The organism is Rhodococcus rhodochrous (assembly GCF_900187265.1).
GTDB classification, from domain to species: domain Bacteria; phylum Actinomycetota; class Actinomycetes; order Mycobacteriales; family Mycobacteriaceae; genus Rhodococcus; species Rhodococcus rhodochrous.
The window spans coordinates 1,087,132-1,548,504 of the sequence record NZ_LT906450.1; the positions used below are offsets into that span (position 1 = coordinate 1,087,132).

The window sequence follows — 461,373 nt, forward strand, 5'->3', positions numbered from 1 at the left end:
AATTCCGTCATCTCCAAGAACACGGGGCGCCGCGAGAAGCGGCTGTGGACCGATTCGGGCGAAGGTGAACTCATCACCGGCTACGTCGCCGACAACGAGCACGACGAGGCGCGGTTCGTCGCCGCCGAGATCGATCGGCTCGTCGACGGCGGCGACACCACCTACTCCGACATCGCGGTGTTCTACCGCACCAACAATGCTTCCCGCGCGTTCGAGGATGTCTTCATCCGGCACGGTGTGCCCTACAAGGTCGTCGGCGGTGTGAGGTTCTACGAGCGCAAGGAGGTGCGCGACATCGTCGCGTACCTGAAAGTGCTCGACAATCCCGACGACACGGTGAGCCTGCGCCGCATTCTGAACACCCCTCGCCGCGGTATCGGCGATCGCGCCGAAGCGTGCGTGGCGGTGCACGCCGAGCGGCTCGGTGTCGGCTTCGGGCAGGCCCTCGCCGACGCCGCAGTCGGCAAGGTCGCGCTGCTGAACACGCGGGCGCAGAAGGCGATCGCCGGTTTCGTCGAGATGATGGACGACCTGCGGGCGATGCTCGTCGCGAGCGACGCCGACGGCAACGACACGGCCGACATCGGCGACATCGTCGAGGCGATCCTCGAACGCACCGGGTACAGCGCAGAGCTGTCGGCGAGCGACGATCCGCAGGACGGCGCCCGTCTCGACAACCTCCACGAACTCGTCAGCGTGGCAAGAGAATTCAGCGCCGACGTGCGCAACGCGGCCGGGATCGTCGACGACGTACGCGAAGAGGGCGATCCCGAACCGGGATCGCTCGCGGCCTTCCTCGAGAAGGTCTCGCTCGTCGCCGACGCCGACCAGATCCCGGAGAACGAGTCCGGTGTGGTCACGCTGATGACGCTGCACACCGCTAAGGGCCTCGAGTTCCCGGTCGTCTTCGTCACCGGTTGGGAGGACGGCCAGTTCCCGCACATGCGTGCCCTGGGCGATCCGGCCGAGCTGTCCGAGGAACGGCGACTCGCGTACGTCGGCATCACCCGAGCCCGGCGTCGTCTCTACCTCACGCGCGCCGTGCTGCGGTCGTCCTGGGGACAGCCCCTCACCAATCCGGAATCCCGCTTCCTGCAGGAGATTCCGCAGCATCTCATCGACTGGCGACGCCTCGAGCCCACACCCGCGCGCGGGCAGGCGATCGGCTCGGGCACCGGTTCACGGTTCGGTGCGGGCGAGCGGCGCGGTTCGTCGGGCACGCCGAGTTTCGGTGCGGCGCGCGGACGCAACAACCAGTTGGTGCTCGACGTCGGCGATCGCGTCAGCCACGACAAGTACGGTCTGGGAACGGTTCTCGAAACCCGGGGCTCGGGCCCCACGGCCACCGTCGTGATCGACTTCGGCAGCGCCGGCAAGGTGCGGCTGATGCTCGTCGGCGGTGTGCCGATGATCAAGCTGTGATGCCCTGAAAGCCTGTGGCAGGCGCGGATTCGCACGCAGAAGCGGATTCGCGCCGAAACGGGAAGGGGGGAACGGGGAAACGGCGGGCCGAACGTACGGCGACGTCGGTCAGTCGCGCTGGATGCCGAGGGCGATACCGCGCGTGGCGAGCCACGGGACGGGGTCGATCTTGTCGACACCGTTGAGGTGCACCTCGAAGTGCAGGTGCGGGCCGGTGGAGAAACCGCGGTTGCCCATGGTTGCGATCTGGTCGCCGGCCATGACGCGCTGACCCACGGTCACCAGGGACTGGTCGATGTGCCCGTACACGGTGACGGTGCCGTCGGCGTGAAGGAGCCGGACCCACATGCCGAAGCCGGAGGCCGGACCGGAATCGATGACCTCACCGTCGGCGACCGCGAGGATCGGGGTGCCGATGGGGCCTGCGATGTCGACGCCGGCGTGGAGGGTGCCCCAGCGTGCGCCGAAGTTCGAGGTGAACGACCCCACGGCGGGGAGAACGAAGAGCGGACGGCGGGCCGCGGCCTCGCGCGCAGCGCGTTCCTCGCTGAACCGCTGGCCCTTGGCCAGAAGATTCGAGAACTGCGACAGGTCGTTCGGGTCGGCGATGTTGAGCACCTGCGGTGCCTGCGACGGCTCGGCGTCGGCGGTCGGCGCGAACTGCGCGGCCTGGGGCACTGCGGTGGCGGTGATGATCGAGGAATCGGCTTCGCCGGCGGCGAGGGCGACCTCGGAGTGGTCGGTGTTCTGCCCCGGGCCACCGTTGGCTGCGGCCTGGCCCGCGGCGACCACGGCGCCTGCGGCGACAGCGAAGACCGCGGCGCGGCCCTTGAGGGCGGTGGGGGGAGTGGGAAGTCGATGGGCTCCACCGCGGGATGCGGGAGCGGTGACGTCGGTGCGCTCGTCGGAACGATCCTGCGCGAAGCGGTCGTCGCGGACGGCGTGGCCGAAGGAGTCGGAGTAGTAGGTGGGCTCGGGACCGGGGCCGGTGTTGCGGAAGTCCATCGTGGCGGCTTCCCAGGCGTTCCAGTCTTCGGGTGCCGATTCGGGACGGCGGGTTCGGCTCTCGGCACTCGGGTTACCAGAGCGCATCGCCATCCTCCGTTCGTGACCTCATCGTTACTTCGACCAGGCGACGGTAACGAAGCGATCGCAGGGGTGGCAAGCCGTAGTTCGTCCGGCGGACGTTATGTGAGTGGCATCACAGTGCAAACCGGGGCAAATTGGGACATGCCCCAGCGGCCGGCGTCCCAAACACTGTTTTCCGACACGTCACGAGTCTGTTGCATCGCGGCAGCGTGGGATCCGGTGTCAGCGGGCGAGTGGGTACCTGTCATCCTGAACCGAGTGCTCCGCTCGAACGTGGCGCCCGCCACGTTCCGGGAGGAGAACTGCGAAGTCGTTCCCGGACCAACGCGCGCGTGACCTGTGCCACATGGGACTGCCGCGCGTGATCCGCGGCCCGGCCGAGAAACTAGAGTCCGAAACGACCCGCTCGATACCCCGGAGCGGGCGTGAACGCAGACGAGACGGTGAGCAGATGGATCTCTTCGAATATCAGGCGAAGGAACTCTTCGCCAAGCATGACGTGCCGACGTCGGCCGGCCGTGTTACCGACACTGTCGCCGGTGCCCGCGAGATCGCGGAGGAAATCGGCAAGCCGGTCATGGTCAAGGCCCAGGTCAAGGTCGGCGGCCGCGGCAAGGCCGGTGGCGTGAAGTACGCCGCCACCGCAGACGACGCGCAGACCCACGCCGAGAACATCCTCGGCCTCGACATCAAGGGTCACATCGTCAAGAAGCTCCTGGTCGCCGAGGCCAGCGACATCGCGGAGGAGTACTACATCTCCTTCCTGCTCGACCGCACCAACCGCACCTACCTGGCCATGTGCTCGGTGGAGGGCGGCATGGAGATCGAAGAGGTCGCCGCCACCAAGCCGGAGCGCCTCGCCAAGGTCCCCGTCGACGCCGTCAAGGGTGTCGACCTCGCGTTCGCGCGCGAGATCGCCGAGAAGGGCCACCTGCCCGCCGAGGTCCTCGACGCCGCAGCCGTGACCATCCAGAAGCTGTGGGAGGTCTTCGTCAAGGAAGACGCTCTCCTCGTGGAGGTCAACCCCCTCGTCCGCACCCCGGACGACCAGATCCTCGCCCTCGACGGCAAGGTCACCCTGGATGCCAACGCCGACTTCCGTCAGCCCGGCCACGCCGAGTTCGAGGACAAGGACGCCACGGATCCCCTCGAGCTCAAGGCCAAGGAGAACGACCTCAACTACGTCAAGCTCGACGGCGAGGTCGGAATCATCGGTAACGGCGCCGGCCTGGTCATGTCGACCCTCGACGTCGTCGCCTACGCAGGCGAGAAGCACGGCGGCGTCAAGCCCGCCAACTTCCTCGACATCGGTGGCGGCGCCTCCGCGGCCGTCATGGCTGCCGGTCTCGACGTCATCCTGAACGACGCTCAGGTCAAGAGCGTGTTCGTCAACGTCTTCGGTGGCATCACCGCGTGCGACGCGGTTGCGAACGGCATCGTCAAGGCCCTCGAGATCCTCGGCGACGAAGCCAACAAGCCGCTGGTCGTCCGCCTCGACGGCAACAACGTCGACGAGGGTCGCCGCATCCTCGCCGAGGCCAACCACCCGCTGGTCACGGTCGTCGCCACCATGGACGAGGCTGCCGACAAGGCGGCCGAACTCGCCTTCGCAGCGAAGTAAAGGGACACACAGAACAATGGCAATCTTCCTTACCAAGGATTCCAAGGTCATCGTCCAGGGCATCACCGGCGGCGAGGGCACCAAGCACACCGCGCTCATGCTCAAGGCCGGCACCCAGGTCGTCGGCGGCGTGAACGCCCGCAAGGCCGGCACGACGGTCTCGCACACCGACAAGGACGGCAACCCGGTCGAGCTCCCCGTCTTCGGCTCCGTCGCCGAGGCCATGAAGGAGACCGGCGCCGACGTCTCGATCGCGTTCGTTCCCCCGGCCTTCTCGAAGGACGCCATCGTCGAGGCCATCGACGCGGAGATCCCGCTGCTCGTGGTCATCACCGAGGGCATCCCCGTGCAGGACTCCGCCTACGCCTGGGCCTACAACGTCCAGAAGGGCAACAAGACCCGCATCATCGGCCCCAACTGCCCCGGCATCATCACCCCGGGTGAGTCGCTCGTCGGCATCACCCCGGCGAACATCGCCGGCAAGGGCCCGGTCGGCCTCGTCTCCAAGTCGGGCACCCTGACCTACCAGATGATGTTCGAGCTGCGCGAGTACGGCTTCTCGACCGCCATCGGCATCGGCGGCGACCCGGTCATCGGCACCACCCATATCGACGCCATCGAGGCCTTCGAGAAGGACCCGGAGACCAAGGTCATCGTCATGATCGGCGAGATCGGCGGCGACGCCGAGGAGCGCGCGGCCGATTACATCAAGGCCAACGTGACCAAGCCGGTCGTCGGCTACGTCGCGGGCTTCACCGCTCCCGAGGGCAAGACCATGGGCCACGCCGGCGCCATCGTCTCGGGCTCCTCGGGCACCGCTCAGGCCAAGAAGGACGCTCTCGAGGCGGCCGGCGTGAAGGTCGGCAAGACGCCGTCCGAGACCGCTGCGCTCGCTCGCGAGATCCTGCAGTCGCTCTGATCCTGCAGTCGCTCCGACAGCAGCGGCACCTTCCGTGCGCGCCTTCCGGTGGCTCCGGCCATCGGGAGGCGCGCACGCGCCGTTTCAGGTGTCGATCCAGTCGATTCCCGCAGGTTCGAGCCCTCCCACCCCGGACGTCAACGACGCCACCCAGCCCTCCAGTTCGCTCCGCTCGCGCCCCGCGACGGTGAGGACCACCCGGTCCGCATAGGCCACGTCGAGCACCGCGACGCCGCGCCCGCGCAGTTCCGCCTCCACGCGACCCGCCTCGCCGTGATCGATCGCGAGGGTGAACTTCTCCTGCTGTCTGCGCTCGACGAGGGGCGCCTCGTCCAGTGCCGTCGCGACCGCACCCGAGTACGCGCGCACCAGCCCGCCCGCGCCGAGCTTGATCCCTCCGAACCATCGGGTCACCACCACCGCGACGTTCACGAGATCCCGGTGGTGCAGGACCTGCAGCATCGGAATGCCGGCCGTACCGCCCGGCTCACCGTCGTCGCTCGACCGCTCGGCGCGCGCCGACGGGTCGTCACCCACCACGAACGCCCAGCAATGGTGTCGGGCATCGGGATACAGTCGGCGTTGTTCGTCGACGAAGGCGAGCGCGGCGTCGGCCGTGGCGACACGACGAACCGCCGCGAGGAAACGCGAGTGCTTCACCTCCGTCTCGACCACGACGTCGGGACCCGGGGCGAGAGTGTGCGGCATGGACCCCATTCTCTCGGGTAGTCCCTAGGCTGTTGACTGCAGGACGAGTGACCGACCCACACCGATCGACGGCAGGAGAATCGATGACATTCCCCGCAGGCGCATCCACCCAGAGCAAGGTGGTGCCGTTGCTGCTGCCACTCGCGGTGGCCGTGCTCGGTGCCGTGAACTTCCTGCTCGGCCTCACACCCTTCGTGAACATCACCTTCGGCTCCCAGGTGGCACTCACGTCGTTCGATTTCGGCTTCGCCGTCGTGCCGCTGGCCTTTCTGCTCTTCGGCGGTGTGAGCGCGGCACTGTCGCTGCTCCCCGGCCAGGACCTGCGTGCGGTGGCAGTCGCGGCGTCGGGCGTCGGTTTCGTGACGTCCCTGTTCCAGCTGTTCCACCTGCCCGAGGACACCGGGATCGCGTGGGGCGGCGTGACGATCCTCGTCCTCGGTTTCCTGCAATTCGCGCTGGCGCTCGTCGGGCTGCTGTTCGGCCTCGGCATCCTCGTGTCCGGCCGGTCGGGGGAACGGGGTTCCTTCGGTTCGGCGCAGGGCGCCGGGCAGTACCAGGGATTCGGGACCGGTCCGGGAACCGGGCAGCCCCAGGGCTTCGGTTCGCCGCAGGGGTACGGCCCGCAGGGATACGGCCAGCCCTACGGCGCGCAGCAGGGAGTCACCGGCGGGCAGTCCCAGTTCGGTGCGCCCCACCCCGGCCACCAGGCCTATCCCGGACAGCAGACGTCGGGGGAGTACTCCGGTGCCCAGCAGTACTCCGGTGCGCAGCAGTACTCGGGTGCCCAGCAGTACCCGGGTGCTCAGCAGTACGGCGGACAGCAGTTCGGCGGAGCCCAGCAGTTCCCCGGGGCACAGCAGTACGGCGGGTCGCAGTATCCCGGTGCCCAGCAGTACGGCGGGGGAGCGCAGTATCCCGGTGCCCAGCAGTACTCCGCCGGCCAGCAGTACACGGGTGCGCAGCCGACCCAGCAGTATCCGGTCCAGGAACCGCACGGAACTCAGGACCCGACGGACCACACCGAAGCCCGGGCGGACGACACAGCGTCCGATGCCGACACGACGGGTACGGAACGTCGCGAGGAGACCGGGACCACTGCCACAGGCGACCAGGACGCGACGCAGGCCTTCCGCGCACCGGACGACCAGCGGTGATCGGCGCGCCTGACACCACGATCGCCGTGTCGGTGACACTCTCGAACCGATGACTTCGACGCTCGGCCGGTCCACCCGGCACGTTCCCACCGACGACGACAGCCTGGACCCGGAACGGTTCCGCATCCTGCTCGGCACCGCGGCCCGCGTGCCGGCGGTGACGCTCGCTGTCGTGGCCACCATCGTGGTGACGACGATGGTCGTGGCCAACAGCGACCTCACCGGCATCTACGCCGCGATCGCCGGCACATGGCTGGCGCTGCACCAGGTGACACTCACGATCGACGGCACGTCGCTCGGTGTGCTGCCGCTGCTGCCCACCGCCGTCCTGGTGTGGCAGGCGGCGCGCGGATGTGCGTCCGCGGCCGACGCGCTCGTCGAGAACAGCGGATACGCCCTCGATCGTCAGGACATCTCGCGCATCACCGTCGCCGTCCTCGCGGGCCCGCTGCTGGTGACCGCGGCGTCGCTGATCGTGCTGCAGGACGCGGCGAGTGTGCTGCCGGTGACGCCCCCGAACGCGGCTGCCGCCCTGGCGTGGGTCACCGGCATCTACCTCTTCGCGGCCCTCATCGGCATCGGCTCCCGCGTGTGGAAGCCGCTGGTGCGCTACTACGCGGCGCCCGACTGGCTCGTGCTGGCCTTCCGTCCCGCACTGCGGGTGCTGCTGGGGCTGTTCGCGCTCGGCGGGCTGGCGGTCGTCGCCGGATTGCTGTGGTCGTGGAACGTCGTCGGTGAACTGCTCGCGCGCGGGGACCACTGGACCGGCGTGCTGGGTCTGACGGTGATGTCGATCCTGTACCTGCCCAACGTCATCATCGGTGCCGCTGCCGTCCTGGCAGGCAGCACCGTGCATTTCGGCGACATCCATCTGAGCCTGTTCGAGGCGACGGGTGGCGACCTGCCGGCACTCCCGGTGCTCGCGGCGGTCCCCTCGGGCCCGGCCGCGGCGTTCTGGCCGGTGCTGCTGGCCGTTCCGGCGACGATCGGTGCGCTACTCGGCCGTTTCGCCGCGCAGCGGACCCTGCAGGCGAAGGCCGACGGTGCCCCGGTGGGCAGCGCCGACGCGGCATGGACGGTGCTCGCTGCCGCAGCGGGAGCCGGACTCGTCACGGCGCTGGCGACCTGGGTCGCGGGCGGCCCGCTCGGCGTCTTCGGCACGGTCGGCGCCAACTGGTGGCTCGCCGGAATCCTCGTCTTCGCCTGGTCGGGCCTGCTCGGCATCATCACGGCCCAGCTGCTCGTGTGGCGTGAAGGACGACTCGCCGCGGCGGCGCTGCGCGCCGACACCGAGGTGGGCGAGGAGACCCCGGAGGATGCGGCAGATGCGGCCCGGGCCGACGACACCGCCGACGGAGAGACCGACGCAGAACTCGAAGTGGCCGAGAACGAGACCCCGGCACTCGAGGCTCCCGCGTCGGAGGACGCCGAGGTCGAGGAGGAATCCTCGGTCGAGGACACCGATCTCGACGAGAACGAAGCCGCCGCAGGCGACGCGGACGAGGACGCCGAGGACGGTGCGTCCGACGCGGACGACGACGCGGAGAGCCCCGACGAGGACGCGGATGCGGACACCGACGACGTCATCGACGCCGAGGTGGTCGAGGTCCTCGACGAGGATGATGCCGAGGACGACAGCGAGCCCGACGAGGAGGTCGCGAACAAGGCCGAAAAGGGCGCCGACTAGGCTCTCCTACGGCCGGTCGATCGGCCGACCCACCTCGACTTCACAGGAGTGGACCCTGACTGCCTCGCGTGACCAGCTGCCGCCCACCGCGCCGGCGCGGCTCGTCGTCCTCGCCTCGGGCACGGGCAGCCTCTTGCGTTCGCTGCTCGACGCCACCCGGACCGACGGATATCCCGCGACGGTCGTCGCTGTCGGTGTCGACCGCGAATGTCCCGCCGAAGGGCACGCCGCCGACGAAGGCATCCCGTCGTTCCGCGTCGCCTTGCGCGACTTCGAGGACCGCACCGCGTGGGATCGCGCGCTGACCGACGCGGTCGCCGCCCACGAACCCGACCTCGTGGTGTCCGCGGGCTTCATGAAGATCCTGGGTTCGGCCTTCCTCGAGCGGTTCGCCGGCCGCATCATCAACACTCATCCCGCGCTGCTGCCGTCGTTCCCCGGCGCGCACGCCGTCGCCGACGCCCTGGCCTACGGCGTCAAGGTCACCGGTTCGACGGTGCATCTCGTCGATGGGGGAGTCGACACCGGGCCGATCCTCGCGCAGGAAGCCGTGCAGGTGCTCGACGACGACGACGAGGACACCCTGCACGAGCGCATCAAGGTTGTGGAGCGACGGCTGCTGGCCGAGATGGTCGCCGCCGTCGCCACCCGTGGAGTTGTTTCCGATGGACGAAAGGCCGTGATCCCCGGTGACCGAACGTAAGACTGTGCGCCGCGCGCTGGTCAGCGTGTACGACAAGAGCGGGCTGGTGGAGCTGGCGACAGGGCTCCACGCGGCAGGTGTCGAGCTGGTCTCGACCGGCTCCACGGCCAAGACCATCGCCGACGCAGGCGTGCCGGTGACGAAGGTCGAGGAACTGACCGGCTTCCCCGAGTGCCTCGAAGGTCGGGTGAAGACCCTGCACCCGCGCGTGCACGCCGGCATCCTCGCCGACACCCGCAAGCAGGACCACCTCGACCAGATCGCCGATCTGGGCATCGAGGCGTTCGAGCTCGTCGTCGTGAATCTCTACCCGTTCACGCAGACGGTCGCCTCGGGTGCGAGCCCCGACGAGTGCGTCGAGCAGATCGACATCGGTGGCCCGTCGATGGTGCGTGCCGCGGCGAAGAACCACCCGTCCGTCGCAGTCGTCGTCGACCCGGCCGCCTACGGTGATGTGCTCGCCGCCGTCGAGGGTGGCGGTTTCACCCTCGAGCAGCGCAAGCGTCTTGCCGCGCAGGCGTTCCAGCACACTGCCGCCTACGACGTCGCCGTCGCGAGCTGGATGAACAGCGGTTACGCGACGCCCGAGGGCGACGAGTCGCAGTTCCCGGCGTGGACCGGCGCGACCTGGACCCGCTCGAATGTCCTTCGCTACGGCGAGAACCCGCACCAGGCCGCAGCCCTGTACGTGAACGAGGCCGGCGAGCCGGGGCTCGCGCAGGCCGAGCAGTTCCACGGCAAGGAGATGTCCTACAACAACTACCAGGACGCCGACGCCGCCTGGCGTGCCGCGCACGACCACAGCGAGCCGTGCGTCGCGATCATCAAGCACGCCAACCCGTGCGGCATCGCGATCGCCGACGACATCGCCACCGCGCACCGCAACGCGCACGAGTGCGACCCGGTCTCGGCCTTCGGTGGCGTCATCGCCGCCAACCGCGAGGTGAGCGTCGAGATGGCCGAGCAGGTCGCCGAGATCTTCACCGAGGTGATCATCGCCCCGTCGTACGCCGACGGCGCCGTCGACGTACTCTCCCGCAAGAAGAACATTCGCATCCTGCGCGCCGATTCACCGAAGTCGGCTCCGGTCGAGATCCGTCAGATCTCCGGCGGGTTGCTCCTGCAGGAGCGCGACGTGCTCACCGCGGACGGCGACTCCACTGCCAACTGGCAGCTCGCGTGCGGCGAGGCCGCCGACGAGGCCACACTGCGCGATCTCGAATTCGCTTGGCGTGCATGCCGTGCTGTGAAGTCCAACGCGATCCTGCTGGCCTCGGGCGGCGCGACCGTCGGTGTCGGCATGGGCCAGGTCAACCGCGTCGACTCGGCGCGGCTCGCCGTGACCCGTGCGGGCGATCGGGTCGCCGGGTCGGTGGCCGCGTCCGATGCCTTCTTCCCGTTCGCCGACGGTCTGCAGGTGCTGACCGAGGCCGGCGTGAAGGCGATCGTGCAGCCGGGTGGCTCGGTGCGCGACAACGAGGTCATCGAGGCCGCCCGCGAGGCGGGCGTGACGCTGTACCTCACCGGCGCCCGGCACTTCGCGCACTAGGGAACGAACCACAGACGCGCGGCACCCGCGCGCACCGTCGCTCAGGCGGCGTGCGCGTGGGTGCCGTTGTCGTGTGCGGTGTGTTCGACGGTGTGCTTGCCGCGACCCTCGGAGATGACGAGCTTGGCAGCGCCACGGTCGAGCAGCTCGCGGATGAGATCCGCGGAGGCGGCGCCGCTCTCGGTACCGCCGACCCGGCTCAGGTCGATGGTGATGGCGTGACCGGTGAGGTCGTCGGGCAGTTCGGTCGACACGGTGCCGCCGGATTCGATTCGCAGTTTCATGGTGTTTCTCCTGTCGAGGTGATCTTGTATGGGTCGCGGTCGGGGATAGAGAAAGGGCACCCGGGGCGTATGTGCCCCGAGTGCCCGAGAACGAGTCGTCGTGTGACTTCTATTCTCGGGATCGCTCCGCCGCGAAGTGGAAGAAGAAGTGAGAAAACGGTACGGAACAGCCGGCTACGTACATCTGCTTGTATCGCATCGGACCGTACCTTCCTCGTGTGAACCAGTTGGTTAACGGATGACCATACACGAACAACGCGGAATGGACATTTGTTATTTCTGCGTCGTCCGTCGGCGGGGTGTGACGCTCAGCCCCTCAGCTTGTCGAGCCACGCCCCGAAACCGAATGTGAACTCGTCGGAGAAAGGCAGGTCGGCGACGTAGTCGGCGCCGGTCGACTGCTGGTCGCCGATGTCCTTGAGCACGTGGTTGGTGCGCGTCATGTGCAGCGACGTCAGGCGGGTGTGGACGAGTGCCGCGTCGAGCGCGTCGACGTCCTCGACCCGTACCTGGATGTCCTTCGACGAGACCGTGGTGAGCACCGGCAGGTCGCCGGCGACCTGTGCGGCGAGCATCCGCGGATCGAGCGCGTCCTCCTCGGCGAGTGCCTTCGCGTTGGCGGGGACGAGCCCGGCATTGCGCAGCGGCTCGGGGAGTGCGTCGCTGAGAGTGCCGTCGGCGCGGAGCGACTCGACTGCGCCCGTGAGCGCGACCCGCAGTTCGTCGGCGATCTGGACGGGCAGCTGTCCCGCGGCGACGACGGCGTCGAGTTGTGCGTCGATCTGGGCGGTCAGCAGGTCGAGCAGACGCACGGCGAGCGGTTCGAGCAGACCGAGACCGGCGATCGAGTCGTTGTCCTGGGCGAGCGACAGCGCGATCAGCGCGCCCTCGCTGTGCCCGACGACGTAGAGCCGCTTCGGGTCGACCCCGCGCTGCGAACCGAGGAAGGCGAGCGCGTCGGAGGCGTGGTCGATGAACGTCGAGAAGCCGAGATCGGCGACGTCCTCGACGCTGTACGGGCCGAGACCGGTCGTGCCGCTGCCGAACTTGTCGTAGCGCAGGCTCGCGAAGCCCTTGCGTTCGAGCACGTCGGCGAGGTGCCGCAGGGTGCCGATCGATCCGGGGAGCAGTGCGCTGTCACCGTTGCGGTCGGTGGGGCCGCTGCCGGCGAGCAGCAGGACGGCGGGCACCGGACCCCTCATGGAGACGGGTACCCGCAGACTGCCGTGCAGGGTCACGTCGCCGCTGGAAAAGGTGATCTCGGTGTCCGACATGTCATGTGTCTATCAGAAGTCGCCGGGTCGGCCCGTATCGAGGGCGCCCCGGTGTGGCGCCGGTTTCGTCCGTGCCGTGCGGGCGCGGCGCACCCGCCGGTAGCCCCGCACGCCGAGCCATCCGAACAGCGCCAGCAGGGGGATGACGAGCAGGGGAGCGAGCAGCGAGATCACCGACGTGACGAACGAGGTGACGCTCTCGACGATCGAGAGCACGGGATTGCCGAAACCTGCGGTGGTCGCGGTGCTCGCGACCCGCGTGCCCGTCTGCGCCGTGCTCACCGCCAGGGCGGTCGGGGCGCCGATGACGATGCCCGCGAGCGCCGCCATCGCGGGATCGAGACTCGCGAACGCCGCCCACGCGGCGAGCGCACCCGCGACGGGCCGTGTGACCGTGCCGACGGCGGACAGGGCGTTGTCCACGAGCGGCACGAGGTCGGCGACGACCTCCACGACGGTGGCGATCGCCAGGGCGACGAGCGCCGAGGTGGACCCGAGCCACTGCATCGATTCGTTGAGGACCACGCCGAAGAGTTCGAAGTGGACCGCGGCCGACAGGAGCAGCAGCGGCAGGAAGGTGCGCAGCCCGGTGGCGGCCGCGAGCCCCAGCCCGAGCAGGGCCGCCAGGATCCAGGTGTCCATGCCGCGAGTGTAGGCGGACCGGTCGCGTGATCGCGGATGCCGAAACGGCGGTTCGGTCGTACCTTGGGTGGGGTGACGTCACCCACACCGCGCCCCTCCACGGTCGGCGAGCTCCGCGCCTCCGGCCACGTGCAACGGTCCGTCAAGGACGAGATCCGGCACAACCTGCTCGCTGCGCTGCGCGACGGTACCGATCCGTGGCCCGGCATCCTCGGTTTCGAGGACACCGTCGTCCCGCAGCTCGAACGCGCCCTCATCGCCGGCCACGACGTGGTCCTGCTCGGCGAACGCGGCCAGGGCAAGACGCGCCTGCTGCGCACCCTGCCGCTGCTGCTCGACGAATGGACCCCGGTCATCGCCGGCTCCGAACTCGGCGAGCATCCCTACGAGCCCATCACCCCGGCGTCGATCCGCCGGGCCGCCGAACTCGGCGACGACCTGCCCGTCGCGTGGCGGCACCGCAGCGAGCGGTACGCCGAGAAGCTCGCGACGCCCGACACCTCGGTCGCCGACCTCGTCGGCGACGTCGACCCGGTGAAGGTCGCCGAGGGGCGCAGCCTCGGCGACCCGGAGACGATCCACTTCGGTCTCGTGCCCCGCGCGCACCGCGGTATCGTCGCCGTCAACGAACTGCCCGACCTCGCCGAACGCATCCAGGTGTCGCTGCTCAACGTCATGGAGGAACGCGACATCCAGGTCCGCGGTTACACGCTGCGCCTGCCCCTCGACGTGCTGCTCGTCGCGAGCGCGAACCCCGAGGACTACACGAACCGCGGTCGCATCATCACCCCGCTCAAGGACCGTTTCGGCGCCGAGATCCGCACGCACTACCCGACGCGGCTCGAGGACGAGATCGCCGTCATCGAGCAGGAGGCGCACCTGCAGGCCCGCGTACCGGAGTATCTCTTCGAGATCCTCGCCCGGTTCACGCGCTTGCTGCGCGAATCGACCTCCGTCGACCAGCGTTCCGGTGTCTCGGCGCGGTTCGCCGTCGCCGGCGCCGAGACCGTCTCGGCCGCGGCCCTGCACCGCGGTGCGGTCCTCGGCGAGGACGATCCGGTCGCGCGTCCCGTCGACCTCGGCACGGTCGTCGAGGTGCTCCGCGGCAAGGTGGAGTTCGAATCCGGCGAGGAGGGAAGGGAATTCGAGATCCTCGACCATCTCCTGCGGCGTGCCACGGCCGAGACCGCCCGCTCGCGACTCGCGGGCGTCGACCTCGGGCCGCTGGTCGCGGCCGTCGAACAGGGCGATCCGGTGGTCACCGGTGAGCGGATCACCGCGAAGGTGCTGCTCGACGAACTGCCCGAACTGCCCGTCCTCGACGCCGTCGCCGAACGGCTGGGTGCCACCGACACCGGAACCCGAGCCGCGGCAGTGGAACTCGCCCTCGAAGGTCTGTACCTGGCGCGGCGCATCGCCAAGGACACCGGCGACGACGGCTCGGCGGTGTACTCCCGATGAGCAGGTCGGCCCGCTACGGTCCGTATGCCGGGGGCGATCCGCTCGCCCCACCGGTGGACCTGCGCGACGCGCTCGCCGCGATCGGCGACGACGTCATGGCCGGCGCGTCACCCAAGCGCGCCCTGCGGGAGTTGCTGCGTCGCGGGCACGACGGCATGCGCGGCCTCGACAAGCTTGCCGCGCAGGCGAACCGGCGCCGACGTCAGCTGCTCGACCGCACCAACCTCGACGGCACCCTGCGTGAGGTGCGCGAACTCCTCGACCGCGCCGTGCTCGAGGAACGCAAGGAACTGGCCCGAGCCCTCGACGACGACGCGCGGTTCGCGGAGATGCGGATCGAGGAACTGCCGACGTCGACGGCGCAGGCCGTGCAGGAACTCGCCGACTACGACTGGCGCAGCGCGCAGGCCCGGCAGGACTACGAGAAGATCCGCGATCTGCTCGGCCGGGAGATGCTCGACCAGCGCTTCTCCGGGATGAAGCAGGCGCTCGAGGGGGCCACCGACGAGGACCGGCAACGCATCTCGGAGATGCTCGAGGACCTCAACGATCTGCTCGACAAGCACTCCCGCGGTGAGGACACCGAGGAGGACTTCGAGCAGTTCATGGCCCAGCACGGCGAGTTCTTCCCGGAGAACCCGCAGAACGTCGAGGAACTGCTCGACTCCCTCGCCCAGCGGGCTGCGGCGGCGCAGCGGCTGCGCAACTCCCTCACCCCCGAGCAGCGCGACGAACTCGACGCGCTGGCCCAGCAGGCGTTCGGATCCCCGGATCTGATGAGCCAGCTCGACCGTCTCGACGGCCACCTGCGTGCCGCCCGTCCCGGCGAGGACTGGACCGGCTCCGAGCAGGTGCGCGGCGAACAGGGCATGGGTCTCGGCGAGGCCACCTCGGCGCTGCAGGAGTTGTCCGAACTCGACCAGCTCGCCGAGCAGCTGTCGCAGCAGTACGCCGGGGCGTCCCTCGACGACATCGACCTCGACGCGCTCGCCCGTCATCTCGGTCCCGAGGCCGCGGCCGATGCACGTACTCTCGCCGAACTCGAGAAGGAACTGCAGCGGCAGGGCTTCTTCGACCGGGGCGCCGACGGGCAGTGGCGACTGTCGCCCAAGGCCATGCGCCGACTCGGCGAGGCGGCCCTGCGCGACGTCGTCAATCGCATCTCGTCGCGCACCGGGCAACGAGAGTCGCGGCGGGCGGGTGTGCTCGGCGAACCGACCGGCGCGTCGAAGGCATGGGAGTTCGGTGACACCGAACCGTGGGACGTCGTGCGGACCCTCACCAACGCGACCCTGCGCAGTCCCGGTCTGCCGGTGCGGATGTCGGTGCAGGACGTCGAGGTGATCGAGACCGAACAGCGGACGCAGGCGGCGGTCGCGCTGCTCGTCGACACGTCGTTCTCGATGGTCATGGACGGTCGTTGGGTGCCGATGAAACGCACGGCCCTCGCACTGAACCATCTCGTGTCCACGCGCTTCCGCGGGGATGCGCTGCAGCTCATCGCGTTCGGCCGGCACGCCCGTGTGGTGTCGGCGTCCGAACTCGCCGGGCTCGACGGCGTCTACGAGCAGGGCACCAATCTGCACCACGCACTGATGCTCGCGGGTCGTCACCTGCGTCGTCATCCCAACGCGCAGCCGGTGGTCTTCGTCGTCACCGACGGTGAACCCACCGCCCATCTCGAACCGGACGGCTTCGCGGCCTTCGACTATCCGCCGAGCGCACGCACTCTCGGGTTGACGGTGCGCGAACTCGACCACATCGCGCGGCTCGGAACCCAGGTGACGATCTTCCGCCTCGGCAGCGATCCGGGGCTCGCGCGGATCGTCGACGTGCTGGCACGTCGTGTCGGGGGACGGGTGGTCGCGCCCGACGTCGACGGTCTGGGAGCGGCGGTCGTCGCAGACTACGTGCGCGCTCGTCGGAGGTCCTGAGCACTCAGCGTCGCACCGACCGCCAGGTGGTCGCGGCGGCGGTGGACAGCAGGACAGCGGTCACCCAGAAGATCGACGCGACACCGGCGACCCCGGCGATCGCACCGGCAACCATGGGCACCGCGACCTGCCCGAGACGGTTGCCGGTCAACCGCACGGCCAGCGCCGACGCGCGGTCGACCGGTGCGACGAGTTCGACCACCCACGTCATCGTCAGGGGTTGGCCGACACCCCAGAACATTCCGCACACGGCGAGCAACGCGCCGATGACCCACGGGTTCGGCACGAGCGGCAGCAGCGCGACCGGCACGATGGTCCCGGCGGTCGCGGAGACGAGCAGCCACCTGCGCGGAATGCGGCGCAGTGCCCACGGCAGCAGGGCACGCGAGACGATCGATGCCACGGTGCGGGCGGTGAGCAGGATCGATACCAGCAGCACACCGAACCCGAACTGTTCGCCGAGCAACGGCAGGTAGGCCACGACGAGGTCGACCGAGGCGAGGACCACGAGGCTCGACAGCATCGCGGGCTTCATGCCCTTCGTCCCGAGCATCGACAGGATCGACTGGGGCGCGCCGTCCTCCGCGGTGCGGCCGGATCCCGGCGGCTCGCGCAATCCCAGCACGAGCGGCAGGGAGAGCAGCGAGACCACCGTCATGACCAGCAGTGCGCCGGTGGTCTCCACGGATCCGTTGCCGTCACCGGTGGTCGCGGCGATCACACCGGAGACGGGCACGCCGACGGCCTGCCCGACCGACACACCCAGCGTGAGCCCGGCGAACCCGCGATCCAGTTGACCCGGCGGCGACAGGATCGACACGAACGCCTGCCCCGACACCGTGACGAGCAACTGCCCGAGACCGAGCACGACGTTGCCTGCGGCCAGCACGAGCAATCCCGAACTGAGCGCGATCAACCCGGCGCCGACCGTCGTGACGACGATGCCCGAACGCAGAATGGCGGTCGCGTGCCCACGGTCCACTGCGCGCCCCATCCGCACCGCCGCGATCAGCGGGACGATGGCGTAGAGCGCGGTGACGGCACCGATGGTGGTCGCGTCGCCGCCCAGCGCGAGGATCCGGTAGGAGACCAGGACGCGGATCGACTGGAATGCCGCGTGCAGCAGGGCCGTGGACAAGCACAGGTACAGCAGCCAGTGACGCGGAGGATGCGGCATACGTCAGGCGCCGGCCGTCACGACCCGGTCGCCCAGCGGCGACTGCAAGGGGACCTCGAGGGTGCCGACGACGGCGACCATGATGCACATGCGGTCCTGCATCTCCGGCAGCGTGCCGCCGAGGAGCGTCACCGTCACCGTGTCGTCCGTTTCGGTGACGGTCGCGTCGACGCCGAAGCACTCGGGGGTGCCCGTCTCGAAGTGCAGGGCGATCCGGTCGTCGCTCACCCGCGACCACGACAGGATCGTCAGCGGATGCGCGTCGACGATGTCGGGTCGCGGCGAGAACGCCGTCGCCCCTGCCGGAACCGGTTCCTCGGGCAGTGCCGGGACGTCCGGTGTACTCGACCCGCAGGCCGCGATGAGCAGGCACATCGCGAGGACGGTGATTCCCCGGCAGGCACGGACGACGGAACGCATGGCTCCCACGGTATTCCCGTGTCGCGTGTTCATCACGCCAGCAGGGCGGCGGTCACGCCGATCGCAGGGATGGAGGCGAGGGTGGTGACGAGCGCGGCGTCGCGGGCGAGCACCGTGCCGCGACCGTAGGCGCCGGCGTAGACGAAGACGTTCTGCGCGGTGGGAAGAGCGGCGACCACCACGACCGCGAACAGGGCGTGGCCGTCGAGGCCGAACACGAAACGCCCCATCAGATACGCGAGCACGGGCTGGGCGAGGATCTTGAGAAACGAGGCGAGCGCGATGTCGCGGCGGGGGCTCGTGCCCTTCTCGAGCACCCGGACACCCTGCAGCGACAAGCCGAACGCGAGCAGCGCACCGGGCACCGACGCACCGCCGAGCAGATGGAACGGCTGCAGCAGCGCTTCCGGGGGCGTCCATCCGCTGATCGCGATGGCGAGCCCGGCCGCGGCGGCCAGGACGATGGGGTTCTTGAACGGCGCGAGCAGAGTGTCGAGGCGCGAGACCCCGGCGCGCATCGTCGACAGGTCGAGCATGGTCAGCGCGATGGGGGAGAGCACGACGATCTGGAACAACAGCAGCGGCGCGACGAACGAGGCGTCGCCGAGCACGAAGACCGCGATGGGGATGCCGAGATTCGCGGAGTTGACGTAACCGGCGCACAGCGCGCCGATGGTCGCCTCGGGAACCGCACGTCGCAGCCAGAGTTTCGCGACGACGAAGTGCACGATCGCGACGGCGAACGCCGTGGCCGCCGCGATGTAGAGATTGGGCGAGAAGATCACCGAGAGGTCGGACGTCGCGAGCACGTCGAACAGCAGCGCGGGGGTGGCGACGAAGAAGACGAGCCGGCTGAGCACCGTCTGCGCCTCGTGCCCGAGTGTGCCCATGCGCCCCAGCGTGAAGCCGATGGCGATGATCACGAAGATGACACTGAACCCCGCGATCACACCCGACACGGTTGCCTAGTCTAAGGACCCTGTGGATGAGTTTCTGAGGCAGGCGCCCGGAGTGCACTTCTTGTCGATCGAAGCCGAGATTTTCGACGACAACTGCGCACTCGGGAACGTTCATCCACAGGGCGACGATCCAGGGTTCCACGTTGAGCGGACGTTGTGCAGGCTTCCGCCATGGGGGAATTCGACGAGCCGTTCAACGGCACCGACGCGCTGGCCGGGAAGTGCCTGACGCCGTACCGATTGCGGGCCATGCGTCGGCTGCATCGCGACGTGTACATCCATCCCGACGCGGAGATGACGGCGTTGCGGTGTGCGCGTGCGGCCTGGCTGTGGGCGCGAGGCGGTGGCGTACTGGCGGGACTGTCCGCCGCCGCCGTGCACGGCAGCAGGTGGGTCGACGGCCGCTCACCGGCGGAGCTGTTCCGGACCGGGAGTCGCCGCGGCACGGCCGGGGTGCGGGTGCACGGCGATGCCGTGCTCGAGGAGGAGATCTGCGAGCGCGACGGGATGTCGGTGACGACTCCCGCGCGGACCGGTTTCGACCTCGCGCGATGGCTGACACCCGCGCGAGCCGTCGAACAACTCGATGCGTTGTGCCGGGCCACCGGTCTGGATCCGGCGGACATCCTCGCCGTCGCCGAGCGGCACCGCGGAGAGCGCGGTCTTCCGCAGGTGCGCGCGGTCGTACCCCGCGTGGACCCCGGCGCCGAGTCTCCACCCGAGACCAGGGTCCGCCTGTTGCTCGTGAACCACGGATTACCGGCGCCCACGACCCAGGTGCCGATCGTCGACGAGGGCAGAGTGATCGGTTGGGCCGACATGGGGTGGCGTGAATGGCGCACTGCCGTCGAGTACGACGGGGTGCACCACTGGACCGACGAGCGGCAACGCACCAAGGACATCGAGCGCTACGAGGCGTTCGCGTCGCTGGGCTGGTCGGTGATCCGGGTGAATTCCGAGCAACTCCGAATACGTCCGCGGACGATCGTCGAACGGGTCCGCAGGGCGCTGCGGGCTTCGGGTGCACCCGTGTGACGTGCACTTCTCGTCGAGAATCCCTCCGGATTTCGACAAGACCTGCACACATGACGACGCCGCCCCTCCCGATGGGGAGAGGCGGCGTCGGAAGCTACGACCTACTTGCTGCTGACGTAGGGGAGCAGAGCCATCTCGCGGGCGTTCTTCACCGCGATGGCGACCTGACGCTGCTGCTGCGGGGTCAGGCCCGTGACGCGACGGCTACGGATCTTGCCGCGGTCGGAGATGAAGGTGCGGAGCAGATTGACGTCCTTGTAGTCGACGTAATCGATCTTCGCCGCGAAGAGGGGGTTCTTCTTGGGCTTGCGTCCCTCGACGGCACGCGACTTCTTCGACGGACCTCGCTTGACTGCCATATCTCGCTCCTCACCGGATTCGACCTGTGGACGCCGGGTGATTCCCCTCGGCGGGCGAGCTCACCTCTTCATACGTCTCGTATCGGTCCATGGTAACGGACGGAAGGATGCCTTCCGTCCACCGGTCGAGCGTCACACCCGCTTCTCAGCGCGCTCTCAGTAGGCGCAGGCCACAATGGTGATCATGCGCATTCTGGTGGTCGACGACGACCGTGCGGTGCGGGAGTCGCTGCGCCGGTCCCTGAGTTTCAACGGATACACGGTCGACCTCGCGACGGACGGGCAGGACGCCCTCGAACAGGTCGCGGTGTCGCGTCCCGATGCGATGGTGCTCGACGTGATGATGCCGCGCGTCGACGGCCTCGAGGTGTGCCGCCGGCTGCGCAGCACCGGCGACGACCTGCCGATCCTCGTCCTCACCGCACGCGACTCCGTGTCCGAGAGGGTCGCGGGTCTCGACGCCGGTGCCGACGACTACCTGCCGAAACCGTTCGCGCTCGAGGAACTGCTCGCGCGGCTGCGGGCACTGCTGCGTCGCGCCACTCCCGATCCGGACAACTCCGCCGACGAGGTGCTGCGGTTCGCCGACCTCAGTCTCGACCCCGCGACCCGCGAGGTCACCCGTGGCGACCGGCAGATCAGCCTCACGCGCACCGAGTTCTCCCTGATGGAGATGCTCATGGCGAATCCGCGGAGGGTGCTCACGCGCAGCCGCATCCTCGAGGAGGTGTGGGGTTACGACTTCCCGACCTCCGGCAACGCCCTCGAGGTCTACGTGGGGTACCTGCGACGCAAGACCGAGGCCGGTGGGGAACCGCGCCTGATCCACACGGTGCGCGGCGTCGGGTACGTGCTGCGCGAGACCCCGCCGTGAGCGACCCGATGCGACCACCTCTTCTCCTGACCCGCTCGGTGCCGCTGCGCACCCGCGTCACGCTCCTCGCCGCCGGCGCGGTGGCGCTCGCCGTCGCCGTCACGTCCATCGCGGCCTACGCCGTGGTGTCACGGGCGTTGTACTCCGAGGTCGACACCCAGTTGCGGGCGCGGGCCGCCGCGCTCGTCGAGTCGAGCACCCTCATCACCTACGACCCGCGCTACATCGGCGGGGCCCAGCTCTACAGTTCCGACATCAGCGTCGCCCTGATCTATCCGGATCTCGGCCGGTACGTGCCGCCCGCCTCGTCGGTGCCCATCGGCGAACCCGAACTGGCCGTGGCCGAGGGCGACCGGGAGTCGTCGCTGCGCACCGTCGCCCAGCAGCGTGTACTGGCCCAGCGCATGCCCGATGGCAGCACGATCGTGATCGCGCAGCGACTGCGTCCCACGGTCGAGATCCTCAACCGTCTGGCGAGTGTGCTGTTCATCGTCGGCGGGTGCGGCGTGGTGCTCGCCGCCGCCGTGGGTGCGACCGTCGGCCGCACGGGTCTGCGTCCCGTCGCCCGACTCACCGCCGCTGCCGAGCGCGTCGCCCGCACCGACGACCTGCGGCCGATCCGGGTGACCGGCCACGACGAGCTCGCTCGTCTCACCGAGAGCTTCAACATGATGCTGCGTGCGCTCGCCGAGTCGCGGGAGCGGCAGAGCCGACTGGTCGCCGACGCCGGTCACGAACTGAAGACGCCGCTGACCTCGCTGCGGACCAACATGGAACTGCTCATCGCGGCGAGCCGGCCCGGTGCCCCGAGTCTGCCCGACGAGGACATGGCCGAACTGCGTGCCGACGTCATCGGACAGATCGAGGAGTTGTCGACGCTCGTCGGCGATCTCGTCGACCTCGCTCGTGAGGATGCTCCGGAGACGGTCTTCGAGGTCGTCGACGTCGCCGAGGTCGTGGACCGCAGTCTCGAACGCGCACGTCGTCGTCGTACCGACATCGAGTTCCGGGCGACCACCGAGCAGTGGTTCGTGTTCGGCGACCAGGCCGGACTCACCCGTGCCGTGGTCAACGTCCTCGACAACGCTGCCAAGTGGAGTCCGGCGGGGGAGGACGTCGTCGTGAACATGCGGCAGATCGCCAGCGGGCTGATGGAACTGACCGTCGACGACGCCGGCCCGGGGATCCCGGAGGAAGAGCGCGAGCTCGTGTTCGAGCGGTTCTACCGGGCGACGACCGCGCGGTCGATGCCGGGATCCGGTCTGGGACTGGCCATCGTGAGGCAGATCGTCATGAAGCACGGCGGGACGATCGCCGTCGAACGGTCGGATCGTGGCGGCGCGCTCATCCGCATCGTGCTGCCCGGCACACCCAGCCTCGACGGAGAGACACACCCCACCGAGATCGGATGAATTCGACAGCAGAATCGCGGGTACTTCTGAGGCGACTCTCAGCTGCCCGGTCCATGCTGGACGAAGAAGCGCGGAGGTGCTCGACGCACCTTCGCATGATCGGCCACCGCACGCCGACGTCGACCCGTATGCGTCCGGTGGCCCCGGCGGAAAAAGGCGAAGTGACGAATGAGTGAGGACCCCACCCGCGGCGCGGGAGCACCGCAACCGCAACCCCATCCGTACGGTCCCGGTGGCTACACCGACCCCTACGCGCAGACCCCCCACCAGCCCGGACCCCCGCCGCCGGCTCCGGGACCGAATCGCATGCCGGCCCGTTCCACCCTCGTAATCGGTGCCATCGCACTGGCGCTGGTGAGCGGCGGTATCGGTGGCGCGGTCGGCGCGTGGTCGGTACGCGACTCGTCCGGACCGGTCGTCAACTCCCTCGACGCTCCGCGGCCCGAGACACAGACGATCGCCGCCGCTCCCGAGGGCAGCGTGCAGGCCGTCGCCGACAGGGTCGTGCCGAGCGTCGTGCGCATCGAGGTCCTCGGTCGCACGGGTGCCGGTGAGGGTTCGGGTGTGGTCCTGTCCTCCGACGGATTGATCCTCACCAACAACCACGTCGTGGCGGGCGGTGGGCAGGGTGCGCGCCTGACGGTCTTCTTCTCCGACGGCTCCACCGCTCCGGCGACGGTCGTCGGCGCCGACGCGGTGTCGGACATCGCCGTCATCCGGACCGAGGGTCGCAACGACCTCACGCCCATCGAACTCGGCAGTGCCGACAACCTCGCCGTCGGCCAGGAGGTCGTGGCGGTGGGCTCGCCCCTCGGACTCCAGAGCACCGTGACGGCGGGCATCGTCTCGGCCCTCAATCGCCCCGTCTCCACGAGTGGGGACACTGCCAACCAGGCATCGGTCATCGACGCGATCCAGACCGACGCGGCGATCAACCCGGGCAACTCGGGTGGCGCACTCGTCGACATGGAAGGCCGCCTCGTCGGTATCAACACCGCGATCGCCACGGCCGGCGGACAGTCCGGCTCGATCGGCCTCGGCTTCGCCATCCCCGTCGAGCAGGCCCGGCGCATCGCGCAGGAACTCGTCGACACCGGGAAGGCGACGCACTCGATCATCGGCGTCCAGGTCCCGTCGCGGGACAACGCCTACGGCGCGCGCGTCGTGGAGGTCGTGCCCGACGGCCCGGCCGATCGTGCGGGGATCCCGAACAACGCGCTCATCGTCAGGATCGATGATCGTGTCGTCACCGACGGCGACTCGCTCATCGCCGCGATCCGCTCCCGCGCGCCCGGCGAGACCGTGAAGATCACCTACCGCACACCCGACGGCGACGAGAACACGGTCGACGTCGTGACTGCCCCGGATTCCGCCGGACGATGAGGGACGACATGGACATAGCTCACATTTCGGTACAAGAGCCGCATGCTCTCGACCCGCAAACTACCGTGGACCTCATGGAACTCGAAGCTCCCAGAAAAGGCCGCGCACTCGTCGTCGTCGTCGACGATCGCGTCTCCCACGGCGACAGTCCGGACTCCGCGGGTCCGCTCGTCACGGAGCTTCTCGTCGAGGGCGGTTTCGCGGTCGACGGTGTCGTGACGGTCGCGGCAGATGAGGTCGAGATCCGAAATGCGCTGAACACCGCGGTGATCGGCGGCGTCGACCTGGTGATCTCGATCGGTGGCACCGGTGTCACCCCTCGTGACGTGACGCCCGACGCGACCGAGGACGTGCTCGATCACGAGATCCGCGGCATCGCCGAGGCGCTGCGCTCGTCGGGCTTGGCGTCGGGTGCCGTCGACGCCGGCCTCTCCCGCGGCCTCGTCGGAGTTTCCGGATCGACGCTCGTGGTGAACCTCGCGTCGTCGCGTCCCGCCATCCGCGACGGAATGGCGACCCTGCTGCCGCTCGCGGCGCACGTGATCGAAGAGCTGTCCTGGATGGAGGAGTGACCTCATGGCCGGCGACCCTGCGGACCCGCAGGAGACCGACGAGCCCCCGGACGAGCCCGACGAGGTGACCGAAGAGGAGCGCAAGAGCCGTGCCCGGATCGATCGGGCACGGCTGGCGCGCATCTTCGGCGACGTGCTTCCCGAGACCACTCGCGACGAACGGCGGGACGACGACCCGCGCGAGGGCGGAACGGACGAATGGCTGCGACGTCAGGTACCACCTCACCACTCGGGCTCGTGATGTGTGTCACATTTGCCGGGTTGCCCTCGAGGTGATTCGAACTCGTTGTCGGTCGTAAAGAAACGGCAATGCAACATTTCGTTCAACTCGGCATGATCCACGATGTGGGACGCGCAGGCGCCGAGTGGTCGCTGAGGGCACCCTTCGGGGCACGGCGGGCGAAAGCCTCGAGTCGCCCTACCTGGGCAAACCGAAAGATGTGCCGTACAGCGCGCATGTTGTTCGGCGTGTCGGCGTGCATCGCCAACGTGTCCGTTTCGTGAACATTTTGTGTGTTCCCACGGGTCTCACGAGCCGTCTCGAGCCCTCCGCGTTACATTTCCGAGCCGTTGCTCTGGGAAAGGTCACGGTCTAATCTCCCTCTCAGGTTCAAACCGGTCGAGCCCGGGCCCTGCGGCCCGGGCTCGATCACGAATCGGTAACGCAAAACCGTGCGGACGATGGACGTAACCGACACACCGACGGCTGATCCGCCGGTGTGTTCGCTGTGGACAGCGACCCGCGGGCGACAGGGCGACCACTTGTTGTCGGACGCGGTGCGCAACCCGGCACGCAGAGAACGGATGAGGCATTCATGAAGATTCAGACGCGACGTGGCTTTAGGGCCGCCCGCAACGCCACGGTGGCGGCAGCTGCTGTGGCCGGTCTGGTTCTCGGATCGGCCGGCGCCGCAGGTGCCGAGGTCAACGACCAGAACCGGATCGTCTCCAACGGCCACGAGGTCATCGTCACGCAGGAGGACACCTTCATCAACGGTGTGCCCCCGATCGGCGGCAGCCCGCTGAGCCGTGAGTGGTTCCACAACGGCCGCGGCATCGCCAACATCGTCGGCCCCGAGGCGGCGGACTTCGAAGGCTCGACCTTCCAGTTCGGCTATCAGGTCGCGTGGACCGCCTCGCTTGACGGCGCACTCGGCTTCGGTTGGGCAAGCCCTCAGCTCGAGTTGGAGGCCACGCGCGGCATCGAGAACGTCGACCAGTTCGATCAGGTGTGGAACACCAACGATGAGGACGAGTACGTCGATTACGACGGAAACGTTGTGGAAGAGGAAGATCGCGTTCCTGCGACCGATGATGGGACGGCGGAGGGTAATCCGCTGTACATCCCCAATGGCAAGACGAGCCCTGCCCCTTATGCAGAGGACGCACTGGTCACTTCGGGTCTCCTTCCTCAGGTCACAGCTGCCATCGATCTGACTCCGGCGCCCGGCATTGAAGAAATCGTCGTCGCTGAAGGCGAGTTCGACGGTGACTTCAAGGAAGTCCAGATCGCCAACGTCCACGGTGCTGCCACGGGCGTCATCGGTCCGGTCTCTCTTCGCCCGTTCGTTCGTGTGATCACCGCTAACGGCGACAACGTCACCACCTACGGCCAGGTCTGGACTCTCTAGTCCTGCTCCGCGCCAACCCGCAGTAAATCCCCACCACCACAAACGGAGTAATCATGGGAATCAAGTCGCGTGGCTTCAAGGCCGCTCGTAACGCCGCCGTCGCAGGTGCCGCCGTTCTCGGCCTGGTCTTCGGTGCCGGTACCGCAGGTGCAGAGGTCAACGACCAGAACCGCATCGTCTCCGACGGCCTCGAGGTTGTCGTGACGCAGGAAGACACCCAGATCAACGGCGTTCCGGCTCTCGGTGGCAGCCCGTTCAACCGCGAGTTCTTCCACAACGGCCGCGGCACCGTGAACCTCATCGGTGACGGCGCTGCCGACGCCGAGGGCACGACCTTCCAGTTCGGCTACCAGTTCGCATGGGCTGCAAGCATCAACGGCGCCATCGGCGTCACTTACTCGACCCCCGGCCTGGGTATCGACTTCAAGAACGACACGACGGTCAAGGTCACCGACATCCTTCCCCAGGCCTACGCCGAGCTCGAGCTGACCCCGGCTCCGGGCATCGAGGAGCTCGTCGTCGCCGAGGGCGAGTTCGACGGTGACTTCAAGACGGTCCAGTTCGCCAACGTCCACGGCACCGCCTCCGGTGTCATCGGCGCTGTCCAGGTCCGTCCGTTCGTTCGCGCCATCACGGCCAACGGCGACAACGTCACCACCTACGGCGCTCCCTGGACCGTCTGAGAAGTAGACGTCCGGCTCACGCCGAACACAGCACGAAAGACCGGGCCCGCTCGAATCTCGAGCGGGCCCGGTCTTCTTCGTCGTCGGGCACCTACTCGATTCCGGGGTTGGGCTTGGCGTGGGCGCCGCCCTGACCTGACTGGGTGGCCTGAGCTTCGAGGATGTCGCGGATCTGGATGAGCAGGTCCTCGGCGCTGGCCTGCTTGTCCTCCGGTTCGGTGACGAACTTCTTCTTCGCCGCGTTGGCGGGCACGATGAGCACGAAGTACACGACCGCGGCGATGATGATGAAGTTGATGATCGCGGAGATCACCGCGCCGATGTTGATGAACGTCGCGGGATTGTCGCTCAGGATCTGGAATCCCCAGCCCATCTCGTTGTCGCCGCCCACCGCGCTGATGAGCGGTTCGATGATGTACTCGGTGAAGGCCGTGACGATAGCGGTGAATGCGGCACCGACCACGACCGCGACGGCGAGATCGAGGACGTTGCCCCTGAGTATGAAGTCCTTGAAGCCCTTCAGCATGGTGTGCTCCTTCTCGCGGCCTGTCCGCCGGAACCGCGCACATGAGGTAGGTCACACGGACGTCCACACGATAAACCGCGAGGTCGGTTCCTCGTGGCGGTTGCGCTGGGAAACGAGCGGATGCTCAGTGCAGCGTGACGGTCAGAGCACTGACGAGCGATGCCGCCGCGACCGCCGTGGCAGGTTCGGGCTCCAGTGCGACCAGCACGACCCGCTCGTTCCGATCCCGCGCCGACCCGCCGGATTCGGCCAGCACCACCACCGCACCCCGGGCGAGGACGTGCGCGCCGGGCAGGGGGCCGTCCTCGGTCTCCGTGACCGTGAGGACGTCGACGCGGTCGCCTTCGCGGAGCAGTTCGCTCACACCCGCGTCGGCGAGCCGGATGGGCACCACGCGGGCCTCGGTGGAGCCGGTGGCGGCTGCGGCGAGACGAGGACCGAGGAGACGGGCGTCGACGAGCGGTTCACCGGCCGGCACGGGGCCGGCGAGAGTGTGGCCCAGGGCGTCGTCGACGTGGTGCAGGGTCCCGGCGACCACAGTGGACCGATCGCGCTCCACGTGAGCGACATCGTCGGCCGTGAGGGTGTGCCCGGGCGCGAGATCGTGAGCCGCGACGACAACCGTCGCACGATCGGTGTCGGGGTCGCCGCGCAGGGCGAGGATCACCGCAAGGGCGGCGAGGAGTCCGGCAGCGATCCGGCGGGCCCGGACGATGCGCGACCGGCCGGGGCGGAGGAGTTCGACGAACCGGTCGGGGAGCGTGGGCTGCAGCGAGGCGCCCGCAGAGGAGTGCGAGCGGTGCGGACGCGCGCTCTCACGCCGGAGGAACGGGAAGGGGCCGACGGACATGCCCCGAACCTAGGAGGTGGGGATGCCCTGTCGGCCCCGATGAGCCCTCGGAACCGGCGGTCTGTGGATGACTCGACCGCCTGTGGACAAAGGAGTCCGGGAAGGTCAGCTCGCGGCGGCAGCCGGAGCCGAGGAGGTGCTGCTCGACGACGAGCTGCTGTCGCTGGACGAGGAGCTGCTCGAGCTCGTCGACGCGGATTCGCTCGCAGTGCTGCCGCTGCGGGAGTCGGTGCGGTAGAAGCCGCTGCCCTTGAACACGATGCCGACCGAGTTGAAGAGCTTGCGCAGCTTGCCTTCGCACTGCGGGCATTCGGTCAGGGAGTCGTCGCTGAAAGACTGCACGATGTCGAACTTGTTGTCGCAGGCCGTGCAGGCATATGAGTAGGTGGGCACCGGTGATCCTCCGCCAGTTCGTCGAACCGCAGTTTTCGTAGTACTGCAGTTTTGGCACTCTACCGCCGACAGTGCCAACAGCGCTAGGGAGTGTGTTGTTCCGCACGGTCGTCGCTACCGAGCCGGACCAGCCCTTTCCCGGGTGTCAGCGCCCATCCCATACGGATGTCGTGGGGGTCCTCGGGGAGTTCGTCGACGAGCTCTTCGTCGCGGACCACCGCGATGATCACGGCCTCGGGTGAGGCGAGGTGCAAGGTGCGGTCGTAGAAGCCGGCGCCGCGACCGAGTCGCACGCCCCGCACGTCGACCGCCAGTGCCGGGACGAGCACCGTGTGAGCCTCCGCCACCGCCTCGGGCGGGTAGATCTCACCGCCCGGCTCGCGGAGCCCGAAATCGGCCGCCATCAGCGTCTTCTCGCCCATGTAGCGGGCCCACGACAGTGGTTCACCGGTGCGTGTCACCGGGACGAGCACGGTTGCTCCGGCCTCGGTCAGGGCATCGAGGAGTGCGATGGATCCGGGCTCCGAACCCACCGGCACGTATGCGCACACCACCGACCCCGCCGGGGCGAGCGTCGAGGCCACCGTGGCGAGCGCGGTGTCCTCGATTCTGCGCCTGGCGGCACTCAGCTCACGCCGAGCTGTAAGAATGCGGTCACGCCAGACCGCTTTCGGGGGTGGGGGCATGTCTGCGCCTTACGATCGCCGAACCACCGTCCTCGGTGGCCGAAGTTTAGGGTGGGAGTCTATGACGAACAGTACGACCGGAGGCACGCGGCATTTCAAGACCGCGGTTGTCCCCGCAGCAGGTATGGGGACGCGGTTCCTTCCCGCGACCAAGACGGTCCCGAAGGAACTCCTTCCGGTGGTCGATACGCCCGGCATCGAGCTCGTGGCGGGTGAAGCCGCGGAGTCGGGCGCCGAACGCCTTCTCATCGTGACGGCGCCGGGCAAGGACGGCGTGGTCGCGCACTTCGTCGAGGACCTCGTCCTCGAGTCCAAGCTCGAGGAGAAGGGCAAGTACGAGCTCCTCGCCAAGGTCCGCAAGGCCCAGGGGCTGCTCGAGGTCGAGTCCGTGGTCCAGGAGAAGCCGCTCGGCCTCGGTCACGCCGTGGCGTGCGCCGAGGAGGCGCTCGATCCCGACGAGGACGCGATCGCCGTGCTGCTGCCCGACGACCTCGTGCTGCCCGTCGGCGTGCTCGAGACGATGCAGCGCGTCCGCGCCAAGCGCGGCGGTTCCGTGCTGTGCGCGATCGACGTGCCCAAGGAACAGGTCAGCGCGTACGGCGTCTTCGACGTCGAGGTCGTCCCGGACGCCGTCAACCCCGACGTGCTCAAGGTTCTCGGGATGGTCGAGAAGCCGGCCGTGGAGGACGCACCGTCGACCTTCGCTGCCGCCGGCCGCTATCTGCTCGACCGGGCGATCTTCGACGCACTGCGTCGCATCGAGCCCGGAGCCGGGGGAGAGCTGCAGCTCACCGACGCCATCGCCCTGCTCATCTCCGAGGGCCACCCCGTCCACGTGGTGGTGCACCGCGGAACCCGACACGACCTCGGAAATCCCGGAGGCTATCTGCGCGCTGCGGTTGACTCGGCGCTGAACACCGAAGAGTACGGGCCCTCGCTGCGCGAGTGGCTCATCGAGCGCCTGAAGCGCTGACTGCAGGACGGGCTGGAGGACGAGAAGCGGTATGCGGTCGGTTGAGGATCAGCAGGCCAGGGTCACGGCGGCGGCAGTCGCACCCCGGCCGGTCCGGGTGGCCATTTCCGAGGCGCAGGGTCTGCTGTGCGCGGAGGAAGTGGTCACCGAGCGACCCCTACCCGGATTCGACCAGGCGGCGATCGACGGATACGCCGTGCGCAGCGTCGACCTCCAGGCCCCGGCCGACACCGACGGTGGGTCCGCACCCGCCGAGGTGACGCTGCCGGTCGTGGGCGAGGTGCGTGCCGGTTCGCGTCAGCCGATCCGTCTCCAGCCCCGTCAGGCGGTGCGCGTCGACACCGGTGCGCCGCTGCCGACGCTCGCCGACGCGGTGCTGCCGCTCGACAACACCGACGGCGGTGCGGCGCGCATCAAGGTGCTCGAACCGGTGCGGTCCGGCGACTACGTGCGCCGCACCGGCGACGACGTCCAGCCCGGCGACATCGCGGTGCGGGCCGGGACGATCATCGGGGCCGCCCAGGTGGGTCTGCTCGCCGCGGTCGGCCGCGACAAGGTGCTCGTCCATCCGCGCCCGCGACTGTCGGTCATCTCCGTCGGTGGCGAACTCGTCGACGTCGATCGAACCCCGGGACCGGGACAGGTCTACGACGTCAACTCCTACGCGCTGGCTGCGGCCGCGCGTGATGCCGGAGCCGACGTCAACCGGGTCGGGATCGCCAGTACCGACCCGAAGCGGCTGCGCGAGGTCGTCGAGGGTCAGCTGATCCGCGCCGAGATCGTCGTGATCGCCGGTGCCGTGGGCGGCGGTGCGCTCGAGGAGGTTCGCGAGGCGCTGTCCGATCTCGGCGAGCTGGGCGTCGAGCGGATCGCGATGCATCCGGGCTCGGTTCAGGGCTTCGGGCGTCTCGGCCGCGACGAGGTGCCGACCTTCCTGCTGCCCGCCAACCCAGTGAGCGCGCTCGTCGTGTTCGAGGTGATGGTCCGGCCGTTGATCCGCATCGCGCTCGGCCGGCGCCAGCCGATGCGCCGCGTCGTCTCGGCACGCACGGTCGCCCCCATCACCTCGATCCCCGGTCGCAAGGGTTTCCTGCGCGGCCAGCTCATGCGCGACGAGACGACGGGCGACTATCTCGTGCAGGCGCTCGGCGGCGCCGCAGGCTCGTCGTCGCACCTGCTCGCGACCCTCGCCGAGGCGAACTGTCTCGTCATCGTCGACCCCGAGGTCTCCGAGATCCGCACGGGAGATCCGGTGGACGTGGCGTTCCTCGGGCAGCGTGGTTGATGTCCCGTCATCCCGGCTGGCCGGCCGAGCTCGGGCCGCTGCGGGTGGCCGGGGGCGTGGTGACCGTCCGATCGATCCGACTCCGCGACGCCGCGGCGTGGAGCCGCCTGCGTCTGCGTGATCGCGCGCATCTCGAGCCGTGGGAGCCGACCGGTGAGGCGCCGTGGGACATGCGGCACCACATCTCGGTGTGGCCGGGGCTCTACCGCAGTCTGCGGTCGGAGGCCCACAAAGGCCTGATGCTGCCGATGGCCATCGAGTTGGACGGCAGGTTCTGCGGTCAGCTGACGGTTGGCAACATCGTGCGCGGAGCGCTGCGCTCGGCCTGGATCGGCTACTGGGTGGAGAAGGAGGTCAACGGCCTCGGTGTCGCGACCGCCGCCGTCGCCCTCGGGCTCGACCACTGCTTCGGCCCGGTCGGGCTGCACCGTGTCGAGGCCACCGTGCGGCCCGAGAACGAGCCCAGTCGCGCGGTGCTGCGCAACGTCGGCTTCCGCGAGGAAGGTCTGTTGAAGCGCTATCTCGACGTCCAGGGCCGATTCCGCGACCATCTGCTGGTCGCGATGACGGTCGAGGAGGTGCCGGGCTCGGTCTCGGATCGCCTCGTCCGTGCCGGTCGCGCGACCTGGTCCTGACCACTTCCCGTCTCGAGTCGGGTTCGTCCGTTATGTAACGCAGGTTACTCGCAACTCGAGTAACAATCCCCAGCGCGTGTGGGATCCCTGTGATTAGAGTGAAGAGAGTGTCAGTTGGTTTCGCGTGACTCGAGTGACGTCTGTTGTCGATTGAGTCGGCGTTTCTGTACAGGTAAACGCGGTGATGCCGTTAGCCTCATGTAGGTCGGTGGCGTCGACGGGCTGGTAGGGCGACGACTGGAGGGAGGACCACCGGATGCCGAACTCGCTTCTGTGGATCGGGCTCGTTGCCGTGTGGTTGTTCGTTCTGGTGCCCATGCTGGTCACGAAGCGTCCTCGAATCCGGCAGACGACCGACGCCGCGCTCGCAACTCGAGTTCTGCACCGCGGAGACGACGAGCCGATCGCCCCTCGAGGGCCGGCCGCCGGGCACCGCAGCGATCCTCATTGGCGTCCGAGTCGTGACCGCACGCACCGCACACCCGCGGAGGACCGCATGAACACTGAACTCGACGACAGGCCGGAGATCGATTCCGACGAGGCCGACGTCCACGACGAAGCAGCACCCGACCGTGAGCCCGTGCGCGCACACGCACCGCAACGCCGGGGCCGCGGCGGATTCGACCCGCACGCCGATGCGGTCGCCAGCGCCGCACGATACGAATTCCGGCAGCGGGCCGTCCTCGGCCTGCTGATCGCCGCGATCATGACCTCGGCGCTCGCCCTGATCGTCTCGTCGGTCATGTGGTGGCTCGCCGGTCTCGCGGCCGTGGCCCTCGTCGCCTATCTGTTCTACCTGCGGCGCCAGGTGCATCTCGAGCAGGAGATCCGGCGGCGTCGCCTCGCACGACTGCAACGGTCCCGCGCGGGGGCCCGCGGCGGCCACGACGACGTTCCGCAGCGACTGCGTCGCCCGGGGGCCGTGGTCCTCGAGGTCGACGACGAGGATCCGGAGTTCGAACATCTCGATCGTTACGAGGACGACTACGGCATCGACCACGGCTACGATGTCCGGGCGAGCGGCGGCGACGACGAGTCCGGCGACTACGTCGTTCCCCGCGCAGTGGGGGAATGATCGTCCGACGATGCTTCCGGCGGGGCCCGCACCGAATCGGTGCGGGCCCCGGCCCGTCTGCGGAGCAGGTCGCGAAATCGCCTGTCACCTGCGCCGACACTCCGATTTCGTGATGGACGGGGTGGTTTGCTAGAGTTTGCGAGTCGGTTCCCTCGGAACCTACGGGGCTGTGGCGCAGTTGGTAGCGCGCTTCGTTCGCATCGAAGAGGTCAGGGGTTCGATTCCCCTCAGCTCCACCCCCGAAAGCCCCGCCCTCGGCGGGGCTTTCGTCGTATGCGGGGTCATTCGCTGGCGGGTCCACGCCGAACCCGGCAGACTGTGTGGCATGGACCACAGGATGAGTGACGACGAGTTGCGTCGGGCGATCCGGGTACTGCGCGAGCGCGCCGATCTCGCGCGCAGCGAGAATCGCCACGACGATGTCGAGATGATCGAGCGCACGATTCGGCAATACCAGGAGGAGATGGCACAGCGGCTCTGAGTTCCGTCCCCGGAGTGGAACACGAACACTCCGGCCCACAAGTCGCTTCGCGCAGACACACAAGTCGCTTCGCTCCGGCGCATCCGGTTCGTCCGTGGCGCGCCGGAGCGTCGTGTCGTCACGGCGACGTTAGGGTGTCGCCATGGCGATCACCGACCTGCGCGGAACCAAATTCCTTGTGACCGGCGCGGCCAGCGGAATCGGCCGCGCCCTGGCCCATGCCGCTTCCGAACGCGGGGCCCGGCTGGTGCTCACCGACCTGCAGGAGGAGGCCCTCGACGAGGTCGTCCGCAGCGTTCGTGAACGCGGCGGCACCGTCCTGCACTCGGCCGCCCTCGACATCTCCGACTACGAGGCCGTCACAGCCTTCGCCCGCGACGTGCACGAGGCGTGCGGGTCGCTCGACATCGTCGCCAACGTCGCCGGAGTATCGGTGTGGGGCACCGTCGACCGGCTGAAGCACGAGCACTGGAAGCTCATGGTGGACGTCAACCTCATGGGGCCCATCCACGTCATCGAGAACTTCGTACCGGCGATGATCGAGGCCGGTCGCGGCGGGCACATCGTCAACGTCTCCTCTGCCGCCGGGCTGCTCGCCCTGCCGTGGCATGCCGCCTACAGCGCAAGCAAGTTCGGTCTGCGCGGGGTATCGGAGGTGCTGCGGTTCGACCTCAAGCGCGACGGCATCGGTGTCTCGCTCGTCGTCCCGGGGGCCGTGCGCACACCGCTCGTCGACACCGTGCAGATCGTCGGCGTCGACCGCGACCGCCCCGAGGTCCGCAAGCTCACCCAACGGTTCGTCCGGCACGCCGCGACGCCCGAGAAGGTGGCCGAGCGCATCGTCGCCGGCATCCTGAAGAACCGCTTCATGGTCTACACGTCGTTCGACACCAGGTTCGGTTACTGGTGGGCGCGTAAGTTCGCACCGCCCTACAACCTGGTCATGCAGGCCGCCAACGACTACTTCCGTCGCGTCGTCGGCACCAAGTGATCTCGGTGGATCCGACCCCGCTGAGCGGGGCCGGATCCACTGAACTCACTCCGACGCGCGGTGCAGCTCGGCGTGCAGGTGGTGCGTCAGCGGGGTGTCGGCGTGGGCCATCCAGAAGTCGTAGACCAGCGTGTCGCCGTCGACCTCGAAGCGCCGCCGGACCTCGTGTACGGGTTTGGCCTCGGGCGAGCGCTCCAGGGTGAGGGTGGTGAAGTCCAGCACGCCGCCGGCCGGCCTGGCCCGCTGGATCTCGACGAACCCGGTGGGCTGCGAGACGAGCAGTTCGACGTCGTCGCCGCTGCGGCGCAGGTAGCCGTTCTCCGTGTGCAGCGGGCGTCCCTCGGTCCGGTGCCGCGTACGGCTGACGTACATCAGGAACGGCTTGCCGGGGATGGTGGCGAACTCGATCGTCTCGTCGTACGCGAAGTCGTCGATGGTGGGGTAGTGGCCGTCGCCACCTCCGGTCCAGCGCCCGGCGAACGGTGCCAGGCACCCGAGCGGGTCGTCGGCCATGAAATCTCCCTCGTGTTCTCGGATCGGTGTGTTCTTCGCAATCGTTGTCGCCGTACTCGACGCGCCTGACCCGGCTGCCGCCGTCCTGCGCGATACCGTGAGCATATGAGTCATCGCTGGGGTGTCGAGTCCGAAGTCGGTGAACTCCGCGCCGTGATGCTGCACCGGCCCGGTGCCGAACTCGAACGCCTCACGCCCCGCAACAACGACCAGCTGCTCTTCGACGCCCTGCCGTGGGTGGCGCGCGCCCAGGAGGAGCACGACGCCTTCGCCGACCTGCTGCGCAGCCGCGGGGTCGAGGTGTTCCTGCTGGCGGACCTGCTCACCGAGACACTCGAGGCCAGCGGCGCCGCGCGGGTGCAGAGCGTGTCGTCGGCCGTCGACGCACAGCGTCTCGGTTATGCGCTCGCGGAGGAGCTGACGGGCCATCTGCGTGCCCTGCCCGCTGCCGAGCTCGCCCGGATCCTCATCGCGGGCATGACCTTCGACGAGCTGCCCGCGGTGGGCAGCGGCGCGGCCCCGTCCCTCGTGCGGCTGATGCACCACGGTTCCGATTTCGCGATCGCCCCGCTGCCGAACCTGCTCTTCACGCGCGATTCGTCGTTCTGGATCGGGTCACGCGTCGCGATCCCCAATCTGGCCTTGCCCGCACGCCGTCGCGAGACCAGCCTCACCGACCTCATCTACGCCTTCCATCCGCAGTTCCTCCACGTGCGCCGCGCGTACGAATCGCACACCGCGCCCGTCGAGGGCGGCGACGTGTTGCTGCTCGCGCCCGGCGTCGTCGCCGTGGGGGTGGGGGAGAGGACCAGTCCGGCCGGTGCGGAAGCGTTGGCGCGCAGCGCCTTCGACGACGGGCTCGCGCACACCGTGCTGGCGGTGCCGATCGAGCAGCGACGGGCGTCGATGCACCTCGACACCGTGTGCACGATGGTCGACGTCGACGCGGTGGTGATGTACCCGGCGATCCGGGACAGCCTCCAGGCGTTCGCCATCCACCGCGAGAACGGCGCGGTGCAGATCTCGGGGCCGCGCCCCTTCCTCGAGGCCGCCGCCGATGCGATGGGGATCGAGAAACTGCGCGTCATCGACACCGGTCTGGATTCCGTTGTCGCCGAGCGTGAGCAGTGGGACGACGGGAACAACACGCTGGCCGTGGCGCCCGGCGTCGTCGTCGCCTACGAACGCAATGTCGAGACGAACACCCGCCTCGAGGATTCGGGGATCGAGGTGCTGCGGATCGCCGGGTCGGAACTCGGTTCCGGCCGCGGCGGTCCGCGATGCATGTCGTGCCCGCTCTCGCGGGCGATCCTGTAACTCCTCGTCAGAGGATCTCGCGCACCTTGTCGACCGGACGCGCGAGGACGGTGCCCTTGTCGGTGACGACCAGCGGACGCTCGATGAGGATCGGGTTCGCGACCATCGCGTCGAGCAGTTCGTCCTCGGACGCGTCGGCCAGGTTCAGCTCCTTGTAGAGCGATTCCTTCTTCCGGATCGCCCGACTCGGTGTGAGACCTGCCGCATCGAGCAGCGCCTGCAGTTCGTCTCGGGAGGGCGGAGTCTCGAGATATTTGATGACCGTGGGTTCGAGTCCGTTCTCCTTCAGCAACGCCAAAGTGTTGCGTGACGTGCTGCAGCGCGGGTTGTGATAGATCGTCGCCGTGGTTGCCATGGCCCGATTCTGCCCGCGCAGTCCGTAATCCGCTGCCACCCGCCGCCGTGTTGCCCGATTCGTCCCTGTTGAACCCGTTGGGCAGCGTTACTACGATTTCCGCGCCCTGAAGTTTTTCGAATTCTCTCTCAGAAAAGGCACGGAGCACGATGCTCAAAGGTTTCAAGGATTTCCTGCTGCGCGGAAACGTCGTCGAACTCGCCGTCGCAGTGGTCGTCGGCGCGGCGTTCACGTCCATCGTCACGGCGTTCACCGATCACATCGTGAACCCGCTGGTCGCCGCTGTGGGTGGCGACAACGAGATGGGCTTCGGCTTCCGCCTGCTCTCGTCGAACGACGCGACCTTCGTCAACCTCGGTGCCGTCATCTCCGCGGCGATCAACTTCTTCATCATCGCCGCCGTCGTCTACTTCGTGCTCATCGTGCCGGTCAACGCCGCCAAGGCCCGCTTCGCGCCGGAGAAGGAGCCCGAGGACGAGCCGCTGAGCGAGACCGATCTGCTCATCCAGATCCGCGACCTGCTCGAGACCGGCAGCTACAACCACGCCCCTGCCGACGCGCCCTCGGCCGAAGCGCCCGTCAAGGTCACCGAGCGCTGATAACCTGCGAGAATGCTCGACCTCACCATCGATCCCGACTCGCCCGTCCCGCCGTTCGAGCAACTGCGGCGACGCATCGTCGACCTGGTCCACGATGGTGAGCTGATCGCTGGTACCAAGCTGCCCACGGTCCGGGGCCTCGCCGACACCCTCGGCATTGCACCGAACACGGTCGCCAAGACCTATCGGGAACTCGAGAAGCTGGGCGTGCTCGAGGCCCGCGGGCGGGCTGGGACGTTCGTCGCCGACACGGGCGATCCCACCCGCACGCGGGCCCAGCGATCCACCAACGAGTACGTCGCCGAGGTGAGGGCACTCGGGATGTCCGACGAGGAGATCCTCGAATTCGTCTCGGCCGCCCTGCGTGCAGGCTGACCTGCCGATCTGCGGGCTCGCGCAGAGTATGCATGTCGCGTCCGAAATGTGACGATTTTCTCGGGTTCGGCGATTCCGCTCCGCAGGCGCCCGAAACTTGCAAGGTTTGTTCGCATGAATGTCCCTGGTGATCGGCCCGGGTCCGAGGAGATCGACGAGGTCTCGGGCGCCCGTGCTTCTGAAGTAGCCGCGTCCGCGGCGCGCCCACCGCAGACCGACAAAGTGGTCTTCGGAGTCGCTGCCGCGCTGGTCGCGGCGATCGTGGTGTGGGGTCTGGCCGCCACCGAGAACTTCGGGACCGTTACCGGGAACATCCTCGACTGGATCGTCGTCGAGTTCGGTTGGTTGTTCGTGCTCACGGCGAGCGGATTCGTGTTCTTCGCGCTCTGGCTGGCGGTGAGCCGATACGGCCGGATCCCGCTCGGCAAGGACGACGAGAAGCCGGAGTTCCGCACCGTCAGCTGGATCTCGATGATGTTCGCCGCCGGTATGGGCATCGGCCTGATGTTCTTCGGTGTCGCCGAGCCGCTCTCGCACTTCGTCGATCCGCCACCCGGAAGCAACGGCGGCACCGGCGTCGCGATGGCGACCTCGATGTTCCACTGGAGCCTGCATCCCTGGGCGATCTACTCCGTCGTGGGTCTGGCCATCGCGTACGGCACCTTCCGCAGGGGTCGCAAGCAGCTCATCAGCTCGGCGTTCATCCCGTTGCTGGGACGCAGGGCCGAAGGTCCGCTCGGCAAGGTCATCGACATCCTCGCCCTGTTCGCGACCCTGTTCGGCACGGCGGCGTCGCTCGGCCTGGGTGCGCTGCAGATCGGATCGGGCTTCGAGGTCACCGGCTGGCTCGATACGGCCGGCGTGATGCTGCTCGTCGCGATCGTCGCGCTGCTCACGCTCGCGTTCATCGCGTCCGCGGTCACGGGTGTCGCCAAGGGTATCCAGTACCTGTCGAACATCAACATGGTGCTCGCCGCGGTCCTGGCGGTCTTCGTGTTCGTGCTCGGGCCCACCGTCTTCATCCTCAACCTCGTGCCCACCACCCTCGGCGCGTACGCTGCGGAGTTCGCCCGCATGTCGGCCCGCACGGCCGCCTCCAACGAAGCCGCAGGCGAGTGGCTGTCGAGCTGGACGATCTTCTACTGGGCGTGGTGGGTCTCGTGGGCGCCCTTCGTCGGTATGTTCCTCGCCCGCATCAGCCGTGGACGCACCATTCGCGAGTTCATCATCGGCGTCATCCTCGTCCCGAGCCTCGTGAGCCTCATCTGGTTCTCGATCTTCGGTGGCGCCGGCATCGGACAGCAACTGGACGGGTACGACATCGCGGGCGCCGACAGCGTCGAAGGACAGCTGTTCGGGGTGCTCGGAAACCTTCCGCTCACCGGTATCGCCACGGTCGTCGCGATGCTCCTCATCGCCATCTTCTTCATCTCCGGAGCCGACTCCGCGTCGATGGTGATGGGCAGCCTCAGCCAGCGCGGCACCCTCGCACCGAATCGCGGCGTGGTGATCTTCTGGGGCGGACTCACGGGCGGCGTCGCGGCCCTGCTGCTGTGGAGCGGCGGCGAGGAAGCGCTCAACGCCCTGCAGACGATGACGATCATCGCCGCAGCTCCCTTCCTTCTGGTGATGATCGGTCTGTGCGTGTCGCTGTACCGGGATCTGCAGCGCGACCCGCTGATCACGGGTGGGCGCAGGAAACGGACACTGCGCAAGGTCGAATGACCGAACGGTCCCGCATCGAGGGCGTCGAGTTCCTGCTCGACGTCCTCGATCCGTGTCCGGGCACGTCCGTCCTCGCGATCGACGCCGGGTCTGCCTCCGCCGTGGTCGCCGAGCACGTCGGCCCCCACGGCCGCGTGCGCGTGGCACCCTCGGTGACCCGCGCCCACGAGTTCGCGCAGCGGGAGAAGTTCGACCGCATCTACGCACTCGACATCCCCGACCTCCGCGAGGACACCGCCGCCGCGGCCGCCCTCGCGCCGCTGCTGACCGACGACGGACAACTGTGGGTGATCGACGAGGCGGGGCCGGGGGAGGACACCGGAACCGTCTCGATGACGGTGAGCACCGTTCTCGCACGGGCAGGATTCGTGATCGTCGACATCCTCGAACGTGGGTCGCGGGTCGCGGTGTGGGCGGCGGCCGGACGACGGCATCACGGGTGACACACGACGCCGCGTGCCTGCGGTGAGTTGTCGCCCACCCCGAGTACGGTGTCGCCTGCCCGGCAGTTGCTCTTCGAGAGGAGTGCGCGTGACCGACACCGACCGATTCGACGAGGCCCTCGACCGCGATTGGTCCCGTTACGCCTCGCAGCTGGCCCGGCGCATCTCCGAACTCGCCGGATCCGACGCCTTCGAACTGCACGCCGAGACCGCCTCGGGGCCCGCGGCCTGCGTGCGGGTGCTCGCGAGCGCCGGCGGACACGCCACGATCGAGGTCACCGGATCCGAGCCGGTCACCAGGCCCGTGTCCGAGGCCGACATGCTCGCCCGGCACATCGTGTCGGTGCTGCGCGGTCGCGGGAAGGTGCCGCATCCGGCCTTCCTGCAGGCACACCCGCCCTCCGCCCTCGGCGACCTCCGCGAACGCGTGAGCGATGCGCTCGCGCACGCCCTCGGGCGTCCCGTGCCGGTCGACGCCGACGGCGATTTCGTCGTGGTCCTCGACTCCCAGGTGGTCTTCGTCGTGATCGACGACGACGGCAGCATCAGGCTGTGGGCCCCGCTGCTGCACGCGATCCCCGAGGACGACACCCCGGGAGCCGCACCCGCCGGCGGTCGCAGCCACGCGCTGGCCGAGCTCACCGAACTGAACCGGACGTGGCCGCACATCAAGGTGGTGCTCGTCGAGGACCGGCTCGTCGCCACCGTCGATCTGCTCGGCGATCCGTTCGTGCCCCGCCACCTGTCCGAGCTGCTCCAACGACTCAAGGGCTTTCTCACGGTCGTCGACGAGCGATTCGCGCGCCGCTTCGACGGCGTCCGCTACGGCTCCGACAGGGACCGCGACGTCGAACTGCCCGAGGGCAGCGTGCTCGACGAGCCCAACTGAGCTCTCCTCGGGACCAGCGACTGCGCTCCGCTCAGCGCCAGCTGGGGAGCCACAGCTGGTCGTTCCAGTGCTCCGGGGTGATCGGCAGCGCCGTGAGGATCGGCCACAACCACACGAAGTTCGCGATGACGAGCCCTACGTACAGGCACACCACGAGCAGCCCGGTCGTCCGTCGTTCCGTCGAGGCGTGCGGCGACCCGAGGATGTCGCCGAGCACCAGCGCGACACCCATCACCAGGAACGGCGCCATCGGCACCGCGTAGAAGTAGTACATCTGCCGGTCGAGGCTCGCGAACCACGGGAGGATCCCCGCGCCGTATGCGGTGAGCACCGCGGCCCACCGCCAGTCGCGGCGGACGAGCAGCTGCCACAGTCCCCATCCGAGCACCGGCACCGACACCCACCACAGCGCCGGCGTTCCGATCAGCATCACGGCCTTGACGCACTGCTCGGCGTCGCATCCGCTGATCCGCTCGCCGTCGGCGAAGTAGTACAGCATCGGACGCAGGCCCATCGGCCACGTCCACGGCTTCGATTCCCAGGGATGCTGGTTGCCGGCCGAATTCGTCAGGCCGGAGTGGAACTCGAGGACGCTCGCGCTGTAGTACCAGAGCGATCGCAGCGCGTCGGGCACGAACGAGAACATCCCGTCGTGGCCGATCCGCGAGCCGACCGCGTGACGGTAGACGCCGGTCTCGCTTGCGAACCACGCCCAGTAGGTCGACAGGTACACCCCGAGCGGGACGAGCACGAGGGCGTACAACGCCGGGCCGATGTCGCGCAGGGCCGTCCCGACCCACGGTCGCTGCACCCGGTACGCGCGACGCGTCGCAAGATCGAAGGCCACGGACATCAGCCCGAAGAACGCGATGAAGTACAGACCCGACCACTTGGTGCCCACCGCGAGACCCAGCAGGATGCCCGCGCCGAAGCGCCACCAGCGCACACCGAAACGCGGACCCCACACGCTGTCGAGGACACGGCCCTCGGCGTGCACCTTCGCCATGCGGGCACGTACGTCGTCGCGATCGACGATCAGGCAACCGAAGGCGGCGACGACGAAGACCGCCTGGAAGATGTCGAGCATGCCGAGGCGGGACGACACGAAGGTCACCCCGTCGACGACGAGCAGCAGACCGGCGATCGCGCCGAGCATCGTCGAGCGGGTCAGCCGCCGCACGATCCGCACGACCAGCAGGACGAGCACGACGCCGGCCGCCGCGGCCGAGAAACGCCAACCCCACGCGGTGTAGCCGAACAGTGCCTCGCCGAGCGCGATCATCTGTTTGCCGACGGGCGGATGCACGACGAGCCCGTAGCCGGGGTTGTCCTCGATCCAGCCGCCGGTGAGCACCTGCCAGCCCTGCGGTGCGTAGTGCTTCTCGTCGAACACCGGTGTCTTCGCATCGGTGGGGTAGTTGAGCATCGTGAACCGCGTGATCGCAGCGAGCGCCGTGACGAAGGCGGTGACGATCCAGCCACGCGCCCGATCTCCGGGGAGGGGCTCGGGTCCGGGCACCAACGGGCCGGGACCGATGAGGCGACGATCCTGCGCTGCCGACGGACCACGGCCGGGGGCCTGTGAAGGGCTGCGGTCCGTCACGGTCACGTTCCGATCGTAGGCTGAGCCGTATGCAGGCAGCCAAACCGGTCCAGGGCGCGAATCCGGGAGAGGGCCGGCTCGTGCTGGCCGCCACTCCGATGGGAGATATCGGTGACGCCTCGGCGCGTCTCCGCGACGCCCTCGGCACCGCCGACGTCATCGCCGCCGAGGACACCCGGCGCACCAAGGCACTCGCCGCGGCGCTCGGCGTCACCATCACCGGGCGGGTCGTGAGTTTCTACGACCAGGTCGAGGTGTCGCGGCTGCCGGGCCTGGTCACCGACATCGAGGAGGGCCGCACCGTCCTGCTCGTCACCGACGCGGGCATGCCGTCGGTGAGCGATCCCGGCTACCGGCTCGTCGCGGCGTGCGTCGAGGCCGGTCTGCCGGTGACCTGCCTGCCCGGTCCGTCGGCCGTCACCACTGCCCTCGCCCTGTCGGGCCTGCCCGTCGAGCGGTTCTGCTTCGACGGGTTCCCACCCCGCAAGCCGGGCCAGCGACGCGCGTATTTCGGAACGCTCGTCCACGAGCCTCGCGCCGTGGTGTTCTTCGAGGCACCGCACCGGCTCGCGGCGTGTCTGGCCGACGCCGTCGACGTGCTCGGCGGTGACCGTCGCGCCGCCGTCTGCCGCGAGCTCACCAAGACCTACGAGGAAGTGCGCCGCGGCACGCTTGCCGAACTCGCCGAGTGGGCCGTCGAGGGCGCGCGCGGTGAGATCACCGTGGTGCTCGAAGGAGCGGTTGCCGTGGCCACCGACCCCGTCGACCTCGTCGACGAGGTGGAACGGAAGGTCGAGGACGGGATGCGGCTGAAGGACGCCTGCGCCGTCGTCGCCGAAGCGGCGTCGAAGTCGTCCGGTGCGACGGTCTCGAAGCGCGAACTGTACGACGCGGTGCTGGAAGCGCGTCGCGACTGACGAGGCCTGCCGCCCACCGATCGAGAAGAACGCATATCGGACGCGCCGCGGGGTCCGGGGACACTGCGTGCCACGGAAGCCTAGACTCTGCCGGGTCCCGAGCGCAGACGTCACCGGCACCGGCCGGTCGGACGCTGTCGGGGGCTTCGGACGATCAGGAGGACGCGGATGGATTCGGTGAACGATTTCCTCGTCGAGGTGGGCGGGGTGGTGTGGGGGCCGTACCTGCTCATCCCGCTGCTGTTGGGTACGGGCCTTGTGCTCACGGTTCGGCTGAAGGGCATCCAGTTCCGCAAGCTGTGGCCCGCGCTGCGGCTGGGTCTGATCACCCGCCACGATCCCGGAGCCACCGAAGGGGACATCTCCCAGTACCAGGCGTTGACCACCGCGCTCGCCGCGACGGTGGGCGTGGGCAACATCGCCGGTGTCGGCACCGCGATCTACTTCGGCGGGCCCGGCGCGCTGTTCTGGATGTGGGTCACCGGCCTGGTCGGCATGGCCAGCAAGTACTCCGAGGCGTTCCTCGGCGTGAAGTACCGCACGACCGACGCCAAGGGTGAGCAGAGCGGTGGTCCGCAGTACTACCTCGCCCGCGCCATCCCCAACAAGGCCGGTCTCGTCCTGAGCCTGCTGTTCGCGGTGTTCGCCGTGCTCGCCAGCTTCGGCATCGGCAACATGACCCAGGCCAACACCGTCGCCACCCAGCTCGACGGCACCTTCGGTGTGCCCACCTGGCTCAGTGGCATCGTGATGACCGTGCTCGCCGCGGCAGTCCTGCTCGGCGGCATCAAGTCCATCGGCAGGGTCACCGCCGGCTTCGTGCCCGCGATGATCCTCCTCTACGTCGGCGCCGGCATCATCGTTCTCGCTGTCAACTTCACGCAGATCCCCGACGCCTTCGCGCTCATCTTCACCGACGCCTTCACCGGCACGGCGGCCACCGGCGGCTTCATCGGATCGGTCTTCATGATCGCTCTGCGCTACGGCGTGGCCCGCGGCATCTTCTCGAACGAGTCGGGCATGGGCAGCGCGGCGATCGCCGCCGCGGCCGCCCAGACCACCCACCCGGTGCGTCAGGGCCTGGTGTCGATGACCCAGACGTTCATCGACACGATCATCGTCGTCACCTTCACCGGTCTGGTCATCATCACGACCGGAGCCTGGGAGTCCGGCGAGCAGGGCGCCGCGATGACATCGGCCGGCTTCGCCGACGGCCTCGGTGGGGACTGGGGTCACTGGATCGTTGCCATCTCGGTCGTCTTCTTCGCCTTCTCGACGATCCTCGGCTGGTCGTACTACGGCGAGCGGTGCGTCGAGCGTCTCGTCGGTCGCCGCGGCGTGGTGCCCTACCGCGCGATCTTCGTGGTCGTGGTGTTCATCGGTGCCACCACCCAGCTCGAGGTGGTCTGGAACTTCTCGGACGTGATGAACGGCCTCATGGCCCTGCCGAACCTGATCGGTCTGCTGGTGCTGTCGGGTCTGATCGCGCGGGAGACGAAGGCCTACCTCGATCGCGACCCGTACCTGCTGAACGGCCCCGTCGTCGCGACGGACGATCCCGACACCGTCAAGTAACCGGAAGAAACGGGAAAGGGCCCCGCAATGCGGGGCCCTCGAACGTCTGCGGAGCGTGCCTCCACGCCGACCCGGAACTACCCCTCGTCAGTCCCTATCGGCGTGGAGGCCCCCGCCCCACACTGCAAGGCCGAACCTTGCGTGGTCACCACTCTTCCCCGCCTTTGATGGGGACGAAAAATACCGACCGGCGCGGAACCGGTATCATCCCTGCTCAGACGTGGTGAGGAATTTTTCCGCAGCGGATGTTTGCAGGCGGGGAACGGGAGCACGAAGGGCGCGGAACGGATGTCAGAGACCGGCGGAAAGCCTGGTTCGGCGCAGCGTCAGTTCTTCGCCGACCAACTGCGGATGCTGTTCGCCGCAGCCGGTCGCCCCGCCCTCAAGAAGGTCGTCTCGGATGCCGCGACCGTCGCCCGGGCGGTGGGCAGCGACCGGACCGTCTCCGTCCAGCGGGTCAGCGACTGGCGCAGCGGCAACCGGATGCCGGCCAACTTCGAGTCGGTGCATCCGGTGCTCGTGGTCCTCATCCGCGCGGCGCGGGAGCTCAACGCCGAACCGCCGGCCCCCGGTCTGTACTCCCTGAAGCAGTGGGAGAACTGGTGGAAGGCCGCGCGCGGCCAGGCGAACGCTCCGCGCACCAAGGAATCGGCATCGGTATCGGTGCCGCCCGGGATCCGTCCTTACAAGGGACTCGCCTCCTATCGGCAGAACGACGCCCGGTTGTTCTTCGGGCGCGCCCAGAGCGTGCGGACCCTCGCCGACGTGGTGACGGCCTCCCACGGGCAGGGCCCGGTCGTGGTGACCGGTGCCTCCGGCGTCGGCAAGTCCTCGCTAGTGCAGGCCGGTCTCATTCCGCAGCTGTGTTCCGCGCCGGACTGCCACCCGGTGGTCCTCACCCCCGGCACCGACCCGGTGGCACGACTCGTCGACGCGCTCCCCGAACTGGCCGACGTCGACGACCCCGCCGACCACACCGCCGTCCACGCGGCCCTGCGTGCCGCGACCTCCCGTACGTCGTCGTCCTTACTGCTGATCGTCGTCGACCAGATCGAGGAACTGTTCACCCAGTGCAGCGACGTCGCTCTGCGCACCGAGTTCCTCACCCTGCTCGAGACGGCGTCGACCGGTTCGGACGGCGACGCGCCCGCCCTCGTCGTCGCGACGATGCGGTCGGACTTCTACGACCAGGCAGTGGCCACCCCCGTGCTCGCCCGGGCCCTCGAACGGCGGACCAAGACCGTCCAGCCCCTCGACCGCGACGATCTCGTCGAGGTCATCACCGCGCCCGCCAAACTCGTGGGGGTCCGCCTCGAACCCGGTCTCGTCGACCTCATCCTCCACGACCTCACCGGACTGGCCGATGGTGAGATCAGCGGCACCGAGCTTCCCCTGCTGTCCCACCTGCTCGACTCCCTGTGGGACAAGCGCAGCGGGGGCACGCTCACCGTCGCCGCCTACCGCGCGACCGGCGGGGTCCGCGGATCCGTCGCCGCCGGCGCCGAACGGGCGTGGGAGAGTCTCGCCGACGATTCCGACCGTGCCCGTGCCCGCTCGATGCTCGTCCACCTGGTGTACGTCACCACGACCGGCACGGACGTCAAGATCGCGCGGTCGCTGAAGGAACTGCTGGCGGTGGGCGGGGAGGATCGCGACGCGTCGAAGCGCGTCCTCGACCATTTCGTGTCGGCACGTGTGCTCGTCGTCGACGCCGATTATGTCGAACTCATCCACGATGCGGTGATCGACGCGTGGCCCCGACTCAAGTCCTGGATCCAGCAGGACCGCGCCGGTGCCGCCCTGCGACAGCAGATCGAGGCCGACGCGTCGACCTGGCTCGGCTCCGGACGCAACCGCGAGTTGCTCTACCAGCGCGGACGCATGGACGTCGTGTCCGAGCAGAATCCGCACCTCGCCATGGCGGGCACCCCCGAGGACCGGCGCGGGCCGGTCGCGCTCAGTCCCACCGCGGTGGCCTTCCTCGACGCCTCCCGCCGGCAGATCGCCCGCGAGACCCGGACCCGGCGGGTCGGCATCGCCGCGATGGCGCTGTCCACGATCATCGCGTTCGTCATGACCGGACTGGCCTGGGACGCGAAGAGCCGGGCCGAGACGGCACGGAGCACCGCGCAGTTCCAGCAGATCGTCGCGCTGTCCGACTCCCTGCGGGACGAGGACCCCACGATCTCGGCGAACCTGGCGCTCGTCGCGGCCGAACTCCAGCCCGACAGCCCGGTCGCGTACTCGAGGCTCATCGCCAGCCAGGCCGTGCCCCTCGCCTACACACTGAGCGGACACACGGGGCCGGTCTACGGCGTCGTCGTTTCCCCCGACGGGTCCACCCTCGCGTCGGCGAGCGACGACGGCACCGTCCGCCTGTGGGCACTCGACGGCGACGAACCGTCCGCCGTGGGCGAGCCGTTGCAGTTGTCGTCGAAGTACATGGCGTCCGTCTCGTTCAGCCCCGACGGCCGTTTCCTCGCGATCGGGGCAGGTGACGGCGGTGTGTGGATCTACGACGCGTCCGACCGTGCCGCGCCGCGCGTGGTGCTCGACCGGCAGGTCTACGCCGACGGCGCCGTGCACAACGTGCGGTACTCACCCAACGGGCGGGTGCTCGCCGTGCCCTACGACGACGGGCACGTCGCACTCGTCGACACCTCCGATCCCGGATCGGGCCGGTTCCCCGTCACCCTGGTCGACGAGCACGACGGTGGTGTGCGGACGGTGGCCTTCCGTCCCGGCGGGCAGGTCCTCGCCACGTCCAGCGACGACCGCACCGTCCGGCTGTGGGACGTGAGCATGCCCTCGCGGCCGGTGCCGCTCGGCGAGCCGCTCACCGGTTTCGGCGACGTGGCCCATTCGGTGAGCTTCAACGGCGACGGCACGATCCTCGCGGCGAGCAGCGACGACGGTGTGCTGCACCTGTTCGACACCACCGATCCGCGCGCGGCCCGCCCGCTGGGGGTGCCGACGAACGCCCACACCGGGGGTGTCTGGAACATCGCGTTCCTCCCCGACGGACGCACGCTGGCGAGCGCGTCGTGGGACGGCACCGCGAAACTGTGGGACGTCGACCCGTCGACGCGAACCCTCGACGAGATCGGCCCGCCGCTGACCGGGCACGGAGGCGGTGTCCCGACGCTCGCGGTGAGCCCGACCGGAACCACCGTCGTCACCGGCGGACAGGATTCCAACGTCCGGGTGTGGACGATGCCCCGGACCAGGGTGGCGGTGGCCGACGGTGCGCTGACCAGGCCGGCGATCGATCGTGCCGGTGCCCTCGTCGCGACCGGCAGCTACGGACCGGATGTCACGCTCTGGCGGGTGGGTCAGGGCGGCGACTGGAACCGCGCCGGTGGGATCGCGTTGCCGCGTCCGCTCGGTGGTGCGTACGTGTGTGCGCTCTCGCCGTCGGGCACGATCCTGGCCACGGCACCGACGTCCGGCGGCAGCGTGCAACTGTGGGACGTGCGCGATCCGGCGACCCCGAAGCCGTTCGGCGATCCGGTGCCGCTCGACACGAGGTTCACCTCCGCCCTGGCGTTCGGACCCGACGGCACGACCCTCGTGACCGGCGCCGACGACTTCTCGGTGCAGTTGTGGGACATCGCGGATCCTGCCGAACCGGTGCCGTGGGGCCGGCCGCTGACGGGACCGAAGAATCTCGTGCGCAGTGCCGCCATCAGCCCCGACGGCCGAAGTCTCGTGGTCACGAGCGCCGACAGCGAGATCTACGCCTGGGACGTGACCGATCCACGCTCCCCGCGGCGGGTGAACGTCTCGGACGGGCACTCCACCGGAGTGAACACCGTGGCCTTCGGTGGATCGAGCGATGTGCTGGTGACCGGCGGGGACGACCACGACGTGGTGGTCTGGGACCGCACCGAGTCCGGTGACTTCGTCGCCCGCGAGACCAGGTTGAGCGGCCACACCGGCACGGTCTACTCCGTCTCCATCACCCCCGACGGCACCCGCGCGGTCAGCGGCAGCGACGACGGCACCGTCCGTCTGTGGGACGTCGCCGACCCGGGCGGCATGCACGAGATCGGTGGCCCGGTCACCGACATGGGAACGGGACGATGGCAGGTGACCTTCGCGCCCGACGGCACCATCGTCGCCGCCGGTGGCGACGGTCTGCTCCGCACATGGGGGCTCGATGCCGATGCCGTCGTGGCCCGCATCTGCCGTTCCACCTCGGTGCGACTCGAGGAGGTCCTCGACCGTTACGAGTTGCCGTCGCCTCCCGACGAGGTGTGCTGAACGGCTGGCCGCGCGTCGCCGAGCGTGAGGATGCTGGCGGCCTTGTCGAGGCATTCCTGCCATTCCGCGTCGGGATCGGAGTCGATGGTGATGCCGCCTCCCACACCGAGCGCACACACGCCGTTGCCGCTGTCGTCGTGCCCGAACTCGACGGTGCGGATCGCGACGTTCAGTTCGGTGCCGGCGATCGGGCTCGACATGCCGACGGTGCCGCAGTAGACACCTCGCGCGGAACCCTCCCACCTGGTGAGCAGCGTCCGGGCGCGGAGTTTCGGGCAGCCCGTGACCGATGCGGGCGGGAACGCCGCGTCGAGCACATCGGCGACCGTCACACCCGGTCGCCGCTCCGCCGCGACGGTGGACACCAGATGCCACACGCCGGGTGCGGGACGCACGGTCAGAAGATCCTCGACCCGCACCGAACCGGTCTCGGCGACGCGGCCGAGATCGTTGCGGACGAGATCGACGATCATCACGTTCTCGGCGACGTCCTTGACCGATGCCCGTAGCCCGGCGGGGTCGGCGGAGAGGGGGAGGGTGCCCTTGATCGGACTCGACCGCAGCGTGTCGCCGTGGAGGGAGACGAACAGTTCGGGCGAGAGCGACGCGACTGCACCCCACGATCCCTGCAGGTAGGCGGCGCGCGCAGGGGCCGTCCGGGAGATCCCGTCGGCGAAGAACGCCAGCGGATCGCCGTCCCATCGGCCGGTGAACCGCGTGCACACGCACGCCTGGTACACCTCGCCGGCGCGGATCGCGTCGAGACAGCGTTCGACGCCGCGGCGGTGCTCGTCGCGAGGCGGTGGTGTCCAGTCGATGTGCCAGTCGGATGCGGTCGGAGATGAGTCGGTGTTCGACGGTGGGGCGAGGACCGCCGCGGCGAGATCGTCGGGGCAGGGTGCGGTGCCGAGCGTCTCGTACCACCAGCACCCGTCGGCGTCGAGACGCAGGACGGTGTCGGTCCACCCGCTCGCGGCGAGGGGCAGCGCGGGTCGGTCCGGGATGCGATCCGGGTAGGCGAGATAACCGATGCGCCCGCCTCCGATGAGCGGCCGGTCGTCACCCCCGGGTTCGGGCGCGTCCGCGGGGAGGGAGAAGACCTCCGCCGGTGGGACGGATTCGACGGACACGGACGGGACGAGCACGGCTGCCGCCCCGAACCATTCGCCCGACAGTGCCGCCGGGGCGGGGATCGCGAGGATCCTGGCGCGTTCTGCGAGTGCACCGAGCACGCGATCGACGGTGCCGCCGCGGCCGAGTCGTTCCATCCGCATGGCGTCAGCTTGTCATGCCTGTTCGGAAGCATCGGGACGAGCCCGGAGATGCGTGAGCTTGTCGGGATTGCGGACCACGTAGACGCCGGTGACCAGGCCGTCGTCGATCTCGAAGTGCAACACCATGTCGAGGACACCCGCCGAGTACACGAGGACACCGGGCATCGAGTTCACCACGGCCGGCTCGATGGTCATGTCGGGCAGCGGATGCCGGACCAGTCCGAGGAACAGCCGGGCGACCTTCGCGGAGCCGAGGACCGGAACCCGGGCCGCATTGACCTTGCCGCCACCGTCGGCGAGGTACCGCACGTCGGGAGCCAGCAGTGACAGCAGTCCGTCGAGGTCGCCGGTGGTGGCCGCGGTGAGGAACGCCGTGACCACCCGGTCGGTCTCGTCGCCCGCGGGAGTGAAGCGTCGCTGCCGGGCATGGACGTGCTCGCGGGCGCGGTGCGCGATCTGCCGGACGGCGCTCTCGGTGCGGTCGACCGTCTCGGCGATGCGCGCGTACTCGAAACCGAACACCTCGCGCATCACGAAGACCGCGCGTTCGACGGGCGTCAACGTCTCGAGCACCAGCAGCATCGCGGTCGACACCGACTCGGCGAGTTCGACCTCGGCGGCTGCGTCGGGAGCGGTGAGGATCGGCTCGGGCAACCACGGCCCGACGTAGTCCTCCCGGCGGCGTTGCGCCGAACGCAGCGAGTTCAGCGCCTGACGCGTCACGATCTGCGCCGCGTAGGCCCGTGGATTGTCGACGGACTCGGTGTCGGTGCCGGCCCAGCGGATGTAGCTCTCCTGCAGGACATCTTCGCTGTCGGCGACGCTGCCGGTGATCTCGTATGCGATCGAGAACAGCAGTCCCCGGTGCTCGGTGAAGACATCCTCGCCGGTCGTCATACGTGCGCCTTCTCCCGTGCGGCGGTGTCGGGTCCGCGTCGGGTCGGCAGGGAACGTCCGCGCGCCTGCTGCTGCATGCTGTGGATGGTCCCACGAACGACGGCTTCCTTCACCGGTGCTGCGAGCCGTCCGCGCACGGCCCACCTCGACGGGGTGTCGTCGCGTGCCGACAACTGCACGACGCCGCGATCGCGGCCGAGAGAGATGCAGGTCGTGACGAAACCGAGGGAGAGCGGTGCCGGCTCGCCTCCCTGCAGCAGCTGCCACACCGTGTCGGCGCCGTGGGTGCCGAGCGGCATCGCGGCCTGGCAGCTCATGCGCAGGTGGTCGTTGCCGTCCACCACCACTGCGTCGCCCACGCCGACGATCGGCATGCTGTCGCCCACGCCGACGATCGGCATGCTGTCGCCCACGCCGACGATCGGCGTGCCGTCGACCGCCTGCAGGGTGTCGCGCACCCGGAGACGACCGTGCTCGTCGACCGGCAGTCCGCTGCGACGGGCCAGGTCGGGTACGGAGAATCCTGCTGTGCGCACCACGAGAGTCGCGGGGATCTCGGAGCCGTCGTCGAGGACGACCGAGCCGTTGTCGATGCGGGCGACCCGCGTTCCCGACCGGACCTGAACGCCCAGTTCGTCGAGCCGGTGGAGGATGTAGCGCTGCGTGTTCGCAGGAAGGGCCGCTCCCGGATCGCCGACGAGGACGAGGGTGTGCCGCGGATGCGACTGTGCGAGTTCGGTGACGGTCTCGAGGCCGGTGAGCCCACCGCCGATCACGACGACGGAGGCGTGATCGTCCGCCTCGAGGAGAGCGTCGTGCAGGGCCGTGGCGGAGTCGAGGTCGGCGACGGAGAACGCCTTCTCCGCACCGGGGATCGCACCGGAGCCCGAGGTGCTGCCGACGGCGTAGATCACCGCGTCGCACGGCAGGACCGTTCCGTCGGCGAGGGAGACCGCGTGCGGTTCGATCCGTACGGCCGAACCGACGTGCAGCGTCACCCGCGGGTGCAGGAGATCGGACAGTTCGTGTGTGGCGGTTCCGGATCCGGCCGCCACCTGGTGGAGCCGGACGCGTTCGACGAAGACCGGTCGCGGGTTCACGACGGTGACCGCCACCTCGGGGTGTTCGGCGAGCAGACGGTTCGCGGCCATCACGCCGGCGTATCCCGCCCCTACGGCCACCACATGGAATTGCGTCGTCATCGCTCTGTTCCCTTCGCTGTCGGAAGTGGTGTCACCGATAGGACACCGCTCGTGGCGGGGATGTGACACGACGCCGCCGTGAATTCCTGTGATGCCCGTCTCCTGCTGGCGGGCTCGTCGACGATCGAACCGGTCAGCGACCGACCGTGCGGGATTCCGGTGTCAGCGAGGCGGTCTCGGCCGCATCGCGACCGGCGTGGAAACCGTCGGCGTCGACCCCGCGACTACGCGAGTCGCGGGTGACGGGGAACAGCCGCCGGAACTCGGTGTCGACGGCATCGGACCGCCTGGCGAGGATGGGCGCGAGTTTCGTGATGGGCATCTGCGCGTCGGCGGCGGCGTGGGCGGTGGCCCGGACGTCCGCCTCGCGGAGACGTTCGCCGATCCGGTGCGCGTAGCCGGTGAGGAAGGCGCGGCGGAAGGAGGTCGCGGACGATCCGCGCCGCCCCGCAGTTCCGGCCGCCTGCACGGCCCGCCCGGCCTGCACGAGCAGCGAGGTGTACAGCATCTCGGCCTGCTGCAGGTCGGTGGCGGTGCCGACGATCGTCGCGATCTGCACCCGGGTGAACCACACCGTGCGCACGCGGTTCGCGTCGCCGATGGCGGTGAGGAGCAGGACCTTCTCGCGGATGTACGGGCTGTCGAGGTGGATGCGCCGGCCGACGACCGGGTCGGTGCCGGAGTCGGGCCCGGCCAGCAGCGCCGCACCCACCGCATGGCGCGAGACGAGTTCCTGCGCCTTCGCGGTGAGCGCTTCGGCCTCGTCGGGGAAGTCGGTGGACTCGGCCTTCGACAACAGTGCCCGGATGCGTTCGAGGATCCGGGTGTCGGGCGGGGTGGGCACGGACGGGTCGCCGGACCGGACGGACGGCCACCGCGACGGCGGGGGTGTGAGGATCGCGAAGGACGGCAGGTACTTCCAGGTGAAGGCGAGCCCTTCGATCTCGAAGCGGGTGACGTCGGGGCACGCGCGGAACAGACCGTCGGCCAGGGTCGGTGCCCCGGCTGCGTGGGCGGGACGCGGATGCCGGCGGGCGATCTCGTCGAGTTGCCGCACCCACTCGACGGGGGCGCGTTCGGCCGCGCGCCGGATCTGCGCGTCGAACAGCATCGTGGCCGCCGTCAGTGCGACATCGGAGGGACCACCCGAGCGGGCCGTCACGTGGAGCACGTCGGCGGGCTGCCATCCCCGCTCGTAGGCACCGCCCAGCTCGGCGAGCAGGGAGTGCTCGTTCAGGCCACCGGATCGAACATGTGTTCTATCGATGCGCATGCGCCGCAGTGTGGCGCACGGCACCGACAGGTTTGCGCGGCGACGGAGAACACGCAGGTGAAAGGCTCTCCGTCGCCGGACCGGACGCTCAGTCCTCGTCGACGTAGCGCGGGAACACCGGTGCCGGGGCGGGCAGGGCGGTGCCCGGAGCCAGACGGGTCGCGACGGCGTCGAACTGCCGTGCCTCGGGTGCCTGGCCGAGGAGATCGAGGATCTTCGCGGCGGCATCGGGCATCACCGGCTGGACGAGCAGACCCACGATCCGAACGACCTCGAGCGTGACGTACAGAACCGTCGCCATCCGCTCGGGATCGGTCTTGCGCAGCACCCACGGCTGCTGCGCCGAGAAGTAGCGGTTGGTCTCGCCGAGCACGTGCCAGATCGCTTCGAGACCGAGGTGCAGGGCCTGGGAGTCGAACTCGGCGCGCACCTTCGCGAGCAGCGCGTCGGCCTGGGCGAGCATGGCCTCGTCGTCGGCGGTGAACTCGCCCGGCGTGGGCACGGTGCCCTCGAGATTCTTGGCGACCATCGTCAGGGAGCGCTGCGCGAGGTTGCCGAGGTCGTTGGCGAGATCGGCGTTGATGCGGGTGACGATCGCCTCGTGGCTGTAGCTGCCGTCCTGGCCGTAGGAGATCTCGCGGAGCAGGAAGAAGCGCAGCTGGTCGAGGCCGTACTGGTCGACCATCTCGAGCGGATCGACGACGTTGCCGACCGACTTCGACATCTTCTCGCCCTTGTTGAACAGGAAGCCGTGGACGAAGACCCGCTTCGGCAGTTCGAGGCCCGCCGACATGAGGAAGGCCGGCCAGTAGACGGTGTGGAACCGCGTGATGTCCTTGCCGATGATGTGCAGGTCGGCGGGCCAGTAGCGGCGGTAGGACTCCGACCCGGTGTCGGGGAATCCGGCGCCGGTGAGGTAGTTGGTCAGCGCGTCGACCCACACGTACATGACGTGATCGGGATGATCGGGGACGGGAACGCCCCAGTCGAAGGTGGTGCGGGAGATCGACAGGTCCTTCAGGCCGCCGGAGACGAAGCTGACGATCTCGTTGCGGCGGGTGGCCGGGGCGATGAAGTCGGGCTGCTCCTCGTAGAGCTCGAGCAGCTTGTCCTGGTAGGCCGACAGCCGGAAGAAGTAGGTGGACTCCTCGGTCCACTCCACGGGGGTGCCGGTGTCGGTGGAGATCCGCGAACCGTCCTCGAGCAGCGTGGTCTCGCCGTCGGTGTAGAACGCCTCGTCGCGGACCGAGTACCACCCGGCGTAGGTGTCGAGGTAGATGTCGCCCGAGTCGACCATGCGCTGCCAGATCGCCTTGCTCGCCTCGAGATGATCGGCGTCCGTGGTACGGATGAACCGGTCGTACGAGATGTTCAGCCGCTTGTCCATGGCCTCGAACACGTCCGAGTTGCGGGACGCGAGTTCGGTGACCGGGATCCCTTCCTTCGCGGCAGTCTGCTGCATCTTCAGACCGTGCTCGTCGGTGCCGGTCAGGAAGCGCACGTCGAAGCCGTCGAGACGCTTGAACCGCGCGATCGCGTCGGTCGAGATGTACTCGTAGGCGTGCCCGATGTGCGGGGCGCCGTTCGGGTACGCGATCGCGGTCGTGACGTAGAACGGCGGGCGGGTGGGATCGCCGGCGGCCGGGCGGGAGGAATCAGGCGCAGTCATGGTGGCCAGTAGTTTATAGGGCGTGAGTGCAGCCCGCCCCGCCCCCGAAGCCCCGCAGCCGTTGAGCCCCCTCGTCGACGCCCACACGCACCTCGACGCGTGCGGCGCCGAGGACGCCGCGACGACCTCCGCGATCGTCGATCGTGCCGCCGCGGTGGGGGTCGGACGCATCGTCACCGTCGCCGACGATCTCGAGGCGGCACGTTTCGCCGTGCGGGCCGCGCATTGGGACGACCGCGTCTACGCTGCCGTCGCCATCCATCCCACCCGCGCGAACAGCCTCGACGACGCCACCCGTGCCGAGATCGAGAAACTCGCCGCCGACCCGCGCTGCGTCGCGGTGGGGGAGACCGGCCTCGACCTCTACTGGCCGGGCAAGCTCGACGGGTGCGCCGAACCGGCCGAGCAGGAGGAGGGTTTCCGCTGGCACATCGACCTCGCCAAGCGACTCGGCAAGCCGCTGATGATCCACAACCGCGAGGCCGACGCCGACCTGCTGCGCGTCCTGCACGACGAAGGTGCACCCGAGAAGGTGATCTTCCACTGCTTCTCGTCGGATGCCGACATGGCCCGTCGCTGCGTCGACGCCGGATACCTGTTGAGCTTCTCGGGCACCGTGAGTTTCAAGAACGCGAAGGCGCTGCGTGAAGCGGCGCCGCTCGTGCCCCGCGAGCTGGTGCTGGTGGAGACCGACGCGCCGTTCCTGACCCCGCATCCCTTCCGGGGTGCGCCGAACGAGTCGTACTGCCTGCCGTACACCGTGCGCGCGCTCGCCGAGGTGCGCGGTGAGGACGCCGGCGAACTGGCCGCGGCCACCACCGCGAACGCCGAGCGGGTGTACGGACTTTCGTAAAGGGCACGCGCGCTCCCACTCCCGTCGTGAGAATACGGGCATGCGCTCCTTCGTCTACAACTCTCATCCGGTACGTGTGATCTTCGGCCCCGGTACCGCCTCGCGGGTCGCGGACGAAGTACGTCGACTCGATCGTTCGCGCGTCCTGCTGCTCGCCGGCGAGCACGTGCGGCACCAGGCGGAGCTGGTCGAGAAGTATCTAGGCGATCTGCAGGTCGCGCGTTTCGACGGCGCGGTCATGCACACGCCGGTGGAAGTGACCGAGCGGGTGCTCGGCCTGGTCACCGAGCACGACGTCGATGCGGTCGTCGCGGTCGGCGGCGGCTCGACCACGGGCCTGGCCAAGGCACTGGCCCGCCGCACGGGGATCGATCAGGTGATCCTGCCGACGACCTATGCCGGGTCGGAGGTGACGCCCGTTCTCGGCGAGACCGCCGACGGGGTGAAGACCACACGTTCGTCGCCCGACATCCTTCCGGAGACCGTGGTCTACGACGTCGAGTTCACCACCTCGATGCCGATCCCGCTGGCGGTGACCAGCGCGATCAACGCGATGGCCCACGCGATCGAGGCCCTCTACTCCGAACAGGCAAATCCGATCGTCGATGCTCTCGCGCTCGAGGCCGTGGCCGCGATCGCCCGGGGTATCCCGGCGCTCGGTGCGGATTCGGCCGATCCGGAGGGGCGTTCGGATCTGCTGCTCGCCGCGTGGCTCTCCGGTACCTGCCTCGCTTCGGCGGGAATGGGGCTGCACCACAAGCTCTGTCACGTCCTGGGTGGGTCGTTCGACCTGCCGCACGCTGCCACGCACACCGTCGTGCTGCCCCATGCGCTCGCCTACAACGAACCGTCGGTACCGCACGTCATGGCGCGGGTCGCGCAGGCGCTCGGCACGGATTCGGCGCCCGCGGGCGTCTACGACCTCGTGGCGGCGGCCGGTGGGCCGACGAGTCTCGAGGAACTGGGGTTGCGGGAGTCCGATCTGGACGAGGCGGCGCGACTGGCGACGGCGAAGCCGTATCCGAATCCCCGGGAGGTCACGGAGGTGGGTGTGCGGCGGTTGCTGGGGGAGGCGTTCGCCGGTAACCGGCCGGAGCCGGTCGAGAAGGCTGGTTGAAGCTACAACCACGGGTTGCTATCTTAGTTGTCGCTTCAACTAAGTGGGGCTCTCCGGCCTCCGACCCGAAAGGCTCGACATGAAGACCCCTCTCGTCCGCGACATCGGCATCCTCGTCGCCCGGCTCGTACTCGGCGTCATCTTCCTCGCGCACGGACTGCAGAAGTTCAACTCGTGGGGATACGAAGGCACCAAGGCGGGCTTCGAAGGAATGGGCGTGCCCGCCCCGGCGATCTCTGCGTTCGTCGCCACCTGGATCGAGATCCTCGGTGGTCTCGCGCTCATCCTCGGTGTGCTCGTCCCCGTGTTCGGCGTCCTGCTGTTCCTGCTCATGTTCGGCGCGTTCCTCATCGTGCACGTGGAGAACGGAATCTACGTCGGCGACGGCGGTTTCGAACTCGTGGCCGCGCTCGGCGCGGGGGCTCTCCTGCTCGCCGCGGTCGGTGCGGGAGCATTCAGCGTCGATCGCTTCCTCGCGCGGAGGGTTCCGCTCCTGCGTACGTCCTGACCTGCGGTTCCGGGGCGCTGTGGACGATTTCTCCCGATCGTCCGCAGCGCCTTTTCCGTCCGATGACGCGCGCTTTTCGCATATGTCTTGTTATTCTCCTGCACGACATGTGCGTTCACGGATTTCTCCGACAGGATCGATATGACCGTGCAGCAAGCTGTTCCGCGTCGCGACACCACGTGGAATGTCAATCGACGGACCTTCCTCGTGGGCGCAGGCGCACTCCTCGCTGCCGGCCTCGTGGGCGCCGGAACCTCTGCGGCACAGCCTCGGACACCGCAGCGTCCCAACATCCTCATCATCATGACCGACCAGGAGCGTCAGCCGATGCACTGGCCGGCCGACTGGGCGCGCAACAATCTGCCCAATCGGCAGCGGCTCGCCGACACCGGGCTGACCTTCACACGATCGTTCTGCAACGCCGCGATGTGCTCGCCCAGCCGCAGCACGTTCTTCACCGGGCTCTATCCCGCCCAGCACGGCGTGGTGAGCACCCTCACCGAGGGCGGCACGCTCTCGCCCACCGAACCCGTGCTGCCGGTGGACGGCCAGAACATGGCGAAGATGCTGCTCTCCGCCGGATACGACGTCCACTACCGCGGCAAATGGCACATGAGCAAGGGTGCCGACGGCGGCGACCCGTCGCCCGAGGACATCGCGCGGTACGGCTTCGCGGGATGGGAGCCCCCGGAGGCCGGGCAGGACACCGCACCCGAGAACTTCGGGGGTGGCTGCGCCGACCGCGACGGCAAGATCGCCTCCGACGCCGCCGAGTTCCTGCGGTCGCGAAGTGCCTCCGACGACAGGCCGTTCGCGCTCATCGTGTCGTTCGCCAATCCCCACGACATCCTCTCGTACCCGAAGACCTGGGACCAGGTCGACGGCGACTGCAACAACTACGGCGCCTTCGCGCCCGAGGCGTTCGAGCAGGGAATCGACCTGCCGCCCACCATCGACGAGGACCTGCTCCGCAACTTCAAGCCCACCGCTCAGGCCGAGCTGCTCCTGCTGCTCGCGGGCGCGCTCGGTCCGCTCGTCGGTCCCGAGGCGGCACGGCAGTACGTCAACCTGTACGCCTACATGCACAAGGTCGTCGACCAACACATCGGGACCGTTCTCGATGCGCTGGAATCGGTTTCGGGCATGCGCGAACGCACCGTCGCCTTCCGGGTGGCCGACCACGGCGAGATGGGGCTGTCCCACGGCGGGCTCCGTCAGAAGGCCTTCAACGCCTACGAAGAGACCCTCAATGTTCCTCTCGTGGTGAGCAATCCGGTGATGTTCCCGAGGCCGGTGTCCACCGACGCGCTCGCGTCGCTGATCGACGTCATGCCCACCCTCGCGACGATGGCGGCCGTGCCCGACCGTTCGGCGTGGACGTTCAAGGGCGTCGACCTGACACCCGTCATAGAGGGTGCGTCGTCCGGTGCCACTCCGCCGCAGGTGCAGGACACCGTCCTGTTCACCTTCGACGACGAGAACGCCGCCGCGGCCAACGGGCAGACGACGGTGAAGCAGCCCAACCACATCCGTGCCGTCCGGCAGGACCGGTGGAAGTACGCGATGTACTTCGACCCGTCGGGACGCGCGCTGCCGCAGTTCGAGCTCTACGACCTGCACGACGATCCGCTCGAGACACGCAACCGCGCGAACCCGCTCGATCTCGCGAACTTCGACCCGGTGCAGGTCGCGACCATGCACGCCGTCCTGATGGACGTGATGGCCCGCACCGGCACCACCCCCACCGTGCCGATTCCGCAGTTCCCCGTACCGAGCGGATCCGCCGATCTCCCCGTCCCCAGCGGCTCGGCAGGGCGCTGACGAAGCCGCTCATCGGCAACCACGACCACCGGTAGGCGATCCGCTGTGCGCCGGTGGTCCGCCGGCCGTGTTCGCGATCCGCGCTGCCGTTCGGTGCTGTGCCGGTAGTGCCGCTCACGGCCCTGCACGAGGCCCTCGCGTGCGGCGAAGCCTCCTTCCTCTCCGGTGCGTGACCACCTGCCGCGTCGGAGCCTGTGGGTGTCGACACCTCGACCGCTTCGGATGGGATGCGGCACAGATGTGCGAGAACCTCGACCGCCTCACGGAATTTCTGTCCCCGGTGTCCGAAACGAGAGGAATTCCCTTTTCCGAGTATCGCTAGAAAATGGCGATTTCGGGCACGCCGAAATGGTCGAGGTAATACCTGTTCGATATTTGTGACGGGCGTCGTGATCTGACAGAAATCATTATCAGTGCAGCTAGAGGCGATGAAGTTGCAATAACAATGCCGTCTCGTTACCGTGCTGTAATCACAGTTGTCGTCCGTCTGGAAATAATCGTGTCACCTTTCATCAAGATCAATCGCGTCAAGTCGCCGGTGTTCTACTCGGTGGTCGCCGCCGTCTTCGTCACCCTCGGTGCCGGTGGTGCCACTGCTGTGGTTCAGCACAAGGACGTCGTCCTCGACGTCGACGGTGAGCAGCGTGCCTTCGGCACGATGAACTCCAACGTCGGCGACATCCTGGCCGCCGCCGGCTACACCGTCGACGAGAACGACGTCGTGGCCCCGGCCGTGGACTCGTCCGTCTCCGATGGCGACACCATCGTCCTGCGACAGGCCCGTGAGCTGCGCCTCACCGTCGACGGTGAGGAGCGCTCGGTGTGGACCACCGCGCTGACCGTCGACGAGGTGCTCGACCAGTTCCGCCTCTCCGACGACGCCTACGTCTCCGCCTCCCGTTCGCACCGCCTTCCGCTCGACGGTGCCGATCTCGAGGTCGTCAACCCCAAGACGGTGCGCTTCGCCGACAACGGCGCGCCCGCCGCCGAGGTGCGCGTCGCAGCGCCGACGGTCGCCGAGTTCCTCGAGGCCCAGGGCGCGAAGCTCGAGCAGGCCGACAGTGTCACCCCTGCCCTCGACGCGGAGCTCGCGGAGGGCATGGAGGTCGTGGTCACCCGCGACCGGACCGAGTCGCGGACCGAGAACCTGCCGATCGCCCCGCCGGAGAACCGCGTGGACGATCCGAACATGCTCGAGGGCGAGACCGCCGTGAACGACCCGGGTGCTCCGGGTGAGCGATCGGTGACCTTCGACGTCCACACCGTCAACGGTGTCGAGGTCGGACGCACCGAGACCGACTCGAAGGTCCTCGCCGAGCCGCGGCCCGTCGTGATCCGCGTCGGCACCAAGCCGAAACCTGCTGTGCCGGCCTCGGGTCGCGCGTCGACCTGGGACTCCATCGCCCAGTGCGAGGCGACCGGCAACTGGGCCATCAACACCGGCAACGGTTTCTACGGCGGCCTGCAGTTCACGCAGCAGACGTGGGCCGGCTTCGGCGGCACCCAGTACGCACCGCGCGCCGATCTCGCGACCCGCGAGCAGCAGATCGCCGTCGCGGAGAAGGTCCAGGCGGCCCAGGGCTGGGGCGCATGGCCGGCCTGCACCAGCAAGCTCGGTCTGCGCTGACCGGCACGGGTGTGCACGGTGTGACCTGCTCCCGAGTGCGCTAGGTTCACCACGTGTCAGCAGACGATCCCGAAACCACTCCGAGGGCCACCCCGGCTTCTCCGCGCGGCCTCGCCGCGCTGCTCGGACCCGCCGAGGTCCGTGCACTCGCGGAGGAGTTCGGGGTGCGCCCGACGAAGCAGCTCGGCCAGAACTTCGTGCACGACGCGAACACGGTGCGCCGCATCGTCAACGTCGCCGGGGTCGGCCCGGAGGATGTCGTGCTCGAGGTCGGGCCCGGCCTGGGTTCGCTCACCCTCGCCCTGCTCGACGTCGTCGACCGTGTGGTTACGGTCGAGCTCGATCCCGTTCTCGCGCAGCGTATTCCCACGACCGTGCAGGAACGGGCCCCGCGGCTCGCCGACCGCTTCGACGTCGTGCACATGGACGCGATGAAGGTGCTGCCGAAGGACCTTCCCGTCACGCCCACCGCGCTCGTCGCGAACCTGCCCTACAACGTCGCGGTGCCGGTGCTGCTGCACCTGTTCTCCGAATTCCCCACTCTGCGAACCGCTCTCGTGATGGTGCAGGCCGAGGTCGCCGATCGGCTCGCAGCCGAACCGGGTGGCAAGATCTACGGCGTACCCAGCGTGAAGGCCCGGTTCTTCGGCGACGTCCGCAGGGCCGGCGCTGTCGGGCGTGCGGTCTTCTGGCCCGTTCCCCAGGTGGAATCGGGCCTCGTGCGCGTCGACCGCTATGCGGAGCCACCGTGGCCCACCGACGCCCGGACGCGCGCCCGGGTCTTCGCCGTCGTCGACGCGGCCTTCGCGCAACGGCGAAAGACGTTGCGCGCAGCGCTGAGTGGATGGGCGGGTTCGCCCGCGGAGGCCGAGAGGCGCCTGCTGGCGGCCGGTATCGAGCCGTCGACCCGCGGGGAGAAGCTCGACGCCGCAGCCTTCGTGCGGCTCGCAGGGGTGGAGTGATCTAGGCCACTCTTCCTGGCGGTCGGATGCGATGTGTGGTTAAGTTGCCCTCGGTCGTTAGGTAGTGTGTTCGTGGTTTACCCCTCGCACATTTCTGGTTGCGAGCGGAGGCGATAGCCACGATGGAATCGTTTCAGCCGTGTAGTGACAGACCCGGGAGCCGAAACCGACTCCCGACGAGACAGAACGTCTATATCCGTTCTGCCTGCAAGCGAAGGACAGCAACATGGCTGAAGGTACTGTGAAGTGGTTCAACGGCGAAAAGGGCTTCGGCTTCATCGCTCCCTCGGACGGCTCCGCTGACGTCTTCGTGCACTTCTCCGAGATCCAGGGCCGCGGCTTCCGCACCCTCGAGGAGAACCAGCGCGTGAGCTTCGAGATCGGCCAGGGCCAGAAGGGCCCGCAGGCCACCGGCGTGAACGTCATCGGCTGATACCGATACTCTCCGAATCCGGGCCGGCACCTCAGGGTGCCGGCCCGGATTCGTTGTATCCGGTCAGCCGATCATCGCCCCGTAGCCGGTGATGCCCAGGCCGGACGAGCCGGTCGACGAGCCGGCGGAGTCGGCCGAACCGGTGGCCACTCCGGCCGAGCCGGTGGGCGGGTTGACGCAGTCCACGAGATTCAGCGAGCGCGGGACCAGGTCGCCGAGCGAGCAGACGCGCGGCGGAGCCGGTTCGGCCGAGGCGACGCCGGCGGTGCCGAGCGTGGCGGCCGCGGCGACGACGCAGACGGCAACCGCATTGCGTACGGATCGAGTCACATTTCCTCCAGTGTGTTCACGAGTCGCCCGATCGTAGAGCGTGGCCGCGGCGGTCGGGAAGCGTCCGTATCCCGAGTAAGCTCTGTACTCGTGCTTTCCGTCGTGCCGACCCCCGTGACAGTGCGGGTCCCGTCCAAGGTCAACCTGCATCTCGCGGTGGGTGACCTCCGTCCCGACGGCTACCACGACCTGCACACCGTCTTCCAGGCCCTGTCCCTGTACGACGAGGTGTCGGTGGTCCCGGCCGACACCCTGAGCGTGACGGTGCGCGGCGCGGGCGCCGAGTCGGTGCCCACCGATTCGACGAACCTGGCGTGGCGCGCCGCCGAGATGATGGCGGAACGGGCCGCACGTACACCCGACGTGGCGATCACGATCGACAAGGGCATCCCCGTGGCCGGCGGAATGGCCGGTGGCAGCGCCGACGCTGCCGCGACGCTGGTCGCGCTCGACGCGCTGTGGGGCATCGGGGCGCCCCGGGAGGACCTCGCGGATCTCGCCGCCCGCCTCGGCAGCGACGTGCCGTTCTGCCTCCACGGCGGAACGGCGATCGGAACAGGGCGGGGCGAGCGCCTCGTCCCCGTCCTCACCCGCGGCACCTTCCACTGGGTACTGGCCCTCGCGAAGGGTGGTCTGTCCACACCGGTCGTCTTCCGTGAACTCGACCGGCTGCGTGCCGAGGGAGAACCTCAGCGCGTCGGCAGCGCCGATGCCGTGCTCTCCGCGCTCGGCTCCGGTGATGCGCACCGGCTCGCGCCGCTGCTCGGCAACGACCTGCAGGCCGCGGCCCTGTCCCTCGACCCGATGCTGCGACGCACGCTCCGAGCGGGTGTCGAGGCCGGGGCCCTGGCGGGCATCGTCTCCGGTTCCGGCCCCACGTGCGCGTTCCTCGTCGAGGACCAGCACGCCGCCGTCACCGTGAGTGCCGAACTCGCCGGTGCCGGTGTGTGCCGTACGGTGCGGGTCGCCTCCGGTCCGGTGCCCGGCGCCCGTGTCGTCGGCGACGCCGATCCCGCACACCCCTGATCCCGTAGTACATCCCCGCAATCCTCGGAAGGCGTTCCTCCACGTGGCGAATCTGATCAACCTCGAACAGGTCTCGAAGTCGTTCGGCATCAAGCCGTTGCTCGACTCGGTGTCCCTCGGCGTGAACGAGGGGGAGCGGATCGGTGTCGTCGGCCTCAACGGCGGCGGCAAGACGACGATGCTCGAGGTGCTCGCCGGCATCGAGGAGCCCGATTCGGGCCGGGTGAGCCGCGTGAACGGTCTGCGCATGGCCGTCGTGACGCAGCGCGGCGGTCTGCCGGAGGGCTCGACCGTCGGCGAGGTGGTCCTCGGGCCGCTCGACGTGGCCGAGCACGAGTGGGCCGGTGATGCGCGCATCCGCTCGGTGCTCACCGGTATCGGCATCGACAATCTCGGTCTCGACGCGGTCGTCGACGGTCTGTCCGGTGGTGAGCGTCGCCGGGTCGCCCTTGCCTCAGCCCTCGTGCAGGATCTCGACCTGCTCGTCCTCGATGAGCCCACGAACCATCTCGACGTCGAAGGCGTGCAGTGGCTCGCCGAGCACCTGCTGTCGCGGCGCAGCGCGCTCGTCGTCGTCACCCACGACCGCTGGTTCCTCGACACTGTCGCGACCCGCACCTGGGAGGTCGTGAACGGCCGGGTCGAGAGCTACGAGGGCGGCTACAACGACTGGATCTTCGCGCGCGCCGAGCGCTCGCGCCAGGCCGACGCTATGGAGGAACGCCGCCGCAATCTCGCCCGCAAGGAACTCGCGTGGCTGCGACGCGGCGCCCCGGCCCGCACATCGAAGCCGAAGTACCGCATCGAGGCCGCCGAAGCGTTGATCGCGAACGTGCCGCCGCCGCGCGACTCCGTGGCGCTGGCCTCCTTCGCGAAGCGCCGCCTCGGCCGCATCGTCATCGAACTCGAGGACGCCACCCTCACCACCCCGGACGGCCGCGAACTGGTCCGCGACCTCACCTGGCGTCTCGGCCCGGGCGAGCGGATCGGTCTCGTCGGCGTCAACGGCTCGGGCAAGACGACCCTGCTGCGCACGCTCGCGGGCGAACTCGAACCGGCACAGGGACGTCGCGTCCAGGGGCAGACCGTCGAGATCGGCTGGCTGCGGCAGGAACTCGACGACCTGCCCACCGACATGCGGGTGCTCGACGCCGTCAAGGACGTGGCCGAGCGGATCACGCTGGGCGACAAGGAGATCTCCGCCGGTCAGCTCGCCGAACGTCTGGGCTTCACACCGGCGCGGCAGCGCACCCCCGTCGGCGACCTGTCCGGTGGTGAGCGTCGCCGGCTGCAGCTCACGCGTGTGCTCATGGCCGAACCGAACGTGCTGCTCCTCGACGAGCCCACCAACGACCTCGACATCGACACACTCCAGCAGCTCGAGGACCTGCTCGACGGCTGGGCCGGAACCCTCGTGGTCATCAGCCACGACCGGTATCTCGTCGAACGCATCTGTGATTCGACGTGGGCCCTGTTCGGCGACGGCCGGCTCACGAACCTTCCCGGCGGCATCGAGGAGTACCTGCGTCGGCGCACGGCCATGGGCGACGGCGACGTGCCGTCGGTGGCGTCGACCGTCTCGAAGACCGGTGACGCCGCGGAGCAGCCGAAGAAACGCGACGGTGCCGCGGAACGTGCCGCGCGCAAGGAACTGTCGCGCCTCGAGCGTCTCGTCGCGAAGCTGACCGAGAAAGAGGAGAAGCTGCACCACGACCTCGCGGAGGCGGCGACCGATCCCGACCGGCTGCAGAAGCTCGACGCGAAGTTGCGTGAGGTGGTCGCGGAGAAGGAAGCGGCCGAGGAGCAGTGGATGGAGCTCGCCGAAGATCTCGACTGAATCCTCTTGACCTCGAGTCGGCTCGAGGTCGCAGGATGGGCGTCGTCAGAAGGAACGCCCATCAGGAGGATCCATGTCCGTCACCGAAACATCCGGTACCTCTACGCATCTCCCGCAGTCCCGACTCGCACGTTCCGCGGTGGTGGTCGCCGCGTCCGTCATGACCGCACTGGTGATCGACCTCGTGCTGTGGGCCGTCGGGCTCGTCGCGGGTGGCTCGTTCGAACACACCGACGCCGGTGAGGTGGTGAGCGCGGCGCCCGGTGGCGTGGTGCTCATGTCCGTCGTCCCGCTCACCGTCGGTCTCTCCGTCGCGGCCCTGCTCACCCTGTGGTGGAACGGTTTCGCGCGGATCGCCCAGGTCGTCGGGGCGTTGCTGCCGCTGGCGACGATCCAGGGCACGATCTCCGCGGACTTCGACACGCCGAGCACCGTCGCCCTGGCGCTGATGCACGTCGTGATCGCCGTGGTGGTCGTCGTCGCACTGGAGATGCTCCGTGCGCGTGCCTGACACGAGTAGGGGGAGGAAATGTGCGCTTCCGCAAGGAAAGTCGAACATTTCCTCCCCCGAGTTCGGGCGGAGACCTACAGGCCGAGCAGCTTGCTGATGATCTCGTTCATGATCTCGTTGGTGCCGCCGCCGATGCCGAGGACGCGGGCGTCGCGGAAGTGGCGCTCGACCTCGCTCTCGCGCATCAGGCCGATACCACCGGAGAGCTGAACCGCCTCCATGACGGCGTGGTCGCAGACCTTGACGGCGTTGTTCTTCGCCATCGACGTCTCGAGCAGCATGCCCTCGCCGTTGACCCACCGCTCGGCGACCGAGCGGCAGAACGTCTGTGCCGCAGTGATCTCGGTGGCGAGCTCGGCGAGACGGTGACGCACGACCTGGCGCTTCGACAGCGGACGGCCCATCGTCTCGCGGGACTTGACCCACTCGACGGTCAGGTCGAAGCAGCGCTGCGCGGTGGCGACGGCCTGGAAGGCCAGCGACAGGCGCTCACCCTGGAACTGCTGCGCGATCTGCCCGAAGGCCGAGTTCTCGGCGCCGATGAGGTTGGAGACCGGCACGCGCACGTCGTCGTAGAACAGCTCGGCGGTGTCCGAACACAGCCAGCCCATCTTGTCGAGCTTGCGGGAGACAGTGAAACCCGGTGTGTCCGTAGGGACTACGACGAGCGAGATGCCACCGGCGCCGGCGTCGCCCGTGCGCACCGCGGTGGTCACGAAGTCGGCGCGTGTACCCGAGGTGATGTAGAGCTTCGCACCGTTGATGACGTACTCGTCGCCGTCACGACGCGCGGTCGTGCGGATGTTCGCGACGTCGGAGCCGCCGCTGGGCTCGGAGATCGCGAGCGAACCGATCGCGCGACCCTCGAGCGCGGGACGCGCGAACCGCTCGATCAGGTCGGTGTTGCCCGACGAGACGATGTGCGGGGTGGCGATGCCGTGGCTGAACAGCGCCGAGATCAGGCCCGACGAACCACCGGCGAGGATGATCTCCTCGAGGATCGCGAGCATGTCGAGGGCGGTGCCGCCCGAGCCGCCGTGCTCCTCTGCGACCGAGGCGCCGAGCAGGCCCGCGTCGGCGGCCTTGCGATGCAGTTCGCGCGGGATCTCGCCGGCGCGCTCCCACTCGTCCAGGTGGGGGACGATCTCCTTGCGCGTGAAGTCGGCGGCGAGCTGACGGAGCGCCTTCTGCTCGTCGGTGTCCCAGCGGATCACTTCGGTGGTGGTCATGCCTATTCACCCTTCCAGACGGGTTCGCGCTTCTGCATGAAGGCCATGACACCTTCGAGGGTGTCGGCGCTGGTGGTGAGACGTGCAAGGGCCTTGTCGGTCAGCTCCCAGGGCAGGTCCTCGGCGGGGACGTTGCCGTCGATGATGCCGCGCGCGACGGTCTTGCTGGCCTGCACGGCGAGCGGAGCGCCCTTCGCGACGTCGGCGGCGAGAGCGAGAGCGGTGTCGAGGACCTCGGCCTGCGGGACGACCCGGTTGACGAGGCCCCAGCGCAGCGCGTCGGCGGACGACATCGGCTTGCCCGTCAGGACGAGTTCCATCGCGACGGCGCGGGGGATGGCCTGGCCGATGCGGAAGACACCACCGGCACCGGCGATCAGGCCGCGGTGCACCTCGGGCAGACCGAATTCGGCGCTCTCGGAGGCAACGACGAGATCGCTCGCGAGGGCGAGTTCGGTGCCACCGCCGAGGGCGGTGCCGTTGACCGCGGCGATGACGGGCTTGGAGATGTGGTGCTTGACGACACCGGCGAAGCCCCAGTGCGCGGTCTCGGGCGGGGTGACGCCGTCCGGTCCCTTGGTGCCGAGGGCCTTGAGGTCGGCGCCGCCGCAGAAGACGGCGTCGCCGGAGCCGGTGAGCACCACGACGCGCACGTCGCGGTCCTCCTCGGCGCGGTCCCAGGCCTCACCGAGTGCCTGGTGCACGTCGGCGTTGATGCTGTTGGCCGCCTTGGGACGGTTGATGGTGACGAGCAGGACGTGCTCGCGCTTCTCGACGAGAACGACGGGTTCGCTCACGACTGGGACTCCTCGGGGGACAGGTGCTCGATGCGGGTGACGGTGAGAGTGCCACCGTTGTCGGTGACGTGGACGGTCTCGCCGACGATGTCGGCACCGGCGGCGAGGACCGCGGCGCCGGTGGCGTCGGTCTGGCCGGAGACACGCCGGCCGTCGGGGGTGAGGCCGACGAGGAAACCGACCGACGGGTTGCCGTCGCGACCGAATTCGGCCGTGGCGGTGACGATCTGGACCTCGCCGCTGTAATCGGTGGCGGTCTCCGGCGCGGACGGCTCGAGCAGCACGTGCTCGGGGTCGCCGACGTAGCCGTCGGTGTGCGGTGCGCAGCCGAGGACCACGACGTGCTGGTAGGTCAGGTAGCCGCCGTTGCCGTGCACGAGGGCGAGCTCGCCGTCCTGGCGCAGCCGCTTGGCCACCGACACCACCGAGTGCAGCGTGTAGCTGTTGAGCGGGCCGCCGAAGAAGGAGTGGCCGCCGGTCACCGACGGGACGGTGTCGCGGGGGAGGCCGAGCTGCTCGATGAGCAGCTTCGGGACCACGGGGAAGCAGCTGTAGGCGTCGATGATGTCGAAGTCGCCGGGACGCAGGTCGGTCGCCGACAGCGTGCGCCGCAGCGCATCGTCGAGTGCGGCGGAGCGTCCGAAGTCGCCGCGGGCGAGCACGTCCGAGGGCTCGGTCGCGCCGGCGCCGCCCCACACGTAGAGCAGGTGGTCGTCGGGGACGCCGAGTTCGCGGGCCACGGCGAGCGAGGTGACGACCACGGCAGCGGCCTGGTCGACGAACGGCATCGCGTTGACCAGCAGCGGGTACGGATCGGTGACGAGGCGGTTCTTACCGGCGATGGTGCGGATGTCGTCGGCGGTACGGCGCTCGGGGTTCCAGGACGCCGGGTTCTCGGCGGCGAACTCGGAGAAGGCGGCGTACAGCGTCGCCGACCAGTCGAGCGACTTCTCGCGCGAGTGCCCGAGATCGTGGCTGAGCCGGTTCTCGAACAGCGGGTAGACCCGCGTGGGGACGATCATCCCGGCGCGCTGCATCGCCGGGCTGCCGAGGTCCTCGTTGCTGATCGGCGCGGGGCCGCCCGGGGCGGTGGTCCATCCGAGCGTGACCGGATCCGTTCCGGCCTTGTACGAGTTGGTCGCCGAGGCCTGCGCCTCGCCGCCGACGAGCAGCGCGACGGTGCTGGTGCCCGCGGCGATGTCGTGGCCGATGCGATCGAGCAGGGCCGCCGGCCAATGGCCGCCGATCGGCGTGGTCGACGTGTGCTCGGGCGTCGCGCCGAGACGTTCGGCGAGCAGGCCCGGCAGGTCGTCGTAGTTCCAGCTCGCGGTCTTGATCGCGTGGATGGTGTCGATCCGCGTGGCGAGATCGGCGCCGGAGTCGGCGATCGCGGCGAGGGTGGCCTCGTGGATGAGGTCGAGCGGTTCACGCGGGTCGGCGGGCGCACCGGCACGGCCGGAGCGCAGGTCGCCGACGCCGATCACGACGGGAACCCGAGTGGGGTCGGTCATGGCGTTCCTTCGGTCTGCTCTGGGGGAGGAGGACGCCGTCAGCTTAATACGGACGATTTCAGTCTGTAAATCGAGGAGTGGTCTGGCACACTTTCCCGACGTGACCGAAGCACCCGCACCGCGCCGCCGCGGACGCCCCCGCGACGCCGACCTCGAGGACCGCGTGTTCGACGCCGTGCTCGAGGTGTACTCCGAGACGAGCTGGCGTGGCTTCACGCTCGACGCGGTCGGACGACGCGCGCGGGTGGGGCGCGCCGCCCTCTACCGCCGGTGGTCGAGCAAGGACGACCTGCTGGTCCAGGCCCTCGAAGCGCGCAGCCCGCTGCCCGTGCCGATCGACACCGGCGCGCTCCGATCCGATCTCGTCGAACTCGCCCGGCAGCTGTTGCGCGGTTACCGGACCACCCCCGGCCTGGTGAGCCTGCGCGTCGCGCTCGACGCCCGCGCCAACCCCGAACTGCTCGCCCGGCTGATCCACACCCTCAACCGCAGCCGCGTGCTCGCGGCGCGCACGATCGTGCACCGCGCCGTCGAGCGCGGCGAACTCCCCGCCGACACCTCGGCGACGCTGCTGCTCGAGATGGTCACCGGCACCGTGCTCAGTCATGCCCTGTTCGCGTTGGCCACCCCGGACCAGAGCGTCGACGACGACTACGCCGAACTCGTCGTCGACGCGACCATCCGCGCGCTGCGCCGTCCCGAGTCGTGACCGGCACGCCCTCCCGTGACCGAATCGCGATCGAATGCTGCCTGGTAACAGTGTGATTCCGGCCGTCTGCGCCGGTCGTCCGGGCTAGCCTGGAATGCGAATACTCGCAGGGGGCGCCAATGGGAGGCTGACGATGGATGTGCAGGCGGTAGCGGAGATCACGCGGCTCAAACACCGTTATGCGCGAGCGCTCGACACGAAGGACTGGGACGAGCTGGCGAACACCCTCACCCCCGACGCACACGCCGTCTACGGGGAGCATCTCGTTTTCGACTCACGCGACGCCTTCATTGGTTTCCTCGAGAACACGCTGGGAACGCGCTTGATCACGGAGCACACCTGTTCCCATCCCGAGATCGACATCGCCGACGACGGCCGCAGCGCCACCGGGGTGTGGTTGCTGTCCGACACCGTGATCATCCCCGAGGACGGGATGATGCTGCGCGGCTCGGCCTACTATCACGATCGGTACAGCCTCGGTGACGACGGATGCTGGCGGATCAGCCGCACCGGATATCAACGCAACTGGGAGACGGTCACATGCATGGGCGACTCGCCTTCGGTCCGGTTGACGACCAATCGATGGGCACTGCTGCAGCAACCGAAAGCGTCCTGAGCGGGGACGACGAGATGGTCTCGGAGGGTTCCGGCGATTTTCCCCGTCCGGGGGCGCTGCCCTATCTGACGGTGCCGCGGGCCCACGAGGCGATCGAGTGGTACACCCGGGTCTTCGGAGCGTCGCTGACCGCCGAGCCGGTCGTCATGGACGACGGTCGCGTCGGGCACGCCGAACTGCGGTTCCCCAGCGGAATGATCTATCTCGCAGACGAATTCCCCGAACTCGGACTCACGGCGCCGCAGGAGGGGGCGGTCTCGGTGAGCCTGATGCTCGAGGTGGCCGACACCGACACGGTGCTCACCCGCGCCCGTCTGGCCGGCGGTTCGGTCGAGAGGTGGATCAACGAGGCCCACGGTCATCGCAACGCCACCCTGCTCGACCCCTTCGGGCATCGCTGGATGCTCGTCGGCCCGCTGACCGGCAAGCTGCCGCCACCTCGGGAGTGAGCTCCCGGATCGGTACCATGCGGCGATGAGTGAGATCGCGCGTCGCAGTGAGTTTCCCGATACCCGCGGCTGGATCCGGGCCCTGCCCACCCTCACGGCGTCCGCGCCGCCGTTCGCACCGGCCGCGACGCCGCAGGAGACCTTCCTCCGCTGGCTCACCGAGGCGACCGAGGCCGGCGTCGCCGAGCCGCACGCCGCGACCCTGTCGACCGTCGACCCGTCCGGAACGCCCGACGCGCGCATGCTGCTGATCAAGGACGTCACCGACGACGGCTGGTGGTTCTCCGGCGACGACCGTTCCCCGAAGGGCCGCCAGCTCGACGCGACACCGGCCGCCGCGCTCACCGTGTACTGGCGCGAACTCGGCCGGCAGGTACGCGTGCGCGGGCCCGTCCTGGCCGGCCCACCCGAGGTGTGTGCCCGCGACTTCCGGGAACGGTCGGTCTTCGCCCGTGCCGTCGCCTCCACGGGACACCAGAGCGAGGCCCTCACCGATTCCGCCGAGTACGACGACCTCGTACGGGAACGCCTGACCGCGCTCGAACACGATCCGGACCTCGTCTCACCGCACTGGACGGCGTGGTGCGTCGCCGCCGAGGCCGTGGAGTTCTGGCAGGCGGATCCCGGCCGGCGGCACCTGCGGTATCGCTACCGGCGTGCGGGGGAGCGGTGGGTCACCGAGGAACTTCATCCATGACGTGTCGCGTGGCAGGGACGAGTCGCCCGCGACCGGTAGGCTCCCGCCCGTGAATGAGTCCTTCATCCGCACACGCGTCGCCAACGGAGTCGGCGAAGTGCAACTCGACCGTCCCGGTGCGCTCAACGCGCTCGACCGGTCGATGATCCGCGACATCCGCTCGTCGCTTCTCGCCTGGCGCGACGACCCGGCCGTCACGGCCGTGCTCGTCACCAGTGCCTCCGACCGCGCGTTCTGCGCCGGTGGCGACGTCAAGCCGGTGCGCGAGCTGGCCCTCGAGGGGCGCTTCGACACCGTCCGCGAGTACTTCGCCGACGAGTACCGCCTCGACGAGCTGGTCGCCACCTACCCGAAGCCGTATCTCGCGGTCCTCGACGGCGTCACGATGGGGGGTGGCCTCGGTATCTCGGTGCACGGCGCGGTGCGCGTCACCACCGAGAAGACCACGATGGCCATGCCCGAGACGGCCATCGGGTTCGTTCCCGACATCGGGTCGAGCCACTTCCTCCCGCGCCTGCGCGGCACCACCGCGCGGTGCGATGCGGTGGGGATGTATCTCGGACTCACCGGCGCCCGCATCGATGCGGGCGACGCGCTGGCCGTCGGCCTGGCCACGCACTACGTGCCCAGCGCCCGCATCGACGACTTCGCCGACCGCATCCGCGCCGGGCAGTGGCGCGACGCCCTCGACGAGTTCGTCGAACCGGCCCCCGAATCCTCCCTGGCGCAGCGTTTCCCCGACATCGAGACGGTGTTCGGCGACGGCACGGTGCTCGACATGGCGACCCGCCTCGACAGCCTCGCCGACATCGACGCCGAGTGGGCCGAGCAGACCCGCACGGCCCTGCGGTCGTTGTCGCCGACGAGCGTGTGGGCCACGGCCGAACTGATGCGACGCGGTGCCGAGAGCACGCTCGAGGAATGCTTCGCCCACGAACTCGACGTCGCCGTGCGCGTCGCCGCGACGCCGGACTTCATCGAAGGTGTGCGCGCCGTGCTCGTCGACAAGACCCGCGACCCGCAGTGGTCGCCCGCGACGCTCGAGGACGTCGATCCGGCGGCGATCGCCGCACTGTTCGGCGACGGATAACCCGCGACCTACCGCCTCTACCGGGAGTGACGCTGCGGTACCTGCAGGTCGACGACGATGGGCTGCCCACCGAGGGTCGCGTGGATCTCGGGTTTCTCCAGCCCACCGGCGAGCAGGTACTCGCCGAGCAGGGTGAGCAGTTCGTCGTCGTCCGCTATCGGGTCGCCGTGCGAGCCGATGCCGCGCGAGTCGCGGGAGGTCAGTTCGTTCTGTGCGAGTCGCGCGGCGATACGCACCGATGCCACGCCCATCGAATTGCGCCGCGACGGGACCGGGCCCGGTGTGGTGATCGTGCCGAGGCTCTCGGTGGCCGTCGTGGTCGTCGTGGTGGTGGCGGGCCCACTCGCGGAGCCGTTCGTGCCGGTGCTGCTCACCAGGGTCGTTCCTTCCTCGGAATTGCCGGCGCCCACCCCGCCGGCCGGGTCACCTTCGAGCGATGCATCCCCCATGCTCGTGCGGTGTGTTCCGGGATCCGGCGTACTCGTCAGCGGGGTACTGCTCGGAAGAGGAGTGCTCGGCAGCGGGTAGACGAAGGTGCCCGAGCGCTTCGCGCGTCCGGATCGCCTGCCCGAATCCGCCGTCCCACCGGACGACAGGTCCTCACCGGCCGTGGCCGGTACGTCGTCGTTCATCGACACAACTCCTGATTCCACCCGAATACGTCGGATCGACGGAAGGGAAAGTATCAGTAAAATCCGCTGGACGCACTACCTGTCCGGCGTCGTCGGGACGCTCAGTCGGTCGCGGCGACCAACGGTTCGAGAGTCAGCTCCGGCAGCTCCTTGAGGATGTATTGCAGCCGCCACTTGTCGCTGACGAGAGCGAGGAGCACGCCGTCCGACCGGGTGAACACCTCGACGCCGCGCTGGCGGTTCAGCTCGTCGGCCGAGGCCGCATCGGTGCGACGCGCGAGCGAGTAGCCGAGATGCTCGATCTTCGGGTCGACGTTGTACTCGGCCTTCATCCGCGCCGCGACCACCTCGAACTGCATCGGACCCACGGCCGCCATCACCGGCGACGCGTCGCCGCGGACGTCGTTGCGGAGGATCTGCACGACGCCCTCGGAGTCGAGCTGGTCCACGGCCTTGCGGAACTGCTTGTACTTCGAGGCGCTCTCGGCCCGCAGGATCGCGAAGTGCTCGGGCGCGAACGACGGAATGGGCGGGAACTCCACCTTCTTGTCGACATAGAGGGTGTGGCCCGGTGCCAGCGCGGTCGCGTTGACCAGGCCGACGACGTCGCCGGGATAGGCGTTCTCCACCGTGGAGCGTTCGCGGCCGAAGACCGTCAGCGCGTATTTGGTGGCGAAGGGCTTGCCGGTCTGCGCGTGCGTGACCACCATGCCGCGCTCGAACACACCCGAGACGACTCGCATGAACGCGAGCCGGTCGCGGTGGGCGGTGTCCATGCCGGCCTGCACCTTGAACACGACGGCGCTGAACGGATCGTCGACCTCGCGAGCGGTCTCGTCGATCGCGAGGCGGGCCCGCGGCGGTGGTGCGAGCGTGATCAGGGTGTCGAGGATCTGCCGCACACCGAAGTTGAGCATCGCCGACGCGAAGATCACCGGGGAGGTCTGCCCGGCGAGGAACAGCTCCTGATCGTGGTCCTGGCCGTTGGCCGACAGCAGTTCGGATTCCTCGGCGGCTTCGACCCAGGTGTCGCCCTCGAGGGCGAGCGCCTCGTCGGGGGACAGATGCTCCTCGGGTGCGATCTTGGCGCCGCCGGCCGTGCGGGTGAACTTGATGTACTCGGCCGCGTCTCCGTCCTCGCCGCGGCGCAGCAGACCGCGGAAGTCGCCCGCGATACCCACGGGCCAGAACAGGGGAGTCGGCGTCAGGCCGATGCGCTCGTCGATCTCGTCGAGCAGTTCCAGCGGCGTCCGGCCGGGGCGGTCCCACTTGTTGATGACGGTGACCACGGGGATGCCCCGGTGGCGGCACACCTGGAACAGCTTCAGGGTCTGCGGCTCGAGACCCTTCGCCGCGTCGATGAGCATGACGGCGGCGTCGACGGCGGTGAGGACGCGGTAGGTGTCCTCCGAGAAGTCGGAGTGACCGGGGGTGTCGACGAGATTGACGACGTTGACGACCTCGTCGTCGGTGCCCGCGACGTCCGAGCGGGTGTAGTTGAACTGCAGAGCGGTGGAGCTGACGGAGATGCCGCGGGCCTTCTCCATCTCCATCCAGTCGGAGACCGTCGACTTGCGGCCGGCCTTGCCGTGGACCGCGCCGGCCTCGGAAATGACCTTCGCGTGCAGGGCGAGCGCCTCGGTGAGCGTCGACTTACCGGCGTCGGGGTGGGAGATGACGGCGAAGGTGCGTCTGCGCTCGGCTTCGGCTCTGACCTCCTTCGCGGACGCAGGCTTCGAGGCGCCGGTGGATTGACTGTCGGCCGAAGCGTGCGGGGTGCTCAACGGGAAAAACCTCTCGAAGGGGGCAGGGAGTAGGGGCGCTATCGCCGCCAACTCGTCCATGTTACTCGGCGATTCGGTGTCGATTTCCGCCAGATTCGATCACGTTTCCCCGAGGCCGCGCCATCCCGACCCCTCGAAGGCGCACGCTGATGTGCAACTACCGGATCTTGATCGAGGTCGTGCACCACCGGACGAGGAGCGGGTCGTGAGCAGGTTCACCGAGGAGATGTACGCGACGGCGGAGTCGGACACCGGGGCTCTGATCACCGGCGAACCGGATACGCCGCTGCGGCAGAGCTGGGGACGGATCCACCGTCAGGCCCGCCGCATGGCCGGCGCACTGGCTGCGGCGGGTATCGGACCCGGCGACGCGGTGGGCGTCCTCGCAGGCCAACCGGTGGACATCGCACCGGTCTGCCAGGCCGTGTGGATGCGCGGCGGAAGCGTGACGATGCTGCACCAGCCCACCCCGCGCACCGACCTGCAGATGTGGTCGCACGACACCGAGGTGGTGCTGCAGATGATCGACGCCCGGGCCGTCGTGCTCGGCGCACCCTTCGAGATCGCGGAGCCGCTGTTGCGCGAACGCGGCATCTCCGTCGTCACCGTGGAGCGGATGCGGGAGGGGAAGCCCGTCGATCCCGTCGACACGGCGGAGTCCGACATCGTGCTGCAGCAACTGACGTCCGGGTCCACCGGCTCGCCGAAGGCGGTGCGGATCACGCACGGCAACTTCTACGCCAACGCGACGGCGATGATGGACCGCGTCAAGTTCTCGCTCGACGACGACGTCATGATCAGCTGGCTGCCGCTGTTCCACGACATGGGCATGGTGGCCTTCCTCAGCGTCCCCATGCAGGTGGGCGCCGAGGTCGTGTCGGTCACGCCGCTGGACTTCCTGCGCTCGCCGATCCTGTGGGCGGAGCTGATCAGCAAGTACCACGGAACGCTCACCGCAGCACCGAATTTCGCGTACTCCTTGTTGGCCCGGAAGTTGTCGCAGGCGCCGGACGGCGCGCTCGACCTGTCGTCGATGCGCTGGATGTGGAACGGCGCCGAGCCGGTCGATCCCGACACGATGGAGGCCCTCGCGGAGGCCGGGGAGCGCTTCGGTCTCGACCCGTCCGCCCTCGCGCCCTCCTACGGGATGGCCGAGACCACGCTCGCGGTGTCGGTCCCCGATCCGGGACGCGGGATGGTGCTCGACGTGGTGGACCCCGACCTGCTCGAGGCCGGCGGGATGGCCGTGCCGACCAACCGCACCCACGCGCGCCGCATGCCCACCCTCGGCCGTCTCGTGGCCGGTCTCGAGGGCCGGGTCGTCGGCCGTGACGGACAGGTGCTGCCAGCCCGCGGCGTGGGCATCATCCAGTTGCGCGGCGAGGCCGTCACGCACGGCTATCTCACCGTGGACGGGCCCGTACCCGCGCAGGACGCCGACGGCTGGCTCGACACCGGCGACGCGGGTTACTTCACCGAGGAAGGGCTCGTCGTGGTGTGCGGCCGGGTGAAGGACGTCATCATCATGGGCGGCCGCAACATCTATCCCACCGACATCGAACGAGCGGCGGGGACCGTCGACGGCGTGCGTCCCGGCAACGCCGTCGCCATCCGGCTCGACGCGGGGGACAAGCGGGAATCGTTCGCGGTGGCGGTGGAGACCAAACTCTTCGACCATCCGGACGAGGTGCGCCGCATCGAACACGACGTCGTGCACGCGGTGGTCGCCGAGGTGGGCGTGCGGCCCCGCACGGTCGCGGTGCTCGGCCCCGGCAGCATCCCGAAGACCTCCTCGGGCAAGCTGCGTCGCGGCACCTCGCTGGCGTTGCTGACGCGAGCCTGACCTCACGCACGCCTCCTCGGCGGAGGCGGGTGGTCAGTGGATGCGGTTCTGGGCGCCTTCGAGACCGAGCTTCAGCAGCAGTTCGACGGCGTCGGCGCCTTCCTCGCACCACACGTCGAGTTCCTTGCGTTCGGTGGCCGAGAACGGCTTGAGCACGAAGTCGGCGGGATCCTGGCGGCCGGGCGGGCGGCCGATGCCCATCCGGACCCGCAGGTAGTCCTTGGTGCCGAGCGCCGACGAGGTGGACCGCAGGCCGTTGTGCCCGTTCTCACCACCGCCGAGCTTGAGCCGGATCGTCCCGAAGTCCAGGTCGAGTTCATCGTGCACGACGATCACGTTCGCGGGATCGACCGAGAAGAACTTGGCAAGGGAGGCGACCGGGCCGCCGGACAGGTTCATGTAGGTGCGCGGCTTCGCGATGATCACCTGCCGCCCGTCGAGCCGGGCCTGCACGATGTCGGCGTTGCTGCGCTTGTGCGCGGAGAACTTGCCGCCGACGCGTCCGGCCAGCACGTCGACCACCATGAATCCGATGTTGTGCCGGGTGTTCTCGTACTTCGGGCCGGGGTTGCCGAGACCGACCACGAGCGCGGCGTCGTCGCCCACGAACTGATCCTTCCGTGCATTCGAACGACGTGCGGCGCGCCACCCCGAAGGGATGACGCGCCGCACGAGTGACTTCACAGGGAGCCGGTGATGGCTCAGGCCTCCTCGGAGGCCTCTTCGGCGGTCTCTTCGCCCTCGGCGCCTTCCATGGCGTCGGCGGAGGGAGCCTCGACGATGTTCACGAGCAGCAGCTCGGGATCGTCCTGCAGGGTCGCGCCGGCGGGCAGCTCGACGCCACCGGCCAGGATCTGGGTGCCGGCCTCGGCGCCCTCGATCGAGACGGTGATCTCCTCGGGGATGTTCAGGGCGTCGGCCTCGAGCTTGATGGTGTTGACCTCGTTGACCACCAGCGTGCCGGAGCCGGCCTCACCGGCGAGGACGACGGGCACCTCGACGGTGACCTTCTCGCCCTTCTTCACGACGAGCAGGTCGGCGTGCTCGATGTAGCGGCGGATGGGGTGGACGACGACCGACTTGGTCAGCGCGAGCTGGTCCTCGCCGTCGATGTCGAGGGTGAGGATGGCGTTGGTGCCGTGGTTACGCAGCACGGCTGCGAACTCGAGGTCGGGGAGGGCGAGGTGCCGGGGCTCGGTGCCGTGGCCGTAGAGGACGGCGGGGACCTGGCCGGCGCGACGGGCGCGGCGTGCGGCACCCTTGCCGAACTCGGTGCGGACGCTGGCTACGAGACGATTCTCGTCGGACATGATGTGACGGCTCCTACGCTGGTGGCACTTCGTGGTCGGGTGTTCTCGAACGAACGGATCCGACACGTGCGACCGGGGAGCACATTGCTTCCGTCGCAGCCGCGTCGATCACGGTGATCCAGCGATATTGCGGTTCACCCTCGCCGAGACAACTCGAACCACTTTACCGGACGACGTCGAGCGGGGACAAACAGCCCTGTCGTCGGCCCGCGCGAGCTTCACGAGCGGGCGATGTCGTGCACCGAGGCGAGGAACCTGTCGACGTCGGCGGGGGAGACGAAGTAGTGGGGCGACGCCCGCACCACCGACTGCAGGTCGCGCGAGGTCATGTCCAGCAACGTCGAGCTGCGGTTGCTGACCGTGACCGTCACCGACCGCTCGGCCAGGGCGTCGCGGACCTCCTGCGGGTCGCGGCCGTCCACGGTGAACGAGACGATGCCGCTGCGCTGCTCGCCGAGATCGGTGACGGTCACGCCGTCGATGCCGGCGAGCCCGTCGCGCACGTGCCCGGCCCGGTAGGCCACCGCCTCGGACACGGCGTCGACACCCAGGTCGAGGAGGTAGTCCACGGCAGCGCCGAGCCCGAGCCTGGCCGCCACCCCGGCCTCCCACATCTCGAAGCGGGTGGCGTCCGGGGCGAGTTCGTAGCTGTCGGCCGAGGTCCACGAGGCACTGTGCAGGTCGAGCACGGCCGGTTCGAGTTCGGTCACCAGTCGTGGGCGCACGTAGAGGAACCCGGTGCCGCGCGGACCGCGGAGCCACTTGCGCCCGGTGCCCGACAGCGCGTCGACGTCGAGTTCGGGCACGCTCACCGGCAGCTGCCCCACCGACTGGCACGCGTCGAGCAGCACGAGCGCCCCGACCGCGTGCGCGGCGTCGGCGATCTCCCGGACGGGGTTGACCAGCCCGCCGTTGGTGGGGGCGTGCACGACGGACACGAGCCGCACCCGTTCGTCGAGCGTCCCCTCGAGTGCCTCGACGTCGATGCGACCGGACGGATCGGACGGAACGACCTCGACGGTGGCGCCGGTCGCCCGCGCGCGCTGCAGCGCGGCGATCGCGTTCGCGGCGTATTCGGCCTGCGAGATCAGGATGCGGTCGCCGGGTCGCAGCGGCACGGCGTAGAAGAAGGACGTCCATGCCCGCGAGGCCCCGTCGGACAGTGCGACGGAGGTCTCCGGCACGTCGAACAGGCGACCGAGCGAGGTCTTCACGGCCGTCAGGTCGTCGAGCCGCTCGTCGGCCGCCACGTACCCGCCGACCTCGGCCTCTCGGCGCAGGTGCGCGAGCATCGTCTCGAGCACCGGCGTCGGCGGCAGCGACGAGCCGGCGCTGTCGAGGAAGACCCGGTCGAAGCATCCCGGTGTGTCGCGTCGGGCCGCCTGAAGGTCCAGCACGGACCCCTCACCTCCTCGGTCGTCCGTATCGTCGGGGTCGAGCCTGCCCGGTGGAGTGGGTTCGCGCACGCACCGGTGCGTTATCCGCGCGTCGTGTCCCCGACCGGGTTAGTCTCGACCGCAGACCTGGCGCACCGGCCGAGGGGGTGGACGAATGGCAATGGCAGTCGATGCCGCAGCCTTCCGTGCCCGTAAGGAAATCGGCTCCCGAGCAGCAGCGGAGGACCACGTCCGCAGCAGGGCGTTCCGGCTGGGAATCCCCAGGTTGATCGGGGTCGAACTCGAATGGCTCACCGCGCGGGCCGACGGCACCGAATCGCGTCCCGAACTCACGACGCTCGTCGAGGCCCTCGGGCCGCACGCGCCGCGCGCGGTGGCCCCGTCGTCGTCCGCCCGTCCGCTGCCGTCGGGCAGCGCGGTCAGCGTCGAGCCGGGTGGTCAGGTCGAACTGTCGAGCGTGCCGTGCACCTCGGCACGGCAGGTGTGCGATCGGCTCACGGCCGACCTCCGCATGCTCCGTGCGTTGCTGGCCCGCCGGTCGGTGATCATGCTCGACCGCGCCGCTGATGAGGTGCGGCCTCCCCACCGTCTGCTGCGCACCCCGCGCTACGGGGCGATGGAACTCCGCTACGACCGGATCGGCCCGATGGGCCGGTTGATGATGAACAGCACTGCGTCCGTTCAGGTTTCCGTCGACGCGGGACGCGACGAGCGGGAGATCGTGCAGCGCTGGGAGTTGCTCCACGCCATCGGCCCGGCGATGATCGCGGCCTTCGCGTGCTCGCCCCGGCTGCGAGGTGCTCCGGAGGGCGACTGGGCATCGCAGCGGATGCGCACGTGGCTCGAACTCGATCCCGCCCTCGGCCACGTCGACCATCCCGCCGACTACCCCGCATGGGTGCTCGACGCACCGCTGACCTGCGTGCGTTCGGAAATGCCCGAATGGTACGCACCGCCCGGCGCCACCTTCGCGGCGTGGCTCGCGGGCGAGCTCGACGCCGACATCCGCCGCCGACCCACCGTCGACGACCTCGACTACCACATGACGACGCTGTTCCCGCCCGTTCGTCCGTGCGGGCATCTCGAGGTGCGCTATCTCGACGCGCAGCCGGCCGAGTCGTGGCAGGTGCCCGTCGCGGCTCTCGAGGCGTTGCTGTCGGCGCCCGAGGTCTCCGCGGAGGCGTGCGCGATCGCCGCGCCGGTGCGCGACCAGTGGGCCGAGGCGGCCCGCGTCGGCCTCGTCTCACTCGAATTACGTGCTGCCGCAGCAGGTCTGCTCTCGCTCGCGGCGGAGTCCTCCCGCGACATGCGGTTCACCGCGGCGCTCGACGCGGCCGCAGCACGGTGCCTGCGCGGATTGGCGCCGGGTGAGGAGGTGCGGTGACACCTGCTCGTGTTGCGCTCAGGCGTCACCTCGAGCGGGCGCGTGCCCGCACCGAGGTGCTCACCTCCGTGCCGGAACAGGATCTCACCGCACAACATTCGCCGCTGATGAGCCCGCTGGTGTGGGATCTCGCGCACATCGCCAACCAGGAGGAGCGCTGGCTCGTGCGGGTCGCGGGCAGGCGCCCTGCGGTCCGCGGCGACATCGACGATCTCTACGACGCGTTCCGGCATCCCCGCGCGACCCGCACGGGGCTGCCGCTGCTCGACCCCGAGGCCGCCCGCGGCTACGCGCGTGCCGTCCGTGATCTCACCTGGGACGTGCTCGAGCACAGTGCATTCGACGACGAGCTGACCCGCGAGGGTTTCGTCTTCGCGATGGTCGCGCAGCACGAACAGCAGCACGACGAGACGATGCTCGCGACACACCAACTGCGACAGGGTCCGCCGCTGCTCGACGCGCCGGAAGCGCCGCGCACCGGAACCGTCCGCGACACCGAACGCGTCCGGATCCCCGCCGGCGCATTCGAGATGGGGACGTCCACCGATCCGTGGGCCCTCGACAACGAACGCCCGGCGCATGTCGTGGAGGTGCCGGAGTTCGAACTCGACGCCGTGCCCGTCACCAACCGTCGGTACCTCGAGTTCATCGAGGACGGTGGCTACGAGCGGCCCGAACTGTGGAGCGAGGTGGGCCGGCAGCACCGCCTCGACGCCGGTCTCGAGGCCCCGCAGTTCTGGAGTCGCGACGAAACCGGATGGAGCCGAACGGCCTTCGGTCGTACCGCGCCGCTGAACCCGGACGAGCCGGTCGTGCACGTGTGCTTCCACGAGGCCGAGGCGTTCGCCCGCTGGGTCGGTGGGCGTCTTCCGACCGAGGCCGAATGGGAGAAGGCGGCGCGCTGGGATCCGGCCACCGGACGCAGCCGCCGATTCCCCTGGGGCGACGAGGATCCCGGTCCCGGACACGCCAATCTCGGTCAGCGTCATCTCGGTCCCGCCGTGGTCGGCGCGTATCCGGAGGGGGCGTCGCCGCTCGGGGTGCATCAGCTGATCGGCGACGTGTGGGAGTGGACGTCCACGCCGTTCACCGGCTATCCGGGCTTCCGTGCGTTCCCCTACCGCGAGTACTCGGAGGTCTTCTTCGGCGACGGACACCGGGTGCTGCGCGGAGGATCGTTCGGGACCGACGAGGTCGCGTGCCGCGGAACCTTCCGCAACTGGGACCTGCCCGTCCGTCGTCAGATCTTCGCCGGGTTCCGCGTCGCATACGGGACGGGCGATGTGTAGACACCTGGCGTACATCGGGCCGGAGACGAACGTCGCCGCACTGCTGTCCACCGGAACCAATTCGCTGCTCCGCCAGTCGTGGTCGCCCACCGACATGCGTGGGGGAGGCACGATCAACGCCGACGGTTTCGGTGTCGGATGGTGGAGTGCCGAGGGCACCTTCGGGCGTTACCGGTCGGCGTTGCCGATCTGGTCCGATCCCTTCCTCGGTGAGGGTCTGACGTCGATACGGTCGCGCACCGTCGTCGCCGCGACCCGCTCGGCCACCGAGGGGATGCCCGTCGAACGGTCGGCGGCCGCGCCCTTCTCCGACGACCGGTGGGCGTTCAGTCTCAACGGTGTCGTCCGGGGCTGGCCGGGATCACTCGTCACCCTCGCCGCCGCACTGCCCGTCGCCGAACTGCTGCGGCTCGAATCGCCGACCGACGCCGCCACGCTGTGGCTCCTGCTGCAGTCGCGGCTGCGCTCGGCCGACCCCGAACCGGCGCTGATCTCACTCGTCCACGACGTGCTCGAACTCGCACCGGACTCGCGGCTGAACATGTTGCTGTGCAACGAGTCCGGGATCTGGGCGACCGCCTGGTACCACTCGCTGTGGACGTTCGTCGACGAGCAGGTCGCGATCGTGGCATCCGAACCGTTCGACGACGACAGCCGCTGGAAACCCGTACCCGACCGGCATCTCGTCGCCGCGATGCCGGGCAAACTCATCGTCTCACCACTGGAGGTCGGCTCACCGTGATCGTCGACGTGCACCTGCGCCCCGAGGACCTCGACGCCAAACTGCGCGAGGACGCACGGCGCGGACTCACGTCCGATCCCAAGTACCTGTTGCCGACCTGGCTGTACGACGCGCGGGGCAGCGAACTGTTCGACGAGATCACGCGACTGCCCGAGTACTATCCGACGCGCACCGAATTCGCACTGCTGCGACAGCACGCCGCCGACTTCGCCGACGCCGCCCGCCCCGAGATGCTCGTCGAACTCGGCTCCGGGTCGTCCGAGAAGACGCACGTGCTGCTCGACGCCCTCGAGCCGTATCTCCACACCTACGTACCGCAGGACGTCTCCGAACCGGCGTTGCGGTCGGCCGTCGCCCGCTTGGCGGCGGAGTATCCGAACCTGACGGTGCACGGGGTGGTCGGCGACTTCACCGATTCGCTCGCGCATCTCCCTGCCGGCGGGAAACGCGCGATCGCGTTCCTCGGCGGCACGATCGGCAACCTCGTCCCGAGCGAACGCGCACAGTTCCTCGCCGGGACCGCCGCGATCCTCCACCCCGGCGAGTGGCTGCTGCTCGGGGCGGGGCTCGTTATCGACCGCGACACCCTGATCGCCGCCTACGACGACGCGGCCGGCGTGACGGCGGAGTTCGACCGGAACGTCCTGCGGGTGCTCAACGCCCGGCTCGGCGCCGACTTCGATCCCGCCCGGTTCGTACACCGCGCCGTCTGGGACCCGGAGAACGAGTGGATCGAGATGCGCCTCGAGGCGACCGAGGCGATGGACGTGACGATCCCGGGCCTCGATCTGCAGATCTCCTTCGCGGAGGGTGAGCAGATCCGGACCGAGATCTCCGCGAAGTTCCGTCTCGTCGGTATCTCGCAGGAACTCGCCGATGCGGGATTCGTCGTCCGGCACGAATGGGTGGATCCGGACGGACGGTTCGTCCTGCTCGCCGCCTCCCGGGAGTAGTCCTCGAAAGGCGGCCGACGAGCCGATTCGACTTCCGCCGCGCCCACACGGGACGCTGGAGGACATGGCGTCCTCCCGTCCCGTCCTGACGACCCCGGTCCTGTTGCTCATGGCCGTGGCAACGGGTCTGTGCGTGGGTGGCAACTACTTCAACCAGCCGCTGCTCGACTCCATCGCCGAAGCACTGGACACCTCCCGATCGGCCGCCGCCTCCACCGTGACGGTCGCGCAGGTCGCCTACGCTCTCGGCCTGCTGTTCCTCGTGCCGCTCGGCGACATGTTCCCGCAGCGGCGGCTGGCGGTGATGCTCATGCTGGCCGCGGCGGCGGGGCAGGGGCTGAGCGGATTCGCGCCGAACATCGGGGTGCTCGTGGTGGGCACCGCTGTCGCCGGTCTGTTCTCGGTGGCCGCGCAGGTGCTGGTGCCGTTCGCGGCGACCCTCGCGACGCCGGAATCGAGGGGTCGCGCGGTCGGCACCGTGATGAGCGGGCTGCTCGTCGGGATCCTCGTGGCCCGGAGCGTCGCGGGCATCCTCGCCGAACTCGGCGACAGCTGGACGACGGTCTACCAGGTGAGCGCGGTCGCGATGGTGCTCGTGGCGCTCGCGTTGTGGCGGGTGCTGCCGGCGACACCACCGGTGGTCCGTCAGGGTTACGGCAGCACGCTGCGATCCCTCGGGACGTTGATCGTCACGCATCCTCGCCTGCGCACCCGGACCCTGCTCGGCGGGCTGGGTTTCGCGTCGGTGGGCGCGCTGTTCTCGACGATGGCGTTCCTGCTGTCCGACCCGCCCTTCGGCCTCGACGACCTGCAGATCGGTCTCGTGGGGCTGGCCGGGGTGGCCGGTGCGTTCGCCGCGACCGCGGCGGGCCGGCTCGTCGACCGCGGCTACGGACCGCCGACGACGGCGGTGGGAGTGTTCACGCTGATCGCGTCGTGGGCGGCCCTCGCGGCGGGTGCGAGCTCGCTGGTGTGGTTCGTCGTCGGGATGCTCGTCGTCGACCTCGCGCTCAACCTCGTGCACATCACCAACCAGAACATCGTGTACGCCCTCGACCCCGAGGCCCGCTCGCGCGTCAATTCCGTCTACATGACGGGCTATTTCATCGGTGCGGCGTCCGGTTCGGCGCTCGGCACGATGGCGTGGAGCGCCGGCGGGTGGACCGCGGTGTGTGTGCTCGGTGTCGGATTGGCGGCGCTCGCGGGCGTCGTGTGGGCGCTCGATCTTCGGCTCGCCGCCCGGATGCGTGCGCGTTCGGCTACAGCGACCGGCGGACCGGCAGGAGCCTGAGATCGCGCGCCCGGCCGATCGCTTCCACCCGCGTGTGCACGCCGAGCTTGCGGTAGATGCTGCGCAACTGGGTCTTGATCGTGTTGTGCGAGACGAACAACTTCTTCGCGATGTCGGCGTGCGTCGATCCCAGCGCCAGCAACTCCAGCACGTCCGTCTCCCGCCGGGACAGTTCGACATGGGTGACCGGTTCGGTGAAGACGGACCCGATCGCCTCGTCCGGGACGGTGAGACCGCCGAGCTCCGCGAGACGCCCGGCGGCACCCTCGGCCAGAGTGGTGAAGGCGCGGCGGTTGCCGAGGGCCTCGGCGAGCGTGCAGGCCCGCTGCCAGCTGCGGACCGCGGCGTCCTTCTCGTCGAGATCGAGGTGGGCGCTCGCCTCGACGAGCAACGCCTCGACATGTGCGCGCGGGAAGCCGCACTCCGTCCACGGAACACGCTTGAGCTTCTTGAGCGCGACCTCCGGATGACCGGTGAACAGTTCGACACGCGCGTTCGTCACCACGAGCATCGGATGGTTCTGTGGCGACTCCTCGGCGAGGGCGCGCGCGAGGTTGCCGTTGCCGAGCGCCAGCTGCAGGTCGATCTCGGCAGCCCCGAGCAGGATGCGCGAGAACGCGCCGCGGTCGAACAGATCGTGGTGCGAGGCGATGAGCCGGTGCAGTTCGGTGAGTCCGTCGTAGGCGTTGCCCGCCGCCAGGTTGTAGTAGGCCCGGCAGTAGGCGACGAATCCCCAGAGTTCCTCCGAGACCCGCGGGACACCGAGCTCGTCGAGATATTCGACGGCACGGTCGAGCTCGAGCGAGTCGAGGTGGACGAGCGCGGACGCCACGCGGCCACCCACCTTGACCATCTCGCCCCAGCGACCCTCGGTGGGCTCGGCGTTGCTCTCGATGCGCAGCCATTCCCGGGCGCGCGGATTGTCGCCCGTCACCGCCCAGTTCAGCGCCGAGCTGCCCGCGGCGTTCTGGATGACGAAGGCGATGTTCGCGGCGTACGCACCGCGGTAGGCGCGGCGGAAGACGGTGGTGGACTCGGTCAGATGTCCGGCGAGCTGGAGCGTGATCGCCCACTGGACGCGCAGCAGCGGCAGCTGCGGACCGAGATCGTCGGGCCGGTGTTCGAGGATCGAATGGACGAGCGGACGCAACAGCAGCGTCAACCGCGCGGCCTCACCGAATTCGCCCGAGACCCGCAGGGTCAGGGTCTGCACCGTCGCGACGTAGACGGCCTGCGCGGCGCCGGGTGTCTTCCCGAGCTCGGTGAGTTCGTCGGGATCCGCGGGCAGGGAGGCGTGCAGGATCGAATGTTCGTCGAGCATCTGTGTGAACAGCGCGCGACCGGCCTGGACCGACGGATGGTCGCCGAGCTCCTGGTCGGGGATCTGCCGGAGGACCTTGACGAGAACATCGAAGGAGCTGTCGACCATGCGCGCCCAGGATTCCTCGACGATTGCCACGGCGGTCTCCCAGTCGCCGGCCTCGACGGCATAGATCGACGCCTCGGCGGGCCTGCCGGCGTCGCGGTGGGCCTGGGCGAGTTCGACGAGCAGGGCGTCGACACGTCCGGGATGTTCCCGGCGGGAGATGTCGAGCACGCAGGAGCGGACGGCGTCGGGCCACCGCCAGGTCCGGGGATCCTGGAAGGGCGAATCGATCACGAGGCCGGCCGCGGCGAGCGTCGCGACTGCGGCCTCGGGGTCCGCCGCGCCCGTCAGTTCGGCCGCCCGCTCGGCGGTGACGCTGTGGGCCGCAGCGACGGAGAACGCGAACTCGCGGTGCGCGTCGTCGAGTTCGTCGAGCCGGTTCTCCACATACGTCCGCACGAGGCGGGCCGATGCGGGAGTCGGCAGTCCCCGGGAGTCGATCAGACGCTGGGGCCGGCTCCGGGCGACGGCCGTGGCCGCAGAGACGAGGGTCGGCACACCACCGAGCGCACGGCACACGGCCTCGCACTCGCTGTCGGAGCGCTCCGGTCCGGCGTCGCGCAGCAGTGTCGTCGTCTCCTCGACGGTGAACGCGAGATCGGCGGCCGGGACGTACGTGGAGTCGATCCCGCGGAGGACGACCTCGGTCATGTCGGTGCTGTTTCCCGGCAGGCAGACGATCGCATCGAGCCGGGGGCACCGGTCGAGCAGCCGAAGGGTTGCTTCGAGTACGTCGGCCGAGTTCTGCGGCGACACACAGGCGAGCACGAGCAGGCAGGGCGACCCCAGATCGCGGAAGGTACGGACCACGCGCTCGAACGGGGAATCGTCGGGACCGTCGCCGGCGACCTCGACGGCCGGGTGATCGGCGAGGACCGCGAGCACATGCTCGGGCAGGTCGCCGTCGCCGGACGCGGAGAGTTCGGGAACCCAGACGATCGTGTGGTCGGGTGCGCCGCCCCGATGGAGCCATCCCGCGACGAGTGTCCGCTTGCCGAAGCCCGGGGGAGCGTCGATCACCGTCAGCGTGGAGCACCGGTCGAGACACGCGAACAGTCGGGGTCGCGCCAGAGCCGAGGACAAGGAACGCCACGCGGGTGCACCGACGCGAGGGGAGTCGGAAACACTCACGCGCACTCCTTCGGACAGGCTTCGGCCGGATCCGCGCAGGCGAGAATGCCCGAGCAGTGCCCCCCGACGGCCCTTGGTCGATCACAGACTACCCGGTCCGTTGTCGTGAGGTGGGGTAACGACACCTACTGTGACGTGCGGTAACGACCGCAGCCCCGCACCGGACCGTCGAGCGGACTCGACGGAGCGGGACGGGGCTGCGGTGGTGTGAGCCGGCGACTAGCTGCCGGATGCGCTCAGACGTGCCTTCTCGAGTGCGGCGAGGGTGCGCAGGATCGTGGCCTTCTGCTTCTCCAGATCGCTGCGGCGGGCGCGAGCAGCGAGGCCGCTCTGCTCGGCGACGAGCGCGAGCTGCGCGTCGATCGCGGAGAGCTGATCGAGCAACGCGAGGGCCCGGGTCTGGATCTCCTCGACGTCCACGGCACCCGTCCGGACCGGAGCCGCGGACTTCGCCGGCTTGGACGAAGAGGACGAGCTCCGGGCCGCGGAGGCCGGACGCGTCGACGTCTGCGCGGAGGAACCGGTGTGGCCCTCCGTGATCGCGGCGGCGCGGGGACGCAGTGCCTTGCGCACGAGTGCCGGGTCGGGCTGCTCGGCGAGGCGGATGTCGTTGAGGGCGCGGCGCGCCTCGCGAGCGGCGAGGCGGTGCTCGTACTCCTCCTCGTCGTCGGACTGCAGGGTGCCGCCGATGGGCCGCAGGCCGTACATGCCCATGAACTTGCGGGCCTCGTCGATGACGGCTTCGTGCTTACGGCATGTGGCACAGCGAGGTTCGTTGCGGAAGACCTCGACCGAGTCGGTGTCACCACACCAGACGCACGCACCCGGCGACCATCGTCGGACCGTTCGGATTGTCGCGTTTTCCATAGGGGCTTCGAGAGTTTGCGCGTCGGTCACGAGGTGCCACTTTAGGTGAAAGCCGAGTTACGCAGGGGAGGGGGGTCTCGTACGACCTGCGACGATTCGTGCGGCGTGACGAAGATCATCCCCGTCCCGGCGCGTCCTTCAAACCATTGCGCCACACAGCATTCCATACCACCCGGTCTGCCGCATCACGTTGCGGTGGCAGCGGTGAGCCAGCGCACCAACGGCCGGAACTCACGCCACGCCGAACGCACCTCCTCGAGGGTGCGCGGACTGTCGATCCACGGCGGGGAGATCTCCGTCCGGCCGGCCCACAGGGACCGGTGACGCATGAGTTCGATGCGGGGATGATCGGCGTCCACGCCCCGCGGCCGGGACTTCAGCCGGTCGCCACCGATCTCGTATCCCGCGCGCTCCAGCCTGCGCACGATCCTCCGGAGCTCGGGGCCGCGACGGCCGTGGTCGACCCCGGCCCGGTAACCGGCGATCTGATCGGACGAACCGTGGAACAGGCCGGCGGCGACCCGCAACCCGGCGGCGTTTATCTCGACGTAGTAGCCGACGCTCTGCGCGACGGAGACGAATCCGCCCTGATGGGTCTTGTACGGCAGCTTGTCCTTGCTGAACCGCACGTCACGGTACGGGCGGAATGCCTTGCCCTCCCCGAACTCCTCCTCGAGTTCCGCGAGCAGGGCAAGCATCGGGCCGCGCACGCAGTCGTCGTAGACGGCCTTGTGCGCGGCCCAGAATGCTTTGCTGTTGTCGGCCTCGAGATCGTCGTAGAAGTCGAGGGCCGCGACGGGAAATCCGGTGAACACCCGGACAAGTCTGCCCCGTCGTCGAGCGGTGGGTCAGGCGACCCCGTTGAACAGCGAGGTGACCGAGCCGTTCTCGAAGACCTCGCGGATCGTCTGCGCGAGCAGTGGAGCGATCGACAGCACGGTGAGGCAGTCGAACTGCTTCTCCGGCGGGATCGGCAGCGTGTTGGTGACGATGACCTCCTTGGCGCCGCACGAAGCGAGGCGCTCGGCGGCCGGGTCGGAGAGCACACCGTGGGTGGCGGCGATGATGACGTCGCCCGCGCCGGCCTCCTTCAGGATCTTCACGGCACCGGCGATGGTGCCGCCGGTGTCGATCATGTCGTCGATCAGGATGCAGGTGCGACCGTCGACGTCACCGACCACGCGGTTCGACTTGACCTGGTTGGGCACCAGCGGGTCGCGGGTCTTGTGGATGAACGCCAGCGGCGCGCCACCGAGGGTGTCGGCCCACTTCTCGGCGACACGCACACGACCGGAGTCGGGGGAGACCACGGCGATGTTCTCGACGCCGTACTTGCCGCGGATGTACTCGGCGAGCTGGCCCTGGGCGTGCATGTGGTCGACCGGACCGTCGAAGAAACCCTGGATCTGATCGGTGTGCAGGTCGACCGTGATGATGCGGTCGGCGCCGGCGGTCTTGAGCAGATCGGCGATCAGGCGGGCGGAGATGGGCTCGCGGCCGCGGTGCTTCTTGTCCTGACGGGCGTAGGGGTAGAACGGCAGGATCGCGGTGATGCGCTTGGCCGAACCACGCTTGAGCGCGTCGATCATGATGAGCTGCTCCATGACCCACTGGTTCAGCGGGAACGGATGGCTCTGCAGCACGAAGGCATCCGAACCGCGCACCGACTCCTCGAAACGCACGAACGTCTCACCGTTCGCGAAGTCCCGTGCCGTCTGCGGGGTGAGGGGGACGCCCAGTTCCTTCGCGACCTGCTCCGCCAGCTCGGGATGGGCCCGGCCGGAGAAGAGCATCAAGTTCTTCTGGTTGTCGATCCAATTGGTCACTGGTTCTGGCCGTCCTTCTGGCGATCGTGGTCGTGCGGCTGCTGTGCTCTCGATGCTGCCTCGGCAGCGGGGGTACCGGCGCGATTTCGCTGGACCCACCCTTCAATATTGCGCTGTGGCGTACCCGACACCGCCAGCGCCCCCGGAGGAACGTCGCGACGGAGTACTGTTCCGGCGCCCGTGTAGGCGCCGTCGCCCACCGTGAGGGGAGCGACGAACATGGTGTCCGACCCGGTCCGGACGTGCGATCCGACGACCGTGCGGTACTTCTTCACCCCGTCGTAGTTGACGAAGACGCTCGACGCTCCGATGTTGGAGTGCTCGCCGATCTCCGCGTCGCCGACATAGGTGAGGTGGGGGACCTTCGAATGCGCCCCGATCTGCGCGTTCTTCGTCTCGACGAAGGCACCGAGCTTGCCGCACGCGCCGAGTTCGGTGCCGGGGCGCAGGTAGGTGAACGGGCCGACAGTGGCCTCCGCGCCGATCACGGCGTCGGAGCCGTGGGTGCGCACCACGGTGGCGCCGGCGCCGACCTGCACGTCGGTCAGCGTCGTGTCGGGGCCGACCTCCGCGTCGTCGGCGATCACCGTGCGGCCGCGCAACTGCACACCCGGGTGGATGGTGACGTCGGTGCCGAGCACGACGTCGACGTCGATCCACGTCGAGGCCGGGTCGATCACCGTGACACCCTCGCGCATCCAGTGCTCGAGCAGGCGCCGGTTGAGTTCGGTGGTCAGTGCGGCGAGCTGGACGCGGTCGTTGACGCCGGAGACCTGCACCGCGTCGTCGGTGTGGAGTCCGCGGACGGTGTGGCCCTCGTCGCGGGCGATCTTCACGACGTCGGTCAGGTACAGCTCGCCCTGCGAGTTGTCGGCACTCAGCTTGCCGAGCGCGGATCGCAGCGCGGCCGCGTCGAAGGCGTACACGCCCGTATTGATCTCCTGGATCGCGCGCTGCGTCGGCGAGGCGTCCTTCTCCTCGACGATCCCGGCGACGTCGCCGTCCGTGGTGCGCACGATGCGTCCGTAGCCGGTCGGCTCGGACACCGTCGTGGTGAGGACGGTGACGGCGGCAGGCTCGGTGTCGAGGTGCGCGTCGAGCAGTTCCTGCAGGGTGTCGGAGCGGAGCAGCGGGACGTCGCCGGCGGTGACGACGACCGTGCCGTCGAAGTCGTCGGGGAGGGCACCGAGGCCGCACTCCACGGCGTGGCCGGTGCCGAGCTGTTCCTCCTGGACGGTCACCCGGATCTCGCGGTCGAGACCCGCGGCGACGGCGCTCACCTCGGCGGAGACCTCCTCGCGGCGGTGCCCGACGACGGTGACGAGATGGGCGGGTTCGAGTGCGGCGGCGGTGTACAGGGAGTGCGCGAGCATCGTGCGTCCACCGAGGGTGTGCAACACCTTCGGTGTCTTCGACCGCATCCTTGTTCCTGCTCCGGCTGCCAGCACGACGATCGCGGTCTGCACCTGCATGTAGCTCCCTCGACACGTTTCTGCACGCCGGTCCGTGCGTGCACCGGGAAAGCGCTGAGGCTCCCCGGGACGGTTCCCGCTCCGCCGCCAGGACTCGAACCTGAACTATCTGAACCAAAATCAGAGGTGCTGCCGATTACACCACGGCGGACTGCCACACCTCCGCGGCGGAACCGGCGGACGTGCGCCCCCGATCCTCGCACGAGACGGCGTCGACGTCGAACCTGGGGTGGCGCGATCGGGAATGGATAGGCTGTCGAACGTTCGAGTACGTCCCGCCGCCGAAGGAGGACCTGTGTCGCAGGCGTCGCAGAAGCGAACCGAGCGCACTCCGCGGATCCGGATGACGGGCACGCAGCGTCGGGAACAGCTCATCGAGATCGGTCGCGCCCTGTTCGCCGAGCGCGGCTACGAGGGCACTTCCATAGAGGAGATAGCCCAGCGGGCGCAGGTCTCCAAGCCGGTCGTCTACGAGCACTTCGGCGGTAAGGAAGGCCTCTACGCGGTGGTCGTGGACCGCGAGATGACCGTGCTGATGTCGATGGTCACCGAGAGCCTCACCCGCAACCGGTCGAGGATCCGCGTCGAGCGGGCCGCGCTCGCTCTGCTCACCTACATAGAGGAGCGCACCGACGGCTTCCGCATCCTCGTGCGCGACTCGCCGATGTCCGCCGAGGAAGGCACCTATTCGAGTCTGCTCAACGAGGCGATGCGTCAGGTGGGGGAGCTGTTGACCGGCGACTTCTCCCGGCGGGGGCTCAACCCCGAATTCGCTCCGCTCTACGCCCAGGCTCTCGTCGGCATGGTCGCCACCACCGCGACGTGGTGGCTCGACCGCCGCACCCCGTCGAAGGAGGACGTCGCGGCCCACCTCGTGAACCTGTGCTGGAACGGCCTCATCGGTCTGGAAGCGGACCCGAAGCTCGGGGAACCCCCGGTTTCCGAATAGTCCTCTCGTTTTCGGGACCGTCTGCTCTCTGCTTTCAGGTAAGTGGCGTTATCGTTGGGATACCCGTGAGAAGGCAGGCTGTGGTGGGACGACAAGTACGCGCAGAGGTGACACGCGAATCGGTGCTGCAGGGCGCAGCGACGATCTTCGTGCGCGACGGGTACGCGGACGCGAACCTGGGCGACATCATCGAGGAGGCCGGCGTCACCAAGGGTGCGCTGTACTTCCACTTCGGTTCGAAGGAAGAACTGGCGCGCGGGGTGATCGACTCCGGCTATCTCCGCTTCGAGGCCGCCGCCGAGTCCAAGATGGACCGCCGTTCCCCGGCGCTCGAGACACTGATCGACCTGTCGGTCCTGCACGTCGACATGTCCGAGACCGATTCCGTGGTGCGGGCGATGTTCCGGCTGCTGGTCGAGATCGGCGACTACCAGGGCACCGAGCACCGGCCCTACGAGATCTGGCAGAACAACCTGCAGGAACTCGCGACCCGGGCCGCCGACGAGGGCGACCTCGTCGAGGACGTCGACGTCCACGCGGTCTCCCTGCTGCTGCTCGAACAGGCGATGGGCGCCCGGATCATGGCGAACGCACTCAAGGCGACCGAACGGCTCGCAGAGCAGACCGGCGCGATGTGGCGGATGATCCTGCCCGCGCTGGTGCCGGCGAACAAGCTCGAATACTTCCGGCAGTTCGTGGAGCGCCGTCTGCGGCTGCAGTCGTGACCTTCGGGCCGTTCTCCGCCGAGGAGGCCCCCGCAGCGCTGGCGGGTCTGCTCGACCGGTTCGGGCCCGCCACCGCCGTGACGGTCGGTGTCGTGCCGCCGTTGCTGACCATCGCCCAGGCCGCCGACGTCCTCGGCTGCTCACGCCGACACGTCGCCCGCCTCGTCGACACCGGCGCGCTCGCCGCCGACTTCCACGGCCTGCACCGGCGGGTCTCGCGCGCCGATGTCCTCGAACTCGCGAAGCAGCAGGCGGAGGTGGTCACGACGGTCCTCGACGGACTCGCCGACCTCACACGACGCGAAGGACTGTACGACCCGTTCTGACGACACGGTACGGTCCGTTCCGACGATTCGACGAAGGGTGACGATGCCGGTTCGAGTGGTGCTCGGTGCGACGGTCCTCGCGCGCCCCCGCCTGCGCGATGTGGCACTCGCCCTCGCCGAAGACGGCCTCTGCCAACCCTTCTGGAGCGACGGGATCATCGCGGAGGTGGATCGCCGACTGCCGCAGGAACTGCTGCGTCCCGCCCGCGACTTCCTCTTCGCCGAACTCGACCGAGCCTTCCCCGACGCCCGGGTCGTCTGGCCCACGGCCGTGCTCCGCGAGGTGCCGCACGTGACAGGGCCGAGGGAGGCGCACGTGACGTCGGTGGCGCTGCTGTGCCACGCCGACGCCGTCGTCACCGCCGACCCCGAGCTCACCGGAGCGCTGGAACGATCGGGCATCGAAGCGTGGACCCCCGACGCCTTCGTCACCTTCGCCCTCGACGCCGATCCCGCCCGCACCCGCGCGGCACTGCTGAGAATGGTGCGCCGCCGCTGGCTCGCCGACGGCGACACCCGGCGCGAGGCGGGCGACGACGAACTGCTCGCCGGGCTGGCGGGGTGGGCCGCCCGCGAACTCGGTGCCAACAGTGCCGACCTCCTCACGCCCCCGGCGCGGTAGCGCCCTTCGCGCCCCGGCGCGGTGACGATCCTCGCGCCCCGGCGCGGTGACGCCCGAGGGAACAGCGGAATAGACTCGACAAGGTTCTCGTCCCACACTCAGGAGCGCCTTCCTTGTCTGCTGTGCCCCCGGCCGCTGTCCCACTGTCCGGATTGGCGCGGATCGCGCTGGCCGACGACCGACTGCGCAGGATCGGCGAGCTCGCCGGTTCCGCCGAACAGGAGATCGTCGCCCCACCCGCCGCGCGGCCGTTCGTCGCCGCGGCGCTGGCCGAGAAGACGCCTCTGCTCGTGGTCACCGCCACCGGACGCGAGGCCGACGATCTCACCGCCGAACTCACCGAGATGCTCGGCGAGGGCGTCACGCAGTTCCCCTCGTGGGAGACCCTGCCGCACGAGCGCCTGTCGCCGAGCGCCGACACGGTCGGCCGCCGTCTGCACGTCCTGCGCCGGCTCGCCCGTCCCGACGATCGTGATCTCGGCCCCGAACTGAGGGTCGTCGTCGCCACCGTGCGGTCGCTGGTGCAGCCGATGGCGCCCGGACTCGGCGAGATCGACCCCGTCACGCTGCGGGTCGGCACCGAACACGACTTCGAGGAACTCGTCGAGCGCCTCGTCGAACTGGCGTACACCCGCGTCGACATGGTCGGCAAGCGCGGTGAGTTCGCGGTGCGCGGCGGCATCCTCGACGTCTTCCCGCCCACCGCCGACCATCCGGTCCGCGTCGAGTTCTGGGGCGACGAGGTCACCGAACTTCGCTGCTTCTCCGTCGCCGACCAGCGTTCGATCTCCGAGGTCGACGTGCCGGTGCTCGTCGCGCCGCCGTGCCGCGAACTGCTGCTCACCGACGAGGTCAAGGCCCGCGCCGCGCAGCTCGCCGAGGACAACCCGGCCGATGCGGCGCTCGTCGAGATGCTCGACAAGATGGCCGGCGGCATCCCCGTCGAGGGCATGGAAGCGTTGCTGCCGGTGCTGCAGCCCGGCGAGTTGCAGTTGCTCACCGACGTTCTGCCCGCCGGGGCGCACGTGCTGATCTGCGACCCGGAGAAGGTCCGTACCCGTGCGAGCGATCTCGCCCGCACCGGGCAGGAGTTCCTCGAGGCGTCGTGGACGGCCGCCTCGATCGGTGGTGCGGCGCCGCTCGACACCTCGAACCTCAACGGGGTGGACGGCCGGAAGCTCGATCTCGGCGCGTCGGCCTACCGGTCGCTGCGTCAGGTGCGCGAGGCCGCGCAGGCCGCGGGCAGACCGTGGTGGACGCTCAGCCCGCTCGCCTCCGGTGCCGACACCGAACTCGTCCTCGACGTGCAGCCGGCCCCCGAGGTCCGCGGCTCCGAGGACCTGCTGTCGATGCTGTTCGTGAACCTGCGTGCCCACGTCACCGCCGGTGGCCGTGCGGTGATCGTCGTCGCCGGTGCGGGCACCGGACAGCGCATCCTCGAGCGGCTGAAGGAGAACGAGGTCCCCGCCGCGAAGCTCGAACCGGGCACCGAACCGGTGCGCGGGCAGGTCGGCGTCATGCGCGGCTGCCTGCACGAGGGCGTCGTCCTCCCCGGCAACGACGACAACGTGGTGCCGGGACTGGTGATCGTCACCGAGGCCGACCTCACCGGCAACCGCGTCGTCACCGAGGGCCGCAAGACCCCCGTCAAGCGCCGCAACCAGGTTGATCCGCTCGCCCTGAACGCCGGCGACTTCGTCGTCCACGACCAGCACGGCATCGGCAAGTTCGTCGAGATGGTCGAGCGCACGGTCGGTGGTGCCCGCCGCGAATATCTCGTCATCGAGTACGCGCCCGGCAAGCGGGGCCAGCCCGGCGACAAGCTGTTCGTGCCGATGGAACAGCTCGACCAGCTCTCCCGGTACGTCGGAGGTGAGCTGCCGTCCGTCAGCAAGCTCGGCGGATCCGACTGGGCCAACACCAAGCGCAAGGCGCGCAAGGCGGTTCGCGAGATCGCCGGCGAGCTCGTACGGCTGTACGCGGCGCGGCAGGCATCACCCGGCCACGCGTTCGCGCCCGACTCGCCGTGGCAGAAGGAGATGGAGGACGCCTTCCCCTTCACCGAGACGCAGGACCAGCTCACGGTGATCTCCGAGGTCAAGACCGACATGGAGAAGCCGGTGCCGATGGACCGCGTCGTGATCGGCGACGTGGGGTACGGCAAGACCGAGATCGCGGTGCGCGCGGCGTTCAAGGCCGTGCAGGACGGCAAGCAGGTCGCGGTGCTCGTCCCCACGACCCTGCTCGCGCAGCAGCACCTGCAGACCTTCACCGAGCGGATGGCGGCCTTCCCCGTCACGGTGAAGGGACTGAGCCGGTTCACCGACGCGTCCGAGTCGCGCGCCGTCACCGAGGGCATGGCCGACGGTACCGTCGACATCGTCGTCGGTACCCACCGCTTGCTCCAAACCGGGATCCGCTGGAAGGACCTCGGTCTCGTGATCGTCGACGAGGAGCAGCGTTTCGGCGTCGAGCACAAGGAACACATCAAGGCGCTGCGCACGCACGTCGACGTGCTCACGATGTCGGCCACACCGATCCCGCGAACCCTCGAGATGAGCATGGCCGGGATCCGCGAGATGTCGACCATCCTCACCCCGCCCGAGGAACGGCACCCGATCCTCACCTATGTGGGTGCGTACAACGACAAGCAGGTCGCCGCGGCGATCCGCCGAGAGCTGCTGCGCGACGGCCAGGTCTTCTACGTCCACAACCGGGTGAGCTCGATCGACAAGGCCGCCAAGCGACTCCGCGATCTCGTCCCCGAGGCGCGGATCGCGGTCGCGCACGGGCAGATGAACGAGGAGACGCTCGAGAAGACGGTGCAGGGGTTCTGGCAGCGCGAGTTCGACGTGCTGGTGTGCACGACGATCGTCGAGACCGGCCTCGACATCTCGAACGCCAACACGCTCATCGTCGAACGTGCGGATTCGCTCGGCCTGTCGCAGCTGCACCAGTTGCGCGGCCGTGTCGGGCGTTCGCGTGAGCGCGGTTACGCGTACTTCCTGTATCCGGCGGAGAAGCCGCTGACGGAGACCGCCTACGACCGGCTCGCCACGATCTCGCAGAACTCCGATCTCGGCGCGGGTATGGCCGTGGCCATGAAGGACCTCGAGATCCGTGGCGCCGGTAACGTTCTCGGCGCCGAGCAGTCCGGTCACGTCGCCGGCGTGGGCTTCGACCTGTATGTGCGGCTCGTCGGCGAGGCCGTCGAGGCGTACCGGGCCGCGGCCGACGGCCGGACGGTCACCACCGACGAAGCGCCCAAGGAGGTGCGGATCGACCTTCCCGTCGACGCGCACATCCCGGCCGACTATGTCGCATCCGACCGGCTGCGCCTCGAGGCGTACCGCAAGCTCGCCGCCGCGAACGACGACGCCGCGATCGCCACGGTCGTCGACGAACTCGTCGACCGTTACGGTCCGCTGCCCGAGGAGGTGCAGCGGCTCGTGTCCGTCGGCCGGTTGCGGTTGCTGTGCCGCGAGTACGGCCTCGAGGAGGTCGCGGTCACCGGCACCCAGATCCGGATCTCACCGATGGAGCTGCCCGACTCGAAGCAGATGCGGCTCGAGCGGTTGTACCCGGGAGCGCAGTACCGCGCGACGAGCGGTCTCGTGCAGCTGCCGATCCCGCGGACCGGCGGGGTCGGATCGGATCGGGTGCGCGACGTGGCGCTGCTGCAGTACATCGCCGACTTCCTGCTCGCCCTCGACGGCAAGCCGCAGGGCTCGGTGGATCTGAACAGCGCGGCGACGGTGAATGCATGACCGACTACACCGCTCTCGCCGAGGCGGCGGCCGTGATGGACAGACTGTGGTCGTTCGGGGGATGGGAGGTCACCCAGACCCACGAGAGTCTGCGCCGCTATCTGATCGAGGAGACCTACGAGGTTCTCGACGCCGTCGAGTCGGGTGATCCGGACGAGCTCCGCGAGGAACTCGGCGACCTGCTGCTGCAGGTGCTGTTCCACTCCCGGATCGCCGAGGCGAACGGGCAGTTCACGGTCGACGACGTGGCGGCGACCCTCGTCGCCAAGCTCGCCGCGCGCAGCCCGCACCTGACCAACGGTCACACCGGTCCGCTCGACGTCGCGGAACAGGAAGCGGCGTGGGAGATCGCGAAGAAGGCGGAGAAGGCACGGGCGTCGTGCCTCGACGGGATCGCGATGGCGCAGCCCGCACTGTCCCTGGCCGACAAGGTGATCGAACGTGCGATGCGGGCGGGTTTCCCGGCGGACCTGGTACCCGACGCCTTGCGCGTCGTCCGGATCACCGGCACGGGCGACACGGAGTCGACGCTCCGATCGGAGATCCTCGCGTTCGCCGGATCGATCCGGGCGGCGGAGAAGGCCGCGCACACCGACGGTGTTCCGCACGGTGGGCTCGACGAGGATGCGTGGCGTCGCTACTGGACTCCGATGGACCGGCCCCGCGGGGGACCCGCAGACGAACACCGCGGGGGACCCGCCGACGAGCACCGCGGGGGATCCGCAGACGAACACCGCGGTTGAGTGTGGCTCACCCTGCCCGCCGGACCCCGTGCCGGCTGTCGGGTGGGAGATACCAGCGGCCCTCGAACTCCGGAAACTGTGCCCGTACCTCCGGGAGGAGGTCGGGCACAGTGAGCAGGATGCAGTCGGGGGACGCGTCGCGCAGGGCGTTCGGGTCGACGATCGGGACGTCCGTTCCCGGCATGCGCCGTCCGGCCTTCGCCGGTGAGCCGTCGGCGACGGCCTCCATGACGGCGCGGTCGACACCCGCACGAGCGAACAGTGCCACGGCCCGGGAGGCCGCGCCGTAGGCGAACACCCGTCGGTGTTCGGTGGCCGACTTGCGCAGCCAGGAGACGAGTTCGTCCACCTGGCGGTCGGCCTGCCGTTGCAGGGTGCGGAGTGTCGCAGCGCTCGTAATGCCGGTCGCCCGTTCGGCGGCGAGGATCCGGCGTGCACTCAGTCCCGCATTCGTCCACGGATCCCGTTCGGCAGCGACCAGCACGGTGTCGCCGTAGAGGTCGAAGGTCCAGGCCTCGGAGATGTGCAGTCCCACGTCCTCGAGCAGTCGCCGCAGTGCGGTCAGCGAGTAGTACGCGAAATGACCGTGCCGCAGGGCGTTCCACTGGCCCTGCGACACGATGGCGGAGAGGGTGTGGAACTGGAGCAGCAGCACACCGTCGGGGGAGAGCGCCGCCGCGCGTTTGAGGAATGCCGCGCGCTGATCGGCTTCGTGCATGATGCCGAAGCTGTCGAGGACCAGGGACGCGGCGGCCCCGGGGAAGGCGGGCCGGAAACCGCGTTCGATCAGCAGGGGGAGCCAGGTGCCGCCGTGCGGACTGCCGAACTCGATCACCGTGCGGCCCTTCAGCCTGCCCGCCCGCTCGACGACCTCGACGGCCTCGCGGGCCTGCTCGCGCAGCGCCTCCGGCTCGATGCCGGGGGGCTCGTCCGGGACGGTGTCGTCGTCCGCCAGCTGCGCCAGTCCGCAGCCGGTGCACAGAACCATCGCCAGTTCGTGGGCTGATTCGGCGGGTGAAGGAGGCGAGTCCCCGGGTGGAAAGAAATCGGCGGGCGGGACCGCTCCGAGATCGAGGACTCGCTCGAGGCGATCGTGGCCGCACGCGCGGCACCTGTTCATTCGCGGGACACGCCCGCCGGCCGTGGCCGCAGCGTCGGGTCGAGGCGTCCCGCATCGGACAGCCGCCGCAGATGTGCCAGACGCGTGAAGCGCTGGGTGAAGTCCTCCTTCGTGAGGCCGTCGGCGACGGGACTGTGGCAGGTCAGCGGACGCAGCAATCTGTCCTGGGACGAATCGGTACGGGCCGATCTGCGGTACGTCGAGAACTGGACCTTCATGCTCGACCTGTCCATCCTGCGTCGCACGATTCGAGCCGTTCTCAGCGGCGACGGTGCATATTGAGAAGGACCGCGTAGAGACAACCGCGTAGAGACAACCGCGTAGAGACAACCGCGTAGAGACAACCGCGTAGAGACAACCGCGTAGAGACAACCGCGTAGAGACAACCGTGTAGAGACAACGGTGGAGTCCGACCCCTCGCGGATTCCACCCTCCGAGGCCGGCGCCGACGATCAGGCGGGATCGTCGGCGCCGGTGCGTCTACATGGGGTTTTCGTCCCGTATGGAATATGGAGGGGTGCCGTCCGATCGAGAACCCCGACGCTGGCTGTGGCCGGTGGTCCTGCTCAGTGCGCTCGTCGCCGTCGTCTTCGTGGCGGTCGAGTCCGCGCTGCACTCACCCCGGCGGCCTTCCGTCGAGATCCCCGACGGTGTTCCGCCGGCACCCGGCCTGCCCGTTCCGCCCATCGACGTGAACGGCCCCGGCCGCACAGCGGCGCAGCTCGCCGACTGGGCCGAATCACAGTCCCGCGAGTTGGGCATCCCCACCACTGCCCTCGAGGCGTACGGGCACGCGGCGGCCGTCCTGACGGTCAGCACCCCCGGGTGCGGCCTGTCGTGGACGACCCTCGCCGGCATCGGCAACGTGGAGAGCAGTCATGGCCGGTTCGGCGGTGCCTCCCTCGGGCCCGACGGCAGCGTCTCCCCGCCCATTCGGGGTGTCCCGCTCGACGGCACCCGGGACAACGCCGAGATCCGCGACACCGACGGTGGCCGCCTCGACGGCGACCCGGTGCTCGACCGGGCGGTCGGGCCGATGCAGTTCATCCCCGAGACCTGGGAACGGTGGGGTGTCGACGCGAACGGCGACGGCATCGCCGACCCCGACAACATCGACGATGCGGCCCTGACCGCGGGTCGCTATCTGTGCGACCGCGGGGGCGACCTGACCACCGCGGAGGGCTGGACGAACGCCCTGATGGCCTACAACCGCTCCACCGAATACCTGATGCTCGTCCGCGACCGTGCCGCCGCCTACGGCGTGGGAGTGCGGCCGTAGACCACACCGCGCCGGGCCTCGAGCGCGCCTGTGCCTCACGCGCAGGTCGCGACCGTTAGGCTGTCCCCAGCGTGCAGACACCGCAGCGTGACAGTCCATCGAAGGAGAATCAGCCAGTGGCCATCATTGAGCAGGTAGGAGCCCGCGAAATCCTCGACTCCCGTGGCAACCCCACGGTCGAGGTCGAGGTGCTGCTCGAGGACGGAAGTTTCGCCCGCGCTGCAGTGCCGTCGGGCGCCTCCACCGGCGAGCACGAGGCCGTCGAGCTGCGTGACGGCGGCGAGCGTTACCTCGGCAAGGGTGTCGAGAAGGCCGTCGAGGCCGTCCTCGCCGAGATCGGCCCGGCCATCATCGGCCTCGACGCCACCGAGCAGCGCACCGTCGACCAGGCACTCCTCGACGCCGACGGCACCCCCGACAAGGGCCGCCTCGGCGCGAACGCCCTGCTCGGCGCGTCGCTCGCCGTCGCGAAGGCCGGCGCGGAGTCGTCCGGACTCGAGCTGTTCCGCTACATCGGCGGCCCGAACGCCCACATCCTCCCCGTGCCGATGATGAACATCCTCAACGGTGGCGCCCACGCCGACACGGGCGTCGACGTCCAGGAGTTCATGGTCGCCCCGATCGGCGCCCCGACCTTCAAGGAATCCCTCCGCTGGGGTGCCGAGGTCTACCACTCCCTCAAGTCCGTGCTCAAGAGCAAGGGCCTGGCCACCGGTCTCGGCGACGAGGGCGGCTTCGCCCCCGACGTCGCGGGCACCAAGGCCGCGCTCGACCTGATCAGCGAGGCCATCGGCAAGACCGGCCTGAAGCTGGGCAGCGATGTCGCGCTCGCACTGGACGTCGCGGCCACCGAGTTCTACACCAAGGGCGCCGGCTACAAGTTCGAGGGCAAGAACCGCACGGCCGCCGAGATGGGCTCCTTCTACGCGGAGCTGCTCGGCCAGTACCCGCTGGTCTCCATCGAGGATCCGCTCAGCGAGGACGACTGGGAGGGCTGGGTCGCGCTCACCGAGGAGATCGGCGACCGGATCCAGCTCGTCGGCGACGACCTGTTCGTCACCAACCCGGAGCGTCTCGAGGACGGCATCGTCAAGGGCGCCGCGAACGCGCTGCTCGTGAAGGTCAACCAGATCGGCACCCTCACCGAGACCCTCGACGCCGTCGACCTCGCGCACCGCAACGGCTACAAGACGATGATGAGCCACCGGTCCGGCGAGACCGAGGACACCACCATCGCCGATCTCGCCGTCGCCGTCGGCAGCGGACAGATCAAGACCGGCGCGCCCGCCCGCTCCGAGCGTGTCGCGAAGTACAACCAGCTGCTGCGCATCGAGGAGTCCCTCGGTGACGTCGCTCGCTATGCCGGCGAGCTCGCCTTCCCGCGGTTCTCCGTCGAGGGCTGATCGCCGGCATGAGTCAGCGCGGTAGATCCCGTCCCGGAGCGAGGCGCACCCGCACCGAGGGTGTGTCGGGCGTCCGGCGTCCGGGCCGGGTCCGGCCCACGGGATCTACCGCCCCGGCCGAACACGCGGCCGAGAACGCGGGTGCGCGGCCCGCCGGCCGCGAGGACCCCGTTCATTCGTCGCCCGGTCGCGGCCGGCCCGGTGGTTCGGGGCGAGCCCGCCCCACCAGGGTCGGCGCGCCCCGCGACTCCCGACGTACCCGCACCGAACGCACCGTCCTGGGCCTGTCCACCGGCCGCGCCGTGGTGCTCGCCCTCGTCGTGTGCGGTCTCGCCCTCACCCTCGCCGTGCCGCTGCGCACCTATGTGAGCCAGCGTTCCGAAGCCGAGCAGCTCGCCGCCGAACGCGTGCAGCTCGAACAGGAGATCGCGGCGCTCGAGGAACAGAAGGCCCGCATGGAGGATCCGGCCTGGGTCCGCGCCCAGGCCCGCGAGCGACTGCGGTTCGTCGTCCCCGGCGACATTCCCTACCAGGTACAACTCCCGGGCGATGCCCCGCCCGAACGCGAGGAGCGCGAACCGGAGCGGCCGACGACCGGCGCCTGGTACAGCGACCTGTGGTTGTCGGTCTCAGAACCGGCACCCGAACCCGAGCCCGAACCCGTGCCGCAGCAGATGCCTGTGGCACCCCCAGAACCAGGAGATGTTCCCGGGTGACCGATCACGTCACGCAAGAAGACCTCGACGCCGTCGCCGCCCAGCTCGGGCGCGAACCCCGCGGTGTCCTGGCCATCGCCTACCGTTGCCCCGACGGTGCGCCCGGAGTGGTGAAGACCGCGCCCAAGCTGCCCGACGGCACGCCCTTCCCGACGCTCTACTACCTCACCGACCCGCGCCTCACGGCCGAGGCGAGCCGGCAGGAATCCGCCGGGGTCATGAAGGAGATGACCGAGCGTCTCGGCACCGACGAGGAGCTGGCGGCGGCCTACCTGCGCGCCCACGAGTCGTACCTGGCCGAACGCGACGCGATCGAGTCGCTCGGCACCGACTTCACCGGCGGCGGCATGCCCGAACGCGTCAAGTGCCTGCACGTGCTGATCGCGCACTCCCTGGCGAAGGGGCCGGGCGTCAACCCGCTCGGCGACGAATCCGTCGCACTCGCCGCCGATGCCGGCCTGCGTGGCACGGCGATCCCCGCCGACTGGCCCACCTACGCCGAGCTGCGCGGAGAAGAGCAGTGAGGGTCGCGGGAATCGACTGCGGCACCAACTCCATCCGCCTGCTGATCGCCGACATCGCGGAGGACGGCAGCCTCACCGACGTCACCCGCCTCATGAAGGTCGTGCGGCTCGGGCAGGGTGTCGACGCCACCGGTCGTCTCGCACCCGAGGCGATCGAACGCACGCGGGTCGCGCTGGTGGAGTACGCCGACCTGATCCGCGAGACCGGCGCCACCGCCGTCCGCATGGTCGCCACCTCGGCCACGCGCGACGCGAGCAACCGCGAGGACTTCTTCGCGATGACCCGCGAGGTGCTCGGTGCCGTCATCCCCGGCGCCGAGGCCGAGGTCATCACCGGCGACGAGGAGGCGCGCCTGTCCTTCGCCGGTGCTGTCGGCGAACTCGACTCCGCGCGCGGGCCTTTCGTCGTCGTCGATCTCGGCGGTGGGTCCACCGAGGTCGTGCTCGGCGACGCCGACGGCGTGCACGCCGCCTATTCCACCGACATCGGCTGCGTCCGGCTGACCGAGCGGTGCCTGCACGACGATCCGCCGACCGCCGAGCAGGTCGCTGCGGCACGGGAGGTCGCGGCGGACAAGATCCGCGAAGCGCTCGAGCAGGTGCCGGTCGAGCAGGCGCACACCTGGGTGGGTGTCGCGGGCACCATGACCACCCTCGCCGCGCTCGCCCTCGAACTCGACGAGTACGACTCCGAGAAGATCCACCTGTCGTCGGTGCCGTTCGACCGCCTGCGCGAGGTGTGCGACGGTCTCGTCGCCGCGACCCGCGAGAAGCGCGCGGCGCTCGGCCCGATGCATCCCGGCCGCGTCGACGTCATCGGCGGCGGCTCGATCATCACCACGGTCCTCGCCGAGGAACTCGGCCGCCGAGCCGGCATCACCGAGCTGGTCGTGAGCGAGCACGACATCCTCGACGGCATCGCCCTGTCCGTCGCCCGCTAGTTCTCCGATCGGTGTGGGGTCCGTCCCGTTTCGGGGCTCGATCCACACGGAGCGGAGAATGTGTGGTTGACTGTGTGTCAGGTCGAAGTTTTTGTTCGCGTCTAGTCCACGCTCGCAAATCCTTGTTGCGGGCGGTTGGTTCTTCTTTCGGAAGTCACCGCATGTGATGGCGGCCTCGCTCCACCGAACACTCGGTCGAGTTCGAGTACACGAAAGAAGGAGACAGACATGGCACAGGGAATCGTGAAGTGGTTCAACGCCGACAAGGGATTCGGCTTCATCGCCCCCGAGGACGGCAGCGCTGACGTGTTCGCGCACTACTCGGAGATCCAGTCGGGCGGCTACCGCAGCCTCGACGAGAACCAGCGCGTGAGCTTCGAGATCGGCCAGGGCGCCAAGGGCCCCCAGGCCACCGGTATCACCGTGATCTGATTCGATCTCCCGTCCCCGCAGGGGATATGAGACGACATCGGGCCCGCCTCGTTATTCGAGGCGGGCCCGATGCATGTCCACAGGTCGGTCAGAGTGCTCCGCAATCCGACGACGGTGCAGCACCGGCGAAGCGGCCGTCGAGGAAGTCCAGCGCACCCGGCAGGCCGATCACGGCGGCGGTGATGTGATCCGGGCTCGGCACGAGTTCGGTCCGCACCGGCACCCCGGCGTCGCAGTACCTACGCAGGGTCGTGGAGATCGCATCGAGGGGGATCAGCACGTCGGTCGGTGAATGCCACTCGTACACCGGGGCATTCGGTACCGTCGGAACCTTCTCGACGCTGTTCTCCATCAGCACCTCCTGCACGGTCGGGCTGTCGAGCAGGGCGAGACCCACCGCGGCGTCGGCGACGTCGGCCATGCTGCGACCGGCACCGGCGAGCAGGATCTCGTTGGTGCACGCGTTGGCGATACGGTCGCGCAGTTCCTGTCCCACACCGTTGAGCTGCTCGGTGATCGGCATACGGTCCGGGTACTCACGTTCGAGGCCGAGGGCGGCCGCCATCGCCAGTCCGAAGGCAGGGTGTGCGGATTGGCCGAGTTCCCTGGCCATCTCGCCGATGTCCATCGGGACGCCGCCGTAGGCGGAGCCGACGATCGGGATCTCGGGCGCGTAGGTCGGGGCGAGTGCCGCCGCCATCGCCGTCGCCATCCCGCCGCCGGAGTAGCCGGCGATGCCGACCGGGCTGTCGGCGAGTTCGAGCGGGGCGTAGCGTTGCGCGGCCCGGATGCCGTCGAGGGTGATCTGCCCGCCGACCTTCGCGGCACCGTAGGCGCTGTTCGGTCCGAGATGGTCGGGAACGGCCAGCGACCAGCCGCGCTGGATCGCGATGAGCAGACCGGGGGATTCCCGGATCCCTCGCAGCGGGTTCGGCGCGTACAGCGCGGTCGACGGGGCGCACTCGAGACCGAGCGCGTTGATGATCGCCTGGTACGAGACGAGCGGACGACCCGGCGCCCCACCCTGAGGGGACAGCACGGTCGTCACGGCGGAGATCGGTTCGCCGGCGGAGTTCGTCGACCGGAACTTCAGCTGGACGGCATCGGTGCCGGGGAATCCGAGCGGCGGCGGAACGACGCGTGCGGCGAGGACGTCACCGGGCTGCCGGTCGGCGATGTCGTCGGGGGTGCTGTAGAAGGAGTCGTTCACGGACGCGGGGTAGACGATGCCCTCGGCCTGTGCGGAGGGCGCGGCCACCAGACTCGGCGTCGCGGCCAGGGCTACGACGGCCACCGCGGTGGCGAGTCGCCCGATCAGTGGTCGTGCGGTCGTGAAGCGCATCCATGGTCCTTCTCTTCGAGCCCGGTCCACCACCCGGCTGTCCGCTTTGTACTTGTCTCCCCGCAGGATGTCGGCCGGAAATCGAGGCGCGTTACAGCCGGGGCGAGGAGCACACTCGAAGTCGGATCCGAGGAGGTCGAGGGGCAATGAGGATCGAACCTTACACGGCCGAACGACGAAGCGACGTACTCGATCTCTCCCTCCGGGCGTGGCGTCCCGTCCTCGGGCTGTACCGGCCTTCGTCTACGAGGGGACAGGATACGAACGCCGTCCCGTCGCACGGTACTTCGAGAACCTCGCGCCCCGGCGCGGTGGTGGACAGTCGTGAACGCTAATGTGATCCCCACGCCCCTATAGCCCAATTGGCAGAGGCAGCGGACTTAAAATCCGCCAAGTGTGGGTTCGAGTCCCACTGGGGGCACAGGGCCGGGGTCGTCCCCGATGCATCCGCTACCTCTCTCGCCATCCGCTACAGCAATTGCCGTAGCGGATAGCGAATCTTGTAGCGGATGTACTGGTGGCGAACAGTTCGGCCGGTGACTATCCCGAGGGCAACCTCCGTTGCGCCTCGTGTCGTGACCGGTGCAGGACCTCCATGAGCTCGTGTTCGAGCGCCACGAACTCGCTCGACGCGCACGCCTCCAGGGTTCGGGGTCGGGGCAGGTGCACGCGTACCTCGTGCCGGACCCGCGCCGGTCGCGGACCGAGGACGACGACCCGATCGGACAACAACACCGCCTCGCGCACGTTGTGCGTCACCATCAGCACTGTCCACCGGTGCTGCTGCCACACCTGTTGCAGCCACAGCTGCATCTCGGTGCGGGTGAGCGAATCCAGGGCGCCGAACGGTTCGTCGAGCAGGAGCACGTCGCGCCCCTGCAGCACCGTGCGTGCGAGCGACGCGCGTTGACGCATACCGCCCGACAGTTGGTGCGGGGCAGCGTCCTCGAAGCCTGCCAGGCCGAAGGTCGGCAGCAGTTCGCGGGCGCGGGCGCGAGCGTCGGATCGTTGCACACCCTGCACCTCGATACCGAGGGTGCAGTTGTCGAGCACCGTCCGCCACGGGAACAGCAGATCCTTCTGCGGCATCAGCGCGACCCGCCCGGGTGCCGCGGGGGAGTCGCCGACGAGAACCTCTCCGGCGTCGGGCTGTTCGAGTCCCGCGACGATCGAGAACAGCGTCGACTTGCCGCACCCGCTCGGCCCGATGAGGGACACGAACTCGCCGGGCTCCACAGCACAGTCGATGCCGTCGATCACCGCCCGGTCGCCGTACGACTTGTGGACCGAGGCCACCGTCACCGCATTCATCTCTCACCCCTCGTGAGCGCCCACGGCGCGACCACCCGTTCGACGACGAACGTCAGCGCGTACAACAGGAGTGACAGAGCAGCGGTCACCACTACGGCAGCGAGCACGAGATCGGTGCGGAACGAGTTCTTCTGCGTGCTCATGTAGATGCCCAGACCGGATGTCGCGCCGACGTATTCCGCGAACACCGCACCCACTACGGCGTAGGTGATGCCGATCCGCAGGGCGGTGAAGAAGCGGGGGAGCGCGGACGGCAGGCGCACGTAACGGAACTGCTGCCACCGCGACGCGCCCATACTGCGCAGCAACGCGCCCGCCTCCCGGTCGGCCGCCGCGAACCCTTCGAGCAGCCCGATCGCGACGGGGAAGAACGTCACCAGCGCGATGACGAGGATCTTCGGCAGCAGTCCGAAACCGAACCAGATGATCATCAACGGCGCGATCGCGATGATCGGCAGGGTCTGCGACACCACGAACAACGGCACGAGGGCCCGCCGCAACCACGGCGAGAAGTCCACGACGATCGCGAGGGCCCACGCCAGTGCCAGCGACACGGCGAACCCGACGAGCGTGACCTGCAGTGTGGACCAGGCGTGCCCGGCGATGTCGACGCGATGCGCCCATCCCTGTGTGAGGACGCGCGCGGGAGAGGGCAGCACCTGCGGTCGGATACCGCTCACCACGACGTATGTCTGCCAGATCCCGACCAGCACCCCGGCGACGAGCAGGGAGGGTAGGAATCGACGTGCGTGGCCGGTGTCAGCGGTCTTCGAGGTAGTCATCGGTGACATAGGTCGACCAGTCCGGCTCGGTGGTCAACGGGCTGCCGTCGGGGCCGGACAGCACGCCGTTCTCGTAGAGGAATCGGGCGTAGCCCGACCATTTCCCGGCGTCGAGGACCCCGACGGCGCCGGCGGCGTCGCGCATGTAGTCGGCGGCGAGCATGCGCTGGCTCTCGTAGACGAGTTCCTCGTCGGGGAAGGCCCCGGGATTCGCCTCGATCAGCGCCCGTGCCCCGCGATCGGGGTCGTCGGCTGCGATCCGGTAGCCCTGGTGCAGAGCCTGCACGAAAGCGCGCGCCTGCTCCGGGTTCTCCGACATCCAGTCCTCGTTGCCGTCGACGACGATCGCGTACGCATCGGGGAAGCCGTGGTCGGTGAAGCCGAAGTACCGCATGGGCAGTCCGCGGTGTTCGGCCTCGAGACCCTCCCACGCCAGGTACGACACGGTGAAGTCGGCGGTCGACGAGTAGACCGCCTCGTACGACGACGTCCCGAGCGTCACGCTCTCGAACTCACCGCGACCACCATCGTTGCGGATCACCTCGGCGAGCATCTCGTCCTCGCCGGGGTTCGCGAAGCCCGCGAAGGTCTTGCCGTCGAGATCCGCGGGCCGCGTGATCTCGGCGTTGTCGGCCCGCACGGCGATTCCCGTCGCCCAGTGCTGCAGCGGTGCGAGGACCGCGACGGTCCGGGAACCCGCAGCTCTGGCGATGGTCGACGTGGCGTGCGTGGAGATCCCGAACTCGGCGCTACCGGCGTCGACGAGGGTGTCGGGCGTCGCGTTGTTGTACGGCAGGATCTCGACGTCGAGACCCGCCTCGGCGAACAGGCCCTCCTGCTGCGCCACGTACAGGCCGGTGTGGTTGGTGTTGGGCGTCCAGTCCAACGCGAATCGGATGGTGTCGCTCCCGGAATCGGACGAGCACCCGACGACCGCGGAGAGTGCGGCGACGAGGGTGATCAGTCCGGCGAGAGTCCGCCGCGCGTTCACTGCGCCGGCAGGGGACGGATCGATGTGGGGGCAGGCACGGTCATATCGGGACATCCCTTCGTCAGCATTACCTGATCAGGTTCGACGGGTGTGATCTCAGCCCCGCTCGTGCGGAGCACCCCGTGTCACGGGCGACCCTAGCACCATGCCCTCCGAGATCACCGGGGCGGCCGCAGAACGGAAGATGTGACCCGAAGTTACGGAAATGCCCAGGTCGGGACGTCACCCTCACATTTCACCCGTAACGGAAGGGTCGAAGGTCCCGACTATTCGAGTGATCGTCCCTGTCACCTCCCCCCCAACGACAGGGGCCATCGGTCTGCGCACGTCTCCCCCTTGCGTGGACGATGAAGGGCCCGTCGGTGAACTGGCGGTTTCCAGGGGTCGACGCAACACCGCTGTTAGTTGGTGGTGATTAGATCACGCAGACGCTCGGCTGGGGTATCCCAGCCGAGCGTTTTGCGTGGCCGGCCGTTGAGTTCCTGGGCGACGTGCTCGAGGTCCGCCGGGCTGTAGACACTCAGATCGGTGCCCTTGGGGAAATACTGCCGCAGCAGTCCGTTGGTGTTCTCGTTGGTGCCGCGTTGCCAGGGGCTGGCCGGGTCACAGAAGTACACGGCCATATCGGCAGCGATACCGAACTGCTTGTGCCGGGCCATCTCGGCGCCTTGATCCCAGGTCAGCGAGCCACGAAGATGCGTGGGCAGGTCTTTCATCGCGGCGATGAGCGCGTCCCGCACGGATTCGGCGTCGTGCCCGTTCGGCAGGTGCAGCAGCATCGTGTAGCGGGTGGTGCGTTCGACGAGGGTGCCGATCGCGGTCTTGTTCAGCTCACCGGTGATCAAATCGCCTTCCCAGCGTCCGGGCACCGCACGGTCGGCGACCTCGGCGGGCCGGTCACTGATCATCACCATCGGATCGGTGAATCGCTGATACCGTTCGCCGTCCGCGCGGTGCGGTTTACGTCTCGCCCGACCGGTCCGAAGCGCCTGTTGCACTTGCTTTTTGAGCCCCCCTCGGGCTTGGAAGTAGAGGGCTTGGTAGATCGTTTCGTGGCTCACCCGCATACTTTCGTCGTCGGGATGATCCCGGCGTAGACGGTGCGAGATCTGCTCCGGCGACAACTGTCCGGGACAGGCCTTCCTCGACCGCTGCCCGCAGGACCGTGTTCACCACCAGTTTGGACTGCTTCGGCCGCGCCCGGGCGGCAGCGGCGGCCCGATCGGCCCGATACGGCAGGTACCTGCCCTCGATGCTGTGCCGACGAACCTCCCGCGAGACGGTCGAGACGTTCTTGCCGATCCGAGCGGCGATGGTCCGCAACGAATCCTCGACGAGCAGGCCGTCGGCGATCGCGATCCGGTCCTCGGTCGACAGATACCGGTCGCTGATCGCCGGCCGTCCGCTGCCCTCACAGGCCACACTGGTCACAGACTGTGTGTAGACGGTTCCGTGGTGGTAATCCACGACCCGCCCATCGGGATGAATCCGCTTGCTGTTCGAGCGCCGGATTCCCTGACGCCAGTCCCGTGCGGTGCGTTCGTTGACCCCGACCTCACGGGCTGCTCGTCTGGCCGACCAGCCCGCTGCGATCAACTCCAGACAACGACGCTTGGCTTCGGGTTTTCCCTTCGGTGAGATCTTCCCTTTGCCGACCAGTCCCTCGTCCACCAGGATCCGGCGGGCTACCGAGTGCGCGACCTTCGATGCCTTCGCCGCCCGGGTGATCGAGCCCGTCTCCTCGTAGACGGTCACGATCACCCGGCGGTCAGCGGTGCCGGCCGGGCCGCGGGACTTACCCATCGGCCGGCCGATGGCCCTCAAGATCGCGTAACACCGCTGCCGGGGCAGCCCGAACGCGGCCGCGGCCTCCTTGACCGGAATCCCGGCATCGATCAGTCGTGCCAGTTGGTCACCGAACCGGTCGCAGTCCTCCGTAAACGACATGATCGTCGCAACCTCTCGTTGAGAGTGTTGCGACGATCATGTGAACCCGCCACTCCGACGGGCCCTTTCTTCTGTCGTTTCCGTGGACCCGACTCCCGCAGCGGTGTTCAATACGCACGAACCGATCGGGGGATGGGGAATGCGCGCAATGATGGGTGCCGCACTGGCTGCGGCAGTGATGGGAAGTGTGCTCACGGCGCCGGTGGTGTCGGCGGAGACGAGCGGACGCACCGAAATGCCGTATGACTCGTCGGCGCCGCTGGCCGGCGAGGTGCTCGGGTCCGTGGTGTCGATACCCGCACCGCTACCGCCGGTGGCCGGACCGCGACCTGCCGCGTGCGACCGGCTGTCGTATCTGCGGTGGCGTTCGGCAGACGGACCGGAGAATTCGGCCGACGCCGACCGGATCCTCGTCGCCCAACCGGGAATCTTCGAGGGAGCGGGTGCATTCGAGAGCGTCGCGCGCAACACCGTCGTCGCGGCCGCGACTCGCGGTGCCCACATCGAGTTCTGGGCACTCGACCGGCGATCGAACTGCCTCGAGGACCACACCGGTACCCGGGCGGCATTGCGGACGGGTTCGCTCGACACCGCGACCGACTACTACTTCCACGGTGCCGAAGTGGACGGGCGACGATTCGCCGGCCACGCGAGCGGCGCCGACGTCGCATGGCTCTCGCATGTCGGTCTCGAACAGACGCTGCGCGACCAGTACGACCTGCTGCGTCACGAACTTCCCGACCCGGCGCTGCGGAAGCGGAAGGTGTTGTGCGGCGGGCATTCTCTCGGCGGTTTCATCACCGGCTACTTCGCGGAATGGGACTTCGACGGAGATCCCGCCACCACCGACGACACAGGTTACAACCAGTGCGGCGGGTACTTCGCGCTCGATACGGTGATCGAGGCGGGCGCGCCGTTCCCGGGGCGGGGTGCCCTCCCGGATCTGCCCGACACGGTCTCGGCACCGCTCGATGCGATCTCCGGCTCCATCTCGACGGCATCGCCGGTGCTGGCACTTCCTGCGGTCATCAATCCCGAGACGACGAATCTGCTCGCACTCACGGGACTCGCCGCGCGATTGGACCCGGACAGCACCGACGGCATCGTCCCGCGCATGCCCGACAACCCGAACGTCGACTGGACGTTGCGCACTCTGTTGTCGGGGGACTACGCGATGTTCGCGACGCGCGACCCGGATGTGCGGACGTTGAACGCGACCAACGAGGCGGTGCTCGGTGCGATCCTCGACGACAATTCGCAACCGCTGGGATTCCTGCAGGCGAGCGTCGGATTCATCACCGGTGCGCCCGTGCGCGACAAGCTGTTTCCTGTTCCCGGTACGCCGGAGGTGCTCGGGTCGGGATTCTTCGGCGATGCGCCCAAGGCGTCGCCGGCGGTGTTCGCGGATCCGGGAGTCGTCTACCGGTGGCTCGACTACGACGAGGTGGGTACGGCGGCGTCGTCATCCGACGAGGCGCGGTACACCGATCGGGGGAGCGAGGTGACGTCGATCGCGGAGCTGGCGCGGAATCTGTCGGAGCCCCCACTGGATTTCACCGAGTGGTACTTCCCGTCGAAGCTTCCGTTCGACCTGGCGTCGGCAACCCGCTTCGAAGGTCATCTCCACCGCGACGGGGTCACCCGCAATCCTGTGGTGACGCTGGTGGCGAGCGGCGGGATCTCGTTGCCGGAGACGGACCATCCGAACGAACGCAGGTGGGTGCTGCCCGGATACAACCACATCGATGTACTCGCTGCGGCCGCCGATCAGAACGACGGGCGGCCCGAGCAGGTGTCGCAGGCACTGGCCGACTTCGCGGCCGGGTGATGCGGATCAGGCGCCGCGCGCGGAGAAGATCGAGGAGTAGTCGTGGGGGGCGGTCACCTCTGCGACAGCGGCCACGTGCTCGATCTCGGCCTCGGCGTCGGGAGAGGTGGGGGCGAGAAAAAGAGGGTTGTCGAATTCTTTGTGCTGGCTCATGGCCATCCTTTCGGGGTGCGGCCGGGTAGACCCCGGCCGGGGGCAGTGCGAAGAAGAGGGGCCGCGGTACACGCGGCGGGGAACTCTCACGTCCGGTTCGGAACCTTCGGGCACCGAGGTGCGAGGTCGCTCATCATGTGCAAGCCGAACGATGACTCCACCCTACACCAGAAGGTTCCCGGAACGTTTGACCGGCGAGTCGCGTGGGAAGACACTCGGCATGGCTACCTACAGAGTGATCGACCCGACCGGGAACGTCGTGGATACCAAGGAGATCGAGAGCGCGGACGATGCGCACGCCTGGTTCGTCGACCAGCGCGCCGACAACAGCGAACTCGGCTGGCGCATGGAGGCGCAGAACGAGCAGGACGGTACCTGGCACTTCTTCGACGACACCGAAGGCACCTCGAAGTAGAAGTAGTCCTTGCAGCACCCGAACAGCGCGGTGCGGAGCGCCCGAACAGCGCGGTGCCGGTAGTCGTAACTACCGGCACCGCGCAGTTCAGGGGCTACTTCTTGAAAGCGTCCTTGACGTTCTCTACGGCATCCGAAACCTTGTCGCCTGCCTGCTTCAGACCACTGGAGGTCTGGTCGCCGCGGCCCTCGGCTTCGAGATCACGATCGCCGGTCGCCTGACCGGTGTTCTCCTTGATCTTGCCGCCTGCTTCTTCTGCCTTGTGCTTTGCCTTGTCGACGAAGTCGGCCATGGGATCCTCCCGTGTCATCGAACGTTGCCCTGACGGAGTACCCGACCCGAACAGCCTGAAACCGAACACGACCGGCTCGTCCGTGTCAGACTTCGACACAGACAGCCAGGAGGAGACCGATGTCGCATCCCACCAGCTCCGGTCCCGAGAACAACGATCCGATCGGGGACGCTCCCGACGCCGATCCCGAGCTCGTCCGTGACGGGCCGGTGCAGCGCCGGCGTTCGGCAGGTGCGGTGATCGCCGCCGTCGCGGTGGTCGTCGTGATCGTCGTACTGCTCGTCGTCTTCCTCTGAGCAGCGTCTTCCTTCCGTCAGCGTTCCCCTGAACGGGGTGGGAATCACAACCAGTCGCGGCGCTTGAACAGCACGTACAGCGCGATCGCAGACACCACCATGATCCCGACCCCGCTCATCAGTCCCCACCACTCGCCGACTCCGGGATAGGGCACGTTCATGCCGTACCAGCCGGTGACGGCGGTGGGGACCGCGATGATCGCGGCCCACCCCGTCAGTTTCTTCATGACGATGTTCAGGCGCGCGTCCTGCAGCGACAGGTTCGTCTCGAAGACGGTGTTCACCATCTCGCGCAGCGAGTCGGTCCACTCCGCGGCGCGCATCACGTGGTCGTAGAGGTCGTTGTAGGAGCTGTCGAGTTCGGGGTGACGGTGGCTCTCGGCGCGGGTCCGCAGGACGGCGTTGACGACCTCGCGCATCGGCAACACGACCCGCCGGAGCTGCACGAGTTCCTTGCGGAGCCGGTAGACGCGTTGCTGGATCTGCCGGGTGGAGGCGCCGTCCTCGAAGAGGCAGTCCTCGAGGTCCTCTGCGGCGTCGTCGAGTTCCTGGATGGTCTCGAACTGCCCGTCGACGACCGTGTCGAGCAGTCCGTGGATCAGCGCGCCGGGCCCGTACTGCAGCAGGTCGGCGTTCTCGTCCCACCGGCGCACCACTTCGTCGATGTCGAACGGAGTGCCGCGGCGAACGGTGATGATGCCGCGAGGAAGGACGAAGGCGGAGATCCGCGTGGTGCGGAGCCGGGACTCGTGCGCCTGGTCCTCGTCCTCGGAATCCGGGAACAGGTGTGTCGCGTAGACCGTCAGGAAGGTGTGGGTGGAGTAACGGGTGGCCTTCGTGCGCTCGCCGTGCGCGAGCGAATCCTCGACTGCGTGCGGGTCGAGGTTCCATTCCTCGGCGAGTTCGAGCAGAGCCGTGTGCTCGGGATCCCACAGATCCACCCAGACGAGGGCCTCGGGATCGGCGAGATGCTCCGGGACGGCGGAGAGCGGGAACCCCTCGTCGACGAGTTTCCCCTGGGTCCACCGCCGGGTCCGGATGGAGTTGTCGTATCGGTTCGTCACCTCGGCAGTGTCCCCGAAATCGGCGGGCTTCACACCACGTTCCCGTGACGACCGGGCTCACACGACCGGGCGATGCGGCGTCTCCACCAGTCGCAACGCCTCGCGGACGAACTCGACGTCGATCTGCGGCCGATGGGCCGGCCACCGGCCCTGTTCGATCCGTTCCCGGATCGATGCGAGCGTGGAGATCACGTGCGGTCCGCCGTCGGTCAGGTAGCGCACCATCCCGCGCGCCGCGCACGCGTCGATCACGACGGCCAGGGTGTCCTCGGCCTCGTCGATGCGTCCGGCCGCGTGCAGACAGGACGCGAGCAGGCGGTGGGCCTGCAGGTGGGCGCGGGGACGCGAGGCGGTGCGCTGCACCCACATCCGCGCCCATTCGACGGCCTGTTCCGCCGCGCCGGGTTCACCGCTGTCGCTGAGCAGCCGGATCGCGGTGGCGTCCTCGATCTGGAGGGTGATCTCGACGGTTCCGTCCGGATGGGGTGTGGTTTCCTCCGGCATCGTGCGGGTCGGCGTTCCGGGTGCCATGAGCCCGAGCCGGACCTGCTCGTTCTCGAGGCGTGCCCGCAGGCGCGGCAGTCCGTGCAGGGCCGCGACCCACAGTCCTTCGGCGAGCAGGGCGACGGCGGCATCCCGGTTTCCCTGCAGCATCTTCAGGCGGGCAGCGGTACCGAAACGGGCGATGAGGAAATCCGTTCCGCCGCCTTCTATTCCGAGCAGGTTGCTCTCGTCGAGCAGTGCCTCGGCCTCGGCGATCCGTCCCTGTTCGTAGAGCAGTTCCCCGAGCATGGCAGCGGCGAGGCGCCCTCCGTGGGTGTGGACCCCGCCGTTGCGCCGTGCTCGGCGCAGCGCTGTGCGGAAGTACTTCTCGGCCGCGGCGACGTCGAGTCGTTCGTTCGCGGCGATACCGCACAGGCACTGACCGTAGATCGACGCGAAGGGCCCGCGGGTCTCGCGGTGATAGGGCTCCGCCCATTCCTGCCGCCGGATCGCGGAGGCGAAATCGAAGCGGAAGATGTCGGCGTACGACGCGAAGTCGGCTGCGGCCGCCACCACCCACGGGTGCACGGACGTCGGATCCTCCAGACACGGCGCGATGAGTTCGTAGATACCGTCGATGCGGTCGGAGTTCATCAGGACCGACGCCTCGACAGCGTCCGCCTCGATGCGGAGTGCTTCGACGTCGTAGCCGTCCGGCACCCCACGATCGAGCAGTTCCCGCACTGCCGCGAGGGTTCTGCGGCACCGGTCCAGTCGCAGCAGCGCACTGTTCGCCCAGGCCTGCGCGAGCAGCAGGCGCGGATCGTTTACGACGGCCCTCGGCGGCAGTTTGTCGATCAGGGCGAGCAGCGTGGCGATGTGGCCGTGCTCCATCAGGTACATGCCGTCGTCGGCGAGCAGGTCGACGGCGAAGTCGGTGTCGTCGGCGGCGAGGGCGTGGTCGACGGCCTCCTGCAGCATGCGGTTGCGGGCGAACCAGTCGGCGGCGGTGCGGTGCAGGTCGGCGACCTTGTCGGGATGGTCGCGTTCGAGACGCCGCCGCAGGAAGTCGAGGAACAGGTGGTGATAGCGGAACCACACGCGTTCGTCGTCGACATGGCGTAGGAACAGGCCGCGTTCCTCCGCCTCCTCGAGCATCGCCTGGCTGTGCGGATCGCCCGTGAGTGCCGCGGCGAGTCCGCCGCTGATCGATTCGGTGATGCTGGTCGCGAGGAGGAACTCGTACATCCGGGGTTCGAGGCCGGCCAGGACGTTGTCGGCGAGGAACTCACCGATCGCGTGGTGCCGGCCGGTGATGTTCTCGATGAGCCACGACGGATCGTCGCTGTCGCGCAAGGACAACGATGCGAGTTGCAGGGCCGCGGCCCACCCTTCCGTGGTGCGAGTGAGATCCTCCACGTCCTCGGGGTCGAGGTCTATCCCGCCGATGTCGCGCAGGAAGGCGTCGGATTCGTCCACGCCGAATCGCAGTGCCGTCGAGTCGATCTCGACCAGTTCGTCGCGAACCCGCATGCGGCTGAGCGGAAGTCCCGAACGGTTGCGGCTCGTCACCACGATCTGCAGGTGATGGCATCCGCGGTCGAGCAGGAACTCGAGGGCGGCGACGGTCTCCTTCGACGTGACACGGTGCCAGTCGTCGATCACCAGTGTCGCCGCGGTGTCGGTGCGGTGCAGTTCGTCGATGAGGGTGCACAGCACGTACCGTTCGGCCTCGTCGCCGTGCGCGTCGAGGATCTGTCCGAGCTCGCGCGCGAGAACGGGCCGGATCTGTTTCATGGCCTCGACGAGGTGCGCGAGGAACCACAGGACATTGTTGTCGTCGCTGTCCACCGTCAACCACGCGACCGGCACTCCGTCGGCGGCGAGCACGTTGCGCCACTGCGCCGCGAGGGTGGACTTGCCGAAGCCGGTGGGGGCGTGGATGGCGATGAGGCGGCGTCGTCCCCCCGCCCGCAGGAACGAGATCAGACGGCTGCGTTCGATCAGGGGACGGGACGTCGAGGGCGGCCGGAACCTGGTCGACGGTGCGGTGGACGGACCGGTGCGTCCGGAGATCGTGGACGACGGGCCGGAGACCGTGGAGGCCGGCCCGGTGACCGGTGGCGCCGAACGTGGCGGGAACGGGCCGGACGGCGGTGACCCGGGCAGCGCCATCTCGTCGATCGGCAGGTTGTGGGCGCGCTGGACGTCGCGGAGCAGATCGCCGAACTCGGCGGCGGTCTGCGGCCGGTCCTCGGACTCGGTCGCCATGCCGCGCTCGAGGACCTCGCACACGTCGTCGGGGATGCCCTCGCCGCGCAGGTCGGGGACGGGCTCGGAGGTGATGCGCACGAACTGCGCGACGATCTTCTCGCCCTCCTTCCGCTCGAAGGCGGCGTGACCGGTGATCGCCGCGAACAGGGTCGCGGCGAGGCCGTAGACGTCGGCGGCCGGAGTCGGTGCGTGCCCGCGCAGCACCTCGGGTGCCGTGAACGCAGGGGAGCCGGTGATCTCACCGGCAGTGGTGCGGAAGCCGCCCCCGATGCGGGCGATCCCGAAGTCCGTCAGCTGAGGCTCGCCGTACTCGGTGAGCAGGATGTTGCCGGGCTTGATGTCGCGGTGCAGGACGTCGGAACGATGCGCCGTCTCGAGTGCACCGGCGACCTTCACCCCGATCCGGACGGCCTCCGGCCAGGTGATCGGTCCGTGCCGCCGGATACGGGTGTCGAGGGAGTCGTGTGGGTGGTAGTGCATCACCAGATAGGGCAGGCCCGTGTCCGTCGCGCCGGCCTGCAGCACGGTGACGATGTTGGGGTGGGCGGAGAGTCGTCCCATCGCGCGTTGCTCGCGCAGGAAGCGTTCGAGATCGGCGAGTTCGGGAGAGCGGCGCAGTACCTTCACCGCGACGTCGCGGTCGAGTTCTGCCTGCCGGCAACGATAGACGACACCGAAGCCGCCGCGGCCGATCTCCACAGCGTCGGTGAAGCCGGCATCGTGCAGCGCGCGCACGATGTCGGTCTCTGCGACGTCGACAATCGGCGCGCGCTGAGTGGCGGCCGGATCGTTCTCGGTCATCGGCGCAATCACCTCGGGAAGCCGTTTCCCCAGGATAGTCTCGAAATGTGCACGCCCGCTGCAGATCGTGCGTCGCCCCTGGTCTAACGTGGTCCGGCCGGACCACGGTGCCTCACCGGGAACGGACGAAACGACACTGCGACCAGAAGTGGGACATAGATGAAGAAGACTCTCGCGGCGCTGTTCGGTGCAGGTGTGGTCCTGCTTGCGGCGGCGTGTGGATCCTCGGACGGATCCGACTCGGCCGAGGAGACCACCACCACGACGACCACCTCGGCTTCGGCGGAGGCCGGCACCACGGGCACCAGCGTCGAACTCGGCAAGAGCTACGAGGAGAACTGCGAGGCTCTGCTGCCCTACCTCGACGAGCTCGAGGAGTGGGGCCAGGACCGCGCGGCAGCGGCCCAGGCCGTCGCCGACGCCCAGCAGCAGCTCCCGGCCTGGCAGGACCTCAGCGAGGAGGAGCAGGCCGACACCCTGCGTGCCATCGAGAACGCCGGAAAGGGCGAGTGCTGACGGTCGAGTGTTGATCGACGAGTTGTACGACAGGTTGAGGCGCTTCCCGGATGTGGAAGCGCCCAACCTGTTCGCCGTCGACGGGGCCGATCGTCTGCTCCTCGACGAAGCCGCCTCCGCGCTGGAATCCGCGGCGCCCGGCACGGTCGTGGTCGTCGACGACCAGTACGGCGCCCTCACACTGGGTGCGGCCGTCCGGTTCGGCGCGGAGCGGATCCGGGTGCACCAGGACTCGGTGGTGGCCGAACGTGCCCTGGCCGCGAACGCCGAACGCGAGGGTTTCACCGACCGCTACCGTTCCTGCGGACTCGACGCGGATCTGCTCGCCGGTACCCGGGTGGTGCTGCTGCGTCTTCCCCGCTCGCTCTCGGCGCTGACCGAGATCGCCGAGACCGTGGCCCGCCACGCCGACCCCGAGGTCGTCGTGTTCGCCGGTGGCCGCGACAAGCACATCGGCCTTGCGATGAACGACGTCCTCGCTGCGTCCTTCGCCGAGGTGCGCGCGTCGCGGGGACGGCAGAAATCGCGGGTGCTCACCGCGCGCGGAGCCACCCCCGGACCGGCCTCGTATCCCGTCCGCGAGCGGCTCGACGAACTCGACCTCACCGTCGTCGCGCACGGAGCTGCCTTCGCCGGCCCGCGCCTCGACATCGGCACCCGTTTCCTCCTCGAACACTTCCCGAACCTCGACGCGGACGCGCGGCTCGCGGTGGACCTCGGCTGCGGCACCGGCATCCTCGCCGCGATGCTCGCCCGGCAGCTGCCCGCCGTCCGGGTGATCGCGACCGATCAATCCGCCGCCGCCGTCGCCTCCGCCGCGGAGACGGCCGCCGCGAACGGGCTTGCCGACCGGATCGACACGCTTCGCGACGACGCTGCGAGCTCGGTCGCCGCCGGGTCGGTCGACCTCGTGGTGTGCAATCCGCCCTTCCACATCGGTGCCGCCGTGCACACCGGCGCGGCCCGCAAGATGTTCGACGCCGCGGCCCGGATCCTCCGCCCGGGAGGACAGATGTGGACGGTCTACAACCGGCACCTCGACTACCGCCCCGCGCTGGCGGGCATCGTCGGACCGACCCGCGTCGAGGGCCGCAACCGCAAGTTCACCGTGACCCGGTCGGTGCGGAGCCGGTAGAGTCCGTTTCGTCCGAGCTTTCTCGACGAAACGGGAACTCGTGAGGTCACTGCCTCGTTGAACGGACAGAAGCGACCACGAGAAGGGAAGTGCACGGTGCGCACCACCAGTAACCCGGTGTTCCGCAACCTGCCCAAGCAAGAGGGCGGCGGATACGCCACGTTCGGCTCTGCGACAGCGGGCGCCGCGCAGGTCACCCAGCAATTCGGTCAGCCGCAGACGGATCCGTGGGCACGCCCCACCGACCAGCGGACGATGACCATCGACGACGTCGTCACCAAGACCGGCATCACGCTCGGTGTGCTCACCGTGTCGGCACTCATCTCCTACGTGCTGGTCAACTCCAACGTCGGTCTGGCGGCTCCGTTCGTCATCGGCGGCGGTCTGATCGGTCTCGTCCTGGTGCTGGTCGCGACGTTCGGCCGCAAGATGGACAACCCGGCGATCGTCCTCGCCTACGCGGTGGCGGAAGGCTTCTTCCTCGGCGCGCTGTCGTTCATGTTCACCGACATCACGTTCGGTGGCGCAGGCGGCGCGACTCTGATCGCGCAGGCCGTCCTCGGTACCTTCGGTGTGTTCTTCGGCATGCTCGTCGTGTACCGCACCGGTGCCATCCGCGTCACGCCGCGCCTGACCCGCATGATCGTCGGCGCCCTCGTCGGTGTCCTGGTCCTGGCGCTGGGCAACCTGATCGCCGGCTTCTTCATCGACGGTGGCCTGGGTCTGCGCGACGGCGGCCCGATCGCCATCATCTTCAGCCTCGTGTGCATCGGCATCGCGGCGTTCAGCTTCCTGCTGGACTTCGACTCCGCCGATCAGCTGATCCGCGCACAGGCTCCGGAGAAGGCTGCCTGGGGCGTCGCCCTCGGCCTGACCGTCACCCTGGTGTGGCTGTACGTCGAGATCCTGCGACTGCTCAGCTACTTCCAGAACGACTAGCAGAACGCCACGAAGACCCCGGGCCACGGTCCGGGGTCTTCGTCGTTTCGCGGAGGTCGTTTCCCGGGGTGTACACCGTCACCCTGCCGGAAAGTCACGACGTGGGAACATGGAGTCATGCGCATTGCGGATTCCGTCATCGACCTCATCGGAAACACCCCCCTCGTCAAGCTCAACACGGTGGTGAAACCCGGATCGGGGCTCGTAGCGGCGAAGATCGAATACCTCAATCCCGGCGGCAGCTCCAAGGACCGCATCGCGGTGAAGATGATCGATGCGGCCGAAGCCTCGGGCGAACTGAAGCCGGGTGGGACGATCGTCGAGCCCACCTCCGGTAACACCGGCATCGGCCTGGCCCTGGTCGCGCAGCAGCGCGGCTACAAGTGCGTGTTCGTGTGTCCCGACAAGGTCGGCGAGGACAAGCGCAACGTGCTGCGGGCCTACGGCGCCGAGGTGGTCGTGTGCCCGACCGCCGTCCCGCCGGAGCACCCCGACAGCTACTACAGCGTCTCCGACCGTCTCGCCCGCGAGCTCCCCGGCGGCTGGAAGCCCAACCAGTACTCCAACCCGGGTGGCCCGGCGAGCCACTACGAGACCACCGGCCCGGAGATCTGGAACGACACCGACGGCAAGATCACGCACTTCGTCGCGGGCGTCGGCACCGGCGGCACCATCTCGGGCACCGGCCGGTACCTCAAGGAGGTCTCCAACGGTGCGGTGAAGGTCGTCGGCGTCGACCCCGAGGGCTCTGTGTACTCGGGCGGCACCGGCCGGCCGTACCTCGTCGAGGGTGTGGGTGAGGACTTCTGGCCCTCCGCCTACGACCCGTCGATTCCCGACGAGATCATCGCCGTCTCCGACGCCGACTCGTTCGAGATGACCCGTCGCCTCGCCCGCGAGGAGGGCCTGCTCGTCGGTGGCTCGTGCGGCATGGCCGTCGTCGCCGCGCTGCAGGTCGCCGAGCGTGAGGGCCCCGACGCGGTCGTCGTCGTGCTGCTGCCCGACGGTGGCCGCGGCTACATGTCGAAGATCTTCAACGACAAGTGGATGGCCAGCTACGGCTTCCTGCGCGCGCCGCTCGACGGCAAGCCCGACGACTCCACCGTCGGCGACGTGCTGCGCGGCAAGAGCGGCGACCTGCCCGACCTCGTGCACACGCACCCGTCCGAGACGGTGCGCGACGCCATCGAGATCCTCCGCGAATACGGCGTCTCGCAGATGCCGGTCGTGGGTGCCGAGCCGCCCGTCACCGCAGGTGAGGTGGCCGGTTCGGTCAGCGAGCGCGAACTGCTCAGCGCGGTCTTCGAGGGTCGCGCGCATCTCGCCGATCCGGTCGAGAAGCACATGAGCCCGCCGCTGCCGAACATCGGCGTGGGCGAGTCGATCGACGCCGCCACGAAGGCGTTCGGCGACACCGACGCGCTCATGGTGATCGACGACGGCAAGCCCGTCGGTGTCATCACCCGCCACGACCTGCTCGGATTCATCTCTCAAGGCCGATAGGACACAGATCTTCATGACAGACCAGAACCAGCACGGTTTCGCGACCCGCGCCATCCACGCCGGGTACGAGCCCGACCCCCAGACCGGTGCCGTCAACGTGCCGATCTACGCGTCCTCGACCTTCGCCCAGGACGGTGTCGGTGAGATGCGCAACGGCTTCGAGTACGCCCGCACCGGCAACCCCACCCGTCGTCCCCTCGAGGCGAACCTCGCCGCGCTCGAGAACGGCGCCTACGGCCGGGCGTTCGGCTCGGGCATGGCCGCCACCGACTGCCTGCTCCGTTCGGTGCTGCGTCCGGGCGACCACCTCGTCATCCCGAACGACGCCTACGGCGGCACCTTCCGTCTCATCGACAAGGTGTTCACGCAGTGGGGGATCGAGTACACCCCCGCCGCCGTCAACGACGCCGACGAGGTGCGCGCGGCCGTGCGCCCGAACACCAAGCTCGTGTGGGTCGAGACGCCCACCAACCCGCTGCTCAACATCGGCGACATCTCCGCGCTCGCCGACATCGCGCACGAGGGTGGTGCCAAGCTCGTCGTCGACAACACCTTCGCGTCGCCGTACCTGCAGCAGCCGCTCACCTTCGGCGCCGACGTCGTGCTGCACTCGACCACCAAGTACATCGGTGGTCACTCCGACGTCGTCGGTGGCGCACTGGTGACGAATGACGAGGAGCTCGACACCGCCTTCGCGTTCCTGCAGAACGGTGCGGGTGCCGTGCCGGGCCCGTTCGACGCCTTCCTCACGCTGCGCGGCATCAAGACGCTCGCGGTGCGGATGGAGAAGCACTCCGACAACGCCGAGAAGCTCGTCGACTTCCTGTCGGGCCACTCCGCCGTGAGCAAGGTGCTGTATCCGGGTCTCGAATCGCATCCGGGCCACGAGTACGCGGCCAAGCAGATGCGTCGCTTCGGCGGCATGATCTCCGTGCGCCTCGCCGGTGGCCGTCAGGCCGCGCTGGACTTCTGCAAGCGCACCGAGATCTTCACCCTCGCCGAGTCGCTCGGTGGTGTGGAGTCGCTCATCGAGCATCCGGGTGCGATGACCCACGCCTCCACCGCCGGGTCGCTGCTCGAGGTGCCCGAGGATCTCGTGCGGCTGTCGGTGGGCATCGAGGACGCCGCCGACCTGCTCGCCGACGTCGAACAGGCGCTCGGCTGACACACCGGCCGTAGAAGACACGAGAAGAAGGCGTCCGGGAGGGCGCCTTCTTCTCGTATCGATCGAGGAAAACATCGACGCATCGCCTTCCGTTTCGGGAGAGTCGGAGGCATGACCGTCGCCATCACCACACCGACCGGGAACGTCGGGCGCCACGTCGTACGGCTGGTCGTGCAGGCCGGACTCCGTCCCCGCGTCCTGCTCCGGCATCCGTCCGCCCTGCCCTCCGATGTGCGCGAGTACGTCGACGTCGTTCGCGTGGACCAACTGGATGCGAACTCGGTCGTCGACGCCACGGAGGGGATCGACGCCCTGTACTGGGTAGACCCGCTGACCTCCCTGCCCGACCCGCTCGACGGCTACCGGTCGGCCACCGAGAGCCTCGTCGCCGCCGTCCGAACCAACGGGATCCGCAGGGTCGTCTTCCAGTCGAGCGTCGGCGCCGAACGCAGACGGGGATGGGCGACATCGACGGTCTTGCCCTCACGGAGACCGCCCTCGACGAGCTGGGCATCGACGTGACCCACCTGCGCTGCGGGTACTTCTTCACCAATCTGCTCTTCGACCTCGAGTCGATCCTCGCGGGCACGCTCACGACGGCGATGGACGTCGACCGTCCGCTCCCGTGGGTGGCGCCCGAGGACATCGCCGCCGTCGCGACCGCCCGGTCGCTCTCCTCCGACTGGTACGGACGGCACGTCCAAGCGGTGCACGGTCCGGAGGACCTGTCGTTCCGGGAGGTCGCCGCCGTGCTCGGCGAAGCGCTGGATCGCTCCGTGGCGGTCCGTCAGGTCTCGGACGACGACGTCCGCGCCGAACTTAGGGCCGCCGGGCCGACTCCGCAGCAGGTGGCGTCGATCGTCGACATGACGGCCGGTATCCGGGACGGATTCGTGCCGGAGAACCCCCGCGAGTACACCACGACGACACCGACCACGCTGGCCGGTTGGGCCCGCACCCGACTGAAGGCCGTCTGCGATGCGTGATGCGTGACGACGACGTGCGGAAGGAACCGCATAGCCCCCGGAAGCGCTGTCGGGGGCCGTACGATCACGTGGTGACGGACAGCGAACATCCCGAATCGGCCCTGTGGGACACCGTGCTCGACACGGTACGGAGCCACGGACCCATGACGATCGACGAGGTGGCCGATCATCTCGAGGAGCACGGATTCGGCTCCGCCGAGCAGGTGATGATCGATCTCGAACAGTCGGAACCGCATCCGCTGCTGATGTGGTTGTCCGACGACCGTGTCGCGGCGACAGATGCGCTGTTCGAGGGCAGGACGCTGACACACCGACTCACCGCGGACGAACTCGATCGGCACGCGATCCCGGTCGACGACATCGAACCGCTCCTGCTGCTCGTCTCCGAGGACGACGAGTTCGATCTCGTGCAGCCCGGTGGATCCGAAGCTGCTGCCGCGCAGAACGATACGGATTCGGGTGGAATCTTCCGCAAGGAGACGATCGTCTTTCCCGAAGAGGCACTGTCGGGTCACGAGCCGGGAGATCTGCTCGCGCTCACCGCGCGGGACGGTCGTCTGTCGTTCGCTCCGATCGACGACGAAGTCCGGAGCAGTGAGAGTGAATTCGTGCACGCGCTCGAACAGACCATCGCCCGCGAGCAGGTGGCGAGCCTCGAGGGCACCTTCCTCGACGTGCTCGCCGAAACGCCGGACGCGTTCTCCGCGCCGTCCCTGCCCCTCGGGGAACTGCTCGCCGGAGCCGGACTGGTCCGCAGCGGAGACCTGGTGGCACCGAACGGTTTCGACTTCGACGGATACTCCGACCGGGCGATGTTCGAGATCTATGCCGAACAGCTCGGGATCCCCGTCGACGCCGTGCCCGGCGTGGCCCTGTTCGCGTCGCTGGTCGAAGCCCTCGAACGCGGCGACGACGCCGAACTCGACGAGCGTTTCGCCGTGGGGAAATCCGGTCTGTACTCGGTGCTGTCCGATCCCGAGATCGCCGAGACCGTCTACGACGAACTGGTGGGGGAGAAACTCGCGCCCGAGGCGATCGAACAGGCCGCGCTGTGGCTGCTCGACCATGCGCCGCGACGCGCGGCGGGGGCGGCGCACTGGATCGCCGGTCGCGCGGCCGAATCGACCGGACGCATCGCGGAAGCCGAACGGCACTACGAGCGTTCGGCCGACCTCGACTCCGCCTTCGACCTGCCGTTGTTCGACCTCGCGCGCTTCGCCTCCGATCGCGGGGACGCGATCCGGGGGCTGTCCCTGCTCGCCCGGGTGCCGGGCGGTGACGAACATCCCCTCCACGAAGTGCTCGAACGGTACCGGCCGAAGGAGGTCCCGGGGCTCGGCCGCAACGACCGCTGCTGGTGCGGGTCGGGCCGCAAGTACAAGGCGTGCCATCTCGGGCGCGCCGACCACTCGCTCGAGGAACGCTCCGACTGGCTGTACATGAAGGCGGCCATGCACGCCCTGGAACCCGGATGGGCGGAACAGCGGGTCGCGCTGGCGGAGGCCCGCTCGGGCTACGGGGACGACGATGCTGTGGCCGAGGCCGTGGCCGATCCGCTCGTCGAGGACGTCCTGCTCTTCGATGCCGGCGCGTTCGCGGATTTCGTCGAGCGTCGCGGGGAGTTGCTTCCCGAGGACGAGGCGGAGCTCGCCCGCTCGTGGCTGGCGGTCGAGCGTTCGGTCTTCGAGGTCGAGGCGAGTGCGCCGGAGGAGTCGCTCACGCTGCGCGACGTGCGCAGCGATCGGGTGGTCGAGGTGTCCGCGCCCTGGCTCGCAGGTGAGGTGCCTGCCGGTACGTTGCTGTGCGCCCGCGTGATGCCGGTGGGTGAGGGCCGATGGGTGATGCCCGGCGGCTGCGAACCGGTGACGGAGGACCAGCGGGACACGCTCGTGGCGCTGCTCGCCGAGGGCACGGTCGATCCGGTGGACATCATGGACGTCCTGACCCATCCCGATGCTGCGGACTTCTATCCGGAACCGTAACTCTGGTCACTCGGGAAACACGGATCCCACTGGTCCCAGTACTAGAACGTGTTCCTGAATATATGTGATAAGAACATCCGGAAGCCGTACTGGTGATCGAACTCACAGCTACGGTGAGAGCGGTTTGATGGATGGATGTGGGGGTAGCGGATGTCGGTGGACCCGTCTGCGGTCATCGTGGCAGTGGCTACGGCAGCAAGTGCGCTCGTTCAGGGTGTGGACTTACCAGCAGAGATCAAGGATCAGATCAACGGGGCGATCGAGTCGTTCGAGGCAACTGCGGAGAACGCCGACACGGACGTGGCGAATTTCGTCGCGTCGTTGCCGGAGCCGATGCAGCAGGGAGCCCAACAGGCGGTCGCGGATGCGACGACGGCGGTCGCGGGGGCGATCGAGCCGCATCTGCCCGAGGAGGCGGCCGCGGCACTGCACCCCGCCGATCCGGAAGCGGCTCCGCCCGCGCTGGCGCCCGAACCGCCGGCCGCCCGGCCCGGGCCCTTCGGGATACCGGTCCAACCGCCGGCGAGCGGCGCGGTCGGGAACCCGCAACCGGGTCCCACGATCCCCGGCACCGGGATCGCACTGCCGTCGATCCCGGCGATCCTTCCCGGAACGCGACTCGCACCCATCGGTGCGATCGCCGTGTTCGCGCCGTGGCTGAAGAAGGCCGGGGAACTGTGCGACGGGATCTCCGCGCCGGTCCTCGCGGCCCTCTACTCCGCCGAGAACGGTTTCCGGTACGGCCCGACCGCGCCGGTCTCGCCGGTCGGCGCCCGCGGTCCGGGACAGTTCATGCCCGGCACCTGGGACCAGTACGGCAAGGACGCCGACGGTGACGGCAAGGCCGACGTCCTCGGTATCGCCGACCCGGTCATGGCATCGGGCAACCTCCTGTGCGACAACTACAAGCTCATCGACGACTGGAAGAAGCGCGGTCTGGTCGAGGGCGACACCCTCGATCTGACCCTCGCGGCCTACAACGCCGGCGTCGGCGCGGTGAAACGCTCGGGTGGCATGCCGTCCGGTCATCCCGACTACGAGAACCAGACGAAGCCCTACGTCGCGAAGATCCGCGCGACCGAGCACGTCTTCGCCCGCATGCTCTCGCCGTTCCTGGGTCTGGGCATCGGAGGCGGGGCCGGCGACATCGGCAATCGCATCGTCGACCTGGCGTTCAAGTACCTCGGCCTGCCGTACGTCTGGGGTGGCGGCAACATCAACGGGCCGTCCGGCGGCGGTTTCGACTGCTCCGGCCTGACGTCGTACGCGGTCTTCGCCGCGACGGGCATCACGCTGCCGCGCACGTCCGAGACACAGTGGCACATCGGCACCGAGGTGCCGCTGTACGCGGCGCGCCCCGGCGACCTGCTGTTCGGCAACTGGCAGGCCGGGGGACCGGGTCACGTCGCCATCTACATCGGCGGCGGGCAGATGGTGCACGCACCCACCACCGGCGACGTCGTGCGGGTGGGGCCGGTCTTCCCCGACATGAAGGCGCGGCGCATCTTCTGATACCTGCCGTGAACAAACGAAATGCCCGACCGGAGAATCCGGTCGGGCATTTCGGCTGCGGAGGGGATCAGCCGCGGTAGGGTACTCGGCGATCAGCCGCGGTACGGCTCCGCGCTCACCAGGGTCACCTTCATGGTGTTGCCGTTGGGCAGCGTGTACTCGCGGGTCTCGCCGACCTTCGCGTCGATCAGGGCGCCACCGAGGGGCGAGCTGGGGGAGTAGGTCTCGAGCTCGCTGTTGCGGGCGCCTTCTTCGCGGGTCGCGATCAAGAACGTCTCCGTGTCGGTCTCGTCGCCGGCGTAGTAGACGGTGACGACGGAACCGGGGAGGGCCACGCCCGACTCGGTCGGAGCGACGCCGACCTTGGCGGTGCCCAGCAGCTCCTGGAGCTGACGGATACGGGCTTCCTGCTGGCCCTGCTCCTCGCGGGCCGCGTGGTAGCCGCCGTTCTCCTTGAGGTCGCCTTCCTCGCGACGCTCGTTGATCTCGGCGGCGATGACAGGACGATTCGCGATGAGCTGGTCCAGCTCGGCCTTGAGTCGGTCGTACGACTCCTGCGTCAGCCAGGTCACCTGGGTCTCGGTCATCCTCGATCACTTCCTTCGGGTTGGAGCCCCCGGCTCCGTGGACAAGTCGTGCACATGCAACGACCGCGACAGCACGACCCCCGTCGTCCCCCCTGGTTGTCAGGCTGAACGGAAGTCGTACTGTCTGTTGATGCTCTTATGCAGCAATACACGGCCCCAAAGGGTGGAACCGTGTATCCGGCTATTTTAGCATCACTACCGTCGCTGCTCCGGAAAAGCGCAGGAAGACGCTGGTCGCGGCAGGTTTCTAGGGGGCGCGGAGATACTCGGGGGCCTCGGTGGCACACCCGTAGGTGTCGCCCATTCCGGGGCGTTGTGACGTCTTGACCGTGGAGGTCAGCACGACCGTCTGCGAATCGGACGCCGGGACGAGGACCTCGCGTCGTCCGGTCTCGCTGCCGTCCTTCGACCGGGCCCGGATGATGCAGACGGCGTCCTCGGACGGATCGTCGCGCGTGACCTTGAGCTGGATGTCGATGGTGCTGTCGTCGATGATCTCGAAGGCGACCACCTCCGACTCGATCGGAGCGGAGTTGTTCTGGAACAGAACGAACGCCACGACGAGCCCCGCGAGCAGACCGGCGATGGTGAAACCCCAGCGCTTGCCGCGTGTCGACACGCGGGGTCCGGGGTACCGGGAGGAGGGGTACCGGTCGGTGGGCACGGTGTTGCTCATCACTTTGCTTTCACAGCGGAACGATGGATCGGGCGTCGCCGCAGGGTCACGGCTGACGTCGGAATTATCAGGTGGAACTATAGAGGACGGATCCGTAGCGACCGCGACGCGGGCGCAGGGTCGGTTCCGGCGAAGCAGACGACGTGAGGTGGAGGAATACACGTGAGCGGACTACGGCTCATGGCCGTGCACGCCCATCCCGACGACGAGTCGAGCAAGGGCGCGGCCACGATGGCCCGGTACTCGGCCGAGGGGCACGAGGTCCTGGTGGTCACGCTCACGGGCGGAGAGCGCGGCGACATCCTGAATCCCGCCATGGACGTGCCCGGCATCCGTGAGCGCATGAGCGAGGTGCGCCAGGAGGAGATGGCCGAGGCGGCCCGCATCCTCGGGGTGCGGCAGCAGTGGCTCGGCTTCGTCGACTCCGGACTGCCCGAGGGCGACCCGAAGCCTCCGCTGCCGGAGGGCTGCTTCGCGGCGATCCCGCTCGACGAACCGGTCCGCCGGCTCGTGCAGTCGGTGCGCGAGTTCCGCCCCCACGTCATGACCACCTACGACGAGAACGGTGGCTACCCGCACCCCGACCACATCCGGTGCCACGAGGTGTCGGTCGCGGCCTACGAAGCGGCCGCAGATCCGGATTTCCATCCCGAGCTGGGCGAACCCTGGGCGGTGAGCAAGCTCTACTACTCGCACGGGTTCATCCGTAAGCGGCTCGAGCTGTTCCGCGAGGAGTACGAGCGTCGCGGGGAACCGTTCCCGATGGAGCAGTGGCTCAACAAGTGGCGCACCGAGCAGGGCGACATCATGGGGCGCGTGACCACCCAGATCACCTGTGGCGACTACTTCCCGAAGCGCGACGACGCGCTGCGGGCCCACGCCACCCAGATCGACCCCAACGGATCGTTCTTCGCGGTGCCGTTGGACATCCAGCAGAAGGTGTGGCCGACCGAGGAGTTCGAGTTGGCCAAGACCCGCGTGAGCACGGAGCTTCCCGAGACGGATCTGTTCGCGGGCATCGAGGACGGACAGGGCAAATGACGATAGGCACGCTCGCGGTCGATGTTCTGGCCGTCGAGATTCTGGCCCAGGAGCCGACCGGCCCCGAGTTCGGTAAGGCGTCCCCGCTCGGACTGGCCATCGTGGTGGTCCTGCTGGTCGCGACCGCTCTGCTGATCTGGAACATGAACAAGCGGCTGAAGAAGCTGCCCGAGAACTTCCAGCCGGAGCATCCCGAACCCGACCAGGCCGTGGACGACGGCACGCTGCCGGGTGCGATCCCGGGTGGGGCCGAGGAGGAGAGGGCCGGCGGCACGAAGGCCACCGGTCCGGAACGTCCGGAAACCACCAAGGGAAGCTGACGACCGGCCGTCACCGAGGGTGCTCCTTCCGTAGCGTGGGGGCATGGCGAACCGACTGGCCGACGCCCTGAGCCCTTATCTGCGGCAGCACGCCGACAATCCGGTCCACTGGCAGGAATGGGGCGACGACGCGCTCGCCGAGGCGCGCGAGCGCGACGTGCCGATCCTGCTGTCGATCGGGTACGCGGCCTGCCACTGGTGTCACGTCATGGCACACGAGTCGTTCGAGGACGAGGCCACGGCCGCCGTCATGAACGAGAACTTCGTGTGCATCAAGGTCGACCGCGAGGAACGGCCGGACATCGATGCGGTCTACATGAACGCGACCGTCGCCATGACGGGTCAGGGTGGCTGGCCGATGACCTGCTTCCTCACTCCCGACGGTTCCCCCTTCTATTGCGGTACGTACTACCCGAGCACGCCGCGCGGCGGCATGCCGTCCTTCGTCCAGCTGCTCGAAGCCATCACCGAGACCTGGCACAACCGTCGCGACGAGGTCGCGCAGGCCGCCGACGCCGTGGCCACCGAACTCCGTCGCAGCAGCGGGGGACTGCCCGTCGGGGAGGCCGCCGTCGAGGCGGCCCTGCTCGACGCGGCGGCCGCCGCGATCGCCACCGACGAGGACCGCGAACACGGTGGCTTCGGGGGCGCACCCAAGTTCCCGCCGTCCAACCTGCTCGAGGGTCTGCTGCGCGGATACGAGCGCACAGGCTCCGCCGACACGCTCGGTCTCGTCGAACGCACGGCCGACGCGATGGCGCGGGGCGGGATCTACGACCAGCTCGGAGGCGGTTTCGCCCGCTACAGCGTCGACGTCGCCTGGACCGTGCCGCACTTCGAGAAGATGCTCTACGACAATGCGCTGCTCCTGCGGTTGTACGCGCACCTCGCGCGGGTGACCGGCGCGGGACTGCCGACGCGGATCACCCGGGAGACCGCTGAGTTCCTGCTGCGCGACCTGCTCACCACGGACGGCGGATTCGCCTCGGCGCTCGACGCCGACACCGACGGGGTCGAGGGCTTGACCTACGTGTGGACCCTCGATCAGCTCGTCGAGGTGCTCGGTGCGGACGACGGCCGGTGGGCCGCGGAGACCTTCACCGTCACTCCGGGCGGCACCTTCGAACACGGCACCTCGGTGTTGCAGCTGCTCGACGAGCCCGACGATCCGGCCCGTCTCGCCGACGTGCGGGCCCGCCTGTTCGCGGCCCGGCAGGATCGCGCGCAGCCCGGGCGCGACGACAAGGTCGTCACCGCCTGGAACGGCTTCGCGATCACCGCACTGGCCGAGGCCGGCGTCGCGCTGGGCGAACCCGCCTGGATCGACGCGGCGGCGAGGTGCGCGCGGTTCCTGCTCGACCGGCACCTCGTCGACGGACGACTGCGTCGCGCGTCGCTCGGAGGTGTCGTCGGTTCTCCGGCGGGCGTGCTCGAGGACTACGGAGCTCTCGTCACCGCGTTGCTCGCCGTCCACCAGGGGACGGGGGATCGGAGCTGGGTCGAGCGTGCGAGAGAACTCGCCGACGTCGCGCTCACGCAGTTCGCGGATCCGGAACGTCCCGGGAGCTGGTTCGACACCGCACACGACGCCGAATCGCTGGTCGCGCGGCCGCGCGATCCGGTCGACGGGGCGACGCCGTCGGGGGCGTCGCTGATCGCCGAGGCGCTGCTCGGTCTGTCCGCGCTCGTGCACGACGATCCCCGCTACGCCGATGCCGCCGCGCTGTCGCTGTCGGCGGCGTCGATCCTGCTCGAGAAGGCGCCGCGTGCGGGAGGGCACTGGCTGACCGTGGCCGAGGCGTCGGTGCGCGGTCCGCTGCAGGTCGCCGTCGTGGGTGGCGGCGAACTCCTGGAACTTGCACGCCGGATCGCGCCGGGGGGAGCGATCGTGGTGGGCGGCGAACCCGACTCGTCGCCGCTGCTCGACGATCGGCCGCTCGTCGACGGAGCATCCGCGGCCTACGTGTGCCGGGGCTTCGTGTGTGATCGGCCGGTGACGACGGAGACGGATCTGCGCGAGGTGCTCGCCGCGCTCTGACTCCTCAGGGCCAGGCGGTGCCGGCGGCGGTGGAATCGGTGCGCTCGATCCTCTACTTCGAGGGTCTAGCTGCTCACGGCAGCTGCGACCGCGAGGTTCGGCGACTCGATGCCGTTCTGATCGAACGCCTCGAGCACCGCGCGGGTGAGGCTGCGGCGGATGGCCCACTGCTTGCCCGCGCGCACGCGCACGGTCAGCCGCAGCGTCACGGCACCCGCCGTCACGGAGTTGACCCCGAGCAGTTCGGGCTTCTCCAGGACGTCGGGTGCGATGTCCTCGCGTTCGACGCCGTCGAGCACGGCCCGCAGGGCGATCTGGCAGGCGCGGTCGACGTTGGAGGTCGGTGCGATGGGCACGTCGACCACGGAGACGGAGTGGCCCTGGCTCATGTTGCCGACGCGCAGGATCTCACCGTTGCGGCAGAACCACAGGGTGCCGTCGATGTCGCGGACGGTCGTCACGCGCAGGCCGACCGACTCGACGGTGCCCACCGCGTCGCCGAGGTCCACCACGTCGCCCACGCCGTACTGGTCCTCGAGCAGCATGAACATGCCCGAGATGAAGTCCCGCACGAGGTTCTGCGCACCGAAACCGAGCGCGACACCGGCGATACCGGCCGAGGCGATGAACGGCGCGACGTTGAAGCCGAGGGTGTCGAGCGTCTGCAGTACCACCCAGACGAGAACGACGACCGACACACCGGACTTGAACACCGAGCCGATCGTCTGGGCACGCTGGACCCGGCGTTCGCGCGCGTAGGGATCACCGATGGCGCGTTCGGCGCGTTCCTGCAGCGGCGCGAGGAACGATCGGCGCGGCTTGCCGGATCTCTCCCGCGGCTTCGTCATGCGGTCGATCAGGCGGTGGAGAACGAACCGGAGCGCGATCGCGACGACGATGTAACTCACGATCGCCAGCGGCCGGTGGATCAGCCAGTCCCGGTTGGTCTCGGTCAGTTCGAAGGCGAGCAACGGAATAGACATCCCTCGCGAGTCTACAAACGGGTGCCGGTTGCTTCAGGTGGTGTGAGAAGTTGCACGAAGCAGCTCGTGAGGTTTCAACCGAGAATCACGAGCCACACCGCTACCGCGTGACACAGGGCTGCGATCACCGTGGCGGCGTGGAAGAACTCGTGGTGCCCGAAGGTCGCGGGCCAGGGGTCGGGCCAACGGGTCGCGTAGAGGATCGCACCTCCGCTGTAGAACAGCCCGCCGACCAGCAGGAGCAGCATGGGGGCCAGACCGACCTCGACGCCCAGCTGTCCGGCGACGGGCACGATCGCCCATCCGAGCAACAGATACAGCGGCACACCGACCCAGCGCGGCGCCGTCGGCCACAGCATCTTCAGGGCCACGCCCGCCAGCGCGCCCGCCCACACGACGATCAACAGCGGCCGCCCGGATTCCGGAGGCAGGGCGAGCGTCGCGAAGGGGGTGTAGCTGCCGGCGATGAACACGAAGATCATCGAGTGGTCGGCGCGCTTCATCCACACGCGGGCCCGGGGGCCCCAGTTCAGGCGGTGGTAGAGGGCACTGACGCCGAACACACCGCACACGGTGAGGCTGTAGACCGTCGCGGGGAGTACGGCGTCCGGACGGTCGGCGAGGAAAGCCGCGGCCGAGACGAGCGCGGCACCGGCGACGACGGCCACGCCGAACGCCCACGCGTGGATCCATCCGCGCATCCGCGGTTTGACGGGCAGTTCCTCGAGGCCGAAGGCCGTCATGCGTGCGCTCCTTCCGGTACCGAGCGGTAACCTACGCACCCGTAGGTTTGTTCCGTCGCTACGTTACAGTCTGTGAGGGCGCTCCGGGAGACTCTGTGACCACCGCCGCGACCGTCCGTACGCCTGGGCGTAATGTGACTCGCGTGGTGATGACGGGGTGAGCGTCCGCGGACTGCTGTACCGGCTCTACGAACGCCGGCTGCTGAAGGAACTCGAAGGAGCACGGAGTCCGCGACACGTCGCGGTGATGTGCGACGGCAATCGGCGCTGGGCGCGCGAGAACGGCTTCACCGACGTCAGTCACGGCCACCGAGAAGGCGCCAAGAAGATCGCCGAGTTGCTGGGCTGGTGCGACGCGGCCGGCATCGAGACGGCGACGATCTACCTGCTGTCCACCGAGAATCTCCGGCGCGACCCGGAGGAGCTCGATGCTCTGCTCGAGATCATCTCCGACGTGGTGGAGGAGATCTCCGCGCCCGGCCAGAACTGGAGCGTGAAGATCGTCGGCACCACCGACCTCCTCCCGTCCGACCACGCCAAGCGACTGCACGAGGCCGCGGCCGGCACTGCGGGCCGGACGGGCACGCACGTCAACGTCGCCGTCGGATACGGCGGTCGCCAGGAGATCGTCGACGCGGTGCAGTCGCTCCTGCGGGTGCGGTACGCGCAGGGGCTGCGCGGCGAGGAGCTCGTCCAGTCGGTGACGGTCGACGGCGTCGACAGTCACCTCTACACCTCCGGTCAGCCCGATCCGGACCTCGTGATCCGCACCTCCGGCGAGCAGCGACTGTCCGGATTCCTGCTCTGGCAGTCCGCCTACTCGGAGATCTGGTTCACCGAGGCGTACTGGCCCGAGTTCCGCCGGGTCGACTTCCTGCGCGCGCTGCGCGACTACGCCGCCCGGCACCGCCGGTTCGGCGCCTGACGACACCCGCCGGTTCGGCGCCTGGAACAGGGCCGAGCGGCGGGGCGCGTCAGAGCTTGCGCAACCGGAGCCGGTTGATGGCGTGATCCGAGTCCTTGCGCAGGACCAGGGTCGCGCGGGGACGCGTCGGCAGGATGTTCTCGACCAGGTTCGGCAGGTTGATCGAGTGCCAGATCTCCTTCGCGGCACTCATCGCGTCCCGGTCCGACAGGTTCGCGTAGTGGTGGAAGTGCGCCTCGGGATCCGCGAAGGACGTCTTGCGTAGCGCGAGAAAGCGTTCCACGTACCACTTCTCGATGTCCTCGATACGCGCGTCGACGTAGATCGAGAAGTCGAACAGGTCGGAGACCATCAGTCGCGGACCGGTCTGGAGGACGTTCAGGCCCTCGATGATGAGGATGTCCGGCTGTCGCACGATGTGGTACTGACCCGGGATGATGTCGTACGAGATGTGGGAGTAGATCGGCGCCGCAACCTCTTCCGCCCCCGACTTGACCTCGGTGACGAACCGCAGCAGTTTGCGTCGGTCGTAGCTCTCGGGAAAACCCTTGCGGTGCATGATGTTGCGCCGCACCAGTTCCTTGGTGGGGTAGAGGAAACCGTCGGTGGTCACGAGATCCACCCGCGGGTGGTGGTCCCAGCGTGCCAGCAACGCCTGCAGCACACGGGCCGTGGTGGACTTGCCGACCGCCACCGAACCGGCCACACCGATCACGAACGGCACCTGCTGATCGGGATGCTTCTCCCCGAGGAAGGTTGCGGTCGCGGCGAACAACCGCTGCTTCGCTGCGACCTGCAGGTGGATCAACCGGGCGAGGGGGAGGTACACCTCCGCGACCTCCGCGAGGTCGATCTGCTCGCCCAGGCCCCGAAGCCCGATGAGTTCGTCCTCGGTGAGGACGAGGGGAGTCGACTTCCGCAGCGTCCGCCACTGCTTGCGGTCGAACTCGACATACGGGCTCGGTTCGTTCAGACGAGCCATCGGCACGGCTTCCCGGTGGCGCGGCGGATGCGGCGTTGCATGTCCATGTAACGGATTGTGCTCGCTGACACAGGCGGATGCCTCCCCGGGGTCCCCACTGCGGCGGGTTCTCCCGTGTCGGGTCGCCGACGAGCGACTAGGCTCGTCCGGTATGGGAGCCGACGACTTCGTGAACGAATATCTGCTGCTGGGCCTGTCTTTCGACCGGCTCGAGGAAGGGTTCGTCGATGCCTACACCGGCGATCCCGCGCTGCGGCGGAAGGTCGAGAACGCCCCGACTCCCGATCCCCGTGATCTATCACACACCGCGCGACGCCTGCGGGACGAACTTCCCGGTGCGGCATTGTCCGACGAGCGCACCCGTTTCCTCGACGTGCATCTGCGTGCCCTCGACTGCTCGGCCCGCAAGTTCGCGGGGGAGGAGATCGGTTTCGTCGACGAGGTCGAGGCGTACTTCGACGTCCGCATCGCGCCCGGCGACGAGGACACCTACCGCGACGCGCACCGTCGCCTCGATGCGTTGCTGCCCGGCACCGGATCGCTCACCGAACGGATGCAGGCCCACCGCAAGTCCGAGGTGATCCCCGCCGATCGTCTCGCCGAATGCGTCGAGGCGTTCTCGAGCGCTCTGCGGGAGAAAGTGCGGGCGGTCTACCCGTTGCCCGACACCGAGCGTGTCGAGTACGAGGTCGTCGGCGACAAGCCGTGGTCGGGCTTCAACTACTACCTCGGCGACTACCGTTCGCGGGTCGCGATCAACTCCGATCTCGAACAGACGATGGCCCACCTGCCGCGGCTGATCGCGCACGAGGCGTATCCCGGGCACCACACCGAGCACTGCCGCAAGGAGGCCGGTCTCGTCGCCGGCGGTCAGGCCGAGCAGACGTTGTTCCTCGTCAACACCCCGCAGTGCCTCATGGCGGAAGGGCTCGCCGATCTCGCGCTCGAAGCGATCGTCGGCCCGGGTTGGGGGGCGTGGGCGCAGGAGATCTACGCCGATCTCGGGCTATGGTTCGACGGCGAACTGGCCGAACAACTGTCCGAGGCGTCCGAGCAGTTGCTCTCGGTGCGGCAGGACGCCGCGCTGCTGCTCCACGACCGCGGGCGCAGCCACGACGAGGTCGTGGAATTCCTGCAGCGCTGGTCGCTGTCGAGCCCCGAACGTGCCCGGCAGTCGCTGCGGTTCCTGTCGTCGCCGTTGTGGCGCGCCTACATCAGCACCTACGTCGAGGGTTACCGGCTTCTCGGCGGCTGGCTCGAACAGGTTCCGGCCGGAGCCGAGCGCGCCGACCGTTTCCGGCGCCTGCTCGACGAGCCCCTGGTGCCCAGCAGCCTGCGGTGAACCGCAGGTCGCTCGGGGACCGGCTTCCGGAGCGGTAGACGGCCTTCGTAGACTGGAGGTCGTATCCCTGACGCCCTCTGCTTGGAGAAACCTCGATGACCGCTGCGCCCGGCGCCGACGTGAACACTGCCGCACTGAACGACCTCGACCCCGAGGTCGCCGAGGCCATGGCCGGTGAGCTGTCGCGTCAGCGCGACACGCTCGAGATGATCGCGTCGGAGAACTTCGTGCCGCGCGCCGTCCTCCAGGCCCAGGGCAGCGTCCTGACCAACAAGTACGCCGAGGGTTACCCCGGCCGTCGCTACTACGGCGGCTGCGAGAACGTCGACGTCGTCGAGGACCTCGCCCGTAACCGCGCCAAGGAGCTCTTCGGCGCCGATTTCGCGAACGTCCAGCCGCACTCGGGTGCGCAGGCGAACGCGGCGGTGCTCATGGCGCTGATGACCCCCGGCGAGAAGCTGCTCGGTCTCGACCTCGCGCACGGCGGTCACCTCACGCACGGCATGAAGCTCAACTTCTCCGGCAAGCTGTACGACGTCGCGTCCTACGGGGTCAGCAAGGACGACCACCGCATCGACATGGACGAGGTCCGCGACATCGCGCTGCGCGAGAAGCCGAAGGTCATCGTCGCCGGCTGGTCCGCCTACCCGCGCCACGAGGACTTCGCCGCCTTCCGCTCCATCGCCGACGAGGTCGGTGCCTACCTGTGGGTCGACATGGCGCACTTCGCCGGTCTGGTCGCCGCGGGTGTGCACCCGTCGCCCGTGCCCTACGCCGACGTCGTCTCCACCACGGTGCACAAGACCCTCGGTGGCCCGCGTTCCGGCCTGATCCTCGCCAAGCAGGAATGGGCGAAGAAGATCAACTCGGCCGTCTTCCCCGGCCAGCAGGGCGGCCCGCTCATGCACGCGATCGCCGCGAAGGCCGTCGCGCTGAAGATCGCCGCGAGCGACGAGTTCAAGGACCGTCAGCAGCGCACTCTCTCCGGTGCCCGGATCATCGCCGATCGCCTGTCGCAGTCCGATGTCGCCGACAAGGGCATCTCGGTGCTCACCGGCGGCACCGACGTGCACCTGGTCCTCGTCGACCTGCGCAACTCGCAGCTCGACGGCCAGCAGGGTGAGGATGCTCTCCACGAGGTCGGCATCACTGTCAACCGCAACGCCGTGCCCTTCGATCCGCGTCCTCCGATGGTGACCTCGGGCCTGCGCATCGGCACCCCGGCGCTCGCGACCCGAGGTTTCGGCGACGAGCAGTTCACCGAGGTCGCCGAGATCATCGCGCAGACGCTCATCGGTGGCGCCGACGCCGAGTCGCTGCGCACCCGCGTGAGCGCCCTGGCGCAGTCCGTGCCGCTGTACGAGGGCCTCGAGGACTGGCGTCTGATCTGACGGTTCTTCTGCTGTCGCCGAGCGGCCCGCACCGATCTCCGGTGCGGGCCGCTCGCGTATCCGGGGACGAGACATCCCACCGCAGGGTTGGTTAGGGTAGCCTACACATGCCGACGCTGTCGGTGACCGCACGCGTACCCCGAACCGCAGAAGGAAGTCGCATGGCCATCCCGAGCATCGATCCGTACGAGTTGCCCACCGGCGACGAGATTCCCGCTGCTCGGGTGGACTGGACGATCGATACGTCCCGCTGTGCACTGCTGATCCACGACATGCAGAAGTACTTCATCGACGCCTACCGGCGCGATGCCGAACCCCTCGCGACCGTGGTGCCCAACATCGTCCGCCTCCGCGAGGCGTGCCTGGCCGCCGGTATCCCCGTCGTCTACACGATGCAGCCCGGCGACCAGCATCCGTCGCGTCGCGGCATCCTCGCCGACTTCTGGGGCGTCGGGCTGAGCACGGGTCGCGACACCGAGGTCATCGACGAACTGACCCCCGGCCCGGACGACATCCAGGTCACCAAGTGGCGCTACTCGGCGTTCCAGCGCACAGACTTCCGTCAGCTGCTCGCGCACAACGGCCGCGACCAGCTCATCGTCACCGGCGTCTACGCGCACATGGGCTGCATGCTCAGTGCCGCCGACGCCTTCATGAGCGACGTGGCGCCGTTCATGGCCCTCGACGCCACCGCCGACTTCTCCCGCGACGAACACCTGATGGCACTGCAGTACGTCGCCAAGCGGGTCGGCCGGGTCGAGACCACGGATGCACTGATCGAGTCGATCACCGCGTCAGCGCGTCGCCGCGACCGCGAGACCGAAGAACTCACCGCATCGCTGCGCTGACCCGGATACGACTTCGGTGGATCGAGCCCCGCTCAGCGGGGACCGATCCACCGAAATCGTTTCTCGCTAGGTGGTGCCGCGACGGCGCGCCTCGAGGGTCTCGACGGCCTGCTCGCGCAGCAGCCGCAGGCGGGCCAGCGGGCGATCGGACTCGGGGCTGCGCCAGTAACCCGACGCGTCGAGCATCGGCTTGGCGATGCCGAGCCGCTTCGACACGGCGCGCAGTTCCTTAACGATCAATGCCTCACCGGCGATCCACATCCAGCCCTCACCGCCACGCGGCGCACCCGACTCGACGGCCTCGGCGAGCACGGTGGCGTCGGAGACCCCGGGTCGGCGGTGCACCCACGTCACACCCGCGAGATCGGACTGTTCCTCCTGCGGACCGTCGACCAGCGCGAAGACGTGCATCGGCACCGTGCCGCCGTAGGTCTCGACGAAGCGTCCCAGCGCGGGGAGCGCGGTCTCGTCGCCGGCGAGCAGCCACCAGTCGGCGCCCTGCGGCGGGATGATCGCGACCTTGGGTCCCGCGAGGTGGAGCACGCTGCCGGGTTCGGCGGTGCGGGCCCAGTTTCCGGCCGGGCCGTGGCCGTGCAGGACGAAGTCCAGATCGAGCTCCCCGGCGACGGGGTCGAACCGACGCACCGTGTAGGCACGGGCCACGGGCGCAGGTTTGCGGGGCCAGTGCAGGTGCCCGTCGTGCTGCTCGGGCAGGGCCGGGGTGTCGCTGCCGGGTTCGGGCAGGAAGATCTTGACGTAGTCGTCCGCGCCCTCGGTGGTGAATGCCGGGGCGTCGTAGTCGCCGCTGCGGAAGGCGCCGAGTTGCTCACCGCCCAGGGTGATCCGACGCATCCGCGGTGTCACGTCCACCGCGCGGAGCACGGTCAGGCGCCGCAGGACGATGGGCAGGGAGACGCGGGTCGGGGGCGTCGTCACCGGCATGGTGAGCTCCTTCCGGACGGGACCGGCCGGACTTTCGGGCGGGCGCGTCGCTGCTGGTATGGTTAGGCGGCCCTAACTATATCCGGACGGAGGGGTGGATCCGAGGGGGCGGGTCCAGGAATGTCGAGGAGTACCCGTGGAATCGATCGTGCCTCTGCCCCTGACCGCTGCCCAAGCGGGGATGTGGTTCGCGCAGACGATCGACCCGTCGAACCCGACTCCCGTCACCGGGCACTTCCTCGAGATCGACGGCGCAATCGATCCGGATGTCCTCGCCCGCGCCGTCCACACCGTCTTCACCGAGTCCCCCGAACTGCGCGCCCGGATCGCCGTCGTCGACGAGATGCCCGTCCAGTTCCCCGATGCCCATCCGGCGCCGGAGGTCGAGGTCACCGACCTCACCGCCGACGCCGACCCGCGGCGGACCGCCGTCGACACGATGCGCGCGATCCTGCGAGTACCGATGGATCCGGCGACCGGAGCCGGCATCGGAGCCCAGGTGTTCGTCCTCGGGCCGGACCGCGTGCTGCTGTTCCTGCGCGCCCACCACGCACTGCTCGACGTCTACGGCTACAGCCTGCTCGAACGCCGTATCGTCGCCGTGTACACCGCGATCCTCCGCGACGAGGACGTCCCGCCCGCGACCTTCGGTTCCATCGCGCAGGTCGTCGCCGAGGACGACGAATACCGCAGCAGCGACCGCATCACCGCCGACCGCGACTTCTGGACCGAGACGCTGCACGGCGCCCCGGACGCGCTGGGCCTCGCGGAGACCGCGGTGCCGGCCGCGTCCTCGCTCGCCCGCGCGGTGGTCACCGAATCGGTGCAGATCCCCGGGGACGTCGCCGAAGCACTCGACGCAGCGGCACGGCGCGCCGGAGTGGGTTGGCCCGATCTCGTCACCGCCGCGACCGCCGCCTATCTCACCCGCGTCACCGGCGTCCGCGACGTGGTGCTCGGCTTCCCGGCCATGAACCGGATGGGCAGCGTCGCCGCGAAGGTGCTCACCACCGCCGTCAACGTCGTGCCCCTCCGCCTCGCGGTCGCCCCGGAGGCGAGCCTCGCGGCGCTCGCCGCCGACGTGCGCGCCACCGTCGCTGCACAAGGGCGCCACAGCCGCTACCGGGGCGAGGACATCCTCCGCGACCTGCGTCTGCCCGCGACCGGTCCCGGACCGGTGGGCCCGACCGTCAACATCAAGCCGTTCGGCGACACCGTGCGGTTCGGTGACGCGACCGCCACCGTGCACTCGCTCGCCCGCGGTCCTGTCCACGACCTCGCAGTGGTCGCCCGTCGCGTCGACAGCACCCGCGCACTCGAACTGACCCTCGACGCCGACGCCGACAGATACACCCCCGAGGAGGTGGCCGGGCACGCCGCGGCCATCGCGCGACTGCTCGCCTTCGCCGCCCGTGAGGAGGCGGACGAACGCCCCCTCGCCCACGCGGACCTGCTCGACCCCGATTTCCGCGCCGAACTCGAAACCCGTTGGCACGGGGCCGTCTCCGAATCCGTCCTGCCCGACGCGATGGAACTGTTCGACGCGCAGGTGGCCGCGACCGGTGCCGCGCCCGCGCTCGTCGCCGGCGCCGAACGCCTCACGTACGCCGAACTCGACGCGCGCATCGGCTCCGTCGCGGACGAACTCGCGCGGGCCGGTGCGGGACGGGAGGTGACGGTCGCGCTCGCGCTGCCGCGCACCGCCGACATGGTGGTCGCACTTCTCGCCGTGCTGCGGACGGGCGCGGCGTACCTGCCGCTCGATCCGGCCTTCCCCGCCGAGCGACTCGAGTACATGCTCGACGACGCGCGACCGGCGATCCTGCTCACCACCGACGACTTCGCCGACCGTCTCGGCACGTCGACCCCGGCCGCCACGGCGATCTTCCGCGACGGCGCCCTGCACTGGCGCGACGACTCCCCCGTCGCCACCGCACCTGCCGGGCGGCCCACCCCCGGGCAGTCCGCCTACGTCATCTACACCTCGGGGTCGACCGGGCGGCCGAAGGGCGTCGTCCTCTCGCGCGGCGCACTCGCCCGCTTCGTCGACGCGGCGACCGATCTCGTCGGAATCGGCACGCACACCCGGCTTCTCGCCCTGACCACCCTGTCGTTCGACATCTCGGTGCTCGAACTGATCGTGCCGTTGTGCCGCGGCGGGGCCGTGGTGCTCGCGGGTGACGACGACGCGCGCGATCCGGCGGCCATCGCCGTGCTCGCCGGCACCGAGTCGGTGAACTGCATCCAGGCCACGCCGTCGCTGTGGGGCGCGATCGTCGAGCACGACGGTCCGGACCTCGCAGGTGCGGACGTGCTCGTCGGCGGCGAGGCCCTGCCCGCCGCCCTGGCGGGAACCCTCGCCGCGCGAGCGCGTTCGGTCGTCAACATGTACGGCCCCACCGAGGCGACGGTGTGGTGCACCTCCGCCCCGGTCGCGCCGGATCTTCCGTGGACGGGGTCGGTGGGACGCCCCTATCCGGGAACCGGTGTGCGCGTGCTCGACCGGCAGTTGCAGCCCGTGCCGGTCGGCGCGGCCGGTGAGCTGTACGTCGTGGGGCAGCAACTCGCGCGCGGCTACCGCGGCCGCCCCGGCCTCACCGCGACCCGCTTCGTCGCCGACCCCTTCGGCGCCGGCCGGATGTACCGCACGGGTGATCTCGTGCGCTGGACCGCCGACGGCACCCTGCAGTACCTCGGACGCGGAGACGACCAGGTCAAGGTTCGTGGCCACCGCATCGAACTCGGTGAGATCGAAACCGCTGCAACGCAATTCTCCGGTGTGACGCAGGCCGTCGTGGTCGCCCGGCCCGACGCCACCGGCGCGGCGCGCCTCGTGGGCTACGTGACCGGCACCGACGTCGATACCGCGGCGCTGCACGACTTCCTCCGCACGCGTCTGCCCGAGTACATGGTGCCGTCCGTGACGGTCGTGCTCGACGAGTTCCCGCTCACCGCGAATCTCAAGGTCGACCGCAAGGCCCTGCCCACCCCGGAGATCGGCGCCCCCGACACCGGCCGCGATCCCGAGACCGCCACCGAACACACCCTCGCGGGCGTCTTCGCCGACCTGCTCGGGCTCCCGGCCGTCGGTGTCGACGCCGACTTCTTCACCCTCGGCGGGACGTCGCTGTCCGCCACCCGTCTCGTCGCACGGATCCGCTCGGCGCTGGACGTCGAGGTATCGCTGCGCGACGTCTTCGACGCTCCCACCGTGGCCGGGCTGGCGGTGGTGGTCGACGGCGCGAGCCCGGCACGTCCCCGCTTCGTCGCAGGGCCGCGACCGGCGCGGATCCCGTTGTCGTCGGCCCAGCAACGCCTGTGGTTCCTCGACCGGGCCCAGGGGCCGTCGCCGACCTACAACATCCCCTTCGCCCTCGACCTGCGCGGTCGGCTCGACGCCGACCTGCTCGACCGCGCATTGGTGCACGTCGTCACCCGGCACGAAGTGCTGCGCACCGTCGTGGACGTCGTCGACGGTGAGCCCGTGCAGGTCGTCATCGACGCTCCGTCGACGATCCTGCAGGTCGCGGAGGCGCGCGACGGGAACGCCGAGGCGCTTCTCGACGCGGCCGCGCGGGCGCCCTTCGATCTTGCACAGGACCGTCCGTTCCGTGCGCATCTCGTGCGACGAGCACCGGACGACGCGGTGCTGCTGCTCGTCGTGCACCACATCGCCGGCGACGAGTGGTCGGCCGAGACGGTCTTCGCCGACCTCGCCGTCGCCTACGCCGATCTCGCGGAGGGGCGTGTGCCCGACGGAACGCCGCGCCCCCAGTACGCGGACTTCGCGGTGTGGCAGCGTGGTCTCGCCGACGACCCGGCCGCCGCCGCGCTGCGCGACCGCGACCTTGCGTTCTGGCGTTCCACCCTCGCCGGGGCGCCCGAGGAACTCGCCCTGCCGCACGACCGTCCGCGACCGGCGGTGCCGAGTCACCGCGGCGGCGAGGTGTACGTGCAGGTGGATTCGGAACTGTCTGCGGCCCTGAGGGATACGTGCGCCCGTTCCGGGGCGAGCATGTTCATGCTCACCCACGCCGCTGTGGCCGCCCTGTTCACCGCTCTCGGGGCGGGCGACGACATCGTGCTCGGCGCGCCCGTCGCGGGTCGTGCCGACAGCGGACTCGAGGACATCGTCGGCTTCTTCGTCGACACCGTCGCTCTGCGCACCGACCTGTCCGGTGATCCCGACACCGCCGAGATCCTGACACGTGTACGGCGCGCCGACCTCGCCGCGCTGGCCCACCAGGAAGTGCCCTTCGACGAGGTGGTCGACGCCGTCGGTGTCACCCCGTCGCTCGCCCGGCACCCGCTCTTCCAGACGATGGTGCAGTACCGCACCGAACCCGCCGTGCCGCAGATCGGGGACACCACCGCGACCGTGTCGTATCTGTCCACCGGCACGTCGAAGTTCGATCTCACCGTCGACTTCCTCGACGCCACCGACGGTCTGTCGATCCGCTTCGAGTACGCCGAGGACCTCTACGACCGTACGAGCGTACGGACCCTCGGGCAGCGTCTGCTGTCGGTGCTCGCGGCCTTCGCCGGCCCCGAACCGCGACAGCTCTCGGCGATCGACGTGCGCACCGACGACGAGCGCGCCGCCGACACCGCCGCCGCGGTGCCCGCCACCACGCAGCTGCTGCCGGACCTGCTCGAGGTGGCCTTCGCCGCCCACCCGGAGCGCTCGGCGCTCGTGTTCGGTACCGAGACCCTGAGCTATCGGGAATTCGGGGCGCGCGTACACCGTTCGGCTCGTGCACTCGCCGAGCGGGGCATCGGCCCCGGCAGTGTCGTCGCGGTCGCGGCGGCACGGTCCGGCGCCGCCGTGGTCGCCCTGGCCGCCGTTGTCGTCTCCGGTGCCGCCTACCTGCCCGTCGACCTGTCGTACCCGCCGGCGCGCATCGAGTTCATGCTCACCGACGCCGCACCCGATCTCGTCCTCGTCGATACGGACGGTGCCGTGCCCGGCGACGCACCGCAGTTCACCCTCACCGCACTGACCGAGGCGGCGCAGGGCCACTCCGACGCGCCGGTCACCGATCTCGACCGCACCCGGCCGCTGCACTCGGCGGACGGGTCGTACGTCGTCTACACCTCCGGCTCGACGGGTGTGCCCAAGGGTGTCGTGGGAACCGCTGCGGCGCTGGCGAACCGGTTGGCCTGGCAGGCGGCACGCGTCCGTCCGTCCGGCGACGACGTGCGCCTGGCCAAGAGCTCACTGAGCTTCATCGACGGATCCACCGAACTGTTCACCGGTCTGCTCTCCGGCGCGACGATGATCCTCGCCGGCGACGCGGCCTCCCGCGACGCCGAGGCCCTCGCCGATCTCGTCGTCCGGCATCGGGTCCGGATGCTCACCGCGGTGCCGAGCCTCGCCGAGACCCTCGCCGCCCTGCGCCCCGAGGCCGCAGAACTCGTCGACACGTGGTTCCTCAGCGGAGAACCGCTCGGCACGAGCGTGATCGCCTCGCTACCGGACGCGCGGGTGATCAACTCGTACGGCTCGTCGGAGGTCGCCGGCGACGTCACGATCTGGACGGCCCCGAGCGCCGATGTCGACCGGGTCCGCATCGGTGCCCCCGTCGACGGCGTGACCGCGCGCATCCTCGACCGGCACCTGCGTCCCGTCCCGGACGGAGTGACCGGCGAACTCCATGTGGGGGGAGTGCAATCCGCCCGCGGCTATCTCGGCCGTCCGGACCTGACCGCGGCGCGGTTCGTCGCCGACCCCGCCGGGAGCGGCACACGGCTCTTCCGCACCGGGGACCTGGTGCGGCGCAACCCCTCCGGAGAGCTCGAATTCGTCTCGCGCGCCGACCATCAGCTGAGCCTGCGCGGTTTCCGCATCGAACCCGGCGAGGTCGAGGCCGCATTGCTGCGGCACCCGGCGGTGACCGCGGCCCTGGTCACCGTGCGGTCGTCGGCGTCCGGGACCGATCTGCTCGTCGGTTACGTCGTCGCCGATCCGGCCGCGCCGCGTCCGTCGGCCACCGACCTGCAGGACCATCTGCGGACCGTGGTGCCGGACTACATGATTCCCACGGTCTTCGCCGTGCTCGATGCCATGCCGACCCTGCCCAACGGCAAGGTCGACCGCGCGGCCCTGCCCGATCCCGCACAGAGCCACAGCACGCGCGAGGCCACCGACGACGAACGCGTCGTGTGCGAGGTTCTCGCCGAACTCCTCGGAGTCCCGCACGTGGGCCCCGACGACGACTTCTTCGCCCTCGGCGGCAATTCGCTCCTCGCGACACGTCTGTCCGCGGCGCTGCGCGTGCGCACCGGCCGGAACCCGTCGATCCGGGACATCTTCGACCTGCGCACCCCCGCACGGCTCGCGGCGACCGTCCCGGCCACCCTCGCCGGACCGGAGCTGGTGCGCCGCGACCACGCCGAGCTCGTCCCGATGTCGGCGGCGCAGCGTCGGCTGTGGTTCCTCTTCCGCCTCGAAGGCGCGTCGGCGACCTACAACATCCCGTACACGATGCGGCTGCGCGGCGCGCTCGACGTCGACGCCCTGCGGGGTGCCCTGCAGCACCTGATCGCCGGGCACGACACGCTGCGCACGGTGTTCACCGAACCGGACGAGGACGACGTCGAACAGATCGGCTACCAGCGGGTGCTGCCCGCCGAGGACTGCACCGTCGACCTGCGGATCGTCGACGCCGCCCCGGCGGATCTCGACGCGCTGCTCGCCGAGGAGGCGGGCCTCCCGTTCGACCTCGCCCACGATCTGCCGATCCGCGCGACCCTCGTGCGCACCGCTCCCGACGACGCGCACCTGATGGTGCTCGTGCACCACATCGCCGCCGACGAGTGGTCCGCCACGCCGCTGGTCGCCGATCTGTCGGCCTGGTACGCGCACCTGACCACCGGGGCGCCCGCACCGGCGCCGCTGCCGGTGCAGTACCGGGACTTCACCCTCTGGCAGGACGAACGTCTCGGTACCGGGGACGAGTCTCTGCGTGAAGCCCAGACCGAGTACTGGGCGCGCGTCCTCGACGGCGCACCCGAGGAACTCGCCGTCCCGCACGACCGGCCGCGCGGCGCGGTCAGCAGCTACCGCGGCGGCGCCGTCCCGTTCACCGTCGACCCGCGGACCCGCGAAGCACTCGCCGACATTGCCGCCGGATCCGGCGCGACGATGTTCATGCTCACCCACGCCGTCGTCGCGGCACTGCTGCGCGCGCACGGCGCCGGCGACGACATCGTGGTCGGCACTCCCGTCGCGGGGCGTCCCGACGCCGCCCTCGACCGGATCGTCGGCTTCTTCGTCAACACGCTCGTGCTGCGCACCGACCTGTCCGGTGACCCCACGGTCCGCGACCTGCTCGCGCGGGTCCGGGAGGTGGATCTCGACGCCTACGCGCACCAGGACCTGCCGTTCGAGGTGCTCGTCGAACGACTCGCCCCGGCACGGTCGCTCGCGCGGCAGCCGCTGTTCCAGATCATGGTGCAATACCGCGACCGCCTCGACGAGATCCGCATGCCCGGACTCGACGCCGAACCGGTCTTCGTCGAGACCGGCACGTCGAAGTTCGACCTGACCTTCGACCTCGCCGAGACCGACGACGGCGGGATCCGCGGGCGCATCGAGTACGCGACCGATCTGTTCGACCGCGACACCGTCGACGGATTCGCGCAGCGGCTCACGGCCCTGCTCTCCGAGATCGCGGCGGATCCCGACACCTCGCTGTCGCAGTTGAGCGTGCTCACCGCCGACGATCGGAAGGCATTGGCTGCAGCGGAGATCGGCACGGTCCGCGGCAACGGTCCGGATCGCACGATCCCCGAGTTGTTCTCGCAGCAGGTCGCTGCGACACCGGACGGCCTCGCGCTCGTCGACGACACCACCGGAAGACGATGGAGCTACGCCGAACTCGACCGTGCCGTCGCCGCCCTGGCCGGACACCTGCGTGCGGTGCCCGGGGTCGGTATCGATGCCGTGGTGGCCGTGGCGATCCCGCGCAGCACCGCACTCGTGGTCGCCCTGCTCGCGATCCACCGAGTCGGCGCGGCCTATCTTCCGCTCGACGAGAACTACCCCGCCGAGCGACTCGCGTACATGCTCGCCGATGCGCAGCCCGTGGCGGTTGTCGCGGCGACCGGTACTGCCATGTCCTTCGGCTCCGGCGTGCCGGTGCTCGAGGTCGACGAATCCGGTTCCGCCGGTTTCGATCCCGAAGATCCGGTCACGCTACCGACCGCGATGCCGCTCGACCGCGCGGCGTATGTGCTCTACACCTCCGGATCCACCGGAACCCCGAAGGGTGTCGTGGTCGGTCATCGCGCCGTCGCGAACCGGCTGCGGTGGATGCAGGACGAATACGGCCTCACCGCCGAGGATCGGGTGCTGCAGAAGACCCCGTCCGGATTCGACGTGTCGGTGTGGGAGTTCTTCTGGCCGCTGATCACCGGTGCCACGCTCGTCGTCGCGACCGCCGACGGCCACCGCGACCCGCACTATCTGCGCGACGTGATCGCCCGGCAGTCGATCACCACGGTGCACTTCGTGCCGTCGATGCTCGCGGCGCTGCTCGACGTCCTCGCCGCCGAGCAGGACGGAACACTGCGCCCGAACCGGGTGATCTGCAGTGGTGAGGCGCTGACCGCCGACCACCGCGACCGCTTCCACACCCTCGTCGACGCCGAGTTGCACAACCTCTACGGCCCGACCGAGGCGGCCGTCGACGTCACCGCGGCACCGATCCCGGCGCAGGACATTCCGTGGGTCCCGATCGGACGGCCGATCGACAACACCCGCACCCTCGTCCTCGACGAACGGCTCCGGCCGGTGGCGCCGGGCGTCGTCGGCGAGCTGTATCTCGGCGGTGTCCAGCTCGCCCGCGGCTACCACCGGCGTGCGGGCCTCACGGCCGGCCGGTTCGTCGCCGACCCCTTCGGCGACGCGGGGGAGCGGCTCTACCGCACCGGCGACCTCGTGCGGTGGCGCGACCGAGGCGAAGGGCTCGAACTCGACTACATCGGCCGCGCCGACGGCCAGGTCAAGCTCCGCGGCCTGCGCATCGAACTCGGGGAGATCGAGGCGACGCTGGTCGCGCATCCGGACGTCGCGCAGAGCGCCGTCGTCGTGCGCGACGGCATGCTCGCCGGCTACGTGGTGCCCCTGTCCGGGCACACCGTCGAACCTGCGGATCTGCTCGCACACGCCGCGACGACCCTGCCCGACCACATGGTCCCGGTGACCGTGACCGTGCTCGAGGCGCTGCCGCTCGGACCGAACGGCAAACTCGACCGCAGGGCACTTCCCGACCCGCAACCGACCGCGACGACGCGCCGCGAACCGGAGACCCCCGCCGAGGCCGCGCTGTGCGAATTGTTCGCGCAGGCACTGCGTCTCGACTCCGTCGGACCGGACGACGACTTCTTCGCGCTCGGCGGCGACAGCATCGTCTCGATGCAGGTCGTCACGGCCGCGCGCCGCAAGGGCATCGAATTCGGCCCGCGCGAGATCTTCCGGTGGCGCACCCCGGCCGGTCTCGCCGCCGTCGCACAGTTCGCCGCGGCGGTCGAGCAACCGGCCGGTCCCGCGGACGAGCGGGAGCCCGGTCCCGTGCCCGTGCTGCCGTCCGTGCACGCGCTGCGGGAGACCGGCACCGACCCGGCCGGTGCGGCGATCGTGTTCGCCGTCGACACCCCGGCGGACGAGGAGCAGGTCGCCGGGGCCCTGCGCACGGTAGTTGCCGCGCACGACGCGCTGCGCATGCGGCTGACCCGCGTGGCGTCGGTGCTGTGGTCGCTCGACACCCGACCCGCCGACGAGGTTCCCGTGCGGGTCGTCGAGACCACCGATCTCGCTGCCGCCGAGCAGCGGGCCCGCATCGAGGCCGCCGCGACTCTCGACCCCGAGGCCGGACCGGTTCTCTCTGCCGTATGGCCGACCACCGGACAGACGGGTCGCCTCGTGGTGGCGGTCCACCCGATCGTCGCCGACGGTGTCTCCGTCGACGTGCTCGCCGCCGACCTCGTCGCGGCGATGACCGGGGGAGCGGTCGCCGTGCCCGCCGCCACCGCGCGGGGACTCGCGACCCGGATCAACGAGCGGGCGCAGGACCCGGCACTGCTCGGGGAACTGGCGCACTGGGCGCAGGTCCTCGCACCGGGGGCCGCGCTGAGCACAGCGGTGCTCCCTGTCGGTGAGCCGGTCGAACCAGTCGAGGTCACAGCAGTCGAGTTCACAGCCGAGGTCCCCGCCGGTCCGGCCGATGAGCAGGACCCCGCTGCCGCAGCGGTGACCGCACTGGCGATCGCCGTCGCACGCGTCCGCGAGACCGCACCGGCACAGTTGCTCGTCGAGGTCGAACGCGACGCGCGCCGGTTCTCCGACGGTGAGCCGGACTGCACCCGGACCGTCGGTCCGTTCGCTGTCGGTGTGCCCGTGCGGGTTCCCGTCACCGACGACCCGGACGCGGTGTCGGCCGGTGTGACCGCGGCCCTGGACGCCGTACCCGCCGACGGTTCCGGATACGCGCTGCTGCGGCACCTCAACGCCCAGGCCGCACCGGCCTTCATGGCGCTGGCCCGGCCCGACGTCCTCGTCCGGGTCGAGACGGTGCCGACGGAACGGCGGGTCCCGTGCGGGCACGCCCTCGAGCTGACGGTACGAATCGAGGAGCGGACGGACGGTCGTATGTTCGTGGCCACGATGCGTTCGGACGGACGAATTCCCTCCGAAGAAATCCGGGCGCTGTCCGAGGCCTGGGCGGCGGCGATGAACGCGCCGGTGGGAGCGGGTTTCAGTACCCCCACGAGCACCTAGTATGGTTAGCCTAACCATGAGCTGGTCGGTATGCGCCCGCGGCTCGTCGCGGCATCCGTGGGAGAGAGAAAATTCGATGCAGTCGGTGTACCCCGTCACGCGTGCGCAGCGGACCATCTATTTCGGTCATCAGCTCGACGCCACCGGGCACCTCTACAACACCGGCATGTACACCGAGACCATCGGTGACGACATCGACATCGACCGGATGATCACGGCGATCCACTCGGTGCTCGACGTCGCGGAGACCCTGCACGTCAACTTCGACGTCGACGCCGACGGCAACGTCGTCCAGATCCCGCGCGCGACCCGCGAGTGGGACCTGCCCGTCATCGACTTCCGCGGCGAGGACGACCCGGCGGCGGCGTCCGACCGCTGGATGCGCGAGACGATGAACGAACCGCAGGATCTCGCCCGCGACCTGCTGTTCCGATTCGCCATCCATCGCCTGGCCGACGACACGGTGCGGCTGTACCAGCAGTACCACCACATCGTGAACGACGGCTACGGCATCGGCCTCGCGACCACCGCGATGACCAAGGCGTACGTCGAAGGCAAGGGCCCCGACCGCGCCGCGGAATGGACCCTCGAACGGTACGTGCGCGTCGACGAGGAGTACGTCGCGAGCGAACAGCGCGAACTCGACCGTCGCTACTGGCTCGACGAACTCGCCGACCTCCCGCAGGTGACGCGTCTGCTCGGCTCGGGTCGCTTGTCGAGCCCCGGCGAACTCGTCGCCTGGTCACACATCGATGCCGACGGACGCGGCCGGCTCGAGCGGTACGCCAAGGCGCATGGGACCCGGCTCGCCACCGTGCTCATCGCACTGCTCGGCGCCTATCTGGCCCGGGCCACCCGACGCCGTGACGTGGTGATCAGCCTGCCCACGACCGCGCGCGGCACCCGCGAACTGCGCACCGTGCCCGCGATGGTCGCCAGCGTCCTGCCCCTGCGTTTCGATGTCCCCGACGACGCGCGCCTGGCCGACGTCGCCGAGGTGATCGACGGCAAACTGCTCGGCCTGCTCAAGCACGGCCGGTACCGCGGTGAGGATCTCGGTCGCGAACTCGCCGACATCGACCCGGACTGGCGACCCCCGACCGTGGGCGTGAACATCATGCCCGCCTCCGTCTCGCGGTACTCGGTCGGCCGGGAATCGCAGGCGCACATGCTGTCCTCCGGCCCGGTCGGCGAACTCGAATTCATCGTGGTGCTCGAGAAGGCCGGGCACCCGATCGAGATCGGACTGCGCGGCCACGCCGACGACGCACCGCTCGCGCAGCGCTGCGCCGCCGACCTCGACGACTTCCTCACCGCAATCCTCGCCGACCTCGACGCACCGCTCGGCACCTTCGACGTCGCCCCGGCACCGTCGATCACCGAGGGCCCCGAGGCCGATCACATCGGCGTTGCCGTCGGGCACGAGGACACCACCGCAGGTCCGCTCGCGCTCATGCCGGCCACCGTGCGGCGCCGCGACGCCGGACGCGCCGTGGACGCCGACCTGCGCGAATACCGCATCCCGGCTCCGGAGGACCTCACCGAGGACGCCGTGGTCGCCGCCGTCTCCGCCGTGGTCGAGCACCACCCGGCGCTGCGGACGACCCTCACAGCACCGGCTCCGGTGCTGTGGTTGCTGTCCGTGAACGACTCCGCTGCCGTCGACGCCCGGGCCCTCGTCGCAAGCGCCGCGCTGCCCGCGGGAACCGCGACTGCCGACCTGCCCCTGCGCCCTGATGCCACCGCCGGCCGGATCCTGACCGCGGTGCGGCTCACCGGTGCGGACGAGGCCGCCGGGGAACTGGTGTTCCTCGCTCCCGCCGGACTCGTCGACGAGACGTCCTGGTCGATCGTCACCGCCGATCTGCACCGCGCTCTGCGTGCCGCCCGGCGCGGTACGCCGATCGTGCTGCCGCCCGTGCCCACCTCACCCGCGACCCACGCCCGCGTCTTCACCGAGCAGGCCGCCTCGCCGCAGCGACTCGCCGAGCTTCCCGACTGGATGACCACCGTCGCCCCCGGCACCGAATTCGCTGCCGCGGTGGCCACCGGCCGCACACGGACTCCCGTGACCCTCACGCTGACCGACGACGAATTCGTCACGGCGACAACCTCGGTCGCCGGACTCGTCTCGGGCGACGCAACCGACGTGTGGACGGCGGTGACCGCAGCTGCGGTCGCGAACACCCGCGAGGGCGCCGACGGTGACCTGCTCGTCGACGTCGTCCGCGACGGCCGCATCGCCCTGACCCCCGACGCCGACCTCACCCGCACCGTCGGCGCACTCGACTGGACGACGCCGGTGCGGCTGACGCTCGCCACCGATCCCCTCGACGCCCTGCGTGCCGCGAAGGAACGCCTGCGCACCGCCCCCGATCGGGGCATCGGCTGGCCGATGCTGCGCTACGCCAACGTCCAGGCCGGGCCGGCCCTCGCGCCGCTCGGACAGCCGCAGGTGCTCGTGCGGAGCGGGGGAGACCGCATCGGCAACTACCTGCTCGACATCCACATCGAACGGAGAACCGACGGCGCCGCCGTGCATCTCACCGCCGACGAGGCGCTCGCCCCCGAACTCGTGGCCCGGCTCGCCGAGGCATGGCGGGCAGCGTTCGACGACCTGCTCGGCCGCGCCGACGCCGCCTCGGGGCGTACCTCCCTCACCCCGTCCGATCTCGAGCACGTCACGCTCACGCAGGCCGAGATCGACCGCGTCGCACGCACTGCGCCCGTGCGGATCGAGGACATCTGGCCGCTGTCGCCGCTGCAGCGCGGCCTGTACTTCCAGTCGGTCTTCGACTCGTCGAAGGACATCTACACCGCCCAGTTCTCGCTCGACTTCGGCCACCGTCTCGACGTCGCGCGCCTGCGCCGCGCCGCAGCACGGTTGCTCGCCGAGAACCCCACCGTGCGTGCCGGTTTCACCGACGACGGTCTGGCCGATCCGGTGCAGTTCATCGGCGCCGCGGATCTCGAGGTGCCGTTCACCGAGGTCGACCTCTCCGACCTCGACCCGGCCGAACAACAGGCCCGCGCCGAGAAACTGATCGAGGAGGATCGGCTGCAGCCGTTCGACCTCGCGTCCCCGCCGCTGTGGCGCATGCTGCTGCTGCACCTCGACGGCATCGACCGTCTCGTCGTCAACCGCGAATTCATCCTGTGGGACGGCTGGTCCGGCGCGCTGTTCGTCGATGAGCTTCTCGCCCGCTACGCCGGTGACGAGATCACCGCGTCCGAAGCGGGTTTCACCGACTACCTGCAGTGGCTCGCCGCCCGCGACCGCGTCGCCGCCGAGCAGGCCTGGCGCGACGAGCTCGCCGGCTTCGACAAGCCCACGCTGCTCGCCGGTTCCACCCGCGACCGCGCCGCCATCGTGCCGCTGCGCATCGAGTCGTACATCGACGAGACACTCGCCGCGGCACTGCGCGACCGGGCCCGCAGCACGGGCGTCACCCTCAACGCGCTGATGAACGCCGTCGTCGGCCTGCTGCTCGCCGCCGAGTCCGGCAGCACCGACGTCGTGTTCGGCTCCACCGTCGCCGGGCGGCCCACCGAGATCGTCGGACTCGACCGCGTGATCGGCATGTTCCTCAACACCGTCCCGGTGCGGGTACGCCTGTCCGGTGCCGAGACCGTCGCGGACCTGCTGCGCCGCATGCAGGACGAGTACGCCGACCGCATGGAGTTCGAATATCTCGGACTCGGCGACATCCTCCGCGCCGTCGGCCACTCCGAACTGTTCGACACCCTGTTCGTGCTGCAGAACTTCAAGGACGCCGACGAGATGGCCCGGCAGTCCGCGCGGCACGACATCGTCGCGGAGGACAGTCTCGACCACACGCACTATCCCCTCGCGATCGTCGTGTCGCCGGGACGGACGATGCACGTCAAGATCGACTACCGGCCCGACGTCGTCGACGGCTCGCGTGCCCGGGCCCTGCACGACCGCTTCGTGGCGTTGCTCGAGTTCGTCGCCCGCGGAGTGGATCTGCCGGTCGCGTCCGTGCCGGCACTGACGGCCGCCGAGCACGCCGTCACCGATGCCCGGCTGCGCGCCGAGATCCCCGAGGTCGAGGACGTCACCGTCGCCGAGATGCTCATCGCGCGCGCCGCGACCGACGCCGACCGCATCGCCCTCGTCTCCGGTGAACAGAGCTGCACCTACGGCGAACTCGCCGGCCGCGTCGAAGCGCTCGCCCGCACCCTCATCGCCGGGGGAGCGGGGCCCGAGACCATCGTGTGCCTCGGCATGCCCCGCAGCATCGACACCGTCGTCGCGCTCTTCGCGATCCTGCGCACCGGTGCCGCCTACCTGCCGCTCGAACTCGACCAGCCCGACGAGCGTCTGCGCACCGTCATCGACGACGCGCAGCCGGCGCTGTTCCTCACCACGACCGCGGTGCAGAACCGTCTCGGCCTGCCCGCCGACCGCAGCATCCGCCTGGACGAAGCGGTCGCGATGGAACTCGGCACCGCCGACACCGCGCCGCTGACCGACGCCGAACTCGGCGCGTTCGCCCCGGGCCGTCCGGGCCGGCTCGAGCACCCCGCCTACGTCATCTACACCTCCGGGTCCACCGGCAAGCCGAAGGGTGTGGTCACCCCCTATCGGGGCCTGACCAACATGCAGCGCAACCACCAGGACGAGATCTTCGATCCGGTGGTCTCGTCGGTGGACGGACGCCGGATGCGGGTCGCGCACACCGTGTCGTTCGCCTTCGACATGTCGTGGGAGGAACTGCTCTGGCTCGTCGAGGGTCACGAGGTGCACGTCTGCGACGAGGACCTGCGTCGCGACGCCACCGCGCTCGTCGAGTACTGCAACACCCACGCCATCGACGTCGTGAACGTCACCCCCACCTACGCGACGCAGCTGATCGCGGACGGCATGCTCGACGAGGGGCCGGGACAGCACCGCCCGCCGCTCGTCCTGCTCGGCGGTGAGGCCGTGTCGGATTCGGTGTGGACGCGCCTGCGCGAGACCGACGGCACCCTCGGGTACAACCTCTACGGCCCCACCGAGTACACGATCAACACCCTCGGCGGTGGCACCGACGACAGCGCGACCCCCACGGTCGGCGTCCCGATCCGCGCGACCCGCGCCTACATCCTCGACCCGTGGCTGCGGCCCGTCGTCGACGGTGTCGTCGGCGAGTTGTACATCGCCGGTGTGGGTCTCGCACGCGGCTATCTGAACCGTTTCGGGCTCACCGCCGACCGGTTCGTCGCCGATCCGTGGTCGGCCGGTGGCCGCATGTACCGCACGGGCGACCTCATGCGCCTACGTCCGGACGGCAACCTCGACTATCTCGGCCGTGTCGACGACCAGGTCAAGATCCGCGGCTACCGCGTCGAACTGCACGAGATCGCCGCCGTGCTCGAGGAGCACCCCGAGGTCGGCACCGCAGCGGTGATCGCCGTCGACGACCCGCTCGTGCCCGGAGCGAAAAGACTTGCCGCCTATGCGGTTCCGGCTGGCGACGGTGATCCGTCCGACCTGTCGTCGCGGCTCGTCGCACACCTGCGCGCCCAACTGCCCGACTACATGGTCCCGGCCGGGGTGCAGCTCATCGACTCCGTGCCGATGACCGTCAACGGTAAGCTCGACACCCGCGCCCTGCCCGAACCGCAGGCCGCCACGGGCCTCGGTGGACGCGCCCCGCGCACCGGGACCGAGAAGGTCCTGTGCGAGGTCTTCGCCGACGTCCTCGGCATCGACGAGGTCGGCGCCGACGACGACTTCTTCGAACTCGGCGGGCACTCGATGATCGCCATGCGGATCGTCGGCCGCATCCGCTCCGAACTCGGCGTGGACGTCACCATCCGCGACCTGTTCGAGGCCCGCAGCGTCGAGGAACTCGCCCGCCGCATCCCTGGTGCCGCAGCGGCGCTCCCGCCGGTCACCGCGCGGACGCGCCCCGACCGGGTGCCGCTGTCGGCCGCCCAGGAACGCCTGTGGCTGCTGCAGCAACTGCAGGACGACAGCCTCGCCTACCACTACGCGCACGTCGCCCGCCTCGACGGTGAGGTGGACGCCGATGCCCTCGCTGCGGCGGTCGCCGACGTCGTGGAACGTCACGAGAGCCTGCGCACCGTCGTCGAGTCCGAGGACGGCGCGCCCTACCAGCGGATCCTGTCCACGCCCGAGGCCGTGCGCTTCGAACTGCACGAGACGGAATCCGAGGATGCCGTCCGGGCGTTGCTCACCGAGCGGCTCACCGCGTCGTTCGATCTGCGCACGGACCCGCCGCTGCGGGTCGTGCTGGTGCGCGTCGCACCCGACCGGCACGTCCTCGCGGTGGTGCTGCACCACATCGCGACCGACGAATGGTCGGACGCCCCGCTGCTCGGCGACCTCACCCGCGCCTACCTCGCCCGGTCGGCCGGTGCGGCACCCGAGTGGTCGCCGCTGCCCGTCCAGTACGCCGACTACACGCTGTGGCAGCGCGAACTGATCGAGGCCGGCCGGATCGACACCCAGATCGACTACTGGACCGACACTCTCGCGCAGCTGCCCGACGAGATCGTCCTGCCCACCGACCGGCCCCGCCCCGCGCGGCCGACCGGCGCGGCGGGCAACACCACCGCGACGGTCCCCGCCGACATCGCCGCCCGACTGCGTGCGGTCGCGGATGCCCGCGGCGGCACGATGTTCATGGCTTTGCACGCGGCCTTCGCGGCACTGCTCTCGCGTCTCGGCGCGGGCGACGACATCGTCGTCGGCACCCCGGTCTCGGGCCGGTCCGACACCGCCCTCGACGAACTCGTCGGTTTCTTCGTCAACACCCTCGTGCTGCGCACCGACCTGTCCGGCGAACCCACCTTCGCCGATCTCCTCGACCGGGTGCGCGAAACCGATCTCGCGGCGATGGCGCACCAGGAGGTGCCCTTCCAGCAGCTCGTCGAACGCCTCGCGCCGTCGCGCGTCGAGGGCCGGAACCCGCTGTTCCAGGTGATGGTGAGCTACCTGCAGCGCCCCGCGCAGCTGCCCGACCTGCTCGGTGTGCCCACCCGCTGGGAGCCGCTGAGCAACGTCCGCGCCAAGTTCGACCTCAATCTCACCTTCGTCGATGCCCCGGACACCGGTGAGGTCGCCGTGTCGGTGGAGTACGCCACCGACCTGTTCGACGCCACCACGGCCGACTCATTGCTCGCTGCGCTGCTCACGCTGCTCGAGCAGGTCGCGAGCGCGCCCGAGGTCCGGATCGGCGACGTCGCGATCCTCGCCGCCGACGAGGCTGCGGGACAGCTCGCCGTCGGTGCCGGTGAGCGCGTCGACTTCGCCCTCGTCCCGCTCGGTGAGGTGCTCGCCCGCAGCGCCGCCGAACACGCCGAACGCCCGGCGCTCGTCGCGGCCGACCACACCCTCACCCATGCCGCGCTCGATGCCGCCTCCAACCGCCTCGCCCGCGAACTCGTCGCGCTCGGTGCCGGTCCGGGCGCGATCGTCGCGGTCGCGGTGCCCCGCTCGGTGGAGCAGGTCGTCGCGATCCATGCCGTCGTGAAGTCCGGTGCGGCCTACCAGCCGATCGACACCACGCTGCCGGAGGCACGCATCGAGTACCTGCTCGGCGACGCACGTCCGCGAGTCGTGCTGACGCGCAGCGACATCGAACTGCCCGGCGAGCATCCGAGACTCGACCTCGATGCCCCCGAGGTCCGTGCCCGCATCGGTGCCCGCGGCCCGGAGCCGGTCACCGACACCGACCGGATCGCGTCGCTCACCCTCGACCACCCGCTCTACGTCATCTACACCTCGGGATCGACGGGTCTACCCAAGGGCGTTGCCGTGTCGCACCGCGCCGTGGCGAACCGGCTCGAATGGGTGCGCCGCGAACTGCCCGTCTCGCCCGACGACCGGGTGCTGCTGCGCACACCCGCGACCTTCGACGTGTCGGTGTGGGAGTTGTTCGCGCCGTTCGTCGACGGTGCGAGCGTCGTCGTCGGCGGACCCGACGCGCACCGCGATCCCGTCGAATCGGCTCGGTTGCTGCGCGACGGGAACATCACCGTCGCCCACTTCGTGCCGTCGATGCTCGAGGAGACCCTCGCCGTGCCCGCCACAGCGGACGCCGCGAGCCTGCGCCGCATCGTGTGCAGCGGTGAAGCACTGTCGCCGCGCACCGTCGAACGCGCGGCGAAGGTAGTCCCGCAGGTGAAGATCCACAACCTGTACGGCCCGACCGAAGCCGCCGTCGAGGTCACCCTCGACGCCGAGCCGGGTACCCGGATCGGTTCGCCCACACGAGGTTCCGTCATCGGCCGACCGGGCGCGAACGTGTGCCTGTACGTGCTCGACCGGTACCTGCGCCCCGTGCCGGCCGGCACCCCGGGTGAGCTGTACATCGGGGGAGCGCAGGTCGCGCAGGGTTACCTGCGGCGTCCGGCCCTCACCGCGCAGCGGTTCGTCGCCGACCCCTACGGCGACCCCGGTCGGAGGCTCTACCGCACCGGCGACCTCGCGCGCTGGGACGCCCGCGGTGACCTCGAATATCTCGGACGCGGCGACGACCAGATCAAGCTGCGCGGTCTGCGCATCGAACTCGGCGAACTCGAGGCAGCTCTCGACGCCGTCGACGGAGTGGCCCGTGCGGTGGCCGCGGTCAAACCCGGTCCCGCCGGGTCTGCCGGTTCGACCGGCACAAGCGACTCGGTGCTCGTCGGATACGTCGTTCCCGCATCAGAAGTCGCGGTGGATCCGGTGGCGGTGCGTGACGCACTCGTCGGACGTGTGCCCGACTACCTGCTGCCCGCACGGGTTCTCGTGATCGACGCGGTCCCGACCACCTTCAACGGCAAACTCGATCGTAGTGCTCTACCGGCACCGGAATTCGGCACCGGATCCGGACGACAGCCGCGCACCGAATTCGAAGCAACGGTCGCGACACTGTTCGCCGACGCACTGGGACTCGACGAGGTCGGCATCGACGACGACTTCTTCGCCCTCGGCGGGCATTCACTCGCAGCGATCCGGCTCGTCAACGCGATCCGCTCGGAGCTCGGTGCAGATCTGGCCCTGCGCACGGTCTTCGACGCCCCGACCGTGGCGTCGCTCGCGCAGCGATGCGCGGGCGCCGGACAGGCGTCGCCGCGACCCGCGCTGGTCGCGGCCGATCCGCGACCTGCAATGGTGCCGTTGTCGTATGCGCAGCAACGCCTCTGGATCCTCGACCAGCTCGGAGCCCGCGGCGGCGTGTACAACGTGCCCGTCACGTGGCGGGTGCACGGACGCGTCGAGGCCCCGGCACTCGAAGCGGCCGTGCGCGACGTCGTCCTGCGCCACGAGGCGCTGCGCACCGTCTTCCCGAGCGTGGACGGACAGGCCTACCAGCAGGTGCTCGCGCCCGACGAGGTCCGCGTGATCGCCGACCACCGCTCGGTCGCCGCGGCCGATGTCCGCGATGCGCTGGCCGAGGCGATCGATCACCGCTTCGATCTGTCGGCCGAGCTGCCGGTACGGCTGTCGGTCCTCGACGCCGGGGACGACACCGTCGTGGCGCTTGTGATCCACCACATCGCCGTCGACGAGTGGTCGACCAAGGCGCTGCTCACCGATCTGGCGACCGCCTATGCGCTGCGGCAGGTGGGGCAGGCACCCGACTGGACACAGCCCGCCGTCCAGTACGCCGATTTCACGCTGTGGCAACGCGACCTGCTCGGCGACCCGGCGGATGCGGAGTCGCTCGCCGCTCGTCAGCGCGCCTACTGGCGCGATGCCCTCGCCGGACTGCCCGAGGAACTGCCGCTGCCGGCCGATCGGACCCGTCCGGCCCGCACCTCCTATCGCGGTGGTGCGGTGCCGTTCGCGCTGGACCCGGAGATCGTGCGGGCACTGCGAGAAGTCGCACGCGCACACGACGTCTCGATGTTCATGGTCGTGCAGGCCGCCGTGGCGGTGCTGCTCGCGGCCTACGGTGGTGGCGAGGACATCCCCCTCGGCACCCCGGTCTCCGGACGCGGCGACGCACAACTCGAGGATCTCGTCGGTTTCTTCCTCAACACCCTCGTACTGCGCACCGACCTGTCCGGCGACCCCACCGTCGCCGAACTGCTCGACCGCATCCGCCGCACCGACCTCGAGGCGTTCGACCACCAGGACCTGCCGTTCGAGCAGGTCGTCGACGCGGTGCTCGGCTCCGACCGATCCGTCTCGCGCGCGCTGCACCCGCTGTTCCAGGTGATGATCGTCTATCTCGTCGAACCCGATCCGCGCAGTGCGGGCGGGCTCATGGCGGGTGTCACCCCCGAACCGCACCCGATGGAGACCTCGAAGTTCGACCTGTCCTTCGACCTCGTCGAATATGCGGGAACCGACACCGTCGTCGGTGTCGTCGAGTACAGCTCGGACCTGTACGACCGCCGCACCGTCGAACGTCTCGCCGCCGGACTCGACCGGGTGCTGCGCACGCTGGCCGGGGGAGAGGCGCACCGGCGCCTGTCCGCCATCGACGTGCTGCCGGCCGACGAACGCGCACAACTCGAACGATGGCGGGCCACACCGGCACAGGCCACCGAGGCGGTCACCGTCGCGGACCTGTTCGACGAGGCGGTCGCCCGCCATCCGCACGAGACCGCGCTCGTAGCAGGCGATCTCGACCGGACCTTCGCCGACCTCGCGTCCAGGGTCCGCCGGTGGGCGCGCCTGCTCGTCGACCACGGTGTCGCTCCCGAGACCTGCGTCGCACTCGTGCTGCCCCGCACGGCCGACACGATCGCGGCGATGCTCGCAGTGCTCGTCTCCGGCGGCGCCTACGTCGCACTCGAACCGCGCACACCCACCGAGCGGCTCGCGACGATCCTCGACACAGCCGAGCCGGTCGTCGTGCTCACCACCGGAGAACTCGCGTCGTCGCTGCCCGCGGTGGACGCGCCGGTGCTCGCGCTCGACGACGAGGCGCTCGCCGAGCGGGTTGCCGGCTACGACGACGCCCCGCTGACCGACGCCGACCGGCTCGCACCGCTGCGCGCCGATCACCCGGCCTACGTCGTGTACACCTCCGGGTCCACCGGCACACCCAAGGCGGTCCTCGCCCTGCACCGCGGCCTGACCGCGCTGTTCCACAGTCACCGTGCCGACCTCTACGAGCCGACGCAGGCGCGGACCGGACGCGACCGGCTCCGGGTCGGTCACGCGTGGTCGTTCGCCTTCGACGCATCGTGGCAGCCGCAACTGTGGCTCTTCGACGGGCACGCCGTGCACGTCGTCGACGAGAAGGTCCAGCGCGACCCGGCCGAGATGGTCCGCGTCGCCCACGAATCCCGCTGGGACTTCGTCGAGGTCACCCCGTCGCACCTCGCGCAGCTGCTCGATCACGGACTCGCGGACGACGGACGGTGCCCCGCCTCGCTCGGTTTCGGTGGCGAGGCCGTCTCGCAGCCCATGTGGGATCGACTGCGCGGCCTGGACGGCGTGACCGCGTACAACCTCTACGGGCCGAGCGAGAGCACCGTCGACGCACTCGTCGCACGGTCCTCGGACGCCGAGACGCCCGTGGCGGGCCGACCGGTGGCCGGCACCCGGGCCTACATCCTCGACCGGTGGATGCGTCCCGCGCCGATCGGCGTGGAGGGCGAGCTCTACCTCGCCGGTCGAGGACTGGCCCGCGGCTATCTCGCCGATCCGGGCCGCACCGCCGACCGCTTCGTCGCGGACACGATCGATCCGGAGTTCCCCGGCGACCGCATGTACCGCACGGGTGACCGGGCCCTGTGGATGCCCGACGGACACATCCGGTACCGCGGACGCGGCGACGACCAGGTCAAGATCCGCGGGTACCGGATCGAACCGGCCGAGATCGAGACCGTGCTCTCGTCGCGACCGGATGTCGCGACCGCCGTGGTTCTCGCCCGCACCGATCTCGGTGCGACGGCGCGCCTCGTCGCCTACGTCGTCCCGGCCGCCGGGCACACCCTCGACGCCGAGACCCTGCGACGCGCGGTCGCGCGGGTGCTGCCCGACTACATGGTGCCGTCGGCGACGGTCGTGCTCGACGCCCTGCCCACGCTCGCCAACGGCAAGATCGACCGCGCCGCGCTGCCGCGACCGGAACTCGCCCCGCGAGCGCACCGCGCACCGTCCACACCGGCCGAAGAACTGCTGTGCGCCCTCGCCTCCGAGGCCACCGGCGTCGAACAGGTCGGCGTCGACGACGATCTGCTCGAACTCGGATGCGACAGCATCTCGGTGATGCGGATCCTGGGCGGACTGCGCGCGGCCGGATACGTGATCGACGCGGAGTCGATCTTCACCGCCGGGTCGATCGGCGAACTCGCCGCGACCCTCCACGAGACCGAGATCCGCGACGCCGGGAACGGAGACCCGACCGACGGACCCACGAAGTGTTCTACAGCAGAGGAGAATCGATGAGGATCCACAAGCGACTGCGCCGGATCGGCGTCGCCCTCGCCGCCACCGCCATGCTGGTCGGTGTCACGGCGTGTGGCTCGGACACCGACAGCGGCAGCTCGTCCGGTAGTGCGACGGCGTCGGACGGGGAGTTCCCGGTCACCGTCTCCGGCAAGTTCGGTGAGGCGACCGTCGAGTCCGCCCCGACCCGCGCCCTGCCGCTGTCGCCGCAGGATGCCGACATCCTGCTGTCGCTGGGCGTCACCCCGCTCGCGCTCCCCGTCGATGCCCAGAACCTCGCCGCCACCGGCGGCACCGGTGTGTGGCCGTGGGAGGCCGAAGCGCTCGGCGCCGACGTCCCGCCGCTGCTGAACATGGACGGCGGTGCGACGGTGATCGCCGAGCAGATCGCCGCGCTGCAGCCCGACATCATCGTCTCCACCGGGTTCTGGGGACTCGAGCAGAACACCTACGACCAGCTCGCCGAGCAGTTCCCCGTCGTGCACTTCGACTACCGCGCCAACGGTGAGCCGTGGCAGGATTCCACCCGCAAGATCGCAGCGGCCCTCGGCATCCCCGAGAAGGCCGAGGAGGTCATCGAGCAGGCCGAGGTCGATCTCGACGCCGCCAAGGAGCAGTACCCCGCGCTCGAGGGCGCGACCTACAACGCGATCATCGGCGACACCGGTGGTCAGCTGTCGGTGCTCGCCGCCGACGACCGCGGCATCGGGCAGTTCCTGAACTCGCTCGGCCTCGAGCTCAGCGAGTACGCGAGCACACTGCAGGTCGATGCCGACGGACGCGGTGTGCTGTCCTACGAGGAGATCTCACAGCTCGACGCCGACCTGCTCGTCGTCGTCTCGCCCACGGGCGATCTCGGATACCTGACCAAGTTCGAGGCCTGGAACCGTCTTCCGGCCGTCGAGCGCGGCGCGGTCGTCTCGCTCGCCCGCAACACCGGCATGCCGAACGCTGTGGGCTTCCCGTCGGCGCTGTCGCTGAAGTGGGCCACCGACGAGATCGCCCCGATGCTTGCCGACGCCGCCGCGAAGTCCGAGTGACGGACCGGCAATGAGCAACGGCGCCCTCTTCGATCTGCGGCCGCTGCGCGAGAGCGCGGCCTTCCGCCGGATCTTCATCGCTCGCACCATCTCGATCTTCGGTATCGGGATGCTCATGGTCGGTGTGCCGATCCAGGTCTATGACCTGACCGGATCGTCGCCGATGGTGGGTCTGGTCTCCGCGCTCGAAGGGGGCGCTGCGATCGGCGGCATGCTGCTCGGCGGCATGCTCGCCGATCGCTACAACCGCAAGTTTCTGATCCTGTTCGCCCGCACCGTCTCCGGTCTCACCTTCGTCGGACTGGCCGTCAACGCCGGTCTGTCGTCACCCTCGGTGCCGGCGATCATCGCGCTGACGGTCGTCAACGGACTGATCGGGTCGATCAGCATCGCCGCTCTGCTCGCGGTCGTGCCCACGCTCGTCCCGAAGGGCCAGCTCGTCGCCGTCGGCGCGCTCAACGTCCTCAGCGCCCGCGCCGGAGCCGTCCTGTCCCCGGCGCTCGGTGGTCTCGTGATTGCCACGTTCTCGGTCGCATGGAACTACTGGGTGGCCGCGATCGGCACCGCCGTGACCGTCACCCTGCTCTCGGGACTGCCCGCGCTGAACCCGCCGAAGGCGGACGCCGGGCACGACGCCGACACGCCCGCCGAGACGGTGGCCGGCTTCCTGCGTCGCGAACACGTCGTCGGTGGCGTGATGATCGCCGGTGTCGTCGCGATGCTCGGCGGCGGTGTGCTCGTGCTCGTGCCGGCCTTCGCCGACGCGCGTTTCGAGGGCAACGCGGTCGCCATCGGCGTCATGTACGCGGCGATCGCGCTCGGTGCCGCCGCCGCCACGGTCACCAGTGGATGGCTCGGTCGTTCGGTGCGGCCCGGCCGCGTGCTGCTCACCGCCCTGGTCCTCGGGTTCGTCGTCCAGGCACTGGTCGGCTTCACGTCCGTCCTGGCGCTCACCGCGGTGCTGCTCGTGATCGTCGGGGTCTTCGGGGCCGTGCAGGAGGTGCTGCGCTACTCGCTGATCCAGACGCACACGCCCCACACGCTGCTCGGCCGGGTGAACGGCCTGTGGTCCGCACAGGAGGTCGCGGGCATGTCGGTCGGTGCGCTCGTCGCGGGCCTGTTCGGCGGGATCTTCGACGCCCCGGACGCGGTCGTCGGGTACAGCGCCGCAATGGCAGTCCTCGCGCTGCTCGTGACCCTGCTGCTGCGGCGCCTGCGCGGCGCGACGGTGGAACCGAGCGCGCATCCGGTCGCGGTCGAGTGACCGTCCGTCGCGCGTTTCACGGGCTCGCGGCCCGGTAGCGGACGCGGAGACGAGGGGGAGTGCTGAGGTTCAGGAGTGGTTACGAGGTGCGGTTAACGCAATCTTCACCGACACGCTTCCTCCCTGCCGAGCGAATAGTCCGTATCGGGGTTAGCGTCGGGGGTGTAGGCGGCGCAGGTGCCGACTACACGGGAGGTCCCTGATCGTGTGGCTGACACAGTCCGAGCGAGGGGGCCGGCACCGGGCCTCCGTGGTCGTGACGACACCGGGGACCCACCGGCCCACCGAATACGTCCGGGCGGTGCCGTCCGGGCCGAGGAGCCCCACGTGAACGCAACACGCTCCGTCCCCACCCGCTCCGGCGACGCCTCCGGTACCGCCGCTGCGAAAGAATCCGCTGTACGCACCTATGTGCTGGACACTTCAGTGTTGCTCTCCGACCCTTGGGCGGTCACCAGGTTCGCCGAGCACGAAGTCGTCCTTCCGCTGGTCGTGATCGGCGAACTCGAAGGGAAACGGCACCACCACGAACTCGGCTGGTTCGCCCGCGAATCGCTGCGGCTGCTCGACGACCTGCGGCAGCGGCACGGCCGCCTCGACCAGCCCATCCCCATCGGGGACGAGGGCGGCACCCTCCACGTGGAGCTCAATCACACCGACCCCATGATCCTGCCCGCGGGATTCCGCACCGACACCAACGACTCCCGCATCCTCGCGTGCGCCCTGAACCTGGCCACCGAGGGACGCGACGTGGTGCTCGTCAGCAAGGACATCCCGTTGCGCGTCAAGGCCGGTGCCGTCGGCCTCGACGCCGACGAATACCACGCCCAGGACGTGGTGACCTCGGGATGGACGGGCATGACCGAACTCGAGGTCGACCGCGCCCTCATCGACGAGATGTTCACCGAGGGCATCGTCGACATCGACGACGCGCGGGATCTACCGTGCCACACGGGGATCAGGCTCCTAGGGGGTTCGTCCAGCGCGCTCGGCCGGGTCACCGCCGACAAGCGAGTGCAGCTCGTCCGCGGCGACCGGGAGGCGTTCGGACTGCACGGGCGCTCCGCCGAACAGCGCGTCGCGCTCGACCTGCTGCTCGACGAATCCGTCGGCATCGTCTCCCTCGGCGGCAAGGCCGGAACCGGAAAGTCCGCGCTGGCACTGACGGCCGGACTCGAGGCCGTCCTGGAAAGACGCACCCACCGCAAGGTGGTGGTCTTCCGGCCGCTCTACGCGGTGGGCGGGCAGGAACTCGGCTACCTGCCGGGTACCGAGGCCGAGAAGATGAATCCGTGGGGGCAGGCGGTCTTCGACACCCTCGAAGGACTCGCCAGCCCGGCGGTGCTCGAGGAGGTGCTCAGCCGCGGGATGCTGGAAGTGCTGCCGCTCACGCACATTCGCGGCCGGTCGCTGCACGATTCGTTCGTCATCGTCGACGAGGCGCAGTCGCTCGAACGCAACGTGCTGCTCACCGTCCTGTCGCGGCTCGGTGCGGGATCGCGGGTCGTGCTCACCCACGACGTCGCCCAGCGCGACAACCTGCGTGTCGGTCGGCACGACGGTGTCGCGGCGGTCATCGAGAAGCTCAAGGGGCATCCGTTGTTCGCGCACGTCACGCTCACCCGCAGTGAGCGGTCGCCGATCGCGGCACTGGTGACGGAGATGCTCGAGGAGTTCGCTCCGGGCGCCTGAGCCCCGAGCACGGCCGACACGGCGCGTCCGGCATCCGCCGGGCGCGCCGTCGTCGTCACGCCCCGTCGGAGGTGTCGGTGTCCTCGGAGAGGGGGCCGAGTTCGGCCTCGAGCACTTCCTGGACCACGCGCATCGCAGCGAGTCCGGCGGGGGCGCCACAGTACGCCGAGCAGTGGATGACGGATTCGACGATCTCCGTGCGTCCGAGCCCGTTGCGCAGGGCTCCTCGGACGTGTCCGCGCAGTTCGTTCTCGGCGCGCAGCGCGATGAGCATTCCGAGATTGAGCAGGCTGCGGCTGCGCCGGTCCAGGCCGGGACGCGACCATACGGCGCCCCAGGCGTGTTCGGTCACGAACTCCTGCATCGCCTCGGAGTCGGTGCCGCGGGAACGCTCGAACGCCCGCTCGACGAAGTCGTCACCCATCACTTCGCGCCGGATCTCCAGACCCGCCGTGAATCCCGGAGTGTGCTCGCCGTCGGACATGTTCATCGCTCCCTGCTGATCCGTCGCCGAACGGTTCGGCGACGAACGGATTCTATGCGGGCGTCCTCGGGGGAGCGGTGGGGGTGAGGATCGTCAGGAGCGACGCAGGACGGCGCGCAGTACGCCCACGACGGTTCCGCGGAGGAAGGTGAGGACGTCGAAGTGGTCGTCCCACACGGCGATCCGTCCGTCGCGCAACTCGAAGGTGCCGCACACCCAGAACTCGATGTTCACCGGCCCGAAGCGCAGGATGTCGGTGCGTTCGGTGAGCACGATGTTGCCGTCGGCCGCGATGTGATGGATGACGACGCCGAAGCCCACCGCAGGTCGCGCGAGACCGGCGAGGATCTTCCGGACCCGGGTCCCGCCGCGGATGGTGGGGAGCCAGGTGTTGTGCCACGCGATGTCGTCGGTGATCAGTGAGCCGGCGAGGTCGATGTCCTCCGCGGCCGTCGCCTCCAGGAAGTCGGTCACCGTCGCGACGGCGTCCCGCGCGGTGGTGGTCTGTGTGCTCATCGTTCTCCTCGGCGTCGGCTGCGTCGCATGGTAACGGCAGGAGCCCGGGGGTGGGGCGGATTCGTGGACGGCACGGAATCACCGGAAACCGGGTTGTGTCGCCGAGGAGTCGGGCACCCTGAAATCAGGTACCCGTCCTCTCAGTGACAGGAGCGAACCGATGAATCGAATTCCCCGACGCAGAGCAGCGTTGGTGGCGGCCGCGGCGGCGGTCGGACTGGTGGTCGCAGGTTGCAGCGACGACCAGTCGGCGGAGGACACGGTGGGCAGCGCGACCAGCGCGGTCCAGTCCGCCGCGGAGAGCGTGGCATCCGGGGCGGAGAGCGCCGTCGAATCGATCACGCAGGGCGACGATTCGCCGGAGGGCGACGAGCCCGCGGCCGATCAGTCCAGTGCGGTGCCGGGACCGGACGGCGAGCAGGTCGAACTCAGCGGACCGATCCTGCAGAAGTACGACGAGGTCGGCGGTGCGTCCAGCCCGCTCGGTGCCGCGACCGGCGAGCAGGAGGAGGTCGGCGACGGTTACGTCGCGGAGTTCGAGGGCGGCATCATCGCGTGGAGTCCCGACACCGATTCCCACATCGTGTGGGGTGAGATCCGCACGGCCTGGGAGGCCGCGGGCGGTGCCGGTGGTGATCTGGGATTCCCGATCAGTGACGAAGAGCAGAACGTCGACGGTGCCCGCAGCAACTTCCAGTTCGGGTACATCACCTGGTCGCCCGAATCCGGGACGGAGGTGGTCCAGGAGTGAGGTGACTCCCCGGATCGCTGAGCCCTCGCTGTCCGCTCACGTTTTCGTCATCCGCTACAGCAATTGCTGTAGCGGATGGCGAAATTCGTAGCTGATGCAGGCGGGGTCCGTAGGGACCCTGCGGGTCAGGACTCCTCGTCCACCCGCGTCATCGCCAGGACGTCGAGGCGGCGGTCCAGTTCCTCCTCGCTCAGCCGGTCGCCGACGAGGCCGCGGTCCACGACCGTCTGACGGATCGTCTTCTTCTCCCTCAGGGCCTCCTTGGCGACGGCGGCCGCCTCCTCGTATCCGATCGCGGAGTTGAGGGGAGTGACGATCGACGGCGACGACTCCGCCAGGGTGCGCAGATGCTCGACGTTCGCGACCAGTCCGGTGATGCAGCGATCGGCGAACAACCGGGAGACGTTGGCGAGCAGACGAATCGACTCGAGGACGTTGCGGGCCATCACCGGGATGTAGACGTTGAGTTCGAACGCCCCGGCCGCGCCGCTCCACGCGACGGTGGCGTCGTTGCCCACCACCTGTGCAGCGACCTGCGTAACCGCTTCGGGAAGAACGGGATTGACCTTACCCGGCATGATCGAGCTACCGGGCTGCAGATCGGGGAGCTGGATCTCGGCCAGACCGGTGAGCGGGCCGGACCCCATCCAGCGGATGTCGTTGGCGATCTTCGTCAGCGACACGGCGACGGTGCGCAGCGCGCCGGACACCTCGACCAGCGCATCGCGCGCGGCCTGCGCCTCGAAGCTGTTGCGGGCCCGCTGCAACTCCTCGAGCCCCGTGGTCTCGACGAGCACGGCCACCACGCGCGGACCGAAATCCGCCGGCGCGTTGAGACCCGTGCCCACCGCTGTGCCGCCGATCGGAAGTTCACCGAGGCGGGGGAGCGTCGCGCGGAGACGCTCGATCCCGGCCTCGATCTGGCGGGCGTAACCACCGAACTCCTGGCCCAGGGTCACCGGGACCGCATCCATCAGGTGCGTGCGACCCGACTTGACGACCGTGCGCCACTCCTTCGCCTTCTCGTCGAGGGCACCGTGCAGGTGCTCGAGAGCGGGGATCAGATCCTTGACCGTCGCCTCGGTCGCGGCGACGTGCGTCGCGGTGGGGAAGGTGTCGTTCGACGACTGCGACATGTTGACGTCGTCGTTGGGGTGGACCGTGACGCCGGCCTTCGCTGCGAGCGACGCGATGACCTCGTTGGTGTTCATGTTCGAGCTCGTACCCGAACCGGTCTGGAAGACATCGATCGGGAACTGGTCGTCGTATTCACCCGCGGCGATGGCATCGGCGGCCGCGACGATCGCCTCGGCCTTGTCGGGGTCGAGCAGCCCCAGGTCCTTGTTCACCCGGGCGCAGGCACTCTTGAGCAGACCCAGCGCGCGGATCTGCGCGCGTTCGAGTCCACGGCCCGAGATCGGGAAGTTCTCCACGGCGCGCTGCGTCTGGGCGCGCCACAAGGCGTCGACCGGAACCTGGACCTCGCCCATCGTGTCGCGTTCGATACGGAACTGCTGAGAAGACTGTTCGGTGTCGGTCATGTCCTCCACGTTATGCCGACGGAACGAACGAGGAGGGGCACTGCGACGAGAACTCGTGGCAGTGCCCCTCCTCGGGAGCGATCGGTGAGGATCAGGGCCGTGTGGATCAGGGCCGTGTGGATCAGGGCATGGGATACGGCGAGCCCGCGACACCGTGGAAGTCGATGGACGAGAACTCGCTGAGCTTCTGCAGGCGGTGGTACGCCTCGATCATGCGCACCGTGCCCGACTTGCTGCGCATGACGATCGACTGCGTCTCCGCGCCACCCGCGGAGTAGCGGACGCCGCGGAGCAGCTCACCGTCGGTGACGCCGGTCGCGCAGAAGAAGATGTTCTCGCCGGTGACGAGATCGTCGGTGGTGAGGACACGAGCAAGATCGTGACCGGCGTCGATCGCCTTCTGGCGCTCGGCGTCGTCCTTCGGCGCCAGTCGACCCTGGAGTGCGCCGCCCATGCAACGCATCGCGGCCGCGGCGATGATGCCCTCGGGGGTACCGCCGATGCCGAGCAGCATGTCGACACCCGAACCCGGACGAGCAGCGGCGATCGCGCCGGCGACGTCGCCGTCGGAGATCAGACGGATGCGGGCACCCGCCTCGCGCACCTCCTTGATGATCTGCGCGTGGCGTGGACGGTCGAGGATCGTCACGGTCAGGTCGGCGTGCGCGATGTTCTTCGCCTTCGCGACGCGACGGATGTTCTCCGCGATCGGGGCGGTGATGTCGATGACGTCGGCGGCCTCGGGACCGACGGCGATCTTCTCCATGTAGAACACGGCGGACGGGTCGAACATCGCGCCCCGCTCGGCCACGGCGAGCACCGCGATCGCGCCGGGAGCGCCCTTCGACATGAGGGTCGTGCCGTCGATCGGGTCGACCGCGACGTCGCACAGCGGACCGTCGCCGTTGCCGACCTCCTCGCCGTTGTACAGCATGGGCGCTTCGTCCTTCTCGCCCTCACCGATCACGACGACACCCTGCATCGACACGGAGCTGACCATGTGCCGCATCGCGTCGACGGCGGCGCCGTCGCCACCTTCCTTGTCGCCGCGTCCGACCCACCGGCCGGCCGCCATCGCCGCGGCCTCGGTGACGCGGACCAGTTCGAGCGCGAGGTTGCGGTCCGGAGCTTCGCGGCGTGGGGTGCTGGCCGTCATGGGCTACTGCCTCCTGGAGACTTTTCGGTCGACGCGGGTTGCGCCGGCAGAGGGAGCGGACGCCGAGGGTGTCCGCACGATCGGTGTGTGTCGCGTGGCTATTGTCTCATCACGGCCGATGCTGTGGGCTGTCGGACCCGCCCGGCCTGAACATGCCCGTTTCGTAGCTGTCAGACTGGACGCGTGGCATCCAAGAAACCTCGCATCCTGCAAGACGGTCGCGATATGGCGTGGTCGCTGATCCCGCTGCTCGTGCTGATCCTGTTCATCGCGGCGATCGCCAGCCAGTGCGAGTTCAAGCCCGGCGGGCCCACGGCGGGTCCGGTGCCGAGCTTCGACATCGATGCCGGCCTGAAGTACGACGCGGCGGAGCTCGGATTCCCGATCCGCCATCCCGAGGTGCCCGAGGACTGGCAGCCCAACTCCGGTAGCCGCAGCATCGTCTCCGGTGGCCAGGGAGGTGATTCGAGCACCGTCGGTTTCATCACTCCCGCAGGTCGCTACGTACGTCTCACCCAGTCGGATGCCGGTGAGGACGAACTGGTGCGATTCGTCGCCGGAGGTGCCCGCACCGCCACCGACACCCGTGTCGTCGAGGACCACGACTGGGTGGTTTACGGAGGCGAGGGTGTCGAGGCACTCTGGGTGTCCGACTTCGGCGACGTGCGCATCCTGATCGGTGGCTCGGGCGACGAAGCCGAGTTCACCACCCTGGCCACGGCCGCGGGCAGGGCCGAGCCGCTCGAACCCTGATCCGGGTCGGATCGGTCGAGGTCAGTCCTCGTACTCGTCGTCTTCGTCCTCGTCGTCCGCGAGGGAGAGGGCCTGCTCGACACGTTCGCGGGCGCCGGCGAGATGTTCCTCGCAGCGCTTCGCGAGCGCCTCGCCGCGCTCCCACAGCTGCAGCGAGTCGTCGAGGTCGAGACCGCCCTGTTCGAGCATCTTCACGACGTTGACGAGTTCGTCCCGAGCTCGCTCGTAGCCGAACTCCCGCACATCGGCGTTGGCGTCGTCGGTTCCCACGTTCGTCACTGTCCTGATCTTCCTTGTCGTTCGTGTCCCATGACGGCGGCGCGGGCCGCGCCGTCCGCCACGCGCACCCGCAGCTGGGTGCCGATGGGCATCTCGTCGAGTGTGCGTACCACTTCGGGGGCGCTGCCCGGCACGATCCGCTGGACCACGGCGTAGCCACGCGCCAGGGTCGCCGCGGGTCCGAGGGTCGCCAGCCGTGCCCGCAGGTGTTCGAGCGTCGACGACTGCGACGAGATCAGCCTCGTGACGTCGCGCCGTGCCGCGTGCTGCAGCCGCTCGATCTCCTCGTGCCGCCGGTCGAGATCGCGGAACGGATCGGCCAGGACGGGACGGTCGCGCAGCTGCGCGATCACATGTTCCTCGCGTCGGACCCAGTTGCGCAGCGCTGCCGCGGACCGTGCTCTCAGCTCGTCGACGAGATCGAGTTCGGCGACCGCATCGGGTACGACGCGCTTCGCGGCGTCGGTCGGGGTCGCCGCCCGCAGGTCGGCGACGTGATCGCAGAGCGGACTGTCGGGCTCGTGGCCGATCGCGCTGACCACGGGCGTCGTGCACGCGACGATGGCACGGCACAGCGCCTCGTCGGAGAACGGCAGCAGGTCCTCGACGCTGCCGCCGCCGCGGGCGAGGACGATCACGTCGACGTCCGGGTCCTTGTCGAGTGCTTCGAGGGCCTCGATGAGCTGCGTGACCGCGGTCGGACCCTGCACGGTCGCGTGGCGGACGTCGAACTGCACGGCCGGCCAGCGACGCTGCGCGACCGACAACACGTCGCGTTCGGCCGCGCTGCCACGGCTGGTGACCAGGCCGACGCGGCGCGGCAGGAAGGGGAGGGGGCGCTTGAGCCGCGGGTCGAACAATCCCTCGGCCGCGAGCAACGCGCGCAGTCGTTCGAGCCGCGCGAGCAGTTCCCCGATGCCGATCGCCCGGATCTCGGTGACCCGCAGCGCGAGGCTGCCGCGGCCGGGCCAGAAGGTCATCTTCCCGAACATGACGACGCGGCTGCCCTCGGTGAGCGGCACCCCCGACTGCTGCAGAAGTTGCGGCGAGCAGGTCACCTGCAGGGACATGTCCACCGACGGGTCGCGCAGGGTCAGGAACGCCGTCCGCGTCCCGGGACGAGCGTTGATCTGGGTGATCTGCCCCTCGACCCAGATGGTGCCGAGCTTGTCGATCCACCCGGCGACCTTCTGCGCCACGGTGCGGACGGGCCAGGGCTGCTCCGCGGAGTTCGGGCGTGCCGCGTTCTGTCCGGCCGTCACTTGTTACGCGCGCTCGTGATCCGGTTCGACAGCATCGTCACGAACGGAGTACGCGCGGCGTGAGCATTCTCGTATTCGAGCAACGCTGTGAGCTCGTCCACCGACAGTGCGCGCAGTCGGGCGCGCAGCTGCGCGAGGGTCAGCGAGTCGTAGTCGAGGTATTCGACGATCTCGGAACGGTCGTCGGAGGCGACCTTCGTGTCCGTGGTCTCGCCGATCTTTGTGACCTCGGCGTCGGCGGACTTCGCGGCGGCCTTCTTCGGAGAAGACTTCTTGGCTGCCGTCTTCTTCGCGGGCCCCTTCGTCGTCGCGGTGCCCGCCTTCACCGGTGCGGCCGGCTCGGCCACGGGCGCATCGGCCTCGGTCGCCGGCGGGATCGAGTACAGGGCGAACCGGCCGGGAGCGCCGTTCGGGGTGTTGTTCGTCGAGGTCGTGGGCTCGTCCGAAGGGGCAGAGCCGTCGTCGTCGAAGGTCGCCCACTGTGCGGTCTCGCCGGGCTCCGCTCCGAAGATCTCGAAGAACTGGTCGCCCTTGATGGCGAGCGAGGTCATGACCTGCTGCACTCGCATCGTCGTCTGCAGGATCTGGCTCACCGTCGTCATCGGCAACGAAACGGCTGTGCTCGGCAGCTTGAGGGTCTCTTCGTACGCGGTGACAGCAACGCCGGCAGCCACCCGTGCCAGGAACGGTGGACGGATCATGCCCCAAGACTGCCCGATGATCGGCGTGATTGGTAGCCGGGGAGCACGTCGGCCGCGAGCTGGGAAGCCCCGCTCCGACGCGCCCCGTACTCTGGAGGTATGTCTGCGCCTGTTCCTCTCGAAGTCGGGATCACACGGTCCGCCGGTCCCTCCACCTCCGGAAAGCGCGTCCTGCTCGCCGAGCCGCGCGGCTACTGCGCCGGCGTCGACCGCGCCGTCGAGACCGTCGAGAAGGCGCTCGACAAGTACGGTGCGCCGATCTACGTCCGCAAGGAGATCGTGCACAACCGCCACGTCGTCGACACGCTCGCCGACCGCGGTGTGGTGTTCGTCGACGAGACCGACGAGGTGCCCGAGGGCGCCGTGCTCGTGTTCTCGGCGCACGGTGTGTCGCCCGCGGTCCACGAATCGGCCGCCTCCCGGCAGCTGCGCACCATCGACGCGACCTGCCCGCTGGTGACGAAGGTCCACCAGGAGGCCAAGCGCTTCGCCCGCGACGACTTCGACATCCTGCTCATCGGTCACGAGGGCCACGAGGAGGTCGAGGGCACCGCAGGTGAGGCCCCCGACCACGTGCAGCTCGTCGATGGCCCCGACGCCGTCGATTCGGTGACCGTGCGCGACCCGTCGAAGGTCATCTGGCTGTCCCAGACCACCCTCAGCGTCGACGAGACGATGCAGACCGTGCAGCGTCTGCGTCAGAAGTTCCCGCAGCTGCAGGATCCGCCGAGCGACGACATCTGCTACGCCACCCAGAACCGGCAGGTCGCGGTGAAGGCGATGGCACCCGAGTGCGATCTGGTGATCGTCGTGGGGTCGCGGAACTCGTCGAACTCCGTGCGGCTCGTCGAGGTCGCCCTCGGCGCGGGTGCCCGGGCAGCGCACCTGGTCGACTACGCCAAGGAGATCGATCCGGCCTGGCTCGAGGGCGTCGAGACCGTCGGCATCACCTCCGGTGCGTCGGTCCCCGAGATTCTCGTGCAGGGCGTCGTCCAGTTCCTCGACGAGCGCGGCTTCCACGACGTGCAGTCGGTGACGACCGCCAACGAGACCCTGGTGTTCGCCCTGCCGCGCGAACTGCGCGCGTCGCGTCGCTGAACCGGGTAGTTCCGTAGAGCGAAGACGACCGGTCACCGCCGTCCATCGGCAGGTGACCGGTCGTCTTCGTCGTGTGGGTCAGTCCTCGTAGCGGTCGCGGTACCGCACGCGCGGCGGCTCGTAGCCCTGCGTGGGTGCGGGGGAGGGCGCCGGCCGACCGGTCTCCGGATCGGGTGCCGGGCGGCGCCGCGGCTCGCGGACCTCCGGCGGCACCGGGTCCGCAGGTCGGGGAGCGCGAGCACGTCGAGGGGCGGGCTGCTCGGCGGCCGGTCCTTCGGGACGGACGCGGCGACGCGGACGGGTGTCGGCGACCTCCCGGACCGACGCCTTCGCGGTCGGCGTGCTGCGGCCCGCGGCGGTGCGAGGTGCATCCGCAGGGGTAGCCGTCGCCGATCGTTCCCGGGCCGCACGCCTGGTCGGACGGTCGCTCGCAGCGCGGGTCGGCCGATCACCGGCGGCGCGGGCCGGGCGTTCCTTCGCGGTTCCGGCCTTCGCCGCCCGCGGCTTCGCCCGCTCTCGCGGCGCACGGGCACGTACCCCCGTGTTCTGTCGGGTCACGAAGATCCGGAAACCGCCGATCGCCAGAGCCAGGAGCGTCGCCACCAGCATCGCCGGAAAGCGGTTCACGAGCGGATAGGCGACGTTGAGCGCGAGATCCTTCAAACCGCCGGTGCTGTCGGGGGAGACGATCTCCTGGCCGATCGGCACCGCGAGGAGCAGCAGCAGAGGCGGCTGGGCCATGGCCGTGAACAGTCCGCGATAGCGCACCGCCACCACGGCCGCGACGCAGCCGAGCACATAGAAGACAGTGAACGCAGAGGTCAGCTCGTTCCCGCGTGCGCTGTCGAGCAGCACCCCGAGAAGCGTCGTTCCGGCTGCGATCGCCACGGCACCCCACCAGGGCACACCGGGCACCGTAGGCACCAACGACCGCATGTCGAGCGGCACCGCCGAACGTGCACGTTGGGTTGCAGACACAACGTAGACATTAGCGTGGCTGTGTCAGCTCGCTTCGTCGACAGGACCGTCCGCCACTGCTCTTTCTGCCAGAGTGCTGCGTCGCGGCCAGGCATCGACACGCTGGACCTCGGGCACCTCACCGTCGAAAATTTCCAGGTCGTGGAGCTTGCGGGCCGTCACACCCACCCGGGTGTCCATCGACGACACCGTCATGTTGAACGAATCGACGGCCTTGCCGAGCTGGTTGCCGAGCCGGTCGAGGTGGGAGCCGACCACACCGAGCCGTTGGTACAGCTCACGGCCCAGCCGGTGGATGGTCGCGGCGTCGCGGGAGAGCGCCTCCTGCCGCCAGGTGTGCGCGATCGTGCGCAGCAACGCGACCAGCGTGGTGGGTGTGGCGAGGATGACGTTCCGGGCGAAGGCGTGCTCGAGCAGATCGGGATCGGCGCCGAGCGCGGCATCGAGGAACGGATCGCCGGGGACGAACAGCACGACGAACTCGGGCGTCGGGTCGAACGACTCCCAGTAGGCCTTGGCCGACAATTGGTCGATGTGGGTGCGCAGCTGGCGTGCGTGGCGCGTGAGGTGCCGGTCGCGCTCGTCGGGTTCCTCGGCCTCGGCGGCATCCAGATAGGCGGCGAAAGGCACCTTCGCGTCGACGACGATCTGCTTGCCCCCGGCGAGGTAGACCAGCAGATCGGGACGTACCCCGTCCTTGCTCACCTGCGTGTCGAAGTCGCAGTGCCGGACCATCCCGGCGAGCTCGACGACCCGTTCGAGCTGGATCTCGCCCCATCGGCCACGGATCTGCGGCGCACGCAGCGCGGTGACCAGCTGCTGGGTGCGGGTGGACAGCAGCTGCGACGCGCGGTGCATGCCCTCGACCTGCTCGCTCAGCCCGGCGTAGGCGTGCACGCGGTTGCGTTCGACGTGCTCGACCTGCCGGGCCAGCGCGCCCACGGCCTCGTTCAACGGGCCGACGAGCCGCGACACCTGGTCGCCGATGGCGCCGGACTGCCGGCGGGCGGCGTCCTCGCTCACCGCGGCCAGCGACTGACGCAGCTGCTCCTCGTTGTCGCGGAGGGCCGCCAGCTGAGCCTCGGCACGGGCTGCACGTTCGCCGTCGCGGGAGGCCCGCAACAGCCAGCCGAGCACCACCCCGAGACCGAGCGCGACGAGCAGGCCGAGTGCCGTGAGTGCTGTCATGTGGCGGATGATGCCTCATCGATGCGACATCCACCCGACATCCGGGGATGTCGGTCCTCTCCTCTACCGTCTGTCCCATGCGGATCCTGCACACCTCCGACTGGCACATCGGCCGCACCTTCCACGGTGTCGACCTGCTCGCCGACCAGGCGCGTGCGCTGCGGGCCATCGCCGATCTGGTGGCCGAACGCCGGATCGACGTGGTGGTCGTGCCGGGCGACGTGTACGACCGGTCGATCCCGAGTTCCGACGCGGTCGCCGTGTGCAACGCCGGCCTCGAGGCCATCCGTGAGGCAGGGGCGATCATCGTCGCCACCTCCGGCAACCACGACTCGCCGGTCCGGCTCGGTGCCGGCGCCGCCTTCGCCGCGCACGGTGGTCTGCACCTGATCACCCGCGTGTCGCAGATCGACAGCCCCGTCGTCCTGCACGATGAGCACGGCCCGGTCCGCTTCTACGGCATCCCGTATCTCGAACCGGAGATCACCCGCGCCGAGCTCGGCGTGCCCGAGGCCCGCTCGCACCAGCAGATCCTCGACGCGGCGATGGAACGCGTACGCGCCGATGTCGCGGGTCGCGACGGCGGCACCGACGCCGCGGGTCGCGACGGCCGCACCGTCGTCCTGGCCCACGCCTTCGTCGTCGGTGGCGAGCCCAGCGACTCCGAGCGGTCCATCTCCGTCGGCGGGGTCGAGACGGTCGCCGCCTCGTCGTTCGACGGTGCCGACTACGTCGCGCTCGGTCACCTGCATTCCCCGCAGACGGTGAGCGAGACCGTCCGGTACTCGGGATCGCCGTTGCCGTACTCCTTCGGCGAGCGCTCGCACCGCAAGGCGGTGTTCGTCGTCGACCTCGACGCCTCGGGTGCGGCGTCCGTCGAGCGGGTCGATCTCCCGGTGATCCGCGAATTGACCCGTCTCGAAGGCGAACTCGACGATCTGCTCGCCGATCCGGCGCATGCCGCCGTCGAGGAGCACTACGTCTCCGCGGTGCTGACCGACGCGATCCGCCCGCTCGACGCCATGCGTCGCCTGCAGGAGCGGTTCCCGTACGCCGTGCACGTCGAATGGCAGCGACCGGCCGGATCCACGGAGGGCAACTACCGCGACAAGGTGCGCGGGCGCAGCGATCGCGACATCGCCGCATCGTTCCTCACCGATGTGCGTTCCGAACCGTCCGAACGCGAGCGCGGCTGGATCGACGAAGCGTTGAGGGAGGTCGACCGCCGACGCGGCATCGGCGACGAGACCGACACGCAGTGGCGGACGGACGTGCCGGCATGAGACTGCACCACCTCGAGATCACTGCTTTCGGTCCGTTCGCCGACACCGTCGAGATCGACTTCGACGAGCTCGGCGCCGACGGGTTGTTCCTACTGCACGGGCAGACGGGCGCGGGCAAGACGTCGATCCTCGACGCGGTCGCGTTCGCGCTCTACGGCACCGTCCCCGGTGCTCGCTCCGAGGGACGCCGGTTGCTGTCCGACCACGCACGGGTGGGTGCCGTGCCGACGGTCCGGCTCGAGGCGACCATCGCGGGTCGCCGTCTGGCCATCGAACGCAGCCCCGACTTCGAACGCCCGAAGAAGCGCGGCACCGGCACGATCAAGCAGCAGGCCAAGGCGAATCTCACCTGGCTCGACGGGTCGGGGGAGAACCTGTCCCGCGCCCAGGAGATCGGCGACGTCGTCAAGTCGCTGCTCGGGATGAGCGCCGAACAGTTCTTCCAGGTGGTGCTCCTTCCGCAGGGCGACTTCGCCCGGTTCCTGCGCGCGAACAGCGAGGAGCGCGGCAGGCTGCTCGAGCGTCTGTTCGACACCACCCGTTTCGGCGACGTCGAGCAGTGGTTCCGCGATCGTCGCGGTGCCGGAACGAAACTGCTTGCCGAGCAACAGAAGAAGGTCGAAGTGCTCGCGGCGAAGGTGGCCGCGTCCGCCGGGATCGAGGCGGGTGCCGACGCCGATCCGGTGGAATGGGCGGGCCGCCTGCTCGCCGAGGCCGCCGAGAACCGCGACGATGCCGCCGCAGCGCTCGCACGAGTCCGCGCCGTCGACGAGGCCAACCGGCGCAGGCTCGACGAGACCGTCGCTCTCGCCGACCGACTCCGCCGCCGCCGCGACGCCCTGAACATCCTCGCCGAACTCGAGCAGACGCAGACGCAGCGCGTCGCCGTGACAGCCGAGCGCGACGCCGCGCATCGCGCGGTGAGCGTCGCGGTCGTCGATCGGGAGGCCGCTCGCCTCGCGCGCGAGGCCGATGCCGCCGTGGCGCGCGCCGAGACGGCCGCCGCGCCGCTCCGCAACGACGACGAAGGACGCGAACTCCTCGGGGCTGTCGGGCCGACGCCGTCCGCCGCCGACCGCGACATCGTCCGTCCTCGATGCGAGGAATGGTCTTCGGAGGCAGCGCGACTCGACGTGCTGCTCGATCGCCGTCGTCGTCTCACCGAGCTCGAGAACGAACGCGAGAAGTTCGCCGGACGTCGCCGTGCCCTCACCGACGAGCGTCGGCAGGTGATCGACGAGCGCGCCGCGCTGCCCGAGCGGTCGACCGCCGCTGCTGATGCGGTCGCCGAGGCCGAACGTGCAGCCGCGATGCTTCCCGGGCTCTCCACCGCGCGCGACCGCGCCGCCGACGCGCTCGACGCCGCCACCGAACTGGCTTCGCGCCGAACCGAACTCGAAAGGCTCGAAGCTCGGGTACTGCAACTGCACTCCGAATTCAACGACGCGCGCGACGCGCACCTCGACGTCCGGCAGCGCCGGATCGACGGAATGGCAGCCGAACTCGCCGCGCGTCTCACCGACGGCGAACCGTGCGTGGTCTGCGGTTCCACCGAACATCCCGAGCCCGCGCGCCCGGCTCCCGACACTGCGACGAAGGCAGACGAGGAACGCGCCCACGCCGCCGAGCAACGCGCCGCCACCGCGCTGAGCGAAGCACGCGAGGCCGTCACCGAACTCTCCGGGATCGTCGCCGTCCTCCGACAGCGTTGCGGCGACGCCGAACTCGCCGAACTCACCACCGCCCACGCCGCGGCGGTCCGTGCCCACGACGAGGCCGCCACCGTCGTCGGCCGGCTCGACCACCTGCGCGCGGCGGTCGAGGACCTGCGCAAACTCGACACGGTGTTGGCCGAACAGGAGAAGCGGCTCGACGCCGAACTGTCCGAGCTCGCCCGCGAGGACGCGGTCCGCGCGGCCGAGATCACGGAGATCCGCGAGCGCATCGTCGAGGCCGTCGGCGACCTCGACCTGCTCGCCCCGCGACGCAGGACGGTCGCCGCACTGTCCGCCGCCGCCACCGCACTGCTCGATGCCCGCACCGCCGCCCTGCAGGCGCGCACGGCCGCCGACGAACGCGCCGCCGATGCCCGCACCGCAGCTGCGGAGGCGGGCTTCGCCGACCTCGACAGTGCCCGCGCAGCTGTCCGGACGCCCGAGCGGCTCGCCGAGATCGACCGTGTCCTGCGTGCCGCCGACGACGAACGCGCGGTGGCAACCTCCACTCTGAACGATCCGGCGATCGCGGCGCTCACCGGCGACGAGGTCGCCGACGTGGCGGCCGCGCGTGCGGTGGTGGACGAGGGTGCCGCCGCGGTCGAGGCCGCCCTGAGCGCGGCCACCGAGGCCGAGCGCCGGCACCTCGACATCGAGAACTACACCCGACGGCTCGAGCGTGCGTGCGCCGAACTCGCCCCGCTGCTCGACGAACACGCCGAACTCTCCGCGCTCGCCGACGTCGTCGCCGGGATGGGGTCGAACGCCAAGAAGATGTCGCTGCGCTCGTACGTGCTCGCGGCGCGACTCGAAGAGGTCGCCGACGCCGCCTCCGAACGTCTGCGCAGGATGTCCGGCGGCCGCTACGAATTCGTGCACTCCGACGCCGCCGAGAGCCGGGGACGTCGCGGCGGTCTCGGCCTCGACATCCACGACGAGTACACCGGCGCCGTGCGGTCGACGAAGACGCTGTCGGGCGGCGAGTCCTTCCAAGCGTCCCTCGCACTCGCCCTCGGACTCGCCGACGTCGTCGCCGCCGAGGCCGGTGGGCTCGTGCTCGACACGATGTTCATCGACGAAGGGTTCGGCTCACTCGACGCCGACTCCCTCGAAGCCGTCATGGGCGTGCTCGACGAACTGCGTGCGGGAGGCCGCGTGGTGGGCGTGGTCAGTCACGTCGACGAGATGCGGCAGCGGATCCCGAGCAGGCTCCACGTCATCCGTGGCCGCTCGGGATCCACCGTCCGCGTCGCGAGCTGACCGCCCTCAGTCCTCGGAGGCGGCCGGTGCCGGAGACGCCGGCTTCGGATCGGGCACCGAGGTGTCGCCCGGAGCCGGGAGTGCCTTCGTCTCGTCGTCCTCGCCTTCGTTGGCGCGCTCGTCGATCTGTTCGCCGATGTAGCGGATGACCACCGCGGCCACCGCCGCGACCGGCACCGCCAGGAACGCACCGACGATCCCGAACAGCGACGAGCCGGCCGTCACCGCGAGCAGCACCACGGCCGCATGCAGGTTCATCGACCGCGACTGCAGCACCGGTTGCAGCACGTTCCCCTCGATCTGCTGCACCGCGATGATGAGGACCAGCACGATGATCGCGGTCGTGAAACCGTTCGCGACGAGCGCCACGAGGACTGCCAACGCACCCGCGACGAACGCACCGACGATGGGAATGAATCCGCCGATGAAGGTGAGGATCGCCAGGACGGGTGCGAGCGGGACTCCGAGGATCAGCAGGCCGATACCGATGAAGAGGGCGTCGATGAAGCTCACGAGGGCCTGCGTGCGGATGAACCCGCCCAGCGTGTCCCACATGCGGCCGAGTACCGCTTCGAGGTGACGTCCGGCGCGGCCACCGCTCACGCGGTGCAGCCACGGCACGAAGCGCGGGCCGTCCTTGATGAAGAAGAAGGTCAGCACGAGGACGAGAGCGAGTGTGACGAGCAGCGAGCCCGCCGTGCTCACACCGGAGAAGACACCGCCCGCGATGGTGGCAGCACTGCCCTGCACTCGTTCGACCACCGCGTGGACGGCGTTGTCGAGTTGTTCGTCGCGCAGGTTGATCGGGGGTCCCTTCACCCATTCCTGCACGGTGTTGATGCCTTCGGTGGCCTTGTTGGCCAGGTCGGGCATCTGGGAGACCACCGACGGGACGATGCCGGCGATGATGCCGCCGACGATCGCGAAGAACATCACGAGGGTCAGGCCGGCCGCAGCAGCCGGAGGAACGCCGCGTTTGGTCATGAAGCGGGTGGGCGGCCACAGGATGGTGGAGACGACGATCGCGAGGGCGACCGGCAGCACGATCACCCACATCTTCTCGATGATCCAGCCGATCACCACCGCACCGGCGGCGATGACGACCAGGCAGGCCGACCACTTGGCGAGCCAGATTCCGCCCGTGCCCAGCAGGCTCCCGCGGTCGGGTTCAGCCGACGGCTTCCCACTGCTGTTTGCGCTGGGCGCGGTCTTCGATTCGGTCAACGACGGTCCTTCCGACATGTATCGAGCTCGATACCGATCGACAGTCGCCAATCTACGGTCACCGAGCGCCGCGCGTGGTCCGGACGACACGCCGGAAACGGCGCTGAAGGGTCCCCGGCCGTGGCATTCTCGAAACGTGACGAACCGAACGAGCACGACCCGACGCCTGCGTGTACCTGCGGCGGTCGTGGCGATCGCCGCCGCCTTCGCGCTCACCGCGTGCAGCTCCGACGACAGTTCGAGCAATGAGGACGTGCGGTCGTCGGCGGATGTCGCCGTCACGAGCGTCCAGGAGCAGGCCGAAGGCGCCATCTCGTCGGTGCAGAGCATCGCGTCCAGCGCGGCCCAGCGGGCCGGCGACATCTTCGACAAGGCGAAGCTCGACATCTTCGTCGCGGCCTTCCGCACCGGCTATCCGCAGCTGTCGGCCGACCGGGAGACGCAGGACATCGAGTCCATCGTCACCGAGACCTGCCCGCTCATCGACGAGGGTGCATCCGACCAGGAAGTGAACGCGAAGGTCCAGGAGGTCGCGACCAACGGGTCGACCGCGCCAGACGAGGATCAGGCTGCGCGCATCGCGCAACTGGTGCGGGCGGCGTGCGGATGAAGTGAGTGGAGGGCGGCCGCGTAGAATATCGATTCCGTGAGCCTTACCCTCGGAATCGTCGGTCTTCCCAACGTCGGCAAGTCGACGCTGTTCAATGCGTTGACCAAGAACGATGTGCTGGCAGCGAACTATCCGTTCGCCACCATCGAGCCCAATGTCGGCGTCGTCGAACTGCCCGATCCGCGTCTGAACCGGCTCGCCGAGATCTTCGGTTCCGAGCGCATCCTCCCGGCCACGGTGTCGTTCGTCGACATCGCCGGCATCGTCAAGGGTGCTTCCGCCGGTGAGGGTATGGGCAACAAGTTCCTCGCCAACATCCGCGAGGCCGACGCCATCTGCCAGGTCGTGCGCGTGTTCGACGATCCCGATGTGGTCCACGTCGACGGCAAGGTCGACCCGATGGCCGACATCGAGGTCATCGCGACCGAGCTGATCCTCGCCGATCTGGAGACGATCGAGCGGGCACTGCCGCGGCTCGAGAAGGAGTCCCGGAAGAACAAGGAACTCGTCGCCCAACTGGAGGAGACGAAGAAGGCGCAGGCGATCCTCGAGGACGGCCGCACCATCTTCTCCGCCCAAGGCGAGGTGAAGAGCGAGCTGCTGCGCGACCTGCACCTGCTCACCGCCAAGCCGTTCCTGTACGTCTTCAACGCCGACGAGGCCGTCCTCACCAACGAGGAACGCAAGGAAGAGCTGCGCAAGGCCGTCGCACCGGCCGACGCCGTCTTCCTCGACGCCAAGGTCGAGTCCGAGCTCCTCGAGCTCGACGAGGACGAGGCGATGGAGCTGCTCGAATCCATCGGCCAGACCGAGGCCGGTCTGAAGCAGCTCGCGCGCGCCGGTTTCCACACGCTCGGCCTGCAGACCTACCTGACGGCGGGTCCGAAGGAATCGCGTGCCTGGACCATCCGCAAGGGTGACACCGCCCCCAAGGCGGCCGGCGTGATCCACACCGACTTCGAGCGCGGCTTCATCAAGGCCGAGATCGTCTCGTTCGCCGACCTCGACGAGGCCGGCTCGATGGCCGAGGCGAAGGCTCGCGGCAAGGTCCGCATGGAGGGCAAGGACTACGTCATGGCCGACGGCGACGTGGTGGAGTTCCGCTTCAACGTCTGACGCGACGACGCGGTTCGCAAGGCGGCCGCTGCCCCAACTCGATCGCATTTTGGTGTTCTCGACCCCGTATATCGGGGTCGAGAACACCAAAGTTGTCTTGCCGCCATTCCGTAGCCCCGTCGGGAACCGAACGTCGTCACCGCGAGTCAACCGTGCCGGGCGACGTCCTCGCAGAGGATGCTCGGCCACTGTGCGAGATCGGCCGGGGTGTGCGCGATCTCCAGCTTCGCGTGAGGGAGCAGGCCCACCAACGACTCCGCCGTGGACACCGGGTGCGCGGGATCGTCGACCCACGCCAGCACCGTCACCGGAATGTCGATGTCGGACACGGCCTCCGGATCGGGCAGGTCGCTCAGCGCGGCGCCCCGGAACAGCGAGGGCAGCAGTTCCTCGGTGACGTCGGGGACGGTCTCCGGCGCGTCGACGGTGGCCGGTGGTCGTGGCGCGGTCAGATCGCGCGTGAGGAACGCCGCGAGTCCCTGCTGCTCGATGAGATCGGCGGCGGCCCGGTACTCGGCGGCCTTCGCGGCGCGGGTGGCCCAGGCGGTCGCCGGCACCAGCAGGGTGAGGCTGCTGAAGCGCTCCGGATCCTTCACCGCCGCGTGCAGCAGGGTTCCGGTGCCCATCGACGGCCCCACCCCGTGTACCCGCTCGCCGGGGAAGTAGTGGTCGAGCAGCCGCAGCAGGTCGTCGGCGAGCACCGGCCAGCGGTAGTCCTCCGGCACCGCACGACCGGTCGAGCGGCCGTGCCCCCGCGCGTCGTAGCGCAGCAGTCGGGTGCCGCTGAGCCCGCGGCCCAGGTCGAGGTCCATGAGGCGGTCGCGGTGGCGGCTCGAGGTCAGGCCGTGGAGCTGGACGACCGGGTGGCCACCCTCGTCGCTCAGCTCCACGTCGAGTTCGGCCCCCGGCACACTGAAGGTCGGCACATCGTCTCCCGACGTCGGAAAGCGGTTGCTGGGGAAGGCGCCTAGGATACCCGGCATGCGGCTGACAAATGTGGCGCACCTGCGCCTGCCGTTCGGCCGACTGCTCGGTTACGACGTGACCGTCGCGGGGCTCGGCCGGGCGCTTCCCGTGTCGTTCGACCAGCGGCGGCATGTCGGCGCGGGCGAACGTCCCGGCTCCTGGATGGCTCTGTCCTTCCGCCTGTTCGAGCCGGTTTCGCCCGACGACCTCGCGACCGCCTGGCTGGCGGTGATCGCGCGGCACGGCACCCTGCGCTCGGTGTTCACGCACGGCGACGACGGTGAGCCGCTTCTGCGCGAGGCCGAGATCCGCCCGGGCGGGTGGGTCGAGCATCCGATCGGCCCCGGTCAGGCCGTCAACGACGCCCTCCGGGACGTCCTCGACGGCGCGTGTTCGCCCTACAACCGGCCGTCGCACCGGCTGTGCGTGCTCGAGACCGCCACGGAACCGACCGTCGTGGTCGCCGCCGACCACTCGCACGTCGACATGTGGTCCATGTTGGTGATCGCCCGCGACCTGCTCGCCGCCCTCGCCGCCGTGCGCGCGGGACGAGAACCGTCCCTGCCACCGACACCGGCCTTCGCGGAACACACCCGGGCACTGCGGGACCGTCCGGCCGCACCCGCCGAGGTCCACGAGCGCTGGGCCGAGGTGCTCGCCGCCAGCGGCGACGTGATGCCGCGCTTCCCGCTCTCCCTCGGAGTGGCGAGCCTCCAACGCGAACGCGTGGAGGTGCGCGACGTGCTCGACGTCGACGACAGCGCCGCCTTCTCCGCTCAGGCGAAGGACGACGGGGTGTCCACCCTCGCGTTGGTGGTGGCGGCCATGACCGAGGTGACCCTCGAACTGGCCGGAGCCCCGTTGCGGGCGGTGTTCCCGGTGCACAGCCGGTACGACGCCACCTGGCACGACTCCGTCGGCTGGTTCATCACCAATTCGGTGCTCGAATCGGCCGTCCCCGAACCTCGCGCGGCCGCGGACGCGGTCAAGGAGGCGGTCAGGCTCGGATCCTGGCCCCTCGAGGACATCCTGCGCCCGTGGGACGGCATGCCGGAGGCGCCGGGCATGTTCGCGATCTCCTGGTTGGACCTGCGCCGGCTTCCCGTCCGGGTCGACGCTACCGGCCTCGAGGCGCAGTACGTCGGCGCGACCATCCGCACCGACGGGGTGATGTTGTGGTTCATCCTCGACGACTCGGGACTGCACCTGCGGTGCCGCTATCCCGACACCACCGAGGCCCGGCGGCACGTCGGTGGCTGGCTGGACCTGCTCGTCGCCCGGCTACAGGCACGCGCCCGTGAATCGGTCGGTGGTCTGATCCGATTGGGCGACAGGACTTATCGGGTGCAACGTGCCGGCCGACCCGACGTACCGGCGATCGTCGGGTTGCTCTCCGGCGACGAGCAGAGCGCCTGCGACGGTGTGGAACTCGCCCGTTACGAAGAGGCCTACGACGCTGTCGCCCGCGACCCTTCGCACTATCTTGCGGTGGTGCGCGACGAGGTGGGCCGGATCGTCGGCACGATGCAGTTGACGATCGTGCCGGGGCTGTTCCGGGGCGGTGCCACCCGCCTGCTCGTCGAAGGAATCCGGGTCGCCTCGTCCGAACGTTCCCGCGGCATCGGTACGGCCATGCTCGAGTGGGCCCACGATCACGGCCGGAACCGGGGTGCCACGCTCGCGCAGATCGCCGTCGACCCGGACGACGAGCGGGTTCGGACGTTCGGGGCGCGGCTCGGCTACGACTGCACCCACGCCGGATTCGAGCGGGCGCTCTGACGTCGGCCGACTCGACGGCCGAGGGCTACGTCGTGGCCGACTGCGACGTGGTGGAGTTCCGCTTCACCGGGTAGTGCGGCGTGTGCCGACCCGGATCCGTTCCGGCGGACGCGGGGGCGCCGTGCGCGACGAGGTGACGGACGACGTACTCCGCGTCCGCACCGGCCCCGCCGACGAGCATCGACCGGAACGACGACTGGAAGCACAGACCGGTGAAGTACAGACCGGGCACCGAGGGGACCACGCCGCGTTCCTCGCGCGGCCAGCCGTCCGTATCGAACACCGGTAGGTCGATCCAGTCGTACTTCTGGCGGAAACCGGTGCACCACACCACATTCGTCACGTCGAGAATCCGGCCGTCGGACAACACGGGGCGGAGTTCGGCCACGCCGGTCACGCGCTCGGTGACCCGGGTGACGCCGCGTGCGGCCAGCTCCCGCCGACGGATCCGCAGCAGGGGCGCCCCGTGGCGCCGTTCGTCCTCGCGAGCATGTCGTCCCATCGGGGTGCGCACGGACAGCACATGTCCCCACACGAACCACAGGATCGGGAACAGCACGCGCATGGCGGGACTGTCGACGCGCACCGGCAGCTGCCCGGTGTCGCGGCCGCACAGAGTCGTCGGATGGGACGCCGCCAGCTCGTAGGCGATCTCGCTGCCGGAATGGGAAGCCCCCACTACGAGTACCGGACCGTCGCGCAACTGCGACGGATCGTGATACTCGCTCGAATGCAGCTGCACGATGCCGGGATCCAGCTCGGAGGCGAAGTCGGGGACGCGTGGGGTTCGACCGAACGTGCCCGTGGCCACGACGACGTTGTTCGCCTCGATCCGCGTGTCGCCGCAGTCGAGGACGAACCGGCCGCCGTCGCGGGAGAGCCGGCGGACCTGGGTGTTGCCGAGCACGGGCAGGTCGAAGCGGGAGGCATAGGACTCGAGGTAGTCGGCGACCTCGTCCTTGGTGGGGGAGCGGTGCGGGTCGCCCGGGAACGCCATGCCGGGCAGTCCGTCGTACCCGGCGGGGCTGTACAGGCGCAGCGAGTCCCAATGGCAGCGCCAGTTGTCGCCGATGCGTCGGTTCGTGTCGACGACGAGGAACGGGCGGCCGCGACGAGCGAGATGGTAACCGGCGGACAGGCCTGCCTGACCTGCGCCGATGACGGCGGTGTCGATCTGCTGGGGTGCGCTGTGGACGGTCATGACGACTCCCCGGGGTTAGGGAACTACACCGACGACGTTAGCTACTGCTGTCCGTCGGCCGCGTCGGAAGGAATTCGCAATCGAAGGTGGCGGCGTATGGGCAGTTCTACCCAGTCAGAGCAGACGATGCTCGTACGCATAGGCCGTCGCCGCTGCTCGTGAGGACACGTCGAGCTTGGTGAATATGTTGCTCAGGTGCCGGGCCACCGTCTTCTCGCTGATGACGAACTCGTGGGCGATGGCTCGATTCGTCCTGCCCGTGGCAACGGCGCGCAACACTTGGATCTCCCGGGGCGTCAGTCCGTTCCGTGCGTTCGCGAGCGCGGGAACGCGGAGCTCACGTAGATCCGGCAACGCATGCAGGCCGTGGAATATCGATGCTGCCGAGTCGAATTCGAGGCGGGCCTCATCGTCGTCGCCGAGTGCGGCACAGCAGCGACCCTGCAGCACTCGTACCCGGGCGCGTTCGTAGGGTGCGCCGAGGTCACGCCAGTGCCTGCCGGATCGTCGCAACCGTGCGAGGGCGCCGCAGGGATCGCCTTCGGCGAGCAGGACCGCACCCTGTGCGTGGTCGGCCATCGCTGTCAGTGCCGGAGCATCCTGTGTCCGGGTCAGTGCCTCGAGTTCGTCGGCGCTGCGCCGTGCGGCGGCGACATCCCCGGTGGCGAGCACGATCTCCGTGTGGGCGGTCGAGATTCGAGGCTTCGCCGAGACCCCGGAGGATCCCGGCGACCGCTGCGGCGGTGTCACCCTGTCGCAGACGCAGCAGAGCCAGACCCGGCTGCACTTCCTGCCCGTACCTGCCCGCAGCTCGGTAGGCGGCGTCCGCCTCGGCGAACGAGCCGCGCAGACGGTGCAGTTCACCCTGTTCGTACAGGGCCATTCCCATCGCGGGTTGACCGGGCGGATCCGACAGTCGCTGCAGGGCGAGGCGGGCGAGGTCCATCGCCTGGGACCAGTCGCCCTCGAGTTGCAGCATCTGGGCGCGGTGGACGAGGCACTGTCCCCGGAACGGCACGAGGCCGGTCTGATCGTCGCACCAACGGCCGAGTGCCTGTGTCCACTCCTTCGCCCGTTGCAGATGATATGTGCCGTAACAGGTCTCGATGACCGCGCAGTACACCAGGCCGGAGACGACGGGTGAGACCTCGCCCAAGCCGACGGAGACGAGTACCTCGTCGAGTGTCCGCAGCCCGCCCTCGACGTCGCCCAGCAGGACTCGGCATTGTCCGATGCCCAGTGAGCCGAGGGCGAGGAGGTCGGCGTCGTGGCATGCTCGTCCGATGTGCTGGGCAGCGGTGAAGATCGGCAGGGCCTCGTTCGGACGGTTCGCGTACATCTCCTGAACCGCTCCGGGGATCATCAGAAAGCCGCTGGTCGCGCAGTCCGGTCGCTCGGCGACACCCGACTGTCGTGCTCGTTCCAGCCAACCTCCGGCCCGTGCCACCTCACCGCGTCCCATCAGAAGGAAGCACAGCCAGAAGGCACTGCGGCCCGCGCTCTCGGATTCTCCGGCTTCGAGATGTGCGGCGAAGGCGCGCTCGTACAGCGCGACGCTGTCGTCGTCGTGTCCCGTGAGGTATGCGGCTCGCGCGAACAGATCGAGGTCGTCCGCGGCCAGGGCGGCGAGTGTGTCGGCCCTGCGGAATCCGTCCAGGGCACGTGGCCACTCGCGCGCGCGGAACGCTGCCCGCGCGTGGTCCAGGACCGTCGACCTGCCCATGTCCGCTCCCGCGATCGAGCGCCGCCGACACCGGCTGATTGTGATCCTACGCCCGCGGATACGAAGGGACGCCGGTGTGCGCGCGGCTCACGACGGTCGCATGCCCGCCAGGACGATCGACACCAATCGCGGAACGAGATCCGGGGTCGCCGCGCGGATCGCCTCGGGTAGGGGGCGGGTGATCAGTCCGATGGCCAGGACCAGTTCCAGTGCGTGGAGGTCGGTACGCACGATGCCGGCGGCCCGCACCGCGTCGAGCAGCTCCTCGACCCCGGTGAGCGTCTGCGCCTGGGCGTCGCGCACCGATCCGGAGATCTCGTCCGTCACGAACTCGGCGAGGGTCGCGGAGAGGGCGCCCAGGTCGAGTTCGACCAGCCGCTGTACGTAGCCCACCCAGGCGTCCTCGGGGGATGAGCCGACCCGCTCCAGGGCTTCGGTGCCCGCTGCACGCATGTCGCCGAGGATCGCGAGCGCGACCTCGTCGGCCAGCGCGGCCCGGGACTCGAAGTTCCGGTAGAGGGTGGCGATGCCGACTCCGGCGGCCTCCGCGACCGCTTCGAGTGCGACGTCGCTGCCGTGGGCTGCGAACAGTCGACGCGCCTCCTGGACGATCAGCTGACGACGCTTCGCGGCATCGGCGCGCATCGGTTCCCTTCCTTCCGGACCGGGCTGTGAGGAACTTCGCTTGACATGTCCATCCTAACCGGAGGAATATTCTCCGATAGAAGTGGAGGAAAATCATCCACTTAACGATGGTCGGATAAGGAAGACGCGATGGCAGACGCCGCTACGACGACAGTTCCCGACGCGGGTGACTCCACCGCGCGCAAGCCTCACCCCGCGCTGGCGCTACTGGGGATGACATGCGGGCTCGGGGTGATCCTGGTACTCATGCTGCTGGTCTTCATCATGCCGTCGCTGAAGAGCGGACCACACGACCTGCAGGTCGGCATCGTCGGAACCTCCGCGGCAGCAGATCGATTCGAGACGTCGCTCGCGACGGCCGCCCCCGACGCCTACACCTCGCAGCGGTTCGCCTCCGAACAGGAACTGCGCGACGCCATCCACGACCGCGACGTCATCGGAGGGTTCGTCGTCGCCGAGTCGGGCGTCCGCACGCTGGTCGCCGGCGCGGGCTCGACCGCCATCTCCGGTTCGCTCGCCGGCACCGCGCAGGCGGTCGGCGGAGCGATCGGGACCGACGTGACCGTCGAGGACGTCGTCCCGCTGCCGGAATCCGACCCCACCGGTGTCGGTATCGGTGGCCTCGCCTTCCCGCTCGTCTTCGGTGGCATCGTCCCGGTCGTCGCATTCCGGAAGATCCTGCCGCGCAGCGACGGCTGGTACCTGACCGGCCTGCTCGTCTTCGCCGCAGTCGGTGGCATCGTCGTCGCGTCCATCCTCACCTTCGCCTTCGGAAGCATCGAATCGACCTTCGGGCCGGTCGCGGGATCCATGGCCCTCGGTATCGCCGCCCTTGCACTTCCGCTGGCCGGACTCCAGAAGGCCTTCGGTGCCAAGGGGTTCACCATCGGTGCGATGGCCATGATGTTCCTCGGCAATCCGCTGGCCGGTATCGCGACGACGTCGGCATGGTTGCCGTCCGGACTCGGCACCTTCGGTCAGATCCTTCCCCCGGGTGCTGCCGGAACCCTCGTGCGCTCGGCCGCATACTTCGACGGCGCAGGCGGACTCGCGGCACTCCTGACCCTCGTCACGTGGATCGTCGTGGGAGTGCTGCTCTACGTGGTCGGTATGCGACGTGCGGTGGGTGAGGAACCGGCAGAGCGTCCTTCCGCGCAGCTCGCGGCCTAGCGGACCACGTCGAGCGGTCCCTCCTCGGGCGTCGGCGGCTCGAACCGCTCGAAGTACTCCGTCGCCGTCTGCTCGGTCAGCGGCCAGTCGTCCGCCCACCTCCCGTGCCGGTTGCCGACCCGGCTCAGGATGGTCTCGAGATCCGTTGCGATGTAAACGGTCTCCGGCACGATGCCCTGCGGCGCGAGAAGTGCGCGGAACTCGTCACGTTGTCGCCGGAACCAGAATCCGAAGTCGAGCACGACATCGTTCCCCGCCGTGACATAGCGAAGCAAGCGCGCTTTCAGGTCTGCCGATACTTCGGCAACCACCTCGGCGGAGGGCATGGTCGTGATCCCGCGATCCCAGAACTCCACCTCGTACGACAGACGCGTCCAGCCCGCGCGCTCCAGGCGCTTGGCGTAGGTGGTCTTGCCTGCACCGGCCGGACCGCACATCATCACGACGCGAGGCACTCGGGTCCTGTTCACTGCCACCGGCCCGACGGTACACACCGCCACCGGCATCGAGACCGGTGATGCGTATCGCCGATCCGGATCGGATCGGACTCGATCCACACGCTCCTGGGCGTCAGGGCACGGTGAAGGTAGCGAAGCCCGGCGTCATCGGCGGACCGGGAAGGGGATGGAGTACGAGCGCGACCTGTCCGCTCCCCGTCGCCAGGGTGGCTTCCGGTGGGAAACCGTTCAATCCGTCCGACATCCGCGCAGTACCGGATGCGCCGGTCGTCAGGTTCAGCCAGTCGACCTGGGCGTAGATCAGGCATCCCCAACCTTCCGGCTTGCTGCCCGTGACGGTCACGCTCCCTTCGGTCTCGCCGATCCGGACGGCGCACCGGCTGGGCGGCACATCGAAGCTTCCACTGGGATTGCCGTAGGAAGCCGGGTTGATCTGGAACGGGACGGTCACCTCCGCGGCCGCAACCCCGGGCGTTGCAAGGGCAGAGGTCGCAACAGCGAATGCGCAAGCTCCGATGACGCGGGCGAGACGGGCCACAGGGTCTCCTTCGGGTGCCGGTCGGGTTCGCCCCATTCTCATCGGCTCGAACGGCCCCGTCCGCCGATCGGCCGAATTGCTGTTCCCGAGTCCGCTACGTCTTCGAGGCCTTCTCGGTCTTCGACGAGAGTCTGCCGATCACGGCGCTTCCGATGATGCCGACGACGATCATGCCGATCCCGACCGCGTCCGGTATCGAGTCGGTGACCCACCCGAAGATGCCCGCGACCAGCACGAAGGTCGGCAACCAGTCGATCAGCTTCAGGAGCGACGGGGCGGCTTCGGTCTCGCCCTGCGACGCCGCGAACTTCGCTCCGGCGTAGTCCGGGTAGAACTCGGTGAAGGAGACCGCGAAGAAGATCGCCGCGAGTTGGAGCACCCAGCCGGTCCAGAAGTTGCCAGGGTCGCGCATAACGGCGTCGCCGATGAATCCGACGATGGCGGAGAAGGTGAACGCACCGGCCCAGACCGCGGAGATCACGTAGTTGATCTTCATGAACAGGGGAGACGTCCAGTATTCCTGGGGCGTGTCCTCTTTCGCGTAGGGGAGTGTGAACGGCCTGCGTGCGATCAGGGTGGCGAAGACGAACACCGCGAGCGCGATGTTGGTGAGTTCACCGGCCCAGATCTCCATCCAGTCGATGACACCGTCCGAGGCGATGAGGCCCACCGCGGCCAGCACGGCGAAGAACGCCGCGCCGAACGTGTCGAGGGCGTGTATCTTGATGCCGCGTCGCGCACCCACCCACATCGTCAGCAGGACGAGGCCGAGAGCGAAACACACTGCTTCCTCGAACCGTCCCGGGGCCGACAGGACGGACATGAGGATCCACGGTGCGATTCCCGACAGTGGCGACCGGAGGTAACCGTCGACGACCATGGTCATGCCTACCAGGGTATTTCGTGAAGCCGCAGGCGTCGGAGTTTTCGAAGGATCGACCAGGATCCGCTCGGAGGCACTCAGTCCTGCGTGGTCGGTGCCTCGGCCAGGGTGCGCCGGGTGGCGAAGCGGCGCTCGGCGCCCGATAAGGGGTCGACGAATTCGAGTTCCCGCGCGAGCAATTGGAGGGGGAGCGAATGGTCGTCCGGTGTCTCGGGCAGCAGGACGGGATACCAATGGTCGCCGAGGATCCCGATACCGAGCGCCGCCAGGTGCACTCGCAGCTGATGCATCCGACCTGTGTGCGGGCGCAGCAGGGTGTGCAGGACGGCTCGCCCCGACCTGCTCACCCCGGATCCGAGCACCTCGATCAGCGTCTCCGAGTTGGGTTCGCGGGTGTCGTCGACGACGACGCGCAACTCACCGCGCCGCGCCTCGATGTGATTGCGGTACAGCACGGGGAGCGGGCGTCCCGCGATCTCCGGCGTTGCCGGATCCCACTCCACCGGCAGTGTGGACACCGCCTCGTACACCTTGGTGACCCGGCGCTTCTCGAACAGCGACTGGTAGGCGCCACGGGTCTCGGGCCGGGCCGAGAACATCACCAGTCCGGCGGTCGCCCGGTCGAGCCGGTGGATCGGTGTCAGATCAGGGTTGTCGAGGCGGGTCCGCAACCGGACCAGCGCCGACTCGCGCAGGTAGCGCCCGCCCGGAGTGGTCGGCAGGAAGTGCGGCTTGTCGACCACGACGAGGTCGTCGTCGGCATACAGGATGTCCTCGTGGAACGGCACCGGTTCCTCGACGGGCAGATCGCGGTAGTACCAGACGAACCGGTGCTCTCCGAGTTCGGTGCTGCGACCGATCGGTTCTCCGTCGATGCCCACGATCTCTCCGTCGTCGAAGCGGCGGTAGAGCTCGTCGGCGTCGAGATGGTCGAAGCGTGCGACGACGTACTCGGCGACCGTCGACCACGGACCGGAGGTCGGAACACGCAGTCGCGTGGGCCCGACCCCGTTCCTGACGGGCAACGGTGAGGGCATCGGCACGGGCACCATCCTCCCATCGGCTGCCACGTGAGCTGCGCCTCGGGCGACTGTGCGATCGGGGAGCGACGGTGTGATCAGAGCTTGTCGAGATCCACAGGCGGATAGTTGCCGTAGATGCCGTGGTCGAATCCCTGCAGGTAGCTGTGATGCTGGGCTGCGGCGTTCTGCGTCAGCTCGTGCGCGCGAGCGGCGTTCCGGGCGCGCGCCTCGCGATGCTGCTCGAGCAGATACTTCAGAACGAACCAGGCGACCGCTCCGACGACCGCGATCACCAGGATGCCGAGAAAGACCTCCCAATAGGAGATGACGAAACCGATCACGAGCAGGATGGCGAAGAACGCCAGGAACTCCCTCATCACGTCCTCTCAGGAGAAGCGGCTGCCGCTTTCGTCTGTTTCGCCGACTGTATCGCCGGGGACCGACACCGCGTTTCACAGATGCTCGTCGGGGCTGTCCGCAACCGCTCTGCCACCATGTCCGCATGACTGCACCGGCCCGGCTCGGTATCCCGACCGGCACGCTCGCACTGCTGGCAGCCCTGTACTTCGCGCAGGGCCTGCCGTACGGGTTCTTCACCCAGGCGCTTCCGGTGGTGCTCCGTGAGTCCGGTTTCTCGCTGATCGCGATCAGCGCGACGGGTGTGCTCTTCGCGCCGTGGGCGCTCAAGTTCCTCTGGGCGCCGTACGTCGACCACTACGGAACCCGGCGTCAGTGGCTGCTCTCGCTCCAGCTCGCGGCGTCGGCGGTGTCGCTGATTCTGGCGTGCCTCGACCTGTCGTCGACGCTGCGGTGGCTGCTCGTCGGCATCGCGGTGGTCAACGCCCTGTCGGCCACGCAGGACGTCGCCACCGACGGTCTGGCCGTGCAACTGCTCGGACCGAAACAGCGCGGGCTGGGGAACGGCATCCAGGTCGGCGCGTATCGCATCGGCATGATCGTCGGCGGGGGAGCACTGCTGTGGGTGTTCTCCCTCGCCGGTTGGCGCAGCCTGTTCCTCGCGATGGCATTCCTGCTGGTACTGACGACGATCCCGGTATGGCGACTGCCGCGCACGGAGCGACGGGCCACGCCGGATCGGGAACCGCGAAGCGCGACCCGCATGACGGTCGCGTGGTGGGCGCGTCTGCGCCGCCCCGGGATGCTCGCGTTCATCCTGCTCATCGGCGGCTTCAAGTTCGGTGACTCGATGGGCTCGGCGATGGTCGGCCCGTTCATGTCCGACTCGGGACTCACCCTCGGGCAGATCGCGCTGGTCAAGGGTGTGCTGTCCTCGGCAGGCGCTCTCGGCGGTGCCGCCCTCGGTGGGTGGCTGTGCTTCCGTCGCGGTCGTCGGCAGGCCCTGCTGATCGGTGGTGTCACCCAGACCGCGAGCCTCGCGCTGTACGTCGTCGCGTCGCTCGGCTACGGCGGGTTCGGGCTCATCGTCTCCGCGAGCCTGGCCGAACACGTCCTCGGTGGCGCCGCGACGGTCGCGGTGTTCACGCTCATGATGGACGCCGCGGACAGGGACCACGCCGGCAGCGACTACACCCTGCTCGCGTGCGCGATCGTCGTCGTGCAGGGCATCGCGGGATTCACCGCCGGTGTGGTCGGAGACGTGTTCGGTTATCCCGCGCTGTTCGGCACGAGTCTGGTGCTGTCGGGAATCGGATGTGCCGTCCTGCTGCTCGCTCTCGATCGGGGCATCGGGCCGACCGGGGTGCACGATGTGTGGCGGAGCGGCGCGGGGCAGGCGGCCTCGCGTCCCCGGTGATCCCCGGAACTGTCGATCACCGCGACCAGTACTGCAGCATCGGCTCCTCGGCGAGCACCGTCGACCCTTCGGAGATGACGAGAGCGCTCGACGAGATGCTGTACTGCACACCGGCGTTCGTGGCGGTGAAACCGTCACCCGAGGGTACGGGGTCGTCGATCTCGATCGCCGCACCGTCGTTCGTGCGGACACCCTTGTAGTAGTACCGTCCGGCCCCGGTCTCGCACACCACGACGAGCGAGTCGGCCGTCTGCCCGATGGCCACAGCGGGATTCGTGTGGTTGCACCGTGCCTCGGGGATGCCGACGAAGCCCTGTGCGTCGGTGTCCTCGGAGGCCGACACGGGCGGTAACGGCCGAGCGGGCCCGGCTGCGGGCGCGGGATTGCCGGTGGCCGTGAGTTCGAGATCCTCGATCCGCAGGGCCACGTCGCCCGGAAGCACGGTGACGTAGCTGTTGCCCTGCACGATGCTGTTGGCCGTGATGCACTCGAAGTCTCCGGTCAGGCACGACAACCGCTCCCAGTAACCGCCGAGCGAACCCGTCGGGCGTAGCGCGTATTCGCCGGGGCGATGTCCACCCCGACCTTCAGAGTGCCGTTGGTCGGGAAGCCGCTCGGGGTGAGGGACCGACTCGCCTGTGCTCGTGGGGCGGGCGGATCCGTTTCCGCACGCGGAACTGCGGACGGCGAGACGGTGACCGTCACGGTCGACGGGGGCGGGCTCGCGGCGACAGTGCTCTCCGGGTCCGTATCGGACGAGCGGGTCAGGACGACGACCAGCGCGGCAACTGCGGCGATGACGGCGACCAGCAGGGCACCGCCCACGAGCCACGGCCACTTCGGTCGTCGCGGCGGGGTCGGGGTGGGCCAGGGCGGCGGGGGAGCGCCGTAGCCGTAGCCGTACCCGTCCTGCGGAGGCTGCATCGACATCCGGATCCCTTCGCTGTCGCGGTGGTGTGCCTCCGGATATCGCTGCCGATGTCTCCTGCTGTTACGTCCGGTGGGGAGGCGCTATCCGGTGCGTTGCAGGTCGGTGCAGGGAAGGGCCAGTTCGGCGAGATCGTCGAGAGAGACGGGTAGCACCCGTGCGAGAGCGGCGATCGTCGCGAAGGCCGGCGTCGCCAGTCGTCCGGTCTCGATCTTCCGAAGGGTCTCCGGCGAGATGTCGGCGGCCCGGGCCACCTCGGTGAGCGTCCTGCTGCCTCGGGCTTCGCGCAGCCGACCACCCAGGCGTTTGCCGGCGGCCAGCTGTTCCGGGGTCAGGGGGAGTCGCACCATGACCCGCAGTCTAGCCGCGTCGGTATGAAAACACCGATCGTCGCGTTAGGGTGGTATTTAAATACCGTTCTGTGATCCTGAGGAGTGCCCCGTGTTGGAACTGAAGACCCCCGGTGAGATCGCGGCAATGGACGTGACCGGCACGTTCATCGCCGAGCTGCTCGACGATCTGACGGGCCGCGCCCGACCCGGCGTGAACCTGCTCGATCTCGAACAGCGCGCGCGGGACATGATCGAGGAACGCGGCGCGGTCTCGTGCTACTGGGACTACGCGCCCTCGTTCGGGCGCGGACCGTTCCGCAACGTCATCTGTCTGTCCGTCAACGACGCAGTGCTGCACGGGCTCCCGCACGACTACGTACTCCGGGACGGCGACCTGCTCAGCATGGACATCGCCGTCTCGATCGACGGCTGGGTCGCCGATTCGGCACGCAGCATCATCGTCGGCGCGGAACGTCCCGAGGACCGGCACCTCGTCGAGGCGACCGAGGTGGCGCTGGACGCGGCCATCGCCGCCGCGCTCCCCGGTAACCGCCTCGGAGACATCTCCGCAGCGATCGGCGCTGTCGCCGCCGAGTACGGCTATCCCGTCAACACCGAGTTCGGTGGTCACGGACTCGGTCGCACCATGCACGAGGATCCGCACGTGGCGAACACCGGACGTGCGGGTCGCGGGCTCGTGCTGCGTCCCGGCCTGACGCTCGCCCTCGAGCCGTGGTTCGCGGCGGGGACGGACAAGATCGTCTACGACCCCGACGGCTGGACCATCCGTTCCGCCGACGGCTCGCGCACGGCGCACAGCGAGCACACGATCGCGATCACCGAGGGTGGACCGCTGGTGCTGACGAAGCGAGAGCGTGTCACCGAATAGAGATGGCACCGAACAGCTCCGGACAGCAGGAACATTCGGAGTAGGGGAGCGGGCTTGCGTGCGGTCCGTTATGGTCGGTGCACCGACGGGCGAAAGGCGATGCCGATGCCGCTGTACGAGTTCCGATGTGCCGACTGCGGGCCGTTCGACGTCTCCCTCCCGATGAGCGAGGTCTCCGCGTCGACCCCGTGCCCCCAGTGTGCTCGGCAGGCTCGTCGTTCGCTCACCGCGCCCCGTCTCGGCCGCGGCGGTTCGGCGGCGATGCGCCTGCACGACGCCACGGCACGGACCGCATCCGAACCCGACGTCGTCTCGGGCGCCCTGCCGGGTGTGCCGAGGCGTCCGTCACGGCCGGTCACCACCGACCCCCGACACCGATCCTTACCACGTCCCTGATCGTCACAGCCCCTGATCCGTCACCGCTGCAGGAGGTCCCGTGCCCGACGTCGTGTTCCCCCTCGATTCGACCCGCCGGTTCACCGATCAGGAGAAGATCGGCCACAACCGCTGGCACCCGGACATCCCGCCCGTCGCGACGCTGAAACCGGGGGATTCCTTCCGCGTGCACTGCCGCGAATGGTTCGACGGTGAGATCCACAACGACGATTCCGCCGACGACATCCGCAATGCCCCGCTGCACATCGTGCACGCGTTGTCGGGACCGTTCGCGGTGGAAGGAGCCAAGCCCGGCGACCTGCTCATCGTCGACATCCTCGACCTCGGCCCGATCCCGCAGGAGGACTCGGGTCCGCTCGCCGGGCAGGGCTGGGGTTACACCGGCATCTTCTCGAAGACGAACGGCGGGGGATTCCTCACCGACCAGTTCCCCGACGCCTACAAGGCGATCTGGGACTTCTCCGGGCAGAAGGCGACGAGCCGCCACGTGCCCCACGTGTCGTTCACCGGCATCGTGCATCCCGGCCTGATGGGGACGGCGCCCTCGCACGAACTGCTGTCGACGTGGAACACCCGGGAAGCAGCGCTGATCGCGACGGATCCCGACCGCGAACCGGCGCTGGCGCTGCCGCCCGAACCGAACGGAGCCATCCTCGGCAGCCTGTCGGGCGCCGATTTCGACCGGGTCGCGGCGGAGGCGGCGCGCACCGCTCCGCCGCGGGAGAACGGCGGCAACCAGGACATCAAGAACCTCACGAAGGGAAGCCGGATCTTCTATCCGGTGTTCGTCGACGGGGCGAATCTGTCGGTCGGCGACCTGCACTTCTCCCAGGGTGATGGCGAGATCACCTTCTGCGGCGCCATCGAGATGGGCGGGTTCATCGACCTGCGCGTCGACCTGATCCCCGGTGGTATGGAGACCTACGGGGTGAGCGAGAACGCCATCTTCATGCCGGGCAACACCGACCCGCAGTACTCCGAGTGGCTCGCATTCTCCGGCACGTCCGTGACGCTCGACGGCGAACAGCGGTATCTGGATTCGCAATTGGCGTACCAGCGGGCGTGTCTGCACGCCATCGACTATCTGACGAAATTCGGCTACAGCCCCGAGCAGGCGTATCTCCTGCTCGGGGCTGCACCCATCGAGGGACGTTTGTCGGGTGTCGTGGACATTCCGAATTCGTGTGCCACGGTGTACCTTCCGACGGCGATCTTCGACTTCCCGGTCGCGCCCACCGCATCCGGCCCGGTGACGATCGATCCGGGTATCGGAGCGCCGCGTTCGTCGGCGTGAGGGCCGCGAAAATCGTTTGTCGGGTGTGAGCGCGGCGCGTACCGTCCTTGGGTCGGTACATATGCGAACGAAAGGTGGCCCCGGCCATGGACCCGCTCACCGAACGGGACATTCGAACATCCTTCGTCAACTGCTCCAAGGGCGACGCGAAGCGACTTCCGGTGCCGCGCGATCTCGACGACCGGCCGTGGGACGAACTCGACTTCCTCGGCTGGACCGATCCGTCGTTCCCCGGGCGCGGCTACATCGTCGTCCCTCGCGACGGCGAACTCGTCGGTGTCGCCATGCGGTTCGAGCAGCAGGGCTCCGGTAAGACGCAGATGTGCACGATCTGCCTCACCACCCACACCCGGGGCGGCATCGCCCTGATGACGGCCAACAAGGTCGGCGATGCGGGGCGAGCGGGCAACGCTGTCGGGACGTACATGTGCATCGACCTGCAGTGTTCGCTGTACGCGCGCGGCAAGAAGAAGCCCGCTCTGGGAAGCCGGTACCGAGAGGATCTCGAGCCGGAGGAGAAGGCCGAACGCGTCCGCGAGAATCTCCGGGCGTTCGTCGACCGCCTGTACGCCTGATCGGCGAACCCGGCTGCTTCAGTGCGATCCGGGGTTGCGCAGGTGCGCACGCTCCCCGTTGAGATCGAGGATCGTGAGGATCTCCACCGGTCCGTCGTGTGCGCTGATCGCGTGTGGTGTCATGGTCGAGAACTCGGCGGCGTTGCCCTCCTGGATGAGGATCGTCCGCTCGCCGAGTTGGAGCCGGGCGGTGCCGGTCAGGACGGTGAACCATTCGTGCCCCGGGTGCACCGGGAGTGTGTGGGCCGGCACCGGCTCCTGCTTCGTGATCCGCATCTTGGCGATGGTGACGCCGCCCAGTGATCGTTCCCGCGACAACAGCCAGGTCGTGTACCCGGGGGTGTCGCACGGCTGGGGTCTGATCACCACGTCCTGGTCCTCGCCGGATTCGACGAGCTGGTCGATCGTGGTGTCGAGTGCCCGCGCGATGGGGACGAGCTGGTCGAGTGCGATCCTGCGACGGCCCGTCTCGATGCGGCTCAGGTTCGACGGGCTGATGTGGCACCGGGCTGCGAGAGCGTCGAGGGTCCACCCCCGCGCGAGCCGCAGGCTGCGGATGCGCTGGCGGATGAGTTGGTCCAGATCGGACGAGTCTTGCTCCATAGGCAAGAGTGTATGCCGAAACTGGATGACGCGTCCTAACGTGGAGGCATGCACCACCACGCCCACCACACACCGCACGGCCACGCGCACGACGAGTCGATGGCCGAGGTGCTCGACCTCGACGCCGCGATGAACCGGCCCTATTTCGAGTCGTTGCTCGACCGGGTCGCCGGACAGCTCGAGCGCGAACCGCGCAGCGTCGTCGACATCGGCGCCGGCACAGGAACGGGCACCCTCGCCCTGGCGCGCCGGTTCCCCCACGCGCAGCTCGTCGCCCTCGACCGGTCCGCCGGGATGCTCGATCGACTCCGGAAGACCGCCGAGCACAACGGGTTCGGTGATCGGATCCGGACCGTCGAGGCGGACCTCGATGCAGGACTGCCGACCGTCGGTGCGATCGACCTCGCCTGGGCGGCCCTGTCCCTGCACCACATCGAGGATCCGGATGCGACGCTCCGGCAACTCGCCGAGGCGATGGCACCCGGGGGGACGGTGGTCGTTACCGAGATGGAGTCGCAACCACGATTCCTGCCCGACGACATCGGTATCGGTACGCCGGGACTCGAAGCGAGATGTCACGAGGCCGCGGCGTCCCGAGGGTGGAACAGATGGCCCGACTGGAGCGACAACCTGCGTCGCGCCGGATTCGAGATGGTCGAGATGCGCCGCGACGAACTCGGTGCCGACGTCGACGACACCTCACGCCGATACGCCCACGCGGTGCTGAGCCGGATGCGCACCGGCCTCGACAACGCCGTGTCCGACGAGGATCTCGACACGCTCGATCGGCTCGTCGGCGACGGCCCCGATTCGGTGCTGCACCGGGCAGATCTGGTGGTGCGTGGATCCCGAACCGTGTGGATCGCACGGGCAATCAAGGAGGAGAACCGATGAACACCCAGGAGAAACCCACACAGGACGGTTACGACGTCGTCGTGATCGGCGGCGGCTCGGCCGGACTGAGTGCCGCAACCGCGCTGGCACGCTCGCGCCGCTCGGTGCTCGTCGTCGACGCCGGCGAACCGCGCAACGCCCCTGCCGCGGCCGCGCACAACGTGATCGGACACGAAGGCATCGCGCCGACCGAACTCCTGGCTCTCGGACGGAAGGAGGCCACCGGATACGGCGCCGAGATCCTGTCCGCACGAGCAGAATCCGCTCGTCGCAGCGACACGGGATTCGAGATCGGTCTCTCCGGTGGCACCACCGTGCAGGCACGTCGACTGATCCTCGCGACGGGACTGGTCGACGAGCTGCCCGACCTGCCCGGAGTCCGGGAGCTGTGGGGCAAGTCTGTCCTGCATTGCCCCTACTGCCACGGCTGGGAGGTCCGGGACCGGCGCATCGGCGTGATCTCCTCGGGGCCGATGAGCGTGCACCAGACCCTGTTGTTCCGCCAGCTCAGCGACGACGTCACCTTCTTCACCCACTCGGCGCCCGCCCTGGAGAGCGAGGCCCGCGACCAGCTCGAGGCACGCGACGTGCGGATCGTCGACGGCACCGTCGCGGAACTGCGAGCGGACGGCGAGGAGGTCCGTGCCGTGGTGCTCGAGGACGGCACCGAGGTCGATGTCGACGCCGTGGTGGTCGCACCGCGTTTCGTCGCCCGCGCCGACCTGTACGAGCAGCTCGGCGGAACGGTCACCGACCATCCCGTGGGCACCCTCATCGAGACCGACCCGACGGGGAAGACCGCGCTGCCCGGCGTGTGGGCGGCGGGCAACTCCGCCGACCTCTCCGCGGTGGTCGTGGTCGCTGCCGGGACCGGCGTGATGACAGGGGCGGCCGTGAACGCCGACCTCATCGCGGAGGAAACGGCTGCGGCGGTGGAGGAACGAGCCGCCCGCGGACTCACCTTCGCCGAATGGCCTTGTCAGGCATACGAGAACGGCCGGGCGAGCACATGCTCGCCCGGCCGATTCGCGATCTGCGTCAGAACGGGTAGGGCGCGATGTCGGGACGTACCGTGACCCACTGGGTCTCGGTGAACGCCTCGATGTTCGCGGCCGGACCGCCGAAGCGGGAACCGGTACCGGATGCCCCGACCCCACCGAAGGGAGCGTTGGCCTCGTCGGCAACGGTCATCTCGTTGATGTGGATCTTGCCCGAGTGGATCCGGTCGGCGATCTTCATCGCCTGCCCCACATCGCCGACGATGCTCACCGACAGGCCGTACTCGGACGCATTGGCCAGTTCGACGGCCTCGTCCGCGTCGGAGAACTTCAGCACCGGTGCGACGGGACCGAAGATCTCCTGGCCCCAGGCGGGCATCTCGGTGGTCAGATCGGTCAGGACGGTGGGCCGGTAGAACAACCCCTCGTGCGTGCCGCCGGCAGCGAGAGTGCCACCCGCGGCCACGGTGTCCTGCACGATCGTGTCGATGTTCGCCAGCTGACGCTCGTCGATGATCGGACCCAGGTGCACCGGGCCGCCCGCGGGATCGCCCACGACGAGCGCATCTGCCCTCGCGGCGAGGGCGCGCACGTAGTCGTCGTAGACGGACTCATGCACCAGGTGCCGGCCGGTGGTCATGCAGATCTGGCCCTGGTGGAAGAACGATCCCATCGCTCCGACACCGGCAGCGAGGTCGACGTCGGCGCCGGGGAGCACGATCATCGCGTTGTTGCCACCGAGTTCGAGGTGGGTGCGCTTGAGATGCTCCGCGCCGGCCTTGCCGACGTGGCGTCCGGCGGCGGTGGATCCGGTGAACGAGACCACCCGCACCTCGGGAGCGTCGACGGTCGCGGCGCCGACGTCACCGCCACCGGGCAGCACCTGCAGCACACCGGCGGGAAGCCCGGCCTCCTCGAAGATCCGGGCCACCGCGACACCGCCGATGACGCTGGTCCGCGGATCCGGCTTGAGCAGCACCGCATTGCCGAGAGCGAGCGCCGGGGCGACCGAGCGCATCGCGAGCAGCAACGGGAAGTTGAACGGGGCGATCACCGAGACGACGCCGGCGGGCAGGCGGCGCGCGATGGACCAGTGACCGTTGTCCGACGGCAGGTACTCACCGTGCGGGTGGGTGGGCAGCGCCGACGCCTCGAAGCACTCGGTGGCGGAACCGAACACCTCCATCGCGGCCTTGTCCGGGATGGACCCGGCCTCCCGGAGACCCCAGCCGATGAGTTCGTCGGCGTGCTCGCGGAACTTCTCGCCGGCGCGGCGGAGGATCTCCGCACGCTCGGACGGTGCGGTGGCGGCCCAGGACTTCTGCGCGGTGGCAGCAGCGCGGGCGGCGGCGTAGACGTCGTCCGGGTCGGCCAGACCGATCTCGGCGATCTGTTCCCCGGTCGAGGGGTTGGTGACCTTCGTGGTGCCGCCGTTGCCGGGGCGCCAGCCGTCGAGATGGATCTTTCCCGTCCACAGGGCTTCGTCGAGCAAGGCCATAGGGTTCTCCTCAGCATGGTCGTCGCCGTCCCGCGCGCGCGTGGGACACCGATGTGTCCCACGAGTCTGGGAGCGATGACGACCCGGAGGATCGACCTTCTCATTCAACGAGAAAGCCCGAGATATACGCCCGACCGCGACGAACCCCACTCGAGCCGGTCCACGGTCGACGGGTCGTGAGCGAGCACAATGATCCGAATGGATCTGGTTCTCATGGCAGTGGTCGGCATCGCCGGCATCGTGAGCGTCGCGGCGTTCTCGCAACGCCTCGGAGTAGCGGCGCCGCTCGGTCTGGTGGTGGTCGGGGCGGTGCTCAGCTTCGTCCCGGGTGTCCCCGATGTGGAGATCGAGCCGGAACTGGTTCTCACCGTCATCCTTCCGCCCCTGTTGTACTCGGCCGCGCTGAGCATGCCGGCCCAGGACTTCCGCCGGAACTTCAAGGCCATCAGCGGACTCGCGGTACTCCTCGTCGTCGTGACCACGGCGGGTGCGGGAGTGCTGTTCCATCTGCTCATCCCGGATCTCGGATGGGCCGCGTGCTTCGCGCTGGGCGCCGTCGTCAGCCCCACCGATGCCGTCGCGGCCACCTCCGTGGGCCGCCGGCTCGGTCTGCCGTCACGCCTGCTCACCGTGCTCGAGGGCGAAGGTCTCGTCAACGACGCGTCGGCGCTGGTCCTGCTGCGCTCGGCGATCGCCGCGATGGCAGGAGCGGTCTCGCTGTGGCAGGTCGCCGGGGACTTCTTCTACTCGGTCGTGGTCGCCACGGTCATCGGCATCGTCGTCGGGCTTGTCAACGTCCGCATCCGAGGTCTGTTCCAGGACGCGGTGTTCAACACCGCCGCGTCGTTCATCCTGCCGTTCGTCGCCTTCGTACCCGCGGAGGAACTCGGTGCCTCCGGCGTGCTGGCAGTGGTCGTCGCCGGGGTCGTCACGGGACATCTCGGCCCGAAATACCTGCGTGCCGCGGACCGCGTCACCGAGGAGGTCAACTGGCGGACCGTCGCCTTCCTGCTCGAATCGGCGATCTTCCTGCTCATGGGTCTGAGCCTCGAACATCTCCTCGACGAGGTCGACGAGGCAAGACTGTCGACCACGGAGGGGTTGCTCATCGGCCTCGTCGCCAGCGCGTTCGTCATCGCGGTGCGCATGTTCTTCGTCGTCCCGCTCGTCGCCGTCCTCAAACGGGACGAGCGGAAAGCTGCGGAAGCGCTCCCGGTGCTCGAACAGCGCCGCGAGAAGATCGCGCAGCGCTTCGCCGACGCCGATGTTCCTGCCAGCCGGAGGGCATACATCGGACGACGGTTCGACCGCGCCACCGCCGACGCGGACTTCCTCGTCACGGAGAAACTGGGATGGCGCGGCGGGGTGGTGCTCGCATGGTCCGGGATGCGCGGGGCCATCACACTGGCAGCGGCCCAGTCGCTCCCCAGCGACACGCCCTACCGCGCCGAACTGATCCTCATCGCCTTCGTCGTCGCCATGACCACACTGCTGCTGCAGGGTCTGACACTGCCGGCGGTGATCCGGCTCGTGAAGATCCCGGCCGACGACCAGGAACGCCTCCGGACCGAATACGGCACGCTGCTCGCCGAGCTGGCCGACGCGGGGGAGAAGGAGCTCACCGGGTCGTCGTCCGGAGTCGATCCGCAGACCGTGGAGCGGGTCCGGGCGGACAGCCTGATCGGCGTGCGGGACGAACGCGGCGCGTCGTCGCCGGATCCCGACCACGACGAACGGCGCGAGCAGTACATCCGGCTGCGGTTGCTCACCATCGCGGCCGAACGCGGGGCCCTGCTCGAGGCCCGGGCGCGCGGTACCTACAGTTCGCAGACACTCGGTGCGGCCCAGCGCCGCCTCGACCTCGAGGAGACCCGATTGCAGGCGCTGAGCGAACAGCCCTGACGGTCGACCCCGCGCCCGAGAACCCGCATCCCGCCGCACTGTTTGACATGATCGTTCGGTCCGGATCCACCCGGGCGCATCGTGACCGGGCAGGAGTGACAGGTGTCGGAGGGCAGTACGGACAGAGCGCCGCGTCGGCGTGTCGGTCGATGGATCCTGATCGTCTTCGTCGTGGTGCTCGTCGTCGTGGCGGCGGCGTTCGTCCTCACCCCCGTGCCGGGATCACTGGTGGTGCGGAAGGTGTTCGAACGCGACGCGCGGGAGCAGACCGCAAAGCTCGCGGTGGGTGCTCCGGAGACGGACTTCGTCGCCGACCTCCACTATCGGGAGGACGACCCGGACGCCTACCTCGACGTATACACACCGCCGGGGACCACCGAGGCGCTGCCGACGATCGTGTGGACGCACGGCGGCGCGTGGCTGTCGGGCAACCGCACCAACTACGCGGGCTACTACCGGCGTCTCGCGGGGGCCGGATTCACGGTCGTGTCGGTCGGTTACTCGCTCGCACCGGGACACCGCTACCCGACTCCGGTGCGGCAACTCGTCGACGCACAGAGCTACCTGCTCGAGCACGCCGACGAACTGCACATCGACACCGACCGGATCGTGCTCGCGGGCGACTCGGCCGGGGCGCAACTGTCCGCGCAGATCGCCGCGGCGGTCACCGACCCGGACTACGCCGCGACCCTCGGTGTCGACCCGGCCTTCACTCCGGAGAACGTTCGCGGTGTCGTGCTCAACTGCGGCATCTACGACGTGTCCGCGATCGGTGGGAGCGGCGGGCTGATCGGATGGGGCGTGGAGCAGGCGATGTGGGCCTACACCGGCGCCCGGGAGTTCGCCACTTCGGATGCGGCGGGCCAGATGTCGGTGTTGAACTCGGTCACCGAGAACTTCCCGGCCACCTACATCTCCGGTGGCAACGCCGATCCGCTCACCGCCACCCAGTCCGAGAGGCTCGCGCAGCGGCTCACCGGACTGGGTGTGCAGGTGGATGCGTTGTTCTATCCGGACGATCACACACCGGAACTGGCACACGAGTACCAGTTCGATCTGTCGACACCGGATGCGCGTGCCGCGCTCGAGCGGACGATCGATTTCGTCCGCAAGGTCACGACGTAGCGCGCGCGGGGATCTCGGCGACGACGCGTTCGGCGAGCGGCCGCGAGGAGGCCGGGTTCTGGCCCGTGTACAGGACGCGGTCGACCACCACGTGCGGCTGCCAGGCGTCCGTGGACGAGAAGACCGCGCCCGCCTCCTGGAGTCGGTCCTGCAGCAGCCAGGGTGCCTTGTCGGCCAGTCCTGCCTGGACCTCCTCGATGTTCGTGAACGCCGTCAGGCTGTAACCCTCGAACAGCCAACGGCCGCCGGACTCGTGGGCGGTGAGCAGGGCCGCCGGGGCGTGGCACACCATCGCGACGACCTTGTCGGCCTCGACGAAGTGCCGCACGAGTTCACCGAACCGCTCGTCGACGGCCAGATCCTCCATCGGGCCGTGGCCACCGGGCACGAACAGCAGGTCGAAGTCCTCTGCTCGCTGGTCCTCGAGCACCGCCGCACCGGCGAGCACCGGCTGCAGCTTCTCGAGCGACGACTTCAACTCGGCCACGCGGTCCTCGCCGCCCGCAGCGTCGGGTTCGAGGCTGGCCTGGTCGACGACGGGCGTGCGGCCGCCCGGAGTGGCAACGGTGATGTCGTAGCCGGCCTCGTCGAAGACGGTGTACGGCTCGACGAGCTCCTCCGCCCAGAAGCCCGTGGGGTGGCGGGTGCCGTCCTGCAACGTCCAATGATCGGCGGAGCTGACGACGAAGAGGATGCGGGTCATGGTGTGTCCTTTCGAATGAACGTAGAGGTCGCGTACCCGCTGTGAGCGGGGCCGACACGAGGAGTGACGACGATCGCCGGGCCCACGAGGGACCCGGCGATCGTGTGACGTGACTGTGGGGTGCGGCGGATCAGACGCCGACCACCTCCTGAGCGATGGCGGCCAGACGGGTCTGGGCCGCGGAGATCACGCCGTGTCGTGCCTTGTGCGCTTCCTCGTAGGCGACGATCGCCCGGATGTCCGCCGGCTCGGTCAGTTCCTTGACCGCCGCCACCGCCTTCGGGACGGTGAGATCGTCGTAGTTCCGGATCGGCAGCTCCTCCTCGGTGAGGACACCCGAGGCGCTGCGTGCCTTGTGCAGGGCGTCGGCGGTGCCGTCCGCACCTTCACGACGGCTCACGCGCTCGGCCGTCTCGAGAGCCGCGTCGCGCGAGGCGCCGATCGTCTTGGCTGCGACGTCACCGGCATGTGCGCCGCGTGAGAGCAGCGATTCGATGCGGGGACGCGTCGAGCGGGCGACGTCGATCGCTCGATCGATGCTGCGCGCCGACCAGGTGACCGGCGTGTTGACCAAGCGCACCGCTGCGCCGGCCGCGGCCTGCAGAGGAGTGCGACGCAGAGCGGCAGGGCCGCCGAGCGCTTCCTCCGCGATGACGGTGGTGAGCCATTCGACCGTCGCCGTGTGGGCCGTGATCAGGCGGTCCGCCAGCGACACGATCGACTTGTGTCCGCCTGCGGTGGCCAGCGCCTTCACGTAGCGGGCGCGGTCGAGGAGCTGATGTTCGAGGGCGAGGTCGGACAGCAGTGCTTCGTCGAACGGCTGCGCCTGCTCGGTGAGGGTCTTCACCATGATGGCGGCGCGGCCGATGAACGGCCCGACCACATCGGGAAGTCCGCCCAGATCGCGGATCGCCTCTTCGATCGCCACCGCACGGATGCGGCAGTTCTCGGCGTTCTCGGTCAGCTCCTTGCGTACCGCTTCGGTTCGGGCCTGCGCGACACGCGTTTCGGCGACCTGGGTCTCTGCATGGGTCAGTTCGTGGAGAGTGCGCAACTGGGTGAGCAACGCGGGAGTTCGGTTCTCTGTCAACGTGCGTTCGCCTCCTTCGCACTGGAAGAGTCGGTGATCTACCGACGAATTCACATCCATCGAGAAAATGACGTGACAACTGTCGGCTACCCGACCCCCGGAACTGCTAACGTCTATGTGATCCATAACACACCCCCTGGTTGGGTTCGTTGCTGTAGTGACCACTCGGCGCACGTGAGTCACACCGGTTCCGGTTTGAGCCGGTTACTCGCGGGGAAACTTCGGAGCACACCTTGACGTGAGAGATCGGAGGCCGGGACGAGGCGCGGTCCGCCTGACCACTCAGGTGACCGGCGACCGTGAGACGGCCGCAAATAGTACGAAGGAAAGCGGGGACGACACGATGACCACGGCAGCACCCGTCATGCCCACGGACGTGATCACCGCTCCGGCGACGGTTGCTCCGTCGCAGCCGGCCGAGACTCCGGCGCAGACGATCGACGCGCGGCCCGTCGAGGCCCCGCAGCCGGTGGACATGGCCCCGCAGTCGGTGGACGCGACGCCGGACGAGGCGGACCCGCCGGTGACGGAGGAGCTGCCGGCTCTGCTCGAGCACCCCATCGCGGGTCTGCTGATGTTCGTCGTCCTCGCCGTCTGCGGATTCGCAGCCGCCGCGGTGGTCGCAGGATCTCTGGCGGCCGGGCTCGCTCTGGTGGCGGTCGTCGGAGGAGTGGCGGCGCCTCTCGTCGCTGTTCTCTGACGTGGCAGAGCGTCACCGGTAGGCCCGTTTCGTCCAGATCCGGGCGGGAGGCTATCGTCTCCGGTCATGTCCAAGGAATTCGTTTTCACGTCCACGCTCGACCACAGCGTCGAACGCGTCCACGGCGCTTTGACCAGCGAGGACTTCTGGAACAGTCGGTTGGCTGCGAGCCGAACCGGCGTGGGGCAGCTCGAGGTCGGCTCCGGCCCCGGAACCTTCCGCGCGAAGGTCTCCGACCAGATCGACACCTCCGCTCTGCCCGCCGTCGTCCGGGGCGTGGTGCGAGGACCTCTGATCATCGAGCGCACCGACGAGTGGGGTGGACTCGAGGGCGGTGCGGCGCAGGGAACCCTCGCGGGCAGCACGTCGGGACTGCCGATCACGATCGCGGCCCGTTCGGAGCTGCGCGGCAACGCGGCCGGCGGCACCGAGATCGAGGTGCGTGGCGAGGCCACCGTCAAGGTCCCCGTCGTCGGCGGGCAGATCGAGGGCCTGATCGTCCAGCTCGTCGAGAACATCGTCCAGAACGATCGGACCGACATCGACAAGTGGCTGACCGAGAACTGACCCGAGGGGTCGCCTGATCGGTCGGCTCCCGATCGGTGGGCCGTCATCCGTTCCGATGCCGCCGTTCCTCTCCGGAGGTGCGGCGGCATCGTCGTTCCCGCAGGATTCGTCGACGACACACCGGGTCGGGTCGTTGATGAGTGGTGTGACCCGGGCCACCATCGGATCATGTCGATGCCGTGGGACGAGGACGGCGGCTACGCGTGGGAACGCCGCGAGGCCGGATACACCTGGGAGCAGATCGGCAGCGAACTCGGTTGCCCTGCTCATGTCGCACAGAATCTGGGGGAGCGATACCACGCGGATGTCACCGCCGAGATGACGAGGAACCAGCTGTCGCTGTTCGACATCTCGACGGAGACCTGACCGTTCCGGGCAGGTCCTGCCTGCCGACCCTCCGCCGCATGCACCCGCGACCTGCGGCGCAGTCGCCTGTCCGGGCGGTGTGATAAGCCGTACCCGACGGAACGAGCGACGACGAGGGAGAGCGACGCGTGCTGATACTGCACCGTGCCGAGCGCACCGGCATCCTGGCGGATGCGCTGGCCGAGGTGCTCGCCCAGCCCCTCGACGATCCGTTCGCGCGGGAGGTCGTCGCGGTGCCCGCGCGCGGTGTCGAAAGATGGCTCACCCAGCGGTTGTCGGGAATGCTCGGTTCCTCCGCCGGCGACGGGGTGGCCGCCAACATCGACTTCCCGTCCCCGTCCCGCCTCGTCGACGAAGCGCTCGCCGCGGCCTCCGGCATCACCGCCGACGACGATCCGTGGCATCCCTCCCGCATGTTGTGGTCGCTGCTCGGGGTGATCGACGAGTGCGTCGGCGAACCGTGGTGCGCCACCCTCGCGCGGCATCTCGGCCACGGCGCCGACGACCACCGGGCCGGACGCCGGTACGCCACCGCAGCGCATCTCACCGGCCTGCTCCGCAGTTACGGACTCCAGCGCCCCGGGATGATCGCCCAGTGGGCGGCGGGGAACGACACCGACGGCACGGGTGCGCCCCTCGACGACCACCTGCGTTGGCAGGCCGAGCTGTGGCGACGGCTGCGCGCCCGCATCGGGGTCGACAGCCCGTCGCAGCGACTCGACGAACTGTGCGGCCGGCTGCGCAACGACCCCGACGTCGTCGACCTGCCCGAACGACTGTCGATCTTCGGTCCGACCCGGCTCGACACCGCCCTCGTCGAGGTGCTGTCCGCGCTCGGGCACCACCGCGACGTGCACATCTGGCTCCCGCACCCGAGCCCGGTGATGTGGGACGGACTGACCCGCCGCCCGGCGTCGATGCGCCGCGCCGACGACCACAGTGCCCTCGGGGTGCAGCACCCGCTGCTCGCCGCGCTCGGCCGCGACGTGCGCGAACTCCAGAGCCGGCTCTCCGGCCTCGAGTGCACCGACGTTCCCCATCCCTCACCCCGGCCGCCGTCGACGCTCCTCGGCCGGTTGCAGGCCGATCTCCGCGACGACCGCGCCCCCGAACGCGGATCGGCCGCGCCCGACGGGACCGTGATGATCCATGCCTGCCACGGCCCCACCCGACAGATCGAGGTGCTCCGCGAGTGCCTGCTGCACCTGTTCCGCGACGACCCCACGCTCGAACCGCGCGACGTCGTCGTCATGTGCCCCGACGTCGAGACGTACGCGCCGCTCGTCCACGCCGCCTTCGGTGCCGGAGTCGGTGAGCATCCCGGCCACACGCTGCGGGTCCGTCTCGCCGATCGTGGCCTGCGCCGCACCGATCCGGTGCTTGCGGTGGTGTCCGAACTGCTCGCGCTCGCCGACGGCCGGGTCACCGCCAGCGAGGTCCTCGATCTCGCCGCCTCCGCCCCGGTGCGCCGCAAGTTCGGATTCGACGACGACGAGCTCGAACGCCTGCAGGAGTGGACCACCGAGACCGGTGCCCGTTGGGGTCTCGGCCCGTGGCAGCGCAAGAGCTTCGGTCTCGGCGACTTCATGCAGAACACCTTCGGGGCGGCACTCGACCGCATCCTTCTCGGTGTCGCCGCCGACGGAGCGGACGGGGAGTGGCTGTCGCTGTCACTGCCCCTCGACGACGTCGACAGCAACGACATCGACCTCGCCGGTCGGTTCGCCGAGTTCATCGACCGGCTGACGGTGGTGCTGCTCCGACTGCGCGGCCCGCATCCGGCGGCGCGGTGGTCGGACGAACTCGGTTACGGCATCGACCTGCTCACCGACGTTCCCACCGCCGACGCATGGCAGCTCACCCGCGCGCGGCGCGAGATCGGCGACGCCGTCGAGCATGCCGGCGACACGCGGTTGTCCCTGAGCGACGTCCGATCCATGCTCTCCTCCCGGCTCGCCGGGCGTCCGTCGCGCTCGAACTTCCGGACCGGCGAACTGACCGTGTGCACGATGGTGCCGATGCGCTCGGTGCCCCATCGTGTGGTGGTGCTCCTCGGTCTCGACGACGACGTCTTCCCCCGCACGGCCCACATCGACGGCGACGACGTCCTGACCCAGAATCCCTGTGTGGGAGAGCGTGATCCGCGCAGCGAGGACAGGCAGTTGCTCCTCGACGCGCTGATGGCCGCGGAAGAACGGGTGCTGTTGTTCCACACCGGCGCCGACGCTGTCACCGGAGCGCTGCGCCCACCGGCGATTCCGCTCACCGAGGTGCGCGACGTGGTGGCGACGATGACGGGCGTCGACGTCGACGACGAACGCATCGTTCGGCGACATCCCCTGCAGCCCTTCGATCCGCGCAACTTCCGGGCCGACGACCCGTTCGGGTTCGGTGTCACCGCACTCGCGGGAGCCCGTGCCGGGCAAGGAGGTTCGACCGCGCGCGACCGACCGGGCGCGCTCCTCGTCGACGATCTTCCGGCCCCGGCGCGCACGGATGTCGATCTCGACGAACTCGTCGCCTTCCTGACACATCCGACGCAGGGATTCCTCCGGCAGCGGCTGGGCCTGCGTATCCCCGACACCGACGAGGGCATCGCCGACGCGCTCGACGTCGAGCTCGACGGTCTCGCGCAGTGGCAGCTCGGCGACCGCATGCTCGAAGCGCGGCTGGCGGGCATGTCCGCGGGCGCCTTCCAGGACGCGGAGTGGCGGCGCGGCACGCTCCCACCCTTCGCGCTCGGCCGCAAGACGCTCGACGCGGTGAGCGACAACGTCGAACGCCTCGTGCACGCCTGCGCCGGTGTGCACACCGGGCAGGCCCGCACCGTCGACATCCGCGTGGATCTCGGCGACGGCCGTCGGCTCACCGGAACCGTCGGAGGTGTGCACGGCGAGGTGCTGGCCCGCAGCACGTATTCCAAGCTGTCCCCGAAACACCGGCTCGAAGCATGGATCCGGTTGCTCGCCGTCGTCGCCTCGGGTCATCCCGGGCAGTGGCGTGCGGTGACCACGGGACGCAGCCGCTCACGCTCGTATCCGGCCTGGCGCTCGACCCTTCTGGCTCCCGCCGATCCCGTCGCGCTGCTCGCCGCACTCGTCGATCTGCGCGACCACGGACTGTGCCGGCCGCTGCCGCTCGTGACGGGCGCGTCGGCCGAGTACGCCGATCGCCGCCACCGCGGTGATTCCGTGGAGATGGCACTGTCGGCCGCCGGGAAGGCGTTCGGTGGCGCGTTCGGCGACGGCAAGGACCGTCACGTGCAGTACCTGTACGGACCCGATGTGACGCTCGGCCGGCTCACCGCCGACGCGCCGGACGGCGTCGAGGCCGGCTGGTTCGACGACCCCAGCCGTTTCGGTGTGCTCGCCCGACGGTTGTGGGAACCCCTGCTCGCCTCCGAGAACCAGGGACGCCCGTGAGAGAAGGACACAGCGTGCCCGACACCGCTATCACCGATCCCCGCGACGCGGGCGGCCCGCCGCCGGCAGGCTTTGATCTGCTCGGCCCGCTCCCGAGCGGCACCACCGTACTCGAGGCCAGCGCGGGAACGGGAAAGACATATGCGATCGTCGGGCTCGCCACCCGGTTCGTCGCCGAAGGACACGCCCGCCTGTCCGACCTGCTGCTCGTCACCTTCAGCCGGGCCGCGACGCAGGAACTGCGTGAACGCACCCGGAACCGGTTCGCGCAGGTCGCCACCGCCCTCGCCGATCCCGACGGTGCACGGGCGAGCAACGACATGCTCGTCCGTCATCTCGCGAGCGAGGACGTCGACGCGCGGCGGGCCCGGCTGCGACAGGCGTTGTCCGACTTCGACTCCGGCACCATCTCCACCACGCACGGTTTCTGCCGCCGCATGCTCGACGAACTCGGCATCGCCGGCGAACGCGAACCCGACGTCACGGTCGTCGAGGACGTCGACGACCTGCGAGCAGAGGTCGTCGCCGATCTCTACCTGCGGCGCTACGGCAGGGGACAAGCCCCCATCACCTACGCCGAGGCGGCCGTCGCCGCGAAGGAGGCGATCTTCGACCCGCAGGCCGAACTCGCACCGAACGATGCCGACGGCACCGCGGCCGGTGAACGGGTGGAGTTCGCGCGAGCGGTCCGCGAGGAGGTCGAGCGACGCAAGCGCCGGCTCGGACTGCGCGACTTCGACGACCAGTTGTCCCTGCTGCACGCGGTGCTCGGCGATCCGGAGCACGGCGACGCCGCCTGCCGGCGGGTGCGCGCGCGTTTCTCCGTCGTCCTCGTCGACGAGTTCCAGGACACCGACCCCAAGCAGTGGGAGATCCTGCGCCGGGCATTCCACGGGCACAGCACGCTCGTGCTCGTCGGCGACCCGAAGCAGGCCATCTACGCCTTCCGCGGCGCAGAGGTGCTCAGCTATCTCGATGCCGTCTCCGAATCCGACACCTACTGCGAGCTGACCACCAACTGGCGCAGCGACGGCGATCTCGTCCGGGCGCTCGAACACGTCCATCTCGGTGCCACCCTCGGTGATCCGCGCATCGTGGTGAACCCGGTGAAGGCGGCGGCCGCCGATTCCCGGCTCTCGGGCATCGCGCCCCTGCGCGTGCGCCACCTGCCCCGTGCCGGTGCCGGTCCGCTCAACGACTGGGGTTTCCCGCAGAATCTCGACGGCCTGCGCGGGCGGGTCGCCCGCGACGTCGCGGCCGACATCGTGCGCCTGCTCGACGACGAGAACGTCACCGTCGACCTCGGTTCCGGCCCCGAACGCGTGCAACCCGGGCACATCGCCGTCCTCGTACGCAAGCACAAGCAGGTGACGCTCGTCCACGACGCTCTGACGAAGGCGAACGTGCCGTGCGTGGTCGCCGGGGGCACGAGTGTGTTCGCCACACCGTCCGCGCAGCACTGGCTGTGGGTGCTCTACGCGCTCGAGCAGCCCCATCGCGCCGATCGTGTCCGGCTCGCCGCGCTCACTCCGCTGCTGGGCCGCACGATGACCGACATCGATTCGGAGGGCGAAGCGCTGGTCGTGGAGGTCGGCGGACTGCTGCGCGAACTGAACGACGTCTACGCCCGTACCGGATTCGCCGCCGTCTTCGAGCGACTGGCGTCCTTCGGTTCGGTCGAGGCCCGCCTCCTCGACGAGCCGTCCGGGGAACGCACCCTCACCGATATCCGGCACGTCGCGCAGCTGCTCGAGGACGTCGCCTCGGCACAGTCGCTGGGGCTGGCCGCGCTCACCCGTTGGCTCGAGGATCGCATCAACGACCCCGACCGTGGTGGGGCCGACCGGATCCGGCGTCTCGACAGCGACGCCGCGGCGGTCCAGATCCTCACCGTGCACGGCAGCAAGGGACTCGAGTTCCCCGTCGTCCACGTTCCGTACGGGTGGGATGCCGCGAAGAACCCCGAGCCCGACAAGCTGCTGCTGCACGAGAACGGCCGACGCATCCTCGACGTGGGCGGCAAGAGCGGTCCCGGCTACGTCGCGCGGCGTCGTCAGCACGAACTCGAGGAGGCGGGGGAGGAACTGCGCCTGCTGTACGTGGCGGTGACGCGCGCGCAGTGTGCGCTCACTCTCTGGTGGGCGCCGTCCACTCCCACCTCGCGGTCGCCGCTGCACCGGTTGCTGTTCGCCCGCGAGCCCGGCTCGCCCGAGGTCGCCGCGGAGGGCCGGATCGGTCACGACGAGGCCATGGCCGAGGAATTCGAGCGGTGGGCTGTGCGCGCCGGTGGGGTCATCGCCGCCGAAGCGGTGGGGTCGCATCCGATTCCGGTGCTGCGCTGGACCCGCCCCCGAGTGGAGACCGGCCCTCTTGCCGCCGCCCGTTTCGATCGGGTCGTCGACGAGAACTGGCGCAGGACCTCCTATTCGGCGCTCACCGCCTCGGTGCACGATGCACCGGTGGTGAGCGGTGAGGTGGAGGAGCCGGTGACGATCGACGAGCCGGACGAGCCTCCGCTGAGCGCAACGGAACCCGCGTGGGAAGGCATCCCGTCACCGATGAACGGACTGCCGGGCGGCACCGTTTTCGGCACGCTGGTGCACGCCGTCCTCGAGGTCGTCGACACCTCCGCCCCAGATTTGGAGGCCGAACTGCTCGACTGCTGCCGCGAGACGGTGCGTCGCCAGATGTCGCCGATCGACCCCGCGCAGCTCGCGGCGGCGCTGCTCCCGGTGATGCGCACCCCGCTCGGGCCGCTCGGCCGGACCCTCGCGGATTTCGCTCCCTCCGACCGGCTCTCCGAACTCGACTTCGAGTTGCCGCTGACCGGCGGCGACAGTCCGGTGCCCGTCACCGTCACCCTCGACGCGGTCGGCGGGTTGCTGCGCCGGCACCTGCCCGCCGACGATCCGATGGCGGCCTACGCCGATCGGGTGCGCACCCTCGAACCCGTGCCGCTGCGGGGTTACCTCAACGGCAGTATCGACGCCGTACTGCGCACCGAGGGGCCGGCATTCGTCGTCGTCGATTACAAGACCAACCGGCTCGCGCCCGTCGACGAACTGACCACCGCGCACTACACCCGCGAGTCGATGGCAGCGGAGATGCTCCGCGCCCACTATCCGATGCAGGCTCTGCTCTATTCCGTTGCCCTGCACCGTTATCTGCGGTGGCGGATGCGCGACTACGACCCGCACGTCCATCTCGGTGGTGTGCAGTACCTGTTCGTCCGCGGCATGGCCGGACCGGACAGCCCATCCGGCAGCGGCGTGTTCGACTGGCACCCGCCGGCCGGCCTCGTCACCGACCTGTCCGACCTCCTCGCCGGAAAGGCCGTGATCTCGTGATCGAGTCCATGACCGACGTTCGGATCGCCCAGCGCGGCAAGGGCGCTCTGCGGCAGTTCAACGAGGTGGGCGCACTCTCCGCCGCCGACGTGCACGTCGCCCTGCGACTCGCGGCGCTCGGCGGCGAGGACGACCCGCACGTGCATCTCGCCACCGCGCTGGCGGTGCGCGCCGTGCGCTCCGGGTCGGTGTGCCTCGACCTCACGCGTTTCCGTGAGGTCACGGTCGAGGAGGACGCGGATGGTCATCCCGTCGTCGATCCCGCGAGCCTGCCGTGGCCCCGCGACGAGGACGTGCTCGCGGCGCTGCGTCGCAGCCCTCTCGTCGTCGGCGGCGACCGCGGGCCTCTGCGTCCGTTGCGTCTCGTCGACACCGCGGAAGGTCCGCTGCTGTATCTCGACCGGTACTTCCGGCAGGAGCAGACGATCCGCCGGGTGCTCGCCGAACGTACGGCGACCTTCCCGGACCTCGACGAGGAGCGCATCGCGGCGACGCTCGACGAGCTGTTCCACCATCCCGACGATCCCACCCGGCCCGCGTCGGCACCCGACCGTCAGCGCGTCGCGGCGGCGCTCGCGGCCACCCGCCCGACCGCGGTGATCGCGGGCGGACCGGGCACCGGCAAGACCCACACCGTGGCGCGGATCCTCGCGCTGCTCACCCGCCTGTACGGTCACGAACTGCGCATCGGCCTGGCCGCTCCCACCGGCAAGGCCGCTGCGCGCCTGCAGGAATCGGTGCGCGAGCAGGAGACCGAGCTGGGTCTGCCGCCGAATCTCACCGCCATGACCGTGCACCGCATGCTCGGCTGGCAGCGCGGCCGCACCCGCTTCCGCTACCACGCGGGCAATCATCTGCCGTACGACGTGATCGTCGTCGACGAGACGTCGATGGTGTCGTTGACGATGATGTGCCGCCTGCTCGAGGCGGTGCGTCCCGACACCCGGCTCGTCCTCGTCGGCGACCCCGACCAGCTCGCTTCCGTCGACGCCGGTGCGGTACTGGCCGACCTCGTGGGGCGACCGGTCAGCGGCACCCTCGATCCGGTCTTCGAGCGGGTCGTCACCCGCGATCTGGCAGCGGTTGGAGATCCTGCCAAGGAAAAGGGCTTCTCGGACAAGGAGCGCGACCGGTTGCGTGGCGGCGTTGTGCGCCTCAGTCGGGGACGCAGGTTCGGTGAAGCGATCGCGGACCTGGCCATTGCGGTACGCGAGGGTAAGGCGGATGAGGTACTGAGGATCCTGCGCAGCGGTGATCCGAAGGTGTCGTTCCTCGCTCCCAACGATCTCGACGCCCTGCGCGACGACATCGTCCGCTCCGCCGAGGAGGTCACCAAGGCCGCCGAGGCGGGCGAGGTGGATCCGGCGCTGAAGAGCTTCGAGAAACACCGATTGTTGTGCGCGCACCGCGACGGCCCGGCCGGTGTGCAGTGGTGGGCGCGGCAGGCCGCCGAATGGATCGGGGAGGCCGTGGGGCAGCGCCTCGATCCCGAGAGCTGGTATCCCGGCCGGCCGCTGCTCGTCACCGCGAACGACCACGACATGCAGATCTACAACGGCGACACCGGCGTGGTCGTGCGGCGCGGCGACGAACTCGTCGCGGCGTTCGCGCGCGGCGAGACGCCGTTCGAACTGCGCCCGAGTCAGCTGCCCGCGGTGAGCACCGTCTACGCGATGACGATCCACCGCAGCCAGGGTAGTCAGTACGGCACCGTCTCGGTGGTGCTGCCCGATTCCGGATCGGCGCTGCTCACCCGCGAACTGCTGTACACCGCGATCACGCGTGCGCGGTCGCACGTGCGGATCATCGGAACCGAGGACGCGGTACGCGCGGGCGTGGCACGGCAGGTGCTCCGAGCGAGCGGGCTGCGGCGGGAGATCCGCGTGTAGCCGGTCGTCTACAGTCGGTCGTCGGTCTCCCATCCTCGCGAGACCGTCTCCACCGGCGAACCGGACGTGGCATGCTCGAATCGGCGCGCACGACAGACGACGAACGAGCCGAGCGATGGACTGGTTGGACGCGGACGGGTACACGATCGGGCGGCTGCTGGTCACCCGTGGACTCGCGGCGCTGTACGCCGTCGCCTTCCTCGCAGCTCTGTTGCAGTTCCGGGCCTTGATCGGCGAACGCGGCATCCTTCCCGCCCCGCGATTCCTGTCTCTCACGTCGTTCCGGCAGTCGCCTAGCCTGTTCCACTGGAGATACTCCGACGGTCTGTTCACCGCGGTCGCCGCGGTGGGTCTCGTGCTGTCGGTGGTGACGATGCTCGGTGTCACCGAGCAGTTGCCGCTCGTGGTCTGCATGCTCGTGTGGTTCGTGATGTGGTTGCTGTACCTGTCGATCGTCAACGTGGGTCAGGTCTGGTACTCGTTCGGCTGGGAGTCGCTGCTGCTCGAGGCCGGCGTGCTCGCGATCTTCCTGGGCAACGCCGATACCGCGCCGCCGCTGCTCGTGCTGATCCTGCTGCGCTGGTTGTTGTTCCGGCTCGAGTTCGGTGCCGGGCTGATCAAGATGCGCGGCGACCGGTGCTGGCGCGACCTGACCTGTCTGTACTACCACCACGAAACCCAGCCGATGCCCGGCCCGCTCAGCCGGTACTTCCACCTGATCCCGCGGCCGCTGCACAAGGTGGAGGTGGCGGGTAACCATTTCACCCAGCTCGTCGTGCCGTTCGGGTTGTTCCTGCCGCAGCCGGTCGCCGGGATCGCCGCACTGATCATGATCGTCACGCAGTTGTGGCTGGTGACGAGCGGCAATTTCGCGTGGCTCAACTGGATCACCATCGTCATCGCGTTGTCGGTGGTGCCCGACAGTTTCTACGGGTTGCTGATCGACTCCACCACGACCTACGGTCCGACACCGATCGCGTTCACCGTCGTCGTGGTGGCGCTGACCGTGCTGGTCGCGGTGCTCAGCTACTGGCCGGTGGCGAACATGATGTCGCATCGGCAGGCGATGAACGCCTCGTTCAACAAGTGGCACTTCGTGAACACCTACGGCGCGTTCGGCACCGTCACACGCACCCGGCGGGAAGTGATCGTCGAAGGCACCACCGATGCGGTGGTGACACCGGCGACGGAGTGGCGCGAGTACGAGTTCAAGGGCAAACCGGGCGACGTGTACCGCAGGCCTCGTCAGTACGCGCCGTACCACCTGCGTCTGGACTGGTTGATGTGGTTCGCGGGGATCTCGCGCGACTACGCCGCGGGATGGTTCCCGCGGTTCGCGGGAAAACTGCTGGAGAACGATCCGGCCACCGTGAAACTGCTCCGGCACAACCCGTTCCCGGACGAACCGCCCCGTCTGGTGCGGGCCCGCCTGTTTCGCTACCGCTTCGCGACGCACGCCGAGCGACGCGCGACGGGCCAGTGGTGGATGCGGGACGAGATCGGCGATTTCATGATGCCGATGGCGCGGGACGACCTGCCCTGACCACCCCGAGCACCGCCGCGATCACCAGACTTCGCCGCCGGTCGCCGACACGGTGAATCCGTGGGCGTCCGTCTCGCACGTGACACCGGTCTTCTCGTCGACGGTGCACGTGAACGGATCGACGGTGAGAGTGCTGCCGTGCGGCAGCGTCTTCGGGGCACCCCCGAAATCCGTGAACGCGATGTCGCCGATGCTGACCCACTCTCCGGGACCGTCGCCTTCGAGCATCAGGGCGTTCGCGGGCACCAGCACGTCGGGCGCGCCGCTGCCGGGGACCCGGGGTGCACTCGTCGGCATCGTGCCCTGGCAGCCTGTCAGGGGAGCGGTGTGGACGAGGATGGCGCATCCGAACTGCCCGCCCGGCGACGCGAAGTAGTACACGCCTTCGCTGGTCGCGGCGTAGTCGTCGGGGTCGACGGGCTTCGGTGCGGCCGTGGTGGTCGTGGTCGTGGGCGGCGCCGACGAGGTGACGGTGGTGCTTGCCGGCTCGGTGGGTGCTTCGGATGCGATGGCCTCACCCTCCACGCTCCGCGAACACCCTGCCGCGACGAGTGCCGCACCCGCGACGACGACGAAGCTGACGAGGCGTGCGCGGCGACTGATCATGCGGGGCAGCATAGCGAGCGCCGGGATCGACGCAAGTTCCGCTCCGATCGGCTCGGAGGCGGTGGCTTCGATCGGCTCAGAGCCGGCGCGTCACCCGCGCAGGTACGCCCGTCGCCACGACGTTCGGCGGCAGGTCGCGGGTGACCACCGCGCCGGCTCCCACGACGGTGTTCTCGCCGATCGTGACGCCCGGTCCGACGATCGCGCCACCGCCGAGCCACACGTTGTCGCCGATCGTGATCGGTTGCGCCGATTCCCACTTCGCGCGGCGGAGATCGGGATCGAGCGGATGAGTGGGGGTGAGGAGTTGCACGTTCGGGCCGATCTGCACGTCCGAGCCGATCGTGATCGGCGCGACGTCGAGCATGATCGCGCCGAAGTTGACGAATGTTCCGTTCCCCACGGTGATCCGGTACCCGTAATCCACCTGCAGTGGCGGCCGGATCTCCACGTCGTCACCGATCGAGTCGAACAACTCCTCGAGCAGCGCGCGACGCGCATCCGGATCCGCTGCGCTCGACGCGTTGTACTTCTCGGTCAGCAGCGCTGCCCGCAGCGCGTCGGCGGCGAGTTCGGGATCGTCGGCGATGTAGAGTTCGCCGGCCAGCATCCGTTCCTTCTGCTCGCCCACAGTGATCCTTCCGTCGCCGGGTCAGTCGCCCACCCGCTCTCCGGTGTCGACGTGGAACAGGTGCACCGTACCTTCGCGCTTGCGCAGGTGCACGGTGTCGGCGAGGCGTGCGGGGGTACGGACCAGGGCCCGCGCGACCACCTGATTGCCGGTGCCGGGCACCCGCGTGTACAGGTACGACTCGCTGCCGAGTTCCTCGACGAGTTCGACGACGGCTTCGACGCCCTCGTCGGCGATCTCGAAGTCCTCGGGCCGGATCCCGGCGGTGACTTCCTCGATGCCTGCGGAGTGCAGTCGCGCGATGCGGTCGCGTTCGACGGGGATGACGGTGCTGCCCACGACGACTCCGTCGTCGACGACCTTCGCGCGGAGCAGGTTCATGGACGGCGAGCCGATGAAACCGGCGACGAATGCGTTGGCGGGACGGTCGTAGAGTTCGGTGGGGCTGGAGAACTGCTGCAGCACTCCGTTCTTCAGGACGGCGACGCGATCGCCCATCGTCATCGCCTCGACCTGGTCGTGGGTGACGTAGACGGTGGTGGTGCCGAGACGGCGTTGCAGCGCCGCGATCTCGGTGCGGGTCTGCACGCGCAGCTTCGCATCGAGGTTCGACAACGGCTCGTCCATGCAGAACACCTGCGGCTCACGCACGATCGCGCGTCCCATCGCGACGCGCTGGCGCTGACCACCGGACAGCTTGGCGGGCTTGCGGTCGAGGAACTGGGTCAAGTTCAGGATTTTCGCCGCTTCCTCGACCTTGCGGCGACGCTCGTCCGCGCTCACGCCGCGCATCTTCAGGGCGAAGCCCATGTTCTCGGCGACCGTCTTGTTCGGGTACAGCGCGTAGTTCTGGAAGACCATCGCGATGTCGCGGTCCTTCGACGGCACACCGGTCATGTCCTTGCCGCCGATGGAGATCGACCCCTCGTCGATGTCCTCGAGCCCGGCGAGCATGCGCAGCGCGGTGCTCTTGCCGGATCCGGACGGTCCGACGAGGACCACGAACTCGCCGTCCTCGATGTCGAGGTTCAGCGAATCGACCGCGAAGGTGTCGGAGTTCTCGTAGATGCACGAGGCGTTGCGGTAGGTGATGTCGGCCATGATGGAAGTCCTTGCTGGTAAAGGGAATCGGGTCTACTTGATGGCGCCGAACGACAGGCCGCGCACGAGCTTGTTCTGGGCGAGCCAGCCCGCGAGCACGACGGGCAGCGCCGCCATCGTCGCGGCGGCGGAGAGCCGGGCCCAGTACAGGCCCTCACCGGTGATGAAACCGACGAGGAAGACGGGAATCGTCTGCGCCTGGACGGCGGTCAGGTTGACGGCGAAGAAGAACTCGTTCCACGAGAAGATCACGCAGATCAGGGCGGTCGCGGCGATGCCGGGGGAGACGAGCGGGAGGATCAGCTCGCGTACCGCCGTCCACAGGCTCGCGCCGTCCATGCTCGCCGCCTCGAGCAGCTCGCCCGGGACCTCGAGGAAGAACGACCGCATCATCCATACCGCGATGGGCAGGTTCATCGCCGTGTACAGGATGATCAGGGCCCAGATGTTGTCGAGCAGACCGACGTTCGCGACGATCACGTATAGCGGGATGATCGCCGCGACGATGGGCAGCATCTTCGTGCTGATGAAGAAGAACAACACGTCCTTGGTCTTCTTCACCGGCCGCAGCGACAGCGCGAAGGCCGCCGGCACGCCGAGCAGCAGGACCAGCACCGTCGAGACGATGGTGGCGAAGGCCGAGTTGAGCAGGGCCGTGCCCACTCCGGTCTCGAACACCGCCCGGAACTGGTCGAGGGTGGGGGTGAAGAAGAACTTCGGTGGGTCGGAGTAGGCGTCGGCCTCCTGCTTGAAGGCGGTGAGCACCATCCAGAAGACCGGGAAGAAGAATCCGATGGCGGCGATCCACGCGACCACACCCCAGGGATTGAACTTGCGGTTCTTGCGTTTCCGGGCCGTGCGCATGACACGGCTGGTGGGTGCCGTGGTGTCCGAAGCTTGCGGCTCCGTGGCCGTGGTGCTCATGCCGCTTCCTCCTTGCCGGTGAACGATGTGAAGATCAGGCGCAGTGCGAAGGTGGCGATGACGATCGTGCCGATGACGACCACGACGCCCATTGCCGCCGCCTGGCCGATGTCGAAGCCGAGGAACGCGCGCTGGTAGATGTAGAACGGCAGGTTGGAGCTGGCCGTGCCGGGGCCGCCCTGGGTCATCATGTAGATCGCGTCGAATGTGTTCACCAGGTAGATCGCGCCGAGAACGGTGCCGAGTTCGATGAACCGGCGCAGGTGCGGCAGCGTCAGTTCCCGGAACAGGGCGAAGGCTCCGGCGCCGTCGACGCGGCCGGCCTCGAGGATGTCGCGGGGCATCGATTGCAGGCCGGCGAGGATGAGCAGCATCATGAACGGCGTCCACTGCCACACCAGCGCGACCATCACGGCAGGGAGCGGGAACCGGCTCACCCAGTCGACCTGCTCGACCCCGAACGGGGAGAGGACGAAGTTGACGATGCCGAAGACGGGATCGAACATCGACGTCTTCCAGATCAGCGCACTGGCGACCGGGGTGACGAGGAACGGTGTGATCAGCAGGGTCCGTGCGACACCGCGTCCGAGGAATGCCCGGTCGAGCAGGAGTGCGAGGAGCAGCCCGAGTATCACGGAGATCAGGACCGTGCCGACGATGAGGATCACCGTGTTCAGGGCGACCTGCCAGAACTGGCTGTCCTGGAAGACGTCGACGTAGTTCTGGAGGCCGACGAACCGGCGGGAGCCGGGGCTGACGAGGTTCCACGACTGGGTCGAGTAGTAGAGCGTGAACAGGAACGGGACCTGGGTGACCACGATCGTGAAGATCAGGGCCGGGAGCAGGGGTCCGCGTCGGCGCCATCCTTCGGCCCGCGAGATCTGCTCCTCCTTCGCTTCCCGTACGGCGCGGATGCGCTCGTCGGCGTCCGGCGCGGGACGCTGCGCTGCAGGTGCGGTCATGACGTCTTCTCCCGGTAGGTCGCGCCGACGGCCTCGGCGTACTTCTGTGCCTGGTCGAGGGCTTCCTCGACGCTCTGCCGTCCGGCGATGGCGGCGCTGATCTGCTGGCTGACCCGGGTGCCGAGATCCTGGAACTCGGGGATGGCCACGAACTGGATGCCCGTGTACGGGACGGGGTCGACCGTGGGGTTCTGCTGGTCGGCTCCTTCGATGGATTCGAGGGTGATCGGGCCGTAGGCCGCGGCAGCCTCGGCGTATTCGGGGATCTCGTAGGTCGACAGTCGGCTGCCCGGCGGCACCCGCTCCCAGCCGAGCTGCTCACCGACGGTGCGCAGGTACTGCTGGTCGGTCATCCACGAGATGAACTTCCAGGCGTCCTCGGTGTGCTCGCTGCTCGCCGGGATACCGAGTGACCACGTGTAGAGCCAGCCCGAGGGGTCCTTCTCCTGGACGGGGGCGGCCGCGTAGCCGATCTTGCCGACGACATTGCTCGAGGCGGGATCCTCGAGGGTCGAGACGGCGGAGGTGGAGTCGTACCACATGGCGACGCGTCCCTGCGCGAGTTGCGTTGCGCACTCGCTGAATCCGCTCGTCGCAGCGCCGGGCTGACCGTACTCGCGGACGAGGTCGACGTAGAACTGCACCGCCTCGCGCACCTCGGGGCTGTTCAGCTGCGCATTCCAGTTCTCGTCGAACCACCGTCCACCGAAGGTGTTGATGACGGTGTCGAGCGGTGCGAGCAGCTCACCCCAGCCGGGCTTGCCGCGCAGGCAGATGCCGTTGATGTCGGGGCCGTCGAGTTGCGCTGCGGCCTCGGCGACCTCGGTCCAGGTCGGCGGGTCGGACAGTGTGATGCCGGCCTGTTCGAACAGGTCCTTGCGGTACATCAGGAATGACGATTCGCCGTAGAAGGGCACCGAGTACATGTCGCCCTCGTACGAGAGTGCTTCGCGCAGAGAGGGAATGATGTCGTCGGCGTCGTAGCCGTCGGTCTGCTCGATGTACGGTGACAGGTTCGTGAGCCAGCCGTACTCCGCCCACTGGGGAGTCTCGTAGTTGCTGATCATCACGACGTCGAACTCGCCACCGCCCATCGCCGTGGACGCGGTGATCTTGGCGCGCGCCTCGTTCTCGGAGAGGGTGACGAACTTCAGGTCGATCTCCGGGTTCTCGGCCTCGAACTGCGAGGCGAGTTGCCGGGCGTCCTGCATCTGTGAGTTCGACACCATCGCGATGGTGACGGTGCGGCCGGACGTACCGATCGATCCTGCACCGGCACAACCGGTCAGTGCGACGCTCAGGGCCACGGCTCCTGCCGCGGCCGCGCGGATGGATCTTCTTGCTGTAGGCACGATGGTCTACCTCATTTCGGTGGTGCCTCGTCCTTCGGGGTGCCGTTCTCGAGGGCGTGGTCGGGATGGTCGAGCAGATACTGGGCGCACGCGATGTCGCAGACGAGCATGTTCGCGAGACCGCCTCGGAGAGCACCGAGTACAGCGCGGTGCTTGGACTGCCCGCCGGTGACGAGAATGGTGGCGGGGCAGTCGCGGACGTCGTCGAGGGGCACCGACATGGTTCGGGTCTCGAGTTCGCCGTGCACGGGGGTGCCGTCGGCGCGGAAGAACCGGCCGCCGATCTCGCCGACCGCACCGAGGCCGTCGAGTTCGTGGAGCATCGTGGTGTCGAGGAAGCTGCCCTCGAACAGGGTGGTCGAGGTCGACACCGCGCCCACACCGAAGAGCATCACCTCGGCGCGGCGCCCGACCTCGAGCGTGCGGGAGATCAACGAGTCGGCGTGCATCGATGCGACCGTGGACGGATCGGCGTACAGCGGTGTGGGAAGCCGGAGCGGTTGCGCCCGAAGTTGTTCGGCGCAGCGACCGAGGACGAACTCGGTGCCGGTCTGGTAGGCGCTCGTGGAGATGGATCCGTCGAGCTGGACGATCGTCGCGCAACTCGCGACACCCGACGGAAGGGCCTGTGCCACAGCGACGGTCTCCGGGCCCCATGTGAATCCGAGGGTGTCGGAGGGGCGGAGGCGCCGGGTGAGCAGGCCGGCGGCGGCGCGCCCGAGGGCGGCGAAGCTCGCGGAGTCCTCGATCGGGCCGGCGTCGTCGACGCGACGCCCGACCACTACGGCCTCGACGAGCCCGTAGCGCTCCTCGAGTGCCCGTTCGGTCTCGGCGTGCAGGTCGTCGCGCCAGGTGGGTGGCACGGTGACCTCGATGCGCACCAGGCCCTGGGCGCGAGCCCGCGCGACGAGCCGGCCGGCGGTGGGGCGGGAGACGCCGAGACGCTGCGCCACCTCGGCCTGCGTGAGGCCGTCGAGGTAGTAGAGCGTCGCGGCCCGCACGGCGAGACGGAGATCCTCGGTGGATACCGGGCTCTCCGTGTCCGGGATGTTGGTGGGGCCGGGGGCGGTCACGAGCTCTCCTTGGTGCGAGCAGTATTCAACGCTCCGTGAGCATCTGCTCAGGGGTGCGTGCATCTGCTCAGTACGTTAGCATCGCAGTGTGACCCACACAACAGTTCGCCCGACGCTCCCGGACACGATGCGTGCCGCCGTGCTTCTCGAACCGGGCCGCATCGAGATGCAGGAACGGCCACTACCTGCACCGGAGCCCGGCGACGTCCTCGTCCGGGTGACCACCGTGGGGGTGTGCGGTTCGGACGCGCACTACTACCGCGAAGGACGTATCGGCGAGTTCGTCGTGACCGATCCGATCGTGCTCGGCCACGAGGCGTCCGGGGTCGTGGTCGCGGTCGGAGACGGTGTTCCGCAGAGCCGGATCGGCGAGCGGGTCTCGATCGAACCGCAACGCCCCGACCCGCTCACCGAGGAGACGCGCCGCGGCGACTACAACCTGTGCCCGCACATGCGCTTCTACGCCACACCGCCCGTCGACGGCGCGCTGTGCGAGTACGTCACCATCGGGGCGGCCTTCGCGCATCCCGTTCCGGACACGGTGTCCGACGACGCCGCCGCCCTGTGCGAGCCGCTGTCGGTCGGTATCGCGGCCGTCCGGAAGGCCCGTGTCACCGCCGGCTCACGAGTCCTCGTCACCGGCGCCGGGCCCGTCGGCATCGTCGTCGCACAGGTCGCGCGCGCCTTCGGTGCGGTCGAGGTCGTCGTCACCGACCTCGACGAGCGACGACGCGAGACCGCACAGTCGTTCGGGGCGAGCGCTGCGCTCGATCCCCGCGTCGACGACCCGTCGGCCCTGCGCGTGGACGCCTACATCGACGCGTCCGGCGCCCCCGCCGCCGTCGACTCGGGTATCCGCGCGGTCCGTCCCGGCGGCACCGTCGTCCTCGTCGGATCCGGCGCCGAGACGATGACCCTGCCGGTGCAGCTGGTCCAGAACCGCGAACTGATCCTGACCGGCGTGTTCCGTTACGCGAACACGTGGCCGACCGCGCTCGCGCTCCTCGGGGCGGGCCGGGTCGATCTCGACTCGATGGTCACCGCCCGGTTCCCCCTCGACAAGACCGCCGACGCACTCGAATCCGATCGCACACCCGGAAACATCAAGGCCGTCGTGGACGTGACCGATCCGGCGGGAAAGGACTGAAGATCCATGCACGTGAACGAGCAAACGCTTCCCGAGCTGGGTGTGCCCGTCCCGAGTTACAGTCGGGACGACGTCTCCGTCGGCATCGTGCACTTCGGTGTGGGCGGATTCCACCGCGCGCATCAGGCGATGTACGTAGACCGGCTCCTCGAACAGGGGAAGGCGAAGGAATGGGGTATCTGCGGCGTCGGGGTGCTCCCCGGTGATCGCCGCATGCAGGAGGCACTCGCCGCGCAGGACCACCTGTACACGCTGGTGCTCACCCATCCCGACGGCACGTGGGAGCCGCGGGTGATCGGCTCGATCGTCGACTATCGTTACGCTCCCGACGATCCCGAGGCCGTCATCGAGTTGCTCGCGGCCCCGACCACCCGGATCATCTCGCTGACCGTCACCGAGGGCGGCTACAACATCCGTCACGACACCGGCGAGTTCGACGTCGACGATCCGGCCGTGCAACACGATTTGCGGTCCGGTGAACCCCCGGCCACCGTCTTCGGTCTCGTCACCGAGGCTCTCGCCCGGCGTCGGGAGCGGGCACTGCGCGCCCCGACGGTGATGTCGTGCGACAACATCGAGGGCAACGGAAGCGTCGCGCGTCGCGTCTTCACCGAATACGCGCGCCTTCTGAACCCGGATCTCGCGGAGTGGATCTCCGAGCACGTCCGCTTCCCGAACTCGATGGTCGACCGGATCACCCCGGTGACCACCGACGAGGTGGTCTCGGCGTTGTCCGAACGCTTCGACGTGCAGGACCGCTGGCCGGTCGCCGCCGAGCCCTTCACCTCCTGGGTCCTCGAGGAGGCCTTCGCCGACGGGCGCCCGCCTTTCGAGGATGCGGGAGTGCAGATCGTCGACGACGTCGCTCCCTACGAGCTGATGAAGTTGCGTCTGCTCAACGCGGGTCATCAGGGGCTCTGCTATTTCGCGTATCTCATGGGATACCGGCTCGTCCACGAGGCCGCACAGGATCCGCTCCTCGCCGGATTCGTCCGTGCCTACATGGACACCGACGCGACGCCGACCCTGAAACCGGTGCCGGGCATCGATCTCGACGAGTACAAGACCACCCTCATCGAGAGGTTCGCGAACCCCGAGATCCGGGACACGATCGCCCGCTTGTGCGCCGAGTCGTCCGACCGCATCCCGAAGTGGCTGGTGCCGGTGATCCGGGAGAACCTGGCCACCGGTGGTCACGTGCAGTCGTCCGCGGCGATCGTCGCCTCGTGGGCGCGCTACGCCGAAGGCGTCGACGAACAGGGGCAACCGATCGAGGTGGTCGACCGGCTCGCCGACACGCTCGTCCCGATCGCGCGACGACAACTCACGCATCCCACTGCTTTCATCGAGAACACCGAGGTCTTCGGTGATCTCGCGCAGAACCACCGCTTCGTCGACGCCTACACCTGGGCGCTCAACGCCCTGCACAACGACGGCGCCCGCGCCACCCTGAAAGAACTTCCGGGAGAGCCGGAATGAACGGCCACGCGCTCGTCGTCGGAGAAGCCCTCGTCGACATCGTCCACCGCGGCGGTGCCGAACCCGTCGAGCATGTGGGCGGGAGCCCGCTCAACGTCGCGCTGGGTCTGGGGCGGCTCGACCGGCCCGTGCAGTTCACGACACGCGTCGGCACCGACGCCCGCGGACGGCGGATCGTCGACCATCTCGCGGCCTCCGGTGTGTCGTTGACGCCGGGCAGCGCGGCAGCCGAGCGCACAGCGACCGCGCAGGCGGAGATCGACGAGAAGGGTTCCGCGAAGTACGAATTCGATATCGTCTGGGATCCGGTCGAGCCACCACCGTCGGTGGACGCCGTGCTCGTGCACACCGGATCCATCGCGACGGTGCTCGAACCCGGTTGTGAACTCGTCGCCGAACTCGTCGCGCAGCAGGCAGGAACGTCCACGGTGAGCTTCGACCCGAACGTCCGCCCGGCACTGATCGACGACCCGGCGTGTGGGCGGGAACGGATCGAACGCCTCGTCTCGCTCGCCGATGTGGTCAAGGCCAGCGACGAGGACCTGACGTGGTTCGCACCCGACCGCGATCCCCTCGACACCGCACGGGACTGGCTCTCGCGAGGGCCGGCGATCGTCGCGGTGACCCGCGGAGAACGCGGTGCGGTGGCGCTGTGTGCGGCCGGAACCGTCGAGGTGCCCGCCGTGCGGGTCGAGGTTGTCGACACCGTCGGGGCAGGCGACGCCTTCACCACCGGTCTGCTCGACGGATTGTGGACCTGCGGACTCCTCGGCGCCGATAATCGGGAACCGCTGCGCGGCATCGGGATCGACGACCTGCGCGACGTGCTCGACACCGCCGCGTGGACGTCCGGTCTGACCGTCGCGCGCGCCGGCGCCGACCTGCCCACGCTGGCCGACCGTACCGCGGCCCGGGAGGCGGCACGATGACGCTCGTCGCCGGGATCGATTCGTCCACCCAGTCGTGCAAGGTCGTCGTGTGCGACGCCGACACCGGAACCATCGTGCGCGAAGGTCGTGCTCCGCATCCGCCCGGCACCGCGGTGGACCCGCTGGAGTGGCGCGCCGCCTTCGATCGGGCATGTTCCGAAGCGGGCGGACTCGACGACGTCGCGGCGATCTCGGTGGGAGCGCAGCAGCACGGCATGGTCTGCCTCGACGACCGCGGCGACGTGGTCCGCGACGCGCTGCTGTGGAACGACACGAGATCCGCAGCGGCAGCAGCCGATCTCGTCGACGAGGCCGGTGGCTCGGCCGCGTGGGCCGAGGCCGTCGGGGTGGTCCCGCTCGCCGCGATCACCGTCGCGAAGACCCGCTGGCTCGCCGACCACGAACCCGGCAACGCCGACCGCACCGCGGCGCTGTGCCTGCCGCACGACTGGCTGACGTGGACGATGCGTACCGACCGCGACCTCGACCGGCTCGCCACCGATCGCAGCGACGCGAGCGGCACCGGCTACTTCGACGCGTCCACGGACACCTATCGCCGGGATCTGCTCGAACTGGCCCTGCGCCGGCCGAGTCCGATCCTTCCGCGGGTCGCCGGGCCGGCCGAGAGCGTCGGTGAGACGGTCGCCGGTGCCCTGCTCGGTCCGGGGGCCGGCGACAATGCGGCGAGCGCGCTGGCCCTCGACGTCCGCGAAGGCGATGTGGTCGTCTCGATCGGCACGTCGGGCGTGGTGTGCGCGGTGTCCACGACACCGGCCCGCGATGCGGACGGTTACGTCGCGGGATTCGCCGACGCGACCGGCCGGCATCTGCCACTGGTGTGCACGCTCAACGGGGCCCGGGTACTGGACGCCACCGCGACGATGCTCGGCGTCGACCACACCGAGCTCACGCGGCTCGCACTCTCGGCGCCGGCCGGCAGCGACGGACTCGTGCTGGTCCCGTATCTGGAAGGGGAACGTACCCCGAACCGTCCCGGCGCGACGGGCGCACTGCACGGGCTGCGGCTCGGAACGGCGACTCCCGCGCATCTCGCCCGCGCGGCGTTCGAGGGCCTGCTGTGTTCGCTGGCCGACGGCATCGACCACATCCGGGCGCAGGGCACCGAGGTCCGGCGGGTGCTGCTCGTCGGCGGTGGGGCGCGCTCGCAGGCGGTGTGCGAGCTGGCGCCGGCGGTGCTGGGCATGCCTGTCGACGTTCCCGAACCGGGGGAGTACGTGGCGCGGGGCGCGGCCCGACAGGCGGCGTGGGTGCTGCGCGGAGGCGACGAGCCTCCCACCTGGGAACCCGAACCGAGCCGCCACTACGAAACCGACCCGGCCCCGCACGTGCGGGAGCGTTACGCGGAGGTGCGGGATCTGACCGACCGCTGACGAACAGTGCTCAGGGAAGGTCCTCGATGCGCAGGCCCAGGTGGGCGGCGAACTGTCCTGCCAGCGCTACGGCCTGGTGGGCGTCGATCGTCGCGCCCTTCATCCCGTCCATGTTGCGGATCGTGTCGATGCGCAGGCCGCGCAGATCGACCTGGTCGAGGGTTGCGCGGTCGACGTCGAGGACGCCGACGGAACAGTCCTCGAAGGCGACGCGGGTGAAGGTGCCCCCGCCCAGATCCAGTTCGTCGACGATGCAGCCGCGGAAGAGCACGTCGCGTCCCGTGGCGGCCCGCAGATTGACCAGGCCGAGTTTCGAATCCGCGATCGTGACACTGCGCAGATCCGCGTCGAAGAGGTCCAGCGCACCGATCCGGCTGTCCCGGATGTGCACGCGGTGCAGGCTGCTGCGCGGCGCGAACAGATTCGGTGCCTGCATGCGCTCGACCACGGCGTCGCGCAGGCGTGCGCTCGTGAGGTCGCTGTCGGCGACGATCGGTGTGACGAGCGAACATTCGGACATGACGATCCCCGTCAGATCACGGCCCGTGAGGTCCGTGTCGGTGTAGCGCACGCTCTCGAAGATCCCGTGCGCGAGCAGCTCGTCGCCGTCCGCGTCGGTGAGGACACCGAGGTCCGGAGCGTCGATCCTCGGCGGGTGGGTGGTGGAACGAGCAGCCATGGTTCTCGGGGCCTCCGGATCGGTCGGGTGTCTGCCGTTCAGCTTCCCAACCCGTCGGGTTCGGGGGAACGTGGGGGACAGTCCCGTCGCCGGTGGCGATGTGCTACTCGGGCTATGCGGGTCGACGCTGCTGGGCCGCCCGCGCTCGGTGCCTGCGCACAGCGGCGCGGTTCGCGCAGCGCACGGAGCAGTACCGCTGGCGACCGTTGCGGGTGATGTCGACGACCACGGCCGAGCACGGGTTGGTGGGAATGTCCGCTGCGGCGCACCGGTGGAGGCGGTGCATTCCGCGCGTGGTGAGGTGCAGTGCCGTGCCGACGCTGATTACCGCGCGCAGTACGTCGGGGAGCGGTTGGACCTCGTCGCGGTAGTGCAGGTGCCACCCCTCGCCGTCGTGATCGGTCAGCCGGGGATAGGCCGCTGCGGTGGCCATCTGCGCGTTGAGCAGGCGCGCACGTTCCCTGGGGTCGGACGCGTCGACGATGGCGAGCCAGTCGTCGATGACCTCGCGGGTGCGTGGATGGTCGTCGGGCGCGGTCGGGAAGTCCATGGTCATCCCCACCTCGCGCGTACGGGCCACGATGCCGTCCCGATCGTCGGGCCAGTCGCCGGCCAGCGACGCCGCGAGGAGGACCGCATACTCGCCGTAAGGGTTGAGATGCATAAGGCCATTACTGTACGTGCGCTGCGTCGGGTGCGGGGCCCGGCGCGTCGATCTCGGCGGGGCGCCTTTCGTTCCACCGACCGCGCTGAGTACCGAAGTGTCCCAAAGCGATTGAGTCACCGGTCGAGTAGCGGACGTGTGCAGATTCCCGTCAGAAATCGCCCTCTGCGACCTGGAAACACACGAGTCCCATCCGACGCCACATGCGCACCACCTGATCACGGTCGTCGAGCACCGCGATGATGCGGTAGCGGTGCCGGATGTGACGGTCGAACAGCTCGGCCTTGACGATCGAATCCTTCCGGTTGTCGCCGGCCGGACGCATGTACAGCTCGTCGTAGGGGATGTCGTGCCGGGCGAGCCACTCCTCGGTCTCCGGCCGGCACACGCCGTCGCGTCCCGAGAGCAGCACGATCGCGGCCCGGTCGGGTGCGGCGGCGAACGCGCATACCGCGGCCTCGACCGCCGGGGAGACGGTGTCCTCACCCACTCTGTGCCAGTGGAAGGGACTCCGGTCGCTCATGTGCGCGAGCGTTCCGTCGATGTCGACGAGCCAGGCCGCCGGCAACGTCGGATCCTCGAAGTACCGCGCCGGCGGTGCGGGCGCGGTGCTCGGTGGGCGGTGCCGTTGCCTCCCCGGTTTCCTGCGATCGCGCGTCTTCTTCGTCACGGACGACGTATACCCACTCCTGCTCCGCGATGAGTATGCGAGCCGACCGAGGTCTGCCTTCGTGACAGGGGAACACATTCGACGACACGAGGAGTCACGATGCCCAGGATCACCCCGTGGTTGTGGTTCGACATGAACGCCGAAGAGGCCGCGAACTTCTACATCGGCATCTTCCCCAACTCCAAGATCGGTGAGATCACCCATTACACCGAGGAGTCCACCGGAGGCGACATCCCGGTTCCGCCGGGGACCCCGATGACGGTCGAGTTCTTCCTCGACGGCCAGGTCTTCTACGGACTCAACGGAGGACCGCAGTTCCGGTTCTCCGAAGCGGTGTCCTTCCAGATCGACTGCGCCGATCAGGAGGAGGCCGACCACTACTGGTACGCGCTGACCGCCGACGGCGGCGAGGAATCCGCGTGCGGATGGTTGAAGGACAAGTACGGCCTGTCGTGGCAGGTGGTACCGAAACGGCTGAACGAACTGCTCGCCGACCCCGATCCGGAGGTCGCGAAGCGCGTGACCGCCGCGATGATGAAGATGCGCCGGATCGACGTGTCGGCGCTCGAGGCCGCCGCACGCGGCTGATCGGCGCCCGAGCGCTGCGGTACGTTTCGGTGCATGACCACTCGCACCCAGCGGCTCGACGACCTGCCGTTCACCGGCAGACATCGCCGCCTGCTGACCGGCTCCGGCGTGGGCTGGGCCCTCGACGCCATGGACGTCGGGCTGATCTCGTTCGTCATGGCGGCCCTGGCGGTGCAGTGGGATCTGTCGTCGACGCAGCTCTCGTGGATCGGATCCATCGGCTTCGTCGGCATGGCGATCGGTGCGTCCCTCGGTGGTCTGCTCGCCGACCGCATCGGACGCCGGCAGGTCTTCGCCGCGACGCTGCTCGTCTACGGTCTCGCGACCGGTGCGGCGGCGCTGTCGACGTCGGTGGCGATGCTCATCGCCCTGCGGTTCGTCGTCGGACTCGGACTCGGCGCAGAACTGCCGGTCGCGTCGACGCTGGTCAGTGAATTCGCGCCCCGCAAGGTGCGAGGGCGCGTGGTCGTCGCCCTCGAGGCGTTCTGGGCGGTCGGCTGGCTGCTGGCCGCTCTCATCGGCTATTTCGTCGTTCCTACCAGCGACAACGGATGGCGGTGGGCGCTCGCCGTCGGTCTCGTCCCGGCCGCCTACGCCCTCGTCGTGCGGTTCGGCCTACCCGAATCGGTGCGCTATCTCGAAAGTCGCGGACGGCACGCGGAAGCCGAGGCGATCGTGCGGGACTACGAGCGCTCGGCCGGGGTCACCTCTGTTCCGGAGGACAGCGACGATACGGACGACAGCGACGATACGAACGACAGCGACGATACGAACGACAGCGAACAGTCCGTCGCAGAAGTCGAGCGTGCACCCCGCGGATCGGTGTGGGCGCCGAACCTGCGCCGCCGCACCGCGGCGCTGTGGATCGTGTGGTTCGGCATCAACTTCTCGTACTACGGCGCGTTCATCTGGCTGCCGAGCCTGCTCGTCGCGCAGGGCTTCGACCTGGTCACCTCGTTCGGCTACACGTTGCTCATCACGCTCGCTCAGCTACCGGGCTACGGCGTCGCGGCGTGGCTGATCGAGGTGTGGGGACGCCGCCTGACGCTGGGGGTCTTCCTCGCCGGGTCGGCCGTCTCGGCGGGGTTGTTCGGGCTCGCCGAGACTCCGGGAACGATCGTCGCGGCGGGCATGGCGCTGTCGTTCTTCAACCTGGGCGCATGGGGTGCCCTGTACGCGATCGGACCCGAGCTGTATCCCACGCCGGTGCGGGGTGCCGGCACCGGTTCGGCGGCGGCCTTCGGGCGGCTCGCGTCGATCATCGCGCCGCTGCTGGTGCCGGTGCTGCTGGGCGCCGGCGGCAACGGTCTCGTCTTCGGTGCGTTCGCGGCATCGTTCGTCGTCGCCGCGCTCGCGGCGTTCACGCTGCCCGAGCGGGCCGGGACGGTTCTCGACGAGAGGTGACCTCGGGAACCGCCCCGGCCGGTGCTCAGAGACGCTCGCGCAGTTCGACCTTGCGGATCTTGCCCGAGGCGGTCTTCGGCAGGGCACCGAAGACGATGCTGTCGGGAACCTTGAAACCGGCGAGCTGCGAACGCACATGCGCGCGCAGTTCCGCTTCGTCGGTACTCGCGCCGCTGCGCAGTGCCACGTAGGCGACGGGACGTTCGCCCCACTTCTCGCTCGGCGCCGCGACGACGGCGGCCTCGAGAACGGCCGGGTGGCTGATGAGCGCCGCTTCGACCTCGACGGACGAGATGTTCTCGCCACCGGAGATGATGACGTCCTTCGCGCGGTCGCGGATCTCGATGTAGCCGTCCGGATGCATGACGCCGATGTCGCCGGTGCGGAACCAGCCGTCCGGCACGGCGCGGGCGGTCGCGTCCGGGTTGTTGTAGTAACCGAGCATCACGTTGTTGCCGCGCAGCGCGATCTCACCGGTCGTCTCGCCGTCGGCGGGAACGTCGGATCCCATCGGGTCGACGATGCGGAGTTCGCCGGCCACGACGTTGCCCACGCCCTGCCGGGAGCGCAGCCGTGCCTTCTCGTCCTCGGGGAGGACGTCCCACTCCGAACGCCACTCGCAGATCGCCGCCGGACCGTACGTCTCGGTGAGCCCGTACAGGTGGGTGATGTCGAGTCCGAGCGCGGTGCACCGCTCGATGAGGGCGGGTGCCGGCGGTGCGCCACCGATAGCGGCGACGACACGGTGATCGATGCCGCCCGCGTTGGGGGCGTCGACCAGCGACGCGAGGACGGTCGGCGCGCCGCACAGGTGCGTGACGTTCTCGGTGCGGACGAGATCCCAGATCCGCTCGGGGTCGACCTTGGGCAGACACACGTGCGTGCCACCGGCGGCTGTGACGGCCCAGGTGAACGTCCAGCCGTTGCAGTGGAACATCGGCAGCGTCCACAGATAGGTGGATCCGCTGTCCAGCCCGAAATGCGCCACCATCGCCAGGGCCTGCAGGTAGGCGCCGCGCGCGTGGTACATCACGCCCTTCGGATCACCCGTCGTGCCGGACGTGTAGTTCAGGGCGATCATGGTGCGCTCGTCGGCGAGCGGCACGTACCGGTGACGGGCGGCGGCGAGCCTGTCCTCGTAGTCGTCGCCGACGACCGTGATCGACGGCAGATCGGCTGTCGCCTCGCGTGCCAGATCGGCCAGCGACTCCTCGACGAGCAGGACCCGGCTGCCCGAGTGCTCGAGGATGAACCGCAGCTCCGGTGCGGTGAGGCGCGTGTTGAGCGAGACGAGCACGGCGCCCGCGTAGAGCACGCCGTAGTGCGCCTCGAGCATCAGCGAGGTGTTCGGCGCGAGTACTGCGACACGGTCGCCGGGTTCGACACCGAGAGCGTGCAGCATGCCCGACTGTCGCAGGCACCGATCGCGCAATTCGGCGTAGGTGCGACGGACGTCGCCGTCCACCATTGCGAGGTCGTCACGGAAGACCCGGGCGGAACGGTCGAGAAATGCCGTGGGCGTGAGTGTTTCGAAACTGAATTGCTCGGTCACGTCTGTCGGTGCTCCTTCGGATTACGTCGCGCGCGCACTCCCCATCGCGAACGATGATGCGCACACCTCCCCGTGTGCTGCGAGGGCGATGCCCATTCTTCCAAGAGCCGTTACCGATCTTGAACAGGGTCCACCCCTTTTCCGTACCGGCCGAACGCTCCGTCTGCCGTTGACCGGACCCGGAATCCGGCGTTCACTGAGAGGCACCGTGCCCGTCCACGAGAGAAGGCGAGCGGTATGAGTGCTCGGCAGAACGAAGCCCGCCGAACCTCCCGTCCGGCGCGGCGGCCGACCGCGACGCGCGCGAGGGCCACGGGGACGGAGGCTCCCGCCGAGCCTGTGCGGACGCGCAGCCGTCGACCTCGCGAGCCCGAGCCCACCGCGCGGCGTCGGTCCCGCGACTCCGATACCGGGTTGCGGCGTCGGGATCGCGACCCCGGAACCGGCTCGCGGCGCACCTCGACCCGAACCTCGTCCCGATCGACCACTCGGACATCGACCCGTTCGGACGCCACGCCCCGCTCTCGTGCGAAGCCGGCACCTCCGAAGGAGAGGCAACGACCACGTCCGCCGGCGAACGACGCCCGGGCCGGGAAACCCACCCGCCCCGCACGTGAGCGGACACGATCCGATCAGCCACAGCCGAAGCCCCCATCGCTCCTCGAGAGGCTGAAGGATGCGCTGCGGACCGGGGTCCGTACCGCACTGGACGGGATCCGGGGACTCGGGGCGAGACTGACCCGGAAGATCCGCGGATGGGTGGACTCGCTCCTGGGTGAGGTCACCCGCGGTGGTGTGGGACTGCAGGCGGTCCTCGCCGGCATCCGGGCCGCGCTGGAGGGCCGCAATCCGGCCCTCGCCGCGCTGGGCGGACTGATCTCCGGACTCAGCACCAAGGCGAAGATCGGACTGGCCGTCCTGATCGTGCTGGTGCTGCTGCTCGGACCGGTCCTGCTCGTGATCCTGCTACTGGCGGTCCTCGTCGCGGTGGTGATCAGCGCCGTCCGGTCCGCGGGGGACTGATCTGCCGGAACGACCGGTCCGTCTGCCGTGAGCAGACGAACCGCCGGTTCGCGCCCATCGGGGGTCAGGCTGGCTGCATGACGACCACCGAACCACTCTCGTACCGGGACCAACTGGCCGACAGACTCTTCCGTCAGCGCATCCTGCGACTGACCGGAGAGGTGGACGACGAGATGGCCGAGCGCGTCTGCTCGGAACTCGTCCTGCTCGCCTCCGCCGACGACCGGCGCGACATCGTCCTGCACATCAACTCGCCCGGCGGATCCGTCTTCGCCGGCCTCGCCATCTACGACACGATGCAACTCGTTCCCAACGACATCGTCACCGTGGCAGCGGGATTCGCCGCCAGTATGGGGCAGGTCCTGCTCGCGGCGGGCACCAAGGGCAAACGCGCGAGCCTTGCCCACAGCCGGATCATGATGCACCAACCCTCGGCCGGATTCTCGGGGACGGCCGTCGACATCGCGATCCAGGCCGAGAATCTCGAATACATGAAACTGCAGTCGCAGCAGATCCTCTCGGACGCCACCGGGCATTCGCTCGAGGAGATCGAACGCGACAGCGACCGCGACCGATGGTTCACCGCCGAACAGGCACGCGAATACGGCATCGTCGACACGGTCGTCGGGTCGCTCGTCGAACTGGCGCCGTTCGCCGCGGGACGGCAGATGGGACTGGGACGATGAGTACCTACACGATTCCCAACGTCATCGAACGCACACCGGCGGGGGAGCGGTCGTTCGACGTCTTCAGCCGGTTGCTCAACGAACGCATCGTCTTCCTCGGCACCGAGATCGACGACGGGGTCGCCAACGTCGTGATGGCCCAGATGCTGCATCTCGAGGCCGAATCTCCCGACCGGGAGATCGGTCTCTACATCAATTCGCCCGGTGGATCGTCCACCGCGATGCTCGCGATCTACGACACCATGCAGTTCCTGCGTCCGAAGGTCGCGACCTATTGCATGGGACAGGCCGCGTCGGCGGCCGCCGTGCTGCTCGCGGCCGGAGCCCCCGGTCGCCGGCACGTGCTTGCACATTCGCGGGTGCTGCTGCATCAGCCGTCGGCGCAGGGGCAGGGCACCATCTCCGATCTGGCCCTGCAGGCGGCGGAGGTGATGAGGGTGCGGGCCCAGACCGAGGAGATCCTGGCCGCGCACACCGGGCGCGACATCGGCCGACTGCGCCGCGACACCGACCGGGACCGGATCTTCTCACCGACGGAGGCGGTGGCCTACGGCCTGGCCGATCACGTCGTCGTCGATCGGGACGGATGACCCGTCACGTGGTCACACTGTGACGTAGTTGCACCGTCACGTGGTCACACTGTGACGTAGTTGCACCGTCACGTGGTCACACTGTGACGTAGTTGCACCGTCACGCGGCGCACAACTCGACGCCGGCGTGACCAGTGGTCCGGAGTGTGCGGTGCGCGGTCATCCGGCGGATCCCGCGCGCGAGCAGTTGCTCCATCGGAAGTTCCAGCGCATCGCACACGGACCGCAGCATCTCGGAGGAGGCCTCCTTGCGGCCACGTTCGACCTCCGACAGGTACTGCTTCGACATCCCGACCGTGCGGGCGACGTCCTCGAGGCTGCGGTCCTGATCGCGACGCTCGTCGCGCAGGATCTCGCCGTAGATCTGGCGGAGCAACCGGGGCTCGGTGCCGTCGGCTCCCCGCACGGGAGTCCGCGCCGACCTCGCGGCGGTGGCGAAATCGATCACGCGACCCTGCTCCGGCTCCATGCCGACCATTGTGCCGTCGATCCGGCGGCATCGGACCGGGTTCAGCCGAGGACGAACACCGCCCCGGCAGATGTGTAACGGGCCCGTAACCGCAGTTAACCGAACACATGACCTGGCGCCGATAACGTCGGCGCACCACGACGTATACAGCCGTGGATACAGGACAGGAGTTCGGGTGCCGACAGGATTGCACAGGCTTGCGGCTGCGCTCGACGCGCAGCTCGCGGACACCGACGCGGCATACGCCGCGACCTATCCCGGGACCGACGGTGCCCGCCAACCGGTGCACACCGTCTACGTCCCGGCCGACCGCTACGACGCCGGGATCGTGGCGGGGTGGGGAGTCGACGCGCTCGACGTCCTCGACACCCACATCGACGGACCCGCGGACCTCGCCGCGGTCACCGGCATCGAACCCGAACTGGCCGAGACGGTCCTCCCGCTCGTGGAGGCCAAACTGCGCACCGAACCGATCGAGGATCTGCGCATCGACTTCGAGGACGGGTTCACCCGCCCCGGCATTCCCGAGCACGAACGCGACGCCGACGAGGACGCCCACGTCGCCCGCGCCGCCGCCGAACTCGCGACCGATCCCGCCGCGACACCCTTCGTCGGCATCCGGTTCAAGTCCTTCGAGGCCGCCACCCGGCGCCGCGGCCTCCGCACGCTCGACACCTTCGTCGCCGAACTCACCGGAAAGTGTGCTCTCCCCGACGGATTCGTCGTGACGCTGCCCAAGGTCACCGCGCCCGAACAGGTGGCCGCCATGGTGACGGTCTGCGAACACCTCGAGGCCACCTACCCCCTCGCCGCACCCCTGCGGTTCGAGATCCAGATCGAGACGCCACAGGCGATCTGCGGACCCGACGGCACCGCGGCCGTCGCCACGATGATCCGAGCGGCCCGCGGACGCTGTTCGGGACTGCACTACGGCACCTACGACTACTCGGCCGCGTGCGACATCGCCGCGGAGTACCAGGCGATGGACCACCCCGTCGCCGACCACGCCAAGGCCACGATGCAGGTCGCGGCAGCGGGCACCGGGGTGCGGTTGTCCGACGGGTCCACCAACCGCCTTCCCGTCGGCACCCGCGACGAGATCCGTGCGGCATGGGGACTGCACGCCCGCCTGATCGACCGGTCGCTGCGCCGCGGTTTCTACCAGGGCTGGGATCTGCACCCGGCGCAGTTGCCCACCCGCTACGCCGCGACCTTCGCGTTCTATCGCCGGTCGCTGTCCACCGCCGCGGGACGCGTCGCGGCCTATCTCGACCCGGCCCTGTCGTCGGGATATCTCGACGAACCCGCCACCGCCCGTGCTCTCGCCGCCTTTCTCCTGCGAGGAACGAGCTGCGGAGCCCTCACCGAGAAGGAAGTATGCGATCGCACCGGCACGAATCTCGACCACCTGGCCCGGCTCGCGGGTCGACCGACGACGGTGACGCGATGACCACCGTGATCCGCGCGCGACGTGCCGTGGTGGGGGACGAGGAAGGCAGCTGCGCCGTCCATGTGCGCGACGGCCGCATCGTCGCGATCGAGGAATACGACGGTGCCGTTCCGGCCGATGCGCGGGAGATCGTCCTCGCCGACGACGAGGTGCTGCTCCCCGGCCTGGTGGACACGCACGTCCACGTCAACGAACCCGGCCGCACCGAATGGGAGGGCTTCGCGACGGCGACACGTGCCGCCGCGGCCGGGGGAGTGACGACGATCGTCGACATGCCCCTCAACTCCATTCCGTCCACCGTCGACGTGGCGGCCCTCGAGGTGAAGCAGAAGGTCGCGGCCGAGCAGGTCACCGTCGACGTCGGATTCTGGGGCGGTGCGATCCCCGGCAATCTTGCCGATCTCGAACCGCTCTGGGACGCAGGGGTGTACGGCTTCAAGTGCTTCCTCGCGTATTCGGGTCTCGACGAGTACCCGCCGCTGGACCGCGAGCAGATGATCGAGGCGATGCGCGTGATCGCCGGCTTCGGTGGCCTGCTCATCGTGCACGCCGAGGACGGGCCGACCCTCGACGCTCAGGACCCGCCGGCCGGACCCCGCTACGACGACTTCCTGTACTCGCGACCACCGGTCGCCGAGTCCCGCGCTGTCGCCCAGGTCATCGACGGCGCGCGACAGACCGGATGCCGCGTGCACATCCTGCACCTGTCGGACGCGGGAAGCCTTCCGCTCGTCGCCGCAGCGAAGGCCGAGGGCCTGCCCGTCACCGCGGAGACCTGCCCGCACTACCTGTCGCTGTTCAGCGAGGAGATCCTCGACGGCTCCACACATTTCAAGTGCTGTCCGCCGATCCGTGAGGCCCGCAACCGGGAAGCGCTGTGGCGCGGCCTGGCCGACGGCACACTCGACTGCATCGTCTCCGATCACTCGCCGTGTCTGCCGGAACTGAAGAAGTTCGTCACCGGCGACTTCGGTGAGGCATGGGGCGGAATCTCGTCGCTGCAACTCGGACTGCCCATCGTGTGGTCGGAGGCGCGCAAGCGCGGGCACACACTCGTCGACGTGGTGCGCTGGATGGCCGGCCGCACCGCCGACCTCGTTGGCCTGGCCGACCGCGGTGCGATCGCCGTGGGCAACAGTGCCGATCTGTGTGTCTTCGCGCCCGACGACGCCTTCGTCGTCTTCCCGGAGCGGCTGCACCACCGCAACGCCGTGACGCCCTACGCCGAACGCGCGCTGGCCGGGGTCGTGCGGCAGACCTGGCTCGCCGGTGAACCGCTCACCGTCACCCTCGGCGCCACCGACCCCGCACCGCGTGGTGCGTTGCTCTCCCGAAAGGAAAACCGTTGACCGAAGCAGATTTCCTGCAACTACCCGATCTCGCCGCGCGATCGCTGGGCGGGGCCGTCGTGTTCGCGAACGACGAGTTCTTCGCGAGTCGCGAGAACCTGATCTCGCCGGGTGCACCCGATTTCGATCCGTCCGAGTTCGGGCACAAGGGAAAGGTGTACGACGGGTGGGAGACCCGGCGTCGCCGCGAACCCGGGCACGACTTCGCGGTGGTCCGGCTCGGCGTTCCCGGTGTCGTCGAGGGCGTCGTGATCGACACCGCCTGGTTCACGGGCAACTACCCGCCCTTCGCGTCCGTCGACGGGGTGGACCTCGTCGGCTACCCGACCGATCAGGAGTTGCTGGACGCGCCGTGGGAACCGGTCCTCGAGCGCGTGGCCCTGAAGGGCGACACCGCGAACGCCTTCGCGGTGGACGACGATCGGCGCTGGACGCACCTGCGCCTGAACATCTTTCCCGACGGCGGTGTGGCCCGCTTCCGGGTGCACGGACATGCGCGCCCGGACCCGGCCTTCCTCACGGGCACGATCGATCTCGCAGCCCTCGAGAACGGTGGCGACGTCGTCGCGTGCTCGAACCGTTTCTATTCGTCGCCGCGCAACATCATCGGCCTCGGTCGCTCGCGGCACATGGGGGAGGGCTGGGAGAACGCCCGGCGCCGCGACGACGGCAACGACTACGTGGTGATCCGTCTCGCCGGGCCGGGCTGCGTCGACCACGTCGAGATCGACACCTCCTATTTCGTCGGCAACGCACCGGGAGCGGCGCGCCTGAGCGGAATCCCCAGCGGGGACGCGATGTCCGACGAATCGTCCTGGGCCGAACTCGTGCCGCGGACCGCACTGCTGCCGGACTGCCGGCATCGTTTCCGCGTCGATTCGCCGACGCCGGTGGAGTTCGTGCGGCTCGACGTCTATCCCGACGGCGGCATCGCCCGTCTGCGCGTGAGCGGACGATTGACCTGAGACAGACCTGACGAACGTATTACCCAGGTGACGACGGTGTTCGGCGTCACCGCCGAAGAAGCGGGCCCACCGCGCTACGACGAACCGTTGCGCGGTGGGCAGAAGCCGGACCGGTGTGGGCTGTGCGTGTCACGTCCGGTCGACCGGCGCACCGCTCTTCGGCGAGCGTGCTCCGTCATGGCGCCCCAGATGCCGTGTGTTTCTCCGGCGGCGAGCGCATAATCGCCGCACTCTCCACGAACACTGCAGCTCATGCAGATACTGCATGCCAGCTGCTCCCGACGCGCTCGTGCACCTCGGGTTTCGACTTCGGGTGAAAAGAACATCTCCGCGCCGTAGAACCGGCAGAGCGCCCGACTCTGCCAGTCCCAGGCGTGTCCGTCGAGACTCCCGTGCGACAGGCGTTTTCCCATCGCTTTCGACAACCCGACTCAACTCAGCCCGAGGAACCGCATTGCATTCTCGTGCTCGATCATGGCGCGGGCCTCGGGCGTCAGGAACTCACTCTTTCGAACCACGCTTCCCACCGGTCGCTCGCCGAGGGGATACGGATAGTCGCTACCGACGAGCACCCGTTCGGAACCCATCGTATCGACGAGGAGTCGAAGGGCGCGCTCGTCGAATACGACGGAATCGACGTAGAACCGGTCCACATATCGGGAGGGTGGTTCGGCCGACGTGCCGATGATGTCGTGGCGGCGGTGCCACGCGTTGTCGACGCGACCGAGCCAGAATGCGAAGGACCCACCGCCATGAGCGAACGCGATTCGCAGACTCTCGTCGATCCGGTCGAATCCTCCGCCCAGAATGAGCGAGAGAATCGACAAGTGGGTCTCGGCCGGCATTCCTGCGAGCCACTGAGCCATCCACCGGTCCAAGCGTGGTGAGCTTGCCATGTCCCACGGATGCACGAACACCGGAACCGACAGCGAGGCGCAGTGCTGCAGGAAGGTCACGATCCCTTCGCTGTCGAGATCGCGATCACCGACGTGATTACCGATCTCGACGCCGCGGTGCCCATTTTCGACACACCGTTCCAGTTCGCGGCATGCGGCATCCGTGTCCTGCAGGGGGACTTGGCAGAACGGAACGAGCCGATCCGGTGCCGGTTCGACGATCGTGAGAGCCAGGTCGTTGAAGATGCGCGCGATCCGCTCGGCTTCTTCGGGCGTACGTCCGTAATTGAAGAAAGCGGGGGTGGGGGAGACGACCTGTGCCCGGACACCGTCCGCATCCATGTCACGCAGTCGCACTTCGTAATCCCACGCATCGGACTGGATACGGCGGAACTCACGCGTACCCATCATGATGATTGCGTCGGATTCGCTTTCGACCCGAAGCCACGGTGCGTCGACCCCGGCGTCGGCACTCAGGTCGGGCCACCCCTTCGGAACGTAATGGGTGTGTACGTCGATGATGTCGCTCATGTCATCCCTTTCCGGGATGCAGTGCGCCGCAGGTACTGCAGGTCCGCGCGGTCTCGTCGTTGTAGAAATCGACGAAGACGGGCGGCAGGTCCGCAACGATGTCACGTACCTGCAGTTCGACTTCGTGGATGAGAGCATCGCACTCGAGGCAGTACCACTGAAACTTCTCGAGTGTTCCTTCGCGCCGTACACGCTCGATTACGAGTCCGATGCCTTCGGTGGGACGCTGAGGCGAATGGGGGATGTTTCCGGGGAGCAGCCAGGATTCGCCCTCGCGGATGTGCACCGCGCGAGTGCCCTCCTCGGTCATGACATTGACGTGGATATCGCCTTCGATCTGGAAGAACCACTCCTCGTATGGATCCACGTGGTAGTCGGTGCGCTGGTTGGGGCCACCGATGACCTGCACGATGAAGTCGTCCCCGAGAGCCATGGTCTGGTTGTTCACCGGCGGAGCGAGGAGGTGCCGGTTGTCGGCGATCCACTTGTGGAAGTCGATGACGGGCGGAATGGTTGTCATGGCGTTCTCTTTCGGTTCAGTGGTGACGGGCGCCAGGTAGGTGGGCTACTGCTTGCATCTCGATGAGCAGGTGCGGATGGGGCAGCTGGTGCACTGCCACGGTCGTCCGTGTCGGGCCTCCTTCGTCGAGCATTTCGGCGTAAACCTCGTTGTATCCGCCGAAGTCGTTCATCGACACGAGGTAGGTGGTGACCTGGACGAGGTCTGTGAGCTCGGCCCCGACCTCCGCGAGAATTGCCTGGATATTGCTGATGACCGCGCGCGTCTGGGCGCGGATATCAAGGCGTGTCGTGCCCATCTCGTCTACCTCCACACCTATGAAAGTGTTGTCGGGCCGACGAGAACTGGTGCCGGAGACGTAAACGAAATCGCCGGCGACCTTGACGTGGGGGAATCTACCCCGAGGTGTGGCGAGCCCCTCGATCACTCGTGCGTTCCCGGTCATGCGATTCCCCTCAGGCTCACGGTTCCCAAACCTTCCACTTCACATTCGACGCTGCCTGTCGTCAGCGGTGTTGCCGTAGTTGCGGCTCCGGCCAGCACCACATACCCGGCGCGCAACGGAATCCGCCGACGTCGTGCGATTTCCAACAACTCGCGGACGGCATTGGCCGGGTCGTCGAGGACAGCGTTCGTCGAGCCTTCCACGACGGTGCCGGACGTGGAGAGGCGGACAGCGCGATTGCTGACATCCTGCAGCGGACGCCACCGGCCGATGACATAAGCTGCTGCGGAGGTGTTGTCCGCCACCACGTCGGTGTAGGTGAAACGGAAATCCCGATAGCGTGAATCGATGATCTCCATCGCGGGAGCGACAGCATCTACGTATGCGGCAATATCCGGCACAGGTCCGTCGAAGTCGATATCGGCGGAGATGCGGTACGCGATCTCGGGTTCGATCTTCGGGTGGATGAAGCGCGAGAGGTCTACGCTCTCGCCGTCGGCGACCTCCATGGCGTCCGTGAGTCGCCCGACGATGACCTCCGATACGCCCATCTGGGCCATCTTCGCTCGGCTGGTGAAGCCGAGTTTGACCCCGACCAGATTCTCTCCCCGTGCACATCGGCGGGCGACGAGTTCTTCCTGGATTGCGTAGGCGGCGTCGACGTCGATGTCGATGTCGTCTGCCAAGCTGTTCGTTTCGATCCGGTCCTGCTCAGCCGAGTCCAGGCGGGCGGCCAGCTCTGTGACAGTGTCCGTGGCCATGTTCATGTGGTTGTCCTTCATCGATGATTCTCGGTCACAGTTGCACGCAGATATTGGTCGGTTCGGAATAGAAGTGGAGTGAGGACTCACCCCCCTCTCGTCCGATCCCCGAGAGTCCCATCCCGCCGAACGGAGATCGAAGTTCGCGGGTGAACCAGGTGTTGACCCACGAGATGCCCACGTGCATCTTCTGGGCGACGCGGTGGCCTCGACGGAGGTCGTTCGTCCACACGGCTGATGCGAGCCCGTATTCCGTATCGTTCGCGAGTGCGATCGCTTCGTCTTCGGTGTCGAACGGTACGAGTGCTGCCACGGGACCGAAAATCTCTTCTCGGAGTACGCGGTCGGTGTTCGTCAGCCCGGTCCACAGTGTCGGTTCGATCCAGGATCCGCCGTCGAGGTCCGGTCCGAGCTCGGGAATGCCGCCCCCGGTCAGTACCTTCGCTCCGGATTCCTCGGCGAGCCGGAGATACCCGAGGATCTTGTCCCGGTGCCCCTGGGAGATCAGCGGACCGGTCGTCGTGTTCGGATCGTTGGGGTCGCCGAGTCGAAGACTCTCGGCGCGTTCGGCGAGTCCGGCCGCAATGTCGTCGAAGATTGCCCGTTGGACGTACACCCTCTCGGTGCACAGACATACCTGACCGGTATTGGTGAAGATCGACTTTGCCAGCCCGGTCACTGCTTCGTCGATGTTCACATCGTCGAATACGATTGCGGCGTTCTTTCCGCCGAGTTCGAACGAGACCGGACGAACTCGGGGTGCGACCGTTTTCATCACGTGGGCACCGGTCGCAGACGATCCGGTGAAGGTGACACCGTCGATGCCCGGATGGGTGGTCAGATACTCACCCGCCGAGTCGGCGCCGAAGCCGTGCACGACGTTGTAGGCACCGGCGGGCAGGCCGGCTTCGGCAAGCACCTCGGCGAGAAGTGTTGCCGTCGAGGGTGTTTCCTCGCTCGGTTTGACCACGATCGCATTTCCGCATGCGAGTGCGGGTGCGACCTTCCACGTCAGCAGGAGCAGTGGGAGATTCCACGGCACGATTACGGCCACGACGCCGAGTGGCTTGCGGACAGCGTAATTGAGGGCTTGTCTTCCGCCTGCAAAATCGGTGAGGAAGGACTCCTGGCCGGCGGCTGCGACGATGTCGGCGAAGGTGCGGAAATTCACGATCGCCCGAGTGACGTCCAGTTCCCGGGCCTGGGTGAGAGGCTTTCCGGTATCGGATATTTCGGCGGCGACGAACTCGTCGAACCGTTCTTCGATCCGATCGGCGACCCGACGTAGGAGCGCGGTGCGCTCTCGCACGGGAGTGTCGGCCCAGCCGCGATCCAGGGCGCGGCGCGCCGCGGTGACCGCACGGTCGACGAGAGGGCGGTCTGCCTCGTGGACTCGGGCGACGATCCGGCCTGTCGAGGGGTCGATCTGATCGAACCCGCGTCGGGAATCGGGTTCGACGAACTCGCCGTCGACGAAATTGCGAATCCAACCGTCATGGATGGGTTTCATGCTTCAATCCTCAGTTCTCGAACGATTACGGACAAATGCCAATCACGTGATTGCTATGCCCATCTTGTAATAGCAATGGAGAGGGGTCGCAGCCTTTGCTCTTTGTCGACGACGCGACCGATCCGTTGGCCGAGTGCAGAAGTCGCACCGCACGAGGACATCCCGGGTCGGACCGATGCCATCGACCGGGCACTCCGACACGACGAGGAGGCGTCGTCACTGCAAATCGGTCCCGAGGGCTCGGATGCGCTTGTGTCGTCGGCCCGGTTCATCTCGAAATCGGTTCCTGGACAACGGTTGACCTGTCACCGGAAAGAAGTTGCGTGCTTCAGAGGACTACGGCAGCGCGACCGGTGACGTGCCCGTTCCTCAGTGCATCGAGAGCAGAGGGTAGTTCGTGCAGAGCGAACTCGTGCACGGGAAGCACCAGTCGGCCCGAGGTGATCAGGTCACACATCATCGGGACGAGCGACGCTTGTTCCTCTCGTCGCCGCATCATGTTCAAGGGAAGTAGCGCCACGTCGTGCAGGAGGAAGTTGGGCAGATCGAGGCAAACGGCTTCACCGCGTGTGTAGCCGATCAGGACTGCCCGACCTCCCGGCACGACGCCCCCGAGCAGGCTCGCGAGTTGTTGTCCGCCCACAGTATCTATGAGTACGTCGAACGTCGGTTTCGATGCAAGGCGATCCAGGACATCCGGAGACGACACGAGCGGCTCGACTCCCTGGGGCAGAGTTCTGGCCTTGGCGTGCGTCGAGACGAGTCCGGTGACACTCGCCGCGCCGGCATGGAGGGCGAACTGGCCGGCGGCGGCGCCCACGGCACCCGACGCTCCGGTGACGAGCACTCGTTCACCGGGAGTTATCCGAGCGACACCCGTGACCGCGAGGTAGCCGGACGTGGAAGGGGATAGGAAAGTGGCTGCTGCGGCTGGAGGGAGCGACCGGGGCAACTCCATGAGTGCGGTATCAGGGGCTGCTACGTACTCGGCCCAGCATCCGGGCCGGTTGACACCCACCCCCCCGCCACGGACCAACACGCGTACTCCCGGTTCGAATCGATCGGATTCGACGATGGTCCCGACTGCGTCGGTCCCCCCGATGTGGGGGAGTCGGGGTGGAACCGAGAATCGGCCCGACGCGATGGTCACATCCAGGTGGCCGACCGCGGCGGCTGCCACTTCGACCAGAGATTCGTTCGCTACTGGGTGAGGGACTTCGGTCTGCTCGATCCGTGGGGACTGCCCGTAGCGGTGGAGCAGAGCGGCTCGCATCGAGTGCACTACTTAAGCGTCAGTGCGACATCGACGTTGTTCCGAACTGCCTTGGAATACGGGCACTTCTGATGTGCGCCCTCGACCACGGTGCGTGCAACGTCCTCGTCGACTCCGGGCATGTTCACCACGAGTTCGACCGAAAGGCCGAACCCCTCACCGTGATCCGCGATCGTGACTCGCGCGGTCACCGTGGGGTCGGTGAGCCGCACCTTGTGCGCGCGCGCAACGGACGACAATGCCGACAGGAAACAACCGGCGTATCCGGCGGCGAAGAGTTGTTCGGGATTGGATCCGCCGCCGGCACCTCCCAGTTCGACAGGGATGCCGAGAGCGACGTCGACCAGTCCGTCGTTCGAAGCGACACGGCCGTTTCGGCCGTTGCCGTCTGCGGTTGCCTCTGCGGTGTATTCCATCACGGTCACTTCAGTTCCTTCCGATCAGAGTGAGAAGTTCTTCCACTGCACGTGGAGTGGCTCGGGCGAATGTGCCTCCACGCGAGACGGGCATGCCGGTTGCCCGCGCAACGCTGACCGCGAGCTCTGCCTGTCGCACGGCGAGGTAGGTGGGATTGGCAATCATGGCGCCGTCCAACTGCAGGTCGGTGTCGGTGGCGCTCAGCAACGCGAACAACCCTCCTGCGGACATCACTACTTCGACGCCGCTCTCACGGACCATGGCCTGTGCCGCGTCGAGGAACATCTTCTTGATTGGGGAGTGTCCGATAAACGGTGGATCCGGCCTGGCATCGGTTAGTTGATGCGTCCTTCGAAAGTGATCGCGAAGGCATTGAGGGCAGGCTTCCACCTCATCGCCCATCGTGCCCTACCCCGACCGGTGGGGTCCAGCGCCCGCGTCGCAAGATAGAGACACTTCAGCGCGGCCTGCTCGGTCGGGAAATGCCCACGGGCGCGGATCGCACGCCGGTAGCGGGCATTGATCGACTCGATCGCGTTCGTCGAGCAGATCACCCGCCGGATCTCGACGTCGTAGTCGAGGAACGGCACGAACTCGCTCCACGCGTTCTCCCAGAGCCGGACGATCGCCGGATACTTCGGTCCCCACTTGGTGGCGAACTCGACGAACCGTTCCTTGGCCGCGGCCTCGGTCGGAGCGGTATAGATCGGTTTGAGATCGCGGGACATCTCGTCCCAATGCTGGCGTGGTGCGAATCGAAAAGTGTTGCGGATCAAGTGGATAACGCAAGTTTGCACCACTGCGAGTTCCCACACGGTGTTGATCGCCTCCGGCAAGCCTTTCAACCCGTCGCAGACGACGATGCACACATCGGCCACTCCGCGGTTTTTGATCTCGGTGAGCACCGCCAGCCAGAACTTCGCGCCTTCCCCGCCGTCGCCGGCCCACAACCCCAGGATGTCGCGTTCACCGTTGACGGTCACCCCGATCGCGACGTAGATCGGTCGGTTGGTGACCTGACCGTCGCGGATCTTGACGTGGATGGCGTCGATGAACACCACCGGATACACCCGATCGAGGGGCCGGTTCTGCCACTCGGTCATCTCCTCGAGCACCTTGTCGGTGATCCGGGAGATGGTGTCCTTCGACACCGACGCTCCGTAGATATCCTGAAAGTGTGCCGAGATCTCGCCGGTGGTCAATCCTTTGGCGCTGAGCGAGAGCACGATCTCGTCGATGCCGGTCAGCCGCCGTTGCCGTTTGCGCACGATCTTCGGTTCGAAGCTCGAGTCGGTGTCCCGCGGGACGTCGATCTCGACCGGGCCGATCTCGGTGAGCACCGTCTTCGATCTGGTGCCGTTGCGGGAGTTGCCGCTGCCGCGACCGGCCGGGTCGTTCTTCTCGTAGCCGAGGTGCTCGGTCATCTCCGCATCCAGTGCGGTTTCGAGCACGTTCTTCGTCAACTGCCCGAGCAGTCCGTTCGGGCCCATCAGCTCGATGCCCTGCTCTTTGGCCTGGGCCAGCAGCTGCTGCGCCAACTCCAGCTGGTTCACCTCGTCCGCCATGGGCTCCAGTGTTTCCGTCACGGTCGATCCTTCCCGCCAAGCTCGCTGCTCGGCGTGTCAGGCCAACCCGGATCCACCGTTATTCAGACAGTCCCCTTGATTGCTTCGTATCCGGCCGGATCATCGTATGCAGCTACCGCCTCGTCGGGGGTTATCTGCATGCATCGGACGTCGACAACTCTCGATTCGAGTCCGTACCGACGGATCTGTTCGTGATGCCACGGGAGGTAGACGGGGTCGATGGAGACGATCCCGACCCGCCCACCGAGCATGCATGCTTGATGCATGCTGGCTTCGCCGTGTCCGACGACCGGGATGTCGACGGCGGTCCGTGCCTCGAACAGGCCAGCGTCCTGGAAGTGCCCGACGAGTACCGCGTCGAACCCCTCCCGTTCCGCTTCGACGATGCCGGCGATGGACTGGACACTGCACCGTAGCTCACTCAGACGTCCCAGCTGAGTGTCTGCGGGGCTGATTCCGCGGACCTCGAACGAGACACCCGGTGCGGCGATCCCGGCAAGGTAGTCGGTCAGCCGAGATAGATACGGCTGGTGGAGGGCCGGGTCCGTGTAGCTCTGATACAGAATACGTACGGGGGCGTGTGCTGACATGGTGACTTCCTTTCTCTTTCGCCGAATAGGGAAGAAGCCCTGGTGTTCCGACGATCGGACGGTCAGTCCGGTGGTAAGGAGAAGATTCTGGTGAGGTGGGTGTGCGAATTCATTCGCGTTGCCGGATCTCCGGGGTCATACGTGTCGTGTGTCTTTCCCGGAGGTTCTGCAGGATAGGGGTGGTCGACGAACCACGAGTCGACCCAGACGGTGTCGGCGTCGATCGTTCGGGCGAGGTCGTGACTCCGCTCGGGATCGCTTGTCCATATCGAGGTCCAGAGACGACCTTCTCCGCATAAGGCGCGCCGATTCAGTTCACGTTCGTCGTCGAACGGTGCGAGGATCGCGGTAGGCCCGTCGATGCGCTGGAACGCTCGCGCTCGGGGCAGATTGTCCGCCGCCCAGAGAGTCGGCCGAATCCAGAAGCCGTCACGCAGGGCGCGGGGTACGTCGGTCGGCTCGTGTTCCGTGATGCGTTTCGATCCGGATGTTGCTGTGCGATCGAAAGCGTGAACCACTGCTTCGTAGTGTGGTCGCGAGATGAGCGGTCCGAAGTCCACCCCGGCACGTTGGCTGTCGAGGGTCTCCGTCAGGCGACTGCACATCTCGTCGTACACGGACCGGTCGATATACACGCGATCGACGCTTGCATCGGACTGGCCGGACTTGAACGCAATCGATCTCGCGATGCTCCGGGCCGCGGCAGCGATGTCGGCATCCGCGCATACGATCGCGACGCATGTGACCCGCTCCGGTGTTCCTGACGCCGACCGGTGTCGCAGCCGTCGTCCTTCCTCCTGCAGGATGCTGCGTACTCTGTGATGTTTGGACAACCGTTCCGATGCCGCCCCTGTATCGAACCCGTGCACGACGTTGTAGACGCCGGCCGGCAGACCGGCATCGGTGGCAATTCCGGCCAGCAACGTCGCGGTCCCCGGTGTATCGACCGCGGGTTTCACGACAGCGGTGTTTCCCGCGGCGAGAACGGGAGCGAGGCCGGAGGCCAGGGACAGGAGTGGTAGACGCCACGAGGGAAACACCCCGACCACACCCAGAGGTTTGCGGATCTGGTAGATCGCAGGACGGCGGCCGGGCGTACCGTGCGAAGTCGAAGTGGCGAGTGCGTCGGCACAGGCACGAAACTGTGCGGCGGCGTGGACGATGTCGAACTCGGCTACATGGCTCGACGGTTGTCCGGTATCCGTGACCTCCGCCGCGACCAGGGCATCGGAACGATCTTCGATAGCTGCGGCGACAGCGTATAGGATTCCGCACCGCTCGACGCTGTCGATTCGACCCCATGCTCGGTCGAACATGTCGTGCGCCTCGTCCACAGCACGGTCGGCGAGGCGCACATCGGCCTCGTGTACCCAGGCTGCGGGTTGTCCGGTGGCCGGGTCGATAGCAGCGAACGCCCCTGTCCCATCCACGAATCGACCGCCGATGTAGTTCTTGTACTCGAGCACTCGATTACCCCCTGCGAATGATGTGGACATGCTGAGACACTGATGTGGACGAGTGACCGTCAGGGCGCGCTGACACGAATACGGGCGGATTCTCGGTCCCAGGCGGCGGCGCCGGCTCCGAGTTTGCGAAGAACGTTCTTGTTCACCTTCCCGTTCTCCGTGAGCGGGAGCGCCTGGTGGACGGAGAAGAATCGGGGGATGGCAAAGTAGGCCAGGCGGGGCTCGCAGAACGCAGTGACTTCCTCGAAGTCGAGTCTCACGCCCGGTTCGACCACTACAGCGGCCATCACCTCGTCCTCGCCGAGTTCCGACTCGACGGCGAAGACAGCAGCGTCGTCGATGTTCGGATGGAGGCGCAGTGCCTGCTCCACCTCGACCGACGAAATGTTCTCGCCTCGTCGACGAATGACGTCCTTGATCCGATCGACGAAGCGAACCCAGCCGTCGGCGTCGATCGCCACGCGATCACCGGTGTGGAACCACAGGTCTTGCCAGGCTTCCACCGTAGCTTCGGGCATTCGGAAGTACCCCGATGCGAAGGCGAACGGTTGTTCGCTGCGAAGAAGCAGCTCCCCTGGAGTTCCGGGTTCGACTTCCAGACCGTGCTCGTCGACGACTCGGGCGACGAAGCCGGGCTGGATCCGTCCCATGTACCCGGCCCTCTGCTCGGTGCGGGACGAGGAGATGATCGCGTTGGTTTCGGTAGAGCCGTATCCGTCGATCAGGGTCACTCCGAAACGCTCTCGGAAAGCGGTGAGCAGCTTTGCCGGCGTGGCGGGGGAGAGAGCGGCGCGGACATTGTGTGCTCGATCGGCGGAGCTTTCGGGCTTGCTGCAGAGGATGCTCACCATCGCACCCAACAGGTAGGTGAACGTGGCGTTGTTCTGCGCTGCATCGACCCAGAACCGGGAGGCCGAGAAGCGGGGGCCCACGGCGTAGCATGCGCCTGCCACCAGCGCCTGGCTGAACGCATTGAGTGCGTTGGTGTGGAAGAGGGGGAGACAGGTGTAGAGAGTGTCCTCGGATGTGATGCCGAGCTGAGCGGTGACATTGCGGCCCCACCAGTAGAACTGGGCATGAGGGCAGACGACGCCCTTGGAGACACCCGTGGTGCCGGAGGTGTACAGAATCACCGCCGGATCGCCGAGTTCGGGGCGAATCGGATCGATCTGTTCCGTAGCTGTGGGCAACGATAGGGTCCGCCATGGGAGATCGTCGTGACCTGGGCGGGAGTCGATCAGCCAGACGTCGGTCAGATCCTCCAGCGGCGCGATGGCCTGCACATGCTCGATGAGCGCGGATTCGATGACCAGCAGACGTGCCTGGGAGTTGCTGAGGACCTGATGGAGTTGGGTGCCGCGCGCCGCCGTATTGATCGGGACGGCCACGGCCCCGATCCATGCGCAGCCGAGTATGAGGTCGAGCAACTCGATTCGGTTCGAGGACATCAGCGCCACGCGATCCCCTCGGTGCACGCCGTGACTGTGCAGCATGTGCCCGGTTCGGGCCACTGCTTCGCGCATCTCCGCTGCAGTACGGCGGGTCTCACCGAAGATGAGGGTAGGAGCGTGTGGGGTCAATCGTGCTCGAAGGCTCAACATGCCCGGCAACGTCATGTCGGTCGGGCTCAGGTCGTCGGGAAATCGATTGCTGTTCACTGGATGTAGGTTTCCTTTCGCTGCAGACCGGGGGTACGGGCCGGCACGAAACCGGCCGGATCGGCACCGTCGGTGATCGTGTGGTTCAGTGCCACCACCGCGCCCGGACGGAGGTCGGTCGGCGTCAATCGGGCGATGACGCACAGGCGTGGCCCGCACCGTACGGTGCCGATGGCCACATCGGCGGCGGTCCGGACCACATCCTCGACGGTGCCGGAATCGATCTCGACGTCGGTGAAACTCGCTTTCCCACATGCGGGACAGACGAGGCGATACGGGAAATAGTGTTCGCCGCAGTTCCGGCAGGACTGAACGATGATGCTCATGCCGCCTCCAGAATCGCCACATTGGCACAGGATCCGTGCCTGTACAGCACCATGCCGTAGCCGCTGACGACACCGATTCGGGCGCCGACCTGCCGACCCGGTGCCCGTCCGTGAAGTTGGCGCGCGACTTCGACGAGCCCGTGCATGCCTCCGGCGGACCCGGCCTGGCCGGCGGAGAGCTGACCGCCGGAGGTGTTCACGGGAAGATCGCGGGTCGCGATTCGCTCGGCGATGAACTTGCTCGCGTCCTCGTCCGGGGCCAGGAACCCCAGATCTGCGAGTTGGGCGACGACCATGGAGGGATAGTCGTCATAGACGCTCACCACATCCGCATCGTTCGGCTCCACGCCGGCGAGATCCCACGCTCGTGGTCCGACAGAGGCGAGACCTGTAACCAGTCCGTCGCCGAGCTGGTCATCGCTGTTGTACGACGCGGTAACGGCCAGGACACGAGCGCGGGGCCCTCCCTTCGCGGCGCAGTGTTCGGCAACGACCACGACCGCATCTGCACCCGTCACCGGAGGCACGCAGTCGTATCGTCCGAGGGGGCCGGCGACCATCGGGGCGTTCAGGTACTCGTCGAGAGTCAACGGGTCGCGATATACAGCACCAGGATTGGCGCTAGCCCAGGTCCGTTGTGTTGTGGCGATCCTTCCGTAGTCCACTCGCTCGAGACCCAAGGTCTGCATCTGACGTGTCGTCTGCAGCGCGAACAGTGCGTTGGGTCCCGACATCGGTAGTGGTGCCAGATGTTCTTCGGTCGCCCGGTTGTACGTGGCAACGAGCCGTTCGTGCGCTGCCTTGTCCATCACGTCACCCGCAGCAAGAACGACGACGGAGGCGTCAGCCGCTTCGATCGCACGTACGGCGTGTTGGAGCATTCCGCCTGCACTCGCACCCCCATTGGTGTCCTGCATCAACCACGTCAGGCGAAGACCCATTCGCCAAGCGAGGTCGACAGCATGATCGGGCCCGAGGGTGAAGCTCGAGACTCCGAAACCGTCTACGTCACGGATGGACAGACCTGCGTCCGCGAGTGCGCGCAGGACAGCGTCGGCGATGACCGATCCGGTGGTGGTCCCTGGCGGGGCGTGCCGTGTGTAGGGGGACTCTCCAGTTCCCACTACGAGTGCTGTGCCGCTCAAAATGATGTCCTTGCTTGTGGATCGACGTGATGAGGTGACGTGATGAAGTGACGAAGCCGGCGCAGTTACAACGATTGATACATTTCGTCGGCGCTGAACGATTTTTTGACGATGCCCACTTCGACCATGAGGTCGATCACGGATTGGACGTCCTCGGCGTCGTACTCGGTGACGTACTCCGGCAGATTCATGTTTCGCGCGGTGTCCTCGTCCATGTCCGAGAACCGAGGCAGTGTTTCTGCAGCTACTGCGTGAGGATCGAGCTCGATGTCTTCGACGGCCCTCGCAAGCGCCGCGCGGAAGGCACGAATGGCGTCGGGATTGGTTTCGATCACTTTCTCCGACGTGGCGAAGAGACCCTGCGGGCCGTTCTGGTATGCGATGGAGCGCAGATCGACGGTCTCGAGGGCGGAACTCAGTGTCGGCTCGGTGATGAATGCTGCGTCGACGTCGCCGGCTGCAAGGGCGGTAGCCATGTTCGCCTGAGGAAGCTCGACGAAGTCGACCTGGTTGTAATCCAAACCTTCGGAAAGGAGAACGCCTCGGAGGAAGATATCGCCCACGGATCCGAGGGAGGGCGTGGCGACCTTCTTGCCCAGCAGGTCTGCTGCCGCGGCGACGGAGGAATCACTCCGTACGTAGATGCCGCCCTTGTAATCGTCTGTTCCATCGATGCCTGTTGCAGCGATCGTGACGGGCAGACCGGAGTCCACTGCTTTGATGATCGACGGGTAGGACACCAGCGCGAGGTCGGTGCTGCCGGAGATCAACGCATTGATCGTGGTCGCCCCGTTGGCTGCCGGGGTCAATTCGATCTCGAGATCGTTGTCGGCGAAGTAGCCCTTCATCTGGGCGACGTACACCGGCAGAGAATCTCCGACGGGAGGGATGGACAGCGTCATGCGGGTGATGCCGTCTTCGGAGGGGGCCCCGGAGGAGGAGGCCTCGCCCCCGCAGGCGGCGACGGTGCCGGCCAGCGCGAGGGTGGCCACGGCCGCGCACACTCGTGCGAATCGTGTCTTCATGTGTTCTCCAGGTTCCGGTCGAGGGGGGAACTTCGGGGCGGTGTGACGGGCTCAGACTTCGACTTGCAGGCCGCCGGGACACGCCTGCCGGATGAGGCGGGCGACTTCGCCGCGGGTGGTGACGAACAGTTCCTCTTCGCGAGTGCGGATCTGGTCGCGGGGGAAGTCGAGCGGGATAAGCAGGTCCGCGGTCTTGACTGTCGGTGCTTTGCTGAGCGAGACGACCCGAGTGCTCAGGTAGACGCTCTCGTCGACGTCATGCGTGACGAACAGGATCGTCATGTCGTATTGGTCGCGTACCCGTAGGAGCAGGTCTTCGAGGTCCGATCGTGTCTGGGCGTCGACGGATGCGAACGGTTCGTCCATCAGCAGCAGTTTCGGCTGCATCGCGAGAGCCCGGGCGATCGCGACACGTTGCTGCATACCGCCGGACAGTTGCCAAGGGTAGCGTTCCTCCATTCCCTCGAGCCCGACGGCGGCGAGGGATTCGGCTGTGCGGGCGCGTCGTTCGGATTTTCCGACGATTCCGAGCAGGGGGAATTCGACGTTGGCTCCGACTCTTCGCCAGGGAAACAGCGAAGCGCGGTAGTCCTGGAAGACCATCGCGAGTCCTTCGGGAACACCGTCGATCACCCGACCTCCGAGTGAGATGGTGCCACCCGTCGGTTCGAGGAGGCCGGAGAGGGTGCGCAGGAGAGTGGTCTTGCCGCAGCCCGACGGACCGACGATCGAGACGAACTCGCCGTCGTCGACCGAGAACGACAGCCCGTTCAGGACGCGCTGTTCACCGCGGTCGGTGTGGTAGGTGTGGCTGAGGTTGTCGACCTCGAGCAATGCGTTAGCCATGTTTGTGTTCCGATCAGTTGTCGATGGCCATGCGAAGGCGGTGCCAGTCCAGGAGGGAATGCTCGATACGTACGAGCAGGAGGTTGGACAGATAACCGAGGATCGAGAGGGCGACGATGTAGGACCACATCGTCAAGAACTCGAACGAGCGCTGTGCTTGGGACAGGCCGAAACCGATGCCGTCCGACGCAGCGTAGAGTTCCGATGCGATCAGCAGGATTATACCGAGTGATGTCGACACTTTGATGCCGGCGAAGATGCCCGTGCTCGCCGAGGGCAGGATCACACGGAACAGCATTCCTGTCCGGCTGATGCGGGTCGATCGTGCGGCGTCCTCGAATCCTTCGGGTACCTGGCGTACGGCGCTGTACGTGTTGAACAGGACGGGCCAGATCGCGCCGAAGGTGATCAGGCCGATCCTCATGGCGGAACCGGTTCCCACCAGCACCAGGGCCAGGGGTAGGAGAACCGGGCCGGGCAGGCCGCGCATGAAATGCAGAAGGGGTTCGATGGTCATCGCCAGCACGGGAATCCGGCCGAGAAGTACTCCCAGGGTGATGCCCACTATCCATGCGATCGCCAGTCCGACCAGGAGCCGTCCGATGCTGGGAAGAATGTCGGAGTAGAAAGAGTCGGTGAGGATGCCGTGTGACAATCCCGCGGAGAACCAACGGTCGTAGACGTTGCCGAAGATGTCGATCGGCGGGGGAAAGTACGGGGATCGGGCGCTGACAGCCCCCAGTTGCCAGACGAGAAGCAGTACGGCTGCCGCGGTCCATCCGAGTGCCGCATTCGACCATCGGGAGACAGTGGTCGAACTCAGTGTGGTCGTCATCCTTCATCCCTTCGTGCCCAGGACGCGTACTTCGTTTCGAGGACGCTCACGATTGCATTGATGAGCAGGCCCAACAGGCCGGCGATGATGACACCGGCGCAGACGGAGTCGATGCCCTGAGGCAGCATGCTCTGTAATAGGAGCCACGAGCCCAGACCGGTGGTGCTTCCGCCGATGAACTCGGCGCCGATACAGAGGATCAGGGCGATGGATACCGTCACGCGCACACCCGTGAGTACGGACGGAACGGCCGATGGCCATACCACTCGATATGCTACGAGCGCGGGGGACCACCCGAAGGATCGAGCTGTGGCTCGTGCGACACCATTGGTCGAGTGCACACCGTGAATGGTGTTCACGAGCAACGGAAATACGCAGCCGAGAGCCACGACTGCGGACTTCATCTCCAAGCCTTGTCCCGCCACCAGGACGAGGAGAGGTACCAGACCGATAGGGGGCAGCGGTCGTACCAGCTCGACGATGGTCGAGGTAGCGGCGTAGAGGCGATTCGACAGGCCGAGGAGCAGTCCGAGGGGCACCGCGATGACCAGTGCGATGGCGTATCCGACGAGCGCCGCCCAGAGGGTGTAACCGATCTGCGTCAGAAAGGCGGGGTCGGTGAGCAGTTCGGCGGCCCGCGCCAAGGTCGTCGATGCGGGGGGGAGTGCGTCACGGGGGAGCAGGTGCAGGCGGGCGACGAGTTCCCAGAGTGTGAGGAAACCGAGCACTCCGATTGTGCCCCAGAACAGATGGGTGAGGTTCGTCCTGCGGAGGAAGCGGTCCTGCGAGGACGTACTGGGTGTCACCGGCCGAGTAGGGGTGATCTCCGTCGTGCTGGTCACTGGGTGCCCCCTGAATATCGTGGTGAAATGGGTGGGAGGGCGTGCTGTCCCTCCTCGATGACTCGTTTCATCGAATCGGTTCCGCTCAGTGACCGAATGCTTCTTGGAGCCACCATGAGCCCTCCCGAGAGACGATCTTGGCGTCGATTACGAATGGGCGGTCGGGATCTGCTGCAAGCCAGGATTCGACGGGGTGCAGGTCGGTCACATTCCGGACGGTGGCCGCCTCGCAGCCGTAGCCGCGTGCGATCGCAGCGATGTCGGTGTCGGGGAATGTCACCGAGTCGAGAGGCGGTCCGTCCGTTCCGAAGTGGTGGACCTCAGCGCCGTACATGGAGTCGTTGTATACGACGACGAGCAGCGGAAGCTTCAGTCGAACTGCAGTTTCCAACTCGGAGATGCCCATGAGGAATCCGCCGTCTCCGCACGCCACGACGGGCAGACGATGAGGTTGCGCCAGTGCCGCACCCAACCCGGTTGCGAGGCCGAGTCCGACCGACTGGAATGCCTGGGTGAAGCAGAATCCGTACTCGTCGGGCACATCGAGGTACATGCTCGGGTAGCCGAGGAAGTTCCCGGAGTCCACGGACACGATCCGCTCGGTCGGGAGCATGGTGTTCAACGTGGCCGACAGGGTACGAGGATCGATGAGTCCATCACCGGATTCGTCGTCGAACGCAACCTGGTTCCACCGCAGCCCTGTTTCGATGCGGCTCTTGACCTCGGCGGTGCGGTAGCCCTCACGATGAGTCATACCCCTCGCCTCGAGCCATGCCGACGTGGCCTTGGCGGTTTCGGCAACTCCGCCGAACAATCCGAGCGTGACGTCGCGGTGTCGGCCGATCGCGGTGGGGTTCGTGTCGATCTGTACGACGGAAGCGTCTTCTGCGATCAGTTTGCCGTGTCGCATCGTCCACATGTTGAGGGCGCAACCGAACCCGACAATGAGGTCGGCACCTGCGATCAGCTCGGCGGTGAGGGGGAGCTGAAGCCACCCGAGACGTCGATGCTCCACGGGTCGTCGTTGAACATCCCTCGGGCGACTGCTGAAGTGGCTACCAGGGCGCCGGCCTGTTCGGCCAGCACCTGGACGGCTTCCTTGGACCCGCGGGATCGGCTGCCGCGACCGGCCACAAAGACCGGCCTTTCGGCAGAGAGGATGAGCTCAGCGAACCGTGCAACCTCGTCGGATGCGGGCTGGGGCGCGGCAGGACGAACGTAGGTGCGTTTTGCGGTGTCACCCTGAAAGGGCATGTCCTGCACGTCCAGCGGAACGTTGAGCACGACGGTGCGCTGACCGTCCCGGCACAGATTGAAGGCACGTGTGACGTCGTCCAATGCGGTCAACGGGGACCGGACACGCATCGACACTGCGCCGACACCGTTGCCGATTCCTTCCTGATCGATGAAGAAGTTCGAGGTCGGTTCGGTGGCCTCGGCCGTCAGGACCAGCAGGGGAGTGTTGCTCTTCGCCGCCTCTGCGATCCCGGTGATCGCGTTGGTGTAACCGCAGCCCTGGTGCAGGGACAGCACTCCGACCTCACGCGACATGCGCGCGTAGGCATCGGCCATCGTGGCAGCGCCGCCTTCGTGGCGGGCTGCGACGAAGCGGGCGCCCCGTTCGATCATGGCATTGGTGAAGTGGAAGTTTCCGCTACCCACGACTCCGAAGACCGTGGACACGCCCATGTCTGCGAGGGCGTACCCGATTGCGTCTCTTACCAGCATTGTTATTCGGTCTCCTTTGATGTTTCGCCTTCGATCAGTGCGAGGATGCGCGCTGGGCTCCCAGAGCCTCCGACGATGCGCAGTGGTGCGACAACGAGGAGGGCGCCGACCGGTGGCAGTCGGTCGAGGTTCTGCAACTGGGTGATTCCGTACTTTCCGGCTCCCAGCAGGAACGAATGCACGGGGAACTCCGGCTCGAACCGGAAGGCCTGGCCCGCATCGGTGCCGACCGTCTCGACCCCCAATCCGATGATCGGGGTTTCGTTGGCAAGCCATTCCGCGCAAGCGGGCGTCACGCCCGGTGTGTGGGGGCCGTTGTCATCGGCATTGATGAAGCGTTCCTGGTGTTGGGATCGAGCAGACCAGCCGGTTCGGAAAAGTAGCCAGCCTGCCGGCAAGGGCCCGAATTCTTCCTGCCACTGCATCACGTCATCGATGTCGAGAAGGAAGTCCGGATTCTCGGCAACTTCGGCGGTCTTGTCTATCACCACCGCCGGCGCGATAAGTCTGTCGACCGGTACGGAGGCGACGTCACCGTGGGCCACACCCGTGATCCAGTGGCAGGGCGCGTCGAAATGGGTCCCTACGTGCTCACCGGTGTGAATACCGTTCTGGTAGGAAGTCGGACCCCTGTCGTCGTATCTGGCCAACTCCTCCAGTTCGAAACGGGGGATCGGAGCCATGCCGTCGGGCAGTGGGAGCACCGGCGTCGACGACGACAACGGTGCGGTCAAGTCGAGTACCCGAATGTCGGAGCGAGCCAACGAAAGCGCTACAGCGGCCAGTGCGCTCGGGGAAGTGGACGAGAAGCTCATGGACTGATCATGCGAGAGGAACCAGAGCAAAACCAATGCTAAAGTGCGTTCCGGTATATCCAGGATGTAATACCGATCACACAATGTTTCGCCAATGTTTCAGAGGAATGACAAGGGATGAATCCGCAACGCATGTTCGACGGGCGCCTCAAGATTCGGCACTTGATTCTCCTGACGACGCTGGCCGATGAGGGCAGTATGGTTCGTGCGGCGGAGGTCCTCCGCGTCACTCAACCCGCCATCACCCGTGCCGTACGTGAGGCCGAAGATGTACTGTCGGCGACGCTCTTCGAACGAAAGCCGCGAGGGATGGCGCCGACAGAGTTCGGCGAGATATTCCTCGAGAGCGCGCGGACGGCTTTGAACTCGCTGCGCGCCGCCGCCGAGAGCATCGACGAGATGCAACGAGTCGGTGTGCGCCCGGTACGGGTGGGTACCAATCTGGCCGGTGCGTACTCGTTGTTGCCGCAGGCCCTTGTGGCACTCAAACGTGATCACCCCAAGTTGTCGGTTTCGGTCATCGAGGAATTGCCGGAAGATCTGGCTACCTGTCTCGCGCGGGACGAGATCGACCTGGTCGTGGGTCGGCTCGACCCGCAGGGGTACAGCACTGCCACCCACAGCATTCGCCTGTACGACGAACCCGTTCGTGCAGTGGTGAGGCGAGGGCACCCCGCGGCCGATCTCGAGAATCCCGATATTCGCGACTTGCTGGATTATCCGTGGATCCTGCCGGCTCGGCCGACCCAACTACGGCATGAACTGGACGAACTGTTCGCACGCGAAGGGCTGGGCTTGCCTCAGAACATCATCGAGTGCTCGACGATTCTCACCCTTCGCCCGATTCTGATCAGTACCGATGCGATCGCGCCGCTACCGATGTTGATCGGGGCGCGCGACGAACACCTCACGCTACTGCCGACCTCTCTCGCGACTGTTCCGCGCTCGATCGGTATCACCATGCCTTCGGATCGCTCATTGAGTGCCAGCGCGCGGAGCTTGATCGATGTATTGATCAGCACAGCAAGGACTATCGCCCGAGACAACGTTCTCGATGTCAACCGAGTGCTCTCGGCCTGAGGGCATGATCGAGGGTCTCTGCTTGTTCCGATCCCGTCGTGACTTCCCGTGGTGCAACTCGCGGAGGCCTGTGGATGTCCGCGATACCGGATCGGTGAGGTGCGGGTGCGTGGCGCTCACCGAACACAGTGATCCGGGCCATGATGAGGTCGGAACCATGACCCGCACGGTAGAGGGACGCGACCGCAAGGATGACGTCGGCTTCAGGCGTTCGTAGCGACGGCATGCCGGCGTGGTGAGCGGTTCCTTACCCGCACGAAACACGATGACTCGAGCCCGAAAACTTCGGCCCCCAAGCTGTATCCGGCACCGTATACAGCACTGCATCCGAAATGGGAGCGATCACATGACCTCACCGCACCCCGTCGACGCGCGACTACCGTTCCTCCGGCAGTTCGCGTTCGGCCTCCAGCATGTCCTGATCATGTACACCGGATGCATCACCGTTCCGCTGGTCTTCGGCGCGGCCGTCGGACTCGACCGCGACACCATCGCGATGCTCATCAGCGCCGACCTGCTGATCGCCGGTCTGATCACCATCGTCCAGAGCCTCGGTGTCGGCAAACTCGTCGGTGTCCGCCTACCCATCGTCTGCGGTGCGACCTTCGCCGGCCTGACGCCGATGATCCTCATCGCGAAGGAATACGGCCTGCAGGCCGTCTACGGCTCCATGCTGATCGGCGGCATCGTCGGTCTCGCCCTGGCCTGGCCGTTCGCCAGGATCATCCGGTTCTTCCCGCCGCTCGTCACCGGTGTCGTTCTCACCGTCGTCGGGATCTCGCTCATCGGCGTGGCAGGCGGGCTGATCGTCGGCACCGACCCGTCGTCGCCCACCTTCGCCTCGCCCACCAACATCGCCCTGGCCGTGCTCGTGATCGTCGTCGCCGTCGCCTTCCTGTGCCTCGGGCGTGGCATCTGGGCCCAGCTCGGAGTGTTGATCGCCCTTGCCGTCGGCACGGTCGTCGCGGTTCCGCTCGGCCTGATCGACCTCGGCGGCGTGGCGGGCTCGTCGTGGGTGGGTCTGCCCGCCCCCTTCCACTTCGGCGCTCCCGAATTTCCGATCACCGCCGTCGTCGCCATGAGCATCGTCATGGCCGTGGTCTTCGCCGAATCCACCGCGAGCATGCTCGCCGTCGCCGAGATCACCGGTAAGCGCGTCAGCAAGGGCGACATCGCCCGCGGACTCGCCGGTGACGGAGCGTCCGCTGTGCTCGCGGGTGTCTTCAACGCCTTCGTCGACACCGTCTTCACCCAGAACGTCGGTGCGGTGGCCACCACCCGTGTGTACAGCCGCTACGTCACCGCCACGTCGGGTGCGATCCTCGTGGTCCTCGGCGCGCTGCCGAAGGTGAGCTCGGTGGTCGCGGCGCTGCCGAAGCCGGTGGTCGGCGGTGTCGGCCTGATCCTGTTCGCCACCGTCGCCCTCGTAGGCATCAATACGCTGCGCTCGGTGGACCTGTCCGACCGCATCAACTCCACGATCGCCGCCGTCGCAGTGGGTGTGGGTCTGCTGCCCGAACTCGCCGAGGGCATGTTCGAGCGCTTCCCGTCCGCCGCGCAGATCCTGCTCGGCAGCGGCATCACCCTCGCCGCGATCGCGGCGTTCTCGTTGAACCTGCTGTTCAACCACACTCGTCTCGGGACACTGGCTCGCGCGTCCCGGTCCGGCACACCGGCCCCCGTCACCTCGGCCGGTACCACCTCTCCCCACGGAGTTGCCCATGAACCAGTCGCCGTCTGACGCCTTCGTCGTTCCCGCCGTCGACATCGGCCCGTACGTCCGGGCCGGCGAGGAAGCCGAACGCGCTCGTGTCGCCCGTGAGATCGACGAAGCCTGCAGCCGTGTGGGATTCGTCCAGATCCTCGGACACGGCATCCCCGATCCGGTGGTCGACGGCCTCGCCGCCGCCCTCGACGACTTCTTCGGTCTGCCGATGGACGACAAGCAGCAGTACCGGGTGGTCGGCGCGAACCGCGGATACAGCCCGCCGAAGAGCGAGTCGCTGAGCCTGAGCCTCGGCGTCGAATCCGCCAGCCGTATGAACGATTTCTTCGAGGCATACAACGTCGGCGTGGAGGCCCGGTCGTTCCCCCACCTGGACCTGTCGGAGGACGACTACGGAATCAACGTCTGGCCCGACGTCCCCGGCTTCGAGGACCGCGTGCAGACCTATTTCACCGAGGCCTCGCGGGTCGCGCGGACCCTCACCCGGATCTTCGCCGACGCACTCGGGCAGGCCCCCGACTACTTCGAACGGCTCACCGACCACTCGATCGACGTGCTGCGCATGAACAACTACGCGCTGCCCGAGGGCACCGTCGACCTCGACGGCGACCTCACCGGCATGGGCGAGCACACCGACTTCGGGATCGTCACCGTGCTGTGGGCCGACCGGGTCGCAGGGCTGCAGGTGCTCGGCTCCGACGGCATCTGGCACGACGTCGAACCGCTGCCCGGAGCCCTACTGGTCAATCTCGGTGATCTCACCGCCCGCATCACCGACGACCGGTGGATGTCGACGCTGCACCGCGTGAAGCCGCCGATCGTCGACGGCAGGATCCGGCGCCGTCGTTCGGTGGCGTTCTTCCACGACGGCAACGTCGACGCGGTGGTCTCCACCCTGCCCGAATATGCGGGCCCGGAACCCTACGAACCCATCCTGATCCGCGACCACATCAAGGCGAAGCTCGCCGGGTCGCGGCACGGCAAGGCCAACACCGCCGCAGTACGGGAAGCCGCCCGTGTGCTGGCGGCGACGGGGGAGAACCGCGCGTGAGTCATATCGTGCTCGTGCACGGCGCCTGGGCCGGAAGCTGGGTGTGGGACACGCTGCTCGAACCGCTCCGCCGGGCCGGGCACGTCCCACACCCGCTCGCGCTTCCCGGTGTCGGATCATGGGGCGCCGACGACGTGACGCTCGACGACGTCGCCGCGGTCGTGGCCGACCACGTTGCCGGACTGGATGGCCCGGTGATCCTCGTCGGTCATTCCGGTGGCGGCATCGTCGTCACGCAGGTCGCGGAGATGCTGCCGGAGCGCGTCGCCAGGGTCGCCTACGTGGCGGGGATGATGCTTCCGTCCGGGGCCGACTTCGGGATGCTGTGCGACGGCATCGGTCTCGACGCGCCGGTGGGCATTTCGCGCTGGCTCGAACCCACCGAGGACGGTCGCGGGACGGTCGTGCCCCCGGAGGCCGGCGCGGCGGTGTTCTTCCACGAGGCGGATTCGACCGACGCGATCGGAGCCGCACGCCGACTCGTGCCACAACTCGAAACCGCCCGGCTCATGGCACCCACCTGGACGCCGGAACGATTCGGCAGCCTGCCACGCCTGTACATCGAAGCGACACTGGATCGTTCGGTTCCGCTCGTCACCCAGCGGGAGATGCAACGCCTCACCCCGGGTGCGCAGGTCGTGTCGCTCGAGTCCGACCACGCACCACAGCTGTCCGCCCGCGACGACCTCGCGGCGGCGCTGGTGGAGTGGTGCGCGGAGCGCGTCCGAACATAGGCCGGATCTGTCGAACGAGACCGACGTCGTGTGCGAAATCCGTCGGGAAATCGCACACAACGTCGGTCTCGTTCGGCCTATCGGATGGTCTCGGGGTCAGTCGCCGCCCTTGTACTCGACCTCGAACTCACCGGCCATGATCTTCTCGCGGTACTCCTCGAACAGCGCCATCGCCTCGGGCGAGATCTTGTCGACGAAGGCCGGATTGATGACCACGTCCAGACCGCCCTCGGTGATGTCCACCTCGTAGTACTTCGCCGGGTCGACGTTGCCGGCCTCGACGTCGGCGATCATCGCGCGGAGGACCTCGTCGAGATTCCACACGACGGATGAGACGACGTTCTCGGGTGCCAGCGGGGTCTGATCCATCGTGTAGCCGGCGACGCCGACACCACGCTGCTTGGCACCCTCGATGGTGGCCGCGTCGACGCCGCACGTGGAGAACTGGTCGGCGCCCTGGTCGACGAGGGCGTTGACGGCCTCGAGAGTCTGGGCCGCCGCGTCGGACCATCCGCCGATGTAGGACGGACGCAACTGGATCTCGCCGGGGCCCTTGTAGGTCAGGCGGGCACCGTCGGCGAACGCCTCGATCTGGGCCTTGCACACCGGGATCTCGAAACCGGCGGTGCCGGCGAGGATGCCGGTCTTCGTCAGGTCGCCGGCGAGGATGCCGGTAAGAAATGAACCCTGGTAGAACGGCTGGCTGTAGTCGGCGAGGTTGGCGGTGATGTCGCCGAAGCCGCCGGGATAGGCGAACAGCACGTCGGGGTAGTCGGCGATGATGCCCTTGATGGGTTCGCCGTAGTTGAACGAGTGGCCGACGATGAGCTCGTTGCCGTCCTCCGCGAGATCGGTGACGATCTGGGCGATCTGCTCCGAGGTCGCGCCCGAATCCTGCTGCACGACCGTCAGATCGATGAGGCCTTCCACTTCGAGCTTCTCGGCGCCCTCGACCATGCCCTGATTCCAGCCGACGTCGTTGACCGGACCCGAAGTGATGATCGCGGCCTTGACGACCCCGTCGGCCGAGCCGCTCCCACCGGAGTCGGAACTCGAACACCCGGTCACGGCGGCTCCGACGACGGCGGCGGCCGCCACAGCGGTACCCAATTTCTTCACGTGGTTCTCCTCGGGGAAGGGAGGGCTCGCGACTACGAGCCCCATGACTGACGGGAAAGCTGACGGGAAAGCTATTTCGCGGGGACGAACGGGACGCCGAGCGCCTTCGGGGAATTGCTGCGCGAGAACCACACGGTGGTGGCGATGACCGCGAGCAGCGTCACGGCGTACGGCATGGCCTGGAACAGCTCGTACGGCACCGACGTGGCCTGCCCACCCGAGGCGGCCTGCACGCGCAACTGGAAGGCGTCGACGAGACCGAACATGAAGCCACCGGCGATGGCGCCGAGCGGATTCCACCGCGCGAGGATGACGACACCGAGCGCGATCCAGCCGCGACCACCGGTGATGCCGTCCTGGAAGAAACCCAGACCGTCGATGACGAGCGCGCCGGCCATGCCCGCTGCGGCCCCGGAGATCAGCAGCGTGCTCCACCGGGTGCGGGGGACGGAGACACCGACCGAGTCGGCGGCCTCGGGGCTCTCACCGGCCGCGCGGATCGACAGGCCGAAAGCCGTGCGGGTGAGTACCCACCACAGGACGACGACCAGCGCGAGCGCGAGGTAGACGAGCGGCGACTGTGAGAACACGATCGGGCCGAGCGCCGGCAGGTCGGACAGCACCGGAAGATCGAGGGGCGTGGTGCCCTGGATGCGCGGCGGTGTGCCGGTCACGCCGAACACCTGCAGGTACAGGAAGGACGCGAGTCCGGTCCCGAGGATCACCACCGAGATGCCCGTGATGATCTGGTCGACGGCCATCGTGATCGTCAGATAGCCGACGATCGCGGCGATCACCAGGCCTGCAGCGGCACCGGTGGCGGCGCCGAGCATCGGTTGCCCGGTGTAGTACACCGTCACGAACGCGATGATCGCACCGACCATCATCTGCCCCTCGATGCCGAGGTTCATCAGCCCCGAGCGCTCGGCGAGGCACGCGCCGGCGGCGGCGAGGATGATCGGCACCGCCAGGCGCAGCGCGGCGGTGAACAGCGGGACGAGCGCACCGGCGCCCAGGACGTCGGACCAGTTCATCGGGCACGCTCCACGATTCGGTTGGCGAGCAGCACCGTCAGGATCATCACTGCCTGGACGACGGTGCCGATGGACGCGGGGATCTCCTGGGTACGCTGCACCGCCTGGCTGCCGAGGGTCAGCCCGGAAACCAGTGCCGCTGCGAGCACGATGCCGAACGGATTGCGACGCCCGAGCAGTGCCACCACGATCGCGGTGAACCCGATCCCGGAGGAGATCGCCAGCGACAGTCGGAACTCGCTGCCCAGCAACATGATCGCTCCGGCGATACCGCCGAGTGCACCGCTGATCAGAGCGGAGGTGACCACGGTGCGGGCGACGGAGATGCCGTTTGCCTCGGCGACGCTCGGGCTCTCACCGACGATCTGCGACGCGAAACCGAATCGGGTCGAACGCATGAGCCACCACACCAGCGGCACCGCCGCGATCGCGACGAACACACCGATGTGGATGCGGGTGCCGGGAATCGTCGCGAGTGCGGCCCAGTCGGGGATGCGCTCGGACTCGGGGGTGAAACCGTTGGGGTTGGCGAGGGGTTTGCGCACCGCCCACGCCAATGTGTAGAAGACGAGGTAGTTGAGCATGAGCGACGAGATGATCTCGTTGACCCCGAGCCGCGCCTTCAGCACGCCCGAGATGCCGCCGATGCACGCACCCGCGGCCGCGGCGGTGACGGCGACGATCGGGATCGCGATCCAGCTCGTCCCCAGCGGCATGCTCAGCACCACGGCCGTCGCGGTGATCGCGCCGACGTCGTAATGGCCCTGCGCGCCGATGGTGATGAAACCGGTGCGGTACGCGATCGCGTAGCCGAGACCCATGAGGACGAGCGGTGTCATGCCCGTGAGCAGGCGACCGAGCTGCGTGTCGCCGCCGAGTGCAGCGTCGAGCATTGTCGCGTAGGCCTGCCCCGGATCACCGCCCGCGAGGACGATGAGGATCCCACCCGCCGCGAGGCCGACGGCGACGGCGAGCAACGGCACCCCGATGGTGGTCGCGAGGCCCCGGATCCGCGACGCGGTGGGCGGCTCGGGTGGCGTCGTCACCGGTGGGCTGAGTGTGGCGGTCATGCTGCGGCCTCCTGGAATCCGCCCATGGCCGAGCCGAGGGCTTCGCGGTCGAACGGGCCTTCGTCGAACTCGGCGACGATCCGTCCGCGGTAGAGCACGACGATCCGGTCGGCGAGGCTGCAGATCTCGTCGAGATCGGACGAGATGAGCAGGATCGCGGCGCCCCGGGAGCGGTGTTCGACGAGGGTGTCCCACACGAATTCGGTGGCACCGATGTCGAGACCGCGGGTGGGCTGGGCGACGACGAGGACGTCGGGCTCACCGTCGAGGACCCGACCGAGCACCACGCGCTGCGCGTGCCCACCGGACAGGGTGCCGGCGAGCGTGCGCGGGCTCTGGGCCTTGACCGACAGTGCGGCGATGATGCGCTCGGCGCGTTCACGGACGGCGGTCCGCGACAGGCGTCCCCAGCGACGCGCGAGCGGGGGATCGGTGTAGCTGTCGATCGCGAGATTGGTATCGATCCCCAGCGACTTGATCAGTCCTCGGGTGTAGCGGTCGGCGGGGACGATGCCGACACCGGCCTCGCGCATCGCGCGGGGGGACGAGGCGTCGATCTCGCGTTCGGCGACGACGACCGCGCCGGTGGAGTCGGGGGCGAGCCCGGACAGGACGTCCTCGAGGGCGGACTGACCGTTGCCCTCGACTCCGGCGACGGCGACGAGCTGCCCGGATGCGACCCGGAGGGTCACGTCGTGCAACTGATCGGGGACGGACACGCCGACCAGTTCGAGCTTCCGGCTCCCGGCCGGTTCGGTGGCCGCGCGGCGGATGCCCAGTCCGACCTCGCGGCCGACCATGTCGCGGGCGAGTTCGGCGGTGGTGACGCTCTCGGCGCCGTCTCCGCGGATGGGGCGTTCGGCGACGAGCTGCCCTCCTCGCAGCACACCGACCCGGTCGGCGGCCTCGAGGACCTCCTCCAGATGGTGGGTGATGAGCACGATCCCGACGCCGCGTTCGGTGGCGAGTCGGCGGACCTGTGCGAGCAGTGAATGCACCTCGGCCGGGGCGAGATTCGCGGTCGGTTCGTCGAGCAGCAGGTAACCGGCGCCCAGGTGCAGGGCACGCAGGATCTCGACGCGCTGCTGCTCGCCGACCGACAGGTTCTCCACGCGTGCGGTGGGGTCGCAGGCGAGACCGGTGTCTTCGGCGAGGGCGGCGATCTCAGCCTCTGCGCGCCGCAGACGTTTCCGGCCGATCACTCCGGGGGACCGGCCGAGCAGGAAGTTCTCGGCGACCGTCATGCTCGGCACGAGCATGAAGTGCTGGTGGACCATGGCGATCCGCTCCCGGCCTCCGTCGGTGAGCGACTTTCCGTCCACCGCAATGGAACCGGAGCCCGGCGGGAGCAACCCGGTGAGGATGCGCATCAGGGTCGACTTGCCGGCGCCGTTCTCGCCGAGCAGCGCGTAGACCTCGCCGGGCCGCACATGCAACGACACGTCGCGCAGGACGGTGTTCTCACCGAAGGACCGGTGGATACCGCGCATCACGACGCCCTCGGCGGGGACCGATTCTGCCACTCCCGCAGCGGTGGTGATGCTCGCGGTCGAAGTTGCTGTCACCATACGGTGGGACCTTCCGAGTAATCGCTATGTGTTAAGTCGAGACGATCCAGGTTGGTAATTGAGCGGCCGTGTCCGATTCATGACGATTGTGTTTCGGGCGGCGGAAGGGGATGAAGTTCGTGATGCCGACGGAGAATGCAGTGCCGGAACAGGATCGCGTCGCCCGGGTGGGCGGCGTCATCCGCGCCGTCCGCAGGCAGGAGGACCTCAGTGCGCGGGCACTGGCCGCGCGTGCCGGGGTCAGTCAGGCGTTCCTCAGTCAGGTCGAACGTGGTCTCAACGCGCCCTCGCTCGCCACGCTGTACAGGATCGCCGACGCGCTCGGACGGTCGCCGTCGGACTTCCTCGATCCGGCTCCTGCCGACGATGTACTGGTGGTGCGTGCCGCGGGTCGCGTCGCCCGGGCGGTGACGGGAACCCCTGCGGCTCCGGTGACGTGGACGGCCCGCGGCAACGGGACGATCGCCGAGGTGTACCAGTACGAGATCGGACCGGACGACGACATCGCCGGATGGTTCCGCCGCTCCGACGATCTCGTGCTGGTGATGACCGGTGGACTGCTCGAGGTGGAGGTACGCGGACGCCCGGCGGTCGAACTCGCGGAGGGGGACTGCCTGTTCGCCGCGGCGGGGACCGAGATGCACTGGCGCCATCGGGGTTCGGAGCCGGCTCGTCTGGTGCTCTGCGTCGGGGCGCGGTCCGGGAATCCGTAACACGGTCCTCACCGCAGCGAGACGGATCCGCAGTATCGCAGGAATCAACTCATAGCGATCACCCGTCCGCTCTGTCCAGGAGTCACCCATGGAAGCTCTGCCTCTCATCGATCTGCGTCCGCTGCGCGACGGGAGCGACCCGCACGCCGTCGCCGGCGCGCTCGACGCCGCGTGTACCGACCTCGGGTTCTTCGTCGTCACCGGTCACGGACTCGACCCCGACCTCCGCGCGGCGACGATGGAGCAGGCGCGGCGCTTCTTCGCGCTGCCCTTCGAGGAGAAGATGGAGATCGCCATCGCGAAATCCCCCTGCCACAGCGGATATGTGCCGCCGAAGACCGAAACACTCGACCCCACCGTCGGAGCCGACGGCAAGGAGGCCTTCGACATCACCACCGACCGTGCGGCCGATCATCCGGAGGTGATCGCGGGTACGCCGCTGCACGGTCCGGCGCAGTGGCCGGCCTCGCTGATGCCCGACTTCAAGAGTGTCGCCGACGAGTACGCGAAGGCGTGCCTGGACATCAACGCCCACCTCATGCGCGGTCTCGCACTCGCTCTCGGCCTCGACGCCGACGCCTTCGTGTCGATGTTCACCGACCCGCTCGGGTCGCTCCGTATGCTGCACTACCCACCCGTTCCCGTCGGCGATACCGCACTCGGCATCGCGCCCCACACCGACTACGGCTCGTTGACACTGCTCGCCCAGGACGACATCGGTGGGCTGCAGGTCGCCGCGCGAGGTGGCGGGTGGATCGACGTGGTGACCCCGCCCGACGCGCTGATCGTCAACCTCGGCGACATGATCGCCCGGTGGACCAACCACCGCTACGTCTCCACCCGTCATCGTGTGCTGAATCCCACGCACGGGCACCGTTATTCGCTGCCCTATTTCGTCACCCCGGACTACAACGCCGTGATCGAGGCGATCCCGACCTGTGTCGAACCGGGCGCGGAGCCGATCCACCCACCGATCGGGGCCGGCGAGTACCTGCAATCGCGGTTCGAAGCGACGCACGCGTACCTCGGGGCCCCGACCGACGGTCAGATCGACAAGCACACCGTCTTGGTCTCCAAGTAGTTCTCCAGTCCGGCGGCGCCGTTCTCGTAACCCCAGCCGGACTGCTTGTGGCCACCCTTGACCAGTTCGGGGGAGAAGTAGGAGTGGCAGTTGATCCACACGGTGCCGGCGCGGATCGCGTCGGCCACCCTGTGGGCCCGCGACAGATCCGACGTCCACACGCTCGCCGCGAGACCGTAGTCGGTGTCGTTGGCCCAGGTGATCACTTCGTCGGGGTCGTCGAAGGGGGTCACCGTCACGACCGGGCCGAAGATCTCCTCGCGCATCATCGGCAGATCCGGGGCGGCGTCGACCACCACGGTGGGCTCGTAGAAGCTGCCGGTCTCGCCCACCATACGACCACCCGTCACGACCGTGGCCCCCGCGCGGACTCCGTCGTCGACGTAGGACGCCACCGTGTCGCGGTGCCGCAGGCTCACCAGCGGACCCAGATCGGTGTCGTCGTCGAGTCCGTGGCCGAGCCGCAGGGTGTCCGCAGCAGCGGCGAGACCGTCGACGACCTGCTCGTAGACGCGCCGCTCGGCGTAGATCCGGGAACCGGCGACGCACACCTGCCCGCAGTTGGCGAAGATGCCGCGCGCGAGGCCGGGGATCGTCAGCGGCAGGTCGGTGTCGCCGAAGACGACCGCCGGGGACTTGCCGCCGAGTTCGAGGGTGAGCCGCGAGAGATTGTGCGCCCCGGCCGAGGCGACGAGCTTCTTCCCGACCTCCGTGGACCCGGTGAACGTCACCTTGTCGACTCCCGCGTGCTCGGCCAGCATGCGACCGACCTCACCGCCACCGGTGAGGATGTTGACGACCCCGTCGGGGATGCCGCTCTCCGCGAGCAGTTCACCGAACCGCAGGGCGGTCAGCGAGGTGTCCTCGGCCGGCTTGAGCACGACGGTGCATCCCGCGGCGAGTGCCGGCGCCAGTTTCATCGCCGCCATGAGCAGCGGTGAGTTCCACGGCACGATCGCGGCGACCACACCGACCGGTTCGCGCACGGAGTGCGCGACGACCTTCCGTCCCGGCGGCGCGTAGGTGATCGACGGTGTGACGGTGGTCCCCGTGATCTTTGTGGCCCATCCCGCGTAGTAGCGGAACTGCTCCGCCGCGGAGGGGATCTCGGCGAATCGGGAGGTCGCCCAGGACTTGCCCTGGTCGAGGGTCTCGAGTTCGGCGAGTTCGTCGGCGTGGGCGTCGATGGCCTCGGCGATCCGCCACAGCACGCGGGCGCGGGCCGCGGGCGTGCACGAGGCCCACTCGTTCTGCAGAGCGTGGCGCGCGGCGGCGATCGCGGTGTCCACCTCGCCGGCTCCGGCCGATGCGAGTGTCGCGAGCGGCACGCCCGTGGCCGGGTCGCTCGTCTCGAAGGGCTCGCCGGAACCGGGGATCCATCGGCCGTCGACGAGCAGTGATTTCGTGCCGTCGCGGAGGAAATCGGCACAGTACCGGGGGAGGGCTGCGGTGATCACGTGTCTGCTCCTCGGGTATCGACGGGACGGAAAGGCAGGGCGCCCCAACGCAGTCCTTTGGCCTTGAGCCAGCGCCGGTAGGTGACCGACGAAGCGTCGGCGCGGGTGGGGATCTCTTCGCGCGGATCGAGCGGCAACAGGAGCGGACGCTGGTTCTCGACGATGATGCGGTCCTGCAGGAAGATCACCTGCTCGAACTGCACCAGCTCGGTGTGCGTGGAATCCGGGTCGACGAGGTACATCACCGGCTGTGCGCGGCACAGGGTTTCGTCGATCGGCTGGATGAACAGGGCGATCGCGTCGAGACGGGTGGGATCGGAGGGCGAGACCCGGTAGAGTATCACCTGATACGGATTCGGGACGCGGTAGGTCAGCTGTGCGAACGTGCCCTCGGAGGCCGCGGAGATCTGCGGCTGGAAGAACGTGCAGTCGGTGGCCCACACCTCGTCGGTCTCCCGGCGGATCTCCCACTTGTAGCGTGCGACCTCCGTGGCGGCCTCGCCGCCGAGGATGCCGGTGTGCACGAACGGGAAGTGCGCCATGTCGAGGAAGTTCTCGACCACCCGGCCGGGGGACGACCGGAGCGTGACCCACCCGCACGGCACGTAGCGCCGGTCGGGTTCGTCGGCCTCGTCGATGGGGAAGACGTCCTTCTCGGGGGTGCCGAGCGTGGTCCACACGAACCCGTATCGGCGTTGCACGGGAAGCACGGCGTCGCCGTCGTGCACCGTCGGTTCGCCGTCGGCGTCGACGCTGCACTCGATGTCGGCGCCGAGCAGGCGGGTGCGCACGACGGCCTCGGCGACCTCCTGTTCGGAACAGACCGGATACCACTGGTTCAGCACGACCGGGTCGTCGCAGCGTGTGGTGATGCTGGTCGTCACGACAAGCTCCTCTCGGTTCCGGTGATCAGTGCGGCCGCGCGCTCGGCGAGGGCGATCACGGGGGCGTTGGTGTTGCACGACGGGAGCACCGGGATGACGGAGGCGTCGACGACGCGCAGTCCGTCCACGCCGTGGACGCGCAGGTCCGGGTCGACGACGGCGTCGGGTCCCACGCCCATCGCGCACGTGCCGCCCGTGTGGAAGAAGGTTGCGCAACTGGCTCGGACGAAGGCTTCGGCGTCGGCGCGGCCGAGACGACGGTCCGGTGCCGCGGGTGCCTCGACCAGATCTTGCAACGCGGAGGTCTCGGCGAGGTCGAAGATGCGGTCGAGACCGGCGACGAGGGCGTCGAGGTCGCGGGGATCGGACAGATAGCGCGGGTCGATGATCGGCGCCGTGCCCGGATCCGCGGACCGCAGTGTCAGCTGTCCGACGCTGTAGGAGCGCATGAGGCCCGGGGAGATCGCGAAGACGTCGCCGGTGACGTCGTAGCGTGCGGCCACCTCCGGGGTGGCGTGCGCACCCTGGACGACGAAGGCGTGCAGGTCGGGCAGGTCCAGCGACGGGTCCGAACGCCAGTTGAGGATCGCGCCACCGCCGTTGTCGCGGGCAGGGCCGAGCGGATTGCGGGCCCGGAAGTTCACGCCCATGAGCAGAGGGTGGTCCTGGAGGTTGCGTCCGACACCGGGAAGTGCGGTGTGCACGGGGATCCCGTGCTCCTGCAGATGCTCGGGATCGCCGATACCTGAGAGCAGCAGCAGGTGCGGGCTCGAGATCGCACCGGCACAGAGCAGGACCTCGGCGTCGGCACGGACCACGGTGTCCGTGCCTCCACTGCCGTACCGCACACCCACGCACCGGTCGCCGTCGAGCACCAAGCCCGACACCGTGACGTCGGTGCGCACGGTGAGATTGGGCCGGGTCCGCGCCGGATCGAGATAGGCACGGGCCGTGCTGACGCGGTGCCCGTCGTCGATCGTGAGGTTCGCCAGGGAGGCGCCCTCGATGTCCGGCCCGTTGCAGTCGTCGAGCACGGTCATGTCGAGTTCGGCTGCGGCATCGAGCAACCCGGTAGCGATGGGATGCGGGTCGGCGGGTCGGGTGATGCGCACCGGGCCTCCGGCGCCGCGGAAGGCGGTGGCGCCGCCCTCCCAGTCCTCGGCGCGGCGGAACCACGGGAGCAGCGACGCGAAGTTCCAGCCCTTCGCTCCGGCGGTCTCCCACGCGTCGTAGTCCGACGGGTGCCCGCGGTACCAGAGCATCGCGTTGAGACTGCTCGATCCGCCGAGGACCCGGCCGCGCGGGATCGGCACTGCGCGACCGTCGAGCAACGGGTTGGGCGCGTAGCTGTGTCCCCAGTCGTAGTCGCCGCCGAGCAGTCCCGCCCAGGTCGCCGGCGCGTCGATCGAGGGGAGACCGGCGTGGTCCGGTCCTGCCTCGAGGAGCAGCACGGTGGTGTCGGGATTCTCGGTCAGGCGGGCGGCGAGTACGCACCCCGCCGATCCGCCGCCGACGACGACATAGTCGAATCCGTCGGTTGTGTACACGTCAGTTGTGTTCACTGGGGCCCATGATGGTGATGCCCTCCGTCGCCTCCACGTGGCGAACGAAGATGTACTTGTCCTCCCGGCCGTCGCTGTGCTTGCGTTTGATGCCCGGCTGCACGACGCTCGAGACCTTCGCGACGAGCACGTACGGTTCGTCCGCGGACAACCCTGCGACACAGTGCTTGTCGAACTCCTCGAGGGTCTCCGCGGTGTAGGCCTTCTCGATTCCCGCTCCGCGGGCGATCGCGGCGATGTCGACCTTGCCCTTCGCGGTGTGGGTCGGCGGCCCACCGATGGACTGGTAGCACTCGTTGTCCCACACCACTGTGAACAGGTTGCGGGGCTGCTCGTTGGCGAGGGTCGCGAGGATGCCGAGGTTGAACAGCATGCCGCCGTCGGTGTCGAGCGAGACGATGCGGCGGTGCGGCAGGCCCACCGCGAGACCGAACGCCTGCGGGGTCACACAGCCGAGCTGCTGCTGGAACAGGCTGGCCTCGCGCATGTGCGGGGCGGCGTTGTACCACTCGTCGACGCTCGCGCCGAGGGAGAGGATGACGAGTTCGTTCTCGAGCCTGGACGCGAGTGCCTGCATGCACTCGAATCGGGTCATGCGCATGGTGGTCATCGGACGAGTCCTCCTCCGAGGGCGATGGCGGAATGGTGGTAGGCGGAGTAGGACCACTCGAAAGCGTCGTGGATGGCGCGTTCGATCGCGTCCTCCTCCCGCACGATGCGGTACGGGATGCGCAGTGCGTCGAGGATCGGCTCCATCGTGATGCCGTGCGGTACGGCCCACCAGTTGTTCTCGCCGAGTTCGCCGCGGTAGCTCATGAGCATGATCACCGGGATGCCGGCACCGAGGCCCATGCGGGCGAGCGGTTCGACGGAGGCACGCAGGCCGGAGTTCTCCATGATGAGCGCGGCACGCTTGCCGGACAGGAAGATTCCGCCGCAGATCGCAGCGCCCTCACCCTCGTTGGTGACCTGGATGGTGCGGATGGTGGGGTGCGCGTCGAGAGCGGGGTAGAGCTCCTTGAACAAGGAGTCGGGCAGGTAGCACACGGTGGTGACGCCGGCCTTCTCCAGGCCGCGGATCACCGCGTCGACGGTGGACTGTTGCATGTGGCGTCCTTTCGGAATGTGGGCAGTCGGAGAGATCAGGGGAAGACGGGGATTCCGGGCATCTCCACGAAGTCGGGAAGCTGCTTGATGCGCCGGATCCAGCTGCGCAGGGCCGGGTAGCGGTCGTGGTCGATCCCGATGTCCCGGCTCAGGGCAGCGGCGGGGAACAGGGCGATGTCGGCGACGGTCGGCAGGTCGGCGGCCACCCACGCTTCGTTCGTCGTGCGGGAGGCGAGCAGGTCGTCGAGTGACTGCACCGCCGCGCGAGCGGCCGTGACGTCGACGGGATCCGTCGTGTACAGCGACTGTTCGCGGCAGGAGTAGAACTGCTCGAGCGGTCCGGTCGCGAAGTCGATCCAATCGTCGGACGGTGCGGCCCATGCGGTTCCGTCGGCGAGGTGGACGAGGACGTCGACCGATCCGACGAGCGTCGTCGTTCCGGTCTCGAACACCGGAAGTTCGCCGGTGGGGGTGAGCTCGCGGTAGGGCGATTCGAGGTGGGCGCCACCGGGGAACACGTCGACCGGTTGCACCCGATGGTCGACACCGAGCAGCGCCAGCGCCAGTCGCACCGAGTAGCACCGCGGGTCGAGCGGGAAGTCGTGCAGCACGGGGATGTTCACGAGGCCACCGCCTCCCGAACGGACGACACGGAGTCGCGGAGTTCGTGCAGCCGGTGGACGAGGGCGTTCACTGTTTCGGCCGGAACGATGCCGGCGGCGACGACATGCACGGCGGTGGTGTGCGCGTCGATCGTCTGGATGCCGGCGATCACGTCGGTGCCGTCAAGGGCGCCGGTGACGAGGGCACCGGTGCCCTCGAGGCCCAGGAGGGAGAGGGCGGTGTCCCGATCGCCGTCGATCCATACCGATCGCACCGGGGTGATCGCCGTGCCGGGAACGTCGGGTGTGCCGCCGGCATCGGTGGGTGCCACCCATACGAGGCCGGCGCTCTCGATGGCCCGATACTGCTGCGGTTTCACGGTTTTCGGTGGTTCCATCCGCGGGTGGGCGGGGACGTGCCTGCACGCGCCGGCGCCGTCGAACTGCCAACCGTGGTAGAGGCAGACGAGACGGTTCTCGCGGACGAATCCGAAGGACAGACGCATGCCGCGGTGCGGGCAACGGTCGGCCCACGCGTGCACGGTGCCGTCGGTGCCGCGCCACAGCGCGACGGAGTCCCCGTCGACGGTGGTGCCGGTCGCGGTGCCGGGCTCGATGTCGCGGGCGAGGGCGACGGGAGTCCAGACGGTCATGGGGTCGGGTTCCTCTCGGTCGAAGTGAGATCGAGGACGACGTTGGTGTCGGGGGCGAGAGCGCAGGCCGTTTCGAGGGCGTCGACGAGGTCGGGTTCGCCCTCGGTGTGCAGTTCGATGCGATGCCGGGTCGCCACGACGACGGTGGCACGTACCTGCAGCAGATCGGCGCGGGCGGCGACGAAGTGCGTCATGGCTACCGGATCGAATCGTCCTACCAGCGTGAGGGCGGACGAGATCGTGCCGCACATGTCAGCAGTGGGCGCGCCGGCCGGCAGGGACGACAGTCACGACAAGGACGTGGACGGGACTGGGCATCGGGGAACATCGCATGGAAACCTCCGGGACGTGGGGTGCTTCGTCTGCGACGGCCCTCGCGCCCGTCACCGGAGAGTCCTCCTCCGGAGGGGAGCTCCGGATCGTTCACCGGCCCTGGGCCGGACGGACATCATCGGTTCGATTCCCGATGTGGTTCAGTACTTTACACAGGGTGATGGGTCGAATCGACCCCGCTGCATCAACTTCGTGTTACGGCTGCGTTGCGTACCTGCCGTACAACGGACGAAACCGGTGTTGTGTGCGAAATCCGGCCGGAAATCGCACACAACACCGGTCTCGACGGGTCGGTCTCACTGCATGAGGCGCCAGATGCGGTCGCGGGACAGGGGCAGTTCGTGCGGCCGCACCCCGATGGCGTTGCGCACGGCGTTCGCCAACGCCGGGGCGACCGGGTTGAACGGGGCCTCGCTCATCGACTTCGCGCCCATCGGCCCGAGTTCGTCGTAGGTGTCGGCGAAGTAGACCTCGGTGCGAGGGACGTCCGCGAACTGCGGAATGTGGTAGTTGCGCAGCACATCCGTCGTCACACGACCAGCGTCGTCGGTGATGATCTCCTCGTACATCGACGCACCGAGCGCCTGCGCCGCGCCGCCTTCGATCTGCCCACGGCACTGCTCGGGGTTGAGGACGGTGCCCGCATCGGCGGCCTGGATCGAGCGGAGGATCCGCACCTCACCGGTGCGGGTGTCGACGGCGACGCGGAAGGCCTGCACGTTGAACGACAGCGACCGCGGCAGCCCGCCGTGCCGGCCCTCGGCGCGCAACCGGCCACCCGCGACCTCCAGCAGCTCACCGGGGGTGACGAGGCGATCGCCGCACCGCACGCCGTCGGCCTGCAGTTCGGCCTTCTCCGGGTCGGTGCCGGTCAGCTCCGCGGCGGCCTTCGCCATCCCCCGTCGCAGTTCGTGGGAGGCCGCCAAAAGGGCCTTCGATGCGACGACCGTGCCCGACGAACCGAAGGCGCCGGTGTCGTGGGTGGTGACATCGGTGTCGGACTGGTGGACGACGATCCGGTCGGGGGTGGTGCCGAGCGCGGTGGCCGCGATCTGGGTGTGGACGGTGGTGGTGCCGTTGCCGAACTCCGCCGTGCCCACCCGGGCGAGATACCGGCCGTCGGGCAGAAGTTCGATCGACGTCTCGGAGATGTGCCCGTTGGGCGGGTTGGTGGCGATCATGGCCAGCGCCATACCCTCGCCGATCCGCCAGTGGTCACCGGTCGGCGCGGGCCGGCCGCCCGTGCGCGCCATCGCCCGTTCGGCAAGATCGAGGCACTGGTCGAGTCCGTAGCTGCCGTACGTCAGGTCGGCGCCCTCGGGATGCGCCGCGACCAGCGGCTCTCCCGGCACGATGATGTTGCGGCGCCGGAACTCGTACGGGTCGATGCCGAGCTTGCCGGCGAGTTCGTCCATGGCCGACTCCACGGCGAAGATCACCTGGCCGAGACCGTAGCCGCGGAAGGCACCCGACGGCCGGTTGTTCGTGTACACGGATTCGGCGTCGACGCGCTTGTTCGGGCACCGGTACACCGCGATCGACTCGGTGCAGCCGTGGAACATCACCCCGGGGCTGTGGTTGCCGTAGGCGCCCGCGTCGGCCAGCACGTCGATCGCGAGGGCGGTGAGGGTTCCGTCGGCGTCGGCGGCGAGGGTGACGTCGACCCGCATGGGATGCCGGCACGGGGCAACGGTGAGCTGGTCGGAGCGGGTGAACTCCCACTGCACCGGGCGCCCCGTCCTCAGGACCGCTGCCGCGACGACGTCCTCAATCAGCATCTCCTGCTTGGCGCCGAAGCCACCGCCCACCCGGGCCGTGTGCACACGCACCCGGTCCCGGTCGAGTCCGAAGATGTGGCACAGCTCGTCGCGCACCAGGAACGGAACCTGTGTGGAACTGCGGATGACGAGCCGCCCGGTCTCGTCGAGATGTCCGATGGCCCCGTGTGTTTCGAGATGGGTGTGCTGGACGCGGTGGGTCTGCCAGCGTCCCTGCACCACCGCTGTTGCGGAGGCGACCGCCGCGTCGACGTCGCCGCTGCTGCCGTGGATCTCGGCGACGACGTTGCGTCCGGGGTCGGCGATGCGCGCGTCGGCGGACTTGTCGGCGTGCAGCAGAGGAGCCCCCGGCTGCCGGGCCTCGTCGGGATCGAGGACGAACGGCAACTCCTCGTACTCGACGTGGATCGACGCGAGCGCCCGGTGCGCGATCGCCGGGCTCTCGGCGACCACCGCGGCGACCCGCTGGCCCCGGAAGCGCACGATCCGGTCGAACAGATAAGTGTCGTCGGGATCGTCGTTGCGGTTCTCGTGACGGGCCGTCGAATAGGCGGTGGCGGGGGCGTCGCGGTGGTACAGCACCGCGTGGACACCGGGAAGCGCCTCGGCGGCCGAGGCATCGACGGAGACGATCCGCGCGTGGGTGTGCGGGCTGCCGAGGACGGCGATGTGCAGCAGGCCCTCGACGGTGGTGTCGAGGGTGTACGGCTCGGTGCCGGTGACGACGCGCGTCGCGGCGGGCGCGCGCTGCGAGCGGCCGCACGACGGACCGTCGACCTGTTCGACGTTGGTGCGCGACCGCAGGGCGTCCTCGATCGAGCGGTAGCCGGTGCACCGGCACAGGTTGCCCTTCAAGCGTTTCGGCAGGTCGTCGAGATCCTCGTCGCCGAAGGTGGACGCGGTGACGATCATGCCGGCCGTGCAGAAGCCGCACTGGAAACCGGCGGCGTCGGCGAACTGCTGCTGAACGGGATGCAGGTCGTCGGGGGTGCCCAGTCCGGCGACTGTGGTGACCTCCCGGCCCTCGACCCGCACGGCCGGGACCACACAGGAGTGGACGGGTTCGCCGTCGAGCAGGACCGAGCACGCACCGCAGTCGCCGGCGTCGCAGCCCTTCTTGACCTCGAAGTGTTCGGTCTCGCGCAGCAGGGTGCGCAGGCACTGTCCGGGCCGGGGGTCGACGTCGCGTTCGCGGCCGTTGACGGTGAGTTTCACGGCTGAACCTCCGTGTTCGACAGTTCGGTGCGGATCTCTTCGGCGAGAACCGCGGTGACGGCACGTCGCCAGTCGGCGGCGCCGTGCGCATCGGTGTAGTAGCTCGTCGCCGGGACGAGACGGGCCAGTGCGTCGGACAATTCCTGCGTCGACGGGACTTCCGTGAACCGCAGGAGGTAGGGGCGCACCGTCGACGCGGTGATCGACAGCGTGACACCGCCGTCGTCGTCGCGGCGGCCGATCACGACGGCTCCCGAACGCCCCAGCGGAGACAGGGCGATCTTGCGGAAGGCAGTGCGGGAGTTCAGAGCATGCAACGGGATCCGGATGCTCCGCAGGATCTCGCCGGGTGCGAGGGCGTTGGAGGCGACTCCGAGAACGAAGTCGGCCACCGGGATGCGCCGTTCGCCGCCGTCGGTCGTCCAGATCACCGCGTCGGCGTCGAGCGCGGTCGCCAGCGAGATCATGGCGCCGGCGGGGAAGGACAGGCAGATGTTGCCGCCGACCGTGGCGCGCTTCCAGATCTTCCACGACGCCAGCAGTGCCTCGGAGCACTGCCGGAACAGCGGTGCCGCAGGATGTTCCGCTTCGTCCGAGAGCGCGGCCAACCGTTCGACCGTGCAGGTCGCGGCGATCTCCAGGGCGTCGGGATGCCGGGTCACCGCGGGCCAGTCGAGACCGGACAGATCCACGAGCCGGTGCAGATGCGGTTGCGGTTCGGAGAACAGCCAGGTGCCGCCACCGAGCGGGGCCGCGCCGTCCTCGAAGGCCAGGTCGGCGCGGTCACGGGCGATGTCGTAGGCGGTGATGCTGTGCAGATCCATTGCGTTCACCCCGCCTTGGCGACCAGCGCGGCGTGTTCCGCCGCGACCTGCCGTGCCACGACGTCCTCGTCGACGGTGCGGACCTCGTCGCGGACGACCACCTCACGACCGTCGATCAACAGCAGTTCGAGAGGAGGTGTGCTGCCGAGGACGAGTGCCGCGACCGGGTCGGCGATGCCGGAGTGGGCGAGGCCGTCGATCCGCCACAACGCCAGATCGGCGAGCTTGCCGGGTTCGATCGATCCGATCTCGTTCTCGCGGCCGAGGACCCGGGCACCGCCGATGGTGGCGAGTTCGAGGCTCTGCCGCACCGTCATGGCGCGGGGGCCGCTGCGGGCACGCGCGAACAGTGCGGCGTGATGGGCCTCTTCGAGCATGCAGCACGACTCGTTGCTCGCGGCGCCGTCGACGCCGAGGCCGAGCGGCACGCCCGCGGCGTAGAGGTCGGCGGCGCGGGCGATGCCGGCACCGAGCCGGGCGTTCGAGGTGGGGCAGTGGGCCGCACCCGTACCGGACGCGGCGAGCACACCGATGTCGCGGTCGTCGAGGTGCACGGCGTGCGCGTACCAGACGTCGGGACCGGTCCAGCCCAGCGACTCCATGTACTGCACGGGCTTGCATCCGAACTTCTCGAGGCAGAAGTCCTCCTCGTCGAGGGTCTCGGCGAGATGGGTGTGCATCCGCACCCCGAGATCGCGGGCGAGCAGCGCGGACTGTTTCAGCAGCTCTCCGGTCACCGAGAACGGTGAGCACGGCGCGAGCGCGACCCGCAGCATCGAGTCGAAGGACGGATCGTGCCAGCGGTCGACGGCCTCGCGGCTGCCTTCGAGGATCGCGTCGATGTCCTCGACGATGTGATCGGGCGGCAGGCCCCCGGCGCTCGCACCGAGGTCCATCGATCCGCGGCAGGGATGGAATCGGATCCCGACCTCGGCGGCCGCGGCGATCTCCGCGCCGAAGACGTCACCGCCCTCGCGGGGGACGACGTAGTGGTGGTCGGTGCTGGTCGTGCAGCCGGTGCGCACCAGATGCGCGAGCGCGCCCTTGGCGGCGACGTGCACGGCGTCGGCGTCGATGCCACCCCAGACGGGATAGAGGGTGGTGAGCCATTCGAACAGCGTGTGGTCGGCGGCGAGCCCACGCGTGATCCATTGGTACAGGTGGTGGTGGGTGTTGATCAGCCCGGGAGTGAGCACGCAACCGGTGCCGTCGACGACCTGCGCGTCGTCGTAGCCGGTCGGTTCGCCCGACCCGACCGCGACGATCCGGTTGCCGGAGACGACGACATAACCGTCGCGGTGTTCGGCGCGAGCGGCGTCCATGCTCACCACGTGTGCGCCGCGGATGACGAGCGGCCGGGTGGTGGGATGCGCGTGCATAGTCGACTCCTCGGATCGTCGGGAGTCTTCAGTCAACTGCGCCGAACAGATGTACCTCTGCGGCAGCACGCACGAAACACCTCGGAAATCCGCGGCTCGTACTGTGCGATCGTCCAAGACCGTCACCAGGAGGTGAACATCGTGCTTCTTCGAGATGTGGTGGAGGCGCCGGGGCTCGGAATCGGTGTACTGCACGGCGACGCGGAGGCCCTGAGCCGTCCCGTGCTGCGCGCGTGCACCACCGACATGCCCGACCCCACGCGCTACGTCAGCGCAGGCTCGCTCGTGTTCACCGGCCTGGTGTGGCGGCGCTCCGCCGAGGACTCCGACCTGTTCGTCAAACGGCTCGTCCGAGCGGGGGTGACGGCGATGGCCGCCGGCGAGGCCCTGCACGGCCGCGTACCCGACGACGTGGTCGAGGCGTGTGCACGACACCGCATGCCGCTGCTGGTCGTGCCCGACGAGATGCCGTTCAGCCGGGTCATCGAGTACATGACCGGGCAGATGGCCGGGGCCCGGATGGATCGTCTGCAGACGGGACTGGCGCGGCAGCGGCAATGGCTCGCCGCCGTCGCCGACGGTCGGAGTGTGGGGGAGCTGCTCGACGGACTCGCGCAGCAGCTCGGGGTGGAATCGGCGCTGATCACCTCCACGGGAGTGACCGTCGCGGGAGGCGCCGAGCTCGACGAGACCGAACTCGACCGGATCACCGCAGCCGCGCTGACCGCCGACCGCTTTCCACTGCGGCTCGCGGGCGACCTCACCGTCCTGCCGGTGGGACGCGGACTGACGGACCGGATCGACGCGTGGTTCCTGGTGATCCGGCACGACGAGAGCGGACCGGAGTGCGTCGAGGCGTTCTCCGAGCTCGCCGCGGTGGTCGCTCTCGATCGGATCCGGCGCGACGAACGGCGCCGGGTGGCATGGGAGATCACCGACCGGACCCCGACCGTGCGCGCTGCGGACTCGCGGGTCGCGGTGGTGGCCGAGGCCGAGGGCCGGATCTCGTCGGACGTCCTGCGCGGTCTCGTCGAGGACGTCCTGGACGGAGCGGTCACGTCGATCGACGCGGCGAACAGGGTGGTCGCCCCGGCGATCGGCAGCGACGTCGATGTGGCACGGCTGTTGAGCCGACGCCTCGGGCGTCTCGCGCCGGCGTTGCGCGGCGACCGGATGTTCGTCGGTGTCGGCGGGCAGAGTTCCGACGACGACCCGGCGGGCGCGGTCCGCGCGGCATCGTCGGCATGCGCTGCAGCACACAATGATCCGGGTCCGGTGTCGGTGCGACGCGCCGAACTCGATTCGGCGCTCGACCTGTTGTCGACCCTGCCCGACGAACTGCGGCGTGCCTACGCCGACCGGCTGCTCGGGGATGTCGTCGAACACGACCGGCGCACCGATGCGGGTCTGCTCGCGACCCTCGAGGCATTCCTCGACTGCGACGGATCGTGGCGGCGCACGGCCGATCGACTGCACGTGCACCTGAACACGGTCCGCTACCGCATCGGACGGGTCGAAGCGCTCACCGGGCGTTCCCTCGCGCGCACCGGTGACCGCTTCGACCTGTATCTCGCGCTGCGTTCCTTGGAACCCGCGCTCGCGTGAGCGACATCCGTCGTGGCCGCGTGAGCGACATCCGTTGCCGCGCCGCGTGAGCGGTCACATGATGCCGGTGTAGGGCTCCCAGGCGATGCCGGCATCGGGGGCGTCCTCGCGCAGCACGCTCGCTTGGATGAGTCCGTAGGGCCGGTCGTCGGCGTGGAAGACCTCACCGGCGTTCTCGACTCCGAAACGTGCCAGGTCGTAGAGGAAGTGGTGCTTGTTCGGTGCGGACAGGCGGATCTCGGCGATCGATGGGTACCGCTCGAGCACGGCGCGGCCGATCTCGTACAGGCTCTGCTGCAGGGCCTTCGAATGGAGGTTCGCGAACACCTCGAGGAGGGCGGCGCGCACGCCCGCGTACACGGTGTCCCAGTCCACGTCGGTCGACGCGAACCGCCAGCGCGCCTGGAGACTCGTCGCCATGATGCGATCCTCCGCCGGTTCGAGAACCGTGTACGGGTCGGTGAGGAAGCCCTGGAACTCCGAGCCGGTGGACTTGAGGACGACGAGATCCTTCAGACCGCCGACCACCCATTCGCGTCGGTCGGTCCCGGTGCCCTCGACGGTGATCGCGGCGGTGCGGACCTCGGATCCCTTGCGCGTCCAGGTGTGGTCGTGCTCGGCACCGTCGACGACGACCCGCTCCCAGGCGTACTCCTCGATCTCGATGCGCGCGGAGCGGACGGGTTCGACGTCGTCGACGAAATGCCGCGCGAGCGCGAGACCGTACTCCTCGATGAACTCGACGCCCTTCTCCTTGGCGTAGGAGTAGATGGTCTGCTTCTGACTGTCGGTGGGCAGCACCGTGCCCTGATCACCCTCGAGATGCGCGGCGTCGAAATCGCCGTGCAGGCAGGACGAGACGTTCAGGTCGCGGATCTCGTGCCGGTCGGTGTCACGCACGATGCGCACCACCCGGTTCTCGGCCTTGCCGTAGCGGTGCGGTCCGAGGACGATCTTGCCGGTCAGTTCGGTCATGGTGGTCAGCTCCCGCGGTAGGTGGAATACGAATAGGGCGACAGGAGGAGCGGCACGTGGAAGTGGCTGCTGCCTTTCGGGATGCGGAAGGTGACGGTCACCTCCGGATAGAAGGACGCGACTTCGCGGCGCGAGAACCAGTCGCCGGTGGCGAAGGTCAGGTGGTAGGTGCCCTCGGGCAATGGATCGGTGAAACCGGTGAGGCGGCCGTCGTCGTCGGTGACGCCGGCGCCCAGCGAGGTTCCGTGCGTGTCGGTGAGGGTGACGTGCAACCCCACCGCGGGTGCACCGGCCGTCGCGTCGAGGACGTGGGTACTCAGGGTGTTCATGCGCGGCTCCCTGCGGTCTCGATGACGATCCGCTCGAGGCGGAGCCGGGTGATCTCGGCGAGCGCCGCACGCATCTCGGCCTTCTCGCTCTCCGGGTCGTTGCCGAGGCGACGTTCGAGGATCTCCAGCAGTTCCGGCGCCGTGCGGCCGGCGGCGCGGACGAGGTAGACGTGCCCGAACCGTTCCTCGTATTCGCGGTTGCCGGCGGCGAGCCGGTCGAGGATGTCGGCGTCGGCCGTGGCGACGGCGGACTGCTCGCGACGGGAAGCAGCGTGTTCGCTGCGTTCGCCGATGCGCGGGTGGCCGGCGAGAGCGTCGGCGAGGTCGTCACCGTCGAGGTTCTCGGCCGCGGCAGCGGCGGTGGTGAGCAGCACGGTGCGTGAACCGAACGGGCGCGCCGCGACGACGGAGTGCGCCCATGTCCGGCTCGAGCAGCAATCGAGCAACAGTGCGATGGCCTCGTCCTCGGGCATCGCATCGAACCGGGCCGTTGTGAGCTGCACGGACCCTCCTTTCGTCGGTGCATTCGATACTGTCCGGTGGGCGTGCGGCGGGGGAGGTGCAAGCGCTACAGAGTTCGGTTCGCCGCGGGTGCGCCGGTTGGATGATCGGCCAACGAGGTGGTTGCGTCTTGAACGTTATTCTGGAATAGTTCCAGTTATTGGATTTATTCCAGAAAAAGTGGGCGACCCGGATGGGGTCGCAGGGTTGAAGGAGTGATCACATGTTCACCGCCGACCGTCCTCGAGCAGTGACGCTTCCGCCGGTCGTGCTCGGCGGACTGCGGCCTCTCTACCGGCAGATGGTCCGCAACAACGTTCCGGCCGCATCGTTCGAGCACACCGCCGGACGGGCCGTCTTCGAGGTCTGCCTGATCGCAGGAGAGCACGGCCCACAGCTGCAGGTCCGCGCCCGCGACTTCGGGATCGACTTCACGCTCGCGATGACTACGCACTTCCGTATCGCGCCCGTGATGAGCGACGACCAGTACCGCGCACTGTGCTCGGTACTCGCACCCGGCGCCGAACCGGCACCGGGCATCGTCCTCGACTTCCTGCAGCAGGTGGTCGTGCAGTCGCCCGCGGTGCTCGCGCGGACGCATACCTGCGCTGCCTGACGAGCACACGACGGTTCGAGCCCGGTGGGATCACTCCCGCCGGGCTCGACCCGTATCGGAGCGGGCGTCAGAGCAGAGCCGTGTCGAGCGTGGTGATCGCCTCGGGATCCGCGATCACCTCGAGCGCCACGATGCGACCGTCCTCGACGGTGAAGCGGAACACCGACCGCACGATCCCGCCCGGCGCCCACGCCGCCCCGGGCACACCGTCGATCGTCGCGGGCACCGCGCCGCGTGCGCGGCCGTGGAAGGCGTGTGCCACCGCGTCGGCGCCGCGCAGTTCCGGCTCGAGTGCGGGGCCACCGTGCAGCCGGCCCGTCTCGGCGTTCGCTGCCGCCATGGTGTCGGCGCGGAGCACCACGTCGGGATCGAGCACCGCGAGCAGATCCTCGAAACGACCCTCGCGGGCCGCGACGAGGAAGGCGTCGACCACCCGACGCGGATCCCCGGCACCCGCCGACGCCGTACGTGCACCGCGCACGCGCCGCCGCGCACGACTGGCGAGCTGACGCGTCGCGGCAGCGGATCGGCCCACGACGGGCGCGATCTCGTCGAACGGCATGCCGAACATGTCGTGCAGCACGAAGGCGAGACGTTCGGCGGGACCGAGCGCGTCGAGGACCACCATCATCGCGATACCGATCGAATCCGCAAGCACCGCCTCGTCTTCCGGCGCCTCGGAGCTGTCGTTCCGTCGAGGCGGTTCGACGGGTTCGCCGACGACGATCTCGTGACGCGCCGAACGTGCGCGCAGCATGTCGAGACACACGCGGCTCATCACGGTGGTGAGCCAGCCGCCGAGATTGTCCACGGCGTCGGTGTCGGCGCGGGCAACCTTCAACCACGTCTCCTGCACCGCATCGTCCGCCTCCGCAGCCGACCCCAGCATCCGGAAACCGACCGCGCGCAAGCGCTCGCGGTGTGCGTCGAACTCCCTCGCCAGAAATTCCTCGTCCATCGTCGTCACATTCTTCCGTCGGGATCCGTCAAGGAAGTGACGGATCCCGAAGAACCGATGTGACAGGAGCAGACGATGGAAGCACGAATGAACAATCCCGTGATGGTGCTGCCCGGCACCCTCGACGCGTTGCAGGCCGCGGGCCGGACCTACGAGAGCACCGGGCTCCCGGCCCGCACGGTCCACCTGGTGCACCTGCGGGCCAGCCAGATCAACGGGTGCAGCTTCTGCGTGGAGATGCACACGCGTGAAGCACTGGACGACGGGGAGAGCATCGAGCGGCTCACGGCGGTCGCGGCCTGGCGCGAATCGCGACGGTTCACCGAGGCCGAGCGCGCCGCACTCGCGCTCACCGAGGCCGTCACGCGGATCGCCGACCGACCCGAGTCCGTCTCCGACGAGGTGTGGGACGCCGCGGCCGACATCTACGACGAGAAGCAACTGGCCGCGCTGGTCATGCAGATCGCGACGATCAACATGTGGAACCGGGTCAACGCCACGATCCGGCAACCGGCCGGAGTGGCACCCCGGAGCTGACATCACGAACGGCCCGGCAGGAATCCTGCCGGGCCGTTCGGGGTAGTGCGTCTACAGCGAGCCGGGTCTACAGACCGGGGCGCTTGCCGACCGTGAGCGTGACCTCGCCGGTGTGCGCGAAGAAGTCGTTGCCCTTGTCGTCGACGACGATGAAGGCGGGGAAGTCCTCGACCTCGATCTTCCAGACCGCTTCCATGCCGAGCTCTTCGTACTCGACGACCTCGACGTTCTTGATGCAGTCGAGCGCCAGGCGCGCGGCCGGGCCGCCGATCGAACCGAGGTAGAAGCCGCCGTACTTGTAGCATGCGTCGGTGACCTGCTTGGAGCGGTTGCCCTTTGCGAGCATCACCATCGAGCCGCCGGCGGCCTGGAACTGGTCGACGTAGGAGTCCATGCGACCGGCCGTCGTCGGGCCGAACGAGCCCGACGCGAGACCCTCGGGGGTCTTCGCGGGACCGGCGTAGTAGACCGGGTGATCCTTCAGGTACTGCGGCATCTCCTCGCCGCGGTCGAGGCGCTCCTTGATCTTCGCGTGCGCGATGTCGCGCGCGACGACCAGCGGACCGGTGAGCGACAGGCGCGTCTTGACCGGGTGCTTGGACAGCTCGGCGAGGATCTCCGGCATCGGCCGGGTGAGGTCGATCTTGACCGCGGCACCCTTGCCGGTGCCCGAGACGCCCGACGTCTCGGCGTCGAGCTGGCTGTCGGTGACCTCGGGCAGGAACTGTCCGGGGTTGAATTCGAGCTGCTCGAGGAAGACACCCTCGGGGGTGATCTTGGCCTTGGCCTGGCGGTCGGCCGAGCAGGAGACGGCGATCGCGACGGGCAGCGACGCGCCGTGGCGCGGCAGGCGGACGACGCGGACGTCGTGGCAGAAGTACTTGCCGCCGAACTGCGCGCCGATGCCGATCTTCTGGGTGAGCTCGAAGACCTTCTTCTCGAGTTCGAGATCGCGGAAGCCGCGGCCCGTCATGGCGCCCTCGGTGGGCAGCTCGTCGAGGTAGTGCGCCGAGGCGTACTTGGCCGTCTTGAGCGCGAACTCGGCGGAGGTGCCGCCGACGACGATCGCGAGGTGGTAGGGCGGGCACGCCGCGGTGCCGAGCGAGCGGATCTTGGCCTCGAGGAACTGCATCATCGAGTCCGGGTTCAGGATGGCCTTCGTCTCCTGGTACAGGTACGACTTGTTGGCCGATCCGCCGCCCTTGGCCATGAACAGGAACTTGTAGGCGTTCTCGTGGCCCTTCGCGGTGTCCGCGTACAGCTCGATCTGCGCCGGCAGGTTGTTGCCCGTGTTCTTCTCGTCCCACATCGTCAGCGGGGCGTTCTGCGAGTACCGCAGGTTCAGCTTCGTGTACGCGTCGTACACACCCCGCGCGATGGACTCCTCGTCGTCGCCCGGGGTGAGCACCTGCTGGCCGCGCTTGCCCATGACGATGGCGGTGCCGGTGTCCTGGCACATGGGCAGCACGCCGCCGGCGGCGATGTTCGCGTTCTTCAGGAGGTCGAGTGCAACGAACTTGTCGTTGTTCGACGCCTCGGGATCGTCGAGGATGCTCGCGAGCTGCTTCAGGTGATCCGTGCGCAGGTAGTGGGAGATGTCGTGCAGCGCGGTCTCGGTGAGCAGGCGCAGGGCCTCGGGCTCCACCTTCAGGAAGGTGCGGCCGTCGGGTCCTTCGACGGTGGACACCCCCTCGGTGGTCAGCAACCGATACTCGGTGGGGTCTTCCCCGATCGGCAGCAGGTCCTCGTAGAGGAAGTCGGCCATTGTTTCTCCTGGAAGAGGGCTGATGATCGCCGTACACGTTAGCGGCGCCGACGCAAGGCCTTGACAACGGGGCATGTGACGGACTCGACCTGCAGGCTGAATGTGACCTGCATCTCGCAACTTTCGGCGGCGTGTTTATGTCGCCGACAACCGGAAATCCCGAAAAGAAGTCGAGGCCGGAGTGTTCGCCGTCACGGCGGCCGGCAGGCCCCGAACCGTACACTTGACCGGATGTTCGAGAGTTTCCGGAGGGATCGCACGTGACCGTAGAAATCGAACGGTTGCCCTCGCCCGAGACCGGACGCCTGCCGTCGCTGGCCTGGCTTCCCCGTTTCCACGCCTGGATCGATGTCGCCGTCGTGATCGCGGTGCTCGTCACCACCAACCTGATCGCCCACTTCACCACGGCGTGGGCGTCGATCGCGACCGTGCCGATCGCAGCGTGCGTGCTGGTCGCGATGATGCGCCGACGCGGCATGCGCTGGTCGGAACTCGGTCTCTCCCCACGGCACTGGAAGAGGGGGACGCTCTATTCGGTAGCGGCCGTCGGCCTCGTCCTGACGGTGGTCGCAATCGGTATCGCCCTGCCGTTCACCAGGCAGTTCTTCCTCTCCGAGCGCTACGCCACGATCTCCGGTGCCCTCGTCGCCTCGATGATCATCATCCCGCTCCAGACCGTCATCCCCGAAGAACTCGCCTTCCGCGGCGTACTCCACGGAACCCTCGAGCGGGTGTGGGGCGCACGCGGGGTCTTCGCCGCGGGATCCCTGCTGTTCGGCCTGTGGCACGTCGCCTCGTCGTTCGGTCTCACAGCGGGTAACGCCGGCCTCAGCGCCTTTCTCGGCGCCGGGCTGCTCGCACAGGTCGCCGGCATCGTCGGCGCCGTGATCGCGACCGCTGCGGCGGGCTTCGTGTTCACGTGGCTGCGTCGCCGCAGCGGCAGCATCCTCGCGCCCATCGCGCTGCACTGGTCGCTCAACGGCGCCGGTGCCCTCGCCGCCGCGCTCGTCTGGCACGCCACACTCAACTGATGGCGCTGGCGGTCTGTCTCCTGTTCGACACCGAGACCGACCGCGCGATCCGGCGCCTGTGGGGCCGGCTCGAGGAGAGCGGTATCCCGACCCTGCTCACCCACACGCACCGCAAGCACGTGCCGCACCTGTCGTACGCGGTGCTGCGGACCTACGACCGGGCCGCCGTCGTCTCGGCTCTCGAGGACATACCCGACGGGGGACCGGTCCCGGTCTACATCGACACGCTCGGACTGTTCCGGCGCGGCCGGGCGTCGCTCGTGCCCGCCCCGTCGTCCGAACTCGTGCAGCGGCAGGACCGCGTCGTGCGTGTCGTGGAGACGACAGGAGCGGACCTGCACCGCTACTACGTCCCGGGGCGCTGGACCCCGCACTGTTCGCTGAGCCCTCGAACCCGGCGCGAGGAACTCGACCGTCTCGGTGCGGTCGTCTACGACGTGCTGCCGATCGAAGCGACACTCGATCGCGCGGTGCTGATCGACACCGCCACCGGCGAGCACACGCCGCTACGGATGATCCCCTGAGGGAAACTCACTCCTCGGGGTTCTCCACCCACGGCCCGTACGGGGGCGGGCCCTCGCTCTGGATCTGCAGGCCGAAGTGCGGACAGTGCTTCCACACGTAGCCGTGCAGGACGTGTTCTTCCGACGTCGCGGTGTTCATCAGTACGAGGTCGCCGCTGGGGCGGTGTTCGAGGGCGAAGCCGGACTCCCGCTGGTCGAGAACCCACCATTTCGCAGGGCTCATGTCGGTGTCCTCCGCATGATCCGCTCGGCAGAAGCGCACCTCCACGTTAGCGCGGAAACCGTTCGTGATCGGCCGATTCGGCGATCACGAACCGCTCAGCGCCCGGGCCGTCGCATCGTCGGCGGGATAGAACGCCTCGATCGCCAGTTCCGAAACCGTCACGTCGAGCGGGGTCCCGAAGAGGGTGGTCGTGCTGAAGAACGACAACTCGCCGGCCTCGGTCCGCAACCGCATCGGCACGACCAGCGAATGCGGTTCGACCTCGTCGACCGGATCGTCGCAGGGATAACCGGCGAGTTCGTCGTACAGGCGCAGCAGGACGGGGTCGGCGGTCGCACCGATCTGATGTTGCAACCGGTCGAGCAGATGAGCGCGCCACTGTCCGAGATCGACGATGCGCGGCGCCAGTCCCCGCGGGTGCAACGTCAGTCGCAGTACGTTCACAGGCGGCTCCAGCAGTTCCGGAGCGCACCCCTCGACGAACACCCCGACGGCGTCGTTGGAATCGACCATCGTCCAGTGCCGGTCGACGACGAGGGCGGGAAAGGGGCGATGCGACGACAGGATTCGCGTGATCGCGTCGGATATCGCCGCCATCGGCAGGTCGCCGAGACGATGCTCGGGGTAGACGGGCGCGTGTCCCGCCGCGACCAGGATGGTGTTGCGTTCGCGCAGCGGGATGTCCAATCGGTCGCTCAGTCTCAGGACGGTCGCGCGCGACGGACGGGACCGGCCGGTCTCGACGAAGCTCAGATGCCGCGACGAGATACCGGCGGTGTGGGCCAAGGACAGTTGGCTCAGGCCGCGCCGCTCGCGCCATGCCCGCAGCAGCGCTCCGGCGTGGGGAGTGTCGACCGTGGTCATGCACCCGACAGTAGAGCCGGAGGGGAACGGCCACCATTACTTCCCGGGTAATCGATTCCGCGCACGACGAGGCGCAGGGTGGTCCCCATGAACGCATACGCAGTAGCTCATCTCCGCAACGTCGACCTCAACGACGACATCGCCGGGTACCTCGGGGCCATCGACGACACCCTCGCCCCGTACGACGGGCGGTTCCTCGTCCACGGCGTCGATCCCGTAGGGATGGACGGACCCTTCGAGGGGAACGTCGTGATCATCGAATTCCCCGACGTCGACCGTGCCCGGTCCTGGTACGAATCCCCGGAGTACCAGGCGATCCTCCCGCTCCGCACCGAGAACTCCGAGGGATGGGCGGTCCTCGTGCAGGGCACACCGCCCGGCTACCGCGCCACGCACTTCCTCGACAAGGTGTTCGGCGCCCAGCGGTAGGCGGACGGGCTGCAGTTCAGGGCAGGATGCCGGCCGCCCGGGCCGGTTCGGCGTAGGCCCGCGCCAGCGACTCCACCGTCTCGTGGGCGTTCAACCCGCTCGGATTGGGCACCACCCACAACGGGACGTCGCCGATCGTGTCGTCCTGCCGCCCGGCCTTCGCCTTGCGCCGACCGAAGGCCGCGCGGTAGGCGGTGATGCCCGCGACCGCCACGGCACGAGGGCGGAACTCCGCCACCACATTCGCCAGGTGGCGTCCGCCCTCACGCAATTCCTCGTCGGTGAGTTCGTCGGCGCGGGCCGTCGCGCGCGGCGCCAGGTTCGTGATGCCGACACCCCGCTCGAGCAGGTGATCGCGGTCGGCGTCGCTCATGCCGGCCGATGCGTCGATCGGCCGGTCGACGATGCCGGCGCGGAACAGGGCGGGGTAGAAGCGGTTTCCGGGCCGCGCGAAGTGGGCTCCCGTCGCCGCGGTCCACAGTCCCGGGTTGATGCCGACGAACAACAGGCGGCAACCGGGCGCGACGAGATCGGGGATCACCGCATCGCGGAAGGACTCGAGTTCGGCTCGTGTGAAACCCATCCACCCAAACTAGCCGGAGCGACGCTCAGTCCGACGGGAGCCAGGCGCCGTGCAGACCGGCCGGGACACGGATCGGCAGACGGACCCGCGCGATCGGGCCCGATGCCGGGTCGGATGCGGGGAAGATCAGGAACCAGCTCGACATGTCCTCGCGGTCGGTGGCGATGGTGCCCCAGGGGTCCGCCGCGTCTCCCGGCATCAGGATCGGCTCGCCGGGAGCGAGGCTCTCGTGCGTCCACACCGATTCCGTACCCGCCTGTACGTCGAACCAGCACAACGAATCGGCCGCTCCCGGAGGTAGATTCGAGGATCCGCTCTTGCCGATCGTTGCCACCACGCGGTGACCGAGGGTTGTGGACCGGTCGTCTATACGCGGGAACTCCATGTCGCGCTCGCACAGGACGGTCCGCGTGATCCCGTTCCGTCCGATCACCGCACGGCTCAGGGTGGACCGGTTCGGTTCCCTCTGCCGGGTCAACCCGCCGGGATAACACCATTCGACGTAGTCGAGCGCGACGTCGCCGTCGGGCAGGTCGAAGGCGTTGGCGGTGTGCCACATCCAGAACGTGTCGGTCGAGAACCACCGCACCGCACCGCCGTCGCGGGGGACGAGCGCGACACGCACTCCGAGATCCGGCTTCCAGTCGAGCGGCGACCCGCCGGAGAAGATCTGCGAGAGATCGAACACCAGCGGGGCCAGGACCAGGACGACGTAGGTCGGCGTCAGCGCCATGTCGTGGATCATCAACGGCCGGTCCATGCCGTCGATCGGGGTGGGCGCGCGCGTCACCGTCCCGTCCGGTGCGATCACAGACCAGGTCAGGTACGGCGGGTCGAGCATGTAGCAGAAGGCGACCATCTCGCCGGTGTGCGGATCGATCTTCGGGTGCGCGGTCAGACCGACCGGCAGGGTTCCGTCGAAGGTCTCGCGTCCGAGCGTCTCGAGGTCGGAACCCAGGGTGTACGGCGGCGCCGCCTCGGCCATCGCCATGAGCCGCCCGCCGTGCCGGACGATGTTGATGTCCGGCAGCTCGCGCATAGTGTTCGCCAGCTCCGGCCCGACCTCTTCCTCGGGAGGGAAGTACGGATCGGTGATGCCGGCCCACAGCGCGCGACCGGCCTTCTCCTCCGCGACGACCTGCGGGGTCCGCACGAACCTGTTCGTGTAGCGCGCGGTGCCCTCGACGATCTGCACGCGGTGGACCATGCCGTCGCCGTCGATGGGGTAGACGTAGTGACCGATCGGGTCGAAGCGCGGATTGGGTCCGTTGCGGAGATAACTTCCGTGCAGATCGGCGGGGAGTTCCCCCTGGACCTCGAGATCACGGACGTCCACTTCCTCGCGTTGAGGCGCGAACAGGCCGCTGAGGTGCGGATGGTGTGCCGGATCGACAGGCGCCGGACGTTGCATGGCGACTCGCTTCGGTGGAGGCGAAATTCTTCCGTGGGGAAATCGTAGGACCGGGGAGAGCGATCGGTTCGTGATTCGGCGCGCCCGATCCGGCAGCCACGGACAGCGGCCGTGCATCGGATAGGGTTGTTGCCTACGTGCAGGACCGATAGTGCGGCCGCACGGCCGCGACGTTAGGGGAAGGTGTGCAGCGCCGGAACGCGATCGGAAACTCCGTCCGGAACACCGGAGGTGGCGAGGCCACGTTGCCGCCGTACACGGATCTTCTCTGGCCGACCGTGCAGGCGGTGATCGAACTCGGCGGATCCGGTGTCATCGAGGAGATCGATTCCGGCGTGATCGCCCGGACGGGACTGTCCGAGGCCGCACAGGCGGTACTCCACGGTGACGGCCCCGGAACGGAGATCGAATACCGGCTGGCCTGGGCCCGGACCTACCTCAAGGGCATGGGTCTGCTGTCGAACACCCGCCGCGGTGTGTGGAGCGTGACCGACCGTGGCCGCGCCGTGCGTGAGTCGGAGATCAAGCCCATGCAGGTCGCGTACACGGCCGAGAAGCGTCGCAAGCGCATGGTGCGGAACGTCTCGCAGGGTGCCCAGGTCGTGCCGCTCGCAGCCGCCCCCGAGGATCCCGAACTGTGGCGCGAGCCCGTCCTCGGTGCCGTCGCCGACCTGTCGGAGGACGGTTTCGAACGCCTCGCCACCGCGGTGCTGCGCGCGGCCGGATTCACCACCCTGACGATTCCGGCCCCGGGCGGATCCCACGCCCCGGAGGGCGCCGGTCACGTCGAGGGCACCGGTGTCCTGCGCGTGTCGCTGCTGAGCTTCTCGGTGTTCTTCCGTTTCCTGCGGGCACCGGAGAAGGCGGGTGCCGACGTGGTCCGCGAGTTCCGCGCCGCGATGGTCGGGCGGGGCGAGAAGGGTCTGCTCGTCACCACCGGATCGTTCACCGAGGACGCGCGCGCCGAAGCCCACCGGCACGGCGCCCCGCCGATCGATCTCGTCGACGGCGACGGGTTGTGCGATCTGCTCAAAGAGCACGGTCTCGGTGTCCGTTCCACGGTGCGGACGGTCGAGGACGTCTCCCTGGTGCCGGCCTTCTTCGCCGAACTGTCCGGCCGCTGACCGCGTAGCGCCGTCGCGGATATCGCCTGCCGCAACCTGTCGAATTCCCCGTGTGGCCGGTGGGACGCCTGTGATTGTGATGCAATACGGCGGACGTACAGACGGCAATACGAAGGACAGGTTGCGATGAGCCTTTCGCGGCGGGACATGTTGCGGTACGCGACGCTCGGATCGGGCGTCGCGTTGATCTCTGCGCTCGGCGCACCGGGCCTGGCCCAGGGACGCCCGGTGCTCGGGACCATCATCGACTACTCGGCCGCCGTGCCGTCGCCGTCGTCGATCCGCGCCGCCGGCCATATCGGCGCCATCCGGTACGTGTCCGATGCGCGACCCGATGCCGCGTGGATGCGCGCCAAGCCGCTCACCGGACGGGAAGCGGACGCGCTGCTCGACAGCGGACTCGAAGTGGTCTCGTGCTACCAGTACGGCAAGGCCGCGACCGCCGATTGGCTCGGTGGTTACGAGGCGGGTCTGAAGCACGCCCGGCGCGGCCTCGACCTCCACTACGCGGCCGGTGGCCCGGAGAACCGGCCGATCTACGCCTCGATCGACGACAACCCGACCTTCGAGCAGTTCACGCTCCAGGTCGTGCCGTATCTGCTGGGCTGGCAGGAAGTGGTCGGCGCCGGAAATCTCGGTGTGTACGCCAACTCGCCGACGATCGACTGGGCGTCGGCGGTCTCCCTCGGGTCCTTCTACTGGCAGCACGACTGGGGCACGCCCAAGGGCTACGTGCATCCGCGGGCGAACCTGCACCAGATTCCGGGCGAGGTCCGGATCGACGGCATCGGCGTCGACATCAACCACGTGCTCACGTCCGACTACGGCCAGTGGTCGCTCGCCGGCAGCGCACCGAGTTCCGACCCGGGACTGCTGGGCAGCTAGCGATCGGGCCGGGGCTCGTCGACGGGTCGCACGGAGCGGCCCGGCGGCGGGATGAGGATCGTGAAGACCAGCCCCACCACAGCCGCCCCCATCGCCACCAGGAAGGTGGCGCGGAACCCTTCGAGGGCGGGCACCACGGAGTCGCCGATGCGCTGGGTCATCGCTGCCAGCATCACGCCCACCACCGCTGCGGCACTCGTCGTGCCGATGGACCGCATCAGGGTGTTGAGGCTGTTGGCCGCGGCGGACTCGCGTAGCGGCACGGCACCCATGATGAGTGCGGGCATCGCGGCGTAGGCGAGGCCTATACCGGCGCCGATGAGCATCGACGCGCCGACGATGTGCCAGACCTCCTGGTACAGCACGTACGCCATCAGGTATCCGAGGCCTACGAGCACCGTGCCGCAACCGAGGGTCACGCGCGCGCCGAACCGCGTCGTGATGCGCGCCGACACGGGGGACAGCGCCATCATCACGAGCCCCGCGGGGGCGAGCGCGATACCGGCGGTGACCATCGTCTGCCCGAAGCCGTAGCCGGTCTCCGTCGGTGCCATCAGCAGCTGCGGGAACGCCAGGATGTTCGAGTACATCGAGAAGCCGATCGCGACCGACGCGAGATTCGTCATGAGGATCGGCCGGCGAGCCGACAACCGAAGGTCCACGAGAGGTCGCGGTACCCGCAGCTCGTACAGGCCCCAGCCGACGAACACCACGACTGCCCCCGCGAGCATCCCGAGCGTGGCCGGGGCGGTCCATCCCCAGTCGTTGCCCTTGGTGACCGGCAGGAGCAACAACACGAGGGCGACGGAGAGCAGCAGCGCCCCGGCGATGTCGAATCGTCCCGGATTGCGGTGCGACGACTCGGGCACGACGAACAGGATCGCGGTGATACCGACGAGGCCGAGGACCAGCGACGCGACGAACAGCATGTGCCAGTCGGTCGCCTGGGCGACGAAGGCCGCGGCCGGCAACCCGATCGCACCGCCCACACCCATCGTGGCACTGATGGTGGCCATGGCGCCCGGGAGTCGTCGGGAGGGCAACTCGTCGCGCAGGATCGCGATACCGAGCGGGATGGCGCCCATCGCGGCGCCCTGCAGCGCCCGACCGACCACGAGCGGGACGAGGGTCGCCGCGATCGCGCAGACCGCCGAACCGAGCACCATCAGTGAGAGCGAGGTCAGCAGCATCCGGCGTTTGCCGAACATGTCGCCGAGGCGACCGCTGATCGGGGTGACCACCGCGCCGGCGAGCAGGGTCGCCGTCACGGCCCAGGACGTGTTCTCGGGAGTCGCGCCGACGAGCACCGGCAGTCGGGGGAGGATCGGGACGATCAGGGTCTGCATGAGCGCGACGCTGATACCGACGGTCGCGAGGACCGGCACGATGCCGCGCGGGGCAGGAACCTCCCTGGTGGAGAGCGGTGTCTCTACGGCCATGCGGCTCCTCGGTCCGGGGCCGGGGGTGACGCGGCCTACGACGACAATTTGTGCGCAATACGAACGATGCTGACATCGTGTCTAACACGGCAGGACCGTCGATCCCTAGTGGCCTCCCGCCGTCCGGCCGCTGAACGGTCGTTCGACCGGGCTCCCGGAATCAGGACTGACAGTGCCTGTCGGGCTCGGATTCGTCGACGGTGATCGAGAGCGGCGGATGCTCGTCGGGTGCGGCATGATCGCCGCGCCACGCCAGCAGCGACCAGCGCGACAGCCCGGACAACGCCGAACCGAGACTCGCGAACGACAGTGAGGACAACGCCGAACCGAACGACCCGACCGAACCGACGGACAGGATCGACCCGCAGCTACCGATCGACAGGATCGAGTACGAGGAACCGATCGACAGGATCGACCGCTCGGAGGCGATCGACAGGATCGAGCGGTGGGAGAGGAGCGAACGGCGGGAATTCACGGACGCGTGCCGCAGACGACGCTGCTTCGACGGGATGCGCGACGCGAGGAAGGCCATGCACCGGTCTATCACGCCCGACGGTGACGGGGGAAGAGACGGCGGTGGTGGTGGAGGAACGACGGTGGTGGAGGAACGACGAAGGCCGCCGGGAGGACTCCCGGCGGCCTTCGATGCATTCGAAGTGAGCTGCGTTCGAAGTGAGCTGCGTTCGAAGTGAGCTGTGTTCGACGTGATCAGGGAACGGCGACGAGACCCACGGTGGGGAGGAAGGTGCACGAACGCGGATCGGCGCCCTCGTCCTGCGTGGTGATTCCACCGGAGATCACGGCCAGGACCTGACCCGAACCGGTATCGGCGATCGTGCTCAGCGTGGTCGGGCCGTCGGGGTTGATCTTCGCGTCGTTGGTGAGCGGCTGCGTGCCCGTGCGTCCGTTGGAGACGTTGACCCAGCTCAGGGTGAGCGGCTGCTGCTGCTCGCCGGCGGCGGGGGCGGTGCCCAGCGCGGTGAAGACGAAGCCGGTCTGGCCTGCGGCCGGTCCGGGAGGGGGAAGGTGGGACGGACCCGCGACCGCGAGGGCGGTGCCCACGGAGTCCTGGCTGTCGCCGATGCAGCCCTTGCCGATCGTCGGGTAGAGGAACTGCGAGATCACCACGGCACCGGGCTCGGGGAGGTCGGGTCCGCCGCCGCCGCTGCCGTCGAGGAAGGTGATGACCCGCTGGAGGGTGCTCTTCGCCGACTCGGGGAGCTCGGAGTTCTCGAGCAGTTCCTTGGCCTGCGCGAGCAGGTCGTTCTTGCCGTCGGCCGCGTCGGCGACGTCGGCGGGGCCCGCAGCCGCACCGATGATCGCGGGCGCGAGGGAAGCCAGTGCCTCGACCTCTTCGGGGTTCGCCCGGACCCCGGCGAGCAGGTCGGTCAACGACTCGACGGAGAGATCGGCGGGAATCTCGAACTGGGGCAGTTCGACGAGCCCTGCCAGATCCGGCAGCACGGGTGGCGCCGGTTGCGCGACGGCCTGCGTAGGCACGGCCAATCCCGCGGTGGCGGCGAGTGCGCACAGCGTGAGCGCCCGTCGCATTCCTCGAGTACGAAGCACTGTTCCCCATCCTTGTCGTTGAAGCATTCGGACGTTCGGGACGAACGACCGCATGCTGACGGCTCGAGGGGACACTCTATGGACCCCCCGCACACGGGACAAGCCTGCCGTTTCGGAACGGCGCGCCCATCGCTGGTTCGGGATTCTAACCACGGGGTGTTCCGTCCCTCGGATCCTGTCGAACATAACGCGTCCGACCTGAGAAGATTGTGACTGTAGATGAAATCGTTACGGGAGTGAACTCCGGTTCGTTTGCATGCCTATCGGAACGGTAATCTCCTTCGCCGGGTCCGGTTCACCGGACGGACGTTCGACGGGAGAGGCCGCACCGCAGTGCCACGAGGGTTTCCTTCGCACCGGATGTGGTGGTGCGCGGCGTTACTGGTGCTGTCCGTCGTCGTCCGCGTGGCCTGGGGATTCATCACTCCCAACGGGATGAACCTCGTCGACCTGCACGTCTACGTCGACGGATCCGCCGCTCTGCTGCAGGGCGACCTCTACGGGTTCACCTATTCGGAGGACACCCCCGATTTCCCCCTGCCGTTCACCTATCCACCTTTCGCCGCGCTCGTCTTCCTGCCCCTGCACCTGATCCCGTTTCCGGTCCTGGGGGTGGCCTGGCAGCTGCTCACGGTCGCGGCGCTGTTCGCCGTCGTGTCGATCTCCCTCGAACTCGTCGTGGGTGCGAGGGCGCGGAGCAGGTCGTGGATCGGTGTCGCGATGCTGTGGACGGCTGCGGGAATCTGGACCGAGCCGGTACGTACGACCCTCGACTACGGCCAGATCAACGTCTTCCTCGTCCTCGGCGTGATGCTCGCGGCCCGCAGTTCCCGATGGTGGCTGTCGGGTGGGCTCGTCGGCGTGCTCGCCGGCATCAAGCTCACCCCCGCCATCACCGGCCTGTACTTCCTCGCGCAACGGCGCTGGCGGGAGGCGGCCTTCTCGGCGGTGGTCTTCGTGGGAACAGTCCTGGTGAGCCTGCTCGTGCTCGGATCCCAGGCCGCCACCTACTTCGGTTCCCTCTTCGGCGACGCGGATCGGATCGGGCCGGTCGTCTCGGTGTGGAACCAGTCGCTGCGCGGAGCGCTCGGTCGTCTCGCGGGTGAGGACGTCGGGCTCGGCCCGGCGTGGCTGTGCGGCGTCGTCGTCTGCGCGGTCCTGGCTTTCGCGGCGTGGCGGTCGCTGGGACCGCTGCCCGACGGAACACAGGATCGCCTCGGCACGCTGTTGATCGTCCAGCTGTTCGGTCTGCTCGTCTCGCCCATCTCGTGGGTCCACCACTGGGTGTGGGTGGTCCCGTTGCTGCTGTGGCTGGTCTACGGCCCGTTGGCGCGGTCCCTCGGGGCTCGCATCGTCGCCGCGTGCTGGGCCGCGGTCACGCTGATCGGCGTTCCGTGGGTGCTGAGCACGGCGCAGAACTCGATCTGGGACGTCGAACGTCCCGCCCCGCTCGCCTGGCTCGGTGCCGTCAACGTGGTCGGCGTCCTGGCCGTCTACGTCGTCGTGATCCTTGCGGGTCGGCGGCGCGGGAGACGGGACGAGCCGGCGACTACAGGCCCGAGCGCCGTGCCTCCTCGTCGATCCGACGCGCAAGAGCCGGATCCGACTCCGTGATGCCACCGGCGGAATGCGTACTCAATGCGAAGGTCACCTTCCGCCACCTGATGTCGATGTCCGGATGGTGATTCGCCTCCTCGGCGACGACGGCCACCCGATCGACGAGCGCGATCGCGTCGGGGAAGGTGGGCGCTTCGATGGTGCGGACCAGGGACTGTCCCGCGCGGTGCCAGTGCGGCAGCTCGGCCAGCGCGGCGTCGATCTCTCCGTCCGTCAGCAGCTGGGACATGACTCATTCTGGGACGATGCAGGTCATGTCTGCAAGCACATCGTCTGCGAGTACACCGGCGCCCGACGGGCACGTCGTGGCCGGCGCCGTCATCAGGGACGGACGCGTGCTGCTCGCCCAGCGCACGCGACCCGTCGACCTCGCGGGCCTGTGGGAGTTGCCCGGCGGCAAGGCGGAACCGGGGGAGAGCGTGGAAGCGGCGCTCGTGCGGGAGTTGCGGGAAGAACTCGGTGTCGAGGTACGCGGTGCGGAGCGGCTGGGGGTCGCGGTGCCGCTGGCCGGAGGTCGCGAGTTGTGTGCCTACAGGGTCGAACTCGTCTCGGGTGATCCCGAGCCGCTGGACCATGCGGCGTTGCGGTGGGTCGACGCGGACGAACTCGGGAAGGTCGATCTCGTCCCCGCCGATCGTGCGTGGATCCCGGACCTACGCGAACATCTGCAGCGCTGAAGGTCGGGCGGCGCGCGCCTTGTGGTCAGGCGGCGCGTGCCTTGTCGAGATACTTGCGCAGCTCCTTCTTGCTCAGGCCGTCGTTCTCGACCTTCCTCATGCGCATGACGACGACGGGGCATTTGAGGCACCGCGTCTTCTTGCGGCAGCACTTCTTCTTCGGCTTCAGGCCCGCAACCTTGCTCGCCTTCACCTTCCCCATACGTTCCGCCTGCCTTCCACGGTCCTGCGCGCGGTGAATCCACCGGCGGGCCGAAGGTTAGCATTCCCTTACTTGTGAGCCAAGGGGTGCATGTGGTGTCGGATTCGGTGCTCACGTCTCCCCTGGGAGTGTCGAGCGTCACCCCGAGCGTCGCCGACCTGCGGGTATCGGATGAGGTAGAAGCGCCGACCGACAAGGGCCCTGTAAAGTGTATTGATGGCCGCAGTGCCTGCACGCCGAAGATCGGACGGGGTAGGTAGCTCGCAATCTCGCGTCGCGGCCATCTAGACGAACGCCGTACGGGCGAGGTGCCGACCGGGTCCAGTGCCGTGTGGCCGGACTACAGCCAGGAGAGCTATCGCGTGAGCACCGCTGATTTTCGGAACGTCGCCATTGTGGCGCACGTCGACCATGGAAAGACCACTCTCGTCGACGCCATGTTGCGCCAGTCGGGCGCGTTCGCCGAACGTGCGGAACTCGTCGACCGGGTCATGGACTCGGGCGACCTCGAGCGCGAGAAGGGCATCACCATTCTCGCGAAGAACACCGCGGTGCACCGTCACCACCCGGACGGCACCGTCACTGTCATCAACGTCATCGACACCCCCGGCCACGCCGACTTCGGCGGTGAGGTCGAGCGCGGCCTGTCCATGGTCGACGGCGTCGTCCTGCTGGTCGACTCCTCCGAGGGCCCGCTGCCGCAGACCCGCTTCGTGCTCCGCAAGGCGCTCGCCGCGTCGCTGCCGGTGATCCTCGTGGTCAACAAGACCGACCGCCCCGACGCCCGCATCGCCGAGGTCGTCGAGGAGAGCCAGACCCTGTTGCTCGACCTCGCGTCCGACCTCGACGACGAGGCCGCCGAAGCCGCCGAGCTCGCCCTCGGGCTGCCCGTCCTCTATGCCTCCGGTCGTGAGGGCAAGGCCTCGAAGAAGCAGCCCGAGAACGGTCAGGTCCCCGACGCCGAGAACCTCGACGAGCTCTTCGAGGTCCTCATGGAGTGCATCCCCGCACCCAAGGGAGATCCGTCTGCGCCGCTGCAGGCCCACGTCACCAACCTCGACGCCTCCGAGTTCCTCGGTCGTCTCGCGCTGCTGCGCATCCACCAGGGTGAGCTGCGCAAGGGCCAGACCGTCGCGTGGATGCACGCCGACGGCGTCAAGAACGTCAAGATCACCGAGCTGCTCAAGACCGTCGGTGTCGAGCGCCAGCCCGGCGAGGTCGCGGTCGCCGGCGACATCGTCGCCGTGGCCGGTATCCCGGAGATCATGATCGGCGACACCCTCGCCGATTCGGAGAACCCGGTGGCGCTGCCGCGCATCACCGTCGACGAGCCGGCCATCTCGATGGTCATCGGCACCAACACCTCGCCGCTCGTCGGCCGGGTCAAGGGCCACAAGCTCACCGCCCGCATGGTGAAGACGCGGCTCGACTCCGAGCTCGTCGGCAACGTGTCGCTGCGCGTCCTCGACATCGGACGCCCCGACGCGTGGGAGGTGCAGGGCCGAGGCGAACTCGCCCTCGCCATCCTCGTCGAGCAGATGCGCCGTGAGGGCTTCGAGCTGACCGTCGGCAAGCCGCAGGTGGTCACCCGCACCATCGACGGCAAGCTGCACGAGCCCTACGAGGAGCTGACCATCGACAGCCCCGAGGAGCACCTCGGCGCCATCACCCAGCTGCTCGCGAACCGCAAGGGCAAGATGGTCCAGATGACCAACCAGGGCACCGGTTGGGTCCGCATGGAGTTCATCATCCCGTCGCGCGGTCTGATCGGTTTCCGCACCGACTTCCTCACGGAGACCCGCGGCACCGGCATCTCGAACGCCATCTTCCACGGTTACGCGCCGTGGGCCGGCGAGATCCGCGCCCGCCACACGGGTTCGCTCGTCTCCGACCGTGCCGGCTCGGTCACCCCGTTCGCGATGATCCAGCTCGCCGACCGCGGCACGTTCTTCGTCGAACCGGGCAGCGACACCTACGAGGGCCACGTCGTGGGCATCAACCCGCGCGCCGAGGACCTCGACATCAACGTCACCCGCGAGAAGAAGCTCACCAACATGCGCTCCTCGACCGCCGACGTGATGGAGACGCTCGCCAAGCCGATCGAGCTGACCCTCGAGGCCGCGCTCGAGTTCTGTGCTGCGGACGAGTGCGTCGAGGTCACCCCGGAGGACGTGCGCGTGCGGAAGCTGCACCTCTCGCAGACCGACCGTGCGCGTGCGCGGTCGCGGGAGAAGGCCCGTAACAAGTAGTCCAGGTGTGGGGTGGCCCCGGCGAGCGCATGCTGGCCGGGGCCACCCACGTACCACCTGCCTCACGGAAGGAGCCCGAGTGTCGCGTACGCGCGCTCGCCGCCGACTGATCGGGGCGACGGCCGGCCTGGCCGTGGCTGCGCTGGTCCTCACCGGCTGCACCGCCGACCCGCCGCCGCCCATCGAGCAGACGGAGCCGACCACGACTCCCGCTCCCGCTCCGAAGCGCAGCACGGTGGTGGTCGCGATCGACGAGGTCGGCTCGGGTTTCAACCCCCACCTGCTCGCAGACCAGTCGCCCGTCGCGAACGCCGTCGCCGAACTCGTGCTCCCGAGTGCCTTCCGTGCCGTGCCCGATCCGGAGAACCCCGCTGCCACCCTGTGGGTTCCGGACGACTCGCTGCTGCTGTCCGCCGAGGTCACCGACGAGGCGCCGTTCACCATCACCTACCGCCTGCGCGACGAGGCCCAGTGGTCGGACGGAGCGCCCATCGCCGCCGAGGACTTCCGGTATCTGTGGCGGCAGATGATCACCCAGCCCGGCGTGGTCGATCCCGCCGGCTACCGCCTCATCGACGACATCCGATCGTCGGGCGGAGGCAAGACCGTCACCGTCACCTTGCGCGAGCCGTATCCGGCGTGGCGCGAACTGTTCACCAATCTGCTGCCCGCGCACCTGGTCAAGGACACTCCGGGTGGCTTCTCCACGGGCCTGTCCGAGACGATCCCGGTGTCCGGCGCGCGATTCCACGTCGACAACGTCGACCGCGGGCGCGCCGAGGTGCTGCTCGAGCGCAACGACCGGTTCTGGGGCACCCCGGCCGGACCCGACGAACTGCTCATGCGCCGCGCCGGTACCGACGCCCAGGTGACCGAATCGGTGCGCAGCGACGACGCCCAGGTGGTCCAGAGCGCGGGTGGTGTCGCTCTCGAAGCGCAGCTCGCCGCTGTGCCGGGTGTGCGGACCGGCGTCCAGCTCCAGCCGCGCACCCTCGAGGTGACCCTCAACACCCGTACCGCCGAACTCGCCGACCCCGGAGTCCGGCGAGGCGTGCTCGACCTGCTCGATCCCGAGCTGCTCGGACTCGTTGCGACGGCGAACAGCACCGAGGTCGTGCGGGCGCGGGCCCAGGTGCTCGCGCCGTCCGATCCGGGATACACCGACACGATGCCGCCGCGGCTGCCCCGAGAGCAGGCCCTCGACCGTCTCGCCGCTGCCGGATATCTGCCCGTCCCGCCCGCCGCGCCCCCGGTGCCGGCGGACCCGGACGCACCAAACCCCGGAACTCCTGAGACCGAGGGGTCCGAGACCGAGACCTCCGAGACGACATCCGAGACCGCGGCGCCGACGAGCGCGACTCCCGAACAGGGAACCACGAACGCTCCGGCTCTACCCGAAGGCACCCTGGCCCGCGCCGGCGTGCCGCTGACGCTGGTCGTGGGCGTGCCGGAGGGCGACGAGACCGCCCGCGCGGTCGCACGCACCGCCGTCGATCTGTGGCGTGGCGCCGGGATCGACGCGTCCGTCGACGAACTGCCCCCCGACGAGCTGTACGGCGAAGCCCTCGTCGAGGGCAGCGTGCATGCGGTCGTCGGCTGGATGCGTGCGGGTGGAGATCCCGCCACCGCCGCGCTGTCCCGATTCGGATGTGTCCCCGTGGCCGCAACACCCACCGCGGCGGGGGAGGCCCTGCCGACCACGCCCGGGTCCGACCTCCCGGCGCAGCCCGACGCCCCCGGGACGACGGCCGCCCGGCCGTCGGACCCCGCGACCACCACGCTCGACGAGGACGACGTCGAGGAACGTGAGGACGCGCTCGCAGCGCAGCTCGAAGCCCCGAGCAACCTCTCGGGTGCATGCGATCCGGGTCTCGAACCCGACCTGCTGGCGGCGCTGAACGGTGCCACCGATCCGGCGAAGGTCGTCGCCGACGCACAGACCGGGCTGTGGGATCTCGCCGTGAACCTGCCGATCCTGCAGGACCGGGCCGTCGTCGCCGCCGGTCCGGGCGTCGAGAACGTCTCGCTGACAGCCGCTGTCGCCACCGGTATTCTCGGCGACGCCCATCTGTGGGGAAGGACCACACCGTGACCGATACTCCGGGCGCCGTCCCCGATGTTGCGGATCGACGACTGCTGCTCGTCCACGCCCATCCCGACGACGAAACGCTCACCACCGGCGGGACCATCGCCAGGTACGTCGCCGAGGGCGTCGAAGTCACCGTCGTGACCTGCACGCTCGGCGAAGAGGGCGAAGTGATCGGCGACGAGTGGGCCCAGCTCACCGCCGACCGCGCCGACCAGCTCGGCGGATACCGCATCCTCGAACTCACCCGGGCGCTCGGAGCTCTCGGTGTCGAGCGCCCGCGCTTCCTCGGCGGTGCCGGGCACTGGCGAGACTCGGGGATGGCGGGCACCCCGTCCGCCGCCGATCCCCGCGCCTGGGTCAACGCCGACCGCGAGGAAGCGGTCGAGGCGCTCGTCGCCGTGATCCGCGAGACGCGTCCGCACGTGGTCGTCACCTACGACCCGTTCGGTGGCTACGGGCATCCCGACCACATCGCGGTGCACGAACGGGTGACCGCGGCCGTCGAAGCGGCCGGCACCGAGGAGTACCCGTCCGCGGGGGCGGCGTGGACCCCCGCGAAGGTGTACTGGACCGTCGCCGAGCGGTCCGCGCTCGAACGCGGCATCGCCGCCATGGGCACGCTGCCCGAGGGCTGGCGCCGACCGGAGCCCGGCGAGTTGCCGAGCGTGCCCGACGACGAGGTCACCACCGTCGTCGACGTCCGCTCGGTTCTCGACGCGAAGCGGACCGCGATGGCCGCCCACGCGACCCAGGTGCTGGTCGCGGAGGACGGCGAGCAGTTCGTGCTCTCCAACCTCGTCGCCCAGCCCGTCTTCGACCAGGAACACTTCGTGCTCGTGCGCGGGCAGCTCGGCCTGACCGACTCCACGGGACGGGAGGACGACCTCTTCTCCGGCATCGGCTAGTGTGATCCGCGTCATCCACGAGGTTATAGGTGGCCCACATCACCAGGTCTCGTGCACCACGCAGGCACACCGTGCAGGGGGTTGTCGATGTACAACTGGTCCGTCCAGAACCAGATCGTCGCGTTCGTGGATTCGCTGAGGCCGTACGCCGACGAGATCCGGGCCGACTACTGGCACGCTCTGTACTCCTTCGCCGACCAGCAGAGCGCCCTGCTCACCATGCTCGGCTACCCGCCGGTTCCCTGACGTCCCGTGCGTATACCGCGGACCCCGGTTGCGCTCGTGCGCGTCCGGTAGCGCACCATCGAAGCATGACGGTCGATCCAGCAACCGCTGCACCCATCGCGTCACCGGCGGACGTCCGACCCCGCCGGGGGCTCGTCGCGCTGCTCGTGCTCGACGGTGCGCTGTGCGCCCTGTTGTCGGTCTTCTATCTCGGCCTGTACATCGCCGGGGTGCCCTTCCCGATCACCATCCTGCTGGCCGGACTCGCGAACCTGCTCCTGGTGGTGGCCGTTCGCGCCGAGACCGGTTCCCTGCGCAGCGCGGCCCTGCCGCTGCTGGCCTGGACCGTGGTCTTCCTCGTCTGCCTCGCGGGCGGCCCGGGCGGCGACCAGCTCGCGCTCGGCGACTGGCGGACCCTGTTGCTGCCCGTGGCCGCGCTCGCCCCCGCCGGCGGGTACCTGTTCTCCGCTCGCATCAAGGAGATCACCCAGGCGGTTGGAGGGACGCAGCCCGCGCCGCGTCCCTGAGCACGTCGGTCACCATCTCCTTGGTCAACCGGCCGGTGAAGGTGTTCTGCTGGCTGACGTGATAGCAACCGAACAGATGCAACGGGTACTCCCGCGCCTCGGTGGGAGCGAGCAGCACATGTGCGCCGTGCCCGAACTTCGGACGGGGAACCGGGATCGCCCACCCCGCAGCCGACAGGACGGGCAGTAGCGCCTGCCACCCGAACCCGCCGAGGACGACGACCGACCGCAGTGTGGGAGAGAGCAGGTCGAGTTCCTGTTCGAGCCAGTGCCGGCAGGTGTCGCGTTCGACGACCGTGGGGCGATTGGCCGGTGGCGCGCAGTGCACCGGCGATGTGATGCGCGTGCCGAACAGTTCGAGACCGTCGCCGATGTGTGTCGCGGTCGGTTGTGATGCGAGTCCCGCGTCGTACAGGGCCGCGTACAGCACGTCACCCGACCGGTCTCCCGTGAACATCCGTCCCGTGCGGTTCCCGCCGTGCGCGGCGGGGGCCAGCCCGACGATCAGCAGGGACGCATCGGCCGGACCGAAGCCCGGGACGGGCCGGCCCCAGTACTCCTCGTCGCGGAAGGCCGCTCGTTTCTCCCGCGCGACCTGCTCACGCCACGCGACCAGCCGCGGACATGCGCGGCAGTCGACGAGCGCATCGTCGAGTTCGGCCAGCGTTGCCGGGGGAGTGCCGTGCAGGGGGCCTTGTCCGGACGTGGGGTTCATCGGTCGATCCATGCTTCTCCCATACCCGGTGTGACCTCCTGGACAAGCGCCCACGCCTCGTCCACCGGAATATCGATCACCTCGTAGCGTCCCGCACCCGCCGGTGTCGCCGCGACGACGGTCGCGAGACCCGCACGGCGCTGGAAGAAGGTCTGCCGCACCGTCCAGCCGATCACCCCGTCCGCATCGAGGCAAATGCGCTGCCGGTCGATCGAGCCGCTGCGGGCGACGAGATGACCGTCCACGACCGCGTGGCCGAGACCCCGATAGCGGTCCTGCGCCAGCGCACATGCCCCCGCGGCCAGCACCACGACCACCGTGGCGATCACGGCGACCGGCACGTGCCGGTCGGTGACGGTCAGGGCGACGAGCCCGGCAGCGATCACGACGGCCACCGGCCACAGCGTGCGCGTGTAGCGGCGACGACGGGCACGGGGACCGTGGCTGCGCAACGGAACTTCGAGCGGCAACCGCCCGGTGAGCACCTCGGCCGCGACCCGCCGGACCTCCTCGTCGGGAGCCGACGGCAGGACCAGCGACGAACCGCCCTGCTGCGCGGTCCTGCCCGTCATGACGGCGTCGAGCCGTGCGGCACCGACGAGCCGCAGTGCCAGCGGCTCGCGCAGCGCGACCCCGCGGAGCCGTGCCCGGTCGAGGGTGGTGTGCCGGGTCGTGAGCAGGCCGTGCGCGATGCGCAGGACCCGGTTGTCGTCGGTCACCCGCAGATCGCCGTAGAGCAGCAGGTACCGCACGCACGCTGCCGGGCTGGCGACGAGCACGACGACCAGCACGAGGATCACGAGTGCGACGATCAGACCCAGATCCTCCGCGGTCTCCACCGCGCGGCGGACGACCTGCGATTCGGCGATCCACTTGCCGAGCCCGAACTGGAAGGCTGCACCGGCGATGGCCGCGACGGCGAGCAGTCCCGTCGTGGAGAACGGCGCGTAGCGCACCCACGCCGGGTCGAAACGCGCCAGCTGACGCTCGGTGACAGCAGGGGCCGGGGTCGCCTCTGCCGGCAGGTCGTCCTGCTGCCCGCTCCTCAACAGGACGGCACGAAGTTCGGGTACGGCCGCGATCGGGATGCCGTTGAGTTCGAACCGGTTGCGGTCGGCACCCCCGCTCTGGCCCGTGCCGATCTTCACGAGTGCGAGACCCAGCACGCGGTGCAGGAGGCGTTGCTCGACGTCCACCGACCGGATACGGCTGCGGGGGATCGACAACTCGCGTCGTTGCAGCAGACCGCGGCGGAGTTCGACGTGCTGAGGTCCCACACGGTAGGTGGTGGTGAACCAGCGCAGCAGACCGACCAGCACGAGCACGCCCGTCGCCGCGAGGCCCCACACGGGATTGCCGCTGGTGGTCCCGATGACGAACGACCCGGCGAGGACGGGCAGCAGGCGCAGGATCTCCTCGATCGGGTGGATCAGCAGCATCCGGCGATCGAGGCGCGACCACGGCACCTCCTCGTCCGTCCCGGCCACGGGCACGAGGGCGTCGTTCATGTCGCGTCCGTCTCCGAGCTCGCCGCGAGCGCGGTCAGGCGAGCGACGGTCTCGTCGGCGACCCGGCTGTCGAGCCCGACGATCTCCACCGCACCCGCCGCCGAGGCGGTGGTGACGGTGACGGTGGTCAGATCGAGCCACCGGTCGAGCGGTCCCCGCTCGGTGTCGACGGTCTGGATCCGGGAGATCGGTGCGATGCGGTGCTCCTGCGTCCACCAACCCGAACGCGTGTAGACCGCAGTCTCGTCCATTTCCCAGCGATGGACGCGGTATCGCCAGACCGGCACCACCGCGACGTGCAGTCCACCGAGGACGACGGTCGCGGCCGCGGCGGCGACGTGCCACCCGGCGCCCACCGGCGCGACGAGCACCCACACGACCTGCGCGACGACCAGCGGCAACCACATCAGCGCTGCGCTCACGGCCCACAGCACACGCGCCTTCGGGCTCGGCCGCCACGACGGTTCCCTCATCACCACGCTCGTCGCCGCCGTGTTCTCGGCCGGCCCCGCCGGCGCGTTTTCGGCCGGCCCCGCCGGCGAACTCTCGTCGTCCTCCACCCGCACCTCCTGCTCCATCGGGCCCCGTGTCCGGTTCCACGCTAGGCTGGGATCCGTAGAACCCGGCCGGACTCGCCCGATCCGACCTCGCGATCGGGCCCTATCAGGAGGAGATCGCAATGACGGAGTCGAATGCGCTCGGCATCGAGATCCAATCCGACAACGATTCCGAGGCCGACCGGCTCGAGCAGGCCACTCCCGTCTACGACGATCCTGCCGACGACCTGCCTTCGGACGTACCGCTCGAAGCCGATGCGGCAGACACCTACGAGCAGTACCGCGAAGTCCCCGCGGACGACGACTACCCGCACGAATAGACCCCGAAGTGGCATGGGGGTGTTCGTAGGCGCATGATCGGGCGCATGACCGATTCCGCAGACGACACCCCGCAGTCCGCGATGCTTCCGACCCCCACCGTGCGTCCCGGCGCCGCGTCCCGATCCACGGCAACCCCCTCGGGGATGCGTCGAGCGCTGCGCCGGGCTCGCGACGGGGTCGCACTGAACGTCGACGAAGCGGCGGTCCTGCTGCAGGCCCGGGGCGCGGATCTCGAGGATCTCTGCGCGTCGGCGGCGCGGGTGCGCGATGCCGGCCTCCTCGCGGAGGGACGACCCGGCACGGTCACCTATTCGCGCAAGGTCTTCGTCCCCATCACCCGGCTGTGCCGGGATCGATGCCACTACTGCACCTTCGTCACGGTCCCCGGCAAGCTCCGCGCCGAGGGTCACGGCATGTACCTCGAACCCGACGAGATCCTCGAGATCGCCCGTCAGGGAGCCGAACTGGGGTGCAAGGAAGCCTTGTTCACACTCGGCGACCGGCCCGAGGAGCGGTGGCCCGAAGCGAAGCAGTGGCTCGACGAGCGCGGCTACGACTCCACCCTCGACTACGTGCGCGCGATGGCGATCCGGGTTCTCGAGGAGACCGGTCTGTTGCCGCACCTCAACCCCGGGGTGATGAGCTGGGCCGAGATCTCGCGGCTGAAGCCCGTCGCCCCGTCCATGGGCATGATGCTCGAGACCACCTCCGAACGGTTGTTCACCGAGAAGGGGCAGTGCCACTACGGCAGCCCCGACAAGGATCCGGCGGTGCGGCTGCGGGTGCTCACCGATGCGGGCCGCCTCGCGGTGCCGTTCACCACCGGCATCCTCGTCGGTATCGGCGAGGACTTCACCGAGCGTGCCGAATCGATCCACGCGATCCGCAAGTCGCACAAGGCATTCGGTCATATCCAGGAAGTGATCGTCCAGAACTTCCGCGCCAAGGACGACACCGCGATGCGTGATGTCGACGACGCCGATCTCGACGAGTTCCTCGCCGCGATCGCCGTCGCGCGGCTCGTCCTCGGGCCGGGCATGCGCATCCAGGCCCCGCCGAATCTCGTCTCGCTCGACGAGTGTCGTGCGCTGCTCGGGGCGGGTGTCGACGACTGGGGCGGGGTCTCGCCGTTGACGCCCGATCACGTCAATCCCGAGCGGCCCTGGCCGAACCTCGACACCCTGGCGCGCCTGAGCTCCGAGGCCGGCTTCGAACTCACCGAGAGGATCGCCGCGCAGCCGAAGTACGTGCTCGCCGGGCAGCCGTGGATCGATCCGCGCATCACCGCCCACGTGCACGCCCTCGCCGATCCGGCCACGGGTCTCGCACGCGAGGTGATCCCGTCCGGACTGCCCTGGCAGGAGCCCGACATCGACTGGGAGTCGTCGGGCCGGGTCGACCTGAACTCCGAGATCGACGTGACGGGACGCAACACCGAGCACCGCTCCGATCTGGGGAGCGCCTTCGGCGACTGGGAAACCGTCCGCGAACAGGTGCTCGAACTGGGTGCCTCCGCGCCGGTGCGGCTCGACAGCGACGTGCTCTCGGCGCTGCGCTCCGCGGAACGGGATCCGGGCGGATGCTCCGAAGCGGAGTACATCGCCCTCGCCAACGCCGACGGCGCCGGTCTCGAAGCGCTCGTGGCGCTCGCCGACCAGCTGCGCCGCGACACCGTCGGCGACGACGTCACCTACGTCGTCAACCGGAACATCAACTTCACCAACATCTGCTACACCGGCTGCCGGTTCTGCGCCTTCGCACAGCGCAAGGGCGACGCCGACGCGTTCACCCTCTCGGCGAGCGAGGTCGCCGACCGCGCGTGGGAGGCGCACGTCGCCGGCGCCACCGAGGTGTGCATGCAGGGCGGCATCGACCCGGAGCTGCCGGTGACCGGCTACGCCGATCTCGTCCGCGCCGTCAAGGCACGGGTGCCGTCGATACACGTCCACGCGTTCTCGCCGATGGAGATCGTCAACGGTGTCGCACGCAGCGGCACGTCGATCCGGGACTGGCTCACCGAACTTCGTGAGGCCGGGCTCGACACCATCCCGGGCACCGCCGCGGAGATCCTCGACGACGAGGTGCGGTGGGTGCTCACCAAGGGCAAGCTCCCGACCGCCGAGTGGATCGAGGTGGTCACCACCGCACACGAGGTGGGACTGCGCTCGAGCTCGACGATGATGTACGGACACGTCGACCAGCCGCACCACTGGGTGGGCCACGTGAACGTGATCCGCGGGATCCAGGAGCGCACAGGTGGATTCACCGAGTTCGTGCTGTTGCCCTTCGTGCACCAGTCCTCGCCGCTGTATCTGGCCGGCGCGTCGCGTCCCGGACCGACCATGCGCGACAACCGTGCCGCGCACGCGCTCGCCCGGGTCATGCTGCACGGCCGGATCGACAACATCCAGACGAGCTGGGTCAAGCTGGGCGTCGCCGGGACGCAGGCCATGCTCGAAGGCGGGGCGAACGACCTCGGTGGCACGCTCATGGAGGAGACGATCTCGCGCATGGCGGGTTCGCAACACGGCTCGGAGAAGACCGTCGCCGAACTCGTCGCGATCGCCGAGGGCATCGGGCGTCCGGCGCGCCAGCGGACCACCGCGTACACGCCGATCGAGCTTCCGGTCACCTCGGGCTGACCCGTCACCGCGGGCGGCACTCCGAAGTAGGGGACCCTTACTCCGGAGTGCCGCACGGGCACGGGGGATACTGGAGGACCGTGGGCGCCGAGGGCGCCCGCTCGGGCGAGACCGCGCAGGTCGGCGGGCTTACAGAGAGGCAGGGAGAACAGCAGTGACGTACACGATTGCGGAACCGTGCGTGGACGTGTTGGACAAGGCATGCATCGAGGAGTGCCCCGTCGACTGCATCTACGAGGGCGGTCGCATGCTGTACATCCACCCCGACGAGTGCGTCGACTGCGGTGCGTGCGAGCCCGTGTGCCCCGTCGAAGCGATCTTCTACGAGGACGACGTCCCGGACGAGTGGTCCGAGTACGTCAAGGCCAACGTCGATTTCTTCAACGATCTCGGCTCGCCCGGTGGCGCCGCGAAGCTCGGCAAGGTCGACTACGACCCGCCGTTCGTCAAGAACCTCCCTCCCATGGGCGAAGAGTGACGAACGGACCGGTGGAACTTTCGTGAGCACGCGTGTCCGCCGTTCGGTGGCGAAGAGCCTGCCGGACTTCCCCTGGGATTCCCTGACCGACGCGAAGGCGAAGGCAGCGGCGCATCCCGACGGCATCGTCAACCTGTCGGTGGGCACACCGGTCGACCCGGTCGCCCCCGTGATCCGGGAGGCGCTCGTCTCGGTCGCCGAGGAACCGGGCTACCCGACCACGCACGGCACCGCCGAACTGCGGCGGGCGGCCGTGGGTGCGCTCGAACGTCGCTACGGCATCACCGGTCTCGACGACTCCGCGATCCTGCCGGCGATCGGCACCAAGGAGATGATCGCCTGGCTGCCGTCGCTGCTCGGCCTCGGTGCCGACGATCTCGTCGTGATCCCCGAGCTGGCATACCCGACCTACGAGGTGGGCGGCCTGCTCGCCGGTGCCCGCATCATCCGCGCCGACGGGCTGACCCGCCTCGGCCCCGAGGTCGCCTCGCTGGTCTTCGTGAACTCGCCGTCGAACCCCACCGGAAAGGTGCTCGGGCCCGACCACCTGCGCAAGGTGGTCGACTGGGCGCGCAGCCGCAACGCGATCGTCGTCTCCGACGAGTGCTATCTCGGGCTCACCTGGGAGGGTGAGGCCCTGTCGATCCTGCACCCGAGCGTGTGCGGGGGTGACCACACCAACCTCCTCGCGGTGCACTCGCTGTCGAAGACCTCGAATCTCGCGAGCTACCGGGCCGGTTTCGTCACCGGCGACGCCGACCTCGTCGCCGACCTGCTCGAGGTCCGCAAGCACTCCGGCATGATGGTGCCGCTGCCGATCCAGGCCGCGATGACGGCGGCACTGAACGACGACGAGCACGAGAACGCCCAGCGCGAGAAGTACCGCAAGCGGCGCGAAGTGCTTCTCGACGCGGTGCGCGGTGCCGGCTTCACCGTCGACCACTCGCAGGCGGGCCTGTATCTGTGGGCGACGCGCGGTGAGGAATGCCGCGCGACCGTCGACTGGTTCGCCGAACGCGGCATCCTCGTCGCACCCGGCGAGTTCTACGGTCCCGGAGGCGTCCTGCACGTGCGGATCGCGCTCACCGCGACCGACGACGCCATCGACGCCGCCGCTGCCCGACTGCGCGGATAGAGCGCAGCCTCCGGCTCCGCTGTGCCGATAGAGCGCGCCGACCCACCGCCCGGTGAGTGGCTCACCGGTAGATTGACCCCGTGAGTTCGTCCGGTGAGGATCCGCTGCTGTGGGTGCTCTATGTCGTCGTGGTGGCGATCGCTGCGGCGAGCGCGTCACGCTCCCACTCGGGAAGCACCGCGCACGCGACGACGCGATCGTTCTGGTGGCCTCCGCCGGTCGCGGCGACGATCCTGTGGTCGGTGGTCGCGGTGGCCTCGCTCGCGCGACTGGTCTTCCCGGGACTGCTCGACGTCTTCCGGCGGCAGCCGGTCCGCACCCGGGACTCGGGGGAGTGGTGGCGCGTCCTCACCGCCGGCCTGATCGAGGACGGCGGTGTGCTCCTCACCGTCGTGAACCTGCTGTTGCTCGCGGTGGTCGCCATCGCGATCGTGCGGGTGTGGGGGTGGTACCGCGCTCTCGGGTTGTTCGTGGTCGGCCAGGTGCTGTGGGGGTTGTTCACCACCTTCGTCTTCCCGTCCGACGGCGCGGGAACGACCGGCGCGACGCTCGCGGCGGCCGCGACCCTCGCGGGACTGTGGCCGGTCGTCGGAGCGACCCGCCCGTTGCTCGTCGCCTCCGCGGCGACCTTCCTTCTCGGCGTGGTCCTCGTGATCGCGGGTGACGCGCACGGCGTGGCCGTCCTCATCGGGATGCTGCTGGGTGCGGTCATGGCCACCGTGCTTCCCCCGGTACATCTCGCGCGGGCATCGGTGTCCGCGGCGCGCGGCGACATCCACACCTGACCACCTCTGCGAGACCGCGGCATCGATATGGAATCGTGGCTGTCGTGTCTGCACTGCTTCGTTCGCTGAACCCGCTGGCCGTCGCGCGCGGCGACGATCTCCCGGACGCCGTCCGTATCGACGGCCACACCTTCTCCCGCAGTGATCTGCTCGGCGCGGCCACCGCCGTCGCGGCGCGGGTGGCGCGCGCCGATCGGGTGGCCGTGCTCGCGACTCCGAGCGCGACCACCGTCGTCGCCGTGACCGGTGCCCTGCTCGCCGGGACGACCGTGGTGCCGGTGCCACCGGACTCGGGGCCCGCCGAACTCGCCCACATCCTGACGGACTCGGGCGCGCAGGCCTGGCTCGGTCCGGCGCCGGAGGTGCAGCATCCCGACGTTCCGCAGTTGCCGAGCCTGCCGGTCCGCCTGCACGCCCGCGACTGGCATCACCTGCCCGAGCCGAACCCGGCGCGAATCGCGTTCGTGCTGTACACCTCCGGTACCACCGGCGCCCCGAAGGGCGTGCTGCTGAGCCGCCGGGCGCTCGCCGCGGGCATCGACGCCCTCGCCGAGGCATGGGCCTGGACCGAGCGCGACACGCTCGTGCACGGCCTGCCGCTGTTCCACGTGCACGGACTCGTGCTCGGCGTGGTCGGGGCCCTGCGCATGGGCAGCCGGCTGATCCACACCGGGAAGCCGACCCCGCAGGCCTACGCCGAGGCACAGGGATCCCTCTACTTCGGGGTGCCGACGGTGTGGACACGCGTCGTCGAGGACGAGGACTCCGCCCGCGCGCTCAGCGGCGCGCGACTGCTCGTCTCCGGAAGTGCGCCGCTGCCGGTGCCGGTCTTCGAACGACTGCGTGAGCTCACGGGCCTGGTCCCGATCGAGCGTTACGGCATGAGCGAGACGATGCTGACGCTCAGCACGCGGGTCGACGGCGAACGCCGTCCCGGCTGGGTCGGCACGCCCGTCGCCGGGGTCGAGACGCGACTGCGCGACGAGCAGGGCCGCGACGTGCCCCACGACGGGGAGAGCATCGGTGTCCTGCAGGTGCGCGGGCCGATGCTCTTCGACGGCTATCTGAACAGGCCCGAGGCCACCGCGGCCGCGTGGACCGAGGACGGATGGTTCGTCACCGGCGACGTAGCGGCCGTCGACGAGGGCGGATTCCACCGCATCGTGGGCCGCGAGTCGACCGATCTGATCAAGACCGGTGGGTTCCGGGTGGGTGCGGGGGAGATCGAGACCGTTCTGCTCGGTCATCCCGCTGTGCGGGAGGTGGCCGTGGTGGGCCTGCCCGACGACGACCTCGGTCAGCGGATCGTCGCGTTCGTGGTGCCCGCCGCCGACGGCGCCCAGGTCGACGAGTCGGAACTGATCGACCTTGTCGCACAACAGCTCTCCGTGCACAAGCGACCCCGGGAGGTGCGTGTGGTGAGCGACCTTCCACGCAATGCGATGGGCAAGGTGCAGAAGAAGAAACTGGGCTGACAGGGTCGGTGGGGAGCGCCCGCGGGCAGGTTCCTGTTACCGGAACTTCGTGGAAAATCGGTCACAGGGGTTGCATGTGTCACACTGCGAGGCGGATTCTCTACTGCACCGTATGTAGATCTACTCACTTCGATGGGGGTTCGAGGGATGTCTGTAACGGATCAGGTCCGGGTGCCCGGGCACGACCGTCGGGGGGACGGTGACAACGCTCCGCTCTTCCTGGTGGACGGGAAGCCCGCGTCCGTTCCGCTGCGCGATCTGCCCGCCGTGGCTCGCAAACTCGTGGCGCACTTCGCCGACAACGTGGCGCCGTGTTCGCTCCGACCGGGCGAATCGCTGCGCGGCGACGTCACCGAGGTCACCGTGCGCTGCCTGCGCATCGCGATCCATCTCCTCGACTCCGGAGAACTACCCTCCGACGCGGAGCTCGCCGACCTGCGCAGCAGCGCAGCCCAGTGGGCCCGCGCCGGCTTCCGGCTCGAATACATGCTCCGGATCTATCACGAAGGCATCCGTCTCGGTTGGGAGCTGGTCACCGATCGGGCCCGGGAGGGCGATGTCTCCTCCGTCGCCGACGCGTCCCGCCTGTGGATGGCGCTGCTCGAGAAGGTCACCGTCGCCGCGACCACCGGTTTCGTCGCCGAACTCGACGCCATCCGCCGTGAACGCGACGTCGCCGCGCAGGAACTGGTCACCGCGCTGCTGAGCGGGCAGGACGCCGCGGCCGTGGCGCAACGCTCCGGGCTGGTGCTCGCCGACACCTACACCGTGCTCGCGGTCTCGCTCACCCGACATCCCGACGAACGCAATCCGCACGTGCGGCCGGAGGTCGTCGCGCGGCGCACCCTGCGCCGGGTCGAGACCGAACTCGAGGCGATCTGCGAGGGCCGCCACCTCGCGATGCTCGGCCCCGAGGGCGGCACCGTCCTGCTCCCCGAATCGCCCTCGACCGAGGCGATCGAGGAATTCCGGCAGCGCATCGAGACCGTCGCGGGCGTGTCCGTCACCATCGCTCTCGTCCACGCCCCCGTCCGGGAGGTGCCCACTGCGGCGAAGCAGGCCCACGAACTGCTCGATCTGGTGCGACGGCTCGGCCGTGCGGTCGGGGCCTACGGTATGCAGGATCTGGCCCTCGAATACCAGCTCACGCGGCCCGGACCGGCGCGCCGTCACCTCGCGCGCGTCCTCGACCCGCTCGACGAATCACCCGAACTCGTCGAGACACTGGAAACGCACATCGCCCACGACCTGAGCCGCCAGCTCACGGCCAAGACCCTGCACGTCCACGCGAACACCGTCGACTACCGCCTCAAGCGGGTCGCACAACTCACCGGATTCGACCCCACCCGGCCCTCCGGACTGCGCCAGTTGCAGGCGGCGCTGATCGCTCGCCGACTCGAACTGGAGAGGTCCGAACAGGGCTGATATCGCGTCGGATTCGGCTTCCCGAGGCCTGCCGGTCTATATCATCGGTCTCGGGCGACCGAGGGGCGTCACCCGGAGTGAGCGCGAGGGGGCCGACGCATGGCGGGGGAGTCCGGACCGTCCGAGTCGGATCCGCCGAGCCGTCGTGGCGGCGTGAGTGGGGATGCACGGCCGGGCAGGGGTCGGGCGCGCTGGTTCGTGGTCGCCGTGATCCTCGTCCTCGCGGCCGGATCCGTCGCCTTCCTGTTCGTGGAGCGGCGGAGCGGGTGCGACGACTCCGAGCGTTACACCGTGGCGGTCACCGCCGACCTCGCGCCGGTGATCGAGGAGACCTCGGTATCCGGATGTACGGAATTCGAGGTCGTCGAACAGGAACCGGGGGAGGTGTCGGCGCGACTGGCGACCGACGACGTCCCCGACCTGTGGCTCCCGGCGGGCGGTTGGTGGGCGTCGTGGGCGGGTGAGACCGCCACGGGCCCGGTGCGCACGGTGTCGACACCGCTGGCCACCACGCCGCTCGTGATTGCGGGTGCGCCGGGCACCGTCGAACCGGCGGCCGACTGGCAGGAGGCCCTGTCCGATCCCGGTCTCGTCTTCGGCAATCCATTGCGCTCCGGTCCCGCGGCAGGTGCCATCCGCGCCGTGCTGGCCGAAGCCGCCGACGATCCCGTCGCGATGGGCACGGTCCGTCCCGTCATGGCGCCGCTCGCCGAGCGGGAGGGGGTCCGCGACGAGGAGGTACCCACCGGATCGACCTTGCTCGAGGAGACCGTCGCCGATGGCGGGACGGTGGTGAGCACCGAACAGCAGGTCGAGACCTATCGCAGCGTCCACGAGCGCGAACTGGGCATCGAGGTACCCGCCACCGGGACGCTGCTCGTGGACTATCCGGTGGTCGTGACGGCGCGCGGAGAACGGCACGACGCCGCGGCGGCGGCCGCGACGGCGCTGACCGACGCGCTGCACACGTCCGAAGGACTCGACAGGCTGACCCGTCACGGCTTCCGGGACGGAGGCGGACGACCCTTGCCCGACGGCCGCGGTGTGGGAGCGGTGCCGGTGCTCGAACTCGACGACGAGACCGTCGCCGAGGAGGCGATGAACGTGTGGGCGTTGCAGGCGCTTCCCGTACGCACCGTGTTCGCGGTGGACGTCTCCGCGTCGATGAACCGTAATCTCGGCGACGAGAGCCGGATCGAACTGGTCCGGCGCGCCGCGACCGCCGCCAACGAGGTCCTGCCCGGGAACGTCTCGGCGGGCCTGTGGTTCTTCGGCGGGGGAGTGAGCGACTACGCCACATTGCCGAACGACCGCGCCGAGGCCCCGGGGGACTACATCGTGGCGGCACCGATCCGGCGCTTCGATGCGGTGGTGGACGACGGTACCCAACGCGACCTGCTCACCTCGCTCGTCGCACAGATGGCCGGTACGGCCGACGAGACCACCGCGCTCTACGACACGATCCTCGCGGCCTTCCGGTACGTGCAGGACAGCTACGATCCGCGCGCGGCCAACAGTGTCGTCGTGGTGACCGACGGCGCCGACAACGGCTCCGCGATGTCGAAGGACGAACTGCTCGCGGTCCTCTCGAACGAGAACGATCCGTCCAAGCCGGTCCGGATCGTGACGATCGGACTCGGCGAGGACGTGGACACCGCGACCCTCGAGCAGATCGCCGCGGCGACCGGAGGGGTGAGCTACCGGACGAGCGATCCGCTCGACATCACCGAGCTCGTGCTCACTGCGCTGGCCGATCGGACGGGTGGCTGACCGTCTTGTCGTCGTGGGTGCGGTGCCAGAGCAAGCCGAGCGCCGTGATGATCAGGAACAGCACGAAGGTCGACGCGAGCTGGACCCGGGCCGCGCTGTCGGACAGCATCAGCACGATGAAGCCGATGAGCATCGCGAGCGTGAACCAGCTGAGATAGGGGAACAGCCACATGCGCAGGCGGATGGTGCCTTCGCGCTCGAACTTGCGGCGCAGCCGCAGATGCGAGACGACGATGAACAACCAGATCGCGATGAGCGCCGATCCGACCGCGTTGAGCAGGATCCCGAGGATGGTGTCGGGCAGCAGCCAGTTGAGCCACACGCTGACGAAGCCGAAGAACACCGAGACGAGCACCGCGTTGCGGGGCACTCCGTGGTGGGTGAGCTTGCTGAGCCAGGCCGGTCCGTCGCCGCCGCGTGCCAGCGAGTAGGCCATGCGGGAGGTGCCGTAGACGTTGGCGTTGAACGCCGACAGCAGCGCGATCACCACGACGAGTTCCATGAAGCCGGACACGTAGGGGATGCCGGCGATGTCGAGCACCGAGACGAACGGGGAGGTCTCGCCGCTCGCCGCGGTCCACGGCAGCACGAGCACCATGATCGAGATCGACCCGAGGTAGAAGACCGAGATCCGCCAGACGACACTGCGCACGGCCGTCGCGATGGACCGTTCCGGATCCTTCGATTCGGCCGCGGCGATCGTGACGATCTCGATGCCGCCGAACGCGAAGGCCACCGCGAGCAGACCGGCCGCGACACCGGCGATCCCGTTGGGCGCGAAACCGTCGCCGTCGCCGAGCAGGTGCGTGGTGCCGACGGGTTCGGTGCCCGGAAGCAGACCGAACACGAGCAGGATGCCGATCACCAGGAACCCGAGGATGACCGCGACCTTCAGTGCCGCGAACCAGAACTCGAACTCACCGAAGTTGGCGACCCTCGCCAGATTGACCACCGCGAAGAAGGTGACGAACACCAGCGCGACCACCCATTGGGGTACGCCCGGCAGCCACGACTGCACGATCGCGGAGGCGCCGGTGATCTCGACACCGAGCACCATGATCAGCATGAACCAGTACAGCCACCCCATGCTGAATCCGGCCCAGCGGCCGATTCCGATGCGCGCGTAGTGCGAGAACGAACCGCTCACCGGCAGCGCGGCACCCATCTCGCCGAGCATGCGCATCACGAAGATGATCATCACGCCGGCGAGCAGGTACGAGACGATGATGGCCGGACCGGCTGCGGCGATACCCACTCCGGAACCGAGGAACAGGCCCGCGCCGATGGCGGAGCCGAGTCCCATCATGGTCAGATGGCGGACCTTCAGGCCGCTCCCGAGATGTTCGACCTCGGACGCGGGCCGCTGGGTTTCACTCACAGTTTCTCGGTTCCGAATCTGTTGTGGGTGCAGAGTCAGTCGTTGGCGTGCAGAGCCGCGTTCAGTTCGACTCCGCTGCCCTTGTTCGGCACGACCTCGACCGCGCCGCTCACCGAGTTGCGTCGCAGCAGGAGGTTGGATGCGCCGCTGAGGGTCGCGGCCTTGACGACGGTGCCGTCAGGGCCGGTGACCTTGGTACCGGCGGTGACGTACAGGCCGGCCTCGACGATGCAGTCGTCGCCGAGCGAGATGCCCACGCCCGCGTTCGCGCCGAGCAGGCAGCGCTTGCCGACGGAGATGACCTCCTTGCCGCCACCGGAGAGGGTGCCCATGATCGAGGCGCCTCCACCGACGTCGGAACCGTCGTCGACGACGACACCCGCGGAGATGCGGCCCTCGACCATCGAGTTGCCGAGCGTGCCGGCGTTGAAGTTGACGAAGCCCTCGTGCATCACGGTGGTGCCGGACGCGAGATGCGCACCGAGGCGGACGCGGTCGGCGTCGGCGATGCGGACACCGGCGGGAACGACGTAGTCGACCATGCGGGGGAACTTGTCGACACCGAAGACGGTCACCGGTCCGCGGATGCGCAGACGGGAGCGCACGGTCTCGAAGTTCTCGAGCGAGCACGGGCCGTAGTTGGTCCACACGACGTTCGCGAGCATGCCGAAGATGCCGTCGAGGTTGAGTCCGTGCGGCTGGACGAGACGGTGCGACAGCAGGTGCAGGCGCAGGTAGACGTCGTGAGTGTCGACGGGCGGCTTCGACAGGTCCGCGATGTCGGTGCGCACCACCACCTGCTGGACCTCGCGCGCCTCGTCGTGACCGGCGAGCAGGGCGAGATCGGACGGGATGTCCGTGCCCTCGAGTCGCGTCGTTCCGGTTTCGCTCGGCTCGCCGAGGGCGGGTGCCGGGTACCACGTGTCGAGGACGGTGCCGTCCTCCGTGATGTTCGCGATGCCTACTGCTGATGCTCCGTGTGCACTCACGGGTGAGAAGCGTACGCGAGGCGGTCCCGGGCCTGTGTCCCCCCTGAGAAAATCGTGTGCGGGGTCTGAGGAGCAGGCGCGTTTCGTATCGTGCAGGTATGCCCGTACCGCAGCTGGACCTGCACGCCGACCCCGTCGAACTGACCGCCGCGCTCGTCGACATCCCGAGCGTGTCGCAGGACGAGACGCTCATCGCCGACGCCGTGGAGACGGCCCTGCGCGAGCAGACCGACGGCTTCGAGGTCGTGCGCAACGGCAACTGTGTCCTGGCGCGGACGAACCGCGGACTCGGCAGCCGCGTGATGCTCGCCGGTCACCTCGACACCGTCCCGATCGCCGACAACGTGCCGTCGCGGCGGGACGGCGACCTGCTGTGGGGATGCGGAACCTCCGACATGAAGGCCGGCGACGCCGTTTTCCTGCACCTCGCCGCGACCGTCACCGATCCCGCGCACGACCTGACGATCGTGATGTACGACTGCGAGGAGATCGCGGCCGCGTACAACGGGCTCGGACGGATCGAGACCGAACTGCGCGACTGGCTCGACGCGGACGTCGCGATCCTCGGCGAACCCACCTCGGGGGAGATCGAGGCCGGCTGCCAGGGCACCCTGCGGGTGCGCATCACGACAGACGGTGTGCGGGCGCACTCGGCGCGCTCCTGGCTGGGTGACAACGCGATCCACAAGCTGGCTCCCGTGCTCGACCGGCTGGCCCGCTACGAGGCACGGTCGGTCGACATCGACGGCTGTGTGTACCGGGAAGGACTGTCGGCGGTGCGCATCGAGGGTGGTGTCGCAGGGAACGTGGTGCCCGACGCGGCCGCACTCGACGTGAACTTCCGGTTCGCCCCGGATCGCAGCCCCGACGACGCACTCGCGCACGTCCGCGAGGTCTTCGGCGGTCTGGCGATCTCGATGGAGCTCACCGACATGTCGCCCGGCGCGCTGCCCGGACTGTCGAACCCCGCCGCGGCCGCGCTCGTCGAGGCCGCGGGCGGGAAGTTCCGGGCCAAGTACGGCTGGACGGACGTCTCGCGGTTCGCGGCGCTGGGGATTCCGGCCGTCAACTACGGGCCGGGCGATCCGAACCTCGCCCACAAGCGCGACGAGCACGTCGAGGTGGGGCGGATCACCGAGGTGACCGCCGTCCTGCGCTCCTATCTCACCCGATAACGTGGCCGCCATGTCCGGCGAGAACTCCCCATCCGAACGCGGCTCCCGGCGCGAGGTCGTGCACCAGGGTCCGGTGCAGCTGCGCGGCTCTCTCGCCCGCGAGGTCACGACGATGGACCAGCGGCTGCTCGACCGTCGCGGCCCGTCCGACTGGGTGCACACCGATCCGTGGCGCGTCCTGCGGATCCAGAGCGAGTTCGTCGAAGGCTTCGGTGCGCTCGCCGAGGTGCCCCGCGCCGTCACGGTCTTCGGATCGGCACGGACTCCGGCCGATCACGAGGAGTACGAGATCGGCCGCGAGCTCGGCGCCGCACTCGTCCACGCCGGATACGCCGTCGTCACCGGTGGCGGCCCGGGCGCGATGGAGGCGGCCAACCGCGGTGCCAGCGAGGCCGGGGGACTGTCGATCGGACTGGGGATCGAGTTGCCCTTCGAACAGGGCCTCAACGAGTGGGTCGATCTCGGGCTGAACTTCCGGTACTTCTTCGCGCGCAAGACGATGTTCGTGAAGTACTCGCAGGCGTTCGTGTGTCTGCCCGGCGGTTTCGGGACACTCGACGAGCTGTTCGAGGCACTGACCCTCGTGCAGACCCGCAAGATCACACAGTTCCCGATCGTGCTGTTCGGATCGGAGTACTGGAACGGGCTGGTGGGCTGGCTGCGAGAGACCCTGGTCCGCGGCGGCAAGATCTCGCCCGCAGATCTGGACCTGCTCTTCGTCACCGACAGCGTCGAGGAGACGGTGGACATCATCCTCGTGGCGCATCGCGGTGAGGACGAGAACGAACTGTACGGAAACGGGAGTGGATGGTGACCGAATCTCTGTCGGTCTGTGTGTACTGCGCGTCGGGACCTGTCGACCAGAAGTTTCTCGAGCTGGCCGCCTCGGTCGGCACGGAGATCGGCCGACGGGGCTGGCAGCTGGTCTCCGGCGGCGGCAACGTGTCGATGATGGGAGCGGTCGCCGACGCGGCCCGCGCGGCCGGTGCGCACACGATCGGGGTCATCCCGAAGGCTCTCGTGCACCGCGAGGTTGCGGACGTCGACGCCGACGAGTTGATCGTCACCGAGACGATGCGCGAGCGCAAACGCATCATGGAGGACCGCGCCGACGCCTTCCTGACCCTGCCCGGCGGCATCGGAACCCTCGAGGAACTGTTCGAGACGTGGACGGCCGGGTATCTCGGTATGCATGACAAGCCGGTCGTCCTGCTCGATCCCACGGGCCACTTCGACGGCCTGCTGGGCTGGCTCGGGTCGATGGTCGACACCGGCTTCGTCGCGCAACGCGCACTCGACGGTCTCGCGGTCACCACCGACCTCGCCGACGCGCTGGACCGTTGCGCTGCTCCGTACGCGACGGTCTGAGGTGTTCCACTTCGCCGCGCGCTTATCTACTCTTCGGTAAGTTCGGGGGAACGCCGTGGGTGTCGCCCGAGCAAGCCCGCCCGTCCCCGACGTCGCCGTGAGGAAATCTGTCGTGACCACTCGATCCGATCGAGACAATGCCCCCGTCGTGTCCCTGCCCGGACTCGTCTCGAAACTGCCCCGGATGGCTACCGATTTCCCCATCGTGCTGCGCGGAGCAGCCGGCATGCTCCGGAAGCCGACCGCCCGCGAGACGATCGGGTCGGTCTTCCAGAAGCTCGCCGAGCGTCACCCGGAACGGCCCTTCATCCGCTTCGAGGGCGACTCCATCGGGTACGGCGAGGCCAACGCGCAGGTCAACCGGTACGCCGCGGTGCTCGCCGATCGCGGTGTCGGCAAGGGCGACGTCGTCGGCATCCTCATGGGCAACCGGCCCGAGACCCTGCTGGTCACCCTGGCCGCGGTCAAACTCGGTGCGGCCGCCGGCATGCTCAACATCAACCAGCGCGGCGAGGTGCTCGAACACAGCCTGTCGCTGCTCGACAGCGCCGTCCTCGTGATCGGCGAGGAGTGCGAGGAGGCCGCCGACTCCCTCGGCGTCGAACCGCAGGCCCGCGCCGTGCTGCGCTTCGACGATCTCGACACCGCCGCCCGCGACGCCGACGCGTCGAATCCCGCAGTCACCGAGGAGCTGCAAGCGTCCGAGACGGCCTATTACATCTTCACCTCCGGCACGACAGGACTGCCGAAGGCCAGCCGCATGACGCACTTCCGGTGGCTGAAGTCGATGTCGGGCCTGGGCAGCCTCGGCGTCCGCCTGCGCCGGACCGACGTCCTGTACTCCTGCCTGCCGCTCTATCACAACAACGCCCTCACGGTCGCGTTGTCCTCGGTGCTCGCCGCCGGCGCCACGCTCGGGCTCGGCCGGAAGTTCTCGGCGTCCAACTTCTGGAACGACGCGGAGCGCAACGGCGCCACGGCCTTCATCTACATCGGCGAGATCTGCCGCTACCTGCTCAACCAGCCGCCGCGGGAGGACGACGCCGACCATGGGATCCGCCTGGCCGTCGGCAACGGTCTGCGCGCAGAACTGTGGGACGAGTTCACCGAACGCTTCGGCATCGACCGCGTCGCGGAGTTCTACGGCGCGAGCGAATGCAACATCGCCTTCATCAACGCGCTCGACCAGAAGCGCACCGCCGGCATCTGCCCGCTGCCCTACGCCGTCGTCGAGTACGACCCCGATTCCGGGCAGGCACGTCGCGGCGACGACGGCCGGTTGAAGAAGGTGGGCAAGGGCGAGGTCGGACTGCTCCTCGCGAAGGTCACCTCCCGCGCACCCTTCGACGGGTACACCGATCCCGAGGCCACCGAGAAGAAGCTGCTCCGCGACGCGTTCTCCGACGGCGACGTCTGGTTCGACACCGGCGACCTCGTCCGCAACCAGGGCTGGATGCACGTCGCGTTCGTCGACCGGCTCGGCGACACCTTCCGGTGGAAGGGCGAGAACGTGGCGACCACGCAGGTCGAGGCCGCGGTGTCGTCGCACGAGACGATCGCCGAGGCCGTCGTCTACGGCGTCGAGGTCGACGAGGCCGACGGCCGCGCCGGGATGGCCGCGATCACCTTGAAGGAGGGCTTCGAGCTCGACGGAGCGGCACTCGCGAAGTCGCTGCACGACGCGTTGCCGGACTACGCGGTCCCGCTGTTCGTCCGCATCGTCGACGAGCTCGAGTACACGACGACCTTCAAGAGCAGGAAGGTCGATCTGCGCAAGCAGGGCTACAGCGAGACCGGTGAGGACGAGCTGTACGTCCTCGCGAGTCGCAGCGAGGGTTACCGGCCGATCTTCGACGGCTTCGTCGACGGCGTCGCGCGGGGAGAATTGCCCGGTCGCTGAGCATGTCAGGATGGGATCATGAGCGGCCCCGCGACCGATGTCGACGAGCAGACCCCCGTGACCCGTCCCGGTCCGGCACCGTCCACCCTGTGCGGGCGCCCCGTCGCCACCGACAGGGCGCTCGTCATGGCGATCGTCAACCGCACCCCGGACTCGTTCTACGACCGGGGAGCGACCTTCGAGGACGACGCGGCGCTCGAGGCCGTCGACCGTGCGGTGGCCGAGGGTGCCGACCTCGTCGACATCGGCGGGGTGAAGGCCGGGCCGGGTGAGGTCGTCGACAGCGACGAGGAGATCCGGCGCGTCGTGCCGTTCGTCGCCGCGATCCGCGAGCGCTATCCGGATGTGCTCATCAGCGTCGACACCTGGCGCAGCGAGGTCGCGCGTCGCGCTGTGGGCGAGGGTGCCGATCTGATCAACGACACGTGGGCCGGTGCCGATCCCGAGCTCGTCGCGGTCGCCGCGGAACTCGGGGCCGGTATCGTCTGCTCCCACACCGGCGGCGCCGTCCCGCGCACCCGCCCGCACCGTGTGCGGTACACCGACGTCGTCGGGGAGGTGGTGGCAGAGGTCGTCGCGGCTGCGGATGCCGCCGCCCGCGCCGGCGTCGCGAGCGACTCGATCCTCATCGACCCGACCCACGATTTCGGAAAGAACACCCATCACGGACTCGCTCTGTTGCGGCACGTGGACGTTCTTGTAAAAACCGGGTGGCCTGTGCTTATGGCGCTGAGCAACAAGGACTTCGTGGGGGAGACTCTGGGAGTCGAACTCGCCGACCGGTTGGAGGGCACATTGGCAGCGACAGCTCTGGCGGCAGCGGCCGGCGCACGAATGTTCCGGGTACACGAGGTGGCAGCCACACGTCGGGTGGTCGACATGGTCGCGGCGATCGCGGGCACACGCCCGCCGGCGCGCACGGTGAGGGGGTTGGCATGAGTGCACCTGCACGCACGTGGAACGAGGTCAACAGCTGGGATCGGCCCGCCTGGTCGATCGACGAACTGATCGCGGCCAAGGCCGGCCGCACGGTGACCGTGGTGCTGCCCGCTCTCAACGAGGAGGAAACCGTCGCGGGTGTGATCGACACGATCCACCCGCTGCTCGGTGGTCTCGTGGACGAACTGGTGGTCCTCGATTCGGGTTCCACCGACGAGACCGCCACCCGGGCGCGGGCGGCGGGCGCCCGCGTCATGTCCCGGGAGGAAGCGGTGCCGGGCATCGAACCGGTCCCCGGCAAGGGGGAGGTGCTGTGGCGGTCGCTCGCGGCGACCTCCGGCGACATCATCGCCTTCGTCGACTCCGATCTGATCGATCCCGATCCGGCCTTCGTGCCGAAACTGCTCGGACCCCTGCTGCTCGGCGACGGTGTGCACCTCGTCAAGGGGTACTACCGGCGGCCGCTGCGCACCGGTGGGGGCGAGGACGCCCACGGCGGTGGCCGCGTCACCGAGCTCGTCGCACGGCCGCTGCTCGCGGCACTGCGACCGGAGCTGACCTGCGTGCTGCAACCGCTCGGCGGTGAGTACGCGGGGACGCGGGAACTGCTCGAGTCGGTCCCGTTCGCACCCGGTTACGGGGTGGAGATCGGGTTGCTGCTCGACACCTACGACCGGTTCGGTCTCCACGCGATCGCGCAGGTCAACCTCGGGGTCCGCAAGCACCGCAACCGGCCGCTGTCCGAACTCGGGGCGATGTCCCGGCAGATCGTGGGCACGATGCTCGCGCGCTGCGGGATCCCCGATTCGGGTGCGCCGCTCACCCAGTTCCTGGTGGAGGGCGATGCGTTCGTGCCGTTCGACACCTCCGTCGATCTCACCGACCGCCCCCCGATGGTGACGGTCACCGGCTGACCCGACCGTACGGCACCGGTCCCGGCCGGTGTCGGCCGCTCGTGCCAAGATCGGAGCATGCTCACGGTTCTGCTGTACGTGCTCGTGATGGCGGGCGTCGCCGCGGTGCTGTTCTTCGTCGCGAGCGCCGTCTTCGGCCGGGGCGAGACGTTGGCGCCGCTGCCTCCGGGCACCACCGTCACGGTGTTACCGGCCACCGACGTCACCGGCACCGACATCCGCGACCTGCGGTTCCAACAGACCGTGCGGGGTTACAAGATGAGCGAGGTCGACTGGGCGCTCGACCGTCTCGCCCGCGAGGTCGACGATCTGCGGGTCCGCCTCGCCGACGCCGAGGCCCGCGCAGAGGAGCCGTCGGTCGACGGCACCGGAAAGGGCGGCGGGGCAGAAGACGTCGGAGCAGCCGACGTCGGAGCAGCCGACGTCGATGGGGAGAACGTCGCCGAACGGGCTTCGTCGGAGTCGACGGGGGAGTCACGATGACGGCAGACGGGCAGGGGCCAGTGGGCGATACCGACGACCGCGTGCGATGCCCGTGGGCCGTCGACGGTCCCGGTTCGTCGCTCTACCGCGACTATCACGACTACGAGTGGGGCCGGCCGCTCCACGGCCGCGACGAGATGTTCGAGCGGCTCTCCCTCGAGGCATTCCAGTCGGGACTGTCGTGGCTGACGATCCTGCGCAAGCGGGAGGCCTTCCGCGCGGCTTTCCACGGCTTCGACGTCGAGGCGGTCGCCCGCTTCACGGAGGCCGACGTCGAGAGGTTGCTCGCCGACTCCGGCATCGTGCGCAACCGCCGCAAGATCGAGGCGGTGATCGCCAACGCGCGGGCCGTGCTCGAACTGCCCACCGATCTCGACGAGCTGCTGTGGTCGTTCGCACCGCCGCGACGCGCGCGACGTTCGGTAACGGTCGAGGAGATTCCGGCGGTGACGCCGGAGTCCACGGCGATGGCCCGTGAGCTGAAGCGCCACGGCTTCCGTTTTGTGGGCCCTACCACTGCGTATGCGCTGATGCAGGCTACCGGAATGGTCGACGATCACCTCGAATCGTGCTGGGTGTCACTCGACTCGTAGAACCCGGAGGAGTGTCTTACCCAGGAGTCAGCTACGCGCACGTATTCCGGATAGGGAAGAATGAGAAGGTGCGCGTCGCCGCGACCGGCGATGCAACCACACGGTAACCCACGCGCCCGGCGGTCGGGTGCAGATTTGGAGGGAGCAGAGGATGGCGGCCATGAAGCCCCGGACCGGGGACGGTCCCCTCGAAGCAACCAAAGAGGGACGAGGAATCGTCATGAGGGTTCCACTCGAGGGCGGCGGACGTCTGGTCGTCGAGCTCACGCCGGAAGAGGCTGCGGCACTCGGCGACGAACTCAAGAGTGTCACCAGCTGATCGGCCCCTCTCAGGGCACTCCGGGCCCCGCGCTCCTCGGCGCGCGGGGCCCGGTGTCGTCCTGAGAACACGCTCGGAGGCGCGATGCTCGCCGACGTGATCGATCTTCTCGCGTGCCCTCACTGCGAGTCCGCGCTCGACCTCGACGACAACGTCGTGGTGTGCGATCGCGGGCACAGCTTCGACGTCGCCCGCCAGGGCTACGTGTCGCTGCTCGCCGGCGGTTCGACGCCGTTCACCGGCGACACCGCCGACATGATCGCGGCCCGCGCCGACTTCCTCGGTGCCGGGCACTACGACCCGATCCGGCGCGCGGTGGCCGACGCATGCGTCGACACCGCCGATACGGTGGACACCGATGCAGTGGTCACAGCCGCCGACGCTGCGATCCTCGAGGTCGGGGCCGGTACGGGGCAGTACCTCGCGTCCGTGCTCGACGCCCTGCCGGCGGCGCGCGGCATCGGGCTCGACGTCTCCAAGCCCGCGGTGCGGCGCATCGCCCGCAGTCATCCCCGGACCGGAGCGATCCTTGCCGATGCGTGGCAACGACTGCCCGTGAAGTCGGCGTCGCTCACCCACGTGCTGTCGGTGTTCGCGCCCCGCAACGCCGCCGAGAGTCATCGCGTGCTCGTCCCCGGAGGCACGCTCGTCGTCGCCACGCCCACCTCGGAGCATCTGCGCGAACTGGTCGCGTTACCCGGCATGGTGAGTGTGGACGACCGGAAGACGGAGCGGCTCTCGTCCGCGCTGTCGGGACGTTTCGAGCAGACGGGACGGACGGACGTGCGTTTCACGGCCGCACTCCCGCGCGACGTGCTCGGTCTCGTCGCGGGGATGGGACCGTCCGCCCATCATGTGACGTCCGACCGGCGTGCGGAGTTGCTGGCCTCCCTGCCCGACCCGTTCGACGTGACGGTCTCGGTCACCGTCACTTCGTGGCGACGGATCGAGACGGCCGACGAACCTAGCGCGCCGTGAGCACCTGCTGGTAGACGGCGACGGTCTGGCGGGCGATCTGCGCCCACGAGAACTCGCTGACGGCGCGGTCGCGTCCGGCCCGGCCCCACCGGGTGGCACGGTCGCGATCGCGCGCGACGTCGTCGATCGCATCGGCGAGCGCACGCTCGTAGGTCTCGGTGTCGAACGCGTCGTAGTGCACCAGTCGCCCGGTGATCCCGTCCTGCACGACCTCCGGGATGCCTCCCACGTCGGACGCCACCACGGCGGTCTCGCAGGCCATCGCCTCGAGGTTGACGATCCCCAGCGGCTCGTACACCGACGGACAGACGAAAACCGTCGCCGCCGAGAGCAGTTCGCGGACCGATTCGGTGGGCAGCATCTCGCGTACCCAGTGCACCCCGTCGCGGGCGTCCTGCAGGGCGGTCACCGCCCGTTCGGTCTCCGCGGTGATCTCGGGGGTGTCGGGCGCGCCGGCACACAGGACGAGCTGGATGTCGGGGTCGAGATGGTGCGCTGCGGCGATCAGATGCCCGACGCCCTTCTGCCGGGTGATGCGGCCGACGAACACGACGATCGGACGATCAGGATCGAGACCGATGCGGGTGACGACGGACTCGTGGCCGGGCTCGGCCGGACCCGGATGCCAGACGGTGGTGTCGATCCCGTTGCGTACCACGTGGACCCGAGCGGGATCGACGAAGGGATAGGCGTCGAGCACATCGAGGCGCATCCCGTCGCTGACCGCGATGATCGCGTCGGCGTACCGGACGGCGTTGCGCTCGGACCAGGAGGAGATGCGGTAACCGCCGCCGAGCTGCTCGGCCTTCCACGGCCGTCGCGGCTCGAGGGAGTGCGCGGTGAGGATGTGCGGGACGTCGTGGAGTTCGGCGGCCAGATGACCGGCCAGCCCGGTGTACCAGGTGTGCGAGTGCACCACGTCGACTCCGGCCGCGGCGTGCGCCATGCGCAACCCGGCCGACAGGGTCGTCAGGGCGGGATTGGCATCGCGCAGTGCCGGGTCGGGGGAGTGCACGAACGCGGTATCGCGCGGTGCGCCCGTGCAGTGCACGTCGACCTCGACCAGTCGACGCAGTTGTTCGACGAGTTCGGTGACGTGGACCCCGGCCCCGCCGTACACCTCAGGCGGATATTCCCGCGTCATCATTGCCACCCTCACCGCCTCAAAGTAGCGGGCCGCGCAGGTTCCGGCCACCCGGCCCCGACACTCCGAAGAGCGTCGAGATCGCGCTTCGCTGGCGGCGGCCTGGGTCGGGGGATAGGTTGAAGCGTGTGAGGAGCCAGCCCCATGTGCTTGGAATCGTTCTCGCCGGCGGCGAGGGCAAACGTCTGTATCCGCTGACCGCGGACAGGGCCAAGCCGGCAGTGCCGTTCGGGGGCGCATACCGCCTCATCGATTTCGTGCTCAGCAATCTCGTGAATGCCGGTTACCTGCGCATCTGCGTTCTCACGCAGTACAAGTCGCACTCCCTCGACCGGCACATCTCGCAGACCTGGCGCCTGTCCGGCTTCACCGGTGAGTACATCACCCCGGTGCCGGCCCAGCAGCGGCTCGGTCCACGCTGGTACACCGGCAGCGCCGACGCGATCCTGCAGTCGCTCAACCTGGTCTACGACGAGGATCCCGAGTACATCGTGGTCTTCGGCGCCGACCACGTGTACCGGATGGACCCCGAGCAGATGGTGCGCCAGCACATCGAGTCGGGCGCCGGTGTCACGGTCGCCGGTATCCGCGTCCCGCGCAGCGAGGCATTCGCGTTCGGCTGCATCGACAGCGACGAGAGCGGCAGGATCACCCAGTTCCTCGAGAAGCCTGCTCATCCGCCCGGGACACCCGACGACCCCAACGTCACGTTCGCGTCCATGGGTAACTACGTCTTCACCACGAAGGTCCTCGTCGAGGCGCTGCGGGCCGACTCGGAGAATCCCGACTCCGACCACGACATGGGTGGCGACATCATCCCCGCGCTCGTCGAGCAGGGCGAGGCCCACGTCTACGACTTCAACGACAACGTCGTCCCGGGCGCGACCGAACGCGATCGTGCCTACTGGCGCGACGTCGGTACGCTCGACGCCTTCTACGACGCCCACATGGACCTCGTGTCGGTCCACCCGATCTTCAATCTCTACAACCGGCGCTGGCCCATCCGCGGTGCCGCCGAGAACCTGCCGCCCGCGAAGTTCGTGCAGGGCGGTCTGGCGCAGGAGTCGATCGTCGGCGCCGGCAGCATCCTGTCGGCCGCCACGGTCCGCAACTCGGTGCTCAGCTCGAACGTCATGGTCGACGACGGCGCGACCGTCGAGGGCAGCGTGCTCATGCCCGGTGTGCGCATCGGCAAGGGTGCGGTCGTGCGACGAGCGATCCTCGACAAGAACGTCGTCGTCGGCGACGGCGAGATCATCGGCGTCGACCTCGAGCGCGACCGTCAGCGGTTCGCGGTGAGCAACGGCGGTGTCGTCGCCATCGGCAAGGGCATCTGGATCTGAGAGCGTGCTGCCCGCCCCGGAGGCGTGCCGCGCGGATCAGCTGAGGCGCACCGCGCAGAGCAGGCCGTCGCCGAGCGGCAGGACCACCGGAGCGAGCCGCTCGTCGTCGGACACCGCGCGGGTCGCCTCGCGCACCGCGAGCACCGTCGCGTCGCGGGCAGCGGGGTCGGCGACGCGTCCGTCGAGCAGGGCGTTGTGCAGCACGATCACTCCACCCGGCCGGAGCAGACGCACCCCTTCGCGCACGAAGTGCGGATGGTCGGCCGGGGTCGCATCGACGAAGACCATGTCGTAGCCGGAGTCGGCGAGTCGCGGCAGCACATCCAGCGCGCGGCCGTTGATGAGCCGGGTGCGCGACGCCACGACACCCGCCTCGCGGAAGGCGATCTTCGCGGCCCGCTGATGCTCCGGCTCGCTGTCGATGGTGGTGAGCACGCCGTCCTCGCGGAGGCCGTGCAGCAACCACAGTCCGCTCACACCCGCACCGGTCCCGATCTCCACTACCGTCCTGGCGTCGAGCATGCGGGCGAACATCGCGAGGGCGGCTCCGACGGAGGGGGACACCGGGTCGGCGCCCAGATCTTCGGCACGGTCACGCGCCGCGGCGAGCTCGTCGTCCTCGACGACGATGTTCTCGGCGTGGGTCAGGATGCGATCGGCGTTGGTCTGCACCCCACTGAGGCTATCCTCGGCGATTCGTTCGCGCAGGCAGGCGCGCACGGAGTGGTGCCGCCAGTTGTGTGATTTAGACGGATGAACACGCCCGAACCGGTTTTCTCAGGGACGTTTCAGGTTACTCATACGGCGGCCACATCGCCGCGAGGAAAACTGACAATCGACGAACCGGACGATCGCACCGGTTCACGACTTCGAGGACGCACCGCTCTCGGGGAACGTTCCTGTGAAGGAATATTTCCTGCAGGTCGAGTGTTGTAGGCCCCGAAGCCAGTACCACTGCGGTCCCGACGAGGAGGATCCACCGATCCACATGACCCGAGCCCACACTGTTCCCGAGAACGACGCCTCGGCGCTCGACGCTGCCCTCGAGGCGGACCTGAGCGGCACCGCGGCGTTCGACGCCACCGGGGACCGCGCGGCCATGCCGTCGTGGGACGAACTCGTTCGTGAGCACGGCGACCGCGTCTACCGCCTCGCCTACCGTCTTTCCGGCAACGCCCAGGACGCCGAGGATCTCACGCAGGAGACCTTCATCCGCGTCTTCCGGTCGTTGCAGAACTACCAGCCCGGCACTTTCGAGGGTTGGTTGCATCGCATCACCACGAACCTCTTCCTGGACATGGTGCGCCGCCGGAACCGCATCCGGATGGAAGCGCTCCCGGAGGACTACGATCGTGTACCGGCCGCAGGGCCGAACCCCGAGGAGATCTACCACGACGCGCGTCTCGGCGCCGACCTGCAGTCCGCTCTGGACTCGCTCGGACCCGAGTACCGTGCCGCGGTGGTGCTCTGTGACATCGAAGGTCTGTCCTATGAGGAGATCGGTGCCACACTGGGGGTGAAACTCGGTACGGTGCGTAGTCGTATCCACCGAGGCCGCCAGGCACTCCGCGAGTACCTGCGCGAGCATGGAAAGGTCGAAAACGGTCGCGTCGATGCGGGGTAGCCGCCGGGAGGTAGTGATGACGATGGTGCAACCACCTCGCAGGTTCGGCTCCACGGAACATCTCGCCAGCGAGGCAGTTGCCGCATTCGTCGACGGCGAACTGCGCATGGCGGCCTACATGCGGGCCGCCCAGCATCTGTCGATGTGTCCGGAGTGTGCCGCCGAGGTCGAAGCCCAGCAGCAGGCCCGCCACGCATTGCGGTCCGCTGCCGATCACGTACCGCGTATGCCGAGCTCGCTACTCGGGACGCTCAGCAACATCCCGTCCCACCTGTGCGACCCGACCCCGCGGCCTCAGGCGGAGGAAGGCTTCGCCGCGCGCCGCTGGTCCATTCTCCGGCGCCGGTGACCGGACGGGCGGTAACAGGTGATCCGATGCCATCGGTGATACTGGGCTGCGTGACGGACCTAGACGGGGGAGACGGGCACGCGTGACGGCCGAATCTGCGCAGCACACCGGACGACGGGCCGGCGACGATCCTCGTCGCGACGACGAGCTGCCCCATGCCTCGTCGGGTAAGGACTCCTCGGGCGGAGGCTCGTCCGGCAGAGGCTCGTCCAGCACCGCCTCGTCGGGTCTGCCCGACGGAGCGATCACGCGCCCCGACGACGCTCCCCGTCTCGAACCGCGGCCCGTCTACCGGCCCACCGTCGACCCGACATCGGCCCGTGTCTTCGGGCGCCCGGCCGGCGCCGAGGGATCGTTCGACTCCTCGGCCCATCCCCGCATCGTCGACCCGCGCGTCCAACAGGCACCTCCGACCGATGCGATCCTGGCCGAGGCCTACGGGCGGCCGTCCGACGCCGACGAGACGCTCCAGCGTCCCCCTTCGCAGCCCGCGGCCGAGACCGAGGACGACACCGAACCCGATCCCTGGCGCGACCCCGACTCAGCGGTGCGGCTCGGTCCGCCCCTGGCAGGGCAGACCGAGGAGAAGGAACTTCCCCCGGCTCCCGGACTGACCCTTCGTGAGGTGTTGTTCGACCGCCGCGTCCAGCCGCGCGCACTCGCAACCCTGGCCGCGGTGGCCGTCGTGATCGGAATGGTCGGCGGACTCGTCGTGGCACTGGCGACCGCCGACAACGGCTCGCTGACCAGTCGCGGAGTGACGCTGAGCCAGTCGGGTCCCGACGAGGAACTGCCCACCGGCGCGGTCGCGCGGGTCGCCGACACCGTGCTGCCCGCGGTCGTCTCCATCCAGACCACCGTCGGCGGCGACGCCGGCACCGGCTCGGGTGTGGTCATCGACGGCGCCGGTTACATCGTCACCAACAACCACGTCATCTCCATGGCCGCCGGCAATCCCGACGCGAAGGTGCAGGTCACCTTCGACGACGGTACGAAGGTGCCCGCATCGATCGTCGGACGCGACATCAAGACCGACCTGGCCGTGCTCGCCGTCGAGGACGTCGACAACCTGGTCGTCGCCGAACTGGGCCGATCCGAGGACGTCCAGGTGGGCGAGGACGTCGTCGCGGTCGGTTCGCCGCTCGGCCTGAGCAAGACCGTCACCCGCGGCATCGTCAGTGCGCTCCACCGGCCCATGCGGCTGAGCGGACAGGGCACCGACACCGACGCGGTGATCGACGCCGTCCAGACCGACGCCTCGATCAACCCCGGCAACTCCGGCGGCCCCCTCATCGACATGGAGGGACGCGTGATCGGCATCAATTCCGCGATCAAGTCGGAGACCGGCGGTTCGGTGGGTCTGGGCTTCGCGATCCCCATCGACGACGTCACCGAGGTGGCGCAGGAACTGATCCGCACCGGTGAGATGCAGCACCCGGACATCGGCGTGAACGCGCGCTCGGTCGTCAACGACGTCGCGAGCGGCGCGGAGGTCGCCAACGTCCGTCAGGACAGCCCCGCCCAGCGCGCCGGCATCGTCGAGGGCGACGTCATCGTCAAGGTCGGCGACCGCGAGGTCACCAGCGCCGACGAGCTCGTCGTCGCGGTCCAGCAGCAGGAGATCGACGAGCCGGTCACCGTCCAGCTCGTGCGCAACGGCCGCCTCGTCGACGTCGAGGTCACCCCCGTCTCCGACTGACCCATCGCCGTCGAGTTGTGTGACCTTCCCCGTAGGTGATGCGATCCGGACGCGACCACGTACCCTGGATGCGTGTTCGGTAACATCGGTTGGGGCGAGTTCCTGGTACTCATCGTGGCGGCCCTCGTGGTTCTCGGCCCGGAGCGCCTGCCCGGCGCCGTCTCGTGGGTGGCCAAGTCGCTGCGTCAGGTACGCGACTACGCCACGGGTGCGCGCGACCAGCTCAAGCAGGAACTCGGGCCGGAGTTCGACGACCTGCGGCAACCGCTGTCGGAGCTGAACCAGTTGCGCGGCATGACACCGCGGGCAGTGATCACGAAGCATCTGCTCGACGGCGACGACTCGCTCCTCACCGGCAATTTCGACAAGCCGTCCTCGGCGGTCCCGGGAACGCCCACCAACGGCGCGGCCCGACCGAACCTGTCGAAGCCGCTCGCGCCGGACGAGAAGCCCCCGATCGACCCCGACGCCACCTGACAGCTTTCATACGACCGAGCCCCCGCCGTGAAGCACGGCGGGGGCTCGGTCGATGTCGGGTCCTTACAGATGGCGCGTGGTGTCGATTCCCAGCGACATGCCGGCCAGTCCGCGCTTGCGCACCGCGAGCTTGTCGGAGACCTCCTTGAGCGCCACCGCGGGCGCCGAGTCGGGCGCCGCGAGGACGATCGGAGTTCCGGCGTCGCCGGCCTCGCGCACGGCCGGGTCGAGCGGGATCTGGCCGAGCAGCGGCACCGTCGCACCCACTGCGCGGGTGAGACGTTCGGCGACTGCCTGACCGCCGCCGCTGCCGAAGACGTCCATGCGGGTGCCGTCGGGCAGCTCGAGCCACGACATGTTCTCCACGACGCCGGCGATACGCTGACGTGTCTGCAGCGCGATCGAACCGGCACGCTCGGCGACCTCGGCGGCGGCCTGCTGCGGCGTCGTCACGACGAGGATCTCGGCGTTGGGGATCAGCTGCGCCACCGAGATGGCGACGTCGCCCGTGCCGGGCGGCAGGTCGAGGAGCAGGACGTCGAGGTCGCCCCAGAAGACGTCGGCGAGGAACTGCTGCAGCGCGCGGTGCAGCATCGGGCCGCGCCACACCACCGGGGTGTTGCCCTCGGTGAACTGGGCGATGGAGATCATCTTCACGTCGTGCGCGACCGGCGGCATGATCATCCGCTCGACCTGCGTGGGCTTCGCGGAGGTGCCGAGCATGCGGGGGATCGAGTGACCGTAGATGTCGGCGTCGAGCACACCCACCGACAGTCCGCGCGAGGCCATGGCCGCGGCGAGGTTGACGGTGACCGACGACTTGCCGACACCGCCCTTGCCGGAGGCGACCGCGTAGACGCGTGTCAGCGATCCGGGCTGGGCGAACGGGATGACGGGCTCGGTGGAGTCGCCGCGCAGCGACTTGCGGAGCTCGGTGCGCTGTTCGTCGTTCATCACGTCGAGGGTCACTCGCACCTCGCCCACGCCTGCGACGTCGGCGACGGCCTTGGTGACGCGATCCGAGATCTCGGTGCGCATGGGGCACCCGGCGGTGGTCAGGTAGATGGCGACGTCGACACTGCTGTCGGCGCCGATCTCGATGCTCTTGACCATTCCGAGATCGGTGATGGGCTTGCGGATCTCCGGGTCCTGGACCCGTGCGAGCGCACTGCGGACGTCGGACTCACTGACTGCCATGACGCCCATGGTAGGCGGCGGGCCACTCGCGACCGGATACGGGTCGACGGTGACCCGGCAACCCTTCCGATCCCTAGTGGATACGGGGGAGATCCGCGGGGCTCGGGTCGATTCCGGTGGAGTACGCCGTCGACCAGGCGAGCACGTTCGCCACGTAGGCCATCGAGTTGTTGTAGCGGTGGATCGCCTTCGTCGAGTGCGCGATGTTGCGCATGTCGAGGCCACCGTCGCACAGGTACTTCGCGGTGGTGAGCGTCGAGTCGTACAGGTTCTGGGGATCGGCGACACCGTCGCCGTTGCCGTCGCCCGCGTACTGGTTCCACGTGGTGGGTATGAACTGCATCGGCCCGACAGCGCGGTCGTAGACGGGGTCGCCGTCGAGGACGCCGCCGTCGGTGTCGTGGATGACGGCCTGACCGGGCAGGCTGCCGTCGAGCGGCAGTCCGATGACGGGCTCGAGCAGGTTGCCCTTGTCGTCGGCGCGACCACCGTTGGCGTGTCCGGACTCGACGCGGCCGATGCCGGCGAGGAGCGTCCAGTGCATGCCGCAGGCGGGATTCTCCTCGGCGAGGATGCGCTCGGCGTTGCGGTAGGCGGCGTAGTTGATGCCGGGGATGCCGAGGGGGCCCTCGTGAAGGACCTCGGGCTCGGGTTCGGGCTCGGGGGCGGCCTTGAAGGTGCGCACGGGTGCCGGTTCGGGCTCGAGCATGATCGTCTGCACGGCGGCGACCGCTTCGGGAATCGCGTTCGCGAGGTCGGCCGTGTCGGTCGACGACGCCGTCGGCTCGGTCTCGTGGTGAGCTGCACCCATCAGCGATCGCGGCGACGCACCCGCGGTGGTCGCGGCTGCGGCGACCAGTCCGACCGGAACGAGTCCGGTCATCGCGATGACGGAATTTCGCCGAAGCTTCGAATCCGACGGTTTGGCGTGGCGGCCCAATGGATAACCCTCCCTCGGGTGCCTCGGAACGAGACACCTTCGTTACGTGCCGGGCCGAGGCTACAGCATTCGATGCTTTTCCGTTACTCAAACGTGATGTAACGGAGGTGTATGGGCACTGCTGTGGCCCATCCGTGCTGGTCCGGATGGGTCGGGTGGGGTGAAAGAAAAAGATGACGACACGCGTGTCGCGCGTGTCGTCATCTCACGTGTGTGCCGGGAGTTATTCGCAGAAGGCAGGCACCAGGCAGGGGAGTTCGGGCAACTCCGGCATCGGCGGCGGAGCCGGGATGTTCTGTTCGGGTGCCTGCTGAGCCGGAGTGTCGGCGGACGCTTGCTGGGCCGGCTGAGGTGTCGCCTCCGGAGCAGGCGCGGTGACCGCCGGAGCCGGTGCGGGGGCCGCGACATCCGCGGCGTTCGGAACGGGCCGCGCCGGGATCGGAGCGAGATCGGCGGGAGCCACCTCGGCGGCCTTCGAATACGCACCGGACCAGTGCCGGACGTTCGCCAGATAGTCCGGTGACGGATCGACCGACGCCACCGCCCGCGCCTCCCCGTCCGGCTCGCGCAGGTTTCCGCCCTCCGCGCACATCCGGGCGCCGGTGGCCAGGGTCGCGTCGAAGATGTTCTGCGGATCGGCGGTGCCGTCCGCGTTGCCGTCGGCGGAATACTGCTCCCACATCGCGGGGGCCAGGCGCATCGGCCCGAGCAGCCCTTCCGGGGTGACGACCGGCGTGGTCAGCGTGCCCAGGATGTCGGTGCGTCCCCCGTCCGCATGCCCGGAATTCAAGCGCCCGACGGCGGCGAGCAGATTCCACGGCAGGCCGCACTCGGGGGAGTCGATGGCCAGCTGCATCTCGGCCGCGCGGTAGGCGTAGAAGACGAGTTCGGGGATCGCGAGCGGCCCGTCGCCGAGAACCGCCGCACCTCCCGCCGCGGCCAGGGCGTCGGGCGGAAGCTGGGCGAGCGGGTCGCTCGGGCTGCGCAGCGGTTGCGCCTCGCGCACCTCGCCGGGAAGCACGCCCACCGCCGGGGCCGCGCTCGGTTCGGTCTCGGCGGACGTCGTCTCGGCCACCACCGTCGCCGACGACGCGGTCGCCGCGAGTCCGGCAGCGACGATCACCGGCATCGCCAACGCGACCCTCCACCGCACGCGATCACCCTCCTCCGGTCGTCCGTCCGACTGCTGTGACGAAGGTTACAGAAGGATGTCGGGTTGTGTGCAACCGGGCGTGCCGGACAACAGGACGTCGGGGCACTCCGTCGGTGGCGAGGCGCGATCAGCGACGGGGCGCGCGAGTACGCGGAGGACCGACATCGTCCTCGTTCTCGTCCTCGACCAGCAGGGCGCGCAGGTCGTCGAGTTCGCGACGCAGATAGTCGCGGGTCGCGACCTCGCCCACCGCGAGTCGCAGGGCCGCGAGTTCGCGTGCCAGGAACTCGGTGTCCGCCTTCGTCTGCTCGGCGCGGGCGCGGTCCTCCTCGAGCGACACGCGGTCGCGGTTCTCCTGCCGGTTCTGCGCCAGCAGGATCAACGGCGCGGCATAGGCGGCCTGCGTCGAGAAGGCCAGGTTGAGAAGGATGAAGGGATAGGGATCCCACTGCAGTCCGACCGCGGTGATGTTGAGGGCGATCCACACGATGACGACGATCGTCTGGATGGCGAGATAGCGGCCCGTTCCGAGGAACCGGGCGATCGACTCGCTGACCCGGCCGACCGCCTCGGCGTCGAAGTTGAACCGGAACCTCGACGACTGGGGTGTCTCGAGGCGCGAGCGGCCCTGCGTGCTGCGGTCACTCATCCTCGATGTCCTCCTCGCGCCAGTCCTCCGGCAACAGATGGTCGAGCACGTCGTCGACGCTCACCGCGCCGAGCAGGTGCCCCTCGTCGTCCACCACCGGACCGCAGACCAGGTTGTACGTCGCGAAGTACCGGGTGACGGTGGTCAGGGCGTCGTCGGGGGCCAGGCGCGGCAGGTCGTCGTCGACGACCCCTCCCACCAGGCTTGCGGGCGGTTCCCGGAGCAATCGTTGCAGATGGACGCAGCCGAGGTACTTGCCGGTGGGCGTCGCGGTGGGCGGCCGCACGACGAAGACCATCGACGCCAGGGCCGGACTCAGATCCGGATTGCGGGCGCGGGCGAGCGCTTCGGCCACCGTGGTCGCCGGTGTCAGCACGACCGGCTCGGGGGTCATCAAACCACCGGCGGTGTCGGGGGAGTGCTCGAGCAGGCGGCGCACCGGCTCGGAGTCCTCGGGGTCCATGCGTTGCAGGAACGACTCGGCGTCCGTGGCGGGCAGCTCACCGAGGAGGTCGGCGACGTCGTCGGGATCCATCGCCTCGAGCACCGCGACCGCCCGGTCGAGACCGAGCTGGGTGAGCAGATCGGTCTGATCGTCGGAGGGCAACTCCTGCACGATGTCGGCGAGGCGTTCGTCGTCGAGCGCCGCGGCGACCTCGGTACGTCTCTTGATCGGCAGGTCGCGCAGGGCGTTCGCGACGTCCGGCGGGCGCATGTCCTCGAACTGTAGGAGCAACTGCGCGACACCCTGGCCGGGCATCGACAGCGCCTGCTGGGTGAGTCCGTGCACGTGCGGCCATTCCACGATGTGGATGGGGGAGCGGCGCGCGAGCCGGCCGCGATGGCGACGCACCGCCACCCGGGCGACGACCCAATCGCGGGTGCGCATGAGCTCGAGCCCCAGATCCACCACGACGGCGTCGACACCCATCAGGTCCGGCAGCTCCGGGTCGTCGACGCGCACACGCGAATCGAGGACCTGACCGAGGGCGAGCACCTCCGAGGGCCGTTGCGTGAACCGGCGCAGACTCACGTTGCCGGTCACGAGGGTGACCGCGCCGGGCTCGATCGCGGTCACACGCAGCATCGGGACGAAGATCCGCTTGCGGGTGGGCAGTTCGACGACGAGCCCCAGCGCACGAGGAGGCTGACGCCCCACCCGGATGGTCAGCACGACATCGCGGACGCGGCCGATGGACTCGCCGTCGGGGCCGAGAACGACCAGTCCGGCCAGCCGCGCGACGAAGACCTTGCTCACTGCTGCCATGATTGCCAGGCTAGAGCGTGCCCACGCTGTTCCCGGAACTCGGAGGTCTGGTCAGGTCATGTCGTTTTCGTTCAGGCCACGGAGGTCGGTACTCGCGGTTCCCGGCAGCAGCCGGAAGATGATCGACAAGGCCAAGGGCCTTCCCGCCGACGAGATCTTCCTCGATCTCGAGGACGCCGTGTCGCCGCTGGCCAAGGAACAGGCCCGCAGCACCATCGTCGAAGCTCTGAACGAGGACGGCTGGGGCGACCAGATCAAGGTCGTGCGTGTCAACGACTGGACCACGGATGCGACCTATCTGGACGTCGCGACGGTCGTCGGTGGTGCCGGCGCGAACCTCGACGCGATCCTGCTGCCGAAGGTGCCCGACGCGAGCCACGTGAAGGCACTCGACCTCCTCCTCACCCAGGTGGAGAAGGCCCACGGTCTCGAAGTGGGGCGGATCGGTATCGAACCGCAGATCGAGAACGCCATCGGGTTGACGAACATCAACGAGATCGCGACGGCGAGCTCGCGCGTGCAGACGCTCGTGTTCGGCCCGGCCGACTTCATGGCGAGCATCAACATGCGCACCCTCGTCGTCGGTGAGCAGCCCGAGGGTTACGACGTCGGCGACGCCTACCACCACATCCTCATGACGATCCTCATGGCCGCGCGTGCCCACGGGCTGCAGGCCATCGACGGTCCCTACCTCCAGATCCGCGACGTCGACGCCTTCCGCCGGTCGGCGCAGCGCACCGCCGCCCTGGGCTTCGACGGCAAGTGGGTGCTGCACCCGAGCCAGATCGACGCGGCCAACGAGGTCTTCAGCCCCCGGCAGGAGGACTACGACAAGGCCGAGATGATCCTCGACGCCTATGAGTGGCACACCTCTGCCGAGGGCGGCGCCCGCGGTGCCGCGATGCTCGGCGACGAGATGATCGACGAGGCGAGCCGGAAGATGGCCCTCGTGATCTCCGCGAAGGGGCGCGCCGCCGGACTGCAGCGCACCCAGACGTTCGAGCCGCCGGCCTCCTGACGGGAACGACCAGGAAAAAGAACATATCGGGCGAACCATCGCGGCGTGCCGGTCCCCGTCGAGGCAGAATGGAGACCGGCGCCGCGACCGTCGGCGTGCATCGCGAAGGAGCCGAAACGACATGACGAATCCCCTCGGACCCGGTCGCCAGGTACCCGGTCTGCCGACTCCTCCCACGGGCTGGCCCGTCGGTTCGTACCCGACCTACGCCGAGGCGCAACGCGCGGTCGACCACTTGGCCGATCAGAACTTCTCCGTCGAGGACGTCACCATCGTCGGTGTCGATCTCATGCAGGTCGAGCGGGTCACCGGTCGGCTCACGTGGCCGAAGGTGATCGGCGGCGGCATCGTCTCGGGTGCATGGCTCGGCGTGTTCTTCGGTCTGCTGCTCGGTATCTTCTCCACCGACTTCCTCGGCCCGCTGCTCGTCGGCCTCGTCGGCGGCATCATCTTCGGCCTCATCTCGGCGACCATCCCGTACGCCGCGACCCGCGGCCAGCGCGACTTCTCGTCCACGATGCAGCTCGTCGCCGGCCGCTACGACGTGCTGTGCCAGCCGCCCACCGCCGAGAAGGCACGCGACATCCTCGCCAAGCTCGCCATCTGATCGTCACGCGGTCGCGCGTTCGCCGAGAACGGCACTCGTCGCGACCGGCCTCGCGCCACTACTGTCGATCCCATGCCCGACCTCGATTCGGTGGCCGACGCCCTCTACGGCCTCGACCCAGGAGACTTCGTGGCGGCCCGCACCGAATTCGCGGCGCAGGCACGCGAAGCGGGCGACCGCGAGCTGACGGCGGCCATCGGCAGGCTGCGCAAACCGACGGTCGCGGCCTGGATGGTCAACCTGCTCGCCCGCGAACGGGCCGACGAACTCGCGGCGCTGCTCGACATCGGATCCGCCCTGCGCACCGCGCAACGACGACTGTCCGGCAGCGAGATGCGGAAACTGTCGGAGCAGCGACGCCGGGTGGTCGCGGCACTCGAACGCGACGCAGGACGGCTCGCCGCCGACCGCGGCCGCACAGTCTCGGAGAGCGCACTGCGCGAGGTGGGGCGCACCCTCAACGCCGCACTGTCGGATCCCGACATCGGGGAGCAGGTCCGGCAGGGTCGGCTCGACGCGATCGTCGAGTCCGACGGCTTCGGCGACCTGTCGGCGATGCCGCTCACCGTCATCCGCGGCGGGTCCGACGAGAAGGACGAGGACGACCGAACCGCAACGGACAAGGCCGGGCGCAAGAGCAGAGGCGAGCGCGGACCCACCGAGCGTGAGAAGGCGGAACAGGCGGCGCGCGACGCGGAGATCGACGAGGCCGCCGCCGCTCTCGACTCCGCGCACAGCGCGGCCGAGGAAGCGCGCGAAGCGGCGTCGGCAGCCGAACAGGAGCTGGCCCGTCACGAAGAGGAGGTCGCCGAGCTGCGGGCGAAGCTCGAACACGCCGAGCAGCAACGCACCTTCGCGCGCCGTGCCGCCACCGAGGCCAAGAAACGGGTGGTCGCCGCCGAACGGGCCGTCTCGGCCGCCGAGGCCCACCTCGCCCGGACGAAGAACTGACCCGTCAGGAGTGCGCCTCGGTCCGCGCGACGAACCTGCGCTGCCAGGGAGTCTCGACCGCACGCGGATGGTAGTGCCGCCGAACGAAGTCGACCGCCTCCTCCGGGGACAGGCCGTCGAGGACGGCGAGGCACGCCAGCGCGGTGCCGGTGCGGCCGCGTCCACGTCCGCACGCGATCTCCACCCGCTGCCGTCCCGCCCGGATCCACGCCTCGTACAGGACAGCCAGAGCCTCCTCCGGGTCGCGGGGTGTGCGGAAGTCGGGCCAGTGGATCCACCGCGACTCCCACTCGAACGGTGCTACCGGGGGACGGCCGAGGAGGTACACCCCGAAGTCGGGAAACGGCTCGTCGAACACCGGTCGACGCATCCCGCGTCCCCGCACGAGTCGGCCGGAGGGCAGTTGCAGCACCCCGGTGTCTGCTGGATCCCACTCGCGTCGCACGCTGGAAACCTACCCGCCCGGGGCCGGTGTACCGAACGTCACGGCCGTTCACCCGCGCTGCAAGTTCGCGCTCGATAGTGTCGTTCCATGGGTGAGCGAACGGAACCGGAGATCAGAATTCTGGACTCGGAAGCCGAACTGCGGGAGGCGTCCGCGCTGTTCCGCACGGCGATGGTGGGCCTGCCGTCGTGGCCCGAGGTTCCCGACGGGACCGTCGGCCGCTACCTCGAGGCCGGTCGCACGTGGGGTGCCTTCCTCGACGGCATGCTCGTCGGGACCGTGGACGCCACGAGCGGAAAGCTGACCCTGCCCGGCGGCGCCCGGGTGCCGCACGCGGCGGTCACCCACATCGGTGTGCTGCCCACCCATACCCGTCGCGGCGTGATCTCCGGACTCGTGCACCGGCAGTTGAGCGACGCGCGGGACCGCGGCGAGATCCTCGCGACGCTGCGTGCTTCCGAGGCGACCATCTACGGCCGGTTCGGTTACGGCGTCGCCTCGACCTCGGTGTCCGTCGACGTCGACGTGCGTCGTGCCGCGCTGCGTCCCGACGTGCCCGAGTCCGGAGCGGTGCGTCTGTTGACCTATCCGGATGCGTGGGACGTGCTGGCGCAGATACATTCCCGTCATCTGCCGCCGCGCCCCGGCATGATCGACCGGTCGGAGTACTGGTGGAACTCGCGCCGGTGGCGGGCCGACTCGCTCACCGATCCGATGTACGTGGCGGTGCACGGCGAACCGGGGCAGGAGGACGGTTTCGTCCGGTACCACCCGATCGACACGCAGGGGTGGTTCACCAGTCGCAACCGCACCGTCGTGGTCGACGACTTCTTCGCTCCGTCGCCCGGGGCGTACGCCGGCCTGATCCGGTTCCTGCTCGACCTCGATCTGGTCGACACCTTGCGGTTCGCGGCGCTTCCGCAGGACGATCAGCTCCCGCTCATGCTCGGCGACGCGCGTGCCGTGCACTTCCGTTCGGTCTCGGACGAGACGTGGTTGCGCATCCTCGACCTCGATCGGGCGCTGTCGGCGCGCAGTTACCGAGGGTTCGGCTCGGTGACCGTCGAGGTGACCGATCCGCTGCTGACCGACAACGCCGGTGTCTTCGAGATCTCCGCCGACGGCGTGGCGCGCACCGCGGGACCGGCCGATCTGACCATCGACATCGCCGACCTCGGTGCGCTCCTGCTGGGCCGGCAGGGCTGGCATCGGATGGTCGACGCGGGTCGCGCCCGGGTGCGCCGACCGGAGGCCGTCGACGCCGCTGACCTGCTGTTCTCCTGGCCCCAGGCACCCTTCTCGGGGACCTCCTTCTGACCTCGTCGTCGTGCCGATTCCGCTCCGGTTGTACGCCCTGCTCGTTTTGCTACGGCTGGCCGGTACGGGCGATATCGTCGGATCATCAGGTCCCCGATGCGAGCGGAGTCGCGCATGAGACGGTCGGGCAAGAGACGGCGGACGAGCCGGGCGGTCACGGCTTCTGCGGCCGCGGTGCTCCTGGCGTCGGGACTGGCCGCGTGCGGCAGCGACGACGAGGGTGTCGTCCTGTCCTTCTACACGGCCGCCGACGGTGCCGAGCAGTACGCGCAGGCCGCGGAGGTGTGCACCGAGCAGGCCGGCGGCCGATATCGCGTGCAGCAGAGGACACTTCCGAAGAACGCCGACGACCAGCGACTGCAGTTGGCGCGGCGGCTGACGGGTAACGACCCGGGACTCGACCTCATGACCCTCGACGTCGTGTGGACGGCCGAGTTCGCCGAGGCCGGATGGGCGTTGCCGTTGCCCGACGATGTGGCCGCCGCGGTCTCCGAGGGCACCCTCGAAGGCCCCCTCGAATCGGCGACCTGGCAGGACCGGCTGTACGCCGCGCCGCTCAACACCAATACCCAGTTGCTCTGGTACCGAAAGGATCTCATGCCGGACGGGCAACCTCCGGAGACCTGGGACGAGATGATCGAGATCGCGAGCGGCCTCGCCGAGGAGGGTCGGCCGTCGTGGATCGGTGTGCAGGGCCGGCAGTACGAGGGGCTGATGGTGTGGTTCAACACCCTGCTCTCGAGCGCCGGCGGTTCGGTGGTGGGGGAGGACGGTGTCACCGTCACCCTCACCGACAACGACGCGGCGGTGACCGCGCTCGACATCATGAAACGCGTCGCGACGGCGCCCGGCGCCGATCCGTCCCTGAACCAGGCCGACGAGGCGGCCGTCCGTCTCGGCATGGAGAGCGGGCGCACGGCATTCCAGGTCAACTGGCCGTTCGTCCTGCCGGGCATCCTGGAGAACGAAGCGGCCCTGCCCTTCATCGACGAGAACGGCAACGTCACCTCGCAGGACACCGGCAACACGGTCCTGACCGTCGACGGTGAGCAGAATTTCCTTCCCGCCCCGTACCCTTCGGTGATCCCCGGCGAGCCCGCCCAGGTCACCATCGGCGGGTTCAACATCGCCGTCGCCCGCACGAGCACCCACCCCGACCTCGCGTTCGAGGCGATGCAGTGCCTGCGCAACGAGGAGAACCAGCGCAACAACGCCATCGGTGGCGGCGTGCCGCCGACGCTGGCCGCGCTGTACGACGACCCCGAATTCCAGGAGGCCTATCCGGCCTGGCGTGAGGTCCGCGCCGGTCTCGAGAACGCCGCGGTGCGTCCCGCTTCACCGGCCTACCAGAGCATTTCGACGCTGGTGACGGCCACCCTCAACCCGGTCGACCAGATCGATCCGCCCCGCACCGTCGAGGAACTCGCCGAACAGGTGCAGAAGGCGGTCAATTCGGAAGGACTGATCCCGTGACCGCCGTCGAATCGAAACCGACCGACGAGACCCCGAAGGAACCGTCGACGAAGACGAAAGCAGCGTTGTCGGAGGGGAAGAAGGCCGAACGACGACTCGGTCTGCTGCTCGTCGCGCCCGCCGCGATCGTGATGCTCGCCGTGACGGCCTATCCGGTGGGATACGCCGTCTGGCTCAGTCTGCAGCGCTACGATCTGCGGTTCCCCGACGAGCGCCGCTTCGTCGGACTGTCGAACTACGTCGCGGTGCTCAGCGACGGATTCTGGTGGCAGGCCTTCATCGTCACCTCGCTCGTCACCCTGGTCTCCGTCGCGATCGAGTTCGTGCTCGGTCTGGCGATCGCTCTCGTCATGCACCGCACGATCGTCGGCAAGGGCATCGTGCGCACGGTGGTGCTGATCCCGTACGGCATCGTCACCGTCGCCGCCGCCTACAGCTGGTACTACGCGTGGACCCCGGGCACGGGTTATCTCGCGAATCTGTTGCCCGACGGCAGCGCCCCACTCACCGACCAGATTCCGTCCCTGGCGATCATCGTGCTCGCCGAGGTGTGGAAGACCACGCCGTTCATGGCGCTGCTCCTCCTCGCCGGCCTCGCACTCGTCCCCGACGATCTGCTCAAGGCGGCACAGGTCGACGGCGCCGGGGCGTGGACGCGTCTGGTGCGGATCATCGTGCCGCTGATGAAACCGGCAATCCTCGTCGCCCTGCTCTTCCGCACGCTCGACGCCTTCCGCATCTTCGACAACATCTACGTCCTCACCCGCGGTGCCAACGGCACAGGGTCGGTGTCGATCCTCGGCTACGACAATCTGTTCCGGGCCTTCAACCTCGGCATCGGGTCGGCGATCAGCGTCCTGATCTTCCTGTGCGTCGCGATCATCGCGTTCGTGTTCATCAAGTTGTTCGGTGCATCCGCGCCCGGCTCGGACGAAGGGGGCCGATGATGGCCGAGACCAGGAAACGGACCCTGTCGTGGTCGGCGGTGAACCTGATCGTCCTGCTCTACGCACTCGTTCCGGTGCTGTGGATCGCGAGCCTGTCGTTCAAGCCGCCCGGCACCATCCAGGACGGCCGGTTCATTCCGCAGCAGTGGACGCTGGACAACTATCGCGGCATCTTCCGCACCGACGCGTTCACGAGCGCCCTGATCAACTCCATCGGCATCGGCCTGATCGCCACGGTCATCGCGGTGATTCTCGGGACGATGGCGGCCTACGCGATCGCCCGGCTCGACTTCCCCGGTAAGAAGATCCTGGTGGGCGTGGCGCTGCTCATCGCGATGTTCCCCCAGATCTCCCTCGTCAGCCCGCTGTTCGAGATCATGCGCGGCCTCGGACTGTTCGACACGTGGGCGGCGCTGATCCTTCCGTACATCACCTTCTCGCTGCCGCTCGCGATCTACACCCTGTCGGCCTTCTTCAAGGAGATCCCGTGGGAACTCGAGAAGGCCGCGAAGATGGACGGCGCGACACCGGGTCAGGCGTTCCGGAAGGTCGTGGCTCCGCTCGCCGCTCCCGGCATCATCACGGCGGCGATCCTGGTGTTCATCTTCTGCTGGAACGACCTGCTGTTCGCGATCTCGCTGACCTCCACCGAGCGGTCCATCACCGCACCCGCCGCGATCGCGAACTTCACGGGTGCCTCGCAGTTCGAGGAACCGACCGGGTCGATCGCGGCGGCCGCCGTCGTCATCACGATCCCGATCATCGTGTTCGTCCTGATCTTCCAACGTCGAATCGTCGCCGGACTGACCTCCGGCGCAGTGAAGGGATGACTACCGTGGCCGAGATCGTGCTCGACAAGGTGACGAAGGAATATCCGGACGGAGCGAAGGCCGTCAGCGACGTGGATCTCGAGATCGCCGACGGCGAGTTCATCATCCTCGTCGGTCCGTCCGGGTGTGGAAAGTCCACGACGCTCAACATGATCGCCGGTCTCGAGGACATCTCCGACGGCGAACTGCGCATCGCAGGGGAGCGGGTCAACGAACGGGCGCCGAAGGACCGCGACATCGCGATGGTCTTCCAGTCCTACGCGCTGTATCCCCACATGTCGGTGCGCGACAACATCGCGTTCCCGCTCACCCTCGCGAAGGTGCCCAAGGACGAGATCGGCCGCAAGGTCGACGAAGCGGCCCGGATCCTCGATCTCACACAGCATCTCGACCGTAAGCCCGCCAACCTGTCGGGTGGTCAGCGGCAGCGCGTGGCCATGGGGCGGGCGATCGTGCGCAGCCCCAAGGCGTTCCTCATGGACGAGCCGCTGTCGAACCTCGACGCCAAGCTGCGCGTGCAGATGCGCACCGAGATCGCACGACTGCAGAAGCGTCTCGGGACCACGACGGTGTACGTCACGCACGACCAGACCGAGGCGATGACGCTCGGCGACCGTGTCGTCGTGATGCGCGGCGGGCTCGTGCAGCAGGTCGGGGCGCCGCAGGAACTGTACGACCATCCGCAGAACCTGTTCGTCGCCGGATTCATCGGGTCGCCGTCGATGAACTTCGTTCCGGGACAGATCGAGAACGGTTCGATCCGCACCTCGTTCGGTGAGTTCCGGTTGCCCGACGAGCGGTGGGAGACCGTGCGCCGCAACAATCCGTCGCGCGAGGTGGTCGTCGGTATCCGTCCGGAGCACTTCGAGGACGCCGACCTGCTCGACCCGGCCCAGCGGGAGGCGGGCGTGACCTTCTCCGCCGAGGTCGACGTGCTCGAGTCGATGGGCTCCGACAAGTTCGCGTACTTCTCGACCGAGGGTCCGGGCGTGCACTCGAAGGACCTCGACGAACTCGCCGCCGACGCCGGCGCCGACATGTCGGCCGAATCGCTGGTCGCGCGGTTGTCGGTGGAATCGCAGGCCACCAAGGGCGGGACCGTGCAGTTGTGGTTCGACCCGGCGAAGATCGCGCTGTTCGATCAGGAGACCGGCGCGAACGTCACCCTCTGACGAATACGAACCTCGGTGGATCCGACCCCGGAAAGCGGGGCCGGATCCACCCAAGTCGTCAGCGGGGTGCGCGGCTGCGGAGCTCGTCGACGATCTCCTCGCTCCACACGTGCCGCCGCACGAGCCGGTACCGCTCGCTCGCGATCCACAGATAGACCTCGGCGTCGGTGCGTGAGCGCAGCATTCCCGCCTCCCGGGCCATCGCGACGACGGGAACGAACTCCTCCTCGTACCAGCGACGCGCGACCTCCTCGCGGGTGAGGTACTCGCCGAGATCCTGCATGAGCCGGAAGCCCCACGCCTCGACGGCCTCGGCCAGTTCGGCGTACCCCCACGGGTCGGACACGCGGATCGCATCCTGCGCCGCGCCATGGAGGGGGACGCGGCCGAGGAACATGCGGAAGTGGTCCTTGCGCACGAGATCGGGGCGGGCCGTGATGCCCTCCGCGGGCACCTTCGTGGTGATCTCGGTGACGTAGGCGTCGATGGTGCGGTCGCCCTGCGCGTAGGCGATCGACACGCGGTGGTGCCCGTCCTGCACGAAGTGCATCGGCCCCACCCGGTACACCGAGATCGGGGGGATGGCCTCGCCGCGACGCCGCGCGGCCGCGATGCGTTCCCAGCGTGCACGCAGACGCGCCGAGGTGGGGCGGAAACGGCGGTCGAAGTCGTCGGCGCGGTCGACGCTGCCGACGATCGAGGCGACCTCGATGATCTGCAACCCGAGGCGCCGCTCGCCGATACGCCCGAGGGCGGCGACGACGTCGTCGAAGGGCAGCACCGTGTTGACGTCGGCCGGTTCGCGGCGCAGCCATGCGATCAGCCGGGCGTACTCGGCGCGCCGGCGTTGCCGGGCGAAATCGTCGCCGGCATCGGAGACCGGAAAACCGGTGTCGCGAGCCACGCTTCGACGGTACCGGGCGGTGCACCGGTCCGGGTGGGAACCGCATGTGCGGGACGGGGGCTACATTGCAGGGGTGACCGACGCAGTTCTCGCCACCGTCCGCAGCCACCTCACCGAGCACCTGACCGCGCCGGGTGATCCGGAACCGGAATCGGCGTCGGTGACCTTCCTCGGTCTCGAACCGATCGAGGTCCTCCGTTTCCGCGGCTCCGAACTCCTGCGGTACGCGACCCTGGGGTGTTCCCGGCACCCGATGGGCGACCCGACCGACATGGTGGCCGACCCGACGCGCGGGCCGCGTGCCGAACTGGTCCTCAGCCTGCGCGACAACGAGGGCGTCACCGCCGGCGTCCACCGCACCCTTGCGGTGCTCGCGGCGCTGCCCGCCGTGGAGGGCGTGGTTCTCACCGACGACGCCCTGCTCGATCTCGGGGAGCCGCTGTGGCCGGGTGCCCCGTTCACCGCGGTGTTGCTCGAGGCGGCCGACGTGCCGTCGCTGGAGTTGCCCGAGCCCTCCGACCCGGTCCACTTCTTCGAGGCCCGCCCGATCACCGGTACCGAGGCGGCCTGGAAGCGGCTGAAGGGAACCGAGGCGCTGCGCGAGGCGTGGGAGGAAGCGGGCATCGACCTGAGCGACCCGCGCCGGGCGCAAGCACGTCTGTGACCGTCCCGGTTCTCACCGACCGCGCGCTCGGACGCGCCACGCTGGCCCGCCAGCACCTGCTGCGGCGGAGCAGCACGGATGCCCTGTCGATGATCGGGCACCTGCTCGGGTTGCAGGCCCAGGCACCCCTCGCCCCGTATTTCGCGCTGTGGACCCGCATACGGAACTTCCGGCCCTACGCCTTGTCGGACCTGCTGGAGTCGCGTGCGGTCGTCCGGATCGCATTGATGCGCGGCACCGTGTTCGCGGTCTCCGGCGCCGACGCGCACGCGCTGCGCCCGTGGGTGCAGCCGGTGCTCGACCGGGGCGTCGACGCGAACAAGGCCCACCGCATCGGACTCGAGGGTCTCGACCGGTCGGCGCTCGTGTCGGTCGCCCGGGAACTGTTGGCCGGCACCCCGATGAGTCAGGCCGAGCTGCGACCGTTGCTCGCCGACCGGTTCCCCGACCAGGATCCGGCTGCGCTGGCACACGCGGTGCGGTGCCTGCTCCCGCTCGTGCAGGTGCCGCCGCGCGGATTGTGGGGACGAGCGGGACAGCCTCGCCTGGCACACCTCGACGAGTACGTGGGCCCGCCGCCTGCGCTGCCCGGTCCCGATCGGCTGATTCTGCGGTATCTGGCCGCCTTCGGCCCCGCGAGTGTCAAGGACGTGCAGACCTGGTGCGGCCTGACCCGGCTCGCCGAGATCGTCGGCCGACTCCGCCCGTATCTCGTGGTGTTCCGGGACGAACGCGGAACGGAACTGTTCGACCTTCCCGACGCGCCGCGACCCGACCCGTCGACCCCTGCACCCGTACGGATCCTCGCGCCGTTCGACAACGTGCTCCTCTCGCATGCCGACCGCACCCGCTTCGTCTCGGAGGAGCTCCGCAGGCGCATCATGGCGGAGAACGGGATCATCGCACCCCTGTTGCTCGTCGGAGGCACGGTCGCCGGTAGCGCCCGCGTGACGACCGACCGGAAGGCCGCCGCCGTGGAGATGACGCTGTGGCGGACGGTCGCGGCGTCCGCGCGGTCGGCGCTCGAAGCCGAGGGCATGCGACTGCTGAGGTTCGCGGCACCGGGGGTAGAGACACACGACGTGCGGTTCGTCGACGCCCGCTGAGCCGTCCCGCCCGTCGAGTTGTCCCCGGCCCGCTGTCAGCCCTGCGGCACGACCACCCCGAGCGATCCGGCACCGAGGCACACGGTCGTGCCGGGAGCGGACGAGCGCGCCTGCAACGCCGACCCGTCCCCGGAGACGCGGACGTACACCGTCCCGAGTCCTTCGGAGACGGGGACCGGAACGGATGCGTGGCCGGGGAAGCCGAGGTCGATCGTGCCGTCGGCGGAGGCCCGGTAGTTCACCTGCACGGTCCACTCCCAGTCGCCCGCGGGGGAATCGAGCGGCACGGCCGTGACGGCGTCGGTGGTGACGCGATGGCCGCAGTCGGGCTCGGGGCCGGGCGGGACGAGGCGCAGCGGCAACAGGTCGGCGGGAGTGCGGTGGCCGAGATCGTCGAGGACCCACAGGTCGGTCGCGTGGTCGCGGATGTCGGACCGGTCGGGCAGCGCGGAGAAGACGGACCCCACCAGATTGTGCGGGTAGGTGACGGGCAGCAGGATCCATACCGACACCGGGTGATCGAGCACGGGCTCGTCGGGCCGGGCCGTGAGCGCCGCCTTCGCCGCCCCGAGATAATCGCCCGTCGGATTGTCCGACCAGTTGCGCGCGAACGTCACGGTCGACCACAGGGAGCCGACGGTGAACACGGCTGCGCAGGTCCAGGCGGTCGCACGCACGGCACGAGGACGGGACGTCGTGCCTCGTCGCGGGGCGCGCAGGATCAGCGCCGCGGCGATCGCGACGACCACGGCGGAGTCGGCGAAGTAGCGCAGGGTGCGTGCGAGTTCGTAGGTGGTCTCCGGGCCGAAGCGGGTGCTGATCATCGCCGCGAGCGAGGCCAGGATGTAGGCGATCACCGCGAGCCACACGGGCCCGGTCCGCCGTCGCCGGCGCACCGTCCACGCCGCGGCGCCCGCGACAGCGAGCCACGCGACCACGACGAGCACGAGCGGGGGATCGGCCCAGGGCGGGCTCGGATTCCACCGCTCCCACTCCCAGGGACCACCGAGCAGCGACGGCAACAGTCCGTAGGAGATGCCGTGATGGGTCAACCCGGCCACCATCGACCACGGCGGGATCCCGAACCGGGATTCGACGATCGTCGAGTAACAGACCGCCCACACGACCAGCACGGCCGCCGAGCCGAGCCACAACGGCCGGGCCTGCGCCCACGTGCTGCCGATCGGCCGAACGAGTCCGTCCACGTGACGTGCGAGGGCGACCGTCGCGAACGCGGCGAACGGAACGAGGACCGACTTCTCGAAGAACACCAGCGCCACGGCGGTGACGACGAGGGCGCTCACGATATGACGGCGCCGGCCGGTCCTGCTGTACTGCAGCGCATCTCCCGCGACCCAGGACAGCGCCGCCTGCAGCGGCAACGCGTTGAGTGCGGCGGCCCACCACGCGAAGGCCGGAAGCGTCAGCGGCGTGAGGAGATAGAACAGCAGCGGCCCCCACAGGGCGCGTCGCGGTCCGAGCAGCAGCCAGAGCACCCGCAGCACCGCCAGCGACGCGAGCAGCTGACCGATCACGAGCGAGGCCGCCGCCGGCCACCACTCCAACGGTGCGATCGCCGTGGCGATCCCGGCCACGAGGAAGGCGGCGGGCATCAGGTGACCGTCGTGGTCGTACCGCAGCAAGACGTCGGACAGCAGCGGATACGACCCCGCACGCCCGACGAGGATCAGGTCGTCCCAGTAGAACTCGCCGGTCGCGGCCACCACGGTCCGGAGGATCGTCTGCAGCAGGATCAGCGCGAGAGCGACGGCGAGCACCTGGCGCCGCGGCGATCGCGCTGCCTGCGCAGCGCGTCTCGATGGACGGTCGAGTTCGGTGATCAAAGCCAGTTGTTGCGCCTGAAGGTGACGAACAGTCCCACGGTGATCGTGACGATCGCAGCGAGTACGACGTAATAGCCGTACTCCCACTGCAGTTCGGGCATGCGATCGAAGTTCATGCCGTAGATCCCGGCGATCATCGTCGGCACGGCGGCGATCGCGACCCACGCGGAGATCTTGCGCATGTCGGTGTTCTGCTGCACGGTGACCTTCGCGATCGCCGCGTCGAGCAGCGTGCCGAGCGTCTCGTCGAAGGCAGCGATGCGATCGGACACCGTCGTGTGATGGTCGGCGACGTCGCGGAAGTACCGCCGGACGTCCTTCGGGATCGGGTTGCCCGGCGCCCGGATGAGTTGCTGCAGCGGCTCGGCGAGCGGCACGACGGCCCGGCGCAGCTGCACGATCTCGCGCTTGAGCATGTAGATCTGGTCGACGGCGATCCGCGTGTCGGGGGTGAACACGAGTTCCTCGATGTCGTCGACGTCGGGCTGCACGGCCGTGGTGACGGCGAGATAGGAGTCGACCACGTGGTCGGCGATCGCGTGGAGCACGGCCGCCGGACCGCGGGACAGATGATCGGGATCGCGTTCGAGGCGCTTGCGCACGTGCGACAGCTCGGAGTGGTCGCCGTGCCGCACGCTCACGATGAAGTCGGGGCCGGTGAACAACATGATCTCGCCGGTCTCGACGATGTCCTTGGTGGTCGTCACCGACTCGTGCTCGATGTAGCTGACGGTGCGCAGCACCAGGAACAGCACGTCGTCGTAGCGCTCGAGCTTCGGCCGCTGATGGGCGTGGACGGCGTCCTCGACCATCAGTTCGTGGAGTCCGAAGGTGCGCGAGACGTTCGACATCTGCTCCTCGTCGGGGTGGTGCAGCCCGAGCCACACGAAACCCGTACCGCGCCGACGTACCTCCGCCACGGCCTCGGTGTGGGTGTAGCGGCCGGGCAGGCGGTGCCCGTCGACGTAGACCGCGCAGTCGACCACCGTTTGCGCGGTGGGGACGGTGGGAACCGGGGGAGTGGGACCGCGACGGGTGGCACGAGAAGGCTGATGCGGCATGTTGTCCTTCCTCACGGCATGCCGCTGGGATGCGGCCCGGTCGCAGGCCCGCGACGCGGCGGTCGCCCGTCGGGGACCGGGCGGGGCAGCTGCAGTCATGCTAGCCCGCCGACCTGACAGACTGGTGGCGTGCGTATCGATCTCCACACCCACTCCTCCGCGTCGGACGGCACCGACGCTCCTGCGGAACTGGTCCGTGCCGCTGCCCGGGCGGGTCTCGACGTCGTGGCCCTGACCGACCACGACACCACCGCGGGATGGGACGAGGCCGCGGCAGCCCTGCCGACGGGCCTGCGTCTCGTCCGGGGGATGGAGATGTCCTGCACGGGACGCGGGGAGGACGGCGCCCCGGTCGCCGTGCACCTGCTGGCCTATCTGTTCGACCCGCACGACGCTGTCTTCGTCGCCGAGCTCGAGCGGCTCCGCGGTGAACGGGTGTCGCGGATCCGGGCGATGGGTGTGCGGATGGCGGACGACGGTCTGCCGATCGACATCGACGCGGTGCTCGCCGACGCGGGCCCTGCCGCGGGCCGGCCCCATCTGGCGCGAGCGCTCGTCACCGCCGGTGTCGTGCCCACGGTGGGCGACGCGTTCACCGAGCTGCTGTCGCCGCGCGGCCGCTACTACGTGCCGAAGGCCGACACCCCGCTCGCCGACGCCGTGAAGATGGTGACGGCCGCGGGCGGTGTGCCGGTGGTCGCGCACGCTCGGGCGCGTGCGCGCGGACGGCTCCTCGCCCTCGACCACATCGAGGAACTCGCCGAACTCGGACTCGGCGGTGTCGAGGCCGATCACCCCGATCACAGCGAGCAGGACGTGCGGACGATGCGCGACCTCGCGCGGTCGCTCGGGGTGGTCGTCACGGGATCGTCCGACTATCACGGCGACAACAAGGACGTGAGGCTCGGCAGCTTCACCACGGCTCCGGCGGCGTACGAGGCGCTGCTCGACCGCGCGACCGGCGTCGAGGTGCTCGAGGGATGAGGCGACGCGGTGCGCGGTATCCGGACGAGGAGTACGGGTTGCCGGACGACGAAAATTACTACGACAGTGAGTACTACAACGAGCCGTATTACCCGGACGACGGGTACTACGCCGATTCCTGTGAACCCGCACCGCGCCGCGCGAGTCTGCCGGTCCGCGTTCTCCGTGCCCTCTCGGGTGTGGTGTGCGGAGCGGTGCTGGTCCTGACTCTCGTGGTGTGCGGGGCCCAGTACCTCGCCGGCGACCGCGGTTTCCCGGGTCCGGGCACCACCTCGGTCGCCGCGCACGTCGTCGCCGCGCTCGTGGCCCTGATCGCCCAGGTGACGGCGGATCGGCGCTCGGGTGGCGCAGCACTCCTGTCGAGCCTTGTGGTGATCTTCACTGCATCGATTCTGATGATCACCCAGTGGTGGGGATGACGGCCCGGAGTGCCATCCGGGCTACCCGTCGGTAGCCGTCGTGTAACTGCGGAAATTCATGTCGATGCGCCCACGGCGGGGTGTTCACGGCACGTAAACTCACAGGTGAGGCGACAAAACCGTGAGACCTTCGCAATCGATGCCGATTTGATTGTTCGTCTGCAAAGGTGGCAAACTTGCGGCAATCCGAAAGCCGGAATACCCCGGAATCGGACGAAGGATGGCAGACCCACCCAGGGCTAGATCACCCAGGGCTCGATGCCAGGGCCACCCGCCCCGGCTCCATCACGTTCCGGAAGCCGTACAGCGTTGTACAGCGGCAGTCGTGATCGCGCCCGGAAGCTTCAACCCAATGTCCTTGGCGAAGCAGTGCAACTCGATGCATACACGTGTGTGAAATGCATTGAAATGCGGTGTTTTCGCAGCAACCGAGTCCAGAGGTCGACTCGGCACACGCAGGAGTGTCATCGTGTCAATTGTGTCTGATGCACCTACCCCTCAGAAGCTCGAGTTGACGGACGAGGAGATCTTCTCGAGTCACGTCGACGGCAAGCTGTCGGTCGAGCTGACCGCACCGCTCGAGAACCAGCGCGATCTGTCGATCGCGTACACCCCCGGCGTCGCCCAGGTCTGCCGGGCCATCGCCGCCGACGAGACCCTCGTCGACCGATACACCTGGACCAACCGCCTGGTCGTCGTCGTCTCCGACGGCACCGCGGTCCTCGGTCTCGGCAACATCGGCGCACGTGCCTCGCTTCCGGTGATGGAAGGTAAGTCCGCGCTGTTCAAGAAGTTCGCGGGCCTGAACTCCATTCCGCTGGTGCTCGACACCACCGATCCCGACGAGATCGTCGAGACCCTCATCCGGCTGCGTCCGTCCTTCGGCGCCGTCAACCTCGAGGACATCTCGGCTCCGCGCTGCTTCGAGATCGAGAAGCGCGTCATCGAGGCGCTCGACTGCCCGGTCATGCACGACGACCAGCACGGCACCGCGATCGTCGCACTCGCCGCACTCAAGGGTGCGCTGAAGGTGCAGAGCCGCGACATCGCCGACCTGCGCATCGTGATCTCCGGCGCCGGTGCTGCCGGCGTGGCGTGCACGAACATCCTGCTCGCCGCCGGTGCACGCGACGTGGTGGTCCTCGATTCGAAGGGCATCATCTCCGCCGACCGCGCCGATCTCGGTGAGATCAAGGCCGATCTGGCCTCCCGCACCAACCCCGAGGGCCGCAAGGGCGGCATCGCCGAGGCGCTCGACGGCGCCGACGTCTACCTCGGCGTGTCGTCGGGCACCGTGCCCGAGGAGATCGTCGCGACGATGGCCGACGACTCCATCATCTTCGCGATGTCGAACCCGGATCCGGAGATCCACCCCGACATCGCCCACAAGCACGCCGCGATCGTGGCGACGGGTCGCAGCGACTTCCCGAACCAGATCAACAACGTGCTGGCTTTCCCCGGTGTGTTCAAGGGCGCGCTCGACGCAGGTGCCCGCCGCATCACCGAGGGTATGAAGCTCGCCGCTGCCGAGGCCATCCTCTCGGTCGTCGGTGACGAACTGGCCGCGGACAAGATCGTCCCGAGCCCGCTCGATCCGCGCGTGGCGCCCGCCGTCGCCGAGGCCGTCGCGGCCGCGGCGAAGGCCGAGGGCGTCACCGACTAGGGATTCGTTCCCTGCGAGATCGCACCGAACGCCCCGATCCGAACCGCACAAGGGTTCCGGACCGGGGCGTTCGGCGTCCCGGCAGGCCGAGCGGTGGGCAGGTGCGGACCGTGGCGCACCGGTGGGCGACAATGACCGCCGTGGCGAACGAAGCGAGACGGATCCGGCCGGTCGCGGCGACGGCGCTCACCGCATGCGCGGCGGCGGCCGTGCTCCAGGGATGCGCGTCGCCCGTCCTCGACGAGGCGGCACCGTCGACGACGGTGATCGTCGGGGCGGGGGAGCGGCCCGACGAGGAACTGCTCGCGCAGCTCTACGCGGGAGCACTGCGCGGCAGCGGGATCGACGTGCAGGTCCGTTCCGATGTCACCGACCCGCCCGCAGCGCTCGACGCCGCCGACCTCACGCTGATCCCCGGCTACACGGGAAGGCTGCTCGCGTCCTACGACCCCGGTGCCGACGCGACCGACGCCGAGGACGTCTTCGAGGCGCTGGCGCGTGCACTGCCCGACGAACTGACGATCTCCGACTACGCCTCGGCGCAGGACCGCGCGGTGCTGCTCGCCGACCGCGACCGCCTCACGCAATGGTCGGCGAGCCGCGTGGCCGACCTCGCCGACCGCTGCGCCGATCTGACGTTCGCGGTGACCGAGGACTTCGAATCCGCCGGTGGACTCACCGCGCTCGAACGCGCCGACTGCCGACCGCGCGAGGTGCGGCGGATCGACGATGCGCAGTCCGCCGCCGTCGCATCGGAACCCGACACGGTCGTCGGAACCACCACGACGTCGCCCGCCCTCGCGGAGATCGACGCGGATTCGCCCGTGAGCACCGTGCCCGACGCCCCCGACCGCAACCCGCAGGACGACGCGGAGGCCGACGACGCGCCTGCACCGGTCCTGCCGGCCCAGAACGTCGTCCCGGTCTTCCGCAAGGGCACCCTCGGCGAGGCACAACTCGACGCGCTGCGGACCATCGCCGGTGAGCTCACCACGAGCGATCTCACCGAACTGCGCGCGCGAGTCGACGAGGGAGACGATCCCGAGGCCGTGGCCCGCGAGTGGATCGACGAACACGCCGGAGCGTGAACGGCAGCCCGTGTGTGTGAACGGCAGTCTGTGTGTTCAGCCCGCGCGAGTGCCCATCCGGTCGCGGAGGAAGACACCGAAATCGGCGATCGCCGCGGCGGCCTCGGGAACGAGCGACGCCTGCAACGGCGCGACGTGCCACAGCTCGGGTTGCTCGACGAGGGTGACGTCGACGCCCGCCGCCCGGAGCTTCTCGGCGTACTGCCGCACCTGCGGGTAGAACATCTCCGCGGTGCCCACCTGGATGAGAGTCGGCGGCAGACCCGTGGGATCGGCGTGGATGGGCGCGTAGCCGGGATCGGTGGGATCGCCGTCGGCGAGATACGCCTCGGCCGAGGAGTACACCCAGCCCTTGTTCAGAACGACGTCGTTCACGTCGGGCAGGTCGCGGGCGGCCGGATCGGTCCACGGCGACAGCAATCCGAGCGCGGGCGGGGTGATGCCGTGACGGTCGACGAGCCGGTGCGTGGTGGCCGCGGCGAGACCACCGCCCGCCGAGTCGCCGGCGATCGCGATACCGGACACCTCGAAGCCGTGCTCGCTGACGAGTTCGAGATAGGCCGCCTCGGCGTCGTTCAGCGCCGCCGGATAGGGATGCTCGGGAGCGAGCCGGTAGTCGAGGACGTACACGGCCGACCCGGCCGCGGCCGCGAGATGCGCCGCGAGCGAGCGGTGCGTGGCGAGCGACCCGCCGGTGTACGCACCGCCGTGCAGATACAGGATCGCGGTGGTCCGCTCGGTGGCGCCCACGGTGATCCGTTCGGCGGGGCGTCCCGCCAGACGGATCGGGCGCACCACGGTGTCCTTCGGGAGGAACTGCAGCGGCGCCGCGAGATCGAGCAACCGGCGCTGCGTGGCGAACGACCAGCGCGGCGACAGCAGGGCACGGAAGAGAGGACGCAGGGCGGTACGCGCCACCCGCGGTGACATCTGGGGTGTCGGAGGCATGCCGCAGCCTATCCCTTCGGCACGACCCGGGAGGTCACGGTGGCGACGACACGCTGATAGGCCGGTCCGGCGACGCGGACGAAAGCATCGAGCAGCTTCGCGTCGGCGCCGATGAGTACGCGCGCCTTGTTCTTCCGCACACCGGTCAGGATGGTCTTCGCAGCGTCCTCGGGGGTCGTGCGTGCGAGCTTGCGGTCGAAGAACTCCGCGAAGGTCGCCTGGTCGTCGCCGTCCGGGACGGCGGCGTTGCGCGCGATCGCGGTCTTGATGCCGCCGGGATGCACACACGTGACCTGCACGGGATGCCGCGCGACGAGCATCTCCTGCCGTACCGCCTCGGTGAAGCCGCGCACGGCGAACTTCGCCGAGTTGTACGCCGCCTGGCCCGGGATGCTCAGCAGGCCGAACAGGCTCGAGACGTTGATCAGGTGACCGTCGCCCGACGCGATGAGATGCGGAAGGAAAGCCTTGGTGCCGTTGACGACTCCCCAGAAGTCGACGTCCATCACGCGCTCGATGTCCTTGAACTCGGTGCGCTCGAGATCGCCGTGATAGGCGATGCCCGCGTTGTTGTACACCTGGTGGACCGCACCGAAGTGGGCGGCGACCTGCTCGGCGTACTCGAGGACCTTCTCGCGCTGGGTGACGTCGAGATGGTCGGCCTTCACCTCGGCGCCGAGTTCCCGTGCGCGACGCGCGGTCTCCTCGAGCCCGGCGGTGTCGACGTCCGAGATCGCCAGGCGGGCACCTTCGGCCGCGAGGGCGAGGACGAGGGCCCGTCCGATCCCGGACCCCGCGCCCGTGACGACGACGACCCGGCCTGCGAAATCACTCATCGAACTGCTGCCTCTCGGGACGTGCGCTCCTGCGCGGGAAGGTCGGTGGCGACGGGGAGATCCGACTCGGCGACGCTACGGTACGCCTCGAGGTCGAATCTGCGGGTGATACGGCGGAATTCGAAGGTGAATCCCGGCCACAGCGTGGTGTTGTTGCCGTGCTTGTCGAGATACCAGCTCGCGCACCCGCCGTTGTTCCACACGCTCGACCGCAACGCGCGCTGCAGGTCGCGGTTGTACTCGTCCTGCACGTCCTCGCGGACCTCGACCGTGCCGATGCGGTTGCGGTCGAGCGTGCGGATCGCGTCGACGACGTATTCGAGCTGCGACTCGATCATGTACACCATCGAGGTGTGGCCGAGTCCGGTGTTCGGGCCGACGAGGAAGAACAGGTTGGGGAAGCCGGCGACCGAGCTGCCCTTGTACCCCCGCATGCCGGTCTCGTCGAAGACCTCGGCGAGCGAGCGGCCGTCCTTGCCGAAGATGCCGGCGAAGGTCGGGGAGTCGGTGACGTGGAAGCCGGTCGCGACGACGATCGCGTCGACCTCCCGCTCGGTGCCGTCCTTCGCGACGATGCCGCGCGGGGTGACGCGGGCGATGCCGTCGGTGACGAGGTCGACGTTCGGCCGGTCGAGGGCGGGGTAGTAGTTGTTCGAGATCAGCATGCGCTTGCAGCCGATGCCGTAGTTCGGCGTGACCTTCCGCCGCAGTTCCTTGTCGCGGATCTGACGGCGGATCTGGATGCGCGCGGCGAGTTCGAGCGGCTTCATGAAGGCCTGTGCCTTGGCCAGGCCCACGACCTGCGTCTCGCGGGCGGTGTACTGCAGGGCGCGCGAGAGGCGCTGGAAGCCGGGGATGTGGCGGAAGGCGAACCGCTCGGGTGCGGTGTACTCCCGGTCGAAGCGGGGGAGGATCCACGGTGCCGTGCGCTGGTACACGTCGAGTCGGCCTACGGTGCCCGCGATGGCCGGCACGATCTGGATGGCGGAGGCTCCGGTGCCGATGACCGCGACGCGCTTGCCGGCGAGGTCGGCGTCGTGGTTCCACCGTGCCGAGTGGAAGATCTCGCCCTCGAATCCGGAGATGCCCTCGATGTCGGGCAGCGACGGCTCGCACAGCGCGCCGACCGCGGAGATCACGACCTTGGCGCTGTACTTCCCGCGCGTGGTGGCCACGTCCCAGCGGTGCGTCGTGGTGTTCCAGCGGGCCGTCTGCACGTCGCACCCGAAGACGGTGCGTCGCCGCACGTCGTACCGGTCGGCGACCGAGCGGATGTACGCCTGGATCTCCGGCTGGGGAGAGAAGGAGCGCGTCCAGCCGGGGTTGAGGGCGAACGAGTAGGAGTACAGGTTCGACGGGACGTCGCATGCCGCGCCGGGGTAGGTGTTGTCGCGCCAGGTGCCGCCCACCTCGGAGGCGCGTTCGAGCATGAGGAAGTCCTTGCCCGCCTGCGACAGTCGGATGGCCGCGCCGAGCCCGGCGAACCCGCTGCCGATGATCAGCGTGTCGACCTGACGGATCTCCGCGTCGGCGACGGTATCTGTTACCGGAAGACTCATGTACTTGAGGCTAGAGCGTTCCAGTGACCTGGTCAACACTTGTTGACCATAATTCAATAACGGTGTTTGCATGGTGGACGTGGCAGAAGACAGTCCCGCACCCCGTCGAACCCGCCTCGGTCCCGCCCAACGCCGGGCCCAGCTGATCGAACAGGGCCTCGAGCTGCTCGCCGACCGGCCCCTCGAGCAGATCTCCGTCGACGAGGTCGCCGAACGGGCCGGAGTCTCGAAGGGGCTGCTGTTCCACTACTTCACCTCGAAGCACGACTACCACGTCGAACTCGTGCGATGCGTCGGCCGGGATCTCGTCGAGTACACCGCACCGGACGAAGACCTCGAACCGATCGAGATGCTGCGGGGCACGCTCGTCGCGTACGTCGACTACGTCACCCGGCGCCGCGACATGTACATCTCGATCCTGCGCGGAGCGACCAGCGGCGACCCCGACATGCGGGCGGCCTTCGAGGACACCCGCACGGCACTCGTCGACCGGACCGTCGCACACCTGCCTGCCATCGGCATCGAGCCGACGCCGGCCGTACGACTCGCCGTGCGCGGCTGGGTGGCCTTCGTCGAGGACACGACCATCGCGTGGCTACGCGACCCCGAACTCACCCGCGACGAGTTCGTCGAACTGGCCATCGCGGCGCTGTCCGGTGTTGCGCTGGCCGCGCATTCGCTCCACTCTCCGGCCGGCGGGGCTCTCAGCGATCGTTTCCGGGAAGATACTCCTGCAGCTTCGTCTTGACGCCCTGTTTCACGAAGCCCCAACGGTTCTCGTCACCGGCGAGCACGGCCTTGGCGACGTCGGTGAACTGTTCCCACGTCGCGTGCGGCGGGATCGGAGGCATGTCCGGATCGGTGTACACGTCCAGCACCGTCGGGCGATCCGCGGCCAGCGCGCGATCCCAGGCCGCGCCCATCTCGTCCGAGGACTTCACGGTTTCGCCGCCCAGCCCGAGGCCGCGCGCGAAGGCGGCGTAGTCGACATCCGGAAGCGACTGGGACTCCGCGAATTTCGGTGCCCCACCCATCGCACGCATCTCCCACGTGACCTGGTTCAGATCGTTGTTGTGGATGATCGCGACGACGAGCCGCGGGTCGGCCCACTGCTGCCAGTACCGCTGGATGGTGATCAGCTCGGCCATGCCGTTCATCTGCATCGCACCGTCGCCGGCGAACGCGACCACCGGGCGGTCGGGCTGTCCGAACTTCGCGCCGATCCCGTACGGCACCGCCGGACCCATCGTCGCGAGTGTGCCCGACAGCGAACCGCGCATGTCGCCGCGGAACCTCAGTTGGCGCGCATACCAATTGGCGGCCGAACCGGAATCCGCGGTGACGATCGCATCGTCCGGCAGTCGCGGTGAGGCCTCGGCGAACATCCGCAGCGGGTTGACGAACTCGGTCTCGACCTCGGCCTGCTGCCCCATGAGCTGCCACCAGCGCTGCACGTTCTGCTCGATACCCTCGCGCCACGACCGGTCCTCCTTGCGGTGCAGCAGAGGGATGAGCGCGTCGAGTGCGGCGGTGGCATCCGCGACGAGATTGACCTCGTTCGGATAGCGCATCCCGATCATGTTCGGGTCGATGTCGATCTGCACGCAGCGGGCCTGGTCGTATTCGGGCAGGAACTGGCTGTAGGGGAGGGACGAACCGACGATGAGCAGCGTGTCGCAACCGGTCATCATCTCGTGGGTGGGCCGCGTGCCCAGCAACCCGATCGATCCGGTGACCCACGGCAACTCGTCCGACAGCACGTCCTTGCCCAGCAGGGCCTTCGCCACCCCGGCGCCCAGCAGATCCGCGACCTGCCCGAGTTGAGCACGGGCATCCCGGGCGCCGCTGCCGACGAGCATCGCGACCTTGTTCCCGGCGTTGAGGACCTCCGCCGCCCGTCGGATCGCGTCGTCGTCCGGCGCAATGCGGGGGCGGTCGAAACCGACACTCGACGGCACCATCTTGAACTCGTGGCCGGGCGGGGAGTACTCGAGTTCCTGCACGTCGCCGTGGATGATCACGGCCGTGGGCGTGCGGTAGGCGATGGCGGTGCGCATCGCCCGATCGAGGACGTTCGGCAATTGCTCGGGCACCGTCACGGTCTCCACGAACGCCGACGCCACGTCCTTGTACAGCGTGTGCAGGTCCACTTCCTGCTGGTACGACCCGCCCATCGCGGAGCGGTCCGTCTGACCCACGATCGCCACCACCGGGACGTGGTCGAGTTTCGCGTCGTACAGGCCGTTGAGCAGATGGATCGCACCCGGACCGGAGGTCGCCATGCACACTCCGGGCCGGCCCGTGAACTTCGCGTAGCCGACCGCCTCGAAGGCACTCATCTCCTCGTGCCGGGACTGCACGAAGACCGGGTCGTTGCCGGTGCGCGTCCAGGCGGCGAGGATCCCGTTGATGCCATCGCCGGGATATCCGAAGACGTGGTCCACCCCCCACGCGCGCAGGCGGTGCAACAGGTAGTCGGCCACGGTCGGATTCGCCATCGGTAGCTCCTCGCAGGACGCGATCGGGGTCCTCCGAAGGGTGCCCGCCGCGCCCGGTCCGAAACCCACCGGAAAAGGCGTGAGCCGGGTCGGTCGCCCCTTGCGGGGACGAACCGACCCGGCTCACATGAGAACGGTCAAGGGCCCGAAGGGTCCGAAACGGAGCTTCTAGCGACCGAAGGCCTTCTCGATGATCTCCTGCTGCTCGACAGCATGGACCTTGCTCGAGCCGGACGACGGTGCCGACATCGCACGACGCGACACGCGCTTGATGCCGCTGAGCTTCTCGGGCAGCAGTTCCGGCAGCGCGAGGCCGAGGAACGGCCAGGCACCCTGGTTCGCCGGCTCCTCCTGCACCCAGAAGAACTCGGTGGCGTTCGGGTACTGCTCGAGCGTCTCGGCGATGCGGCGACGCGGCACCGGGTACAGCTGCTCGATGCGCACGATCGCGACGTCGTCACGACCTTCCTTCTGCTTCTTCGCCAGCAGCTCCCAGTAGATCTTGCCGGAGGTGAGCAGCACGCGGGTGGCCTTCGTGCGGTCGGCCGTGCCCTCCTCGTAGGGGACCTCTTCGAGCAGCGAACGGAACTTGCCCTGCGTGAAGTCCTCGACGTTGCTGACCGCGGCCTTGTTGCGCAGCATCGACTTCGGCGTGAATACCACCAGCGGGCGGCGGATGCCGTCGAGGTGATGACGACGCAGCAGGTGGAAGTAGCTCGCCGGGGTGGACGGAACCGCGACCGTCATCGAGCCCTCGGCGCACAGCTGCAGCCAGCGCTCGATACGGCCCGAGGTGTGGTCGGGACCCTGGCCCTCGTGGCCGTGCGGCAGCAGCAGCACGACGTCGGAGAGCTGACCCCACTTGGCCTCACCGGACGAGATGAACTCGTCGATGATGGACTGCGCGCCGTTGACGAAGTCGCCGAACTGCGCCTCCCACAGCACGAGCGCGTCGGGGTTGCCCACCGAGTAGCCGTACTCGAAGCCCAGGCCCGCGAACTCGGTCAGCGCCGAGTCGTAGACCATGAAGCGGCCGCCGTTGCCGGCCTGGTTGGCCAGCGTGGCGAGCGGGCTGTACTCGTCGCCCGTCTTGCGGTCGATGATGACCGAGTGACGCTGCGTGAACGTGCCGCGACGCGAGTCCTGACCGGCCAGGCGCACCAGGGCACCCTGCTCGGCCAGCGAACCGAACGCGAGCAGCTCGGCGAACGCCCAGTCGATCTTGCCGTTGCGCGACATCTCGCGACGCTTCTCGAGCACCGGCTTGACGCGCGGGTGGACGCTGAAGCCCTCGGGCGCCTCGGCGAAGGCATCGCCGATCCGCTCGAGCACCGACCGGTCGACGGAGGTGTCGAGACGCTTCGGCGGGGTCTGGTCGAGCTCGACCGACTCCGACGGCTCCGGCGGGTACTTCTCGAGTTCGCGGACTTCGTTGAAGACCCGTTCGAGCTGTCCCTGGTAGTCGCGCAGGGCGTCTTCCGCTTCCTTGAGCGAGATGTCGCCGCGGCCGATCAGGGCCTCGGTGTAGCTCTTGCGGACGCTGCGCTTGGTGTCGATCACGTCGTACATCGCCGGTTGGGTCATCGACGGGTCGTCGCCCTCGTTGTGACCGCGGCGGCGGTAGCAGATCATGTCGATGACGACGTCCTTGTGGAACTTCTCGCGGAAGTCCACGGCGAGCTTCGCGACCCACACGCAGGCCTCGGGATCGTCGCCGTTGACGTGGAAGATCGGCGCGCCGATCATCTTCGCCACGTCGGTGCAGTACTCGGACGAACGCGAGTGCTCGGGCGCGGTGGTGAAGCCGACCTGGTTGTTGACGACGATGTGCACGGTGCCGCCGGTGCGGTAGCCGCGCAGCAGCGCGAGGTTCAGGGTCTCCGCGACGACGCCCTGGCCGGCGAACGCAGCGTCGCCGTGCAGCAGCAGCGGCAGGACGGTGAAGCCGTCCTCACCCTTGTCGAGGATGTCCTGCTTGGCGCGGACGAGGCCCTCGAGCACCGGGTTGACCGCCTCGAGGTGCGAGGGGTTCGCGGTGAGCGAGACCTTGATGTCGTTGTCGCCGAACATCTGGATGTAGGTGCCCTCGGCGCCGAGGTGGTACTTCACGTCGCCGGAGCCGTGCGCAGCGGCCGGGTTCAGGTTGCCCTCGAACTCGGAGAAGATCTGCGAGTACGGCTTGCCGACGATGTTCGCGAGCACGTTCAGGCGACCGCGGTGCGGCATCGCGATCGCGACCTCGTCGAGCGTGTGCTCGGCGGCCTGGTCGATGATCGCGTCCATCATCGGGATGACGGACTCGGCGCCCTCGAGCGAGAAGCGCTTCTGGCCGACGTACTTGGTCTGCAGGAACGTCTCGAACGCCTCGGCGGCGTTGAGGCGGCTCAGGATGTACTTCTGCTGGGCGACCGTCGGCTTGACGTGGTGCGCCTCGACCCGCTCCTGCAGCCACTGCTGCTGCTCGGGCTCGAGGATGTGGGTGTACTCGACACCGACGTGGCGGCAGTACGCATCGCGCAGCACCGACAGCACGTCGCGCAGCTTCATCTTCTGGCGGCCGTGGAAGCCACCGACGTTGAACTCGCGATCGAGATCCCACAGCGTCAGGTCGTGGGTCGTGACGTCGAGGTCGGGATGCGACCGGAACTTGTCGCGCACGAACTGCAGCGGATCGGTGTCGGCCATGAGGTGGCCGCGGCTGCGGTATGCGGCGATGAGCTCGAGCACACGGGTGTGCTTGTCGACGAGGCCTTCCGGCACGTCCTTGCGCCAGCGGACCGGCTCGTAGGGGATGTGCAGGGTGTGGAAGATGCCGTCGTAGAAGTCGTCGCTGATGAGCAGCTCGTGGATCTTCTTCAGGAACTCACCCGACTCCGCGCCCTGGATCACGCGGTGGTCGTAGGTGGAGGTGAGCGTCAGCAGCTTGCCGATGCCCATCTCGGCGATCCGTGCGTCGGACGCACCCTGGAACTCGGCCGGGTACTCCATCGCGCCGGCGCCGATGATCGCGCCCTGGCCCTGCATCAGACGCGGGACCGAGTGCACGGTGCCGATGCCGCCCGGGTTGGTCAGCGAGATCGTGACGCCCGAGAAGTCGTCGCCGGTGAGCTTGCCGTCGCGGGCGCGGCGCACGATGTCCTCGTAGGCCGAGTAGAACTGCGCGAAGTTCATCGTCTCGCAGTTCTTGATGGCCGCCACGACCAGCGAACGCTGGCCGTTCTTGCCCGGCAGGTCGATCGCGAGACCGAGGTTCGTGTGCGCGGGCACGACGAGGTTCGGCTTGCCGTCGACCTCGGCGAAGTGGTTGTTCATGTTCGGGAACGCCTTGACCGCCTGGACGATCGCGTAACCGAGGATGTGCGTGAACGAGACCTTGCCGCCGCGGGTACGCGCGAGGTGGTTGTTGATGACGATGCGGTTGTCGAACATCAACTTCGCGGGGACCGCGCGAACACTGGTGGCCGTCGGGATCGACAGCGAGGCGTTCATGTTCTTCGCAACGGCAGCAGCGGCGCCGCGAAGAACCTTCTTCTCCTCGGTGGCCTGGCCCGACGGGGCAGCGGCGGGCTTGGGAGCCGGCTTCGCGGGTGCGGCCTGGGCCTTCGGCTGCGCCGCAGTCTTGGTCTCCGCCTTCGGGGCAGGCTTGGCCGGTGCGGCCTTGGTCTCGGCCTTCGGTGCGGGCTTGGTGGGGGCCGAAGCAGAGGAACTCGGCGCAGATGCTGTGCTCGGCGCGGGCTTCTCGGTCGTGGCGGTGTCGGAGCCGTTGGTACCTCCGGCCACCGCAGCTTCCGGCGAATAGTCGGTCAGAAATTCGTGCCAACTCGCGTCCACGGACGAAGGGTCGTCCTGGAAGCGCTGGTACATCTCGTCAACCAACCACTGGTTCTGTCCGAACTGTGATGTAGAGCTGCTGCTCACGGCAGTTGTTCGCCTCGTTTCTTTCTTCGGTACCCGATCGGAGCGCCTGTGAATATGAGGCTAGCCCGTGGCATGTGACGATCCGAACTGACCGCGCATGTCGGTGGGCTACCTCACAATCTGGTGCGATGGGGTCTCCATCGATGACGGTTCTCGAGAGCCGATTATTCCCTCTAAGGTGCATCGGCGCAGCGCGCACCCCGTTACAAACGTGAGGACGATCTCATGTTCGATCCTTCCGTCGACGAAGTGAGCAAGGCCTCGGGCTCCTCCGGAACGAGACCACCGGTAGCGAGTTGCCACAAAGTGGTGTACAGACCTCCCGCCCGGCGGAGCTCGTCGTGGGGCCCGCACTCGACGATACGGCCGTCGTCGACCACCACCACGAGATCGGCGCGCGCGGCGGTCGCGAGACGGTGCGCCACGACCACGGCCGTACGCGAGCGGGCCACCCGCGCACCCGCCTCGAGCACCGCTTTCTCGGTGGCGGGATCGAGGGTCGCGGTGGCCTCGTCGAGCAACAGCAGATCGGGATCCACGAGTTCGGCGCGCGCGAGCGCGATGAGCTGACGCTGGCCGGCCGACAGACCCTGACCGCGCTCACCCACCGGATGGTTCATGCCTCCGGCGAGTCCGGCGATCATCTCGAGCGCTCCCACGGCGCGCGCGGCCGATTCGATCTCCTCGCGCGTCGCGTCGGGCCGGCCGTAGGCGATGTTGGTCGCCACCGTGCCCGTGAACAGGTGCGCCTCCTGCGGCACCACACCGAGCCGGCCCCGGTAGTCGCGCAGGCGGTAGCGGCGCAGATCGGTGTCGTCCACCCGCACCGAACCGGACGTCGGATCGTAGAACCGGGCGAGCAGTTTGACGACCGTCGACTTCCCGGCGCCGGTGCGGCCCACCAGGGCGACCGTCGACCCGGCCGGGATCGACAGGTCCACATCGCTCAGCGCCTCGCGATCGGCCTCGCTGTAGCGGAAGCCCACCTGTTGCAGATCGACATCGCCGCGGAGGTGCCCGGTGATGGCGACCGTGCCCTCCTCGGCCGACTCGAGCGAGCTCTCGGTCCGCAGCAGGTCGCCGATCCGGCGCAGACCGACCCGCGCCTGCTGGTAGCCGTCGAAGACCTGGGACAGCTGCTGGATGGGCGCGAACAACAGGTTCAGATACAGCACGAACGCGATCAGCACACCCGGGCCGACGGCCCCCGAGGCCACCTCGCGGGCGCCGACGAAGACGACCGCCGCGAGCGCCAGATCGGACAGGAAGGCGATGAACGGGAAGTACAGCGAGATCGCCCGCTGCGACCGCAGGCGACTGCGCCGATAAGCCTCCGCACGCTCGGCGAAGCGGCGTGCCGCGGTCTCCTCCCGGCGGTAGGCCTGGGCGGCGCGCAGGCCGGTGACGTTCTCCTGGAAATCCGCGTTCACCAGGGAGATGCGTTCGCGGGACTGCGCGTACGCCGTCCCCGAGACCTTCCGGAACCACAGGGTCGCGCCGACCAGCACGGGCAGCACCGCCAGTACCACCAGAGCCAGCGACAGATCGGTCGCGATCAGCGCGATCGAGATACCGGTGAGCGTCAGCACCGCCACGACCGCGGTGGACAGACCGGTCTGGATGAACTGCGACAGTGCGTCCACATCGGTCGTCATCCGCGTCATGATCCGGCCCGACAGCTCACGTTCGTAGTAGTCGAGTCCGAGTCGTTGCAGGTGCGCGTACGAGCGCACACGCAACCCGAACAGCACCCGTTCGCCCGCCCGCGCGGTGAGCACGGTGAGGATCGCCACCACGAACCAGCCGAGCAGCGCGAGCACCACACCCGCTGCGGTCGCCTGCCACAGCCGGGACGGATCGCCCGGGGTCACCCCGCGGTCGACGGCGTACCGCACCAGTGACGGGAACGCGATGCTCGTCAGCGACTCCACCGCCAGGCACAGCACGACGACCGCCAGCAGGGCGCGCACCGGACGCAGCGTCGTCCACAACCGGAACTGCGGGTCGGGCAGGCGCAGGGCCTCGGACTGCAGGGCCGGGTCGCGTCCGGGGGTCTCGGTGGCCGGGGGAAGCGCGTCGACGGCCGCGCGCAGTTCCGGGGTGGGAGCCACCGCGCCGAGTGCACCGGACACCGGCCCGCCGCGGCCACCTCCACCCGCCGGTCCACCGCGACCTCCACCGACCGCCGGAGGGTTCCGGACGGTCCCGGACGCCTCGTCGTCGTCCGGTTCCTCCGGCCACAACTCACCGGCCGGAACCGGGCGTTCCGGTGCCGGTGGGGCGTCGTCGTCGGTCGAGAGCAGACGCCGGAAGACGGGACTGCGCTCGTCGAGTTCGTCGACCGTCCCGATGTCGACGATGCGCCCCTCGTCGAGCACGGCGACCCGGTCGGCGAGTGCGAGCGTCGACCGTCGATGGGCGAGCACGAGGGTCGTGCGGCGCCGGCCCGCCCGCAACGCACCGTAGATCGCGGCCTCCGTCTCGGCGTCGACCGCCGAGGTCGCATCGTCGAGGATCAGCACCCGCGGATCGACGAGCAGAGCCCGCGCCAGCGCGACCCGCTGCCGCTGCCCGCCGGACAGGGTCAGGCCGCGTTCACCGACGACCGTGTCGTAGCCCTCGGGGAGGGCCTCGACGAAATCATCGGCGCGTGCCGCCGCGGCCGCGGCGCGGATCTCGTCGTCCGACGCGTCGGGCCGCCCGAGCGCGATATTGGACGCGACGGTGTCGGAGAACAGGAACGGCTCGTCGAAGACGAGGCCGACCGCGCCGCGCAGGTCGTCGGCGCGGAGCGTGGCGACGTCGATGTCGCGGCCGTCCGAGGTCAGGCACACCGACCCGCGGTGCGGAGCGTAGAAGCGGGGGAGCAGCAGCGACAACACGGTCTTGCCCGACCCGGCCGGACCGACGATCGCGACGGTCTCGCCGGGCGCGATCTCCAGGTCGAGGCCGCGCAGCACGTCCCGGTCGTCGTCGAAACCGAACGTGACGTCCTTCAGGTGCACCCCGAGCGGGCCGTCGGGCAGCTCGACGGGATGCGGGGGATCGGCGACGTCGGGTTCGGTGTCGATCACCTCGTACACCCGCTCGACGGCGGCGCGGGACAGCTGCGCCATGATCACGACCTGCGAGAGGGTGCGGGTGGTCGCCGTCATCGTCGCCACATAGGCGGTGAACGCGACGAAGGTGCCCACGGTGATCACGCCCTCGAGGGCGAGCCACCCGCCGAGTGCGATGGTGGCGACGAGCCCGAACTGGGGGATCGCACCCATCGGCGCCGAGAACCAGGCGTTGATCCGGGCCGCGCGCAGACGCTCCGCGTACAGCCTGCGACCGTGCTCCTCGAGCTGGTCGACGGCATGCGACTCCTGCCCGAAGCCTTTCACGACCCGCACGCCCGTGACCGTCTCCTCGACGTGCTGGGCGAGATCGGCCGCGCGCTGCTGTGCCGACCAGGTCGCGGCGAACAGCTTCGGGCGCACGACCCGGACGATGCCCGCGATGATCGGGACGATGATCACCGCGACCAGCGTGAGCAGCGGCGAGAGCGTCGTCATGATCACCAGCGCGAGCACGAACTGCAGCAACGCACCCGCCGACATCGGCACCATCGCGAGCAGGCCCTGCACGAGTTGCAGGTCGGTGATGGACCGCGAGACCACCTGACCCGTGCGGATGCGGTCCTGACCGTGGCCGTCGAGACGCTGGAGCGAGCCGAGCAGGCGCAACCGCAGGTCGTGCTGCACGTCGAGCGACAAGCGTCCGGCGAGCATGCGACGTCCGTACTGGCAGCCGAACCGGATCACCGCACCGACCGCGATCGCCGCCGCGACCAGACCGATCAGACGCAGGTCGTCGGCGGGCACATCGCCCTGCCCGGTCGCGCTGTCGACCGCCACCTTCGTCAGCAGCGGGAAGGTGATGTCGATCAGAGCGGCGACGACGGTGACGGCCAGCGCCCCGACGGCTGTTCGGCGGTGTTTCAGGCATTCGGCGACGAGCCGGGAAATCCATCCCGGCGAACGCGGAATCGGGTCGTGTGCCATCGAACCGACATTAGCGCCGAGCGACGACAGGGCAGGTCGGAGCCGCTCGGCGAGGGTCGGAGACGCAGGTCGCCGGAGGTGTCAGACGACGTCGGCAGTGCGGGCCCGCCACCAGCCGAGTCCGCCCAGCACCACGGTCCAGAGGACCAGGAGCAGCGGAGCCGCCGGCCACGTCATCTCCAGCGTCACGTCCTCGGGCATCGACACCGCCGAGAACAGCACGTACCAGGTGACCTGCGCCGGCAGGTACGACGCGATCGCACCGAGCCCGAGACCGTGCAGGACGACCGAGACCATCAGCTCCCCGAACGGCACCCACGCGCAGATCGCGAGCACGCTGCCCGTCGTCGACCGTGTGAGCAGACCCAACCCGGCTCCGATGAGCGACCACATCAGTGCGCAGAACAGGCCGATGCCCATCACCTTGACGACCGATCCGAGGTCGGCACCGTCGAAGCCCCCACCGAACAACACGAGCGTCGCGGCCGCCGCGACTTCTGTGACGAGGCAGTACAGCAGCCCGATCACGGCGACGGTCGCGAACTTCACGCCGACGACCCGGTCGCGTCCGCGTGCGGTGAGGAAGGTCGTCACGATCGTGCGGTGCGCGAACTCGCTGCCCGTTGCCACTGCGCCGAAGATCGCGGCGAACAGGAACACCAGCGACAAGGAGAGCGAGATGCCGACCGCGGCTGCGACGGCCTCGGCGAAACCGTCACCGAAGCCGAGTTCGAGTTGCCGCGCGACCGGCAGCGTCAGCGCCCCGCAGAACAGACCCACCAGCAGCGGTGCGATGCCGAGGATCCACCAGTAGCGCAGGCTCAGGACCTTGCGGAACTCGGCGGTGAGAAGCGCGGTCATGCGGTGGGACCTCCTTGCCCGGTCGGCGGTCGGTTCGGCTGCCCCCACTGCGACTGCGGGTACTGCTGTGCGTTCGGATACTGCTGGGCACTCGGGTACTGCTGTGGGATCGGGTATTGCTGGGACTGTGGGTACTGCTGGGCCTGCGGATACTGCCCGCCCGGCGGATGGTGCGGGCCGTGCCCCGGATACTGCGCGACCGGCGCGGCCGCGTAGCGCCCCGCCGTCATCGCGAGGTAGACCTGCTCGAGATCGACGTGCTCGACACTCGTCCCGAACAGCGTCACCTCCGCGGTCGCGGCGAACTCGGCGATGCGGTCGGCAGACACACCGACCACCGCGAGCCGTCCGTCCTGCTGCACCTGCGCGTCGGTGTGCCCGGCCGCGGCGAGAGCGGTCGCGAGGCGGGCCGGATCGGAGGCCGCGACGAACACCCGCGAGCGGTAGGCGTCGCGCAGGTCGGTCATCGAGGTCTCCGCAACGAGGTGACCGTTCGCGATGATGACGAGACGGTCGGCCATCTGCTCGATCTCCCGCAGGATGTGGCTCGAGATCAGCACGGTCCCGCCGTTGGCGGCGAACGCCCGGAGGAAGTCGCGCAGCCAGGCCATGCCCTCGGGGTCGAGTCCGTTGGCCGGTTCGTCGAGCACGAGATACCGCGGTTGCCCGAGCAGGGCCGTGGCCAGGGCGAGTCGCTGCCGCATGCCGAGGGAGAACTCGCCGATGCGACGCCTCGCGACCGCCCCCAGACCGACGAGATCGAGCATCTGCCTCGCCCGCTCGTCGGGCACGCCGATCGCGGCGCAGTAGACCTGCAGGTGCGTCAGCGCCCGGTGCTTCGGGTGGGCGCTGCGCGCGTCGAGCACCGCTCCGACGACCTGTGCGGGCTGCTGCAGGGAGGTGAACGGCACGCCGTCGACGAAGGCGTTCCCGGCGCTCGGCCGGACGAGGCCGAGCATCATGCCGAGCGTGGTGGTCTTGCCCGATCCGTTGGGGCCGAGGAAACCGGTGATCGAACCCGGCGGCACCGTGAACCACAGATTCGATACGGCCGTGTGGTCACCGAACGTCCTGCTCAGGCCCTGGACGGCGATCCCCGCGCCCGGCGTCCCCGAGGGCACCCGGGGATCGGGTGTGCCGTACGGCGGTTGCGCTGACGGTGCTGTCACGTATTCCGACCCCCGCGTCGTCGAGATGTGGGTGCGGCTTGTGCCGCGGTCGCCGTGAGCTTACGGGTCAGCCGAGGAAGGGCAGGACGGCGTCGAGGAATTCGCGGGGCGCGTCGAGCTGAGGACAGTGCCCGGCGTCGGGGATGATCACCACCCGTCTCCGGCCGCCGGACTGCACCCGTCGCGCCGCGTGAGCGGGCGTCAACCGGTCGCGAGCGCCCCACACGAGCAGGGCCGGCATGTCGAGGGCGTGCACCATCTCCGGGATCGGCAGCCGGCCGAGTTCGCCGATCGCGTGCCGGCCCACCGTCAGCAGCGTGTCGACCTGTTCGCGTGTCGCGTAGTTCGCCGCGAACGCCGTGCGCGCCGCCCGGTCGAAGGTGCCGCGCCGGTGCACCGCGGCCCGCGCGTACAGGGCGCCCATGGCCTGCTGCATCACCGGAGCAGGCAGTGGGCGCAGCAGCAGACGCGACAGTTCGACCGGCATGCGCGCACCCCGCGTCCACCACCGCGGGATCCCGGCGAGACCCGGCATGTCGGCGAGCACCACGCGATCGACCCGGGACGGGTGGACCGACGCGAACACCAGCGCGGTGACCGCACCGAGCGAGTTCCCGACCAGTGACACCGGTTCGGGAACGTCGTCGACGAGGTCGGCCAGGACGTCGACGTAGTGGTCGAGCACGGGTGTCTCCCAGTGCTGCGCGCTGCGTCCGAAACCGGGCAGGTCGACCGTGAGCACCCGGTGCCGTTCGGCGATCGCCGGCGCGACCTTGCACCACGTACCGCCGTGATCGGAGAAGCCGTGGAGCAGGACGACGGTGCGTGGTCCCGCACCGGACTCCCGTACGAACACCTTCCCGCCGGCCGGCACGGTCAGTCCTTCGTGACCGGAACACCGGCGTCGAGCGCCGGTGCCTCTCCGCTCGCCGGGAGGACGGGTCGGGCGGCGGGCCACGCGGTCGGAGGCGGACCGAAGGCGTCGCGTGCGTTCTGGATCGTGCGCTTGCCCAGCGTGCGGTTGCCCACGCCACCGATTGCGGCACCGATACCCGCGGGGACGAGCTTGCCGATCAACAGCGGACTGCGCTTGGCGAAGTACCGGCGGATGAACTTCTTGACCAGGGAGTTGTTCAGCGTCTTCAGCTGAGTCCCACCCGCGCCGCTGGTCAGGGCCTTGGGCCAGTTGCGCAGTGACGCTCCCGTTGCGGTCGCGACGATCTCCCGGCCGGCGTCGCCGAGCGAGACGGCGAGCACCAGCGCGCGGCGCTGTTCGTGGCTGTGGGGCTCGATCCCGTGCACCGACGCGATGGCCAGGGTGAGCAGCGCCGACGCCTCGAAGAAGAAGGCCGTCTCGGCGCCCACCGCGCCGATGGCCGCGAGGGTCCCGACGCCGGGGAAGGCCGCGGTCGCACCCGCCGCCGACCCGCTACCCGTGACGCTGAGGAGGAACTGCTTCTCCAGACGCTCGATGATCTGCGCCGGGGACTCGTCGGGGTGTGCGCGCCGCATGAGATCGACGTACTTGGCCACCGCAGGACCCTGCAGTCTCGCGCCGTTGTCCAGCATCTTGACGATGAAGGCCTCTGCGATGCCTGGTTTGCTGCTCATCGTGCCCCTGTTCTCCGGTGCTCTTGTCTTCCGGACCGCTCTCACTACCCTGGTGCCATGACCGGGTCCGCAGTCGGTGTGTCGGACGGCGCCAGGCGGCGTCCGGCGCCCCTGCTGACACCCTACGTACGGTCGTACGAGGGGTATCGGCTCGACGGTTTCCCGCCGGGGACCCACCTGGGTATGCCCTCTCCGGAGGTCACCGTAATCCTCACGATCTCCGAATCCGTCGAACTCTCGCGGGGCGACGGACGGTCCCCGGAACGTTTCGACGCGCTCGCCGGAGGACTGTCGACGCAGCCGGTGCAGATCGTCCACCACGGACGGCAGCACGGCATCCAACTCTCGCTCACCCCCGCAGGTGCCCGCGCACTGCTGGGCGTGCCCGCTGCCGCGCTCGGCCCGTGGGCCGTCGATCTCGAGGACGTCATCGGCGCCGACGGCCGGGAGCTGTTCGACCGGATCTCCGCGACCGCATCCTGGGACGAGCGGTTCGCCGTCCTCGACAGGATTCTCACCCGTCGCGTGGTCCGCGCGCGGTCGACGAGTCCGGACGGGCACCTCGTCCACGCATGGCACCTGCTCGTGGCGGATCCGGCGCGCCCGGTCCGCGCCGTCGCGGACGAACTCGGATGGAGCCGGCGACACCTCGCCAACCGGTGTGCCGCCGAGTTCGGACTGTCCCCGAAGGACGTGGCCCGGGTGGCGCGCTTCGACCGGTCACGACGGATACTGCGGGCCGACCCCGGCCGCCGCCTCGCCGACGTCGCCGCGGAGTGCGGCTTCTACGACCAGGCGCATCTGGCCCGCGACTGGCGCGATCTGGCAGGCGTCCCGCCGTCGCGGTGGCTCGAGGACGAGGTGTTCCCATTCGTCCAAGACGACGAAGGCGTTCCGGGCCGACACTCGGAGACATGACGAACACAACGAATTCCACGCAACAGTCGGCCACTCTCGCACCCACCGGCGACTCGGTGTGGCCGTGCTTCGCCTACACCGACGCCCGGGGCGCGATCCGCTTCCTCGTGGACACCCTCGGGTTCGCCGAAGCGGAGGTCTACGGGGAAGGGGACCGCGTCGACCACGCCGCCCTGCTCTGGCCGCACGGCGGAGGGGTCATGCTCGGCTCGACCGGTCGCGGGTCGCCGCTCGACCAGCACGCCGACAGGGGCACCGCCTATCTCGTGCTTCCCGACGACGCGACCGTCGACGCCCTGTACGAGAGGGTCCTCGCCTCGGTGCAGGCCGAGGACCCGGCGGTCCGCGCGACCGTGACCGTCGAACTCCGCGACGAGGACTACGGATCGCACGGCTTCACGTGCCGCGACCCCCACGGCGTCCATTGGACGATCGGCACCTACCGGCCCCGTCGGCCGTAGGAAGCTCCACACGGAGCAGGGGCACGGATCAGCGGGCGATCGCGCCGTGCCCCTCGGGGACCACCTCGCTCGGGCGCGGCGGGGGCGGCGGTGTGCCGTCCCCGAACGCCCGCCCGCCGAGCGCCTCACGGCCGTGCGGATCGAGCCAGTTCGACAGGTCCGGTCCCTTCGGGACGATGCCCGTCGGATTGATGTCGGTGTGCACGAGGTAGTAGTGCTGCTTGATCTGTACGAAGTCGACGGTGTCCCCGAAGCCGGGCGTCTGGAACAGATCCCGCGCGTAGGCCCACAACGCAGGGAAGTCCACCAGCCGGTTCCTGTTGCACTTGAAGTGCCCGTGGTAGACGGGATCGAACCGGACGAGCGTGGTGAACAGGCGCACGTCGGCCTCGGTGATGGTCTCGCCCACGAGATAGCGCTGCACCCCGAGGCGTTCCTCGAGCCAGTCGAGGCGGGCGAAGAGCCGGTCGAAGGCCTTCTCGTAGGACTCCTGCGAACCCGCGAAACCACACCCGTACACGCCGTTGTTGACGTCCTGATAGACGAGCTCGGCCACCTCGTCGATCTCGTCCCGCAGCTCCTCCGGATACAGATCCGGGGCACCCTCGCGGTGGAACTGCGTCCACTCGGTGGAGAAGTCGAGGGTGATCTGCGGGTAGTCGTTCGTCACGACCTGCCCGGTGGGCACGTCGACGATGGCCGGGACGGTGATGCCCCGGTCGTATCCCGGGAAGCGCGCGAAGTATGCGTCCTGCAGGCGCGGGATGCCGAGGACGGGGTCGACCCCACCCGGGTCGAGGTCGAACGTCCAGCTGCGCTCGTCGTGCGTGGGGCCGCACAGTCCCAGCGACAGGGCGTCCTCGAGACCGAGCAGTCGCCGCACGATGAGGGTGCGGTTGGCCCACGGGCACGCCCGGGCCGCGATGAGCCGGTACCGCCCCGACTCGACGGGATAGCCGTCGCGCCCGTCCGCGGTGATGCGAGTGGGGATGTAGTTGGTGTCGCGGGTGAACTCCGCACCCGGCTCGACGTACTTGTTCTCGGTCACCTACGCATCCTTCCGCACACTCTTCACTTCTCGGGTGGAACCCGAACCGTCACGAGGGTTCCCCAGATGTCGTATCCCGACACCGCCGCGACCGTGCGGGCACCGCGGTTGTCGCGGCGCATGCGGGCGAGCGGGACGAGTCCGGCGTCGAGCGCGTCGTGGGTCGCCAGCGTCGCGACGGTCGACGCGAGTCCGAGCCGGCGTGCTGCCGGTGTCGTCAGCACCCGCACGTCGGCCATCAACGACCCGAGTTCGCTGTACGCCGCGCCGGCGAGGGGCCGGTGGTCGTCGTCGAGCAGTACGAACACGCGCGACGGTCCCGTCGGCGACAGCTCGGCCTCGGTGACGTCGTCGGGCGGGCAGCACCGCAACAGTTCGGCGAGGTCCTCGGGGTCGTCGGAGATGAGCGGGTTCTCCACGCGTGTCGCGTCGATCCAATCCGTGCACAGGGCGAGGATCTCCGTGCGCCCCGCGTGGCCCGCGACGACGAGTTCGGCGTTCGGGGCGTCGATCTCGGCCGGGTCGGGTTCGGCCGCGAGGCGGGAGACCGCGGTGTCGGGGCCGACGATCGCGGTGGTGCGTCCCACGGCGAGCAGCCGGACGTCCCGGACCGAGTCGTCGATCCGCGTGACGCAGCCGGGTTCGACGAAGGCGCCGTCGGGTAGGCCCAGTGCACGACACCACGCGAGGGCGGCGATGCTCGAGATGTGCGGGTCCACCCAGCTACCGTAGACCGCCGACGAGGGGAGAGGCCCGGTGAGCGACGACAGCGAGGTGGGCACACACGACCGCGCATCCGAGGTGGACACGCGCGACCGCGCGTTCGAGGTGGCCGTGGAGATGTCCGACGGTGCCCGCTGGGCGGCGTTGGGCGCACTGTGCCTGGGCTTCTTCATGATCCTGGTGGACAGCACGATCGTTGCCGTCGCCAACCCGGCGATCATGCGGACCTTCGGGGCCGACATCGCCGCCGTCGTGTGGGTCACGAGCGCCTATCTGCTCGCCTACGCGGTCCCGCTGCTCGTGACGGGCCGCCTCGGCGATCGCTTCGGTCAGCGCCGGGTCTATCTCTGTGGGCTCGTGCTGTTCACGATCGCGTCGCTGTGGTGCGGTTTCTCGTCGACGATCGAGATGCTCATCGTCGCCCGCGTGTTCCAGGGATTCGGTGCGGCGCTCATGTCGCCGCAGACCATGGCCGTGGTGACGCGGATCTTCCCGCGTGAACGGCGCGGGACCGCGATGGGCCTGTGGGGCGCTGTGGCCGGGGTCGCGACACTCGTCGGGCCGCTGGCCGGCGGTGTCCTGGTCGACGGCCTGGGCTGGGAGTGGATCTTCTTCGTGAACGTGCCCGTCGGGATCGTCGGGTTCGCGCTCGCCGTGCGGTACGTGCCCGTGCTACCCACGAGCCCGCACCGGTTCGACGTGCTCGGCATGCTGCTCAGCGGTGCCGGACTGTTCTGTCTCGTGTTCGGGATCCAGGAGGGCAATTCCTTCGAGTGGACCTCCCGCGTGTGGGCGCTGATCGGGCTGGGCATCGTCCTGCTCGTCGTGTTCGTCGTCCAGCAGTCGCGCAACCGCGGTGAACCGCTCGTACCGCTGTCTTTGTTCCGGGACCGCAACTTCGGGCTGGCGAACATCGGCATCGCGACGATGGGTTTCGCCATCACCGGCGTCATGCTGCCGATCATGTTCTACGCCCAGTCGGTTCGCGGTCTGAGTCCGACGGGCGCCGCGATGCTCATGGTGCCGATGGCGGTCTTCAGCGGTGTGCTCGCTCCGCTCGTGGGCAGGCTCGTCGACCGGGTCCATCCGCGGCTGATCGCCGGCACCGGCTTCTCGCTGCTCACCATCGGGCTGGGTTGGCTCGCGCTGGTGATGACCCCGGACGCGGAGATCTGGCAGTTGCTGCTGCCGATCGCCGTGATCGGGGTGGCGAACGCGGGCATCTGGTCGCCGCTCTCGGCCACCGCGACGAATGGTCTCGCACCGAGCCGGGCGGGTGCGGGCTCCGGTGTGTACAACACGACGCGTCAGGTCGGTGCGGTGATGGGAAGTGCCGCTCTCGGCGCCATGATGGCGGCGCGGTTGACGGCCAACGGCGTCGGCGGGGGAGGAGGATCGGCGGAGATGGAGACGACCGGTTCCGTCCTGCCGGAGCCCCTGCATGAACCGTTCGCCGCGGCGATGGCCGAATCGTTGTGGCTGCCCGCCGGCATCCTGCTCGTCGGGCTCGTGGCCGTGCTCGCCTTCGACCGGCCCGCGAGTCAGAAGGAACAGCGTGCCGCCGAGGAGCGTTCGGCGGCAGCGAGCGCCTGACGGACCTCGCATCGACCCCCGCGGCGCCGCTCGAGGTGTCCGTGACCCGCCGTTTCCTCACATGGTTGTGATCCACGCCATATAGTGCAGGCACGCACGCCGGGTGGGAGGTGGCATGTCGGTGGCCGTAGTGGAAATTTCTGCAGGGAGTCGTTGGCTCCGGGACGATCGGGTCACTCGCCGCGACAGCGGCATCCTCCAGTACGACTGCCTGGAGCCGTGCCTCGCCGAGCTGCTCGACCGGAGTGCGCTGCGCTTCGCGAACCGCGTCGCGGTGGTCGACCGGTGCGGCCGCACACTTACCTACCGCGAACTGTGGGCCGCCGCTGCCCGCGTCGCCGGTGGCCTCCTCGATCAGGGTGTCGGTCCCGCCGACCGGGTGGTGGTCCACCAGCCGAACGGGGTCCGCTGGCTCATCGGTTTCCTGGGCGTGGTCCTCGCCGGGGGTGTCCCGGTGCTTCCCGACCCGAGTTGCAGCCCCGAGGAGGCCGCGGAGATCGAGGTCCACAGCGGGGCGGTGCTCACCCTCGACTCCGATCTGCCCGACGGCGTCGCCTTCCTCGACGGAGGCGCGTCACCGGACGAACTCGCGGTGCTCTACTACGTGCGCGTCGCCGGTGGTGGACTGCGCGGCGTCGAACTGACCAACACCAACGTGCTGTCGACGATCGAGGCGGTCGCCCACGCGATGGATCTCGTCGGTGACGGCGTACGGACGGTGCTGACGGCGCCGTTGTCCACGGCAGCCGGATGCAGCGTCCAGTTGCTGCCCACCCTCGCCTTCGGGGGAACCGTCGTGGTCTCGGGATCCCGTGTGATCCGCGCACCGTGGCGCCATCTCCGCGCCGCCTTCCCCGCCTCGCGCTTCGTACGGGGATGGGGTGTCGCCGAGACCGGCGGGATCGGTCTGCTGCTCCCTTCGGAACACCGCGCCCGTCATCCCCGCAGTGTCGGTGTGCCGTTCGGAGGGATCGAGGTCGCGCTGCTCGGACCCGACGCCGAACACGGCACCGGCGAACTGCTCTGCCGCGGACCGAGCGTGGCCCGCCGCTACTGGTGCGATCCGTGCGCCACGGACGAGGCGTTCACGGACGACGGCTGGTTCCGCACGGGCGATCAGGTGCGCATCGACGACGAGGGCTTCGTCGAGCAGATCGCCGTCCGGGTGTCGTGAACCCTGGAACAGGTTCTCGTCGGGTATACAGCCTGTAGCCGGGTGAACCGGCATTTTCCGTAGTGGAGAGGTGTGTCCATGTCCGACGTAGTCCTGCTCGAACGACGCGATCGCGTTCTCGTCATCACCATCAACCGGCCCGAGGCGCGCAACGCCGTCAACGCCGCCGTGAGCCACGCGCTCGCCGAGGCGGTCGACCAACTCGACAGCGACGACTCCCTGTCTGTCGGCGTGCTCACCGGCGCCGGCGGCACCTTCTGCGCGGGCATGGACCTCAAGGCATTCGTCGCCGGCGAGAACGTGGTCGTACCCGGCAAGGGTCTCGGCTTCACGGAGGCGCCGCCGCGCAAACCGCTCATCTCCGCCGTCGAAGGATTCGCCCTCGCCGGCGGAACCGAACTCATCCTGGCCACCGACCTCGTCGTGGCCGCGAAGGACGCGAAGTTCGGCATCCCGGAGGTCAAGCGCGGCCTCGTCGCCGGTGGCGGCGGCCTACTGCGCCTGCCGTCGCGCATCCCCTACCAGAAGGCCCTCGAACTCGCCCTCACCGGGGACGCGTTCACCGCCGAGGAAGGCTACGGATACGGTTTCGTCAATCGCCTCACCGAACCCGGTGGGGCACTCGAGGGCGCATTCGAACTGGCCGAGCGCATCACGGCGAACGGACCGCTCGCCGTGGCGGCGACCAAGGAGATCATCGTCCGCTCGGCCGACTGGTCGAGCGAGGAGGCGTTCGCGAAGCAGATGGAGATCATGGCGCCCGTGTTCACCTCGGAGGACGCACGTGAAGGCGCCACTGCCTTCGCCGAGAAGCGGCCTCCCGTGTGGAAGGGACGCTGATCGCCGGACACTCGAGTTGAGGGAACGAGAGATGGTGAGGATTGCGTGACCGACGGATTCGCAGAACTGCACGTGCACATCGAGGGCACGCTCGAACCCGAGTTGATCCTCGCCCTCGCCGAGCGGAACCGCGTCGAGCTGCCCTATCGCGATCTCGACGATCTGCGCAGTCGCTACGAGTTCACCGATCTACAGTCGTTCCTCGACCTGTACTACGCGAACATGGAGGTCCTGCGCACCGCGCAGGACTTCGCCGACCTCGCCCGCGCCTATTTCGCTCGCGCGGCGCGGGCGGGCGTCACCCGCGCGGAATTCTTCTTCGATCCGCAGGCCCACACCTCGCGCGGTGTTCCGCTGCACGAGGTCGTGGCCGGACTCTCCGACGCCGTCGCCGGGGCACACCGGGAGTTCGGGGTCGACGCGGCGATGATCGCGTCGATCGTGCGCGATCGCCCTGTGCCCGAAGCACACGAGGTGTTCGGCGAACTGCTGCGCCTCGGCGCGCCGATCATCGCGCTCGGCCTGGACTCCGCGGAGGTGGGCCACCCGCCGTCGCTGTTCGAGGACGTCTTCGCGCGGGCACGGGCCGAGGGTCTCCACATCACGGCGCACGCGGGGGAGGAGGGACCGCCGGAGTACGTGTGGCAGGCGCTCGACCTCCTCGGTGCCGAGCGCATCGACCACGGCATCCGCTCGCTCGAGGATCCCGAGCTCGTCGCGCGCCTGGTCGACGAGAGTATTCCGCTCACCGTCTGCCCGTTCTCGAATGTCCGTCTCCGCGTGGTGGATACGCTCGCCGACCATCCGTTGCGTCGCATGCTCGAGGCGGGCCTGTCGGTGAGCGTGCACTCGGACGATCCCGCCTATTTCGGCGGCTACGTCGACGACAATCTCGCGGGGCTGAAGGACCGGCTCGGCCTCACCGAGGCCGAACGGGATGTGCTCCGGCGCAATTCGTGGGACGCCGCCTTCCTCTGAGCCCGCCCGGGAGGGTCCGCCCGTGCGTCACTCGCCCAGGACGCGGCGCAGATACGGGTTCGTGAAGGCTCGCTGCGGATCCACGCGGTCGCGCACGGCGAGGAAGTCGTCGAAGCGGGGATAGAGCTCGCGCAGATCGTCGACGGTCAGGGAATGGAGCTTGCCCCAGTGCGGACGTCCCTGTGCGGCACGCAGGATCGGCTCGACTCCGTCGAAGTAGGCCGTGTGGTCGCGCCGATGGTACTGGTGCACGGCCACATAGGCGGTGTCGCGGCCGTGGGCCGTGGACAGCCACACGTCGTCACCCTGCGCGAACCGAACCTCCACCGGGAAACCGATACGAACATCCTTGCGCTGCAGCCACGCATCGATCTCGCGCAGGACCTCGGGCAGATGCTCGGCGGGGAGCGCGTACTCCATCTCCCGGAACCGCACCCGGCGGATGGAGGCGAACACCCGGTAACTGCGGTCGACGAAGGTGCGCGGGGACAGCGCCCGTGACGCGACCCGGTTCAGCGCCGGAATGGTGGCGGGAACCCGCGTGCCGACCTGCTGGAAGAGCGCGAAGGCGCCGTTGGAGAGCAGTTCGTCGTCGAGGAGGGTGCGTATCCGCCCGACCGGCTGCACCGGTGCCTCACCGGGAAGGCGGGTGTTGCGTTTGACGAGCACCCCGTCGGTGTGCGGGAACCAGTAGAACTCGAAATGGTCGACGCCGCTGCGCAGTTCGTCGAGGGCCTCGAGTGTCGTCCGGAGCGACGACGGCGATTCCTCCGCGCGCAGGCGGAATGCGGGGACGCAGTCGAGCGTCACGGTCGCGAGCACGCCGAGGGCGCCGAGTCCGAGCCGCGCGGCCTCGAACAGGTCGGGTTCGTGTTCGGGGGAGCAGTCCACGATCCTGCCGTCGGCGAGCACGATCGTCGCACCGCACACGGCTGCCGCCAGTCCGCGGAAGGTCGCGCCGGTGCCGTGGGTGCCGGTCGAGATCGCGCCGGCGACGGACTGGACGTCGATGTCGCCGAGATTCGGTACGGCGAGGCCCCGCGCCCACAGCAGGTCGCTCAGGTCGTGCAGTCGTGTCCCGGCCCGCACGGTGACACGTGCGCCGGTGGCCGACGGTTCCACCGCGACGAGACCGGACATCCGGTCGAGCGAGATCAGCGTGCCGTCGGTGACGGCCGCGCCGGTGAACGAGTGCCCGGCGCCCACGGCCTTGACGTGTTCGCCCAGCTCGGAGGCGCGGACGACGACGCGCGCGAGGTCGTCGGTGCTGCCGGGGGTCTCGAATCGGCGAGGTGCCGCACTCTCGGTGCGAGCCCAGTTGTGCCAGGTGGCCATGCCTCATCTTCGACCTGGACGAGCGTCCAAGTCAACACCTCCTCGCGAACCTTTCCCGACCTCTACCATCAGGGTCATGCCGAATCGGTTGCCTGCTGACGAGCGCCGCGCCCAACTCGTGGGTGCAGCACTGGAACTGGCGGAAGGCGGGGGAGTCGGAGCCGTCACGGTCCGCGCCGTCGCCGAGAAGGCCGGAGTGTCACTGGGCGTCGTCCACTACTGTTTCGACAGCAAGGAAGCCCTCGTCGTCGCGATGGCGAACGCCGTCGTCGGCGAACTCGCCGGGGCCATGCACGCGGCCTTCGACGTGCCCGAGGACACGCAGCAGACGGGCGGCGTCGACTGTCTCCGCTCGATGCTCCACACCGGCCTCCGCTCCATGTGGTCGGCGATCGAGTCCACACCGGGGCTGCAGACCCTCACCTACGAGATCACCGCCTACTCGCTCCGGCAGCGCACCGACGGTAGTCCCGCCAGCGGCGACATCGCCGTGGAGCAGTACCGCCTCATGGACGAGCAGGCCCGGCTGTTCCTCGACACGTGCGCCGAGCGATGCGACGTCGAATGGTCGCTGCCCACTTCGACGCTCGCACGACTGTCGCTGTCCGTGCTCGACGGAGTCGTGCTCCGGTGGCTCGTCGATCGGGACGGCGACGCGGCCACGACCGAACTGGGAGTCGTCGCCGACATCATCGCGACCCGTGCCGTAGAACGTTCCTGACCCCACCCGACCTTCCGAAGGGATCGCCCGTGCTCCGTGCGGCTTCCGCTCACGACGACGCCCTCGACCGGGTGCAGGCGGCGACGGCCGACCTCGACCCGCCGTTCGCCGCCGTCGATCTGCCCACCCTGCGACGCAACGCCGACGACCTGATCCGCCGCGCGAACGGTGTGCCCGTGCGGGTCGCGAGCAAGTCGGTGCGCTGCCGCGCCGTCCTGTCCGAGGTCCTGGGTCCGGAGCTGACCGCCCGCGGTGGCTTTCGCGGCATCATGACGTATTCGCTGCGCGAGGCACTGTGGCTCGTCGAGCGCGGCGCCCGCGACATCCTGATGGGATATCCGACGGTCGACCGGACGGCGCTCGGGCATCTCGCGGCGTCGTCCGAAGCGGCACAGGCGATCACGCTCATGATCGATTCGGCGGAGCACCTTCGCATCATCCGTGGGGCAGCTCGTGAGGCACCGGGGAAGAACGACTTCCGCCCGAGGGTCTGCCTGGACATCGATGCGTCGCTGCGAGTGGGTCCGGTCCACCTCGGGGTGCGGCGTTCGCCGATACGCACTCCCGAGGCCGCGGCCGAGCTGGCCCGGCGCGCCGAGGCCGCCGGGTTCGACGTCGTCGGCGTGATGTTCTACGAAGCGCAGATCGCGGGTCTGCCCGACTCGTCGCTGCCGGTCCGGCTCGTCAAGGGCCTGTCGGCGCGGGAACTCGCCTCGCGCCGTCGTGCCGTGGTGGACGCGGTCCGAGCGGTCGTCGGCGAACTCGAACTGGTGAACGGCGGGGGCACCGGGTCGCTCGAGGTGACCACCGCCGACCGGGTCGTCACCGAGGCCACGGCGGGATCGGGACTGTACGTCCCCACCCTGTTCGACGGCTACCGCGCGTTCACACCGGAACCGTCGATGTTCTTCGCGCTGCCCGCCGTGCGGAAACCGGCACCGTCGATCACGACGTTGTTCGGCGGCGGATACATCGCGTCCGGCCCACCCGGGGCCTCACGGGTCCCGCGTCCGGTCCGTCCCGAGGGCCTGAAGCTGCTGGGGACGGAAGGCGCGGGGGAGGTGCAGACCCCGGTGCGTGGTCGCGCGGCCGCGTCGATCCCGATCGGGGGACGGGTGTGGTTCCGGCACGCGAAGGCCGGCGAACTGTGCGAGAGATTCGACCGGGTGTACCTCGTCGACGAGCACGGACGCACCGAGGTGCCCACCTACCGCGGCGAGGGCGGCTGCTGGTGACCTCTCGCCTCCGGCGAGAATGAGTCCATGCCGTTGACGTTCTTCCCCGGATCGGTCGGCCGGGTCCACTGGCGGTCCTGGCCGGTCGACGACGCGCGTGCCGGTGTCGTGTTCGCCCACGGCTTCGGGCAGCACACCGGGCATTACCACCGCTTCGCGTCCGGTCTCGCGGCCCACGGCATCGCACTGTGGGGACTCGACCTCGCCGGACACGGGCTGTCGGAGGGAGAGCCCGGCTCGCCGGGCGATGTCGGCCTCCACGCCGAGGACTTCGGCGTGCTCGCCGGGATCGCCGCCGGGTCGGGTCTGCCCCTGGTGGCGATGGGGCATTCGCTCGGTGCGGCGACCGTCCTGACGGCGCTGGCGCCCGACGCGTCCATCGACACCCGTTTCGCGGCCGTCGTCCTGTGCGGCACACCGCGCACCGCGGCGCTGCCGGCGACGGCCGAAGCCCTTCGTGCGAGCGACCTGCCGGTCCTGCTGGTCCACGGCGTCGACGACCGGCTCGCCCCGATGGATCCGGTGCGCGACTGGGCGGCGGCGGTGCCGCGGGCGCAGTTGCTCGACTATCCCGATGCCGGGCACGACCTGCTCCACGAGCCCGTCCATCGCAGGGTGACCTCGGACGTCGCCGAGTTCGTGGGCGGTCTGTCCGTCTGACACCGCAGTCCCCGGAAGACCACCGGGCCCCTCGCGCTGGCGGTTGCGAGGGGCCCGGTGGTGTTCGGAGCGTCAGTTGTAGATCGCTGCGATCTCGGCGCCGTGCTTGTCGTGGATGATGTTCCGCTTGAGCTTGAGCGTCGGGGTCAGCTCACCGCTCTCGATGCTGAAGTCGGTCTCGAGGATGCGGTACTTGCGGATCGACTCGGCCTTCGAGACCTTCTTGTTGGTCTCGGCGACGGCCTCGTCGATCTCGGCGATCAGGTCGGGGTTCTTGATCAGTTCCGCGACCGTCGTGCCCGCCGGCAGGTTGTGGCGCTCGAGCCAGCCCGGCAGTGCCTCCGGGTCGAGGGTGATCAGCGCGCCGACGAACGGCTTGGAATCGCCGACCACGATGACCTGGCTGATCAGCGGGTGGGCGCGCAGCGAGTCCTCGAGGACCGCCGGTGCGACGTTCTTGCCGCCCGCGGTGACGATCAGTTCCTTCTTGCGGCCGGTGATCGAGATGAAGCCGTCCTCGTCGATCGCACCGATGTCGCCGGTGTGGAACCAGCCGTCGCGGATGGCTTCCTCGGTGGCCTTGTCGTTCTGCCAGTAGCCGTCGAACACCTGAGGGCCCTTGAGGAGCAGCTCACCGTCCTCGGCGATCTTCGCCGCGCAGCCGTTGAACGGCTTGCCGACGGTGCCGATCTTCTGAGCGGCCGGGGTGTTCATGATGATGCCGCCGGTGGTCTCCGTCAGGCCGTAGCCCTCGTAGATGGTGACGCCGACACCGCGGAAGAAGTGGCCGAGCCGTGAGCCGAGTGCGGCACCGCCCGAGACGGCCCGGGTGACGTTGCCGCCGAGTGCGGCCTTGAGCTTGCCGTAGACCAGCTTGTCGAAGACGAAGTGCTGGATCTTCAGGGCGAGGCCGGGGCCGCCGTTCTCGAGTGCCTTGCTGTACTCGATCGCGACGTCGGAGGCCTTCTCGAAGATCTTGCCCTTGCCGCCGTCGTAGGCCTTCTGCTTCGCCGAGTTGTAGACCTTCTCGAACACGCGGGGCACCGAGAGGATGAAGTTCGGCTTGAAGACCGCGAACTGGTCGAGCAGCGTCGACAGGTCGGAGGTGTGGCCCACCGTGACCTTGCTGTCGAAGGCTGCGAAGGAGATCAGGCGAGCGAAGACGTGCGCCATCGGGATGAACAGCAGGGTGCGCTGACCCTCGTGCATCGAGTCGGGCAGGGCGAGACCGCACGCCGCGGACTCCGAGGCGAAATGGCGGTGCTTGAGCTGCACGCCCTTCGGCCGGCCCGTGGTACCGGAGGTGTAGATGAGGGTCGCAGCGGATTCGGCCGTGACCGAGTTGCGCCGTTCCTCGACCTGCTCGTCGGTGACCGCCGCGCCGCGTGCGATGAGCTCGTCGACCGCGCTCTTGCCGCCCGGCGCGGGCTCGATCTGCAGGACCTCGCGCACCGTCGGGGCGTTCTCGGCGACCTCGCGGACGGTGTCGACGTGACCGGAGTTCTCGACGATGAGCAGCTTGGTCCCGGAATCCTCGAGGATCCACTGGGCCTGGTCGGCCGACGATGTCTCGTAGATCGCGACGGTGGCACCGCCTGCGGTCCAGATCGCGTAGTCGAGGAGCACCCACTCGTAGCGGGTCGCCGACAGCACCGCGACGCGGTCGCCGAGCTCGATGCCCGATGCCATCAGGCCCTTCGCCACGGCGCGTACCTCGGATGCGAACTGGCGCGCGGTGACGGGAACCCACTTGCCGTCGACCAGTCGCTCGAACGGCACGAACTCCGGCGACTCCTTCTCGTGGCGGAAGACGCTGTCGGCCATCGACGTGTTCTCGGGGATCGAGAACGACTGTGGCACGGCAATCTCACTCACTGTGACCCCTCCATCGTTAGATACTGTCGGTGTGCATTGCATCACATGTCGTTGGGAAATGCATTACCCCTCGGACCGGTTTGCCCTTTTTTTACAGTCCGATAAGCAGTGATCTACGTAACAATGCTACCCGCCGGTAACGAGGATTACCACTATCGGATAGTCTCGTCGGTTTTTCCGGTACCGGAAGTACCAGGATCACGGAGGAGTCGGACGGCCTCGTCGTCGCCGAGCTGGTGGAAATCGGCGTAAGCAGCGCCGACGCTGTCGGTGTCCACCGGCGTCCAAGGGCAGATCACCTCGTCGGCCACTCCGCCCACGCGGCGCAATGCCTCCGGTGAGGCCACCGGTACGGCGAGGACCACCCGGGTGGCACCCGACGCGCGCGCGGCGAGACAGGCGACCGCTGCTGTCGCGCCCGTGGCCACCCCGTCGTCGACGATGACCGCCGTGCGGCCCTCCAGTGGTACGCGGGCGCGACCGGCACGCAGGAATGCGGCGCGGCGCTCGAGTTCGGCGAGCTCGCGCCTCTCGATGTTGTCCACGGATTCGGGAGCTATCCGCCCGCGCCGGATCACGTCCTCGTTGAGGACGCGGAAGACGCCTTCGCCTGCCGGACCCTCGGCGATCGCGCCCATCGCGAGTTCCGGATGCCAGGGCACGCCCAGTTTGCGGACGACGAGGACGTCCAGCGGTGCGTCGAGGGCGGCGGCGAGTTCGCGGGCGACGGGGATGCCGCCACGGGGAAGCGCGAGAACCACCGGGTCGGCGTCGCGCAGGTGCCCGGCCGACCGGGCGAGTCGCCGGCCCGCCTCCTCGCGCGTGGCGTACCGCACACGTCCAGTATGGGACGGTCCGTCCGGGCGGGCGAGCATTCGCCGCCCGGACGGACCGAGGGTGATCTCAGTCGAGCTCGCCCGACAGGTAGGAGTGGTAGGCGGGCAGATCGAGCTGACCGTGGCCGGACAGGCCGATCACGATCACCTCGGGCTCGGTGAGGCCCCGTGCGTACTCCGCGGCCGCGGCGATCGCGTGCGACGACTCCGGCGCCGGCACGATGCCCTCGTTGCGGGCGAAGAGCACCGCCGCGGAGAAGGCGTCGGTCTGTGCCACGGACCGTCCCTGCACGTAACCGAGCTCGACCGTGTGGCTGAGCAGCGGCGCCATGCCGTGGTACCGCAGCCCGCCGGCGTGGATCGGGTCGGGGATGAAGTCCTGGCCGAGGGTGTGCATCTTCAGCAACGGCGTCAGGCCCGCGATGTCGCCGTGGTCGTAGCGGTACTCACCGCGGGTGATCGACGGGCACGCCGAGGGCTCGACGGCCACGACGCGCGTCGTCGCCCGCTCGTGGATGACCTCGCGCAGGAACGGGAACGACAGGCCGGCGAGGTTCGAACCGCCACCTGCGCAACCGAAGACCACATCTGCCTGGTCCTCGCCCGCGGCCCGCAGCTGTTCCACGGCCTCGAGGCCGATGACGGTCTGGTGCAGCACCACGTGATTGAGCACGCTGCCGAGGGTGTAGCGGGCGGCGGCGTCCTTCACCGCGACCTCCACGGCCTCCGACACCGCGATGCCGAGCGAGCCGGGAGTGTCCGGATGTTCGGCGAGGACGGCGCGACCGGCCTCCGTCAGATCGGACGGGCTGGGATGAACTGTGCCGCCGTAGGTCTCGATGAGGAAACGGCGGTAGGGCTTCGAGTCGTAGGAGGCGCGGACCTGCCACACCTCGAGATCGATACCGAACTTCGCGCACGCGAAGGACAGGGCCGAACCCCACTGTCCCGCACCTGTTTCCGTCGTCAGTCGGGTGACGCCGTCGAGCGAGTTGTAGTACGCCTGGGCCACCGCCGAATTCACCTTGTGGCTGCCCACCGGGCTCACGCCCTCGTACTTGACGTAGATGCGGGCCGGGGTGCCGAGTGCCTTCTCGAACGAGTGGGCGCGGAACAGGGGAGTGGTGCGGTAGCCGGCGTAGACCTCGCGCACGGCCTCCGGGATCTCGATGTCGGTCTCGGTCGACAGCTCCTGCTCGATCAGCCCCGAGGCGAACAGCGGCGCGAGATCGTCGGCGGTGATCGGCTCGCGGGTGCCGGGGTGCAGGTGCGGCGGCGGGGCCACCTCGAGGTCGCCGACGATGTTGTACCAGTGCGTCGGAATGCCCGAATCGGCGACGGACGGGGATGTCGCGGACACGTGCGAGGAAGGGGGAGCCGTCACTGTGGAATCCTTCGGTCGGGGACACGGAACCCGCCCAGTGTGACGCGCCCCGGATGGAGGCGGCGGCGTGGGGTGTGCCATTATTCGCGCGCTCGAGCCCAGGTCGTAGCCGGGTCCGGGCGCGAAGAGGTGGGTCCATCCGATAAACTGCTGGTCAAATGAGTGAAATTCAAGACGCCCCCGACCAGGAGACCGCAGCTCTCACGTTTGCCGATCTCGACATCGATGCCCGTGTGCTGCAAGCTCTTTCGGACGTGGGTTACGAGTCCCCGTCGCCGATCCAGGCGGCGACCATCCCACCACTGCTGGAGGGACGGGACGTCGTCGGTCTCGCTCAGACCGGCACCGGCAAGACCGCCGCCTTCGCAGTGCCGATCCTCTCGCGTATCGACACCTCCGTGAAGCGGCCCCAGGCGCTGGTGCTGGCGCCCACCCGAGAGCTCGCGCTGCAGGTCGCGGAGGCTTTCGGTAAGTATTCCGTCCATATCCCGGGCCTGAACGTCCTGCCCATCTACGGCGGCCAGGCGTACGGTGTACAGCTGTCCGGTCTCCGCCGCGGCGCCCAGGTCATCGTCGGTACCCCCGGACGTGTGATCGATCACCTCGCCAAGGGCACCCTCGACATCTCCGAGCTCGAGTTCCTCGTCCTCGACGAGGCCGACGAGATGCTCACCATGGGCTTCCAGGAGGACGTCGAGCGCATCCTCGCCGACACCCCCGACACCAAGCAGGTCGCGCTGTTCTCCGCGACCATGCCGGGCGCGATCCGCCGGCTGTCGAAACAGTACCTCAAGGATCCGCAGGAAATCACCGTCAAGTCGAAGACGACGACGTCGGCGAACATCTCCCAGCGGTGGGTCCTCGTCTCCCACCAGCGCAAGCTCGACGCGCTGACCCGTGTCCTCGAGGTCGAGACCTTCGAGGCGATGATCATCTTCGTGCGCACGAAGCAGGCCACCGAGGATCTGGCCGAGCGGTTGCGCGCCCGCGGTTTCTCCGCGGCCGCGATCAACGGCGACATCGTGCAGGCCCAGCGCGAGCGCACGATCAACCAGCTCAAGAACGGTTCGCTCGACATTCTCGTCGCCACCGACGTCGCCGCGCGTGGTCTCGACGTCGAGCGCATCAGCCACGTCGTCAACTACGACATCCCGCACGACACCGAGTCGTACGTGCACCGCATCGGCCGTACGGGCCGCGCCGGCCGTACCGGCGACGCCCTGCTGTTCGTCGCTCCGCGTGAGCGGCACCTGCTCAAGGCGATCGAGCGGGCTACCCGTCAGCCGCTCGCCGAGATGCAGCTGCCCACGGTCGAGGACGTCAACGCCCAGCGCGTGTCGAAGTTCAACGACTCGATCACAGAGGCGCTCACCTCCGATCACCTGCAGCTGTTCCGCACGTTCGTCGAGGACTACGAGCGCGAGCACGACGTGCCGCTCGCCGACATCGCCGCCGCACTGGCGGTCCTGTCACGCGACGGCGAGTCGTTCCTCATGGAGGCCGAACCCGAGCCGGTCGCACCGCCGCGCCGCGACCGCGAACCGCGCGAGCGTCCGCCGCGTCGCTTCGACGACGGGCCGAAGGTCGGTCGCGACGGCCAGGAGATGACCACCTACCGCATCGCCGTGGGCAAGCGTCACCGCGTGCAGCCCGGTGCGATCGTCGGTGCCATCGCCAACGAGGGCGGACTGCGCCGCGGCGACTTCGGGCACATCAGCATCCGTGCCGATCACAGCCTTGTCGAGCTGCCGAAGGATCTGTCGCCGCAGACCCTCGACGCGCTGCGCTCCACCCGCATCTCGGGTGTGCTCATCCAGCTGCAGCCCGACTCCGGCGCACCGACCGGACGTCCGAGCTCGTATCGCGGACGCGACGACCGTCGCGGCGACGATCGACGCGGGGGAGACCGGCGCGATCACGGCAAGCGCGACCGCGGCGGCAAGCGTGAGTACGGCGACAGCCGTGGTGGCCGTTCCGGCGACTTCACGCACCGCAGCGACCGCAACGACCGTGGCGGTCGCGGCGGCTACCGCGACTGACGTCGGTCAGCTCACTCGCTGCGCCAGGACGTCGACGGTGGCGCCGTCGATCGACTCGCGGATGATGTCGGCGTGCCCGGCGTGGCGAGCCCATTCCTCGATCTGATGCAGGATCAGGAACCGGACGGTGAACGGTTCGCCCTGATCGAGCCACTGCGCGACGTCGGGGGAGATCTCCACGACCCGGCCGAGGTCAGCTTCGGCGCGAACCGTCGCGGCGAACCGTTCGGCCTCGGCGTCGAGGCGGGCGAGCTGGTCGGCGACCGTCTCGCTCTCCTCGACCCGCCACCCGGCCTGCCACGCCGCGACCGGGTCGGCATCGCGAGTATTGTCGCCGCGGATCCGGCCGTCCGTGGCGGTGAGACCGTCGACGAGATGGTTGACCAGCGATGCCAGGCTCATCGACGATGCGCTCGGCGCGCTGCGGGCCTGATCCTCGGTCAGGCCCGACAGCGCGTTGCGCAGGGCATCGAATTGGTTGGAAAGCAGCTTCAGCAACAGATCGTGTTCTGGGGTGCTCATGCGTCGAGTATGGGTGCTCCCACCGACACCTTCGGCCCCGAATCGGCGAACTGCGTGCGGTACAGCTCCGCGTAGCGGCCACCCGCCGCCAGGAGATCGTCGTGGTTGCCGCGTTCGACGATGCGCCCGGCCTCGACGACCAGGATCTCGTCGGCTGCGCGGATGGTCGACAGGCGGTGTGCGATGACCACCGACGTGCGACCCTCGAGCGCCTCGGTCAACGCCTCCTGGACGGCGGCCTCCGAGGTCGAATCGAGATGGGCGGTGGCCTCGTCCAGGATCACCACCCGTGGATGGGCGAGCAGCAGCCGCGCGATCGTCAGCCGCTGACGTTCACCACCCGAGAGCCGGTAACCGCGTTCGCCGACGACGGTGTCGAGTCCGTTCGGCAGCGACGCGATCAGGCTCTCGAGGCGGGCGCGGCGCAGGGCGTCCCACAATTCGTCCTCCCCGGCTTCGGGGCGGGCGAGCAGCAGGTTGTTGCGGACCGTGTCGTGGAACAGGTGACCGTCCTGGGTGACGAGCCCGACCGTCGCGCGGATCGAATCGGCGGTCAGCTCGCGGACGTCCGCTCCGCCGAGCAGCACGGCACCGGAATCGACATCGTAGAGTCGCGGGATCAGTTGTGCGATGGTTGATTTCCCGGCACCGGACGATCCGACCAGTGCGACCATCCGGCCCGGCTCCACGCGGAACGACACATCGTGCAGCACCTCTTCGCCGCCCCGGGAATCGAGCACCGCCACCTCCTCGAGGGAGGCGAGCGAGACCTTGTCGGCGGACGGATACGCGAAGCCGACATCCCGGAGTTCCACCGAGACCGGACCGTCGGGAACCGGCCGGGCGTCGGGCGACTGCTCGATCAGCGGCTTCAGGTCGAGGATCTCGAAGACCCTCTCGAAGCTCACCATCGCACTCATGACGTCCATACGGGCGCTGGCCAGCGCCGTCAGCGGCGAGTACAGGCGCGTGAGGAGCATCGCCATCGCGACCACCGCACCGGGATCGAGCTGATCGCGCAGCGCATAGAAACCACCGAGGCCGTAGACGAGCGCGAGCGCGAGCGCGGACACGAGCGTCAGGGCCGTGACGAACACGCTCTGCAGCATCGCGGTGCGTACCCCGATGTCGCGGACCCGCTTCGCCCGGGCGGCGAACTCCCTCGACTCCTGTGCCGGACGGCCGAACAGCTTGACCAGGGTGGCGCCCGGTGCCGAGAACCGTTCGGTCATCTGCGTGTTCATCACCGAGTTGTGGTTGGCCGCCTCCCGGCTGAGCTGCGCGAGCCGAGCGCCCATGTGCCGGGCGGGAACCACGAAGATCGGGAGTAGCAGCAGTGCGAGAAGTGTGATCTGCCAGGAGATCCCGATCATCACCACCAGGGTGATCGCGAGGGTGACGATGTTGCCGACCACGCCGGACAGGGTGTCGCTGAAGGCGCGCTGCGCACCGATGACGTCGTTGTTCAGGCGTGAGACGAGCGCGCCCGTACGGGTCCTCGTGAAGAAGGCGACCGGCATGCGCTGCACGTGGTCGAAGACCGTGGTGCGCAGATCGAGGACGAGGTCCTCACCGATGCTCGCCGACAACCAGCGGTTCGCGATCCCGAGGCCGGCCTCGACCAACGCGATCGCGGCGATGATCACCGCGAGCAGCACCACGACCGAGACCGCGGCGCCGTCGACGATCGCGTCGATCACCCGCCCGGCGAGCACCGGTGTCGCGACACCGAGCGCAGCGATGGTCACGCTCAGAGCGAGATAGAAGGTGATGTTGCGGCGGTGCGGCCGGGCGAACTCGGCGATCCGCCGCAGGCTCGCTCGGGAGAACGGCCGACGGTCGCTCTCGGCGTGCATCGCGTTGTACATCGCGTTCCACGCGGTGACTTCCATGCTCATGGTGTGGGCCTCCTCGGGTCGCAGCCGAAGCTAGGACCTCGAGTGCGCTCGAGGTCAAGCCTAGGCTCGCACCACGACAGGACGAGGCGTCAGCGAGCCACGTCGATCACCACGCGCGTCGGCCCGGTGAGGGAGTACACCGAGAACGGGGTGCCGTGCGCGGCGACGCCGATGAACGACTGTGTGACACCTTCGAAGACACCGGACCCGCTGACCTCCACCACAGATCCGCCGGCTTCGGCGAGCACGGGATCCGGGCCGTCGTACTGCTCGACACCGCTGTCGAACGGATAGGCCGAGCCGTCGATGAGCACCTGCAGCACGGCGTCGCCGGCGACGGGGACCTCGTTGCCGCTGCCCTGCTGGAACGCCTCGTCGACGTAGCCGACCCGCCATCCCGGCGTGCCCTCGCCGCCGAGTTCGTAGACCACGCGGTCGAAGCCCTCGTGACGTCCGGTGCGGATGTCGACGACGGTGAGCTTCGCGCCCTCTCCGGCCGGGGAGACCTTCTCGCGCGCGTCGCGCGGGACGTCGGCGGAGGTGGTGGTCTCGGGAGCCGTGGACGTCGGCGTGTCGACCGAGACGGCGGGGGAGGGCGCAGGCTCGTCGTCGCCGGCGGAGCATCCCGCCAGGACCAGTGCTGTTGCGGTGACGGCCAGGGCGAGACGGGTGTGCTTCATGGGGCTCATGATACGTCGGAGCTCCCGACCGGCCCTCGACGCTCGCGGGGGTTGACCGGATCGAGACGTGAGGCGCACAATTCATCCGAGGATGATTTCAACACTCGATGAATTGAGTGGACCATGAACATCGACCACATCTCCGACGCCGTCGACATCCGCGACCTGCACGTCCGGCGCGGCACCCACCGAGCCCTCGAGGGCGTGAGCGTGCGCGTCCCGCGCGGCTCGATCACCGGACTGCTCGGGCCCTCCGGCTGCGGGAAGACCACCCTGATGCGCACGATCGTCGGCACCCAGATCGTCGAGTCCGGCACGGTCACCGTGCTGGGCCTGCCCGCGGGTAGCGCCGAACTGCGCCGCCGCATCGGTTACGTCACCCAGTCGCCGAGCGTCTACCCCGACCTGACCGTCATCGAGAACGTCTCCTATTTCGCCTCCCTCTACGGGCGGAAGGGCTCCGCGGTCACCGACACCGTCGCGGCGGTCGGCCTCACCGACCACGCCGCCGACCGCACGTCGGCCCTGTCCGGCGGCCAGCTCGGACGGGTGTCGCTCGCATGCGCGCTCGTGGGCGATCCCGAACTCCTCGTGCTCGACGAACCCACCGTCGGGCTCGATCCGCTGCTGCGCGCCGAACTGTGGGAGCACTTCCGTGCGCTCGCCGACCGCGGCACCACCCTGCTCGTGTCGAGCCACGTCATGGACGAGGCCGACCACTGCGACGAGCTCGTCCTCCTGCGCGAGGGCCGGCTGATCGCCCAGCTGACCCCCGTCGAACTGCGCGAACAGACGGGGGAGACGGGCCTCGAGAACGCCTTTCTCCGACTCATCCGGAACCGGACGGGAGCACGACCGTGAGCGCCGTCATCTATGCCACCACGACCACCCGCATCCTGCGTCAACTGCGGACCGACCATCGCACCGTCGCGATGATCGTGCTCGTCCCGAGCCTGCTGATGACGCTGCTGTACTTCATGTACCAGAACGTCCCCACCGGCCCGGGCGGCGTCTCGCTGTTCGACCGGATCGCCGTCACGATGCTCGGGATCCTCCCGTTCGTCGTCATGTTTCTGGTCACCTCCATCGCGATGCAACGCGAGCGCAGTTCGGGCACCCTCGAACGGCTGCTCACGACACCGCTGACGAAACTCGACCTGCTCGCCGGCTACGGCAGCGCCTTCTCGCTCGCGGCGGCCGTCCAGGCCGGCCTCGCATGTGTGGTGGCCTTCTGGCTGCTCGACGTCACCAGCGCCGGATCGGTGCTGTGGGTGCTGGTCGTCGCGGTTCTCGTCGCCGTCCTCGGTGTCTCCCTGGGGCTTCTGTGCAGTGCCTTCGCCCGCACCGAGTTCCAGGCCGTGCAGTTCATGCCGGTGATCGTCATCCCGCAGTTCCTGCTGTGCGGGCTGCTCGTCGCCCGGGACGATCTGCCCGACTGGCTCCGCTGGATCAGCAACGTACTGCCGTTGAGCTATGCCGTGGAGGCCCTGCAGGAGATCACCGTGAACCCGGGCGTCACCGGCGTCATGGTGCGGGATCTGGTCGTCGTCGCGGCGTTCGCCGCCGCGGCCCTCGCGCTCGGTGCGGCGACACTGCGCCGCCGCACCCCGTGACGAGCGAGGCCGGGACGCGCCGCCCCGGCCGCCGCCCCGGCAATTCGGGCGCGCGCGACGACATCCTTTCGAGCGCCCGGGAGTTGTTCGCCGCCAACGGGTTCGACAAGACCACGGTGCGTGCGGTCGCAGCCCGTGCCGGGGTGGACCCGGCGCTCGTACACCACTACTTCGGCACCAAGCTGCAGCTGTTCACCGCGTCCATCGCGCTGCCCGTCGATCCGCGCGACGTCCTCGCTCCCGTGTACGCGGCCCCGCCCGAGGACCTCGGTCGTGCTCTCGTGGCCGCTCTTCTCGGTGTCTGGGACTCCCCGCACCGCGACGCGGCCGTGGCGATGTTCCGGGCGCAGATCGCCGGCGGCGACAGCGGCCTGATCCGCTCGTTCCTGCTGGAGGTCGCGCTCGCGCCGCTGTTCGAGCGCATCGATCGTCCCGTCGGTACCGGCAGGCTGCGGGCCGAACTGGTGGCCACCCAGATGACCGGGATCATGCTGGTGCGCTACATCATCGGGCTCGAACCGCTCGCGTCGATGCCGTCGGAGCAGCTCGTCGGGATCGTCGCCCCCACCGTGCAGCACTATCTGACCGGCGATCTGCCCGGGATGTGACGATCGACCGGATCACCACGGCACGACGCCGTGGCGGTCGACGAACAGGCCCTCGAGGGTCTCGGCGAGGCAGGCGGCCAGGATCGCGTCGGTGCCCTCCTCCACCGACTGGGTGCCGGAGAAGCCGTTGAATGCCGTCGCGGTGTATCCGGGGTCCACGGCCACGACACGCACCTCGGGCAATGCCTTGGCGTACATCAACGTCACCATGTTGAGGGCCGCCTTCGACGACGTGTACACCAGGCCGGGCAGGGTGGATTCGATCCGCTGCGGATCGGAGGTGACGGCGAACGACCCCATGCCGCTCGACACCATCACCAGCCGGGGCGTCGCCGACCGGCGGAGCAGCGGCAGGAAGGTGTGGGTGACGCGGACCGGTCCGAGCAGGTTCACCCCGAAGACCGGAAGGAAGTCGGCGGGAACGGTGTCGACGGGATCGCCGAAGTTGCCGAGGATCCCGGCGTTGTTGACGAGCACGTCCAGGCCTGTCGCCGACGTGCTCACGACATCGTGTGCGGCGGTGACGGATTCGCCGTCGGTCACGTCGAGTTCGACGACCCGCAGATCGGCGTCGGGATGGTCGGCCCGGATCTTCGCGGCGGTGTCCTCGCCGGCGCGGGTGTCGCGCACGCCCATCCAGACGGTATGACCGGCTGCGGCGAGGCGACGAGAGGTCTCGGAACCGAGGCCACCGGTGGCGCCGGTGAGGAGAACGGACAGGGACGGTTGCGTGGAATTCTGCGTTGTCATGGCTTCCACCATCGGAGCATGCGGCGGCCCGTGCCAGGACGTGTCGATCGTGGGATCGGCGGTCCTACCCATACCGCCCGACCGGAGGCCATGCTGGTCGATGTGAGTATCGATCGCACCGAGCTTGCAGCAGCGCTCCGGCGGGCCCGTGAACGAGTGGATCCGGGCGACGTCGGGTTGCCCTCCGGCCGGCGCCGCCGAACTCCCGGGCTCCGCCGCGAAGAGGTCGCGATGCTCGCGGGGATCAGCGTCGACTACGTCGTGCGCCTCGAACAGGGGAGAGGCCCGGTCCCGTCGGTGCAGGTCCTCGGCGCTCTCGCCCGGGCGCTGCGACTCGACCTCGACGGGCGGAACCAGCTGTTCCACCTCGCCGGGGTCTCCCCACCCGGACCGGGCACGATCGACATGCACGTCCGACCGAGCGTGCTGCGCCTGATCGACCGGTTCGCGGACCTGCCGGTGGTGGTGATGAGTGCGAAAGGGGACGTACTCGCGTGGAACGCGATGGCGTCGGCACTGCACGGCGACTGGTCCGCCGTGGCGCCCGACCGGCGCAACATCCATCGGCTGCGGTTCCTGCCGGACGACGCGGACCCACCGCTCAGCAGCGTCGGCGTCACCGAGGCGGAGTTCGCAGCGACGGCGCACCAGTCGGTCGCGAGCCTGCGGTCCGCGGCAGCGCGTTATCCGCGCGATACGGGACTGCACGAGCTGATCGACGAACTGCGGAGCGGATCCGAACACTTCGCGGAACTCTGGGCGACGGCCGAACCTGGAGGGTGGCGCACGCACACCAAGACCGTGAACCACCCGGCCCTGGGTCCCATCGTCCTGGACTGCGACACCCTGCACGTGCCCGACGTCGACCAGTCCGTCATCGTCTACTCGGCCGTGCCCGGTACACCTGCGGCAGAGTCGCTCGCGTTGTTGCGCGTGGTGGGTACGCAACAGTGGGGCGGTACGCAACAGTGGGGCGCCGAGTCGTCCCGCCCGTAGGGACCTGCGGTCGGATTCAGCCGCGGGATGCGTGCTCGCGCAGGAAGGCGATGTCCTCGGCGAGCCCCTCCGCCGGCGTCTCGAGCACGATCGGTGCGTCGGCCTGCACCGCGATCTCCGCGAGCAACTGCGGATCGATCTGCCCGTCGACGAGATTGGCGTGCCGGTCGCGGGCCGAATCGAACTCGTCCCGCGAATTGTTCAGGTGCACCAGGTCGATGCGGCCGGTGACCGCGCGCACCCGTTCGACGACGCCGACGAGATCCTCCCCGGCCGCCCAGGCGTGGCAGGTGTCGAGGCAGAAACCGGGACCGTAGTCGCCGATGGCGTCCCACAGACGTCCGATCGCGTCGATGTAGCGGGCCATCGCGAAGTCGCCGCCCGCGGTGTTCTCGACGAGGATCGGCACCCCGAACCCGCCCTTGTCCTCCTGTCGTTCGAACAGCTTGCGCCAGTTCTCGACCCCGGCGGTGACGTCCTCTCCGGCGCGCACGTGCCCGCCGTGGACCACCAGCCCGAGCGCACCGATCCGCGCGGCGGCCTCGGCGTGGTCGGCGACGGCCTTGCGCGACGGCATCCGCACCCTGTTGTTCAGGCTCGCCACGTTGATGACGTACGGCGAGTGCACCACCACGTCGACGTCCGACGCGAGGATCTCCTCGGTGCGCGGATGCTCACCGGGTTTCGTCCACTTCTGCGGGTCCGACAGGAACACCTGCACCAGATCGGCACCGAGATGTTCGCCCTGACCGATGGGAACGTCGTCCTGCCGGACGTGCGCACCTATCCGCATGTGCCACAGGTTAGGGGAGTGTCCCGCCGACCGGGACCGCAATACGCGCACGCGCCCGGAATCTGCTCGACTCGTCGCATGGGCACACTCGAGGGCAGGGTCGCGCTGATCACCGGCGCGGGGCAGGGAATCGGTCAGGGGGTCGCGTTCGCGCTCGCCCGCGAAGGCGTGGCCATCGCGGTCACCGGCCGGACCGAATCGAAACTGGTCGACACCGCCGAGCAGATCCGCGCCTTCGGTGGCACCGCGGAACCGATCGTGTGCGACATCGCCGATCCGGATGCGATCGCCGCTGCGGTGGACCGGACGGTGGGGGCCTTCGGCGGTGTCGACATCCTCGCCAACAACGCGAGCTTCAACCCGCTCGGGCCGCTGCTCGACCTGAAGCCGCGCGTGCTGGAGAAGGCGTACCGCTCGGGTCCGCTCGCGGCGCTGCACGCCATGCAGCTCGTCCACCCGATCATGAAGGAACGCGGCGGCGGGTCGATCGTCAACATGGTCACCTCCGCGGCAGTGCGCTGGGACGTGAGCGGCTACGGCGGCTACGCCTCCACAAAGGAGGCGCTGCGGTCGCTCACCCGCACCGCGGCGTCGGAATGGGGGATCGACGGCATCCGCGTCAACGCCATCGCCCCACACGCCCTGTCGCCGGGACTGAAGTGGTGGACGGAGACGAACCCGGAGGAGGCCGCCGAGTTCGTGAAATCCATCCCGCTCCGCCGCATCGGCGACCCAGAGGAGGACATCGGGCGCGCCGTGGCGTGGATTGTGAGCGACGACGCACGCTATCTCACCGGCGCGACGATCCCGCTGGACGGAGGCCAGGCACGCTGGGCCTGAACCACAGACCCGGCATACGCCCGTATCCCCGAATCGAAGATCGGGGTCCTCCCCGATGGTGCAGTGGTCCCGGCACCGGGAAGATAGGTGCATGCCACTGCACTCGGCCCCAGCAGCCCGCGCCCAGGACCTGAAGAAGATCTACGGAACCGGAGAAACCGCGGTTCACGCCCTCGACGGTGTGACCGCGGATTTCGCCGCCGGTGAGTTCACCGCGATCATGGGTCCCTCCGGATCGGGCAAGTCGACCCTCATGCACTGCCTCGCAGGTCTCGACAGCGCGACCTCCGGAGCGGTCTTCATCGGCGACACCGATCTGACGACCCTGTCCGACAAGGGGATGACCCAGCTGCGGCGCGACCGCATCGGCTTCGTCTTCCAGGCGTTCAACCTCGTCCCCACCCTCACCGCCCTCGAGAACATCACCCTCCCGGTGGACATCGCGGGCCGCAAGGTCGATCAGGAATGGCTCGACACCGTCGTCACCCGTCTCGGTCTCACCGACCGTCTCGGACACCGTCCCGGCGAACTGTCCGGTGGCCAGCAGCAGCGTGTCGCGTGCGCGCGTGCCCTCGCGGGCCGGCCCGAGATCATCTTCGGCGACGAGCCGACCGGCAATCTCGACTCCCGCTCCTCCGGTGAGGTGCTGTCCATCCTGCGGGCAGCCGTCGACGAGTTCGACCAGACCGTCGTGATCGTCACCCACGATCCGCGTGCCGCCGGCTACGCCGACCGCGTGGTGTTCCTCGCCGACGGACGCATCGTCGACGAGATGCGCGAACCGACGGCCGAACGAGTGCTCGACAGGATGAAGCAGTTCGATCCCGCCTCCGCGGCTCCCGTGGCGGAATAGGAGACACTGCGATGAGTGGGAATCCCATCCGCAGGGTTGCCCTGCGCAACCTCGCCGCGCACAAGGTGCGGCTCGCCCTGACCGTGCTCTCCGTGGTGCTCGGCACGGCCTTCATCACCGGTTCGTTCGTCTTCACCGACACCCTGCAGCGCACCTTCGACGACATCTTCGGCGACGTCGCCCAGGGCGTCGACGTCCGCGTCAGCACCGAGCAGTACGGCACCAGCGGTGTCCCGATCGAGGCCGTCGACCAGGTCGCCGCCCTCCCCGGCGTCGAGCGCACGTCCCCGTCGATCGGTGGCGGCATCATCGTCCTCGACTCCGAGGGTGCCGCGATCCAGACCGGAGGCGCACCCGCCGAGGGTTACGCCTACATCCCGCCCGACCGTCTCGTCGGCGAGCCGGAGACCTTCGTGGCAGGCGGACCGCCGGCGGAGACCGGGCAGATCGCGCTCAACGAGAGTGCGGCCGAACGCGGCGATCTCGCGATCGGCGACAGCACGACCGTGCTCACCATCTCGCAGGGCATGGTGCCGGTGACCGTCAGCGGCATCTACGAACTCGAGACCGACACCGGCGGCTACATCGGTGCGTTGTTCACCGAGGAACAGGCCTCCCAGCTGTTCACCGACGGCCGGCACGTCGGCTTCCTCGACGTCGCGGGCGACGGTTCGCTCTCGCCCGAGCAGCTGCGCGACGAGATCGCGGCGGCGCTGCCCGACCTGAAGGTACAGACCGGAGCCGAGGTCACCGAGGAGACCAAATCGCAGGTCGCCGAGGCCCTGAACTTCCTCAACTACTTCCTGCTCGCGTTCGGCGCGATCGCACTGCTCGTCGGCACGTTCATCATCTACAACACCTTCTCGATGATCGTCGCCCAGCGACTGCGCGAACTGGCCCTGCTCCGTGCGATCGGGGCGAGCCGCAAGCAGGTCGGCCGGTCGGTCACCCTCGAGGCCTTCGTCGTCGGTCTGATCGGCAGCATCATCGGTATCGCCGCGGGCGTCGCGCTCGCCTACGGTCTGCGCGCGGCACTGAACGCCGCGGATCTCGGACTGCCGTCGGGCCCGCTGCAGTTGTCCCCGCGCACCGTGATCGTCGCGCTGCTCGTCGGCGTGGTCGTGACGATGATCAGCGCGTACGCCCCGGCGCGGCGCGCCACCCACGTTCCGCCCGTCGCCGCGATGCGCGAGGAGTCCACGGCGACCGTCGAATCGCTGCGCATCCGCACGATCATCGGTGTGCTCTGCGCGATCGTCGGTGCGGCGCTCGTCGTGGTGGGCGCACAGCAGGTCGGTGGCGGCGCGGCTGCGACGGTCGGTATCGGTGCCTTCCTGCTGATCCTGTCGGTGCTGTTCGCGGCGCCGGCGTTGTCCCGGCCCGTCGTGAACGCGCTCGGTGCGGTCTTCGCCCGGCCCTTCGGGGCGATCGGCCGGCTCGCGCGCACCAACGCGACCCGCAATCCGCGTCGCACCGCCGCGACCGCCTTCGCCCTCACCCTGGGCCTGATGCTCGTCTCCGTCATCGGTGTGTTCGGGTCGTCGGCGAAGGCCAGTGTCGACGCCCTCGTCGACAACGGTGTCGAAGCGGACTTCATGCTCACCGGGCCGCAGATGTTCGGCGTCCCGGCCCCCGCCGCCGAGGCGGTCCGCGGGGTGGACGGCATCGAGGAGGTCGTGCCCGCCTACGGTGTCCAGGCCAAGATCGACGAGGACTTCGAATTCGGCACCGGAGCCGGCGGACCCCTCCAGGACGTTCTCGACCTGGACATGGTCGCGGGCGCCTTCGAGGTGACCGGGGACGAGATCCTCGTCTCGCAGACCTCGGCGGACGACCACGGCTGGGAGGTGGGCTCCACCGTTCCGCTCACCAGCCGCGACGGCGACACCGTCGACACCACGGTCGCCGGCATCTTCGCCGACAACCAGCTGATCGGTCCGTGGGTCGTCTCGCAGCAACTGTTCGAGCAGTTCACGCCGCCGAACAACCGGTCGGCGCTCGTGGTTCTCATGAACACCGTCGACGGTGCCGATCCGGAGACCGTGCGCGCGTCGATCGAAGAGGCGGTCAAGGACTACGTGATCGTGCAGGTCCTCGACCGTGAGCAGTTCAAGGGACAGCAGGCGCAGCAGATCGACATGCTCCTCGCGATCCTCTACGGCCTGCTCGCCCTCGCCGTGGTCATCGCCATCCTCGGCATCGTCAACACCCTGGCGCTGTCGGTGGTGGAAAGGCGGCGGGAGATCGGCATGCTCCGCGCGGTCGGTATGCAGCGCGCCCAGGTGCGTCGCACGATCTACCTCGAGTCGCTGCTCATCGCGGTGTTCGGTGCGGTCGTGGGTGTCGTGCTCGGTCTCGCGTTCGGCTGGGCGTTCGTGCGTACCCTCGCCGATCAGGGACTCGACATCATCTCGGTGCCGTGGTCGCAGGTCGTCGGCATGCTCGTGGCGTCCGGCATCATCGGTGTCCTCGCGGCGCTGTGGCCGGGCCAGCGTGCGGCGAAGACCCCGCCGCTCGAGGCGATCAGCGACATGTAGGCAGAAAGTGCCTGTGGACACGAGTTGTCCACAGGCAGTGGAGTTGTCCACAGCGACCGGCCCGCGGAGCGATCCGCGGGCCGGTCGTCGTCGGTGCCCCTTATGCTTCCGCGGCAGGGGGTGGTGGTGTGCGGGTGGACGATCTGGCGGGGTGGGATCCGGAAGCGCTCGAGCGCACGGCGACCGAGCTCGCGGCATGCGCCGACGCCGTCGACGCCGTGGCCGGCGATGTCGTGCGGTCGGCGTCCTTCGGCGACGCCTGGAGCGGCGCGGCGCACGACGCAGCGACGTCCGCATTCTCCTCGTACGAGCGGGATCTCGCGGCACAGGCAGAGGAGTATCGGCGCGTGTCCGCGTGCGCGCGATTCGTGGTGCCGCGACTTCGGGCACTGCATGCCGAACTGCACGAGTTGCAGACCAGGGCTGCTGCACGAGGTTTCACACTCGAGACCGACGAACTGCTTGCAGCGTCGCTGCGATCGCTGCTCGTCCGCGCCGATGGACTCGACCGTGAGGCCGCCGCTCGGCTGGGATCCGAATCGGATTTTCCGGCACCGGTTCTCGGCGAACAGGATCTCCTCCACACCGCGATTCCGCGGTCCGAATCGACGACGCTGCCGACCCTGCCGGATCCTGCGGCCGGCCCCGTGCAGGTCGCGCAATGGTGGAACGGGCTCGACGAGGCGGCACGCACCGCGCTGGTCGCCGAACACCCCGAACGGATCGGCGCTCTCGACGGAATACCCGCCGCGGCTCGCGATGCCGCCAATCGTGCTCTGCTCGCCGACGAACGCCGCCGCCTCGAATCCGTCGCGACGCAACTGCGGGCCGAGCTCGACGCGATGTTCCTCGGTGGCACCGTGATCGACCGTCTCGGTATCACCGGACTGTTCACCGACGCCGACGCGGGACTCGAACAGACGGAGCGGAAGATCGAAGCCCTCGACGCGATCGACGCGACCCTCGCCCACGGCGACCGGCAACTGATCGCCCTCGACCTGTCCGGGCGCGAAGCGATGGCGGCCGTGGCCGTCGGGAACGTCGACACCGCCGACCACCTGGCCGTCTTCGTCCCCGGCGCCGGCTCGACCGTGCAGGGCAACCTCCAAGGCTACGACGCCCAGGTCGCGGCACTGCGCGATGCCGCTCGGCTCCACCTCACCGACCACACCGACGGCGATCCCTCCGTCGCTGCGGTCACCTGGCTGGACTACCAGGCGCCCCAGTGGGGATGGGGTCTCGCGTTCACCGAGCGCAGCCCGGTCTCCGACCTCGCCGCCCGGATCGCTGCGCCTCGTCTCGTCGACTTCCTCGACGGCGTCGCGGCCTCGCGCCCCGACGACCCGCATATCACCACGGTCGGGCATTCCTACGGGGCCGTCGTCTCCGGACTGGCGCTGAGGGAGACCGGCGCGGCCGACGCCGCGGTGTTCGTCGGAGCTCCGGGAATCGGGACCGGCGACGTGACCGACCTGCGGATCCCACCCGGCTCCGCCTATCTCGTCGAAGCCGAGTGCGACATCGTCGCCGACGTCGGAACCTTCGGTGGCGACCCGAGCTTCCTCGACGGCCTGACACATCTTCCGGCCGGTCCAGGCACCACCGCCGCCGGCACCCCGCTCGCGGGCATCACCGGCCACAGTTCGTATCTCATCCCCGGAACGTCGAGTTCCCACCACATCGCCGGTGTCGTCGCGGGCACCGCAGAACGGAGTACGCCGTGACCTCTGCGTGGAGTTCCCGGCTCGGGGCGTGCGTCGTCCTGCCGGCATCACTGCTCGCCGCGTGCACCACCACGGTGACACCGGTCGCGATGCCCGAACCGGTCGCCACGACCAGCGCGGGCGCGGTCGAGTTCTACACCGCCGTGCAGCGCGACGTCCTCACCGCGCTGTCCGCCGAGTTCCCCGGCGTCCGATTCGAACCGAAGTACGCGAGCACCACCGCGGGATGCATGCTGCCCGACGGCACCTCGGGCCTGACGGTGCACCTTCCGATCCACGGATCGGACCGGCCGGTACCGGTCGACGAACTCGACCGCGCCGCCAGGGTCTTCGAGGACACCGCCGCGCGGGCTGGCTTCCACGGTCGTCATGTGCTGCCCCCGGACACCGGTTTCGCCATCCGGATGTTCGCCGCCGACGGCTCGTACATCACCTTCGGCAGTTACGTCGCCGCCACCGTCGGACTCACCGTCGGTTGTTACCGGGAGTAGCCGCAGATGTCGGTTAGGCTCGTCCGAGCGACGGCCGCTCGGGCCGTCGTGATTCGTGCTTGCAGCCGTGGAGGGACGAACAGATGCGCCCGATGCTCGGCATCTCCGTCGACGACGGTGAAGTGTGCGCGGTCCTCGTCGACGCCGACGTGCCGAGTCTCGGTCCGTTCGACTCCCAGCGAGGCTTCGGCACACCCGGGGACACACCGGCCGAGGCCGCCGCCGCTGCCGCCTCCACCATGGCGGAACGCGCCGCCGCGGCGTCGCTGACACTGTCCGCGGCCGCGGTGGTGACCGGACCCGAGAACGACGACGACGCCGAACCGGTCACCGAGGCCGTACGAGCCGTGCTCGGCATCGACGTCGACACGGTCCTGCTCGACGAAGCGCGACTGGCCTTCCTCGCCGGCGCACCGGAACTCGCAGAACTGCCGATCCTGGCCCTGCACACCCGCACCTACGGCGTCGAATCCGCATCGATGGTCGACGTCCCCTCGCGCACGGTGCTGTCCACGGTCAGCCCCGACGGCGACGAGTTCGGTCCCTACACACAGTCCCTGCCCGAGGCGATGGACGAAGCGGTCGCCCGCGCCGGAACCTCGCCCGACGCCGTGGTCTTCCTCGATCTGCGTCCCGGCGACGCCCGTCCGGCACGGGAACTCGCCACCGTCCTCGGTGTTCCCTTCGTGACTCCGCACGGAGTGCCCTGGCACCGCGCGACCGGTGCCGCACTCGTCGCATCCGCCCGCCGTGCCCCGACGGTCGTCGCCGCGCCCACGAACCGTCGTCGCGGCACCGTCCTGCTGGCCACGCTCGTCGCGCTCGTCGCCCTGCTGGGTGGGGGACTGGCCGTCGCGGTGAGCAGCGGTGTGCAGGCGGAACGCTCCGCGCCCGGTCTGCAGACCGCCGTGGCGCCCCCGCCGTCTCCGGTGCCGTCGCCCGACCGCACACCCGTCGCCGACCCGTGCTCCGAGGCGCGACCGGCATCGTGGCCGGCCCACGCGTCCGATCCGGTCGACCCGGTGCCGACGCCCGAGACACCCACCGAGATCCCCTGCGGCAGCGTGCCTCCCACCGCGCCGTGAGCGACCGGTGATCGGGCGCGCCTCTCAGGCACGCTGTGCCGAAAGGCGCATCCCTCAGGCGCGCAGTGCCCGACCGGCGCGCGTCAGCGCCTCCGCATCGGATGCGACGACGACGTCGGCGAACCGCTCGCGGTAGTCGCCGAGGTCGTCGCCGACCGAACCGACCACCGCGACCACCGGAACGTCGCCGCAGCGCGCGAGGATCGCCGAGACGATCTTGCCCGCCCGCGACTGGCCGTCGAGCCGCCCCTCGCCGACCACCACGAGATCGGCGGAGCGCACGGCGTCGTCGAATCCCACTGCGTCGAGCACGAAGTCGGCGCCCGACCGCAGTTCGGCGCCGAACCGCGACCACATCCCACCGGAGAAACCACCGGCCGCTCCGGTGCCGTCGACCTCCCGCGGGTCGCGGGGGAGCGTCAGTGCCGTCTCCTCGAGGCGGCGAGTGAGCAGCGCGACGGCCGCCGCGTCGGCGCCCTTCTGCGGCCCGAAGATCCGTGCCGCATCGGTGTAGCGGGTCGTCACGTCGGACAGCACGGTCACGCGGGCGTCGCCGAGGCCACCCCGCTCGTCGATCGCGGCGATCGCACCCGCACCACCGTCGGTCGTCGCCGATCCACCGGCCGCGACGACGATGTGCCGTGCTCCACGCCGGACGGCTTCGGCCATGACCATCCCGGTGCCGTAGGTGTCGGCGGTGACGGCGTCGCGCGGACCGTCGTGCGGGGTGGTGATGCCGCTCGCCGTCGCGAGTTCGACGACCGCAGTGCCGTCCGCCGACATCCCCAGCAGCCCACGGCACGGTGCCCGCCACGGGTTCACGGCCTCGACCTCGATCCGGGCGAGACCGAGCGGCCCGGCGAGCGCGTCGAGGGTGCCCTCGCCACCGTCCGCGACGGGCATCCGGATCGCGGTGTGTCCGGCGCTCTCCGCCCCGGAAGCGATCGCGTCGGCGACCTCGACGGCGGTGTAGGTGCCCTTGAAGCTGTCGGGGGCGATCAGGATGCGGGTCACCGGAGCACCCAGTCGAAGGCCTCGGCCTCGGAGCGGGCACCCTGCCGGGCACGCGACCGGTTCGGTTCGTCCAGTTCGGCGACGATGTCCTCGCCGAGGCGGACCAGGGAGCCGAAGACCTCCGGATCCAACCACGACGGACGGGTCGCGAACAGCAGGTCCTCGCTCGCGGTGTTGCCGCTCGCGCCCGGTGCGAACGGACATCCGCCCAGGCCGGCGAGTGCGCCGTCGACGACGGTCGCCCCGGCGTCGATCGCGGCGAGGCTGTTGGCGACACCGAGACCCCACGTGTCGTGACCGTGGTAGACGATCCGCCGGTCGGGGGATTCGGCGGCCAGCCTCGCGACCAGCGACGACACCTGGCCGGGCACGGCCTGACCCAGGGTGTCGGCGACGACGATGTCGGCCGCTCCGTCCGTGCGCGGGTCGCACGCGATCTCCACGACCCGGTCGGGGTCGACCGGCCCGTCGAACGGGCACGTGAACGACGTGGCCAGGCACAACTGGATGCTGCCGCCGGCGGCGTGGGCGCGTTCGATCGCCGCCGGCATCGCGGCGATGCTGTCCTCGGTGTCGCGGCCGATGTTGGCGCGATTGTGGGCGTCGGAGACCGAGAAGCAGTACTGGAACCGTCGGGCACCGGCCGCGATCGCCTTCTCGACGTGGCGCGGGGTGGCGACCCAGATCCAGCAGCGGTCGAGTTCCGCCTCGGTCAGCGCCGCCACGAGGTCGAGGGTGTTCGCCATCGGCGGCACGAGGTCGGCGCGTGCCAGGGACCCGATCTCGAGTTCGGGCACGCCCGCTGCGAGCAGCGCCCGGACGATCTCCACCTTGCGTTCGGTGGGAAGCAGTTTGCCGGTCAGTTGCAGTCCGTCGCGCAGCGTCACGTCCCGCAGGATCACGTCCGTGCGTGCTCGGTCACTCGTCGGTCCCATCACTGTTTGCGCCTCCCCGTCGTGTTCCTGCCGACCCCACCGTCTCGAACCGCACCAGTATGCCCCGGTCACCGTGGGGGCACGATCCGTCGACACACCGATGGACTTTCGCGGGAACTGTGACAGATGACACTATCCTCACCGTTCTGATCGTGAATTGCCGGAAGGTGCGGGGAAATGGCTTCGGTCCTGGGAAAAGTACTGCTCTGGATCGCTCTGCTGGGGGGACTGGCCGGGGCGGTGATCGCCGTGTGGGCGCTGCACGTGAACGGGCTGGTGGCCTCGCTCATCGTCGCGTCGGTGACGGGACTCGTCCTGCTGCGGCTGCGTCCGGAGGCGCGTGACGACTCCGACTCCGACATCGCGCTCACCTGACGGGAAACAGGGCGTTCGGACTGTAGGGTGAGAACCGGCGTCCGGGTCGAGGACGCCTCGCGTGGACGCGCTGCACGAGCGCGGCGTCGACGCCGGAGAGGGGGCCCGCGGCCTCCGCCGGGCGTGGAAGAGGAGCATCGGTCAGTGTCGCTGTGGTCTCGTGCCTTGTCGTCGGACGAACTCGACAGTCGTCGCTGGGTGGATCTGATGCCGTGGATCGGCCGCTACGGATCGGCCCGCACCGCCGCCCTCGGGGCGCTCGTGTCGTCGCCCCGCTGGTGGGAGACCGAGTCGCCCGCCGAGACCTGCGAGCACACCGAGATCCCCGAGCTGTGCGCCGAACTCGCCCACATCTACGTCACCGACCACCCGGAGCTACGCTTCGCGGACGGTCTGCTGCGTGAGGACGAAGTGCCCGTGGCCGCACTCGATCTCGGTCCGGCCGCCGCGACCCTCGTCGCGCGCCTTCCGCACGCACCCACCACCGCCGAGTTGTTCAGTCGCAGTCCGGCTGATCTGCTCGGGATCCGCGGCGCCGACCGCGACGCGGTGGAGGAGATCGTCTGCGCCGCGCTCGTCGCGACGGTGCTCCGCGAACCGGCCACCCTCGAAGCCGATCCGCGTGCCGCGCGGGTGCCCGCCGCGGCGCTGCTCCTCGACGATCTGGCGGCGCTGGCGCGGTGGAGTCGCGTGTGCGGCCGCGACGATGCTCCTCTCCTGCAGGCCGTGATCGACGACGGGGCGCCGGAGGAGATCCAGGACGCCGCGGCCCGGTTGCGGGCACTCACCGCCCGCGACCTGCCGGTGGCGGCGCCGGCCGATCCGATCGCCGAACTCACCGACTACCTGAAGGGCTTGCCCGAGGCGGAACGCACGGCCCTGCGCCGCCGCGTCCACGACGGCGTCGCCGACCCGGCCGCGCCGTCCACCTTCCCGTTCGGCACGGCGGTCGGCGACCTGCTCGCGGCATTGCGCGTCTACGTGCGGCCGGTGGCGGCCTTCGACCGGACGGTGCGCACCCATCCGGTGCTGGGCCGGACCGTCCCGGGTTTCGACGTGCCCCTGTGGCGGGTGCTGCACCGCCTCGACGACCGTTTCGAGGTCGCGGACGGGTGGATCGCGGTACCGGACCTGCCCGACGCCGAGAAACAGACCCGCGGACTGCTCTCGGAGTTCGAATCGCCGAACGGTGTGGTCGAGCCTGCCGCGGTGAAGGCCGTGTGGTCGCTTCCCGATGACGAGTTCGAGGCGTGGACCTGGTACTGCGGGACGACGACCTTCGAAGGCCGTCTGCTGTCCCCGCCGGACGGACTCGCCGGTCGCGCCGCTCAGGTCCTCGAGGTGCTCGGCGACCCGCTGACCGCCGACACGCTCGTCGCGCGCATGGGGGTCAACGCCGACGTCCACACCCTCGTCTCCGAACTCGCCGACGACGAGCGCTTCACGTCCGACGGTGAACGCTGGGCGCTGGCCGAGTGGGACGTCGACGTGGTCACCGCCATCCGCACGCGCATCGCACGGCTGGTCGATTCCCGCGGCGGGAGTGCCGATCGCGACATGGTGGTCGCCGCACTCGTCGACCGATTCGGCATCTCCGAGGATTCCGCCCGGACGTTCACGGCCGGAGGAGATTTCGAGGTCGTCGACGGCCGTGTCCGGCGTCGTCACCGCGCGCACGTCCCGATCGCCGTGCCCGAGCGCACGCGCCGCCTCTACCGGTTGGGCGAGGCCTGGCGCCTGCGGATCCCCGCGACCCGCGACCATCTGCGGGGAGCCGAGTTCACGGTTCCGTCCGCCGTCGCGGCGATCGCCGGGTGTGCGCCGGGTGGGCACGTGGTGCTCCCGTCCCGTCTGGGCGGGCAGACCCTGCGCTGGACGGGACCGGTGCCGCGTCTGTCGTCGATCCGCCGGTTCCTCGAGGACGTCGGGGTGGAGGAGGACAACGAGCTGCTGCTCGAGGTCCGCACCGACGGCCGGTTCGACGTCCTGCCGCTGCGCACCGTCGCCGACAACGCCGAACCGCTGCGCAAGGCGCTCTCGCTCATCGGCCACACCGAACCGGAGACCGTCCCCGAGGAACGGATCGCGTCGGCGCTGGCGTCCGCTCTCGGCCTCGACGGGGAGTCGCGCCCACGCCGAATCCTGTCGGCCTACCGGGCCCGCAGGGAGACCGAAGTGGTGGCTTTGCTCGAACAAGCCTGGGTCCGCGTCCCGAACTGAGCGGGAAATGGGTCCGCGTCCCGAACCGAGCGGGAAGTGGGTCCGCGTCCCGAACCGACCCGGAAGACGTGATGCATCCGGCCCTCCGACGTAGCACGATTGGGGAATGGCCGACACGTCGAAACCCACCGCTGCAGTCCCCACCGCCCCCGACGCGGTCCTCGAAGCGTTGCGGGGAGCAGTCGCGTCGGTGGAGGCCGCCGTCGTGCGTCTCGAAGGCGACGACGCGGCGCCCGGAACCGTCGACCGCGTGCTCGACCTGGCCGGTGCAGAGCCGGCCGGCGACATCGTCGCGACCCACAATGCTCTGACCAGGGCGGCATCGATCGTCGACCACACGGGCGGTCTGCCCGACCGGGACTGGCAGGCGATCGCCGACCTCGGGGAGGTCCTCGCCCGGACGGTGACGCGGCTGCGCGGGCACGTCTCGTCGTCGCTCGACGATCTCGGACTCGACGCGGCGGTGGGCGAGCACGTCGAACTGCTGCAGAAGGTCGCGGTGGAGGAGGCGCTGGGGGAGACGCTGCAGTTGCTCGTGATCGTCGAGGACTGCCTGTTCCTGTGGCATCGCGTGCATCTGGCGCGCACGCCCGACGACGAACTGCGCGACGCGCTGGCCTCTGCCCGTCAGGTCCTGGCCGACCACTTCACGCAGGACGCCGAACTGCTGCGCCGCGCCCGTGCCGCGCTCGCCCGGTTCGCGGAGGGCACCCCGATCGAGGTCGTCCGCCGCCTGTCGTCGGGACGGACGACGAAGGTGCTCGCGGGTCTGCGTCAGGACTTCGACGACTTCCGGTGGGCGTGCCGCGCCGACGAGGCGGGTTGGCTCGACGACGAGGACCCGGTGATCGCCGAGGCCCTGGACTCGATGAGCAGCCCGCTCAAGGCGGTCGGGGGAGTCCTCGGCGACGTGTTCGAACGCGGGCGGGCGCGGGTGACGGAGACGTGGAGTCGCTCCGACGCTTCGGAATCTTCCGCTTCGGGATCTGCCGATTCCGCAACCGCCGGATCCGACGACCGGCAGTAGACGCTTTCGCACCGCTTCGCGGAGAGCGCTCGGTCCTCATACCTAGATCTGCTAGGGTCACCGTTATCCATAGAACTTCTAGGTATGAGGACGACATGTTCATCGAGAAGGATCTGGTGGCCGCGTCCGCCACCCCGCTCGTGCTCGGCATCCTCGCCGAGGGCGAGTCGTACGGGTACGCGATCATCAAGCGCGTCAACGAGCTGTCACAGGGCCGGATGCAGTGGACCGACGGGATGCTCTATCCCCTCCTGCACCGTCTCGAGCGGGCGGGGCACGTGTCCGCCGCCTGGCGTGTGGCCGACAACGGCCGCCGTCGCAAGCACTACGCCATCACCGATGCGGGCCGCGAGGTCCTCGCCGAACGGGCGGCGCAGTGGACGGTCGTCGCCGAGGCGCTGCATCAGGTGTGGCAGTCGGCCCAGTTGCCTCCCGCCGTCGCGCCGGGGTGGTCGTGATGACACTCGACGCGCATCTCGAGGACCGGATCGCCGGCTGGCGCAGCTACGTCGCCGACCATCGGGTCATCTCGTCCTCGGACATCGACGAGATGGAAGATCATCTGCGGGAACAGATCTCGGATCTCGTGTCGGTCGGACTGTCGGCCGACGAGGCATTCCTCGTCGCGGTCGGCCGGATGGGCGGTCTCGACGAGATCTCCCGCGAGTTCGCCCAGGAACACTCGGACCGGCTGTGGAAGCAGCTCGTCCTCTCCGGTGGTGGCCGCGATGAGGAATCCGGAACCCCTCGGCGCCGTAGGGAACTCGCGGTCGTCCTCGCCTGCGCGCTCGGTGCCGGTCTGGCCGTCCGGGCCGGATTCGAATGGCTCCCCGAGACCGCGCTGGTGCGCAACGCCGCCGTGCTCGTGCTGCCCTTCCTCGCACTGTACTTCGCGTGGAAGCGGGAGATGAGCCCGAAGAGCAGTGCGCTCCTTGCTGTTCCGTTCGTCCTCGCGGCGATCGTGCTCGATGTCTTCCCGTTCGAACCGGGCGGCGCCACCGAGATCATCGCGGCGATCCACGCCCCTGTGGCCCTGTGGTTCGTCGTCGGAGCCGCCTACGTCGCGGGGCAGTGGCGATCCCACCGTCGTCGCATGGACTTCGTGCGTTTCACGGGGGAGTGCGCCGTGTACCTGGCGCTGCTCGCGCTCGGCGGCGGCGTGCTCATGGGACTGACCGCGGGTGCCTTCAGTGCCCTGGGAATCGACATCGAACCGTTCTTCGAACAGTGGATCCTCCCGTTCGGGCCGGCCGGAGCGCTCGTCGTCGCGGCCTGGCTCGTCGAGGCGAAACAGCAGGTCGTGGAGAACATCGCTCCCGTTCTCACCCGGGTGTTCACACCCGTCACGATCCTCATGCTGGTCGCGCTGTTCGTCGCGGTGATCGCGTCCCACAGCGTCCTCGACGTCGATCGGGGCCTGCTGATCCTCATGGACCTGATCCTCGTGCTCGTCCTCGGGCTCCTGCTCTACTCGATCTCCGCCCGCGACCCGCACGCCGCACCGGACGTCTTCGATCTGCTGCAGGTCGTGCTGATCGCCGCCGCGCTCGCCGTCGACCTGCTGATGCTCACCGCGATGGCGACCCGCATCGCCGAGTTCGGTTTCACCGCGAACAAGGTCACCGCGCTCGGCCTGAACCTCGTCCTCCTGGTGAATCTGGTGTGGGCGGCGTGGCTCGGCATCTCGTTCCTGCGGGGTCGCACCGGCTTCGCGGCGGTCGAGCGGTGGCAGATGCGGTACCTGCCCGTCTACTGCGGTTGGGCGGCACTGGCGGTCGTCGCGATCCCGCCGCTGTTCCGGTTCATGTGAGCGCTCTCCACGCGGGACTACGGTAGGACCATGCCCAGGACGGACGCGGTGCCCACGTACACGATGAGGCAGCTCGCGGCGTTCGTCGCCGTCGCCGAGTGGGGCACCATCACCGCGGCCGCCGACGCGATGCACATGTCCCACTCGGCGCTCTCGTCCGCGATCACCGACCTGGAGAAGGCCCTCGCCGTCAAACTCCTCGTCCGGCAACGTGCCCGGGGCGTCAAGCTCACACCGACCGGTCACGCGGTGCTCGAGCGGGCGAAGATGCTGTTGCACCACGCGAGCGAACTCGAGAGCGATGCGCGGTCGGAGGCGGGCGACATCGTCGGTCCGGTGGCGGTGGGGTGTTACCTCTCCCTCGCGCCGACGTTGTTGCCCGCCCTCATCGCCGAGTTCACCCGCGCCCATCCGCGCGCCGACGTCGACTTCCGCGAGGACACCCAGAACCGTCTGCGGATGTTGCTCGACTCGCACGAGCTCGACGTGGCCTTCCTCTACGACCTCGATCTCGAACCGGGACTCGAGACGGTCACCCTCGACGTGCGCGAGCCGATGGTGCTCGTCTCGGCCGATCATCCGCTCGCGGGAGCCTCGCAGGTACGCCTGCGCGATCTCGCCGACGAGCCCATGGTGCTCCTCGACGCCCCGCCGAGTTCGGGGCACGCTCTGCGGGTGTGCGCGGAGGCCGGCTTCACCCCGTCCATCGCGTACCGGACGCAGACCTTCGAGACGGCACGATCGTTCGTGGGGCGCGGACTGGGGTGGACCCTGCTCGTGCAGCGACCCGCCGTCGACGTCACCTACGAGGGCCGGAAACTCGTCCTGCTGCCCGTCGTCGACCCGACTCCGGAACCGGTGCCGGTCGTGCTCGCGTGGCGCAAGGACGCCCTTCCGAGCCGTGTTGCCCAAACTTTCACGGACTTCGTCGTCGACGTCGCGAGGACCTCGCAGGCACTCTGACGTGGCCGAACGTCCCTATTCACGGAATTTCCGGGGATATTCACCGACTTTGTGCGCTTTGCAAACGATGTGACCGCTCTCATGATTGGTCCCACTGCATCCGAACGCTCGTTAATCGGATGCCTCGGATCGACCGCCGGAGAGGGCACTGAACATGACAGTCCTTGACTCGACGCCGCAGACGTCGGCAAGAGCCGCACGCAAAGCCGCGCTCGGCAGCTTCGTCGGTACCGCCATCGAGTGGTACGACTTCTTCATCTACGGCACCGCCGCGGCACTCGTGCTCGGCCCGCAGTTCTTCCCCGGCTCGTCCGAGGTCGCCGGAACTCTGGCCGCCTTCGCCACGCTCGCGGTCGGCTTCATCGCCCGCCCGATCGGCGGCGTCGTGATGGGCCACTTCGGCGACCGCATCGGCCGCAAGTCCATGCTCGTCGTCTCGCTGCTGCTCATGGGCTTCGCGACCGTGGCGATCGGCGTGCTCCCGAACTACGCGGCCATCGGCGTCGCGGCACCGATCCTGCTCGTCGCCCTGCGGTTCATCCAGGGCCTCGGCGTCGGCGGTGAGTGGGGCGGAGCGGTGCTCGTCGCCACCGAGAACGCCCCCGCAGGCAAGCGCGGCCTCTACGGCGCGGCACCGCAGATCGGTGTGCCGGCCGGTGTGCTGATCGCGAACCTCGTGTACCTGCCGCTGACCGCCTTCCTCAGCGAGGAGACGTTCAACGCGTGGGGCTGGCGCATCCCGTTCCTCGCCTCGGCGGTGCTCGTCTTCGTCGCCATGTGGATCCGCCTCGGTCTCGAGGAGAGCGCAGAGTTCAAGGCCGCCAAGGACGCCCCCGCGGCCGAGGAGAAGCTGCCGATCCTCGAGGTGCTCACCCAGCACTGGAAGACCGTGCTGCTCGCCGGCGGCACCTTCATCGCCACCAACGGCATCGCCTACGCCTACATGGTCTACGTCCTCAAGTACGGCGAGGCCACGCTCGGGTTCAGCAAGACCACGATGCTCGCGCTGCTGATCGCCTCGTGCCCGTTCTGGATGGCCGGCATGGCCTTCGCGGCCTGGCGCTCCGATCTCGTCGGACGCCGCACCGTCTACATCCGGTCCTCGGCCGGCCTGGTCGTCGCGGCCGCCCTGTTCTTCCCCCTGATGGACACGGCGCTCCTGCCGGTCATGCTCCTCGCCATGGTCGGCCTCGGCTTCACCCTCGGCTGCTGTGCCGGTCCGCAGTCGGCACTGTTCGCCGAACTGTTCCCCGCCAAGATCCGTTACAGCGGTGCGTCGCTCGGCTACCAGATCGGCGCGATCCTCGGCGGCGGTCTCGCACCGATGGTGGCGACCTCCCTGTTCGCCGCGACGGGCACCTCGATGTCCATCACCGGCTACTTCGTGCTGATCGCGCTGATCAGCTTCATGAGCATCCTGCTGCTGCGCGTGCCGTCCGCCGGATACGCGAACATCACCGACTCCCGCCGTTCTCCCGAGGAAGGTGTCTGACCATGTCGACCTACTACCAGCCGCCGAAGTACCCCGCGTCGGAGTTCGAGTCGATGACTCCCGCCGACGAGACGCTGCCCGTCGTCGTGGTCGGTGCCGGACCGGTGGGCATGGCCGTCGCCCTCGGACTCGCCCAGCGCGGTGTGCCCGTCACCATCCTCGAGGCCGCCGATCAGGTGTCCTTCGGCTCGCGCGCCATCTGCATCTCCCGCCACAGCCTCGAAGCCGCCGCGCGCCTCGGCTTCGGCGAGGAGCTCGAGAAGATCGTGCTGCCGTGGGTCGGCGGTCGCAGCTTCTACCGCGACCAGCAGGTCCTGCACTTCCAGATGCCGCAGCGTGACTTCGACGTCCGTCCGCCCATGATCAACGTCTCCCAGTCGGAGTTCGAACAGATCATGGTCGACACCATCGAGCAGAACCCCCTCATCACCCTGCACTGGCAGGCGCCGATCGCCGGGATCCTGCGCGGCGAGGACGAGGTCACCCTCGAGGTCGACACCGCCGCCGGCAAGCGGCACCTGCGCGCACGCTGGGTCGTCGCCGCCGACGGTGGCCGCAGCCGCATGCGCGAACTCGCGGGCCTGCGTCTGCAGGGCACCAGCTACGAGGGCCGCTACGTCATCGCCGACATCCACTGGGAGTCCGATCTCCCCGCGGAGCGCATGGTCTGGTTCGACCCGCCGAGCAACCCCGGCTCGACGATCATCATGCACAAGCAGCCCGGCAACATCTGGCGCATCGACTACCAGCTCGACCCGTCCGAGGACGCCGAGATCGAGACGCAGGAGGAGGCGATCCGCGCCCGCATCGCCAAGCACCTCGACTGGCTGCAGAACGACCTGCCGTGGACCCTCGAGTGGAAGGGCTTCTACAGCGCCCGCGCCCTCGCCCTCGACGAGTTCACCCACGACCGTCTCCTCTTCGCCGGTGACGCGGCCCATCTCGTGCCGATCTTCGGTGTGCGCGGGCTCAACTCGGGCATGGAGGACGCCGAGACCCTCGCGTGGCAGCTCGCCGCGGTCGTGAACGGCAACGCCGAACCCGCCCTGCTGAAGGCGTACTCGTTCGAACGCCACAACGCGTGGGAGCAGAACGTCGCCAACGCCGGCAAGTCCACGCTCATCATGAGCCCCGGCAGCCACGGCTACCGCACCACGCGTGACGCGATCCTCGCGCTCGCCGTGGGACGCCCCGAGTTCGGGCACCTGATCAACCCGCGTCAGTCCAGCGCCACGCACGCCCGACTGTCGCCGCTGACCTGGTCGGTCGCCCCCGGCACCGAAGGTGTGCTCCCGGGCGATCCCGTCGAGGATCGCCGGATCCGCATCGCCGGTCGCGAGACGTCGCTGAACGACGCGCGCGGCACCGGATTCGCCGTGCTCGGGGTCGGCCTCGACGCAGCGGGCTCGGCCGCCCTCGCCACCGCCGCAACGAGCCTGGCGCAGGCGCTCGCCCCCGAGAGCGTCGCGGCCCTGGCCGTCGACAGCGCAGAGGTGGACGGTGTGACGCTCCTCGACGCGCCCGATCTCGTCGAGGCACTCGGCGCGATGGCCGGTGAGGCTTTCGTGATCCGCCCCGACGGTCTGCTGCTGTGCCGTGTGCCGGTCGCCGACCTGGACGGTGTCGCGGCGTCCCTGCGCTCCGGTGCCGCTCCTGCCGGTGCGGAACTCCCGGCCCGGCCCGCCGAGCAGGTCACCGAGGACGATCAACGACGTGAGAACGTCTGGCTCGGTCTGTCGACCGCCCTGGACCAGGCCGCCGAGGACGACCGCGAGGGCTTCCTGGCGCGACTCGCGCTGGTGCTCGGCTCGCAGGTCGACCGCCGGCAGTTCGAGGAGGCCATCGCGGCCGCCGCGGACACCTCGCCGCTGCGCGTGGAGGAACTCGCCCCGCAGGCCTGAGCGATCACATCGCTCGTATGTCCGCCCCCGGTTGCCCCCTGCTACCGGGGGCGGACTGCTGCGCGGGGAACTACCTCAGCGCGTCGAGTGCCTCGTCGATCGGGACGTCACCGTTGTTGAACTCGATGGTGCGGCCCACCGTCTCCGGCCGCTCGAGCACCGCTGCGGCGACGGCCGCGACATCGGCGCGCGAGACCTGTCCCTTGTCGCTCGCCCCGTGCCCCTCGATCTCGATGCGGCCGGTGGGCGGGTCGAGGGTCAGTGCGCTCGGACCGAGGATCGTCCAGTCGAGGTCGGTGCCCCGCAGATGGGCGTCCGCGGCCGACTTGGCCTCGGCATAGGCGTAGAAGCTGTTGTCCTCGGGGACGCCGTGGTCGGGGCGGGCCCCGAAGTACGACACCATCACGTACCGGCGCACCCCGGCCTCCTGCGCGGCGGTCATCGAGGCGATCGCCGCGTCGCGGTCCACCGCATAGGTGCGTTCGGGATTCCCTCCGCCCGCGCCCGCGGACCAGACCACCGCGTCGTGGCCGCGCAGCAGCTCGGTGATCTCGGCGATGTCCATCTTCTCGACGTCGGCGACGACGGGCGTGCCACCGGCAGCGCGCACATCGTCGGCGTGATCGGGATTGCGGATGAACGCACTGGTCTCGTGACCGGCATCGGCCAGCAGCCGCTCGAGATGCAACGCGACCTTGCCGTGTCCTCCGATGAGTGCGATTCGTGCCATGGAGACCTCCTGACGATGAAGTGGTTTCCGTGCAGCATGCCCGGAACCGGTCACTGCGAACCGTGACGTCCGCCGCCGGGTGACCCGATCAGGCGATGCGTTCGAGGGCGCGGTCGACGAGATACTCCGCGATCGCCATCGACGAGGTGGCCCCGGGTGACGGGGCGTTGCGCAGGTGCACGACCCGTCCGTGCCCGGTGACGACGAAGTCGTCCTCGAGACCTCCGTCGGAGTTCATCGCCTGGGCGCGGATGCCGCGCGGACCCGGCCGCACGTCGTCGACGGTCAGCCCGGGCATGTACGCGGCCGCATCGGCGACGAACCGTCGAGTGCTGCTCGCCGTGCGCAGTTCCCGGCCCGCTGCGGGCAGGTTGTGGGCGGCGAACCGCCAGAAACCGGGCCAGGCGACGGCGTCACGCAGATCGCGCCACGATCCGCGCCCGCCGCGATAGGCCTCGCGGCCGGGGGAGAGGAAGGCGTTCGGTCCCACCATCACCTCACCGTCGATCCGGCGGGTGAGATGCACACCGAGGAACGGATAGCGGGGGTCGGGCACCGGATAGATCAACCCGCGCACCTTCGCCGCCGCGTCCGGTTCGAGCAGCAGGTAGTCGCCGAGGAACGGGACGATCCGCGGGTCGCGGGTGTCGCCCGAGGTGTGGGCGAGACGGTCGGACTGCAGTCCCGCGCACGTGATCACCAGATCGAAGGCCGGTTGATCGCCCGGGACGTCGACGACGACCTGCTCGCCCGCCTCGCGGATCGCCGTCACGGCGGTACCGGTCCGCACCGTGCCACCCGCGGCGACGACGTCGTCCGCGAGCGCGCGGGTGACGGCGACGAAATCGATGATCGCCGTGTGCGGGGAGTGCAGGGCTGCGATCCCGACGGCGTGCGGTTCGATCGCGGTGATCTCGTCGGCACCGATGCGCCTGATGCCGGGGACCCCGTTCGCCGTGGCCCGCGAGAAGATCGCGTCGAGCCGGCCGAGTTCCGAGTCGTCGAGGGCGACGACGACCTTGCCGCACTCGTCGTAGGGCAGGCCCTTGTCCGTGGTGAACGTCTGCAACAACTCCACACCGCGCCTGCACAACCGCGCCTTGAGGCTGCCGGGCGTGTAGTAGAGGCCGGCGTGGACGACGCCGCTGTTGTGCCCCGTCTGATGCGCGGCGAGCCGGTCCTCCTTCTCGAACAGCGTGACGTCGGCGTCCGAGAGGGCGAGTTGCCGGGCGGTCGCGGCACCGATGATGCCCCCACCGACCACCGCGACGCGAAGGTTGCGAATACTCAAGGGCCGCTCCCTGTTCTCCGCGGATCGTGACGTCCGTCCGCAGTCCGGCGAGTATATGCCGCACCGCTGTGACGTCAGGGTCGTTCCGGAACGGTCGGCGAATCCCCCGAGTGAGGGTTGGTCGAGGTCACGAACACCGGTCGGGACCGAATTCACTTCGGATATACGGCAAATGCCGCCCCCGATCGGTGGATCGGGGACGGCATTGTCCGGAACGGGACGAATTGCTCAGCGCCGCTGTGGGATCAGTGCTCAGTGCTCAGCGGTTGCGGTCGGAGCTGTAGCCCCAGAGCCAGTCCGTGTACTTGTAGCTCGAGGTGTCGCGGGTGCGGAACAGCTCGTTGCGGGCCTCGCGACCGGCACCGTCGAGGTGCCACAGGTCGCCCCACATGCGTCCGGTGGTGAGGATGCGGTTGCAGCGCGGTGCGCGTTCGGCGTTGACGTCCTTCAGGATCTTCGGCCAGTTCGCGCTGTCGCCCTGCAGGTCCTCGGCGGCGTAGTCGGCGAAGCACTTCGCATCCTCGAGCGCCATGACGGCACCGGAGGCGAGGTACTGCAGCGGCGGGTGCGCGGCGTCGCCGAGCAGGATCATCCGGCCGTCGACCCAGTTGTCGATCGGGTTGCGGTCGAACATCGGCCACCAGCGATCGGTCCACAGGTACTTCAGTGCGCTCTGCACGCTCTCGTGGCAGTGGTCGTAGGCGTGCGCGAGTTCCTCGGGGCTGCCCCACTTCTCCTCACCGCGGAGGAATGCGGGGGACTGGAAGACCGCCACCTGGTTGAGCATCTCGCCCTGGCGCAGCGGGTACTGGATGAAGTGGCAGCGCGGGCCGATGTAGCCCACGACGTCCTCGATCTCTTCCTCGAGCGGAACCTCGTTCATCGGGAAGGTGCCGCGGAAGGCGACGTAACCCGAGCCGACGGGCTGGTCGTCGGACAGCTTCGGACGCAGGCGCGAGTGCAGGCCGTCCATGCCGAGTGCGACGTCGCCGACGTGCTCCTCGCCGTTCTCCAGGATCACCCGCACGGTGTCGCCCTCGGTGACCACGTCGGTCACCGTGGAGTTCGTCCGCAGATCCGCTCCGGCCTTGCGGGCCGCCTCGACGAGCACCGAGTGCAGATCCGAGCGGTGCACGACGAAGTACACACCGCCGTAGTGCTGCTGGTAGTCGCGTCCGAGATCGACCTTCGTGAGGATCTCCGCGGTCACGGCGTCACGGAAGACGAGGTTCTTGGGCAGCACGCCCTTCGCGATGACCTCGTCGTAGACACCGAGCGACTGCAGGATGCGCGAGCCGTGCGGGCCGATCTGGAGTCCTGCGCCCACCTCACCGAACTCGGGGGCACGCTCGAACAGCGTGACCTGGGCGCCCTTCTGCGCGAGAGCGAGGGCATTGGCGACACCGCCGATGCCGCCACCGGCAATGAGAACTCGAGCGTCCTTCAGATCGGACATGACACTCCTTCGGATCGTGTGAAGCAGAGGGGAACGGGGCGCGGTCAGCGCGTATCGATCGCGGCGCGATCGGCCGCGGTGTGATCAGTGAGCGGAGACCGGGCGGAGCGAGTCGTGGCGTGCGGGGAACTTCTTCCAGATCACCGTCAGCAGCAGCGACGAAATCAGGGCGCTGACACCGAAGAGGACGAAGTTCGAGTGGGCACCGAGGCCGGCGGCGAGCAGCCAGCCACCGATCTGCGGGGCCGCGACGGCACCGATGCGTCCGACGCCGAGGGCCCAGCCGAGAGCGGTACCGCGCAGGTGGTCGGGATAGTAGGACGCGACCGCGGCGATGATCAGTGCCTGCGTGCCGTGGGTGCCCACACCGGCGAGGACGAAGATCAGGTAGACCGCGGCGACCGGCGGGTCGAGCAGCAGGGTCAGCAGGGCGACGCCCGCGATGAGTGCGGCGACGATGCTGGTGGGGACCGAACCCCAGCGGACGCCGCCCCAGGCGGTGATGAACGAACCGGCGACGGCGCCGAGGTTCAGGGCCAGGGAGAACGTGAGGGCGTTGCCGAGGTCGGTGCCCTCGCCCTGCATGAGCTTGGGCAGCCAGGTGCCGAGGCCGTACCAGGCGAGCAGGGTCACGACGGTGACGGCCGCGAACATGATGCTGATGGTGCGGAAACGCGAGCCGAGCAGTTCCTTGAAACCGCCCGCGGAGTTGTCCGGATGAGCGTTCGAGACGGCGTGCTTCGGCAGCACCTTGATCGCCAGCGGGACGAGGACGAGCAGGGGGATCAGCGCGAACGCGAACATCGGGCGCCAGCCCCAGTTGGGGATGACCGGGATGCCGATGAGGGCGGCGATCGAGCCGCCGATCGGGACGCCCGACATCATCATCGTCGCGACCGCGGCGCGCCACTTGTCCGGCACCAGTTCGGCGGCAAGAGCGTTCGACGTCGGTACGAGTCCGCCGAGTCCGATACCGGCGACGAGGCGCAGGAGACCGAAGATCACGGGCCCGGGTGCCACCGCGCACAGGGCGGTGAAGACGGAGAGGACGACGACGCAGCCGATGACGGCGTTCTTGCGTCCGATCGCGTCGGAGAGCCGGCCGGCGAGGACCGCGCCGATCATCATGCCCACGAACGCCAGGCTTCCGAGGGTACCGGCGGTGGAGGCGCTGATGCCCCACTCGCCCTGGAGACTCGATATGACGTTGCCGTAGACGATGAGGTCGTAGCCGTCGAACACGACGAACAGCCAGCAGACGATCACCGCCATGACGTGAGCACGGGGGAGTGTGATGTTGCCTCCGGCCCGCGTCGGTGAAGCCTCGTTCTCCAGATGCATTCTTCAACGGTGGGCGCGCGCCGCCCGGCGATGCAATAAAGTTCTGCTATGCAGAACAAGCCGATGGGCACGATCCGCAAGCCGACCTACATGCTCGAGTCGGTCGACAACGCGTTGCGGCTGCTGCAGTTGCTCCGCGATGCGGGTGCGATCCGGCTCAAGGACGCGGCCGCCGAACTCGGCACGGCGCCGTCCACCGCGCACCGTCTGCTGGCGATGCTCGTCTACCGGGGCTTCGCCGTACAGGACGAGAAACGGATGTACCACCCGGGGCCGGCGCTCGGCGTCGGCCCGGCGAGTCAGGGGTGGACGCGGGACTTCACCGACCTGTGCCGCCCCCACATGGAGGCCCTCGCCACGCTCGCCGACGAGACCGTCAACCTCGTGATCCGGGTGGGATCACAGGCGCGCTTCCTGTGGACGGCAGAGGCGGCATCGATCCTGCGTGTGGGCGATCGCCGAGGTCAGGTGCTCCCCGCCGAGCTCACCGCGGGTGGACGGATCCTGCTGGCCGAGCTTCCCCGCGCGGTGCTCGAGCAGCTCTACCTGCGTCCCGCGGACGAGCCCCACATCAGTCAGGGACCGAGCCCCGCCTACGAGACCGACCGCCGGATGGCCATCGGGGAGTTCGAGGAGTTCGCGCACGAACTCGAGGCGGCACGCAAGCTGGGTTTCGCCGTCAACGTCGAGCAGACGGAGGAGGGTGTCGCGGCGATCGGGGTGGCGATCCGCAACGGCCGGGGCGCGGCGATCGGTGCCCTCACGGTGGCCGTGCCGGTCACCCGCTACCGGCAGCATCTGCGCGGAAGGCTCGTCGCGCAGATGCAGGCGGCGGTGCGGGGCATCGAGGTCGACGTCGCCGATATCGCCGGTCCGGACGTCCAGAATTCCACTGTGCAGAAATAGATGGATTCCTCGGTTCCGGCGCCCCTACTTTGGAGACAACGCCGGACAAGGAGATTTCATGACTGCCACCGAGCCTGTCGATCCCGAGCTCCAGAAGCTGTACGACGACTTCGAGACCGAACACCTCAACCCGTTGTGGACGCAGATCGGCGACCTGATGCCGATGGTCCCGACGTCCAAGGCCGTCCCCTTCGTCTGGCAGTGGTCGACCCTGTACCCGCTGGCCCAGCGCGCCGGAGATCTCGTGCCGGTCGGCCGCGGCGGTGAGCGTCGCGCCATCGCGCTCGCGAACCCGGGCCTCGGCGGCGTCCCGTACGTCACCCCCACGCTGTGGGCGGCGATCCAGTACCTCGGCCCGAAGGAAACCGCCCCCGAGCACCGCCACTCCCAGAACGCCTTCCGCTTCGTCGTCGAGGGCGAGGGCGTGTGGACCGTGGTCAACGGAGACCCGGTCGCCATGCGCCGCGGCGACTTCCTGCTCACCCCGGGCTGGAACTTCCACGGCCACCACAACGAGACCGATCGGCCGATGGCGTGGATCGACGGCCTCGACATCCCGTTCGTGCACTACACCGACACCGGCTTCTTCGAGTTCGGCTCCGACGGTGTCACCGACGAGGGCACCCCGGACATCTCCCGGTCCGAGCGACTGTGGGTCCACCCCGGTCTGCGCCCGCTCGTGGGTCTCGACCGCAAGACCAGCTCGCCGATCGCGTGCTACCGCTGGGAGCACACCGACCGCGCGCTGAACGAGCAGCTCGCCCTCGAGGACGAGGGTTACGCCGCCACCCCGGAACCCGGCCACGCCGCCGTCCGCTACACCAACCCCACCACCGGCGGCGACGTCATGCCGACGATCCGCGCCGAGTTCCACCGACTGCGCGCCGGGGCACACACCCGCGCCCGCCGCGACGTCGGATCCGTGGTCTTCCAGGTCTTCGACGGTGAGGGCCGCTTCCATCTCGCAGACAAGAGCCACGACGTCACCAAGGGCGACATGATCGTCGTTCCGTCCTGGGTCGAGTGGTCGCTCGAGACCGACAGGGGTGTCGATCTCTTCGCCTTCTCCGACGCGCCGATCGTCGAACGTCTGCACTTCAACCGCACCATCATCTCCGAAGGAGCCTGAACCCCATGCGTCTCGCCACCCTCCGCCTCGACGGCGGCACCGCCGCCGTCCGCGTCGACAGCGACTCCAGCGCCACCGTCATCGACGGCTACGCCGACCTGTCCGCGCTGCTCGCCGATCCGAACTGGAAGGCGGTCGCCGAACAGGCATCCGGAAAGACCGTCGACCTCGGCTCCGCCGACTACGCCCCGGTCGTCCCCGCCCCGGGCAAGATCGTGTGCGTCGGCCTGAACTACGCGACCCACATCAAGGAGATGGGCCGCGACCTGCCGGAGTACCCGACCCTGTTCTCGAAGTTCAAGGAAGCCCTCACCGGCCCCTACGACGACGTGGTCGTTCCCGCCTACGCGGGCTCCCAGCTCGACTGGGAGGCCGAGCTCGCCGTGGTCATCGGCAAGCAGGCCTACCAGGTCTCCGAGGCCGACGCCGCCGAGTACATCGCCGGCTACTCCGTGATCAACGACTACACGATGCGCGACTACCAGTACCGCACGCTGCAGTGGGATCAGGGCAAGACCTTCGAGAAGACCAGCGGCTTCGGTCCCTTCCTCGACACCGATTACAAGCTCGGCACCGCCATCGAGACCCGCCTCGAGGGCGAGGTCATGCAGTCGTCGAACACCAACGACCTGGTGTTCACCCCGGCCAAGCTCGTCGACTACATCTCGCACATCGTGACCCTGCAGCCCGGTGACGTCATCATCACCGGCACCACCGGCGGTGTCGGCCACGCCCGCAAGCCCGCGCGCTACATCGGCAACGGCGAGGTCTGCGAGGTCACCATCGAGGGCCTCGGCACCGTCCGGAACAAGACGATCATCAAATAGGAGAAGCCGACCGTGGGATTCAACGATCTCGACCTGTCCGAGCGACTCCTCATCGCCCGGCGCGGCACGGCCTACCTGTCTCAGCGCCTGGCCGAGCTGACCGACGACGAACTCGACGGTCCCACCCTGCTCGAAGGGTGGACGCGCCGGCATCTCGTCGCGCACATCGGCTACAACGCCGCGGCGCTGTGCCGGCTCATGGACTGGGCGGCGACCGGTGTCGAGACACCGATGTACTCCTCCACCGAACAGCGGGCTCAGGAGATCGCCGAGGGCGCCACGCTGAATCCCGCTGCCCTGCGGAACCTGTTCTCGCACACCGTTGCCCGCCTCGACGAGAAGTGGCGGCACCTGCCGGAGACGGCGTGGCAGGCACAGGTGCGCACCGCACAGGGCCGGCTCGTGCCGGCCGAGGAGACCGCCTGGATGCGCACGCGCGAAGTGTGGATCCACGCCGTCGATCTCGACAACGGTGGACGCTTCGGCGACTTCCCGCCCGTCGTCCTCGACTCCCTGCTCGACGACATCGTCGGAATGTGGCGCAAGAAGGATCTCGGTGCGGGCATCGCGCTCGAGGTCGAGGGACGCGACGCGGTCCGCGTGAACGGTGACGCCGAGACCACCCACGCCGTCCGGGGCGATCTCGCCGGTGTCGTCCGCTGGGCGGCCGGTCGCGGAGCAGTGGGGGTCACCGGCGGAGAACTCACGCCGCCGCGGTGGCTCTGAGGTTCCCGCACGTACCGATGACGAAGGCCCTTCCGTCCCGAGGACGGAAGGGCCTTCGCCCGTTCATCGGACGGAACGGTCAGCGCGGATCGCGCTCGCAACCGATCCCGTCGTTGTCGCGATCGAGACGCGGTGCATATCCCGGGTCGTTGCGGTGGACCGGAGCAGCACCCGCGTTCCATGCCTCGGTGCAGTTCTTGAACCCGCCGCTCGGTGCGGCCGGAGCCGGACGGGGAGCCGGGGGAGCAGGGGCGACCTGCGGAGCCGCCTGGGGTGCAGGCGGGGCTGGGGGAGCCGGAGGTGCCGGCGGCGGAGCGAACGGATTGAACGATCCGCTCGGAACGAGATCGGCGATGCCCTTCGGGAGCAGATCCACGAGAGGGAAGGCGGTGGCGGTCGACGGTGCGGCGACCGTCAGAGCCACACACCCCAGCGTCGCAGCGACGATGCGGCGGAACTTCATGCGCGAGGCCTTTCTGTACTTCGTCCGGATCCGATTTGCCGGATCCGATCGAAATGTCGGCCTGAGTGTCGCAGGTGTTACGCCGCCCGGTCGCAGACGACGATCGGCCCGCTCGCGACCGGATGTCGCGAACGGGCCGATGTACTCCGGGCCTGCCGGGGGACGGCCCGGATGCCTGTCGTACGCCGGGATCAGCCGGCGTGTGTCACCTGCCGGCTCAGCCGGCGGCGATCACCTGCCGGCTCAGCCGGCGTCGGTCATTTCGAACGGCACGACCACCTTCGGGTCGATCCGCATGACGGTGTAACCCGCCACCGCACCCGCGCCGAAGCCGGGAGCGAAGATACGCACCGGTTCGGTGATGACCCCGTCGCGGACGGCGTCGTGGATCGCGAGCGGGATGCTCGCCGACGACGTGTTGCCGACCTTCTCGATGTTGAAGTACAACCGGTCGGCCGAGAGTCCGGCGTTCGCGGCGAGCTCGATGACCATCGTCTTGTTCGCCTGGTGGGGAACGATGAGATCGATGTCGTCGAGCAGCGAACGTTCGGCATCGTCGGGGGACGGGAGCGCCTTGATCTCGTCGAGCATCTGAGTCAGGTAGCGACCGGCGAGCGTCTTCACCTCGGGTCCGTAGACCGTGATGAAGTTGTCGAAGTCCGGATTCGGCCAGATGATCGAGTTGACCTCGCTCGTCGGGCCGCTCGCGTAGCTGTTGAAGAACTCGAGATCGGGAGCCTCGCCCTCGGCGGCCGGCGAGATCACCATCGCCGCGGCGCCGTCACCGAAGATCATCCGGGACGGCCGGACGGTGCCGATCTTGTCCGAGAACTTCTCGACGCACACCACGAGGACGGGACGCTTGACCTGCTGCAGGATGCGGGTCGCCTCGGCCAGGCCGTAGGGCATTCCCGCGCACGCCGCGATCAGGTCGAACGAGGCGTGGGTCTGCCCGATGCCCAGTTCGCCCGAGATCCACGTGGCCAGCGACGGGATCAGCCGGCCGCTCGTGCACGTGCAGGTGATGACCGCACCGATGTCCTGCGGGCCGACACCGGCGTGGGCGATCGCCTGCTTCGCCGCCGTCAGGGCCAGGTCCTCGAAGGTTCCCGAGGTGTACCGGCGCTGCTCGATCCCGGTCTTGGCCGTGATCTCGTCGGCCGACATGGGCGACCAGTTGTAGGCGGTGTTGCGGATCAGGTCCTCGTTGGTGCACACCTGGTCGCCATGGGCGACGGCGATCGCATCGATGCGCGGTGCGATCGCGAACTCCGAACGCACGTCGACGGCCGGGTACGGCGCAGACGGGGCGACCGGTTCGTGCCGCGTGTACGAGGTGGCCTTGCGGGTCTTCCCCGACATGGCCCGGTTGATGAACCGCTGGACCTCCCGATTGCGCGGGTGGGAGACCACGACGTAGTCGTCGTCCTTCAGGTCTGCGACCCGGACGAGTTCGAGTTCGCTTCCCTCCCAGGGCTGCTGGTTGTGCAAAACCATCGACCAGCGGCTCAGGGCCTCGAGCTCGGCGACGTCCTCGTGGCAATCGAGGATCTCGTCGTATCCGAAGACGGGGTGGTTCGGATCGTAGTGGCGGACGCGCAGAGTGATGTTCTCAGGGTCGGAGATCAACTGCGTCACAGTCGGTTTGACCGAGGGTAGGTCGCCGGCGAAGTGGCGACGCGAACCGAACACCGCGAAGAGCCGATCGAAGATGCGGTCCTCGGCGGCACTGTCCCAGGCGCGGGGGAGACCGCGGTAGGCCTGCTCGACGGCACCCAACCGCTCCTCGGCCTCGGGCCAGGGAGTCAGGCGGGGCATGTAGACGTCGTCGCGGTTGCGGGGCACGTCGCCCCAGCGGGTGACGCGCCGCTCGAACATCATGAGGGTGAAACGGTCGGCCCAGAAGACATTGAGGGCCATGTCCCGCATGATCTCGAACTTCGAACCGTACTTGCCCAGTTCGTGCCGGGAGAGGATCTCCGAGACCGTGGGTGCCTTGGTGTCGAAGTCGCGGCGGATGACGGCGTCGAGGTGGTCGACGCTGCTCAGCGTGGAGAAGTCGAGTTCGGGAATGAAATTGGAGGGGAAGACTATTCGGCCGTGCCGATTGAGCTCGAATGGCTGCATGTGCGAGGGGACCGTTCGATGAGAAGTAGTGGGTGGGGAGGCCGGATCACATGTCCAGGCCGCCGTTGACGCCCCACACCTGACCGGTGATGTACGAGGAGGCGTCTGCGGCGAGGAAATGCACGACCCGGGCGATCTCCTGCGGGTCGGCGAGGCGCTTCACGGGGATGGTGTCGGTGATGCGCGCGAGAACCTTCTCGGGGATGGCCTCGACCATCTCGGTGGCGACGAAGCCCGGGGTGACGGTGTTGACGGTGACGCCGATGCTGTTCGGGTCCAGCTTGTCGTTCTTGGCCAGGTAGAAGGCCGCTTCCTTGGCGAGGGTCTTGGTGAGACCGAACAGGCCGGCCTTCGATGCCGCGTAGTTGGCCTGACCGATGTTGCCGGTCTCGCCGATGACGGAGGAGACGTTGACGATGCGTCCGGTGCCACGCTCGAGCATGTGCCGCAGTGCGGCCTGTGCCAGGTAGAACGCGCCCGAGAGGTTCACGCCGATGACGGTGTCCCAGTCCTCGTCCTGCATCTTCAGCACCGTGCGGTCGATGGTGATGCCGGCGTTGTTGATCAGGATGTCGAGACGGCCGTGCGTTTCGATGACCTCGTCGATGGTGCGTCGGCAGTCGTCGGCGTTCGCGACGTCGCCGCGGTGCACCGAGTAACGGACGTCCTTGCGGCCCTTCTCGTTCAGGTCTGCGAGGAACTGATCCGCCTGAGCCGTGTTGCGTCCGTAGCCTGCGGCGACGGTGGCACCCTGGCTCGCCAGGCTGCGGCTGATCGCCGCACCGATGCCGCGCGTGCCGCCGGTGACGAAGGCGACGCGTCCGCGGAGCTTGTTTCCGCCGGCAGCGATCTGCGAAGTGGGTTCGATGGTGCTGGTCATGCTGATCTCCTCGCTGTGCGAGGGGGCGACGGGCGCGGCTGTTCGCCGACGTCGCACACACGCCCCCTGCGCGTTGATTTCCCTGTGGAGGAGCACGTTTCGAATCCCCCTGATTCGAACGCGTGTCCCCTGATACGGGCCTTCATCGGCTCGTAACTCCCTGCAGCAACAATCATGCACCACCTCGATCATGTTGTCACCAGGAACAATTCGAGCCTCGAATTTCGGCAATTTGTCCGAATAGATCGAGAATTGTTGTAGCGCAATCGAATTAGATGAAGATTCAGGGTTACTTCATGGTACGAACATGCTGAATGTTCGTACCGGTCTTGGACGTACAGCCTGTACGAATCAGATCGTTCCAGAATGGCACAACGTGCTACCGGGGAGTCAGGTACAACTGTGTGCACATGGCGTTGATGCGAATGGCCTTCGACGTTTATATCGAAAGACGTTGCAGGAAAATGAGTTCGGAGTCGATCGCCTGACAGGGGCGGCCGCTCGGCACCCGTCGCGGAGAGGCGCACTCCGTGCCGCGGAAGCTCGACCGAGGCGAGCCTCCCTGTATTCCCCTTTCGAAAATGCGCCACACCTCGCATCGGTGTGATTCTCGACACTACGGCGGGTGATTGTGTCGAAGCACAGTTCTTTCCGGTGGTGAGAGGATGGCCGCGTGAGCAACACTCGTCTTGTCGAAACACCGGTGGTCGAACTCGAGGTACGTCTCGACGGGGAAGGGCCGGCAGTCGTCCTGCTTCCCTCCCTCGGACGCGATTCCTACGAATTCGATCCGATCGCGAGCGACCTTGCGGCAGCGGGATTCACCGCTCTGCGACCGCAACCCCGAGGAATCGGCAGCAGCCGTGGACCCATGACCGGCCTCGATCTGCACGACCTCGCGGGTGACGTCGCCGCCGTCGTCGAGCATTTCGACGCCGCACCTGCCGTGGTGGCCGGCCACGCATTCGGGCACTACGTGGCCCGGGTGCTCGCAGCCGATCGGCCCGAACTCGTCCGGGGGGTCGCCGTGCTCGCCGCCGGTGCCCGCCGGTTCCCGGCCTCGCTGACCGAGCGTGTCGCCAAGTGCTCCGACCTCTCGCTTCCCGATCATGAACGACTCGTGCACCTGCGCGACGTCTTCTTCGCCGAAGGACACGATCCGGCGGTGTGGCTCGACGGGTGGTGGCCCGAGGCGATCGTGTCGCAACGGGCAGCGATGGCTGCGACCGACAAGGAATCGTGGTGGACGGTGGCGCTGTCACCTCTGCTCGACGTACAAGCAGGAGAGGACGTCTTCCGGCCCGCGGAGACCCGCGGTGAGCTCGTGGACGAGTTCGGGAGCGAACTCGTTTCCACGGCCGTCGTGCCGGGTTGCGGGCACGCCCTCGTCCCGGAGGCTCCTCACGAGGTGGCCCGGATCCTGGTCGAGTGGATCCGTACGCGTCTCGGATGAAGATTTCGTCATCCTCGGCTCATCGGCTCCTCATCGTCGTGCGCCAGAGTTACCGGTGACCAGGACGAGCACCGAGTCGAGGAGAACGATCATGGCGATGAGCCGCACCGCATGGGCCGTGACCGCTGTAGCGGTCGCGACGATGGCCGGCGGCCCCGACGGAAGCATTCGTGCGGACGTCGGCCCGGACAGGGACGCGGGGCCGGGAGACGGGCCCACCGACATCCCGTACATCGATGTCACGACGTGCGACGCGTGATTCGAGGACTGGGACGACACAGTGCCGGACCACGTCGAGGACTTCTGCGACGAGCGGGACGACCGCTGCGACGATGTGCACGACGACGACCACGACGCCCGGGACGACGACCACGACGACTGGGACGACCGACCGGCACGACGGCCCTACGACGACGAGACCCCACCGGAAGTGTTCCGGTGGGGTCTCGTTCTACCTGCGTGTGTTACGCGAGCGTGCGTGCCATGCCGCGTTCGACGGCCGCGATGATCTGCGGCCGCAGCTCGACCGCCGGCACGATCGCGTCGACCGAGCCGACCTGCTGTGCGCGCTGGATGTTGTGGATCGCCTCGAATTCGGCCGCCACCTCACCGAGCTTCTCCGACCGCACGGCGGTGCGCAGAGCGGTGAGCTCGACGCCCAGACGCGCCTTGTCGCCGTCCTCCGCGGCCCGCAGCTGGGCCTCGAGTTCCACGACCCGCGGATCGCTCGCAGTGCGCTTGTTGACGTCGCGGGTGAAGACCACCGCGGCCGCCGGAGCGCCACCGAGCACCGAGGCGAACGAACCCTCCACGGCGAGGACTTCCATGTTCTCGTTCAACGCGCCCGAGAACACCACGAAGGCACCACCGTGGTAGCGGGAGACCACGACGAACACGATCGGACCGTCGAAGTTGACGATGGCCCGGCCGATCTCGGCGCCGTACTCGAGCTGCAGGTTGCGCAGCGACTCGGGGGAGCCGTCGAAGCCCGACAGGTTGGCGAGCACCACGAGCGGGCGGTTGCCGCTCGCCGCATTGATCGCCCGCGCCGTCTTCTTCGACGACTTCGGGAACAGCGTGCCCGAGGTCCACTGGTCCGGTCCGTCGGCCGGGAACCAGCCCTTGCGCGGGATCGCGCGGGACTCGATGCCGATGACCGTCACCGGGTTTCCACCCAGGTGCGCGTCGAACACGACCGAGGTGTCGGCGTCGGCCATGTCGGCCCACCGTTCGAGCACCGCGTGGTCCTGGTCGACCACCGAACGCATCACCGTGCGGATGTCGAACGGCTTCTTGCGATCCGGGTTGGTCTCGGACGAGAAGATGTCGCCCACGGTGGTGAAGTCGCTGGACGGATGCACGTGCGGGTACACGCACACGTTGCGGTCGACCGGGTCGGAGGACACGGCCTTGCGCGGGAAGCGCTCGCCCGGCGCGACGTAGGCGTGGGCGTAGTGCGCGAACAGCGTCTCGATGGCGGCACTGAGGTTCGGAGCCCAGTACTGCGCCTGGCCGTTGGGGCCCATGACGCGGTCGTAGCCGCCGATGCCGAAGTTGTCCTCGGCGGAGACGCCACCCGAGTAGTCGAGCGACTGCTTGCCGGTGAGCACCATCGCGCTGTCCGGGGTCATCACGAGGATGCCCTTGGTGTGCATGAGCATCGTCGCCTCGGCGTTCCAGTACGGCTGCGCGCCGACGTTGATGCCGGTGACCACGACGTTGATCTCGCCGCCGTTCTGCGTGAACGTGATGATGCGACGCAGGCCGCGCGACACCCAGTCCATGTTCTCGGTACCCGAGCCCATGGAGATCGTCGCGCCGGACGACAGTGCGAACCACTCGACGGGAGCGTTCAGGCTCTCCGCCAGGTCGATCGCGGCGACCACGCGGGAGCACTCGGCCTCCGCGACGGTGCCCAGCGCCTTGGTGGGATCACCGAACAGCGCGACGCGCTTCATGCCCTCGGGGTACCGCGGGGTCGGGGTGTCGACGACACCGACGATCAGACCCGCAGTGTTGCGGCCGTAGGGGCGGTCGACGGGCACGAGGGTGCCCTGCTCGTCGAAGTCGTACTCGACGAAGGTGCCCTCGCCGCCGGTGAGCAGCGGGATCAGCTCGTACGGGTAGACGGTGCCGCGGGCACGGGACCGCTGGACCTTCTGGGTGTACTCGTCGAGCGGCTTCAGCGGCTCCTTCGGCGGCTCGGTGACCCGCACGATGACGCCCGCACCGGAGCGGTACGAGAAGCGCAGGGCGACCTCGCGTGCCGGCTCGTCCTGGCGATCACGCCACGACCCGATGACGGTGATCTCCTCGAGGCCGGCACCCACGGTCAGCGGCGCGGCGTTGCGGCCGATGCGACGCAGATCCTCCATGTCGAGATCGACGGCGGGCCACACGTAGAGCACCACGCGGTTCGCGTCGAGACGTCGCCCGCCGCGGTTGGCCTGGGCGCGTCGCATGCCGTCGAGCGAGCTCGCGAGAGCGCGTTCGAAGGCCGGCAGTCCGACGATGCGGCCGGACTCGTCGCGCTGCGGCGTCAGGTCGCGCACCTCGGCGAGGGCGATGAACCGCTCGTCGGACGGATTGTCCTGCGACACCAGGTGATACAGGTAGGTGTCCGGGTTGGCGGGCAGGCGGGTGCCGTCGAAGTTCTTCAGGCGCCACAGATCCAGACGCTGACCCGTGAGCGGGTGGATGTCGCGGATGTTGGTCTCCTCCGCGTATCCGGTCTCGTAGGGGCGGAAGGTGAACACGTGCTCTTCGGCCGTGTCGGTGTGGCAGACCGTCACGGTCACGCGACGGGCCGCGCCGGTCACCGGGCGTGCGGCGAGTTCGGCGCGCAGTGCGTCGGCCTGGGCGTCGGCATCGGCCGGAGCGTCGTCCCACGCGAGATACAGGTCGATCACCAGGTTCTTCGTGTCGGGAACCGATGCCGCCGACTCCTCGACGGCGGCGAGCAGCGAGGCGAACTCGGCGTGCGGTGCCTCCGCGGAGATCAGGTACAGGCGGGTGCCGCGCAGATCGAAGTTGCCGGTGACGAACTGGTGCCCGGCGACCGTGCACGAGCAGACGTCCTCGAGGGTGCGGATCTTGTACGCCCGTCGGGTGATGACCTCGAGCAACGGACCCGGAACGGTCTCGGGACGCGTGATCTGCTGTGCGAGAAGGTCGATCAGCGGCTCGGGGGTAGCGACCAGCGACTCGATGCGCTGCGCGTAGTCCGCCGCCTGCGCATGCTCGGCGAGGTACGCGAGCGAACCGCGGACCCCGTCGTAGACCTGCTCGCGGGCCTTGCGGATCACCGGCTCCTCGAAGTAGCGGTACCGCAGGTTGCGGGCGGTGTCGCCGATGACCGGGAAGCGGACCTGGGTCGCGACGATCAGACGGTCGAGGACCTCGTTGAGTTCGTGGGAGATGCCCACCTCGGTGTCGTCGCGCTCGACCCAGCGGTCGAGCAGCGCAGTGACCACGGGAACATGGGCTTCGATGCGCTCGAGTGCGAGGAACAGCCGGTAGACGGCCTCCTCGAGATCCGGGGTGCGATCGAGTTCGAGGACGTCGTAGTGCCGCAGGGCACGGGCGAGACGCGCGCGGAAGCTGTCGGGCAGACCCCCGACCTCCACGTCGAGCGACTGCAGGTAGCCGTGGAAGAACTCGCGGGGGCTGTGGACCCGGTCGTCGCTGTTCTTCTCCTCCTCGGTCGGACGGTTGCGCGACAGTTCGCACACGTCCGCGAAGGTCGTCAGCAGCGAGAGCTCGGCGCGGACGAGTGCGCACGAGTCGACCGAGCCGGAGAGACGCTCGTACTCGGCGAGCAGCGCCGCGGTGCGCTTGGCGGACACGTCGTATCCGGTGACCAGAGCGGCGAGCGAGTCGAGGCGGGCGAGAGCGTCGACGGCGACATCGTCGCTGAGCGAGGGCGCCGGTGCGGCGAACTCCACGCGCTCGACGGTCTCGGTGACGACCTCCTCGACGATCTGGTCGACCCGCAGGAGCGGGGCGCCCGCGTCGACCTGCGCGTTGACGACGGCGAGGATCTCGCGGACCTTGCCGGCGAAGGGAGCGCGGACCGCGGTCTCCATCTTCATCGACTCGAGCACGACGAGGGTCTGACCGGCCTCGACCTCGTCACCGACGGCGACGGGAACCGCGACGACCACGGCCGGGGCGGGGGTGCGCACCACGCCGGCCTCGTCCTGGCTGATCTGGTGGCTGATGCCGTCGACCTCGACGAGGAAGTGGGCCGGACCGGCGATCGACACCACGTTGTGGCGGCGTCCGCCGAGGGTCAGGCGCGACTCGTAGTCGCCCAGCCGCTCGACGTCGACGTCGAACTCGGCGGAACCGGTGTCGACCCGGTAGCGGTGCGGGCCGACCTGGCCGACGACGAGCTCGTAGGCCTGGCCCTGGTAGCTCAGCTCGATCTTGCGTCCGACGGCGTGTCCGGCGCGCGGGCGACCGCCGCGGGCCGAAGCGAGGAAGGCGGAGCGCTCGCGGGCCTCGTCGGTGTCGTAGACGTCGACGGCCGTCGCGATCAGAGCGACGTCGGCGACCTTGGACGGACCGGTCTCGGTGCCGGCACCGGTGCGGTCGAGCCAGCCGGTGTCGGCGGAGGCGTCGATGACCTCGGGACGGTCGAGCAGGTCGAGCAGGAACGACTTGGTCGTCGTGCCGCCGTCGAGGACGACGGTGGTCTCGCGCAGAGCGGTGCGCAGGCGGGCGAGTGCCTCGTCGCGGTCGCGGCCCCACGCGATGATCTTGGCGACCATCGAGTCGTAGTCGGGCGGGATGATGTCGCTCTGGGCGATGCCGGTGTCGACACGCAGGCCGGAGCCGAGCGGGAACTTGAGCAGCTGCACGGTGCCGGGGGCGGGCGCGAAGCCGTTGGCGGCATCCTCGGCGTTCAGGCGGGCCTCGACGGCGTGACCGAACTCGGAGGGGCACTCGCCGGGCAGCTTCTCGCCGGAGGCGACGAGGATCTGCAGCTTCACGAGGTCGATGCCGGTCGTGGCTTCGGTGATGGGGTGCTCGACCTGGAGGCGGGTGTTGACCTCGAGGAAGGTGAAGATCTTCAGGTCGGGCTGGTAGAGGTACTCGACGGTGCCGGCACCGGCATAGCCGGCGGCGCGGACGAGATCGGCCGAGACCGTGCGCAGGTGGTCGGACTGCTCCTTGGTGAGCAGCGGCGAGGCGGACTCCTCGATGACCTTCTGGTTCTTGCGCTGGATCGAGCAGTCGCGCACACCGGGAGCCCACACGTTGCCGTGCTTGTCGGCGATGACCTGGACCTCGACGTGGCGCGCGTCGGTGACGAGACGCTCGATGAACACGACGGGGTCGCCGAAGGAACGCTCGGCCTCACCCTGGGTGCGCTCGAGGGCGAGCTCGAGCTCGTCCTCGGCGTAGACCTTGCGGATGCCACGGCCACCGCCGCCGGAGCGGGCCTTGATGATCAGCGGGTAGCCGATGGCCTGCGCGTGGCGGCGCGCGTCGGCGCGGGAATCGACGGGTCCACCGGACCACGGTGCGACGGGAACCCCGACCTTCTCGGCGAGGAGTTTCGCCTCGACCTTGTCGCCGAGCAGACGCATGGCGTCGGCGGAGGGGCCGATGAAGGTGATCCCGAGACGGGCACACAGCTCGGCGAAGGCGGGATCCTCGGCGACGAAGCCCCAGCCGACCCAGACGGCGTCGGCCTTCGCCTCGAGGAGCGCGCGCTCGAGTTCTGCATGATCGAGGTAGGGGGTCGCCGCCGTCGTCGACGGACGGAGGGTCACTCCTTCGTCGGCCTGACGGACGAACATCGCCCGTCGTTCGGCGTCGGTGTGCAGAGCGATCGTCTTGATGTCGTAGCCGTGCTCGGAGTTGAGCTCCCGGACTGCCCGGATGAGGCGTACTGCCGCCTCACCTCGATTGACCACTGCGATCCGCTTGAACATACTCGTTGCCACCGTTCTCCATGGTTTGTGCACGCATCGGGCGCGCGTCTCGAAGCTCCACCCCAATGAGGAGGTCAAACTAACCGGTCCTACGTTCCACGTCTCGTGTTGGCGACGCGAGCGGGAACATGTAGCGGTCGGCTCCTCGTGGTTGGCATGGGCATGCGTGTTCGTCGTCGATCCACCGGGCAACATCCGCGGTGTCCGAAGGACCGTTTCGAACAGATCTCCGCAGCTACGGCCGTCGGTTGCGACGGTCACGTCCCCCTGGGCGAAGGCTCCGTTCGGATAACAGCATGGAGGAAACATGAGGGTTTGTCACGTTTTGCTCCCGTCCGGGCCGATCGGCGGTCTTCTCGCGGTCGAGTTCTCTCACAGGTATTCGCGCGCAGGGGCTTTCGCTCGGAGGTAGGCGCCGGGACGGGGGTCTGCGGTTTCGCGTGCCGCCGGTACTGTGGAGTAACACCGATCGGTAACTTTCCGGGGCCTCCGCCGCCCGCCTCGGGCGACCCCTCGTTCCTGCTGGTGCGCACCGGTTTTCGCGCACCCGGAATCGGGGCATGATCCGGGATCGGACAAATCGCTCCGGCCCGCCTCGAAAATGCTGTGACATCCGTCACGGGGTGCGAAAAGGCGAAGGTCTCAACCGAACCGGAGCGCGGCCGTCGACGTGTCGGATCGTGACCTTCGAGCGCCCGGGATCGGGGCCGTTACCGGGCATTTCTCCGAGCTCGCGCGGAATCTGGAACAGTGGACAGTACATGCCTGCGGACGAGCCGCGAGGAGGATCCCCGTGTCCGAAGCCGATCGACCCCACCTCCCGGGGCGCGACGACGCGCCCGGCCGGGACATCCCGTCGGTGGACCGGCGGACACGCATCGCCGGGCAGGTCCGCCGGTGGTGCGAGACCGGCAGCATCGAAGGCAGGCACGCTCCGCTGTCGGATGCCGCGGCGGTCGCACTGGCCGCCGGCTACCTCGACGAATCGGCACGTGCGGTGCTGGCGAACCGCCGGCGCGTCGGGCGCCGGCTGCCCACCCTCGACGGATTCGGTGAGCTGCGCCGCCTGTCCGACGAGCACGCCCGCCTCCGCGCACGCATCGACGGCCTGCGCCCCGGCGCTGCGCGACTCGCACTCGAATACCGGGCCAACGAGCTCGGCAAACGCATCCGGGCGGCGCGGCAGACCGTCGTGCACTCGCCGCTGCACTACGCCCAGGGCGTCCGCGCCGTGCGCCGCGACCGACGCGACGGCCTGCATCTCGAGATCGAACAACGCGAGGCGCTGTTCGCCGCACTGCAACGCACCCCGGCACCCCTGCCCGTCACGCCCGTCGAGCAGGCCCGGGTAGTGGTGCTCGGTGTCGCCGTCGACCGCGTGGGTCGCTGGTCCGAACGCACCCCGCTGGCCGAGACGGGGCGTCGCGTCGCCGAACGGCTCGGACGCGAGGTGTCCTCCGGTGACGACCGCTTCGTCGACCGCTACGACACCCTGCTCTTCCTCGCCGGTTCCCTGTACGACCGCATCGAGGCGTCGGCGGCGTGGCGTTCGGAGTACTTCGAGGTCCAACGAGCCCAGCTCGATCTCGCCGAGGAGCTCACCCAGATCGCGGTGGACACCGTCGCCCTGCGCGACCTGCTCGACGAGTTGCAGTCCGCGATCCGATCGGCGCTCGAGGCGCGGTCCGGTCTCGAATCCCGTGTGGCAGCGCTCGAACCGGTATGGGATCAGATCCTTGCGCGCGTCACCGCGCTCGCGCGCATCGGCGACCTGCTCACGCGGGCGGAGGACCGTCTGCATCTCACACACATCGCGCAGCGGACCGCGAGTCTCGACCAGCGGATCGACGACCTGATCGGCAGGTCGGGCGTGCGCGAGTTGTCTGCCGAGAACACCGATTTCGTCGGCGACCAGCTCGGCGCTGCAGCCGAACCGATGGTCGCGCTCCGCAGTGCTCTGTGGACGGACATCGCCGAGCTCACCGCAAAGGAGTAACTCGGAGTTACTGTCATCTGTCACATCGATTCGGCTGCGCTTCGGGTCGTATCCCCGAACTCGTGGAAAGTGACCGTCTTCACTGGTGCATTTGTCCGAACCGGTGGTAGCTTCCTCGCGTCCTATCGGGGGTCGATACACAGGGGGGCGCGGTGGCGTCGCGGTTCGTGCGTACGGGTTTTGCGCTGGCTGTCGCTGCGGCGCTGGGGGTCTCAGGTTGTTCGGGGGCGACGAGCGTGTCCGTCGTCGACGACCCGCAGCTCGAGGCCGAGTTCGAATCGGTGCTCGTCTCCGGACAGTCCCGCACGCTCGGGGAGGTCGCGGCCGCAGCGGGTGTCGAGTCGTGGGACCGGATGTACTACTTCCGCGTCCCGGTGCTGATGAGCGAACTCAACCGCGTGATGCACACCCCCGGAGTCACCTGGCGGAACATGCCGGGATCCGATGCCGAAGGGCTCATCGTCTTCGTCTCGGAGGGGCAGATCGTGCGCGCGGTCGCCGACCGCGAGCCGCCGCTGTACCTGAGCGGTTTCGCGACCTCCGATTCGTACGTCACGCCCGACGAACTTGCCGGCATGCCCCGTCTCGCGGTCGAGTCGAGGGGCCGCTGACTCGGCAGCTGCCACCCGGCTGCCTCGTATGTCCGCCTTCGGGTAGTTTTGCTCGCGATATCGAGTAATGAATTTCTTTCCCGAAGAGGTGTGGGGTGGCACGGGTAATCGCGACGATCAACCTGAAAGGTGGCGTCGGCAAGACCACGACGACGGCCGCTCTGGGCGAATTCATGGCGGCGGAGTTCGGGCAGCGGGTGCTCATGATCGATCTCGACCCGCAGACCAACCTCACCACGATGATGGTGGGGGAGGAGCGCTGGCAGGAACTGAACGAACTCGGTCTGACCCTCGCGACGCTCTTCCGTAAGGCGATCACGCCCCACGCCGACGCGTTCGACATCGAGAAGGCCGTCCAGAAGAACGTCTCGCCCGTGCGAGCGGTCCGTGATCTCGACCTGCTCGCGTCGTCGCTGGATCTCATGGACATCCAGGAGGGTCTCACCCACCAGCAGTACGCGGATCCCGGCTCGCACCGTCCCGTCGAGGTACTGCTCTCCGCTGTCCGGCCCATCGCCGACCGGTACGACTACATCCTCGTCGACTGCCCGCCGAATCTCGGGATCCTCACCCTCAACGGGTTGCGTCTCGCCGACGGTTATCTCATCCCGACGATTCCCGACATCCTGTCCACCTACGGAATTCCGCCGCTGCAGACCAAGATCCAGGAATTCGCGAAGCGGACCGGCCACACGGTGCGGGAGATCGGCCTCGTCATCACGAAGTACCGCAGTGCCTCGAATCTGCACCGCACGATCATCGAACAGCTCCAGCGCGATCCCCGGATCGCGAACGTCGTTCCCGCCTGGGTGCCCGAGGCCAATCAGATCGCGGCGTCCGCCGAGTTCGTGCCCTACGGCACGCTCAAGCGCAAGTACGGCAACACCGGTCAGTACGACGCACTGAGAATCCTCACCGAGACGATCATGATGAATGCGCAGGTGTACCTGTGACGAATCCCGGCACCGATACCGACATGGCACAGGCACGTCTACGGGTGCGCATCGGCGAGGCGAGCTCGGCGTTGCTCCGCCTCGACGAGGCGGCCCCCGGTACGGCCGGCGCGCTCGTCGCGCTCGTGCAGGTGATCGCCGACGAGGCGGCACGCACGCCGCGCTTCGCGAAGGCGCTCGCGGGAGCGCTGTCGGTCACCGCGGACCCGAGCGTTCCGGCCCCTGCCCCCGCCACTGCTGCGCGGCCCGCCGCGGCCCGAACCTCGCCACGTCGTAGCCGTCGCGCACCCGGGGCCTTCGACCCGTTCGCGGTGTACCGCGAGAGCGGGGAGGCGACTCTGCGGGAGAGGCTGGCGTCCCTCGGGGTCGAACAGCTCAAGGACATCATCGCCGAGCACGCGATGGACTACGACAAACTCGCGATGCGCTGGCGTACCCCCTCCAAGCTGCAGGACCGCATCGTCGAACGGGTCAAGGCGCTCACCACGAAGGGTGATGCTTTCCGGTGATCGGTCACAGTCGGTTCTTCTTCTGCTCGTAGCAACGTATGGTCGCAGCAGACCTCCGGTCTCGACGAGACCGCGCAGGACGTGGGCACATCGAGCGTCGATCCCGAGTCACCGCTCGGTGTGCGCACCGAGAAGAGGAGTCGATATGGGGGACATCGTTCGACAGGGAGTCGTGGCCTTCGTGGCCGAGGTTCTGGCGCGCGGCGGCCGGGCCGAGCCGATCCCGGGACAGCGGGACGTCCGAGTGCGCGGTGCGGACGGATCGGAACGTGTGGTGAGGGTGTGCTCGACGGCGAGCGATCCGTGGCTCGCGCGACGCCGCGACGGGGTTCCCGCCGCCGACGGTGCAGGCGTGTCGCACTGGGTCTTCGTGGATCTCGCGCCCGCGGTACCGGAGTTCTACGTGGTGGACGCGGAGGACATCGAAGCGGGGATCGAGGAGGAGGTCGCGCTCTGGCTCGCCGACCGCCCCGGCCGCACCCCGACCGGCAGTCATCCCATCCAGCGCAGCAATGTCGTTCACGGTCAGGACAATTGGGATCTTCTCGGTCTCGACGTCGTCAAGGATCCTCGGCACGACGCAACGCCGGTGCCGGCAGCGGCCGTCCGCGTCGAACGTCCGGCCGCACCGGCGGTCACCGACCCCGAGACCGACGACGAACGGCTCGCGGTGGTCGCCGACATCGGGGGTTACCGCGTGCAGGGGCGCCTCGATCAGGCCTCCGGGACGCTCGAGATCACCCGGGGACCGATGGAGGGCCGCCGCTTCCCGGACGCCGCGGCAGCCGCACAGGCGCTCGCCACCTTCTTCGACGACCCCGAGACCGTTCCCGACGCCGATGCCTTCTGGCGGAGCGAGATCCTCAGGTGAGAACGCATGCCCGATAGCGACTTCGGCGAGAACTGAGGCAGCCGAGCAGCGTCAGGCCACGACGTACTTCTCGTTCTCGCGGACCCACAGCACGCCGTCGCCTGCTGTGGGTCCTTCCTTCTCGAGCGCGCGCTTGAGGATCTTGTTGGTGGCCGTGGTGGGCAGATCCGCCGCAATCCGTACGTATCTCGGCCACGCCTTGGGGGAGAGGTCGGCCTGCTCGGAGAGGAAATTCTCGAATTCCTCTGGGACTAGCGATGTCTCGTCGCGCAGCACGATTGCGGTCATGATCTGGTCGCCCACGTGGTCGTCGGGCACACCGTAGACGGCGACGCGGCTCAGCTGCGGCAGTCGTTGCAGGATCCGCTCGATGGGCGCGGCAGCGAGGTTCTCACCGTCCACCCGCATCCAGTCTGCGGTGCGACCGGCGAGGTAGATCCAGCCGTCCGCGTCCTTGTAGGCGAGATCTCCCGACCAGAACATGCCGCCACGAAGACATTCGTTCGTAGCGGCCTCGTCGTTGTAGTAGCCGGTGAAGAATCCGGCGCCCTGCGTGTTCACGAGCTGACCGACGGCCTTGTCGGCGTTGATCAGGGCGCCGTTGTCGTCGAACTCCGCGTGGGCACAGGGGGTGAGGGTCTCCGGATCGTAGACGTCGACCCCCGGCAGTCCTCGACCGATCGATCCGGGTGGGGTGCCTTCGTCGCGGGTGATGATCACCGCGGCCTCGGTCGACCCGAAACCGTCCCAGACGGTGCAGTCGAAGCGTCGGCCGAACTCCTCGATGTCGCGGTCGGTGGCCTCGTTGCCGAACGCCACCCGGAGCGGGTTGTCGATGTCGTCGGGTCGTTCGACGGTCGCCAGGATGTACGCGAGAGGCTTGCCGACGTAGTTCATGTAGGTCGCGCCGTAGCGGCGCACGTCGTCGAGGAAGTGCGAGGCGGAGAACGACGCCGGTGCCATCGCTGCACCGCTGCGCAGCGACACGCACCACCCGGCGAGGATCGCGTTGGAGTGGAACAACGGCATCGACAGGTAGACGACGTCGTCGCTCGTGATCGAGAACCGCGGGACGAGGGTGCCGCCCGAGAACAACACCATCATGTGGGCGAGCATCACAGGCTTCGGATCCCCGCTCGTCCCCGAGGTGAAGATCAGCATGAACGGGTCGGTCGGACCGACCTCCCGGTACGGCTCGAGCGGACCGGCCCCGTCGACGAGCGCCCGCCACTCGGGGCTCGCGACGTCGAAGACGGTGACGTCGCCGAGGTCGAGGCCGTCGAGCAGCGGGGCGTGCGCGGCGTCGGTCAGCAGGATCTGGCAGTCCGCCCGCAGGATGTCGCGTGCCAGTCCCTCGCCGCGTCGGGTGTTGTTGATGCCGACGAGCGGGAAGCCCGCGAGCCCGGCCCCGGCGATCGCGTGGAGGAAGGCGGGGGTGTTGCCGAGCAGTGCTCCGACGTGCACCGGCCTGTCGCGGTCCATCAGCGACAGGAGGGCTGCCGCCTGAGCGGACGCCTCCTGCAGGTGCTCACGCCAGGTCCACCTGCCGGTGTCGTGGACGATGGCCGCGGTGTCGTTCTCGAGCAGGTCGCGGAGTGCCTGCTGGACGGTCTCTGCCATGGCTACCTCGGATGTGCGAAGGGAAGGGGTCCGGGAAGGCGGATCCCTCGGGGTTACTGCGCAGCGAGATGTCGGGTCAGGAAGTGGATCTGATGCTCTACGGCCCGGTCGAACCAGTCCTTGCCGGGCCAGACGTCGAAGTGGTCGCACGGATAGTGACGCACCTCGGCACGAGCGCGGAAGGCTGCACGCGCCGCGGCGTGCGGGGGAGCGCTGCGATCGAAGTCCGCGATCTGGACGAGAACCGGGCACGAGACGGACGACGCGTGTCGCGCGGGACGGTAGGTACCGAGAGACAGCACGACGTCGGCGTCGATCTCGTTGCGCCAGGTCGGGCCGGCCAGGGAGAGATAGTCCTCGTGGTAGCCGTCCAGCGACAGGGCGGCGACCGTGCCGGGTGGTCCCACGATCGGGATGGTGGTGGACGAGCCCCGCGCGACCGATCCCACCCGGCTGCGCACTCCGGCCGCCGTCGAACGGACGAGCGCGGAGGGAGCGTGATGACGGGCAGCGAGGACGCCTGCGGCCGGTCCGTCGACGAGCGGCGTCATGGACACGACGGCGGCAACGTCCCGGTCCTGTGCGGCGACGGACAGGACGTGTCCGCCCGACAACGACACGCCCCACAGCACGGCACGACGGGGATCGGCGCAGTCCAGTCGCCGCGCGGTCGCGAGGGCTGCGCGGTAGTCGGCGATCTGTCCCGCGACGTCGACGCGCTGACGGTCGGTGCCTCCGGACTCGCCGAATCCTCGGTAGTCGAAGGCGAGCACGTGCATGCCCGCGGCTGTGAACCGCTCGGCGAACGGGGCGAGCCCGGAGTCCTTCGTCCCGCCCAGACCGTGGGCCATGACCACGACCGGCGTCCCGTCGGCCCTGCCGGGAACGTCGGGTCCGGGAGTGAAGTGCCAGGCGTGGACCGTCTCGCCTCCGGAGGGGAAGGTCAGTGAACGCGGGTGCACGAGGCGTCCTCCTTCGTTGCCCGGCCTGCGCGGGCGATTCCGGCCGGCATCTCGCGTGTCCGGATGTCGAACTCGTAGGCGAAATAGTCGAGCTGCTGCGTGTGCCGGGGGCGGTCGAGCATGTGCCCGGTGAACTTGCGCTGATCTTCGACGATGATGCGGCGCATGTCGTCCTCGGACGGAAGGGCGTAGCGGCCGATCGCATAGGCCGCGATCAGTCGTGCCTGGCATTCGACGAACGGGAACAGGGTGGGCGTGGCCTGCGCGAAACCGGCGAACGCGAGGTCGGGGATCCCCGGCGCGAAGATCCGCTTGTACAGCGCGATGTGGTTGTCGGGAGCGCTGATGAACTCCGGATCGAAGAACGGGAAGGTGATGTTGTAGCCGGTCGCGTAGATGACGACGTCGAACTCCGCTGCGGTTCCGTCCACGAAGTGGACCGTGTGGCCGTCGAACCGTTCGATGTCGGGTTTCGCGACGATGTCGCCCGAGCCGAGGCGCAGCGGCAGTTCGACCGACTGCGTGGGGTGCGCCTCGAAGAACTTGTGGTTCGGAGTGGGCAGCCCGTACCGCTCGGGACGTCCCGACAGCAGTGGCTGGCCCCACTGCGCGATCTTCCGTTGCCACGACATCGGTATGTAGGGGACGGTGCGGTAGAACTTGTCGGCCGGCCGGCCCGCGATGTACTTCGGGACGATCCACGCACTCGAGCGC

At 68.8% G+C, this 461,373-nt stretch carries 413 protein-coding genes, 3 tRNA genes, 3 pseudogenes and 1 riboswitch (2 of these 420 cut by a window edge); of the genes and pseudogenes, 227 read left to right on the forward strand and 192 right to left on the reverse strand.

Features of this window, described 5'->3' with window-relative positions; translation table 11 throughout:
- Positions 1-1,422 carry the 3' portion of a DNA helicase PcrA gene (pcrA, locus tag CKW34_RS05120; protein WP_059381697.1) on the forward strand. It extends 957 nt beyond the left edge of the window, so 1,422 of the gene's 2,379 nt are visible here — the last part of the coding sequence; its start codon lies beyond the left edge, outside the window; its stop codon occupies positions 1,420-1,422.
- Positions 1,423-1,530: 108 nt separating this feature from the next.
- Here pcrA and CKW34_RS05125 read toward each other — a convergent pair whose 3' ends face one another.
- Complete coding sequence (locus CKW34_RS05125; protein WP_059381696.1) at positions 1,531-2,520, reverse strand: M23 family metallopeptidase; 990 nt, start codon at positions 2,518-2,520, stop codon at positions 1,531-1,533.
- 442 nt (positions 2,521-2,962) lie between these two features.
- Between CKW34_RS05125 and sucC the strand changes: the two genes are divergently transcribed.
- Positions 2,963-4,132 (forward strand): ADP-forming succinate--CoA ligase subunit beta, encoded by a 1,170-nt coding sequence (gene sucC, locus CKW34_RS05130; RefSeq protein WP_006553761.1) that lies wholly within the window; start codon positions 2,963-2,965, stop codon positions 4,130-4,132.
- Positions 4,133-4,148: 16 nt separating this feature from the next.
- Complete coding sequence (gene sucD / locus CKW34_RS05135; RefSeq protein WP_059381695.1) at positions 4,149-5,051, forward strand: succinate--CoA ligase subunit alpha; 903 nt, start codon at positions 4,149-4,151, stop codon at positions 5,049-5,051.
- A gap of 84 nt (positions 5,052-5,135) precedes the next feature.
- Here sucD and CKW34_RS05140 read toward each other — a convergent pair whose 3' ends face one another.
- Complete coding sequence (locus tag CKW34_RS05140; RefSeq protein WP_059381694.1) at positions 5,136-5,759, reverse strand: IMPACT family protein; 624 nt, start codon at positions 5,757-5,759, stop codon at positions 5,136-5,138.
- Positions 5,760-5,842: 83 nt separating this feature from the next.
- Between CKW34_RS05140 and CKW34_RS24770 the strand changes: the two genes are divergently transcribed.
- Genes CKW34_RS24770 through purH form a run of 4 tightly spaced genes read left to right on the forward strand, consistent with a single transcriptional unit; the run spans position 5,843 to position 10,852 of the window.
- A complete protein-coding gene (locus CKW34_RS24770; RefSeq protein WP_059381693.1) occupies positions 5,843-6,913 on the forward strand; it encodes a DUF5336 domain-containing protein in 1,071 nt (356 codons plus the stop codon).
- Positions 6,914-6,962: 49 nt separating this feature from the next.
- A complete protein-coding gene (locus tag CKW34_RS05150; RefSeq protein WP_059381692.1) occupies positions 6,963-8,600 on the forward strand; it encodes a cell division protein PerM in 1,638 nt (545 codons plus the stop codon).
- Between the two features lie 55 nt (positions 8,601-8,655).
- Complete coding sequence (gene purN, locus CKW34_RS05155) at positions 8,656-9,303, forward strand: phosphoribosylglycinamide formyltransferase (protein ID WP_024103172.1); 648 nt, start codon at positions 8,656-8,658, stop codon at positions 9,301-9,303.
- Positions 9,290-10,852, forward strand: coding sequence for a bifunctional phosphoribosylaminoimidazolecarboxamide formyltransferase/IMP cyclohydrolase (purH, locus tag CKW34_RS05160; protein WP_059381691.1), 1,563 nt, complete (start codon positions 9,290-9,292; stop codon positions 10,850-10,852). Before purN ends, purH begins: the two co-directional genes overlap by 14 nt.
- 41 nt (positions 10,853-10,893) lie before the next feature.
- Here the strand turns inward: purH and CKW34_RS05165 are convergent, their stop codons facing one another.
- The 3 genes from CKW34_RS05165 to CKW34_RS05175 all read right to left on the reverse strand — a co-directional run bounded on the left by CKW34_RS05165 (position 10,894) and on the right by CKW34_RS05175 (position 13,052).
- Positions 10,894-11,136, reverse strand: coding sequence for a hypothetical protein (locus CKW34_RS05165; protein ID WP_059381690.1), 243 nt, complete (start codon positions 11,134-11,136; stop codon positions 10,894-10,896).
- A 308-nt stretch (positions 11,137-11,444) separates the two neighbouring features.
- On the reverse strand, positions 11,445-12,410 hold the full coding sequence (locus tag CKW34_RS05170; protein WP_059381689.1) for an alpha/beta hydrolase: 966 nt from the start codon (positions 12,408-12,410) through the stop codon (positions 11,445-11,447).
- Positions 12,411-12,422: 12 nt separating this feature from the next.
- Complete coding sequence (locus tag CKW34_RS05175) at positions 12,423-13,052, reverse strand: DUF4126 domain-containing protein (RefSeq protein WP_059381688.1); 630 nt, start codon at positions 13,050-13,052, stop codon at positions 12,423-12,425.
- Positions 13,053-13,124: 72 nt separating this feature from the next.
- Between CKW34_RS05175 and CKW34_RS05180 the strand changes: the two genes are divergently transcribed.
- Positions 13,125-14,513, forward strand: a complete 1,389-nt coding sequence (locus tag CKW34_RS05180) for an ATP-binding protein (protein WP_059381687.1) — start codon at positions 13,125-13,127, stop codon at positions 14,511-14,513.
- Positions 14,510-16,447 carry a vWA domain-containing protein gene (locus tag CKW34_RS05185; RefSeq protein WP_059381686.1) on the forward strand — a complete coding sequence of 646 codons (1,938 nt, stop codon included), beginning with the start codon at positions 14,510-14,512 and terminating at the stop codon, positions 16,445-16,447. The genes CKW34_RS05180 and CKW34_RS05185 overlap by 4 nt, the downstream gene beginning before the upstream one ends.
- Positions 16,448-16,451: 4 nt before the next feature.
- Here CKW34_RS05185 and CKW34_RS05190 read toward each other — a convergent pair whose 3' ends face one another.
- From CKW34_RS05190 to CKW34_RS05200, 3 genes are read right to left on the reverse strand one after another with little or no spacing between them, the layout of a single operon-like run.
- The gene (locus CKW34_RS05190; protein ID WP_059381685.1) at positions 16,452-17,624 is read right to left on the reverse strand and encodes an MFS transporter; all 1,173 of its coding nucleotides are present in this window, start codon (positions 17,622-17,624) and stop codon (positions 16,452-16,454) included.
- A 3-nt stretch (positions 17,625-17,627) separates the two neighbouring features.
- Positions 17,628-18,044: a hypothetical protein gene (locus CKW34_RS05195; RefSeq protein ID WP_059381767.1), complete on the reverse strand. Its 417-nt coding sequence runs from the start codon at positions 18,042-18,044 to the stop codon at positions 17,628-17,630.
- A 32-nt stretch (positions 18,045-18,076) separates the two neighbouring features.
- A complete protein-coding gene (locus CKW34_RS05200; protein ID WP_174479594.1) occupies positions 18,077-19,003 on the reverse strand; it encodes an AEC family transporter in 927 nt (308 codons plus the stop codon).
- A 171-nt stretch (positions 19,004-19,174) separates the two neighbouring features.
- Between CKW34_RS05200 and CKW34_RS05205 the strand changes: the two genes are divergently transcribed.
- On the forward strand, positions 19,175-20,038 hold the full coding sequence (locus CKW34_RS05205) for a DUF559 domain-containing protein (protein WP_059381683.1): 864 nt from the start codon (positions 19,175-19,177) through the stop codon (positions 20,036-20,038).
- 101 nt (positions 20,039-20,139) lie between these two features.
- On the opposite strand, the gene rpsR is transcribed toward CKW34_RS05205, so the two are convergent.
- Positions 20,140-20,397, reverse strand: coding sequence for a 30S ribosomal protein S18 (rpsR, locus tag CKW34_RS05210; RefSeq protein WP_059381682.1), 258 nt, complete (start codon positions 20,395-20,397; stop codon positions 20,140-20,142).
- A 184-nt stretch (positions 20,398-20,581) separates the two neighbouring features.
- Between rpsR and CKW34_RS05215 the strand changes: the two genes are divergently transcribed.
- From CKW34_RS05215 to CKW34_RS05245, 7 genes are all read left to right on the forward strand, one after another.
- Positions 20,582-21,271, forward strand: coding sequence for a response regulator transcription factor (locus CKW34_RS05215; RefSeq protein WP_059381765.1), 690 nt, complete (start codon positions 20,582-20,584; stop codon positions 21,269-21,271).
- An 8-nt stretch (positions 21,272-21,279) separates the two neighbouring features.
- On the forward strand, positions 21,280-22,683 hold the full coding sequence (locus CKW34_RS05220) for a HAMP domain-containing sensor histidine kinase (protein ID WP_059381766.1): 1,404 nt from the start codon (positions 21,280-21,282) through the stop codon (positions 22,681-22,683).
- A 168-nt stretch (positions 22,684-22,851) separates the two neighbouring features.
- Positions 22,852-24,066 (forward strand): S1C family serine protease, encoded by a 1,215-nt coding sequence (locus CKW34_RS05225; protein ID WP_174479593.1) that lies wholly within the window; start codon positions 22,852-22,854, stop codon positions 24,064-24,066.
- 74 nt (positions 24,067-24,140) lie between these two features.
- Complete coding sequence (locus CKW34_RS05230; RefSeq protein WP_059381764.1) at positions 24,141-24,638, forward strand: MogA/MoaB family molybdenum cofactor biosynthesis protein; 498 nt, start codon at positions 24,141-24,143, stop codon at positions 24,636-24,638.
- A gap of 4 nt (positions 24,639-24,642) precedes the next feature.
- Entirely contained in the window at positions 24,643-24,879 is a 237-nt protein-coding gene (locus CKW34_RS05235; protein WP_059381680.1) for a hypothetical protein, read from the forward strand.
- A 574-nt stretch (positions 24,880-25,453) separates the two neighbouring features.
- Complete coding sequence (locus CKW34_RS05240; protein ID WP_059381679.1) at positions 25,454-26,269, forward strand: MspA family porin; 816 nt, start codon at positions 25,454-25,456, stop codon at positions 26,267-26,269.
- A gap of 53 nt (positions 26,270-26,322) precedes the next feature.
- Positions 26,323-26,952 carry an MspA family porin gene (locus CKW34_RS05245; protein WP_059381678.1) on the forward strand — a complete coding sequence of 210 codons (630 nt, stop codon included), beginning with the start codon at positions 26,323-26,325 and terminating at the stop codon, positions 26,950-26,952.
- Positions 26,953-27,043: 91 nt separating this feature from the next.
- On the opposite strand, the gene mscL (CKW34_RS05250) is transcribed toward CKW34_RS05245, so the two are convergent.
- From mscL (CKW34_RS05250) to CKW34_RS05265, 4 genes are all read right to left on the reverse strand, one after another.
- Positions 27,044-27,478: a large-conductance mechanosensitive channel protein MscL gene (gene mscL, locus CKW34_RS05250; protein ID WP_059381677.1), complete on the reverse strand. Its 435-nt coding sequence runs from the start codon at positions 27,476-27,478 to the stop codon at positions 27,044-27,046.
- A 124-nt stretch (positions 27,479-27,602) separates the two neighbouring features.
- Positions 27,603-28,328 (reverse strand): SAF domain-containing protein, encoded by a 726-nt coding sequence (locus tag CKW34_RS05255; RefSeq protein ID WP_059381676.1) that lies wholly within the window; start codon positions 28,326-28,328, stop codon positions 27,603-27,605.
- Between the two features lie 105 nt (positions 28,329-28,433).
- Positions 28,434-28,721, reverse strand: a complete 288-nt coding sequence (locus tag CKW34_RS05260) for an FmdB family zinc ribbon protein (protein ID WP_016692918.1) — start codon at positions 28,719-28,721, stop codon at positions 28,434-28,436.
- A gap of 83 nt (positions 28,722-28,804) precedes the next feature.
- The gene (locus tag CKW34_RS05265; protein ID WP_059381675.1) at positions 28,805-29,407 is read right to left on the reverse strand and encodes a 5-formyltetrahydrofolate cyclo-ligase; all 603 of its coding nucleotides are present in this window, start codon (positions 29,405-29,407) and stop codon (positions 28,805-28,807) included.
- Positions 29,408-29,468: 61 nt separating this feature from the next.
- Between CKW34_RS05265 and CKW34_RS05270 the strand changes: the two genes are divergently transcribed.
- The 7 genes from CKW34_RS05270 (at position 29,469) to CKW34_RS05295 (ending at position 34,847) form a co-directional block, all read left to right on the forward strand.
- Positions 29,469-30,380, forward strand: a complete 912-nt coding sequence (locus CKW34_RS05270) for a UTP--glucose-1-phosphate uridylyltransferase (RefSeq protein WP_059381674.1) — start codon at positions 29,469-29,471, stop codon at positions 30,378-30,380.
- A 31-nt stretch (positions 30,381-30,411) separates the two neighbouring features.
- Positions 30,412-31,665: a molybdotransferase-like divisome protein Glp gene (gene glp, locus CKW34_RS05275; protein ID WP_059381673.1), complete on the forward strand. Its 1,254-nt coding sequence runs from the start codon at positions 30,412-30,414 to the stop codon at positions 31,663-31,665.
- Positions 31,665-32,300: a GNAT family N-acetyltransferase gene (locus CKW34_RS05280; RefSeq protein ID WP_059381672.1), complete on the forward strand. Its 636-nt coding sequence runs from the start codon at positions 31,665-31,667 to the stop codon at positions 32,298-32,300. Before glp ends, CKW34_RS05280 begins: the two co-directional genes overlap by 1 nt.
- 256 nt (positions 32,301-32,556) lie before the next feature.
- Positions 32,557-33,375 carry a divisome protein SepX/GlpR gene (gene sepX / locus CKW34_RS05285; protein WP_059381671.1) on the forward strand — a complete coding sequence of 273 codons (819 nt, stop codon included), beginning with the start codon at positions 32,557-32,559 and terminating at the stop codon, positions 33,373-33,375.
- Between the two features lie 163 nt (positions 33,376-33,538).
- Positions 33,539-33,611 (forward strand) — tRNA-Ala (locus tag CKW34_RS05290).
- 101 nt (positions 33,612-33,712) lie between these two features.
- Positions 33,713-33,856 (forward strand): hypothetical protein, encoded by a 144-nt coding sequence (locus CKW34_RS24245; protein WP_153811617.1) that lies wholly within the window; start codon positions 33,713-33,715, stop codon positions 33,854-33,856.
- 142 nt (positions 33,857-33,998) lie between these two features.
- Positions 33,999-34,847: an SDR family oxidoreductase gene (locus tag CKW34_RS05295; protein ID WP_059381670.1), complete on the forward strand. Its 849-nt coding sequence runs from the start codon at positions 33,999-34,001 to the stop codon at positions 34,845-34,847.
- Positions 34,848-34,892: 45 nt separating this feature from the next.
- Here CKW34_RS05295 and CKW34_RS05300 read toward each other — a convergent pair whose 3' ends face one another.
- Complete coding sequence (locus CKW34_RS05300) at positions 34,893-35,360, reverse strand: heme-binding beta-barrel domain-containing protein (RefSeq protein WP_059381669.1); 468 nt, start codon at positions 35,358-35,360, stop codon at positions 34,893-34,895.
- A 105-nt stretch (positions 35,361-35,465) separates the two neighbouring features.
- Here CKW34_RS05300 and arcA point away from each other — a divergent pair, with 105 nt between their 5' ends.
- Positions 35,466-36,677, forward strand: coding sequence for an arginine deiminase (arcA, locus tag CKW34_RS05305; RefSeq protein ID WP_059381668.1), 1,212 nt, complete (start codon positions 35,466-35,468; stop codon positions 36,675-36,677).
- Between the two features lie 7 nt (positions 36,678-36,684).
- Here the strand turns inward: arcA and arsC are convergent, their stop codons facing one another.
- The gene (gene arsC, locus CKW34_RS05310) at positions 36,685-37,032 is read right to left on the reverse strand and encodes an arsenate reductase (glutaredoxin) (protein WP_059381763.1); all 348 of its coding nucleotides are present in this window, start codon (positions 37,030-37,032) and stop codon (positions 36,685-36,687) included.
- Positions 37,033-37,181: 149 nt separating this feature from the next.
- On the opposite strand from arsC, the gene mscL (CKW34_RS05315) reads away from it, so the two are divergent.
- The 5 genes from mscL (CKW34_RS05315) (at position 37,182) to CKW34_RS05335 (ending at position 41,063) form a co-directional block, all read left to right on the forward strand.
- On the forward strand, positions 37,182-37,631 hold the full coding sequence (gene mscL / locus CKW34_RS05315; protein WP_059381667.1) for a large conductance mechanosensitive channel protein MscL: 450 nt from the start codon (positions 37,182-37,184) through the stop codon (positions 37,629-37,631).
- Between the two features lie 12 nt (positions 37,632-37,643).
- The gene (locus CKW34_RS05320; RefSeq protein ID WP_059381666.1) at positions 37,644-38,006 is read left to right on the forward strand and encodes a GntR family transcriptional regulator; all 363 of its coding nucleotides are present in this window, start codon (positions 37,644-37,646) and stop codon (positions 38,004-38,006) included.
- A 114-nt stretch (positions 38,007-38,120) separates the two neighbouring features.
- Entirely contained in the window at positions 38,121-39,731 is a 1,611-nt protein-coding gene (locus CKW34_RS05325) for a BCCT family transporter (protein WP_059381665.1), read from the forward strand.
- Positions 39,728-40,174, forward strand: a complete 447-nt coding sequence (locus tag CKW34_RS05330) for a hypothetical protein (protein WP_059381664.1) — start codon at positions 39,728-39,730, stop codon at positions 40,172-40,174. The genes CKW34_RS05325 and CKW34_RS05330 overlap by 4 nt, the downstream gene beginning before the upstream one ends.
- Before the next feature lie 88 nt (positions 40,175-40,262).
- The gene (locus CKW34_RS05335; RefSeq protein ID WP_059381663.1) at positions 40,263-41,063 is read left to right on the forward strand and encodes a T3SS (YopN, CesT) and YbjN peptide-binding chaperone 1; all 801 of its coding nucleotides are present in this window, start codon (positions 40,263-40,265) and stop codon (positions 41,061-41,063) included.
- A gap of 31 nt (positions 41,064-41,094) precedes the next feature.
- Here CKW34_RS05335 and CKW34_RS05340 read toward each other — a convergent pair whose 3' ends face one another.
- Positions 41,095-42,672 (reverse strand): dolichyl-phosphate-mannose--protein mannosyltransferase, encoded by a 1,578-nt coding sequence (locus CKW34_RS05340; RefSeq protein WP_059381662.1) that lies wholly within the window; start codon positions 42,670-42,672, stop codon positions 41,095-41,097.
- Positions 42,673-42,695: 23 nt separating this feature from the next.
- Here CKW34_RS05340 and rsmI point away from each other — a divergent pair, with 23 nt between their 5' ends.
- The 3 genes from rsmI to CKW34_RS05355 all read left to right on the forward strand — a co-directional run bounded on the left by rsmI (position 42,696) and on the right by CKW34_RS05355 (position 49,421).
- A complete protein-coding gene (gene rsmI / locus CKW34_RS05345) occupies positions 42,696-43,583 on the forward strand; it encodes a 16S rRNA (cytidine(1402)-2'-O)-methyltransferase (protein ID WP_059381661.1) in 888 nt (295 codons plus the stop codon).
- 168 nt (positions 43,584-43,751) lie between these two features.
- Positions 43,752-45,158, forward strand: coding sequence for an alanine/glycine:cation symporter family protein (locus CKW34_RS05350; RefSeq protein WP_059381660.1), 1,407 nt, complete (start codon positions 43,752-43,754; stop codon positions 45,156-45,158).
- Between the two features lie 288 nt (positions 45,159-45,446).
- The gene (locus tag CKW34_RS05355; RefSeq protein ID WP_059381659.1) at positions 45,447-49,421 is read left to right on the forward strand and encodes an nSTAND1 domain-containing NTPase; all 3,975 of its coding nucleotides are present in this window, start codon (positions 45,447-45,449) and stop codon (positions 49,419-49,421) included.
- On the opposite strand, the gene CKW34_RS05360 is transcribed toward CKW34_RS05355, so the two are convergent.
- The 5 genes from CKW34_RS05360 to metG all read right to left on the reverse strand — a co-directional run bounded on the left by CKW34_RS05360 (position 49,385) and on the right by metG (position 55,736).
- Positions 49,385-50,695, reverse strand: a complete 1,311-nt coding sequence (locus CKW34_RS05360) for an aminodeoxychorismate synthase component I (RefSeq protein WP_059381658.1) — start codon at positions 50,693-50,695, stop codon at positions 49,385-49,387. The two genes, CKW34_RS05355 and CKW34_RS05360, sit on opposite strands and share 37 nt — an antisense overlap.
- Before the next feature lie 12 nt (positions 50,696-50,707).
- Complete coding sequence (locus CKW34_RS05365; RefSeq protein WP_059381657.1) at positions 50,708-51,592, reverse strand: RNA polymerase sigma-70 factor; 885 nt, start codon at positions 51,590-51,592, stop codon at positions 50,708-50,710.
- On the reverse strand, positions 51,589-52,794 hold the full coding sequence (locus CKW34_RS05370) for an NAD(P)/FAD-dependent oxidoreductase (RefSeq protein ID WP_080968187.1): 1,206 nt from the start codon (positions 52,792-52,794) through the stop codon (positions 51,589-51,591). Before CKW34_RS05370 ends, CKW34_RS05365 begins: the two co-directional genes overlap by 4 nt.
- Before the next feature lie 133 nt (positions 52,795-52,927).
- Positions 52,928-54,067, reverse strand: coding sequence for a DUF2786 domain-containing protein (locus CKW34_RS05375; RefSeq protein ID WP_059381656.1), 1,140 nt, complete (start codon positions 54,065-54,067; stop codon positions 52,928-52,930).
- Positions 54,068-54,155: 88 nt separating this feature from the next.
- Positions 54,156-55,736, reverse strand: coding sequence for a methionine--tRNA ligase (gene metG, locus CKW34_RS05380; RefSeq protein WP_059381655.1), 1,581 nt, complete (start codon positions 55,734-55,736; stop codon positions 54,156-54,158).
- Between the two features lie 22 nt (positions 55,737-55,758).
- Here metG and CKW34_RS05385 point away from each other — a divergent pair, with 22 nt between their 5' ends.
- From CKW34_RS05385 to CKW34_RS05415, 7 genes are all read left to right on the forward strand, one after another.
- Positions 55,759-56,589 carry a TatD family hydrolase gene (locus CKW34_RS05385; RefSeq protein ID WP_059381654.1) on the forward strand — a complete coding sequence of 277 codons (831 nt, stop codon included), beginning with the start codon at positions 55,759-55,761 and terminating at the stop codon, positions 56,587-56,589.
- Positions 56,590-56,629: 40 nt separating this feature from the next.
- The gene (locus CKW34_RS05390) at positions 56,630-57,706 is read left to right on the forward strand and encodes a maleylacetate reductase (protein WP_059381653.1); all 1,077 of its coding nucleotides are present in this window, start codon (positions 56,630-56,632) and stop codon (positions 57,704-57,706) included.
- A gap of 79 nt (positions 57,707-57,785) precedes the next feature.
- Positions 57,786-58,214: a DoxX family protein gene (locus CKW34_RS05395; protein WP_059381652.1), complete on the forward strand. Its 429-nt coding sequence runs from the start codon at positions 57,786-57,788 to the stop codon at positions 58,212-58,214.
- Between the two features lie 141 nt (positions 58,215-58,355).
- Positions 58,356-60,035, forward strand: coding sequence for a sulfatase-like hydrolase/transferase (locus CKW34_RS05400; protein ID WP_059381651.1), 1,680 nt, complete (start codon positions 58,356-58,358; stop codon positions 60,033-60,035).
- Between the two features lie 499 nt (positions 60,036-60,534).
- Positions 60,535-61,662 (forward strand): resuscitation-promoting factor, encoded by a 1,128-nt coding sequence (locus CKW34_RS05405; RefSeq protein ID WP_059381650.1) that lies wholly within the window; start codon positions 60,535-60,537, stop codon positions 61,660-61,662.
- A gap of 53 nt (positions 61,663-61,715) precedes the next feature.
- Positions 61,716-62,624 (forward strand): 16S rRNA (adenine(1518)-N(6)/adenine(1519)-N(6))-dimethyltransferase RsmA, encoded by a 909-nt coding sequence (rsmA, locus tag CKW34_RS05410; RefSeq protein ID WP_059381649.1) that lies wholly within the window; start codon positions 61,716-61,718, stop codon positions 62,622-62,624.
- Positions 62,625-62,850: 226 nt separating this feature from the next.
- Complete coding sequence (locus CKW34_RS05415; protein ID WP_006553820.1) at positions 62,851-63,057, forward strand: cold-shock protein; 207 nt, start codon at positions 62,851-62,853, stop codon at positions 63,055-63,057.
- 63 nt (positions 63,058-63,120) lie between these two features.
- Here CKW34_RS05415 and CKW34_RS05420 read toward each other — a convergent pair whose 3' ends face one another.
- The gene (locus tag CKW34_RS05420) at positions 63,121-63,387 is read right to left on the reverse strand and encodes a hypothetical protein (protein WP_059381648.1); all 267 of its coding nucleotides are present in this window, start codon (positions 63,385-63,387) and stop codon (positions 63,121-63,123) included.
- A 90-nt stretch (positions 63,388-63,477) separates the two neighbouring features.
- On the opposite strand from CKW34_RS05420, the gene CKW34_RS05425 reads away from it, so the two are divergent.
- The 3 genes from CKW34_RS05425 to CKW34_RS05435 all read left to right on the forward strand — a co-directional run bounded on the left by CKW34_RS05425 (position 63,478) and on the right by CKW34_RS05435 (position 66,761).
- The gene (locus CKW34_RS05425; RefSeq protein WP_059381647.1) at positions 63,478-64,413 is read left to right on the forward strand and encodes a 4-(cytidine 5'-diphospho)-2-C-methyl-D-erythritol kinase; all 936 of its coding nucleotides are present in this window, start codon (positions 63,478-63,480) and stop codon (positions 64,411-64,413) included.
- Between the two features lie 43 nt (positions 64,414-64,456).
- Positions 64,457-66,250 carry an ABC-F family ATP-binding cassette domain-containing protein gene (locus CKW34_RS05430; RefSeq protein ID WP_059381646.1) on the forward strand — a complete coding sequence of 598 codons (1,794 nt, stop codon included), beginning with the start codon at positions 64,457-64,459 and terminating at the stop codon, positions 66,248-66,250.
- 73 nt (positions 66,251-66,323) lie between these two features.
- The gene (locus tag CKW34_RS05435; RefSeq protein WP_059381645.1) at positions 66,324-66,761 is read left to right on the forward strand and encodes a DUF6069 family protein; all 438 of its coding nucleotides are present in this window, start codon (positions 66,324-66,326) and stop codon (positions 66,759-66,761) included.
- Positions 66,762-66,835: 74 nt separating this feature from the next.
- Here the strand turns inward: CKW34_RS05435 and CKW34_RS05440 are convergent, their stop codons facing one another.
- Genes CKW34_RS05440 through CKW34_RS05450 form a run of 3 tightly spaced genes read right to left on the reverse strand, consistent with a single transcriptional unit; the run spans position 66,836 to position 70,298 of the window.
- Complete coding sequence (locus tag CKW34_RS05440) at positions 66,836-67,990, reverse strand: acyl-CoA dehydrogenase family protein (RefSeq protein WP_059381644.1); 1,155 nt, start codon at positions 67,988-67,990, stop codon at positions 66,836-66,838.
- 2 nt (positions 67,991-67,992) lie between these two features.
- Positions 67,993-68,787, reverse strand: coding sequence for an enoyl-CoA hydratase/isomerase family protein (locus tag CKW34_RS05445; protein WP_059381643.1), 795 nt, complete (start codon positions 68,785-68,787; stop codon positions 67,993-67,995).
- Positions 68,784-70,298: a hypothetical protein gene (locus tag CKW34_RS05450; RefSeq protein ID WP_059381642.1), complete on the reverse strand. Its 1,515-nt coding sequence runs from the start codon at positions 70,296-70,298 to the stop codon at positions 68,784-68,786. The genes CKW34_RS05445 and CKW34_RS05450 overlap by 4 nt, the downstream gene beginning before the upstream one ends.
- Positions 70,299-70,398: 100 nt before the next feature.
- Between CKW34_RS05450 and CKW34_RS05455 the strand changes: the two genes are divergently transcribed.
- From CKW34_RS05455 to CKW34_RS05475, 5 genes are all read left to right on the forward strand, one after another.
- The gene (locus CKW34_RS05455) at positions 70,399-71,007 is read left to right on the forward strand and encodes a TetR/AcrR family transcriptional regulator (protein WP_059381641.1); all 609 of its coding nucleotides are present in this window, start codon (positions 70,399-70,401) and stop codon (positions 71,005-71,007) included.
- A gap of 133 nt (positions 71,008-71,140) precedes the next feature.
- On the forward strand, positions 71,141-71,623 hold the full coding sequence (locus CKW34_RS05460; protein ID WP_059381640.1) for a nuclear transport factor 2 family protein: 483 nt from the start codon (positions 71,141-71,143) through the stop codon (positions 71,621-71,623).
- Between the two features lie 14 nt (positions 71,624-71,637).
- On the forward strand, positions 71,638-72,072 hold the full coding sequence (locus tag CKW34_RS05465) for a VOC family protein (RefSeq protein ID WP_024103221.1): 435 nt from the start codon (positions 71,638-71,640) through the stop codon (positions 72,070-72,072).
- A gap of 25 nt (positions 72,073-72,097) precedes the next feature.
- On the forward strand, positions 72,098-72,769 hold the full coding sequence (locus CKW34_RS05470; RefSeq protein ID WP_059381639.1) for a pyridoxine/pyridoxamine 5'-phosphate oxidase: 672 nt from the start codon (positions 72,098-72,100) through the stop codon (positions 72,767-72,769).
- A 49-nt stretch (positions 72,770-72,818) separates the two neighbouring features.
- Entirely contained in the window at positions 72,819-73,859 is a 1,041-nt protein-coding gene (locus tag CKW34_RS05475; protein ID WP_059381638.1) for an enoyl-CoA hydratase/isomerase family protein, read from the forward strand.
- A 17-nt stretch (positions 73,860-73,876) separates the two neighbouring features.
- Here CKW34_RS05475 and CKW34_RS05480 read toward each other — a convergent pair whose 3' ends face one another.
- Complete coding sequence (locus tag CKW34_RS05480; RefSeq protein WP_064059819.1) at positions 73,877-74,491, reverse strand: hypothetical protein; 615 nt, start codon at positions 74,489-74,491, stop codon at positions 73,877-73,879.
- Between the two features lie 101 nt (positions 74,492-74,592).
- Positions 74,593-76,275, reverse strand: coding sequence for a peptide chain release factor 3 (locus tag CKW34_RS05485; RefSeq protein ID WP_059381636.1), 1,683 nt, complete (start codon positions 76,273-76,275; stop codon positions 74,593-74,595).
- Positions 76,276-76,480: 205 nt separating this feature from the next.
- Here CKW34_RS05485 and CKW34_RS05490 point away from each other — a divergent pair, with 205 nt between their 5' ends.
- Positions 76,481-78,118, forward strand: coding sequence for a fatty acyl-AMP ligase (locus tag CKW34_RS05490; protein WP_059381635.1), 1,638 nt, complete (start codon positions 76,481-76,483; stop codon positions 78,116-78,118).
- Between the two features lie 33 nt (positions 78,119-78,151).
- On the opposite strand, the gene pth is transcribed toward CKW34_RS05490, so the two are convergent.
- From pth to CKW34_RS05505, 3 genes are all read right to left on the reverse strand, one after another.
- Positions 78,152-78,724, reverse strand: coding sequence for an aminoacyl-tRNA hydrolase (pth, locus tag CKW34_RS05495; protein ID WP_059381761.1), 573 nt, complete (start codon positions 78,722-78,724; stop codon positions 78,152-78,154).
- A gap of 95 nt (positions 78,725-78,819) precedes the next feature.
- Positions 78,820-79,428, reverse strand: a complete 609-nt coding sequence (locus CKW34_RS05500) for a 50S ribosomal protein L25/general stress protein Ctc (RefSeq protein WP_059381634.1) — start codon at positions 79,426-79,428, stop codon at positions 78,820-78,822.
- Positions 79,429-79,646: 218 nt separating this feature from the next.
- On the reverse strand, positions 79,647-80,825 hold the full coding sequence (locus tag CKW34_RS05505; RefSeq protein ID WP_059381633.1) for an aminotransferase class V-fold PLP-dependent enzyme: 1,179 nt from the start codon (positions 80,823-80,825) through the stop codon (positions 79,647-79,649).
- Positions 80,826-80,979: 154 nt separating this feature from the next.
- Between CKW34_RS05505 and egtA the strand changes: the two genes are divergently transcribed.
- The 5 genes from egtA to CKW34_RS05530 all read left to right on the forward strand — a co-directional run bounded on the left by egtA (position 80,980) and on the right by CKW34_RS05530 (position 86,484).
- Positions 80,980-82,209 carry an ergothioneine biosynthesis glutamate--cysteine ligase EgtA gene (gene egtA, locus CKW34_RS05510; protein ID WP_059381632.1) on the forward strand — a complete coding sequence of 410 codons (1,230 nt, stop codon included), beginning with the start codon at positions 80,980-80,982 and terminating at the stop codon, positions 82,207-82,209.
- On the forward strand, positions 82,206-83,498 hold the full coding sequence (gene egtB, locus CKW34_RS05515; RefSeq protein WP_059381631.1) for an ergothioneine biosynthesis protein EgtB: 1,293 nt from the start codon (positions 82,206-82,208) through the stop codon (positions 83,496-83,498). The genes egtA and egtB overlap by 4 nt, the downstream gene beginning before the upstream one ends.
- Positions 83,491-84,240 (forward strand): ergothioneine biosynthesis protein EgtC, encoded by a 750-nt coding sequence (egtC, locus tag CKW34_RS05520; RefSeq protein ID WP_059381630.1) that lies wholly within the window; start codon positions 83,491-83,493, stop codon positions 84,238-84,240. The genes egtB and egtC overlap by 8 nt, the downstream gene beginning before the upstream one ends.
- A complete protein-coding gene (egtD, locus tag CKW34_RS05525) occupies positions 84,237-85,193 on the forward strand; it encodes an L-histidine N(alpha)-methyltransferase (RefSeq protein ID WP_059381629.1) in 957 nt (318 codons plus the stop codon). Before egtC ends, egtD begins: the two co-directional genes overlap by 4 nt.
- 64 nt (positions 85,194-85,257) lie before the next feature.
- Positions 85,258-86,484 (forward strand): MFS transporter, encoded by a 1,227-nt coding sequence (locus CKW34_RS05530; RefSeq protein ID WP_059381628.1) that lies wholly within the window; start codon positions 85,258-85,260, stop codon positions 86,482-86,484.
- Here CKW34_RS05530 and CKW34_RS05535 read toward each other — a convergent pair.
- The 6 genes from CKW34_RS05535 to CKW34_RS05560 form a co-directional block, all read right to left on the reverse strand.
- Complete coding sequence (locus tag CKW34_RS05535; protein ID WP_059381760.1) at positions 86,453-89,041, reverse strand: helix-turn-helix transcriptional regulator; 2,589 nt, start codon at positions 89,039-89,041, stop codon at positions 86,453-86,455. The genes CKW34_RS05530 and CKW34_RS05535 overlap by 32 nt on opposite strands.
- Before the next feature lie 219 nt (positions 89,042-89,260).
- A complete protein-coding gene (locus CKW34_RS05540; protein WP_059381627.1) occupies positions 89,261-89,938 on the reverse strand; it encodes a hypothetical protein in 678 nt (225 codons plus the stop codon).
- 155 nt (positions 89,939-90,093) lie between these two features.
- Positions 90,094-90,723, reverse strand: coding sequence for a DUF2461 domain-containing protein (locus CKW34_RS05545; protein ID WP_059381626.1), 630 nt, complete (start codon positions 90,721-90,723; stop codon positions 90,094-90,096).
- A gap of 33 nt (positions 90,724-90,756) precedes the next feature.
- A complete protein-coding gene (locus CKW34_RS05550; protein ID WP_051032957.1) occupies positions 90,757-91,701 on the reverse strand; it encodes a ribose-phosphate diphosphokinase in 945 nt (314 codons plus the stop codon).
- 29 nt (positions 91,702-91,730) lie between these two features.
- Entirely contained in the window at positions 91,731-93,206 is a 1,476-nt protein-coding gene (gene glmU, locus CKW34_RS05555) for a bifunctional UDP-N-acetylglucosamine diphosphorylase/glucosamine-1-phosphate N-acetyltransferase GlmU (RefSeq protein ID WP_059381625.1), read from the reverse strand.
- A gap of 79 nt (positions 93,207-93,285) precedes the next feature.
- Positions 93,286-93,357: transfer RNA gene (locus CKW34_RS05560), tRNA-Gln, on the reverse strand.
- Positions 93,358-93,549: 192 nt separating this feature from the next.
- Between CKW34_RS05560 and CKW34_RS05565 the strand changes: the two genes are divergently transcribed.
- The 6 genes from CKW34_RS05565 to CKW34_RS05590 all read left to right on the forward strand — a co-directional run bounded on the left by CKW34_RS05565 (position 93,550) and on the right by CKW34_RS05590 (position 100,338).
- Positions 93,550-94,155, forward strand: a complete 606-nt coding sequence (locus CKW34_RS05565; RefSeq protein ID WP_172415033.1) for a TetR/AcrR family transcriptional regulator — start codon at positions 93,550-93,552, stop codon at positions 94,153-94,155.
- A gap of 107 nt (positions 94,156-94,262) precedes the next feature.
- Entirely contained in the window at positions 94,263-94,880 is a 618-nt protein-coding gene (locus CKW34_RS05570; RefSeq protein ID WP_080968184.1) for a ScbR family autoregulator-binding transcription factor, read from the forward strand.
- Positions 94,877-95,206, forward strand: coding sequence for a helix-turn-helix domain-containing protein (locus CKW34_RS05575; RefSeq protein ID WP_059381623.1), 330 nt, complete (start codon positions 94,877-94,879; stop codon positions 95,204-95,206). The genes CKW34_RS05570 and CKW34_RS05575 overlap by 4 nt, the downstream gene beginning before the upstream one ends.
- Positions 95,207-95,249: 43 nt before the next feature.
- Positions 95,250-95,828 carry a PIN domain-containing protein gene (locus tag CKW34_RS05580; protein WP_059381622.1) on the forward strand — a complete coding sequence of 193 codons (579 nt, stop codon included), beginning with the start codon at positions 95,250-95,252 and terminating at the stop codon, positions 95,826-95,828.
- Positions 95,829-95,941: 113 nt separating this feature from the next.
- Positions 95,942-99,595, forward strand: coding sequence for a transcription-repair coupling factor (gene mfd, locus CKW34_RS05585; RefSeq protein WP_059381621.1), 3,654 nt, complete (start codon positions 95,942-95,944; stop codon positions 99,593-99,595).
- Positions 99,592-100,338: a nucleoside triphosphate pyrophosphohydrolase gene (locus tag CKW34_RS05590; RefSeq protein WP_059381620.1), complete on the forward strand. Its 747-nt coding sequence runs from the start codon at positions 99,592-99,594 to the stop codon at positions 100,336-100,338. Before mfd ends, CKW34_RS05590 begins: the two co-directional genes overlap by 4 nt.
- 7 nt (positions 100,339-100,345) lie before the next feature.
- Here the strand turns inward: CKW34_RS05590 and CKW34_RS05595 are convergent, their stop codons facing one another.
- On the reverse strand, positions 100,346-101,458 hold the full coding sequence (locus CKW34_RS05595) for a class I SAM-dependent methyltransferase (RefSeq protein ID WP_059381619.1): 1,113 nt from the start codon (positions 101,456-101,458) through the stop codon (positions 100,346-100,348).
- A gap of 84 nt (positions 101,459-101,542) precedes the next feature.
- Between CKW34_RS05595 and CKW34_RS24890 the strand changes: the two genes are divergently transcribed.
- The 7 genes from CKW34_RS24890 (at position 101,543) to CKW34_RS05630 (ending at position 106,753) form a co-directional block, all read left to right on the forward strand.
- Positions 101,543-101,740, forward strand: coding sequence for a sugar transferase (locus CKW34_RS24890; RefSeq protein ID WP_059381618.1), 198 nt, complete (start codon positions 101,543-101,545; stop codon positions 101,738-101,740).
- Positions 101,741-102,014: 274 nt separating this feature from the next.
- Positions 102,015-102,737, forward strand: a complete 723-nt coding sequence (locus CKW34_RS05605) for a lytic transglycosylase domain-containing protein (RefSeq protein ID WP_059381604.1) — start codon at positions 102,015-102,017, stop codon at positions 102,735-102,737.
- A 116-nt stretch (positions 102,738-102,853) separates the two neighbouring features.
- The gene (gene eno, locus CKW34_RS05610) at positions 102,854-104,140 is read left to right on the forward strand and encodes a phosphopyruvate hydratase (RefSeq protein ID WP_059381603.1); all 1,287 of its coding nucleotides are present in this window, start codon (positions 102,854-102,856) and stop codon (positions 104,138-104,140) included.
- Between the two features lie 8 nt (positions 104,141-104,148).
- Entirely contained in the window at positions 104,149-104,856 is a 708-nt protein-coding gene (locus CKW34_RS05615) for an FtsB family cell division protein (protein WP_059381602.1), read from the forward strand.
- Positions 104,853-105,380, forward strand: a complete 528-nt coding sequence (locus CKW34_RS05620; RefSeq protein WP_059381601.1) for a DUF501 domain-containing protein — start codon at positions 104,853-104,855, stop codon at positions 105,378-105,380. Before CKW34_RS05615 ends, CKW34_RS05620 begins: the two co-directional genes overlap by 4 nt.
- Entirely contained in the window at positions 105,377-106,321 is a 945-nt protein-coding gene (locus CKW34_RS05625; RefSeq protein ID WP_059381600.1) for a Ppx/GppA phosphatase family protein, read from the forward strand. Before CKW34_RS05620 ends, CKW34_RS05625 begins: the two co-directional genes overlap by 4 nt.
- Before the next feature lie 228 nt (positions 106,322-106,549).
- On the forward strand, positions 106,550-106,753 hold the full coding sequence (locus CKW34_RS05630) for a cold-shock protein (RefSeq protein WP_059381599.1): 204 nt from the start codon (positions 106,550-106,552) through the stop codon (positions 106,751-106,753).
- Between the two features lie 88 nt (positions 106,754-106,841).
- Here CKW34_RS05630 and CKW34_RS05635 read toward each other — a convergent pair whose 3' ends face one another.
- Positions 106,842-108,095: a lipase family protein gene (locus tag CKW34_RS05635; RefSeq protein WP_059381598.1), complete on the reverse strand. Its 1,254-nt coding sequence runs from the start codon at positions 108,093-108,095 to the stop codon at positions 106,842-106,844.
- 347 nt (positions 108,096-108,442) lie between these two features.
- On the opposite strand from CKW34_RS05635, the gene CKW34_RS05640 reads away from it, so the two are divergent.
- Positions 108,443-108,516 (forward strand) — tRNA-Leu (locus CKW34_RS05640).
- Between the two features lie 119 nt (positions 108,517-108,635).
- On the opposite strand, the gene CKW34_RS05645 is transcribed toward CKW34_RS05640, so the two are convergent.
- From CKW34_RS05645 to CKW34_RS05660, 4 genes and pseudogenes are all read right to left on the reverse strand, one after another.
- The gene (locus tag CKW34_RS05645) at positions 108,636-109,406 is read right to left on the reverse strand and encodes an ABC transporter ATP-binding protein (protein WP_059381597.1); all 771 of its coding nucleotides are present in this window, start codon (positions 109,404-109,406) and stop codon (positions 108,636-108,638) included.
- Positions 109,403-110,188 carry an ABC transporter permease gene (locus tag CKW34_RS05650; RefSeq protein WP_059381596.1) on the reverse strand — a complete coding sequence of 262 codons (786 nt, stop codon included), beginning with the start codon at positions 110,186-110,188 and terminating at the stop codon, positions 109,403-109,405. Before CKW34_RS05650 ends, CKW34_RS05645 begins: the two co-directional genes overlap by 4 nt.
- A complete protein-coding gene (locus tag CKW34_RS05655; protein ID WP_059381595.1) occupies positions 110,166-111,179 on the reverse strand; it encodes an ABC transporter substrate-binding protein in 1,014 nt (337 codons plus the stop codon). Before CKW34_RS05655 ends, CKW34_RS05650 begins: the two co-directional genes overlap by 23 nt.
- A gap of 36 nt (positions 111,180-111,215) precedes the next feature.
- A riboswitch (TPP riboswitch) is annotated at positions 111,216-111,312 on the reverse strand.
- 268 nt (positions 111,313-111,580) lie between these two features.
- Positions 111,581-112,772, reverse strand: a pseudogene (locus CKW34_RS05660) (IS30 family transposase).
- Positions 112,773-113,265: 493 nt separating this feature from the next.
- Between CKW34_RS05660 and CKW34_RS05665 the strand changes: the two are divergent.
- Positions 113,266-114,954 (forward strand): hypothetical protein, encoded by a 1,689-nt coding sequence (locus tag CKW34_RS05665; protein WP_231921800.1) that lies wholly within the window; start codon positions 113,266-113,268, stop codon positions 114,952-114,954.
- Between the two features lie 6 nt (positions 114,955-114,960).
- On the opposite strand, the gene CKW34_RS24435 is transcribed toward CKW34_RS05665, so the two are convergent.
- Entirely contained in the window at positions 114,961-115,107 is a 147-nt protein-coding gene (locus CKW34_RS24435) for a hypothetical protein (RefSeq protein WP_167388352.1), read from the reverse strand.
- A 220-nt stretch (positions 115,108-115,327) separates the two neighbouring features.
- Between CKW34_RS24435 and CKW34_RS05670 the strand changes: the two genes are divergently transcribed.
- Positions 115,328-115,522: a hypothetical protein gene (locus CKW34_RS05670; RefSeq protein ID WP_059381617.1), complete on the forward strand. Its 195-nt coding sequence runs from the start codon at positions 115,328-115,330 to the stop codon at positions 115,520-115,522.
- A gap of 94 nt (positions 115,523-115,616) precedes the next feature.
- Here the strand turns inward: CKW34_RS05670 and CKW34_RS05675 are convergent, their stop codons facing one another.
- Positions 115,617-115,814 carry a CsbD family protein gene (locus CKW34_RS05675; RefSeq protein ID WP_026060957.1) on the reverse strand — a complete coding sequence of 66 codons (198 nt, stop codon included), beginning with the start codon at positions 115,812-115,814 and terminating at the stop codon, positions 115,617-115,619.
- A gap of 119 nt (positions 115,815-115,933) precedes the next feature.
- On the opposite strand from CKW34_RS05675, the gene CKW34_RS24440 reads away from it, so the two are divergent.
- Positions 115,934-116,110, forward strand: a complete 177-nt coding sequence (locus CKW34_RS24440) for a hypothetical protein (protein ID WP_167388353.1) — start codon at positions 115,934-115,936, stop codon at positions 116,108-116,110.
- Between the two features lie 44 nt (positions 116,111-116,154).
- Here CKW34_RS24440 and CKW34_RS05680 read toward each other — a convergent pair whose 3' ends face one another.
- Together CKW34_RS05680 and CKW34_RS05685 are read right to left on the reverse strand one after the other, a co-directional pair.
- A complete protein-coding gene (locus CKW34_RS05680; protein WP_059381616.1) occupies positions 116,155-117,174 on the reverse strand; it encodes a magnesium transporter CorA family protein in 1,020 nt (339 codons plus the stop codon).
- Between the two features lie 57 nt (positions 117,175-117,231).
- Positions 117,232-120,732 carry a serine/threonine-protein kinase gene (locus CKW34_RS05685; protein WP_059381593.1) on the reverse strand — a complete coding sequence of 1,167 codons (3,501 nt, stop codon included), beginning with the start codon at positions 120,730-120,732 and terminating at the stop codon, positions 117,232-117,234.
- A gap of 159 nt (positions 120,733-120,891) precedes the next feature.
- On the opposite strand from CKW34_RS05685, the gene CKW34_RS05690 reads away from it, so the two are divergent.
- The 9 genes from CKW34_RS05690 (at position 120,892) to CKW34_RS05725 (ending at position 130,470) form a co-directional block, all read left to right on the forward strand.
- Positions 120,892-121,248: a hypothetical protein gene (locus CKW34_RS05690; RefSeq protein ID WP_059381592.1), complete on the forward strand. Its 357-nt coding sequence runs from the start codon at positions 120,892-120,894 to the stop codon at positions 121,246-121,248.
- A gap of 7 nt (positions 121,249-121,255) precedes the next feature.
- Positions 121,256-122,383: a class I SAM-dependent methyltransferase gene (locus tag CKW34_RS05695; protein WP_059381591.1), complete on the forward strand. Its 1,128-nt coding sequence runs from the start codon at positions 121,256-121,258 to the stop codon at positions 122,381-122,383.
- 96 nt (positions 122,384-122,479) lie between these two features.
- Positions 122,480-123,322: a Bax inhibitor-1/YccA family protein gene (locus CKW34_RS05700; protein ID WP_059381590.1), complete on the forward strand. Its 843-nt coding sequence runs from the start codon at positions 122,480-122,482 to the stop codon at positions 123,320-123,322.
- Positions 123,323-123,439: 117 nt separating this feature from the next.
- On the forward strand, positions 123,440-124,825 hold the full coding sequence (locus CKW34_RS05705; protein WP_016691267.1) for a cystathionine beta-synthase: 1,386 nt from the start codon (positions 123,440-123,442) through the stop codon (positions 124,823-124,825).
- Positions 124,826-124,838: 13 nt separating this feature from the next.
- Complete coding sequence (locus CKW34_RS05710) at positions 124,839-125,990, forward strand: cystathionine gamma-synthase (RefSeq protein WP_059381589.1); 1,152 nt, start codon at positions 124,839-124,841, stop codon at positions 125,988-125,990.
- A gap of 111 nt (positions 125,991-126,101) precedes the next feature.
- Complete coding sequence (locus CKW34_RS24525) at positions 126,102-126,512, forward strand: SDR family oxidoreductase (protein WP_197700691.1); 411 nt, start codon at positions 126,102-126,104, stop codon at positions 126,510-126,512.
- Positions 126,449-126,976 carry a Rossmann-fold NAD(P)-binding domain-containing protein gene (locus CKW34_RS24530; RefSeq protein WP_197700692.1) on the forward strand — a complete coding sequence of 176 codons (528 nt, stop codon included), beginning with the start codon at positions 126,449-126,451 and terminating at the stop codon, positions 126,974-126,976. Before CKW34_RS24525 ends, CKW34_RS24530 begins: the two co-directional genes overlap by 64 nt.
- A 71-nt stretch (positions 126,977-127,047) precedes the next feature.
- Positions 127,048-128,958, forward strand: coding sequence for an SEC-C domain-containing protein (locus CKW34_RS05720; RefSeq protein WP_231921801.1), 1,911 nt, complete (start codon positions 127,048-127,050; stop codon positions 128,956-128,958).
- A gap of 150 nt (positions 128,959-129,108) precedes the next feature.
- Positions 129,109-130,470: a C40 family peptidase gene (locus CKW34_RS05725; protein WP_059381587.1), complete on the forward strand. Its 1,362-nt coding sequence runs from the start codon at positions 129,109-129,111 to the stop codon at positions 130,468-130,470.
- Positions 130,471-130,562: 92 nt separating this feature from the next.
- On the opposite strand, the gene greA is transcribed toward CKW34_RS05725, so the two are convergent.
- Both greA and CKW34_RS05735 read right to left on the reverse strand, forming a co-directional pair.
- Positions 130,563-131,057, reverse strand: a complete 495-nt coding sequence (gene greA, locus CKW34_RS05730) for a transcription elongation factor GreA (protein ID WP_006553878.1) — start codon at positions 131,055-131,057, stop codon at positions 130,563-130,565.
- Between the two features lie 247 nt (positions 131,058-131,304).
- The gene (locus CKW34_RS05735; RefSeq protein WP_059381586.1) at positions 131,305-131,733 is read right to left on the reverse strand and encodes a DUF4307 domain-containing protein; all 429 of its coding nucleotides are present in this window, start codon (positions 131,731-131,733) and stop codon (positions 131,305-131,307) included.
- Between the two features lie 180 nt (positions 131,734-131,913).
- Between CKW34_RS05735 and mca the strand changes: the two genes are divergently transcribed.
- From mca to CKW34_RS05750, 3 genes are read left to right on the forward strand one after another with little or no spacing between them, the layout of a single operon-like run.
- Positions 131,914-132,774, forward strand: a complete 861-nt coding sequence (mca, locus tag CKW34_RS05740) for a mycothiol conjugate amidase Mca (RefSeq protein WP_016691272.1) — start codon at positions 131,914-131,916, stop codon at positions 132,772-132,774.
- The gene (locus CKW34_RS05745; protein ID WP_016691273.1) at positions 132,771-133,094 is read left to right on the forward strand and encodes a hypothetical protein; all 324 of its coding nucleotides are present in this window, start codon (positions 132,771-132,773) and stop codon (positions 133,092-133,094) included. Before mca ends, CKW34_RS05745 begins: the two co-directional genes overlap by 4 nt.
- A 43-nt stretch (positions 133,095-133,137) precedes the next feature.
- Positions 133,138-135,132: a thioredoxin domain-containing protein gene (locus tag CKW34_RS05750; protein WP_059381585.1), complete on the forward strand. Its 1,995-nt coding sequence runs from the start codon at positions 133,138-133,140 to the stop codon at positions 135,130-135,132.
- A gap of 65 nt (positions 135,133-135,197) precedes the next feature.
- Here the strand turns inward: CKW34_RS05750 and CKW34_RS05755 are convergent, their stop codons facing one another.
- The gene (locus CKW34_RS05755) at positions 135,198-136,115 is read right to left on the reverse strand and encodes a mechanosensitive ion channel family protein (RefSeq protein ID WP_059381584.1); all 918 of its coding nucleotides are present in this window, start codon (positions 136,113-136,115) and stop codon (positions 135,198-135,200) included.
- Positions 136,116-136,189: 74 nt separating this feature from the next.
- Positions 136,190-136,858, reverse strand: a complete 669-nt coding sequence (trhA, locus tag CKW34_RS05760; RefSeq protein ID WP_059381583.1) for a PAQR family membrane homeostasis protein TrhA — start codon at positions 136,856-136,858, stop codon at positions 136,190-136,192.
- A gap of 157 nt (positions 136,859-137,015) precedes the next feature.
- Between trhA and CKW34_RS05765 the strand changes: the two genes are divergently transcribed.
- Entirely contained in the window at positions 137,016-137,783 is a 768-nt protein-coding gene (locus tag CKW34_RS05765; protein ID WP_059381582.1) for an isoprenyl transferase, read from the forward strand.
- Between the two features lie 49 nt (positions 137,784-137,832).
- Here the strand turns inward: CKW34_RS05765 and coaA are convergent, their stop codons facing one another.
- A complete protein-coding gene (gene coaA / locus CKW34_RS05770; RefSeq protein WP_059381581.1) occupies positions 137,833-138,765 on the reverse strand; it encodes a type I pantothenate kinase in 933 nt (310 codons plus the stop codon).
- Positions 138,766-138,916: 151 nt separating this feature from the next.
- On the opposite strand from coaA, the gene CKW34_RS05775 reads away from it, so the two are divergent.
- The 3 genes from CKW34_RS05775 to CKW34_RS05785 all read left to right on the forward strand — a co-directional run bounded on the left by CKW34_RS05775 (position 138,917) and on the right by CKW34_RS05785 (position 142,346).
- Positions 138,917-140,107, forward strand: a complete 1,191-nt coding sequence (locus tag CKW34_RS05775; protein ID WP_059381580.1) for a hypothetical protein — start codon at positions 138,917-138,919, stop codon at positions 140,105-140,107.
- A 95-nt stretch (positions 140,108-140,202) separates the two neighbouring features.
- Positions 140,203-141,498: a serine hydroxymethyltransferase gene (glyA, locus tag CKW34_RS05780; RefSeq protein WP_059381579.1), complete on the forward strand. Its 1,296-nt coding sequence runs from the start codon at positions 140,203-140,205 to the stop codon at positions 141,496-141,498.
- Positions 141,499-141,659: 161 nt separating this feature from the next.
- Positions 141,660-142,346, forward strand: coding sequence for an isochorismatase family protein (locus tag CKW34_RS05785; RefSeq protein ID WP_059381578.1), 687 nt, complete (start codon positions 141,660-141,662; stop codon positions 142,344-142,346).
- A 66-nt stretch (positions 142,347-142,412) separates the two neighbouring features.
- Here CKW34_RS05785 and CKW34_RS05790 read toward each other — a convergent pair whose 3' ends face one another.
- Positions 142,413-143,288, reverse strand: a complete 876-nt coding sequence (locus CKW34_RS05790) for a siderophore-interacting protein (RefSeq protein WP_059381577.1) — start codon at positions 143,286-143,288, stop codon at positions 142,413-142,415.
- Between the two features lie 136 nt (positions 143,289-143,424).
- On the opposite strand from CKW34_RS05790, the gene CKW34_RS05795 reads away from it, so the two are divergent.
- From CKW34_RS05795 to CKW34_RS05815, 5 genes are all read left to right on the forward strand, one after another.
- Positions 143,425-154,068, forward strand: a complete 10,644-nt coding sequence (locus CKW34_RS05795; RefSeq protein WP_064059818.1) for a non-ribosomal peptide synthetase — start codon at positions 143,425-143,427, stop codon at positions 154,066-154,068.
- A gap of 76 nt (positions 154,069-154,144) precedes the next feature.
- Positions 154,145-166,432 (forward strand): non-ribosomal peptide synthetase, encoded by a 12,288-nt coding sequence (locus CKW34_RS05800; RefSeq protein WP_059381575.1) that lies wholly within the window; start codon positions 154,145-154,147, stop codon positions 166,430-166,432.
- Entirely contained in the window at positions 166,429-167,472 is a 1,044-nt protein-coding gene (locus CKW34_RS05805) for an ABC transporter substrate-binding protein (RefSeq protein ID WP_059381574.1), read from the forward strand. Before CKW34_RS05800 ends, CKW34_RS05805 begins: the two co-directional genes overlap by 4 nt.
- Before the next feature lie 10 nt (positions 167,473-167,482).
- Positions 167,483-168,736: an enterobactin transporter EntS gene (gene entS, locus CKW34_RS05810; RefSeq protein WP_059381573.1), complete on the forward strand. Its 1,254-nt coding sequence runs from the start codon at positions 167,483-167,485 to the stop codon at positions 168,734-168,736.
- Positions 168,737-169,063: 327 nt separating this feature from the next.
- Positions 169,064-170,428, forward strand: coding sequence for a PhoH family protein (locus tag CKW34_RS05815; RefSeq protein WP_174479589.1), 1,365 nt, complete (start codon positions 169,064-169,066; stop codon positions 170,426-170,428).
- Positions 170,429-170,483: 55 nt separating this feature from the next.
- Here CKW34_RS05815 and CKW34_RS05820 read toward each other — a convergent pair whose 3' ends face one another.
- Positions 170,484-170,912: a carboxymuconolactone decarboxylase family protein gene (locus CKW34_RS05820; RefSeq protein WP_059381615.1), complete on the reverse strand. Its 429-nt coding sequence runs from the start codon at positions 170,910-170,912 to the stop codon at positions 170,484-170,486.
- Positions 170,913-171,005: 93 nt separating this feature from the next.
- Positions 171,006-171,428 carry a limonene-1,2-epoxide hydrolase family protein gene (locus CKW34_RS05825; protein WP_059381571.1) on the reverse strand — a complete coding sequence of 141 codons (423 nt, stop codon included), beginning with the start codon at positions 171,426-171,428 and terminating at the stop codon, positions 171,006-171,008.
- A gap of 160 nt (positions 171,429-171,588) precedes the next feature.
- Between CKW34_RS05825 and CKW34_RS05830 the strand changes: the two genes are divergently transcribed.
- Positions 171,589-172,179, forward strand: a complete 591-nt coding sequence (locus CKW34_RS05830) for an LGFP repeat-containing protein (protein ID WP_226949770.1) — start codon at positions 171,589-171,591, stop codon at positions 172,177-172,179.
- A 125-nt stretch (positions 172,180-172,304) separates the two neighbouring features.
- Here the strand turns inward: CKW34_RS05830 and CKW34_RS05835 are convergent, their stop codons facing one another.
- Both CKW34_RS05835 and glpX read right to left on the reverse strand, forming a co-directional pair.
- Positions 172,305-173,720 carry a class II fumarate hydratase gene (locus tag CKW34_RS05835; protein WP_059381614.1) on the reverse strand — a complete coding sequence of 472 codons (1,416 nt, stop codon included), beginning with the start codon at positions 173,718-173,720 and terminating at the stop codon, positions 172,305-172,307.
- A gap of 121 nt (positions 173,721-173,841) precedes the next feature.
- Positions 173,842-174,876, reverse strand: coding sequence for a class II fructose-bisphosphatase (gene glpX / locus CKW34_RS05840; protein ID WP_059381569.1), 1,035 nt, complete (start codon positions 174,874-174,876; stop codon positions 173,842-173,844).
- A gap of 183 nt (positions 174,877-175,059) precedes the next feature.
- Between glpX and CKW34_RS05845 the strand changes: the two genes are divergently transcribed.
- The gene (locus CKW34_RS05845) at positions 175,060-175,629 is read left to right on the forward strand and encodes a DUF4245 domain-containing protein (RefSeq protein ID WP_080968179.1); all 570 of its coding nucleotides are present in this window, start codon (positions 175,060-175,062) and stop codon (positions 175,627-175,629) included.
- Positions 175,630-175,650: 21 nt separating this feature from the next.
- Here CKW34_RS05845 and CKW34_RS05850 read toward each other — a convergent pair whose 3' ends face one another.
- The 3 genes from CKW34_RS05850 to CKW34_RS05860 are packed head-to-tail and all read right to left on the reverse strand — an operon-like array spanning position 175,651 to position 177,871.
- Positions 175,651-175,908, reverse strand: coding sequence for an exodeoxyribonuclease VII small subunit (locus CKW34_RS05850; RefSeq protein WP_059381567.1), 258 nt, complete (start codon positions 175,906-175,908; stop codon positions 175,651-175,653).
- Positions 175,905-177,170, reverse strand: a complete 1,266-nt coding sequence (gene xseA, locus CKW34_RS05855; protein WP_059381566.1) for an exodeoxyribonuclease VII large subunit — start codon at positions 177,168-177,170, stop codon at positions 175,905-175,907. The genes CKW34_RS05850 and xseA overlap by 4 nt, the downstream gene beginning before the upstream one ends.
- Entirely contained in the window at positions 177,167-177,871 is a 705-nt protein-coding gene (locus CKW34_RS05860) for a lipid droplet-associated protein (protein WP_059381565.1), read from the reverse strand. Before CKW34_RS05860 ends, xseA begins: the two co-directional genes overlap by 4 nt.
- 99 nt (positions 177,872-177,970) lie before the next feature.
- Here CKW34_RS05860 and CKW34_RS05865 point away from each other — a divergent pair, with 99 nt between their 5' ends.
- Entirely contained in the window at positions 177,971-178,969 is a 999-nt protein-coding gene (locus CKW34_RS05865; RefSeq protein ID WP_016693940.1) for a 4-hydroxy-3-methylbut-2-enyl diphosphate reductase, read from the forward strand.
- 78 nt (positions 178,970-179,047) lie between these two features.
- Here CKW34_RS05865 and CKW34_RS05870 read toward each other — a convergent pair whose 3' ends face one another.
- Together CKW34_RS05870 and CKW34_RS05875 are read right to left on the reverse strand one after the other, a co-directional pair.
- A complete protein-coding gene (locus tag CKW34_RS05870) occupies positions 179,048-179,917 on the reverse strand; it encodes a DUF6542 domain-containing protein (RefSeq protein WP_059381564.1) in 870 nt (289 codons plus the stop codon).
- Positions 179,918-179,971: 54 nt separating this feature from the next.
- Positions 179,972-181,135, reverse strand: coding sequence for a DNA recombination protein RmuC (locus tag CKW34_RS05875; protein ID WP_016693938.1), 1,164 nt, complete (start codon positions 181,133-181,135; stop codon positions 179,972-179,974).
- Between the two features lie 77 nt (positions 181,136-181,212).
- Here CKW34_RS05875 and CKW34_RS05880 point away from each other — a divergent pair, with 77 nt between their 5' ends.
- Both CKW34_RS05880 and CKW34_RS05885 read left to right on the forward strand, forming a co-directional pair.
- Complete coding sequence (locus CKW34_RS05880) at positions 181,213-182,418, forward strand: exonuclease SbcCD subunit D (RefSeq protein ID WP_059381563.1); 1,206 nt, start codon at positions 181,213-181,215, stop codon at positions 182,416-182,418.
- Positions 182,415-185,393 (forward strand): AAA family ATPase, encoded by a 2,979-nt coding sequence (locus CKW34_RS05885; RefSeq protein ID WP_059381613.1) that lies wholly within the window; start codon positions 182,415-182,417, stop codon positions 185,391-185,393. The genes CKW34_RS05880 and CKW34_RS05885 overlap by 4 nt, the downstream gene beginning before the upstream one ends.
- A gap of 6 nt (positions 185,394-185,399) precedes the next feature.
- Here CKW34_RS05885 and CKW34_RS05890 read toward each other — a convergent pair whose 3' ends face one another.
- Positions 185,400-186,617 carry an AI-2E family transporter gene (locus CKW34_RS05890; protein WP_059381611.1) on the reverse strand — a complete coding sequence of 406 codons (1,218 nt, stop codon included), beginning with the start codon at positions 186,615-186,617 and terminating at the stop codon, positions 185,400-185,402.
- Between the two features lie 136 nt (positions 186,618-186,753).
- Here CKW34_RS05890 and CKW34_RS05895 point away from each other — a divergent pair, with 136 nt between their 5' ends.
- Positions 186,754-187,227: a hypothetical protein gene (locus tag CKW34_RS05895; RefSeq protein ID WP_229580455.1), complete on the forward strand. Its 474-nt coding sequence runs from the start codon at positions 186,754-186,756 to the stop codon at positions 187,225-187,227.
- Positions 187,228-187,263: 36 nt separating this feature from the next.
- A complete protein-coding gene (gene ychF, locus CKW34_RS05900) occupies positions 187,264-188,343 on the forward strand; it encodes a redox-regulated ATPase YchF (protein ID WP_059381562.1) in 1,080 nt (359 codons plus the stop codon).
- A gap of 146 nt (positions 188,344-188,489) precedes the next feature.
- Here ychF and CKW34_RS05905 read toward each other — a convergent pair whose 3' ends face one another.
- Positions 188,490-189,269 (reverse strand): alpha/beta fold hydrolase, encoded by a 780-nt coding sequence (locus CKW34_RS05905; RefSeq protein ID WP_059381561.1) that lies wholly within the window; start codon positions 189,267-189,269, stop codon positions 188,490-188,492.
- A 55-nt stretch (positions 189,270-189,324) separates the two neighbouring features.
- Here CKW34_RS05905 and CKW34_RS05910 point away from each other — a divergent pair, with 55 nt between their 5' ends.
- The gene (locus CKW34_RS05910) at positions 189,325-191,088 is read left to right on the forward strand and encodes a GNAT family N-acetyltransferase (RefSeq protein ID WP_059381560.1); all 1,764 of its coding nucleotides are present in this window, start codon (positions 189,325-189,327) and stop codon (positions 191,086-191,088) included.
- Between the two features lie 25 nt (positions 191,089-191,113).
- Here CKW34_RS05910 and CKW34_RS05915 read toward each other — a convergent pair whose 3' ends face one another.
- From CKW34_RS05915 to CKW34_RS05925, 4 genes are all read right to left on the reverse strand, one after another.
- Positions 191,114-192,289 carry a flavin-containing monooxygenase gene (locus CKW34_RS05915; RefSeq protein WP_039586383.1) on the reverse strand — a complete coding sequence of 392 codons (1,176 nt, stop codon included), beginning with the start codon at positions 192,287-192,289 and terminating at the stop codon, positions 191,114-191,116.
- 114 nt (positions 192,290-192,403) lie between these two features.
- Positions 192,404-192,568, reverse strand: a complete 165-nt coding sequence (locus CKW34_RS24615; protein WP_231921802.1) for a response regulator transcription factor — start codon at positions 192,566-192,568, stop codon at positions 192,404-192,406.
- A 205-nt stretch (positions 192,569-192,773) separates the two neighbouring features.
- Positions 192,774-194,012, reverse strand: coding sequence for a hypothetical protein (locus tag CKW34_RS05920; protein WP_231921803.1), 1,239 nt, complete (start codon positions 194,010-194,012; stop codon positions 192,774-192,776).
- 87 nt (positions 194,013-194,099) lie between these two features.
- Positions 194,100-194,657 carry a TetR/AcrR family transcriptional regulator gene (locus tag CKW34_RS05925; RefSeq protein WP_039586379.1) on the reverse strand — a complete coding sequence of 186 codons (558 nt, stop codon included), beginning with the start codon at positions 194,655-194,657 and terminating at the stop codon, positions 194,100-194,102.
- A gap of 129 nt (positions 194,658-194,786) precedes the next feature.
- On the opposite strand from CKW34_RS05925, the gene CKW34_RS05930 reads away from it, so the two are divergent.
- On the forward strand, positions 194,787-195,827 hold the full coding sequence (locus tag CKW34_RS05930) for a hypothetical protein (RefSeq protein WP_059381559.1): 1,041 nt from the start codon (positions 194,787-194,789) through the stop codon (positions 195,825-195,827).
- Here the strand turns inward: CKW34_RS05930 and CKW34_RS05935 are convergent.
- The 5 genes from CKW34_RS05935 to CKW34_RS05955 form a co-directional block, all read right to left on the reverse strand.
- Positions 195,824-196,303 (reverse strand): P-loop nucleotide/nucleoside kinase family protein, encoded by a 480-nt coding sequence (locus CKW34_RS05935; protein WP_231921804.1) that lies wholly within the window; start codon positions 196,301-196,303, stop codon positions 195,824-195,826. The two genes, CKW34_RS05930 and CKW34_RS05935, sit on opposite strands and share 4 nt — an antisense overlap.
- Before the next feature lie 94 nt (positions 196,304-196,397).
- A complete protein-coding gene (locus tag CKW34_RS05940) occupies positions 196,398-196,823 on the reverse strand; it encodes a hypothetical protein (RefSeq protein WP_080968177.1) in 426 nt (141 codons plus the stop codon).
- Positions 196,824-196,917: 94 nt separating this feature from the next.
- Positions 196,918-197,709, reverse strand: a complete 792-nt coding sequence (locus CKW34_RS05945) for an MFS transporter (RefSeq protein WP_059381558.1) — start codon at positions 197,707-197,709, stop codon at positions 196,918-196,920.
- A gap of 74 nt (positions 197,710-197,783) precedes the next feature.
- Positions 197,784-198,758, reverse strand: a complete 975-nt coding sequence (locus tag CKW34_RS05950) for a pseudouridine synthase (RefSeq protein WP_059381557.1) — start codon at positions 198,756-198,758, stop codon at positions 197,784-197,786.
- A gap of 65 nt (positions 198,759-198,823) precedes the next feature.
- A complete protein-coding gene (locus tag CKW34_RS05955; protein WP_059381556.1) occupies positions 198,824-199,105 on the reverse strand; it encodes a hypothetical protein in 282 nt (93 codons plus the stop codon).
- Between the two features lie 125 nt (positions 199,106-199,230).
- On the opposite strand from CKW34_RS05955, the gene CKW34_RS05960 reads away from it, so the two are divergent.
- Positions 199,231-200,502 carry an MFS transporter gene (locus CKW34_RS05960; protein WP_059381555.1) on the forward strand — a complete coding sequence of 424 codons (1,272 nt, stop codon included), beginning with the start codon at positions 199,231-199,233 and terminating at the stop codon, positions 200,500-200,502.
- A 16-nt stretch (positions 200,503-200,518) separates the two neighbouring features.
- On the opposite strand, the gene CKW34_RS05965 is transcribed toward CKW34_RS05960, so the two are convergent.
- The 3 genes from CKW34_RS05965 to CKW34_RS05970 all read right to left on the reverse strand — a co-directional run bounded on the left by CKW34_RS05965 (position 200,519) and on the right by CKW34_RS05970 (position 201,780).
- Entirely contained in the window at positions 200,519-201,016 is a 498-nt protein-coding gene (locus CKW34_RS05965; protein ID WP_059381554.1) for a hypothetical protein, read from the reverse strand.
- Positions 201,004-201,432 carry a hypothetical protein gene (locus CKW34_RS24255; RefSeq protein ID WP_085468892.1) on the reverse strand — a complete coding sequence of 143 codons (429 nt, stop codon included), beginning with the start codon at positions 201,430-201,432 and terminating at the stop codon, positions 201,004-201,006. The genes CKW34_RS05965 and CKW34_RS24255 overlap by 13 nt, the downstream gene beginning before the upstream one ends.
- An 81-nt stretch (positions 201,433-201,513) precedes the next feature.
- A complete protein-coding gene (locus CKW34_RS05970) occupies positions 201,514-201,780 on the reverse strand; it encodes a helix-turn-helix domain-containing protein (protein ID WP_016693921.1) in 267 nt (88 codons plus the stop codon).
- Between the two features lie 91 nt (positions 201,781-201,871).
- On the opposite strand from CKW34_RS05970, the gene map reads away from it, so the two are divergent.
- The 4 genes from map (at position 201,872) to CKW34_RS05990 (ending at position 204,916) form a co-directional block, all read left to right on the forward strand.
- Complete coding sequence (gene map / locus CKW34_RS05975; RefSeq protein WP_006550663.1) at positions 201,872-202,651, forward strand: type I methionyl aminopeptidase; 780 nt, start codon at positions 201,872-201,874, stop codon at positions 202,649-202,651.
- A 105-nt stretch (positions 202,652-202,756) separates the two neighbouring features.
- On the forward strand, positions 202,757-203,047 hold the full coding sequence (locus CKW34_RS05980) for an FmdB family zinc ribbon protein (protein WP_039586433.1): 291 nt from the start codon (positions 202,757-202,759) through the stop codon (positions 203,045-203,047).
- 40 nt (positions 203,048-203,087) lie between these two features.
- Positions 203,088-204,341 carry a formamidase gene (gene fmdA, locus CKW34_RS05985; protein ID WP_059381552.1) on the forward strand — a complete coding sequence of 418 codons (1,254 nt, stop codon included), beginning with the start codon at positions 203,088-203,090 and terminating at the stop codon, positions 204,339-204,341.
- An 86-nt stretch (positions 204,342-204,427) separates the two neighbouring features.
- Complete coding sequence (locus CKW34_RS05990; RefSeq protein WP_016693916.1) at positions 204,428-204,916, forward strand: FBP domain-containing protein; 489 nt, start codon at positions 204,428-204,430, stop codon at positions 204,914-204,916.
- A gap of 18 nt (positions 204,917-204,934) precedes the next feature.
- On the opposite strand, the gene CKW34_RS05995 is transcribed toward CKW34_RS05990, so the two are convergent.
- Positions 204,935-205,519 carry a helix-turn-helix domain-containing protein gene (locus CKW34_RS05995; RefSeq protein ID WP_059381551.1) on the reverse strand — a complete coding sequence of 195 codons (585 nt, stop codon included), beginning with the start codon at positions 205,517-205,519 and terminating at the stop codon, positions 204,935-204,937.
- 48 nt (positions 205,520-205,567) lie between these two features.
- On the opposite strand from CKW34_RS05995, the gene CKW34_RS06000 reads away from it, so the two are divergent.
- Both CKW34_RS06000 and CKW34_RS06005 read left to right on the forward strand, forming a co-directional pair.
- Complete coding sequence (locus CKW34_RS06000) at positions 205,568-206,413, forward strand: class I SAM-dependent methyltransferase (RefSeq protein WP_059381550.1); 846 nt, start codon at positions 205,568-205,570, stop codon at positions 206,411-206,413.
- Positions 206,410-207,489 (forward strand): NAD(P)/FAD-dependent oxidoreductase, encoded by a 1,080-nt coding sequence (locus tag CKW34_RS06005; protein WP_231921805.1) that lies wholly within the window; start codon positions 206,410-206,412, stop codon positions 207,487-207,489. The genes CKW34_RS06000 and CKW34_RS06005 overlap by 4 nt, the downstream gene beginning before the upstream one ends.
- On the opposite strand, the gene CKW34_RS06010 is transcribed toward CKW34_RS06005, so the two are convergent.
- A complete protein-coding gene (locus CKW34_RS06010) occupies positions 207,452-208,909 on the reverse strand; it encodes a benzaldehyde dehydrogenase (RefSeq protein ID WP_059381549.1) in 1,458 nt (485 codons plus the stop codon). The two genes, CKW34_RS06005 and CKW34_RS06010, sit on opposite strands and share 38 nt — an antisense overlap.
- A gap of 198 nt (positions 208,910-209,107) precedes the next feature.
- Between CKW34_RS06010 and CKW34_RS06015 the strand changes: the two genes are divergently transcribed.
- Both CKW34_RS06015 and CKW34_RS06020 read left to right on the forward strand, forming a co-directional pair.
- A complete protein-coding gene (locus tag CKW34_RS06015; protein WP_059381548.1) occupies positions 209,108-210,811 on the forward strand; it encodes a cation:proton antiporter in 1,704 nt (567 codons plus the stop codon).
- Positions 210,812-210,913: 102 nt separating this feature from the next.
- A complete protein-coding gene (locus CKW34_RS06020; RefSeq protein WP_059381547.1) occupies positions 210,914-211,936 on the forward strand; it encodes an alpha/beta hydrolase in 1,023 nt (340 codons plus the stop codon).
- On the opposite strand, the gene CKW34_RS06025 is transcribed toward CKW34_RS06020, so the two are convergent.
- Together CKW34_RS06025 and CKW34_RS06030 are read right to left on the reverse strand one after the other, a co-directional pair.
- Positions 211,926-212,639 (reverse strand): type 1 glutamine amidotransferase domain-containing protein, encoded by a 714-nt coding sequence (locus CKW34_RS06025; RefSeq protein WP_059381546.1) that lies wholly within the window; start codon positions 212,637-212,639, stop codon positions 211,926-211,928. The genes CKW34_RS06020 and CKW34_RS06025 overlap by 11 nt on opposite strands.
- A 130-nt stretch (positions 212,640-212,769) precedes the next feature.
- Positions 212,770-213,783 (reverse strand): hypothetical protein, encoded by a 1,014-nt coding sequence (locus CKW34_RS06030; protein ID WP_059381610.1) that lies wholly within the window; start codon positions 213,781-213,783, stop codon positions 212,770-212,772.
- 289 nt (positions 213,784-214,072) lie between these two features.
- On the opposite strand from CKW34_RS06030, the gene CKW34_RS06035 reads away from it, so the two are divergent.
- The 7 genes from CKW34_RS06035 to CKW34_RS06065 all read left to right on the forward strand — a co-directional run bounded on the left by CKW34_RS06035 (position 214,073) and on the right by CKW34_RS06065 (position 225,563).
- Positions 214,073-214,429 (forward strand): hypothetical protein, encoded by a 357-nt coding sequence (locus CKW34_RS06035; RefSeq protein ID WP_059381545.1) that lies wholly within the window; start codon positions 214,073-214,075, stop codon positions 214,427-214,429.
- Positions 214,430-214,495: 66 nt separating this feature from the next.
- Positions 214,496-214,996 carry a DUF2505 domain-containing protein gene (locus CKW34_RS06040; protein WP_059381544.1) on the forward strand — a complete coding sequence of 167 codons (501 nt, stop codon included), beginning with the start codon at positions 214,496-214,498 and terminating at the stop codon, positions 214,994-214,996.
- Between the two features lie 168 nt (positions 214,997-215,164).
- Positions 215,165-215,362: a hypothetical protein gene (locus CKW34_RS06045; protein ID WP_059381543.1), complete on the forward strand. Its 198-nt coding sequence runs from the start codon at positions 215,165-215,167 to the stop codon at positions 215,360-215,362.
- A 128-nt stretch (positions 215,363-215,490) separates the two neighbouring features.
- Complete coding sequence (gene recC / locus CKW34_RS06050) at positions 215,491-218,784, forward strand: exodeoxyribonuclease V subunit gamma (RefSeq protein ID WP_059381542.1); 3,294 nt, start codon at positions 215,491-215,493, stop codon at positions 218,782-218,784.
- A 14-nt stretch (positions 218,785-218,798) separates the two neighbouring features.
- On the forward strand, positions 218,799-222,131 hold the full coding sequence (locus CKW34_RS06055; RefSeq protein ID WP_059381541.1) for a UvrD-helicase domain-containing protein: 3,333 nt from the start codon (positions 218,799-218,801) through the stop codon (positions 222,129-222,131).
- Between the two features lie 8 nt (positions 222,132-222,139).
- Entirely contained in the window at positions 222,140-224,020 is a 1,881-nt protein-coding gene (gene recD / locus CKW34_RS06060; protein ID WP_059381609.1) for an exodeoxyribonuclease V subunit alpha, read from the forward strand.
- Positions 224,021-224,135: 115 nt separating this feature from the next.
- Positions 224,136-225,563 (forward strand): lipase maturation factor family protein, encoded by a 1,428-nt coding sequence (locus CKW34_RS06065; protein WP_059381540.1) that lies wholly within the window; start codon positions 224,136-224,138, stop codon positions 225,561-225,563.
- A 21-nt stretch (positions 225,564-225,584) separates the two neighbouring features.
- Here CKW34_RS06065 and CKW34_RS06070 read toward each other — a convergent pair whose 3' ends face one another.
- The 7 genes from CKW34_RS06070 to CKW34_RS06100 form a co-directional block, all read right to left on the reverse strand.
- Positions 225,585-226,169, reverse strand: coding sequence for a hypothetical protein (locus tag CKW34_RS06070; RefSeq protein WP_231921806.1), 585 nt, complete (start codon positions 226,167-226,169; stop codon positions 225,585-225,587).
- Positions 226,170-226,245: 76 nt separating this feature from the next.
- Entirely contained in the window at positions 226,246-226,800 is a 555-nt protein-coding gene (locus CKW34_RS06075) for a sugar O-acetyltransferase (protein WP_059381538.1), read from the reverse strand.
- 21 nt (positions 226,801-226,821) lie between these two features.
- Positions 226,822-227,901: an ABC transporter ATP-binding protein gene (locus CKW34_RS06080; RefSeq protein WP_059381537.1), complete on the reverse strand. Its 1,080-nt coding sequence runs from the start codon at positions 227,899-227,901 to the stop codon at positions 226,822-226,824.
- 33 nt (positions 227,902-227,934) lie between these two features.
- Positions 227,935-228,825, reverse strand: coding sequence for a carbohydrate ABC transporter permease (locus CKW34_RS06085; protein WP_059381536.1), 891 nt, complete (start codon positions 228,823-228,825; stop codon positions 227,935-227,937).
- Entirely contained in the window at positions 228,822-229,787 is a 966-nt protein-coding gene (locus CKW34_RS06090; protein ID WP_059381535.1) for a carbohydrate ABC transporter permease, read from the reverse strand. The genes CKW34_RS06085 and CKW34_RS06090 overlap by 4 nt, the downstream gene beginning before the upstream one ends.
- Positions 229,784-231,139: an ABC transporter substrate-binding protein gene (locus CKW34_RS06095; RefSeq protein ID WP_231921807.1), complete on the reverse strand. Its 1,356-nt coding sequence runs from the start codon at positions 231,137-231,139 to the stop codon at positions 229,784-229,786. Before CKW34_RS06095 ends, CKW34_RS06090 begins: the two co-directional genes overlap by 4 nt.
- An 11-nt stretch (positions 231,140-231,150) precedes the next feature.
- Positions 231,151-232,212, reverse strand: a complete 1,062-nt coding sequence (locus CKW34_RS06100; protein WP_059381534.1) for a sugar-binding transcriptional regulator — start codon at positions 232,210-232,212, stop codon at positions 231,151-231,153.
- 127 nt (positions 232,213-232,339) lie between these two features.
- Between CKW34_RS06100 and CKW34_RS06105 the strand changes: the two genes are divergently transcribed.
- From CKW34_RS06105 to CKW34_RS06120, 4 genes are read left to right on the forward strand one after another with little or no spacing between them, the layout of a single operon-like run.
- A complete protein-coding gene (locus tag CKW34_RS06105) occupies positions 232,340-233,359 on the forward strand; it encodes an NAD(P)-dependent alcohol dehydrogenase (RefSeq protein WP_059381533.1) in 1,020 nt (339 codons plus the stop codon).
- 6 nt (positions 233,360-233,365) lie between these two features.
- The gene (locus CKW34_RS06110) at positions 233,366-234,838 is read left to right on the forward strand and encodes a mannitol dehydrogenase family protein (RefSeq protein WP_059381532.1); all 1,473 of its coding nucleotides are present in this window, start codon (positions 233,366-233,368) and stop codon (positions 234,836-234,838) included.
- Entirely contained in the window at positions 234,835-235,767 is a 933-nt protein-coding gene (locus tag CKW34_RS06115) for a carbohydrate kinase family protein (RefSeq protein WP_059381531.1), read from the forward strand. The genes CKW34_RS06110 and CKW34_RS06115 overlap by 4 nt, the downstream gene beginning before the upstream one ends.
- Positions 235,764-237,158 carry a xylulokinase gene (locus CKW34_RS06120; protein WP_059381530.1) on the forward strand — a complete coding sequence of 465 codons (1,395 nt, stop codon included), beginning with the start codon at positions 235,764-235,766 and terminating at the stop codon, positions 237,156-237,158. Before CKW34_RS06115 ends, CKW34_RS06120 begins: the two co-directional genes overlap by 4 nt.
- 10 nt (positions 237,159-237,168) lie before the next feature.
- Here CKW34_RS06120 and CKW34_RS06125 read toward each other — a convergent pair whose 3' ends face one another.
- The 3 genes from CKW34_RS06125 to CKW34_RS06135 all read right to left on the reverse strand — a co-directional run bounded on the left by CKW34_RS06125 (position 237,169) and on the right by CKW34_RS06135 (position 239,171).
- Positions 237,169-237,837 (reverse strand): pentapeptide repeat-containing protein, encoded by a 669-nt coding sequence (locus tag CKW34_RS06125; RefSeq protein WP_059381529.1) that lies wholly within the window; start codon positions 237,835-237,837, stop codon positions 237,169-237,171.
- Positions 237,838-237,949: 112 nt separating this feature from the next.
- Positions 237,950-238,501, reverse strand: coding sequence for a CGNR zinc finger domain-containing protein (locus CKW34_RS06130; protein WP_059381528.1), 552 nt, complete (start codon positions 238,499-238,501; stop codon positions 237,950-237,952).
- A 151-nt stretch (positions 238,502-238,652) separates the two neighbouring features.
- Positions 238,653-239,171 (reverse strand): phosphatase domain-containing protein, encoded by a 519-nt coding sequence (locus tag CKW34_RS06135; RefSeq protein ID WP_059381527.1) that lies wholly within the window; start codon positions 239,169-239,171, stop codon positions 238,653-238,655.
- Positions 239,172-239,270: 99 nt separating this feature from the next.
- On the opposite strand from CKW34_RS06135, the gene CKW34_RS06140 reads away from it, so the two are divergent.
- Together CKW34_RS06140 and CKW34_RS06145 are read left to right on the forward strand one after the other, a co-directional pair.
- Positions 239,271-239,759, forward strand: a complete 489-nt coding sequence (locus CKW34_RS06140; protein WP_059381526.1) for a VOC family protein — start codon at positions 239,271-239,273, stop codon at positions 239,757-239,759.
- 33 nt (positions 239,760-239,792) lie between these two features.
- Positions 239,793-241,163 carry an MFS transporter gene (locus CKW34_RS06145; protein ID WP_059381525.1) on the forward strand — a complete coding sequence of 457 codons (1,371 nt, stop codon included), beginning with the start codon at positions 239,793-239,795 and terminating at the stop codon, positions 241,161-241,163.
- 25 nt (positions 241,164-241,188) lie between these two features.
- Here the strand turns inward: CKW34_RS06145 and CKW34_RS06150 are convergent, their stop codons facing one another.
- Positions 241,189-242,715 (reverse strand): AMP-binding protein, encoded by a 1,527-nt coding sequence (locus CKW34_RS06150; protein WP_059381524.1) that lies wholly within the window; start codon positions 242,713-242,715, stop codon positions 241,189-241,191.
- A 759-nt stretch (positions 242,716-243,474) separates the two neighbouring features.
- On the opposite strand from CKW34_RS06150, the gene CKW34_RS06155 reads away from it, so the two are divergent.
- The 3 genes from CKW34_RS06155 to CKW34_RS06165 all read left to right on the forward strand — a co-directional run bounded on the left by CKW34_RS06155 (position 243,475) and on the right by CKW34_RS06165 (position 245,014).
- On the forward strand, positions 243,475-243,738 hold the full coding sequence (locus CKW34_RS06155; protein WP_231921808.1) for a hypothetical protein: 264 nt from the start codon (positions 243,475-243,477) through the stop codon (positions 243,736-243,738).
- A gap of 77 nt (positions 243,739-243,815) precedes the next feature.
- Positions 243,816-244,424 carry a ClpP family protease gene (locus CKW34_RS06160; protein ID WP_059381523.1) on the forward strand — a complete coding sequence of 203 codons (609 nt, stop codon included), beginning with the start codon at positions 243,816-243,818 and terminating at the stop codon, positions 244,422-244,424.
- Positions 244,421-245,014: an ATP-dependent Clp protease proteolytic subunit gene (locus CKW34_RS06165; protein WP_016693874.1), complete on the forward strand. Its 594-nt coding sequence runs from the start codon at positions 244,421-244,423 to the stop codon at positions 245,012-245,014. The genes CKW34_RS06160 and CKW34_RS06165 overlap by 4 nt, the downstream gene beginning before the upstream one ends.
- Before the next feature lie 100 nt (positions 245,015-245,114).
- Here CKW34_RS06165 and CKW34_RS06170 read toward each other — a convergent pair whose 3' ends face one another.
- Positions 245,115-245,492: a helix-turn-helix domain-containing protein gene (locus CKW34_RS06170; protein WP_016693873.1), complete on the reverse strand. Its 378-nt coding sequence runs from the start codon at positions 245,490-245,492 to the stop codon at positions 245,115-245,117.
- Between the two features lie 166 nt (positions 245,493-245,658).
- On the opposite strand from CKW34_RS06170, the gene CKW34_RS06175 reads away from it, so the two are divergent.
- The 3 genes from CKW34_RS06175 to alc are packed head-to-tail and all read left to right on the forward strand — an operon-like array spanning position 245,659 to position 249,247.
- Positions 245,659-246,933 carry a DUF6986 family protein gene (locus CKW34_RS06175; protein WP_059381522.1) on the forward strand — a complete coding sequence of 425 codons (1,275 nt, stop codon included), beginning with the start codon at positions 245,659-245,661 and terminating at the stop codon, positions 246,931-246,933.
- Positions 246,930-248,282 (forward strand): allantoinase AllB, encoded by a 1,353-nt coding sequence (gene allB / locus CKW34_RS06180; RefSeq protein WP_059381521.1) that lies wholly within the window; start codon positions 246,930-246,932, stop codon positions 248,280-248,282. The genes CKW34_RS06175 and allB overlap by 4 nt, the downstream gene beginning before the upstream one ends.
- Positions 248,279-249,247 (forward strand): allantoicase, encoded by a 969-nt coding sequence (alc, locus tag CKW34_RS06185; protein ID WP_059381520.1) that lies wholly within the window; start codon positions 248,279-248,281, stop codon positions 249,245-249,247. The genes allB and alc overlap by 4 nt, the downstream gene beginning before the upstream one ends.
- 74 nt (positions 249,248-249,321) lie before the next feature.
- On the opposite strand, the gene CKW34_RS06190 is transcribed toward alc, so the two are convergent.
- The 22 genes and pseudogenes from CKW34_RS06190 to CKW34_RS06285 all read right to left on the reverse strand — a co-directional run bounded on the left by CKW34_RS06190 (position 249,322) and on the right by CKW34_RS06285 (position 268,462).
- On the reverse strand, positions 249,322-249,660 hold the full coding sequence (locus CKW34_RS06190; RefSeq protein WP_080968175.1) for a WhiB family transcriptional regulator: 339 nt from the start codon (positions 249,658-249,660) through the stop codon (positions 249,322-249,324).
- Between the two features lie 18 nt (positions 249,661-249,678).
- On the reverse strand, positions 249,679-250,674 hold the full coding sequence (locus tag CKW34_RS06195; protein WP_059381519.1) for an amidohydrolase family protein: 996 nt from the start codon (positions 250,672-250,674) through the stop codon (positions 249,679-249,681).
- A gap of 1 nt (position 250,675) precedes the next feature.
- On the reverse strand, positions 250,676-251,194 hold the full coding sequence (locus CKW34_RS06200) for a 3-hydroxyanthranilate 3,4-dioxygenase (RefSeq protein WP_059381518.1): 519 nt from the start codon (positions 251,192-251,194) through the stop codon (positions 250,676-250,678).
- A 16-nt stretch (positions 251,195-251,210) separates the two neighbouring features.
- Positions 251,211-251,639 (reverse strand): RidA family protein, encoded by a 429-nt coding sequence (locus tag CKW34_RS06205; RefSeq protein ID WP_059381517.1) that lies wholly within the window; start codon positions 251,637-251,639, stop codon positions 251,211-251,213.
- Positions 251,636-252,406: a 2-keto-4-pentenoate hydratase gene (locus CKW34_RS06210; protein ID WP_197700697.1), complete on the reverse strand. Its 771-nt coding sequence runs from the start codon at positions 252,404-252,406 to the stop codon at positions 251,636-251,638. Before CKW34_RS06210 ends, CKW34_RS06205 begins: the two co-directional genes overlap by 4 nt.
- A 28-nt stretch (positions 252,407-252,434) precedes the next feature.
- A complete protein-coding gene (locus tag CKW34_RS06215) occupies positions 252,435-253,910 on the reverse strand; it encodes a 2-hydroxymuconic semialdehyde dehydrogenase (RefSeq protein ID WP_059381515.1) in 1,476 nt (491 codons plus the stop codon).
- Positions 253,911-254,238: 328 nt separating this feature from the next.
- A complete protein-coding gene (locus CKW34_RS24620; RefSeq protein ID WP_231921809.1) occupies positions 254,239-254,757 on the reverse strand; it encodes a zinc-binding dehydrogenase in 519 nt (172 codons plus the stop codon).
- Positions 254,758-254,916: 159 nt separating this feature from the next.
- Positions 254,917-255,183, reverse strand: a pseudogene (locus tag CKW34_RS24835) (alcohol dehydrogenase catalytic domain-containing protein); the annotation flags it as partial.
- Between the two features lie 8 nt (positions 255,184-255,191).
- Positions 255,192-255,599, reverse strand: coding sequence for an organic hydroperoxide resistance protein (locus CKW34_RS06225; RefSeq protein WP_059381605.1), 408 nt, complete (start codon positions 255,597-255,599; stop codon positions 255,192-255,194).
- Positions 255,600-255,609: 10 nt separating this feature from the next.
- Positions 255,610-255,885: a hypothetical protein gene (locus tag CKW34_RS06230; protein WP_095092008.1), complete on the reverse strand. Its 276-nt coding sequence runs from the start codon at positions 255,883-255,885 to the stop codon at positions 255,610-255,612.
- A gap of 50 nt (positions 255,886-255,935) precedes the next feature.
- Positions 255,936-257,165: an IS256 family transposase gene (locus CKW34_RS06235; protein WP_080968475.1), complete on the reverse strand. Its 1,230-nt coding sequence runs from the start codon at positions 257,163-257,165 to the stop codon at positions 255,936-255,938.
- An 83-nt stretch (positions 257,166-257,248) separates the two neighbouring features.
- Positions 257,249-257,776: an aspartate/glutamate racemase family protein gene (locus CKW34_RS06240; RefSeq protein WP_064059897.1), complete on the reverse strand. Its 528-nt coding sequence runs from the start codon at positions 257,774-257,776 to the stop codon at positions 257,249-257,251.
- 62 nt (positions 257,777-257,838) lie between these two features.
- Positions 257,839-259,242: an aldehyde dehydrogenase family protein gene (locus tag CKW34_RS06245; RefSeq protein ID WP_059384836.1), complete on the reverse strand. Its 1,404-nt coding sequence runs from the start codon at positions 259,240-259,242 to the stop codon at positions 257,839-257,841.
- A gap of 59 nt (positions 259,243-259,301) precedes the next feature.
- Positions 259,302-260,858, reverse strand: a complete 1,557-nt coding sequence (locus CKW34_RS06250) for an ATP-dependent acyl-CoA ligase (RefSeq protein ID WP_059384838.1) — start codon at positions 260,856-260,858, stop codon at positions 259,302-259,304.
- 38 nt (positions 260,859-260,896) lie between these two features.
- Positions 260,897-261,226 (reverse strand): zinc ribbon domain-containing protein, encoded by a 330-nt coding sequence (locus tag CKW34_RS24625; RefSeq protein WP_059384837.1) that lies wholly within the window; start codon positions 261,224-261,226, stop codon positions 260,897-260,899.
- Positions 261,223-262,143, reverse strand: coding sequence for a thiolase family protein (locus CKW34_RS06255; protein ID WP_231921916.1), 921 nt, complete (start codon positions 262,141-262,143; stop codon positions 261,223-261,225). Before CKW34_RS06255 ends, CKW34_RS24625 begins: the two co-directional genes overlap by 4 nt.
- A 293-nt stretch (positions 262,144-262,436) precedes the next feature.
- The gene (locus CKW34_RS06260) at positions 262,437-263,396 is read right to left on the reverse strand and encodes an ABC transporter substrate-binding protein (RefSeq protein WP_059383042.1); all 960 of its coding nucleotides are present in this window, start codon (positions 263,394-263,396) and stop codon (positions 262,437-262,439) included.
- Between the two features lie 51 nt (positions 263,397-263,447).
- Positions 263,448-264,242: an ABC transporter ATP-binding protein gene (locus tag CKW34_RS06265; protein WP_080968300.1), complete on the reverse strand. Its 795-nt coding sequence runs from the start codon at positions 264,240-264,242 to the stop codon at positions 263,448-263,450.
- A 13-nt stretch (positions 264,243-264,255) separates the two neighbouring features.
- On the reverse strand, positions 264,256-265,077 hold the full coding sequence (locus CKW34_RS06270) for an ABC transporter permease (RefSeq protein ID WP_059383040.1): 822 nt from the start codon (positions 265,075-265,077) through the stop codon (positions 264,256-264,258).
- On the reverse strand, positions 265,074-265,919 hold the full coding sequence (locus CKW34_RS06275) for an ABC transporter permease (RefSeq protein WP_162272365.1): 846 nt from the start codon (positions 265,917-265,919) through the stop codon (positions 265,074-265,076). Before CKW34_RS06275 ends, CKW34_RS06270 begins: the two co-directional genes overlap by 4 nt.
- A gap of 85 nt (positions 265,920-266,004) precedes the next feature.
- A pseudogene (locus tag CKW34_RS06280) lies at positions 266,005-267,647 on the reverse strand (thiamine pyrophosphate-binding protein).
- A gap of 2 nt (positions 267,648-267,649) precedes the next feature.
- On the reverse strand, positions 267,650-268,462 hold the full coding sequence (locus CKW34_RS06285) for a cyclase family protein (protein WP_080968303.1): 813 nt from the start codon (positions 268,460-268,462) through the stop codon (positions 267,650-267,652).
- A gap of 117 nt (positions 268,463-268,579) precedes the next feature.
- On the opposite strand from CKW34_RS06285, the gene CKW34_RS06290 reads away from it, so the two are divergent.
- The 4 genes from CKW34_RS06290 (at position 268,580) to CKW34_RS06305 (ending at position 273,053) form a co-directional block, all read left to right on the forward strand.
- Positions 268,580-269,542, forward strand: coding sequence for a LysR family transcriptional regulator (locus CKW34_RS06290; RefSeq protein WP_064059895.1), 963 nt, complete (start codon positions 268,580-268,582; stop codon positions 269,540-269,542).
- A 346-nt stretch (positions 269,543-269,888) separates the two neighbouring features.
- The gene (locus CKW34_RS06295) at positions 269,889-271,283 is read left to right on the forward strand and encodes a uracil-xanthine permease family protein (protein WP_059383036.1); all 1,395 of its coding nucleotides are present in this window, start codon (positions 269,889-269,891) and stop codon (positions 271,281-271,283) included.
- Entirely contained in the window at positions 271,264-272,319 is a 1,056-nt protein-coding gene (locus CKW34_RS06300; protein ID WP_059383035.1) for an isopenicillin N synthase family dioxygenase, read from the forward strand. The genes CKW34_RS06295 and CKW34_RS06300 overlap by 20 nt, the downstream gene beginning before the upstream one ends.
- Positions 272,316-273,053 (forward strand): alpha/beta fold hydrolase, encoded by a 738-nt coding sequence (locus tag CKW34_RS06305; RefSeq protein WP_059383034.1) that lies wholly within the window; start codon positions 272,316-272,318, stop codon positions 273,051-273,053. Before CKW34_RS06300 ends, CKW34_RS06305 begins: the two co-directional genes overlap by 4 nt.
- 96 nt (positions 273,054-273,149) lie before the next feature.
- On the opposite strand, the gene CKW34_RS06310 is transcribed toward CKW34_RS06305, so the two are convergent.
- The 4 genes from CKW34_RS06310 to CKW34_RS06325 form a co-directional block, all read right to left on the reverse strand.
- Positions 273,150-274,172: a BMP family protein gene (locus CKW34_RS06310; RefSeq protein WP_229580421.1), complete on the reverse strand. Its 1,023-nt coding sequence runs from the start codon at positions 274,170-274,172 to the stop codon at positions 273,150-273,152.
- Between the two features lie 71 nt (positions 274,173-274,243).
- Positions 274,244-275,206, reverse strand: coding sequence for an ABC transporter permease (locus CKW34_RS06315; RefSeq protein ID WP_059383032.1), 963 nt, complete (start codon positions 275,204-275,206; stop codon positions 274,244-274,246).
- Positions 275,203-276,276 (reverse strand): ABC transporter permease, encoded by a 1,074-nt coding sequence (locus CKW34_RS06320; RefSeq protein WP_059383031.1) that lies wholly within the window; start codon positions 276,274-276,276, stop codon positions 275,203-275,205. Before CKW34_RS06320 ends, CKW34_RS06315 begins: the two co-directional genes overlap by 4 nt.
- Complete coding sequence (locus CKW34_RS06325; protein ID WP_059383030.1) at positions 276,273-277,844, reverse strand: ABC transporter ATP-binding protein; 1,572 nt, start codon at positions 277,842-277,844, stop codon at positions 276,273-276,275. Before CKW34_RS06325 ends, CKW34_RS06320 begins: the two co-directional genes overlap by 4 nt.
- A gap of 140 nt (positions 277,845-277,984) precedes the next feature.
- Here CKW34_RS06325 and CKW34_RS06330 point away from each other — a divergent pair, with 140 nt between their 5' ends.
- The gene (locus tag CKW34_RS06330) at positions 277,985-278,557 is read left to right on the forward strand and encodes a helix-turn-helix domain-containing protein (protein WP_157742101.1); all 573 of its coding nucleotides are present in this window, start codon (positions 277,985-277,987) and stop codon (positions 278,555-278,557) included.
- Between the two features lie 88 nt (positions 278,558-278,645).
- On the forward strand, positions 278,646-279,638 hold the full coding sequence (locus CKW34_RS06335; RefSeq protein ID WP_059383028.1) for an isopenicillin N synthase family dioxygenase: 993 nt from the start codon (positions 278,646-278,648) through the stop codon (positions 279,636-279,638).
- On the opposite strand, the gene CKW34_RS06340 is transcribed toward CKW34_RS06335, so the two are convergent.
- From CKW34_RS06340 to CKW34_RS06390, 11 genes are all read right to left on the reverse strand, one after another.
- The gene (locus CKW34_RS06340) at positions 279,602-281,095 is read right to left on the reverse strand and encodes an aldehyde dehydrogenase family protein (RefSeq protein WP_059383027.1); all 1,494 of its coding nucleotides are present in this window, start codon (positions 281,093-281,095) and stop codon (positions 279,602-279,604) included. The genes CKW34_RS06335 and CKW34_RS06340 overlap by 37 nt on opposite strands.
- On the reverse strand, positions 281,092-281,979 hold the full coding sequence (locus CKW34_RS06345) for an aromatic ring-hydroxylating oxygenase subunit alpha (protein WP_059383026.1): 888 nt from the start codon (positions 281,977-281,979) through the stop codon (positions 281,092-281,094). The genes CKW34_RS06340 and CKW34_RS06345 overlap by 4 nt, the downstream gene beginning before the upstream one ends.
- A complete protein-coding gene (locus tag CKW34_RS06350; RefSeq protein ID WP_064059894.1) occupies positions 281,976-283,526 on the reverse strand; it encodes a GMC family oxidoreductase in 1,551 nt (516 codons plus the stop codon). Before CKW34_RS06350 ends, CKW34_RS06345 begins: the two co-directional genes overlap by 4 nt.
- 1 nt (position 283,527) lies before the next feature.
- Positions 283,528-284,151, reverse strand: coding sequence for a thiamine pyrophosphate-dependent enzyme (locus CKW34_RS06355; RefSeq protein WP_059383024.1), 624 nt, complete (start codon positions 284,149-284,151; stop codon positions 283,528-283,530).
- A complete protein-coding gene (locus CKW34_RS06360; RefSeq protein ID WP_016693649.1) occupies positions 284,148-284,648 on the reverse strand; it encodes a thiamine pyrophosphate-binding protein in 501 nt (166 codons plus the stop codon). Before CKW34_RS06360 ends, CKW34_RS06355 begins: the two co-directional genes overlap by 4 nt.
- 35 nt (positions 284,649-284,683) lie before the next feature.
- Positions 284,684-285,271 carry a glutathione S-transferase family protein gene (locus CKW34_RS06365; RefSeq protein ID WP_059383023.1) on the reverse strand — a complete coding sequence of 196 codons (588 nt, stop codon included), beginning with the start codon at positions 285,269-285,271 and terminating at the stop codon, positions 284,684-284,686.
- Complete coding sequence (locus tag CKW34_RS06370; protein WP_059383022.1) at positions 285,268-285,903, reverse strand: Rieske (2Fe-2S) protein; 636 nt, start codon at positions 285,901-285,903, stop codon at positions 285,268-285,270. Before CKW34_RS06370 ends, CKW34_RS06365 begins: the two co-directional genes overlap by 4 nt.
- Positions 285,900-286,154, reverse strand: a complete 255-nt coding sequence (locus CKW34_RS06375; protein ID WP_064059893.1) for a hypothetical protein — start codon at positions 286,152-286,154, stop codon at positions 285,900-285,902. Before CKW34_RS06375 ends, CKW34_RS06370 begins: the two co-directional genes overlap by 4 nt.
- 378 nt (positions 286,155-286,532) lie before the next feature.
- Entirely contained in the window at positions 286,533-289,229 is a 2,697-nt protein-coding gene (locus tag CKW34_RS06380; protein ID WP_059383020.1) for a molybdopterin-dependent oxidoreductase, read from the reverse strand.
- Positions 289,226-290,053 (reverse strand): FAD binding domain-containing protein, encoded by an 828-nt coding sequence (locus CKW34_RS06385; RefSeq protein ID WP_059383019.1) that lies wholly within the window; start codon positions 290,051-290,053, stop codon positions 289,226-289,228. The genes CKW34_RS06380 and CKW34_RS06385 overlap by 4 nt, the downstream gene beginning before the upstream one ends.
- Before the next feature lie 5 nt (positions 290,054-290,058).
- A complete protein-coding gene (locus CKW34_RS06390) occupies positions 290,059-291,432 on the reverse strand; it encodes an 8-oxoguanine deaminase (protein ID WP_059383018.1) in 1,374 nt (457 codons plus the stop codon).
- Positions 291,433-291,573: 141 nt separating this feature from the next.
- Here CKW34_RS06390 and CKW34_RS06395 point away from each other — a divergent pair, with 141 nt between their 5' ends.
- A complete protein-coding gene (locus CKW34_RS06395) occupies positions 291,574-293,037 on the forward strand; it encodes a PucR family transcriptional regulator (protein WP_231921810.1) in 1,464 nt (487 codons plus the stop codon).
- Between the two features lie 54 nt (positions 293,038-293,091).
- Here CKW34_RS06395 and pucL read toward each other — a convergent pair whose 3' ends face one another.
- Genes pucL through uraD form a run of 3 tightly spaced genes read right to left on the reverse strand, consistent with a single transcriptional unit; the run spans position 293,092 to position 294,844 of the window.
- Positions 293,092-294,012 carry a factor-independent urate hydroxylase gene (gene pucL, locus CKW34_RS06400; protein WP_059383016.1) on the reverse strand — a complete coding sequence of 307 codons (921 nt, stop codon included), beginning with the start codon at positions 294,010-294,012 and terminating at the stop codon, positions 293,092-293,094.
- A gap of 5 nt (positions 294,013-294,017) precedes the next feature.
- Positions 294,018-294,341: a hydroxyisourate hydrolase gene (gene uraH, locus CKW34_RS06405; protein WP_059383015.1), complete on the reverse strand. Its 324-nt coding sequence runs from the start codon at positions 294,339-294,341 to the stop codon at positions 294,018-294,020.
- Positions 294,338-294,844, reverse strand: coding sequence for a 2-oxo-4-hydroxy-4-carboxy-5-ureidoimidazoline decarboxylase (gene uraD / locus CKW34_RS06410; protein ID WP_080968297.1), 507 nt, complete (start codon positions 294,842-294,844; stop codon positions 294,338-294,340). The genes uraH and uraD overlap by 4 nt, the downstream gene beginning before the upstream one ends.
- A 221-nt stretch (positions 294,845-295,065) precedes the next feature.
- Here uraD and CKW34_RS06415 point away from each other — a divergent pair, with 221 nt between their 5' ends.
- Complete coding sequence (locus tag CKW34_RS06415) at positions 295,066-295,458, forward strand: hypothetical protein (protein ID WP_059383014.1); 393 nt, start codon at positions 295,066-295,068, stop codon at positions 295,456-295,458.
- Between the two features lie 67 nt (positions 295,459-295,525).
- Here the strand turns inward: CKW34_RS06415 and CKW34_RS06420 are convergent, their stop codons facing one another.
- Complete coding sequence (locus CKW34_RS06420; protein ID WP_059383013.1) at positions 295,526-296,416, reverse strand: sigma-70 family RNA polymerase sigma factor; 891 nt, start codon at positions 296,414-296,416, stop codon at positions 295,526-295,528.
- 75 nt (positions 296,417-296,491) lie between these two features.
- Between CKW34_RS06420 and CKW34_RS06425 the strand changes: the two genes are divergently transcribed.
- A complete protein-coding gene (locus CKW34_RS06425; protein WP_059383012.1) occupies positions 296,492-296,953 on the forward strand; it encodes a carboxymuconolactone decarboxylase family protein in 462 nt (153 codons plus the stop codon).
- A gap of 67 nt (positions 296,954-297,020) precedes the next feature.
- Here the strand turns inward: CKW34_RS06425 and CKW34_RS06430 are convergent, their stop codons facing one another.
- The gene (locus CKW34_RS06430) at positions 297,021-298,718 is read right to left on the reverse strand and encodes a fumarate hydratase (RefSeq protein ID WP_059383011.1); all 1,698 of its coding nucleotides are present in this window, start codon (positions 298,716-298,718) and stop codon (positions 297,021-297,023) included.
- A 281-nt stretch (positions 298,719-298,999) separates the two neighbouring features.
- Here CKW34_RS06430 and CKW34_RS06435 point away from each other — a divergent pair, with 281 nt between their 5' ends.
- Both CKW34_RS06435 and CKW34_RS06440 read left to right on the forward strand, forming a co-directional pair.
- A complete protein-coding gene (locus CKW34_RS06435; protein ID WP_231921918.1) occupies positions 299,000-299,749 on the forward strand; it encodes a CPBP family intramembrane glutamic endopeptidase in 750 nt (249 codons plus the stop codon).
- Positions 299,749-300,273 carry a 2'-5' RNA ligase family protein gene (locus CKW34_RS06440; protein ID WP_059383009.1) on the forward strand — a complete coding sequence of 175 codons (525 nt, stop codon included), beginning with the start codon at positions 299,749-299,751 and terminating at the stop codon, positions 300,271-300,273. Before CKW34_RS06435 ends, CKW34_RS06440 begins: the two co-directional genes overlap by 1 nt.
- A gap of 7 nt (positions 300,274-300,280) precedes the next feature.
- On the opposite strand, the gene CKW34_RS06445 is transcribed toward CKW34_RS06440, so the two are convergent.
- On the reverse strand, positions 300,281-300,496 hold the full coding sequence (locus CKW34_RS06445) for a hypothetical protein (RefSeq protein ID WP_059383070.1): 216 nt from the start codon (positions 300,494-300,496) through the stop codon (positions 300,281-300,283).
- 84 nt (positions 300,497-300,580) lie between these two features.
- The gene (locus CKW34_RS06450) at positions 300,581-301,360 is read right to left on the reverse strand and encodes a helix-turn-helix domain-containing protein (RefSeq protein ID WP_059383008.1); all 780 of its coding nucleotides are present in this window, start codon (positions 301,358-301,360) and stop codon (positions 300,581-300,583) included.
- A gap of 87 nt (positions 301,361-301,447) precedes the next feature.
- On the opposite strand from CKW34_RS06450, the gene CKW34_RS06455 reads away from it, so the two are divergent.
- Positions 301,448-301,789 (forward strand): DUF1330 domain-containing protein, encoded by a 342-nt coding sequence (locus tag CKW34_RS06455; RefSeq protein WP_059383007.1) that lies wholly within the window; start codon positions 301,448-301,450, stop codon positions 301,787-301,789.
- A gap of 16 nt (positions 301,790-301,805) precedes the next feature.
- On the opposite strand, the gene mug is transcribed toward CKW34_RS06455, so the two are convergent.
- The gene (gene mug / locus CKW34_RS06460) at positions 301,806-302,372 is read right to left on the reverse strand and encodes a G/U mismatch-specific DNA glycosylase (RefSeq protein WP_059383006.1); all 567 of its coding nucleotides are present in this window, start codon (positions 302,370-302,372) and stop codon (positions 301,806-301,808) included.
- 25 nt (positions 302,373-302,397) lie between these two features.
- Complete coding sequence (locus tag CKW34_RS06465) at positions 302,398-303,783, reverse strand: carotenoid oxygenase family protein (protein WP_059383005.1); 1,386 nt, start codon at positions 303,781-303,783, stop codon at positions 302,398-302,400.
- 185 nt (positions 303,784-303,968) lie between these two features.
- Between CKW34_RS06465 and CKW34_RS06470 the strand changes: the two genes are divergently transcribed.
- Positions 303,969-304,907: a restriction endonuclease gene (locus CKW34_RS06470; RefSeq protein WP_059383004.1), complete on the forward strand. Its 939-nt coding sequence runs from the start codon at positions 303,969-303,971 to the stop codon at positions 304,905-304,907.
- Between the two features lie 126 nt (positions 304,908-305,033).
- Positions 305,034-305,792, forward strand: a complete 759-nt coding sequence (locus CKW34_RS06475) for a DUF1906 domain-containing protein (RefSeq protein ID WP_059383003.1) — start codon at positions 305,034-305,036, stop codon at positions 305,790-305,792.
- Here CKW34_RS06475 and CKW34_RS06480 read toward each other — a convergent pair.
- From CKW34_RS06480 to CKW34_RS06490, 3 genes are all read right to left on the reverse strand, one after another.
- Complete coding sequence (locus CKW34_RS06480; RefSeq protein ID WP_059383002.1) at positions 305,789-307,231, reverse strand: MFS transporter; 1,443 nt, start codon at positions 307,229-307,231, stop codon at positions 305,789-305,791. The two genes, CKW34_RS06475 and CKW34_RS06480, sit on opposite strands and share 4 nt — an antisense overlap.
- Before the next feature lie 160 nt (positions 307,232-307,391).
- Complete coding sequence (locus CKW34_RS06485) at positions 307,392-307,763, reverse strand: hypothetical protein (protein WP_174479641.1); 372 nt, start codon at positions 307,761-307,763, stop codon at positions 307,392-307,394.
- A gap of 176 nt (positions 307,764-307,939) precedes the next feature.
- Entirely contained in the window at positions 307,940-308,782 is an 843-nt protein-coding gene (locus CKW34_RS06490; RefSeq protein WP_059383001.1) for an Rv1157c family protein, read from the reverse strand.
- Between the two features lie 378 nt (positions 308,783-309,160).
- Here CKW34_RS06490 and CKW34_RS06495 point away from each other — a divergent pair, with 378 nt between their 5' ends.
- Positions 309,161-310,414 carry a mannosyltransferase gene (locus CKW34_RS06495; RefSeq protein WP_059383000.1) on the forward strand — a complete coding sequence of 418 codons (1,254 nt, stop codon included), beginning with the start codon at positions 309,161-309,163 and terminating at the stop codon, positions 310,412-310,414.
- Here CKW34_RS06495 and CKW34_RS06500 read toward each other — a convergent pair.
- Positions 310,350-310,646: a 4a-hydroxytetrahydrobiopterin dehydratase gene (locus CKW34_RS06500; RefSeq protein WP_006550586.1), complete on the reverse strand. Its 297-nt coding sequence runs from the start codon at positions 310,644-310,646 to the stop codon at positions 310,350-310,352. The genes CKW34_RS06495 and CKW34_RS06500 overlap by 65 nt on opposite strands.
- Before the next feature lie 25 nt (positions 310,647-310,671).
- On the opposite strand from CKW34_RS06500, the gene CKW34_RS06505 reads away from it, so the two are divergent.
- A complete protein-coding gene (locus tag CKW34_RS06505) occupies positions 310,672-311,094 on the forward strand; it encodes a (deoxy)nucleoside triphosphate pyrophosphohydrolase (protein ID WP_059383068.1) in 423 nt (140 codons plus the stop codon).
- Positions 311,095-311,119: 25 nt separating this feature from the next.
- Here CKW34_RS06505 and CKW34_RS24445 read toward each other — a convergent pair whose 3' ends face one another.
- Positions 311,120-311,296: a hypothetical protein gene (locus CKW34_RS24445; protein ID WP_095092009.1), complete on the reverse strand. Its 177-nt coding sequence runs from the start codon at positions 311,294-311,296 to the stop codon at positions 311,120-311,122.
- A 362-nt stretch (positions 311,297-311,658) separates the two neighbouring features.
- Between CKW34_RS24445 and typA the strand changes: the two genes are divergently transcribed.
- The 5 genes from typA (at position 311,659) to CKW34_RS06530 (ending at position 317,291) form a co-directional block, all read left to right on the forward strand.
- Positions 311,659-313,545, forward strand: a complete 1,887-nt coding sequence (typA, locus tag CKW34_RS06515) for a translational GTPase TypA (RefSeq protein ID WP_059383067.1) — start codon at positions 311,659-311,661, stop codon at positions 313,543-313,545.
- A gap of 79 nt (positions 313,546-313,624) precedes the next feature.
- The gene (locus CKW34_RS06520) at positions 313,625-315,637 is read left to right on the forward strand and encodes an ABC transporter family substrate-binding protein (protein WP_059382999.1); all 2,013 of its coding nucleotides are present in this window, start codon (positions 313,625-313,627) and stop codon (positions 315,635-315,637) included.
- The gene (gene mshB, locus CKW34_RS06525; protein WP_059382998.1) at positions 315,616-316,539 is read left to right on the forward strand and encodes an N-acetyl-1-D-myo-inositol-2-amino-2-deoxy-alpha-D-glucopyranoside deacetylase; all 924 of its coding nucleotides are present in this window, start codon (positions 315,616-315,618) and stop codon (positions 316,537-316,539) included. Before CKW34_RS06520 ends, mshB begins: the two co-directional genes overlap by 22 nt.
- Before the next feature lie 87 nt (positions 316,540-316,626).
- Positions 316,627-316,785, forward strand: a complete 159-nt coding sequence (locus CKW34_RS24450) for a hypothetical protein (RefSeq protein WP_016693616.1) — start codon at positions 316,627-316,629, stop codon at positions 316,783-316,785.
- 65 nt (positions 316,786-316,850) lie between these two features.
- Positions 316,851-317,291, forward strand: coding sequence for a hypothetical protein (locus tag CKW34_RS06530; protein WP_059382997.1), 441 nt, complete (start codon positions 316,851-316,853; stop codon positions 317,289-317,291).
- On the opposite strand, the gene CKW34_RS06535 is transcribed toward CKW34_RS06530, so the two are convergent.
- Genes CKW34_RS06535 through CKW34_RS06545 form a run of 3 tightly spaced genes read right to left on the reverse strand, consistent with a single transcriptional unit; the run spans position 317,248 to position 320,092 of the window.
- Complete coding sequence (locus CKW34_RS06535; protein ID WP_059382996.1) at positions 317,248-318,006, reverse strand: uracil-DNA glycosylase; 759 nt, start codon at positions 318,004-318,006, stop codon at positions 317,248-317,250. The two genes, CKW34_RS06530 and CKW34_RS06535, sit on opposite strands and share 44 nt — an antisense overlap.
- Positions 318,003-319,514, reverse strand: a complete 1,512-nt coding sequence (locus tag CKW34_RS06540) for a PH domain-containing protein (protein WP_059382995.1) — start codon at positions 319,512-319,514, stop codon at positions 318,003-318,005. The genes CKW34_RS06535 and CKW34_RS06540 overlap by 4 nt, the downstream gene beginning before the upstream one ends.
- A complete protein-coding gene (locus tag CKW34_RS06545) occupies positions 319,511-320,092 on the reverse strand; it encodes a PH domain-containing protein (protein WP_059382994.1) in 582 nt (193 codons plus the stop codon). The genes CKW34_RS06540 and CKW34_RS06545 overlap by 4 nt, the downstream gene beginning before the upstream one ends.
- Positions 320,093-320,193: 101 nt before the next feature.
- Here CKW34_RS06545 and CKW34_RS06550 point away from each other — a divergent pair, with 101 nt between their 5' ends.
- From CKW34_RS06550 to CKW34_RS06585, 8 genes are all read left to right on the forward strand, one after another.
- Positions 320,194-320,391, forward strand: a complete 198-nt coding sequence (locus tag CKW34_RS06550; RefSeq protein WP_059382993.1) for a hypothetical protein — start codon at positions 320,194-320,196, stop codon at positions 320,389-320,391.
- 45 nt (positions 320,392-320,436) lie between these two features.
- Positions 320,437-323,034, forward strand: a complete 2,598-nt coding sequence (locus CKW34_RS06555; protein WP_059383066.1) for a bifunctional FO biosynthesis protein CofGH — start codon at positions 320,437-320,439, stop codon at positions 323,032-323,034.
- A gap of 154 nt (positions 323,035-323,188) precedes the next feature.
- Positions 323,189-323,512, forward strand: coding sequence for a ferredoxin (fdxA, locus tag CKW34_RS06560; RefSeq protein WP_006550573.1), 324 nt, complete (start codon positions 323,189-323,191; stop codon positions 323,510-323,512).
- Between the two features lie 22 nt (positions 323,513-323,534).
- Complete coding sequence (gene dapC / locus CKW34_RS06565; protein WP_229580409.1) at positions 323,535-324,647, forward strand: succinyldiaminopimelate transaminase; 1,113 nt, start codon at positions 323,535-323,537, stop codon at positions 324,645-324,647.
- A gap of 80 nt (positions 324,648-324,727) precedes the next feature.
- A complete protein-coding gene (locus CKW34_RS06570; RefSeq protein WP_059382992.1) occupies positions 324,728-325,432 on the forward strand; it encodes a hypothetical protein in 705 nt (234 codons plus the stop codon).
- A gap of 44 nt (positions 325,433-325,476) precedes the next feature.
- Complete coding sequence (locus tag CKW34_RS06575) at positions 325,477-326,907, forward strand: acyl-CoA synthetase (RefSeq protein WP_059383064.1); 1,431 nt, start codon at positions 325,477-325,479, stop codon at positions 326,905-326,907.
- Between the two features lie 171 nt (positions 326,908-327,078).
- Positions 327,079-328,332 carry a PucR family transcriptional regulator gene (locus tag CKW34_RS06580; RefSeq protein WP_059382991.1) on the forward strand — a complete coding sequence of 418 codons (1,254 nt, stop codon included), beginning with the start codon at positions 327,079-327,081 and terminating at the stop codon, positions 328,330-328,332.
- A 153-nt stretch (positions 328,333-328,485) separates the two neighbouring features.
- Positions 328,486-330,102: a substrate-binding domain-containing protein gene (locus tag CKW34_RS06585; RefSeq protein ID WP_231921812.1), complete on the forward strand. Its 1,617-nt coding sequence runs from the start codon at positions 328,486-328,488 to the stop codon at positions 330,100-330,102.
- On the opposite strand, the gene CKW34_RS06590 is transcribed toward CKW34_RS06585, so the two are convergent.
- Together CKW34_RS06590 and dapD are read right to left on the reverse strand one after the other, a co-directional pair.
- Entirely contained in the window at positions 330,071-331,405 is a 1,335-nt protein-coding gene (locus CKW34_RS06590; protein ID WP_229580569.1) for an amino acid permease, read from the reverse strand. The genes CKW34_RS06585 and CKW34_RS06590 overlap by 32 nt on opposite strands.
- A 110-nt stretch (positions 331,406-331,515) precedes the next feature.
- On the reverse strand, positions 331,516-332,469 hold the full coding sequence (gene dapD / locus CKW34_RS06595) for a 2,3,4,5-tetrahydropyridine-2,6-dicarboxylate N-succinyltransferase (RefSeq protein ID WP_059382988.1): 954 nt from the start codon (positions 332,467-332,469) through the stop codon (positions 331,516-331,518).
- A 98-nt stretch (positions 332,470-332,567) separates the two neighbouring features.
- On the opposite strand from dapD, the gene dapE reads away from it, so the two are divergent.
- The 10 genes from dapE (at position 332,568) to CKW34_RS06645 (ending at position 341,138) form a co-directional block, all read left to right on the forward strand.
- Positions 332,568-333,644, forward strand: coding sequence for a succinyl-diaminopimelate desuccinylase (gene dapE, locus CKW34_RS06600; RefSeq protein WP_059382987.1), 1,077 nt, complete (start codon positions 332,568-332,570; stop codon positions 333,642-333,644).
- A gap of 10 nt (positions 333,645-333,654) precedes the next feature.
- Positions 333,655-334,458: an LOG family protein gene (locus CKW34_RS06605; protein WP_059383063.1), complete on the forward strand. Its 804-nt coding sequence runs from the start codon at positions 333,655-333,657 to the stop codon at positions 334,456-334,458.
- The gene (locus tag CKW34_RS06610) at positions 334,452-335,012 is read left to right on the forward strand and encodes an LOG family protein (protein ID WP_059382986.1); all 561 of its coding nucleotides are present in this window, start codon (positions 334,452-334,454) and stop codon (positions 335,010-335,012) included. Before CKW34_RS06605 ends, CKW34_RS06610 begins: the two co-directional genes overlap by 7 nt.
- 148 nt (positions 335,013-335,160) lie before the next feature.
- Positions 335,161-336,912 (forward strand): long-chain-acyl-CoA synthetase, encoded by a 1,752-nt coding sequence (locus CKW34_RS06615; protein WP_059382985.1) that lies wholly within the window; start codon positions 335,161-335,163, stop codon positions 336,910-336,912.
- 18 nt (positions 336,913-336,930) lie between these two features.
- The gene (gene folP, locus CKW34_RS06620; protein WP_059382984.1) at positions 336,931-337,851 is read left to right on the forward strand and encodes a dihydropteroate synthase; all 921 of its coding nucleotides are present in this window, start codon (positions 336,931-336,933) and stop codon (positions 337,849-337,851) included.
- Positions 337,848-338,765 carry a glucosyl-3-phosphoglycerate synthase gene (locus CKW34_RS06625; RefSeq protein ID WP_059382983.1) on the forward strand — a complete coding sequence of 306 codons (918 nt, stop codon included), beginning with the start codon at positions 337,848-337,850 and terminating at the stop codon, positions 338,763-338,765. The genes folP and CKW34_RS06625 overlap by 4 nt, the downstream gene beginning before the upstream one ends.
- 57 nt (positions 338,766-338,822) lie before the next feature.
- Positions 338,823-339,248 (forward strand): DivIVA domain-containing protein, encoded by a 426-nt coding sequence (locus CKW34_RS06630; RefSeq protein WP_059382982.1) that lies wholly within the window; start codon positions 338,823-338,825, stop codon positions 339,246-339,248.
- Complete coding sequence (locus CKW34_RS06635; protein ID WP_059382981.1) at positions 339,245-339,841, forward strand: DNA-3-methyladenine glycosylase I; 597 nt, start codon at positions 339,245-339,247, stop codon at positions 339,839-339,841. Before CKW34_RS06630 ends, CKW34_RS06635 begins: the two co-directional genes overlap by 4 nt.
- A gap of 151 nt (positions 339,842-339,992) precedes the next feature.
- Positions 339,993-340,160, forward strand: a complete 168-nt coding sequence (locus tag CKW34_RS06640) for a DUF3117 domain-containing protein (RefSeq protein ID WP_006554284.1) — start codon at positions 339,993-339,995, stop codon at positions 340,158-340,160.
- Between the two features lie 84 nt (positions 340,161-340,244).
- Positions 340,245-341,138, forward strand: coding sequence for a putative RNA methyltransferase (locus CKW34_RS06645; RefSeq protein ID WP_059382980.1), 894 nt, complete (start codon positions 340,245-340,247; stop codon positions 341,136-341,138).
- Here the strand turns inward: CKW34_RS06645 and glgA are convergent.
- Positions 341,125-342,297 carry a glycogen synthase gene (gene glgA, locus CKW34_RS06650; RefSeq protein WP_059383062.1) on the reverse strand — a complete coding sequence of 391 codons (1,173 nt, stop codon included), beginning with the start codon at positions 342,295-342,297 and terminating at the stop codon, positions 341,125-341,127. The genes CKW34_RS06645 and glgA overlap by 14 nt on opposite strands.
- Positions 342,298-342,410: 113 nt before the next feature.
- Here glgA and glgC point away from each other — a divergent pair, with 113 nt between their 5' ends.
- Positions 342,411-343,625: a glucose-1-phosphate adenylyltransferase gene (gene glgC / locus CKW34_RS06655; protein WP_037190186.1), complete on the forward strand. Its 1,215-nt coding sequence runs from the start codon at positions 342,411-342,413 to the stop codon at positions 343,623-343,625.
- Between the two features lie 36 nt (positions 343,626-343,661).
- Here glgC and CKW34_RS06660 read toward each other — a convergent pair whose 3' ends face one another.
- Positions 343,662-344,297 (reverse strand): O-methyltransferase, encoded by a 636-nt coding sequence (locus CKW34_RS06660; RefSeq protein WP_006554288.1) that lies wholly within the window; start codon positions 344,295-344,297, stop codon positions 343,662-343,664.
- Between the two features lie 316 nt (positions 344,298-344,613).
- On the opposite strand from CKW34_RS06660, the gene sigE reads away from it, so the two are divergent.
- The 4 genes from sigE to tatB all read left to right on the forward strand — a co-directional run bounded on the left by sigE (position 344,614) and on the right by tatB (position 347,774).
- Positions 344,614-345,249 carry an RNA polymerase sigma factor SigE gene (gene sigE, locus CKW34_RS06665; protein ID WP_059382979.1) on the forward strand — a complete coding sequence of 212 codons (636 nt, stop codon included), beginning with the start codon at positions 344,614-344,616 and terminating at the stop codon, positions 345,247-345,249.
- Positions 345,250-345,265: 16 nt separating this feature from the next.
- A complete protein-coding gene (locus CKW34_RS06670) occupies positions 345,266-345,598 on the forward strand; it encodes an anti-sigma factor family protein (RefSeq protein WP_059383061.1) in 333 nt (110 codons plus the stop codon).
- Positions 345,599-345,680: 82 nt separating this feature from the next.
- Complete coding sequence (locus CKW34_RS06675) at positions 345,681-347,297, forward strand: S1C family serine protease (protein WP_095092010.1); 1,617 nt, start codon at positions 345,681-345,683, stop codon at positions 347,295-347,297.
- Between the two features lie 72 nt (positions 347,298-347,369).
- The gene (gene tatB / locus CKW34_RS06680) at positions 347,370-347,774 is read left to right on the forward strand and encodes a Sec-independent protein translocase protein TatB (RefSeq protein WP_059382978.1); all 405 of its coding nucleotides are present in this window, start codon (positions 347,370-347,372) and stop codon (positions 347,772-347,774) included.
- Between the two features lie 63 nt (positions 347,775-347,837).
- On the opposite strand, the gene CKW34_RS06685 is transcribed toward tatB, so the two are convergent.
- The 5 genes from CKW34_RS06685 to CKW34_RS06705 all read right to left on the reverse strand — a co-directional run bounded on the left by CKW34_RS06685 (position 347,838) and on the right by CKW34_RS06705 (position 352,980).
- On the reverse strand, positions 347,838-348,971 hold the full coding sequence (locus tag CKW34_RS06685; RefSeq protein ID WP_059383059.1) for an Mrp/NBP35 family ATP-binding protein: 1,134 nt from the start codon (positions 348,969-348,971) through the stop codon (positions 347,838-347,840).
- A 73-nt stretch (positions 348,972-349,044) separates the two neighbouring features.
- The gene (locus CKW34_RS06690; RefSeq protein WP_059382977.1) at positions 349,045-349,911 is read right to left on the reverse strand and encodes a lytic transglycosylase domain-containing protein; all 867 of its coding nucleotides are present in this window, start codon (positions 349,909-349,911) and stop codon (positions 349,045-349,047) included.
- Between the two features lie 223 nt (positions 349,912-350,134).
- Entirely contained in the window at positions 350,135-351,064 is a 930-nt protein-coding gene (locus tag CKW34_RS06695; RefSeq protein ID WP_059382976.1) for a lysozyme family protein, read from the reverse strand.
- Between the two features lie 127 nt (positions 351,065-351,191).
- Complete coding sequence (locus tag CKW34_RS06700) at positions 351,192-351,713, reverse strand: DUF1003 domain-containing protein (RefSeq protein WP_059382975.1); 522 nt, start codon at positions 351,711-351,713, stop codon at positions 351,192-351,194.
- Positions 351,706-352,980 carry a magnesium transporter MgtE N-terminal domain-containing protein gene (locus tag CKW34_RS06705; protein WP_006554297.1) on the reverse strand — a complete coding sequence of 425 codons (1,275 nt, stop codon included), beginning with the start codon at positions 352,978-352,980 and terminating at the stop codon, positions 351,706-351,708. Before CKW34_RS06705 ends, CKW34_RS06700 begins: the two co-directional genes overlap by 8 nt.
- A gap of 58 nt (positions 352,981-353,038) precedes the next feature.
- On the opposite strand from CKW34_RS06705, the gene CKW34_RS06710 reads away from it, so the two are divergent.
- The 3 genes from CKW34_RS06710 to CKW34_RS06720 all read left to right on the forward strand — a co-directional run bounded on the left by CKW34_RS06710 (position 353,039) and on the right by CKW34_RS06720 (position 355,556).
- Positions 353,039-353,998 carry an HpcH/HpaI aldolase/citrate lyase family protein gene (locus CKW34_RS06710; RefSeq protein WP_059382974.1) on the forward strand — a complete coding sequence of 320 codons (960 nt, stop codon included), beginning with the start codon at positions 353,039-353,041 and terminating at the stop codon, positions 353,996-353,998.
- Positions 353,999-354,119: 121 nt separating this feature from the next.
- The gene (locus CKW34_RS06715) at positions 354,120-354,605 is read left to right on the forward strand and encodes a general stress protein (protein ID WP_059382973.1); all 486 of its coding nucleotides are present in this window, start codon (positions 354,120-354,122) and stop codon (positions 354,603-354,605) included.
- A 72-nt stretch (positions 354,606-354,677) separates the two neighbouring features.
- Positions 354,678-355,556: a hypothetical protein gene (locus CKW34_RS06720; RefSeq protein ID WP_059382972.1), complete on the forward strand. Its 879-nt coding sequence runs from the start codon at positions 354,678-354,680 to the stop codon at positions 355,554-355,556.
- Between the two features lie 4 nt (positions 355,557-355,560).
- Here CKW34_RS06720 and CKW34_RS06725 read toward each other — a convergent pair whose 3' ends face one another.
- Positions 355,561-356,001 carry a protein-tyrosine phosphatase family protein gene (locus CKW34_RS06725; protein WP_059382971.1) on the reverse strand — a complete coding sequence of 147 codons (441 nt, stop codon included), beginning with the start codon at positions 355,999-356,001 and terminating at the stop codon, positions 355,561-355,563.
- Positions 356,002-356,088: 87 nt separating this feature from the next.
- On the opposite strand from CKW34_RS06725, the gene CKW34_RS06730 reads away from it, so the two are divergent.
- The 5 genes from CKW34_RS06730 (at position 356,089) to CKW34_RS06750 (ending at position 361,740) form a co-directional block, all read left to right on the forward strand.
- Positions 356,089-357,318 (forward strand): GNAT family N-acetyltransferase, encoded by a 1,230-nt coding sequence (locus CKW34_RS06730; protein WP_059382970.1) that lies wholly within the window; start codon positions 356,089-356,091, stop codon positions 357,316-357,318.
- A 114-nt stretch (positions 357,319-357,432) separates the two neighbouring features.
- Positions 357,433-358,791, forward strand: coding sequence for an ABC transporter substrate-binding protein (locus CKW34_RS06735; RefSeq protein ID WP_059383058.1), 1,359 nt, complete (start codon positions 357,433-357,435; stop codon positions 358,789-358,791).
- A 65-nt stretch (positions 358,792-358,856) separates the two neighbouring features.
- Positions 358,857-359,738: a carbohydrate ABC transporter permease gene (locus tag CKW34_RS06740; protein ID WP_095092079.1), complete on the forward strand. Its 882-nt coding sequence runs from the start codon at positions 358,857-358,859 to the stop codon at positions 359,736-359,738.
- On the forward strand, positions 359,738-360,568 hold the full coding sequence (locus CKW34_RS06745; protein WP_006554305.1) for a carbohydrate ABC transporter permease: 831 nt from the start codon (positions 359,738-359,740) through the stop codon (positions 360,566-360,568). The genes CKW34_RS06740 and CKW34_RS06745 overlap by 1 nt, the downstream gene beginning before the upstream one ends.
- Positions 360,569-360,573: 5 nt before the next feature.
- On the forward strand, positions 360,574-361,740 hold the full coding sequence (locus CKW34_RS06750; RefSeq protein WP_059383057.1) for an ABC transporter ATP-binding protein: 1,167 nt from the start codon (positions 360,574-360,576) through the stop codon (positions 361,738-361,740).
- Between the two features lie 58 nt (positions 361,741-361,798).
- On the opposite strand, the gene CKW34_RS06755 is transcribed toward CKW34_RS06750, so the two are convergent.
- Complete coding sequence (locus CKW34_RS06755; protein WP_059382968.1) at positions 361,799-362,644, reverse strand: hypothetical protein; 846 nt, start codon at positions 362,642-362,644, stop codon at positions 361,799-361,801.
- Positions 362,645-362,717: 73 nt separating this feature from the next.
- Here CKW34_RS06755 and CKW34_RS06760 point away from each other — a divergent pair, with 73 nt between their 5' ends.
- Together CKW34_RS06760 and CKW34_RS06765 are read left to right on the forward strand one after the other, a co-directional pair.
- Positions 362,718-363,308: a suppressor of fused domain protein gene (locus tag CKW34_RS06760; protein WP_016692018.1), complete on the forward strand. Its 591-nt coding sequence runs from the start codon at positions 362,718-362,720 to the stop codon at positions 363,306-363,308.
- Positions 363,305-364,414 (forward strand): winged helix DNA-binding domain-containing protein, encoded by a 1,110-nt coding sequence (locus CKW34_RS06765; protein WP_059382967.1) that lies wholly within the window; start codon positions 363,305-363,307, stop codon positions 364,412-364,414. Before CKW34_RS06760 ends, CKW34_RS06765 begins: the two co-directional genes overlap by 4 nt.
- A gap of 35 nt (positions 364,415-364,449) precedes the next feature.
- On the opposite strand, the gene CKW34_RS06770 is transcribed toward CKW34_RS06765, so the two are convergent.
- Together CKW34_RS06770 and CKW34_RS06775 are read right to left on the reverse strand one after the other, a co-directional pair.
- The gene (locus CKW34_RS06770; RefSeq protein WP_059382966.1) at positions 364,450-366,258 is read right to left on the reverse strand and encodes a hypothetical protein; all 1,809 of its coding nucleotides are present in this window, start codon (positions 366,256-366,258) and stop codon (positions 364,450-364,452) included.
- Positions 366,255-367,319 carry a magnesium and cobalt transport protein CorA gene (locus tag CKW34_RS06775; RefSeq protein WP_059383056.1) on the reverse strand — a complete coding sequence of 355 codons (1,065 nt, stop codon included), beginning with the start codon at positions 367,317-367,319 and terminating at the stop codon, positions 366,255-366,257. Before CKW34_RS06775 ends, CKW34_RS06770 begins: the two co-directional genes overlap by 4 nt.
- Before the next feature lie 129 nt (positions 367,320-367,448).
- Between CKW34_RS06775 and CKW34_RS06780 the strand changes: the two genes are divergently transcribed.
- The 4 genes from CKW34_RS06780 to CKW34_RS06795 all read left to right on the forward strand — a co-directional run bounded on the left by CKW34_RS06780 (position 367,449) and on the right by CKW34_RS06795 (position 371,473).
- A complete protein-coding gene (locus CKW34_RS06780; RefSeq protein WP_059382965.1) occupies positions 367,449-368,303 on the forward strand; it encodes a PHP domain-containing protein in 855 nt (284 codons plus the stop codon).
- Entirely contained in the window at positions 368,300-368,722 is a 423-nt protein-coding gene (locus CKW34_RS06785) for a hypothetical protein (RefSeq protein WP_059382964.1), read from the forward strand. Before CKW34_RS06780 ends, CKW34_RS06785 begins: the two co-directional genes overlap by 4 nt.
- Positions 368,723-369,191: 469 nt before the next feature.
- On the forward strand, positions 369,192-370,385 hold the full coding sequence (locus CKW34_RS06790; protein ID WP_059382963.1) for an NAD(P)-dependent malic enzyme: 1,194 nt from the start codon (positions 369,192-369,194) through the stop codon (positions 370,383-370,385).
- A 131-nt stretch (positions 370,386-370,516) separates the two neighbouring features.
- Positions 370,517-371,473 (forward strand): ABC transporter substrate-binding protein, encoded by a 957-nt coding sequence (locus tag CKW34_RS06795; protein WP_059382962.1) that lies wholly within the window; start codon positions 370,517-370,519, stop codon positions 371,471-371,473.
- A gap of 36 nt (positions 371,474-371,509) precedes the next feature.
- Here the strand turns inward: CKW34_RS06795 and CKW34_RS06800 are convergent, their stop codons facing one another.
- Genes CKW34_RS06800 through CKW34_RS06810 form a run of 3 tightly spaced genes read right to left on the reverse strand, consistent with a single transcriptional unit; the run spans position 371,510 to position 374,816 of the window.
- A complete protein-coding gene (locus CKW34_RS06800; RefSeq protein ID WP_095092011.1) occupies positions 371,510-372,421 on the reverse strand; it encodes an alpha/beta hydrolase in 912 nt (303 codons plus the stop codon).
- An 8-nt stretch (positions 372,422-372,429) separates the two neighbouring features.
- A complete protein-coding gene (locus tag CKW34_RS06805; protein ID WP_059382960.1) occupies positions 372,430-373,257 on the reverse strand; it encodes an SDR family NAD(P)-dependent oxidoreductase in 828 nt (275 codons plus the stop codon).
- Complete coding sequence (locus tag CKW34_RS06810; RefSeq protein ID WP_059382959.1) at positions 373,254-374,816, reverse strand: flavin-containing monooxygenase; 1,563 nt, start codon at positions 374,814-374,816, stop codon at positions 373,254-373,256. Before CKW34_RS06810 ends, CKW34_RS06805 begins: the two co-directional genes overlap by 4 nt.
- 70 nt (positions 374,817-374,886) lie before the next feature.
- On the opposite strand from CKW34_RS06810, the gene CKW34_RS06815 reads away from it, so the two are divergent.
- Complete coding sequence (locus CKW34_RS06815) at positions 374,887-375,564, forward strand: TetR/AcrR family transcriptional regulator (protein WP_059382958.1); 678 nt, start codon at positions 374,887-374,889, stop codon at positions 375,562-375,564.
- Here the strand turns inward: CKW34_RS06815 and CKW34_RS06820 are convergent.
- The 7 genes from CKW34_RS06820 to CKW34_RS06855 form a co-directional block, all read right to left on the reverse strand.
- A complete protein-coding gene (locus CKW34_RS06820) occupies positions 375,521-377,314 on the reverse strand; it encodes a thiamine pyrophosphate-requiring protein (protein ID WP_059382957.1) in 1,794 nt (597 codons plus the stop codon). The genes CKW34_RS06815 and CKW34_RS06820 overlap by 44 nt on opposite strands.
- A 168-nt stretch (positions 377,315-377,482) precedes the next feature.
- The gene (locus CKW34_RS06825; RefSeq protein WP_080968289.1) at positions 377,483-381,232 is read right to left on the reverse strand and encodes a multifunctional oxoglutarate decarboxylase/oxoglutarate dehydrogenase thiamine pyrophosphate-binding subunit/dihydrolipoyllysine-residue succinyltransferase subunit; all 3,750 of its coding nucleotides are present in this window, start codon (positions 381,230-381,232) and stop codon (positions 377,483-377,485) included.
- Positions 381,233-381,435: 203 nt separating this feature from the next.
- Positions 381,436-385,278, reverse strand: coding sequence for an ABC transporter ATP-binding protein (locus CKW34_RS06830; RefSeq protein WP_059382955.1), 3,843 nt, complete (start codon positions 385,276-385,278; stop codon positions 381,436-381,438).
- Between the two features lie 81 nt (positions 385,279-385,359).
- On the reverse strand, positions 385,360-386,139 hold the full coding sequence (locus tag CKW34_RS06835) for an ABC transporter permease (protein ID WP_059382954.1): 780 nt from the start codon (positions 386,137-386,139) through the stop codon (positions 385,360-385,362).
- On the reverse strand, positions 386,136-387,260 hold the full coding sequence (locus CKW34_RS06840) for an ABC transporter ATP-binding protein (protein WP_059382953.1): 1,125 nt from the start codon (positions 387,258-387,260) through the stop codon (positions 386,136-386,138). The genes CKW34_RS06835 and CKW34_RS06840 overlap by 4 nt, the downstream gene beginning before the upstream one ends.
- A 115-nt stretch (positions 387,261-387,375) precedes the next feature.
- Positions 387,376-388,182, reverse strand: coding sequence for an alpha/beta fold hydrolase (locus CKW34_RS06850; RefSeq protein ID WP_059382952.1), 807 nt, complete (start codon positions 388,180-388,182; stop codon positions 387,376-387,378).
- Between the two features lie 2 nt (positions 388,183-388,184).
- On the reverse strand, positions 388,185-388,919 hold the full coding sequence (locus CKW34_RS06855) for a hypothetical protein (RefSeq protein WP_059382951.1): 735 nt from the start codon (positions 388,917-388,919) through the stop codon (positions 388,185-388,187).
- Positions 388,920-388,976: 57 nt separating this feature from the next.
- Between CKW34_RS06855 and CKW34_RS06860 the strand changes: the two genes are divergently transcribed.
- Both CKW34_RS06860 and CKW34_RS06865 read left to right on the forward strand, forming a co-directional pair.
- Positions 388,977-389,837, forward strand: coding sequence for an AraC family transcriptional regulator (locus tag CKW34_RS06860; protein ID WP_059382950.1), 861 nt, complete (start codon positions 388,977-388,979; stop codon positions 389,835-389,837).
- A complete protein-coding gene (locus CKW34_RS06865) occupies positions 389,834-390,298 on the forward strand; it encodes a VOC family protein (protein WP_059382949.1) in 465 nt (154 codons plus the stop codon). The genes CKW34_RS06860 and CKW34_RS06865 overlap by 4 nt, the downstream gene beginning before the upstream one ends.
- Positions 390,299-390,326: 28 nt before the next feature.
- Here the strand turns inward: CKW34_RS06865 and CKW34_RS06870 are convergent, their stop codons facing one another.
- Together CKW34_RS06870 and CKW34_RS06875 are read right to left on the reverse strand one after the other, a co-directional pair.
- Positions 390,327-391,346: a glutathione S-transferase family protein gene (locus CKW34_RS06870; protein WP_059382948.1), complete on the reverse strand. Its 1,020-nt coding sequence runs from the start codon at positions 391,344-391,346 to the stop codon at positions 390,327-390,329.
- A 23-nt stretch (positions 391,347-391,369) separates the two neighbouring features.
- A complete protein-coding gene (locus CKW34_RS06875) occupies positions 391,370-392,065 on the reverse strand; it encodes a hypothetical protein (protein ID WP_059383054.1) in 696 nt (231 codons plus the stop codon).
- Between the two features lie 121 nt (positions 392,066-392,186).
- Between CKW34_RS06875 and CKW34_RS06880 the strand changes: the two genes are divergently transcribed.
- From CKW34_RS06880 to CKW34_RS06895, 4 genes are all read left to right on the forward strand, one after another.
- Positions 392,187-393,662 (forward strand): DHA2 family efflux MFS transporter permease subunit, encoded by a 1,476-nt coding sequence (locus CKW34_RS06880; RefSeq protein WP_059383053.1) that lies wholly within the window; start codon positions 392,187-392,189, stop codon positions 393,660-393,662.
- A 130-nt stretch (positions 393,663-393,792) separates the two neighbouring features.
- Entirely contained in the window at positions 393,793-394,836 is a 1,044-nt protein-coding gene (locus CKW34_RS06885) for a class I adenylate-forming enzyme family protein (RefSeq protein ID WP_059382947.1), read from the forward strand.
- Positions 394,837-394,914: 78 nt separating this feature from the next.
- Positions 394,915-395,676: a crotonase/enoyl-CoA hydratase family protein gene (locus tag CKW34_RS06890; RefSeq protein WP_059382946.1), complete on the forward strand. Its 762-nt coding sequence runs from the start codon at positions 394,915-394,917 to the stop codon at positions 395,674-395,676.
- A gap of 45 nt (positions 395,677-395,721) precedes the next feature.
- A complete protein-coding gene (locus tag CKW34_RS06895; protein ID WP_059382945.1) occupies positions 395,722-396,654 on the forward strand; it encodes an adenosine deaminase in 933 nt (310 codons plus the stop codon).
- A gap of 27 nt (positions 396,655-396,681) precedes the next feature.
- On the opposite strand, the gene CKW34_RS06900 is transcribed toward CKW34_RS06895, so the two are convergent.
- Positions 396,682-397,989, reverse strand: a complete 1,308-nt coding sequence (locus tag CKW34_RS06900; protein WP_059382944.1) for a D-arabinono-1,4-lactone oxidase — start codon at positions 397,987-397,989, stop codon at positions 396,682-396,684.
- A gap of 76 nt (positions 397,990-398,065) precedes the next feature.
- On the opposite strand from CKW34_RS06900, the gene CKW34_RS06905 reads away from it, so the two are divergent.
- The 3 genes from CKW34_RS06905 to CKW34_RS06915 are packed head-to-tail and all read left to right on the forward strand — an operon-like array spanning position 398,066 to position 400,605.
- Entirely contained in the window at positions 398,066-398,710 is a 645-nt protein-coding gene (locus tag CKW34_RS06905) for a TetR/AcrR family transcriptional regulator (RefSeq protein WP_059382943.1), read from the forward strand.
- Between the two features lie 29 nt (positions 398,711-398,739).
- Positions 398,740-399,945 carry an alanine racemase gene (locus CKW34_RS06910; protein WP_059382942.1) on the forward strand — a complete coding sequence of 402 codons (1,206 nt, stop codon included), beginning with the start codon at positions 398,740-398,742 and terminating at the stop codon, positions 399,943-399,945.
- Between the two features lie 27 nt (positions 399,946-399,972).
- A complete protein-coding gene (locus tag CKW34_RS06915) occupies positions 399,973-400,605 on the forward strand; it encodes an alpha/beta hydrolase (protein WP_059382941.1) in 633 nt (210 codons plus the stop codon).
- 72 nt (positions 400,606-400,677) lie between these two features.
- Here the strand turns inward: CKW34_RS06915 and CKW34_RS06920 are convergent, their stop codons facing one another.
- The 3 genes from CKW34_RS06920 to CKW34_RS06930 form a co-directional block, all read right to left on the reverse strand.
- Positions 400,678-402,480, reverse strand: coding sequence for an AMP-dependent synthetase/ligase (locus CKW34_RS06920; protein WP_059382940.1), 1,803 nt, complete (start codon positions 402,478-402,480; stop codon positions 400,678-400,680).
- A 152-nt stretch (positions 402,481-402,632) separates the two neighbouring features.
- Entirely contained in the window at positions 402,633-403,316 is a 684-nt protein-coding gene (locus CKW34_RS06925; RefSeq protein WP_059382939.1) for a phosphoribosyltransferase, read from the reverse strand.
- Positions 403,317-403,383: 67 nt separating this feature from the next.
- Positions 403,384-404,700 (reverse strand): TrpB-like pyridoxal phosphate-dependent enzyme, encoded by a 1,317-nt coding sequence (locus tag CKW34_RS06930; RefSeq protein ID WP_059382938.1) that lies wholly within the window; start codon positions 404,698-404,700, stop codon positions 403,384-403,386.
- 158 nt (positions 404,701-404,858) lie between these two features.
- On the opposite strand from CKW34_RS06930, the gene CKW34_RS06935 reads away from it, so the two are divergent.
- Complete coding sequence (locus CKW34_RS06935) at positions 404,859-406,739, forward strand: DEAD/DEAH box helicase (protein ID WP_059382937.1); 1,881 nt, start codon at positions 404,859-404,861, stop codon at positions 406,737-406,739.
- Between the two features lie 6 nt (positions 406,740-406,745).
- Here CKW34_RS06935 and CKW34_RS06940 read toward each other — a convergent pair whose 3' ends face one another.
- The 3 genes from CKW34_RS06940 to CKW34_RS06950 all read right to left on the reverse strand — a co-directional run bounded on the left by CKW34_RS06940 (position 406,746) and on the right by CKW34_RS06950 (position 409,839).
- Entirely contained in the window at positions 406,746-407,261 is a 516-nt protein-coding gene (locus tag CKW34_RS06940) for a mycothiol transferase (protein ID WP_033097321.1), read from the reverse strand.
- Positions 407,258-409,159, reverse strand: coding sequence for an ABC transporter ATP-binding protein (locus CKW34_RS06945; protein ID WP_059382936.1), 1,902 nt, complete (start codon positions 409,157-409,159; stop codon positions 407,258-407,260). The genes CKW34_RS06940 and CKW34_RS06945 overlap by 4 nt, the downstream gene beginning before the upstream one ends.
- Before the next feature lie 89 nt (positions 409,160-409,248).
- The gene (locus CKW34_RS06950; protein ID WP_059382935.1) at positions 409,249-409,839 is read right to left on the reverse strand and encodes an AMIN-like domain-containing (lipo)protein; all 591 of its coding nucleotides are present in this window, start codon (positions 409,837-409,839) and stop codon (positions 409,249-409,251) included.
- Between the two features lie 123 nt (positions 409,840-409,962).
- On the opposite strand from CKW34_RS06950, the gene CKW34_RS06955 reads away from it, so the two are divergent.
- The 3 genes from CKW34_RS06955 to CKW34_RS06965 are packed head-to-tail and all read left to right on the forward strand — an operon-like array spanning position 409,963 to position 412,060.
- Positions 409,963-410,700, forward strand: coding sequence for an ABC transporter ATP-binding protein (locus CKW34_RS06955; RefSeq protein WP_059382934.1), 738 nt, complete (start codon positions 409,963-409,965; stop codon positions 410,698-410,700).
- Positions 410,697-411,452 (forward strand): ABC transporter permease, encoded by a 756-nt coding sequence (locus CKW34_RS06960; RefSeq protein WP_059382933.1) that lies wholly within the window; start codon positions 410,697-410,699, stop codon positions 411,450-411,452. Before CKW34_RS06955 ends, CKW34_RS06960 begins: the two co-directional genes overlap by 4 nt.
- The gene (locus CKW34_RS06965; RefSeq protein ID WP_059382932.1) at positions 411,449-412,060 is read left to right on the forward strand and encodes a TetR/AcrR family transcriptional regulator; all 612 of its coding nucleotides are present in this window, start codon (positions 411,449-411,451) and stop codon (positions 412,058-412,060) included. Before CKW34_RS06960 ends, CKW34_RS06965 begins: the two co-directional genes overlap by 4 nt.
- Positions 412,061-412,072: 12 nt before the next feature.
- Here the strand turns inward: CKW34_RS06965 and CKW34_RS06970 are convergent, their stop codons facing one another.
- Positions 412,073-412,810, reverse strand: coding sequence for an SDR family NAD(P)-dependent oxidoreductase (locus tag CKW34_RS06970; RefSeq protein WP_226949782.1), 738 nt, complete (start codon positions 412,808-412,810; stop codon positions 412,073-412,075).
- Positions 412,811-412,912: 102 nt separating this feature from the next.
- Between CKW34_RS06970 and CKW34_RS06975 the strand changes: the two genes are divergently transcribed.
- Positions 412,913-413,806, forward strand: a complete 894-nt coding sequence (locus tag CKW34_RS06975; RefSeq protein ID WP_231921815.1) for a helix-turn-helix domain-containing protein — start codon at positions 412,913-412,915, stop codon at positions 413,804-413,806.
- A 16-nt stretch (positions 413,807-413,822) separates the two neighbouring features.
- On the opposite strand, the gene CKW34_RS06980 is transcribed toward CKW34_RS06975, so the two are convergent.
- Positions 413,823-414,599 (reverse strand): deoxyribonuclease IV, encoded by a 777-nt coding sequence (locus tag CKW34_RS06980; protein ID WP_059382930.1) that lies wholly within the window; start codon positions 414,597-414,599, stop codon positions 413,823-413,825.
- Between the two features lie 78 nt (positions 414,600-414,677).
- On the opposite strand from CKW34_RS06980, the gene CKW34_RS06985 reads away from it, so the two are divergent.
- The 6 genes from CKW34_RS06985 (at position 414,678) to CKW34_RS07010 (ending at position 422,129) form a co-directional block, all read left to right on the forward strand.
- On the forward strand, positions 414,678-415,439 hold the full coding sequence (locus tag CKW34_RS06985) for an SDR family NAD(P)-dependent oxidoreductase (RefSeq protein ID WP_059382929.1): 762 nt from the start codon (positions 414,678-414,680) through the stop codon (positions 415,437-415,439).
- A gap of 91 nt (positions 415,440-415,530) precedes the next feature.
- Positions 415,531-416,292, forward strand: a complete 762-nt coding sequence (locus CKW34_RS06990) for an ABC transporter ATP-binding protein (RefSeq protein ID WP_026061094.1) — start codon at positions 415,531-415,533, stop codon at positions 416,290-416,292.
- A gap of 11 nt (positions 416,293-416,303) precedes the next feature.
- The gene (locus CKW34_RS06995) at positions 416,304-418,829 is read left to right on the forward strand and encodes an ABC transporter permease (RefSeq protein ID WP_059382928.1); all 2,526 of its coding nucleotides are present in this window, start codon (positions 416,304-416,306) and stop codon (positions 418,827-418,829) included.
- A 134-nt stretch (positions 418,830-418,963) separates the two neighbouring features.
- Complete coding sequence (locus CKW34_RS07000; RefSeq protein WP_226949784.1) at positions 418,964-420,553, forward strand: alpha/beta hydrolase; 1,590 nt, start codon at positions 418,964-418,966, stop codon at positions 420,551-420,553.
- Positions 420,550-421,044 carry an LppA family lipoprotein gene (locus CKW34_RS07005; RefSeq protein ID WP_059382926.1) on the forward strand — a complete coding sequence of 165 codons (495 nt, stop codon included), beginning with the start codon at positions 420,550-420,552 and terminating at the stop codon, positions 421,042-421,044. The genes CKW34_RS07000 and CKW34_RS07005 overlap by 4 nt, the downstream gene beginning before the upstream one ends.
- A gap of 83 nt (positions 421,045-421,127) precedes the next feature.
- Positions 421,128-422,129 carry a hypothetical protein gene (locus CKW34_RS07010; protein ID WP_059382925.1) on the forward strand — a complete coding sequence of 334 codons (1,002 nt, stop codon included), beginning with the start codon at positions 421,128-421,130 and terminating at the stop codon, positions 422,127-422,129.
- Between the two features lie 54 nt (positions 422,130-422,183).
- Here the strand turns inward: CKW34_RS07010 and CKW34_RS07015 are convergent, their stop codons facing one another.
- Both CKW34_RS07015 and CKW34_RS07020 read right to left on the reverse strand, forming a co-directional pair.
- On the reverse strand, positions 422,184-423,143 hold the full coding sequence (locus CKW34_RS07015) for a glycerate kinase (protein ID WP_059382924.1): 960 nt from the start codon (positions 423,141-423,143) through the stop codon (positions 422,184-422,186).
- A complete protein-coding gene (locus tag CKW34_RS07020) occupies positions 423,140-424,078 on the reverse strand; it encodes a beta/alpha barrel domain-containing protein (RefSeq protein WP_197700693.1) in 939 nt (312 codons plus the stop codon). Before CKW34_RS07020 ends, CKW34_RS07015 begins: the two co-directional genes overlap by 4 nt.
- Before the next feature lie 177 nt (positions 424,079-424,255).
- Between CKW34_RS07020 and CKW34_RS07025 the strand changes: the two genes are divergently transcribed.
- The 8 genes from CKW34_RS07025 (at position 424,256) to CKW34_RS07060 (ending at position 433,866) form a co-directional block, all read left to right on the forward strand.
- On the forward strand, positions 424,256-424,453 hold the full coding sequence (locus CKW34_RS07025; protein WP_059382923.1) for a hypothetical protein: 198 nt from the start codon (positions 424,256-424,258) through the stop codon (positions 424,451-424,453).
- A gap of 144 nt (positions 424,454-424,597) precedes the next feature.
- Complete coding sequence (locus tag CKW34_RS07030; protein ID WP_059382922.1) at positions 424,598-426,673, forward strand: hypothetical protein; 2,076 nt, start codon at positions 424,598-424,600, stop codon at positions 426,671-426,673.
- Positions 426,674-426,779: 106 nt separating this feature from the next.
- Positions 426,780-427,700: a hypothetical protein gene (locus CKW34_RS07035; RefSeq protein ID WP_059382921.1), complete on the forward strand. Its 921-nt coding sequence runs from the start codon at positions 426,780-426,782 to the stop codon at positions 427,698-427,700.
- 95 nt (positions 427,701-427,795) lie between these two features.
- On the forward strand, positions 427,796-428,158 hold the full coding sequence (locus CKW34_RS07040; RefSeq protein WP_016691962.1) for a PadR family transcriptional regulator: 363 nt from the start codon (positions 427,796-427,798) through the stop codon (positions 428,156-428,158).
- Positions 428,158-429,510 carry a permease prefix domain 1-containing protein gene (locus CKW34_RS07045; protein WP_059383050.1) on the forward strand — a complete coding sequence of 451 codons (1,353 nt, stop codon included), beginning with the start codon at positions 428,158-428,160 and terminating at the stop codon, positions 429,508-429,510. Before CKW34_RS07040 ends, CKW34_RS07045 begins: the two co-directional genes overlap by 1 nt.
- Positions 429,511-429,540: 30 nt before the next feature.
- Complete coding sequence (locus tag CKW34_RS07050; protein ID WP_026061793.1) at positions 429,541-430,473, forward strand: LysR family transcriptional regulator; 933 nt, start codon at positions 429,541-429,543, stop codon at positions 430,471-430,473.
- A gap of 154 nt (positions 430,474-430,627) precedes the next feature.
- Entirely contained in the window at positions 430,628-431,965 is a 1,338-nt protein-coding gene (locus CKW34_RS07055) for an MFS transporter (protein WP_059382920.1), read from the forward strand.
- A gap of 2 nt (positions 431,966-431,967) precedes the next feature.
- Positions 431,968-433,866: an FAD-dependent monooxygenase gene (locus CKW34_RS07060; protein ID WP_059382919.1), complete on the forward strand. Its 1,899-nt coding sequence runs from the start codon at positions 431,968-431,970 to the stop codon at positions 433,864-433,866.
- Between the two features lie 70 nt (positions 433,867-433,936).
- Here the strand turns inward: CKW34_RS07060 and CKW34_RS07065 are convergent, their stop codons facing one another.
- From CKW34_RS07065 to CKW34_RS07080, 4 genes are all read right to left on the reverse strand, one after another.
- Positions 433,937-434,596 (reverse strand): SDR family oxidoreductase, encoded by a 660-nt coding sequence (locus CKW34_RS07065; RefSeq protein ID WP_059382918.1) that lies wholly within the window; start codon positions 434,594-434,596, stop codon positions 433,937-433,939.
- Between the two features lie 88 nt (positions 434,597-434,684).
- Positions 434,685-435,881: an L-2-hydroxyglutarate oxidase gene (lhgO, locus tag CKW34_RS07070; RefSeq protein ID WP_059383049.1), complete on the reverse strand. Its 1,197-nt coding sequence runs from the start codon at positions 435,879-435,881 to the stop codon at positions 434,685-434,687.
- A gap of 265 nt (positions 435,882-436,146) precedes the next feature.
- Complete coding sequence (locus CKW34_RS07075) at positions 436,147-437,343, reverse strand: FAD-dependent monooxygenase (RefSeq protein ID WP_059382917.1); 1,197 nt, start codon at positions 437,341-437,343, stop codon at positions 436,147-436,149.
- 84 nt (positions 437,344-437,427) lie between these two features.
- Positions 437,428-438,615, reverse strand: a complete 1,188-nt coding sequence (locus tag CKW34_RS07080) for an MFS transporter (protein WP_095092080.1) — start codon at positions 438,613-438,615, stop codon at positions 437,428-437,430.
- Between the two features lie 117 nt (positions 438,616-438,732).
- Here CKW34_RS07080 and CKW34_RS07085 point away from each other — a divergent pair, with 117 nt between their 5' ends.
- The 4 genes from CKW34_RS07085 to CKW34_RS07100 are packed head-to-tail and all read left to right on the forward strand — an operon-like array spanning position 438,733 to position 442,272.
- Positions 438,733-439,590, forward strand: coding sequence for an IclR family transcriptional regulator (locus CKW34_RS07085; protein WP_059382915.1), 858 nt, complete (start codon positions 438,733-438,735; stop codon positions 439,588-439,590).
- 58 nt (positions 439,591-439,648) lie between these two features.
- Positions 439,649-440,719: a cupin domain-containing protein gene (locus CKW34_RS07090; protein ID WP_059382914.1), complete on the forward strand. Its 1,071-nt coding sequence runs from the start codon at positions 439,649-439,651 to the stop codon at positions 440,717-440,719.
- Between the two features lie 5 nt (positions 440,720-440,724).
- A complete protein-coding gene (locus CKW34_RS07095) occupies positions 440,725-441,546 on the forward strand; it encodes a fumarylacetoacetate hydrolase family protein (RefSeq protein WP_059382913.1) in 822 nt (273 codons plus the stop codon).
- Positions 441,547-441,558: 12 nt separating this feature from the next.
- Positions 441,559-442,272 (forward strand): maleylpyruvate isomerase family mycothiol-dependent enzyme, encoded by a 714-nt coding sequence (locus CKW34_RS07100; protein ID WP_059382912.1) that lies wholly within the window; start codon positions 441,559-441,561, stop codon positions 442,270-442,272.
- 79 nt (positions 442,273-442,351) lie between these two features.
- Here CKW34_RS07100 and CKW34_RS07105 read toward each other — a convergent pair whose 3' ends face one another.
- The 3 genes from CKW34_RS07105 to CKW34_RS07115 form a co-directional block, all read right to left on the reverse strand.
- Positions 442,352-442,735, reverse strand: a complete 384-nt coding sequence (locus CKW34_RS07105) for an excalibur calcium-binding domain-containing protein (RefSeq protein WP_059382911.1) — start codon at positions 442,733-442,735, stop codon at positions 442,352-442,354.
- 243 nt (positions 442,736-442,978) lie between these two features.
- Positions 442,979-444,862 (reverse strand): ketoacyl-ACP synthase III, encoded by a 1,884-nt coding sequence (locus tag CKW34_RS07110; RefSeq protein ID WP_059382910.1) that lies wholly within the window; start codon positions 444,860-444,862, stop codon positions 442,979-442,981.
- 46 nt (positions 444,863-444,908) lie between these two features.
- A complete protein-coding gene (locus tag CKW34_RS07115) occupies positions 444,909-445,742 on the reverse strand; it encodes a 3-oxoacyl-ACP reductase family protein (protein WP_059382909.1) in 834 nt (277 codons plus the stop codon).
- Positions 445,743-446,415: 673 nt separating this feature from the next.
- Between CKW34_RS07115 and CKW34_RS07120 the strand changes: the two genes are divergently transcribed.
- Positions 446,416-447,195, forward strand: coding sequence for an alpha/beta fold hydrolase (locus CKW34_RS07120; RefSeq protein ID WP_059382908.1), 780 nt, complete (start codon positions 446,416-446,418; stop codon positions 447,193-447,195).
- A 97-nt stretch (positions 447,196-447,292) separates the two neighbouring features.
- A complete protein-coding gene (locus tag CKW34_RS07125; protein WP_155418952.1) occupies positions 447,293-447,454 on the forward strand; it encodes a hypothetical protein in 162 nt (53 codons plus the stop codon).
- Positions 447,455-447,659: 205 nt separating this feature from the next.
- Here CKW34_RS07125 and CKW34_RS07130 read toward each other — a convergent pair whose 3' ends face one another.
- Positions 447,660-453,137 carry an ATP-binding protein gene (locus CKW34_RS07130; protein WP_059382906.1) on the reverse strand — a complete coding sequence of 1,826 codons (5,478 nt, stop codon included), beginning with the start codon at positions 453,135-453,137 and terminating at the stop codon, positions 447,660-447,662.
- A 793-nt stretch (positions 453,138-453,930) separates the two neighbouring features.
- On the opposite strand from CKW34_RS07130, the gene CKW34_RS07135 reads away from it, so the two are divergent.
- The 5 genes from CKW34_RS07135 (at position 453,931) to CKW34_RS07155 (ending at position 458,077) form a co-directional block, all read left to right on the forward strand.
- Complete coding sequence (locus tag CKW34_RS07135) at positions 453,931-455,133, forward strand: hypothetical protein (RefSeq protein WP_059382905.1); 1,203 nt, start codon at positions 453,931-453,933, stop codon at positions 455,131-455,133.
- Between the two features lie 236 nt (positions 455,134-455,369).
- The gene (locus CKW34_RS07140) at positions 455,370-455,744 is read left to right on the forward strand and encodes a hypothetical protein (protein WP_006553960.1); all 375 of its coding nucleotides are present in this window, start codon (positions 455,370-455,372) and stop codon (positions 455,742-455,744) included.
- Between the two features lie 95 nt (positions 455,745-455,839).
- Complete coding sequence (locus CKW34_RS07145) at positions 455,840-456,697, forward strand: ParA family protein (protein ID WP_059382904.1); 858 nt, start codon at positions 455,840-455,842, stop codon at positions 456,695-456,697.
- A complete protein-coding gene (locus CKW34_RS07150) occupies positions 456,694-457,206 on the forward strand; it encodes a hypothetical protein (RefSeq protein ID WP_059382903.1) in 513 nt (170 codons plus the stop codon). The genes CKW34_RS07145 and CKW34_RS07150 overlap by 4 nt, the downstream gene beginning before the upstream one ends.
- Before the next feature lie 145 nt (positions 457,207-457,351).
- Positions 457,352-458,077 (forward strand): hypothetical protein, encoded by a 726-nt coding sequence (locus CKW34_RS07155; RefSeq protein ID WP_059382902.1) that lies wholly within the window; start codon positions 457,352-457,354, stop codon positions 458,075-458,077.
- A 51-nt stretch (positions 458,078-458,128) separates the two neighbouring features.
- Here CKW34_RS07155 and fadD1 read toward each other — a convergent pair whose 3' ends face one another.
- The 3 genes in view from fadD1 to CKW34_RS07170 are tightly spaced (at most 53 nt apart) and all read right to left on the reverse strand, a layout consistent with a single transcriptional unit that may run on beyond the window.
- A complete protein-coding gene (gene fadD1 / locus CKW34_RS07160; RefSeq protein ID WP_059382901.1) occupies positions 458,129-459,697 on the reverse strand; it encodes a fatty-acid--CoA ligase FadD1 in 1,569 nt (522 codons plus the stop codon).
- 53 nt (positions 459,698-459,750) lie between these two features.
- Positions 459,751-460,659: an alpha/beta hydrolase gene (locus tag CKW34_RS07165; protein ID WP_059382900.1), complete on the reverse strand. Its 909-nt coding sequence runs from the start codon at positions 460,657-460,659 to the stop codon at positions 459,751-459,753.
- Positions 460,641-461,373 carry the 3' portion of a flavin-containing monooxygenase gene (locus CKW34_RS07170; RefSeq protein ID WP_059382899.1) on the reverse strand. Its footprint extends 620 nt past the window's final position, so the window shows 733 of its 1,353 coding nt (coding positions 621-1,353); its start codon lies beyond the right edge, outside the window; its stop codon occupies positions 460,641-460,643. Before CKW34_RS07170 ends, CKW34_RS07165 begins: the two co-directional genes overlap by 19 nt.

Bases quoted from the DNA above. Each gene is read 5' to 3' on its own strand.
- CKW34_RS05125 (WP_059381696.1), bottom strand. From the start codon at position 2,520: ATGGCGATGCGCTCTGGTAACCCGAGTGCCGAGAGCCGAACCCGCCGT.
- sucC (WP_006553761.1), top strand. From the start codon at position 2,963: ATGGATCTCTTCGAATATCAGGCGAAGGAACTCTTCGCCAAGCATGAC.
- sucD (WP_059381695.1), top strand. From the start codon at position 4,149: ATGGCAATCTTCCTTACCAAGGATTCCAAGGTCATCGTCCAGGGCATC.
- CKW34_RS05140 (WP_059381694.1), bottom strand. From the start codon at position 5,759: ATGCCGCACACTCTCGCCCCGGGTCCCGACGTCGTGGTCGAGACGGAG.
- CKW34_RS24770 (WP_059381693.1), top strand. From the start codon at position 5,843: ATGACATTCCCCGCAGGCGCATCCACCCAGAGCAAGGTGGTGCCGTTG.
- CKW34_RS05150 (WP_059381692.1), top strand. From the start codon at position 6,963: ATGACTTCGACGCTCGGCCGGTCCACCCGGCACGTTCCCACCGACGAC.
- CKW34_RS05165 (WP_059381690.1), bottom strand. From the start codon at position 11,136: ATGAAACTGCGAATCGAATCCGGCGGCACCGTGTCGACCGAACTGCCC.
- CKW34_RS05170 (WP_059381689.1), bottom strand. From the start codon at position 12,410: ATGTCGGACACCGAGATCACCTTTTCCAGCGGCGACGTGACCCTGCAC.
- CKW34_RS05175 (WP_059381688.1), bottom strand. From the start codon at position 13,052: ATGGACACCTGGATCCTGGCGGCCCTGCTCGGGCTGGGGCTCGCGGCC.
- CKW34_RS05185 (WP_059381686.1), top strand. From the start codon at position 14,510: ATGAGCAGGTCGGCCCGCTACGGTCCGTATGCCGGGGGCGATCCGCTC.
- CKW34_RS05190 (WP_059381685.1), bottom strand. From the start codon at position 17,624: ATGCCGCATCCTCCGCGTCACTGGCTGCTGTACCTGTGCTTGTCCACG.
- CKW34_RS05195 (WP_059381767.1), bottom strand. From the start codon at position 18,044: ATGCGTTCCGTCGTCCGTGCCTGCCGGGGAATCACCGTCCTCGCGATG.
- CKW34_RS05205 (WP_059381683.1), top strand. From the start codon at position 19,175: ATGGGGGAATTCGACGAGCCGTTCAACGGCACCGACGCGCTGGCCGGG.
- rpsR (WP_059381682.1), bottom strand. From the start codon at position 20,397: ATGGCAGTCAAGCGAGGTCCGTCGAAGAAGTCGCGTGCCGTCGAGGGA.
- CKW34_RS05215 (WP_059381765.1), top strand. From the start codon at position 20,582: ATGCGCATTCTGGTGGTCGACGACGACCGTGCGGTGCGGGAGTCGCTG.
- CKW34_RS05220 (WP_059381766.1), top strand. From the start codon at position 21,280: ATGCGACCACCTCTTCTCCTGACCCGCTCGGTGCCGCTGCGCACCCGC.
- CKW34_RS05225 (WP_174479593.1), top strand. From the start codon at position 22,852: ATGAGTGAGGACCCCACCCGCGGCGCGGGAGCACCGCAACCGCAACCC.
- CKW34_RS05230 (WP_059381764.1), top strand. From the start codon at position 24,141: ATGGAACTCGAAGCTCCCAGAAAAGGCCGCGCACTCGTCGTCGTCGTC.
- CKW34_RS05235 (WP_059381680.1), top strand. From the start codon at position 24,643: ATGGCCGGCGACCCTGCGGACCCGCAGGAGACCGACGAGCCCCCGGAC.
- CKW34_RS05240 (WP_059381679.1), top strand. From the start codon at position 25,454: ATGAAGATTCAGACGCGACGTGGCTTTAGGGCCGCCCGCAACGCCACG.
- CKW34_RS05245 (WP_059381678.1), top strand. From the start codon at position 26,323: ATGGGAATCAAGTCGCGTGGCTTCAAGGCCGCTCGTAACGCCGCCGTC.
- mscL (WP_059381677.1), bottom strand. From the start codon at position 27,478: ATGCTGAAGGGCTTCAAGGACTTCATACTCAGGGGCAACGTCCTCGAT.
- CKW34_RS05255 (WP_059381676.1), bottom strand. From the start codon at position 28,328: ATGTCCGTCGGCCCCTTCCCGTTCCTCCGGCGTGAGAGCGCGCGTCCG.
- CKW34_RS05265 (WP_059381675.1), bottom strand. From the start codon at position 29,407: ATGCCCCCACCCCCGAAAGCGGTCTGGCGTGACCGCATTCTTACAGCT.
- CKW34_RS05270 (WP_059381674.1), top strand. From the start codon at position 29,469: ATGACGAACAGTACGACCGGAGGCACGCGGCATTTCAAGACCGCGGTT.
- glp (WP_059381673.1), top strand. From the start codon at position 30,412: ATGCGGTCGGTTGAGGATCAGCAGGCCAGGGTCACGGCGGCGGCAGTC.
- CKW34_RS05280 (WP_059381672.1), top strand. From the start codon at position 31,665: ATGTCCCGTCATCCCGGCTGGCCGGCCGAGCTCGGGCCGCTGCGGGTG.
- sepX (WP_059381671.1), top strand. From the start codon at position 32,557: ATGCCGAACTCGCTTCTGTGGATCGGGCTCGTTGCCGTGTGGTTGTTC.
- CKW34_RS24245 (WP_153811617.1), top strand. From the start codon at position 33,713: ATGAGTGACGACGAGTTGCGTCGGGCGATCCGGGTACTGCGCGAGCGC.
- CKW34_RS05295 (WP_059381670.1), top strand. From the start codon at position 33,999: ATGGCGATCACCGACCTGCGCGGAACCAAATTCCTTGTGACCGGCGCG.
- CKW34_RS05300 (WP_059381669.1), bottom strand. From the start codon at position 35,360: ATGGCCGACGACCCGCTCGGGTGCCTGGCACCGTTCGCCGGGCGCTGG.
- arcA (WP_059381668.1), top strand. From the start codon at position 35,466: ATGAGTCATCGCTGGGGTGTCGAGTCCGAAGTCGGTGAACTCCGCGCC.
- arsC (WP_059381763.1), bottom strand. From the start codon at position 37,032: ATGGCAACCACGGCGACGATCTATCACAACCCGCGCTGCAGCACGTCA.
- mscL (WP_059381667.1), top strand. From the start codon at position 37,182: ATGCTCAAAGGTTTCAAGGATTTCCTGCTGCGCGGAAACGTCGTCGAA.
- CKW34_RS05320 (WP_059381666.1), top strand. From the start codon at position 37,644: ATGCTCGACCTCACCATCGATCCCGACTCGCCCGTCCCGCCGTTCGAG.
- CKW34_RS05325 (WP_059381665.1), top strand. From the start codon at position 38,121: ATGAATGTCCCTGGTGATCGGCCCGGGTCCGAGGAGATCGACGAGGTC.
- CKW34_RS05330 (WP_059381664.1), top strand. From the start codon at position 39,728: ATGACCGAACGGTCCCGCATCGAGGGCGTCGAGTTCCTGCTCGACGTC.
- rsmI (WP_059381661.1), top strand. From the start codon at position 42,696: ATGCAGGCAGCCAAACCGGTCCAGGGCGCGAATCCGGGAGAGGGCCGG.
- CKW34_RS05350 (WP_059381660.1), top strand. From the start codon at position 43,752: ATGGATTCGGTGAACGATTTCCTCGTCGAGGTGGGCGGGGTGGTGTGG.
- CKW34_RS05355 (WP_059381659.1), top strand. From the start codon at position 45,447: ATGTCAGAGACCGGCGGAAAGCCTGGTTCGGCGCAGCGTCAGTTCTTC.
- CKW34_RS05360 (WP_059381658.1), bottom strand. From the start codon at position 50,695: ATGCGGATGGAACGACTCGGCCGCGGCGGCACCGTCGATCGCGTGCTC.
- CKW34_RS05365 (WP_059381657.1), bottom strand. From the start codon at position 51,592: ATGACGACCGGCGAGGATGTCTTCACCGAGCACCGGGGACTGCTGTTC.
- CKW34_RS05370 (WP_080968187.1), bottom strand. From the start codon at position 52,794: ATGACGACGCAATTCCATGTGGTGGCCGTAGGGGCGGGATACGCCGGC.
- CKW34_RS05375 (WP_059381656.1), bottom strand. From the start codon at position 54,067: ATGCGCATCGATAGAACACATGTTCGATCCGGTGGCCTGAACGAGCAC.
- metG (WP_059381655.1), bottom strand. From the start codon at position 55,736: ATGACTGCGCCTGATTCCTCCCGCCCGGCCGCCGGCGATCCCACCCGC.
- CKW34_RS05390 (WP_059381653.1), top strand. From the start codon at position 56,630: ATGCGCTCCTTCGTCTACAACTCTCATCCGGTACGTGTGATCTTCGGC.
- CKW34_RS05395 (WP_059381652.1), top strand. From the start codon at position 57,786: ATGAAGACCCCTCTCGTCCGCGACATCGGCATCCTCGTCGCCCGGCTC.
- CKW34_RS05400 (WP_059381651.1), top strand. From the start codon at position 58,356: ATGACCGTGCAGCAAGCTGTTCCGCGTCGCGACACCACGTGGAATGTC.
- CKW34_RS05415 (WP_006553820.1), top strand. From the start codon at position 62,851: ATGGCTGAAGGTACTGTGAAGTGGTTCAACGGCGAAAAGGGCTTCGGC.
- CKW34_RS05435 (WP_059381645.1), top strand. From the start codon at position 66,324: ATGTCCGTCACCGAAACATCCGGTACCTCTACGCATCTCCCGCAGTCC.
- CKW34_RS05440 (WP_059381644.1), bottom strand. From the start codon at position 67,990: ATGACCACCACCGAAGTGATCCGCTGGGACACCGACGAGCAGAAGGCG.
- CKW34_RS05450 (WP_059381642.1), bottom strand. From the start codon at position 70,298: ATGACCGACCCCACTCGGGTTCCCGTCGTGATCGGCGTCGGCGACCTG.
- CKW34_RS05460 (WP_059381640.1), top strand. From the start codon at position 71,141: ATGGATGTGCAGGCGGTAGCGGAGATCACGCGGCTCAAACACCGTTAT.
- CKW34_RS05465 (WP_024103221.1), top strand. From the start codon at position 71,638: ATGGTCTCGGAGGGTTCCGGCGATTTTCCCCGTCCGGGGGCGCTGCCC.
- CKW34_RS05470 (WP_059381639.1), top strand. From the start codon at position 72,098: ATGAGTGAGATCGCGCGTCGCAGTGAGTTTCCCGATACCCGCGGCTGG.
- CKW34_RS05480 (WP_064059819.1), bottom strand. From the start codon at position 74,491: ATGAACGACGACGTACCGGCCACGGCCGGTGAGGACCTGTCGTCCGGT.
- CKW34_RS05500 (WP_059381634.1), bottom strand. From the start codon at position 79,428: ATGTCCGACGAGAATCGTCTCGTAGCCAGCGTCCGCACCGAGTTCGGC.
- egtA (WP_059381632.1), top strand. From the start codon at position 80,980: ATGGCAATGGCAGTCGATGCCGCAGCCTTCCGTGCCCGTAAGGAAATC.
- egtC (WP_059381630.1), top strand. From the start codon at position 83,491: ATGTGTAGACACCTGGCGTACATCGGGCCGGAGACGAACGTCGCCGCA.
- CKW34_RS05530 (WP_059381628.1), top strand. From the start codon at position 85,258: ATGGCGTCCTCCCGTCCCGTCCTGACGACCCCGGTCCTGTTGCTCATG.
- CKW34_RS05550 (WP_051032957.1), bottom strand. From the start codon at position 91,701: ATGCTCTTCTCCGGCCGGGCCCATCCCGAGCTGGCGGAGCAGGTCGCG.
- glmU (WP_059381625.1), bottom strand. From the start codon at position 93,206: ATGCAGGTGCAGACCGCGATCGTCGTGCTGGCAGCCGGAGCAGGAACA.
- CKW34_RS05565 (WP_172415033.1), top strand. From the start codon at position 93,550: ATGACGGGCACGCAGCGTCGGGAACAGCTCATCGAGATCGGTCGCGCC.
- CKW34_RS05580 (WP_059381622.1), top strand. From the start codon at position 95,250: ATGCCGGTTCGAGTGGTGCTCGGTGCGACGGTCCTCGCGCGCCCCCGC.
- CKW34_RS05590 (WP_059381620.1), top strand. From the start codon at position 99,592: ATGACCGACTACACCGCTCTCGCCGAGGCGGCGGCCGTGATGGACAGA.
- CKW34_RS05595 (WP_059381619.1), bottom strand. From the start codon at position 101,458: ATGAACAGGTGCCGCGCGTGCGGCCACGATCGCCTCGAGCGAGTCCTC.
- CKW34_RS05615 (WP_059381602.1), top strand. From the start codon at position 104,149: ATGAGTCAGCGCGGTAGATCCCGTCCCGGAGCGAGGCGCACCCGCACC.
- CKW34_RS05630 (WP_059381599.1), top strand. From the start codon at position 106,550: ATGGCACAGGGAATCGTGAAGTGGTTCAACGCCGACAAGGGATTCGGC.
- CKW34_RS05635 (WP_059381598.1), bottom strand. From the start codon at position 108,095: ATGCGCTTCACGACCGCACGACCACTGATCGGGCGACTCGCCACCGCG.
- CKW34_RS05645 (WP_059381597.1), bottom strand. From the start codon at position 109,406: ATGAATGCGGTGACGGTGGCCTCGGTCCACAAGTCGTACGGCGACCGG.
- CKW34_RS05650 (WP_059381596.1), bottom strand. From the start codon at position 110,188: ATGACTACCTCGAAGACCGCTGACACCGGCCACGCACGTCGATTCCTA.
- CKW34_RS05665 (WP_231921800.1), top strand. From the start codon at position 113,266: ATGCGCGCAATGATGGGTGCCGCACTGGCTGCGGCAGTGATGGGAAGT.
- CKW34_RS24435 (WP_167388352.1), bottom strand. From the start codon at position 115,107: ATGAGCCAGCACAAAGAATTCGACAACCCTCTTTTTCTCGCCCCCACC.
- CKW34_RS05670 (WP_059381617.1), top strand. From the start codon at position 115,328: ATGGCTACCTACAGAGTGATCGACCCGACCGGGAACGTCGTGGATACC.
- CKW34_RS05675 (WP_026060957.1), bottom strand. From the start codon at position 115,814: ATGGCCGACTTCGTCGACAAGGCAAAGCACAAGGCAGAAGAAGCAGGC.
- CKW34_RS24440 (WP_167388353.1), top strand. From the start codon at position 115,934: ATGTCGCATCCCACCAGCTCCGGTCCCGAGAACAACGATCCGATCGGG.
- CKW34_RS05685 (WP_059381593.1), bottom strand. From the start codon at position 120,732: ATGACCGAGAACGATCCGGCCGCCACTCAGCGCGCGCCGATTGTCGAC.
- CKW34_RS05690 (WP_059381592.1), top strand. From the start codon at position 120,892: ATGAAGAAGACTCTCGCGGCGCTGTTCGGTGCAGGTGTGGTCCTGCTT.
- CKW34_RS05705 (WP_016691267.1), top strand. From the start codon at position 123,440: ATGCGCATTGCGGATTCCGTCATCGACCTCATCGGAAACACCCCCCTC.
- CKW34_RS05710 (WP_059381589.1), top strand. From the start codon at position 124,839: ATGACAGACCAGAACCAGCACGGTTTCGCGACCCGCGCCATCCACGCC.
- CKW34_RS24525 (WP_197700691.1), top strand. From the start codon at position 126,102: ATGACCGTCGCCATCACCACACCGACCGGGAACGTCGGGCGCCACGTC.
- CKW34_RS24530 (WP_197700692.1), top strand. From the start codon at position 126,449: ATGGGCGACATCGACGGTCTTGCCCTCACGGAGACCGCCCTCGACGAG.
- CKW34_RS05725 (WP_059381587.1), top strand. From the start codon at position 129,109: ATGTCGGTGGACCCGTCTGCGGTCATCGTGGCAGTGGCTACGGCAGCA.
- greA (WP_006553878.1), bottom strand. From the start codon at position 131,057: ATGACCGAGACCCAGGTGACCTGGCTGACGCAGGAGTCGTACGACCGA.
- CKW34_RS05735 (WP_059381586.1), bottom strand. From the start codon at position 131,733: ATGAGCAACACCGTGCCCACCGACCGGTACCCCTCCTCCCGGTACCCC.
- mca (WP_016691272.1), top strand. From the start codon at position 131,914: ATGGCCGTGCACGCCCATCCCGACGACGAGTCGAGCAAGGGCGCGGCC.
- CKW34_RS05745 (WP_016691273.1), top strand. From the start codon at position 132,771: ATGACGATAGGCACGCTCGCGGTCGATGTTCTGGCCGTCGAGATTCTG.
- CKW34_RS05750 (WP_059381585.1), top strand. From the start codon at position 133,138: ATGGCGAACCGACTGGCCGACGCCCTGAGCCCTTATCTGCGGCAGCAC.
- CKW34_RS05755 (WP_059381584.1), bottom strand. From the start codon at position 136,115: ATGTCTATTCCGTTGCTCGCCTTCGAACTGACCGAGACCAACCGGGAC.
- trhA (WP_059381583.1), bottom strand. From the start codon at position 136,858: ATGACGGCCTTCGGCCTCGAGGAACTGCCCGTCAAACCGCGGATGCGC.
- coaA (WP_059381581.1), bottom strand. From the start codon at position 138,765: ATGGCTCGTCTGAACGAACCGAGCCCGTATGTCGAGTTCGACCGCAAG.
- CKW34_RS05775 (WP_059381580.1), top strand. From the start codon at position 138,917: ATGGGAGCCGACGACTTCGTGAACGAATATCTGCTGCTGGGCCTGTCT.
- glyA (WP_059381579.1), top strand. From the start codon at position 140,203: ATGACCGCTGCGCCCGGCGCCGACGTGAACACTGCCGCACTGAACGAC.
- CKW34_RS05785 (WP_059381578.1), top strand. From the start codon at position 141,660: ATGGCCATCCCGAGCATCGATCCGTACGAGTTGCCCACCGGCGACGAG.
- CKW34_RS05790 (WP_059381577.1), bottom strand. From the start codon at position 143,288: ATGCCGGTGACGACGCCCCCGACCCGCGTCTCCCTGCCCATCGTCCTG.
- CKW34_RS05800 (WP_059381575.1), top strand. From the start codon at position 154,145: ATGCAGTCGGTGTACCCCGTCACGCGTGCGCAGCGGACCATCTATTTC.
- CKW34_RS05805 (WP_059381574.1), top strand. From the start codon at position 166,429: ATGAGGATCCACAAGCGACTGCGCCGGATCGGCGTCGCCCTCGCCGCC.
- entS (WP_059381573.1), top strand. From the start codon at position 167,483: ATGAGCAACGGCGCCCTCTTCGATCTGCGGCCGCTGCGCGAGAGCGCG.
- CKW34_RS05820 (WP_059381615.1), bottom strand. From the start codon at position 170,912: ATGTCCGACGGCGAGCACACTCCGGGATTCACGGCGGGTCTGGAGATC.
- CKW34_RS05825 (WP_059381571.1), bottom strand. From the start codon at position 171,428: ATGAGCACACAGACCACCACCGCGCGGGACGCCGTCGCGACGGTGACC.
- CKW34_RS05830 (WP_226949770.1), top strand. From the start codon at position 171,589: ATGAATCGAATTCCCCGACGCAGAGCAGCGTTGGTGGCGGCCGCGGCG.
- CKW34_RS05835 (WP_059381614.1), bottom strand. From the start codon at position 173,720: ATGACCGACACCGAACAGTCTTCTCAGCAGTTCCGTATCGAACGCGAC.
- glpX (WP_059381569.1), bottom strand. From the start codon at position 174,876: ATGACGGCCAGCACCCCACGCCGCGAAGCTCCGGACCGCAACCTCGCG.
- CKW34_RS05860 (WP_059381565.1), bottom strand. From the start codon at position 177,871: ATGATCCGTCCACCGTTCCTGGCACGGGTGGCTGCCGGCGTTGCTGTC.
- CKW34_RS05865 (WP_016693940.1), top strand. From the start codon at position 177,971: ATGTCTGCGCCTGTTCCTCTCGAAGTCGGGATCACACGGTCCGCCGGT.
- CKW34_RS05875 (WP_016693938.1), bottom strand. From the start codon at position 181,135: ATGACAGCACTCACGGCACTCGGCCTGCTCGTCGCGCTCGGTCTCGGG.
- CKW34_RS05880 (WP_059381563.1), top strand. From the start codon at position 181,213: ATGCGGATCCTGCACACCTCCGACTGGCACATCGGCCGCACCTTCCAC.
- CKW34_RS05885 (WP_059381613.1), top strand. From the start codon at position 182,415: ATGAGACTGCACCACCTCGAGATCACTGCTTTCGGTCCGTTCGCCGAC.
- CKW34_RS05910 (WP_059381560.1), top strand. From the start codon at position 189,325: ATGCGGCTGACAAATGTGGCGCACCTGCGCCTGCCGTTCGGCCGACTG.
- CKW34_RS05915 (WP_039586383.1), bottom strand. From the start codon at position 192,289: ATGACCGTCCACAGCGCACCCCAGCAGATCGACACCGCCGTCATCGGC.
- CKW34_RS05920 (WP_231921803.1), bottom strand. From the start codon at position 194,012: ATGGGCAGGTCGACGGTCCTGGACCACGCGCGGGCAGCGTTCCGCGCG.
- CKW34_RS05925 (WP_039586379.1), bottom strand. From the start codon at position 194,657: ATGCGCGCCGATGCCGCGAAGCGTCGTCAGCTGATCGTCCAGGAGGCG.
- CKW34_RS05930 (WP_059381559.1), top strand. From the start codon at position 194,787: ATGGCAGACGCCGCTACGACGACAGTTCCCGACGCGGGTGACTCCACC.
- CKW34_RS05945 (WP_059381558.1), bottom strand. From the start codon at position 197,709: ATGACCATGGTCGTCGACGGTTACCTCCGGTCGCCACTGTCGGGAATC.
- CKW34_RS05950 (WP_059381557.1), bottom strand. From the start codon at position 198,758: ATGGTGCCCGTGCCGATGCCCTCACCGTTGCCCGTCAGGAACGGGGTC.
- CKW34_RS05955 (WP_059381556.1), bottom strand. From the start codon at position 199,105: ATGAGGGAGTTCCTGGCGTTCTTCGCCATCCTGCTCGTGATCGGTTTC.
- CKW34_RS05960 (WP_059381555.1), top strand. From the start codon at position 199,231: ATGACTGCACCGGCCCGGCTCGGTATCCCGACCGGCACGCTCGCACTG.
- CKW34_RS24255 (WP_085468892.1), bottom strand. From the start codon at position 201,432: ATGTCGATGCAGCCTCCGCAGGACGGGTACGGCTACGGCTACGGCGCT.
- CKW34_RS05970 (WP_016693921.1), bottom strand. From the start codon at position 201,780: ATGGTGCGACTCCCCCTGACCCCGGAACAGCTGGCCGCCGGCAAACGC.
- CKW34_RS05980 (WP_039586433.1), top strand. From the start codon at position 202,757: ATGCCGCTGTACGAGTTCCGATGTGCCGACTGCGGGCCGTTCGACGTC.
- CKW34_RS05990 (WP_016693916.1), top strand. From the start codon at position 204,428: ATGGACCCGCTCACCGAACGGGACATTCGAACATCCTTCGTCAACTGC.
- CKW34_RS05995 (WP_059381551.1), bottom strand. From the start codon at position 205,519: ATGGAGCAAGACTCGTCCGATCTGGACCAACTCATCCGCCAGCGCATC.
- CKW34_RS06000 (WP_059381550.1), top strand. From the start codon at position 205,568: ATGCACCACCACGCCCACCACACACCGCACGGCCACGCGCACGACGAG.
- CKW34_RS06005 (WP_231921805.1), top strand. From the start codon at position 206,410: ATGAACACCCAGGAGAAACCCACACAGGACGGTTACGACGTCGTCGTG.
- CKW34_RS06010 (WP_059381549.1), bottom strand. From the start codon at position 208,909: ATGGCCTTGCTCGACGAAGCCCTGTGGACGGGAAAGATCCATCTCGAC.
- CKW34_RS06015 (WP_059381548.1), top strand. From the start codon at position 209,108: ATGGATCTGGTTCTCATGGCAGTGGTCGGCATCGCCGGCATCGTGAGC.
- CKW34_RS06025 (WP_059381546.1), bottom strand. From the start codon at position 212,639: ATGACCCGCATCCTCTTCGTCGTCAGCTCCGCCGATCATTGGACGTTG.
- CKW34_RS06035 (WP_059381545.1), top strand. From the start codon at position 214,073: ATGACCACGGCAGCACCCGTCATGCCCACGGACGTGATCACCGCTCCG.
- CKW34_RS06040 (WP_059381544.1), top strand. From the start codon at position 214,496: ATGTCCAAGGAATTCGTTTTCACGTCCACGCTCGACCACAGCGTCGAA.
- CKW34_RS06045 (WP_059381543.1), top strand. From the start codon at position 215,165: ATGTCGATGCCGTGGGACGAGGACGGCGGCTACGCGTGGGAACGCCGC.
- recD (WP_059381609.1), top strand. From the start codon at position 222,140: ATGACCGACGTTCGGATCGCCCAGCGCGGCAAGGGCGCTCTGCGGCAG.
- CKW34_RS06065 (WP_059381540.1), top strand. From the start codon at position 224,136: ATGGACTGGTTGGACGCGGACGGGTACACGATCGGGCGGCTGCTGGTC.
- CKW34_RS06070 (WP_231921806.1), bottom strand. From the start codon at position 226,169: ATGATCAGTCGCCGCGCACGCCTCGTCAGCTTCGTCGTCGTCGCGGGT.
- CKW34_RS06080 (WP_059381537.1), bottom strand. From the start codon at position 227,901: ATGGCCGACATCACCTACCGCAACGCCTCGTGCATCTACGAGAACTCC.
- CKW34_RS06085 (WP_059381536.1), bottom strand. From the start codon at position 228,825: ATGAGCACCACGGCCACGGAGCCGCAAGCTTCGGACACCACGGCACCC.
- CKW34_RS06090 (WP_059381535.1), bottom strand. From the start codon at position 229,787: ATGACCGCACCTGCAGCGCAGCGTCCCGCGCCGGACGCCGACGAGCGC.
- CKW34_RS06105 (WP_059381533.1), top strand. From the start codon at position 232,340: ATGCGTGCCGCCGTGCTTCTCGAACCGGGCCGCATCGAGATGCAGGAA.
- CKW34_RS06110 (WP_059381532.1), top strand. From the start codon at position 233,366: ATGCACGTGAACGAGCAAACGCTTCCCGAGCTGGGTGTGCCCGTCCCG.
- CKW34_RS06115 (WP_059381531.1), top strand. From the start codon at position 234,835: ATGAACGGCCACGCGCTCGTCGTCGGAGAAGCCCTCGTCGACATCGTC.
- CKW34_RS06120 (WP_059381530.1), top strand. From the start codon at position 235,764: ATGACGCTCGTCGCCGGGATCGATTCGTCCACCCAGTCGTGCAAGGTC.
- CKW34_RS06125 (WP_059381529.1), bottom strand. From the start codon at position 237,837: ATGGCTGCTCGTTCCACCACCCACCCGCCGAGGATCGACGCTCCGGAC.
- CKW34_RS06130 (WP_059381528.1), bottom strand. From the start codon at position 238,501: ATGCATCTCAACCCTTACGGCGAGTATGCGGTCCTCCTCGCGGCGTCG.
- CKW34_RS06140 (WP_059381526.1), top strand. From the start codon at position 239,271: ATGCCCAGGATCACCCCGTGGTTGTGGTTCGACATGAACGCCGAAGAG.
- CKW34_RS06145 (WP_059381525.1), top strand. From the start codon at position 239,793: ATGACCACTCGCACCCAGCGGCTCGACGACCTGCCGTTCACCGGCAGA.
- CKW34_RS06160 (WP_059381523.1), top strand. From the start codon at position 243,816: ATGACGACCACCGAACCACTCTCGTACCGGGACCAACTGGCCGACAGA.
- CKW34_RS06165 (WP_016693874.1), top strand. From the start codon at position 244,421: ATGAGTACCTACACGATTCCCAACGTCATCGAACGCACACCGGCGGGG.
- CKW34_RS06170 (WP_016693873.1), bottom strand. From the start codon at position 245,492: ATGGTCGGCATGGAGCCGGAGCAGGGTCGCGTGATCGATTTCGCCACC.
- allB (WP_059381521.1), top strand. From the start codon at position 246,930: ATGACCACCGTGATCCGCGCGCGACGTGCCGTGGTGGGGGACGAGGAA.
- CKW34_RS06190 (WP_080968175.1), bottom strand. From the start codon at position 249,660: ATGGGAAAACGCCTGTCGCACGGGAGTCTCGACGGACACGCCTGGGAC.
- CKW34_RS06195 (WP_059381519.1), bottom strand. From the start codon at position 250,674: ATGAGCGACATCATCGACGTACACACCCATTACGTTCCGAAGGGGTGG.
- CKW34_RS06200 (WP_059381518.1), bottom strand. From the start codon at position 251,194: ATGACAACCATTCCGCCCGTCATCGACTTCCACAAGTGGATCGCCGAC.
- CKW34_RS06205 (WP_059381517.1), bottom strand. From the start codon at position 251,639: ATGACCGGGAACGCACGAGTGATCGAGGGGCTCGCCACACCTCGGGGT.
- CKW34_RS06210 (WP_197700697.1), bottom strand. From the start codon at position 252,406: ATGAACATGGCCACGGACACTGTCACAGAGCTGGCCGCCCGCCTGGAC.
- CKW34_RS06215 (WP_059381515.1), bottom strand. From the start codon at position 253,910: ATGAAACCCATCCATGACGGTTGGATTCGCAATTTCGTCGACGGCGAG.
- CKW34_RS06225 (WP_059381605.1), bottom strand. From the start codon at position 255,599: ATGGAATACACCGCAGAGGCAACCGCAGACGGCAACGGCCGAAACGGC.
- CKW34_RS06230 (WP_095092008.1), bottom strand. From the start codon at position 255,885: ATGTTCCTCGACGCGGCACAGGCCATGGTCCGTGAGAGCGGCGTCGAA.
- CKW34_RS06235 (WP_080968475.1), bottom strand. From the start codon at position 257,165: ATGGCGGACGAGGTGAACCAGCTGGAGTTGGCGCAGCAGCTGCTGGCC.
- CKW34_RS06240 (WP_064059897.1), bottom strand. From the start codon at position 257,776: ATGTCAGCACACGCCCCCGTACGTATTCTGTATCAGAGCTACACGGAC.
- CKW34_RS06250 (WP_059384838.1), bottom strand. From the start codon at position 260,858: ATGACGTTGCCGGGCATGTTGAGCCTTCGAGCACGATTGACCCCACAC.
- CKW34_RS24625 (WP_059384837.1), bottom strand. From the start codon at position 261,226: ATGAGCATCATCGTTCAGTCCTGCCGGAACTGCGGCGAACACTATTTC.
- CKW34_RS06255 (WP_231921916.1), bottom strand. From the start codon at position 262,143: ATGCAGGACACCAATGGGGGTGCGAGTGCAGGCGGAATGCTCCAACAC.
- CKW34_RS06260 (WP_059383042.1), bottom strand. From the start codon at position 263,396: ATGAAGACACGATTCGCACGAGTGTGCGCGGCCGTGGCCACCCTCGCG.
- CKW34_RS06265 (WP_080968300.1), bottom strand. From the start codon at position 264,242: ATGGCTAACGCATTGCTCGAGGTCGACAACCTCAGCCACACCTACCAC.
- CKW34_RS06270 (WP_059383040.1), bottom strand. From the start codon at position 265,077: ATGACGACCACACTGAGTTCGACCACTGTCTCCCGATGGTCGAATGCG.
- CKW34_RS06285 (WP_080968303.1), bottom strand. From the start codon at position 268,462: ATGAGCTTCTCGTCCACTTCCCCGAGCGCACTGGCCGCTGTAGCGCTT.
- CKW34_RS06290 (WP_064059895.1), top strand. From the start codon at position 268,580: ATGAATCCGCAACGCATGTTCGACGGGCGCCTCAAGATTCGGCACTTG.
- CKW34_RS06295 (WP_059383036.1), top strand. From the start codon at position 269,889: ATGACCTCACCGCACCCCGTCGACGCGCGACTACCGTTCCTCCGGCAG.
- CKW34_RS06300 (WP_059383035.1), top strand. From the start codon at position 271,264: ATGAACCAGTCGCCGTCTGACGCCTTCGTCGTTCCCGCCGTCGACATC.
- CKW34_RS06315 (WP_059383032.1), bottom strand. From the start codon at position 275,206: ATGAACTGGTCCGACGTCCTGGGCGCCGGTGCGCTCGTCCCGCTGTTC.
- CKW34_RS06320 (WP_059383031.1), bottom strand. From the start codon at position 276,276: ATGACCGCCACACTCAGCCCACCGGTGACGACGCCACCCGAGCCGCCC.
- CKW34_RS06325 (WP_059383030.1), bottom strand. From the start codon at position 277,844: ATGGTGACAGCAACTTCGACCGCGAGCATCACCACCGCTGCGGGAGTG.
- CKW34_RS06335 (WP_059383028.1), top strand. From the start codon at position 278,646: ATGGAAGCTCTGCCTCTCATCGATCTGCGTCCGCTGCGCGACGGGAGC.
- CKW34_RS06355 (WP_059383024.1), bottom strand. From the start codon at position 284,151: ATGACCACCATGCGCATGACCCGATTCGAGTGCATGCAGGCACTCGCG.
- CKW34_RS06360 (WP_016693649.1), bottom strand. From the start codon at position 284,648: ATGCAACAGTCCACCGTCGACGCGGTGATCCGCGGCCTGGAGAAGGCC.
- CKW34_RS06370 (WP_059383022.1), bottom strand. From the start codon at position 285,903: ATGACCGTCTGGACTCCCGTCGCCCTCGCCCGCGACATCGAGCCCGGC.
- CKW34_RS06375 (WP_064059893.1), bottom strand. From the start codon at position 286,154: ATGTGCGGCACGATCTCGTCCGCCCTCACGCTGGTAGGACGATTCGAT.
- CKW34_RS06385 (WP_059383019.1), bottom strand. From the start codon at position 290,053: ATGGATCTGCACAGCATCACCGCCTACGACATCGCCCGTGACCGCGCC.
- CKW34_RS06390 (WP_059383018.1), bottom strand. From the start codon at position 291,432: ATGCACGCGCATCCCACCACCCGGCCGCTCGTCATCCGCGGCGCACAC.
- pucL (WP_059383016.1), bottom strand. From the start codon at position 294,012: ATGACCGAACTGACCGGCAAGATCGTCCTCGGACCGCACCGCTACGGC.
- uraH (WP_059383015.1), bottom strand. From the start codon at position 294,341: ATGAACACCCTGAGTACCCACGTCCTCGACGCGACGGCCGGTGCACCC.
- CKW34_RS06415 (WP_059383014.1), top strand. From the start codon at position 295,066: ATGTTCACCGCCGACCGTCCTCGAGCAGTGACGCTTCCGCCGGTCGTG.
- CKW34_RS06420 (WP_059383013.1), bottom strand. From the start codon at position 296,416: ATGGACGAGGAATTTCTGGCGAGGGAGTTCGACGCACACCGCGAGCGC.
- CKW34_RS06425 (WP_059383012.1), top strand. From the start codon at position 296,492: ATGGAAGCACGAATGAACAATCCCGTGATGGTGCTGCCCGGCACCCTC.
- CKW34_RS06430 (WP_059383011.1), bottom strand. From the start codon at position 298,718: ATGGCCGACTTCCTCTACGAGGACCTGCTGCCGATCGGGGAAGACCCC.
- CKW34_RS06440 (WP_059383009.1), top strand. From the start codon at position 299,749: ATGGCGCTGGCGGTCTGTCTCCTGTTCGACACCGAGACCGACCGCGCG.
- CKW34_RS06445 (WP_059383070.1), bottom strand. From the start codon at position 300,496: ATGAGCCCTGCGAAATGGTGGGTTCTCGACCAGCGGGAGTCCGGCTTC.
- CKW34_RS06450 (WP_059383008.1), bottom strand. From the start codon at position 301,360: ATGACCACGGTCGACACTCCCCACGCCGGAGCGCTGCTGCGGGCATGG.
- CKW34_RS06455 (WP_059383007.1), top strand. From the start codon at position 301,448: ATGAACGCATACGCAGTAGCTCATCTCCGCAACGTCGACCTCAACGAC.
- mug (WP_059383006.1), bottom strand. From the start codon at position 302,372: ATGGGTTTCACACGAGCCGAACTCGAGTCCTTCCGCGATGCGGTGATC.
- CKW34_RS06465 (WP_059383005.1), bottom strand. From the start codon at position 303,783: ATGCAACGTCCGGCGCCTGTCGATCCGGCACACCATCCGCACCTCAGC.
- CKW34_RS06475 (WP_059383003.1), top strand. From the start codon at position 305,034: ATGAGCCTTTCGCGGCGGGACATGTTGCGGTACGCGACGCTCGGATCG.
- CKW34_RS06480 (WP_059383002.1), bottom strand. From the start codon at position 307,231: ATGGCCGTAGAGACACCGCTCTCCACCAGGGAGGTTCCTGCCCCGCGC.
- CKW34_RS06485 (WP_174479641.1), bottom strand. From the start codon at position 307,763: ATGGCCTTCCTCGCGTCGCGCATCCCGTCGAAGCAGCGTCGTCTGCGG.
- CKW34_RS06490 (WP_059383001.1), bottom strand. From the start codon at position 308,782: ATGCGACGGGCGCTCACGCTGTGCGCACTCGCCGCCACCGCGGGATTG.
- CKW34_RS06495 (WP_059383000.1), top strand. From the start codon at position 309,161: ATGTGGTGGTGCGCGGCGTTACTGGTGCTGTCCGTCGTCGTCCGCGTG.
- CKW34_RS06500 (WP_006550586.1), bottom strand. From the start codon at position 310,646: ATGTCCCAGCTGCTGACGGACGGAGAGATCGACGCCGCGCTGGCCGAG.
- CKW34_RS06505 (WP_059383068.1), top strand. From the start codon at position 310,672: ATGTCTGCAAGCACATCGTCTGCGAGTACACCGGCGCCCGACGGGCAC.
- CKW34_RS24445 (WP_095092009.1), bottom strand. From the start codon at position 311,296: ATGGGGAAGGTGAAGGCGAGCAAGGTTGCGGGCCTGAAGCCGAAGAAG.
- CKW34_RS24450 (WP_016693616.1), top strand. From the start codon at position 316,627: ATGTACAACTGGTCCGTCCAGAACCAGATCGTCGCGTTCGTGGATTCG.
- CKW34_RS06530 (WP_059382997.1), top strand. From the start codon at position 316,851: ATGACGGTCGATCCAGCAACCGCTGCACCCATCGCGTCACCGGCGGAC.
- CKW34_RS06535 (WP_059382996.1), bottom strand. From the start codon at position 318,006: ATGAACCCCACGTCCGGACAAGGCCCCCTGCACGGCACTCCCCCGGCA.
- CKW34_RS06540 (WP_059382995.1), bottom strand. From the start codon at position 319,514: ATGAACGACGCCCTCGTGCCCGTGGCCGGGACGGACGAGGAGGTGCCG.
- CKW34_RS06545 (WP_059382994.1), bottom strand. From the start codon at position 320,092: ATGGAGCAGGAGGTGCGGGTGGAGGACGACGAGAGTTCGCCGGCGGGG.
- CKW34_RS06550 (WP_059382993.1), top strand. From the start codon at position 320,194: ATGACGGAGTCGAATGCGCTCGGCATCGAGATCCAATCCGACAACGAT.
- CKW34_RS06555 (WP_059383066.1), top strand. From the start codon at position 320,437: ATGACCGATTCCGCAGACGACACCCCGCAGTCCGCGATGCTTCCGACC.
- CKW34_RS06590 (WP_229580569.1), bottom strand. From the start codon at position 331,405: ATGGGACTCGGCTCCGCCATCGGCGCGGGCCTGTTCCTCGGTTCCGGA.
- dapE (WP_059382987.1), top strand. From the start codon at position 332,568: ATGCCCGTACCGCAGCTGGACCTGCACGCCGACCCCGTCGAACTGACC.
- CKW34_RS06605 (WP_059383063.1), top strand. From the start codon at position 333,655: ATGTCCGGCGAGAACTCCCCATCCGAACGCGGCTCCCGGCGCGAGGTC.
- CKW34_RS06610 (WP_059382986.1), top strand. From the start codon at position 334,452: ATGGTGACCGAATCTCTGTCGGTCTGTGTGTACTGCGCGTCGGGACCT.
- folP (WP_059382984.1), top strand. From the start codon at position 336,931: ATGAGCGGCCCCGCGACCGATGTCGACGAGCAGACCCCCGTGACCCGT.
- CKW34_RS06625 (WP_059382983.1), top strand. From the start codon at position 337,848: ATGAGTGCACCTGCACGCACGTGGAACGAGGTCAACAGCTGGGATCGG.
- CKW34_RS06630 (WP_059382982.1), top strand. From the start codon at position 338,823: ATGCTCACGGTTCTGCTGTACGTGCTCGTGATGGCGGGCGTCGCCGCG.
- CKW34_RS06635 (WP_059382981.1), top strand. From the start codon at position 339,245: ATGACGGCAGACGGGCAGGGGCCAGTGGGCGATACCGACGACCGCGTG.
- CKW34_RS06640 (WP_006554284.1), top strand. From the start codon at position 339,993: ATGGCGGCCATGAAGCCCCGGACCGGGGACGGTCCCCTCGAAGCAACC.
- CKW34_RS06645 (WP_059382980.1), top strand. From the start codon at position 340,245: ATGCTCGCCGACGTGATCGATCTTCTCGCGTGCCCTCACTGCGAGTCC.
- sigE (WP_059382979.1), top strand. From the start codon at position 344,614: ATGACCCGAGCCCACACTGTTCCCGAGAACGACGCCTCGGCGCTCGAC.
- CKW34_RS06670 (WP_059383061.1), top strand. From the start codon at position 345,266: ATGACGATGGTGCAACCACCTCGCAGGTTCGGCTCCACGGAACATCTC.
- CKW34_RS06685 (WP_059383059.1), bottom strand. From the start codon at position 348,971: ATGGCAGTCAGTGAGTCCGACGTCCGCAGTGCGCTCGCACGGGTCCAG.
- CKW34_RS06700 (WP_059382975.1), bottom strand. From the start codon at position 351,713: ATGAGTGACCGCAGCACGCAGGGCCGCTCGCGCCTCGAGACACCCCAG.
- CKW34_RS06705 (WP_006554297.1), bottom strand. From the start codon at position 352,980: ATGGCAGCAGTGAGCAAGGTCTTCGTCGCGCGGCTGGCCGGACTGGTC.
- CKW34_RS06710 (WP_059382974.1), top strand. From the start codon at position 353,039: ATGTCGTTTTCGTTCAGGCCACGGAGGTCGGTACTCGCGGTTCCCGGC.
- CKW34_RS06715 (WP_059382973.1), top strand. From the start codon at position 354,120: ATGACGAATCCCCTCGGACCCGGTCGCCAGGTACCCGGTCTGCCGACT.
- CKW34_RS06720 (WP_059382972.1), top strand. From the start codon at position 354,678: ATGCCCGACCTCGATTCGGTGGCCGACGCCCTCTACGGCCTCGACCCA.
- CKW34_RS06730 (WP_059382970.1), top strand. From the start codon at position 356,089: ATGGGTGAGCGAACGGAACCGGAGATCAGAATTCTGGACTCGGAAGCC.
- CKW34_RS06735 (WP_059383058.1), top strand. From the start codon at position 357,433: ATGAGACGGTCGGGCAAGAGACGGCGGACGAGCCGGGCGGTCACGGCT.
- CKW34_RS06745 (WP_006554305.1), top strand. From the start codon at position 359,738: ATGGCCGAGACCAGGAAACGGACCCTGTCGTGGTCGGCGGTGAACCTG.
- CKW34_RS06775 (WP_059383056.1), bottom strand. From the start codon at position 367,319: ATGCCGCATCAGCCTTCTCGTGCCACCCGTCGCGGTCCCACTCCCCCG.
- CKW34_RS06785 (WP_059382964.1), top strand. From the start codon at position 368,300: ATGAGGCGACGCGGTGCGCGGTATCCGGACGAGGAGTACGGGTTGCCG.
- CKW34_RS06795 (WP_059382962.1), top strand. From the start codon at position 370,517: ATGACCGCCGTGGCGAACGAAGCGAGACGGATCCGGCCGGTCGCGGCG.
- CKW34_RS06800 (WP_095092011.1), bottom strand. From the start codon at position 372,421: ATGCCTCCGACACCCCAGATGTCACCGCGGGTGGCGCGTACCGCCCTG.
- CKW34_RS06805 (WP_059382960.1), bottom strand. From the start codon at position 373,257: ATGAGTGATTTCGCAGGCCGGGTCGTCGTCGTCACGGGCGCGGGGTCC.
- CKW34_RS06810 (WP_059382959.1), bottom strand. From the start codon at position 374,816: ATGAGTCTTCCGGTAACAGATACCGTCGCCGACGCGGAGATCCGTCAG.
- CKW34_RS06815 (WP_059382958.1), top strand. From the start codon at position 374,887: ATGGTGGACGTGGCAGAAGACAGTCCCGCACCCCGTCGAACCCGCCTC.
- CKW34_RS06820 (WP_059382957.1), bottom strand. From the start codon at position 377,314: ATGGCGAATCCGACCGTGGCCGACTACCTGTTGCACCGCCTGCGCGCG.
- CKW34_RS06830 (WP_059382955.1), bottom strand. From the start codon at position 385,278: ATGGCACACGACCCGATTCCGCGTTCGCCGGGATGGATTTCCCGGCTC.
- CKW34_RS06835 (WP_059382954.1), bottom strand. From the start codon at position 386,139: ATGACCGCGCTTCTCACCGCCGAGTTCCGCAAGGTCCTGAGCCTGCGC.
- CKW34_RS06855 (WP_059382951.1), bottom strand. From the start codon at position 388,919: ATGAGCAGCAAACCAGGCATCGCAGAGGCCTTCATCGTCAAGATGCTG.
- CKW34_RS06860 (WP_059382950.1), top strand. From the start codon at position 388,977: ATGACCGGGTCCGCAGTCGGTGTGTCGGACGGCGCCAGGCGGCGTCCG.
- CKW34_RS06865 (WP_059382949.1), top strand. From the start codon at position 389,834: ATGACGAACACAACGAATTCCACGCAACAGTCGGCCACTCTCGCACCC.
- CKW34_RS06880 (WP_059383053.1), top strand. From the start codon at position 392,187: ATGTCCGACGGTGCCCGCTGGGCGGCGTTGGGCGCACTGTGCCTGGGC.
- CKW34_RS06890 (WP_059382946.1), top strand. From the start codon at position 394,915: ATGTCCGACGTAGTCCTGCTCGAACGACGCGATCGCGTTCTCGTCATC.
- CKW34_RS06900 (WP_059382944.1), bottom strand. From the start codon at position 397,989: ATGGCCACCTGGCACAACTGGGCTCGCACCGAGAGTGCGGCACCTCGC.
- CKW34_RS06905 (WP_059382943.1), top strand. From the start codon at position 398,066: ATGCCGAATCGGTTGCCTGCTGACGAGCGCCGCGCCCAACTCGTGGGT.
- CKW34_RS06915 (WP_059382941.1), top strand. From the start codon at position 399,973: ATGCCGTTGACGTTCTTCCCCGGATCGGTCGGCCGGGTCCACTGGCGG.
- CKW34_RS06935 (WP_059382937.1), top strand. From the start codon at position 404,859: ATGAGTGAAATTCAAGACGCCCCCGACCAGGAGACCGCAGCTCTCACG.
- CKW34_RS06940 (WP_033097321.1), bottom strand. From the start codon at position 407,261: ATGAGCACCCCAGAACACGATCTGTTGCTGAAGCTGCTTTCCAACCAA.
- CKW34_RS06945 (WP_059382936.1), bottom strand. From the start codon at position 409,159: ATGAGCATGGAAGTCACCGCGTGGAACGCGATGTACAACGCGATGCAC.
- CKW34_RS06950 (WP_059382935.1), bottom strand. From the start codon at position 409,839: ATGAAGCACACCCGTCTCGCCCTGGCCGTCACCGCAACAGCACTGGTC.
- CKW34_RS06955 (WP_059382934.1), top strand. From the start codon at position 409,963: ATGAACATCGACCACATCTCCGACGCCGTCGACATCCGCGACCTGCAC.
- CKW34_RS06970 (WP_226949782.1), bottom strand. From the start codon at position 412,810: ATGACAACGCAGAATTCCACGCAACCGTCCCTGTCCGTTCTCCTCACC.
- CKW34_RS06980 (WP_059382930.1), bottom strand. From the start codon at position 414,599: ATGCGGATAGGTGCGCACGTCCGGCAGGACGACGTTCCCATCGGTCAG.
- CKW34_RS06985 (WP_059382929.1), top strand. From the start codon at position 414,678: ATGGGCACACTCGAGGGCAGGGTCGCGCTGATCACCGGCGCGGGGCAG.
- CKW34_RS06990 (WP_026061094.1), top strand. From the start codon at position 415,531: ATGCCACTGCACTCGGCCCCAGCAGCCCGCGCCCAGGACCTGAAGAAG.
- CKW34_RS06995 (WP_059382928.1), top strand. From the start codon at position 416,304: ATGAGTGGGAATCCCATCCGCAGGGTTGCCCTGCGCAACCTCGCCGCG.
- CKW34_RS07010 (WP_059382925.1), top strand. From the start codon at position 421,128: ATGCGCCCGATGCTCGGCATCTCCGTCGACGACGGTGAAGTGTGCGCG.
- CKW34_RS07020 (WP_197700693.1), bottom strand. From the start codon at position 424,078: ATGGGACCGACGAGTGACCGAGCACGCACGGACGTGATCCTGCGGGAC.
- CKW34_RS07025 (WP_059382923.1), top strand. From the start codon at position 424,256: ATGGCTTCGGTCCTGGGAAAAGTACTGCTCTGGATCGCTCTGCTGGGG.
- CKW34_RS07035 (WP_059382921.1), top strand. From the start codon at position 426,780: ATGGCCGACACGTCGAAACCCACCGCTGCAGTCCCCACCGCCCCCGAC.
- CKW34_RS07040 (WP_016691962.1), top strand. From the start codon at position 427,796: ATGTTCATCGAGAAGGATCTGGTGGCCGCGTCCGCCACCCCGCTCGTG.
- CKW34_RS07045 (WP_059383050.1), top strand. From the start codon at position 428,158: ATGACACTCGACGCGCATCTCGAGGACCGGATCGCCGGCTGGCGCAGC.
- CKW34_RS07050 (WP_026061793.1), top strand. From the start codon at position 429,541: ATGCCCAGGACGGACGCGGTGCCCACGTACACGATGAGGCAGCTCGCG.
- CKW34_RS07055 (WP_059382920.1), top strand. From the start codon at position 430,628: ATGACAGTCCTTGACTCGACGCCGCAGACGTCGGCAAGAGCCGCACGC.
- CKW34_RS07060 (WP_059382919.1), top strand. From the start codon at position 431,968: ATGTCGACCTACTACCAGCCGCCGAAGTACCCCGCGTCGGAGTTCGAG.
- CKW34_RS07065 (WP_059382918.1), bottom strand. From the start codon at position 434,596: ATGGCACGAATCGCACTCATCGGAGGACACGGCAAGGTCGCGTTGCAT.
- CKW34_RS07075 (WP_059382917.1), bottom strand. From the start codon at position 437,343: ATGTCCGATCTGAAGGACGCTCGAGTTCTCATTGCCGGTGGCGGCATC.
- CKW34_RS07080 (WP_095092080.1), bottom strand. From the start codon at position 438,615: ATGGCGGTGATCGTCTGCTGGCTGTTCGTCGTGTTCGACGGCTACGAC.
- CKW34_RS07085 (WP_059382915.1), top strand. From the start codon at position 438,733: ATGCAGAACAAGCCGATGGGCACGATCCGCAAGCCGACCTACATGCTC.
- CKW34_RS07090 (WP_059382914.1), top strand. From the start codon at position 439,649: ATGACTGCCACCGAGCCTGTCGATCCCGAGCTCCAGAAGCTGTACGAC.
- CKW34_RS07095 (WP_059382913.1), top strand. From the start codon at position 440,725: ATGCGTCTCGCCACCCTCCGCCTCGACGGCGGCACCGCCGCCGTCCGC.
- CKW34_RS07105 (WP_059382911.1), bottom strand. From the start codon at position 442,735: ATGAAGTTCCGCCGCATCGTCGCTGCGACGCTGGGGTGTGTGGCTCTG.
- CKW34_RS07110 (WP_059382910.1), bottom strand. From the start codon at position 444,862: ATGCAGCCATTCGAGCTCAATCGGCACGGCCGAATAGTCTTCCCCTCC.
- CKW34_RS07115 (WP_059382909.1), bottom strand. From the start codon at position 445,742: ATGACCAGCACCATCGAACCCACTTCGCAGATCGCTGCCGGCGGAAAC.
- CKW34_RS07125 (WP_155418952.1), top strand. From the start codon at position 447,293: ATGAGCCGCACCGCATGGGCCGTGACCGCTGTAGCGGTCGCGACGATG.
- CKW34_RS07130 (WP_059382906.1), bottom strand. From the start codon at position 453,137: ATGTTCAAGCGGATCGCAGTGGTCAATCGAGGTGAGGCGGCAGTACGC.
- CKW34_RS07155 (WP_059382902.1), top strand. From the start codon at position 457,352: ATGGGGGACATCGTTCGACAGGGAGTCGTGGCCTTCGTGGCCGAGGTT.
- fadD1 (WP_059382901.1), bottom strand. From the start codon at position 459,697: ATGGCAGAGACCGTCCAGCAGGCACTCCGCGACCTGCTCGAGAACGAC.